This window comes from Pseudomonas sp. EA_35y_Pfl2_R5, from assembly GCF_963970805.1.
Classification (GTDB): Bacteria; Pseudomonadota; Gammaproteobacteria; order Pseudomonadales; family Pseudomonadaceae; genus Aquipseudomonas.
Map to the genome: position 1 here is coordinate 226,088 of NZ_CAXAOW010000003.1, position 382,918 is coordinate 609,005.

344 protein-coding genes, 7 tRNA genes and 6 pseudogenes (1 of these 357 only partly in view) are annotated in these 382,918 nt (G+C 59.0%); 203 read left to right on the forward strand and 154 right to left on the reverse strand.

The window, feature by feature from the left end:
* Window positions 1–263 carry the start of a UDP-2,3-diacylglucosamine diphosphatase gene (lpxH, locus tag AACX99_RS08230; RefSeq protein WP_339410906.1) on the reverse strand. The gene continues 457 nt to the left of window position 1, outside the view, so only the first 263 of its 720 coding nucleotides appear in the window; the start codon lies at window positions 261–263; its stop codon lies off the left edge, out of view.
* Window positions 260–754, reverse strand: a complete 495-nt coding sequence (locus AACX99_RS08235; RefSeq protein ID WP_090386745.1) for a peptidylprolyl isomerase — start codon at window positions 752–754, stop codon at window positions 260–262. Before AACX99_RS08235 ends, lpxH begins: the two co-directional genes overlap by 4 nt.
* Window positions 755–1,060: 306 nt before the next feature.
* On the opposite strand from AACX99_RS08235, the gene AACX99_RS08240 reads away from it, so the two are divergent.
* From AACX99_RS08240 to AACX99_RS08250, 3 genes are all read left to right on the forward strand, one after another.
* Window positions 1,061–2,725, forward strand: coding sequence for a glutamine--tRNA ligase/YqeY domain fusion protein (locus AACX99_RS08240; protein ID WP_339410908.1), 1,665 nt, complete (start codon window positions 1,061–1,063; stop codon window positions 2,723–2,725).
* 205 nt (window positions 2,726–2,930) lie between these two features.
* Entirely contained in the window at window positions 2,931–4,313 is a 1,383-nt protein-coding gene (gene cysS / locus AACX99_RS08245; protein ID WP_339410910.1) for a cysteine--tRNA ligase, read from the forward strand.
* A gap of 75 nt (window positions 4,314–4,388) precedes the next feature.
* Entirely contained in the window at window positions 4,389–5,177 is a 789-nt protein-coding gene (locus AACX99_RS08250) for an alpha/beta hydrolase (protein ID WP_339410912.1), read from the forward strand.
* 93 nt (window positions 5,178–5,270) lie between these two features.
* Here the strand turns inward: AACX99_RS08250 and AACX99_RS08255 are convergent, their stop codons facing one another.
* Window positions 5,271–6,107, reverse strand: coding sequence for a polysaccharide deacetylase family protein (locus tag AACX99_RS08255; protein WP_445261845.1), 837 nt, complete (start codon window positions 6,105–6,107; stop codon window positions 5,271–5,273).
* A 289-nt stretch (window positions 6,108–6,396) separates the two neighbouring features.
* Window positions 6,397–8,268, reverse strand: a complete 1,872-nt coding sequence (locus tag AACX99_RS08260) for a sigma-54-dependent Fis family transcriptional regulator (protein ID WP_339410914.1) — start codon at window positions 8,266–8,268, stop codon at window positions 6,397–6,399.
* Between the two features lie 261 nt (window positions 8,269–8,529).
* Here AACX99_RS08260 and AACX99_RS08265 point away from each other — a divergent pair, with 261 nt between their 5' ends.
* The 6 genes from AACX99_RS08265 to AACX99_RS08290 all read left to right on the forward strand — a co-directional run bounded on the left by AACX99_RS08265 (window position 8,530) and on the right by AACX99_RS08290 (window position 14,514).
* Window positions 8,530–9,624 carry an ABC transporter ATP-binding protein gene (locus AACX99_RS08265; RefSeq protein ID WP_339410916.1) on the forward strand — a complete coding sequence of 365 codons (1,095 nt, stop codon included), beginning with the start codon at window positions 8,530–8,532 and terminating at the stop codon, window positions 9,622–9,624.
* A complete protein-coding gene (locus AACX99_RS08270) occupies window positions 9,624–10,736 on the forward strand; it encodes an ABC transporter ATP-binding protein (RefSeq protein ID WP_339410918.1) in 1,113 nt (370 codons plus the stop codon). The genes AACX99_RS08265 and AACX99_RS08270 overlap by 1 nt, the downstream gene beginning before the upstream one ends.
* Window positions 10,733–11,596 carry a carbohydrate ABC transporter permease gene (locus AACX99_RS08275; RefSeq protein ID WP_160014187.1) on the forward strand — a complete coding sequence of 288 codons (864 nt, stop codon included), beginning with the start codon at window positions 10,733–10,735 and terminating at the stop codon, window positions 11,594–11,596. Before AACX99_RS08270 ends, AACX99_RS08275 begins: the two co-directional genes overlap by 4 nt.
* Before the next feature lie 8 nt (window positions 11,597–11,604).
* The gene (locus tag AACX99_RS08280; protein ID WP_339410923.1) at window positions 11,605–12,405 is read left to right on the forward strand and encodes a carbohydrate ABC transporter permease; all 801 of its coding nucleotides are present in this window, start codon (window positions 11,605–11,607) and stop codon (window positions 12,403–12,405) included.
* A gap of 10 nt (window positions 12,406–12,415) precedes the next feature.
* Window positions 12,416–12,688, forward strand: a complete 273-nt coding sequence (locus AACX99_RS08285) for a DUF2160 domain-containing protein (protein WP_339410924.1) — start codon at window positions 12,416–12,418, stop codon at window positions 12,686–12,688.
* Window positions 12,689–12,771: 83 nt separating this feature from the next.
* A complete protein-coding gene (locus AACX99_RS08290; RefSeq protein ID WP_339410925.1) occupies window positions 12,772–14,514 on the forward strand; it encodes an ABC transporter substrate-binding protein in 1,743 nt (580 codons plus the stop codon).
* A gap of 72 nt (window positions 14,515–14,586) precedes the next feature.
* Here the strand turns inward: AACX99_RS08290 and folD are convergent, their stop codons facing one another.
* Window positions 14,587–15,441, reverse strand: a complete 855-nt coding sequence (gene folD, locus AACX99_RS08295) for a bifunctional methylenetetrahydrofolate dehydrogenase/methenyltetrahydrofolate cyclohydrolase FolD (RefSeq protein WP_339410926.1) — start codon at window positions 15,439–15,441, stop codon at window positions 14,587–14,589.
* A gap of 271 nt (window positions 15,442–15,712) precedes the next feature.
* Here folD and AACX99_RS08300 point away from each other — a divergent pair.
* The 12 genes from AACX99_RS08300 (at window position 15,713) to AACX99_RS08355 (ending at window position 27,844) form a co-directional block, all read left to right on the forward strand.
* Window positions 15,713–15,789, forward strand: a tRNA-Arg gene (locus AACX99_RS08300).
* A 32-nt stretch (window positions 15,790–15,821) separates the two neighbouring features.
* Window positions 15,822–15,897: transfer RNA gene (locus AACX99_RS08305), tRNA-His, on the forward strand.
* Between the two features lie 52 nt (window positions 15,898–15,949).
* A tRNA-Leu gene (locus AACX99_RS08310) sits at window positions 15,950–16,034 on the forward strand.
* A gap of 127 nt (window positions 16,035–16,161) precedes the next feature.
* The gene (tig, locus tag AACX99_RS08315; RefSeq protein ID WP_339410928.1) at window positions 16,162–17,472 is read left to right on the forward strand and encodes a trigger factor; all 1,311 of its coding nucleotides are present in this window, start codon (window positions 16,162–16,164) and stop codon (window positions 17,470–17,472) included.
* Window positions 17,473–17,563: 91 nt separating this feature from the next.
* Window positions 17,564–18,199, forward strand: coding sequence for an ATP-dependent Clp endopeptidase proteolytic subunit ClpP (clpP, locus tag AACX99_RS08320; protein ID WP_090241800.1), 636 nt, complete (start codon window positions 17,564–17,566; stop codon window positions 18,197–18,199).
* A gap of 111 nt (window positions 18,200–18,310) precedes the next feature.
* Window positions 18,311–19,591, forward strand: coding sequence for an ATP-dependent Clp protease ATP-binding subunit ClpX (gene clpX, locus AACX99_RS08325; protein ID WP_339410930.1), 1,281 nt, complete (start codon window positions 18,311–18,313; stop codon window positions 19,589–19,591).
* Window positions 19,592–19,740: 149 nt separating this feature from the next.
* Window positions 19,741–22,134: an endopeptidase La gene (lon, locus tag AACX99_RS08330; RefSeq protein ID WP_339410931.1), complete on the forward strand. Its 2,394-nt coding sequence runs from the start codon at window positions 19,741–19,743 to the stop codon at window positions 22,132–22,134.
* Window positions 22,135–22,270: 136 nt separating this feature from the next.
* Window positions 22,271–22,543 carry a nucleoid-associated protein HU-beta gene (gene hupB / locus AACX99_RS08335; RefSeq protein WP_010490206.1) on the forward strand — a complete coding sequence of 91 codons (273 nt, stop codon included), beginning with the start codon at window positions 22,271–22,273 and terminating at the stop codon, window positions 22,541–22,543.
* A 219-nt stretch (window positions 22,544–22,762) separates the two neighbouring features.
* Window positions 22,763–24,640 (forward strand): SurA N-terminal domain-containing protein, encoded by a 1,878-nt coding sequence (locus AACX99_RS08340; RefSeq protein ID WP_339410932.1) that lies wholly within the window; start codon window positions 22,763–22,765, stop codon window positions 24,638–24,640.
* A 653-nt stretch (window positions 24,641–25,293) separates the two neighbouring features.
* Window positions 25,294–26,607, forward strand: a complete 1,314-nt coding sequence (gene brnQ / locus AACX99_RS08345; RefSeq protein ID WP_339410933.1) for a branched-chain amino acid transport system II carrier protein — start codon at window positions 25,294–25,296, stop codon at window positions 26,605–26,607.
* 113 nt (window positions 26,608–26,720) lie between these two features.
* Entirely contained in the window at window positions 26,721–27,455 is a 735-nt protein-coding gene (locus tag AACX99_RS08350) for a DUF599 domain-containing protein (RefSeq protein ID WP_339410935.1), read from the forward strand.
* The gene (locus AACX99_RS08355) at window positions 27,452–27,844 is read left to right on the forward strand and encodes an MAPEG family protein (protein ID WP_339410936.1); all 393 of its coding nucleotides are present in this window, start codon (window positions 27,452–27,454) and stop codon (window positions 27,842–27,844) included. Before AACX99_RS08350 ends, AACX99_RS08355 begins: the two co-directional genes overlap by 4 nt.
* A 58-nt stretch (window positions 27,845–27,902) precedes the next feature.
* Here AACX99_RS08355 and AACX99_RS08360 read toward each other — a convergent pair whose 3' ends face one another.
* Together AACX99_RS08360 and AACX99_RS08365 are read right to left on the reverse strand one after the other, a co-directional pair.
* Window positions 27,903–28,193 carry a hypothetical protein gene (locus AACX99_RS08360; RefSeq protein ID WP_339410937.1) on the reverse strand — a complete coding sequence of 97 codons (291 nt, stop codon included), beginning with the start codon at window positions 28,191–28,193 and terminating at the stop codon, window positions 27,903–27,905.
* A 151-nt stretch (window positions 28,194–28,344) separates the two neighbouring features.
* The gene (locus AACX99_RS08365) at window positions 28,345–28,629 is read right to left on the reverse strand and encodes a hypothetical protein (RefSeq protein ID WP_339410939.1); all 285 of its coding nucleotides are present in this window, start codon (window positions 28,627–28,629) and stop codon (window positions 28,345–28,347) included.
* Window positions 28,630–28,777: 148 nt separating this feature from the next.
* Between AACX99_RS08365 and AACX99_RS08370 the strand changes: the two genes are divergently transcribed.
* From AACX99_RS08370 to AACX99_RS08390, 5 genes are all read left to right on the forward strand, one after another.
* Complete coding sequence (locus tag AACX99_RS08370) at window positions 28,778–29,254, forward strand: PaaI family thioesterase (protein WP_339410940.1); 477 nt, start codon at window positions 28,778–28,780, stop codon at window positions 29,252–29,254.
* Window positions 29,251–29,697, forward strand: coding sequence for a PaaI family thioesterase (locus AACX99_RS08375; RefSeq protein WP_339410941.1), 447 nt, complete (start codon window positions 29,251–29,253; stop codon window positions 29,695–29,697). Before AACX99_RS08370 ends, AACX99_RS08375 begins: the two co-directional genes overlap by 4 nt.
* 54 nt (window positions 29,698–29,751) lie before the next feature.
* Window positions 29,752–31,005 carry an MFS transporter gene (locus tag AACX99_RS08380; RefSeq protein WP_339410942.1) on the forward strand — a complete coding sequence of 418 codons (1,254 nt, stop codon included), beginning with the start codon at window positions 29,752–29,754 and terminating at the stop codon, window positions 31,003–31,005.
* Window positions 31,006–31,092: 87 nt separating this feature from the next.
* Window positions 31,093–33,000, forward strand: a complete 1,908-nt coding sequence (htpG, locus tag AACX99_RS08385; protein WP_339410944.1) for a molecular chaperone HtpG — start codon at window positions 31,093–31,095, stop codon at window positions 32,998–33,000.
* A gap of 104 nt (window positions 33,001–33,104) precedes the next feature.
* Window positions 33,105–33,887: a dienelactone hydrolase family protein gene (locus AACX99_RS08390; RefSeq protein WP_339410945.1), complete on the forward strand. Its 783-nt coding sequence runs from the start codon at window positions 33,105–33,107 to the stop codon at window positions 33,885–33,887.
* A gap of 41 nt (window positions 33,888–33,928) precedes the next feature.
* On the opposite strand, the gene AACX99_RS08395 is transcribed toward AACX99_RS08390, so the two are convergent.
* From AACX99_RS08395 to AACX99_RS08420, 6 genes are all read right to left on the reverse strand, one after another.
* On the reverse strand, window positions 33,929–34,720 hold the full coding sequence (locus tag AACX99_RS08395) for a DUF4394 domain-containing protein (RefSeq protein ID WP_339410946.1): 792 nt from the start codon (window positions 34,718–34,720) through the stop codon (window positions 33,929–33,931).
* A gap of 153 nt (window positions 34,721–34,873) precedes the next feature.
* A complete protein-coding gene (locus tag AACX99_RS08400; RefSeq protein WP_339410948.1) occupies window positions 34,874–35,587 on the reverse strand; it encodes an anti-sigma factor in 714 nt (237 codons plus the stop codon).
* Window positions 35,584–36,132 (reverse strand): sigma-70 family RNA polymerase sigma factor, encoded by a 549-nt coding sequence (locus AACX99_RS08405; protein WP_339410950.1) that lies wholly within the window; start codon window positions 36,130–36,132, stop codon window positions 35,584–35,586. The genes AACX99_RS08400 and AACX99_RS08405 overlap by 4 nt, the downstream gene beginning before the upstream one ends.
* A gap of 90 nt (window positions 36,133–36,222) precedes the next feature.
* On the reverse strand, window positions 36,223–37,083 hold the full coding sequence (locus AACX99_RS08410) for a pirin family protein (protein ID WP_339410952.1): 861 nt from the start codon (window positions 37,081–37,083) through the stop codon (window positions 36,223–36,225).
* The gene (locus AACX99_RS08415; protein ID WP_339410954.1) at window positions 37,083–37,481 is read right to left on the reverse strand and encodes an OsmC family protein; all 399 of its coding nucleotides are present in this window, start codon (window positions 37,479–37,481) and stop codon (window positions 37,083–37,085) included. The genes AACX99_RS08410 and AACX99_RS08415 overlap by 1 nt, the downstream gene beginning before the upstream one ends.
* Entirely contained in the window at window positions 37,478–38,377 is a 900-nt protein-coding gene (locus AACX99_RS08420; RefSeq protein WP_339410956.1) for a substrate-binding periplasmic protein, read from the reverse strand. Before AACX99_RS08420 ends, AACX99_RS08415 begins: the two co-directional genes overlap by 4 nt.
* Before the next feature lie 77 nt (window positions 38,378–38,454).
* Here AACX99_RS08420 and AACX99_RS08425 point away from each other — a divergent pair, with 77 nt between their 5' ends.
* Entirely contained in the window at window positions 38,455–39,477 is a 1,023-nt protein-coding gene (locus tag AACX99_RS08425) for an amidohydrolase family protein (RefSeq protein ID WP_339410958.1), read from the forward strand.
* Between the two features lie 63 nt (window positions 39,478–39,540).
* Entirely contained in the window at window positions 39,541–40,005 is a 465-nt protein-coding gene (locus AACX99_RS08430; protein WP_339410959.1) for a DUF3859 domain-containing protein, read from the forward strand.
* A gap of 197 nt (window positions 40,006–40,202) precedes the next feature.
* Here the strand turns inward: AACX99_RS08430 and fabB are convergent, their stop codons facing one another.
* The 3 genes from fabB to AACX99_RS08445 form a co-directional block, all read right to left on the reverse strand.
* On the reverse strand, window positions 40,203–41,423 hold the full coding sequence (fabB, locus tag AACX99_RS08435) for a beta-ketoacyl-ACP synthase I (protein WP_339410960.1): 1,221 nt from the start codon (window positions 41,421–41,423) through the stop codon (window positions 40,203–40,205).
* A gap of 12 nt (window positions 41,424–41,435) precedes the next feature.
* Window positions 41,436–41,951, reverse strand: coding sequence for a 3-hydroxyacyl-[acyl-carrier-protein] dehydratase FabA (gene fabA / locus AACX99_RS08440; protein ID WP_304867185.1), 516 nt, complete (start codon window positions 41,949–41,951; stop codon window positions 41,436–41,438).
* Between the two features lie 173 nt (window positions 41,952–42,124).
* Entirely contained in the window at window positions 42,125–44,047 is a 1,923-nt protein-coding gene (locus tag AACX99_RS08445) for a response regulator (protein ID WP_339410961.1), read from the reverse strand.
* A 250-nt stretch (window positions 44,048–44,297) separates the two neighbouring features.
* Between AACX99_RS08445 and AACX99_RS08450 the strand changes: the two genes are divergently transcribed.
* The 11 genes from AACX99_RS08450 (at window position 44,298) to AACX99_RS08500 (ending at window position 54,757) form a co-directional block, all read left to right on the forward strand.
* The gene (locus tag AACX99_RS08450) at window positions 44,298–45,320 is read left to right on the forward strand and encodes an NAD(P)H-dependent glycerol-3-phosphate dehydrogenase (RefSeq protein ID WP_339410963.1); all 1,023 of its coding nucleotides are present in this window, start codon (window positions 44,298–44,300) and stop codon (window positions 45,318–45,320) included.
* Window positions 45,321–45,354: 34 nt separating this feature from the next.
* On the forward strand, window positions 45,355–45,702 hold the full coding sequence (locus tag AACX99_RS08455) for a DUF4389 domain-containing protein (protein WP_339410964.1): 348 nt from the start codon (window positions 45,355–45,357) through the stop codon (window positions 45,700–45,702).
* Window positions 45,703–45,727: 25 nt separating this feature from the next.
* Window positions 45,728–46,192 (forward strand): phosphohistidine phosphatase SixA, encoded by a 465-nt coding sequence (gene sixA / locus AACX99_RS08460; RefSeq protein ID WP_339410965.1) that lies wholly within the window; start codon window positions 45,728–45,730, stop codon window positions 46,190–46,192.
* Window positions 46,193–46,306: 114 nt separating this feature from the next.
* Window positions 46,307–47,974 (forward strand): AMP-binding protein, encoded by a 1,668-nt coding sequence (locus tag AACX99_RS08465; protein WP_339410967.1) that lies wholly within the window; start codon window positions 46,307–46,309, stop codon window positions 47,972–47,974.
* Window positions 47,975–48,042: 68 nt separating this feature from the next.
* Entirely contained in the window at window positions 48,043–48,489 is a 447-nt protein-coding gene (locus AACX99_RS08470; protein WP_160014431.1) for a hotdog fold thioesterase, read from the forward strand.
* 135 nt (window positions 48,490–48,624) lie between these two features.
* The gene (locus tag AACX99_RS08475) at window positions 48,625–49,434 is read left to right on the forward strand and encodes an alpha/beta fold hydrolase (protein ID WP_339410970.1); all 810 of its coding nucleotides are present in this window, start codon (window positions 48,625–48,627) and stop codon (window positions 49,432–49,434) included.
* Window positions 49,431–50,294 carry an alpha/beta fold hydrolase gene (locus tag AACX99_RS08480; RefSeq protein ID WP_339410971.1) on the forward strand — a complete coding sequence of 288 codons (864 nt, stop codon included), beginning with the start codon at window positions 49,431–49,433 and terminating at the stop codon, window positions 50,292–50,294. Before AACX99_RS08475 ends, AACX99_RS08480 begins: the two co-directional genes overlap by 4 nt.
* Window positions 50,295–50,345: 51 nt before the next feature.
* Complete coding sequence (locus AACX99_RS08485; RefSeq protein WP_339410973.1) at window positions 50,346–51,008, forward strand: glutathione S-transferase family protein; 663 nt, start codon at window positions 50,346–50,348, stop codon at window positions 51,006–51,008.
* Window positions 51,005–51,817, forward strand: coding sequence for a DUF4892 domain-containing protein (locus AACX99_RS08490; RefSeq protein WP_339410975.1), 813 nt, complete (start codon window positions 51,005–51,007; stop codon window positions 51,815–51,817). The genes AACX99_RS08485 and AACX99_RS08490 overlap by 4 nt, the downstream gene beginning before the upstream one ends.
* 91 nt (window positions 51,818–51,908) lie before the next feature.
* Window positions 51,909–52,988, forward strand: a complete 1,080-nt coding sequence (locus tag AACX99_RS08495) for an AI-2E family transporter (protein ID WP_339410976.1) — start codon at window positions 51,909–51,911, stop codon at window positions 52,986–52,988.
* Between the two features lie 227 nt (window positions 52,989–53,215).
* Window positions 53,216–54,757 (forward strand): YdgA family protein, encoded by a 1,542-nt coding sequence (locus tag AACX99_RS08500; RefSeq protein WP_339410977.1) that lies wholly within the window; start codon window positions 53,216–53,218, stop codon window positions 54,755–54,757.
* Window positions 54,758–54,829: 72 nt separating this feature from the next.
* On the opposite strand, the gene AACX99_RS08505 is transcribed toward AACX99_RS08500, so the two are convergent.
* Window positions 54,830–55,855 (reverse strand): patatin-like phospholipase family protein, encoded by a 1,026-nt coding sequence (locus AACX99_RS08505; RefSeq protein ID WP_339410979.1) that lies wholly within the window; start codon window positions 55,853–55,855, stop codon window positions 54,830–54,832.
* 246 nt (window positions 55,856–56,101) lie between these two features.
* Between AACX99_RS08505 and AACX99_RS08510 the strand changes: the two genes are divergently transcribed.
* The 9 genes and pseudogenes from AACX99_RS08510 to AACX99_RS08545 all read left to right on the forward strand — a co-directional run bounded on the left by AACX99_RS08510 (window position 56,102) and on the right by AACX99_RS08545 (window position 64,868).
* Window positions 56,102–56,380, forward strand: a complete 279-nt coding sequence (locus AACX99_RS08510) for a hypothetical protein (RefSeq protein WP_339410981.1) — start codon at window positions 56,102–56,104, stop codon at window positions 56,378–56,380.
* Window positions 56,380–56,988 carry a flavin reductase family protein gene (locus tag AACX99_RS08515; RefSeq protein WP_339410983.1) on the forward strand — a complete coding sequence of 203 codons (609 nt, stop codon included), beginning with the start codon at window positions 56,380–56,382 and terminating at the stop codon, window positions 56,986–56,988. The genes AACX99_RS08510 and AACX99_RS08515 overlap by 1 nt, the downstream gene beginning before the upstream one ends.
* An 876-nt stretch (window positions 56,989–57,864) precedes the next feature.
* Window positions 57,865–58,281, forward strand: a pseudogene (locus AACX99_RS22185) (HAMP domain-containing protein); the annotation flags it as partial.
* A gap of 348 nt (window positions 58,282–58,629) precedes the next feature.
* Window positions 58,630–59,008, forward strand: a pseudogene (locus tag AACX99_RS22190) (methyl-accepting chemotaxis protein); the annotation flags it as partial.
* Between the two features lie 245 nt (window positions 59,009–59,253).
* Window positions 59,254–60,171, forward strand: a complete 918-nt coding sequence (locus AACX99_RS08525) for an AAA family ATPase (protein ID WP_339410986.1) — start codon at window positions 59,254–59,256, stop codon at window positions 60,169–60,171.
* A complete protein-coding gene (locus AACX99_RS08530; protein ID WP_339410988.1) occupies window positions 60,168–61,124 on the forward strand; it encodes a DUF58 domain-containing protein in 957 nt (318 codons plus the stop codon). Before AACX99_RS08525 ends, AACX99_RS08530 begins: the two co-directional genes overlap by 4 nt.
* Window positions 61,121–63,115, forward strand: a complete 1,995-nt coding sequence (locus tag AACX99_RS08535) for a transglutaminase TgpA family protein (protein ID WP_339410990.1) — start codon at window positions 61,121–61,123, stop codon at window positions 63,113–63,115. The genes AACX99_RS08530 and AACX99_RS08535 overlap by 4 nt, the downstream gene beginning before the upstream one ends.
* 74 nt (window positions 63,116–63,189) lie before the next feature.
* Window positions 63,190–63,963, forward strand: a complete 774-nt coding sequence (locus tag AACX99_RS08540) for a CHAD domain-containing protein (protein ID WP_339410992.1) — start codon at window positions 63,190–63,192, stop codon at window positions 63,961–63,963.
* A 107-nt stretch (window positions 63,964–64,070) separates the two neighbouring features.
* Window positions 64,071–64,868, forward strand: coding sequence for an acyl-CoA thioesterase (locus AACX99_RS08545; RefSeq protein WP_339410993.1), 798 nt, complete (start codon window positions 64,071–64,073; stop codon window positions 64,866–64,868).
* A 16-nt stretch (window positions 64,869–64,884) separates the two neighbouring features.
* On the opposite strand, the gene AACX99_RS08550 is transcribed toward AACX99_RS08545, so the two are convergent.
* Both AACX99_RS08550 and AACX99_RS08555 read right to left on the reverse strand, forming a co-directional pair.
* Window positions 64,885–66,351 (reverse strand): methyl-accepting chemotaxis protein, encoded by a 1,467-nt coding sequence (locus AACX99_RS08550; protein ID WP_339410995.1) that lies wholly within the window; start codon window positions 66,349–66,351, stop codon window positions 64,885–64,887.
* A 115-nt stretch (window positions 66,352–66,466) separates the two neighbouring features.
* Window positions 66,467–67,285, reverse strand: coding sequence for a TatD family hydrolase (locus AACX99_RS08555; RefSeq protein ID WP_339410997.1), 819 nt, complete (start codon window positions 67,283–67,285; stop codon window positions 66,467–66,469).
* Window positions 67,286–67,520: 235 nt separating this feature from the next.
* Here AACX99_RS08555 and AACX99_RS08560 point away from each other — a divergent pair, with 235 nt between their 5' ends.
* Together AACX99_RS08560 and AACX99_RS08565 are read left to right on the forward strand one after the other, a co-directional pair.
* Window positions 67,521–68,906 (forward strand): transglycosylase SLT domain-containing protein, encoded by a 1,386-nt coding sequence (locus AACX99_RS08560; protein WP_339410999.1) that lies wholly within the window; start codon window positions 67,521–67,523, stop codon window positions 68,904–68,906.
* 370 nt (window positions 68,907–69,276) lie between these two features.
* The gene (locus AACX99_RS08565; RefSeq protein WP_339411001.1) at window positions 69,277–69,711 is read left to right on the forward strand and encodes a DoxX family protein; all 435 of its coding nucleotides are present in this window, start codon (window positions 69,277–69,279) and stop codon (window positions 69,709–69,711) included.
* A 51-nt stretch (window positions 69,712–69,762) separates the two neighbouring features.
* Here AACX99_RS08565 and AACX99_RS08570 read toward each other — a convergent pair whose 3' ends face one another.
* The gene (locus tag AACX99_RS08570) at window positions 69,763–70,785 is read right to left on the reverse strand and encodes a lipase secretion chaperone (RefSeq protein WP_339411003.1); all 1,023 of its coding nucleotides are present in this window, start codon (window positions 70,783–70,785) and stop codon (window positions 69,763–69,765) included.
* A 72-nt stretch (window positions 70,786–70,857) separates the two neighbouring features.
* Entirely contained in the window at window positions 70,858–71,802 is a 945-nt protein-coding gene (locus AACX99_RS08575; protein WP_339411005.1) for a triacylglycerol lipase, read from the reverse strand.
* Window positions 71,803–72,346: 544 nt separating this feature from the next.
* Between AACX99_RS08575 and AACX99_RS08580 the strand changes: the two genes are divergently transcribed.
* The 3 genes from AACX99_RS08580 (at window position 72,347) to AACX99_RS08590 (ending at window position 75,523) form a co-directional block, all read left to right on the forward strand.
* Window positions 72,347–72,655 carry a class I SAM-dependent methyltransferase gene (locus tag AACX99_RS08580; RefSeq protein ID WP_339411007.1) on the forward strand — a complete coding sequence of 103 codons (309 nt, stop codon included), beginning with the start codon at window positions 72,347–72,349 and terminating at the stop codon, window positions 72,653–72,655.
* A 74-nt stretch (window positions 72,656–72,729) separates the two neighbouring features.
* Window positions 72,730–74,217, forward strand: coding sequence for a polyphosphate:AMP phosphotransferase (gene pap, locus AACX99_RS08585; protein ID WP_339411008.1), 1,488 nt, complete (start codon window positions 72,730–72,732; stop codon window positions 74,215–74,217).
* Between the two features lie 121 nt (window positions 74,218–74,338).
* Entirely contained in the window at window positions 74,339–75,523 is a 1,185-nt protein-coding gene (locus AACX99_RS08590) for a thiolase family protein (RefSeq protein ID WP_339411009.1), read from the forward strand.
* A gap of 71 nt (window positions 75,524–75,594) precedes the next feature.
* Here AACX99_RS08590 and AACX99_RS08595 read toward each other — a convergent pair whose 3' ends face one another.
* Window positions 75,595–75,804 carry a DUF6316 family protein gene (locus AACX99_RS08595; protein ID WP_339411010.1) on the reverse strand — a complete coding sequence of 70 codons (210 nt, stop codon included), beginning with the start codon at window positions 75,802–75,804 and terminating at the stop codon, window positions 75,595–75,597.
* A 290-nt stretch (window positions 75,805–76,094) separates the two neighbouring features.
* Here AACX99_RS08595 and AACX99_RS08600 point away from each other — a divergent pair, with 290 nt between their 5' ends.
* Entirely contained in the window at window positions 76,095–77,057 is a 963-nt protein-coding gene (locus AACX99_RS08600; RefSeq protein ID WP_339411011.1) for a DMT family transporter, read from the forward strand.
* A gap of 6 nt (window positions 77,058–77,063) precedes the next feature.
* On the opposite strand, the gene AACX99_RS08605 is transcribed toward AACX99_RS08600, so the two are convergent.
* From AACX99_RS08605 to AACX99_RS08615, 3 genes are all read right to left on the reverse strand, one after another.
* Window positions 77,064–77,684 (reverse strand): NAD(P)H-dependent oxidoreductase, encoded by a 621-nt coding sequence (locus AACX99_RS08605; RefSeq protein ID WP_304863674.1) that lies wholly within the window; start codon window positions 77,682–77,684, stop codon window positions 77,064–77,066.
* Window positions 77,677–79,071, reverse strand: a complete 1,395-nt coding sequence (locus AACX99_RS08610) for a class II fumarate hydratase (RefSeq protein ID WP_339411013.1) — start codon at window positions 79,069–79,071, stop codon at window positions 77,677–77,679. Before AACX99_RS08610 ends, AACX99_RS08605 begins: the two co-directional genes overlap by 8 nt.
* A 118-nt stretch (window positions 79,072–79,189) precedes the next feature.
* Window positions 79,190–80,200 (reverse strand): DUF2804 domain-containing protein, encoded by a 1,011-nt coding sequence (locus AACX99_RS08615; RefSeq protein WP_339411015.1) that lies wholly within the window; start codon window positions 80,198–80,200, stop codon window positions 79,190–79,192.
* On the opposite strand from AACX99_RS08615, the gene AACX99_RS08620 reads away from it, so the two are divergent.
* From AACX99_RS08620 to AACX99_RS22200, 13 genes and pseudogenes are all read left to right on the forward strand, one after another.
* A complete protein-coding gene (locus AACX99_RS08620; protein ID WP_339411016.1) occupies window positions 80,187–80,363 on the forward strand; it encodes a hypothetical protein in 177 nt (58 codons plus the stop codon). The two genes, AACX99_RS08615 and AACX99_RS08620, sit on opposite strands and share 14 nt — an antisense overlap.
* 101 nt (window positions 80,364–80,464) lie before the next feature.
* Complete coding sequence (locus AACX99_RS08625; RefSeq protein ID WP_339411017.1) at window positions 80,465–80,965, forward strand: DUF2059 domain-containing protein; 501 nt, start codon at window positions 80,465–80,467, stop codon at window positions 80,963–80,965.
* A gap of 12 nt (window positions 80,966–80,977) precedes the next feature.
* Window positions 80,978–81,271 carry a BolA family protein gene (locus AACX99_RS08630; protein WP_339411018.1) on the forward strand — a complete coding sequence of 98 codons (294 nt, stop codon included), beginning with the start codon at window positions 80,978–80,980 and terminating at the stop codon, window positions 81,269–81,271.
* Between the two features lie 138 nt (window positions 81,272–81,409).
* Window positions 81,410–82,348 carry an oxygen-dependent tRNA uridine(34) hydroxylase TrhO gene (gene trhO / locus AACX99_RS08635; protein ID WP_339411019.1) on the forward strand — a complete coding sequence of 313 codons (939 nt, stop codon included), beginning with the start codon at window positions 81,410–81,412 and terminating at the stop codon, window positions 82,346–82,348.
* A 2-nt stretch (window positions 82,349–82,350) separates the two neighbouring features.
* Window positions 82,351–82,983: a DsbA family protein gene (locus tag AACX99_RS08640; protein ID WP_339411021.1), complete on the forward strand. Its 633-nt coding sequence runs from the start codon at window positions 82,351–82,353 to the stop codon at window positions 82,981–82,983.
* Window positions 82,976–84,754: an ABC transporter ATP-binding protein gene (locus tag AACX99_RS08645; RefSeq protein ID WP_339411023.1), complete on the forward strand. Its 1,779-nt coding sequence runs from the start codon at window positions 82,976–82,978 to the stop codon at window positions 84,752–84,754. Before AACX99_RS08640 ends, AACX99_RS08645 begins: the two co-directional genes overlap by 8 nt.
* A 462-nt stretch (window positions 84,755–85,216) precedes the next feature.
* Entirely contained in the window at window positions 85,217–86,299 is a 1,083-nt protein-coding gene (gene hppD, locus AACX99_RS08650) for a 4-hydroxyphenylpyruvate dioxygenase (RefSeq protein ID WP_339411024.1), read from the forward strand.
* 4 nt (window positions 86,300–86,303) lie between these two features.
* Window positions 86,304–87,443, forward strand: a complete 1,140-nt coding sequence (locus tag AACX99_RS08655) for a homogentisate 1,2-dioxygenase (protein WP_339411026.1) — start codon at window positions 86,304–86,306, stop codon at window positions 87,441–87,443.
* 91 nt (window positions 87,444–87,534) lie between these two features.
* Window positions 87,535–88,518: a fumarylacetoacetate hydrolase family protein gene (locus tag AACX99_RS08660; protein ID WP_339411028.1), complete on the forward strand. Its 984-nt coding sequence runs from the start codon at window positions 87,535–87,537 to the stop codon at window positions 88,516–88,518.
* A 39-nt stretch (window positions 88,519–88,557) separates the two neighbouring features.
* Window positions 88,558–89,208 carry a maleylacetoacetate isomerase gene (gene maiA / locus AACX99_RS08665; protein ID WP_339411029.1) on the forward strand — a complete coding sequence of 217 codons (651 nt, stop codon included), beginning with the start codon at window positions 88,558–88,560 and terminating at the stop codon, window positions 89,206–89,208.
* A gap of 260 nt (window positions 89,209–89,468) precedes the next feature.
* A complete protein-coding gene (locus AACX99_RS08670) occupies window positions 89,469–90,929 on the forward strand; it encodes a sodium-dependent transporter (protein ID WP_339411031.1) in 1,461 nt (486 codons plus the stop codon).
* A 427-nt stretch (window positions 90,930–91,356) separates the two neighbouring features.
* Window positions 91,357–92,400 (forward strand): annotated as a pseudogene (locus tag AACX99_RS22195) (HAMP domain-containing protein); the annotation flags it as partial.
* A gap of 144 nt (window positions 92,401–92,544) precedes the next feature.
* Entirely contained in the window at window positions 92,545–93,258 is a 714-nt protein-coding gene (locus AACX99_RS22200; RefSeq protein WP_445261854.1) for a methyl-accepting chemotaxis protein, read from the forward strand.
* A gap of 13 nt (window positions 93,259–93,271) precedes the next feature.
* Here the strand turns inward: AACX99_RS22200 and AACX99_RS08680 are convergent, their stop codons facing one another.
* The 5 genes from AACX99_RS08680 to AACX99_RS08700 form a co-directional block, all read right to left on the reverse strand.
* Window positions 93,272–94,879, reverse strand: coding sequence for a methyl-accepting chemotaxis protein (locus tag AACX99_RS08680; RefSeq protein WP_339411034.1), 1,608 nt, complete (start codon window positions 94,877–94,879; stop codon window positions 93,272–93,274).
* Between the two features lie 93 nt (window positions 94,880–94,972).
* Window positions 94,973–96,052, reverse strand: a complete 1,080-nt coding sequence (locus tag AACX99_RS08685) for a metal-dependent hydrolase (RefSeq protein WP_339411036.1) — start codon at window positions 96,050–96,052, stop codon at window positions 94,973–94,975.
* A gap of 129 nt (window positions 96,053–96,181) precedes the next feature.
* Window positions 96,182–97,591, reverse strand: a complete 1,410-nt coding sequence (gene mapR, locus AACX99_RS08690) for a GntR family transcriptional regulator MpaR (protein WP_339411462.1) — start codon at window positions 97,589–97,591, stop codon at window positions 96,182–96,184.
* 64 nt (window positions 97,592–97,655) lie between these two features.
* Entirely contained in the window at window positions 97,656–99,071 is a 1,416-nt protein-coding gene (ccoG, locus tag AACX99_RS08695; protein WP_339411038.1) for a cytochrome c oxidase accessory protein CcoG, read from the reverse strand.
* Window positions 99,072–99,332: 261 nt separating this feature from the next.
* Complete coding sequence (locus AACX99_RS08700; RefSeq protein ID WP_339411040.1) at window positions 99,333–99,746, reverse strand: bifunctional diaminohydroxyphosphoribosylaminopyrimidine deaminase/5-amino-6-(5-phosphoribosylamino)uracil reductase RibD; 414 nt, start codon at window positions 99,744–99,746, stop codon at window positions 99,333–99,335.
* A 396-nt stretch (window positions 99,747–100,142) separates the two neighbouring features.
* Between AACX99_RS08700 and AACX99_RS08705 the strand changes: the two genes are divergently transcribed.
* Window positions 100,143–100,340 carry a YhfG family protein gene (locus tag AACX99_RS08705; protein ID WP_445261846.1) on the forward strand — a complete coding sequence of 66 codons (198 nt, stop codon included), beginning with the start codon at window positions 100,143–100,145 and terminating at the stop codon, window positions 100,338–100,340.
* Window positions 100,340–100,939, forward strand: coding sequence for a putative adenosine monophosphate-protein transferase Fic (locus AACX99_RS08710; RefSeq protein WP_339411466.1), 600 nt, complete (start codon window positions 100,340–100,342; stop codon window positions 100,937–100,939). The genes AACX99_RS08705 and AACX99_RS08710 overlap by 1 nt, the downstream gene beginning before the upstream one ends.
* 98 nt (window positions 100,940–101,037) lie before the next feature.
* Here AACX99_RS08710 and AACX99_RS08715 read toward each other — a convergent pair whose 3' ends face one another.
* Window positions 101,038–101,481: an NUDIX hydrolase gene (locus tag AACX99_RS08715; protein ID WP_339411042.1), complete on the reverse strand. Its 444-nt coding sequence runs from the start codon at window positions 101,479–101,481 to the stop codon at window positions 101,038–101,040.
* Window positions 101,482–101,516: 35 nt separating this feature from the next.
* Window positions 101,517–102,053, reverse strand: coding sequence for an AAA family ATPase (locus AACX99_RS08720; protein WP_339411044.1), 537 nt, complete (start codon window positions 102,051–102,053; stop codon window positions 101,517–101,519).
* 315 nt (window positions 102,054–102,368) lie between these two features.
* Between AACX99_RS08720 and arfB the strand changes: the two genes are divergently transcribed.
* The gene (gene arfB / locus AACX99_RS08725; RefSeq protein WP_339411046.1) at window positions 102,369–102,782 is read left to right on the forward strand and encodes an alternative ribosome rescue aminoacyl-tRNA hydrolase ArfB; all 414 of its coding nucleotides are present in this window, start codon (window positions 102,369–102,371) and stop codon (window positions 102,780–102,782) included.
* Between the two features lie 232 nt (window positions 102,783–103,014).
* Window positions 103,015–103,905, forward strand: coding sequence for a LysR family transcriptional regulator (locus tag AACX99_RS08730; RefSeq protein WP_339411048.1), 891 nt, complete (start codon window positions 103,015–103,017; stop codon window positions 103,903–103,905).
* Between the two features lie 15 nt (window positions 103,906–103,920).
* Here AACX99_RS08730 and AACX99_RS08735 read toward each other — a convergent pair whose 3' ends face one another.
* Window positions 103,921–104,550 carry a cation diffusion facilitator family transporter gene (locus tag AACX99_RS08735; RefSeq protein WP_339411050.1) on the reverse strand — a complete coding sequence of 210 codons (630 nt, stop codon included), beginning with the start codon at window positions 104,548–104,550 and terminating at the stop codon, window positions 103,921–103,923.
* Between the two features lie 63 nt (window positions 104,551–104,613).
* Here AACX99_RS08735 and AACX99_RS08740 point away from each other — a divergent pair, with 63 nt between their 5' ends.
* Window positions 104,614–105,048, forward strand: a complete 435-nt coding sequence (locus tag AACX99_RS08740) for a MerR family DNA-binding protein (RefSeq protein ID WP_339411051.1) — start codon at window positions 104,614–104,616, stop codon at window positions 105,046–105,048.
* Window positions 105,049–105,055: 7 nt separating this feature from the next.
* Here the strand turns inward: AACX99_RS08740 and AACX99_RS08745 are convergent, their stop codons facing one another.
* The gene (locus tag AACX99_RS08745) at window positions 105,056–105,520 is read right to left on the reverse strand and encodes a methylglyoxal synthase (protein ID WP_339411052.1); all 465 of its coding nucleotides are present in this window, start codon (window positions 105,518–105,520) and stop codon (window positions 105,056–105,058) included.
* A 137-nt stretch (window positions 105,521–105,657) separates the two neighbouring features.
* On the reverse strand, window positions 105,658–106,659 hold the full coding sequence (gene gap / locus AACX99_RS08750; RefSeq protein WP_339411053.1) for a type I glyceraldehyde-3-phosphate dehydrogenase: 1,002 nt from the start codon (window positions 106,657–106,659) through the stop codon (window positions 105,658–105,660).
* A 134-nt stretch (window positions 106,660–106,793) separates the two neighbouring features.
* On the opposite strand from gap, the gene edd reads away from it, so the two are divergent.
* The 10 genes from edd (at window position 106,794) to AACX99_RS08800 (ending at window position 118,787) form a co-directional block, all read left to right on the forward strand.
* A complete protein-coding gene (edd, locus tag AACX99_RS08755; protein ID WP_339411055.1) occupies window positions 106,794–108,620 on the forward strand; it encodes a phosphogluconate dehydratase in 1,827 nt (608 codons plus the stop codon).
* Entirely contained in the window at window positions 108,617–109,579 is a 963-nt protein-coding gene (locus tag AACX99_RS08760) for a glucokinase (RefSeq protein ID WP_339411057.1), read from the forward strand. Before edd ends, AACX99_RS08760 begins: the two co-directional genes overlap by 4 nt.
* A 143-nt stretch (window positions 109,580–109,722) precedes the next feature.
* On the forward strand, window positions 109,723–110,451 hold the full coding sequence (locus AACX99_RS08765) for a response regulator transcription factor (protein ID WP_339411058.1): 729 nt from the start codon (window positions 109,723–109,725) through the stop codon (window positions 110,449–110,451).
* Window positions 110,438–111,895 carry an ATP-binding protein gene (locus AACX99_RS08770; RefSeq protein ID WP_339411059.1) on the forward strand — a complete coding sequence of 486 codons (1,458 nt, stop codon included), beginning with the start codon at window positions 110,438–110,440 and terminating at the stop codon, window positions 111,893–111,895. Before AACX99_RS08765 ends, AACX99_RS08770 begins: the two co-directional genes overlap by 14 nt.
* A gap of 255 nt (window positions 111,896–112,150) precedes the next feature.
* On the forward strand, window positions 112,151–113,401 hold the full coding sequence (locus AACX99_RS08775; RefSeq protein ID WP_339411061.1) for an ABC transporter substrate-binding protein: 1,251 nt from the start codon (window positions 112,151–112,153) through the stop codon (window positions 113,399–113,401).
* 150 nt (window positions 113,402–113,551) lie between these two features.
* Window positions 113,552–114,460, forward strand: coding sequence for a carbohydrate ABC transporter permease (locus AACX99_RS08780; RefSeq protein ID WP_339411063.1), 909 nt, complete (start codon window positions 113,552–113,554; stop codon window positions 114,458–114,460).
* Window positions 114,453–115,286, forward strand: a complete 834-nt coding sequence (locus AACX99_RS08785) for a carbohydrate ABC transporter permease (protein ID WP_339411065.1) — start codon at window positions 114,453–114,455, stop codon at window positions 115,284–115,286. Before AACX99_RS08780 ends, AACX99_RS08785 begins: the two co-directional genes overlap by 8 nt.
* Before the next feature lie 25 nt (window positions 115,287–115,311).
* Window positions 115,312–116,469 (forward strand): ABC transporter ATP-binding protein, encoded by a 1,158-nt coding sequence (locus tag AACX99_RS08790; protein WP_339411066.1) that lies wholly within the window; start codon window positions 115,312–115,314, stop codon window positions 116,467–116,469.
* 162 nt (window positions 116,470–116,631) lie between these two features.
* A complete protein-coding gene (locus AACX99_RS08795; protein WP_339411067.1) occupies window positions 116,632–117,852 on the forward strand; it encodes a maltoporin in 1,221 nt (406 codons plus the stop codon).
* 29 nt (window positions 117,853–117,881) lie between these two features.
* Window positions 117,882–118,787, forward strand: a complete 906-nt coding sequence (locus AACX99_RS08800; RefSeq protein WP_339411069.1) for a D-hexose-6-phosphate mutarotase — start codon at window positions 117,882–117,884, stop codon at window positions 118,785–118,787.
* A 27-nt stretch (window positions 118,788–118,814) separates the two neighbouring features.
* Here AACX99_RS08800 and AACX99_RS08805 read toward each other — a convergent pair whose 3' ends face one another.
* Window positions 118,815–119,675, reverse strand: coding sequence for a MurR/RpiR family transcriptional regulator (locus AACX99_RS08805; RefSeq protein WP_339411468.1), 861 nt, complete (start codon window positions 119,673–119,675; stop codon window positions 118,815–118,817).
* Between the two features lie 180 nt (window positions 119,676–119,855).
* Between AACX99_RS08805 and zwf the strand changes: the two genes are divergently transcribed.
* The 5 genes from zwf to AACX99_RS08830 all read left to right on the forward strand — a co-directional run bounded on the left by zwf (window position 119,856) and on the right by AACX99_RS08830 (window position 124,085).
* Entirely contained in the window at window positions 119,856–121,325 is a 1,470-nt protein-coding gene (gene zwf, locus AACX99_RS08810; RefSeq protein WP_339411070.1) for a glucose-6-phosphate dehydrogenase, read from the forward strand.
* Entirely contained in the window at window positions 121,312–122,025 is a 714-nt protein-coding gene (gene pgl, locus AACX99_RS08815; protein WP_339411071.1) for a 6-phosphogluconolactonase, read from the forward strand. The genes zwf and pgl overlap by 14 nt, the downstream gene beginning before the upstream one ends.
* Before the next feature lie 19 nt (window positions 122,026–122,044).
* The gene (locus AACX99_RS08820) at window positions 122,045–122,716 is read left to right on the forward strand and encodes a bifunctional 4-hydroxy-2-oxoglutarate aldolase/2-dehydro-3-deoxy-phosphogluconate aldolase (RefSeq protein ID WP_339411073.1); all 672 of its coding nucleotides are present in this window, start codon (window positions 122,045–122,047) and stop codon (window positions 122,714–122,716) included.
* A gap of 490 nt (window positions 122,717–123,206) precedes the next feature.
* Window positions 123,207–123,626: a YciI family protein gene (locus tag AACX99_RS08825; protein WP_339411075.1), complete on the forward strand. Its 420-nt coding sequence runs from the start codon at window positions 123,207–123,209 to the stop codon at window positions 123,624–123,626.
* A gap of 39 nt (window positions 123,627–123,665) precedes the next feature.
* Entirely contained in the window at window positions 123,666–124,085 is a 420-nt protein-coding gene (locus AACX99_RS08830) for a VOC family protein (protein ID WP_339411077.1), read from the forward strand.
* A 235-nt stretch (window positions 124,086–124,320) separates the two neighbouring features.
* Here AACX99_RS08830 and ggpS read toward each other — a convergent pair whose 3' ends face one another.
* The 6 genes from ggpS to phhA form a co-directional block, all read right to left on the reverse strand.
* Window positions 124,321–126,591 carry a glucosylglycerol-phosphate synthase gene (ggpS, locus tag AACX99_RS08835; protein ID WP_339411079.1) on the reverse strand — a complete coding sequence of 757 codons (2,271 nt, stop codon included), beginning with the start codon at window positions 126,589–126,591 and terminating at the stop codon, window positions 124,321–124,323.
* 96 nt (window positions 126,592–126,687) lie between these two features.
* Window positions 126,688–127,974 (reverse strand): MFS transporter, encoded by a 1,287-nt coding sequence (locus AACX99_RS08840; RefSeq protein WP_339411081.1) that lies wholly within the window; start codon window positions 127,972–127,974, stop codon window positions 126,688–126,690.
* A 265-nt stretch (window positions 127,975–128,239) separates the two neighbouring features.
* The gene (locus tag AACX99_RS08845; protein ID WP_445261847.1) at window positions 128,240–129,580 is read right to left on the reverse strand and encodes a DUF2254 domain-containing protein; all 1,341 of its coding nucleotides are present in this window, start codon (window positions 129,578–129,580) and stop codon (window positions 128,240–128,242) included.
* Window positions 129,581–129,675: 95 nt separating this feature from the next.
* Window positions 129,676–130,872 carry an amino acid aminotransferase gene (locus tag AACX99_RS08850; protein ID WP_339411085.1) on the reverse strand — a complete coding sequence of 399 codons (1,197 nt, stop codon included), beginning with the start codon at window positions 130,870–130,872 and terminating at the stop codon, window positions 129,676–129,678.
* Complete coding sequence (locus tag AACX99_RS08855) at window positions 130,869–131,222, reverse strand: 4a-hydroxytetrahydrobiopterin dehydratase (RefSeq protein ID WP_339411086.1); 354 nt, start codon at window positions 131,220–131,222, stop codon at window positions 130,869–130,871. The genes AACX99_RS08850 and AACX99_RS08855 overlap by 4 nt, the downstream gene beginning before the upstream one ends.
* A 95-nt stretch (window positions 131,223–131,317) precedes the next feature.
* Window positions 131,318–132,103: a phenylalanine 4-monooxygenase gene (gene phhA / locus AACX99_RS08860; RefSeq protein WP_339411087.1), complete on the reverse strand. Its 786-nt coding sequence runs from the start codon at window positions 132,101–132,103 to the stop codon at window positions 131,318–131,320.
* 257 nt (window positions 132,104–132,360) lie between these two features.
* Here phhA and AACX99_RS08865 point away from each other — a divergent pair, with 257 nt between their 5' ends.
* Window positions 132,361–133,914 (forward strand): sigma-54-dependent transcriptional regulator, encoded by a 1,554-nt coding sequence (locus AACX99_RS08865; protein ID WP_339411088.1) that lies wholly within the window; start codon window positions 132,361–132,363, stop codon window positions 133,912–133,914.
* A 3-nt stretch (window positions 133,915–133,917) separates the two neighbouring features.
* Here AACX99_RS08865 and AACX99_RS08870 read toward each other — a convergent pair whose 3' ends face one another.
* Window positions 133,918–134,475, reverse strand: a complete 558-nt coding sequence (locus AACX99_RS08870; RefSeq protein ID WP_339411090.1) for a nucleoside deaminase — start codon at window positions 134,473–134,475, stop codon at window positions 133,918–133,920.
* Between the two features lie 184 nt (window positions 134,476–134,659).
* Here AACX99_RS08870 and AACX99_RS08875 point away from each other — a divergent pair, with 184 nt between their 5' ends.
* From AACX99_RS08875 to argR, 9 genes are all read left to right on the forward strand, one after another.
* Window positions 134,660–135,733, forward strand: coding sequence for a DUF2157 domain-containing protein (locus AACX99_RS08875; RefSeq protein WP_339411091.1), 1,074 nt, complete (start codon window positions 134,660–134,662; stop codon window positions 135,731–135,733).
* Window positions 135,730–136,647: a DUF4824 family protein gene (locus AACX99_RS08880; RefSeq protein WP_339411092.1), complete on the forward strand. Its 918-nt coding sequence runs from the start codon at window positions 135,730–135,732 to the stop codon at window positions 136,645–136,647. The genes AACX99_RS08875 and AACX99_RS08880 overlap by 4 nt, the downstream gene beginning before the upstream one ends.
* Window positions 136,648–136,892: 245 nt before the next feature.
* Window positions 136,893–138,848: an acetate--CoA ligase gene (gene acs / locus AACX99_RS08885; RefSeq protein ID WP_339411093.1), complete on the forward strand. Its 1,956-nt coding sequence runs from the start codon at window positions 136,893–136,895 to the stop codon at window positions 138,846–138,848.
* 527 nt (window positions 138,849–139,375) lie between these two features.
* A complete protein-coding gene (locus AACX99_RS08890; RefSeq protein ID WP_090386602.1) occupies window positions 139,376–140,155 on the forward strand; it encodes an ABC transporter substrate-binding protein in 780 nt (259 codons plus the stop codon).
* Window positions 140,156–140,272: 117 nt separating this feature from the next.
* A complete protein-coding gene (locus AACX99_RS08895) occupies window positions 140,273–140,962 on the forward strand; it encodes an ABC transporter permease (protein ID WP_339411096.1) in 690 nt (229 codons plus the stop codon).
* 15 nt (window positions 140,963–140,977) lie between these two features.
* On the forward strand, window positions 140,978–141,676 hold the full coding sequence (locus tag AACX99_RS08900; RefSeq protein WP_339411098.1) for an ABC transporter permease: 699 nt from the start codon (window positions 140,978–140,980) through the stop codon (window positions 141,674–141,676).
* A 10-nt stretch (window positions 141,677–141,686) separates the two neighbouring features.
* Window positions 141,687–142,799, forward strand: a complete 1,113-nt coding sequence (locus AACX99_RS08905; RefSeq protein ID WP_339411099.1) for a succinylglutamate desuccinylase/aspartoacylase family protein — start codon at window positions 141,687–141,689, stop codon at window positions 142,797–142,799.
* An 18-nt stretch (window positions 142,800–142,817) separates the two neighbouring features.
* The gene (locus tag AACX99_RS08910; protein WP_275962891.1) at window positions 142,818–143,582 is read left to right on the forward strand and encodes an ABC transporter ATP-binding protein; all 765 of its coding nucleotides are present in this window, start codon (window positions 142,818–142,820) and stop codon (window positions 143,580–143,582) included.
* 67 nt (window positions 143,583–143,649) lie between these two features.
* Window positions 143,650–144,633 carry a transcriptional regulator ArgR gene (gene argR / locus AACX99_RS08915; RefSeq protein ID WP_339411101.1) on the forward strand — a complete coding sequence of 328 codons (984 nt, stop codon included), beginning with the start codon at window positions 143,650–143,652 and terminating at the stop codon, window positions 144,631–144,633.
* A gap of 80 nt (window positions 144,634–144,713) precedes the next feature.
* Here the strand turns inward: argR and AACX99_RS08920 are convergent, their stop codons facing one another.
* The 4 genes from AACX99_RS08920 to coxB are packed head-to-tail and all read right to left on the reverse strand — an operon-like array spanning window position 144,714 to window position 149,291.
* Window positions 144,714–145,535 carry a cytochrome c oxidase assembly protein gene (locus AACX99_RS08920; protein ID WP_339411102.1) on the reverse strand — a complete coding sequence of 274 codons (822 nt, stop codon included), beginning with the start codon at window positions 145,533–145,535 and terminating at the stop codon, window positions 144,714–144,716.
* Entirely contained in the window at window positions 145,526–145,879 is a 354-nt protein-coding gene (locus AACX99_RS08925; protein WP_339411104.1) for a hypothetical protein, read from the reverse strand. The genes AACX99_RS08920 and AACX99_RS08925 overlap by 10 nt, the downstream gene beginning before the upstream one ends.
* On the reverse strand, window positions 145,876–148,404 hold the full coding sequence (ctaD, locus tag AACX99_RS08930) for a cytochrome c oxidase subunit I (RefSeq protein ID WP_339411106.1): 2,529 nt from the start codon (window positions 148,402–148,404) through the stop codon (window positions 145,876–145,878). Before ctaD ends, AACX99_RS08925 begins: the two co-directional genes overlap by 4 nt.
* Window positions 148,401–149,291, reverse strand: a complete 891-nt coding sequence (coxB, locus tag AACX99_RS08935) for a cytochrome c oxidase subunit II (RefSeq protein ID WP_339411108.1) — start codon at window positions 149,289–149,291, stop codon at window positions 148,401–148,403. Before coxB ends, ctaD begins: the two co-directional genes overlap by 4 nt.
* 144 nt (window positions 149,292–149,435) lie before the next feature.
* Here coxB and AACX99_RS08940 point away from each other — a divergent pair, with 144 nt between their 5' ends.
* Window positions 149,436–149,894, forward strand: coding sequence for a DUF2231 domain-containing protein (locus tag AACX99_RS08940; protein ID WP_339411109.1), 459 nt, complete (start codon window positions 149,436–149,438; stop codon window positions 149,892–149,894).
* A 71-nt stretch (window positions 149,895–149,965) separates the two neighbouring features.
* On the opposite strand, the gene AACX99_RS08945 is transcribed toward AACX99_RS08940, so the two are convergent.
* The gene (locus AACX99_RS08945) at window positions 149,966–150,382 is read right to left on the reverse strand and encodes a CopD family protein (RefSeq protein ID WP_339411111.1); all 417 of its coding nucleotides are present in this window, start codon (window positions 150,380–150,382) and stop codon (window positions 149,966–149,968) included.
* Between the two features lie 205 nt (window positions 150,383–150,587).
* Between AACX99_RS08945 and AACX99_RS08950 the strand changes: the two genes are divergently transcribed.
* On the forward strand, window positions 150,588–151,523 hold the full coding sequence (locus AACX99_RS08950; protein ID WP_339411112.1) for a lipopolysaccharide kinase InaA family protein: 936 nt from the start codon (window positions 150,588–150,590) through the stop codon (window positions 151,521–151,523).
* Between the two features lie 82 nt (window positions 151,524–151,605).
* Here AACX99_RS08950 and AACX99_RS08955 read toward each other — a convergent pair whose 3' ends face one another.
* From AACX99_RS08955 to gcl, 7 genes are all read right to left on the reverse strand, one after another.
* Entirely contained in the window at window positions 151,606–152,430 is an 825-nt protein-coding gene (locus AACX99_RS08955) for an ion transporter (RefSeq protein ID WP_339411113.1), read from the reverse strand.
* A gap of 60 nt (window positions 152,431–152,490) precedes the next feature.
* Window positions 152,491–153,444 (reverse strand): urea transporter, encoded by a 954-nt coding sequence (locus tag AACX99_RS08960; protein WP_339411114.1) that lies wholly within the window; start codon window positions 153,442–153,444, stop codon window positions 152,491–152,493.
* Between the two features lie 190 nt (window positions 153,445–153,634).
* A complete protein-coding gene (gene pyk, locus AACX99_RS08965; protein WP_339411115.1) occupies window positions 153,635–155,050 on the reverse strand; it encodes a pyruvate kinase in 1,416 nt (471 codons plus the stop codon).
* Window positions 155,047–156,333, reverse strand: coding sequence for a glycerate kinase type-2 family protein (locus AACX99_RS08970; protein ID WP_339411117.1), 1,287 nt, complete (start codon window positions 156,331–156,333; stop codon window positions 155,047–155,049). The genes pyk and AACX99_RS08970 overlap by 4 nt, the downstream gene beginning before the upstream one ends.
* A 181-nt stretch (window positions 156,334–156,514) precedes the next feature.
* On the reverse strand, window positions 156,515–157,405 hold the full coding sequence (locus tag AACX99_RS08975; RefSeq protein ID WP_339411118.1) for a 2-hydroxy-3-oxopropionate reductase: 891 nt from the start codon (window positions 157,403–157,405) through the stop codon (window positions 156,515–156,517).
* A gap of 17 nt (window positions 157,406–157,422) precedes the next feature.
* Window positions 157,423–158,205: a hydroxypyruvate isomerase gene (gene hyi, locus AACX99_RS08980; RefSeq protein ID WP_339411120.1), complete on the reverse strand. Its 783-nt coding sequence runs from the start codon at window positions 158,203–158,205 to the stop codon at window positions 157,423–157,425.
* A gap of 62 nt (window positions 158,206–158,267) precedes the next feature.
* On the reverse strand, window positions 158,268–160,043 hold the full coding sequence (gene gcl / locus AACX99_RS08985; protein ID WP_339411122.1) for a glyoxylate carboligase: 1,776 nt from the start codon (window positions 160,041–160,043) through the stop codon (window positions 158,268–158,270).
* A gap of 338 nt (window positions 160,044–160,381) precedes the next feature.
* On the opposite strand from gcl, the gene AACX99_RS08990 reads away from it, so the two are divergent.
* On the forward strand, window positions 160,382–160,822 hold the full coding sequence (locus AACX99_RS08990; protein WP_339411124.1) for a GlcG/HbpS family heme-binding protein: 441 nt from the start codon (window positions 160,382–160,384) through the stop codon (window positions 160,820–160,822).
* Between the two features lie 115 nt (window positions 160,823–160,937).
* Here AACX99_RS08990 and AACX99_RS08995 read toward each other — a convergent pair whose 3' ends face one another.
* Window positions 160,938–161,582, reverse strand: a complete 645-nt coding sequence (locus AACX99_RS08995; RefSeq protein WP_339411126.1) for a TetR/AcrR family transcriptional regulator — start codon at window positions 161,580–161,582, stop codon at window positions 160,938–160,940.
* Window positions 161,583–161,797: 215 nt separating this feature from the next.
* Here AACX99_RS08995 and moaA point away from each other — a divergent pair, with 215 nt between their 5' ends.
* Window positions 161,798–162,790, forward strand: coding sequence for a GTP 3',8-cyclase MoaA (gene moaA / locus AACX99_RS09000; RefSeq protein WP_445261848.1), 993 nt, complete (start codon window positions 161,798–161,800; stop codon window positions 162,788–162,790).
* Between the two features lie 70 nt (window positions 162,791–162,860).
* Complete coding sequence (locus AACX99_RS09005; RefSeq protein ID WP_339411129.1) at window positions 162,861–163,682, forward strand: transporter substrate-binding domain-containing protein; 822 nt, start codon at window positions 162,861–162,863, stop codon at window positions 163,680–163,682.
* Between the two features lie 152 nt (window positions 163,683–163,834).
* Here the strand turns inward: AACX99_RS09005 and AACX99_RS09010 are convergent, their stop codons facing one another.
* The 8 genes from AACX99_RS09010 to puuE all read right to left on the reverse strand — a co-directional run bounded on the left by AACX99_RS09010 (window position 163,835) and on the right by puuE (window position 172,517).
* Entirely contained in the window at window positions 163,835–164,707 is an 873-nt protein-coding gene (locus AACX99_RS09010; RefSeq protein ID WP_339411131.1) for an outer membrane protein OmpK, read from the reverse strand.
* 82 nt (window positions 164,708–164,789) lie between these two features.
* A complete protein-coding gene (locus AACX99_RS09015; protein WP_339411132.1) occupies window positions 164,790–166,286 on the reverse strand; it encodes a nucleobase:cation symporter-2 family protein in 1,497 nt (498 codons plus the stop codon).
* Between the two features lie 307 nt (window positions 166,287–166,593).
* Entirely contained in the window at window positions 166,594–167,943 is a 1,350-nt protein-coding gene (locus AACX99_RS09020) for a nucleobase:cation symporter-2 family protein (protein WP_339411134.1), read from the reverse strand.
* Window positions 167,944–168,075: 132 nt separating this feature from the next.
* A complete protein-coding gene (locus AACX99_RS09025; protein ID WP_339411135.1) occupies window positions 168,076–169,407 on the reverse strand; it encodes a urate hydroxylase PuuD in 1,332 nt (443 codons plus the stop codon).
* Window positions 169,408–169,454: 47 nt separating this feature from the next.
* Entirely contained in the window at window positions 169,455–169,958 is a 504-nt protein-coding gene (locus AACX99_RS09030; RefSeq protein ID WP_339411137.1) for an ureidoglycolate lyase, read from the reverse strand.
* A 59-nt stretch (window positions 169,959–170,017) separates the two neighbouring features.
* The gene (alc, locus tag AACX99_RS09035; protein WP_339411138.1) at window positions 170,018–171,013 is read right to left on the reverse strand and encodes an allantoicase; all 996 of its coding nucleotides are present in this window, start codon (window positions 171,011–171,013) and stop codon (window positions 170,018–170,020) included.
* 50 nt (window positions 171,014–171,063) lie between these two features.
* The gene (gene uraD, locus AACX99_RS09040) at window positions 171,064–171,579 is read right to left on the reverse strand and encodes a 2-oxo-4-hydroxy-4-carboxy-5-ureidoimidazoline decarboxylase (RefSeq protein ID WP_339411139.1); all 516 of its coding nucleotides are present in this window, start codon (window positions 171,577–171,579) and stop codon (window positions 171,064–171,066) included.
* Entirely contained in the window at window positions 171,576–172,517 is a 942-nt protein-coding gene (gene puuE / locus AACX99_RS09045) for an allantoinase PuuE (RefSeq protein WP_339411141.1), read from the reverse strand. Before puuE ends, uraD begins: the two co-directional genes overlap by 4 nt.
* A gap of 413 nt (window positions 172,518–172,930) precedes the next feature.
* Here puuE and uraH point away from each other — a divergent pair, with 413 nt between their 5' ends.
* Complete coding sequence (gene uraH / locus AACX99_RS09050) at window positions 172,931–173,284, forward strand: hydroxyisourate hydrolase (RefSeq protein ID WP_339411143.1); 354 nt, start codon at window positions 172,931–172,933, stop codon at window positions 173,282–173,284.
* Window positions 173,285–173,482: 198 nt separating this feature from the next.
* Here the strand turns inward: uraH and AACX99_RS09055 are convergent, their stop codons facing one another.
* Entirely contained in the window at window positions 173,483–174,109 is a 627-nt protein-coding gene (locus AACX99_RS09055; RefSeq protein ID WP_339411144.1) for a LysE family translocator, read from the reverse strand.
* 214 nt (window positions 174,110–174,323) lie between these two features.
* A complete protein-coding gene (locus AACX99_RS09060; RefSeq protein ID WP_445261849.1) occupies window positions 174,324–175,673 on the reverse strand; it encodes an NCS2 family permease in 1,350 nt (449 codons plus the stop codon).
* Window positions 175,674–176,299: 626 nt separating this feature from the next.
* Between AACX99_RS09060 and AACX99_RS09065 the strand changes: the two genes are divergently transcribed.
* On the forward strand, window positions 176,300–177,058 hold the full coding sequence (locus tag AACX99_RS09065; RefSeq protein ID WP_339411146.1) for a GntR family transcriptional regulator: 759 nt from the start codon (window positions 176,300–176,302) through the stop codon (window positions 177,056–177,058).
* 90 nt (window positions 177,059–177,148) lie between these two features.
* Here AACX99_RS09065 and guaD read toward each other — a convergent pair whose 3' ends face one another.
* From guaD to AACX99_RS09090, 5 genes are all read right to left on the reverse strand, one after another.
* Window positions 177,149–178,453 (reverse strand): guanine deaminase, encoded by a 1,305-nt coding sequence (gene guaD / locus AACX99_RS09070; protein WP_339411147.1) that lies wholly within the window; start codon window positions 178,451–178,453, stop codon window positions 177,149–177,151.
* A 61-nt stretch (window positions 178,454–178,514) separates the two neighbouring features.
* Window positions 178,515–179,351 carry a xanthine dehydrogenase accessory protein XdhC gene (gene xdhC / locus AACX99_RS09075; protein WP_339411149.1) on the reverse strand — a complete coding sequence of 279 codons (837 nt, stop codon included), beginning with the start codon at window positions 179,349–179,351 and terminating at the stop codon, window positions 178,515–178,517.
* A 263-nt stretch (window positions 179,352–179,614) separates the two neighbouring features.
* Complete coding sequence (gene xdhB / locus AACX99_RS09080) at window positions 179,615–182,011, reverse strand: xanthine dehydrogenase molybdopterin binding subunit (RefSeq protein ID WP_339411151.1); 2,397 nt, start codon at window positions 182,009–182,011, stop codon at window positions 179,615–179,617.
* Window positions 182,004–183,443, reverse strand: coding sequence for a xanthine dehydrogenase small subunit (gene xdhA / locus AACX99_RS09085; protein ID WP_339411153.1), 1,440 nt, complete (start codon window positions 183,441–183,443; stop codon window positions 182,004–182,006). The genes xdhB and xdhA overlap by 8 nt, the downstream gene beginning before the upstream one ends.
* 309 nt (window positions 183,444–183,752) lie before the next feature.
* Window positions 183,753–184,892, reverse strand: a complete 1,140-nt coding sequence (locus AACX99_RS09090) for an alkane 1-monooxygenase (RefSeq protein ID WP_339411155.1) — start codon at window positions 184,890–184,892, stop codon at window positions 183,753–183,755.
* Window positions 184,893–185,130: 238 nt separating this feature from the next.
* Between AACX99_RS09090 and AACX99_RS09095 the strand changes: the two genes are divergently transcribed.
* The 4 genes from AACX99_RS09095 to ligA all read left to right on the forward strand — a co-directional run bounded on the left by AACX99_RS09095 (window position 185,131) and on the right by ligA (window position 192,725).
* Window positions 185,131–185,790, forward strand: a complete 660-nt coding sequence (locus AACX99_RS09095) for a GntR family transcriptional regulator (protein WP_339411157.1) — start codon at window positions 185,131–185,133, stop codon at window positions 185,788–185,790.
* A gap of 12 nt (window positions 185,791–185,802) precedes the next feature.
* The gene (smc, locus tag AACX99_RS09100) at window positions 185,803–189,291 is read left to right on the forward strand and encodes a chromosome segregation protein SMC (RefSeq protein WP_339411159.1); all 3,489 of its coding nucleotides are present in this window, start codon (window positions 185,803–185,805) and stop codon (window positions 189,289–189,291) included.
* 182 nt (window positions 189,292–189,473) lie between these two features.
* Window positions 189,474–190,298 (forward strand): cell division protein ZipA, encoded by an 825-nt coding sequence (gene zipA / locus AACX99_RS09105; RefSeq protein WP_339411161.1) that lies wholly within the window; start codon window positions 189,474–189,476, stop codon window positions 190,296–190,298.
* A 60-nt stretch (window positions 190,299–190,358) separates the two neighbouring features.
* Window positions 190,359–192,725, forward strand: coding sequence for an NAD-dependent DNA ligase LigA (ligA, locus tag AACX99_RS09110; protein ID WP_339411162.1), 2,367 nt, complete (start codon window positions 190,359–190,361; stop codon window positions 192,723–192,725).
* A gap of 54 nt (window positions 192,726–192,779) precedes the next feature.
* On the opposite strand, the gene AACX99_RS09115 is transcribed toward ligA, so the two are convergent.
* The 4 genes from AACX99_RS09115 to AACX99_RS09130 form a co-directional block, all read right to left on the reverse strand.
* Window positions 192,780–193,088, reverse strand: coding sequence for a TRL-like family protein (locus AACX99_RS09115; RefSeq protein ID WP_339411164.1), 309 nt, complete (start codon window positions 193,086–193,088; stop codon window positions 192,780–192,782).
* Window positions 193,089–193,363: 275 nt separating this feature from the next.
* Entirely contained in the window at window positions 193,364–193,720 is a 357-nt protein-coding gene (queD, locus tag AACX99_RS09120) for a 6-carboxytetrahydropterin synthase QueD (RefSeq protein WP_090241991.1), read from the reverse strand.
* Window positions 193,721–193,826: 106 nt separating this feature from the next.
* On the reverse strand, window positions 193,827–194,960 hold the full coding sequence (locus tag AACX99_RS09125; RefSeq protein ID WP_339411166.1) for a catalase family protein: 1,134 nt from the start codon (window positions 194,958–194,960) through the stop codon (window positions 193,827–193,829).
* Window positions 194,961–195,013: 53 nt separating this feature from the next.
* Window positions 195,014–196,888 carry a di-heme-cytochrome C peroxidase gene (locus AACX99_RS09130; RefSeq protein ID WP_339411167.1) on the reverse strand — a complete coding sequence of 625 codons (1,875 nt, stop codon included), beginning with the start codon at window positions 196,886–196,888 and terminating at the stop codon, window positions 195,014–195,016.
* Window positions 196,889–197,049: 161 nt separating this feature from the next.
* Between AACX99_RS09130 and AACX99_RS09135 the strand changes: the two genes are divergently transcribed.
* Window positions 197,050–197,517 carry a DUF3429 domain-containing protein gene (locus AACX99_RS09135; protein WP_339411168.1) on the forward strand — a complete coding sequence of 156 codons (468 nt, stop codon included), beginning with the start codon at window positions 197,050–197,052 and terminating at the stop codon, window positions 197,515–197,517.
* On the opposite strand, the gene AACX99_RS09140 is transcribed toward AACX99_RS09135, so the two are convergent.
* Both AACX99_RS09140 and pnuC read right to left on the reverse strand, forming a co-directional pair.
* Window positions 197,485–198,036 (reverse strand): AAA family ATPase, encoded by a 552-nt coding sequence (locus tag AACX99_RS09140; RefSeq protein ID WP_339411170.1) that lies wholly within the window; start codon window positions 198,034–198,036, stop codon window positions 197,485–197,487. The genes AACX99_RS09135 and AACX99_RS09140 overlap by 33 nt on opposite strands.
* Before the next feature lie 10 nt (window positions 198,037–198,046).
* The gene (gene pnuC / locus AACX99_RS09145) at window positions 198,047–198,613 is read right to left on the reverse strand and encodes a nicotinamide riboside transporter PnuC (protein WP_339411172.1); all 567 of its coding nucleotides are present in this window, start codon (window positions 198,611–198,613) and stop codon (window positions 198,047–198,049) included.
* Window positions 198,614–198,761: 148 nt separating this feature from the next.
* On the opposite strand from pnuC, the gene AACX99_RS09150 reads away from it, so the two are divergent.
* The gene (locus tag AACX99_RS09150) at window positions 198,762–199,874 is read left to right on the forward strand and encodes an ABC transporter substrate-binding protein (RefSeq protein ID WP_339411174.1); all 1,113 of its coding nucleotides are present in this window, start codon (window positions 198,762–198,764) and stop codon (window positions 199,872–199,874) included.
* Between the two features lies 1 nt (window position 199,875).
* Here the strand turns inward: AACX99_RS09150 and AACX99_RS09155 are convergent, their stop codons facing one another.
* The 5 genes from AACX99_RS09155 to AACX99_RS09175 all read right to left on the reverse strand — a co-directional run bounded on the left by AACX99_RS09155 (window position 199,876) and on the right by AACX99_RS09175 (window position 202,968).
* Window positions 199,876–200,091, reverse strand: coding sequence for a DUF2970 domain-containing protein (locus AACX99_RS09155; RefSeq protein WP_339411175.1), 216 nt, complete (start codon window positions 200,089–200,091; stop codon window positions 199,876–199,878).
* A gap of 39 nt (window positions 200,092–200,130) precedes the next feature.
* Window positions 200,131–200,358, reverse strand: a complete 228-nt coding sequence (locus AACX99_RS09160) for a DUF1272 domain-containing protein (RefSeq protein WP_339411177.1) — start codon at window positions 200,356–200,358, stop codon at window positions 200,131–200,133.
* Between the two features lie 182 nt (window positions 200,359–200,540).
* On the reverse strand, window positions 200,541–200,810 hold the full coding sequence (locus AACX99_RS09165) for a hypothetical protein (RefSeq protein ID WP_339411179.1): 270 nt from the start codon (window positions 200,808–200,810) through the stop codon (window positions 200,541–200,543).
* Window positions 200,811–200,997: 187 nt separating this feature from the next.
* Window positions 200,998–201,837 carry a hypothetical protein gene (locus tag AACX99_RS09170; protein WP_339411181.1) on the reverse strand — a complete coding sequence of 280 codons (840 nt, stop codon included), beginning with the start codon at window positions 201,835–201,837 and terminating at the stop codon, window positions 200,998–201,000.
* 51 nt (window positions 201,838–201,888) lie between these two features.
* Window positions 201,889–202,968, reverse strand: coding sequence for a patatin-like phospholipase family protein (locus tag AACX99_RS09175; RefSeq protein WP_339411182.1), 1,080 nt, complete (start codon window positions 202,966–202,968; stop codon window positions 201,889–201,891).
* Window positions 202,969–203,163: 195 nt separating this feature from the next.
* Here AACX99_RS09175 and AACX99_RS09180 point away from each other — a divergent pair, with 195 nt between their 5' ends.
* From AACX99_RS09180 to AACX99_RS09195, 4 genes are read left to right on the forward strand one after another with little or no spacing between them, the layout of a single operon-like run.
* On the forward strand, window positions 203,164–203,472 hold the full coding sequence (locus tag AACX99_RS09180; protein WP_339411183.1) for a PepSY domain-containing protein: 309 nt from the start codon (window positions 203,164–203,166) through the stop codon (window positions 203,470–203,472).
* Complete coding sequence (locus tag AACX99_RS09185; protein WP_339411185.1) at window positions 203,472–203,789, forward strand: PepSY domain-containing protein; 318 nt, start codon at window positions 203,472–203,474, stop codon at window positions 203,787–203,789. Before AACX99_RS09180 ends, AACX99_RS09185 begins: the two co-directional genes overlap by 1 nt.
* Window positions 203,790–204,458, forward strand: coding sequence for a response regulator transcription factor (locus AACX99_RS09190; RefSeq protein WP_339411187.1), 669 nt, complete (start codon window positions 203,790–203,792; stop codon window positions 204,456–204,458).
* A complete protein-coding gene (locus AACX99_RS09195) occupies window positions 204,455–205,774 on the forward strand; it encodes a sensor histidine kinase (protein ID WP_339411189.1) in 1,320 nt (439 codons plus the stop codon). Before AACX99_RS09190 ends, AACX99_RS09195 begins: the two co-directional genes overlap by 4 nt.
* A 15-nt stretch (window positions 205,775–205,789) precedes the next feature.
* Here the strand turns inward: AACX99_RS09195 and AACX99_RS09200 are convergent, their stop codons facing one another.
* The 3 genes and pseudogenes from AACX99_RS09200 to AACX99_RS22210 all read right to left on the reverse strand — a co-directional run.
* Window positions 205,790–206,386: an NADPH-dependent FMN reductase gene (locus tag AACX99_RS09200; protein ID WP_339411191.1), complete on the reverse strand. Its 597-nt coding sequence runs from the start codon at window positions 206,384–206,386 to the stop codon at window positions 205,790–205,792.
* A 113-nt stretch (window positions 206,387–206,499) separates the two neighbouring features.
* Entirely contained in the window at window positions 206,500–207,255 is a 756-nt protein-coding gene (locus tag AACX99_RS22205; protein WP_445261855.1) for a methyl-accepting chemotaxis protein, read from the reverse strand.
* 102 nt (window positions 207,256–207,357) lie between these two features.
* A pseudogene (locus AACX99_RS22210) lies at window positions 207,358–208,644 on the reverse strand (PDC sensor domain-containing protein); the annotation flags it as partial.
* 278 nt (window positions 208,645–208,922) lie between these two features.
* Here AACX99_RS22210 and AACX99_RS09210 point away from each other — a divergent pair.
* From AACX99_RS09210 to AACX99_RS09220, 3 genes are all read left to right on the forward strand, one after another.
* The gene (locus AACX99_RS09210) at window positions 208,923–210,242 is read left to right on the forward strand and encodes a Na+/H+ antiporter family protein (RefSeq protein ID WP_339411195.1); all 1,320 of its coding nucleotides are present in this window, start codon (window positions 208,923–208,925) and stop codon (window positions 210,240–210,242) included.
* Window positions 210,243–210,361: 119 nt separating this feature from the next.
* Window positions 210,362–212,044: a methyl-accepting chemotaxis protein gene (locus AACX99_RS09215; RefSeq protein ID WP_339411196.1), complete on the forward strand. Its 1,683-nt coding sequence runs from the start codon at window positions 210,362–210,364 to the stop codon at window positions 212,042–212,044.
* 356 nt (window positions 212,045–212,400) lie between these two features.
* A complete protein-coding gene (locus tag AACX99_RS09220) occupies window positions 212,401–213,795 on the forward strand; it encodes a pectin acetylesterase-family hydrolase (RefSeq protein ID WP_339411197.1) in 1,395 nt (464 codons plus the stop codon).
* Between the two features lie 37 nt (window positions 213,796–213,832).
* Here AACX99_RS09220 and AACX99_RS09225 read toward each other — a convergent pair whose 3' ends face one another.
* From AACX99_RS09225 to AACX99_RS09290, 14 genes are all read right to left on the reverse strand, one after another.
* Window positions 213,833–214,471 carry a hypothetical protein gene (locus tag AACX99_RS09225; RefSeq protein ID WP_339411198.1) on the reverse strand — a complete coding sequence of 213 codons (639 nt, stop codon included), beginning with the start codon at window positions 214,469–214,471 and terminating at the stop codon, window positions 213,833–213,835.
* 80 nt (window positions 214,472–214,551) lie between these two features.
* Window positions 214,552–215,040: a DUF4442 domain-containing protein gene (locus AACX99_RS09230; RefSeq protein WP_339411199.1), complete on the reverse strand. Its 489-nt coding sequence runs from the start codon at window positions 215,038–215,040 to the stop codon at window positions 214,552–214,554.
* 91 nt (window positions 215,041–215,131) lie between these two features.
* Window positions 215,132–217,135: a PhoX family protein gene (locus tag AACX99_RS09235; RefSeq protein WP_339411200.1), complete on the reverse strand. Its 2,004-nt coding sequence runs from the start codon at window positions 217,133–217,135 to the stop codon at window positions 215,132–215,134.
* A gap of 263 nt (window positions 217,136–217,398) precedes the next feature.
* Window positions 217,399–218,994 (reverse strand): isocitrate lyase, encoded by a 1,596-nt coding sequence (locus AACX99_RS09240; RefSeq protein WP_339411202.1) that lies wholly within the window; start codon window positions 218,992–218,994, stop codon window positions 217,399–217,401.
* A 622-nt stretch (window positions 218,995–219,616) separates the two neighbouring features.
* On the reverse strand, window positions 219,617–220,426 hold the full coding sequence (locus AACX99_RS09245; RefSeq protein WP_339411204.1) for a secretin N-terminal domain-containing protein: 810 nt from the start codon (window positions 220,424–220,426) through the stop codon (window positions 219,617–219,619).
* The gene (locus AACX99_RS09250; protein WP_339411206.1) at window positions 220,423–221,064 is read right to left on the reverse strand and encodes a DUF7931 domain-containing protein; all 642 of its coding nucleotides are present in this window, start codon (window positions 221,062–221,064) and stop codon (window positions 220,423–220,425) included. Before AACX99_RS09250 ends, AACX99_RS09245 begins: the two co-directional genes overlap by 4 nt.
* Window positions 221,065–221,072: 8 nt before the next feature.
* Window positions 221,073–221,498: a GNAT family N-acetyltransferase gene (locus AACX99_RS09255; protein WP_339411208.1), complete on the reverse strand. Its 426-nt coding sequence runs from the start codon at window positions 221,496–221,498 to the stop codon at window positions 221,073–221,075.
* A complete protein-coding gene (locus tag AACX99_RS09260) occupies window positions 221,491–222,657 on the reverse strand; it encodes a ribosomal protein uL16 3-hydroxylase (protein ID WP_339411209.1) in 1,167 nt (388 codons plus the stop codon). Before AACX99_RS09260 ends, AACX99_RS09255 begins: the two co-directional genes overlap by 8 nt.
* Window positions 222,658–222,735: 78 nt before the next feature.
* The gene (gene purB, locus AACX99_RS09265) at window positions 222,736–224,106 is read right to left on the reverse strand and encodes an adenylosuccinate lyase (RefSeq protein ID WP_339411210.1); all 1,371 of its coding nucleotides are present in this window, start codon (window positions 224,104–224,106) and stop codon (window positions 222,736–222,738) included.
* An 86-nt stretch (window positions 224,107–224,192) separates the two neighbouring features.
* Complete coding sequence (locus AACX99_RS09270; protein ID WP_339411472.1) at window positions 224,193–225,053, reverse strand: DMT family transporter; 861 nt, start codon at window positions 225,051–225,053, stop codon at window positions 224,193–224,195.
* 2 nt (window positions 225,054–225,055) lie between these two features.
* Window positions 225,056–225,676 (reverse strand): high frequency lysogenization protein HflD, encoded by a 621-nt coding sequence (gene hflD, locus AACX99_RS09275; RefSeq protein ID WP_339411211.1) that lies wholly within the window; start codon window positions 225,674–225,676, stop codon window positions 225,056–225,058.
* Window positions 225,673–226,791, reverse strand: coding sequence for a tRNA 2-thiouridine(34) synthase MnmA (mnmA, locus tag AACX99_RS09280; protein ID WP_339411213.1), 1,119 nt, complete (start codon window positions 226,789–226,791; stop codon window positions 225,673–225,675). Before mnmA ends, hflD begins: the two co-directional genes overlap by 4 nt.
* Window positions 226,792–226,851: 60 nt before the next feature.
* Window positions 226,852–227,292 (reverse strand): NUDIX hydrolase, encoded by a 441-nt coding sequence (locus AACX99_RS09285; RefSeq protein WP_339411215.1) that lies wholly within the window; start codon window positions 227,290–227,292, stop codon window positions 226,852–226,854.
* Between the two features lie 125 nt (window positions 227,293–227,417).
* The gene (locus AACX99_RS09290; RefSeq protein ID WP_339411217.1) at window positions 227,418–229,643 is read right to left on the reverse strand and encodes an NADP-dependent isocitrate dehydrogenase; all 2,226 of its coding nucleotides are present in this window, start codon (window positions 229,641–229,643) and stop codon (window positions 227,418–227,420) included.
* Between the two features lie 362 nt (window positions 229,644–230,005).
* Here AACX99_RS09290 and icd point away from each other — a divergent pair, with 362 nt between their 5' ends.
* Window positions 230,006–231,262 carry an NADP-dependent isocitrate dehydrogenase gene (gene icd / locus AACX99_RS09295; protein WP_339411219.1) on the forward strand — a complete coding sequence of 419 codons (1,257 nt, stop codon included), beginning with the start codon at window positions 230,006–230,008 and terminating at the stop codon, window positions 231,260–231,262.
* A gap of 78 nt (window positions 231,263–231,340) precedes the next feature.
* Here icd and cspD read toward each other — a convergent pair whose 3' ends face one another.
* On the reverse strand, window positions 231,341–231,604 hold the full coding sequence (gene cspD / locus AACX99_RS09300) for a cold shock domain-containing protein CspD (protein ID WP_339411221.1): 264 nt from the start codon (window positions 231,602–231,604) through the stop codon (window positions 231,341–231,343).
* 228 nt (window positions 231,605–231,832) lie between these two features.
* Here cspD and clpS point away from each other — a divergent pair, with 228 nt between their 5' ends.
* Window positions 231,833–232,195: an ATP-dependent Clp protease adapter ClpS gene (clpS, locus tag AACX99_RS09305; RefSeq protein WP_090253676.1), complete on the forward strand. Its 363-nt coding sequence runs from the start codon at window positions 231,833–231,835 to the stop codon at window positions 232,193–232,195.
* A gap of 29 nt (window positions 232,196–232,224) precedes the next feature.
* A complete protein-coding gene (clpA, locus tag AACX99_RS09310; protein WP_339411224.1) occupies window positions 232,225–234,495 on the forward strand; it encodes an ATP-dependent Clp protease ATP-binding subunit ClpA in 2,271 nt (756 codons plus the stop codon).
* A 101-nt stretch (window positions 234,496–234,596) separates the two neighbouring features.
* On the opposite strand, the gene infA is transcribed toward clpA, so the two are convergent.
* The 4 genes from infA to trxB form a co-directional block, all read right to left on the reverse strand.
* Complete coding sequence (infA, locus tag AACX99_RS09315) at window positions 234,597–234,815, reverse strand: translation initiation factor IF-1 (RefSeq protein ID WP_002553999.1); 219 nt, start codon at window positions 234,813–234,815, stop codon at window positions 234,597–234,599.
* Window positions 234,816–234,915: 100 nt separating this feature from the next.
* Complete coding sequence (locus AACX99_RS09320; protein ID WP_339411226.1) at window positions 234,916–235,623, reverse strand: arginyltransferase; 708 nt, start codon at window positions 235,621–235,623, stop codon at window positions 234,916–234,918.
* 55 nt (window positions 235,624–235,678) lie between these two features.
* On the reverse strand, window positions 235,679–236,359 hold the full coding sequence (gene aat / locus AACX99_RS09325) for a leucyl/phenylalanyl-tRNA--protein transferase (RefSeq protein WP_339411227.1): 681 nt from the start codon (window positions 236,357–236,359) through the stop codon (window positions 235,679–235,681).
* A 60-nt stretch (window positions 236,360–236,419) separates the two neighbouring features.
* Window positions 236,420–237,370 carry a thioredoxin-disulfide reductase gene (trxB, locus tag AACX99_RS09330; RefSeq protein WP_090253685.1) on the reverse strand — a complete coding sequence of 317 codons (951 nt, stop codon included), beginning with the start codon at window positions 237,368–237,370 and terminating at the stop codon, window positions 236,420–236,422.
* Between trxB and AACX99_RS09335 the strand changes: the two genes are divergently transcribed.
* The 7 genes from AACX99_RS09335 (at window position 237,339) to cysG (ending at window position 245,261) form a co-directional block, all read left to right on the forward strand.
* A complete protein-coding gene (locus AACX99_RS09335) occupies window positions 237,339–237,614 on the forward strand; it encodes a hypothetical protein (protein ID WP_339411230.1) in 276 nt (91 codons plus the stop codon). The genes trxB and AACX99_RS09335 overlap by 32 nt on opposite strands.
* The gene (gene ftsK, locus AACX99_RS09340; RefSeq protein WP_339411231.1) at window positions 237,601–240,006 is read left to right on the forward strand and encodes a DNA translocase FtsK; all 2,406 of its coding nucleotides are present in this window, start codon (window positions 237,601–237,603) and stop codon (window positions 240,004–240,006) included. The genes AACX99_RS09335 and ftsK overlap by 14 nt, the downstream gene beginning before the upstream one ends.
* 28 nt (window positions 240,007–240,034) lie before the next feature.
* Window positions 240,035–240,661 carry an outer membrane lipoprotein chaperone LolA gene (gene lolA / locus AACX99_RS09345; protein WP_339411233.1) on the forward strand — a complete coding sequence of 209 codons (627 nt, stop codon included), beginning with the start codon at window positions 240,035–240,037 and terminating at the stop codon, window positions 240,659–240,661.
* 34 nt (window positions 240,662–240,695) lie between these two features.
* The gene (locus AACX99_RS09350) at window positions 240,696–242,021 is read left to right on the forward strand and encodes a replication-associated recombination protein A (protein WP_339411234.1); all 1,326 of its coding nucleotides are present in this window, start codon (window positions 240,696–240,698) and stop codon (window positions 242,019–242,021) included.
* Complete coding sequence (gene crcB, locus AACX99_RS09355) at window positions 242,018–242,398, forward strand: fluoride efflux transporter CrcB (protein WP_339411236.1); 381 nt, start codon at window positions 242,018–242,020, stop codon at window positions 242,396–242,398. The genes AACX99_RS09350 and crcB overlap by 4 nt, the downstream gene beginning before the upstream one ends.
* Before the next feature lie 114 nt (window positions 242,399–242,512).
* Complete coding sequence (serS, locus tag AACX99_RS09360; protein ID WP_339411238.1) at window positions 242,513–243,793, forward strand: serine--tRNA ligase; 1,281 nt, start codon at window positions 242,513–242,515, stop codon at window positions 243,791–243,793.
* 73 nt (window positions 243,794–243,866) lie between these two features.
* Entirely contained in the window at window positions 243,867–245,261 is a 1,395-nt protein-coding gene (cysG, locus tag AACX99_RS09365) for a siroheme synthase CysG (protein ID WP_339411239.1), read from the forward strand.
* 46 nt (window positions 245,262–245,307) lie between these two features.
* Here cysG and AACX99_RS09370 read toward each other — a convergent pair whose 3' ends face one another.
* The 7 genes from AACX99_RS09370 to AACX99_RS09400 all read right to left on the reverse strand — a co-directional run bounded on the left by AACX99_RS09370 (window position 245,308) and on the right by AACX99_RS09400 (window position 249,607).
* A complete protein-coding gene (locus AACX99_RS09370; protein ID WP_339411241.1) occupies window positions 245,308–246,306 on the reverse strand; it encodes a glutathione S-transferase family protein in 999 nt (332 codons plus the stop codon).
* An 84-nt stretch (window positions 246,307–246,390) separates the two neighbouring features.
* Window positions 246,391–247,374: a glycosyl transferase family protein gene (locus AACX99_RS09375; RefSeq protein ID WP_339411243.1), complete on the reverse strand. Its 984-nt coding sequence runs from the start codon at window positions 247,372–247,374 to the stop codon at window positions 246,391–246,393.
* On the reverse strand, window positions 247,371–247,706 hold the full coding sequence (locus AACX99_RS09380) for a TusE/DsrC/DsvC family sulfur relay protein (protein ID WP_339411245.1): 336 nt from the start codon (window positions 247,704–247,706) through the stop codon (window positions 247,371–247,373). Before AACX99_RS09380 ends, AACX99_RS09375 begins: the two co-directional genes overlap by 4 nt.
* The gene (gene tusB / locus AACX99_RS09385; RefSeq protein ID WP_339411246.1) at window positions 247,703–248,002 is read right to left on the reverse strand and encodes a sulfurtransferase complex subunit TusB; all 300 of its coding nucleotides are present in this window, start codon (window positions 248,000–248,002) and stop codon (window positions 247,703–247,705) included. Before tusB ends, AACX99_RS09380 begins: the two co-directional genes overlap by 4 nt.
* On the reverse strand, window positions 248,002–248,361 hold the full coding sequence (tusC, locus tag AACX99_RS09390) for a sulfurtransferase complex subunit TusC (protein ID WP_339411247.1): 360 nt from the start codon (window positions 248,359–248,361) through the stop codon (window positions 248,002–248,004). Before tusC ends, tusB begins: the two co-directional genes overlap by 1 nt.
* 1 nt (window position 248,362) lies before the next feature.
* Entirely contained in the window at window positions 248,363–248,755 is a 393-nt protein-coding gene (gene tusD, locus AACX99_RS09395) for a sulfurtransferase complex subunit TusD (protein WP_339411249.1), read from the reverse strand.
* A 183-nt stretch (window positions 248,756–248,938) separates the two neighbouring features.
* Window positions 248,939–249,607 (reverse strand): Bax inhibitor-1/YccA family protein, encoded by a 669-nt coding sequence (locus AACX99_RS09400; RefSeq protein WP_339411251.1) that lies wholly within the window; start codon window positions 249,605–249,607, stop codon window positions 248,939–248,941.
* A gap of 132 nt (window positions 249,608–249,739) precedes the next feature.
* Here AACX99_RS09400 and AACX99_RS09405 point away from each other — a divergent pair.
* The 9 genes and pseudogenes from AACX99_RS09405 (at window position 249,740) to galU (AACX99_RS09445) (ending at window position 255,924) form a co-directional block, all read left to right on the forward strand.
* A tRNA-Ser gene (locus tag AACX99_RS09405) sits at window positions 249,740–249,829 on the forward strand.
* Between the two features lie 141 nt (window positions 249,830–249,970).
* The gene (gacA, locus tag AACX99_RS09410) at window positions 249,971–250,615 is read left to right on the forward strand and encodes a response regulator transcription factor GacA (RefSeq protein WP_160014285.1); all 645 of its coding nucleotides are present in this window, start codon (window positions 249,971–249,973) and stop codon (window positions 250,613–250,615) included.
* Window positions 250,602–252,443 (forward strand): excinuclease ABC subunit UvrC, encoded by a 1,842-nt coding sequence (uvrC, locus tag AACX99_RS09415; RefSeq protein ID WP_339411254.1) that lies wholly within the window; start codon window positions 250,602–250,604, stop codon window positions 252,441–252,443. The genes gacA and uvrC overlap by 14 nt, the downstream gene beginning before the upstream one ends.
* Before the next feature lie 33 nt (window positions 252,444–252,476).
* On the forward strand, window positions 252,477–253,037 hold the full coding sequence (pgsA, locus tag AACX99_RS09420) for a CDP-diacylglycerol--glycerol-3-phosphate 3-phosphatidyltransferase (protein ID WP_339411256.1): 561 nt from the start codon (window positions 252,477–252,479) through the stop codon (window positions 253,035–253,037).
* A 67-nt stretch (window positions 253,038–253,104) separates the two neighbouring features.
* A tRNA-Gly gene (locus tag AACX99_RS09425) sits at window positions 253,105–253,180 on the forward strand.
* A 39-nt stretch (window positions 253,181–253,219) separates the two neighbouring features.
* Window positions 253,220–253,293: transfer RNA gene (locus AACX99_RS09430), tRNA-Cys, on the forward strand.
* 112 nt (window positions 253,294–253,405) lie between these two features.
* Window positions 253,406–253,492, forward strand: a tRNA-Leu gene (locus AACX99_RS09435).
* 188 nt (window positions 253,493–253,680) lie between these two features.
* Window positions 253,681–255,041: pseudogene (locus tag AACX99_RS09440) on the forward strand (UDP-glucose dehydrogenase family protein).
* 43 nt (window positions 255,042–255,084) lie between these two features.
* A complete protein-coding gene (galU, locus tag AACX99_RS09445; protein ID WP_339411257.1) occupies window positions 255,085–255,924 on the forward strand; it encodes a UTP--glucose-1-phosphate uridylyltransferase GalU in 840 nt (279 codons plus the stop codon).
* 53 nt (window positions 255,925–255,977) lie between these two features.
* On the opposite strand, the gene AACX99_RS09450 is transcribed toward galU (AACX99_RS09445), so the two are convergent.
* Complete coding sequence (locus AACX99_RS09450) at window positions 255,978–256,400, reverse strand: VOC family protein (RefSeq protein WP_339411258.1); 423 nt, start codon at window positions 256,398–256,400, stop codon at window positions 255,978–255,980.
* Between the two features lie 81 nt (window positions 256,401–256,481).
* Between AACX99_RS09450 and gorA the strand changes: the two genes are divergently transcribed.
* Both gorA and AACX99_RS09460 read left to right on the forward strand, forming a co-directional pair.
* Entirely contained in the window at window positions 256,482–257,840 is a 1,359-nt protein-coding gene (gorA, locus tag AACX99_RS09455; protein WP_339411260.1) for a glutathione-disulfide reductase, read from the forward strand.
* Window positions 257,841–257,847: 7 nt separating this feature from the next.
* Complete coding sequence (locus AACX99_RS09460) at window positions 257,848–258,471, forward strand: trimeric intracellular cation channel family protein (RefSeq protein WP_339411262.1); 624 nt, start codon at window positions 257,848–257,850, stop codon at window positions 258,469–258,471.
* Between the two features lie 203 nt (window positions 258,472–258,674).
* On the opposite strand, the gene AACX99_RS09465 is transcribed toward AACX99_RS09460, so the two are convergent.
* Window positions 258,675–259,697 carry a zinc-dependent alcohol dehydrogenase family protein gene (locus AACX99_RS09465; RefSeq protein ID WP_339411264.1) on the reverse strand — a complete coding sequence of 341 codons (1,023 nt, stop codon included), beginning with the start codon at window positions 259,695–259,697 and terminating at the stop codon, window positions 258,675–258,677.
* Window positions 259,698–259,959: 262 nt separating this feature from the next.
* Here AACX99_RS09465 and AACX99_RS09470 point away from each other — a divergent pair, with 262 nt between their 5' ends.
* The 4 genes from AACX99_RS09470 to AACX99_RS09485 all read left to right on the forward strand — a co-directional run bounded on the left by AACX99_RS09470 (window position 259,960) and on the right by AACX99_RS09485 (window position 266,948).
* On the forward strand, window positions 259,960–260,874 hold the full coding sequence (locus AACX99_RS09470; RefSeq protein ID WP_339411266.1) for a LysR family transcriptional regulator: 915 nt from the start codon (window positions 259,960–259,962) through the stop codon (window positions 260,872–260,874).
* 225 nt (window positions 260,875–261,099) lie between these two features.
* Entirely contained in the window at window positions 261,100–262,341 is a 1,242-nt protein-coding gene (mexE, locus tag AACX99_RS09475) for a multidrug efflux RND transporter periplasmic adaptor subunit MexE (RefSeq protein WP_339411268.1), read from the forward strand.
* Window positions 262,342–262,368: 27 nt separating this feature from the next.
* Complete coding sequence (locus AACX99_RS09480; RefSeq protein WP_339411270.1) at window positions 262,369–265,548, forward strand: efflux RND transporter permease subunit; 3,180 nt, start codon at window positions 262,369–262,371, stop codon at window positions 265,546–265,548.
* Window positions 265,545–266,948: a TolC family protein gene (locus tag AACX99_RS09485; RefSeq protein ID WP_339411272.1), complete on the forward strand. Its 1,404-nt coding sequence runs from the start codon at window positions 265,545–265,547 to the stop codon at window positions 266,946–266,948. The genes AACX99_RS09480 and AACX99_RS09485 overlap by 4 nt, the downstream gene beginning before the upstream one ends.
* A gap of 128 nt (window positions 266,949–267,076) precedes the next feature.
* Here AACX99_RS09485 and AACX99_RS09490 read toward each other — a convergent pair whose 3' ends face one another.
* The 3 genes from AACX99_RS09490 to AACX99_RS09500 are packed head-to-tail and all read right to left on the reverse strand — an operon-like array spanning window position 267,077 to window position 268,700.
* Complete coding sequence (locus AACX99_RS09490) at window positions 267,077–267,526, reverse strand: hypothetical protein (RefSeq protein WP_339411273.1); 450 nt, start codon at window positions 267,524–267,526, stop codon at window positions 267,077–267,079.
* 57 nt (window positions 267,527–267,583) lie between these two features.
* A complete protein-coding gene (locus tag AACX99_RS09495) occupies window positions 267,584–268,042 on the reverse strand; it encodes a GNAT family N-acetyltransferase (protein ID WP_339411274.1) in 459 nt (152 codons plus the stop codon).
* A 55-nt stretch (window positions 268,043–268,097) separates the two neighbouring features.
* Window positions 268,098–268,700 (reverse strand): DUF6151 family protein, encoded by a 603-nt coding sequence (locus AACX99_RS09500; RefSeq protein ID WP_339411275.1) that lies wholly within the window; start codon window positions 268,698–268,700, stop codon window positions 268,098–268,100.
* Between the two features lie 397 nt (window positions 268,701–269,097).
* Between AACX99_RS09500 and AACX99_RS09505 the strand changes: the two genes are divergently transcribed.
* From AACX99_RS09505 to AACX99_RS09520, 4 genes are read left to right on the forward strand one after another with little or no spacing between them, the layout of a single operon-like run.
* Entirely contained in the window at window positions 269,098–269,622 is a 525-nt protein-coding gene (locus AACX99_RS09505; RefSeq protein ID WP_339411276.1) for a transporter suffix domain-containing protein, read from the forward strand.
* 48 nt (window positions 269,623–269,670) lie between these two features.
* A complete protein-coding gene (locus tag AACX99_RS09510; RefSeq protein ID WP_339411278.1) occupies window positions 269,671–270,801 on the forward strand; it encodes an HlyD family secretion protein in 1,131 nt (376 codons plus the stop codon).
* Window positions 270,791–271,834, forward strand: coding sequence for an FUSC family protein (locus AACX99_RS09515; RefSeq protein WP_339411280.1), 1,044 nt, complete (start codon window positions 270,791–270,793; stop codon window positions 271,832–271,834). The genes AACX99_RS09510 and AACX99_RS09515 overlap by 11 nt, the downstream gene beginning before the upstream one ends.
* A gap of 28 nt (window positions 271,835–271,862) precedes the next feature.
* Entirely contained in the window at window positions 271,863–272,207 is a 345-nt protein-coding gene (locus tag AACX99_RS09520; protein ID WP_339411281.1) for a hypothetical protein, read from the forward strand.
* 25 nt (window positions 272,208–272,232) lie between these two features.
* On the opposite strand, the gene AACX99_RS09525 is transcribed toward AACX99_RS09520, so the two are convergent.
* Window positions 272,233–272,703, reverse strand: coding sequence for an ATP-dependent zinc protease family protein (locus AACX99_RS09525; RefSeq protein WP_339411474.1), 471 nt, complete (start codon window positions 272,701–272,703; stop codon window positions 272,233–272,235).
* 237 nt (window positions 272,704–272,940) lie between these two features.
* The gene (gene katG, locus AACX99_RS09530) at window positions 272,941–275,148 is read right to left on the reverse strand and encodes a catalase/peroxidase HPI (protein WP_339411283.1); all 2,208 of its coding nucleotides are present in this window, start codon (window positions 275,146–275,148) and stop codon (window positions 272,941–272,943) included.
* A gap of 154 nt (window positions 275,149–275,302) precedes the next feature.
* Here katG and AACX99_RS09535 point away from each other — a divergent pair, with 154 nt between their 5' ends.
* The 5 genes from AACX99_RS09535 to AACX99_RS09555 all read left to right on the forward strand — a co-directional run bounded on the left by AACX99_RS09535 (window position 275,303) and on the right by AACX99_RS09555 (window position 279,372).
* Window positions 275,303–275,545, forward strand: coding sequence for a hypothetical protein (locus tag AACX99_RS09535; RefSeq protein WP_339411284.1), 243 nt, complete (start codon window positions 275,303–275,305; stop codon window positions 275,543–275,545).
* A 25-nt stretch (window positions 275,546–275,570) separates the two neighbouring features.
* Window positions 275,571–275,969 carry a hypothetical protein gene (locus AACX99_RS09540; protein WP_339411286.1) on the forward strand — a complete coding sequence of 133 codons (399 nt, stop codon included), beginning with the start codon at window positions 275,571–275,573 and terminating at the stop codon, window positions 275,967–275,969.
* A gap of 196 nt (window positions 275,970–276,165) precedes the next feature.
* Window positions 276,166–276,666, forward strand: coding sequence for a disulfide bond formation protein B (locus AACX99_RS09545; RefSeq protein ID WP_339411288.1), 501 nt, complete (start codon window positions 276,166–276,168; stop codon window positions 276,664–276,666).
* A gap of 316 nt (window positions 276,667–276,982) precedes the next feature.
* On the forward strand, window positions 276,983–277,987 hold the full coding sequence (locus tag AACX99_RS09550; RefSeq protein ID WP_339411290.1) for a TRAP transporter substrate-binding protein: 1,005 nt from the start codon (window positions 276,983–276,985) through the stop codon (window positions 277,985–277,987).
* A gap of 377 nt (window positions 277,988–278,364) precedes the next feature.
* Window positions 278,365–279,372 (forward strand): DctP family TRAP transporter solute-binding subunit, encoded by a 1,008-nt coding sequence (locus tag AACX99_RS09555; protein WP_339411292.1) that lies wholly within the window; start codon window positions 278,365–278,367, stop codon window positions 279,370–279,372.
* 60 nt (window positions 279,373–279,432) lie between these two features.
* Here AACX99_RS09555 and AACX99_RS09560 read toward each other — a convergent pair whose 3' ends face one another.
* The 9 genes from AACX99_RS09560 to AACX99_RS09600 form a co-directional block, all read right to left on the reverse strand.
* Window positions 279,433–280,863 (reverse strand): efflux transporter outer membrane subunit, encoded by a 1,431-nt coding sequence (locus tag AACX99_RS09560; protein ID WP_339411475.1) that lies wholly within the window; start codon window positions 280,861–280,863, stop codon window positions 279,433–279,435.
* A gap of 86 nt (window positions 280,864–280,949) precedes the next feature.
* Window positions 280,950–284,057 carry an efflux RND transporter permease subunit gene (locus AACX99_RS09565; protein ID WP_339411294.1) on the reverse strand — a complete coding sequence of 1,036 codons (3,108 nt, stop codon included), beginning with the start codon at window positions 284,055–284,057 and terminating at the stop codon, window positions 280,950–280,952.
* A complete protein-coding gene (locus AACX99_RS09570) occupies window positions 284,054–287,152 on the reverse strand; it encodes an MdtB/MuxB family multidrug efflux RND transporter permease subunit (protein ID WP_339411296.1) in 3,099 nt (1,032 codons plus the stop codon). Before AACX99_RS09570 ends, AACX99_RS09565 begins: the two co-directional genes overlap by 4 nt.
* Window positions 287,149–288,375: an MdtA/MuxA family multidrug efflux RND transporter periplasmic adaptor subunit gene (locus tag AACX99_RS09575; RefSeq protein WP_339411298.1), complete on the reverse strand. Its 1,227-nt coding sequence runs from the start codon at window positions 288,373–288,375 to the stop codon at window positions 287,149–287,151. Before AACX99_RS09575 ends, AACX99_RS09570 begins: the two co-directional genes overlap by 4 nt.
* Window positions 288,376–288,600: 225 nt before the next feature.
* Window positions 288,601–289,101, reverse strand: a complete 501-nt coding sequence (gene tpx, locus AACX99_RS09580) for a thiol peroxidase (protein ID WP_339411300.1) — start codon at window positions 289,099–289,101, stop codon at window positions 288,601–288,603.
* Window positions 289,102–289,390: 289 nt separating this feature from the next.
* Window positions 289,391–290,734 (reverse strand): alanine/glycine:cation symporter family protein, encoded by a 1,344-nt coding sequence (locus AACX99_RS09585; RefSeq protein WP_339411301.1) that lies wholly within the window; start codon window positions 290,732–290,734, stop codon window positions 289,391–289,393.
* Window positions 290,735–291,028: 294 nt separating this feature from the next.
* Window positions 291,029–294,697, reverse strand: a complete 3,669-nt coding sequence (locus AACX99_RS09590; protein WP_339411303.1) for a translocation/assembly module TamB domain-containing protein — start codon at window positions 294,695–294,697, stop codon at window positions 291,029–291,031.
* A complete protein-coding gene (locus AACX99_RS09595; RefSeq protein WP_339411305.1) occupies window positions 294,694–296,421 on the reverse strand; it encodes an autotransporter assembly complex protein TamA in 1,728 nt (575 codons plus the stop codon). The genes AACX99_RS09590 and AACX99_RS09595 overlap by 4 nt, the downstream gene beginning before the upstream one ends.
* Window positions 296,422–296,520: 99 nt before the next feature.
* Entirely contained in the window at window positions 296,521–297,162 is a 642-nt protein-coding gene (locus tag AACX99_RS09600) for a GNAT family N-acetyltransferase (RefSeq protein WP_339411307.1), read from the reverse strand.
* A 143-nt stretch (window positions 297,163–297,305) separates the two neighbouring features.
* Between AACX99_RS09600 and xthA the strand changes: the two genes are divergently transcribed.
* The 4 genes from xthA (at window position 297,306) to AACX99_RS09620 (ending at window position 300,732) form a co-directional block, all read left to right on the forward strand.
* The gene (gene xthA, locus AACX99_RS09605; RefSeq protein ID WP_339411309.1) at window positions 297,306–298,118 is read left to right on the forward strand and encodes an exodeoxyribonuclease III; all 813 of its coding nucleotides are present in this window, start codon (window positions 297,306–297,308) and stop codon (window positions 298,116–298,118) included.
* A 106-nt stretch (window positions 298,119–298,224) separates the two neighbouring features.
* Window positions 298,225–299,607 carry a phosphate ABC transporter substrate-binding/OmpA family protein gene (locus tag AACX99_RS09610; RefSeq protein ID WP_339411311.1) on the forward strand — a complete coding sequence of 461 codons (1,383 nt, stop codon included), beginning with the start codon at window positions 298,225–298,227 and terminating at the stop codon, window positions 299,605–299,607.
* A gap of 105 nt (window positions 299,608–299,712) precedes the next feature.
* Window positions 299,713–300,465 (forward strand): substrate-binding periplasmic protein, encoded by a 753-nt coding sequence (locus AACX99_RS09615; protein WP_339411313.1) that lies wholly within the window; start codon window positions 299,713–299,715, stop codon window positions 300,463–300,465.
* Between the two features lie 90 nt (window positions 300,466–300,555).
* Window positions 300,556–300,732, forward strand: a complete 177-nt coding sequence (locus tag AACX99_RS09620) for a hypothetical protein (protein ID WP_339411315.1) — start codon at window positions 300,556–300,558, stop codon at window positions 300,730–300,732.
* 81 nt (window positions 300,733–300,813) lie between these two features.
* On the opposite strand, the gene AACX99_RS09625 is transcribed toward AACX99_RS09620, so the two are convergent.
* On the reverse strand, window positions 300,814–302,043 hold the full coding sequence (locus tag AACX99_RS09625; protein ID WP_339411317.1) for an acyl-CoA dehydrogenase: 1,230 nt from the start codon (window positions 302,041–302,043) through the stop codon (window positions 300,814–300,816).
* 160 nt (window positions 302,044–302,203) lie between these two features.
* On the opposite strand from AACX99_RS09625, the gene AACX99_RS09630 reads away from it, so the two are divergent.
* The 12 genes from AACX99_RS09630 (at window position 302,204) to AACX99_RS09685 (ending at window position 314,728) form a co-directional block, all read left to right on the forward strand.
* Window positions 302,204–303,121, forward strand: coding sequence for a LysR family transcriptional regulator (locus AACX99_RS09630; RefSeq protein WP_339411319.1), 918 nt, complete (start codon window positions 302,204–302,206; stop codon window positions 303,119–303,121).
* A gap of 110 nt (window positions 303,122–303,231) precedes the next feature.
* Window positions 303,232–303,636, forward strand: coding sequence for an MbcA/ParS/Xre antitoxin family protein (locus AACX99_RS09635; protein WP_339411321.1), 405 nt, complete (start codon window positions 303,232–303,234; stop codon window positions 303,634–303,636).
* 17 nt (window positions 303,637–303,653) lie between these two features.
* Window positions 303,654–304,322 (forward strand): RES family NAD+ phosphorylase, encoded by a 669-nt coding sequence (locus AACX99_RS09640; protein ID WP_339411476.1) that lies wholly within the window; start codon window positions 303,654–303,656, stop codon window positions 304,320–304,322.
* 77 nt (window positions 304,323–304,399) lie between these two features.
* Window positions 304,400–304,621 (forward strand): hypothetical protein, encoded by a 222-nt coding sequence (locus AACX99_RS09645; RefSeq protein WP_339411323.1) that lies wholly within the window; start codon window positions 304,400–304,402, stop codon window positions 304,619–304,621.
* A gap of 51 nt (window positions 304,622–304,672) precedes the next feature.
* Window positions 304,673–305,005, forward strand: a complete 333-nt coding sequence (locus AACX99_RS09650) for a low molecular weight protein tyrosine phosphatase family protein (protein ID WP_339411325.1) — start codon at window positions 304,673–304,675, stop codon at window positions 305,003–305,005.
* A 229-nt stretch (window positions 305,006–305,234) separates the two neighbouring features.
* Window positions 305,235–305,636 carry a MerR family transcriptional regulator gene (locus tag AACX99_RS09655; protein WP_090253868.1) on the forward strand — a complete coding sequence of 134 codons (402 nt, stop codon included), beginning with the start codon at window positions 305,235–305,237 and terminating at the stop codon, window positions 305,634–305,636.
* A 29-nt stretch (window positions 305,637–305,665) separates the two neighbouring features.
* Window positions 305,666–306,829, forward strand: a complete 1,164-nt coding sequence (locus tag AACX99_RS09660; protein WP_339411328.1) for an isovaleryl-CoA dehydrogenase — start codon at window positions 305,666–305,668, stop codon at window positions 306,827–306,829.
* A 103-nt stretch (window positions 306,830–306,932) separates the two neighbouring features.
* Window positions 306,933–308,540, forward strand: a complete 1,608-nt coding sequence (locus AACX99_RS09665) for a carboxyl transferase domain-containing protein (RefSeq protein WP_339411329.1) — start codon at window positions 306,933–306,935, stop codon at window positions 308,538–308,540.
* A 105-nt stretch (window positions 308,541–308,645) separates the two neighbouring features.
* Entirely contained in the window at window positions 308,646–309,446 is an 801-nt protein-coding gene (locus AACX99_RS09670) for a gamma-carboxygeranoyl-CoA hydratase (RefSeq protein WP_339411330.1), read from the forward strand.
* Window positions 309,443–311,404 carry an acetyl/propionyl/methylcrotonyl-CoA carboxylase subunit alpha gene (locus tag AACX99_RS09675; protein WP_339411331.1) on the forward strand — a complete coding sequence of 654 codons (1,962 nt, stop codon included), beginning with the start codon at window positions 309,443–309,445 and terminating at the stop codon, window positions 311,402–311,404. The genes AACX99_RS09670 and AACX99_RS09675 overlap by 4 nt, the downstream gene beginning before the upstream one ends.
* Before the next feature lie 249 nt (window positions 311,405–311,653).
* Window positions 311,654–312,556 carry a hydroxymethylglutaryl-CoA lyase gene (locus AACX99_RS09680; RefSeq protein WP_339411333.1) on the forward strand — a complete coding sequence of 301 codons (903 nt, stop codon included), beginning with the start codon at window positions 311,654–311,656 and terminating at the stop codon, window positions 312,554–312,556.
* A gap of 216 nt (window positions 312,557–312,772) precedes the next feature.
* Window positions 312,773–314,728, forward strand: coding sequence for an acetoacetate--CoA ligase (locus AACX99_RS09685; RefSeq protein WP_339411335.1), 1,956 nt, complete (start codon window positions 312,773–312,775; stop codon window positions 314,726–314,728).
* A 47-nt stretch (window positions 314,729–314,775) separates the two neighbouring features.
* Here the strand turns inward: AACX99_RS09685 and AACX99_RS09690 are convergent, their stop codons facing one another.
* On the reverse strand, window positions 314,776–316,005 hold the full coding sequence (locus tag AACX99_RS09690; protein WP_339411337.1) for a PilT/PilU family type 4a pilus ATPase: 1,230 nt from the start codon (window positions 316,003–316,005) through the stop codon (window positions 314,776–314,778).
* 143 nt (window positions 316,006–316,148) lie between these two features.
* Here AACX99_RS09690 and AACX99_RS09695 point away from each other — a divergent pair, with 143 nt between their 5' ends.
* From AACX99_RS09695 to sph, 3 genes are all read left to right on the forward strand, one after another.
* Complete coding sequence (locus tag AACX99_RS09695; RefSeq protein ID WP_160014225.1) at window positions 316,149–316,427, forward strand: peptidylprolyl isomerase; 279 nt, start codon at window positions 316,149–316,151, stop codon at window positions 316,425–316,427.
* Between the two features lie 18 nt (window positions 316,428–316,445).
* Window positions 316,446–316,814 carry an MmcQ/YjbR family DNA-binding protein gene (locus AACX99_RS09700; RefSeq protein WP_339411339.1) on the forward strand — a complete coding sequence of 123 codons (369 nt, stop codon included), beginning with the start codon at window positions 316,446–316,448 and terminating at the stop codon, window positions 316,812–316,814.
* A gap of 133 nt (window positions 316,815–316,947) precedes the next feature.
* Entirely contained in the window at window positions 316,948–318,462 is a 1,515-nt protein-coding gene (gene sph / locus AACX99_RS09705) for a sphingomyelin phosphodiesterase (RefSeq protein ID WP_339411340.1), read from the forward strand.
* 10 nt (window positions 318,463–318,472) lie between these two features.
* Here the strand turns inward: sph and katE are convergent, their stop codons facing one another.
* Entirely contained in the window at window positions 318,473–320,605 is a 2,133-nt protein-coding gene (gene katE / locus AACX99_RS09710; protein ID WP_339411478.1) for a catalase HPII, read from the reverse strand.
* A gap of 526 nt (window positions 320,606–321,131) precedes the next feature.
* Between katE and glgA the strand changes: the two genes are divergently transcribed.
* The 13 genes from glgA (at window position 321,132) to AACX99_RS09775 (ending at window position 337,960) form a co-directional block, all read left to right on the forward strand.
* The gene (gene glgA, locus AACX99_RS09715) at window positions 321,132–322,667 is read left to right on the forward strand and encodes a glycogen synthase GlgA (protein ID WP_445261850.1); all 1,536 of its coding nucleotides are present in this window, start codon (window positions 321,132–321,134) and stop codon (window positions 322,665–322,667) included.
* Window positions 322,667–324,421, forward strand: coding sequence for a malto-oligosyltrehalose trehalohydrolase (treZ, locus tag AACX99_RS09720; RefSeq protein WP_339411342.1), 1,755 nt, complete (start codon window positions 322,667–322,669; stop codon window positions 324,419–324,421). The genes glgA and treZ overlap by 1 nt, the downstream gene beginning before the upstream one ends.
* On the forward strand, window positions 324,418–326,478 hold the full coding sequence (gene malQ, locus AACX99_RS09725; RefSeq protein WP_339411344.1) for a 4-alpha-glucanotransferase: 2,061 nt from the start codon (window positions 324,418–324,420) through the stop codon (window positions 326,476–326,478). The genes treZ and malQ overlap by 4 nt, the downstream gene beginning before the upstream one ends.
* The gene (locus AACX99_RS09730) at window positions 326,471–329,248 is read left to right on the forward strand and encodes a malto-oligosyltrehalose synthase (protein ID WP_339411346.1); all 2,778 of its coding nucleotides are present in this window, start codon (window positions 326,471–326,473) and stop codon (window positions 329,246–329,248) included. The genes malQ and AACX99_RS09730 overlap by 8 nt, the downstream gene beginning before the upstream one ends.
* A 10-nt stretch (window positions 329,249–329,258) precedes the next feature.
* The gene (locus AACX99_RS09735; protein WP_339411347.1) at window positions 329,259–329,528 is read left to right on the forward strand and encodes a DUF2934 domain-containing protein; all 270 of its coding nucleotides are present in this window, start codon (window positions 329,259–329,261) and stop codon (window positions 329,526–329,528) included.
* A gap of 9 nt (window positions 329,529–329,537) precedes the next feature.
* On the forward strand, window positions 329,538–331,667 hold the full coding sequence (gene glgX, locus AACX99_RS09740; RefSeq protein ID WP_339411349.1) for a glycogen debranching protein GlgX: 2,130 nt from the start codon (window positions 329,538–329,540) through the stop codon (window positions 331,665–331,667).
* A gap of 154 nt (window positions 331,668–331,821) precedes the next feature.
* On the forward strand, window positions 331,822–333,108 hold the full coding sequence (locus tag AACX99_RS09745) for a zinc-dependent alcohol dehydrogenase (RefSeq protein WP_339411351.1): 1,287 nt from the start codon (window positions 331,822–331,824) through the stop codon (window positions 333,106–333,108).
* Window positions 333,109–333,193: 85 nt separating this feature from the next.
* Window positions 333,194–333,982 (forward strand): endonuclease/exonuclease/phosphatase family protein, encoded by a 789-nt coding sequence (locus AACX99_RS09750; RefSeq protein ID WP_339411353.1) that lies wholly within the window; start codon window positions 333,194–333,196, stop codon window positions 333,980–333,982.
* Window positions 333,979–335,214 (forward strand): cardiolipin synthase ClsB, encoded by a 1,236-nt coding sequence (gene clsB / locus AACX99_RS09755; RefSeq protein ID WP_339411355.1) that lies wholly within the window; start codon window positions 333,979–333,981, stop codon window positions 335,212–335,214. The genes AACX99_RS09750 and clsB overlap by 4 nt, the downstream gene beginning before the upstream one ends.
* Window positions 335,211–336,191: a lysylphosphatidylglycerol synthase domain-containing protein gene (locus tag AACX99_RS09760; protein WP_339411357.1), complete on the forward strand. Its 981-nt coding sequence runs from the start codon at window positions 335,211–335,213 to the stop codon at window positions 336,189–336,191. Before clsB ends, AACX99_RS09760 begins: the two co-directional genes overlap by 4 nt.
* A 118-nt stretch (window positions 336,192–336,309) precedes the next feature.
* The gene (locus AACX99_RS09765; RefSeq protein WP_339411359.1) at window positions 336,310–336,525 is read left to right on the forward strand and encodes a hypothetical protein; all 216 of its coding nucleotides are present in this window, start codon (window positions 336,310–336,312) and stop codon (window positions 336,523–336,525) included.
* 144 nt (window positions 336,526–336,669) lie between these two features.
* Window positions 336,670–337,440, forward strand: coding sequence for an alpha/beta hydrolase family protein (locus tag AACX99_RS09770; protein ID WP_339411361.1), 771 nt, complete (start codon window positions 336,670–336,672; stop codon window positions 337,438–337,440).
* A 106-nt stretch (window positions 337,441–337,546) separates the two neighbouring features.
* Window positions 337,547–337,960, forward strand: coding sequence for a CBS domain-containing protein (locus tag AACX99_RS09775; RefSeq protein WP_339411363.1), 414 nt, complete (start codon window positions 337,547–337,549; stop codon window positions 337,958–337,960).
* 54 nt (window positions 337,961–338,014) lie between these two features.
* Here the strand turns inward: AACX99_RS09775 and glgB are convergent, their stop codons facing one another.
* The 4 genes from glgB to AACX99_RS09795 all read right to left on the reverse strand — a co-directional run bounded on the left by glgB (window position 338,015) and on the right by AACX99_RS09795 (window position 346,132).
* Entirely contained in the window at window positions 338,015–340,174 is a 2,160-nt protein-coding gene (gene glgB / locus AACX99_RS09780) for a 1,4-alpha-glucan branching protein GlgB (protein WP_339411364.1), read from the reverse strand.
* Complete coding sequence (gene treS, locus AACX99_RS09785; RefSeq protein WP_339411366.1) at window positions 340,171–343,494, reverse strand: maltose alpha-D-glucosyltransferase; 3,324 nt, start codon at window positions 343,492–343,494, stop codon at window positions 340,171–340,173. The genes glgB and treS overlap by 4 nt, the downstream gene beginning before the upstream one ends.
* 19 nt (window positions 343,495–343,513) lie before the next feature.
* Window positions 343,514–345,499 (reverse strand): alpha-1,4-glucan--maltose-1-phosphate maltosyltransferase, encoded by a 1,986-nt coding sequence (locus AACX99_RS09790; protein WP_339411368.1) that lies wholly within the window; start codon window positions 345,497–345,499, stop codon window positions 343,514–343,516.
* 135 nt (window positions 345,500–345,634) lie between these two features.
* Window positions 345,635–346,132 (reverse strand): MgtC/SapB family protein, encoded by a 498-nt coding sequence (locus AACX99_RS09795; protein WP_339411370.1) that lies wholly within the window; start codon window positions 346,130–346,132, stop codon window positions 345,635–345,637.
* A gap of 169 nt (window positions 346,133–346,301) precedes the next feature.
* On the opposite strand from AACX99_RS09795, the gene AACX99_RS09800 reads away from it, so the two are divergent.
* Complete coding sequence (locus AACX99_RS09800; protein WP_339411372.1) at window positions 346,302–346,676, forward strand: termination factor Rho; 375 nt, start codon at window positions 346,302–346,304, stop codon at window positions 346,674–346,676.
* Between the two features lie 43 nt (window positions 346,677–346,719).
* Here the strand turns inward: AACX99_RS09800 and AACX99_RS09805 are convergent, their stop codons facing one another.
* The 3 genes from AACX99_RS09805 to AACX99_RS09815 all read right to left on the reverse strand — a co-directional run bounded on the left by AACX99_RS09805 (window position 346,720) and on the right by AACX99_RS09815 (window position 348,916).
* Entirely contained in the window at window positions 346,720–347,142 is a 423-nt protein-coding gene (locus tag AACX99_RS09805; protein WP_339411374.1) for a hypothetical protein, read from the reverse strand.
* A gap of 76 nt (window positions 347,143–347,218) precedes the next feature.
* On the reverse strand, window positions 347,219–347,566 hold the full coding sequence (locus AACX99_RS09810) for a YgaP family membrane protein (protein ID WP_339411376.1): 348 nt from the start codon (window positions 347,564–347,566) through the stop codon (window positions 347,219–347,221).
* 132 nt (window positions 347,567–347,698) lie between these two features.
* Window positions 347,699–348,916 (reverse strand): carboxylate-amine ligase, encoded by a 1,218-nt coding sequence (locus AACX99_RS09815; protein ID WP_339411378.1) that lies wholly within the window; start codon window positions 348,914–348,916, stop codon window positions 347,699–347,701.
* 189 nt (window positions 348,917–349,105) lie between these two features.
* On the opposite strand from AACX99_RS09815, the gene AACX99_RS09820 reads away from it, so the two are divergent.
* Both AACX99_RS09820 and AACX99_RS09825 read left to right on the forward strand, forming a co-directional pair.
* A complete protein-coding gene (locus tag AACX99_RS09820) occupies window positions 349,106–350,515 on the forward strand; it encodes an iron-containing redox enzyme family protein (RefSeq protein ID WP_339411380.1) in 1,410 nt (469 codons plus the stop codon).
* A 13-nt stretch (window positions 350,516–350,528) separates the two neighbouring features.
* The gene (locus AACX99_RS09825) at window positions 350,529–351,491 is read left to right on the forward strand and encodes a class I SAM-dependent methyltransferase (RefSeq protein WP_339411382.1); all 963 of its coding nucleotides are present in this window, start codon (window positions 350,529–350,531) and stop codon (window positions 351,489–351,491) included.
* Window positions 351,492–351,540: 49 nt separating this feature from the next.
* Here the strand turns inward: AACX99_RS09825 and AACX99_RS09830 are convergent, their stop codons facing one another.
* Together AACX99_RS09830 and galU (AACX99_RS09835) are read right to left on the reverse strand one after the other, a co-directional pair.
* Window positions 351,541–352,011 (reverse strand): hemerythrin domain-containing protein, encoded by a 471-nt coding sequence (locus AACX99_RS09830; protein ID WP_339411482.1) that lies wholly within the window; start codon window positions 352,009–352,011, stop codon window positions 351,541–351,543.
* Window positions 352,012–352,198: 187 nt separating this feature from the next.
* On the reverse strand, window positions 352,199–353,062 hold the full coding sequence (gene galU / locus AACX99_RS09835; RefSeq protein ID WP_339411384.1) for a UTP--glucose-1-phosphate uridylyltransferase GalU: 864 nt from the start codon (window positions 353,060–353,062) through the stop codon (window positions 352,199–352,201).
* Window positions 353,063–353,472: 410 nt separating this feature from the next.
* On the opposite strand from galU (AACX99_RS09835), the gene AACX99_RS09840 reads away from it, so the two are divergent.
* The gene (locus tag AACX99_RS09840) at window positions 353,473–353,790 is read left to right on the forward strand and encodes a hypothetical protein (RefSeq protein WP_339411386.1); all 318 of its coding nucleotides are present in this window, start codon (window positions 353,473–353,475) and stop codon (window positions 353,788–353,790) included.
* Window positions 353,791–353,831: 41 nt separating this feature from the next.
* Window positions 353,832–354,197 carry a hypothetical protein gene (locus AACX99_RS09845; protein ID WP_339411388.1) on the forward strand — a complete coding sequence of 122 codons (366 nt, stop codon included), beginning with the start codon at window positions 353,832–353,834 and terminating at the stop codon, window positions 354,195–354,197.
* A 32-nt stretch (window positions 354,198–354,229) separates the two neighbouring features.
* On the opposite strand, the gene AACX99_RS09850 is transcribed toward AACX99_RS09845, so the two are convergent.
* Complete coding sequence (locus AACX99_RS09850) at window positions 354,230–354,685, reverse strand: DUF2383 domain-containing protein (protein WP_339411390.1); 456 nt, start codon at window positions 354,683–354,685, stop codon at window positions 354,230–354,232.
* 842 nt (window positions 354,686–355,527) lie between these two features.
* On the opposite strand from AACX99_RS09850, the gene AACX99_RS09855 reads away from it, so the two are divergent.
* Window positions 355,528–355,923 (forward strand): DUF883 family protein, encoded by a 396-nt coding sequence (locus AACX99_RS09855; RefSeq protein ID WP_339411392.1) that lies wholly within the window; start codon window positions 355,528–355,530, stop codon window positions 355,921–355,923.
* Between the two features lie 116 nt (window positions 355,924–356,039).
* On the opposite strand, the gene AACX99_RS09860 is transcribed toward AACX99_RS09855, so the two are convergent.
* Complete coding sequence (locus tag AACX99_RS09860; RefSeq protein ID WP_339411394.1) at window positions 356,040–356,783, reverse strand: Crp/Fnr family transcriptional regulator; 744 nt, start codon at window positions 356,781–356,783, stop codon at window positions 356,040–356,042.
* Window positions 356,784–357,241: 458 nt separating this feature from the next.
* Here AACX99_RS09860 and AACX99_RS09865 point away from each other — a divergent pair, with 458 nt between their 5' ends.
* The gene (locus AACX99_RS09865; protein WP_339411396.1) at window positions 357,242–358,369 is read left to right on the forward strand and encodes a mechanosensitive ion channel family protein; all 1,128 of its coding nucleotides are present in this window, start codon (window positions 357,242–357,244) and stop codon (window positions 358,367–358,369) included.
* A gap of 10 nt (window positions 358,370–358,379) precedes the next feature.
* Here the strand turns inward: AACX99_RS09865 and AACX99_RS09870 are convergent, their stop codons facing one another.
* Complete coding sequence (locus AACX99_RS09870) at window positions 358,380–358,856, reverse strand: CinA family protein (protein WP_339411398.1); 477 nt, start codon at window positions 358,854–358,856, stop codon at window positions 358,380–358,382.
* Window positions 358,857–359,152: 296 nt separating this feature from the next.
* Between AACX99_RS09870 and AACX99_RS09875 the strand changes: the two genes are divergently transcribed.
* Both AACX99_RS09875 and AACX99_RS09880 read left to right on the forward strand, forming a co-directional pair.
* On the forward strand, window positions 359,153–360,139 hold the full coding sequence (locus AACX99_RS09875) for a lysylphosphatidylglycerol synthase domain-containing protein (RefSeq protein WP_339411400.1): 987 nt from the start codon (window positions 359,153–359,155) through the stop codon (window positions 360,137–360,139).
* A gap of 388 nt (window positions 360,140–360,527) precedes the next feature.
* A complete protein-coding gene (locus tag AACX99_RS09880) occupies window positions 360,528–360,749 on the forward strand; it encodes a hypothetical protein (RefSeq protein WP_339411402.1) in 222 nt (73 codons plus the stop codon).
* Window positions 360,750–360,811: 62 nt separating this feature from the next.
* Here the strand turns inward: AACX99_RS09880 and AACX99_RS09885 are convergent, their stop codons facing one another.
* Window positions 360,812–363,271 carry a glycogen/starch/alpha-glucan phosphorylase gene (locus tag AACX99_RS09885; protein WP_339411404.1) on the reverse strand — a complete coding sequence of 820 codons (2,460 nt, stop codon included), beginning with the start codon at window positions 363,269–363,271 and terminating at the stop codon, window positions 360,812–360,814.
* Window positions 363,272–363,309: 38 nt separating this feature from the next.
* Complete coding sequence (locus AACX99_RS09890) at window positions 363,310–363,630, reverse strand: DUF2513 domain-containing protein (protein WP_339411406.1); 321 nt, start codon at window positions 363,628–363,630, stop codon at window positions 363,310–363,312.
* A 182-nt stretch (window positions 363,631–363,812) separates the two neighbouring features.
* On the opposite strand from AACX99_RS09890, the gene AACX99_RS09895 reads away from it, so the two are divergent.
* Window positions 363,813–364,241, forward strand: a complete 429-nt coding sequence (locus tag AACX99_RS09895; RefSeq protein ID WP_339411408.1) for a hypothetical protein — start codon at window positions 363,813–363,815, stop codon at window positions 364,239–364,241.
* Window positions 364,238–365,335 carry a DUF3182 family protein gene (locus tag AACX99_RS09900; protein WP_339411410.1) on the forward strand — a complete coding sequence of 366 codons (1,098 nt, stop codon included), beginning with the start codon at window positions 364,238–364,240 and terminating at the stop codon, window positions 365,333–365,335. The genes AACX99_RS09895 and AACX99_RS09900 overlap by 4 nt, the downstream gene beginning before the upstream one ends.
* Window positions 365,336–365,571: 236 nt before the next feature.
* On the opposite strand, the gene AACX99_RS09905 is transcribed toward AACX99_RS09900, so the two are convergent.
* The 3 genes from AACX99_RS09905 to AACX99_RS09910 form a co-directional block, all read right to left on the reverse strand.
* On the reverse strand, window positions 365,572–366,033 hold the full coding sequence (locus AACX99_RS09905; protein ID WP_339411411.1) for a PA2169 family four-helix-bundle protein: 462 nt from the start codon (window positions 366,031–366,033) through the stop codon (window positions 365,572–365,574).
* A gap of 390 nt (window positions 366,034–366,423) precedes the next feature.
* Window positions 366,424–366,810 carry a DUF3509 domain-containing protein gene (locus AACX99_RS22215; RefSeq protein WP_445261851.1) on the reverse strand — a complete coding sequence of 129 codons (387 nt, stop codon included), beginning with the start codon at window positions 366,808–366,810 and terminating at the stop codon, window positions 366,424–366,426.
* A 181-nt stretch (window positions 366,811–366,991) separates the two neighbouring features.
* On the reverse strand, window positions 366,992–367,384 hold the full coding sequence (locus AACX99_RS09910; RefSeq protein WP_339411412.1) for a GFA family protein: 393 nt from the start codon (window positions 367,382–367,384) through the stop codon (window positions 366,992–366,994).
* A gap of 344 nt (window positions 367,385–367,728) precedes the next feature.
* On the opposite strand from AACX99_RS09910, the gene AACX99_RS09915 reads away from it, so the two are divergent.
* Window positions 367,729–369,315, forward strand: a complete 1,587-nt coding sequence (locus tag AACX99_RS09915; RefSeq protein ID WP_339411414.1) for an ABC-F family ATPase — start codon at window positions 367,729–367,731, stop codon at window positions 369,313–369,315.
* Window positions 369,316–369,383: 68 nt separating this feature from the next.
* Here the strand turns inward: AACX99_RS09915 and AACX99_RS09920 are convergent, their stop codons facing one another.
* A complete protein-coding gene (locus AACX99_RS09920; RefSeq protein WP_339411416.1) occupies window positions 369,384–369,992 on the reverse strand; it encodes an FMN-dependent NADH-azoreductase in 609 nt (202 codons plus the stop codon).
* A gap of 123 nt (window positions 369,993–370,115) precedes the next feature.
* Between AACX99_RS09920 and AACX99_RS09925 the strand changes: the two genes are divergently transcribed.
* A complete protein-coding gene (locus AACX99_RS09925; protein WP_339411418.1) occupies window positions 370,116–371,015 on the forward strand; it encodes a LysR substrate-binding domain-containing protein in 900 nt (299 codons plus the stop codon).
* A 27-nt stretch (window positions 371,016–371,042) separates the two neighbouring features.
* Here AACX99_RS09925 and AACX99_RS09930 read toward each other — a convergent pair whose 3' ends face one another.
* Window positions 371,043–372,011 (reverse strand): alpha/beta fold hydrolase, encoded by a 969-nt coding sequence (locus AACX99_RS09930; RefSeq protein ID WP_339411420.1) that lies wholly within the window; start codon window positions 372,009–372,011, stop codon window positions 371,043–371,045.
* An 83-nt stretch (window positions 372,012–372,094) separates the two neighbouring features.
* Entirely contained in the window at window positions 372,095–372,925 is an 831-nt protein-coding gene (locus AACX99_RS09935; protein ID WP_339411422.1) for an undecaprenyl-diphosphate phosphatase, read from the reverse strand.
* Window positions 372,926–373,257: 332 nt separating this feature from the next.
* Between AACX99_RS09935 and AACX99_RS09940 the strand changes: the two genes are divergently transcribed.
* The 4 genes from AACX99_RS09940 to AACX99_RS09955 all read left to right on the forward strand — a co-directional run bounded on the left by AACX99_RS09940 (window position 373,258) and on the right by AACX99_RS09955 (window position 378,170).
* Window positions 373,258–374,892, forward strand: coding sequence for a methyl-accepting chemotaxis protein (locus AACX99_RS09940; RefSeq protein ID WP_339411423.1), 1,635 nt, complete (start codon window positions 373,258–373,260; stop codon window positions 374,890–374,892).
* A 7-nt stretch (window positions 374,893–374,899) separates the two neighbouring features.
* Entirely contained in the window at window positions 374,900–375,517 is a 618-nt protein-coding gene (locus AACX99_RS09945) for a hypothetical protein (RefSeq protein ID WP_339411425.1), read from the forward strand.
* 513 nt (window positions 375,518–376,030) lie between these two features.
* Entirely contained in the window at window positions 376,031–377,689 is a 1,659-nt protein-coding gene (locus tag AACX99_RS09950; protein ID WP_339411427.1) for a nitrite/sulfite reductase, read from the forward strand.
* A complete protein-coding gene (locus AACX99_RS09955) occupies window positions 377,673–378,170 on the forward strand; it encodes a DUF934 domain-containing protein (RefSeq protein WP_339411429.1) in 498 nt (165 codons plus the stop codon). The genes AACX99_RS09950 and AACX99_RS09955 overlap by 17 nt, the downstream gene beginning before the upstream one ends.
* Window positions 378,171–378,214: 44 nt before the next feature.
* Here the strand turns inward: AACX99_RS09955 and AACX99_RS09960 are convergent, their stop codons facing one another.
* Entirely contained in the window at window positions 378,215–378,793 is a 579-nt protein-coding gene (locus AACX99_RS09960) for a TetR/AcrR family transcriptional regulator (protein ID WP_339411431.1), read from the reverse strand.
* A gap of 113 nt (window positions 378,794–378,906) precedes the next feature.
* On the opposite strand from AACX99_RS09960, the gene AACX99_RS09965 reads away from it, so the two are divergent.
* Window positions 378,907–379,344 carry a hotdog fold domain-containing protein gene (locus AACX99_RS09965; protein ID WP_339411433.1) on the forward strand — a complete coding sequence of 146 codons (438 nt, stop codon included), beginning with the start codon at window positions 378,907–378,909 and terminating at the stop codon, window positions 379,342–379,344.
* 54 nt (window positions 379,345–379,398) lie between these two features.
* Here the strand turns inward: AACX99_RS09965 and AACX99_RS09970 are convergent, their stop codons facing one another.
* Together AACX99_RS09970 and sohB are read right to left on the reverse strand one after the other, a co-directional pair.
* Entirely contained in the window at window positions 379,399–380,388 is a 990-nt protein-coding gene (locus tag AACX99_RS09970) for a YhdH/YhfP family quinone oxidoreductase (protein WP_339411435.1), read from the reverse strand.
* 19 nt (window positions 380,389–380,407) lie between these two features.
* Window positions 380,408–381,427, reverse strand: coding sequence for a protease SohB (gene sohB, locus AACX99_RS09975; RefSeq protein WP_339411437.1), 1,020 nt, complete (start codon window positions 381,425–381,427; stop codon window positions 380,408–380,410).
* A 210-nt stretch (window positions 381,428–381,637) separates the two neighbouring features.
* Between sohB and AACX99_RS09980 the strand changes: the two genes are divergently transcribed.
* Both AACX99_RS09980 and AACX99_RS09985 read left to right on the forward strand, forming a co-directional pair.
* Complete coding sequence (locus AACX99_RS09980) at window positions 381,638–382,348, forward strand: histidine phosphatase family protein (protein ID WP_339411439.1); 711 nt, start codon at window positions 381,638–381,640, stop codon at window positions 382,346–382,348.
* Window positions 382,349–382,406: 58 nt separating this feature from the next.
* Window positions 382,407–382,718, forward strand: a complete 312-nt coding sequence (locus AACX99_RS09985; RefSeq protein WP_090255840.1) for an SCP2 sterol-binding domain-containing protein — start codon at window positions 382,407–382,409, stop codon at window positions 382,716–382,718.
* 59 nt (window positions 382,719–382,777) lie between these two features.
* Here AACX99_RS09985 and AACX99_RS09990 read toward each other — a convergent pair.
* Window positions 382,778–382,918, reverse strand: a pseudogene (locus AACX99_RS09990) (IS1595 family transposase); the annotation flags it as partial.

Consider the following 382,918-nt stretch of genomic DNA (forward strand, 5'->3'; position numbering starts at 1 on the left):
CAGAAGGCTTTGCCGATCAAGAAGTCGCGATTGCCATGCATCAAATAGATGCGCGTACCACGCTCGCTGAGTTGGCGCAGGGCCTGGGCAATCGAGCGCTGGAAAGGGCTGATGGCATCGTCACCGATCCACACTTCGAAGAAGTCGCCCAGGATATACAGCGCCTGAGCCTGAGCCGCGCGGGTTTCGAGAAAATGCAGGAACGCCCGGCTGATATCCGGGCGTTCCTGTTCAAGATGCAGATCGGAGATCAGTAGAATCACTCAACGATCTCGGCACGCTCGATGATTACGTCATCAACCGGTACATCCTGGTGGCCGGATTTGCTGGTGGTGGCAACGGCCTTGATGGCGTTGACCACGTCCATGCCTTCAACTACTTCACCGAACACTGCATAGCCCCAGCCTTGTACGGTCGGCGCGCTGTGGTTGAGGAAGCTGTTGTCGCCAACGTTGATAAAGAACTGTGCGCTGGCCGAATGCGGCTCCATGGTACGGGCCATGGCTACGGTGCCGATCTTGTTGGCGACGCCGTTGTTGGCTTCGTTCTTGATCGGTGCGCGGGTGGTTTTCTGCTTCATGCCCGGCTCGAAACCGCCGCCCTGGATCATGAAGTTGCTGATTACGCGGTGGAATACCGTGTTGTCGTAGTGGCCTTCCGAGACGTACTGCTTGAAGTTGGCCACGGTTTCCGGGGCTTTGTCTTCGAACAGGTTAAGGGTGATAACGCCGTGGTTGGTGTGCAGCTTGATCATGGAGGTAATCGCTCTGTCGATAAATCCGTGAGCCGCTGAATTTCCAGCAAAGGGCATTGCAGCGGTTCTTGGGCCTGTCAGGGGGTTGACAGCTTCGGCTATGATAAGCGCTTTGTATAAGCCGGCCTACCCTGAGAGCCTGTACGCAACCTGCTGCGCGTTGGCTAAACGGCGTTGAAAACCACCTCGGAATGCTCATTTACACTCGTAAACTCCGCTTCCTCGGCTATTTTCGCCACCGTTTAGCTCTAGCTCGCAAGGTTGTGAACAGGCTCTGAAACGTGCCACGCACTCGCCAAGGACCCCATGAGCAAGCCAGAAACTGTCGCCGCCGCTAACTTTCTTCGTCCCATCGTCCAGGCCGATCTGGATGCCGGTAAGCACGCGAAAATCATCACCCGCTTCCCGCCGGAGCCCAATGGCTACCTGCATATTGGCCACGCCAAGTCGATCTGCCTGAACTTCGGCCTGGCCAAGGAAATGGGTGGCGAGTGCAATCTGCGTTTTGATGACACCAACCCGGCCAAGGAAGACCAGGAATATATCGACGCGATCAAGAGCGACGTGCAGTGGCTGGGCTTTCAGTGGGCTGGCGAGGAGCGCTATGCCTCCAACTATTTTGACCAGCTGCATGCCTGGGCCATTGAGCTGATCAAGGCGGGCAAGGCCTTTGTCTGCGACCTGGACGCCGAAGAAATGCGCGCCTACCGCGGCAACCTCACCGAGCCGGGCAAGAACAGCCCGTTCCGTGAGCGCAGCGTTGAGGAGAACCTTGATCTGTTTGCCCGCATGAAAGCAGGCGAGTTCGCCGATGGTGCCCGCTCGCTGCGCGCGAAGATCGACATGGCCTCGCCGAACATCAACTTGCGCGATCCGATTCTCTATCGTATTCGTCATGCCCATCATCACCAAACGGGTGATAAGTGGTGCATCTACCCGAGCTATGACTTTACCCACGGGCAGTCGGATGCCATCGAAGGCGTGACGCATTCAATCTGCACCTTGGAGTTTGAAGATCATCGTCCGCTTTACGAGTGGTTCTTGGCGCAACTGCCAGTCCCGGCGCAGCCGCGTCAGTACGAATTCGCTCGTCTGAACCTGAACTACACCATCACCAGCAAGCGCAAGCTCAAGCAGCTGGTTGATGAAAAGCACGTTAATGGCTGGGACGACCCGCGTATGTCGACCCTCTCGGGCTTCCGTCGCCGTGGCTACACCCCTGCATCGATCCGTACCTTCTGCGACATGATCGGCGTCAACCGCGCCGGCGGCGTGGTCGATGTTGGCATGCTGGAATTCGCTATTCGTGATGATCTCGACGCCAACGCGGCTCGTGCCATGTGCGTACTCAAACCGCTGAAAGTAGTGATCACCAACTACCCGGAAGATAAGGTCGAGAACCTCGAACTGCCGCGCCATCCGAAGCAGGATATGGGCCTACGCGTGCTGCCGTTTAGCCGTGAGATTTATATTGACGCCAGCGACTTCGAAGAAGTCCCGCCGGCCGGCTTCAAGCGTTTGATCCCCGGTGGCGAAGCGCGTCTGCGTGGTAGCTACGTGATCCGCGCCGACGAAGCCATCAAGGATGCCGAAGGCAATATCGTCGAACTGCGCTGCAGCTATGACGAGAACACCCTGGGCAAGAACCCTGAAGGCCGCAAGGTCAAGGGTGTGATCCACTGGGTGCCGGCAGCCGAAAGCGTTGAGTGCGAAGTGCGTCTGTATGACCGCCTGTTCCGCTCTGCCAACCCGGAGAAAGACGAAGAGGGCGGCAGCTTCCTCGACAACATCAACCCGGATTCGTTGGTAGTGCTCAAGGGCTGTCGCGCTGAGCCATCGCTGGCCGAAGCTGCACCGGAAGAGCGTTTCCAGTTCGAGCGTGAAGGCTACTTCTGCGCCGATATGAAGGACAGCAAGCCGGGTGCGCCGGTGTTTAACCGTACCGTGACGTTGCGTGACTCCTGGGCCTAAGAGTCTGTCTCGGATCTGCTGCGCGTCGGCAATACTGCGTTAAAAATGGCCTCGGAATGCTCATTTACAGCTGTAAACTCCGCTTCCTCGGCCATTTTTGCCTTGTATCGCTCTAGCTCGCCAGATCCGAAACAGGCTCTAGTGCCCAGTCGCTCTGATTAGAACCGGGCCGGTATGCCGGCCCGTGGTTTTCCAAGGAATGCCGATGCTCTCGATCTACAACACGCTGACCAAAAGCAAAGAAGTCTTCAAGCCGCTGGACGGTAACAAGGTGCGCATGTACGTGTGCGGCATGACCGTATACGACTACTGCCATATCGGCCACGGCCGCAGCATGGTGGCCTTTGATCTGGTAACCCGGTGGTTGCGCTTCAGCGGTTATGACCTGACCTACGTGCGCAACATCACCGACATCGAAGACAAGATCATCAATCGCGCCCGGGAGAACGATGAGCCGTTCGACGTGCTGACCGAACGCATGATCGCTGCGATGCACGAGGACGAGGCGCGTCTCAATATCCTCAAACCAGACATGGAACCGCGCGCTACGGATCACATTCCGGGCATGCTGAGCATGATCCAGATCTTGATAGACAAGGGTTACGCCTACGCTCCGGGCAATGGTGATGTGTACTACCGCGTCGCCAAGTTCATGGGCTACGGCAAGCTGTCGCGTAAGAAGATCGAAGACCTGCGCATCGGCGCGCGCATTGAAGTGGACGAAGCCAAGCAGGATCCGCTGGACTTCGTCCTGTGGAAAGGCGTCAAACCCGGCGAGCCGAGCTGGGAATCGCCGTGGGGCGCGGGTCGTCCGGGCTGGCATATCGAGTGCTCGGTCATGTCGACCTGCTGCCTGGGCGAGACCTTTGATATTCATGGCGGCGGCAGCGACCTGGAATTCCCGCACCACGAGAACGAGATCGCCCAGAGCGAGGCGGCCACCGGCAAGCCTTACGCCAACGCCTGGATGCACTGCGGGATGATCCGCATCAACGGCGAGAAGATGTCCAAGTCATTGAACAACTTCTTCACCATTCGCGATGTGCTGGAGAAGTACCACCCCGAGGTGGTGCGCTACCTGCTGGTGTCCAGCCACTACCGCAGCCCGATCAACTACTCCGAAGAAAGCCTCAAGGACGCCAAGAGCGCCCTGGAGCGCTTCTACAACGCGCTTAAAGGTCTGCCGGAAGCAGCGCCGGTGGGTGGCGAAGCCTTTGTCGAGCGTTTTGCCGCAGCCATGAACGATGACTTCGGCACGCCGGAAGCCTGCGCCGTGCTGTTCGAGCTGGCGCGTGAGATCAACCGCCTGCGTGAAAACGATGTGCAGGCGGCTGCCGGCCTGGCGGCGCGGCTGAAGGAACTGGCCGGAGTGCTCGGTGTGTTGCAGCTTGAGCCTGAGGCTTTCCTGCAGGCCGGTGCCGCCGGCAAGGTCGATGCTGCCGAGGTTGAGGCGTTGATCGCTGCGCGCCTGCAGGCCCGCGCTGAGAAGAACTGGGGCGAGTCTGACCGTATCCGCGATCAGCTCACCGCCATGGGCGTGGTACTGGAAGACGGCAAGGGTGGCACTACCTGGCGTTTGGCTGAGTAAGGTAGGTGTTGGATTAAACAGGCCGCTTTCGAGCGGCTTGTTTATTTGCGGCGATAGATACAGAGGGAAGATTCAATGCACGTCAGTCGTCTATCGCGAACCTTGCTTGCGTTGCTGCTCTGGGCGGCGGCCTTGTATGTGCTGCTCTGCGTTGCTTTGCTGGTGTTCCAGCGTTCGCTTATCTACTTTCCGCAGCCCCGCGCTATCGATAATCCCACCACGCTGCTCAAACTGCCCATAGAGGATGGCGAGGTGCTGATTTCCACCCGGTCACTCGAGGGGCGCAATGCCCTGATCTATTTCGGTGGTAACGGCGAGGATGTTTCCCTCAATCTGCCTGAGTTTTCCCAGGCTTTCAGCGACCATGCGCTCTACCTGCTGCATTACCGAGGCTATGGCGGAAGCAGCGGCACGCCCACAGAAGAGGCTATTCAGGCCGATGCGCTTGCCTTGTTTGACCAGGCTTATGCTCAGCATCCTTGCATTGTGGTGGTGGGACGCAGTTTAGGCTCGGGCGTGGCGGTGCGCCTTGCCAGTCAGCGGCCGGCAGCCCGTTTGATTCTGATTACGCCTTACAACAGCATCCAAGAACTGGCGCAGAGCCGGTTCCCGTATATCCCCGTACAGTGGCTGCTTAAGGACAAATTCGAGTCCTGGAAGTACGCCCAGCAGATACGTATTCCAACACTGTTGATCGCGGCCGAGCAGGATCAGGTCATCCCTCGCGCCAGCACCGATGCACTTTTCAACCATTTCGCCACGGGTGTAGCTGAGCTCAAGGTTATTCCGGCAGCGGGACACAACTCGTTATCGCAAAGCCAGGAGTACCTCAAGCTACTTAAGGGCGCGTTGTGTGAAGGCTAACGCGGTGCTCGCCTGTCTTGGCATTGTTGACCGCTGTTCGTGAGATGGTGAACAGGCTCATAACGGTCATTTGTAACCGTTAGGCCGCAAGGCTTAGTTCCACAACCAGTTCCACAGCCCCGGCAGGCGGGCGTATTGCTGTGGGTCGCCGAGGGCGCGTCTTAAGGCCGCGCGTTGCAGGGCATCGCGCTGGTCATAGAACGGCTGCTTGTCGGTGGCCAGGCCAACGTCTTCGGCCACATCCATCAGGATTTGCAGGTATTCCTGCATATGCCGCGCGGTGTAGGGGTTGAGGTCGTGGAAGGTCACCACCACCGGGATAACCCCATCTACTGCAGGCAAGGCGCCAACGCTGATCTGTTGTGCGGCGCGCGCGAGCTGGTCTCGCAGATTACTGCGCCGGCGCAGGCTGCCGTTGATGCCCCAAGTCTTGCCATCGTGGGCGCTCAAATCGGTCAGCAGCAAACGCAGGCCATGCGCCTGGTAGGCGGCGAAGGTTCGTTCGTCGTAGTTCCAGAAGGGTGGCCGTACCAGGCGCGGGGCGGCACCGCTGATGGCCGTGAGGTCGGCTACGCCATCTCTCAGCGACTGCTCCAGTTCGGCAGGGCTAAGGAAACGGTGGTTGGCATGCCCCGGCGTGGCGGTATGAAAACCCAGCAGATGCCCTTCACGTTGCTGGCGCTGCAGTAGCGCCTGACCCTTTACGCTACCGCCAGCTGCGGCGGCGCGAGTCTGAACAAAGAACAGCGCTTTGATTCCTGGCTGGATCGGGTTGTCTGCCAGAGTATCGAGGATCTGCTCGGTTGGATTGTCGCGGGTGTCGGCGCTGGGACCGTCATCAAAACTCAGGAGAAAGCGTATCGGCTCAATCTCTGGGTTGGGTTGCGGTGGTGCAACGCTGCTGCAGGCGCTCAATAAAATGCTGATCAATACGGCGCCGCTCCATAGGAGCAGCGACGGAACTGGCGAAAAAGCGTTTGTTGGAATTGCCGGGTAACGCATTAGGCTTTGGCTCGCGAAAGGACAGGGGCGGCGGGATCGAGCAACGGCAATAGAGGCGGACGCGGAGTCTATGCGGCTATGGCCGCCGGGGATATCTGTGTTTGGCTGTTATCGATTTCGACCCTGTTTGAGCCCTATAGGTTCATGGCCGGCGCAGCTCATAGGTTTATCGCGCTGACCGGTCCCTGCCACCTGCAGTCAGGGTTGGGAGGAGGATTTAGCGTTCCATCAGCCCCGTTTCCCGTAGCCGTTTGTACAACGTGTTGCGGCTAACCCCGAGGCTGCGCGCCAGGTGCGAGACATTGCCGCCGCAGGCTTGGTACTGACTGGCTAGATCATCCGCGCTGGTGCTGGCCAACGGTTGCGGAGATGGCTGGATGGTGGGTGTTTGCGCGACTGGTGGTTGCAAATCGGCAAAGAAATCATCCGGCAGGTGTTCGGCGCGGATCTGCTGGTCTTCGGCCATGGCCAGAGCGATCTGCAGGACGCTACTCAACTGGCGCAGGTTGCCGGGCCAGGGGTGACGCTCGAACAGGTTCAGCACGTCTTGGCTTAACCCCGCCCATTGCTGTGGCTCGCGGTGGTAATCCCAGATGCGCTGAATCATGGCCGCCTTGTCGGTGCGTTCACGTAGCGGCGGCAGTTCCAGGTTGAGGCCGCTGATGCGGTAGTAGAGATCCTGGCGAAACAGCCCGCTCTCTACATCCTGGCGCAACGGGCGGTTGGTGGCGGAAATCAGGCGGATATCCACAGGGTACAGCTCACTGCTGCCCAGCGGCTGTACGCAGCGCTCCTGCAATACCCGCAGCAGGCGGGCCTGTACACGCAGCGGCATATCGCCGACTTCGTCGAGAAACAGCGTACCTTTGTCGGCTTTGCGGATCAGGCCAACGCTGCCTTTCTGATTGGCCCCGGTAAACGCACCTTTTTCATAGCCGAACAGCTCAGACTCCACCAACTCGGCGGGAATGGCCGCGCAGTTGACTGCAATAAAGGCTTGGCTGGCCCGCGAGCTGGCGTGATGCAGGGCTTTGACGAAGACTTCCTTGCCCACCCCCGTTTCACCATGCACCAGAATCGGAATGTTCTTTTCCAGTAGCCGCTCGGCCTGACGCACGGCTTTGTCGACGCGTGGGTCGCCGAGGTTGAGCGAGGCCAGGGTGAACGAATTGCGATTGGCGCTGGCCGGCGGCTGCTGGGCTTGGCGAAAGTCACGGGCCTGGATCGGCGAGGGTTGTTGCGGACGTTTGATCTGCGCGTGAAAGCGAAAGCGCCCGCTGGCGCGCAGGTTGAACGGCTGCGCCTCGGGCTGATTGAGCAGTTGCTGCAACGGCACGTCGAACAGGCTTTCGATATTCACCTGGGCCAGGCCCACGCCCAACAGGCTATCGGCGCGGCGATTGGCGGAAACCACTTGGCCTTGCTCGTCGAAGATCAACAACCCGGCCCAGGGGCTGCTGAGGTTATCCAGGCTGGTGTTAAAGCTCAGCTGAAAATACCGCTGCTGGAACAGGTTAAGGATCAGTCGGTTTTCCACCGATTGGCTCATCATCTTGACCATGCCGAGGGTGTGTGAGGGCGGCAGGTAGCTGTCGCTCGACACATCCAGCACCGCAATCATCTGCCGTTGCTCATCAAAAATCGGCGAGGCCGAGCCAGTCATAAAGCGATTGGCTTTGAGAAAGTGTTCATCGTGCTGGATGTGTACCGCTTGGCCGCAACTCAGGGCCGTGCCGATGGCATTGGTACCGGTGTAGCGCTCCAGCCAGGTGGCCCCAGCGACAAAGCCGGCCGCGCGGCTGGGTTCGATAAAGCGTTGGTCGCCCCAGGACTGCAGCACCTGGCCCTGGTGGTCGGCCAGCATGATCAGGCAATTGGAGTTAGCCAGGATGGTGCCGTAGTAGGGCAGCACCTCCTTGTGGGTGGTGTGCACCAGGGCGTGCTGGCTTTCCAGCAGGGCGCTGATTTGGCCGCGCTCGGGCTGGCTGAAAATCGGTGTGCTCTGGTGGGTCAGGCCGTAGTCACGGCAGCGTGTCCAGGAGTCCTGGATGATTGTCTCGTGGGGCAGGGCGGTGACAGCGTCAGCCATGACAGGTATCTCGCGCGGGTTCTTGTTGTTATGGGCCACGGCCTGCGCCGGGCCTATGCAGTGTCGCCGAAGGCTGTTCAATGTCAACGTTGCGACTGTTCAGTTGTTCACTGTGCACTGTTCAAAAGTGTTCACTGAAGTCTCCGTAGATTACTTGCGTGTGGCTGGAGTTATTTTAAATCAATGGCTTAAAGTTAATTAAAGGGATTGGCACGGAACTCGCCTTGTAGCTGGGCAGATAACAAGAAATAAGGACGGCTCATGTCACTTACCTTGGAGCATGTCACGCGTATCGTCGATAACCAGCTGCATATCGATGATGCCTGTCTGAGCTTCGAACCCGGTTCTTTCAATGTGTTGCTGGGGCGCACGCTGTCTGGCAAGACCAGCCTGATGCGGCTGATGGCCGGCTTGGACAAGCCCACAAGCGGACGCATTCTGATGAATGGCGCCGATATGACTCAGGTGCCGGTGCGCCAGCGCAACGTGTCGATGGTTTATCAGCAGTTCATCAATTACCCCACCCTGACGGTGTTTGAGAACATCGCCTCGCCGCTGCGCCAGGCTGGCGTGAGCAAGGCCGAGATTCTGGAAAAGGTCCACGCCACCGCGAAAATGCTGCGCATCGATGGTTTGCTCAAGCGTTACCCACTGGAACTGTCCGGCGGTCAGCAGCAGCGCACGGCGATGGCCCGGGCACTGGTCAAGGATGCCTCGCTGATTCTCTTCGACGAGCCGCTGGTCAACCTCGACTACAAGCTGCGCGAAGAGCTGCGTCAGGAAATGCGTGAGCTGTTTCAGGCCCGCCACACCATCGCCATCTATGCCACCACCGAGCCCAATGAGGCACTGGCCCTAGGCGGCACCACCACCATCCTGCATGAGGGGCGGGTGGTGCAGAGCGGCAAGACTGCTGAGGTTTATCACCGTCCGCAACAGGTGCTGGCGGCGGAGCTTTTTTCCGAGCCGGCGATCAACCTGATGCCGGGACGCGTCAGCGGTACCGAAGTGAGCTTTGCCGATACTGTGCATTTCCCGCTCAACCCTGACCTGCAAGGCATCGCCGAAGGCGAATACCGTTTCGGCGTACGCCCCAGCCATATCGGCCTGGTGCCCTCCAACGATGACGATCTGGAGCTGGCGGTGACGGTTGAGCTGGCCGAGATCAGCGGTTCAGAAACTTTTCTGCACGTGCGTAACGAGCAGTTCGTGCTGGTGCTGCATCTGCCTGGGGTGCATGAGTACGACGTGGATACGCCGATCCTTATCTATATCCCCACCCACAAGCTGTTTGTCTTCTCCGCTAACGGGCTGTTGATTCAGGCGCCCAGCCGCCGTCTGGGGAGGGTTGCCTGATGGCCGAGATTCGCCTGCATAACCTTGCTCATAGTTACAGCCGCAGCCCGAGCGGTCCGGCCGATTACGCCATTCGCGAGATGGACCATGTATGGGAACAGGGTGGTGCCTATGCGCTGCTCGGACCTTCTGGTTGTGGCAAGTCGACCCTGCTGAATATCATTTCCGGCCTGCTCAGCCCCTCCCATGGCGAAGTGCAGTTTGATGGCAAGGTGGTCAACGCGCTGCCGCCCGAGCAGCGCAATATCGCCCAGGTTTTCCAGTTTCCGGTGGTCTACGACACCATGACGGTGTTCGACAACCTGGCCTTCCCCTTGCGCAATCAGGGCATGAATGAGGCGAAGATCCTTACCAAGGTCAACGAAATTGCCGAGGTACTGGAGCTGCATCCGCTTCTGCACAAGCGCGCGCGTAATCTGACTGCCGATGAGAAACAGAAGGTTTCCATGGGCCGCGGCTTGGTGCGCGATGACGTGTCGGCGATTTTGTTCGACGAGCCGCTGACGGTGATCGACCCGCACTTGAAATGGAAACTGCGGCGCAAGCTCAAGCAGATCCACGAGCAGTTCAATATCACCATGGTTTACGTCACCCACGACCAGCTCGAAGCCTCGACCTTCGCCGACAAGATCGCGGTCATGTACGGCGGGCAGATCGTCCAGTTCGGCACGCCGCGTGAGCTGTTCGAACGACCTAGCCATACCTTCGTCGGCTATTTCATTGGCAGCCCTGGGATGAACTTGATCGATGTATTGCCTGATAGCGGCGGTGTGCGCTTCAACAACACCCTGTTGCCGTTACCGGCCGCGCTCAATCAACGGCTTGCCGAGCTGCCTGGGGCCAAGCTGAAGATTGGTATCCGTCCGGAGTTCGTGCATGTCTGGGACGGTCCCAACGAGGACGCGATGTGTGGCGAGGTGGTGCATGTTGAAGACCTTGGCACCTACAAGATTCTTACCCTCAAACTCGATGGGCAGTCGCTCAAGGTGCGCCTGCAGGAAGACCAGCCCGTGCCGCACCAGCAGGTGTACCTGAGCTTTCCGGCTCAGTGGCTGATGCTCTACGCCGATGACTTTCTGGTTGAGGCGCAAGCGCTGGAGGTGCAGTCATGAAGGTGCAGAACAACAAGGCCTGGTGGCTGGTGCTGCCGGTATTTTTGCTGGTGGCGTTCAGCGCCATCGTGCCGATGATGACGGTGGTCAACTATTCGGTGCAGGACATCTTCGATCATTCCACGCGCTATTTTGTCGGCGTCGACTGGTACAAACAGGTGCTGCAGGACACCCGTCTGCATGATTCGCTATTGCGCCAGTTCATCTTCTCCGCCTGCGTGCTGCTGATCGAAATCCCCTTAGGCATTGCCATCGCTCTGTGCATGCCGACCAAAGGGCGCATGGCCTCGCTGGTGCTGATCGTACTGGCGATTCCGCTGCTGATTCCGTGGAACGTGGTTGGTACCATCTGGCAGATATTCGGCCGCGCCGATATTGGCTTGCTGGGTTGGAGCCTGAACAGCCTGGGCATCAGTTACAACTACGCCTCCAATACCAGCGACGCCTGGGTCACGGTACTGATTATGGACGTCTGGCACTGGACCTCGTTGGTGGCATTGCTCTGCTATTCCGGGCTGCGCGCCATTCCCGATGTGTATTACCAGGCCGCGCGCATCGATCGCGCATCTGACTGGGCGGTGTTCCGGCATATCCAGCTGCCCAAGCTCAAGAGTGTGCTGCTGATCGCGGTGATGCTGCGGTTTATGGACAGCTTCATGATCTACACCGAACCCTTCGTGCTGACTGGTGGTGGCCCGGGCAACGCCACCACCTTTCTCAGTCAAACCCTGACGCAGATGGCCATCGGCCAGTTCGACCTGGGCCCTGCGGCGGCGTTTTCGCTGGTGTACTTCCTGATCATCCTGTTGGTGTCCTGGCTGTTCTACACCGCCATGACCCACAACGATAAGACACGCTGAGGCCGATCATGAACCTACGTAAACAAGTGGGGCTGGGGCTCTACGTCCTGTTTTTGCTGGTGCCGATCTACTGGTTGCTGAACATGTCGTTCAAGAGCAACACCGAGATTCTTGGCGGCCTGACGCTGTGGCCGCATGGTTTCACCCTGGATAACTACAAAGTGATTTTCACCGACCCGAGCTGGTACGAGGGCTACCTCAATTCGCTGTACTACGTGTGCTTGAATACGCTGATTTCACTGACGGTGGCGCTGCCGGCGGCCTATGCGTTTTCTCGCTACCGCTTTCTCGGCGATAAGCACCTGTTCTTCTGGCTGCTGACCAATCGGATGGCGCCACCTGCGGTGTTTTTGCTGCCGTTTTTCCAGCTCTATTCGTCCATTGGCCTGTTCGACACGCATATTGCCGTGGCCCTGGCGCACTGCTTGTTCAACGTGCCGCTGGCGGTGTGGATTCTTGAAGGCTTTATGTCTGGCGTGCCGAAGGAGATCGACGAAACCGCCTACATCGACGGCTACAGCTTCCCGAAATTCTTCGTGAAGATCTTTATTCCACTGATTGGCTCGGGCATCGGCGTTACCGCGTTCTTCTGCTTCATGTTCTCTTGGGTTGAGCTGCTGCTGGCGCGCACCCTGACCTCGGTGGATGCCAAGCCAATTGCCGCCGTTATGACGCGTACCGTGTCTGCATCGGGGATCGATTGGGGCGTGCTGGCAGCGGCGGGGGTATTGACCATTCTGCCGGGCATGCTGGTTATTTGGTTTGTCCGCAACCATGTGGCCAAGGGCTTTGCCCTGGGCCGGGTGTAAGGAGGAAACGATGGATTGGATGGCCTGGACTCTGCCCACTGCGCTGTTTTTCGGTGGCATCGCCACGATTCTTGTGGGCATGACAGTGTGGGAACTGCGTTCGCCCTGCGTCGAGCGCAAAGGCTTATTGCCGATTAGCACTACCCGTGGTGATCGGTTGTTTATCGGTCTGCTTGGAAGTGCCTACCTGCACCTGTTGGTGGTGGGCGTGACCGATTGGAGTGTCTGGATAGCCTCGGTGCTGTCCCTGTTCTGGTTGTTTGCAGTGATGCGTTGGGGCTAAACCGGGCAGCCTTGGACGCGCCAGTTGCTTGGGCGCGTCCATGACCCGCTTACCTCATTCCAAACCCTGAGATGGAGGTCTCTATGTTCGACAATAACAACAAAACTCGACATAGCATGGCGCTGGCTGCCTTGCTGACGTTGTCCGGCTTGAGCGGCGCAGCCTGGGCTGATGCCTACGAAGAAGCGGCAAAGAAGTGGATCGGCGAGGAGTTCAGCCCCTCGACCCTGACGGCCGAGCAGCAACTCGAAGAGCTGAAATGGTTTATCAAGGCCGCCGAACCGTTTCGCGGCATGAGCATCAGCGTGGCTTCGGAAACCATCGCCACCCACGAGTACGAGTCCAAGGTGCTGGCCAAGGCCTTCAGCGAAATTACTGGAATCCAGCTCAAGCATGACTTGATGCAGGAAGGCGATGTTGTCGAAAAACTGCAAACCCAGATGCAGTCGGACAAGAACATCTACGACGGCTATATCAACGATTCTGATCTGATCGGCACGCACTTCCGTTACGGCAAGGCGGTGGCTATCAGCGACATGATGGAAGGCGAAGGCAAGGCGGTAACATCGCCGACTCTGGATCTCGAAGACTTTATTGGCCTGTCGTTTACTACCGGGCCTGATGGCAAGCTTTACCAGCTACCAGACCAACAGTTCGCCAACCTTTATTGGTTCCGCGCCGACTGGTTCGAGCGTCCAGAGCTGAAGGCCAAGTTCAAGGAAATCTACGGTTACGAGCTGGGCGTGCCGGTCAACTGGTCGGCCTATGAAGACATCGCTGAGTTCTTCTCCGAGAAGGTCAAGGAAATCGATGGCCAGCGTATCTATGGTCATATGGACTACGGCAAGAAGGATCCATCCCTCGGCTGGCGCTTCACCGATGCCTGGTTCTCCATGGCTGGTGGCGGCGACAAGGGCCTGCCCAATGGTTTACCGGTGGATGAGTGGGGTATTCGCGTCGACGGTTGCCGTCCGGTGGGCTCCAGTGTTGCCCGTGGTGGAGATACCAATGGCCCGGCGGCGGTGTATGCCACCACCAAATATGTCGACTGGATGCGCAAGTACGCGCCGCCAGAAGCGCAGGGCATGACCTTCTCCGAATCTGGCCCGGTGCCAGCGCAGGGCAGCATTGCCCAGCAGATTTTCTGGTACACCGCCTTTACCGCCGACATGACCAAAGCCGGTTTGCCAGTGGTCAACGAAGATGGCACGCCGAAATGGCGTATGGCGCCGTCGCCGAAAGGCCCGTACTGGGAAGAGGGCATGAAGCTGGGTTATCAAGACACTGGTTCCTGGACCTTCCTCAAGTCCACTCCAGAGAAGCAGCGCCTGGCAGCCTGGCTGTATGCTCAGTTTGTGACCTCAAAGACCGTATCGCTGAAGAAGACCCTGGTCGGCCTGACGCCGATTCGTGAGTCGGATATCAACTCGCAAGCCATGACCGACGTTGCACCGAAACTGGGCGGCCTGGTGGAGTTCTATCGCAGCCCTGCGCGTGTGCAGTGGACCCCAACGGGTACCAATGTGCCTGACTATCCGCGTTTGGCTCAGCTGTGGTGGCAGTTTATTGCTGAAGCCGCCAGCGGTGATAAAACACCACAAGAGGCGTTGGATGGCCTGGCGGCTGCACAGGACACCATGATGGGGCGGCTGGAGCGCTCTGGTGTACTTGGCGAGTGTGGCCCGAAACTCAATGAACCACGTGATCCGCAGTACTGGCTGGATCAACCGGGCGCACCGAAGCCCAAGTTGGCTAACGAGAAACCTCGGGGTGAAACCATCAGCTACAGCGAGCTGCTGAAATCCTGGGAGCAAGCCCGCGACTAAACCTAGCGGGTTAGCTTGGTATAAAAAAACGGCACCTAAGGGTGCCGTTTTCTATTTCTAGCCACGCTGCACTTAGTCGTGCAAATGCTCGGCGGCATGCAGCGTGTTTTCCAGCAGGCCGGCACGGGTCATCGGGCCAACTCCGCCCGGCACCGGGGTAATCCAGCCTGCGCGGGGCAGGGCGGTTTCGTACACCACATCGCCAATCAGTTTGCCGTCGGTCTGGCGGTTGATGCCTACGTCGATGACGATTGCACCAGGCTTGATCCATTCGCCATGCACCAGGCCAGGCTTGCCGGCCGCAACCACGACGATATCGGCCTGGCCGACATGCATTGGCAGGTCTTTGGTGAAGCGGTGGGTCACGGTGACGGTGCAGCCGGCCAGTAGAAGCTCCATGGCCATCGGCCGGCCGACGATATTCGATGCGCCAACCACCACTGCATGCAAACCGTACAAATCGACGCCAGTGCTTTGCAGCAGGGTCATGATGCCTTTCGGGGTACAGGGGCGCAGCAATGGCATGCGCTGGGCCAGGCGGCCGATGTTGTAAGGGTGGAAGCCATCAACGTCTTTATCCGGGCGGATGCGCTCCAGCAATAAAGAAGCATCGAGATGCTCTGGCAGCGGCAGTTGCACTAGGATGCCGTCAATGCTCGGTTCGTCATTCAAACGGTCGATCAATGCCATCAGCTCGGCCTGGGCTGTGGTGGCCGGTAGGTCATAAGCCTGTGAGACAAAGCCAACTTCTTCGCAGTCTTTACGCTTGTGCGAAACGTAGACCTGGGACGCGGGGTCGCTACCGACGAGAATTACTGCCAGCCCGGGTGCGCGCAGGCCTTGCTGACGTCGTTCGGCGACACGTTGGGCGATCTGCTGGCGCAGGCTGGCGGCAATTGCTTTGCCATCGATCAGTTGTGCGGTCATTGCGCTTGGTTAACCATAAAGAAAGGATGGAAAAAGGACGCGCATTCTCGCATGACCGTGCTGTGGGGCAAAGGCGCACACCGCGGTTTTCGCGTAACTCCTTTAAATGGCTGAATTTTTTTAACTTTTCCTGTTGACGACCTGAAGCGGTCTCTATAACATTCGCCCCGCTTGTCGAGCACAGCCAGTCGCTGGGTAAGACGGCAAAGGTCGAAGCTGCAAAGTTTTTTCCGAAGCCGAAAGCTTTAAGTCTGCATTTGCAGATGGATAGGCGCCCGTAGCTCAGCTGGATAGAGCATCCGCCTTCTAAGCGGATGGTCGCAGGTTCGAGTCCTGCCGGGCGTGCCATTTGGCGGTCTTGGCTCAAGCAATGCAATATGGTGGGCGTAGCTCAGTTGGTAGAGCACAGGATTGTGACTCCTGTTGTCGTGGGTTCGATCCCCATCGTCCACCCCATATTCCAAAGCGCCAGGTTAATTCCTGGCGTTTTTGTATAAAGCTTTACCACGCGGACGTGGTGGAATTGGTAGACACACTGGATTTAGGTTCCAGCGCCGCAAGGCGTGAGAGTTCGAGTCTCTCCGTCCGCACCATCTTTTAGCTCCCTCCCGTTTGCCGCCTGCATCTAGGGTGACTTCTGCAAATCGACCCTCTAGAATGCATGCCCTTGATTAGGGGCCGGCAAGCGGCCGGCTTATGTCTGTGCAACGAGGATTATCCATGCAAGTTTCTGTTGAAAGTACCTCTGCTCTCGAGCGCCGTATGACCGTTGGCGTCTCTGTTGAGCGCATCGAGACTGAGGTCAACAAGCGTCTGCAGCAGACTGCCCGTCGTGCCAAGGTCCCTGGTTTCCGTCCTGGCAAAGTGCCAATGAGCGTGATCCGTCAGCGTTATGAAGATGCTGCGCGTCAGGAAGCGCTGGGTGATCTGATCCAATCCACTTTCTACGAAGCCGTTGTTGAGCAGAAGCTCAATCCTGCCGGCGCTCCGGCTGTTGAGCCGAAGTCGTTCGAGAAAGGCAAGGATCTGGAATACGTTGCGACCTTTGAGGTATTCCCAGAGTTTACCGTTGCCGGTTTCGACTCTATCGCCATCGAGCGCCTGCAGGCTGACGTGGCTGACTCCGACGTCGACAACATGCTGGAAATCCTGCGTAAGCAGAACACCCGTTTCGAGGCTGCCGAGCGCGCTGCTGAGAATGGCGATCAACTGAACATCGATTTCGTTGGCAAGGTCGACGGCGAAGCCTTCGCAGGTGGTTCGGCCAAGGGCACGCAGCTGGTCCTCGGCTCTGGTCGCATGATCCCAGGCTTTGAAGAGGCCCTCGTGGGCGCCAAGGCTGGCGAAGAGCGCGTAATCAACCCGACCTTCCCGGCTGATTACCAGAATCTGGATTTGGCTGGCAAAGCTGCCGAGTTCACCGTCACCGTCAATAGCATCGCGGCACCTCAGCTGCCAGAGCTGAATGATGACTTCTTCGCCCTGTTCGGCGTGAAAGAAGGTGGCCTGGAAGGCTTCCGCGCTGAAGTGCGTAAGAACATGGAGCGCGAACTGCGCCAGGCCATCAAATCCAAGGTTAAAAACCAGGTGATGGACGGCCTGCTGGCTGCCAATCCGATCGAAGTGCCTAAGGCGCTGATCACTAATGAAGTGAATCGTTTGCGCGTGCAGGCGGTTCAGCAGTTCGGTGGCAACCTCAAGCCTGAGCAGCTGCCAGCTGAGCTGTTCGAAGAGCAAGCCAAGCGCCGTGTAGTGCTGGGTCTGGTTGTGGCTGAAGTGGTCAAGCAGTGTGAGCTGAAGCCGGATGATGCGCGCGTTCGCGAAATGATCCAGGAAATGGCGTCTGCTTACCAAGAGCCTGAGCAGGTTGTTGCCTGGTACTACAAAAACGACCAGCAAATGAACGAAGTGCGTTCGGTTGTACTGGAAGAGCAAGTTGTAGATACTGTTTTGCAGAAGGCCAACGTGACCGATAAAGCGGTCTCGTACGAAGAAGCTGTCAAGCCGGTAGAAGCACCACAAGCCGCCTGATTTCTTTACCTCGTTCGAACACGTCATAAGCCAGCCTCCGTGCTGGCTTATGCGTATTTGTGACATGACTATTTAGGGAGCGAGTGCACGCATGTCCCGCAATCCTTTTATGCAGCAAATGCCTGATATCCAAGCCGCTGGCGGCTTGGTTCCTATGGTTGTTGAGCAGTCGGCTCGCGGTGAGCGCGCCTATGACATCTATTCGCGCCTGCTCAAAGAGCGAGTGATCTTCCTGGTAGGTCCTGTAGAGGACTACATGGCCAACCTGATCTGTGCGCAACTGTTGTTCCTTGAAGCGGAAAACCCGGACAAGGACATCCATCTTTACATCAACTCGCCCGGCGGTTCGGTGACTGCGGGTATGTCGATCTACGACACCATGCAGTTCATTAAGCCTAACGTTTCGACCACCTGTATTGGTCAGGCATGCAGCATGGGCGCATTCCTGCTGACCGCTGGTGCAGAGGGCAAGCGTTACTGCCTGCCGAACTCGCGCGTGATGATTCACCAGCCACTGGGTGGTTTCCAGGGGCAGGCGTCGGACATCGAAATCCACGCCAAGGAAATCCTCTTTATCCGCGAGCGTCTCAATACGCTGATGGCCAAACACAGCGGGCACACCCTAGAAGAAATCGAGCGTGATACCAATCGTGATAACTTCATGAGTGCCGAAGCCGCCCGTGAGTACGGGTTGATCGACGCAGTGATTGAAAAGCGCCCCGCGTAATATAAGCAGCTCAAATAGGGCGGAGCGGCGTTTCCGGCCTCCGGCGGGCTTGAAAAAGCCCGCATAAGCCTTCATCTTGTGTTGCAAGCCTATCGGATTTGGATCGAACGAATGACTGACACCCGCAACGGCGAGGACAACGGCAAGTTGCTTTATTGCTCCTTCTGCGGCAAAAGCCAGCATGAAGTGCGCAAATTAATTGCCGGCCCCTCGGTCTTCATCTGCGACGAGTGCGTAGACCTGTGCAATGACATCATCCGTGAGGAGGTGCAAGAAGCCCAGGCCGAGAGCAGTGCGCATAAATTGCCTGCCCCCAAGGAAATCAGCGGCATCCTTGACCAGTACGTCATTGGTCAGGAGCGCGCGAAGAAAATTTTGGCTGTAGCGGTTTATAACCACTACAAGCGTCTCAACCAGCGCGATAAGAAAGATGACATTGAGTTAGGTAAGAGCAACATCCTGCTCATCGGTCCGACAGGCTCGGGTAAAACCCTGTTGGCTGAAACGCTGGCGCGTTTGCTCAACGTACCCTTCACTATCGCTGACGCCACCACCCTGACCGAAGCCGGTTATGTAGGGGAGGATGTCGAAAACATCATTCAGAAGCTGTTGCAGAAGTGCGACTACGATGTAGAAAAAGCCCAGATGGGCATAGTCTACATCGATGAAATTGACAAGATTTCGCGCAAGTCCGACAACCCATCGATTACTCGGGATGTATCGGGGGAGGGCGTGCAGCAGGCGCTGCTCAAGCTGATTGAAGGGACTGTTGCATCTGTTCCTCCGCAAGGTGGCCGTAAGCATCCGCAGCAGGAATTTCTGCAGGTTGATACGCGCAATATTCTATTTATTTGTGGTGGTGCTTTTTCAGGCTTGGAAAAGGTCATTCAGGGCCGTTCGACCAAGGGCGGAATCGGTTTCAGTGCCGAGGTTCGCAGCAAGGAAGAGGGCAAGAAAGTTGGCGACTCACTGCGTGCGGTTGAGCCCGACGATCTGGTTAAGTTTGGCCTGATTCCAGAGTTCGTCGGTCGTCTGCCGGTTATCGCTACCTTGGATGAGCTCGATGAAGCAGCATTGGTGCAAATTCTGACCGAGCCGAAGAACGCCTTGACCAAGCAATATGGCAAGTTGTTCGAGATGGAAGGGGTTGAGCTGGAGTTTCGCCCAGATGCGTTGAAGTCGGTTGCCCACAAGGCGCTTGAGCGTAAAACCGGTGCTCGTGGCCTGCGTTCGATTCTCGAAGGTGTCCTGCTCGACACCATGTACGAGATTCCGTCGCAGTCCGACGTTAGCAAGGTGGTTATCGATGAAAGCGTTATTGATGGCTCCTCAAAGCCGTTGCTCATTTATGAGAATAACGAGTTGCCAGCCAAGGCTGCGCCTGACGCGTAGCCGTTTTGTAATATGTTGAAAGCAAGGGGCCTGCGGGCCCCTTTGCTTTTGCTGCGCCAGCGCTTGTTTTTTGTTGGGGCTGCCCCCATCTTAAGGCCAAGGGTCATCCCATCTGTTTACGGCCGTATGGCCGCCGTAGAGCCGAAATCATGAAGACAACCATCGAATTGCCTCTCCTGCCGTTACGCGATGTTGTGGTCTATCCGCACATGGTCATTCCGTTATTCGTCGGGCGTGAAAAATCCATCGAAGCCCTTGAGTCTGCGATGCTGGGTGAGAAGCAGATTCTGCTGCTCGCGCAGAGAAATCCTGCCGACGATGATCCAGATGAAGCGGGTCTCTACCGTGTTGGCACCGTCGCCACGGTATTGCAGTTGCTGAAACTTCCGGATGGCACAGTCAAGGTATTGGTTGAAGGCGAGCAGCGGGGCGAGATTGAGCGCTTTATCGAGGCCGAAGGCCATTGCCGGGCTGAAGTGCAGCTAATTGACGAGGTCGATGCTGCCGAACGTGAGTCTGAGGTTTTTACCCGCAGCCTGCTCAGCCAGTTTGAACAGTACGTTCAGCTTGGCAAGAAGGTGCCTGCGGAGGTGCTGGCCTCGCTCAACGGCATTGATGAGCCGGGCCGGTTAGTCGACACCATGGCTGCACATATGGTGCTGAAGATTGAGCAGAAGCAGGAAATTCTGGAAATTACCGATCTGGCTACGCGTGTTGAGCATGTTCTGGCGCTGCTTGATGCCGAAATCGACCTGCTGCAGGTTGAGAAGCGCATTCGTGGTCGGGTCAAGAAGCAAATGGAGCGTAGCCAGCGTGAGTACTACCTGAATGAGCAGATGAAGGCCATTCAGAAGGAGCTTGGCGACAGCGAAGACGGTCATAACGAACTCGATGAGCTGAAAAAGCGCATCGAGAATGCCGATCTGACTGCCGAAGCGCAGACCAAGGCCAATACCGAGCTGAACAAACTCAAGCAAATGTCGCCAATGTCTGCTGAGGCGACGGTGGTGCGCTCCTACATTGAGTGGTTGGTCAATGTGCCGTGGAAGGCGCAGAGCAAGGTGCGCCTGGATCTGGCGCGCGCTGAAAGCATACTTGATGCCGATCACTACGGCCTGGAGGAGGTCAAGGAACGTATCCTTGAGTACCTCGCAGTGCAGAAACGGGTGAAGAAGCTCAAAGGGCCAGTGCTTTGTTTGGTTGGCCCGCCTGGTGTGGGGAAAACCTCGCTGGCTGAGTCGATTGCCAGTGCGACCAATCGCAAGTTTGTGCGCATGGCGCTCGGTGGGGTTCGCGACGAAGCCGAAATCCGGGGTCACCGTCGCACCTACATAGGTTCCATGCCGGGTCGCCTGATTCAGAAAATGACTAAGGTTGGCGTGCGCAATCCGCTGTTCTTGCTCGATGAAATCGACAAGATGGGTCAGGACATGCGCGGTGATCCGGCCTCGGCGCTGCTTGAGGTGTTAGACCCAGAGCAGAATCACAACTTCAATGATCACTATCTGGAGGTCGACTACGACCTGTCCGATGTGATGTTTCTCTGCACGGCTAACTCGATGAATATTCCGGGGCCGTTGCTAGATCGTATGGAGGTGATTCGTCTGCCGGGCTACACCGAAGCCGAGAAAATCAATATTGCGATCAAATACCTAGCACCTAAGCAGGTGCAGGCCAACGGCATGAAGAAGGTTGAGCTGGTGTTTGAAGATGCGGCGATTCGCGACATCATTCGCTATTACACGCGCGAGGCCGGCGTGCGCGGTCTGGAGCGGCAAATTGCCAAAGTGTGCCGTAAGGTGGTCAAGGAGCACTCCACTGAGAAGCGCTTCCAGGTCACTGTGACGGCCGACTCGCTCGAGCATTTCCTCGGCGTGCGCAAGCACCGCTATGGATTGGCCGAACAGCAGGATCAAATCGGGCAGGTCACAGGTCTTGCCTGGACCCAGGTTGGCGGAGAATTGTTGACCATCGAGGCGGTTGTGGTTCCTGGTAAAGGCCAGCTAATCAAAACTGGCTCGCTCGGTGATGTGATGCTGGAATCGATCACGGCAGCGCAGACGGTTGTACGCAGTCGGGCCAAGAGCCTAGGTGTCCCTGTGGACTTCTATGAGAAGCAGGATATTCATATCCATATGCCGGAAGGGGCGACGCCCAAAGACGGCCCCAGCGCAGGCGTTGGCATGTGCACGGCGCTGGTTTCAGCCCTGACGCAGATACCCGTTCGTGCGGATGTGGCAATGACCGGTGAGATCACCCTGCGTGGTCAGGTATTAGCCATTGGTGGTTTAAAAGAAAAATTGCTTGCTGCTCACCGCGGTGGAATCAAAACCGTGATCATTCCAGAAGAGAATGTGCGCGATTTGAAGGAGATTCCTGAGAATATTAAGCAAGACCTGCAGATTAAACCGGTTAAATGGATTGACGAGGTCCTGCAAATTGCGCTGCAATACGCCCCGGAGCCCTTGCCTGATGCGGCTCCCATGGTTGCAAAGGATGAAAAACGCGAGACTGATTCCAAGGAGCGAATTAGCACGCATTAGCCGGAGGGGTTTCTTGACACATTTTTAGAGCCCTTGTTATAAAGCGGCTCTTATCGTGTCAGCAGGCTCTCCGCACCAGCTTCGCTTACATTTAAAAGCAAGAAATAAACTCAACAGAAATTAAGGGGACTTAAGAGTGAACAAGTCGGAACTGATCGATGCCATCGCTGCATCTGCTGATATCCCAAAAGCTGTTGCCGGCCGTGCGCTGGACGCAGTAATTGAATCCGTAACTGGCGCTCTGAAGGCTGGTGACTCCGTAGTACTGGTTGGCTTTGGCACTTTCGCTGTTAAAGAACGTGCTGCTCGCACTGGCCGTAACCCACAAACTGGTAACCCAATCAGCATCGCTGCTGCCAAGATTCCAGGCTTCAAAGCCGGTAAAGCTCTGAAAGACGCTGTCAACTAAGCCTCTTTCGGTTTTGCCCAGCAGATCAGTTAATGGCTGATCTGATGCGGGGCGGGATGCTCAGCCAATCACATTGTGCTGAGCACGACGAATCAGCTGCTTGAGTTCGATCCGCTTCGCCAGTTACGAGAAGGCGCATCCACTGATGCGCCTTTCTTCTATCCGGATTTTACCCACACTGCGCGACTGCTTTATTTGTACAGTCGTTCTGGGGGACGCATGCTGCAAAACATCAGGGACAATTCACAGGGTTGGATTGCCAAAACCATCATCGGCATCATAGTCGCGCTGCTCGCGCTGACGGGTGTGGATGCCATTTTTACCAGCACCAGCAACAGCCAGAATGCCGCTGAGGTGAATGGCGAAAAAATCACTTCCGCCGAGCTCAATCAGGCTGTCGAGATGCAGCGTCGTCAGTTGCTGCAACAGCTGGGGCGCGACTTCGATGCTTCCCTGCTGGATGAGAAGTTGCTGCGTGAAGCCGCCCTGAATGGCCTGGTTGAGCGCACCCTGCTACTCGATAGCGCCAAAGACGCCAAGTTCGCCTTTTCGCAACAGGCGCTGGATCAGCTGATCCTGAAAACGCCTGAATTTCTTGTCGATGGCCAGTTCAATGCTGAGCGCTTCGATCAGGTTATCCGTCAGATGGGCTACAGCCGCTTGCAGTTCCGCCGGATGCTTGAGGAAGAAATGCTCATTGGCCAGCTACGCGCAGGCTTGGCTAACAGTGGTTTTGTGACTGATGCTCAGGTGCAAGCTTTTGCCGCTCTTGAAAAGCAGACCCGCGACTTTGCGACCCTAACCCTCAAGGCTGATCTTGACGCGGTCACGCTTAGTGATGACGACATCAAGGCCTACTACGAAGCTCAAGCCAGCGAGTTTATGAGCCCTGAACAGGTAGTGCTGGAGTATGTCGAGCTGAAGAAGGATACCTTCTTCGATCAGGTTGACGTCACTGATGAAGCACTGCAAAGCGCTTATCAGAGTGAGATCGCCAATCTCGCCGAACAGCGCCGTGCCGCGCATATTCTGGTTGAAGTGAGCGATGAGCTGAATGACGAACAAGCTCAGGCTAAACTGGTCGCGGTGCAAAAGCGCCTGGAGCAGGGTGAAGACTTCGCCGCGCTGGCAAAAGAAGTCTCCGATGACTCGGGTTCGGCAGGTGAGGGTGGTGATCTGGGCTTTGCCGGTCCTGGCGTGTATGACCCAGCTTTCGAAGAAGCGCTGTATGCGCTGGACGAAAATGCTGTGTCGGCTCCCGTACGTAGCGACTTCGGTTGGCACCTGATCAAGCTTCTGGGCGTACAGGCACCGGAAGTGCCTAGCTTCGCCAGCCTGGAGGAGAAACTGCAGCGCGACCTCAAGGCGCGCCAGGTTGAGCAGCGTTTTGTCGAAGTATCCAAAGACCTCGAAGACTCCGCGTTTGAAGCGTCGGACCTGGCCCAGCCAGCTCAGGAACTGGGCCTGCAGGTCAAGACCACTGAAGCCTTCGGTCGTCAGGGTGGCCTTGAAGGACTGACGGCTAATCGTCAAGTGATTCAAGCGGCATTCAGTGATGAAGTACTTGAAGACGGCAGCAACAGCAGTGTGATTGAGCTTGATCCGAACACGGTGGTGGTGGTGCGCGTTAAAGAGCACAACAAGCCTGAGCAACTGCCGCTTGAACAAGTCGCCGATAGCATTCGTGCTCAGCTGACCAAGGTTCGCGCGAGCGAAGCTGTCAAAGCCAAGGGTGAAGAGCAGTTGACGACTCTGCGTGACGGCCAGACGCCGGTTACTCAAGCCGATGCTAAGCAGGGCTGGGCGGTTGTCGAGGCTGCAACGCGCAGTCAGGAAGGCGTTGAGCCAGCGGTACTGCAAGCGCTGTTCCGCATGCCCAAGCCTGAAACGGCCGACAAGCCGACCTTCGCCGGGATCAGCCTGGCCAACGGTGATTACGTGGTTATCCGCCTCAATGGCGTGAGCCAGCCGGAGCAAGCGCTGTCGGAAGAGGACAAGGCTATGTACAGCCGCTTCCTCGCCTCGCGCGTTGGTCAGCAGGACTTCGCCGCGTTCCGCAAGCAGCTAGAAGAGACAGCGGATATCGAGCGTTTCTGATCGATGTCACGGCATAAAGAATGGCAGGACGTCACTTGTAACGTCGCACAGCGACGGCCCGTAGGGTAATTGCCATGGATGGCAACGGAGAAAAGGCCGCTTAATTAAGCGGCCTTTTTTATGTCTGTAGCCCGTCCGCATCGGATTTACACCTCCGGCTTTGAAATTACGAAGATCCAAATGGGCAAAGTGTGAAGCGAACTTTGAGGATGGCTCCTAGGCCTTTAAATCCGCTGCCGTTGTTCAGAGAAGGCTCTAGGAGTGCTATGGCACTTAAGGGCGAACATTCTGCAGCAGGGACGCCCTCACATGTACCGAGAAAGAAGGCCCGCCGATGCTGCGCGTCAGGCGCTTTGGCGTTCATCGGCCTATCTGCAAGGTATAAAGCTATTTTCAAGCCTAGGCATGCCGGGTGAACTGTTGCCGATGCGACAGCTTTTTTCACCAGTCCGACAGCCTGACCTGTGTCAGTGCCGTTGCCGCATCTATTTCGTTAGGCTTGCAACTATTCACGCCTGCTCCGCCACAAGCGGTTCCAGGTGCTGTAGTGGCCTCGCTTAACCGGCTAGGTGACGTTTCCCCCGATCCACCGGGAAACCCCTCGGAACTTTCGGTTTTCAACTTCCAACTTTCTGCCTGTGGTATTCCCTTCTATGACTCGTTTGAAAGGCTCAGATCTCCTGGCCCTCGGCTTTATGACGTTTGCGCTGTTTCTGGGCGCCGGTAACATCATCTTTCCGCCCAGCGCCGGCATGGCAGCGGGTGAGAACATCGGCCTGGCGGCATTGGGCTTTCTACTCACGGGCGTCGGTTTGCCGCTGCTAACCATTGTTGCCCTTGCGCGCGTCGGTGGTGGCATGGCGCTGCTCACTGCGCCGCTGGGCAAGCGCGCTGGTGTGCTGTTTGCTGTAGCGGTTTATCTGGCTATCGGCCCGTTATTTGCCACGCCGCGAACGGCGGTGGTGTCGTTCGAAATGGGCGTAGCACCATTCAGCGGTAATAGCAGTACGGCGTTGTTGTTCTATACCCTGGCCTACTTTGCCGCAGTGATGTTCCTGTCCCTCAATCCAGGACAACTGGTTGACCGCATCGGCAAGTACATCACTCCTGTGCTGCTGGCGGCGCTTTTGGTTTTGGGGGGTGCCGCGCTGCTAGTTCCTGCTGGGGAAATCGGGAACGTTGCGCCTGACTACCAGAACACGCCATTTGTGCAGGGTTTCCTACAGGGTTACCTGACCATGGATACCCTCGGTGCGCTGGTGTTTGGCATCGTGATCGCCACTGCGATTCGTGACCATGGTGTGACCGACGGCAAGCTGATTACCCGTTATTCAGTGATTGCCGGCCTGATCGCCGCAGTAGGTCTGTCGCTGGTGTATCTGGCGCTGTTCTACCTTGGCGCGACCAGTCAGGGGATTGCCGGTGAAGCGCAGAATGGCGTGCAAGTTCTTACTGCCTATGTGCAACACACCTTCGGTACTGCCGGCAGCATGCTGCTGGCAGTGGTTATTACCCTGGCCTGCCTGACCACTGCTGTGGGCTTGCTGACTGCCTGTGGTGAGTTCTTCAGCGGCCTGTTGCCGGTTTCCTACCGCACGGTCGTGATCACCTTCGGTGTGTTCAGCCTGCTGGTGGCGAACCAAGGTTTGACTCAGCTGATCAGTTTCTCTATTCCTGTGCTAGTCGGTTTGTATCCGTTGGCCATCGTGCTGGTAGCGCTGAGCCTGCTGGATAATCTGTGGTGTTCACCAGCGCGGGTATTCCGTCCGGTGATGGCCGTAACCTTGGTTTTTGGCCTGGTTGATGGTGTTGCTGCCGCTGGGGGCAAAGCGCTAATTCCAAGCTTCTTCAGTCAATTGCCATTGGCAGACCAGAGCCTCGGTTGGCTATTGCCAGTGCTGCTGACTCTAGCCTTGGCTGTTGTGGTAGATCGCGCGTTGGGTGCCGCGAAAACCGCCGCAGCCTAAGCGCTGCTGATAGCCTCTGCTGTTTTCCCCAGGCCGCTCACTGAGCGGCCTTTTTGTTGGCCAGTTGAAAGCTAGGCCTGTCTATAATCGGCGCAGGTTAACAAGGAGTTTGCATGTCAATCAGTGACCACTACCTGCCACATCTGCTCGCCGCTCTCTGGTTTGTCGTCTGCTGGGCCGGCTACACCCGCTATGCCCAGGCAAAGGGTCGCACCACGCCTTGCCTGGCCAGTGTGCTGCACCTGTATCGTGAAGACTGGATGCGCCGCATGCTGTTGCGCGATAACCGCATCGCCGATGCCAACGTGATCGGCAACCTGGAGCGCAACGCCTCGTTCTTTGCTTCCAGCACGCTGATCATTCTCGCCGGTATTCTCACCGTGCTCGGCGCCTCTGATCGGGCGGTTTCGCTACTGGCCGATCTGCCTTTTGTGCAGGCTGCCAGCCGTGAACTGTCCGAGGTCAAACTGTTGTGCCTGGGGGTGGTGTTCGTTTACGCCTTCTTCACTTTCAGCTGGTGCATGCGTCAGTACAATTTCGCGGCTGTGCTGGTCGGCTCTGCGCCGATGGTGGGTGAGCGGCATGTGACTGAGCAGGAGCGTAAAGCCTTTGCCGAGCGTACTGCGAGGGTGATCTCGATGGCCGCCAACCAGTTCAACCAGGGTTTGCGTGCCTACTACTTCGGCATGGCGACCCTGTCCTGGTTTATCAATCCATGGTTTTTCATGTTGGTCAGTGCGGGTGTGGTATTGGTGTTGTACCGCCGTGAGTTTCATTCTGATGTACTGGAAGTGATGGTCTATACCCAAACCCCGGCATTCGAATCGCCCAAGGAGAAAAGCGAATGAGCATTCCATTTTGGTGCATCTTTATCAGCGCACTACTGATTTTCATCGCCAAGGCCCCGCTGGCCAAGGCCATGGCGAAGGAGGGCGATGGCCACTACGACAACCACCATCCGCGCGCCCAGCAAGCGCGTCTGACGGGCTTTGGCGCGCGCGCTTTGGCTGCGCACCTGAACAGCTTTGAAGCGTTTCCGCTGTTTGCCGTAGGTGTGCTGATGGCCCATGTGACCAGTACCCACGGCGTTCTGGTAGATGTATTAGCCGTGATCTTTGTGGTGGCGCGAGTGTTCTATCTGTTTTTCTACTGGGCTGACCTACATTGGCAGCGCAGTGTGGTCTGGGTGGTTGGGTTGGTGTGCAGCCTGCTGTTGATGCTTACCCCGGCGCTTTGATGGTGCGATAAACAAACAGGCCCGCAGTAAGCGGGCCTGTTTGTTTCAGCTGGAAGGCTTATTGGCCGTCAACAGTATCTTTGACTTCATCGCCAGCATCGCTGATGACATCGGCTGCATCATTGGCAGCGTCTTCGATTTTCTCGCCGGTGGTTGGCTCAGTGCCCATTACTTCATCGGCTTTCTGCTCGATGGCTTCGCCGGTTTCTTCAACGGCATCTCCCATGGACTCGATGGCTTCAGCAGCGGATTCCTTAGCTGACTCTGCTTTGTCTTCTGGGGTTTTCTCGCAAGCTGCAAGGCCGAGCATTGCGGCGAGAAGTAGGGCGTAGGTAAATGGTTTTGGCACGGTTACGTCTCCATGTGTGATGCGGATGATGGCATGTAGCCTCGTCCGTGCTACTTGGAGCGATCAAGCGAAACGAAGTTCCTGGCTGCAAAAAAACAAAGCCCACGGGTAGGCCGTGGGCTAGGCGAATTAGTAACCGTCACTGGTTGGTTTAATTCGTCGGCGCAGGGGGCGGAGTGACTGGGGCCGCTGGGGGCGTATCATCCGCCTCGTACGCTTCCTCTGTCTCCTCGCGGTTTTCTTCAGCGCGCTCCCGAGCGGCTTCAGCCTCTAGTTTGGCTGCCTCTTTTTTGTGCTCGGCCGCGTCGTTCATCGATTCCTGTGCTTCCGATTGTGCCTCGCGTGCGTCCTCGCGAGCATCCTCAGAAGGTTTGTCGCACGCGGCAAGTCCCAATGTGGCGGCTAGCATGAAGGCATAAGCAACTGTTTTCTGCATGATGTTCTCCTTGGAAAAAATGCCATTGCATTTTTTCGAGAGAATCAAGCGCCAATAAGTTCAGTTCGCGTGAGCCGTGCCCAACGTGTCGCTCATGGGTGCTCAGGGTTATCATGCGCGGTTTTACTAGGCATCTCGAGGCTTCATGATGAGCACCAACCCTGTTCTAGAGCGCGCCCAGCGCTTCCTCTCGGTATTGCGCCATTGCCAGGTGCTGGGCCTGCAGGTGCAGGATGCAACCGCCGAGGGCCTGACCTTGCGTTTGCCTTACAGTCCGCAAATCGTTGGTAATCCGGAAACCGGAGTGATCCACGGCGGCGCCATCACCACACTGATGGATACCACCTGCGGCATCTCCACCGTGTGCGTCTTGCCTGAATTTGAGATCTGCCCGACCCTCGACCTGCGCGTCGATTACATGCGCCCGGCCGAGCCGGGCAAGGATGTATTTGGCTTTGCCGAGTGCTACCGGGTAACCGAGAACATCATCTTCACGCGTGGCTACGCCTATCAGGACAACCCCGATGAGCCGATTGCTCATGTGGTCGGTGCGTTTATGCGCATGGGTAAACATGTGCAAAGCGCCAAGTTAGTTACCGCAAGCGCTCAGGGAGGTGGCCAATGAGTACGCTGAATCTCAACCAACTGGTGCGTGAAGCCCATGAGCAGAAGAATTACGACCCGTTGATCAGCCTGATTCCCTACGCCAAATTGCTCGGCATTGAGTGTTTGCGCCTCGGCGATGACATGGTGTTTCGGCTGCCAGCCAACCAAGACAATATCGGCAACCCGACCTTGCCGGCTTTGCACGGTGGAGTGATTGCCGGCTTTATGGAGCATTCGGCGATGCTGCACCTGCTGATGTTCATGGGTATCCCACATTTGCCGAAAATCATCGACTTCTCGATAGATTACCTTCGCGCTGGCCATTATCGTGACACCTTCGTGCAATGCCAGGTTTGGCGGCAGGGTCGTAGGGTCGCAAACGTAGCCATCACCGCCTGGCAAACTAACCAGACCGAGCCGATTGCCACCGCACGGGCGCACTTTAAGGTCGATGAGCCTTGAGGTAAGCCGGGCTGGCGAATAACCACTCGTTTAACCATCGCTAAGGAATATTGAATGGATGCGCTGCTGATCCTGGGTGGCTTGCTGCTGATACTCGCCAGTTTGGTCTGGCTGGTGATGCGAGCCTTTGCTACCAGCCTGCTGTGGGGCTGGGCCAGTTTCTTGCCGCCATTCACCTTGCTGTATGTGTTGCGCCATTGGCGTTCGGCGCGGCCGGCCATAGCGCTGGCTGGCTTGGGGGTCATTCCGCTGGTGGTTGGTCTGACGTTGCTGGCCAGCCATGACGCCCAGCGTCTGGAAGCCATCCTCAGTTTCAAGTGGCTTAAACCAGAGGTGCCAGTGCCCGCCGAGTTGGCCATCAATTTGCGCGGTCAATTGAATGGCCGGCCATTTGCACCGCAACAGGCGGAGCTGCTCAATGGCGTGCTGAGCTTGCGCGAAGGTCAGGATTTCTTCGCCCAGAGCGAGCTGGTGATACGTTTGCCGTCAGTCGAAAAGGGGCCGGTGCGGGTTGATGTGCTGCCTGCTGACAAAGGCATACTGCCGGAGGTTGAAATCAGCTGGTTATTACCTGAGCAGGAATTACCCGAGGCCCGGCGATTGAGTCGTGGTTACACCCTGCATCTGGACCTGCAGCCGGTTGGGCAGAACAAACTGGCCGGTGATTTCCATTTGGTGCTGCCGCCGCAGTTCAAAACCACCTTGAGTGGCGAGCTTGAGCTGTTCAGCAATGGCCTGCGCTATCAGGGCGATAAAGTGGATCGTCAGTTCGACTCGGTCGATACCATCACTCACGTGATTCAGGACTATTTAGAGCGCCGTTTTGCCAGTCGCGATGTGGAACTGCAACCTATCGGCAGCCTGAACTTTCCCTTGCAGAGCCTCGATCTGAACGTCCAGGCGCGGATCAACGGTGAGCTGCAGCAGTTGCCAATCCTTCTGCAGAAACAGGATAAACGTGGCTGGCAGGTCGCGGCCGATAGCTTTCCGCCTTTGCCTAGCACGCTTGCTCCGCCCGTTACCGACGATAAGCCTGCGGCTGTAGCAGCGGTTGTTCCAGAGCGAGTTAGCCGGCCCCTGGATCGCCGCGTGCGTTTCAGTCTCGATGGCCTGCTGCGCAACCCCAGCCGCTATCAGAACCTCAGCATGCGTGCCGCCACCGAGCGTGGAAATAGTGCCGAGGGCCGTTTCCACGGTATTGATCAGGACGGGCGGATTATCTTGCGTCAGCGTATGAGCGGACAAGGCGAAGTCAGTTACAGCCTGCTGCCGGAAGAGATTTCCCGTATCGAGTTGCTTGAGCCCTAAGCCAAGCACTTGAAATCCCGCAACATGCCCCCACCTGTATGACATCCGCCGCACTGCGGCTTCGTCAACAACGTGGAGTAAGAGAGCATGAGTGTGGAAACTCAAAAAGAAACCCTGGGCTTCCAGACCGAGGTGAAGCAGCTGCTTCATCTGATGATCCATTCGCTGTATTCGAACAAGGAAATCTTCCTTCGCGAACTGATTTCCAACGCATCGGATGCCACCGACAAGCTGCGCTTCGAAGCGCTGGCCAAGCCGGAATTGCTCGAGGGCGGCGCTGAGCTGAAAATCCGCGTCAGCTTCGACAAGGACGCCAAGACCGTCACCCTCGAAGACAACGGCATCGGCATGAGCCGTGAAGACGCCATCACCCACCTGGGCACCATTGCCAAGTCTGGCACCGCTGATTTTATGCAGCACCTGACGGGCGACCAGAAGAAGGACTCACACCTGATCGGCCAGTTCGGCGTGGGTTTCTACTCGGCCTTTATTGTCGCCGACAAGGTTGACGTGTTCAGCCGCCGCGCCGGTAGCCCGGCCAGCGAAGGCGTGCATTGGTCGAGCAAGGGCGAGGGCGAGTTCGAAGTTGCCACGGTTGAAAAAGCCGAGCGCGGCACCCGTATTGTCCTGCACTTGAAAGCGGCCGAAGACGAGTTCGCCGATGGTTGGCGTCTGCGCAATATCATCAAGAAGTACTCCGACCATATCGCTCTGCCGATTGAACTGCCTAAGGAGCAAACCGCTGCCGAAGGTGAGGCGGCGCCTGCCGAGGTTGAATGGGAAACCGTCAACCGTGCCAGTGCCCTGTGGACCCGTCCGCGTACCGAGATCAAGGACGAGGAATACCAGGAGTTCTACAAGCACATCGGTCACGATTTCGAGAACCCGCTTTCCTGGAGCCACAACAAGGTCGAAGGCAAGCTGGAATACACTTCACTGCTCTACACCCCGGCCCGGGCGCCGTTCGACCTGTATCAGCGTGAAGCGCCACGCGGCCTGAAACTCTACGTGCAGCGTGTATTCGTCATGGATCAGGCCGAGTCCTTCCTGCCGCTATACCTGCGCTTTATCAAAGGCGTGGTTGACTCCAATGATCTGTCGCTGAACGTCTCCCGTGAAATCCTGCAGAAAGACCCGATCATCGACTCGATGAAGTCGGCGCTGACCAAGCGCGTGCTGGATATGCTGGAAAAGCTGGCGAAGAACGAGCCTGAGCAATACAAGAGCTTCTGGAAGAACTTTGGCCAGGTGCTCAAGGAAGGCCCGGCCGAAGACTTCGCCAACAAGGAGAAGATCGCCGGTCTGCTGCGTTTTGCTTCCACCCGTACCGAAGATGGCGAGCAGAGCGTTGGCCTGGGCGAGTACATCACGCGCATGGCCGAAGGTCAGGACAAGGTCTACTACCTCACCGGCGAGTCCTACGCTCAGGTGAAGAACAGCCCGCATCTGGAAGTGTTCCGCAAGAAAGGCATCGAAGTGCTGCTGCTCACGGACCGTATCGATGAGTGGCTGATGAGCTACCTGACCGAGTTCGACGGAAAACATTTCGTCGACGTCGCCCGTGGCGACCTGGATCTCGGCAAGCTGGATTCAGAAGAAGACAAGAAGGCTCAGGAAGAAGTCGCCAAGGCCAAAGAAGGTCTGGTCGAGCGTCTGAAAACTGCGCTGGGTGAGCAGGTTGCCGAGGTGCGTGTTTCGCACCGCCTGACCGACTCGCCGGCCATTCTCGCCATTGGTGAACAGGACCTGGGCCTGCAGATGCGCCAGATTCTCGAAGCCAGCGGGCAGAAGGTGCCGGACTCCAAGCCTATCTTCGAATTCAACCCGAGCCACCCGCTGATCGAGAAGCTTGATGGCGAGGCGGACGAAGATCGTTTTGCCGACCTCAGTCATATCCTTTTCGATCAAGCTGCTTTGGCCGCAGGGGACAATCTGAAAGATCCGGCCGCTTATGTGCAGCGGCTGAACAAGCTGCTGGTCGAGCTGTCTGCCTGACACGTGCCGTAAACAATTAAGCCCGCGCAAGCGGGCTTTTTTCTTGGCGCAACGCGCACAGGCGCTACTGTTGATGACTACTCATTCAAGAGGGATTTGGGGCGATGAAAAAATCACTTTTACCCTTGGCGCTGGCCGGTTTGGTTGGTGCTGCCGAAGCAGCCGTGGTGGTAAAGCCGGTGCAGTATGAAATTGACGGCGAAGCGTTCGAAGGCTTGGCGGTCTATGACGATGCGTTCACTACGCCGCGTCCGGGCCTGCTGATGGTGCCTAATTGGATGGGCGTTAATGAAAACGCGGCAACCAAGGCCGCGCTGCTGGCTGCTGATAAATACGTCATATTCGTTGCCGACCTGTACGGCAAAGCTATTCGCCCGACTAATGCCGATGAAGCCAAGGTAGCGGCCACGACGGTGCGCAGCGATAGACCGTTGATGCGCAAGCGGGCGCAGGCGGCTGTTGAGGTGCTCAAAGCGCAGGCCGGGCAGGTGGCATTGGATACCGCGCGGCTTGGCGCTATCGGTTTCTGCTTTGGTGGTGGGGCTGTACTGGAACTGGCCCGTTCGGGTGCCGATCTGAAAGGATTTGTGTCATTCCATGGCAACCTCGATACGCCTAATCCGCGTGATGCACAAAACATCAAGGCGCCGGTCCTTGTGCTGCATGGCGCGGATGATCCAGCGGTGCCGCAGGGCCAGGTCGATGGTTTTGTCGCGGAAATGAAAGCGGCGAAAGCCGATTGGCAACTGGTCAGCTATGGCGGTGCCGTGCATTCCTTCACCAACCCAGAGGCTACTGTGCCGGGGCGCAATGAGTACCACCCGCTGGTGGCAGCTCGTGCGTTCAAGGCCATGGATAATCTGTTCGATGAAACCTTTGCCAAATAAACCGTGAACGGGAAGGCCGGATGGCCCTCCCGCATCCGGACTTACATGTTGGGCAGCACGGCAATATCAATGATATTGCCCGGCAGGTCTGCGATCTCACCCAGGGTGGTCGGCTTACCAGTGGCCAGATCCAGGGTATGCAGTGTGGTGCCGGTCAGCAGGTAGGCGGTATTGCCGCCTTTGCCGTCGCTGGCGATGTCCATCGCGGCGTTTTTCAGACCATCGGCGACCATGCCAACCACTTGCTGGATGCCATCATTTGGCGGGTTTTGCAGCATCAGGCTGCTGCTGGCCAGGTCGACGTTGTACAACGACGTCGCCTGGGTGCCGGCATAGGAGTTGGTGTAGGCCCCGGCCACCACTTGTGCACTTTTGCCTGCATAGGCGCCGTCAGCGGCGTAGGCCACTGAACCATCGACCGTTACTTCACCGGTTTCGACATTGACGCGGAAGTTGGTGCCGTCGGCGGCCAGCATGCGCATTTTGTCAGCCACCGGGTTGAAGTCGATGACCGCCTGACCGCTGCCCGGCAGTTGCTTGTTCAGGCTGGCGACCTTGCTGGCTGCGCCAGTGGCCAGGTCCAGGGTGTAGAGCTGATGGTCACTACCCAGCGCATAGAGCATGCCGTTGGCCGGGCGCACATCGATACCGCGCAGCGGGCTTGGGCTGTTGGCTGACATGGTAACGGTGATTTTCTGGCTGGTGCTGTCGATCTTGAACAGCTGACCGTCTGCGCCCAGGGCCAGTAGGGTCGCTGCGCTGGCAGTGCCGGCGGTAAGGCTGAGGGTGGCAGTGGTAACGGCAGCGGTCAGCAGGGTATTGAGCCTGTTCATATGCGTTCTCTCATCTGTGGTTATCCAGCATCGATGCAAGACCGGCCTAGGCCAGCCTTGCAGGTGCCTCGATGAAACACCTGATAGCTATACCCACGAGAGAACGTTTGGATGTCGTCGCCTGAAAATAAATTCAGTTTTTTAGAAATGGCCTCAGTTGACTGAAGCCATTACCGCGCGACCGATATACAGCACCTTGCCGGTTGGCCGATCTTTCGGCGAGCCGCCCGCTGGTTCCAGGGTCAGTTCGAACAGCTGGCCGGGTTGTACTGCGCCAATCTGTTCGGCAGACAGTTGCAGCGGCTTACCCGGTTCGACCAGGCCCAACGAGCGCGGGCCAATGGCTGGATCGACCAGCGTCCAGAACTGCACAGAACGATCGGCCGGAATCTGATCGTCCAGCAATGGTTGCAAACGCAAGCCGCCAGTGCCGTCGACATGCACCACCCAACCTGGCTTGGCTGCTTCACCTGGCGCTTGCAGCACCACGGTGTAGCTGTTGGCGGCAGTATCAGTGCGCCATAGATCAGGCAGCACGGCGATGATCAGGACAAAGGCCAGGGCGGCGCTGGTGAGGCGCCAGGTGGTCAGGCTCTGCCACCAGGCCAGCCAGCTGTCGACGTGGCTGACGGCTGGCGTCAGACCGAGGCTGTCCTGCAGGCGTTGCCATAATTGCGCTGAGGGTGTCTGTGGCGGCAATTGGTCGCTTAACTCAAGAAAGTGCTGCTGCCACTGCAGGGCCATTTGCGCGGCTTCGCTGTCGTGCTCAATCAGCTCGCGCACTTCAGCGGCTTCGGCTTCATCAAGCAGGCCCAGGACGTATTCGCCGATCAATGCTCGGCGTTCGGCAGGTTGCTGCGTAATCATGCTTGCAAACACTCCTGCAGGGCGCGCAAACCTGCGCGAATACGGCCTTTGATGGTGCCCAACGGGATGGTCAGGCGGTTGGCGATTTGTTCATGGGTCAGGCCGCGGTAGAAGGCCAGCAGAATCGGGTGACGGCGGTTGCGTTCGATACTCTGTAGGCAACGGCGCAGTTGCTGCTCTTCACTTTGCTGTTCGAACAGTTCGGCGGCCTGCGGGTTGTCGTCGGCAGCACGCTCGATAAAGTCATCATCCATCTCCACCGTGCGGCCACGGCTGCGCAGCTGGTTCAGCGCGCGGTAGCGCAGGATGCTGTGGATCCAGGCTCGGCCGCTGCCAAGGGCTCGTTGAAAGCGCTGGGCATTGCGCCATATCTGCACAAAGGCATCGTGCACACAGTCCTCAGCCTGATCACGACGGCCGAGCAGGGTGATGGCCAACCCAAGCATTTGTGCGGCCTCCTGTTGGTAGAGCGCCTGGAATGCCCGTTCATTCTGCTGGGCACAGGCTTCCAGATGGCTTTCGTAATCAAACAGCGGCTGCGCCATGCACAGGGTTCCTGAATATATGAGCGTGCCAAGGGTTATACCCGAGCACCTGCGCTTTGGATGTCTCGGGAGTGCAACAAATCTTCTCTGTCAGCGTGGTAGCTCTATTCGCTCGGTCTCCCCCGGCACTGTTGGCCAGTCCTGCGCGGCCCAGCGCTGACGCGCCTGGTCGATCAGTGCCGGGTCGCTGGCAACGAAGTTCCAGTTGATCCGCCGCGGGCCAATCGGCGCGCCGCCAATCAACACCAGGTGGCTCTCGCTGCAGGCGCTAAGGGTGTAGATCTCGCCCTCGGGCAGCACCAACAGGCCACGCAGCGGCAGTTGCTGGTCATCGAGCGTCGCCTCGCCGTCCACTAGGTACAGCGCGCGCTCGGCATGCTCGGCGGGTATCTGCAGTGCGCTGCCTGCGGCCAGTTTGATCTCGGCATAGACCGTTGGCGACAGCACCGGCACGGGGGATTGCAGGCAGAAGCCAGTGCCTGCGATCAGGCAGACGTCCACGCCCATGCTGCTACTGCGTGGCAGGCTGTCGGCGGGATGATGGCTGTAGCGGGGTTCGCCTTGTTCTTCAGCCGTGGGCATGGCCAGCCAGACCTGCAGGCCATGCATGTGTGAGCCGCTTTCCCACAGCGTCTGCGGTGTGCGCTCGACATGTGCCACGGCACGACCGGCGGTCATCCAGCTGACTTCGCCGGGGCTGACCAGTTGATTCGAGCCGAGGCTGTCCTTGTGCTGCAGTTGCCCCTCAAAAAGGTAGGTGAGGGTGGATAGGCCGATATGCGGGTGCTGGTTGATATTCATGCCGCTGCCGGCCGGGTAGGTGTTTTCCAGAATATGGTCGAAGAACACGAACGGCCCAACGCTGCGGCACTTGGCCGAGGGCAGGGGACGCAGGATAGGTTGTCCGCCGAGGTTTTCCGGGCGCGGCTGGATTAGTAGAAAATCGCTCATTACGCGCCCTCGCTTAGCTGAGTGCTGACCTGAACCTCGCTGCTGGTCATCAGCTTGTGAATCGGGCATTTATCGGCGACGCGCAGCAGCTGCTCGCGTTGCGCGTCATCCAGCGCGCCGTGCAGGGTCAGTTCGACATCCAGGCGGTAGATGCCTTGGCGTTCCTGGCGGTCATCGCGGTTGAGCTTTACGTCGAGGCCTTCCAGCGGCAAACCGCGTTGTTTGGCATACAGCGCCAGGGTCAGCGCCTTGCACGCGCCCAGCGCAGCATCGAATAGGTCATGAGGCTCGGGCGCTGAGCCTTCGCCGCCCAGTTCCACCGACACGTCACTGTGCAGGGTGTGCGGACCGATGCTGATGCGCTGCAACAGGCCTTTCTCGTTGCTGATGCTGATCATTTGAGCTCCTTGGGCTGAAACCATAATGCCTTGCGGGTAAATGGCGTTGCTGGGGGTAAGTCGGGGTTGTGCAATTCGATGATGCGCCGCTTATGCAGATTGGCCTGGCGCAATGTGTCGCCATGGTACTGCTCGAACAGGCGTTGAAAACTGCCATCGGCAATCATTGCCTCCAGGCCACGCTTGATGTCGGCGGCCAGATCCGTGCGGTTGCGTGAGATGAAAAAGTAGAACGCTGTCGGGTAATGCAGCAGCAGATGGTTGTCGATGCTCAGTGCCAGCCCACTTTCTGCAGCGCGTGCCTGCTCCTGCCAGGCCACCACCGTTTCGCGGGGAAACAGATCAAAGCGCCCGGCGGCGAGCATCTGAAACAAACCGAGATAATGCTGGCTGGTGACCACATCCAGGCCATTGGCACGCAGGATCGCGGTGTCCGGCCAGTCGTGGCGTTGGCCGAAGCTGAAGCGCTTGAGTTCCTCAAGGCTTTCTACCGAAGCCAGCTGCTCCGCCGCGTTGCTGCGCTGCATCAGCACACGCCAGCCGATCAGGCCGCGGTAGATCGGAATGCGGATCGGCAGCAGGCGCTCTTCACGCTCGCGGGTGGTCATGGTCCACATCACCTGCACGCTTTTGCTGTCGTGCTCGATGGCCAGCAGCGCGCGGCTTTGCGCCATGGGCACAGGTGTGGGTTGCAGCTGGTAGCGTCCAGGAGTGCGTTCCAGCGCCGCCGTCAGCAGCGCCAGGGCATAGGCTTCGGGGTCAATGCCGTCCGAGTGCAGTGGGTAGTTCAACTGTTCTGCCGCATAGGCTGTTGGCAGATTGAAGAGGGCGAGAATCAGCAGTGCCTGCAGGTAGTTTGGCCAGGTACGTTGCCGCTGTGTCGAAGCTGAAGCCATTGCTGCAATCCCGGTTTCTGAACTAGAACTCAGTGTAGTGAGTCAATTGTGCTCACGTCTTCAAGGAGGGTTGAGGTTTGAGGCGACTAGCATTGAGTCTTGCTGTTCTTGCCACTGTTTGCAGCCCGTTGGCGCTGGCCCGTGATTACCGCTTTAGCGATGCTCATCTGCACTATGTCGATTTCTTTCAGGAAAGCGCGGGCATGACCGAGCTGTTCGAGCAGATGGCCGCAGGTAATATCGAACATGTGATGCTCTCGGGTATTCCGGTGGCGAAAAAGTGGCATGAGGACGAACCCAAACGTCCGCGTTACTACGCCGGTGACGATGCCAATGCCTATTGGTACAGCGCTACCGATGTACTGGTGGCGCATGCCTACAAACAGGTGCCCGCCGAACAGCGCAAGCGCCTGCATCCGTTTCTCTCCGGTTTCAACCCGAATGACAAAAATGCCGATGCGCATATTCGCCGCATGCTCGAACTCGACCCTGGTCTGTGGCAAGGCATCGGCGAGATTTTTACCCGGCATGACGACCTCACCGCACTGATCCATGGTGATGCGCCGCGGGCCAATAACGAGGCCCTGGCACGAGTCTTTCATCTGGCCGCCGAGTACGATCTGCCGGTGATGCTGCACTCCAATATCACCTCAAAGCGCGAGCGCAATCCGCTCTACCTGCAGGAAATCGAGGACCCGCTGCGCAACCATCCGCATGTGCGGTTTATCTGGGCGCATGCCGGTACCAGCATGGAAATTCATCGGCATCAGGAGAAACTGGATTTCCTTCTGCCTACGCTGGAACGGATGCTCAAGCAGTACCCCAATCTGTATATCGATCTGTCCTGGACTGTGCTGCAGCCGTACCTGCTTGATGCCAACGGCAAGCCTGATGCAGCTTGGGTGAAATTGGTTAGCAGCTATCCGGCGCGCTTTATGCTCGGCTCCGATGTAGTCGGTCGCTTCACTAGCCTGTCGGACTATATGAGCGGTTTTAAGCCGTTTCTCGACGCCTTGCCTGAGGAGGTTGCGCATCAGGTGGCACGCGATAACTTCCTCGCGGTGCTGCCGCGCCGAGTGCAGGCCGAATTGACGGAGTAGGGCTGTCATTGCTCTGTCACACGGGTGTCATAGGCTCGCGCCATCTAAAAAAAGGAGCGCGACATGCAATACACCCGTTTTAGTGCCTTGGCCGCACTTGTGTTGACCAGCAGCCTGGTACAGGCCGAAGTCCGGGTAGAAGGCCCGGTCGAGTACGGCGTTTTCGTCAGTGATTACCAGGACTTCCAGGAAGGCGAGCGGGTCTTGACCCGTAGCAATCAGCAAATTGAGCAGGGCGAGGTGATTCCCGCCAAGCTCGGCACCAAATTCGGCCTGCGCTACAGCTTGGCCGGCAAGATGGCTGATGATTCGCCACTGACATTGCTGTATCTAACTCCGGGAGTCATCACCCCGCAAGGCACGCGTCACGATAAATTCGTGGTGACGCAAAAACTGGTCGCCGGTGCACCGCAGGATGTCATGGCTTTCGAGTTCACCGAAGCGCATGAAGTGGTGACGGGTGAGTGGCGCTTTTTGGTATTTCAGGACGATCGCAAGTTGCTGGAGCAGCGCTTTATCGTGCGCTGACTTATTCGCAATGGTCCAAACAAACCCGAGCTCTGGGTCGAGCATGTATCAAAAACGTAAAGGACGACCATCATGACCCTCTGAGATGGCAATATTGCGCCCAGAGCATCGCTCGGCTTTTAAATTAGAACCGCTTAGCGCAATAAAAAGGCCACCCCGAGGGGTGGCCTTTTTATGTGGCAAACAAACGGCTGGACTTATTTGCCAGCCCAGCGCTTGAGTACCAGAGTGGCGTTGGTGCCGCCGAAGCCAAAGCTGTTGCTCATCACCGTGTCGAGCTTGGCGTTTTCGACGGTACTGCGCTGGATCGGCAGGTCGGCGATTTCCGGGTCGACTTCGTCGATGTTGACCGAGCCGGCGATGAAATTGCCTTCCATCATCAGCATGCAGTAGATCGCTTCCTGCACGCCGGCGGCGCCCAGGGAGTGACCGGACAGGCTCTTGGTCGAACTGATGGCGGGCGCCTTGTCGCCGAACACTTCACGCACCGCGCGGCTTTCCGCGACGTCGCCGACCGGGGTCGAGGTGCCGTGGGTGTTCAGGTAGTCGATTGGCGTATCGACGGTAGCCAGGGCCTGCTGCATGCAGCGTACAGCGCCTTCACCGCTTGGCGCGACCATGTCGTAGCCATCGGAGGTGGCGCCATAGCCGACGACTTCTGCATAGATCTTGGCACCACGCTTGAGGGCGTGCTCCAGCTCTTCGACCACCACCATGCCGCCGCCGCCAGCGATAACGAAACCGTCACGCTTGGCGTCGTAGGCACGGGAGGCCTTTTCCGGGGTTTCGTTGTACTGGGTGGAGAGGGCGCCCATGGCGTCGAACAGGAAGCTCTGGCTCCAATGTTCTTCTTCGCCGCCGCCGGCAAACACCACGTCCTGCTTGCCCAGCTGGATCTGCTCCATGGCATTGCCGATGCAATGGGCGCTGGTGGCGCAGGCCGATGAGATCGAGTAGTTCACGCCCTTGATCTTGAACGGCGTAGCCAGGCAGGCGGAAACGGTGCTACCCATGGTGCGCGGCACGCGGTATGGACCCACACGCTTGACGCCTTTCTCGCGCAGGATGTCCATGGCCTCCATCTGGTTGAAGGTCGATGCACCGCCGGAGCCTGCGATCAAACCTACCCGAGGGTTGGAGATGTCTTCTGCGCTGAGGCCCGAGTCCTTGATCGCCTGCTCCATGGACAGGTAGGCAAATGCCGCAGCATCGCCCATAAAGCGATAGACCTTGCGATCAATCAGCTCTTCCAGGTTGAGCTCAACCGAGCCGGATACCTGGCTGCGCAGGCCCATTTCGGCATAGGCAGGGTTGAAACGGATGCCTGACTTGCCAGCACGCAGGCTGGCAGAGACGGTGGCTTTGTCATTGCCTAGGCAGGAAACGATGCCCAGGCCGGTAATCACGACGCGACGCATGCAGAGAGTCCTTTAGAAATTGTCGGTAGAGGTGAACAGGCCAACCCGCAGGCCTTCGGCACTGTAGATTTCGCGGCCATCAACGCTGACGGTGCCATCGGCAATAGCCAGGACCAGGGAGCGGGCGATGGTGCGTTTGATATGGATGTTGTAGGTGACTTTCTTGGCGGTCGGCAGCACTTGGCCGAAAAATTTCACTTCGCCCGAACCGAGGGCGCGGCCGCGGCCTGGGTTACCCTGCCAGCCGAGGTGGAAACCCACCAGCTGCCACATGGCATCAAGGCCCAGGCAGCCTGGCATTACCGGGTCGCCTTCGAAATGGCAGGCGAAGAACCACAGGTCAGGGGTGATATCGAGCTCGGCGACTATTTCGCCCTTGCCGTACTTGCCGCCGGTGTCGCTGATGTGGGTGATGCGATCGATCATCAGCATGTTCGGCGCGGGCAGTTGCGCATTACCTGGGCCGAATAGTTCGCCGCGACCGCAAGCGAGCAGTTCTTCCCGGGTGAAGGCGTTTTGTTTGGTCATGCGAGCTCCTCAATATGTCCCATGCGCCAAGGCTGGGCGAATCGTCCTGGCTGGCGGCGCAGCCTCTGCGCCTGCCAACAGCCTAGTCATAGACTGTTGCGTTGTGGTGAAAGTCACAGCCTTGTGAGTACAGTTGTACTCTGCTCTTGTTGGCCTGTCATAGGTCTATGGCTCTAGCCTGCAGCAGTTGAGCCTTCTTGACTACCCGTCGAAGGTCGAGGGGGGAGCCAGCGTTGCAGGATTCGCTGCAAATCTGCCCGTTTGAAGGGTTTTGCCAGGTAGTCATTCATACCCGATTGCAGGCAGGCCTCGCGGTCGCCCTGCAGGGCATTGGCGGTCAGGGCGATGATCGGCAACTCGGCGCAGCCTGGTAGGCGGCGGATCTGCCGAGTGGCCTCGTAACCATCCATGATCGGCAGGCGGCAATCCATCAGAATCGCTGAATAATGCTGCTGGCTAACCTGGTGCACCGCCTGGGCGCCATCGCCTACCAGGCTGACCTGATAGCCCAGGCTGCGCAGCATGGCTTCGATCACGGTTTGGTTGACCGGGTTGTCTTCGACTAACAGCACCGGCTGACCGTTGCCCTGATCAGCCGGCAGCGGTGTATCGCTGACAGCCGGGACGACTTGCTGGGAAAACGGTAGTGGCACTTCTAGGGTAAATACCGAGCCCTGGCCTTCTTGGCTGACTGCACGCAGGGTGCCACCCATGCGTTCGGCTAGGGTGCGGGCAATCGGCAAACCCAGCCCGGTGCCGCCGTAACGTCTTGAAATAGAAGTGTCGGCTTGCTGGAAAGCATCGAACATATGTTCCAGGCGCTGGGGAGAGATACCGATGCCGCTGTCGTGTACCGCGCAGCTGAACCATAGCACCTGGTTGTCCAGCGCCTGCCAGGTGCTGTGTACACGGATGCTGCCGGTTTCGGTAAATTTCAGGGCGTTGCCGATGAGGTTGACCAGAATCTGCCGAATCCGCGTCGGGTCGCCCTGCACCTGTAGCTGCTCCAGCCCGCTCTGTGTCTCCAAGAGTAATTGCAGGCCACGCTGCTGGGCGCTGTGCTGGAACACCTGAATCGAGCTCTGCAGCAGGTCGAGCAGGCTGAAAGGGATGCGCTCCAGTTCCAGCGCGCCGCGTTCGATGCGCGAGAAATCGAGAATATCGTTGATGACTTTCAACAGGTGCTCGGTGGACTCGGTGGCCAGCGCGGCGTATTCCGCCTGCTCCTGGGTCATCTCCGTGGTTTCTAGCAACTGCAGCATGCCCAGTACGCCATTCATCGGTGTGCGTAACTCGTGGCTCATCATCGCCAGGAAATCAGATTTGGCGCGATTGGCCAGCTCCGACTGCTCGCGTGCCTTAATCAGCAGGGTCATGGCCCGCTGCTGCTCTTCACTGGCGCTGGCCAGGCCGTGGGCGAGGTTGTTGATATGCCGCGCCAGGGCCTGTAACTCCCCTTCACCGACTTCGGGCAGGGTGGTCTGATAATTGCCGGCCTGAATCGCGCTAACCGCTTCGCCCATGGCGCTAAGCGGTTGTGACAGATGGCGGGCCAGGCGGCGCGCTAGAAGAAAAGTCAGCACCAGGGCAAACAGGGCGATTAGGGTGGCCTTGAAGAGGATTTCCTGTTGGCGGGTGTTGAAGGCATCGTTGGACATACCCACGACGACATAACCCAGGTAGTCATCGCTGAGCGTCCGCTGACTAGGGTCGTTTAGCGCCGCGCGTTGCCGGTGGATCGGCGCCTGGAACACCTCGACCAGGCTACTGGCGTGGCCGCTGCCGGGCGTCTGTTCGACGTAGACGAGAATCTTGCCGGTGTGGTCGCGTACTTCAAGAAAGCGCACATGGGGGGTCTTCAGCGTGGCTTGCAGCAAAGCGTCTAGCACGTCGAGGTTGCCGGAAATCACGCCGTAGGTGCTAGCCGGCGCCAACTGGCTGGCGATCAGTTGACCGTAGTGATTGAGTTCCTGACGCAGGTCCTGCAAGCGGGCAAAGGTGAAGAATCCGGTAAGCAGCAGGGTCAGCAGCAGTGCGGGGCCGACACTGATCAGTTGTGTACGGGTATGGATATTCCAGCCTCGGCGCAGGATCATTGGGCCACTCGGCTGCAGCGCAGACCTTGCGAGCACTGGATAACTGGCCGATTTTTAGCGACCTCAGGGTGAAGCCGGGCTTGGGTGCTATAGATCACGCCACAACCTTGTTTGCGTTTGAAAGGCTGCATGTTAACTGAGCTGCCTGGCTTTGCCAGTGCCAGGCAACCTGCTAAAAGCTGGCTGCATACGGGTGTCGCCGTATAATGCGAGCGATTCGCCACTTTCAATGGTTTACCACGGATACGTTATGACTGATCAGCAACCCATCGCAGTGCTCGGCGGCGGTAGCTTCGGCACTGCGATTGCTAATTTGCTGGCCGAAAATGGCCAACAGGTTCTGCACTGGATGCGCGACCCGCAACAGGCCCAGGCGATTCGGCTGACCCGTGAGAATCCGCGTTACCTCAAAGGCATCAAGATTCATCCAGGCGTTGACCCGGTAACCGATCTGAGTGCGACCTTGAATGCCTGCCAGCTTATTTTCGTAGCCTTGCCCTCCAGCGCGCTGCGCCAGGCGTTGCAGCCGGTGGCTGAGCTGTTGAGCGGTAAATTGCTGGTGAGCACCACCAAGGGTATTGAGGCGCAGAGTTTTCTGCTAATGAGCCAGATTCTCGAAGACATCGCCCCGCAGGCGCGCATTGGCGTGCTCTCTGGGCCGAACTTGGCGCGTGAAGTGGCCGAGCATGCGCTGACGGCTTCGGTTGTTGCCAGCGAGGATGAGGAGCTTTGCCAGCAAGTGCAGGCGGCTCTACATGGCCGCACCTTCCGTGTATACGCCAGTGGCGACCGCTTTGGCGTTGAGCTTGGTGGCGCACTGAAGAACGTCTACGCGATCATCGCCGGTATGGCGGCGGCTATGGGCATGGGCGAGAACACCAAAAGCATGCTGATTACCCGCGCGCTGGCGGAGATGACCCGTTTTGCGGTCAAGCTGGGTGCCAACCCCATGACCTTCCTCGGTCTGGCCGGGGTGGGTGATCTGATCGTCACCTGCTCTTCGGCGAAAAGCCGCAATTACCAAGTCGGCTTTGCCCTCGGCGAGGGCCTGAGTCTGGACGATGCTGTAGCGCGTTTGGGCGAAGTGGCGGAAGGGGTGAACACCATCAAGGTACTGAAGTCCAAGGCCGAGGAGTTAGAGGTGTACATGCCCTTGGTGGCCGGCCTGCACGCGATCGTGTTTGAGGGCCGTACGTTGGATCAGGTGATTGGCGCCTTGATGAATGCAGAACCGAAGACCGACGTCGACTTTATCCCCACCACCGGTTTCTGAGTTTTATCTTTCTAGACCCTGCAAGGAGATGAGCATGAGTGATGACAATCAGGAACTGCAGCGCGAATCCATTCTGCTGCGCATCCTCTGGATGGTGATCTTCACCATCGTCTGGCAACTGGCGGAAATCCTCCTGGGCGCTGTGGTGTTGCTGCAGCTGGGTTACCGCCTGTTCTATGGCGCGCCGAATGCCGGCCTGCTGGGCTTTGGTGACAGCCTGAGCCAGTACCTGGCGCAGATCGGCCGCTTTGGCACCTTCAATAGTGATGAGAAACCCTGGCCGTTCGCCGACTGGCCAACCGCGCAAGCACCACTAGGTGAAACCCCGCACAGCATTCCGCCAGCCGCCCATCCGGTGCGTGACGAAGAGCCGAAGCTTTGACTGGTCGGTTGATGGAGGCAGGGCGGTGAAGCTGTGGCTGCTGCGCCACGGTGAAGCCGAACCGACTGCACGCACTGATGCCGGACGCAACCTGACTGACTATGGCCGTCAGCAAGTGCGCGAGGCCGCTGCACAGCTGCAGGGGCGGCCTTTGCGTGCGGTGCTTGTCAGCCCCTATGTGCGCGCTCAGCAAACGGCAGATCTGGTTTGTGAGGTGCTGGCGTTTTCCGGTATCCGGCAGACCGTGCCCTGGCTGACGCCTGAAAGTGATCTGCGCCAAACGCTGCGGGAACTGGATGGCTATGCCTTTGACGAGATGTTGCTGGTCACCCATCAGCCGTTGGTGGGGGCTTTGGCGGGCATGTTGATCCATGGCCATCGTCAGCAGCCGCTGCCGATGAGCACCGCCAGTCTGGCGTTGCTGGAAGGCGACGAACTGGCTGCGGGGCTGATGCAGTTGTCCGCTCATATACATCCGGTGCGCGCATAAGGCATTACTACACACCGAAACATTTCTCCTCTTGCGGGTCGCCTTTGTGCGTGGAATAGTCAAACCAAGCAATTGCTTGGTTGGCTCCACAAAAACAACAAAGGAGGAAGCCCTGTGGCTGATGCATTCCGTTTGCCGCTTGAGGTGTTTTATGAGCGCGAGGCTCGACACCCGAATAAACGCTACATGGTGCAGCCGCTGCCGGGCGGCCAGCTGCAGGAACTGAGCTGGGCCGATGTTGGTGAGCAAGCCCGGCGGGCCGCCAACTGGCTGCGTAGCCGCGAACTGCCTCAGGGCAGCCGCATTGCGATCATTTCCAAGAATTGCGCGCACTGGATCGTCACCGACCTGGCGATCTGGATGGCCGGGCATGTCTCCGTGCCGCTCTATCCCAACCTTACCGCCGAGTCAGTCGGCCAGGTGCTGCACCACTCCGAGGCCGCTCTGGTGTTTGTCGGCAAGCTGGATGATTGGCCGGCCATGGCGCCTGGGGTACCGCAGGATATGCCGACCATTGGCCTGCCGCTGCGCCCGCAAGGCGAGTTCAGCTTTACCTGGGAGGATCTGCAGGCCTGCACGCCGATTCAGGACAACCCCAAGGCGGCCGCCGATCAGCTCGCCACCATCATCTACACCTCCGGCACCACCGGCACGCCGAAAGGCGTGATGCATCACTTCAGTAACTTCGGCTTTGCCGCCAGCCACGCCACCGAACTGTTTGGCGTTGGCGAGAATGATCGGGTGCTGTCCTACCTGCCGCTGTGCCATGTGGCCGAGCGCATGTTTGTCGAACTGGCGTCGATCTACGCCGGGCAGACGATTTTCTTCGCCGAGAGCCTGGATACCTTCCTCGAAGACCTCAAGCGTGCGCGGCCGACGGTAATGTTCGGCGTGCCGCGCATCTGGACCAAGTTTCAGATGGGCGTCTACAGCAAGATGCCGGCCGAGAAACTGGATTTCCTGCTCAAGCTGCCGATCATCGGCCGCATCGTCGGCAAAAAAGTGCTGGTCGGCCTGGGCCTGGATGCCGTGCGCTACGCACTGTCTGGTGCGGCGCCGGTGCCTGAAGCATTGCTCAACTGGTACAAGCGCCTGGGCCTGGATGTGCTTGAGGTCTATGGCATGACCGAGAACTGTGGTTACTCGCATGTGTGCCGGCCAGGAAAGTTCAAACAGGGCTGGATCGGCCAGAGCAGTCCCGGCGTCGAGGTGCGCATCGCCGAGGATGGCGAAGTGCAGGTGCGCAGCGGTGCGACCATGCAGGGTTACTACAAGGACCCGGAAAAAACGGCAGAAACCATCACCCCAGATGGCTTCCTGCGCACCGGCGACAAGGGTGAGCAGGATGCCGAGGGCAACCTGCGCCTGACCGGGCGGATCAAGGAAATCTTCAAAACCAGCAAAGGCAAATACGTCGCGCCGGCACCGATTGAGAACCGTCTGGGCGAGCACTCGCGCATCGAGCAGGTGTGTGTGGTCGGCGATGGCATGGCTCAGCCGATGGCGCTTTGCGTGCTTTCTGATGTAGGCCGCAGCGAAGCCCTCAACGGCGCGCGCGGTGAGTTGGAAAACAGCCTGAAAAAACTGCTGGAAGAGGTTAATCAGAATCTCGACAAGCATGAGCGCCTGCAAAGCCTGGTGCTGGTCAAAGAGGTGTGGGCGGTGGATAACGGCTTCCTCACCCCTACACTGAAGATCAAACGCGCGGTGGTTGAAGGCACCTATGGTGAACGCTTCGACGAGTGGACCACCCGCAGCGAAGCGGTGCTCTGGCACGAGTGATCAGGCATGTGGCCGGTATGCCTGTATGCCGGCCATGTTCTGGCTGAATCGACCCAAAAGGACTGACTATGGCCCTCTGGCAGCAAACCCCGAACCTGGCTCAGCTCAATGGCTTTCTGAAAAACACCATCGGCGAGCAACTGGATATCCGCTTTGACGCCTTCGACGACGAGTCGCTGACCGCCAGCATGGTGGTTGACTCCCGTACTCACCAACCCTACGGCCTGCTGCATGGCGGCGCGTCGGTGGTGCTGGCGGAAACCCTTGGCTCCACTGCTAGCCATCTGTGCATCGATAGCAGCAAGTTCTACTGCGTCGGCCTGGAAGTGAATGCCAACCACTTGCGCGGCTTGCGCAGCGGCCGGGTGACTGCGGTCGCGCGCGCGGTGCACCTGGGGCGTACCACTCATGTATGGGATATCCGCCTGAGTGGCGAGGATGGCAAGGCCAGCTGCATTTCCCGGCTGACCATGGCCATTGTGCCGTTGGGGGAGAATGGCCCGGCGCAACGCTGAGGGCCCCGCGCTATTCGTTGGCGGGCCTCCCATCAGCTTTGGCTATAGTGCCGTCATTCACTGGCCGTTTTGTCATTGCTGCATCTCAAACACTGCCGGACAATCATTGGCAACTTCCCTGATAAGCCCGCCGCCATGACCCAGTCCGTATTCTTCGCCCATGCCAACGGCTTTCCCTCGGCCACCTACGGCAAGCTGTTTGCCGCGCTGGCGCCTGACTACTCGGTGCAGCATCTGGAGCAGCACGGCCATGACCCGCGCTTTCCGGTCAACGACAACTGGAGCAACCTAGTCGATGAGCTGATCCATCACCTCGAAGCCAACTCGCAGCCGGTCTGGGGTGTGGGCCATTCCCTGGGCGGCGTGCTGCATTATCACGCCGCTTTGCTGCGCCCCGAGCTGTATCTGGGCGTGGTGATGCTTGATTCGCCAGTGCTGACCCTGGCCGACAAGATGGTGATTCGCGCCGCCAAACGCTTTGGCTTTATCGACCGTATCACCCCGGCTGGGCGCACGTTGGGTCGGCGTGAGGAGTTTGTCGACCTGGTCGAGGCGCGGGGTTATTTCGCTGGCAAGGGCCTGTTCCGCCGTTTCGATCCCGAATGCCTGGATGCCTATGTGCAACACGGTCTGCAAGCGGCGGGCAATAACCTGCGCCTGCGTTTTGATCCGGCCACGGAAATCAGCATCTACCGCAGCGTGCCGCACACCAGCCCAGGCCGGCCGCAACAATTGAAGGTGCCGCTGGCCATGGTTCGCGGCCGGCATAGCCGGGTGGTTATGCCGCATCACGCTCATCTGGTAAGGCGCGTACCGAAGGGCGAATACTTGACGCTGCCCGGCGGGCATATGTTTCCTCTGGAACGCCCGCAAGATACGGCGGAGCTGCTGAAAAAGCTGTTCCAGCGTTGGGCTGGGCAACCTGCGAGTGAGCAAAGCGCATGAGTCTGAATTTTGAAGAAGTCCGTCTGCGCCTGCCGCATATCGAGCTGGCTGCCCATCTGTATGGCCCGGAAAACGGCGTGCCGGTGATTGCTCTGCACGGCTGGCTGGACAATGCCGCCAGCTTCGCCCGCCTGGCGCCGCTGCTGCCGGGGCTGCGCATCGTGGCCCTGGATTTTGCTGGTCACGGCCATTCCGATCACCGCCCGCCAGGCGGCAGTTACGCCATCTGGGATTATGCCCACGATGTGCTGCAGGTCGCCGAACAGTTCGGCTGGCAGCGCTTTTCCCTGCTCGGGCACTCCATGGGCGCGATTGTCTCCGTGCTCCTGGCGGCGGCCATGCCGCAGCGTATCGAGCGCCTGGCACTGATCGACGGGCTGATTCCCTACACCGGTGAAGCCGATACGGCGCCGCAGAAGCTCGGCGAAGCGCTGAAGGCGCAATTGGCCCTGGCCGGCAAGAGTAAGCCGGTGTATGCGGAGTTTGACCGCGCAGTAGAGGCACGCATGCGCGGGGTAGGGGCGGTCAGCCGCGAAGCCGCAGAACTGCTTGCCCAGCGCGGTCTGATGCCTGTCCCAGGCGGTTACACCTGGCGCACCGACAGCCGTCTGACCCTGCCATCGCCGCTGCGCCTGACCCAGGCCCATGCGCTGGCGTTTGTGCACAACCTGCAATGCCCGACCAAACTGGTGATGGCCCAGCAGGGTATGTTGCTCGCACAGCCGAGCATCACTCAGCTGGTCGAAGGCCTGGCCATCGAGGTGGCGCAGCTGCCGGGCGGCCATCATCTGCATTTGGATGACGACGTGGGCGCCGGCTTGGTAGCAGACTGTTTCAAAGCTTTCCTGGGCGCGCCTTGACTTGCTAAAGGCAACTGGGGAAAGGTGTCGGCGATAGCCACGGAGATTCGCATGATCGACCTGTATACCGCCGCCACCCCCAACGGCCATAAAGCGTCCATCGCACTGGAAGAGTTACAACTGCCGTACAGCGTGCAGGCTTTGAGTTTCGACAAGCAGGAACAGAAGGCTGCGGCCTTTCTCAAGATCAACCCCAATGGCCGCATTCCGGCGATTGTTGACCGTGGCAACGATGATTTCGCGGTGTTCGAGTCCGGCGCCATTCTGCTGTATCTTGCCGAGAAAACCGGTCAACTGCTGCCCAGCGACGCCAAGGGGCGCTCGCGGGTGATCCAGTGGCTGATGTTCCAGATGGGTGGGGTCGGGCCTATGCAAGGCCAGGCCAATGTGTTCTTTCGTTATTTCCCGGAAAAACTACAGGGCCCGATCGATCGTTATCAGCACGAAACTCGCCGCCTTTATGAAGTGCTCGACATGCGCCTGAGCGAGTCGCAGTACCTGGCCGATGACTACAGCATCGCCGATATCGCCACCTATCCGTGGGTGCGTATCCATGATTGGGCTGGCGTGTCCGTCGACGGTCTGGAGCATCTGCAACGCTGGATGGCTGAGCTGGCTGCGCGCCCTGCAGTGCAACGCGGTTTGCTGGTGCCACAGCGCGAAGCAGATGGTGAAAAAATCGTCAAAGCCGCCCAGTCGATGTTGATCAAATGAGCCGCCTTAATCGTTATTGCCTCGGCCTGAGTCTGTTGTTGAGCAGCGCCGTTGTCTGGGCAGATGTGGCCGGTAGCCAGGATCTGGACGTGCTGCCGCGGTTTGCCGGGAGCAAGATTGTCAGTTTCAAGGATGTTGCCGAGCTAGAGCGCATCTACCCCCAAGGGGCAATACGGCGCATCAGCGGTACCCTACGCTACGAGCGCGAGGTGGCCACCCAAGGCCAGTTGACCGCCGTGACTTATGAGCTGCCACGCACCCACACGGCCAACGAGGTGTTTGCCAAGGCCCGGGGCGACCTGCAAGCCCAGGACGCTGAGTTGCTTTACTGGTGCGTGGGCCGGGAGTGCGGTTCGAGCAGCCTGTGGGCCAACGCAGTTTTTGATAACGCCACCCTAACGGGCTCAGATGATCAGCAGACCTATGCACTGCTGCGTCTCGCTGAACCGCGTCAGGACAGCCTGCTGGCGCTGTACAGCATCACCCGTGGCAACAAGCGCGCCTACCTGCACGCCGAGTTGCTCACGGCCAATAAAGCTTTGGGCGAGCTATTGCCCACTCCGGCCACTCTGCAGCGGCAGCTGAAAAGCACTGGTGAACTACGTCTGGCCAAACAGGTTGAGCCCAGCGCTGCCTGGACCGAATTGCTGGCGCGCAGCCTCAAGCTCGACAGCACGCTGCGTATCAGCATCAGTGGTGCACAAGCTGAAGCCTGGCGCGATGCGCTAGTGGAGCAGCGCGTGCGCGCCAGCCGCCTGGAACTGGGTGATGCGGGTGTAAGCGGCGTACAACTCAACGTGCTGCGCTAAGACGCCACTGTCGGTACTCTTGTCGTCATTAATTGATCCGGCTCTGTCCCCTGCGGCAGAGCCTTTTTGCGTTGTGTGGGGAGCTGGTTGAATGGCCAATAACGATCGTTTGCTGGTGCAGATACTGCTGCTGCTTCTGTTAGGCGCCAGCCTTTGGGTGTTGGCACCGTTCTGGTCGGCGCTGTTCTGGGCTGCGGTGTTGTCGTTTGCCAGCTGGCCGGTGATGCGCGTGCTGACACGCCTGCTCGGTGGCCGCCAGGCCCTGGCAGCGGGGCTGCTGACCCTGGTTTGGACCGTGGTAGTGGCCGTGCCGTTGGTAATGCTGGGCTTCAACCTGGCGGATCACATCAAGGATGGCACCGCCTTGCTCAAGGATTTTCAGGTTGATGGCTTGCCGCCCGCGCCTACCTGGCTGGCCGGCGTGCCGCTGGTTGGTGAGCGTTTGGTGGGCTTCTGGATGACCATCGACCAGCAAGGTGCGGCGTTTTTCGCCACTGTACGGCCGTACCTGGGGCAGGTCGGCAACTGGCTGCTGGCGCGCAGTGCGCAGATCGGTGGTGGCATGCTGGAGCTGGCCTTGAGCCTGATTCTGGTGTTCTTTTTCTACCGAGATGGGCCGCGCTTGGCTGCGTTTGCCAAAAGTCTGTTGCAACGTTTGATCGGTGATCGCGCCGAGCATTATCTGGAGCTGGTGGCCGGCACCGTGCAGCGGGTGGTTAACGGGGTGATCGGTACTGCCGCAGCGCAGGCGATCCTGGCCTGGATCGGTTTCACCATCGCCGGCATACCGGGTGCGCTGGTGCTGGGGATTCTGACCTTCGGCTTCAGCCTGATCATGGTCCCGCCACTTATCTGGGGGCCGGCAGTGGCCTGGTTGTTCTGGCAGGGCGAAGTCGGCATGGGTATGTTCCTGCTGGTCTGGGGCTTTTTGGTGATCAGCGGCGTCGATAACATCCTCAAGCCCTACCTGATCAGCCGTGGCGGCAACCTGCCGTTGATCGTGGTGCTGCTCGGAGTATTTGGCGGCATCCTGGCGTTTGGCTTTATGGGGCTGTTCCTCGGCCCAACCCTGTTGGCCGTGGCGTACAGCCTGCTCAGTGACTGGGTTGGCAGCCCGGTTGTGAATACTGCGGCGAGCAGCGCTGAGCCGGCGGAAAAGCCGCTCAGCTGAGTTAGATATGCCATCACGCTGGTGTTCGAGCGGGTTGGCATTCTCGTTAAATTTCCCGGGGGCGCCTTGGTCCCCTGTAACCGGGGTGGTAGCCTTGCTGCGCTTCGTGGCTGATACACGGCTGCGCAGTCAAGCGTTGCGCGTAAGCCCGACGCCGCGCCTCAAACCGCAACAGGCGGTAGCAGGGAAGCCCCACACCCATAACGGATACGCAGGATTACCCCCCCATGAAGAAAATTGCAGGCAGCGCCCTTGGCGTAGTTGTCGTTCTCGGCGCATTGACCACCGCAGGCGCCTGGTATACCGGTCAGCAGCTTCCAGCGGTGCTGGAAACCTCGATTCAGCAAGCCAATCAGGATATGGGTAAAACCCTGCCGGCCCTGGGCCTCAGCGCCACTATTGAACTGGTTTCGCTGGAGCGTCAGCTGTTCAGCAGCAATGCGCGCTACCGCATTCAGTTTGCCGGCAGCCTGGATGGCGAATCGCCGAGCAACTTCGAGTGGTTTGTCACCGACCACATCGAGCATGGGCCTTTCCCGCTTTCGCGACTGCAAAGTCTCAAGCTGCTGCCCGTGATGGCCACCAGCAATTACGCGCTGGAACGCAGTTCGGAGCTGGAGAAGTGGTTCGCCGGCAGCCAGGGCGGTGCGCCGCTGCAGGGCCAGGTCAGCCTCGGCTATGACCGTTCGATGAGCGGCAACCTGCACGTGCAGCCGCTGCAGATGGCGCTGGATGAACAGACCCAGATCGATTTCAGCGGCCTGGAGATCGACTTCGATAGCAGCGCAAATGTTGAGAAAATCAGCGCCAGTGGCGTGATGGACAGCTTCAAGGTCACCTCAACCCTGGCTACTGATGAAAACATGCGCCTCGAGTTCAAGGGCATGAACCTCACCAGCGACACCCGCAAGGGCGTCAGCGATTTTTATCTGGGGCAGAACGAGGTGCGTTTACAGCAGATCGAGCTGCAGGTTGGTGAGAACGCGCCAATCCTGTTTAAGGATTTCGTCCAGCGTGATGAAACCAGCGAGGCCAATCAGCAGCTGTCGGCGCGTTACAGCTATGACGTTGGTATGATCAGCTACCAGGGCAACGACATCGGCTCCTCGCAGATGCTCTGGACCGTGAAGAACCTCGACGCGGCGGCTCTGCAGTCAATGATCGAGCTGTACGGCACGCTGTTGCAGAGCGGCAAGGTCGACAGTGAAAGCGGTATGCCGGAATTGACCGACGAGCAGACTGCGTTGTTCAAGACCGATCTGGAAAAACTGCTGGCCGGAAAACCGGGCCTGGCCCTGGAAAAACTGGCGTTCAAGACCGCCAATGGTGAAAGCAGCTTCAGCTTTGGTCTGGACCTCGACAAGCCGATGTCCTTCGACCTGCCGGCGCCTGAGTTGGCCAAGCAACTGATCGCCCAGCTGGATGCCAAACTGCTGGTATCCAAAGCGATGATCGGTGATGTGGTTGGCGTTCAGGCCACGATTGCCGGTGAAACCGACAAGGAAGCGATTGCCCAGCAGGCGACCATGTTGGGCGAAATGGCCAGCGGCATGGCGGTGGCCAGCGAACTGGCTGTAATGCAGGGCGAGGACATCAGCTCCAGCCTGCATTACGCCGACGACCAAGTGACCTTCAACGGCAAGCAGATGACCGTGGATGAGTTTGTGGCGCTGGCCATGAGCAGTGGCGGCGGTTTGGCTGGTATGGGGCATGAAGTCCCGGCCGATGAAGCGCTGTATGAAAGCGAGGGTCAAAGTACCGTGCAGTAACGTTTTTGGCGTAAGCGGCGCAGCCAATGCGGCCAGGTGACCTGTAGGGCATCTGGCCGTTTTTGTTGGTGCTTAGCGGTCGCCGCGCTCGTACTTGTCTAGGGTGTCGCTGGCGATCTGCCGGCCGAGCATGATCAGCTCCGGCGCCTTGTAGAACTCGAAGAAGCGGCACACGCGCTTGGGCACGTTGATCAGGATATCCGGTGGGTAACCGGCGATCTTGTACTGCGCCAGGGACGTTTGCATCACCTCGAAACTCTGGTTTATCAGCTCCAGCAGCGAGGCTGGGCCGCTAAGGTCGGCGACTCGCGAGCCGCTTGCGGATTTCGGCGCGGCGGCTTTATCCAGGCTGCCGCGGGCGTTCTGCTGCCAGGGGTTGATGGCTTCGGGTTGCAGTGGGCTGCTGTGATCTTCCAACAGAAGCAGCTCGTCGTCTTCGCCGGGTTTACGTTTGAACGAGGGTAGACGTGAGCCGAGTGAACTCATCAGTAGATCGAAACGTCCCTTGAGCGCCGGCGCGCGTTCGATGATAGGCAGTTCGTAGTGCTGCTGATGGGCCGAGTTGAGGTTGACCGCGACGATCAGGTCGCAGTGCGCTGACACCACCGGAACGATGGGCAATGGGTTGAGCAAACCGCCATCGACCAGCATGCGTTTGCCTTGCACAACCGGGGTAAACAGGCTGGGAATTGCCGCCGAGGCGCGCATGGCCTGATGCAGGCAACCTTCCTGGAACCAGATTTCCTGCTGGTTGGTCAGGTCGGTGGCCACGGCGGTGAAGGGGATCGGCAGCTCTTCGATATTGATCTCGCCAACGATTTCGCGAATTTTGCCGAAGACCTTTTCCCCACGAATCGCCCCCAGGCGAAAGCTCACATCGAGCAGGCGCAGTACGTCCAGATAGTCTAGGCTCTGGGTCCATTCGCGGTATTCGTTGAGCTTGCCAGCGGCGTAAATCCCGCCGACCACCGCGCCCATGGAGCAGCCGGCAATGCAGGCGATTTCATAACCACGGGCTTCCAATTCCTCGATCACACCGATGTGCGCATAACCACGTGCACCACCGGAGCCCAATACCAGCGCAATGCGCTTACTCATTCTGAGGTTCCTCGTCACGATCAATGCAGCGAACATACTCGCCGTGCTGCGCGCCGCCAAGGCGCGACTTGTCAGTAATCCTGCGCAGTCGAGCATATGCGCAGTGGCTTGCTAGAGCGGTTACAGCGGTGCCGGCACTTTTCTCTGTTCTACGCGTCATACTGGCAGCATTGAAGCATCGCGAATACTGACGGCGATGCGCTGTGATGCCGAGCCAATTGTCTGTTTATTTGCAGGAGTTACCTGATGAAACTGTGGATCGTGTTGCCCATGTTGCTGTTGGTGCTGAGCGGTTGTGCGGGAAAAACGACTTATCGCAACAGTTGTGCCAATCAGCTGGATGCTGCCTGGCGTGAGCTGGACCTGGCAAAGGCCGAGGGCTTTGCCGGCACGGTGAGTTATTCCAAGGCGGTGTCGCTGATGACAGCGGCGAAAACCCAGCAGCAGTTCGAGGCTTACAAGGGCTGCACGGCGAAATCCGAGCGCGCACGTTTCTATATCCGTGAGTCGCGAGCAGGCCGCTGATGCAACTGGATTTCAACGCACTCGAACCGCTCGAACGCTACCGCTGGCTGGCATCGACCATTACCCCGCGACCGATTGCCTGGGTTTCCAGCTTGTCGGCCGAAGGAGTCAGCAATCTGGCTCCATTCAGCTTCTTCCAGGTGATCAGCGACGACCCGCCGACTCTGATGGTCAACGTCAACCACCGCAGTGATGGTGGCCTCAAAGACACCCTGCTGAATGTACAGGCCAGTGGCGAGCTGGTGATTCAGTTGGTGTCTTTTGCCCAGGCCGAGGCGATGAATGCCAGCGCGGCAGTGCTGCCTTATGGCATCAGCGAGTTCGAGCAGTGCGGTATCGCCAGCCTGCCTTCGCAACGCATTACTCCACCTCGAGTGGCTGGCGCGACGGTGGCCTTTGAATGCCGGGTGGCGCAGATTCAGGCTTACCCCGCAGAAAAACCCAATTGCCATCTGATCTTCGCCGAGGTGCTGTTGGCCCATATCGATGACGCGGTGCTCAACGAGCAGGGCCGCATCGATGCGCACAAGCTCGATCTGATCGGGCGTTTGGGTGGTATGGCATACAGTCGCACTCGCGATACCTTCGAGATGCGCCGTCCCGGTTGATGCGCGCGTTGTTGGTAATCACGCTTGTCTGGCGTAGTAATCGATACAAAAACGACCTCCGTTTAGCTGTTAGCACCACGCACCAGCCTGCTGGCTTGTCGCTAGTATGGCTGTGCTCCTATGTTGCCAATCTTGAGTGCAAGCAGCGCTGGGCTGCCTGGTGGTCATTCGGCAGGGGGAGTTATGTGGACTGTGGTGCAGCGGCGGGTCGCCAGTTTGAGCACGGCGAGCAAACTGGCTTCGGGCTTTGGTGTTGTTCTGGCACTTACGGCGCTGGTGGCGGCCACTGGGTTCCTTGCGCTGCGCGATGTCAGTGCACGCTCGGCACTGCTGGAGCGCATGAGCGCGATCAATAGCCAGGTTATGCAGATCCGTCGCAGCGAGCAGGATTTCGTCCTCAGCGGCGACAAGCAGCACGCGACTCGGCTGCATGAGCAGGCGCAGCAGATTCTCGATGCCAGTACCGCGTTGCAGGCGCTGTTGCCGGATGCCGAGCGGGCAGGGCTGGATCAGGTAGCCGAAGCCATGACCGCGTATCGCGCTGCCTTCGATCGCTATGTCGAGCAAAGCGACAATATGCACCTGTCGCTGGAGGCCGCCACGTGGCTGGTGGTGAGCGCTTCCAATAGCCTGGATTTGCTCAAGGACGGTCTGGCTGAGGACGGCGTTGATCTGCTCAAGAGCAGCCAGGGTCAGCAGGGCGCTGAATCCGTGCTGCAGGCTGGGAAAATCAGTCAGGTGCATCAGTTATTGCTGCGTGCGCTGGATCAGGCCCGCGTGCTGCTAGAGCAGAGTCGCAGCAGTGGCGAAGCGACTTCAACCCTTATTCAGGAAGCCGTCGACGCCCAGACGTTAGCCGGTGAGCTGCGCGATGTCATGGAGGACCCCGGTTATGCCGCGGTGCTGGTCGAGGTGATCGGCAACGTCAACTCTTTCAATGACCGGCTTAACGAGTACACCGGATTGTTGCAGCAGCAAAAACGCGAATACCAGAGCCTGGTGCAACAGGCCGAACGCATCCTCAGCCTGGTCGATCAAGCTTACGGGCGACAGAAAGCCAGCCTGCATGGGCAACTGCAGGCCAGCACCGGGCTAATTGTGCTAGCCACGGCGTTGGCGTTGCTGATCGGTCTGTTGGCGACGCTGACCATCACTCTGTTGATCGTTCGGCCGTTGAAGCAGGTTATCGAACAGGCGCGGCGCATTGCCGATGGTGACCTCAGCGCACGCATTGAGGTGCAGCGTGACGACGAGATCGGCCAGCTGCAAACGGCTATGCAGGTTATGTCCAGCAATTTGCGTGAGATGGTCGGGCGCCTGCAGAGCGGGGTGCTACAGATTTCCGCGTCCGCACAGTCGCTGTCAGCCAGTACTGAGCAAACGCGTTTAGGGGTGAATGGGCAGAAGGTGGAAACCGATCAGGTCGCCACCGCCATGAGTGAAATGACCGCCACCGTGCACGAGGTGGCACGTAATGCCGAGGCGGCGGCATCTTCCACCGAACAGGCTGATCGCCGGGTCAGCAGCGGTGTGGCTGTGGTGCAGCAGACCATTGGCCGGATCAACCAATTGGCCAGTGCCATGCAGACCACTACCCAGAGCATCGAGCGTCTCAGCCAGGACACCCAGCGCATCGACTCGGTGCTGGATGTGATCAAGAGCGTGGCCGAACAGACCAATCTGCTGGCACTCAATGCAGCTATCGAGGCGGCGCGGGCGGGCGAGCAGGGCCGCGGTTTTGCCGTGGTAGCTGATGAGGTGCGTGCGCTGGCGCGGCGCACTCAGCAGTCCACGGCGGAAATTGAAGGGTTGATCGCCACCCTGCGTGAGGGCACGCGGCGCTCCGTGGCGGACATGCATCAGAGTGGCGTGCTGGTGACGCAGACTGTGGAGGATGCCAGCCAGACCGACGGCGCGCTGGCGGAAATCGCCGCAGCAGTCAGCCAGATCTTCGAGATGAACCAGCAGATTGCCGCTGCCGCCGAACAGCAGACGGCGGTGGCGGAGGAAATCAGCCGCAGCGTTACCTCGATTCGCGATATTGCCGATCAGTCCGCGCTGGCCATGGACGAGTCTGCCAGCTCCAGTATTCAGCTGGCAGAACTGGGCCGCGAGCTGCAGGGTATGGCTGGGCGTTTCCGCCTATAGCTTTGCCTGCGATGTATGTCGCAGCTGAGATAAAAGATTCGTGAGCAAAGGTTACTTGGCTCTTTGCCGACCCCTTGCAGCCCAGTAGCATCGGTCCACTTGCATAAGGAGTGAGCGATGCGCACGAAATTAGATGCCTGCCTGGAATCGATCAATCAGGTGGTACTGGGCAAGGAACCGCAGGTGCGTCTGGCACTGACCTGCCTGTTGGCCCAGGGCCATTTGCTGATTGAGGATTTGCCCGGCATGGGTAAAACCACCCTCAGTCACGCCCTGGCCAAGGTATTGGGCCTGAGTTTTCAGCGTATTCAGTTCACCTCCGATCTACTGCCCGGCGATATCCTCGGCACCTCGGTGTTTGATAAGGACACCGGGCAGTTTATTTTCCACCCGGGACCGATTTTCGCCGAGCTGGTACTGGCCGACGAGATCAACCGCGCCACGCCGAAAAGCCAGAGTGCGCTGCTTGAAGCCATGGAAGAGGGCCAGGTGACCATCGAAGGTGCAACCCGGCCGCTGCCCGAACCCTTCTTTGTGATTGCCACGCAGAACCCGGTCAGCCAGGGCGGTACCTTCGCTTTGCCCGAGTCGCAGCTGGACCGTTTTCTGATGCGCCTCTCCCTTGGCTATCCCGGCAAGGCCGCGGAAAAAGCCTTGCTGCTCGGTGATTCGCGGCGCTCGCTACTGCCCAGCCTGCCGGCGCTGCTTGATCACAGCGAATTGGCGCTGGTGCAGGCGGAAATTCCTAAGGTGCGTGCCAGCGATGCGTTGGTCGATTATGTATTGCGTTTGGTCGATGCTACCCGCACCCAGCCGCAATTCGCCTGGGGCTTGTCGCCACGGGCCAGCCTGGCGCTGCTGGCAGCAGCGCGTGCCTGGGCCTTCCTCGCGGGGCGTGATTATGTGATTCCGGAAGACGTGCAGGCCGTGCTGCCTTCGGTCGTAGGCCATCGCCTACGCGAGCGCGCCGACCCGGCTGGGCATGGCGCGGGCAGCTTGGTGCAGTGGTTGCTGCGTGAGGTGCCGGCGCTTTGATCGCCCAGCTCAAGCCGCGCTGGAACCGCTGGCTGGCCCGGCGTATTCCGGCCGCCGCCAGTGTACGGCTGAATCAACGTCGGATCTTTATTATCCCGAGCAGAGTCGGGGCGGCCTTTATGCTGGCGCTGCTGTTGATGCTGCTAGCCGCGATCAATTACCAGAACAGCCTGGCCTATGGCCTGACCTTTCTACTGGCCTCGGTTTTTGTCGTGGCCATTCTGCACACCTACCGCAACCTGGCCGGGTTGATCCTTAAGGCCGGCAGTGCGCCGGCGGTATTTGTCGGCGAACCCGCCGGTTTTCGCGTACGTCTGGAGAGCAGTCAGAGGCCTCATCAGGCCGTCAGCTTGGGCTGGCCACCGGCCGAGTTACAGACGCTGGATGTGCCGGCCGAAGGCGTGAGCGAGTGCCAGTTAAACCTGCCGGCGCTGCAACGTGGCTGGTTGCGGCCCGGTCGCTTGCGCGTCGAGAGTCGTTTTCCATTGGGGATTCTGGTGGCCTGGAGCTGGGTCGATCTGGATCAGCGCGTGCTGGTTTATCCGCGACCTTTGCCCGGTGATCTGCCGCTGTCAGCTGGCGTCAGCGAGGATCAGGACGAGGAGGGCAGCCGGCCCCATGGCCAGGGAGTGGATGATTATCAAGGGCTGAAGACCTACCAGCCGGGTGATTCCAAACGCCGGCTGCACTGGAAAGCCTATTCTCGCGGCCAGGGTTTGCTTGTTAAGGACTTTGCCTCGATCACTGGGCGTGATCTGTATTTGGATTTCGAAGCCCTGGCTGGCGATGTGGAAACTCGCCTGTCGCTACTCTGCCACTGGGTATTGCAGTTGTCCGAGCGGCAGCAGCCGTTTGCCCTGAGCCTGCCGGGCCAGGTATTAGGTGCTGATAGCGGTGAGCTGCACCGCGATGCCTGCCTGCGCGCCCTGGCGCTGTTCGGGCGTGTGGCATGAGCCGGGTTAACGCGATTCCGCGGATCAGCCTGACCTGGCTGTTGGTGGCGCAGGTGCTGGTGATCATTCCCCATCTGACGCATTTACCGCTGTGGATCATTGGTCTGTGGCTGGGCAGTGCGGCCTGGCGCATTCAGATTTTCCGCATGCGTGCGCGCTACCCGAATGCCTGGGCCAAGGGCGGTTTGATGCTGGCGGCGGCGCTCGGGGTGTTTCTTTCCCGTGGCAGCCTAATCGGTCTGGATGCCGGGGTGGTGCTGCTGGTCGCAGCTTTTGTGCTCAAATTGCTGGAGATGCGTACGTGGCGTGATGCACTGGTGCTGATCTTTCTCGGCTTCTTTGTGGTGGTCACCGCCTACCTGTTCGATGACAGTATGCTGATGGCCTTCTACAGCCTGCTGCCTGTGACCGCTTTGCTGGCGGCCTTGATTGGCCTGCAGCAGAGCAGCCTGGCCACTCAGCCATGGCCGACCGCACGTCTGGCCGGTGGGCTGCTGCTGCAGGCGTTGCCGGTGATGTTGCTGCTGTTTGTATTCTTCCCACGCATGGGCCCGCTGTGGTCGTTGCCGGTGCCTAATGACAAGGCCACCACTGGCCTGTCGGATAGCATGGCTCCCGCGGATATTGCCGACCTGAGCCGCTCTGCTGCCCTGGCGTTTCGTGCCAGTTTCAACGGCGAGACGCCGCCGCGCAGTGAGTTGTACTGGCGCGCATTGACCCTGGATCGCTTCGATGGACGGCGCTGGTCACAATCCGATTACGCCGAGTTTGGCCCCGGTGCGCAGTGGCAGAAGCAAGGCGAGGCGCTGAGTTACAGCATCGTGATGCAGCCCAGTGGGCAGCGTTGGCTGTTTGCCTTGGACGTAGCGCAAACCTCGCTGGAACAGACTCGGCAGATGAGCGATTTCCGTCTGCAGCGGCGCCAGCCGGTAGACCGCTCACTGATCTATCAGGTTACATCGTGGCCGCAGGCGCTACGCGAGCCGCAATTGCCCCAGGCAGCCCTGCGCCGTGTTTTGCAGTTGCCGGAGCAAGGCGAGCCGCGCAGTCGCGCCTGGGCCGAACAGCTTAAGCGCGATTACCCACAGCCGGAACAGCTGGTGCAGGCGCTGCTCACCCATTTCAACCGAGAACCCTTTGCCTACACCCTGACTCCGCCTGCGCTGGGGCAGAACAACATCGATGATTTCCTGTTTGAAACCCGCAGCGGCTTCTGCGCCCACTACGCCGGAGCCATGACCTATGTGCTGCGTGCTGCAGGTATTCCGGCGCGGGTAGTGGCGGGTTATCAGGGGGGCGAATACAACCCGGCGGGAAACTACGTGCAGGTGCGCCAGTTTGATGCCCATGCCTGGGTTGATTACTGGCAGGAGGGGCAGGGCTGGGTCAGTGTCGACCCGACCTTCCAGGTGGCCCCCGAGCGGATCGACATGGGCTTGGAAGAGGCCTTGGCCGGTGAGCAGAGTTTTCTCGAAGACTCGCCTTTCTCCCCGTTGCGCTATCGCAACCTCAGCTGGCTGAATGAGTTACGGCTGGCCTGGGACAATATCAATTACGGCTGGCAGCGCTGGGTGCTGGGCTACCAGAGTCAGCAGCAACTGGAGTTTCTCCAGCGCTGGCTGGGCCGGGTAGATTCGCAGTCGCTGGTGATTGGCCTGGTCGGCGGCGGTGCGTTTCTGCTTGGTCTGCTTTCGCTCTGGCTGTTCAAACCCTGGCAGCGTGAGCGTGATGTGCAGCAGCGCTTGTTCCGTCGTTTTGAGGGGCTGCTGGCGCGCCATGGCGTGCCACGCAGGCCCGGCGAAGGGCCGCGCGACTATGCCGCGCGAGCAGCCCTGCAGATGCCGGTCCAGGCTGAGGCGATTGCTAATTTTGCGGCGACCTTCGAGGCGCAGCGTTATGCCGGGCAAGAACCTTCTGCTGCGCAGTTACGTCAGCATCTAAAGGCCCTCAAGCGTGCCCTACCTTGGCGGCTTACTCGTCTGGAACCCTAGTACCGCGACCATTGGCCACTTGTGGCTAATCATCAAGTGCATAAGCTGAGGAGCGAGTTCACAGGAGTGAGGCGATGCAAGGCTTGGTTGATGAGGTGCCGCGACACGTACTGCGCATTCAGATGCGCCTGTTTGCCTGTCGTGAACGGCTGCGAGCAGGCACCGACGATGAGGCCCTGCACGATCTGCGCATCGCCTTGCGCCAATTGCGCAGCCTGCTGCGGCCGCTGTCCTCGGTCGCAGTCTGTGAGGACTTGCAGCAGCGTGCGGCCGAGTTGGGCCGCTTGACCGGTCCGCTGCGCGACCTTGAGGTGCTGCAGGGCTATCTGCAACAGCAAGGGCTCGATAGCGCCGCGCAATCACGCCAGCCACTGTTGCTGCAGGGATACCTGCTGCTGTTGGACAGTGCGCCGTTGGCAGATCTGCTGATTGCGCTGGATGACTGGCCGCAGCAGTGGCGCCAGGCTGCCAACTGCGGGCAACTACGTGGTCTGCCCAAGCTTATCAGGCAACGCTTGCGCAAGGACCGCAAGCGCCTGGCCGAGGCGCTGCTTGACCCCGCACATGACCGCCACCGCCTACGTTTGCTGGTTAAGCGGCTGCGCTATGCAGCCGAGGCTTATCCGCAGCTGGCCGATTTGTCCGGGCGCACGCGCATGCAGCTGAAACAGGCGCAGTCAGCGCTGGGCGATTGGCACGACCATTGGCAGTGGTTGCTGCGCGCTGAAACCGAGGCAGATTTGCAGCCGTGCGTGCCAACTTGGCATGAAGCAATGCAGAGTGCCGAGCAGCAGGCCGATCTGGCCCTGCAGGCATTGACCGCAGGTTTTGCTCGCAACAGCGGCTGAGTTGGCGGAAAAGTCGTTATACCTTCGGCTTGTTTGGCCGAAATGTCGTGTCATTTGCTGGCGTCTTTGCCCTAAGATCACCCACATCTTCAGTGTTCGAGGTGGTTATGGGATTTTCCGAATTACTCCAGGCGGTGCGCGACAACCCTCAGGCGGTGCTGATTCCCGCGCAGTGGGGGCAGGGTCGCGCCAGTTTTGGCGGCCTTGTGGCAGCGCTGGTGTACGAGGCCATGCGTGCTCAAGCCCCTAGCGGGCGACCGCCGCGCTCTTTGGCGATTACCTTTGTCGGCCCCGCCGCGCCCGATGTGCCGGTGCGCTTTGACGTGGAAGTGCTGCGCGAAGGCAAGGCCGTCAGCCAGGTACTCGGCCGTGCGATACAGGACGGTCAGGTGGTGACCCTGGTGCAGGGCAGCTTTGGTGCCGGGCGCGAGTCGCGCATCGCCGTACAGGCCGATCCCGCGCCGCAAGCCAAGGCGGTGGAGGCGTGCCAGGAGCTACCGTATATCCCCAACGTTACCCCGGAATTCACGCGTTTTCTGGCCATGCGCTGGGCATTTGGCGGCATGCCTTTTACCAATAATCCGTCGCGCGACATGGGCGGCTGGGTGCGCCTGCGTGATCAAAGCAGTGCCGAACCGGCCAATGAGGCCCATCTGCTGGCTCTGGTCGATGCCTGGCCACCTGCGGTATTGCCGCACCTGAGCGCACCGGCGCCGGGTAGCTCACTGACCTGGACCATCGAGTTCGTCCAGCCGATGAGCGAGCTGAGTACCCTGGACTGGTGCCTGTACCGCGCGCAGATCGAACATGCCCGCGATGGTTATGGCCATATCGCCGCCGCACTCTGGTCGCCGACCGGTGAGCTGCTGGCGATCAGTCGGCAGACAGTGGCTGTGTTCGGTTAAACGTCCTGCGCCAGCTCTATAACTTGAGCTGGCGAATCGCCTTGTTCAGCTCGCCAGCCAAGTTCGCTAAGTCGGTACTGGTGGTCGCCGACTGACCGGTCTGGCCGACGGTCTGTTCGGTCACATCGCGGATGCGGATCACCGCGCGGTTCATCTCTTCGGCCACCTGGCTCTGTTGCTCCGCTGCCACGGCGATCTGCGTATTGCTTTCCCGCATAAGCGCAACGGATTCGGTGATGGCGACTAATGCCTGGCCGGCCTCACCGGCCTGTTTGACGCATTCATCGGCCTTGATTGAGCTGTCCTGCATAAAATCCACGGCATCGCGGGTGCCGCTTTGCAGAGTGTTGATCATCTGCGTGATGAGGTCGGTGGAGTCTTGTACGCGCTTGGCCAGGTTGCGCACTTCATCGGCGACCACGGCAAAGCCGCGGCCCATCTCACCGGCGCGGGCGGCTTCAATCGCTGCGTTCAACGCAAGCAGGTTGGTCTGTTCGGCGATGCCGTGAATCTCACTGACCACGCCGCCGATCTTCTGGCTGTCGACCGCCAGCTGTTCGATCATCTGCGCGGTTTGCTGCACGCCACTGGACAGCCCGGAAATCGACAGGCTCACGCGGTTGACCGCCTGTTGACCACTGCGCGCCAGGTGCTCGGCGTTTTTTGACTGATCGCGGGTGTCGGCCGTGTGTTCGGCAATATGGTGTACGGTGGCGGACATCTCGTTGATCGCCGTGGCCGCCTGTTCGGTTTCGCTCTGCTGTTCGAGCATGCCCTTGCGCACATCACGCATATTGCCAGCCAGGCGTTCGGCACCCTCATCCAGCTGCGCCGCCGACTGGGCGACGATACCGACCACCCGTTGATAGCCGGCCTGCATGGCATTGAAGGCACTGGCCATCTGGCCTACTTCATCTTTGCACTCGAGTGGCACACGGGCGCTGAGGTCACCGCTTTTTTCCACCTGCAGCATCACGTCCTTGAGCGTGTTGAGATGGCTGAGCAGAAAGCGAATCAGCAATTGCGAGGCCGCTAGCAACAGCAGCATCAACAGCGCGACGACCAAGGCATAGCTTGGCGCTCGGTCGAGAAATACCTCGGGCAGGTTCGGTGCCAAAGCGGTGATGGCTAGGCGCTGACCGTCTTCACGGACGATGACTTCGGCGCCGATCAGCCCCTCGCTACCATTTAAATCGACCCAGCCGCGTGCGTTGGCCAGGGTGCTGCCCTGATTATCCGGCAGGCGTGGCGTCTGCCCGCTGGTAAAGCTCAGCATATTGCTAGCCTTCGGCCAGGCCAGCTCCTGCGGCCATTGGCTTAATAAGCGTGCCTGCTGCTGCACAGCCTGCTTGGCGGCGGCGTAGTGCACCTGTTGTTCCAGGTGTAGCGCATAGAGCACCAGCAGCAGCGTGGTAAAGAAGGCCACGGCATTTACGGCCCAGAATTTGTACTTCAGGGAAAGGTCGCTGATCCAATGGCCCATGCAGGTGTCTCTGTGTGAGGTGAAGAGTTGGCAAAGTGCCAGTAGTTTCACCCAGTCTCACAGCAGATCAATTGATCCTTATCAACAAGCCAGCTGGTGCCGGGTTACTGGCCGATTAGCTGGTTGCGCCCGTGAATGCAGGCAAATTGAAGAAGGCCTGGGCCGTAGCGCTGGTATGGGCAGCCAGTACCTGTTCGGTCTCACCACGGTGTAGCGCCACTTCACGCAACACCTCAATCAGAAAGGCCGGCTCGTTACGGCCGCTCTTCGGTTTCGGCCGCAGGCTGCGGGGCAGCAGGAACGGTGCATCACTTTCCAGCATCAGGCGGCCACGGGGGATTTCCTTGACCAGTGGATGCAGATGACTGCCACGGCGCTCATCACAGATCCAGCCGGTAATGCCGATATGCAGGTCCAGATCCAGGTAGTTGAACAGCGCGCGTTTCTCCCCGGTAAAGCAGTGCACCACGGCCGCCGGGAGTTGGTCGCGGAAGTGCCGCAGGATTGCCAACAGGCGTTCATCAGCATCGCGCTCATGTAGAAACACCGGCAGTTGCAGCTCTACTGCCAGAGCCAGTTGCTGCTCCAGCACCAGTTCCTGTTGCGGCCTCGGTGAGAAATCGCGGTTGAAGTCCAACCCGCATTCGCCCACCGCGCGCACTCTGGGATCGGCCAGCAGGGCCTTGAGCTGCGCATGGCTGTCGCTATTCCAGCTGCTGGCGTCGTGGGGGTGAATGCCGGCGGTGCTGAACAAATGTTCTGCGCTGTCATCCAACTGCCGGCACAGCTCCAGGGCGTGTTCACTTTCTGCCAGGCTGGTGCCGGTAAGCAGCATTTGCTGGATGCCTGCCGCGTAGGCGCGAGCGAGGAGTGCTTCGCGTTGTTCGGCAAAGCTTGGGTGAGTCAGATTGACGCCGATGTCGATGAGTTGCATGGTGCTACCTGCTGAATTGATTGAGCAGCATAACAGAGCTTTTTTAATAGATTAAAAGTCAATAAATACAGCTAGTTAAAGCCTATACGTGATGTTGAGTGTGATTGCTGGCTGGCATCCATAGGCGGGCTGTGCGAACCTCCGCGCCCCGCGCGAGGGGTCAGTTGTCCTGTATGCAGCCTGTTCAGACGAGCCGCTGCACTGATCTATCGGTCGATTCTGCCCTGGAGCCTTGATGTTGCGAGTGCTGCTCACCTGCTGCTTATTGCTGCTGCCCTGCGCAGCGGTGGCGCGCGTGGCTGGTCCGCTGGAAGTCGAGCAGCCCAAGGCCGCCCGCGACCTGGCAAGCATTCGCAGCAGTGGTGAGTTGCGCGTGCTGGTCAACCAGAGCCGCAACAGTTCGGGTGAGGTCAAAGGCCAGAGCATTGGCGTCGAGTACCAGCGCATGCGCGCCTTCGAGCAATACCTCAACCGCAATTCGCGCGATGGGCGCACGCTCAAACTGAAAGTTATTCCCAGGGCTAAGGATCAACTACTGGCTGCCTTGCAGCGCGGTGAAGGTGATCTGGTCGCCCCCGGTGAGCTACTAAATATGCCACGCGCTAGCAACCTCAGCGCCAGCGCAGCGATCCGCAGCAATGTGCCGCTGATCATCGTCGCCAAACAGGGTAACCGCCGTTACCAGAACCTCGAACAGCTCTCCGGGCGCAGTTTGGCCTTGCCTGCGGGTAGCGTGGCAGGGGATGCGGTGAGGGCCGTCAACCAGCGGCTGATCGACAGCAAGCGTTCGCCGATTATTGTCGAGTGGGTTGATCCGACTCTGGCGGTCGAGGATGTGCTGGAAATGGTCCAGGCCGGCATCTTCAGTGTCACAGCGGTCGAACAGCCGATTGCCGAGCGCTGGTCGAAAGTAATGCCTAAGCTCCGTCTGGACCGCCATCTGCAATTGGCCAGTGACGGTGATATGCGTTGGTATATACGGCGCGACACGCCAATGCTCGGCGCAAGTATCGACCGCTTTCTCAAAGGTTACCGTGACCCGGCGGATCAGGATGCGGCCTTCCAGCGTGTCTACCGGCGTCTGTACAAGGTGCATTACCCGTTGGGCCGCACCGAGCGTCAGCGCCTGGAAAAGGTTCGTCCGGTGCTGCAGCGTTATGCCACTCAGCATGATTTCGATTGGCTGGCCCTGGCTGCCGTAGCCTTCAAGGAGTCGACCCTCAACCCGGCTGCGCGCGGCGCCGGTGGCGCGACCGGGCTGATGCAGATCACCCCGGCGGCCGCGCGCAGCGTTGGCGTGAGCAATATCGGCGTGCTGGATAACAATGTGCAGGCCAGCGCCAAGTACCTGGCGATGATTCGTCGTAACTACTTCAACAGCCCGCAGCTTAACGAGCGCGAGCGCATGGCCTTTATTCTGGCCGGTTACAACATGGGCCCGCAACGGGTGCAGAGCCTGCGGGCAGAAGCGCGCAGGCGCGGCCTGAACCCCAACCAGTGGTTCTTTCAGGTTGAGCGGGTGGCGATGGAGCAGATGGGCATGGGCGTGGTCAGCTATGTGAATAGCGTGAATAAGTACTACCTTGCTTATGATCGCGAGCGCTATCTGCTGGAGCCATAACAGGCCGTTGAAAACTACCTCGGCTTTGGCTCCTGCGTCGCTCTACCTTCTGCATCCATGCAGTCGTGCGTTGCCATCGCGGCGTTAAAAACGGGGTCACAACCGCAAGGCTGAACGTGCTTTAGCACGACCCCGGAGGGGTGAGCGAAGCGAATCAAGTGCTCATTTACAGCTCGTAAACTCCGCCTTTTCGCCTGTTTTTGCCTTGCGCTGGCTGCCTCGCCAACGTTTTCAAAGACCTGTCAGCGTGGGTTGAGAATGTAGATTTATTAGTTTATTCGATATTTTAAAGCGATTTTATCTGCTTTAAATATTTGATAATTGGTTTAATCTTCACGCCATCAACTCCCCACAACAAGGACTGCTGCACATGAACGCTCTGATGAAATCTGTTGTTGCAACTCAAGCTGGCTATGGCCTGACCGTGCTGCGCATCATCGCCGGTATCACCTTTGCCGCCCACGGCGCGCAGAAGCTGTTTGGCTGGTTTGGCGGTTACGGCCTGGAAGGCGTGGGCCAATGGATGGAAAGCATCGGCTTGGCGCCGGGCTATTTGTTGGCACTGATGGCCGGTAGTGCCGAGTTCTTTGGTGGCATTGCCTTGATCATCGGTCTGCTGGCGCGCCCAGCTGCAGCGGTGCTGGCGCTGACCATGGTGGTGGCGATTGCTACAGTGCACCTGGCCAACGGCTTCTTTATGAGCAACAACGGTTATGAGTTTGCCTTGGCCCTGCTGGCCATCAGCGTCGCGATCCTGATTGAAGGTGCTGGCAAGCTGTCGCTGGACAAGCGCATCGCCGGTTAAGCGATTCGGCAGCAGCCAGTAAAAAGCCCACTTCGGTGGGCTTTTTACGTTTCAGGGTTTGGCCTTGTTCTGCGTCGCCAGCTGTTCGGCGGCTTCCAGGCGCAGTTGTTCGCGCTCATCGAAGTTCTCTGCGGCCAGTTGGGCGATGGCCGCGCGTTTGTCGCTGTCGCTCAGGCCTGGGTTATTTTCGATGGCAGCTTTTTCAGTGCTGTATTGAGCGATGCGCTTCTTCCAGGTTTGCCGCTGCTGGTCGAGCACTTCGAGGCGCTGAGTGGCTTCGGCACCGACCAGTTGCTGGCGCAGCTGGCGGATTTGTTCCGGTCTGGCACCAGCGGCCTGTAACTGCGCGGTTTGTTGGCGTAGCTCGTTCTGCAGTTGCGGCAGCACCGTGTCCTGCATTTCGCTGGGCAAGCTGTCACGCAGTTGGTCGATGGCGGCGGCTTTGCCGGCATCATCCAGCTGGCTGTTATGCAGAATCGCCAGACGCTGCAGGGTGAACTGGTCGTAGGCCTCTTCGCGGGCGAAGAACGCCTGTTGGGTCTGGGCATCGAAGATGCGCGCGCGTAAGGCCTGTACGGCGGCCTCGCGTTGACGCAGGGCATCCAGATTGGCCATCTGCGGCAGGTCGCGTTCGAGCAGTACCAGCTCACGCTTGTAGTCGAGGTACTGATTTAGCAGGGCCAATGCCTGCTCCCGGGCATTGACCGGCAGCTGCGCGGCGATATAGGCACGCAGCCGCTCGACGCTGGTGCGCAGCGATTCTTCACCGGCTGCGGCAAGGAAATAATCGAAGATCCGCCGGATGTCTTCGCTGATCAGCAGATTGCCGTTGGCATCCAGGCGAAAAACGCCATCTACCATAGTGCCGTCGAATGAGGCAGGCAGGGTTTTCAAAGGCTCCGCCTTAATATTTGCACTGTTTTGTTCTTGCATGGCGGACGGCGTATCAACGCGCTGTATCGGCTGTGGCGTATCGGCGCTGAGCTGGACGGGAATATCCACGGGTTGCAGGTACAGCGCGAGAACCAGGCAGACGGCGAATAAAGGCGGGCACAGCAACAGAAGTTTTTTCACAGGCACTCTTCAGACAGGACGGCAAGACGGGCAGAGGCGCCAGGGGCTGCAAGAGCGCCCCTGGCGAAGCTGCTACAGGCCGTCGTTTTTCAGGCGGTTAGCATGCTGGCGATAAACCGTGACTGGGTCGGTTTCGAACAGGCTGGTCAGGCCCAGGGTCTGGTTGACCTCGTCGAGGTGATTCATCCGGTAGTTGTCGCGGATCACCTTGCCCATGCGTGAGCTGCAGCGGCCGACCAGGCCATCATTGGCTTCGCCATTGAAAGTCAGCGCGGTGGCGCCCAGCAGCAGGTCGCTAGGGTCGATGATATTAGTCACCGGGCTGGTGCCGCTCCACGAGTAGTAGCGCACGCCATTCACGTTATAGGCACCTTCACCGCAAGCGCTAGTCGGAATGCCCTGTGGGAACTTGGCGTTGAAACGCGCCGCACCTTCACTGTTAAGCGACTCCAGCGAGCCAAGCGCATTCTGCGGGCTGGTACTGGAACTGCCGGAGAGGAAGTTGATCAGTGCGCCGAGGCCGTTGACGATTCCCGCCAATAGGGCTTCACCAGCAGAGCCAGGCGGCACTTGGCGGAGAAAGTCGGCAGTGGCCGAGCCTTTATGCGGCGCGCCGACGCTGGTGGCCGAGGCAATCAAGTTGGGGCTGACCGCGGCTACATAGCGAATGGTCGGGCCACCATGGCTATGGCCGATCAGATTGACCTTGGGCTTGCCGCTAATGGCGACAATATCTTCCACCTGGGCCAGCAGTTCCTCACCGCGGGCTTCCGAAGTGTTCAGCTGGCTGACTTCGGTGATGTAGACGCTGGCACCGTCGCGACGCAGTGCGGCAGGAATGCCGTACCAGTAATCAACGCCCAGAATGCTGTCGAAGCCGAGCATGCCGTGGGCCAGCACGACTGGGTATTTGGTCTGGGTGTAGCCGGAGGAGCCGAACCAGAACGCATGGGTGTTGCCAGAGGCCAGCAAGCCGGCGCCCAGGCAAAGGGCGAGCAGGGTTTTATTGTTGTTCATTGGTGCTCTCGCTAGGGTTAATCGGGCAGTTCAAGGCACTCCCTGCAGCCAAAACGCCCATCCCGTGGCGTATACATCAGCCCAAGGGTATTGGCAGAAAGCATGCCATTCCGGCAAAACAAGCTTGCAGGGCTCTGCCACGGGTGATGTGGGGCAGACGTGTTTAGCTCGCTAGTTGCGCACTGACGTGCGGTTGTTACGGGGTGAAACGACGCAGGACCGGATACAGGCCCCATGCACAGGGTCGGCTGCCCGCCTTTTCGCGGTGAAAAGGCAGGTTGGCCGACCGAATCGTAATGCCACCAGTCAAAGGTTGGGGTGGTTGTGAAAGCCCGTAAACTCGCGCCTTGACAGCTTTGCGCGGGGTTCTCTAGGATGCTGCCCCATGCGCCGATTTAAACAGCTACTTGCGGGGCGCCGGGTTAACTGCTGAATGCAGCGCCCTGAGAAGTACTCTTCGGAGGCTTTGAAATTCCGCTAAAGCGCTGGTTCGGTGTCGCCTCTCACCGCTGCCCAGCGGACTTAATGAGGCGGAGACATATCGATGCACTGTCCCCAACCGCTTATTCGCCTGGCCCCAATCACTTCCGGGCTGACGTTACACAATCCAAAAATTCTCCTTGGCGGTAGCCATCAGCCGACCCTGCTGCGTTACCTCGATGGCTGGCCCAAGCGCTGGCCAGGGCCGCGGGCCTTTCTGATCAACTTTGTCCACGATGGCGAATCCCTGGCACGCTTTGCCAGCAATCACTTCGATATGGCGGTCATCCAGGCGCCAACGGCCGCGCAGTTGGAAGAAACCGTGCGCCAGCTGACGCGCGTGGCCAAGCAGGGGCTGATCACCCGGCGCTGAGTGAATCCCACAACGGCTTGGCCAAAGCCAGTGCCGATCCGCTAGGCTCAAACGATATTGTCAGGGAGTGGGCTATGTTCGAATCCGCCGAGATCGGCCGCAGCATTGATAAAGAAACCTTTGAGGCTGAGGCGCCAGCGTTGCGTGAAGCGTTGCTGGAGGCGCAGTACGAGTTGCAGCAGCAAGGGCGTTTTGCCGTACTGATCCTGATCAATGGCATCGAAGGGGCGGGCAAGGGCGAGACGGTAAAACTGCTTAACGAGTGGATGGACGCCCGGCTGATTCAGGTCAACACCTTCGACCAGCAAACCGATGAGGAACTGGCGCGACCGCCGGCCTGGCGCTACTGGCGGCAACTGCCGCCCAAGGGGCGTATCGGTATCTTCTTCGGCAACTGGTACAGCCAGATGCTGCAGGGGCGAGTGCACGGGCGGATCAAGAACGCCGTGCTCGACCAGGCTATCGACACCACCCTGGGCCTGGAGCGCATGCTTTGCGACGAAGGCACACTGATCTTCAAATTCTGGTTTCATTTGTCCAAGCAGCAGATGAAAGCGCGTCTTAAATCGCTGCAGGATGATCCGCTGCACAGCTGGCGGATAAGCCCGCTGGACTGGCAACAGTCGAAAACCTACGACAAGTTTGTACGGGTCGGCGAGCGTGTGCTGCGCCGTACCAGTCGCGATTACGCGCCCTGGTATGTGGTTGAAGGCGTCGATGAGCATTACCGCAGTCTGACGGTCGGGCGCATTCTGCTTGAGGGCCTGCAAGCCGCGCTGAAGGCGCAGAGCCGGCCGTTACCACACCCGCATGCCGCGCCGCTGACCTCCAGTCTGGATGAGCGTGGCTTGATTGACAGCCTGGACATGACCCAGGCCTTGGACAAGGACAGCTACAACGAACAATTGGTGGTTGAGCAGGCGCGACTGTCCAGCCTGATGCGCGATAAACGCATGCGTCGTCATTCGCTGGTTGCGGTATTCGAGGGCAATGATGCGGCAGGCAAGGGCGGGGCGATTCGTCGGGTGATCGGTGCGCTTGATCCGCGCCAATACCGCATCGTTCCGGTTGCCGCGCCGACCGAAGAGGAGCGCGCGCAGCCCTATCTGTGGCGCTTCTGGCGGCACATTCCACCGCGTGGCAAATTCACCGTGTTTGATCGCTCCTGGTATGGCCGGGTGCTGGTGGAGCGGGTTGAGGGCTTCTGCGGTCCCGGCGACTGGCTGCGCGCTTATGGCGAGATCAATGATTTCGAAGAGCAGCTCAGCGAAGCCGGCGTGGTGCTGGTGAAATTCTGGTTGTCGATCGATCAGCAAACCCAGCTGGAGCGCTTCAAGGCGCGTGAGCAGATCCCCTTCAAACGCTTCAAGATCACCGAAGAAGACTGGCGCAACCGCGACAAGTGGCCGCTGTACCGCGATGCGGTGGGCGATATGGTTGATCGCACCAGCACGCAAATTGCGCCTTGGACGCTAGTGGAAGCCAATGACAAACGCTTTGCCCGGATCAAGGTGCTGCGCACCATCAATGAGGCCCTGGAGGCCGCGTTCGGCAAAGACTGAGTAACTGTTTGGCATGGGTAACAGGATGGTCGCGCATACGGCTGATGAATGATCATCGCTGAGTGAGATTGTCCGGCTTTATTCTTGTTGGCAACTCAACCCAATAACAATGAGGTGCGGCATGCGTGAAGTGGTGATCGTTGACAGCGTACGGACTGGTTTGGCCAAGTCCTTCCGTGGCAAGTTCAATCTGACCCGTCCAGACGACATGGCGGCTCATTGCGTCAATGCGCTGCTGGCGCGTACCGGTATCGATCCAGCGTTGGTGGATGACTGCATCGTCGGCGCGGGCTCCAATGAAGGCGCCCAGGGCATGAACATCGGTCGCAACGTGGCGGTGTTGTCCGGTCTGGGCACCAACGTGGCCGGCATGACCCTCAACCGTTTCTGCTCCTCGGGCTTGCAGGCCATCGCGATTGCCGCCAACCAAGTGGCATCCGGCTGCAGCGATGTGATCGTGGCCGGTGGCGTCGAGTCGATCACCATGACTCTGAAAAGCATGAATACCGACAACCTGTTCAACCCCATTCTGCAAAAAGATGTACCGGGTATCTATTACCCCATGGGGCAGACCGCTGAGATCGTCGCCCGCCGTTACAACGTCAGTCGCGAAGCCCAGGACGGCTACGCCCTGCAAAGCCAGCAGCGCACCGCGCGGGCGCAGGCCGAAGGCCTGTTCGACGATGAAATCGCACCGATGCAGGTCAAGTATCAAGTTGAAGACAAAGCCACCGGCGAGAAGAGCATCGTTGAGGGTGTGGTTGATCGTGATGACTGCAACCGTGCTGACACCACGTTAGAAAGCCTGGCTGCACTCAAACCGGTGTTTGCGGACGACGGTTCGGTCACCGCCGGCAACGCTTCGCAGCTGTCCGACGGCGCATCCATGACCTTGATCATGAGCCTGGAAAAAGCCATCGAACTGGGCCTCAAGCCGCTGGCGTTCTTCCGCGGTTTTACCGTCGCCGGTTGCGAACCGGACGAGATGGGCATCGGCCCGGTGTTCTCGGTGCCCAAGTTACTCAAGGCCAAGGGCCTGAGTGTTGCCGATATCGATCTGTGGGAACTCAACGAAGCCTTTGCTTCGCAGTGCCTGTATGCCCGCGATCGTCTGGAAATCGACAACGCCAAGTACAACGTTAATGGCGGCTCGATTTCCATCGGTCACCCATTCGGCATGACCGGCTCGCGCCAGGTTGGTCACTTGGTGCGTGAACTGCAGCGTCGCAACCTGCGCTATGGCATCGTCACTATGTGTGTGGGCGGCGGCATGGGCGCTACCGGGTTGTTTGAAGCAGTGCGCTGATCAGGCCTCGATAAACACAGCCAATAAAAAACCGCGAGCAATCGCGGTTTTTTATTGGCTGTGTTTACGCTCTAGAAAGCGCGGCTTTCGATGATTTCGTTGGCCTGGATCATTCGGCGGATATAGAAGGCGATCTCGCGCTCGGCATCCGTTCGGTTGAAATAGGGGCCTTCCAGCGTGCCCTCACGGGTGGAGAAGAAGTACTGGCCGTTGACCGCGCTAACGCGTTCACTGCGGTAGTGGGTGCCGGGGTTATGGTCGATATGGCGTTGGCCGAACATAGATGAACCTCCCGCAAAATGAGCTGCTGAATTCAGTCTAAACGGCGATATCCGAGCTGCAGAATTTAACGACAAGTGGTCGCTTTTGCCGAAATTCGGCATGTTTTTCTCGGTTTTCATATTTTTTTGACGTCAGGACACTGTCTTGATGCTGTAGCGCCATCGGTACAGTTTCCTGGAATAGCTGCGCCTGGCTGTGGCTGTGCCGGTCGGTGGTGGCGACTTAGAATGCTGTGTTGTCGCTTCAACCTGCATCGGGCAAAGGTTGCGGTGCCGGTAGCGAGGCGTTTATGCATATTTCTTCTGGTCGCTGGCTCTACGGTCTGTTTCTCGCGCTGCTGACTGCCGTGCTATGGGGCGTGCTACCGATCAAACTCAAGGAAGTACTGCAGGTGATGGACCCGGTCACGGTGACCTGGTTTCGCCTGCTGGTTTCCGGTTCCATCCTGCTGGCCTACCTGGCGGCCAGTAACCGGCTGCCGAGATTTCGCCCGCTGGGCAAGAAGGGCGCCTGGCTTCTGCTGCTGGCGATAGCCGGGTTGACCGCCAACTATGTGTTGTATCTGGTCGGCCTCAACTTGCTCAGCCCCGGCACTACTCAGTTGGTGATTCAGGTGGCGCCGATTCTGCTGTTGATCAGCAGCCTCTTTATCTTTCGCGAGCGTTTCAGCCTCGGCCAGGGGCTGGGTTTGCTGGTGCTGATAATCGGCTTTGCCTTGTTCTTCAATCAGCGCCTGGATGAGCTGCTGACCTCCCTGACGGCATACACCACTGGGGTGTTGATTGTGCTGTCGGCGGCGTTTGTCTGGGCCTTTTATGGCCTGGCACAGAAACAACTGCTGACGGTATGGAACTCGCTGCAGGTGATGATGGTGATCTACCTGTCCTGCGCTGTGTTGCTGACACCATGGGCGCAGCCGCTGCAAGCTCTAGAGCTAAGCCCGCTGCAGGGCTGGCTGCTGTTTGCTTGCTGCCTGAACACCCTAGTGGCCTATGGCGCGTTTGCCGAGGCGCTGGCGCATTGGGAAGCTTCGCGGGTCAGTGCGGCGCTGGCGATTACTCCGCTGGTGACTTTTGCTTCGGTGGCCCTGGCCGCCAGCTGGTGGCCTGACCATGTGCAGCCTGAACAGATCAACTGGTTGGCCTATGGCGGTGCGGTGCTGGTGGTGCTGGGCTCGGCGCTGATTGCGCTGGGGCCTTCATTGTTGGCCGGTTGGCGCGCTCGTAAGGCGCGCATGGCCGCGTTGGCTTAATAAGGCTTAGGCGCGCACGCCGAGGGCCTCGGCGCGGCGTAACCAACTCTGGCGCTGTTCTTCGCTGGAGGGGCGTACTGGGGCGAACTCGGCCAGGCGGCGGGTTTTGATGCCGCTGAAGCCGAGGATGGTGCGGGTCATCTGCCGATGTCCGGGGGCGCCGTAGATCCAACGGAAGTACCAGGGCGGCGTATCCATGGTCACCAGCAGGTCGGCGGTACGTCCGGTCAGCAGCTTGTCCCAGAGTTGCGAGCGGTTGCGGTATTTGAAGGCGAAGCCGGGCAGGAAGGTGCGGTCGAAGAAGCCTTTGAGCAGCGCGGGAATGCCGCCCCACCAGACTGGGTAGACGAATACCAGATGCTCGGCCCAATGAATCTGCCGCTGCGCCTCCAAGAGGTCAGGTTCCAGGGTTTGGCTCTGCTCGTAACCATCACGCAGCACCGGGTCGTAGCTCATCTCGCCCAGTTTCAGTTGACGCACCACGTGCCCCTTGCTGCGTGCGCCCTGGGCATAGGCTTCGCCGAGGGCATGACAGAAACTGCTGTTTTTCGGCGTGCCGAGAATCATCAGGATGCGTTTGCCGTCACCTTCCAGGGGCGTTGCGCCGCTCTTTGCCGCTTCACTCATGTTGACCCGCCTCCAGCATGTTTTCAGGGCGCACCCAGGCGTCGAATTGTTCATTGCTCAGGTGGCCCAGTTGCAGCGCTGCTTCGCGCAGGGTGGTGCCATCCTGATAGGCCTGCTTGGCGATCTGTGCGGCTTTGTCGTAGCCGATATGCGGGTTCAGCGCGGTCACCAACATCAGGCCGCGCTCCAGGTGTTCGGCCATTTTCAGCGCATCCGGCTGCAAGCCGGCGACGCAGTGCTGCTGGAAGTTATGGCAGCCGTCCGCCAGCAAGCGTATCGATTGCAGCAGGTTGTGAATAATCACCGGTTTGAACACGTTGAGCTGCAGATGGCCCTGACTCGCGGCAAAGGCAATCGTGGTGTCGTTACCAAGAACCTGGCAAGCCAGCATCGACAGCGCCTCGCATTGGGTTGGGTTGACCTTGCCGGGCATGATCGAGCTGCCCGGCTCATTGGCCGGCAAACGCACTTCGGCAAAGCCTGCGCGCGGGCCGGAGCCCAGTAAACGCAGGTCGTTGGCAAGCTTCATAAGGGCGACCGCCAGGGTTTTCAAGGCGCCTGATAGCGCAACCAACGGCTCGTGTCCGGATAGAGCGGCAAATTTGTTCGGTGCGCTGACCAAGGGCAGGCCACTCAAGGCGGCCAGTTCGGCGGCCATAGCATCGGCAAAACCTTGCGGTGAGTTCAAGCCGGTACCTACGGCGGTGCCACCCTGGGCCAGTTCGCAGACTGCCGGCAGAGCGGCCTGGATAGCGTGCTCGGCATAGCTCAGCTGCGCGACAAAGGCCGACAGCTCCTGGCCGAAGGTCATCGGCGTGGCGTCCATCATATGTGTGCGACCGGTCTTGAGCAGGCGCGCATGGCGCTCGGCCTGTTCCTGTAAGCCGTCACGCAGTTCGCGCACGGCAGGCAGCAGTTGCTGTTGCACAGCCTGCGCGGCGGCGACATGCATGGCGGTGGGGAAGCTGTCGTTGGAGCTTTGCGCGCGATTGACATGGTCGTTGGGGTGCACCGGCGTCTTGCCGCCACGGCCGTTGCCGGCTAGCTCATTGGCGCGTCCGGCGATTACTTCATTGACGTTCATATTGCTTTGCGTGCCGCTGCCGGTCTGCCAGACCACCAGGGGGAACTGCTCATCATGCTGGCCGGCCAGTACTTCATTGGCTGCCTGCTCGATCAATCGGGCGATGTCTGCAGGCAGTTCGCCGATGCGCTGATTGACCCGCGCGGCAGCCTTCTTGATCAGCGCCAGGGCATGCACCACCGATAAAGGCATGCGCTCCTGGCCGATAGCGAAGTTGACTAGCGAGCGCTGAGTTTGTGCACCCCAATACGCCTCGTCGTGTACTTCGATCGGGCCCAGGCTGTCGGTTTCAGTGCGGCTCATGATGGCTCTCCTCAATGTTGTGCATGCGGCAAACAACCTCTCAGGTCAGCGATTGCTGGCCGGGAGTATTTGAGCTTAGGCGGCGCTGCATCAGTAGAGGTTCAACATCGGTGGCCGATTACCAGCGGGCGCGGGTCTCGCCTAGCCAGCCAAGTGCGTTATTGACGGGCACACGTTCACCTTCCGGACCACGCAGAACACCCTCGAAGTGCCCAAACCACTGCTGCGTATCTGCATAGAACGGCCCGAGCCGGCGACAAGCCTGGTGGCGCTGGCGTGGGGTGAAAATCAGCTGTACGGCATCATCCGGGCTGCGCAGCTGCCAGGGTGCCAGCGGACTGTGCGGTGCCTGGGTGATGATGATCGGTGTATCCAGGTGCTGCAGTTCGCCACCAAACCACAGCGTGTTTTCTGACAGGCCGCTGTGATCGGTCCAGCCGGAGCCGAAGTTGCCTGCGATACCACCGGGTGCAGCGAACGCGGCGCGGGTCCAGTGGCTATTAAGCGGCCAGACGCCACGGCCGAAATCCAGCGAGGCAAAGCTTTGCCCGGTGACGCAGTTGTATTGCTGCTTACCCAGTTGCACGCTGCCACTGCAGGGCAGACCCAGCTGGCGGCTGGTGGCGTGAAAGCTATGCGGGCCGAGCGGGGCGACCAGGTTGACTGAGTCCAGGTGGGATGGGCGTTGAATATCCAGGGCCACCTGCAGCGGTTGTCCGCCAATATCTGGCGCATTGATGATGATGCGCGTGCGCCCGGTGTGTTCAGCCACGCGCAGTTGCAGGCGGGGGTGGTTGAATTCGTGGCTGGCTTGCGGCTGATCTGGCAGGTCGCAGCCACGGCCGAACAGGCGGTACTGGCTGTAGGCGACGGCTTGGCCGCTTTGCAGATCAAGGAAATAGGCGGCGGCGTACCCCAGGTAATCGAGGTCGGCCTGGGTAAACGAGAGCATCCACTGCGGGGTGGTGATGCACCAATGGTTCCAGCGTTTGCGTCGGCCGAAGTGCCCAGGTATGGCGCAATCGATCATGGGCCTGGGTGACCAGCCGATGGCCTGCGGGTTAAGCAGCCCGTGGCTATCGCATAGCGCGATGGCGGCGAGAGGCTCTGGATGAGTGAAACTGTTCATCGACACGTCCATGTGTGTGCTGGCGCTTCGCTTTGTGAGCATTGGCGCGCTGAAGCAGAAGATGGCTTATCTCGTCGAGCATGCACAGGCATTAGCCTGCTCGGCAAGTGCTGGCATTTTGGACTTTAAGCACGCAGTGCGCCAGTGCACAGTTGTAGCGTGAGTTGATCGACGCTCTTGCTTACTTGAGTGTGACCCGCGCTTGGGCACAAAATGCCGGCAATTGAGTCCAACAGCACTCAATCCCTTTCTCAGGAGTAGTACATGTCACGTTTACCTGCCCTTTGCGCTGCCCTAATACTGACGTGCGGTAGTGCTCAGGTGCTCGCCGATGCCAAGAGTCACGCCGCCGATGCCGAGCGTTTCCTGCTGCTGGCCCGCGCCGATAAGCTGGCTGTACCGGTGTATGCCCAGGTGCAGCAGATGTTTGCCCAACGCTTTGCCGAGAGCAAGGCGCCGCAGAGCGAGAAGGCCGTGCTGGAAACCTATCAGGCCCAGGCCAATGCCGCGCTTGAGCAGGCTGTAGGCTGGGACAAACTCAAGCCGGATATGGTCAAGCTCTACACCACTAACTTCAACGAACAGGAAATGAAAGACCTGATTCGTTTCTACGAATCACCGCTGGGCAAGAAAGTCCTGGAAAAGATGCCGACACTGACTGCGCAGTCGGCGCAGCTGACCCAAGGCAAGTTGGAAGCCGCCGTGCCCAAGGTCAACCAGCTGTTGGCGGAAATGACCACCAAGCTGACCCCGAAGAAGCCCTGAGTGACAGCCCTTATGCCGAAGATCGATTTATTGCAGGTCGCTCTGGCGAGCCTGCAACCCCAACATCTCGACGTGTTGGATGAAAGCCATATGCACAGCCGTGGCCTGGAAACCCATTACAAGGCGGTGATCGTCAGCGAGCAGTTCGCGGGCTTGAATGCGGTCAAACGTCACCAGAAAGCTTATGCCGCCGTGGGTGAGCTGATGGGTCAGATCCATGCGCTGGCGCTGCACACCTATACGCCTGATGAGTGGTCTCAGCAGGGTGTGGCTCCGGCCTCACCGACCTGCAAGGGCGGCCACTGAGGCAATTCGCCTCTACACGGCGCTTCTCAAGGACAGTAAACTGCCGACCCCGCCGGCTCTAGGTGAACAACCTGGGCCGGCGTATTTTTTTGTATCCCGGTCCGCCCTTTACGTGGGCGACTACTGAAGGACATGCACATGACAGACAAGATCGTTGTCGCCGCGCTCTATAAGTTCGTTTCCCTGCCTGATTTTCACGAGCTGCGCGAGCCGCTGCTGCAAGCCATGCTGGATAACGGTATCAAGGGCACGTTGTTGATTGCTGAAGAGGGCATCAACGGCACAGTGTCCGGCAGTCGTGCTGGAGTCGACGGGCTGCTCGCCTGGTTTGCCCTGGACCCGCGCCTGGCCGATATCGACCACAAGGAATCCTATTGCGATGAGCAGCCGTTTTATCGCACCAAGGTCAAACTGAAGAAAGAAATCGTCACCCTGGGCGTACCTGGCGTTGACCCGAACCAGAAAGTCGGCACCTACGTTGAGCCCAAGGACTGGAACGCGCTGATCTCAGACCCCGAAGTTCTGCTGATTGATACACGCAACGATTACGAAGTGTCGATTGGTACCTTCGAGGGCGCGGTAGACCCGAAAACCAAGTCGTTCCGCGAGTTTCCCGACTACATCAAGGCGCACTTCGACCCGGCCAAGCACAAGAAAGTCGCAATGTTTTGCACCGGCGGCATCCGCTGCGAGAAGGCCTCCAGCTATATGCTCGGTGGAGGTTTCGAGGAGGTTTTTCACCTCAAGGGCGGCATCCTCAAGTACCTGGAAGAAGTACCGCAGGAAGAGACCAAGTGGCAGGGCGACTGCTTCGTTTTCGATAATCGGGTCACCGTGCGTCATGACCTCAGCGAAGGCGACTACGACCAATGCCACGCATGCCGCACGCCGGTTTCGGTGGAAGATCGCCAGTCCGAGCTCTATACCCCAGGCGTCAGTTGCCCGCATTGCTGGGACTCGCTGCCGGAGAAAACCCGCGCCGGCGCTCGCGAGCGTCAGCGCCAGATCGAACTGGCGAAAGAACGTAATCAGCCGCACCCGCTGGGTTACAACCCCCGACAGAACCGCGAGGCTTAAGCATGCACGCACGCCTGCTCTATGTGATGGACCCGATGTGTTCATGGTGCTGGGGCTTTGCCCCGGTGCTTGAGTCCCTTGCAGAACAGGCCGCTGAGGCTGGCGTGGGACTGCAACTGGTGTTGGGCGGTTTGCGCCGTGATAGCGTGGCCATCGATGCCGCAGCGCGGGTGCGTTATCTGGGCTATTGGCAGGCGGTCAATGCCAGCACCGGGCAGCTGTTCAACTTCAACGAAGGCCTGCCCGAGGGCCTGGTTTACGACACCGAGCCAGCCTGCCGCGCATTGGTCACGGCGCGTAATCTGGCACCCGAACTGGTCTGGCCGCTGGCGCAGTTGATCCAGCGCGCGTTCTATACCGAAGGCGTGGATGTTACCCGCGCCAGTGTGCTGGTGGAGTTGGCCGAGCGCGCCGGGATTCCGCGCATCGTGTTTGCCGAAGCCTTCGACAGCGCCGCGCAACGTGCTGCAACTGCTGCCGATTTCAGCTGGACTCAGGATCTAGGCATCGCCGGCTTTCCCACCCTGCTGGCAGAGCGCAATGGCCAGCTGGCACTGCTGACCAACGGCTATCAGCCCCTTGAGGTACTGCAGCCCTTGCTTGCGCGCTGGCTGGAGCGGGTTGCCGATGCCTGATCGTTTGAGTTGGGCGGAAATTCGTCGGCTAGCCCTGCACCACAAAAAAGCCCTGATCCTGGCCAACCTGGTCGCCGTGTTGGCGACCCTGTGCAGCGTACCTATCCCGCTGTTGCTGCCGCTGTTGGTCGACGAAGTGCTGCTGCAGGACGGCGATGCTGCGCTCAAGGTGATGAACAATTTTCTGCCGGCTAACTGGGAAACCGCCGCCGGTTATATCGGCCTGATGCTGGTGCTGACCCTGTTTCTGCGCGGTGGCGCACTGATCTTCAACGTGTTGCAGGCGAGGTTATTTGCCCGGCTATCCAAGGACATCGTCTACCGCATCCGTATTCGCCTGATCGAACGGCTCAAACGCATCTCCCTTGGCGAGTACGAAAGCCTTGGCGGCGGCACCGTGACCACTCACTTGGTCACCGATCTGGACACCCTGGACAAATTTGTCGGCGAAACCCTGAGCCGCTTTCTGGTGGCCATGCTGACCCTGGCCGGCACCTCGGCGATTCTGCTGTGGATGCACTGGCAGTTGGCGCTGCTGATTCTGCTGTTCAATCCGTTGGTGATCTACGCCACGGTGCAATTGGGCAAGCGCGTCAAACACCTCAAGAAACTGGAGAACGACAGTACCTCACGTTTTACCCAGGCGCTGACGGAAACCCTTGAAGCGATCCAGGAAATCCGCGCGGGCAATCGTCAGGGCTTTTTCCTTGGTCGCCTTGGTGGGCGGGCGAAAGAGGTACGTGACTTTGCGGTGAACTCGCAGTGGAAGACTGACGCCTCGAACCGTGCCAGCGGTCTGCTGTTCCAGTTCGGTATCGACGTGTTCCGCGCCGCTGCCATGCTTACCGTATTGTTCTCCGACTTGTCGATAGGCCAGATGCTCGCGGTGTTCAGCTACCTGTGGTTTATGATCGGCCCGGTCGAGCAACTGCTCAGCTTGCAATACGCCTTCTACGCCGCCGGCGGCGCTTTGAGTCGGATCAACGAGCTGCTGGCGCGCAAGGACGAGCCGCAGTACCCCGGTCGCGTCGATCCGTTCAAGGGGCGCGACACCGTGGGCATTGAAGTCAGCGGACTGACCTTCGCCTATAACGACGAACCAGTACTGGATCACCTCAACCTGAGCATTGCGCCCGGCGAGAAGGTCGCCATTGTCGGCGCCAGCGGCGGCGGCAAAAGCACCCTGGTACAGCTGCTGCTCGGCCTGTATACGCCGCAGGCTGGGATTATTCGTTTTGGCGGCAGCAGCCAGGAAGAAATCGGCCTGGAGGGGGTGCGTGAGCATGTCGCGGTGGTGCTGCAGCATCCGGCGCTGTTTAACGACACGGTGCGCGCCAACCTGTGTATGGGGCGTGAGCGCACGGACGAGTTCTGCTGGCGTGCCCTGGAAATCGCTCAGCTGGCCGATACCATTCGCGGTTTGCCGCAGGGGTTGGACAGCATCGTCGGCCGCTCTGGTGTAAGGCTCTCCGGCGGCCAGCGTCAGCGGCTGGCGATTGCTCGCATGGTATTGGCCGAGCCGAAAGTGGTGATTCTGGATGAAGCCACCTCGGCTCTGGATGCCGCCACCGAGTATGCCCTGCATCAGGCACTCAACCAGTTTCTGCACGGCCGCACCACGCTGATCATCGCCCACCGCCTGAGCGCGGTGAAGCAGGCTGACCGGGTGCTGGTGTTCGATGGTGGCAGCATCGCCGAAGACGGTGGGCATCAACAATTGATCGCCGATGGCGGGCTCTACGCCAAGCTCTACGGCCATCTGCAGCACTGATCGACCCCGCTCGGAAAGCGGCATCTGTAGGGTGGATGAGGTTCTTTTCATCCACCGTGAGGGCGCATCGGTGGATGGGTAAAGCGCCATCCACCCTACGGCTCTTGGCAAATACAACACTTTCTCGCGGGCATGACCCGCTCCTACGGGCAAACCCTGATCGTAGGCGCGGGCCGTGCCCGCGGTTTGTTGCGGGTTTCAGCTAGGTCAGAAGCGCTGCGGCCCTGCTCTTGGCAGTTAAATCGACCGCTTTGTAAATTAATCGTTACGCGAATAGGGTGCTTACAGTCACTAAGCCCCCGGTTTTTATGTGCGTAATGAAATCTTGCCGAAAGTCTTGGTTTGAACGGCTGCATGAGGCCTTGAGCTGGCTTGTTAGCGTGCCTGCGCTCAGTTGTTATGAGGTCAATCCGCGCCGTTGCATGACGCAGCGGTTGATCAAAACAACAACGAGGAGGCGCAATGAACGCCGTGAACAAGATCCAGCAGCACAACCCTATCGGCACCGACGGCTTCGAGTTTGTCGAGTACACCGCGCCGACCCCGGAAGGCATCCAGCAGCTGCGCGAGCTGTTCACCGCCATGGGCTTTACCGAGACCGCCAAGCACCGCTCGAAAGAGGTCTGGCTGTTCCAGCAGAACGATATCAACTTCGTACTGAACGGCAGCCCGACTGGGCATGTGCGCGAGTTTGGTCTCAAGCACGGCCCTAGCGCTTGCGCCATGGCCTTCCGCGTACAGAACGCGGCTCAGGCAGCCGCCTATGTGGAGTCTCAGGGCGCCACGCTGGTGGGCAGCCACGCCAACTTCGGCGAGCTGAATATCCCCTGCGTCGAAGGCATTGGCGGCTCGTTGCTGTATCTGGTGGATCGCTTCGGTGACAAGAGCATCTACGACGTCGACTTCGAATATATCGAAGGACGCACGCCTAACGACAACTCGGTGGGCCTGAAAGAGCTGGATCACCTGACCCACAACGTCAAGCGCGGGCAGATGGATGTGTGGTCGGGCTTCTACGAGCGCATTGCCAACTTCCGCGAGATTCGTTACTTCGACATCGAAGGCAAGCTCACCGGCCTGTTGTCCCGCGCCATGACCGCGCCGTGCGGCAAGATCCGCATCCCGATCAACGAGTCGTCTGACGACAAGTCGCAGATCGAGGAATTTATTCGCGAATACCAGGGCGAGGGCATCCAGCATATCGCCCTGAGCAGCGAGGATATCTACGCCACCGTGCGCCAGCTGCGCGCCAATGGTGTGGATTTCATGGTTACCCCAGGCACCTATTTCGACAAGGTCGATACCCGCGTGGCCGGGCATGTTGAGCCGACCGATGTGTTGCGCGAGCTGAATATTCTGATCGACGGCGCGCCGGATGATGACGGCATTCTGCTGCAGATCTTCACCAATACGGTGATTGGCCCGATCTTCTTCGAGATCATTCAGCGCAAGGGCAATCAGGGCTTTGGTGAGGGCAACTTCAAAGCGTTGTTCGAGTCCATCGAGGAAGATCAGATCAAACGTGGTGTGATCTCCGAGGAGTGAGGCCATGAGCCGTAACTGGATCAGTTTTCCCCTGCGTGAAGGCGAGTGTTCGCGCCAGGCGCACTGCGACTTTCCCGAAGGCACCTATGAACGCGAGATGGGCCGCGAGGGCTTCTTCGGCCCCACGGCGCACCTGCACCACAAGCATCCGCCGACTGGCTGGATCGACTGGCAAGGGCCGCTGCGTCCGCACGCGTTCAACTTCAATGACATTGCCAGCGAGCGTGACTGCCCGTTGGCTGCGCCACTGACGTTGCATAACAGCGACGTGAAGCTGCGCGTGTGGAAAACCCACGGCGCCATGCGCCATCTGGTGCGCAACGCCGATGGCGATGACCTGCTGTTTATCCATGAAGGGGCGGGGCACTTCTACTGCGACTTCGGCCATTTGACCTACCGTGATGGCGATTACCTGTTGATTCCACGCGGTACGGCCTGGCGCATTGAGGCCGATGAGCCGACCTTTATGCTGCTGATTGAAAGCACCGACGGTGCCTATCAGCTACCGGATAAGGGCCTGATTGGCCCGCAGGCGATCTTCGATCCGGCGGTGCTGGATCATCCCAGGCTGGATGACGCCTTCAAGGCCCAGCAGGATGAAAATACCTGGCAGATCCGGATCAAGCGGCGCAACCAGATCAGCACCGTGACCTATCCCTACAATCCGTTGGATGTGGTCGGCTGGCATGGCGATAACACGGTGGTGCGGCTTAATTGGCGCGATATCCGCCCGCTAATGAGCCATCGCTATCACCTGCCGCCGTCAGCACACACCACCTTCGTGGCCAATGGTTTTGTGATCTGCACCTTTACCCCACGGCCGGTGGAAAGCGACCCCGGCGCGCTGAAAGTGCCGTTCTATCACAACAACGACGACTACGACGAAGTGCTGTTCTACCACCGTGGCAACTTCTTCAGCCGCGACAATATCGAGCAGGGCATGGTTACTCTGCACCCGTGCGGCTTCCCCCATGGCCCACACCCCAAGGCACTAAAAAAGAGCCAGGAAGCGCCGGCCACCTTTATTGATGAAGTGGCGGTGATGATCGATACCCGCCGCGCCCTGGAAGTCGGCGAAGCCGCCGCCGGTGTTGATGTCCCCGAATACGTGAACTCCTGGCGTGCGCCGGGTAAAGATAGCTGAGCAACCGTAGGAAGCGGGCCATGCCCGCGAATATGCGCTGTAAAGCATCGCGGGCATGGCCCGCTCCTACAGATAAATTGAAGGTTGAACCATGAAACTCGCATCACTGAATCAAGGCCGCGACGGCGTGCTGATCGTGGTCTCCCGTGATCTAAGCCGTGCGGTACAGGTCCCGGCGATTGCCACTACTTTGCAGGCCGCGCTGGATAATTGGGCAGTAGCCAAACCCAAGCTGGAAGCGGTGTATCAGCGCTTGAATGATGGCCTGGAAGAGGGCGCATTTGCCTTCGAACAAACCGAGTGCCACAGCCCATTACCGCGCGCCTATCACTGGGCCGATGGCAGCGCCTACGTCAATCATGTGGAGCTGGTGCGCAAGGCGCGTGGCGCCGAGATTCCGGAGAGCTTCTGGCATGACCCGCTGATGTATCAGGGCGGTTCCGAGTGCTTTATCCCGCCGCACAGCCCGATTCAGATGGCCGACGAGGCCTGGGGTATCGACCTGGAAGCCGAGATCGCGGTGATCACCGACGACGTACCGATGGGCGCGAGCGCTGCCGAGGCCGCCGGGCATATCCAGCTGCTGATGCTGGTCAACGACGTGTCGCTGCGTAACCTGATCCCCGGTGAGTTGGCCAAGGGTTTTGGCTTTTATCAGAGCAAACCCTCGTCGAGCTTCTCGCCGGTGGCGATTACTCCGGATGAGCTGGGCGACACTTGGCGCGACGGCAAGCTGCATCGGCCACTTGTGTCGCATATCAACGGCGCGCTGTTCGGCCAGCCGGATGCCGGCGTGGACATGACCTTCAATTTCCCGACCCTGGTCGCCCATGCCGCCAAGACCCGGCCGTTGGGTACTGGCACCATCATCGGTTCCGGCACCGTCTCCAATTACGACCGCAGCGCCGGCTCCAGCTGCCTGGCGGAGAAACGCATGCTGGAAGTCATCGAGAACGGCGAGGCGAAAACCCCGTTCCTCAAGTTCGGTGACCGGGTGCGTATTGAGATGTTCGATGCCGCTGGCCACAGCCTGTTCGGTGCGATCGACCAGGCCGTGGAAAAATATGAAGGGTAGGGTGGATGTCGTTTTGCACATCCACCATGGGTGCTTGCCATGCTGAAGCTCTATTCCTACTGGCGTTCCAGCGCCGCTTACCGTGTGCGCATTGCGCTGAACCTCAAGGGTCTGGCCTATCAGCAAGTGCCGGTGCACCTGGTCAAAGATGGCGGCCAGCAGCACAGCGCTGATTACCAGGCGCTCAATCCGCAGCAACTGGTGCCGCTATTGGTGGACCAGGACAACGGCGGGGTGCGTATCGCCCAGTCGCTGGCGATTCTGGAATACCTTGACGAGATGTTTCCGGTTCCTGCGCTGCTGCCCAACGATCCAGCGCAGCGCGCCCAGGTGCGCGCCCTGGCCTTGCATATCGCCTGCGACCTGCACCCACTGAACAACCTGCGGGTGCTGCAGTACCTGACCGGCGGGCTGGGAGTGAGCGAGGCGGCCAAGGACGCCTGGTATCAGCACTGGCTGCACAAGGGGCTGGCGGCAGTCGAGGCTGGGCTGACGGCCTTCAATGATCGCCTGTCGCTCGGCGAGCGGCCCGGATATCTGGAGGCCTGTCTGGTTCCACAGCTGTATAATGCGCGCCGTTTTAACTGTGACCTTGATGCGTACCCGCGCATCCTCGCCATGGCGGCGCGTTGTGAATCTCTGGAAGCCTTTAAACAGGCTGCGCCGGAGGTACAACCCGACGCCCAGTGATCCTGCCGGCTTCGCCGCCGTCAGGGTCAGGCGAATCTGGCTCCCTCAGGTGGGTGCAAAGCGTCGCGAGCGACGGCTAGGCAAGGCGAAATCAGTCGAGGACGCGCAGTGTACGTCTGTACATGAGCAGTCCGAGGTTGATTTCAACGCTGCATAGCCGAGCGCAGCAGCTTTAAACCGACCTGAATGCCTTGCCACTCCGCCGCGCCATAAGCGCTGCGGGTTCTATTTCGTCACAGATAAAAACAAACAGGTGACGCATGACCCGTGAAAAACCGAAGAACCTCTGGCTCTCGCGCTGGGGCTTTATTCTTGCTGCAACCGGCTCCGCTGTGGGCCTGGGCAATATCTGGAAATTTCCCTACATCACTGGCGAATACGGCGGTGGTGCGTTTGTACTGATGTACCTGGCCTGCATCCTGGCCATCGGCATTCCGGTGATGATGACCGAGATCGCCATTGGCCGACGCGGCCGTGGCAGTCCCATCGATGCGATCGGTCGGGTGGTCAAGGAAAATGGCGGCAACCCGCTGTGGAAAGCGGTCGGCGGCATGGCCATGCTGGCCGGTTTTATGATCCTGTGTTTCTACGTGGTGGTGGCCGGTTGGGCCTTTGCCTACACCGTGAAAATGCTCGACGGCTCCCTGGCGGCCACCAGCGTGGAAGCCCTCGGTGGGGTGTTCGAGGCGCATAACGCCAACCCCTGGCAGCTCGGCGGATGGAGCGTGCTGGTGGCGCTGCTGACGCTGTGGATCGTCGCCAAAGGCGTGCAGAAGGGCATCGAGAATGCCGTGCGCTGGATGATGCCGGGCCTGGCCGTGATGCTGCTGATTCTGGTGGGTTATGCCTTTACCAGTGGCGGTTTTAGCGCTGGCTTCGATTTCCTGTTCACCTTCGATGCCTCGAAAATCACCGGTGAAGCCTTGCTGGCCGCACTGGGCCATGCGTTCTTTACCCTGAGCCTGGCCTCCGGGGCGATTCTCACCTATGGCTCCTACCTGCCAGACGGTCAGTCGGTGGCGCGTACCACCTTTGTTGTGGCCATCTGTGACACCTGCGTGGCGCTGCTGGCGGGTCTGGCGATCTTCCCGATCATCTTCGCCAACGGCATGAGCCCGGGCGCGGGGCCGGGGCTGATCTTTATGAGCCTGCCGCTGGCCTTCCAGCAGATGCCGTTCGGCACCGCCTTCGGCGTGCTGTTCTTCGCCATGGTGTCGATTGCCGCGCTGACTTCGGCGATTTCCATGATCGAAGCCACTGTGGCCTACCTCAACGAAAAGCATGGCATTAGCCGCTTCAAGGCTGCGGCCATGTCGGGTTCGGTGCTGCTGGTAATCAGCTTGCTGGCCATGCTCTCGTTCAACCTGCTGGCCGGTTGGACCCCGCTGGGCAAGAACTTCTTCGACTGGCTGGATTACCTGACTTCGCGCTGGATGATGCCGCTGGGCGGGATCTTTATCGTGTTGCTGGCCGGTTACGCCCTGCGCAGCGAGATCATGCGCGATGAGCTGAACCTGCCGCCGCTGGGCTACGCACTCTGGTTGTTTATGGTGCGCTACGTCAGCCCAGTGCTGATCATGGTGGTATTTCTGCATGCCCTGGGCTGGTTGATGTTTGACCCGATTGCTCAGTGGTACTGGATTGCCGGCGCCATCGGCCTGCTCGCGGTGCTCGGTGAAGTGCTCAGGCCACGAGTCGTACCGGCGCTCGCTGGGCGTTAATCACGCCAAGCTGAGCTGTAGTAGAAAAGGGCGCACGGGCAAAAGCCGTGCGCCCTTTTTCTTACTTACAGATTGCTCCGCCATAACCTTGGCGCGGGCTTTCTGGCGATAACTCGCCACTCTCGATAAAGGATCAGCGGAAAGCTGCCGATAAACCGGTTTGTATGCAGCATTCGACCTTTGGCTTTATTTCGCTGAGCAACCGCAAACGGCTCTGGTTAGGGCCTTGGCGCGGTTCCCCAAGCCCCGATCAGGTCTCTGGCGCAAGGGTTGCAATAAAGCGGAGCTAAACTGCCATCAGTAGTTCATGTGCTTGCCTGAGCCGCCATCGCGTCGCCTCGCTGCGCACGATAATAAAAACGGAGTCGTTGTTATGTCCTCTTCTGCCGCTCGCCTGTTCGCCGACTTGTCTGTCGGTAAAAAGCTTATGTGTGGTTTCGGCCTGGTGCTGTTGCTCACGGTTGCTGTTACCGGCAGTGGCTTTCTGGCGGTGCAAGCCGTGTTGGACGGGCATGCCAGTACCAGTGGCTTGTCGGCAATCGATGCGCAAGTGTTGCAGGCGCGTCGCGCTGAGCGTGACTTTGCTCTGCGGCAGACCAGCGAGGCAGCCGCACAGGTGCATGAGCAACTGGATCGGGTCGGCGCCGCAGTCGCCCAGCAGCTGGCGGCCGCTTCCAGCACCGATCAGGCGCGACTGAAAAGCATGCAGCAGGCCATCGACGACTATCGCCGGCAGTTCGACAGCTTTGTCGAGCAGCAGAACAATGCTCGCGCTGCGCGTACGCAGATGCGCGAAGCGGCCGGTGAGGCACGTGATCAGTTTGATGTGATCGAGCTGGATATGTATGACGCGGTGCGTGAGCTGCGCCTGGAGGGCGACAAGCTGCGCGGCAGCGACCCACTGACTCTGGCGGAAACCGCCTCGGGACTGAGCAAACGCATGCTCGACCTGCGCGGCCATGAAAGCCAGTACATCATCGATGGCTCGGCCGAAGCCCTGGAAGAGTGGACCTATATCAACGACGACCTGCAAACCGTGGCGCGCAGCCTGATGGTCTGGCTGGACGACGATCAGAAAGGCGCCATTGAAACTGCCTTGAAGGCGCTGACCCTGTATCAGCAGGCGTTCACTAATTACCAGCAGGTGCGTGAACAGAGCCAGCAGAGCGAAGTGGCCATGGTTGAACGTGCCCAGGCCGTGCTGGCGTTGGTGGATGAAGCCAAGGTTCAGCAGGAACAGGCCATGGCCGCGGACAGCCGCCAGGCCATGCTATTGCTCGGCGCGATGGGCATTGCTGCGGTGATTATTGGCATGTTGGCGGCGCTGATTATCTCCCGCCTGATTGTTGCGCCCTTGCAGCAGACCGTGGTGTTTGCCCAGCGCATCGCCGCTGGTGACCTGACCCACGACCTGCCGCAGGATCGCCGTGATGAGCCAGGCCAGTTGATGGCTGCCATGCAGGTGATGAGCGTAAGCCTGCGCACCTTGGTTGGGCGGATTGGCGGTGGCGTCAGCCAGATTGCCGCCGCTGCCGAACAGCTATCGGCAATTACTGCGCAAACCAGCGCCGGCGTGCAGAACCAGAAGATGGAAACCGAGCAGACCGCTACAGCCATGCATGAAATGGCTGCAACCGTGCAGGAAGTGGCGCAGAACGCCGAGCAGGCATCCCTGGCCGCCCGCGCTGCCGACCAAGAAGCGCAGCAGGGCAATCAGGTGGTGCAGCAGGCGGTCAGCCAGATTGGCCACTTGGCCACGGAGGTGGAAGAGTCCGCCGAAGCCATCGCCGCGCTGAATCAGGAAAGCGCGCGGATTGGCGGCGTGCTGGAGGTGATTCGCAATGTCGCCGAACAAACCAATCTGCTCGCGCTGAACGCCGCCATCGAAGCCGCGCGGGCCGGCGAGCAGGGGCGCGGCTTTGCCGTCGTGGCCGATGAAGTGCGGGCCCTGGCCAAGCGCGCGCAGGATTCCACCGAAGAGATTGAAGGGCTGATTGCCAGCCTGCAGAAACTGGCCAAGGGCGCGGTGGAGAAGATGGACAGCAGCCGCAGTCTGACCCAGCGCACCGTCACCCTGGCGGGCGAAGCCGGCGCTGCCCTGGGCCGCATCACCCAGGCGGTAAGCACCATCGAACAGATGAACCAGCAGATCGCCGCCGCCGCCGAAGAACAGAGCGCGGTGGCGGAAACCATCAGCGAAAGCGTGACGCGGGTGCGTGATATCGGCGAGCAAAGCGCCACTGCCAGCCAGCAGACCGCAGCATCCAGTGCCGAGCTGGCGCGCCTGGGGGTTGAACTGCAGGGGTTGGTGGCGCAGTTCCGCAGCTAGTTGGAAATTGCGTTCAGGTCTGAAACTGCAGCACCGCGTTCTGCATGCTGCGCGCCACGCGGTCGAGGCTTTGCGCCGCGCTGGCCAACTCGTTGACGGTTCGACTGTTCTGCTGCGACATCTGCGCGATATTTTCAACCTGCTGCGCCACCTCGCTGCTGGCACGGCTCTGTTCGTTGATCGTCTGCGATATTTCTTCCACCACCTCGGCCGCGCGTTGCGCACCGCCACGGATTTCACTGATCGACTCGCCGGCCTGACGTGCCAGGCTTACGCCGTCGTTTACCCGTGTAACCCCGGTCTGCATGCTGTTGACGGCCTGTTCGGTGCTGCTGCGGATGCGTTCGATCATCCCGGTAATTTCCTGGGTTGATTGCGCAGTGCGTGCTGCCAGGTTGCGTACCTCGTCGGCCACCACGGCAAAGCCACGGCCGGCTTCACCCGCGCGCGCGGCCTCGATGGCGGCATTGAGGGCCAGTAGATTGGTCTGTTCGGCGATGCTCTTGATCACCTGGATGATCGAGTGGATTTCCTCGGACGACTGGCCCAGCGCGGTGATGGTATTGGAGGATTCATTGACCGCCTCGGCGATCCGGCTCATGCCGTCGACCACACCCATGATCACCTGGCCGCCATTGCTGGCCAATTCTTCTGAGTGCGAGGAAATCTCTTGGGCATTGCGTGCATGCCCGGCGATCTGTTCGATGTTCTGGATCATCTGCTCCATGGCGGCGGCCATGCTGGTGGCGCTGTCAGACTCCTCGTTGGTGCTGCGCACGATGCTCTGTGAGGCCCCGTTGAGGCCGTGTGCAGTTTGCTGCAACTGTTCACCTTCACTGCGAATGCTGTCGATCATCTGACGCAGGTTGCCTTGCATATCGGCCAGGGCCTGTTGCAACTGGCCGGCTTCGTCATTGCTGTCGACATTGATTGTGCTGCGCAGGTTGCCCTGGGCGATGGCGCGGGCGACGCCGATGATTTTTTCCAGGGGCCGCAGCACCGCCTTCATCAGTTGACTGGTGAGCAGGCAGAGCAGGCAGCAGACCAGCAGAATGCCGCCAGTCAGCAGCCAGGCGGCTTGCTCTACGGCCGCTTCGCCATCGCTGCGGGTTTGTGCCGAGTGCGCTTCGATGAGGCCGCTGAGGGCTTCGTTCTTTTCTTCCAGATCGCCGAAGCTGGCATCGAAAGCGGCCATCTGTTGGCGCGCGGACTGCGGGTCCGTCAGGGCCAGGTTAACGATGCCTTCTGCCTGCTGAATGTAACTGGCCAGGGCCGGCTGCGACTGGCTGATGGCCTGGCGGATATCCGCGCTGAGCGGCAATTTGGCGTTGTCGTTAAGGGTGCGGGTAAACCATTCGCTGTGCTCGCGCAGGTCATCGCGTACCTGGGTCACCGCCGCGCTGTCGGCGGGGTCGATATAGAAGGCGGCGAGTACATCGGCGCGCAGGGCGTCGTGCATCATGTCGCCTTCCAGATGGTTGCGCAGGGCGCTGACGCTCAGCTGATTCTCGTTTAAGGCGCTGGCTAGGCGGGTTTGCCCCCAGAAACCAACGCTACCCAGCAGGGTGGCTGCCAGTACGCTGATCGCGCCACAGGCGATCATTTTCTGCCGAATATTCATGGCCAGGCTCCAACGGGTAAAGGTTGGAATTCAGCCTAGACCATGCACTGCGCCTCTGTAGTGCCGGCCCAGGTGGGCCGGCAAGCGCTGTGGTTATTGCACGCTGCTGCTGGCCAGCGGGGCTTTACGCAGCTCATCGGCCCAGGCCAGCAACGGTACTTGCACCTCGGGTTGCCAGATGCGCGCCCACAACAGCTGTAGGCGCGAGAAGTCGCCGCGGTTCATCGGCAGGCGCTGGATGTTGTCATGCACGCGCCACTGGCCGTTTTCCAGGGTGGCGAAGTCAAAGCGGAAGGGGTGGAAACCGGTCATGCCCAGGCGGATATCAGTCACCACCAGTTGCTCGCCTAGCTGGTCATAGCGCAACACACCATCGGTAAACCAGGCCAGCCGCGCATGCGCTGGTGAATCGGCCAGGGCTGCAGCCAGGTGCGTGCCACGCGGGATGCGCGCAAGCTGCGGCGGTGCATCATCAAACCAGCTGACCAGCGCCTCGTGGTAATCCTCACCATCGAGCACGATAACCCGCCACAGCAGGCTGTTGAACGGTGTGGTGGTGCTGAAGATTTGCTGCGCCTCGATGCCCTGACGCGCCAGTTCGGCCTCCACGCGCTGTTCGGCCATGTATTTGCCGGCCAGGGTAAAGCCCAGGTATAGCGAGGAAACCAGCAAGACCAGGGCCGGCGCCTTGGCCGCTCTGTTCTGCTGTCCATGGTCGCGTAGGCCATAGAGCAGCCCCAGTGCCACGGCGATGCATAGCGGTACGGTGTAGAGCGGGTCGATGATAAAGATGCTCGACCAGGCGGTGGGGATCGGCGTCAGCGGCCAGAGCAGTTGGGTGCCGTAGCTGGTAAAGCTGTCGAGTAGCGGATGGGTAATCAGCACCAGCCATAGGCTGATAAATAGCCGCTGCGCTGAATAACCGGGGTTATGCCGGAATCGTCGGGTCAGCCAGGTCAGAAACAGCGCAAGGCCGGTGAGAACAAACAGCGAGTGGCTGAAACCACGGTGATAGGTCATATCGGCCACGGCGTCGCCGTAGTCGATGACCACATCCAGATCCGGCAGCGTGCCGAGCATGGCGCCGTACAACAGCGCCTTGCGCCCTTGCCAGCGGCCGAGCAGTGCGCCCTGAATACTGGCACCAAGTACCGCCTGGGTTATCGAGTCCATGACTGATCTCTGAATTGAACAGGCGGCTAAATTAGCTGAGCTGCCGGTCGTTTGCTGCGAATAATATCGAAGAAAGATTTCAGCCCATGCACCGCATCGGAGGCGCGGTCGATTGAGCGGAACACGCCACTAGAAAGAGGCAATAATCCGCCCCAGCACGGCCATCGCCTGTTCGCTCTGCGCATCCCAGGGGTGGCCGTAGTTAAGCCGTGCGCAATTGCCGAAGCGCCGGGTGGCCGAGAAAATCGGCCCTGGTGCCAGGCTGATGCCCTGGGCCAGAGCCAGTTGGAACAGGCGCAGCGCATCGACCTGTTCGGGGAACTCGAACCAGAGAAAGTAGCCGCCGCTGGGCCGGGTGACCTTGGTGCTGGCTGGAAAGTGCCGTGCGGCTGATGCAAGCATCGAAGCCTGCTGCACCTCCAGGGCATGCCGCAGTTTGCGCAGGTGGCGATCAAAGCCGCCGTGCTGCAGGTAATCGGCCAGGGCGGCCTGGGCCGGTACTGAGGGCGAGATGGTGGTCATCAGTTTGAGCCGGCTGATTTGTTCGGCATAGCGCCCACCGGCCACCCATCCGACTCGATAACCGGGCGCCAGGCACTTGGAAAACGAGCCGCAGTGCATCACCAGACCGTCGCGGTCGAAGCTCTTCACCGGCTTTGGCGGCTGGCTGCCGTAGTACAGCTCGGCGTATACGTCATCCTCGATCAGCGGCACCTGATGGCGCTGCAGCAGTTCATACAGCGCGCGCTTCTTGTCGTCACTCATGCTCGCGCCCAGCGGGTTCTGCAGGCTGCTCATAAACCAGCAGGCCTTGATCGGCAGGCTGGCCAGGCGCTCGCTCAGCACATCCAAGTCAATGCCTTCACGCGGGTTGACCGGGATTTCCACCGCCTTGAGCTTTAACCGCTCCAGCACCTGCAACGTGGCGTAGAAGGCCGGGGCCTCGATGGCCACTAAGTCTCCAGGATTGGTAACACACTGCAGGCACAGATTGAGTGCTTCCATGGCGCCACTGGTGATCACCATTTCTTCCAGGGGCAACATCACGCCGCTGACCATATAACGCAGGGCAATCTGCCGGCGCAGGTTGGGGTTGCCCTCGGTCATATCGGCGATCACCGCTTGCGGCGGCATATCACGCAGGCTGTGCGTCATGGCGCGGGCCAGGCGCGCCAGGGGGAATAGCTGCGGGCTGGGGAAGGCCGAGCCGAATGGCACTGTGCCTGGGTCTTTGAGTGAGGCGAGGACCGAGAACACCAGCTCGCTGACATCCACCTCGGTGGTTTGCGTCGGCTGTTGGCTGGTTTCCGGCTCGGCCAGCGTATGCCGCGCCAGCTCGCGGACGAAGTAGCCGGAGCGCGCGCGGGCCTGGATCAGGCCGCGGTCTTCCAGCAGGTAATAGGCCTGGAACACCGTGGATGGGCTGACCCCGTAGGTGCGGCTGGCGTGGCGCACCGAGGGCACCTTCTCGCCGGGTGCGAGCATGCCCGTGCGGATCAGTTCGGCAATCTGGTCGGCGAATTTCTCGTAGCGTTTCATCGGGTCCGGAGGGGCGGCCAGTGGATGACCGCACTCTACGGGGAGTTGCTTGGCCATGCGACTGTCAGCGTCCGCGCGGCGACAGAAAAACGCTCTGCGTTTGCGCCTGCTCGCTGCTATCGGCCAGGTTATTGATCGCGAAGCGTACGGGCAGGGTGCTGGCCTCGGCCTGCTCACGTTCCAGCACCACGGTCACCGGCACATCAAGGATTTCTCCGGGGTTGAGCTGCAACTGCTGCGGTGCATCCAGGCGCAGGCCGGGGCTGTCGAGCAAGGTCAGGCCATAGCGCTGCGGCTGCTGGGTCTTGTTGATCACCTTGAGCAGGTAGGTGTTCTCGATCTGCCCCAGTTGGTTTTCGCGGAACATGCTGCGGTCCTTGGCCGAGTCGATGGACAGCATCGAACGCGCGCTCAAGGCCCAGACAAAGGCGGCAAGCATCAGCACCAGGGCAATGCCATAGCCAACCAGCCGTGGCCGCAGCCAGTGGGTTTTGCCACCTTGCAGTTCGCGCTCGGAGTGATAGCCGACCAGGCCTCGGACATAACCCATCTTGTCCATGACCGAATCGCAGGCATCGATACAGGCGCCGCAGCTGATGCAGTCGATCTGCAGGCCGTCGCGAATATCGATACCGGTGGGGCACACCTGCACGCACATATAACAGTCGATACAGTCGCCCAGGCCTTCGGCTTTGTGGTCGCTGTCCTTCCTGCGTTGGCCACGGCCTTCACCGCGCTTGGCGTCGTAAGCCACCAGCAAGGTGTCGTCATCGAACATTGCACTCTGAAAGCGCGAGTAGGGGCACATATGCACGCAGACCTTCTCGCGCAGCCAGCCGGCGTTGAGGTAGGTGGCGGCCATAAAGAACAGCACCCACACCAGCGTGCCGCTGTCCAGTTGCAGGTGCAGCAGGTCGCTGGCAAGTGTACGGATCGGTGTGAAGTAACCGATAAACGTCAGCGCCGTGAGTAGGCTGACGCCTAGCCAGATCGCGTGCTTGGCGCTGCGCCGCGCCAGCTTGTTCAGCGACCAGGGCGCGGCATCCAGCTTGATGCGCTGATTACGCTCCCCCTCGGTGACTTTTTCCGCCCACATAAACACCCAGGTCCATACGCTCTGCGGGCAGGTATAGCCACACCACACCCGCCCGGCCACCACTGTGATGGTGAACAGGCCAAAGGCGGCAATGATCAGCAGAGCCGAGAGCAGGGTGAAATCCTGCGGCCAGAAGGTCGCGCCGAAGATGTAGTAGCGGTGCTCGGCCAGGTTCCACAGGACCGCCTGACGACCGTCCCAGTCCAGCCAGGCGGTGCCGAAGAAGATCAGAAACAGCAAGCCCGCGCCGTACAGGCGCAGATTGCGAAAGCGGCCGCTGAAACTGCGGGTATGGATCTGTCCGCCAGCTTGGGAGGGCGTCAGGCGGATAGGCTGGCGCGGGTCGATGGTCTCGATGATCTGCGCGGGAATACGTTCGCTCATTACGGGCCTCGTCGGGCTTTATCAGGCGAGGCGAATGATGCGAGCACAGCTGTTTGGATAACAGACTCAGGTTTTCCAATAAAAAGCAGATCAGATGGCGCTAGTTATGGCAGAACTGCGGAGAAGCTGTTGAGGCGGGACTTTAGGGGGGCTATTTGCCAGAAGCAGCCATTTACATCATGCGAGGCCAAAAGTTGTCAGGGCCGGCAGTCAAAAACCGGCTAATAGCGGGGTGGGGCTTTGCTAGAAACATACCTAGGGTTAGCGTTCGCTTGGGCTTGCGCTGTACAGGTAAACCCCCAGATCTTTCCTGGCCTCTTCTTCCAGCAAACCCACACGTACTTCCACATTGGACTGACGCAGAATCGTAATGCCGGCACCAGCGTTGCGCGGGTCGGGATCAAGTATGGCAACGACCACACGCTGGACTCCTGCAGCTACCAATGTGTGGGCACAGGATGGCGTGCGTCCGAAGAATGAGCAGGGCTCCAGGGTTACATAGGCCGTTAACCCTTTCAGGCCAGGAGGGAGCTGCGACAGCGCCATCGCTTCAGCGTGTTGTTGTCCTGGAGCTTGGGTAAAACCACTGGAAATGACCTCGCCGTCAAGTGTGATAACACAGCCAACGGGAGGATTGGGCAAACACTCTGGAAGTGCATGCCGGCCATTGTTCAAGGCCAGCTGCCTGAAACAAGGGGTGACAAGGTATAGGCAAATCTGCGTTTAGTGGATGCCAGAAAAACTCAAAGATATGTCCGCCATCATCATCTGTGGCGAAGAGCCATTGGTGGGGCAGCGACTCTGCAACCTGGCAAAGCTGAAACGACCAGATTTGTTGCTCGTGCCCGGTGTTCCAACTGCCTAGATCTCTTACTGCCTGGGCATTATGAATCGCTTGAGGGTGACCAGAGTGAACCGTAATAGTCCATAAAATAGGGTTTTCAGGCATTGAACCTCATCCAAATAGAGCTTTCCAGAAAAAGGCCTGATGTAGTCAGCCAATTTCCGCGAGCTATCAGCGGCCTTAGTGCTTGCTGTTGCTGGGTGAGTAACGTACGAGGATCGGCTACAATGGCTTGGTACAAATCAACCGAGGCTGCGATTGTGACAACCCCAAGCCTGCAAGCCAAAAAGGCCTACTGCGCCAAAACCCGCCAGTCCAACTATGCCGCCAGCCTTCGGCTTGAGGGCTACGATGTTGCGCCTGCCGATGCGAAGCACAAACTACCCACTCGTGAATCTGTGTTGAACACCTACCGGCAGGCCTGATTCTGGATAAATACGGCGCCGGCCAAGATCCTTATTGCTACCCAGGCACTGCCGTTCTGCGCAATCGCCTTGGTATTCGCGACGATGCCGCACTGAATCAGGCAGAGCACGATCTTTCAGTAATCGCTGCCAGTGAAATTGATTTCGAACTCCCCCCTTATGATCTCGCTTACCTGAAGCGTGTTCATCAGCATCTCTTCAAAGATCTTTACGACTGGGCAGGTCAGATCCGCACAGTAGACATCTCCAAAGGTGGTACCCACTTCTGCAACCTCAACCGGATAGAGCCGGAAGCCGAAAAGCTTTTTCGTGCTTTCGCTCAGGTTAGCTGGCTTGAGGGGCTTGAACGTGCCGCTTTGGTGAGCGCTGTCGCTGAGTATTTTGGCGATCTCAATGTCATCCACCCCTTTCGGGAAGGTAACGGCCGCGCTCAGCGCATTTTGTTCGAACACATCATTGTGAACGCCGGCTATGAGATTAGCTGGTGGGCCGTTGACGAAGGGGAATGGATTCAAGCCAACATTGATGCGGTGGTCTGCGACTACTCAGCATTGATCAGCGTTTTCGACAGGTGCATTGGTGGTCAGATACCTATCTGAATGGATGTCTCCCTGGTCAGTTTGAGCACAGGTTTATGAATGCCCGACTCTTCAGCAAGTTCGCGCACGGCTGCATGGGAAGGCCTATCTTTGGACAGTCACAATAGCGATGCCCGCTTGAGCAGGTCGTAGAGCCCTTCAGGTACTAGCGGTGATGCAGGGGTGAAACTGGCGCTGGAGCGCCATGTGGCTCTGAACGGCGCGCCATCGCTTTCGTGGCCGTCTAGCCAAGGTTCTTCATAGACCTCTGCGTCGTCAAACTTGGCATCGTAGACTTGGACAATCTCGTGCCCGGGTTTGCCTGCGTAGGTGAAGATGCTTTCCAAAGTGCCGATCAAGCTAATCTCGCTGATAGAGCGGCCCAGTTCTTCTTGGACTTCCCGGACGATGGCGGCGTGGCTCCTTTCGCCGAACTCAATGCCACCACCAATGGGGCGGAACAGCGTCATGTTTTCAACGGCATCGTGAAATTGGTTGACCAGTATTTTTCCGTGATGATGAAAAATGCAGAGTGCGAGCGGGCGAATGAATGGTTCTGTCACGCGTAATGGTCCTTTTCTTCTGGTCGTCAATTGTTCTAACAGGGCCGAGTTGCAGATGCTGTGGGTAACCCATCAAGGAAGGCGGCAATCTGTCGGTTACCTCGTAAATGCATTGTTGGCACCTTTGGACTTATGGCCATGCGCATTGCGTCGATACCTTGGCGGTAGCCATGGTCGAACTGCCATACGAATTTAATAAAAGCCAGGAATGCGCGGTCGAACTGCTCTCTACAGCCTGCAGGAAGGTCCGGTCGGGGTCGGTTCAGTGCGCTACGAACGATAACGCGCCTCAGGCAGGTCAGCCGCGGCGTATCAAGCCAGATGATCAGGTCCGCGTTGGGTAGACGCAGATCGAAAGTGCGTCGGGCATAGTTGCCTTCGCAGATCCAAGTGTCAGTTGCAACGGCATCGCGAACTCTTTCACGGAACTGTGTAGCGTCGGGCTCGACCCAGCCAGGCTCCCAGAACAGCGTATCCAGATGCACGACGGGCAAGCTGAGGCTTTTGCCCAAGGAGCGAGCCAGAGTGGACTTGCCGCTGCCAGCATTGCCCAATATCACAATCCGTTGCATGAGGGCCTTCCAGGCGCGAAAAAGGACGGCGATTCTGCTGATTTTCAGTGGCCTGTCAACAGTGCGGTCACTGGCGCAAATATGGAGGTCCGCTGCTGGCCCATTTGCTGCCTATTGTGATCGGCACTTTGAGTCTGCAGCTGCCGATCGGCTGCTTTACTGTGCCTGCGATGGCCCGTTTCAGTTGGGCTGAAAGCGCTGTTGTGCGCCATACCCACCTCCACCTAAAACTCAGAGGGCGACTGGTAGCGCGACCAGGCAACTGTTTTACGTTCGCGTTATCCTGCCGTACCTTTTCCGCACCGAAGCCCATTCATGCTGGTTATCTCCAACAGCGTTCACCTCCCTGACGACGAAGTCGAATTGACTGCTATCCGCGCTCAAGGCGCCGGCGGGCAGAACGTCAATAAGGTGTCCAGCGCGATACATCTGCGTTTCGATATCCAGGCCTCCAGCTTGCCGCCGTTCTACAAGGAGCGCCTGCTGGCGTTGCGCGATAGCCGCATCACCGCCGAGGGCGTGGTGGTTCTCAAGGCCCAGCAGTACCGTACCCAGGAGCAAAATCGCGCTGATGCACTAGAGCGTCTGGCCGAGCTGATTCGCAGCGCCGCTAAAACCGAGAAAGCCCGCCGCCCGACCAAGCCCACCCTGGGCTCGAAAAAGCGCCGTCTGGAAGGCAAGAGCATTCGCGGGACGATCAAGGCGGGGCGCGGCAAGGTCGATTTCTAAGAATCTGTTCACGATCTGCTGCGCGTCGGCCTTGCTGCGTAAAAGCAGGTTTGGATGCGAGCCCAGTCCGCTTCCTCGCCTTTTTGGCCTTGTAGGGCTCTAGCTCGCAAGATCGTGAGCAGGTTCTAAAGCCTGTCTACGGTCTGTTGCGTGTTTAAACGGGTTCGTTCAGCTGATTTTTCGTGAGGGAAAGTAGGGTTTTTATCCGTGCATATTTGACTAAGATGCACGAATGAAAACGACCCTCGATGAACTGCTGGCCTTTGTCAGCGTGGTGGACTGCGGCTCGCTAAGCGCCGCTGCCGAGCAACTGACGCAGACTGCTTCCGGCGTCAGTCGCGCCCTCAGTCGCCTGGAAGAAAAACTTGATGTCACGCTGCTGCGCCGTACCACGCGCCGTCTGGAGTTGACCGAGGAGGGTCTGGCCTTCCTCGCCCAGGCGCGCAAGATTCTTGATGCGGTGGAAAGCGCCGAAGAGCAAATGAAGGTGCGTCGGCAGAAGCCAGCAGGGCGTTTGCGGGTAAATGCTGCTGCGCCCTTTATGCTGCATGCGGTGGTGCCGCTGGTGGCGGGATTTCGTGCGCTGTACCCGGATATTCAGCTGGAGCTGCACAGCAGCGATCAGATCATCGACCTGCTGGAACAGCGCACCGATGTCGCCATTCGTATCGGTCCGCTGCGCGACTCCACCTTGCATGCGCGGGCGTTGGGCAGTAATCGCCTGCGCATTCTCGCCAGCCCGGCCTATCTCAAGGCCCACGGCACACCGAAGACCGTTGCCGAACTGAGCGGGCACAGCCTGCTCGGTTTTACCCAGCCGGAGAGCCTTAATCAGTGGCCGTTGCGCCATCCATTGGGCGACTCGCTGAGCATCAACCCCTGCCTGAGTGCCTCCAGTGGCGAAACCCTGCGCCAATTGGCGTTGGCCGGGGCAGGCATCGTTTGCCTGGCGGATTTTATGACCGCCACCGACCGCAACAGTAGCGAGCTGGTGCAATTGCTGCTGCGCGATACCGTCGAGGTACGCCAGCCGATCCACGCGGTGTACTACCGCAACACTGCGCTGGCCTCGCGCATTACCTGCTTTCTCGATTACCTCGCGGGGCAGTTGGCCGCTGCCTAGCATTGATGAGGTCGTTCAGGCTGCGGCTTCCTCGGTCAACTCCTGACGGGCTTGACGCATCACCTGATAAGACGCGGTGATCGCCAGTCCGGCGATGATGCTGGCCACTAGCAGGTCCGGCCAGGCGCTGCCGGTGCCGAATACACCGAGGGCGGCTAGCAGCACGGCGATATTGCCCAGGGCGTCGTTGCGCGAGCACAACCAGACGCTGCGCATATTGCTGTCGCCCTCGCGGTAGGCGTAGAGCAGGGCGGCTACGCCGACGTTGGCCAGCAGCGCCAGGATGCCGACCACGCCCATGGTGGGCGCATCCGGCAGCTGGCCGCTGAGCAGGTGCCAGATCGCCGCGATCAGCACGCCGACGCCGAATACCAGCATGCTCAGGGCTTTGAACAGCGAGGCTTTAGCGCGCAGGGTCAGGCTCATGCCCAGCACCCACAAGCTGATGCCGTAGTTGGCGGCGTCGCCGAGAAAGTCCAGCGAGTCCGCCAACAGCGATACTGAACCGGCGCGCATACCGGCGACGATTTCCACCCCGAACATGCCGAGGTTGACCGCCAGGGCGATCCAAAGAATCGTGCGGTAGCGTTTGCTGATGCGGGTGGTGTCGCAGCTCGATGTGCTGTTGCAGCAATTGACGCCCATAAGTCTTCTCCTGAAAAGGTCTGAGCGCTACGCTAAACCCTGTAGCCACTACGGAGTCAAGCCATGGGCAAGCCGTTGACCATCAGCGGGTTGAGCCGCGCAAGCGGGGTCAATCTGGAGACCATTCGTTTCTATGAGCGCAGCGAACTGCTGCCGCCACCCAAGCGCAGCGCCTCGGGCTACCGCCATTATGAAGAGGCCGATGTCCGCCGGCTGCGCTTTATCCGTCGTGGCCGCGAACTGGGTTTCAGCCTGGAGGAGATTCGCGCGCTGCTCGGTTTGGCGGCCCGGCCCCACAGCCCCTGTGCGGAGGCGGACCAACTGGTGCAGGAGCACCTGCTGACCATCGATGCACGGATTCGCGATCTGCAGAAGATGAAAGCCGAGCTGAGCAAGCTTGCCGGTTGTACCAGCGCCGAGGCCGAACATTGCCGGCTGCTGGAGGCGTTGGACAGCCGTGACTGTTGTCTTGACGGCGAGGCGCGAGAGGAGAGCTAGCGGGCGGTTATTGGCGGTTATTCAGATAAGTCTGATAGTCCGGCACGCGGTAGTCGTGGGCTTGATCCAGCAGGACACTGCCGAGCATATAGTCGGCGCTGCTCTCGTTGCAGGCCACGGGGATATTCCACACCGCGGCGACCCGCAACAGCGCCTTGATATCCGGATCGTGGGGCTGCTGCTCGAAAGGATCCCAGAAGAACACCAGCATATCCACCCGCTGCTCGGCGATGCGCGCGCCCAACTGCTGATCGCCACCGAGGGGGCCGCTGATCATGCATTCGATCGGCAAGCCAAGGCGACGCCCCAGCAGCAGGCCAGTGGTGCCGGTGGCCAGTAGGTGATGCCCCGCCAGCTTGTCGCGCTGGCGTTCGCTCCAGTCAAGGAGGAACTCCTTGCAGTGGTCGTGAGCCACCAGAGCAATGCGCTTGCGTGCCGGCAGGGTGGCGGTGGTAAAGCTGATACGCGGCATGATGATTTCCTGGTGTTGCGAGGGGGGGTAATGCTGCGGCCGGTATCCGCCGCGAGTATCCGTAGCCCGGATGCAATCCGGGGACAGTCTTCCGGCCACCACCGATGCCCCGGATTTCATCCGGGCTACACGTGCTTTCACTCGGCGCGGCATAGCGCCAGACAGGTATCGAGCATGCGATTGGAAAAGCCCCACTCGTTGTCGTACCAGGCCATGACTTTCACCAGCTTGCCGCTGACCTTGGTGTGGTTGGCGTCGAAGATCGATGACAGCGGGTTGTGGTTGAAGTCGCAGGACACCAGCGGCAGGCTGTTGTAGCCCAGCACTGGTGAAGTACGGCTGGCGTTCAGCAGTAGCTGGTTGATTTCCTCTGCGCTGGTGTCGCGCTTGACCTGTAAGGTCAGGTCGACCAGCGAGACATTAATCACCGGCACACGTACGGCCATGCCGGTCAGTTTGCCGGCCAGTTCCGGCAGCACCAGACCCACCGCTTCGGCGGCACCGGTCTGAGTCGGGATCATCGACTGAGTGGCCGAGCGCGCCCGATAGGGGTCGCTGTGGTAGACGTCGGAGAGATTTTGGTCGTTGGTGTAGGCGTGGATGGTGGTCATCAGGCCGTGCTCGATGCCCAACTCGCGTTGCAGCACCTGGGCCACCGGAGCCAGGCAGTTGGTGGTGCAGGAGGCGTTGGAGATAATCTGCATGGACGAGCGCAGGATGTCGTGGTTGACGCCATAGACGATGGTGGCGTCGGCCCCCTTGGCCGGTGCCGAGACGATCACCTTGCGGGCACCGGCGGCGAGGTGGGCGGCGGCCTTGCTGCGTTCAGTAAACAACCCGGTGCATTCGAAGACCACATCCACCCCCAGTACTTGCCAGGGCAGGTCCGCCGGGTTGCGAATGGCGCTGACAGAGATACGGTCGCCGTTGACTGTGAGGCTTTCGCCATCACTTTCCACTTCGCCGTCAAAAATCCCGTGAACGCTGTCGTATTTTAGGAGGTGGGCATTGATCGCGCTGTCGCCCAGGTCGTTGATGGCGACCACCTGCAGCTGTTGGCGGTAGTCTTGGCAGTAGAGGGCGCGAAGCACATTGCGGCCGATACGGCCGAAGCCGTTGATAGCGATGCGAATAGTCATGGTGAGGTCCGTTATTTATTTTGTTGTTTGAATTACAAGATTATTCCCGTATTGATAGAAATCAAGTGTTTTAAGTGGCAGTATTTTTGTATTAAGCACAAGATATTGCTGCCCACCAGCCAGGAGTCAATCACATGCACCCCCGCGTACTTGAGGTAACCGACCGCCTGATCGCCCGCAGCCGCGCCACGCGCGAGCCCTATTTGGCGATGATTCGCGCGGCGGCCAGTGAAGGTCCGCAGCGTGGCAAGCTGCAATGCGCCAATTTCGCCCACGGTGTGGCCGGCTGCGGCAGCGAGGACAAGCAGACCCTGCGCCTGATGAATGCAGCCAACGTGGCGATTGTTTCTGCTTATAACGACATGCTCTCGGCTCATCAGCCCTATCAGGACTACCCGGAGCAGCTCAAGCAGGCCCTGCGCGAAATCGGCTCGGTGGGCCAGTTCGCCGGCGGCGTGCCCGCCATGTGCGACGGCGTGACCCAGGGTGAGCCGGGCATGGAGCTGGGCATCGCCAGCCGCGAAGTGATCGCCATGGCTACTGCGGTGGCCCTGTCGCACAACATGTTCGACGCCGCACTGTACCTGGGGATCTGCGACAAGATCGTTCCCGGTCTGCTGATGGGCGCGCTGCGTTTCGGTCACCTGCCGAGCCTGTTCGTGCCGGCCGGGCCCATGCCGTCCGGGCTGTCAAACAAGGAGAAGGCCGATGTGCGTCAGCGCTATGCCGAGGGCAAGGCGACGCGCGACGAGCTGCTGGCCGCCGAGATGGCCGCCTACCATAGCCCCGGCACCTGCACCTTCTATGGCACTGCCAACACCAACCAGTTGTTGATGGAGGTGATGGGTCTGCATTTGCCGGGTGCTTCGTTCGTCAATCCGAATACGCCGCTGCGCGATGCCTTGAGCCATGAGGCGGCGCAGCAGGTCACCCGCCTGACCAAGCAGAACGGACAATTTATGCCGCTGGGTGAGATCGTCGACGAGCGCTGCCTGGTCAATTCCATCATCGCCCTGAGCGCCACCGGCGGCTCCACCAACCACACCCTGCATATGCCGGCCATCGCCCGCGCCGCAGGCATCCAGCTGACCTGGCAGGACATGGCCGATCTGTCCGCCGTGACTCCGACCCTGGCGCACGTCTATCCCAACGGCAAATCCGACATCAATCATTTCCAGGCGGCCGGCGGCATGGCCTTTCTGATCCGCGAGTTGCTCGAAGCCGGGCTGTTGCACGAAAACGTCAACACTGTGGCCGGGCACGGCCTCTCGCGCTATACCCGCGAGCCCTTCCTTGAGGACGGCAAACTGGTCTGGCGTGATGGCCCGAGCAAGAGCCATGACGAAAGCGTGCTGCGCCCGGTGGCCAATCCTTTCTCGGCCGAAGGCGGCCTGCGTCTGATGCAGGGCAACCTTGGGCGCGGGGTGATGAAGGTCTCCGCCGTAGCCCTGGAGCATCAGGTGGTAGAGGCTCCGGCGCTGGTGTTCGAAGATCAGCAGCAGTTGGCCGATGCCTTCAAGGCCGGCGAGCTGGAGCGCGACTTTGTTGCGGTGATGCGCTTTCAGGGCCCGCGTAGCAATGGCATGCCGGAGCTGCACAAGATGACTCCCTTCCTCGGCGTGCTGCAGGACCGTGGCTTCAAGGTGGCGCTGGTCACCGACGGGCGCATGTCCGGTGCTTCGGGGAAAATCCCGGCGGCCATCCATGTTTGCCCCGAGGCCTACGGCGGCGGGCCGCTGGCGCGGGTGCGCGACGGTGATCTGATTCGTCTCGACGGTCATACCGGCGAATTGCAGCTGTTGGTCGATGCCGCCGAGCTGGCGGCGCGCGAGCCGGCGGTTGGCACTCTGGATAATGCCGTTGGCTGCGGCCGTGAGCTGTTCGCCTTTATGCGTCAGTCCTTCAGCTCGGCGGAGCAGGGTGCTAGTGCCTTCACCACCAGCCTGGAATCGCTGCGGTGAAGTTGGCCCTGGTGGGTGATATCGGCGGTACCAACGCGCGCTTTGCCCTGTGGCGTGATGAGCAGCTGGAGTCGGTTCGGGTGTTGGCTACCGTCGATTTTCCGGGGCCGGAAGCGGCGATTCGCGCTTATCTGAGCGGTCTGGGTCTGCCGCTCGGCTCGGTCGATTCGGTGTGCCTGGCCTGCGCCGGGCCAGTCAGCGGCGATCTGTTTCGCTTTACCAACAACCAATGGCGCATCAGTCGCGCGGCGTTCTGCCGGGAGTTGCAGGTGCGCGAGTTGCTGTTGGTCAATGATTTTTCCGCCATGGCCCTGGGCATGACTCGGCTGCGTGATGACGAGCGCGTGCAGGTCTGCCCTGGCACCCCCGAGCACGAGCGCCCCTGTGTAGTGATCGGCCCAGGAACCGGCCTTGGGGTCGGCACCCTGTTGGCCCTGGCCGATGGCAGCTGGCTGGCCTTGCCTGGCGAGGGCGGGCATGTTGATCTACCGATCGGCAGCCCACGCGAGGCTGAACTCTGGCAGCAGCTGTATCGCCAGCTCGGTCATGTACGCGCCGAGGATGTGCTCAGCGGCAGAGGTCTGCTGCATCTCTATCAGGCGGTCTGCGCCCTGGATGGGCATGAGCTGCGCCTGCATACACCGGTCGAAGTTACTGCCGCGGCGTTGGCCGGTGACGCAGTGGCGGTGGCGGTGCTGGAGCAGTTTTGCGTCTGGCTCGGCCGCGCCGCCGGCAACAACGTGCTGAGCCTGGGCGCGCGCGGCGGGGTTTACATAGTCGGCGGTGTAGTGCCGCGCTTCGCCGAATTCTTGTTGGGTAGCGGTTTTGCCAAAAGCTTCAGTGACAAAGGCTGTATGAGTGATTACTTTGCCGGCATCCCGGTATGGCTGGTAACCGCCCAATACCCAGGGCTGATGGGCGCGGGGGTGGCTTTGCAGCAGGCATTGGGCCGGTCTTAGGTATTCTGTAGGGGCGACCCATGGCCGCGAAATCGTCTGGTAGACCGCCAATCGCGGGCATGAATTAGGCGTCCCGGTCGCTCTTACAAAACGCTATCTACATGCCATTTTTGGCGAATGCATAACAATAAGGACGGCGGACTATGAGCCAGCCCGGTAAATCCATTCTGCTGGTCGACGACGACCAGGAAATTCGCGAGCTACTGCACACTTACCTGAGCCGCGCCGGCTTTACGGTGCGTACTGTCGGCGATGGTGCGGGGTTTCGCCAGGGCCTGTGCGCCGAGGCGGCGGACCTGGTGATTCTCGATGTGATGCTGCCCGACGAGGATGGCTTCAGCCTGTGCCGTTGGGTGCGTGAGCACCAGCGGTTTGCCCAGGTGCCGATCATCATGCTCACCGCCAGCTCCGATGAGACCGATCGGGTAATCGGCCTGGAACTGGGCGCCGACGATTACCTGGGTAAACCCTTCAGCCCGCGCGAGTTGCTGGCGCGGATCAAGGCGCTACTGCGCCGCGCGCACTTCACTCAGGAACGCGGCAGCGAGGTGCTGGCCTTCGACGAGTGGCGTCTGGATATGGTCAGCCACCGTCTGTTTCATGCCGACGGCGAGGAAGTGATTCTCTCCGGCGCAGACTTTGCCCTGCTCAAGCTGTTTCTCGACCACCCGCAGCAGATCCTCGACCGCGACACCATCGGCAACGCCACCCGCGGCCGCGAGGTGATGCCGCTGGAGCGTATCGTCGATATGGCCGTTAGCCGGCTGCGCCAGCGCTTGCGCGATACCGGCAAGCCGGCGCGGCTGATTCGTACCGTACGCGGCAGCGGCTATCAGTTGGCGGCGGCGGTGGGTCCCTATGTCGGTGACTAATCTGCGCAAGTGGTTGCCGGTTCCGCGCTCGCTGCTCGGTCGCATGCTACTGCTGACCCTGCTGGTGGTATTGCTGGCTCAGGCGCTGTCCAGCTTGATTTGGGTCTCACAGCTGCGCGCCAGTCAGGTGGAAGGCCTGCTGACCAGCTCGCGCAGTCTGGCCCAGTCGATGGCTGCCAGCGTCAGCTACTTCCGCTCGCTCCCCCTGGGCTACCGGCCGATGGTGCTCGACCAGTTGCGCAATATGGGCGGCACACGCTTCTTTGTCTCGCTCAACGACAAGCCCTTGGAAATGCGCGTGCTGCCGCAGACGCCGCGCAAGCGCGCGGTGCTCGATGCGGTGGATGAAGCCCTGCGCGAGCGCCTGGGCAAGGATCTGGACCTGCTGGTGCAGTTCGTTAGCCCGGAGGATCTGCGCATCTTCAACAGCGCCCTGAAACTCGACGAGCTGCCGCGCTCCTGGGCGCATTACGCCCTGAGCCTGGAGCCGCTGAATCCGCCGGTGCTGGTGACGCAGATTCAGATCGCTCCGGGTGAATGGCTGTACCTCGCATCCTTGATGCCCGAGCCCTATGTCAGCCTGGAACAGCAGGGTCTGCCGGCTCAGCAGCTGTGGTTTATTATCCTTACCAGCAGTTTTCTGCTGCTGTTTATTGGCATCCTGGTGCACTGGCAGAGCCGGCCGCTCAAGCGCTTGGCGCGGGCGGCACGGGAAATGTCCCTGGGTAGTGAGGTCGAACCGCTGGCCGAGGCGGGCGGCAGTGAGGTAGTCGAGGTCAGCCGTGCCTTCAACGCCATGCGCGAGCGCATCGGCCGCTACCTGCGTGAGCGCAGCCAGTTGTTCAGCGCCATTTCCCATGATTTGCGCACCCCCATCACCCGCCTGCGCCTGCGCGTCGAGCTGCTCGACGATGAGGCCGTGCAGGGCAAGTTCAGCCGTGATCTGGATGAGCTGGAGATGCTGGTCAAAGGCGCGCTGCAATGCGTCAAGGACACCGATATCCACGAGAATATCGAGCCGGTGGAGCTTAACCAGCTGCTCAACTGCGTTATCGAGCCCTATCTGGCCCCTGCCGGCAATGGCCGTGTGACCCTCGATGGTCAGGCGCTGGCTGCTTACCCGGGCAAGCCCCTGGCGCTCAAGCGCTGCATCGGCAACCTGGTGGACAACGCACTGAAATACGGCGAGTGCGCCCACCTGTCTATCGAAGACGATGGCACTGCCTTTGTCCTGCATGTCGACGACGAAGGACCTGGAGTGCCCGAGCAGCGCCTGGAGCAAGTGTTCGAGCCGCATTTCCGTCTGGCCGGGCAGCAGCAAGGCTACGGCCTGGGCCTGGGCATCGCGCGCAATATCGCCCATACCCACGGTGGCGAAGTAAGCCTGCGCAACCTGCGCGAGGGCGGCCTGCGGGTGACGCTCTGGTTGCCGCGCAGTGCCTAGGGGTTTAGCTGGGCTCTCTCGAATGATCGCGGCCAAGGCAGAGTGCCGCCCAGCCGCTTCTATGGTGGGCTGCAGCTGGGTAGGGTGGATAAAGCGTCATCCACCCTACGGATATGCGGTGCGTGGCCTGTTTTGTAACTATCCCGTGACTTTTGTGCATCCCTTCGTTACCCGCCGGGCAATGACCCTTGGTTAGACTCGATTCCAGCGCAAGCACCAGACTTGCCCGTGAATAACAACAATAAGGTACCGCTCATGAATGCGATCTCCCGCCTGGCTACTGCTATCTCCCTCGTCTCTCTGCTGCCGCTGGCCCATGCCGGCGAAGTCGAAGTGCTGCACTGGTGGACCTCGGGTGGCGAAAAGCGCGCCGCCGATACCCTGCAAAAACTGGTTGAAGACAAGGGCCATAGCTGGAAGGACTTCGCCGTCGCTGGTGGCGGTGGCGAAGCGGCCATGACCGTACTGAAAACCCGCGCCGTCTCCGGCAACCCGCCTGCCGCCGCGCAGATTAAAGGCCCAGATATTCAGGAGTGGGGCGAGCTGGGTCTGCTCGCCGACCTCAATCAGGTGGCCGAGCAGAGCGGCTGGGACAAGTTGCTGCCGCCCCAGGTAATCAAGGTGATGCAGTTTGACGGTGACTACGTGGCCGTGCCGGTCAACGTGCACCGGGTCAACTGGCTGTGGATCAACCCCGAGGTCTTCGCCAAGGCCGGTGCTACGCCTCCGACCACCCTCGACGAATTCTTCACCGCCGCCGACAAGCTCAAAGCCGCCGGCTTTATGCCTTTGGCCCACGGCGGTCAGCCCTGGCAGGACAGCACTGTGTTTGAAGACCTGGCCCTGGCCCTGCTTGGCCCGGATGATTTCCGCAAAGCCTTTGTCGACCTGGATGAGTCGGTGTTGACCGGCGCCAAGATGGTCGAGGTGTTCGCCGCCCTGCAGAAGCTGCGCGGCTATGTCGATGCCAACGCCGCCGGGCGTGACTGGAACAGCGCCACCGCGATGGTCATCAACGGCAAGGCTGGCATGCAGATCATGGGCGACTGGGCCAAAAGTGAATGGACCGCCGCTGGCAAGGTCGCCGGCAAGGACTACCAGTGCCTGCCGTTCCCCGGCACTAAAGGCAGCTTCGCCTACAACATCGATTCCCTGGCCATGTTCAAGCTGAGCGACGAGGAAAACCGCAAAGCCCAGGAAGACCTGGCGCGCACCGTGATGGAGCCGGAGTTTCAGGAGTTCTTCAACCAGAACAAAGGTTCGATCCCCGTTCGCACGGATATGGACATGAGTTCCTTCGACGCCTGCGCTCAGGCCTCGATGAAGGACTTCAAGGAAGCGGCAGCGAGTGGCGGCCTGCAACCAAGCATGGCCCACGGCATGGCCGCCTCCAGCTACGTGCAGGGTGCGGTATTCGACGTGGTGACCAACTTCTTTAACGACCCTAAGGCCGATCCGAACAAGGCCGCTCAGCAACTGGCCGCGGCTATCCAGGCCGTGCAGTAGCGCTAACTCTGCCGCCGGTTCGCCGGCGGCCCGTCAATCCCCTCAATGACCGAGGTGCATCGCCAAGCGATGCATCAGTGGGATCGGCTGCGCCGCGTTTGACTCGCTCGCCCGGCGGCGCCCTAGCAACGTGCAATAACGGAGTTACCCATGAGTTCAATCGCCGTCTTTAGCAAAGCCTCGCCGCTGGATGCGCTACAGCGCTGGCTGCCCAAACTGGTGCTGGCACCGAGCATGCTGATCATCATGGTCGGCTTCTACGGCTATATCCTCTGGACCTTTGTCCTGTCGTTTAGCAGCTCGCGCTTTATGCCGAGCTACAACTGGGTCGGCCTGCAACAGTACGCGCGCTTGTGGGACAACGACCGCTGGTGGGTGGCGAGCAAGAACCTGCTGGTCTTCGGCGGTCTGTTTATCAGCATCAGCCTGGTGATTGGCGTGCTGCTGGCGGTGCTGCTCGATCAGCGCATCCGTCGCGAAGGCTTTATTCGCACGATTTTCCTCTACCCCATGGCGCTGTCGATGATCGTCACGGGCACCGCCTGGAAGTGGCTGCTCAACCCTGGCCTGGGCATCGACAAGATGTTGCGTGACTGGGGCTGGGAAGGCTTTCGCTTCGACTGGCTGGTGGACCCTGATCGGGTGGTTTACTGCCTGGTGATCGCGGCGGTCTGGCAAGCCTCGGGCTTTGTTATGGCGCTGTTTCTGGCGGGGCTGCGCGGGGTCGATCAGTCGATTATCCGCGCCGCCCAGGTCGACGGGGCCAGCCTGCCGAATATCTACCTGCGCATCGTGCTGCCGAGCCTGGGTCCGGTGTTTTTCAGCTCACTGATGATCCTTGCGCATATCGCGATCAAGAGCTTCGACCTGGTGGCCTCGATGACCGCCGGCGGCCCCGGTTACGCCTCCGATCTACCGGCGATGTTTATGTATGCCCACACCTTTACCCGTGGCCAGATGGGCCTCGGTGCAGCGAGCGCGATCCTGATGCTAGGCGCGGTGTTGGCGATCCTGGTGCCTTATCTGTATTCCGAGCTGCGAGGCAAACGCCATGACTAGTCGCGCTTTTAGCCTGAGTCGTTTGGCCATCTACGCCACCCTGCTGGCGGCCTGTGCGGTCTATCTGATTCCGCTGGTCATCATGCTGCTGACCAGCTTCAAGAGCCCGGAAGATATTCGCACCGGCAACCTGCTGTCCTGGCCGGAGGTGTTTACCGCCATCGGCTGGCTCAAGGCCTGGGACGGTGTCGGCGGTTACTTCTGGAACTCGGTGAAAATCACCATTCCGGCGGTGCTGATCTCCACCGTGATCGGTGCATTGAACGGTTATGTGCTGGCCATGTGGCGCTTTCGTGGCTCGCAGCTGTTCTTCGGCTTGCTGCTGTTCGGCTGCTTCCTGCCGTTTCAGGTGGTGCTGCTGCCGGCGTCCTTCACCCTCGGCCAGCTCGGCCTGGCTAATACCACCGGCGGCCTGGTGCTGATCCATGTGGTCTATGGCATGGCCTTTACCACGCTGTTCTTCCGCAACTACTACGTGAGCATTCCGGATGCCCTGGTGCGGGCGGCGCGGCTCGATGGTGCCGGTTTCTTCACCATCTTCGGACGCATCCTGCTGCCGATGTCGACCCCGATCATCATGGTTTGCCTGATCTGGCAATTCACCCAGATCTGGAACGACTTCCTCTTCGGTGTGGTGTTCGCCAGCGGCGACACCCAGCCGATCACCGTGGCCCTGAACAACCTGGTCAACACCAGCACCGGGGCCAAGGAATACAACGTCGATATGGCCGCGGCAATGATCGCTGGGCTGCCCACGCTGATCGTCTACATCCTGGCTGGTAAATATTTCTTGCGCGGGTTGACTGCCGGCGCGGTGAAAGGCTGACGCCTTCAAGATTGGAGAAACAACAATGGCTACGCTCGAACTGCGCAACGTCAACAAGTCCTACGGCAGCGGCCTGGCGGACACCCTGAAGCACATCGATATTGCGATCGACTCCGGTGAGTTTCTAATTCTCGTGGGACCATCCGGTTGCGGCAAATCCACCCTGATGAATTGCATCGCCGGCCTGGAGGGCATCAGCGGCGGGGCGATTCTGGTCGATGGTGCCGATATCAGCGGCATGAGCCCGAAGGACCGCGATATCGCCATGGTCTTTCAGTCCTATGCGCTGTACCCAACCATGACCGTGCGCGACAACATCGCCTTCGGCCTGAAGATGCGCAAGCTGGCGCCGGCAGCCATCGACGAAGAAGTGGCGCGGGTGGCCAAGTTGCTGCAGATCGAGCATTTACTCAGCCGTAAACCCGGCCAGCTATCCGGTGGCCAGCAGCAGCGCGTGGCTATGGGGCGGGCTTTGGCGCGGCGGCCGAAGATCTATCTGTTCGACGAGCCACTGTCGAACCTCGACGCCAAGCTGCGCGTGGAGATGCGCACCGAAATCAAGCTGATGCACCAGCGCCTGAAGACCACCACTGTTTACGTCACCCATGACCAGATTGAGGCCATGACCCTGGGCGACAAAGTTGCGGTGATGAAAGACGGCGTCATCCAGCAGTTCGGCACTCCGCGTGAGATCTACAACGACCCGGCCAACCTGTTCGTGGCCAGCTTTATCGGTTCGCCGCCGATGAACTTTATTCCCCTGCGTTTGCAGCGCCGCGACGGTCAGTTGTTCGCCTTGCTCGACTCCGGCCAAGCGCGTTGCGAACTGCCGCTCGGGGCGATGGAGGTGGGCTTCGAGAACCGTGAGGTGATCCTTGGCATCCGTCCCGAGCAGATTCAAATGGCTGTGGCCGGAGCCAGCGGCCCCTCGTCGATTCGCGCCGAGGTTGAGGTGATCGAGCCCACTGGGCCGGACACCTTGGTGTTCGTCAGCCTCAACCAGACCAAGGTCTGCTGCCGTCTGGCGCCGGACGATGCGCCTCGGGTCGGGCAAACCCTGGAGCTGCAATTCGACCCGAGCAAGGTGCTGCTATTCGACGCGCAGAGTGGCGAGCGCCTGCTGCCGGGAAAGCCACAAACGGCTGAGCAGGCAAGCAAGGTCGCCCAGTTCAAAGGCCGCTGAACCGTAGCCCGGGTGCAATCCGGGATGCGTTTACGGACGCGCACTCTTTCCCCGGATTGCATCCGGGCTACGCCACTGAACACCTCCGAGGGCGCCTGCCATATCCGCCCCCTTGGTGCCCTGCAACGAGCGTTACAACAATAAAAACAAGAAGGAGTAAACATGAAAGCAGCAACGAAAATCGGCCTGGCACTGACCCTCGGTAGCCTGGCTTTGCCTCACGCGGCGAGCGCGCTGGAGTTCACCGGTTACGCCCGTAGCGGTGCCGGCGGTTCGGAGAACGGTGGTACGCAATCGTGCTTCCAGTTACCGGGCGCGCAGTCGAAATACCGCTTGGGTAACGAGTGCGAGCAGTACATCGAGCTGGATCTGCGTCAGGATCTGGTCAGCTTCGACGATGGCTCGGTACTCAGCGTCGAGGGCATGGCGCAGCTGTATAACGCCTATGGTCATACGCCGAAGTTCACCGGTGATCATGGCTTCGCGCGGATGAATCAGATGTACGCGGAATGGAGTAATGTCTCCGCGCTCAACGGTGGCTCGCTGTGGGCCGGGCGGCGCTTCTACAAGCGTAACGACATCCATATCTCCGATTTCTTCTACTGGAACCAGAGTGGTACCGGTGCCGGTATCGAGGACTTCGAGCTGGGCGGGCTGAAGTACAGCTACGCGTTTTCGCGCAAGGACAGCTACTTCCAGGAACCCTATATCAACCGTCACGACTTCAACGTCGCTGGCTTCAAAGTCAATCCGGGCGGTGAGCTGGAGTTCGGCCTGAGCTATATCGACAAGCCCGACAGCACTGACGCCCACAGCGGTTGGGCGATTACCGCGCAGCATAAGCAGAGCGACTTTTTCGGTGGCAAAAACACCCTGGCCCTGCAATACGGCCGTGGCCCCGGTACGGGCCTGGGATACACCGGCGATGTGACCTTGGATCGCGACAACAAGAGCTATCGTCTGGTTGAGTTCTTTGACTGGCAGGCTACCCCGCGCCTGGGCGGGCAGGTGCAGTTCGTCTATCAGAAGGACATCCGTCCCGATGGTAGCGATCAGGATTGGCTGTCGGTTGGCGGGCGTACCAGCTACGCCTTTACCGAGCAGTTCAAACTGGTTGGCGAGTTGGGCCATGATCAGGTCGATGCCACCGGCGGTACGCGCAAGCTGACCAAGTTCACCGTGGCGCCGACCTGGTCGCCATCCGGCCCGGGTTTCTGGGCACGTCCGGAAGTGCGCTTGTACTACACCTACGCCAGCTGGAACGAAGCGGCGCAGCGTGCGGCTAGCTTGATCGCCGCCGGTTCGGCGCTGTCGGACAGCGGGGCTTTCGGCAACGCCCAGCACGGCTCGAACTTCGGCGTGCAGGTCGAATACTGGTGGTGAGCGTGAGGTTGTGAGGCTGGGGTGGTTGCATGCTGCCGGTTAAGCAACGGTGTCTGTCGGCACTCGCCACAGGTCGAGCGGGGGCTGTTGCAGAGCACCCCCTGACCGGCCTGTTTGGGGCGTGTGGCGGGCAAGTCCTGCGCTGGGTAACCCATCAGGAGCGCGAGTTGCTGTTGATCGAGCATCCGCGTTTTCAGGCGGCATTCAGTCGCCAGGGCGGTCAGCTTTTGCACTTCCAGCCGCATGGTCAGCGTGCCTGGCTTTGGTGCGCCAGCCACTGGCAACGCGGCGGTGCGATCCGCGGTGGCGTGCCTGTGTGCTGGCCCTGGTTTGCTCGACATCCTGGCGAGAGTGGCTGGCCATCCCATGGCTGGGCACGACTAAGCGAGTGGGAGCTGCTGGATTGCACGGTGGACGAGCAGGGCGTGTGCCTGCGCTGGCAATTGCAGCTATGTGACTGGCAGGTGATCCTGGAGGCCGATCTGGGCGAGTGCATGAGTCTGCGCCTGCGCAGCAGCCATCAGGACAGCGAGCCCTGCAAATTGAGTCATGCTCTGCATGCCTACTGGCGCATCAGCGATGTGGTACGGGTGACGGTGCTCGGCCTGGAGGGGGCTCACGGTCACGACCTGCTCAGGCGCGCTGACTGTCAGCAGCAAGGCGCATTACGGGTCGAGGATGGCTGTCACCGGATCTTTCGCCATGGCGGGCTTTTGCAGCTGCAGGATCTGGCCTGGCAACGCAGCTTACTGATCGATACCCAGGGTGCTGCCAACAGCGTGGTCTGGCATCCCGGCAGTCGCCCCCTGACCGATGTTGGCTGGAACGAGGCGCTGGGTTTTCTCAGTGTGCAGGCTGCCTGTTGCGGCGCAGATAGCCTGATCCTTAAACCGGGTGAGGAGGCGATATTGGCGTTGCAGGCACGGCTGGGTTGACGAGGGACTTATACGGCGCCTGGCAAATTACAGCGGTTCTTCGTCCGCCGGATAGCGGCTGGCGTTAAGGCTTTCCTTGATCTTGCGCAGGTGTGGCTGGAAGTCCACACCGCGGCGCAGGGTCATACCGGTGGCGAGAACGTCGAGCACGGTGAGTTGGATGATCCGCGAGGTCATCGGCATATAAATATCGGTGTCCTCGGGTAGTGGGATGTCCAGGCTTAGGGTGCTGGCCTGAGCCAGGGGCGAGCCGGCGGCCGTGAGACCAAGTACCGAGGCGCCGTTTTCCCGGGCCAGGCGCGCGACCTCCACCAGTTCGCGCGTACGTCCGGTGTAGGAAATGATCACGAACAGATCGCCGGTGTGGGCCACCGAGGCCAGCATGCGTTGCATCAGCACGTCGGCATGCGCGGTGACTGCCAGGTTGAAGCGGAAGAACTTGTGCTGCGCGTCCAGGGCCACCGAAGCCGAAGCACCGAGGCCGAAAAAATGGATCTGTCGGGCCTGGATCATCAGGTCGACAGCGCGGCTGATCATCTGTGGATCGAGGGATTGGCAGGTACTGTCCAGGGAGGCGATGGCACTGCCGAAGATCTTGCGGGTATAGGCTTGTGGGGTGTCGTCGGCTTCCACGGCGCGGCTGACATAGGCCGCGCCACTGGCCAGGCTCTGCGCCAATTGCATCTTCAGTTCGGGGTAGCCGCTGACGCCGAAGGAGCGGCAAAAGCGGTTGACCGTCGGTTCACTGACCTGAGCGGCCTGGGCGAGGGCGGCAATGCTTAGGCGGGTAGCCTGTTGCGGCCCCTGCAGGATCACTTCGGCGACCTTGCGTTCGGCCTTGTTCAGGCTGTCGAGTCGACCCTGGATCTGCTCCAGTAGATTGCGCACGCGATCCATGTTGATTCCTTAAACCTTTACTGAATTTGCTTGCCTATCGTACTGATTGGACCTGACGACGACCACTGCGGAGTGGGAGTTAGGGTAATGTTGTTTTATTACTACATATTGCCTTGATTAAATCCGCAAAAACGCGTATTTCTAATTTAAATTGATAAAAGAACAAACATTATGCCTTCGATAGCCGTGGAATCTTGTACGTTTGCCTTGTTCGGAGCCTTGGGCGATCTGGCGCTGCGCAAGCTGTTCCCGGCGCTTTATCAGTTGGATCGGGCCGGGCTGCTGCACGCCGATACGCAGATTCTCGCCCTGGCCCGTGAAGCTGGCGAGGCGCAGCAGTATCTACAGCACATCGAACAACACCTGCGCCGCCATGTTCCGGCCGCCGAGGTAGACGACGCTGTGTTGCAGCGTTTCCAGGCGCGCCTGAGCTACCTGCACATGGATTTCCTCAAGGTCGACGACTACCAGCTGCTGGCCGAAAACGTCGGCAACAGCGAGCGGCTAATCGCCTACTTCGCCACGCCGGCTTCGGTATATGGCGGCATCTGCGCTAACTTGGCGCAGGTCGGCCTGGCCGAGCGCACCCGCGCCGTGCTGGAAAAGCCTATTGGCCACGATCTGGCTTCGTCCCGAGAGGTCAACGACGCAGTGGCGCAGTACTTCCCGGAAACCCGCATCTACCGCATCGACCATTACCTGGGTAAGGAGACGGTGCAGAACCTGATTGCCTTGCGTTTTGCCAACAGCTTGTTCGAAACCCAGTGGAACCAGAACCATATTTCCCACGTGGAAATCACCGTGGCAGAGAAGGTCGGTATAGAAGGTCGCTGGGGCTACTTCGACAAAGCCGGCCAGCTGCGCGACATGATTCAGAACCATCTGCTGCAGCTGCTTTGCCTGATCGCCATGGACCCGCCCAGCGACCTTTCTGCCGACAGCATCCGCGACGAAAAGGTCAAGGTGCTCAAGGCCCTGGCTCCGATCACCGGAGAGCAGCTTAGCCAGCAGGTGGTGCGCGGCCAGTACGTGGCCGGCAGCAGCGATGGCAAGGCGGTACCGGGCTATCTGGAAGAAGAGAACTCCAACACCCGCAGCGACACCGAAACCTTCGTTGCCCTGCGCGCCGATATCCGCAACTGGCGTTGGGCTGGCGTGCCGTTCTACCTGCGCACCGGCAAGCGTATGGCGCAGAAAATGTCGCAGATCGTTATCCACTTCAAGACGCCGCCGCACTACATATTCGACCCGGAGCAGCGCCAGTTGATCGGCAACAAGCTGATCATCCGTCTGCAGCCGGACGAGGGCATCGCCCTGCAGGTGATGACCAAGGACCAGGGGCTGGACAAGGGCATGCAACTGCGTAGCGGCCCCCTGCAATTGAATTTCTCCGACACCTACCGCAGTGCCCGGATACCCGATGCCTACGAGCGGCTACTGCTGGAAGTGATGCGCGGCAACCAGAACCTGTTTGTGCGCAAAGACGAGATCGAGCACGCCTGGCAGTGGTGCGATCAACTGATCGCCGGCTGGAAGCGCCTGGGCGACGCGCCCAAGCCCTATGCAGCAGGCTCCTGGGGGCCGATGGGCTCGATTGCACTGATCACCCGTGACGGGAGGAGCTGGTATGGCGATCTCTGATCTTGAACTACCGCCGGGCGTGTTTGCCCGCACTTACGCAACCCCCCAGGCCTTGGCTGAGGCCCAGGCCATCGCCGTGGCCGAGGCGCTGCGGATTGCGATTGAAAGCCGCGGCCAGGCGACCCTGGTAGTGTCCGGCGGGCGCAGCCCGATCGCCTTCTTCGAGGCCATGGCGCAGCAACCGCTGCACTGGCACAAGGTGACGATCAGCCTGGCAGACGAGCGCTGGGTACCGATCAATCACGCCAGCAGTAATGAGGGTTTGGTGCGCCGGCATCTGCTTCGCGGCCCGGCTGCCGAAGCGCGCTTTCTCGGTTTGTATCGAGTGGCGAGCAGCCTGCAGCAGGCCGCTGAGCTGGCTGATGCGTCCCTGGTCGAGCTGCCGCCGATTGATGTGCTGGTGCTCGGCATGGGCGACGACGGCCATACCGCTTCGCTGTTCCCCAACAGCCCCAATCTGAAGCTGGCTCTACAGCTCGATTGCCCGCGTCGAGTCTTGCCGATGCAGGCCCCCAGCGAGCCGGTTGAGCGTTTGAGCTTGACTCTGCCGCTGCTGAGCGCTGCGCGCCTGTCATTACTGGCGATTCAGGGCCAGGACAAGCTGGCTACGCTGCGTGCGGCCCTGGCAGGTGGTGATGTAACCAGCATGCCGATCCGCGCCTTGCTGCATTCCCCCCTCGAGATTTACTGGTGCCCTTAGGCCCGAAGGACCAGCCGATATGACCAACAACGAGACTAATCAACAGGCCAGCATGGCCAAGAAGATCGCTCAGATCGACAGCATCTGCGCCCGGGCGCGGATCATGCCGGTGATTACCATCGCCCGCGAGGCGGATATTCTGCCGCTGGCCGATGCCCTGGCCGCTGGTGGCCTGACGGTGCTGGAAATCACCCTGCGCTCGGCCCATGGCCTCACGGCTATTCGACTGCTGCGCGAACAGCGCCCCGAATTGTGCGTGGGTGCAGGTACGGTGCTGGATCGGCAGATGCTCGATGCGGCGCTTGAGGCCGGCGCGCAATTTATCGTTACCCCGGGCTCGACCACCGAGTTGCTAAAGGCCGGCTTGGAGGTCGAGGTGCCGCTGTTGCCCGGTACTGGCAGCGCCTCCGACATCATGCTCGGGTATGCCCTTGGCTACCGCCGTTTCAAGCTGTTCCCCGCAGAAGTTTGCGGCGGCACCGCGGCGCTCAAGGCCTTGAGCGGGCCCTTCGGTGAAGCGAAATTCTGCCCCACTGGCGGCATTAACCCAGGCAATGTGCAGCGCTATATGGCGTTAAATAACGTGATGTGTGTCGGCGGTACCTGGATGTTTGACAGCGAGTGGGTCAGCAGCGGCGACTGGGCGCGTATTCAGCAATGCAGCAGCGAAGCCTTGCAGTTGCTGGGCTGAGCTAGGAGGTCGTGAGGCAACCCGTCGCGCGGCCTGATCTCGCTTAACCTTGCGTTGAAACGTCCCCCTTGATAATTGCTGCGCGATCAGGCAGTCACTTGCGGCAGCGCATCATGTCGGGGGCGCGACGCCTCGCACGGCGTCCGTGCTCCATTGCTCATGGATATTTGCCCACACCCGTAGCGCCCTCTGCCTATGCCGGAGCAGGGGCTATTGCTGATCATCCTGAGTCTCCAAGAATAGGGCTGACGACATGGGAGTCTAGTCATGGCCCTTCGCTGCCTGGTGGAGCGATCAGCTGATCGGCACTCGTTTTCCTCTGCGGCGAAAGTAGCGCTGCACCTCAATTAAAAAATTTTCCTGCGCCTGTCGATTCGCCCCTCGCTCGCTCGACTATGGTTTAGAACCCTATCTTGGGTTCGTTGTCTGCAGTAGGGCGCGTATAGCGCACCCTGCGTGCGGTTTACCGAGCCGAACAAGGAGAAAGGCGATGCGTTTTATGGTGATAGTCAAGGCAACTGCAGATTCTGAAGCCGGCATTATGCCCAGCGAAGAGCTGATGGCGGCAATGGGACGTTTCAACGAGGAGCTGGTTGACGCGGGCGTGATGCTCGCCGGTGAAGGCCTGCAACCGAGCAGCAAAGGCGCGCGAGTAAAATTTTCCGGCAGCCAGCGCAGCGTTACCGATGGGCCATTTATCGAGACCAAGGAGCTGATCGCCGGTTTTTGGCTATGGGAAGTGGCGTCGCTGGCCGAGTGTATTGAATGGGTCAAGCGTTGCCCGAATCCGATGCCCGGCGATAGTGAAATTGAGATCCGGCAGGTTTTCGAGGCCGAGGATTTCGGTGATGAATTCACCCCTGAGTTACGTGAGCAGGAAGAACGTCTGCGCGCGCGGCTAGAATCATAAAAACCCAAAACGACCAACCGAGTACTAAGGAGAGTGCAGATGAAGATCCATACCTATTTAACCTTTGATGGCCAATGTGAGGCTGCTTTCAAGTTCTACGCCGACTGCTTGGGCGGCGAATTGGAGTTGATGCGCATGGGTGATAGCCCGGAAGCCGGCAATGTGCCGGAGGAGTATCACGACCGTGTGATGCACGTTTGTTTGAGCGTCGGTGATCAGTTGCTGATGGCGTCTGACACTTTCCCGGGTATGCCGTATGAGGGCATCAAAGGCTGTTCGGTGTCTCTGCAGGTGGAGAACGTGCCGGAGGCCGAGCGCCTATATAAAGCGCTTTCGGCTGGAGGTTCGGTACAGATGGAGCTGCAACCGACCTTCTGGGCAACCCGCTTTGCCATGTTCACCGACAGCTTTGGCGTTGGCTGGATGATTAACTGCGACATTGATGCTCAGATGGGCTAGCAGAGCGCTTTTGTAGGGTGGGTTAGTGGCGCAGAGACGCTGGCTGTTGTTACTGCGTGATGCGCGCGCCACGTAACCTACCAAGCGAAAATGGCTTGGCTTATCCGATGGGTTGCTCCACAACTGACTGCGCATCAGCCGATAGCGCAGTCGTCGGGCGCAATCCCATCGAGGGAGTGAATGCGGTAGCCCGCCGGGAGCGGGCACGGCTCAATCCACCCTGTGCATACCCTCGCTAGCCGACCAGCCCGAGAACACGGTCCAGTTGTTCCTGGGGATCGCCGCTCACGGCCGTGAGAAATTCATCGCCCCAGCGGCGGATATCGTTGTAACTGACGATATCGAACAATTCACGCAAGCGCGCCTGAGCTTCGGCCTTGGGCGTGTTTAGCGCCACATAACAGGTTTGCGCCAGATCCATGGGGTCATGGGGGTTGGTTAGCAGGGCCCCTTTGAGCTCGGCTGCGGCCCCGGCGAACTCTGAAAGTACCAATACGCCACTGCCGCCGAGCAGTCCCTGGACGGCAACGAACTCCTTGGCCACCAGGTTGAGGCCGTCGCGTAGCGGGGTAATCCACATCACGTCGGCCATGGCGTACCAGGCGCTGACTTCCTCGAACGGCAGGCTGCGAAAGAAGAACTGCAGCGGCGTCCAGCCGATGCGGGCGAAACGGCCATTGATGCGCCCCACGGCCTGCTCGATTTGCCCTTGCAGCTCATCATAAACGGTCATTTCCTTGGCCGCCGGTACGCAGATGGTAACCAGGGTGACCTTGCCTAATAGTTCCGGGTTTTCTTCTAGCAGACGTTCGTAGGCGTTGAGCTTTTCCAGAATGCCTTTGGTGTAGTCGAGGCGTTCCACCGAGAGAATCAGTCTGACGCCACTCAGTTCGGCACGCAGGCGTTCCATCATTTCTTTGATTTTTGGCGCAGCCAGGGCGTTGCGTACCCGCTCGATATCCAGACCTACCGGGTGGGCGCCGAGCTTGACCACACGAGTGCCGGTGTCCACGGCGGTGGTCATGCGTTCCAGGCCTACGGCGCAGCCATAGGTGATAAAGCGTGGTGCGCAGTTCTGCCGGCTGACGGTTTGCAGCGGCATCACGCCGCGCGCGGCATCGACAAAGTTTTCCACCTGACGGGGGATATGAAAGCCGATGTAGTCGCACTGCAGCAGGCTGCCGATGATCTGCCGACGCCAGGGCAGCACGTTGAAGACATCTGCCGAGGGGAAGTAGGTGTGATGGAAGAAGGCGATGCGCAAGTCCGGACGCAGCTCGCGCAGGTAGCCGGGGACCATCCACAGATTGTAGTCATGCAGCCACACCGTAGCGCCTTCTGCCGCCTCCAGTGCAGTGCGTTCGGCAAAGGCGCGGTTTACGGTGAGGAACACCTGCCAATCGTCCTCACGGAACTGCGCGCGCTCCCAGAAGGTGTGCAGCGTTGGCCAGAAGGCTTCTTTGGAGAAACGCTTGTAGAAGATGTCGACTTCTTCCTTACTCAGCGCCACCCGTGCGGCAGTCAGCTTCGGGTAACGTTCGGCATCGACGGTGGTGTGGCTGTCGAAGGTTTCGCCGCTGTTTTCGTCATGTTCAGCCCAGGCCACCCAGGAGCCGGCACGGCCATCGCCAAAAAAGCTCAGCAGGGTCGGGATAATGCCGTTGGGTGAAGTTGGGCGGCGGCGCTGCAGCTTGCCATCGGCGCCACGAAATTCTTCATAGGGCAGGCGGTGATAAACCATCACCAGATCGGCTTTGCCTGGCTCGGCGACTTGCTTGCCTTCGGCGGCGATGCCCTGTTTACCGAGAAAGCCAAAGTGCACAAAGGCTTCAAGAATGCCGCCGCAACCGGCGCGCTCGGCATGAAATACCCGCGAATACTGCCGGGTGGCCTGTAGCAGTCCATCTTCGGACGCGCCTACGCAGACGCCCTTGAACTGGCCGCTAAGCATGGAGAGGTCATTCAGGGTGTCACCAGCGGTCAGCACTTGGTCATTGTCCAGCTCCAGCCAGTCGACCAGCGCTTGCAAGCTGCTGCCTTTGTTAACGCCTTTGGGCAGGAAGTCCAAGTACAGTTCGGCCGAGTAAAGGAGGTCGCAGCCAAGACTTTCTGCGGCTTTCAGCAACTCAGGATTGGCGGCTTGCTCGGGGCTGCAGAAGTAGGAACAGCGGCGCACCTGTGGTACGTCCTGACGCTCCAGGGCAAAGTGTTCAAGGGCGCTGGCGACCTGGTTGTCGCCGGGCCAAAGCGCGTCAACCGTGCTTTGCAGTGGCTGGATGGGTTGCAGGGTGTCGCCGTGCACCAGGCTGGCACCAACGTCGGAGATGATGAAGTCCGGTTGTGGCAGAGTCGGGTCTGCCAGCAGTGGCAAGACCGACTCCAGGCTGCGCCCGGTGACATAGGCCAGGCGGATTTCTGGGTGGGCGGCGATGGTTTGATAGAGGCTGAGGCGATCCTTGGGATCGCCGCCGAGAAAGGTTCCATCGAGATCGGTGGCAAGTAACATGCGCTGTCTTCCTGTCCAGTTAAGTGGGTGCAGTGACGCGCCGACAAAAGCCGACGAGCTATGGGCGGTGACGCCGTGTGGCGTTCGCCTCTTGGTTTACCCTGGCGTCTGCGGCGCCGGGTTGGGCGGGTCCTCATGTGAGTCAGTTGTGTTTGAGGTATCTGTTGGCGGTGCATCGGGCATTAGCTCAAGCACCGTGTGGCTGGTACGCAGCATGGGCATAAAGTGCCCGGCCGGCGCGCTGACCAGGTCGCTAACATGGCGCAGGCGGTACAGCGTGTACGCCGCAAGCAGGCCGAGAGTGGTGGCGAAATACAGCGGCAGCGCCTGGGCGCCGAGGTGCTGCATCAGCAGGCCGGCGAGCAGTGGGCCGCATACCGAACCGATGCCATTGACCATCAGCAGGCTGCTGGAACCCGCGAGAATTTCATCGCTGTGCAATTGGTCGATCAGCTGCGCCACGGCGATGGGGTAGATGGCAAAAGCCAAACCGCCCCAGATAAACATCAGCCCTAGCAGCAGACGACCGGCCGGCAGCAGGCTCATCAGTACGGCGACCAACACTGCCAGGGCTACGACCCAGAACAGCACCAGACGGCGGTCGTGTTTGTCCGAGTAAATGCCAATCGGCCATTGCAGCAAGGCGCCGCCAAGAATCGTGCTACTCATCAGCAAACCTACGCCAGTGGCGTCGAAACCGTTCAGAGCTGCGTACACCGGCGCCATACCCCAGAACGCGCCGAGGGCCAGACCGGATAGGCCGGCAGCGGCCAGCGCCAACGGAGCAATACCGGCGATCTGGCGCAGGTTGGTGTGCAGGGTGTCCGGCACGCTGGGCTGGACTTGCCGAGTCAGGGTGATGGGCATCAAGGCTGCGCTGATCAGCATGGCGGCGAGGACGAACAGCACGAAGTCGCTCGGCGACGCCAGGTTGAGAAGCTGTTGCGCGGCTGCTAGGGCACCGAGGTTGACCGCCATATACACGGCAAACACCTGACCACGTTTGTCGTTGGGCACCTGAGCGTTAAGCCAACTCTCGATCACCATATACAGGCTGACCAGCGCCAGGCCGTAGAGCACGCGCAGACCCAGCCAGACCCAGGGGTTAATGATCAACACATGCAGCAAGGCGGCAATGGCGGCAAGGGCGGCGCAAAAGGCAAACGCACGGATATGCCCAACGCGGCGGACCAGCGGAATCGCCAGCCAGGTGCCAAGGAGAAAACCGACGAAGTACCCGGACATAATTAGGCCGAGCATCGAAGTGGAGTAGCCTTCGGCCACGCCACGCAGAGTCAGTAAGGTGTTGAGCAGGCCATTGCCGAGGAGGAGTAAAGCAACCCCACCGAGCAACGAGCTGATAGGGGCAATCAGGGACCACATGGCGACCTACCCTAGGGAACTATGACGCTGAGTGCAAGCATGAAAGGTGCCAATGCTTAACCGTAATCATGGTTAAGTTATTGTTTTTAAAAGATTATTTTTATAGATAAACGGTATTTTGATTTTTTCATGCATCGCCCGTGCGGGCGCATGGGGCGCTGGAAAGGCCGTCTTGCACCAATACTGTTCGCCACCAATACCGAGCTTTTTGCCGCGCTGCTGACCAGGGTTCTAACAAACCGGCCGAGGCATGCCTGGTGCCGTTCTACGCGCACGTTATGGCAATCAGTGCGATAGGCTCCTGAGTTGCAGCAGTCTGGTTGATCCGTTCCAGTACCTGATTGATAGCTTGGCGATCACGGCTGTTGCTCAGGTGCTGATCGGCAGTTTCCTGCACGCTGCGCACATGCCGCAGCAAATCGGTTTTCTGCGCGGCACGTAGCGGCTGGTAGAGCAGGTTCTTGAAGGCCTGCAGCAAACAGAGCAGCACACTTACATCGCTGCAACCGTAGTGGCGAATGGGGCCAAACACCAGTTGCAGTAACTCATCCAGCGAGAGTTCGTAATGCAGCAGGCGAGGCAGGCCATCGTCCGCCAAGGTGACATCCAAGTCCGGCAAAGCCAGGCGCTTGCTGAACAGCACGCTGAGCAGGTCGATGGCGGTAATCGCCGTGCCCGGGTCGTTGATGCCGGGGCTGAGCGCCTTGACGGCGATTTCCGACATCTGTGTGCAGCCAAATAGGTAGTGGGTATGGGCGTATTCTTCGAGAAAGAAATCGAAGCAGTCGAGCAGCGCATCGGTGATATTCGAATCAACCTCGCGGTCGAGTTTGAATAGCGGTCGGCCGCTCATCACAAAGAATCCGCGGTGGATCATCACGGTCATGCGCAGGTCGTGCTTGCACAAGATTCTGTTGATCGTACTGACGTTGAGCTCTTTGAAATAGCCGTTGCGCTGGGCGCAGACTTCCTGCCAGTTTTGGTCATCTGGCCAGCTGGGCAGGTTGTCGACTGTGGCCAGCTTGTTTTCGCGTGAGGCGAGTTTGGCCAGGGTGGTGTGGTACAGGTTGTTGAGAATGTACTCCACCTGAATCGAGCGGGAAATCGAGTGAATGAAATGCACAAACAGGCCGAGGCAGGCGACGCCCATCACCAATGCCATCAATACCCCGAGGCTGGGTACATGGGTTGAGTTGTCCAGTTCAATCGTGGTGATCAGCAGCAGCGAAAAGAGGATGGTGCCGAGGTAGAACCCCAGGGTTTTCTGATGGCTCCTATCGCTTATCAGGCCAGGCACTACGCGCGGTGACAGCGCAGCTGCGGCATTGTTGAGCACCACCATGACCATCGAGAAGCTGAACACCATCAACGATAGGATGCCGCCGACCAGTGCTCCGAGTATCAAGCGGGCATTGTCGGCATTGCGCACCAGGCCGACATCAATCTTGTCTTTGAGCGACATCATCCACGGCTGATATTCGATGCTCATGCTCAGTAGGCACAAGAGGACGAAGCCCGCAGCAATCAGGGTCGGATAGAGGGCCAGGCTGTGCAAGATGCGCTGGTACAAGCGGAAGGTGGAGTTCAATAAGCGGGGCACGGGCATCTCGGTGCGATGGGCGTGCTGCGACTATAGCAAGCTTGACAGCACATGCCGCTACCTGAGCCCCGGCGCAGCCGCAGCGGGGGCTCAGGTGTGCGTCAGGCGCTACAAACGCGCGAAATAGCGCTGGCCAGTTGGTCCAGGCGCTCGGCGTCGAGCCCGGCCATATTGGCCCGGCCAGAGCCGACCAAGTAGACACTGAACTCATCGCGTAGGTGTTGCACCTGGGTTGGGCTGAGGCCGGTGTAGGAGAACATGCCGCGCTGCACCGCTATATGCGCAAAACGTTCACTCAGGCCGTATGGTTGCAAAGCTTCGACCAGGCCTGCGCGCAGGTTGGCGACGCGTTGGCGCATGGTGTCCAGTTCGTTGGTCCAGAGACTGCGCAGCTCACTGTCCGCGAGGATGCTAGCGACTATTGCCGCGCCGTGGGCCGGTGGCGTGGACCATAGATTGCGCGCGATAAAGGCCAACTGGCTGCGCACATCCAGCAGTTTCTCCGCAGTCTCGGCGCAGACGATTAGCGCGCCAGTGCGCTCTCGGTAAAGGCCAAAATTCTTCGAGCAGGAACTGGTGATCAGCAGCTCGGGCAGCTCGGCGGCAAATAGGCGCACGGCAAAGGCGTCTTGCTCTAGCCCATCGCCGAAACCTTGGTAGGCGAAGTCGATCAGCGGCAGCAGTTCGCGTGCCTTAACCACCTCCAGTACACGCTTCCAGTCACGCGGGGTGAGGTCGAAGCCGGTGGGGTTGTGGCAGCAGGCGTGCAGCAGCACCACATCACCTTTGGGCACATGGGTGAGGGCGGCAATCATCGCCTCGACATTCAGCTGGTTGTCCGCGCCGACATAGGGGTAATGGCCGACGCGTAGGCCAGCGGCAGCAAAGATGCTTTCGTGGATCGGCCAGGTTGGGTCACTCAGCCAGATACCACGGCCCGGCAGGCACTGGGCGATAAAGTCCGCGCACAGGCGCAGCGCACCGGTGCCGCCAGGTGTCTGGGTGGCACCAGCTCGTTCGGCTAGCAGCGGGCTGTCCACACCCAGCACAAGCTGGCTGAGCAGGCTGCCAAACAGTGGGTCGCCATGGCCGCCGATATAACTCTTGGTGGTTTCGCTTTCCACCAGTCGCTGTTCGGCGAGCTTTACCGCGCGCGGAATTGGGGTCAGGCCTTGAGCGTCCTTGTACACACCCACGCCGAGGTCGAGCTTGGCTGGGTTGCGGTCGGCGCGGTAGGCGTCCATCAGGCCGAGAATCGGGTCGCCCGGTACGCGGTCGATGCTGTGGAAATGGCTCACTTGCGGCCCTCGGCACCTGCAGCCAGCACATCGGTACGTGCGGCCATGATGAAGTCGTTGCGGTGCAGGCCGCGCATCTCATGGCTCCACCAGGTCACGGTGACCTTGCCCCATTCGGTGAGCAGTGCTGGGTGGTGGCCGACTTCCTCGGCGATGGCGCCGACGGCGTTGGTAAAGGCCAGGGCGTGGCGGAAATTCTTGAACAGGTAAACCCGCTCCAGCTCCATATGGTCGCCACGCACTTCGATATTCCAGTCCGGGATTTCACGAATCAGCACGGCCAGCTCCTCATCGCTGACTTTTGGCGCATCGGCGCGGCAAGCTTCGCATTGGGCTTGGGCAAGGGACATGGAGAGGCTCCTGAATATAAAATTTTGTTGGGTGGACATGCGCAGCTTGTCCACCGTCTGAGTCAGTGCTGGACGCGCCTGGCGGAATGTCCAGTTTAGGCCGCTTTCGGCGGAAACTTCGGCGCATGCAGGCCCATGCGCATGGCTTGCTGGACCATGGTCATGATGTCTTCATGAGCCAGTTCGAACAGACGCTTGAGCTCGGGCAGGACAAAGTACAGCGGCTGCAGAATGTCGATACGGTAAGGCGTGCGCATGGCCTCAATTGGATCGAAAGCCAAGTGCTGCGGCGTATCGGACAGGCAGTAGAGGGTTTCTTTCGGCGAGGAGAGGATGCCACCGCCGTAGATGCGCTGACCCTGGCTGGTGTCGACCAGGCCGAACTCGATGGTCAGCCAGTAAAGGCGCGCCAGGTACACGCGCTCTTCCTTGCTGGCGGCCAGGCCGAGCTTGCCGTAGGTGTGGGTGAATTCAGCGAACCAGGGGTTGGTCAGCAGCGGACAGTGGCCAAAGATCTCGTGGAAGATGTCCGGCTCCTGCAGGTAGTCCAGTTCCTCAGGCGTGCGAATAAAAGTCGCCACCGGAAATTGCTTGCTGGCCAGCAGTTCGAAGAAGGTCTGAAACGGAATCAGCGCCGGCACCCGCGCTACGCGCCAACCGGTAGTGGTTTCGAGTACCCGGTTGATCTCACCAAGTTGCGGAATACGCTCATGGGGCAGGCCGAGCTGTTCGATACCGTCCAGGTATTCCTGGCAGGCGCGGCCATCGATCACCTTGAGTTGGCGAGTGATCAGGGTATTCCACACCTGATGCTCAACCTCCGGGTAATGGATAAAGCCACTGTCATCTGGTTCGCGCGCCAGGTATTGCGTGCTCTTCATCACTGCCTCCTGCTGGGGCTTTGTTGTTTTATTTGACTCAGAAATACGCCAGCTAATGCGGTTATGCAGCCCATGGCTGAGCCTGATAGAGGAGGAAAGGGCAGCTATTTCGTAAAGAATTGGTTACGTGTTCGGCGGTGCGGCGAACTATCGTCTTGCTGTCGCGCTAATCTGTCACATATTCTTGACGGATAATCTGTCGCCAGCGTCGATTCCTACGCCGTGCGGCCTATAAAAAGCCTGATCAGAGCCCTGCCATGCGTATCAAAGTCCACTGCCAGAACCGAATTGGCATCCTGCGCGACATCCTCAACCTGTTGGTCGAATACGGCATCAACGTCGCCCGTGGCGAAGTCGGTGGTGAGCAGGGCAATGCGATCTATCTGCACTGCCCGAACCTGATCAATCTGCAGTTCCAGTCACTACGGCCCAAGTTCGAGGCAATTTCCGGGGTGTTCGGCGTCAAGCGCGTCGGCCTGATGCCCAGCGAACGTCGCCATCTGGAGTTGAATGCGCTGCTCGGCGCGCTGGATTTCCCGGTGCTGTCGATCGATATGGGCGGCAGCATCGTTGCAGCCAACCGCAGCGCCGCGCAGCTCCTGGGCGTGCGGGTGGATGAAGTACCGGGGATTCCGCTGTCGCGTTACGCCGAGGACTTCGACCTTCCCGAGCTGGTGCGCGCCAATAAGTCGCGGATCAACGGCCTGCGGGTCAAGGTCAAGGGCGATGTGTTTCTCGCCGATATCGCGCCGCTGCAAACCGAGCATGAGGAGAGTGATGCCATGGCCGGCGCAGTATTGACCCTGCATCGGGCGGACCGGGTGGGCGAGCGCATCTACAACGTGCGCAAACAGGAACTGCGTGGCTTCGATTCGATCTTTCAGAGCTCCAAGGTAATGGCCGCCGTGGTACGCGAAGCGCGGCGTATGGCCCCCCTGGATGCACCATTGCTGATCGAGGGTGAAACCGGCACCGGCAAAGAGCTGCTGGCGCGCGCCTGCCACCTGGCTAGCCCGCGTGGGCAGTCGCCGTTTATGGCGCTGAACTGCGCCGGTTTGCCGGAATCCATGGCAGAAACCGAGCTGTTCGGCTACGGCCCCGGAGCCTTCGAAGGTGCGCGGCCGGAAGGCAAGCTCGGTTTGTTGGAGCTGACCGCTGGCGGCACGCTGTTTCTCGATGGGGTGGGCGAAATGAGTCCGCGTCTGCAGGCCAAACTGCTGCGTTTTCTGCAGGACGGCTGCTTCCGTCGGGTCGGCAGCGACGAGGAGGTGTATCTGGATGTGCGGGTGATTTGCGCCACCCAGGTCGATCTGTCCGAGCTGTGCGCCAAGGGCGAGTTCCGTCAGGACCTTTATCACCGTCTCAACGTACTCAGCCTGCATATCCCACCGCTGCGCGAATGCCTGGATGGCTTGCCGCCGCTGGTGGAGCATTTTCTCGATCAGGCCAGCCGGCAGATTGGCTGCTCGCTGCCCAAACTCGCGCCACAGGTGCTGGATAAGCTTGGTCACTACCACTGGCCGGGTAATGTGCGTCAGTTGGAGAACGTGCTGTTTCAGGCGGTTTCGCTGTGCGACGGCGGGGTAGTCAAGGGCGAACATATCCGCCTGCCGGACTACGGCGCGCCGCAGCCATTGGGCGAGTTCTCGGTGGAGGGCGGCCTGGATGAGATTCTCGGGCGCTTTGAAAAAGCTGTGCTGGAGCGCCTGTTCCATGACCACCCGAGCAGCCGGCAATTGGGCAAGCGCCTCGGGGTGTCGCACACCACGATTGCCAACAAGTTGCGTCAGCATGGGTTGGGTAAGGATTAGGTTTCAAGCCTGTGGCGCACCACGCCAGGCAGCCACCACACGCTCGCGCAGTGCCTGCCGGTCTTGCCGCATGCTGATTGCCTGCTCAGCCAGGTTGATCCAGTAGTGGTTCACATCGGCTTGGCACACTGAGGTGCGTGCGGCCAATTCGGCCCAGGCTGCGGGCAGGTGCTTGCCGTTAAAGCCGCCGGGTTTGTCCTGGGCCAGGTAACGCACCCGGGTGATGCCTGCCAGCAGGATGCGGCCGTAACACATCAGGCAAGGTTGCAGGCTGACGTAGAGGGTGAGGACGCTGCGGTCCTGCTCTGAATGCTCAGCTTCCAGTTGGTCGAGGAGCAACATTTCGGCGTGAGCGGCGCTGTTGTAGTGTCCATCGACAAATACCTGATTGCGCGCGCTGCACAGCAGCTCCTGGTTCTGATTAACCAACACCGCCCCTACGCCATAACAGCCTTGCTCCACTGCTAGCAGCGCCTGTTCACAGCAAAGCCTGGCCCAGGTGTCGGTGGATGATTGGCTGTGCGGGGCATGTTGCAGCAAGGCTGCATGGTGCTCGTTCATCGGTGTTTCCATGGGTTGAGTGGTGCGTCGGGCAGCTGCAGTTTAGTCAGGCGCGTATTGTTTGTAGGCGAGGCTTTAGTCGCGAAGGCTGAAAGCTTCTACTGGGTCAGCCCATGGCCGAAACTTTAGCGCTAGAGTGTGCTGAATTAGCCCATGACCTGATGGACCAGCAGCAAGGATTGCCATGCCCAACATAAGCCGCAGTGATGCCCAGCAACGTGCCGATGATATCGGCGTTTTCAACCGCGAATTGGCGCGCCTTGAGGCCGAGCAGGTGTTAAACCTGAGTGATGGCCAGCGCGCCAGCCTGCACGGCCACCAGCAGCAATTGCTCAACAGCTATCTGGCGGCCTTCGATATTGATCACGACATCCAGGCCCGGCAACTCTCGCTGGGCATGCGCATTGCCTCGTTTCTCGGCGCGCTGGCGTTGGCGGCCAGTGTGTTTTTTCTGTTCTACCAGTTCTGGGGGCTGTTCGGCACGCAGAGCCAAGTGGCGATCCTGCTGGCAGCGAGCATCGCCTCGTTCGGCTTGACGTTGTGGGTGCAGCGCCTCGATAGCTCGGGTTACTTCAGCAAGCTGGCGGCGTTGGTGGCCTTTACCTGTTTTGTGCTGAACATCGTCATGCTCGGGCAGATCTTCAATATCACCCCGTCGAACAACGCCTTGCTGCCCTGGGCGCTCTACGCGCTGTTGCTGGCCTACGCCTGTGGGGCGCGCCTGCTGCTGGCGGCCGGGCTGAGTTGTTTGCTGGCCTTTGCTGCGGCACGCATCGGTAGCTGGGATGGTATCTACTGGCTGGGTTTTGCCCAGCGGCCGGAGAACTTTATCCTGCCGGCGCTGCTGGTTTTCGCGCTGCCGCTGCTGATTGATCAGCGCCGTTTTGACGGTTTTGCCGTGATCTATCGGGTATTTGGCCTGCTTGGGGTATTTGTCCCGGTGCTGGTGTTGTCGCATTGGGGTGCCGGCAGTTACTTCGATTATCCGCCCGAGTACATCGAGAATGCCTACCAGATTGGCGGCTTTATCCTCGCGGCTCTGGTGATCTGGCTGGGTGTACGTCGCGAGTGGGCGGATGTAGTGAACACCGGTCTGAGTTTCTTTGTGGTTTTCCTCTACACCAAGCTGTTCGACTGGTGGTGGGAGAGCATGCCCAAGTACCTGTTCTTCCTGGTACTTGGTTTAAGTGCAGTGCTGATTCTGCTGGTTCTGCGGCGCTTGCGTAACCGTCATGGCTTGCTCGGAGGTGCGCAATGAACGGGGTGCGTGCGCGTTATCTGATTGCCGGCCTGACGCTGATTGGCGTGGTCAACGCCATTGTCCTGGCGAGCGTTGCCTGGAATCGTCAGCCACCAGAGGAAAGCCGTCTGCAACTGTCCGAACGCGAGCTGGCCGCGACTTATGCCTATTGGCGAAAGGACAACAGCAGCCTGGCGCTGCGCCTGGATTACCGCTGGCCGAGCCAGGCGGCTGATGATCACTACTACCTGTCGATCAGTGCCGAGAAAATGGCGGAATTGGGCTTCCATGTGCCCGCTGAATTAAATGAGCAAACGGTGCGGCGCTATCGCCGCCAGCTGGACCGCGATGCGCTGCTGGTGTTGGAGCTCGATGGTCCGGCGTATCAGCGTGAGGTGTCCATGTTACGCGGCGCCCATGCCGAAGCGCTGCGTGTGTATAAGGCTGTACCGGATAGCCAGGAGCTGCGTGAGGCGGCTCAGCATGCCGCTAATGCGCTGGACTACGAGCAACGACGTGCCAGTCGGCTGCTGGCGGTGGATGTTGGGCTGGATCAGCAGGCCTTACGCACGCGTTATCCCGATCGCACGCGTTACGCCATTGTGCGCAGTATTATCGAGGCACAAGTCAGCAGTGTGGCGATTGATTGGGCGGGCGAGGGCGATGACCCGCGCCCGGATGACCAGCGCTGGACCTGGCAGCTCGGCGGCTCAGCCGACACGCCGGGATTACACAGCCTCAATCTGCCGCAGCGCTGGCATGCGACCTTTGACAGCCTGCCGCAGCAGGGCGAGCAGTCCGCTGTTGATTACCTGAGTGATCAGAAGCTATTCAGTGCCGACGTTGCCTTCGGTAGGCGGTTGGAACCCTGGTTTGTTGATTTAAGTGCCAGAGGGGCGAGCGCGCCGCAGCCTACGACCAAGGTGCAATAGCACGGCGCGCTATGTTGGGCGAAAGTGGTGGCGTTCCAATCCTGCGTGGTTTGGATGCAAGCGTTTCTCCATTCCTGTCCCGGAATGATTTGGGTAGGCGGTCAGATGACCGCCTTTTTTTTGCGTGCGATTTACCTCTGCAGCCAGGGTCGTAGAGCGTTAAGACCATGGTCGAATGGCTCAAAGGTGGGGGCCTGGCTACAAAATGGCCCATAGAACAACAACTACCCACCGAGGTGTTTCTGATGAGTGCTGCGTCCTTGTATCCCGTGCGCCCTGAGGTGGCGGCCCAGTCGCTGACTGATGAGGCCGCCTATAAAGCCATGTACCAGCAGTCGGTGATCAACCCTGACGGTTTCTGGCGTGAGCAGGCTCAGCGCCTGGACTGGATCAAGCCGTTCACCAAGGTCAAACAGACCTCCTTCGACGATCACCACGTCGATATCAAATGGTTTGCCGACGGCACCCTCAACGTTTCCTATAACTGCCTGGATCGTCACCTGGAAGAGCGTGGCGATCAGGTGGCAATCATCTGGGAAGGCGATGACCCGTCCGAGCACGAGGAAATCACCTACCGCCAGCTGCACGAGCAAGTCTGCAAGTTCGCCAATGCCCTGCGTGGCCAGGACGTGCACCGCGGCGATGTGGTGACCATCTATATGCCGATGATTCCCCAGGCGGTGGTGGCGATGCTGGCCTGCACCCGTATCGGCGCTATTCACTCGGTAGTGTTCGGCGGCTTCTCCCCGGAAGCCCTGGCAGGGCGCATCATCGACTGCCAGTCCAAGGTGGTGATCACCGCCGATGAAGGCCTGCGCGGCGGCAAGAAAACCCCGCTGAAAGCCAACGTCGACGACGCCCTGACCAATCCGGAAACCGCGAGCATCCAGAAGGTCATCGTCTGCAAGCGCACCGGTAGCCCGATCAAGTGGAACCAGCACCGCGACATCTGGTACGAAGACCTGATGGCCGTGGCTTCCAGCCATTGCGCGCCGAAGGAAATGGGCGCCGAGGAAGCGCTGTTTATCCTCTACACCTCCGGCTCCACCGGCAAGCCAAAAGGCGTGCAGCACACCACTGCCGGCTACCTGCTGTATGCGGCGCTGACCCATGAGCGGGTTTTCGACTACAAACCGGGCGATATCTACTGGTGCACCGCCGACGTCGGCTGGGTCACCGGCCACAGCTATATCGTCTACGGTCCGCTGGCCAATGGCGCGACCACGCTGCTGTTCGAGGGCATCCCGAATTATCCAGATATCACCCGTGTGTCGAAGATCATCGACAAACACAAGGTCAATATCCTCTACACCGCACCGACGGCGATCCGCGCCATGATGGCTCAGGGCAATGCCGCGGTGGCCGGTGCCGATGGTTCCAGCCTGCGCCTGCTCGGCTCGGTCGGTGAGCCGATCAACCCGGAAGCCTGGACCTGGTACTACAAAACCGTCGGCCAGGAGCGCTGCCCGATTGTCGATACCTGGTGGCAGACCGAAACCGGCGGCATTCTGATCAGCCCGCTTCCGGGTGCTACCGCGCTAAAACCAGGTTCGGCGACCCGGCCGTTCTTCGGCGTGCAGCCGGCGTTGGTGGATAACCTGGGCAATCTGGTTGAAGGGGCCGCTGAGGGCAACTTGGTAATCATCGATTCCTGGCCAGGGCAGGCACGCAGCCTGTATGGCGATCACGACCGCTTTGTCGACACCTACTTCAAGACCTTCAAAGGCATGTATTTCACCGGTGACGGTGCTCGCCGCGACGAAGACGGTTACTACTGGATTACCGGTCGCGTTGACGATGTACTCAACGTCTCCGGCCACCGCATGGGGACCGCCGAGATCGAAAGCGCCATGGTTGCTCACCCGAAAGTCGCCGAGGCCGCCGTGGTTGGCGTGCCGCACGATCTCAAAGGGCAGGGCATCTATGTCTACGTCACCTTGAATGGTGGCGAGCAGCCGTCCGAACAATTGCGCCAGGAGTTGAAAAACTGGGTGCGCAAGGAAATCGGCCCGATTGCCTCACCGGATGTGATTCAGTGGGCTCCTGGCCTGCCGAAAACCCGTTCGGGCAAGATCATGCGCCGTATCCTGCGCAAGATCGCCACCGCCGAATACGATGCTCTCGGCGACATCTCCACGCTGGCCGATCCTGGCGTGGTGCAGCACCTTATCGACACTCACCGCGAGATGCAGGCTGCCTGACTTCGGTTGAACCGCCTGTAAGCAACGCCCTGTTTCGGCCACAAGCCGGGCAGGGCGTTGTGCTTTTTGCGGCATTATCGATTTTCATCTGGGTATTAGCCTGTCACTCGGGCGTAACAACGCGCACTTTTATGGGGTGTGCGGGAACGTTTTGCGCCAGGATGGCGCATTGCTCTGGGCTGCTGTGAAAATAAAAAAGTTCACCAGGCCGCGAAAATAAAGGCCTGATTGAAACTGGGCGCGTTAATTGCTTTAACCAATGGTTAACTGTCTTTTCTGTCTCTGCATAAAATTCAGGGGCTGTCAATATCCTCGCTATACCCGTCCGGGCCTTTTGTAATTACTTGTCGCATTGAAGAAATATCGACTTTCGAGCTGTCGCTAGAATGCCGCTCACCCGGCTGGGACCGTCCGGCTTATGCGCAGCGCGCAGCTTGGCGGTGACTCACTACAATTCATGCAAGGCTGGATGCATACCCGAACAATCTCTGCCAACCGATGCCATTCCCATTCGAAGGAGTCACAAAATGAAGAAGATTGCACTTCTCGGCGCACTGGCGCTGTCCATGCTGTCGCCGCTGGCCATGGCTGAAGAGGCCAAGCCTCTGCGTATCGGTATCGAAGCGGCTTACCCGCCGTTCGCTTTCAAAACCCCTGAAGGTGCCATCAGTGGTTTTGACTACGACATCGGCGTCGCCCTGTGCGAAGAGATGAAAGTGGAATGCAAATGGATCGAACAGGAATTCGACGGCCTGATCCCAGCCCTGAAAGTACGCAAGTTCGACGCCGTACTGTCGTCCATGAGCATCACCGAAGACCGCTTGAAGTCGGTCGATTTCACCAAGAAGTACTACCACACTCCAGGCAAGCTGGCGATGAAGGCCGGCACCGTGATCAACGATCCGCTGGTCGACCTCAAGGGCAAGAAAGTCGGTGTGCAGCGCTCGTCGATTTACGACCGTCATGCCAGCGATGAGTTCGAGCCAGCAGGCGTTGAAGTCGTGCGTTATAGCTCGCAGAACGAAGCTTTCCTTGATCTGGCTTCCGGCCGTATCGACGCGACCCTGGCCGACGTGGTCAATATCGACGAAGGCTTTATCAAGACTGACGCCGGCAAAGGCTTCGCCCTGGTAGGCCCGGACTTTACCCAAGAGAAGTACTACGGCCATGGCGCCGGTATCGCCGTGCGCAAGGGCGACAAGGAACTGGCGGACAAGATCAGCAACGCCATTGATGCCATTCGCGCCAACGGTAAGTACAAGGAACTGCAAGACAAGTACTTCGACTTCAACGTCTACGGCGACTGATTGAGTTCGCTTAGTCGCTTTCACTGAAAGTGGCGCAGCTGGCTATAACCTGAAGCTTGCGCCACTTTTCCGTTGTACCCCAGGCGCCGCCCGGCGTTTGCATGAGGTAAGCAGAGCATGCTCAACGGCTACGGCTCGACCATTCTAGAGGGTGCCTGGCTCACCCTGATTCTGGCGCTGACGTCGATGGCAGTGGCCATCGTGTTGGGTTTGCTGGGTGCGGCGTTTCGCCTGTCGCCGATCAAGTGGCTGGCGCTGCTGGGTGAAACCTACGCCACGGTCATCCGCGGGATTCCCGACCTGGTGCTGATCCTGCTGATCTTCTACGGCGGTCAGGACATGGTTAACCGTCTTGCGCCGATGCTCGGCTATGACGACTACATCGATATCAACCCCTTTATTGCCGGCGTGTTCACCATGGGTTTTATCTTTGGTGCTTACCTGTCGGAGACCTTTCGTGGCGCCTTTATGGCCATCCCCAAGGGTCAGGCCGAAGCCGGTGCGGCTTACGGTATGAGTGGCATGCAGGTGTTCTTCCGCATCCTGGTGCCGCAGATGATTCGCTTCGCCATTCCTGGGTTCACCAACAACTGGTTGGTGTTGACCAAGGCCACCGCGCTGATTTCCGTGGTCGGTCTGCAGGACATGATGTTCAAGGCGAAAAGTGCTGCCGATGCCACACGTGAGCCATTCACCTTCTACTTGGCCGTTGCGGCCCTGTATCTGGTGCTGACCAGCGTGTCGCTGCTGGCTTTGCGTTACCTGGAAAAACGTTACTCGGTCGGCATCAAAGCCGCTGATCTGTAAGCGGGGAGCGCAGCGATGATTTTTGACTACAACGTAATTCTGCAGAACCTGCCGCTGTACTTTGGCGGTGTACTGGTCACCCTGAAAATTCTGCTGATTTCCCTGGCGTGCGGCCTGGCTCTGGCCATTCCCCTGGGTTTGATGCGCGTCTCCAAGTCGGCTCTGGTCAACTTCCCGGCCTGGCTCTACACCTATATGATTCGCGGCACGCCGATGCTGGTGCAGCTGTTTCTCATCTATTACGGCCTGGCCCAGTTCGAGGCGGTACGTGAGAGTGCGTTGTGGCCGTATTTCTCCAGCGCTACCTTCTGCGCCTGCCTGGCGTTTGCCATCAACACCAGCGCCTACAGCGCGGAGATTCTTGCCGGCAGCCTGAAGGCTACGCCCCATGGCGAGATCGAAGCAGCCAAGGCCATGGGCATGTCGCGTTTCAAGTTGTATCGGCGCATCCTGCTGCCATCGGCCCTGCGCCGCGCACTGCCGCAGTACAGCAACGAAGTGATCATGATGCTGCACACCACCTCGCTGGCGTCGATCGTTACCCTGATCGACATTACCGGTGCGGCGCGTACCGTCAGCTCGCAGTACTACCTGCCGTTTGAGGCGTTTATCACTGCCGGCCTGTTCTACCTGTGCCTGACCTTTATCCTCGTACGCCTGTTCAAGCTGGCTGAACGCCGCTGGCTGGCCTACCTAGCCCCGCGCAAGGTCTGAGGGCGAGGCCATGCAGCGTATTGATCATCCACTGCCCTGGGGCTGTCCCGGCACCGAACGCCGCTTGAGCGTGTTCCGTTTCGGCCATGGCCCGTGCAAGGCGTATATCCAGGCCTCGCTGCATGCCGATGAGTTGCCTGGAATGCGCGTGGCGGTGGAACTCAAGCGCCGCTTGCGTCAGCTGGAAGCCCAGGGGCGGCTGACTGGGGTGATCGAGCTGGTTCCCGTGGCCAATCCGGTTGGCCTGGGGCAGATGTTCCAGGCGACCCATCAGGGCCGTTTTGAGCTGGGTAGCGGCAAGAACTTCAACCGTGATTTCTTTGACCTGGCCGCCGCCATCGCGCCAGCGCTGGAAGATTGCCTGGGTAGTGACGGCCCGAGCAATGTGCGGCTGATTCGCGCTGCCATGCAGGCCGCATTGGAAGCCTTGCCGCCAGCCGGATCGGAGCTACAAGGCCTACAGCACCTGCTGCTTAAACATGCCTGCGATGCAGATGTGGTGCTCGATCTGCACTGTGATTTTGATGCGGCGGTGCACCTGTACCTGCTGCCGCAGCAGTGGCCGCAATTGCGTTCGTTGGCCGCGCGGTTACAGGCCGGGGCGGCGCTGACCGTCGAGGATTCCGGCGGCAGCTCATTCGATGAAGCCTGCGCCTTACCCTGGGTGCATCTGGCGCGGCATTTCCCTCAGGCCGCTGTACCGCTGGCCTGTCTGGCGGTAACAGTCGAGCTGGGCGGCATGGCCGATACCGGTAAACCCGAGGCCGAAGCCAGTGCCGAAAGCATTCTGGCGTTCCTTGCTGAACAGGGCCTGATTGCCGGTGACTGGCCGCCCGCGCCAGCGGAAAGCTGCGAGGCCACGCCATTTAATGGCGCGCAATACGTCTATGCCCCGCATGCCGGGGTGGTGAGTTTTCTGCAACCGGTGGGCGCGCAAGTTAAGGCCGGCGATCCATTGTTTGAAGTGATCGATCCTCTGGATGATCGCCACACAACTGTCTGTGCCGTTACAGATGGTGTGCTCTATGCGCGCGAGCGGTTGCGTTTTGCTCAGCCCGGTTTGTGGCTGGCCAAAGTGGCTGGTCGTACCCCTATTCGCCAGGGTCGCTTGCTCAGCGACTGATTCAAGAGAGTGGAAACCATGTACAAACTTGAAGTTCAGGATCTGCACAAGCGCTACGGCAGCCACGAAGTATTGAAGGGTGTATCACTGGCGGCCAAGGCCGGTGATGTGATCAGCATCATCGGCTCCAGCGGCTCGGGCAAGAGCACCTTCCTGCGTTGCATCAACCTGCTGGAACAACCGCACGGCGGCAAGATTCTGCTCAACAACGAAGAGCTGAAACTGGTGGCCAACAAGGATGGCGGCCTGAAAGCCGCTGATCCCAAGCAGCTGCAGCGCATGCGCTCGCGCCTGTCCATGGTATTTCAGCACTTCAACCTGTGGTCGCATATGAGCGCCCTGGAAAACGTCATGGAAGCCCCAGTGCACGTGCTCGGCATGAGCAAGAAAGAAGCGCTGGAAAAGGCTGAGCATTACCTGAACAAGGTTGGCGTGGCCCATCGCAAAGATGCCTACCCAGCGCATATGTCCGGTGGTGAACAGCAGCGTGTGGCGATTGCCCGTGCGCTGGCCATGGAGCCTGAGGTGATGCTGTTTGACGAACCGACTTCGGCGCTGGACCCCGAGCTGGTCGGCGAAGTGCTGAAAGTCATGCAGGACCTGGCGCAGGAAGGCCGCACCATGGTCGTGGTCACCCACGAAATGGGCTTTGCCCGTGAAGTCTCCAACCAGCTGGTGTTCCTGCATAAAGGCGTGGTGGAAGAGCGCGGCTGCCCGAAAGAAGTGCTGGCCAATCCGCAATCCGAACGTCTGCAGCAGTTCCTCTCTGGCAGTCTCAAATAACCCGCGGCAACATCTGCAAGCATCCATGCTATGCCCTTAATCGCCAACAGAGCCTAAACTGCCCCCCATGAATGCCCACCGAATTGGCTTCCTGCTTTGGCCCACCACCAAGCCCCTGACCCTGGCTTTGGCGGAAGAAGCGCTGCGCGTTGCCCAGCGCGTCCACCCTGAGGTGGTCTATGAGCTGGTGTTTCTGCAGGCTGAAGCACCGCTTGAAGGTGCATGGCGGCTTCCAGGGGAATCCTGGGTGGGCAAGCTGGAAGGCTGCCAGAAGCTCTTTCTGCTCGCCGACGAGCCGCCAGGGCCGATGCCCGCAGCGCTCTCCGGCGCGCTCAAGCAACTGGTGCGTGGCGGCTGCGTGATCGGCGCGATTGCCGCCGGGGTCTATCCGCTGGCGCAGCTGGGCTTGCTCGATGGTTACCGTGCTTCGGTGCACTGGCGCTGGCAAGACGATTTTAGCGAGCGCTTCCCCAAGGTAATTGCCACCAGCCATCTGTTCGACTGGGACCGTGATCGCCTGAGCGCGTGTGGCGGCATGGCGGTCATGGACTTGCTGTTAGCCTTGCTCGCCCGCGATCACGGCGCGGAGTTGGCCGGTGCGGTGTCGGAAGAGTTGGTGGTTGAACGCATTCGCGAAGGCGGCGAGCGCCAGCGCATTCCGTTGCAGAACCGTCTGGGCTCCAGCCACCCCAAGCTGACCCAGGCCGTGCTGCTGATGGAAGCCAATATCGAAGAGCCGTTGACTACCGACGAAATAGCCCAGCACGTCTGTGTATCGCGCCGCCAGCTGGAGCGCATCTTCAAGCAGTACCTCAACCGCGTACCCAGTCAGTACTACCTGGAGCTGCGTCTGAACAAGGCGCGCCAACTGCTGATGCAAACCAGCAAATCGATCATCCAGATCGGCCTGTCCTGCGGCTTTTCCTCGGGGCCGCATTTCTCCAGCGCCTACCGCAACTTCTTCGGTGCCACGCCACGGGAAGACCGTAACCAGCGGCGCAGTAACAGCCCCTTCGAACTGACCTCTACGCCGGTTGCCGAGCGCGGCTAAAGCGCAGCGAGAGCGCCGAAATGCCTATAAGTGGCAGGCCGGTAATTCGCAGGTCCATCATTTATTCCAGCCCAATGGCTTTAAGCCGTGCCCTTCGGGGTACGCGTGCCTTGCTGATGTCGCCAGCTACGTGCCAGCCAGCGCCAAGTGATCCAGCCAGCGGCGGCGAGGTAGACCAGGCCGCCGGGTACCCACATCAACAGCCCCGCCAGTTGCTGATCGGCCACGTCACGTTCGGCTCCATAAAACGAGCTGGTGCCGAACGTCAACAGGGCGCCGAGTAGGCCCGTGTGCATCAGCGTCAGCAGTATCGCAAGCAGCGCTTGCGGCACCTGCCGTGGGGGCGCGCGCAGGCAGGACCACCAGAACAGCCAGGCGCTGAATAGGAAACTGGCGTGTTCGAGCATATGCCACCAGAGATTCTCCAACGCCAGGATATACAGGCTGGGGGTATGCCAGATCCAGATCAACGCGCCATGCAGCATGGCCAATGGCACGGGGTAACGGCCGCTGCGCAATAGGCCGCGCCACAGCGGTTGCAACAGCGGCCCGCAGATCGCGCGCCATTGCGGCAAGGGCCTGGCCAGCGCCCAGAGTGGGGCGATAACCAGCATAAACAGCATGTGCTGGAACATATGCCAGCTGGTGCTGGTTTCGGCCCAGTCGTCCAGCGGGCCGAATACCGCCAGCACCGCGATCAGCATCGCCAGGTGCAGCCACAGCGCTTCCAAACCATGAGGCCGTACCCGTCGCGCGCCAAAGCCGTAAAGCACCCAGGCTGTAGCCAGAAGCAGGGCGCTGAGAAGCAGCGGCACGCGCAGATTTAGTGAGTGATCCAGCAGGCCGTGGGCCTGCGCTGCTGGCATCGCTAGCAACAGGCAGAGGATGGCTATTACACGCATGGCGGCAGGCTCAGAATGGGCAAGGCGATAACCAGGGTGGCCACGGTAGCCACCCCGTAAGTGCTGGCGGCAAGCAAGGCGACGAAGCGCTGGTGGCCTGGCGGGTGCCTAAGTTTGCCGGCGCGCCAACACCAGACGGCCAGCGCTGCAAGCGCCGCGGCAGTAAGCAGAGCGCTAACGCCGAGCAGGGCATTAAGCCAGTTCCATGGGCCTTGTTCGGGTTCGGGGGGCGCGAGCGCGCAGGCCACGGACAGGCCACCGTAAATAGCGACGAACCAAAGGCTCCAGAGCACGAGGCCGAGTGCGATATGGCCAGGGTGATAGGGCGAACGCAGGCCTTTCATCCGCTACCTCCCCAGGTTGTCGGAAACAGTACCAGGGCGAAATAGCTGCTCCACAACACGCCGAAGTTGTAGTACCAGAGCTGGCCGACTACTAACGGCTCGTAGGGTGCATGGGCACCGACATAAGCACAATGCACGCGCAGAGCCTGCAGAGCGCTAAGAATGGCCGCCAGGGCGCAGTGCAACAGGCTATAAACCAACAGCACCACAATCACTGCGTCATGGGCGGTGGTGCGAGGCGCCAGATCACCGCCGAGCAGGGCCCAGAGCAGCAGGCCGGATTGGCCCAGGCCCAGGCCGGCAACCAGTGCCAGATGGCCGCGTAAGCCTTGATCATTGCCGTGGCGCAAGCGCTTGATCGCCCGTGCTTGCCACCAGGTCGCCAGGCTTAGCAGCAAGGCGCTGGTCAGCAGTAACCCGTGGTTGAACGGAATGTGCTGCGGCATCTGCCAGTTCGGTGCCACCGTCCATAGATAGAACCAGCCGAACAGCAGTGCCAGATAAAGTGCGCCATTGGCCAGCAGCGTCACGCCCATGCCCCATAAACCAGGGCCATCTAGGGTGCGCGAGTGCAGCGGTGGTTCACCAGGCTGGACCTGGGCATCGGGCGCGGCCAGAGGGTGGGTGCCGTTCTCCCAACTCCAGCGCAACAGCGTCACCACCACGGCGACAGAGATCATCGCGGCCAGCCAGTAGGCCTTGATCAGCAGGCTGATGCACATAACGGCGATAAACAGCGCGGCAACCAGAGGCAGCCAGCTATTGCCGGGCAGATGGATGATCTCGCGTACCTTGCCGGTCAGCGGGTCTGTGCCCCAGGTTTCACGGCGGCCATGGTCGATCACCGCCAGTTCATGTTCGCCGCGGGCGATGCTGTACGGCAATTCGGGCTGATCCCAGAGCGGGTGGCGGCTGTGAATCGCCGGCAAACTAACAAAGTTGTAGGCGCTTGGCGGTAGGCTGGTTGCCCATTCCAAGGTATCGGCACGCCATGGATTGACCTTGGCCGGCTGACCGAAGCGAAAGTGCAGGATGATGTCCAGCAGGATGGTGGCGATGCCGATGGCCATGATAAAGCTGCCCACCGAGGAGATCAGATTGGGAATATCCCAGCCCAGGCCGCTCTGGTAGGTATAGATGCGTCGTGGCATGCCGATCAGGCCGGTCCAGTGCATGATCAGAAAGGTGACGTTGAAGCCGATAAACACTAGCCAGAAGCCCCATTTGCCCAAGCGTACCGAGGGCATGCGTCCGGAGAAGTGCGGCAGCCAATAATAGATGCCGGCCATCATCGGAAAGAACATGCCGCCGACCAGCACGTAGTGCATATGGGCGACCACGAAATGGGTGTCGTGCACCTGCCAGTCGAACGGCACCAGCGCCAGCATCACCCCGGTCAGGCCGCCACAGACGAATACCATCAGAAAGCCCACCAGCCACAGCATCGGCACGTGGTACAGCGGTTTGCCCTGCCACAGGGTCGCCAGCCAGGCGAATACCTGCACCCCAGTTGGAATCGCCACCAGCATGCTGGCCGCGGAAAAAAACAGCTGAGCCAGCTGCGGAATGCCCACAGTGAACATATGGTGGACCCACAGGCCGAAGCTGATAAAGCCGGTGGTGAGAACGGCCAGCACGACCCAGCGATAACCCACCAACGGGCGCTGGCAGAACACCGGCAGCAGAGTCGAAACGATGCCCGCCGCAGGCAGGAAGATGATGTACACCTCTGGGTGACCGAATAGCCAGAACAGGTGCTGCCAGAGTATTGGATCACCGCCACGGGCAACCTCGAAGAACGGCATGTCGGCGGCGCGTTCCAGCTCGAGCAAGATGCTGCCGAGAATCAGCGGCGGAAAGCCGACCACGATCATCATTGCCATCACCAGGATGTACCAGGCATAGATCGGCATTTTATGCAGCGCCATGCCGCTGGCCCGGGTGCGCAGAATCGACACCACCAGCTCAACCCCGGCGCTGACCGCAGAAATCTCGACAAAGGTAATGCCAATCAACCAGAAGTCCGAGTTTGGCCCCGGCGTATGTGTGGCGCTGGACAGCGGCGTGTACATAAACCAGCCGGCCTTGGGCGCTAGGTCGAGAAACAGGCTGGTGATCAGAATAAGACCGCCGAACAGGTAGCAGTAGTAACCCAGCGCCGACAGCCGCGGAAACACCAGATCGCGGGCCCCGATCATCTTCGGGATCAGATAGACCGCCATGCCCTCCATCATTGGTACGGCGAACAGAAACATCATCACCGTGCCGTGCATGGTGAACACCTGGTTGTAAACGTCCGGCTCCATAAACTCGTGGTTCGGCAGCGCCAGCTGAGTTCGGATCAGCATTGCCAGCAGACCGCCGAAGAGAAAGAACAAAGTGCCGGTCAGCATAAAACGCAGGCCGATGGTGGTGTGGTTGACGATGGTCAGGGCTCGCCAGCCCTGTGGATTGCCCCACACCGCATTGAACTGGTCATGCAATTGATCCGGGGCGGTGGCCGGTACGTTGTTTCGGCTGCTCAAGGTTTGAGGCCCTCCAGCCAGGTGGCGATGGTTTGCAGATGCGCGGGGTCGATATCCTCATGCAGCGGCATGGCATTGCCCGGTTTCAGGCGTTGATGTTCGCGCAACCAGGTGAGGATGGAACCGGGCTCATTAGTCAGCACGCCGCTGCCCAGCATCGGTCGCGAACCTAAATCGGACAGGTCCGGCGCGCGCTGACCGGCGCTGACCCCCGCGACGCGGTGACAGGTACCGCAGCGCGTGGCATAGATTTCCCCGGCAGCGCCCGCAAGTGGGCTGATTTGTGCGTCCTGGCGAGCTTTGAGCCAGGCGTTGAAGTCGTCATCGGTGTGCGCCTGCACATGCAAAATCATATGGCTGTGTTGGGTGCCGCAGAATTCCGAGCACTGTCCGCGATAGACCCCAGGCTCGTCGGCTTGCAGGCGGATGCGGTTGTCCCGGCCAGGAACCATGTCGATCTTGCCGCCCAGGCGCGGTACCCAGAACGAATGAATTACATCGGCGCTGCTGACCTGCAGATCTACCGGGCGGCCGGCCGGAATATGCAACTGGTTGGCGGTGACCACGCCGCTGTCCGGGTAGCGCACCTCCCACCACCACTGATGACCGGTGATCTCGACGCGCAGCGGCTGCTCGCCCAGCAGTGGCAGCGGCAGCATGCGCTCGCCGATCGATCCGCCGAAAAGCAGCAACACAGTGATACTCAAACTCGGCAGGAGAATGCCGCCGCCGACTAGCCAGCGTAGGTTGATCCGCTTGGCCTGCTCCGGCGTGATTTCCCGCGGGGCGCGGCGCATGGCGTATATCCACAGTGCGCTGACCACCACCAGCACCAGGCCGGCAAAGCCGCACATCAGCCACCACAGTAGCGCCACCTCGCGAGCCATTGGCCCAGCCGGATCGAGCGCCGATTGCGGCCCACTGCAGGCAGAAAGAATGGGAACTGCCAGAGCTGTAGCGGTCAATTGCACTGAGGGCGCGCGACGAGCGAGCCGAGCGAAGAACACACCAACCTGATCAAGGCCTCCCGGATGACTGATAAAAACGACTCGATTTTCAGCCGCGCTGCCATTGCCGGTCACCCGTTGCACCCGATGATGATCCACTTCCCGGTGGCGGCACTGTTGGGTTTGGTCGCCAGTGACCTGGCCTACCTGTGGAACGATGATCCGTTCTGGTGGCGTGCCAGTCTCTGGCTGGCCGGTATCGGCTCGCTGGGTGGTTGGCTGGCCAGTCTGGCCGGTTTGGTCGACCTGCTCACGGTCGAGCGCATCCGCCTGAAGATCACGGCCTGGTGCCATGCAATCATCGCCGTGATGATGCTCTCGCTGGCCACTCTGAACTGGTTGCTGCGTTATCAAGGGCCGGACGGCATGCAGCTCTGGTGTCTGTACCTGTCGCTGCTGACCGCGTGCCTGATTGCCCTGGCCGCTTATCTTGGCGGGCGACTGGTCTATGAACAAGCGGTCGGCGTCGAGGTGAATCTCTGAGCTCGCCGCTGCGGCGCTGGGGTCGGGCACGTTCATAGCGGGCACGTTCATAAACAGTGTCGATTCCTCATTCAGAATGCGGGTTTGGCCAGCACCAACCAGAGCGTGACGGCGATCAGCACGACCATTAGCGCTCCGATACCCAAGCAGTGGTGAGCAATGGCGCGTGCTGGGGTGCGCTCGATACGCAGAATCAATACCCCACACAGCGCATGGCACAGCACCATGCCGGCCACGGCGCTGAGTTTAAGAATCAGCCAGGGATCAAACACCGACTCACGTACGAACAGTAAGGTGCCCGAGCCGATTGCCAGCAAGGCTGCTGGCGTGGCGAGCAGGGTGAAGACCATGCGCGTCAGGTGAGCGTGATCACGGTAGAACAGCGCCTCGTTGCTACGGGTGCCGGCCGCGATCAGTGCGGGAAGGTAAAGCAGAGCGCCGCACCAGCCGATCAAGGCAATGAAATGCAGCAGTTTAAGTAGCGGCATAGCTGCCCATCCATTGCTGGCCAAGTCCGTTGTATCCCTGTGACTACCGATTGGCCTCTTAGGTTCGACTGTTTTCCAGCGACCCCGCACACGAAGACTCATCAACACCGTGACAAGCCTGCTTGCTTACCGGAACCCCTGCGAAATTGATCTGTGATGCGCATCGCGTGAACGGCAAATTACTGGCTAGTCGCCATGTGTTCTAATGCGCGCCAAAATAATGATTCGGTTACCGTTAGCCGGCGTAATTAACTTCCCACAAGGACGTTGCATGTTTCATCTCAAGTCGATCAGCAAAGGGTTTGTTCGGGCTAAATTGCTGCGCAATCAGTTCCTGATCGCAGGTGATCAGTTCTCCGCTGTCCAGGCCGCATTGCAGCGCTTCTTTGAAGCCCCGCAGGACTGCACAACCCTCGATCCGCTGGAGGAAACCCGTGGTGTCTATCTGCTTGAAGGCACTCAGCAGTGGGTACTTAAGTACAACCATCTGACCAGCTGGAAGAAGCAGCTGAGCAATTTCTTCGGTAAAAAGAAGAGCTATGGTCTGCACGATCTGACCAACGAATTTATCAATTTGCAGCGCATCAATCCGGCCGCCGACTTCGTGCCACGGGTGGCTGCCTATGGGTACCGCACGCGTCGACTGTTTTTCCTCAAAGAAGAATATTTGTTGGTGAACTTCTTTGCTGATCACTGCGATGTCGACAAGCGTTTGCAGAGCAACCCAGAGCAGGCTGAACAGCTACTGGAGCAGATATTCGAGTTGTTTAGTCGGATGTTGGCGCTGGGGTTCTGTCATCTTGATCCGCACCCGAAAAATATTCTGATTGGGCCGGATCAACAGTTACGACTGATTGATTTTGAGTGTTGTGCTCATCAAGTGCTGGAGCAGAACTTCGCGCTGGGCTTTCTTCACGGGTACTTCTACACCTACTGGTTTCAGCGCTTTATCAGTAAGGAGCGATATCACCATGTGAGCGACAGCTACCTGCGCAGAGCCCACCCGGCGTTAAAACGCAGCGTATTTGAGCCGGTTTATTTGCGTTTTCGTGATCATAAAGTGAGTCGTACTACGCGCTATTCAGTGATGACATCGCTGCCAGCACAGCAGGCATTCTGTGAAAAGCTGAACGGCCGCTAGTTAGCCTATTAGTTAGTTCAACGATGTTATTCCCAATAAAAAGCCGCAATAAATTGCGGCTTTTTATTGGGAGCAGGTTTGCTCAGGTTTTATCGACTTGTCGTGGAAACAGCGGGACGCCGCAGCGGGTACAGTAGGCGGCACTGTGTTCGTGAGTGCTTTTGGCGCAGTTTGGGCAGTCATGAATCATATGGCTCTCGCCGCGCATAGCGTTGGCCAGTTCAGCAGTGAAAATCCCGGTAGGCACGGCAATGATTGAATAGCCGGTGATCATCACCAGAGTCGACAGCGCCTGGCCTAGCGGAGTTTGCGGGACGATATCACCAAAACCAACGGTGGTCAGGGTAACCACGGCCCAGTAGATGCCCTTAGGAATGCTGGTAAATCCGTGCACCGGGCCTTCAATCACGTACATCAGGGTGCCGAATACGGTAACCATGGTGGCGATGCAGGCGAAGAACACGATGATCTTTTGCCTACTGCCGCGTAGCGCCGTGAGCAGAAAATTGGCCTGGCGCAGGTAAGGGCTGAGCTTGAGTACGCGGAACACCCGCAGCATACGGATTACCCGAATGATCAGCAGGTACTGGGTGTCCGGATAGAAGAGGGCGAGGATGCCGGGAAGAATGGCCAGCAGGTCGATCAGGCCGAAGAAGCTGAAGGCATAGCGTAGCGGCTTGGGCGCGCAATACAGGCGCACCACATATTCGATGGCGAACAGCGCAGTAAAGCCCCATTCAACCCCCGCCAGTAACCCCGCGTACTGACTATGCACACTGTCGATGCTGTCGAGCATCACCACTACCAGGCTTGCGAGAATGGTCAGCAGCAGGTAGCGGTCGAAGCGTTGTCCGGCCGGCGTGTCGGTATGGAAGATGATGCTGTAGAGGTTTTGCCGCGTATCCATGGTGTTCTGGCTGCTCTGTCTGTGCCGCTCGCAAGTGGGCGAGTAGGCTAATAGCGCAGCCTAGGGAGTTTTATCGTGGCGATGCAAGCCTTTGCATTTGTTGAGCGGCAGCGGTGTGCAGTCGGCCGCAGCTTTACTTAGCAGACGCTGGCTGGCGCTGACCAGCCAGCAGGTGAGGATAAATGGCATGGTCAGTGCCGGCAGGCCGAGCGCGCCAAAGCCAGGTTGCAGTAGCAATGCCAGACCGACTCCGAGTGCCGGCAGCCAATGGCTGCGGTGCACTTGACTAAGCGCGATGGCCGCTAGCGCAGCGTTATAGCCATACAGGCCGCTCAGGGCGATGTGCTGCGGCAAGCCCTGATATAGCGCCAGAGCCAGGCCGCCGGTGGAACCAAGTAGCGCCCAGCAGGCGGCGCGCCGGTCAGCCAGCAGCAAACTGAGCAGCAGGCAAATGCCTGCTAACGGCTGATCGAGAAAGATCACCTGGCCCAAGCCGCGTGCCATAGCGATCAGGCTGGCCCACCAGTCGAGTGGCTGCGTCGGGCTTGAGGTGGCCAGCTGGAGTTCAAGCTGCAGAGCGGGTGCCAGCCACAACAGCAGCCAGCTCAGGCCAACAAAGGGAAAGGTGAAGGCAGGCAGCCACTGACGCTCGCGCATGCGCTGCATCCAGGCGGCTAGCAACAGGCTGGAGCCCCCGGAGCTGACGATAATCAGTAGCGGCAGTAATACCGACCAGGCGAACTGCAGGCTGATCAGCATGCCCAGCAGAACGCCGTTGTAGCCATACAGCCCCAACTCGATATCCGCCTTGGCATAGCCACGGCGCTGCGCAGTCAGCGTACTGCTAAGGCAACCGAGCAGGGCTCCGCCGAGCAGCTGCGACGCGCCGATGGCAATCGCCAGCAGCACCAGCAAGCCGCAGCCAGGATGGGCTTGCAGAAATATCTGACTGAAGCCGTTAAGCAGCGCGCGAAAGCCCTGCAAGGTGTGGGTGGGGAGCGGTAATGGCGACATACAGACGAACCTGAATAAACAATCACCGGGCCGGGAATAAAAAGAGGCACCCACCGCGGGAACAGAGAGTGCCTTCAAACTGGCAAAGCCAGCGTGGGATAGTGCTGTAGGGTGGATGACGCTTTTTCATCCACCATCGCGGTTAGTGGATGGGTGAAGCGTCATCCACCCTACGAGTTTGCAGTCAGCTTCAGCGCAAAATTTCAATACGCAAGCTGTTGGTGCTGCCCGGCTGGCCCAATGGCTCGCCTGCAGTAATCACTACGGTGTCGCCGGTTTTCGCCAGCCCGGTCGAACGGGCGGTCTCCAGGGCAGTACGGGCGACTTCTTCAACCTTGTGCAGGCGCGCGTTGACCATCGAGTACACGCCCCAGGCCACGCTCAGGCGTCGCGCGGTATTCAGGCTTGGGGTCAGGCTCAAGATTGGTGCTTTCGGCCGCTCGCGCGAGGCGCGTAGGCTGGAGTTGCCCGACTCGGTGTAGTTGACCAACACCGCGACCGGCAGGATGGTGCTGATGCGGCGGATCGCGCAGCTGATCGCATCCGATGCGGTGGCTTCGGCCTGCGGGCGGCTGACGTCGAGCTGGGCCTGGAAATCCGGGCCGTTTTCCACCTGGCGAATGATCTTGCTCATCATCTGTACGGCTTCCAGCGGGTAGTCGCCGGAGGCGGTTTCCGCCGAGAGCATCACCGCATCGGCGCCCTCGGCCACGGCGTTGGCCACGTCGGTGACCTCGGCGCGAGTCGGCGCAGGGGAGAAGCGCATGGATTCGAGCATCTGTGTGGCCACCACCACCGGCTTACCGAGCTGGCGGCAGGTGCGGATGATATCTCGCTGGATGCGCGGGACATTCTCAGCCGGCACTTCCACGCCCAAGTCGCCACGGGCAACCATGATCGCGTCGCACAGTTTGGTGATTTCTTCCAGGTGAATCACCGCAGACGGCTTCTCGATCTTGGCCATCAGAAAGGCGCGATCACCAATCAACTGGCGGGCTTCAACAATGTCCTCTGGGCGCTGCACAAACGACAGCGCGACCCAGTCCACACCCAGCTCCAGGCCGAAGCTCAGGTCGCGGCGGTCTTTCTCAGTCAGCGGGCTCAGTTGCAGCACGGCTTCCGGAACGTTGACGCCCTTGCGATCGGACAGCTCGCCACCGGCGATGACTTCGGTGATCACTGCGTCGTTGTGCTTGGCAGTGACTTGCAGACGCAGGCGACCATCGTCGAGCAGCAGGCTCATGCCCGGCTGCAGCGCTTCGATGATTTCCGGGTGGGGCAGATTGACCCGGTTGACGTCGCCCGGTGTACTGTCCAGATCCAGGCGCAGGCTCTGGCCGCGCTCTAGCACGACCTTGCCATCGGCAAATTTGCCGACGCGCAGTTTCGGCCCCTGCAGGTCCATGAGAATGCCGATAGGGGTGTTCAGCTGCTGCTCGACTTCACGCACCCAGTCGTAGCGCTGGGCATGGTCGGCGTGTTCGCCGTGGCTGAAGTTGAGGCGGAACAGGTTGACCCCGGCCTCCACCAGCTGGCGGATATCGTCGATGGTTTTGATCGCTGGGCCAAGGGTGGCGAGGATTTTTACTTTCTTGTCGGCGTTCATTTGGCAGGGTTCTCAAGAATCAAAATGGCGCGAAAATCGTTGACGTTGGTACGCGTCGGCCCGGTGACGATCAGTTGATCGAGGGCGGCGAAGTAGCCATAGCCGTTGTTGTTATCCAGCTCGTCGCTGCTGCTTAGCCCAAGCGCCGCAGCGCGGGCGTAGCTGTCGGGGGTCATCAGGGCACCGGCGTTGTCTTCCGAACCGTCGATGCCGTCGGTGTCGCCGGCCAGGGCGTAAACCCCGGGCAGGCCCTTGAGGCTGTCGGTGAGGCTGAGGAGGAATTCGGCGTTGCGCCCGCCACGACCATTGCCGCGTACGGTGACGGTGGTTTCACCGCCGGAGAGAATCACGCAGGGCAGCTTGAGCGGCTGGCCATGCAAGACCACCTGTTTGGCGATCCCGGCGTGGACCTTGGCGACTTCGCGCGATTCGCCCTCCAGGTCACCGAGGATTAGCACGCCGAGACCGGCCTCACGCACCTTGGCGGCGGCGGCGTCGAGGGACTGCTGCGGACGCGCGATCAGCTGAAAGTGACTGCGCGACAGGCACGGGTCACCGGGTTTAACGGTTTCCGACGCCGGGCTCTGTAACCAGGCGCGCACGTTGGCCGGGATTTCAATGCTGTAGCGGGCCAGGATCGCCAGCGCCTCGGCAGAGGTGGTTGGGTCGGCCACGGTCGGGCCGGAGGCGATCACCGTGGCCTCATCGCCCGGTACATCGGAAATCGCGTAGGTGTAGACGCTGGCCGGCCAGCTTGCTTTGGCCAGGCGGCCGCCTTTGATCGCCGAGAGGTGCTTACGCACACAGTTCATCTCGCCAATGCTCGCGCCGGACTTAAGCAGCGCCTTGTTGATCGCCTGTTTGTCCTTGAGGCTGATGCCTTCAGCGGGCAGGGCGAGCAGGGACGAGCCGCCACCAGAAAGCAGGAAGATCACCCGGTCGTCTTCGCTGAGGTTGCTGACCAGCTCCAGCACGCGGCGCGCGACGCGCTCGCCGGCGTCGTCCGGCACCGGGTGGGCGGCTTCCACCACCTCGATCTTTTGGCAGTTGGCCCCGTGCTCGTAACGGGTCACCACCAGGCCGGAGACTTCGCCTTGCCATTCCTGCTCGATCACTTCGGCCATGGCCGCTGCGGCTTTGCCGGCACCGATGACGATAACGCGACCGCTACGGTCTTCCGGCAGGTAATCAGCCAGCACCTGGCGCGGGTGGGCGGCGTCGATGGCGCTGGCGAACAACTCGCGCAGCAGAGACGTTGGATTGAAAGACGGATCGATGGACATGGTGATCTCTCTTGGTCTAAATCAACTGCTTATGACTGACTTCGATTCTAGTGCGCAGCGTCCGCCATGCAGGCGCTGCGCACTAGAATCGACCCACCCGGCAGGCAGGCCGTGACACCGCCTGCCGGACAGATCGAAAGGGTTGTTTCAGTGCGGCTGACCCCGCCCAGAAACCTGTTACTTACTCACCACGGATGTTGAAGTTGGCCATATGCTCCAGGCCTTTGATCAACGCCGAGTGGTCCCAGTTGCTGCCACCGATGGCCGCGCAGGTGCTGAACACTTGCTGGGCATTGGCGGTGTTGGGCAGGTTAAGGCCCAGTTCTTTAGCCCCGGCCAAGGCCAGGTTGAGGTCTTTCTGGTGCAGGCTGATTCGGAAGCCAGGATCGAAGGTGCCTTTGATCATGCGCTCGCCGTGCACTTCAAGGATCTTCGAACCAGCGAAGCCGCCCATCAGTGCTTCACGCACCTTGGCTGGATCGGCGCCATTTTTGGCGGCGAACAGCAGGGCTTCAGCAACGGCCTGGATGTTCAGAGCAACGATGATCTGGTTGGCGACCTTGGCAGTCTGGCCGTCACCATTGCCGCCAACGCGGGTGATGTTCTTGCCCATGGCCTGGAACAGCGGCAGTGCGCGTTCGAAGGCATTTGGACAACCGCCGATCATGATCGACAGGGTGGCCGCTTTGGCGCCCACTTCACCACCGGATACCGGTGCATCCAGGTAAGCAGCGCCAGTGGCCTTGATTTTATCGGCGAACACCTTGGTGGCAGTCGGGGAGATCGAGCTCATGTCGATAACCACTTTGCCGGCGCCAACGCCCTCAGCTACGCCGTCCTTGCGGAACAGGACGTCTTCAACCTGTGGGGTGTCCGGCACCATGATGATGATGAATTCGGCTTCCTGCGCCACTTCGCGCGGGTTGGCCAGGCCGATACCGTGGTCACCCAACAGGTCGGCCGGTGCTTTGTCGAAATGCTCGGAGAAGAACAGGGTGTGCCCGGCATTCTGTAGGTTCTGCGCCATAGGCTTGCCCATGATGCCGGTGCCGATAAATCCGATTTTAGCCATGAGAAATATCCTCTAATTCAGATTGCGTTATGCGCTTTCATCCAGCCGAGGCCGGCAGCGGTGGTGGTGGCTGGCTTGTATTCACAGCCGATCCAGCCCTGGTAACCGATACGGTCCAGGTGCTCGAAGAGGAAGCGGTAGTTGATCTCGCCAGTGCCCGGCTCGTTGCGGCCCGGGTTGTCAGCCAACTGCACATGGTTGATCACAGCCAGGTTGGCCTCGACGGTACGCGCCAGGTCACCTTCCATGATTTGCATGTGGTAGATGTCGTATTGCAAAAACAGGTTGGAGCTTGCGACTTTGTCGCGAATCGCCAGGGCCTGTTTGGTGGTGTTCAGGTAGAAGCCTGGAATGTCACGGGTGTTGATCATTTCCATGACCAGCTTGATCCCGACGGCTTCGAGCTTATCGGCGGCAAACTTGAGGTTGTCGACGAAGGTTGCTTCGATCGTGGCGCAGTCATAACCCTGCGGGCGGATACCAGCCAGGCAATTGATCTGCTTGTTACCCAGCACCTTGGCATAGGCAATGGCCTGATCGACGCCAGTGCGGAATTCTTCAACGCGGTCGGGGTGGCAGGCGATACCGCGCTCACCCTTGGCCCAGTCACCGGCTGGCAGGTTGAACAGCACCTGCTCAAGCTTGTTGGCGTCCAGGCGCGCTTTGATTTCTTCGGCGGCAAAATCGTAGGGGAACAGGTATTCGACACCGCTAAAGCCGGCATCGGCGGCAGCGGCGAAACGGTCCATGAAGTCCACCTCGGTGAACAGCATCGACAGGTTTGCGGCAAAACGGGGCATGGTGTGCTCCTTGTCTTGCGCAGCCCGGATAATCTATCCGGGCTACTGGTTCAGAAAGCGAATTAGTCGAGCAGCGAGATGGCAGTCGGGGCGTCGACGCCGCGTTCGGCCAGTTCTTCGAACTCGTTGACGGCGTTGATTTCGGTACCCATGGAGATGTTGGTGACACGCTCCAGAATAATTTCCACCACCACCGGTACGCGGTGCTCGGCCATCAGGCGCTTGGCTTCGGCGAAGGCGTTCTGCAGCTCGTTCGGGTCGAACACGCGGATAGCCTTACAGCCCAGACCTTCCACCACGGCAACGTGGTCAACACCGTAACCGTTGATTTCCGGCGCGTTGATGTTCTCGAACGCCAGCTGTACGCAGTAGTCGATCTCAAAGCCGCGCTGCGCCTGACGGATCAGGCCCAGGTAGGAGTTGTTCACCAGCACGTGGATGTACGGCAGGTTGAACTGCGCCCCCACCGCCAGTTCTTCGATCATGAACTGGAAGTCATAGTCGCCGGACAGTGCAACAACCTTGCGGCTCGGGTCGGCCTTGACCACACCCAGGGCTGCCGGAATGGTCCAGCCCAGCGGACCGGCCTGGCCACAGTTGATCCAGTGACGCGGCTTGTAGACATGGAGGAACTGCGCGCCGGCGATCTGCGACAGACCGATGGTGGTGACGTAGCAGGTGTCCTTGCCGAACGCTTCGTTCATCTCTTCGTAAACGCGCTGCGGCTTGGCCGGCACGTTGTCGAAGTGGGTCTTACGCTGCAGGGTGCGCTTACGCTCGCGGCAGCTGTCCAGCCAGGCGCTGCGATCTTTCAGCTTGCCGGCGGCTTTCCACTCGCGGGCCACTTCCAGGAAGGCGTCCAGCGCCGAACCTGCATCGGAAACGATGCCCAGGTCCGGGTTGAATACACGGCCAATCTGCGTCGGTTCAATGTCGACGTGGATGAACTTGCGGCCTTCGGTGTACACGTCTACCGAGCCGGTGTGGCGGTTGGCCCAACGGTTACCGATACCGAACACCAGGTCGGAAGCCAGCAGGGTGGCGTTGCCGTAGCGGTGCGAAGTCTGCAGGCCAACCATGCCGACCATCAGCTTGTGGTCATCCGGGATCACGCCCCAGCCCATCAGGGTTGGTACCACCGGTACGCCGGTCAGTTCGGCGAACTCCACCAGCTTGTCAGCGGCATCGGCATTGAAGATACCGCCACCGGCAACCAGCAACGGGCGCTCGGCGTCGTTAAGCATGGCGATGGCTTTTTCCGCCTGCACACGGTTGGTGGACGGTTTGGCCAGCGGCAGCGGCTCGTAGGCGTCGATGTCGAATTCGATTTCAGCCATTTGTACGTCGAATGGCAGATCGATCAGCACAGGTCCTGGACGGCCGCTGCGCATTTCATAGAAGGCTTTTTGGAAGGCACGTGGCACTTGGCCCGGCTCCATTACAGTGGTCGCCCACTTGGTCACCGGCTTGACGATGCTGGTGATGTCGACGGCCTGAAAGTCTTCCTTGTGCATGCGAGCACGGGGCGCCTGGCCGGTGATGCAGAGAATTGGGATGGAGTCGGCGGAGGCCGAGTAAAGGCCGGTCACCATGTCAGTGCCGGCTGGGCCGGAGGTGCCGATGCACACGCCGATGTTGCCGGCATTGGTGCGGGTGTAACCCTCAGCCATGTGCGAGGCACCTTCGACGTGGCGAGCCAGGACGTGGTCGATACCGCCGACTTTCTTCAGTGCAGCGTACAGGGGGTTGATGGCGGCGCCGGGGATGCCGAACGCAGTGTCAACGCCTTCGCGGCGCATCACCAGTACGGCGGCCTCGATTGCTCTCATTTTGGCCATTGTCTTGTGCCTCGTTTGTTATCAGATTGTATACAAAACAGCTGGCTTGGATTCTATTCATGGCCTGACCTCGCGGTCAACCCGTTTTGTTGCTGAGGCGCTGTCTGGCAAAAAATCTTTTAAAACAACCGTTTTAGCTGGGGCGCTTGATCTGCTGCGGAAACGCTTGCTTGTAACTGTATACAAGTATTGTTTGCATTGTATTCGGCTATTGAGTTTTTTGTTTCTGGTGAGATAGTGGTGCTGAGCTTTGGATTGCCCGGCAGCTGTCAACCGCCCTGCAGGCGGCGCAGCGCCGGGTGTTTCGTAGGATTTATCAGCATCGAGGAAGACCCAACATGAGTACGTTGAATCTGCAAATCGCCACCACCATCAGCAATCGCGCCTTAGCGGTCGGTCGGGAAATCTCCGCCGCACCGCTGACCGTGGCCGTACTGGATGCCGGCGGGCACCTGATCAGCCTGCAACGTGAAGACGGTGCCAGCCTGCTGCGCCCGCAAATCGCCATCGGCAAGGCTTGGGGTGCATTAGCACTGGGCAAGGGCTCGCGTCTGATCGCCGCTGACGCACAACAGCGCCCGGCGTTTATCGGCGCGGTCAATAACCTGGCTGATGGTCAGTTGGTGCCAGCACCGGGTGGGGTATTGATTCGTGATGAGCGCGGCGAGGTGATCGGCGCGGTGGGCATCACCGGAGACACCTCGGATATCGATGAGCAGTGTGCGGTCAGCGCCGTTGAGTCGGTCGGGCTGAAGCCGGATGCGGGTATCGCTACTTGATGATGCGCAGCTTTCTCTGTCACTAGAAGAGCGACAATAAAAAAACGGTGGAGACCCTCAAGGTCTCCACCGTTTTTTTATGCGCGTTTAACCTAGGGCAAGGCGCACAATAGGTTTACGCGTTGGTGACTTGCTCGGACGGGCTGGGCTGGGTCTCGTCGATCTCGCAGCCCTTGATCACCAGGCGGATAATGGTTTGCGCGGCGGCTTCGTAGTCGGCTTCATCCAGGCTGGCTTTGCCGGTGACGGTGGAAATCTGCCAGTCGAAGTCGGCGTAGGTCTGGGTCGCAGCCCAGATACTGAACAGCAGGTGATGCGGGTCAACCTTGGCCATCAGACCCTGGTCGATCCAGCCCTGGATGCAGGAAATATTGTGCTTGGCCTGGGCATTCAGTTGCGCGGTCTGGTCGGCGGACAGATGTGGTGCGCCGTGCATGATTTCGCTGGCGAACACCTTGGAGGCGGAGGGCAGTTCGCGGGAGATACGGATTTTCGAGCGGATATAAGCGCGTAGTACGTCGGCGGGTTTGCCCGGCTGGTTGAACGGCGCAGAGGCCTCCAGCAGCGGTTCGATAATGCTTTCCAGCACTTCGCGGTAGAGGTTTTCTTTCGACTTGAAGTAGTAGTAGACGTTAGGCTTGGGCACCCCAGCCTTGGCGGCGATATCGCTGGTTTTGCTGGCAGCAAAGCCTTTGTCGGCGAACTCCTCACTGGCTGCGCGTAAAATCAGCTCTCTGTTACGCTCGCGAATACTGGTCATAAGCCTCTTTGCTTCTGTCGAACGCCCGTCGCAGGGCAGCGCCGGGATGGTAGCATCGGCTTTACACAGCGCTCAAGGCTTGTGGCCTGGGCTCTGGCGGGCTATCTGACTTGCAGGTCAGGTTGTTGTGTACAAATTTTGATTTTTCTGTTTTTATCTCGCCATAAGCATTCATAACAAAAAGTCTCGGCTCGATGAGCTCCAGGAGACACGTAGTGAACAATCAGCTGGTTGACCCCTTCGGTCGGCGCATCACCTATTTACGGTTATCGGTTACCGATCGCTGCGATTTCCGCTGCACCTATTGCATGAGTGAGGACATGGTGTTCGCCCCGCGCGAGCAGATCCTCAGCCTTGAAGAGCTCTATGCGGTGGCGGATGCCTTTATCGGCCTTGGAGTCAAACGTATCCGCATCACCGGTGGCGAACCGCTGGTGCGCAAGAATCTGCTCAGCCTGCTGACCCGCCTGGGCCAGCGTCCTGAGTTGGAAGACCTGGCCATCACCACCAATGGTTCGCAACTGGCCGAACTGGCGCCACAACTGCATGCGGCCGGCGTTAAGCGCCTGAATGTCAGCCTGGACTCTCTGCAGCGTGAGCGTTTTGCTGCCTTTACCCGGCGCGACAAGCTCGATCAGGTGCTGAACGGCATCGAAGTGGCGCGCGCTGCCGGTTTTCGCAAGATCAAACTCAACGCTGTGGTGCAGAAAGGCCGCAACGATGACGAAGTGCTCGACCTAGTCGAATTCGCCATGGCGCGTGGCCTGGATATCAGCTTTATCGAAGAGATGCCGCTGGGCAGTATTTCCAGTCATCAGCGCGAGCAGACCTTCTGTTCCAGTGATGAAGTGCGCGAGCGCATCGAAGAGCGTTATGCCCTGGTGCGTAGCGGCAAGCTGACCGGCGGGCCGTCGCGCTACTGGCAAGTGGTCGGCAGTGACACCCAGGTCGGCTTTATCTCACCGCACAGCCATAACTTCTGCGGCGACTGCAACCGTGTGCGGGTAACCGCCGAGGGCAAGCTGGTACTTTGCCTGGGTCATGAAAATGCTCTGGACCTGAAGGACCTGATGCGTGCCCACCCCGGCGATAGCCAGCGCCTGCGTGATGCCCTGATGCAGGCTTTGCAGTTGAAACCCGAACGTCATCACTTTGAGAGCGATGCCCAGGTGCAGGTTATTCGCTTTATGAGCATGACCGGTGGCTAGCCCCTAGCCGCTTTAACCGCCCTGGGCGGTCCCATTTGTTCCACTCTCACAATTAAGCAGGAGGTTTGCTGTGAAGCCCTCGCACGTCTGCAGTTTGTTCGCCGTTGTCTGTTCCAGTGCGGTCAGCGCTGAAAGTTATGTGATTGGTGTAGAGAAGCTGGCCTTTGCTCCGCACTACAGCATTGATGCGCAGGGTCAGTACCAAGGCTTTGCCCGCGATCTGTTCGACCTGTTCGCGCAAACGAGCGGGGTGCAGCTGACCTATAAGGTGCTGCCCGTTGAGCAGCTGTTGCCCGCGTTGCTCAGCGGTCAGCTGGATTTCAAATATCCCGACAGCGAAACCTGGGCACAAGAACAGAAAGCCAGTAAAACCCTGAGCTACAGCCAGGGCGTGGTTGAGTATGTCGATGGTGTATTGGTTGCGCCGCAGCGTCATGGCCAACCCATCGAACAGCTCAAGCAACTGGCCATGGTCAACGGTTGGACGCCCTGGGGTTATCAGGAGCGTATTGACGCTGGGCAGATCGAACTGACCTACAGCGATGATCTACGTCAGATGATCCGTCAGGCGCTGAAGAAGGACACCGACGGCGCTTACTTCAATGTGGTGGTGGCGACTCATTATCTGGACAACATCCGCGCGCGACCGGGCGCGCTGATATTCGACGCGCAGTTACCGCATAATCGCGGCAGCTTCAAGCTGTCGACCCTCAAACATGCGGCGTTTATGCAGCGCTTCGATCGCTTCCTGGTTGAGCAGCAGAGCGAAATTGCGGCGCTGAAAACTCAGTACAGGGTCGAGGCTAATCTGGATTCCGATCGCATTGGTCTGGAGCAGTGGAAGCTGGATTTTATCGAGCGCAAAAAGCTCAAGGACGCGCAATCGCAGTAATGCGTAAGGATGAAAAAACCGCTCCTAGGGAGCGGTTTTTTTCGCGCGTAAGACAGAGGATTCAAGCGTAATAAAAAAGGGGATGGCAGCAATGCCATCCCCCTTTCGTACGGGTTGCCGCCTACCCGGCGATCCGCATCAAACGCATAGGCTTAGAAGTGATACTTCACCAGCGCTTGCACTGCAGTTTGATCGAAGCCATCGGTGGAACCGTCGATTGGCCGGATGCCGTACTTGTTGTGCCACATATTCAGCTCGGTACCGACGTAAAGTTTGCGCTCTTTGCCGAACAGCGCCTTGCCCGCATCCCACTTGACCTGGATTGAAGAGCCGACCGAAGTCTGGGTGCCGGCGTCTTTGGACGGAGCGCGCCAGTCGATATAGCCATCGACCACGAAGTTTTGGTCGCCAATGGCAAACGGGTACGCGCCGCTAACGGTCAATTGGTAAGTGTGGCCGTTGCCCTTGTCCGATGCCTTGAAGTCATGATCGAAGAAGATGTGGTTATTGACCTTCACCGCATACAGGTTGGCGTTCAGGTAGGCGAAGCCTGGAGCGTTCCAGGCGGTGCCGATGCCGTACAGGTAATTTTCGGTGCCAGGGCCGCCGTTGCCTTTTTCATAGGTAAAGGCTGCGTAGACATCCTTCAGCGGGCCTGCGGACAGGTCCTGGCCGGTCAGCCAGCTGAGGCTGACGCGTGGCGAAAACTCCATGTAGTAAAAACTGCTCTTCTCGTCGACATCCAGGTTGGCGAAGTTGCTGCCGCGCGCCTGGGCATTGTCAGCGTCGATGTAGTCGAGGAAGAAGAAGGTATCGCCCCAGGTCCAGCCGCTGGCGTTCTCCAGAGTAAAAGTGCTCTGCGAGCGCTGTTCTTCGCCGTTGAAATTCAGGCGCTGGAAGTTGCTACCGTAGAGGTAGGAGAGGCTGGTGTCTTGCCAGAGAAAGGCATCGCTGGCAAAGGCCTGTTGACCGGAAAACAGTCCAGCCGAAAGGGCGATGCCGTGGGACAGGTGCTTCAGTTTCATCATGGTTTCCTTATTATTGGACTTACAAGGTTTCTCGAACCTGCGGCGAACCGCAGGATCTGTTAGGTAAAGGGGCGGTGGTTCAGCTGGTACGCGGGGCCACGTTGAGTTCGTTGCGACTGCTGTTGGACGCATCCACGGCACTGTCGTCCTGCGGGTTTTGCAGTACGGTGTGCAGATGCGCTTCGGGGTCGTAGTCGTTTTCTTCCAGCTGCAGATGTTCTTCCGGCAGGAAGATGTTCAGCAGAATGGCGCTGAAGGCACCGATGGTAATCGGCGAACCGAAGATGTTCTTCAATGTATCCGGCATCTGCGAGAGCACTTCCGGTACGGCTGCAACACCCAGGCCGAGCCCCAAAGAGATGGCCACGATCAGCACGTTGCGACGGTGCAGGCCGGCCTCGGTGAGAATCTTGATCCCGGCCACGGCCACGGTGCCGAACATGATCAGCGTAGCGCCGCCAAGTACCGGTTTCGGCATCAACTGCAACACTGCGCCCACCGCCGGGAACAGGCCCAGCAGCACCAGAATGCCCGCGATATAGAAGGCTACATGGCGGCTGGCCACACCCGTCAGTTGGATCACGCCGTTGTTCTGGCTGAAGGTGGTCATCGGCAGGCTGTTGAACATCGCGGCGATTGCCGAGTTGCAACCATCGGCGAGTACCCCGGATTTGATCCGACGCATATACAACGGACCTTTGACCGGCTGCCTGGAGATGATCGAGTTGGCGGTCAGATCGCCTGCGGTCTCCAATGGGGTGATCAGGAAGATCACCGCAATCGGCACAAACGCTACCCAGTCAAAATTGAAGCCGTACTTGAAGGGCACCGGTACGCTGACCAGGGGCACCTGAGCCATATTGGCGAAGTCTACCTTGCCGGTAAACCAGGCCACGCTAAACCCCAGCACCAAGCCGATAATCACGGCCGACAGGCGTATTACCTGCGACGGGAAGCGGTTAAGGATGACGATGGTGACCAGCACCAGGCCGCCAAGGCCCAGGTGGTGCAGGGCACCCAGATCCGCCGCGCCGTAGCCGCCAGCGATATCGGTCATGGCCACTTTGATCAGCGACAAGCCCATCAGACAGATGATGGTGCCGGTGACGACGGGAGTGATCACTCGGCGTAGCTTGTTGATGAACTGGCTGAAGGCGATCTCGACAAACGCCGCGCAGAAGCACACGCCAAAGATTGTCGAGAGAATTTCCTCCTCACTGCCGCCGCGGCCCTTGACGATAAACCCGGCGCTGAGAATCACGCTAAGAAAACCGAAGCTGGTGCCCTGCAAACACAGTAGGCCGGAGCCGACCGGGCCAATACGCTTGGCCTGGATAAAGGTGCCGAGGCCGGACACAAATAGCGCCATGCTGACCAGATAGGGCACATAGGCGCCTAGACCGAGCACGCCACCGATAATCAGGGTCGGGGTGATGATGCCGACAAAGCTGGCCAGTACGTGCTGCAACGCGGCGAAGATCGCCGGAGCAAAGGCCGGAGTGTCGTGCAGTTGGTAGATCAGGTCGTTGTTTGCCACAGACGGAGCCGTGGTCTCTGTGTCGCGAGTCGTGGTCATATCAGAGCCTGCCAGTTGTTTTTATACGGTCATGGGCTTGCGAGGCTTCACGGCGCCTCTGTTCTGTATCTGGGCAGAAGTTGTCCGCCTGGTCAGAATGAATCGACTATAGCAACTTGTTCACAGCGTTAAAAACAATTTATTTTAAGATTGTGCACAAAAAATAAACCGTCAGTCAGATAACCCCATAGCCAGCCATATGTGGCCGGGAGAGGGCGGTTTAGAGGGAATGAACTGGTTTTTTGCAGATTGCACGCAGCGGCAAGCAGCCCGTCGAACCGGGCTGCTTGGTTACGAGCAAAGAGGGCTAGTGCTGCGGGTGCGGATTGTTTACCCCAGCGCGCTCCGGCCCGCCGAGGATATTGAACAGCAGGTTGAGCAACACCGCGCTGATGGTGGCCATGGCGATGCCGCTGTGGGTGATCGGCTCTAGCCAATGCGGCAGATGCGCGAAGAACTCCGGCCGCACTACCGGGGCCAGGCCCATGCCGATGCTGACGGCGACCAGCAGCTGGTTGCGGCGGTCGGCAATATCCGCCTCCTGGAGAATCTTGATGCCCGTCGCCGCGACCATGCCGAACATGGCAATGCCCGCGCCGCCCAGCACTGCCGGCGGAATCGAGGCCACCAGGTAGGCGGCTTTGGGCAGCAGACTCAAACCGATCAGTAGTAACCCGGCGGCAGCGGTGACATAGCGGCTACGCACGCCCGTCATCTGCACCAGACCGATGTTCTGCGCAAAGGAGGAATGGGTGAAGGTGTTGAAGATGCCGGCGAAGAACGAGGCGCCGGCATCACACAACAGACCGCGACGCAGCATGACCGGGGTGACTTCCTTGCCGGTGATTTTGCCGAGGGCGAGGAACATCCCCGTGGACTCGACGAAGATGATCACCACCACCAGGCACATAGAGAGGATCGGCGCCAGATGAAACTCCGGCATGCCGAAGTGCATAGGTTTGACCACGGCAAACCAGGCGCTCTGTTGCAGGCCGCTGAGGTCGACCATGCCCAGGCCGCCGGCGACCAAGTAGCCGACCAGCATGCCGATCAGCACCGAAACATTGACCCAGAAGCCGCGCATAAAGCGGTTGATCAGCAGGATAGTTCCCAGCACCAGGGCGGCAATCGCCAGGTACTGCAAGGCGCCGAATTCAGTAGCGGCGCTGCCGCCGCCAGCCCAGTTGAGCGCCACCGGAAACAGTGACAAGCCGATGGCGGTAATCACCGTACCGGTCACCAATGGCGGGAAGAAGTGCACGATGCGCGACATAAACGGCGCAATCAGCATGCCGAAAAAGCCTGCGGCAATCGTTGCACCGAAAATTCCCGGCAAGCCGATACCGGGTGAGCCGGCCATGGCCACCATACTGCCGACGGCGGCAAAACTGGCGCCCATCATCACCGGCATGCGGATGCCCATGGGGCCGATACCCAGTGATTGCACCAGTGTGGCGATACCCGCCACCAAGAGGTCGGCGGTAATTAGAAAGGCGATGTCTTTACGGGACAGACCAACGGCTTCACCGATGATCAAGGGCACCGCTACCGCGCCGCCGTACATCAGCAGCACATGCTGGGCGCTCACCAGAATCATCTGCAGCAGGGGCAGGCGTTGGTCGACCGCGCAGGGCGAGGTTGAATTTAGCTGGGTCATGCAAATACCTCAGGCGCTTTTATTGTTGTAAGTCGCTGTTCGGTGCAGGCGTTTATCGGCCTGTGCCGGAGAATTCTTGCAGGGTGCAGATAAACAAATGCCGCGCCCTTACGGGCGCGGCATTCGGATGGATCAGTTGAGCTGGGCGCCCTGGTCGATCCATGAGCCGATCAGCTCGCGTTCTTCCTGAGTCATCTGGGTGATGTTGCCCAGTGGCATGATTTGCGAAGCAACGCTTTGCGCATGGATTTTCGCGGCCTGGGCCTTGATCTGCTCCGGTGTGTCGAGGACAAAGCCGGCAGGCGCTGTGCTGAACATCGGGCTGCTCGGCGTGGCCGAGTGGCACACGCTGCAGCGCTCCTGGATCACGCTGTTGATCTGGGCAAAGTCGCCAGCGCCTGTTGCGCTTTCAGCTGGCGCATTGGCTTCAGGTTCCGCTACTGTTTCGGCCGGTTTGCTGGTGGCTTCGGCGGCCTTTGCGGCAACTTCCGGGTGGCCGCTGATGCCAGTGGCCGGGACCGGTGCGTACTTGATGACTGCAGCTTTCGGCTCCTGCGGTGCGGCAGCCTTCATACTCGGGCCGGTGACGAATGCCAGGCAGATCATGCCCAGGGCCGCGGCGGGCAGGGTCCAGACGTATTTGTTGCTGTCATGGCGGGTGTTGAAGTAGTGGCGCACCAGTACCGCCAACATCGCGATGCCCGCCAGGATCAGCCAGTTGTATTGGCTGCCGTAGGTGCTCGGGAAGTGGTTGCTGATCATGATGAACAGCACCGGCAAGGTGAAGTAGTTGTTGTGGCGCGAGCGCAGCAGGCCTTTGGCCGGCAGGGTCGGGTCCGGTGTGGTGTTGTCTTCGATGGCCTTAACCAGAGCGCGCTGGGCCGGCATGATGGTGAAGAACACGTTGCCGACCATGATGGTGCCGATGATCGCGCCGACATGGATGTACGCAGCGCGGCCGCTGAAAATCAGGTTGAAGCCATAGGCCGCAGCGATGATCAGCACAAACAGCACGGCGCCGAGCAGGGCCGGGCGCTTGCCCAGCGGCGAATCACAGAGGAAGTGATAGGCGATATAGCCCGCTATCATCGAGCCGAAGCCGATGGCAATGGCCATTTCAGGGGCCAGGTCAACGCCCGGTTTAACCAGATACAAACTTGGGTTGAGGTAGTAGACCACCAGCATCAGGGCCACGCCCGAGAGCCAGGTGAAATAGGCTTCCCATTTGAACCAGTGCAGGTTCTCCGGCATTTTTGGCGGGGCCAACTTGTATTTTTCCAGGTGGTAGATACCGCCACCGTGAATCGCCCACAGGTCACCGGACAGGCCGTCGCGCGGGTTAGCTCGGTTGAGGTTGTTTTCCAGCCAGACGAAATAGAAGGATGCGCCGATCCAGGCGATGCCGGTGATCATATGGATCCAGCGGATACCCAGGTTCAGCCACTCAGTCAAATGCGCTTCCACAATCAGTACCTCTTTCCCAGTGCCGGCACGCCGGTGCTGGGCTTCTCTTATTGGTGGGGGGCGAGGAGCAGTTGCGCCTCGTCGGTAAAGAAATGCTCATCGCAGTTGTTGCCAGAACCACTGCGATCAACCACCAGGAAGTCATCCCGCTTTTCGATCGTCAGCACCGGGTGGTGCCAAACGCCGCGATGGTAATTAATGCCCTGCCTGCCGTTGCTGCGGAAGGCGCGGACCAACTCCGATTCAGGTGCATCGCCAACTGGCGCGACCACAATCAGAAAGGGGTTGCCGAGCAGCGGAATAAACGCCTGGCTGCCCTGCGGATGGCGCTCCAGCATGCGAATGGTCAGCGGCATATCCAGCGCCTCGGCACTGAAGATGCTGATGATCGCCTTATCCTCTGGCTGTGCGGTCTCAACCGTGGCCAGTTTGTGATAACGGCGAGTGGAGCCATTGTTGATCATGAAAAATTCGCTGCCTTCGGTTTCGATAACGTCACCAAAGGGGGCGAAGGCTTCTTTGCTCAGCGGCTCAATGATCAATTTGCGCATGTTGGTCTTCTTGTTCGTTCGTTTATGCCCCTCTCCCAATGGGAGAGGGGTTTATTGGCTTACTTGGCGACTTTGCCGAACAGGCGCAGGCGGCTGATACCACCGTCCGGGAACACGTTCACCCGTACGTGGGTGATCGGGCCCAGCGCCTTGATCTGCTCGCTGAACTCATGCTCGGCGTGCATTTGCAGCTTCTGGCTCGGCAGCAGGTCGCGCCAGAACAGGCTCTGGGTTTCGATCTGGCTGTCGGTGCCGCCTTTGACGAAGGCGCCCTGGATCGAGCAGCTGTCCGGGTAGTTGCCTTTAAAGTGCAGGGTGTCGACGACGATGCGTTCGATCTCGCCCGGATGGCCGAGGGCGACGATTACCCAGTCATTGCCCGGTGTACGACGACGTGCGGTTTCCCAGCCGTCGCCCATGTTGATGCCACGGCCCGGGTTGAGGATGTTGCTCATGCGGCCAAAGTGTTCGTCCGAGCAGGCCAGGGCGCGGCCGCCATTCAGCGCAGCTGCCAGGTCGATCTGCTCGTTGTCGCCAACGTTGCTCCAGTCGCGGAACGGTACGCCGTAGACACGCAGACGGGCGACGCCGCCGTCCGGGTAGATGTTGAAGCGCAGGTGGGTGAAGGCCTGGGCGTTATTGATTTCGTGGTAGTGGTGGCTGTTGCCTTGCAGCTCGACAGCGCCCAGCACTTCAGTCCATTCGGTGGTGTCGGTCGGGTCGCCTTCAGCGACGAAGCAGCCTTCCAGGGACGCAGATGGCGGGAAGTTACCGGTGAAGAAGCTGGTGTCGATGTCTACGCCCTTGATCGAGCCCGGTACGCCCAGGCGGATGACCGCGCTGTCATAACCCTCGAAGCGCTTGCGGCGCGACTCCCAGCCATCCATCCACTTGCCGTTGTCATCGAACACGCCCTCTTTCCAGACGGCCGGGGTCGGCTGGAACAGACGGTTAACGTCAGCGAACCAGTCGTCGGTGACCGAGATGGCCTTGGTGCCCAGGCGTGCGTCGGCGAGGTTGACGTATTTCTCAAAGGGTACGGCGTAAGCTTTCATGACATGTCTGCCTTAGATGATGGCGTTGGGGAGGGCGGTGGGCTTGCGGCCTACAGCTGCTGCAAGCGGAACAGCGCGATATTGTTGATCTCGGCCAGGGCGCAGGCGAATTCTTGCTCCGGGGAGTTGTGAATGCGCTCCTCGAAGGCCGCCAGAATCTGGTGCCGATTGCTGCCTTTCACCGCCATGATGAAGGGGAAGCCGAACTTCGCCTTGTAGGCATCGTTCAGTTCGGTAAAGCGGGCGAACTCTTCTGCGGTACAGGCGTGAATACCCGCACCTGCCTGCTCCGATGTGGAGGAGGCGGTCAACTCACCACGAACGGCTGCCTTGCCGGCCAGGTCCGGGTGAGCATTGATCAATGCCAGCTGTGCAGCGTGGCTGGCACTGAGCAACAGGTCGGCCATGCGCTGATGCAGGCCATCAACTTCATTAATGCTACCGTCCTGGCCCAGGTCGAAGGCTTTCTCGGCAACCCAGGGCGAGTGCTCGTAGATGTCGGCGAAGACGTTGACGAAGTCTTCACGGCTTAGGCGGGACGGGGTCAGGGTTTGAAAACGGCTCATTTCGAGCTCTCCTTGGATGGCTCTTGCAGCGGATGGGTCGCGTGCCAGTGTTGGGCGATGTCGACGCGGCGGGCGCACCAGACTTTTTCGTGGCTCTGCACGTATTCAAGGAAGCGTGCCAGTGACGCCAGGCGTGCCGGGCGGCCGAGCAGGCGGCAGTGCATGCCGATCGAGAGCATCTTCGGTGCGCCGGCCACGCCTTCGGCGTAGAGCACGTCGAAGGCGTCCTTCAGGTACTCGAAGAAGTCATCACCCTTGTTGAAACCCTGTACCTGGGTGAAACGCATGTCGTTGGTGTCGAGGGTGTAAGGAATCACCAGGTGCGGCTTTTCCACGGTGCTGGCCGGGTCCCAGTAGGGCAGGTCGTCGTCGTAGGTGTCGCTGTCATACAGAAAGCCGCCTTCTTCGCGCACCAGGCGGCGGGTGTTCGGGCCGAGACGGCCGGTGTACCAGCCTACCGGGCGCTGGCCAGTCAGTTCAGTGAGGATGCGGATGGCTTCGAGCATATGCTCGCGCTCTTCGGCTTCGCTCATGTTCTGGTAGTCGATCCAGCGGTAGCCGTGGCTGCAGATCTCGTGACCGGCGGCGACCATCGCCTTGATTGCATCTGGGTGACGCTGCGCGGCCATGGCCACGGCGAAGATGGTCAGCGGGATGTTGTGTTTCTGGAATAGGTTCAGCAAGCGCCAGACACCGGCCCGGCTGCCATACTCGTAGAGCGACTCCATGCACAGGTTGCGCTGGCCTTGCAGCGGCTGCGCGGAAACCATCTCGGAGAGAAACGCCTCGGACTCCTTATCGCCGTGCAGGATGTTGCGCTCGCCGCCTTCCTCATAGTTGAGAACAAACGACAGGGCGATGCGCGCATCGTTCGGCCAGTGCGGGTGGGGCGGGTTGTTGGCGTAACCGATCAGGTCGCGTGGGTAGTCAGCGCTCACTGCAGTCTTCCTTCTTGCTGTTTATGGCGGTCATTGGGCAGGCATGGGTGCGTTGCACGACCGTGATTGGCTAATTGTATACAAAGTGCTTCGTATTTTGTAAATCTAAAATTCACTTATGTTGCGAAATTTTGCCTTAATACTGAATCTGTCCAGTCCGGCAGCTGTTGTTGTGCAAAAGCAGTACTCGCAAGCACTTATGGTCAATTGGCTGCCAGCATACGGTGCGCTGAACAGGCGTAATGATCGATTTATTGTGTACAGTTTTTTGTAAAAGTGTCTTATTTTTGATTTTCAGCATGCTATGCTTCATCTCAGTCGAGGCTGCTTAGCCTGATAAATCTGCCGAATTCAATAAAAGTAGAGGAGGTGCGGCGTCTACGTAGGCTTATCTGCGCAGGTGCCCATAAGCGATGGGACGATTGACCACACACGTACTGGATGCCGCTCACGGTTGCCCAGGCAGCGAATTGAAGATTGAGTTGTATCGTGTTGAAGGGGCTCAGATGGAGCTGCTCAACAGCGTTGTCACCAACCACGACGGTCGTTGCGATGCGCCGGTGCTGCAGGGGGACGATTACCGCAGCGGGGTTTACCAGCTGCATTTCCATGCCGGCGATTACTATCGTGCGCGTGGCGTCGAATTACCCGAGCAGGCATTTCTCGATGTTGTGGTGCTGCGCTTCGGCATCGATGCCGGGCAGGAGCATTACCACGTGCCGCTGCTGATTTCCCCTTACAGCTACTCCACCTATCGCGGTAGCTGAACAGAATGCTTGTCACCCTCTGACTCAATTTAAGAGTCCTTAGCCCGTACACACTGCGGGCTTTTTTTGCCTGCGATTTGTCGGGTTTCAAGCGCTGGAGTAGGAGCGGGCGGGGCGCGCAGTTCCATGCCCGCGAACCGATATCGTGGACATGGCCCGCTCCTACAGATGGTGGCGTGGATAAGTCTTGGCAGGCTGTCAGCGGCTAAGTAGCGACGCCGCGCCAGCGCCGCTAAACATGGCAGCACTGATGCGGTTGAACCACACCTGGCCCTTGCCGGAGCGCAGGTAGCGCGCGGCGCCCTGGGCGCTGAGGCCGTAGAACAGTTTGCAGGCTAGGTCCAGTACGGCCCAAGTGGCGATCATCACCAGCAACTGGCCAAGCATAGGGCGTTCTGCGCTGATGAATTGCGGCAGAAAGGCGGCGAAAAAGAGGATGTCTTTGGGGTTGCTGGCACCGAGGCCGAAGGCCTTCCAGAACATGCTGCGAAAGCCTGGGTTAACCGGCAGTTCCTCTGCCGTCACCGGCTTGGCGGCTTTGCGTGATTCCTGCCAGCTCTGCCAGGCGAGATAAAATAGATAGAGCGCGCCAACAATCTTCAACACGCTGAACAATTGCTCCGAGGCCAGTAGCAGTGCGCCTAGGCCGAGCGCCGAGGCACTCAGCAAACAGATCGAGGCCGATACGCCGCCAATAAAAGACGGAGCCGAGCGGCGCAGCCCATAGTTCAGGCTGTTGCTGACCATCAGCAGTGACAGTGGCCCCGGAATCAGAATCACCACCAGTGCAGCGCTTGCGAACAACAGCCAGGTTTCCAGACTCATTAGCGATTCTCCAGATGCGCAAAAGCCCTGACGCCATGTCAGGGCTTTGGTTTTGCTTGGTTCATGTTCCTTTGTTTTGAAAACGTAGCGAGCGATGACTAGGCAAGGCGAAGTCAGGCGAAAAACGGACTGGGCTCGCATGCGAGTGTACGACTGTACATGAGCATTTTGAGCCTGACTTCAACGCTGCATAGTCGAGCGCAGTAGTTTTCAATTACAGGAAGGCGAATTTGGCGATAAAAATAATGCACAGAACGTACAAGCTCAGCGATACCTTGTCGCGCTGACCGGTCAGCAGTTTCAACGTCGCATAGGTCAGGAAGCCCAGGGCAATGCCGTTGGCGATGGAGAAAGTCAGCGGCATCATCACCACGGTAACGATCGCAGGGATGGTATCGGTGTGATCTTTCCAGTCGATATGCGCCATGCCGCTCATCATCAGCATCGCCACATAAATCAGCGCGCCAGCGGTGGCGTAGGCGGGGATCATCCCGGCCAGCGGGGCAAAGAACATCGCACAGAGAAACAGCACGCCTACAGCAACAGCCGTCAGGCCAGTACGACCACCGGCGGCCACGCCCGCAGCACTTTCTACATAGCTGGTGACCGGCGGACAACCGACAAAGGCACCCACCACGCTGGAGGTACTATCTGCCTTCAGAGCCTTGGACAGGTTCTGGATCTTGCCGTCTTCATCCACCAGGTTGGCGCGATGGGCGACGCCCATCAAGGTGCCGGCGGTGTCGAACATGTTGACGAAGAGGAAGGCCAGAATCACGCTGATCATGGCAATGTTGAACGCACCGGCGATGTCCAGTGCCATCAAGGTTGGCGCCAGGCTTGGTGGCATGGAAACCAGACCGGTGTATTCAACCAGCCCCAGAGCCCAGCCGATGGCAGTGACGCCGAGCATGCTGAACAGGATGGCGCCAAACACATTACGGTGGCTAAGCACGGCAATCAGCAGGAAGCACACAGCAGCGAGGATTGCATTCGGCTCACCGAACGAGCCCATGGTCAGCAGGGTGGCCGGGCTGTCTACGACGATGCCTGCGGTTTTCAGGCCGATCAATCCGAGAAACAGACCAACCCCCGCACCCATGGCGAAACGCAGGCTCATGGGAATGCTGTTAAGCAACCACTCGCGTATGCGTGACAGGCTCATGATCATAAACAACACGCCGGAGATAAACACCGCGCCCAGGGCGATCTGCCAGCTGTAGCCCATTTCACCAACAACGGTGTATGTGAAGAAGGCGTTCAGCCCCATGCCTGGGGCTAGACCGACTGGCCAGTTGGCATACAGGCCCATAAGGAAACAACCGATGGCCGCCCCGATACAGGTGGCAACAAACGCTGCGCCGTGATCGACGCCGGCTGTGGCCATGATGTTGGGATTAACGAAGATGATGTAAGCCATGGTGACGAAAGTCGTCAGGCCCGCCAGCAGCTCGGTTTTGATTGTGGTGCGGTGTTCGGTCAACTTGAAGAAGCGGTCAAGCAGACCGGGCTTGATCAGGTCTTGCATCTGCGTCGCCTGTTGTTCTTGTTTAGCGCTTTCCACAGGGGTACTCCTCATCTCTTGTTGTGTGCCACCCAGAGCCTGTGCTGCGCACTGCTCGACTCTTGAGGTAGGTGGTGTTTTTGCCTTGCTGGCGTGCCTAGCTGACCTGTCGGTCAAGAAATAACACTGAGGCCGATTATGATGTTGTATACAAAAAAAGCAAATAATGTTTCTGGTTAAAAAGCCGTATGTACTAGGGTTTTCTACCTATTCACTACTAGCGCTTAACTGATACGCACCGGGACATCCAGTTAGCGGCCCCGCAAAGGCGTCGGCATACCCCCGTAATCAGTGGGTTCTTGAACATAATTGCAAGCAGAGCGGCGTTGCTGTCGTCACTTGTTTGAGGCAACTACTAAGCAGATTCGCGAACAAGAAAAATGCTGGATATAAGAAATGAATCTGCCGATTGCGCATTCTTCGGCAGAAGCGTGCATGCAGAAAACGCGCGTAATGCGCATTTACGCGGTCGTTATGCTTTGGTAGCGATGTACGGACTGATCACATTGTGTACAATGCAGAGGCTTTTATTTGTGACTTTTTACTTGTGTGCTGCTTGCCAGAGGGTGGGTAACACACAGTAGAGTTGCATCAGCAACCGCCGAACTTTGATCACGCGAGCCCCAATGAACGAACAATTGCAGCCCCTTAAGAAGCAGACGCGCGAAGGCAAGAGCACTCGCAGCGGGACTCAGGACGATGTCGTTTACGCCCATATCTTCGATGCCATTCTCGAGCAGCGTCTGGCTCCTGGCACCAAGCTCAGTGAAGAGGCGCTCGGTGAAATCTTCGGCGTCAGCCGCACCATTATTCGTCGTGCGTTGTCACGCCTGGCCCACGAAGGTGTGGTGCTGCTGCGGCCTAACCGTGGCGCGGTAGTGGCCAGCCCGGGTGCGGAAGAAGCGCGGCAGATCTTTTATGTGCGCCGGATGATCGAACGGGCGATTACCGAACTGGCCTGCAAGAATGCCAAGCCGGAACAGATTGCCGCCTTGCGTCAGATGGTGATCGATGAGCGCGACTGCTTCGCCCGTGGTGATCGCGGCATGGGCATTCGCCTGTCGGGTGAGTTCCACCTGAAACTCGCGGAGGCCGCGGGTAACCTGACCTTGCTGGGTTTTCTGCGTAGCCTCATTTCGCAGACCTCACTGATCATCGCCCTGTACGAAAGCAACAGCCGCACGCATTGCTCGGATGCCGAGCACGACCAGGTGATCGATGCCATCGAGGCCGGCAATGTTGAAGTGGCGGTGGACCTGATGATGCGCCATATGGACAGCGTTGACGCCAAGCTCAACCTCGATGGCGAAACCGCCTCCGATGATCTGCACGCGGTGTTCTCGCACCTGCTACCAAGCGGCAAGAAGAAAGTCGTGAGCCGTTGATAGGCGCAACCGGCACCAAGAAAAAGCCCGCTCATTGAGCGGGCTTTTTCTTGGTCGAGATTTATTCTGCCTGACTTAGTCTTGGCGATCTTAGTCGCGGCGATGCACTGATTGGCCGGCGGCAAAGGTTTCTTTAATCGCACGATCGTCACCCAGCATGGTCAGGGCGAACAGGCGTTCATCCAGGCTCTTGGCCTGCTGCATGCGGTAGCTGATCAGCGGCGTAGCGTTGTAGTCGAGCACCACGAAGTCAGCGTCTTTACCGGGCAGGAAGTTGCCCAGCTTGTCGTCCAGGTACAGCGCATTGGCACCGCCGAGGGTAGCCAGGTACAGCGACTTGAACGGGTCGAGCTTCTTGCCCTGCAGCTGCATGACCTTGTAGGCCTCGTTCAGCGACTGCAGCTGGCTGAAGCTGGTGCCGGCGCCGACGTCGGTACCCAGACCGACGCGTACGCCGTGCTCTTCCAGCTTGTTGAGGTCGAACAGGCCGCTGCCGAGGAACAGATTGGAGGTCGGGCAGAAGGCCACGGCCGAGCCGGTTTCGGCCAGGCGTTTGCATTCGTCGTCGCACAGGTGCACGCCGTGGGCGAATACCGATCGCGCGCCGATCAGCTGGTAGTGGTCGTACACATCCAGGTAGCCCTTGCGCTCGGGGAACAGCGCCTTGACCCATTCGATTTCCTTGCGGTTCTCGGACAGGTGGGTGTGCATATACAGGTCCGGGTACTCGCCCAGCAGCTTGCCTGCCAGGGTCAGTTGCTCCGGGGTGCTGGTGGGGGCGAAGCGTGGCGTAACCGCGTAATGCAGGCGGCCCTTGCCGTGCCAGCGTTCGATCAACTCCTTACTGTCGGCGTAGCCGGTCTCGGGCGTGTCGGTCAGGTAGTCCGGGGCGTTGCGGTCCATCAGCACCTTGCCGGCGATCATGCGCAGGTTGAGCGCTTCAGCCGCTTCGAAAAAGGCGTCTACCGATTGCTTGTGCACGCTGCCGAACACCAGGGCGGTGGTGGTGCCGTTGCGCAGCAATTCCTTGAGGAAGATGCCGGCCACGTCCGCAGCATGGGCTTTATCGGCGAATTGCTGTTCGGTGGGGAAGGTGTAGGTGTTCAGCCAGTCCAGCAGCTGCTCGCCATAGGAGGCGATCATCCCGGTTTGCGGGTAGTGGATATGGGTGTCGATAAAGCCGGGGGTGATCAGGGCATCACGATACTCAGTGATTTCAACGCCCTTGAGCTTTGGCAGCAGGTCGGCCGCATGGCCGACGTTGGCCACCTGGCCGTTGTCGATGACCAGCAGGCCGTCTTCGAAATACTCATAGGATTGCTCAACGCCCACCACGGCCGGGTCGGCGATGCTGTGCAGGATGGCGGCGCGGTAGGCTTTCACTGGGCTAGTCATGTAACGCTGATCTCAATCTATGAAGTGGGTTGCTCAGACGCGCGTGCGCCTGGGCAGATAGTCAGGCCTGGCTTCGGCGAGAGGCGGGCAGCAGCTTGGCAACGCTGGGCTGGCCCTTTTTGCTCTCTTGGCCAAAGGCGGCGTTATAGGTGGCGATTACTTCGCCAGCGATGGACACGGCAATTTCTACCGGCAATTTGCCTTTTACTTCGGCCAAGCCCATGGGGCAGCGCATGCGCGCCACTACTGCTGGGTCGAAGCCGCGGTCACGCAAGCGGTGTTCGAACTTGGCGCGTTTGGTCTGCGAGCCGATCAGGCCGTAGTAGGCAAAATCGTCGCGCTTGAGGATTTCGGCGGTCAGTTCCAGGTCGAGCTGGTGGTTGTGGGTCATGACGATAAAGTAGCTGCCGGCAGGCATGCGCTCGATCTCGTCGATCACCTCGTCATTGACCACCTTGTCGACCCCAGCGGGGATCTGCTCGGGGAACTCGTTTTCCCGCGAGTCGATCCAGCGCACCTTGCATGGCAGGCTGGCGAGCAGCGGCACCAGGGCGCGGCCGACGTGACCAGCGCCGAATACAGCGATCTGTGCTTGCGGTTGGCCCATGGGCTCGAACAGCAGCACGGTGGCGCCACCGCAGCACTGGCCGAGGCTGGCCCCCAGGCTGAAGCGCTCCAGGCGGGTGTCCTGGCTGCGGCTCTCGAGCATTTCGCGGGCCAGCTCCATCGCCTTGTATTCCAAGTGACCGCCACCCACGGTTTCGAAGATGCGGTCAGCGGTGACCACCATTTTCGAGCCCGCATTGCGCGGCGTGGAGCCGTGCTCTTCGATTATGGTCACCAGTACGCAAGGCTGGCCTTGCTGCTGCAGTTCGGCGAGGGCGCTGATCCAGCTCATTTGCTCAGCCTCCAGGTAGGTGGCAGTTGTCCGGGGCGCGGCAGGCGCCAGTTGCTCGGCGACGGGTCCAGTATCGGTACTGGAATGGGTCGCGGTGTTTGCGGTTTCGTTTCGGTGTGTTTTGTCATTGTTGTACACCTGCTTCGTTGTTCATTCACGCCCCTGGTAGACAACGCTTCGCGGTTGTCCACCCTACGAGGTTCGTAGGGTGGATCGGGGCGCGTAGCTGTCGCGCAGCACATCCACCAGATCGGTGGTTCGCGTCAGACCGTTTCGACCTCGGCTGCGCTCTGGGCTTTGTTCGTGGTCTTCAGCTTGCGCATCTGCTCCACCCCCCAGAGCACGCGCTCAGGTGTGGCCGGGGCGTCGATGTTCGGCTGCACGCGGTAGTCCGCCAGGCTGGCCACGGCGTCCTTAATCGCGCACCAAGTGGCGATGCCGAGCATAAACGGCGGCTCACCGACGGCCTTGGAGTGAAACACGGTGTCTTCCGGGTTCTTGCGGTTTTCCACCAGCTTGACGCGCAGGTCCAGCGGCATATCGGCGATGGCCGGAATTTTGTAGCCAGCGGGACCATTGGTGACCAGCTTGCCTTTGTTGTTCCACACCAGTTCTTCGGTGGTTAGCCAGCCCATGCCCTGAACGAAGGCGCCTTCGACCTGGCCGATATCGATAGCCGGGTTCAGTGAGGCGCCAACGTCATGCAGGATGTCGGTGCGCAGCATCTTGTATTCGCCAGTCAGGGTGTCGACGATCACTTCCGAGCAGGCTGCGCCGTAGGCGAAGTAGTAGAAGGGACGGCCGGCGGCCTTGTCACGGTCATAGAAAATCTTCGGCGTGCGGTAGAAGCCAGTGCTGGAGAGAGATACCTGGCCGAAGTAGGCCTTCTGAATCACTTCCTCGAAGCTCAGGAACAGATCACGTACGCGCACCTGGCTGTTGCGGAACTCGACGTCTTCCGGGGTGACCTTGTATTCGCGTACCAGAAAATCAACCAGGCGCTGCTTGAGGGTTTCAGCGGCGTTCTGGGCGGCTTTGCCATTGAGGTCGGCACCGCTGGAAGCGGCGGTCGGCGAGGTGTTCGGCACCTTGTCGGTGTTGGTAGCGGTGATCTGGATACGCGAGATATCCACCTGCAGCACTTCGGCGACGATCTGCGCGACCTTAGTGTTGAGGCCCTGGCCCATCTCGGTGCCGCCGTGGTTCAGGTGGATCGAACCGTCGGTGTAGATATGGATCAGCGCGCCGGCCTGGTTGAGGAAGGTGGCGGTAAAGCTGATGCCGAATTTAACCGGGGTCAGCGCCAGGCCTTTCTTCAGCACCGGGCTCTTGGCATTGAACGCACGGATTTCTTCGCGGCGTTTGGCATAGTCACTGCTGGCTTCCAGCTCGGCGGTCATCTCGTGGATGACGTTGTGCTCGACGGTCTGGTGGTAGTGGGTGACGTTGCGCTCGGTCTTGCCGTAGTAGTTGGTTTTGCGCACTTCCAACGGATCTTTGCCCAGGCTGCGGGCGACGGCATCCATGATTTCCTCGATAGCGACCATCCCTTGCGGGCCGCCAAAGCCGCGGTAAGCGGTGTTCGAGGCGGTGTTGGTCTTGCAGCGGTGACCATTGATGGTGGCGTTGCCGAGGAAGTAGGCATTGTCGGAGTGGAACATCGCGCGGTCGACGATTGAACCGGACAGGTCAGGCGAGTAGCCGCAGTTGCCGGCCAATTCGATTTCGATGCCATGCAACAGGCCGTTGTCGTCGAAGCCCACGTCGTATTCGACGTAAAAGGGGTGACGCTTGCCGGTCATCTGCATGTCTTCAACGCGCGGCAGGCGCATCTTGGTCGGCCGGCCGGTGAGGTGCGCGATCACCGCGCAGAGGCATGCCGGGCCTGCGGCCTGGGTTTCCTTACCGCCGAAACCGCCGCCCATGCGGCGCATGTCGATGACGATCTTGTGCATCGGTACGCCAAGCACTTCTGCGACCAGCTTCTGCACTTCGGTGGCGTTCTGCGTGGAGGTGTAAACGATCATGCCGCCGTCTTCAGTCGGCATCACCGAGGAGATCTGGGTTTCCAGGTAGAAGTGTTCCTGGCCGCCGATATGCAGGCTGCCTTGCAGGCGGCGCGGCGCGGTAGCCAGTTCTGCACTGGAGTTGCCGATCTTGTGCTGATGGCTGTCGAGGACGAAATGCTTCTTGTGCAGAGCATCCACTACGTCCAGCACTGGCTCGAGGTCTTCATATTCGATGACCGCAGCCATGGCCGCTTTGCGCGCGGTTTCCAGGCTATCCGCGCCAACGGCGATCACCACCTGGCCAACGTATTCGACCTTGCCGTCCGCCAGCAGCGGGTCACCGGCGACTACGGGGCCGATATCAAGCTGGCCGGGTACGTCATCCTTGGTGATGGCGATAGCCACGCCCGGGAACTGGTAGCAAGGGCTGGTATCGATGCTGACGATGCGCGCGTGAGCGCGGTCGCTCATGCGGGCATAAACGTGCAGCTGATTGGGGAATTCCAGGCGGTCGTCGACGTAGACGGCTTCGCCAGAGACGTGTTTGTCGGCGCTGTCATGTTTAACGCTGCGGCCGACGCCGGTGGTGATGTCGGCGCGGAACAGTTCGGCCAATTCGGCCTGGCTTTTAATTACATGATGATTAGACATAAGCGGTCACCCGGGTTTCGACTTCGGGAGCTTGCAGCTCGAGGAAGAATTTACGCAGCAGATTCTGTGCTGTGAGCAGGCGGTATTCCTTGCTGGCGCGGAAGTCGCTGAGCGGGGTGAAATCCTCGGCCAGCGCGGCGCAAGCGCGTTCGATCACGCCCGGATACCAGGCGGAACCCTGCAGCGCGGCTTCACAGGCCGTGGCCCGTTTCGGAATCGCGGCCATGCCGCCAAAGGCAATGCGTGCGCTTTGCACCACGCCGTCTTCGACCACCAGGTTGAAGGCGGCGCAAACGGCGGAAATGTCGTCGTCGAGGCGCTTGGATACCTTGTAGGCGCGGAACGCCTGGCTGGCCTGGTGGCGCGGCACGATGATCTTCTCGATAAATTCGGCTTCCTGGCGCGCAGTCACCTTGTAATCGAGGAAGTAGTCTTCGATCGGCAGGGTGCGGCTCTCATTGCCTTTGCGCAGGACGATATGCGCGCCGAGGGCGATCAGCAGCGGCGGGGCGTCGCCAATTGGCGAGGCGTTGCCGATATTGCCGCCCAGGGTGCCCTGGTTGCGGATTTGCAGCGAGGCAAAGCGGTGCAGCAGCTCGCCAAAGTCCGGGTAGTCCTGGGCCAGCGCTGCGTAGCAATCGGAGAGCGCAGTGGCGGCACCGATTTCGATGCTCTCGGCGGTCACTACGACGCGCTTCATCGCTTCGATATGGCCAACGTAGATCATTACCGGCAGTTCGCGGTGGAACTGGGTAACTTCCAAGGCCAGATCGGTGCCGCCAGCCAGCAGGCGCGCCTCTGGGTTGGCCGCATAGATATCGGCCAGGTCGGCGACGGTCAGCGGTAACAGGCAGCGTTTGTCGCCGCTATTGAGCTCAGCAGTATCTTGCGGGGCGATGGCTTTCAGTTGCTCGACGGTTTGCGCTTCGGCAGCGTCGAACTGGTCTGGCTGCTTCTGGCAACAGGCCTGCTCGGCGGCATCGATAATCGGGCGGTAGCCGGTGCAGCGGCATAGGTTGCCGGCCAGAGCTTCCATGGTGTCGGCCTTGTCGAAACCGCTGCTGTTTTTCTGCAGGGCGAACAGCGACATGACAAAACCTGGGGTGCAGAAGCCGCACTGCGAGCCGTGGCAGTCGACCATGGCTTGTTGCACGCTATGCAGTTGGCCTTGGTGCTTGAGGTCTTCAACCGTGATCAGTTGCTTGCCGTGCAAGGAGGAAACGAAGGTCAGGCAGGAGTTGAGGGTGCGATAACGCACATGCTCACCATCCAGCTCACCGACTACTACGGTGCAGGCACCGCAGTCGCCTGAAGCGCAGCCTTCTTTGGTTCCGGATTTGCCGACATGCTCACGCAGGTAATTGAGCACGGTGACGTTTGGGTCCAGGGCATGCTCAGTACGCAGCTCCCGGTTGAGTAAAAACTGGATCAAGGACGACCTCCAGGCACTTTATTGTTCTCGTATCAGGCTCTGCTAAAACGACTGAGCACAACGGCGCAGCGTTTCCACACGGCTTGGCATGAGGCGAATCTAGAGTTTTCTGACTTTAGGGTCAACAAATATTTGACTCTTTGGTCAGGCGATTGTCATACGATTCAGTTATGAGCGCGAAAAGCCCTGTAACTCGGTTAAACGCTAGCTGCTTTTGTGCCAAGCAAGGCGCTGCAGAAACAAAAGTGCACGCATGCAAAAACGCCAAGGGGGGGAGTCCTTGGCGTTTTTTGTAGCGGCGTCTGCGCTCTAGGAATTAGTCAGCTGCGAATCGGTCAGTTGATGCTCTTCACCGGCGTAATAAGCGCGCACCCGTGGGTCCATCACCGCGCGCCACAGCGGCGGAAACAGCGCGAGAACGATCATCCCGGCGTAGCCGTTGGGCAACTGCGGGCTATCGTCGAAATGGCGCAGCACCTGATAACGGCGTTTGGCGTAAGCATGGTGGTCGGAATGGCGCTGCAGATGGAAGAGAAACAGGTTGGTCAGCAGAAAGTTGCTATTCCAAGAGTGCGTCGGATTGGTGCGTTCATAGCGGCCAGTGTCCAGCTTGCGGCGATGCAGGCCGTAATGCTCCACATAGTTGACGATTTCCAGCAGGGTAAAGGCGACCACCGACTGCGCAATAAAGAACACTGCGCCGAGCCAGCCGAAGGCCAGGCTGAAACCGAGCAGTAACAATGCGCTGGCCGCATACCAGCCAATCAGCTCATTGCGCCAGTGCAGTGCGGGCAGGTTCTTGCGTTTCAGCCGCTCTGCTTCAAGCTTCCAAGCATTGAGGAAGTTGTGCACATAGGCGTGCGGCAGGAAGGCATACAGGCTCTGGCCGTAACGCGAAGAGCTGGCGTCTTCCGGAGTTGATACATGCACATGGTGGCCGCGTACATGCTCGATCTTGAAGCCGCCGTAGCATACGGCTGCCAGTAGCAAGCCGCCAGCATTCTGCTCCAACTGCGGGTCTTTATGAATGAACTCATGGGCCACGGTGATGCCAATGGCGCCAGTGACCGTGCCGACGGAAAGTACCCAGCCGAGCTGGCCAATCCAGCTCCAGGCCTCATGGTTGACGAACACCCAGCCGGACCAACCGAGCATGCCAAGCAAAGCCGGCACGGTGATCAGGCTAAGCAAGCGGTAATAACCCTGCTGCTCCATTTGCGGTACTTGCACCGCTTCGTCGGGGTTGGCGGGGTCGCGGCCGATAATGAAGTCCAGCAACGGAATCACCCCAAACACCACCAACACTACCAACCAGGGCCAGGCGTTGGTGTATTGGCTATTTAATGACCAGTAATAGCTCAATGGGATGCCCAATACAGGGATCAACCATAACCAGTAGCCGATGCTTTTAATCACAAGCATCCAGTTGGAGGGTAGGCGTTCGAACATGGTGGCTCCGTACTTATTATTGTTGGAGTAGGGTGTTGGTTGAATTGTAGGACAATCCGTGTTGCTGCCCATCCCCTGACAGCCCACCTTTTGGTTTGAAAGCAGGGCGCTGGTAGCCTTGGCCCGGTAACACCCTGTGTTACACTCGCGCCGGCGCTCGACCGCTCAGGCCAAGCCTGGCGCGGGTTTAGCCGCTTTAAGCCATCTCCAATAGGTCAGATAGAGCCTAAGGATCATCATGACGTTCAAGGCACCGGATAGCCTCGCTGAGCAGATCGCCCATCACCTTGCCGAACGCATCATTCGTGGTGAGTTGAAGGCGCGTGAGCGGATTCAGGAACAGAAAGTCACCCAGGCGCTGAATGTCAGCCGAGGGTCGGTGCGCGAAGCACTGCTGATTCTGGAACGCCGGCACCTGATCGTGATTCCGCCGCGCCGTGGCGCGCAGGTGGCTGAACTGACGCCGCATAATGTCAAGAGCCTGTACGCCCTGGTCATGGAGCTCTACATCCTACTGGGCAAAGCGGTGGCGGATAGCTGGCAGGCCGAGGCCGATCTCGGGCCGTTCCTGGTTATTCAGCAGCGCCTGCAGGACAGCCTGCAGCGTGAAGATATCAATGCTTTTGTCGAAAGCAGCTTTGACATCATGCGTGCTGCATTCCCGTTCTCCAATAATCCCTACCTACAGGAAACCGTGGAGAACCTGCTGCCGGCTATCAGCCGCACCTATCACTTGGCGCTGGAGCGGCGCAAAGGTGAAATGGGCCAGTTCCTCAATACCTTTGCCGCCTTGCTGCAGGCGATCATCGCCCGTGACCACCAGGCCATCCGCGAGATCTTGCTGGGTTACGGTGAGCACAATTGCCAGCTGGTGCTGGCCGCACTGGCCGACGCTTAAGGAAGGCTGTCTATGCGGCTCAAGTGCATCAAACTGGCCGGTTTCAAGTCATTCGTCGACCCGACCACGGTGACCTTCCCCAGTAATATGGCGGCAGTGGTCGGGCCTAACGGCTGCGGCAAGTCGAACATTATCGACGCCGTGCGCTGGGTGATGGGCGAAAGTTCGGCGAAGAACCTGCGTGGCGAGTCGATGACCGACGTCATCTTTAATGGCTCCAATACCCGCAAACCGGTGACCCAGGCCTCCATCGAGCTGGTCTTCGACAACTCCGACGGCACCCTGACGGGCGAGTACGCCGGCTATAACGAAATCTCCATACGCCGCCGGGTCACCCGCGACAGCCAGAACACCTATTTCCTCAACGGCACCAAGTGCCGTCGCCGCGACATTACCGACATATTCCTCGGTACCGGTCTGGGCCCGCGCAGCTACTCGATTATCGAGCAGGGCATGATCAGCAAGCTGATCGAAGCTAAGCCGGAAGACTTGCGTAACTTTATCGAAGAAGCCGCCGGCATCTCCAAGTACAAGGAGCGTCGCCGCGAGACTGAAAACCGCATTCGCCGGACTCATGAAAACCTGGCGCGCCTGACTGACCTGCGTGAAGAGCTGGAGCGTCAGCTCGACCGCTTGCACCGCCAGGCCCAGTCGGCGGAGAAATATCAGGAATACAAGGCCGAGGAGCGTCAGCTCAAGGCCCAGCTCACGGCACTGCGCTGGCAAGCGCTAAATGAACAGGTGGGCAGCCGCGAGGCGGTGATCAGCAACCAGGAAGTCAGCTTCGAAGCCCTGGTCGCTGAGCAGCGCAATGCCGATGCGAGCATCGAGCGCCTGCGCGACGGCCACCATGAGCTGAGCGAGCGTTTCAATCTGGTGCAGGGCCGTTTCTACTCGGTGGGCGGTGATATCGCCCGCATCGAGCAGAGTATTCAGCACGGTCAACAGCGTCTGCGTCAGTTGCAGGATGACCTCAACGAAGCCGAACGCGCGCGCCTGGAAACCGAATCGCACCTGGGCCACGACCGCACATTGCTGGCGACCCTGGGCGAAGAGCTGGCCATGCTCGAGCCTGAGCAGGAGCTGACTGCAGCGGCGGCAGAAGAATCTGCGGCCGGGTTGGAAGAATCCGAAACAGCCATGCATGGCTGGCAGGAACAGTGGGATAGCTTCAACCAGCGCAGCGCCGAACCACGGCGTCAGGCCGAAGTGCAGCAATCACGCATTGCCCAGCTGGAGCAGAGCCTGGAGCGCCTGGCCGAGCGCCAGCGCCGCCTTACCGATGAGCAGCAACAACTGTCGGCCGACCCGGAAGATGCCGCGATTATCGAGCTGAGCGAGCAGATCGCCGCCGGCGAAATCAGCCTGGAAGATCTGCAGCAGGAAGAAGAACAGCAGGCAGAGCGTCTGCAGCAGCTGCGTAATGATCTGCAGCACAGCGGTCAGGCCCAGCAGCAGGCGCAAGGCGAATTGCAGCGGTTGAATGGTCGTCTGGCTTCGTTGGAAGCGCTGCAACAAGCGGCGCTGGACCCAGGCAAAGGTGCCGGTGAGTGGCTGCGCGAGCAGCAACTGAGTGAGCGGCCACGTCTGGCTGAAGGCCTGCGCGTTGAAGCCGGCTGGGAACTGGCGGTGGAAACCGTACTGGGCGCCGACCTGCAGGCCGTGCTGCTGGATGATTTCCAAGGTTTGGATTTTGCCGGCCTGACCCAGGGCGATTTACGCCTGGCTAGCCCGAGTAAGAACGGCGCGCGGGTTGCCGGCAGCCTGCTGGACAAGGTCGAAGCGAACGTCGATCTGGCGCCTTGGCTGGCCAAGGTCAGGCCAGTGCAAAGCCTGGATGAAGCACTGGCTGCACGCTTGAGCCTGGCCGAAGGCGAAAGCCTGATCAGCCGTGATGGTTACTGGGTTGGTCGGCACTTTTTGCGCGTGCGCCGCGCCAGTGAAGCGGAAAGCGGCGTGCTGGCCCGCGGTCAGGAGATCGAGCGGCTGACTCTGGAGCGTGATGAGCGCGAAGCCGCACTGGCCGTGCTCGATGAGCGCCTGCTGCACTTGCGTGAAAATCAGCGCGCCCAGGAAGAGCAACGCGAGCAACAACGCCGCCAGGCACAGGATCAGGCCCGTCGGCTCGGCGAGCTGAAGGCCCAGCTGTCTGCCGGGCAGGCCAAGGTCGAGCAGCTGATACTGCGCCGTACCCGCCTGGATAGCGAGCTGCTGGAGCTAGGCGAACAACGCGAAATCGAACATGAGCAACTGGGTGAATCGCGCTTGCAGCTGCAAGATGCCCTGGATGCCATGGCCAATGACAATGAGCAGCGCGAAAGCCTGTTAGCCCGCCGCGACAGCCTGCGTGAGCGTCTCGATCGGGTGCGTCAGGAAGCCCGTCAGCACAAGGATCACGCCCATCAACTGGCCGTGCGTCTGGGTTCGCTGAAAGCCCAGCATGACTCTACCCGTCAGGCCCTGGAGCGCCTGGAGTTGCAGGCCGAGCGTCTGCACGAGAAGCGCGAGCAACTCAACCTCAACCTGGAGGAGGGTGAAGCGCCGCTGGAAGAGCTGCGGATGAAGCTGGAAGAGCAGCTCGACAAGCGCATGGCGGTGGAAGACGAACTCAAGCTGGCGCGTCTGGCGCTGGAAGATGCCGACCGTGAACTGCGTGATGCGGAAAAACGCCGTACCCAGGCCGAACAGCAGGCGCAGTTATTACGGGGCCAGCTGGAACAGCAACGAATGGATTGGCAATCGCTGACCGTAAGGCGCAAAGCCCTGCAGGACCAATTGCTGGAAGACAATTACGACCTGCATGGTGTACTCGCCAGCCTGCCTGCAGAAGCCAGCGAGAAAGTCTGGGAAGACGAGCTGGAGCGTCTGGCTGCACGTATTCAGCGTCTGGGTCCGATCAACCTGGCGGCGATTGACGAATACCAGCAGCAATCCGAGCGTAAACGCTACCTGGATGCGCAGAACGCCGACTTGGTAGAGGCCCTGGATACTCTGGAAAATGTGATTCGCAAGATCGACAAGGAAACCCGTAACCGCTTCAAGGAAACCTTCGATCAAATCAACGGTGGCCTGCAGGCGTTATTCCCGAAAGTCTTCGGTGGTGGCAACGCTTATCTGGAGCTAACCGGCGAAGATTTGCTGGATACCGGTGTAACCATCATGGCGCGCCCGCCGGGCAAGAAGAACAGCACCATTCATTTGTTGTCCGGCGGGGAAAAGGCGCTAACGGCATTGGCCTTGGTATTTGCCATCTTCAAACTTAACCCCGCGCCGTTCTGCATGCTGGATGAAGTGGACGCGCCGCTGGATGACGCCAACGTCGGGCGTTATGCACGGCTGGTAAAAGAGATGTCGGAAACTGTGCAATTTATCTATATCACCCACAATAAAATCGCCATGGAAATGGCCGATCAGTTGATGGGTGTAACCATGCATGAGCCTGGCTGTTCGCGGTTGGTGGCCGTGGATGTAGAGGAAGCGCTGGCCTTGGTTGAATCATGATGGCCAGGGCGGTGTAAAGTTATCTTTCGTCGTGCTAGCTTAATGCGCATTGATATTAGACGTGGCGTTATAACTGAGGGAAAGGCCTGGCAGAACATGGGCTTGGCGTCGCGAAAAAGAATTAGCAAAATGGCCCGGGAAGGCCTTTTTCATCACATTTTTATTAGGGGTTAAGGTATTTCATGGAATTCGGTCTGCGCGAGTGGCTGATTGTCATCGGCATTATAGTAATTGCCGGCATCCTGTTTGATGGCTGGCGTCGGATGCGTGGTAGCAAAGGCAAACTCAAGTTCAAGCTTGATCGCAGTTTTGCCAATTTGCCGGACGACGACAGCGATCCCGATCTGCTTAGTCCGCCTCGGGTTATTGATCGCAGTAATGAGCCAGCTTTCGATGAAGAAGACCTGCCGTCGCTCAGCGCTCGTGAGTTGAATCGTCGCCGCAGCGGTGAACCTCAGCAGGGCGACCTTAACCTGGGCTTGGACGAGCCTGTGCCGACGTTGCTTAACCCGGTTGATGACGACGTGGTCAAACCCGCCGGTCAGACCAAAGAAAGCAACAAGGAATTGCCGCCGGTTGAAGAAGTGCTGGTAATCAACGTCATTGCTCGCGATGAAGAAGGCTTCAAAGGCCCAGCGCTGTTGCAGAACATTCTGGAAAGCGGCCTGCGTTTCGGTGAGATGGACATTTTCCATCGCCACGAAAGCATGGCCGGTAACGGTGAAGTGCTGTTCTCCATGGCCAATGCATTAAAACCTGGCACTTTTGATCTCGATGATATTGAGGGTTTCAGCACTCGCGCCGTGAGCTTCTTCCTTGGCTTGCCCGGTCCGCGTCATCCCAAGCAGGCGTTTGATGTGATGGTGGCAGCCGCACGCAAACTGGCTCATGAACTGGGTGGCGAGTTGAAGGATGACCAGCGCAGCGTGATGACTGCGCAAACTATCGAACATTATCGTCAGCGCATCGTCGAATATGAGCGCAAGCAACTGACCAATAAGCGCTGATTAATCGATGAAATACCAAGAGCAGCCAAGGCTGCTCTTTTCGTTTGAGAGAACACTGCAATGACCGACGCTTCGATTGCTGCCCAGCGCATTGTGCAACTGCGTGCCGAACTGGATGAGCATAACTACCGCTATTACGTTCTCGATGAACCGAGCGTTCCCGATGCCGAATACGACCGTCTGTTTCGTGAATTGCAGGCACTGGAAGCTGAACATCCGCAACTGGTGACAGCCGAGTCGCCGACCCAGCGCGTCGGCGCTGAGGCGCTGGCGGCGTTTGGCGAAGTACGCCATGAGATTCCAATGCTCAGCCTGGGTAATGCCTTCGAAGAAGAGGATCTACTTGCCTTCGACCGCAGTGTGCAGAGCGGCCTTGGCCTTTCGGGCGACCTGTTCGGCGGCGGAGCGGATGTTGAATACAGCTGCGAACCCAAGCTCGATGGTCTGGCCGTCAGCTTGCGTTACGAGAACGGCCAATTAGTGCGCGGCGCGACCCGTGGCGATGGCACTACCGGCGAGGATATCAGCCGCAATGTGCGCACCATCCGCAACGTGCCACTCAAGCTGCAAGGCGAAGGTTGGCCGCTGATGCTGGAAGTGCGCGGCGAAGTCTATATGCCCAAGGTGGGTTTTGAAGAGCTTAATGCCCGTCAAGCCGAGAGCGGTGGCAAGACCTTCGCCAACCCGCGCAATGCAGCAGCCGGAAGCCTGCGTCAGCTCGATCCGAAGATCACTGCTAGCCGGCCGCTGGAGTTCTGCTGCTATGGCGTCGGCCAAGTCAGCGGCGAGCTCGCGACCACTCAGGTTGGCATGCTCGAACAGCTCAAAGCCTGGGGTATTCCCATTAGCCGCGAACTGAAACTGGCCAAGGGCGTGCAGGCTTGTCTGGATTACTACCGAGATATTGGCGAACGGCGCATGGCCCTGGCCTATGACATCGATGGTGTGGTGTTCAAGGTCAATACCATCGAAGATCAGCAGCAACTCGGCTTCCGCGCGCGCACGCCGCACTGGGCGATTGCCCACAAGTTTCCGGCGCAGGAAGAACTGACCGAGCTGCTAGGTGTGGAGTTTCAGGTTGGTCGAACCGGTGCGGTCACTCCAGTAGCGCGGCTCAAACCGGTCAAGGTGGCAGGAGTGATGGTGGCCAATGCCACGCTGCACAATATGGATGAGGTGGCGCGCCTGGGTGTGATGATTGGCGATACGGTGATTATCCGCCGCGCCGGTGATGTAATCCCGCAGGTTATGTCAGTGGTGCCAGAGCGGCGTCCAGCGAATGCCCGGGCCGTGCAGATACCAGAAAACTGCCCAGTGTGCGGCTCCCACGTTGAGCGCACCCAGCTGGTCAAGCGCAGCAAGGGCAAGGAAACCTTTAGTGAGGGCTCGGTGTATCGCTGTGTCGGGCGCCTGGCCTGTGCTGCCCAGCTTAAACAGGCAATCATTCACTTCGTCTCGCGCCGGGCCATGGATATCGAAGGCCTGGGCGACAAGACCATTGAGCAGTTGGTCGATGAGCAGCTGATCGCCTCGCCGGCCGATCTGTACAAGCTGACCTATGAGCAGATCGTCAATCTGGAAGGCTTTGCCGAGGTTTCCAGTAACAAGCTGCTGCAAGCCATCGCCGACAGCAAGCAACCGACCCTGGCGCGGTTTATTTACGCCCTCGGTATACCCGATGTGGGCGAGGAAACGGCCAAAGTGCTGGCCCGTTCACTGGCATCTTTAGAGCGCGTACAGCAAGCCTTGCCGGAAGTGCTGACCTACCTGCCGGATATCGGTCTGGAGGTTGCCCATGAGATTCACAGCTTCTTTGCCGATAGCCATAACCAGCAGGTGATTGCGGCCTTGCTGGCCAGCGACCAGTGCGGCTTGCAGTTGCAGGAACAGAGTGAGCTAGGTGCCGAGCTCAGCGCCAGTGCCACGCTGGCAGGAATGCTCGACAAACTGAATATCCCCTCCGTAGGCCCTGGAGGCGCGCAGAAGCTGGCGGATAAGTTTCACAATCTTGAGGCTGTATTGGCAGCTGACTGGCTGGATATGCGCCAGACCCTACCCGAGAAGCAAGCCAAGGCGGTGCGCGAATTTTTCGACGTAAAGGCCAATGCTGAGCGTGCAAGGGCCATCGAGGCGCAGTTGCAGGCCTTTGGTATGCACTGGCACAGCGAGAAAAAACTTATCGAAGGCTTGCCGCTGGCGGGGCAGACCTGGGTGCTGACCGGCACGCTGGAGGTTATGAGCCGCGACGTAGCCAAGGAGAAACTGGAAAGCCTGGGCGCCAAGGTAGCCGGTTCGGTATCGGCGAAAACCAGTTGCTTGGTGGCAGGGCCTGGGGCGGGCTCGAAGCTGGCCAAGGCCAGTGACTTAGGGGTGCGTGTGATTGACGAGGCGCAGTTTTTGTCAGCCTTGGCAGGCTACGGCCTCTAGACGAGCGGGTTTTCTGTACTGCCCCCAAACAGGGTTTAGGGGCAGTCCGACAACTTAGTTACCGGTTACGTTCACGCAGGTTTCGCCGAAGAACGGGTAGAAGCCTTTGGTGTGGTAATCAGCGGTAGCGATGGTGCCGATGTTGCCATTAGCCTTGGCGGCAGCAATGGAAGCGTCGCCTTTGTTGATCAGACCAATGATGGTGGTGGCGCAAGCAGTACCAGTTTTGCTACCCGAAGCGGTAGTGGCGGTGATCGGACCTTTGACGTCGGTGATCAGGCCAACGCTGACTGGCGACAGGCCGGAAGCGCAACCGCTGAGCAGGGTAACCAGGCCGGCAGCCAGAGCAATTTTCTTCAACATAATCGTGATTCCTTTTCGCTTATCCATAAGAAGCTTTACCCATCCAGGCAAAGACCCAGGCACCCTAAAGCAGTCGCTAGGCAATAACAAGTTTGCCTGCTTTTTTTCAAACCGGTTTCAAATTTATGAAATCTTTCGGTGGAGTTTTCTGCGGCCGTTGTTATTGCGCTAAGCGCAACTGATACGGCAGTCATAAAAACAGAGATTGCGCGCATCCACTGAGGGAAGCGAGGGGAGGTTGCCTGGCGCTTTAAGCAACACCAGGCGTGGTGCGATCAGTCACCGCGATATTCGCAACCACTGGTGCAGGTTTCGTGGATACGAATACGCGACAGCTCAGGTAGCAACGGCTTGAGTTGCTGCCAAATCCATTTGGCCAGCACTTCACTGGTGGGGTTTTCCAGGCCAGGAATATCGTTCAGGTAGTTGTGATCAAGCTGCTCATAGAGCGGTTTAAAGATCGCCTTGATCTCGGAGAAGTCGCGTATCCAACCGGTGTACGGATCGACCTCGCCTTCGATATACACCGCCACCTTGAAGGAGTGGCCGTGCAGGCGTCCGCATTTGTGGCCTTCGGGGACGTGAGGCAGGCGGTGCGCCGCCTCGAACATAAACTCTTTGAACAATTCCACGGTCTTTCTCTCAGGTGGTACGCGGCTAACAGCGTGTTTAGCAAGGCGCGAATATTACCAGCTCAACGGCTGTTAACCGAGTAACACTGAGAAATTGGATACAGTTTTATGGCTGATTGCGCTCCAACCGGTAGATGCTCACGGCCTCGTAGACCGCCTTGCGCAAGCGATTGATGCCGCCAATCGGGCGATGCTCGGGCAGCGCATGCCAGGGGTTGAACGATAGGTTGTCGCAGAACAGGTTCTGCTCGCGGCTATCAAAATCCTGCGCCGGCACCTTGATGGTGGCGACGGTTTCGAAGGGCGAGATGGCTTCGCTCCATTCAACACTGGGGTCTTCGATGGGCATGTAGTACTCGGCGTTCTGCCGCTGTACTTGCAGGGCAAAGCAGGCCGGTACACGGTCCAGCGACAGCTGCTGATACAGCGCATTGCGTAGGAAGTTCGGCAGGTCCTGGTTCTGTTCAGGCAACTGGTACTCAGGGCAGGCTTCTGGTTGAGGAATGACCCGGTACTTGATGTTGTGCTCGCCCAGTTTGAATGGGGCGATGGAGTTGTAGGTGGTCGCCACCGGTGTTTCCGGGGCGGGGGACAAGGTCTTCAGGGCGATGATCAGGTGGCGGATTTCCCAGGTGCTGGGGTTCCAGCTGGGGAAGAAAGCCATGGCCTTTTTGCCATCGGCCTGGGCCGCAAAATTGCTTTTGTACTCGGCCACGTCACGCACGAAAAAGGCTGGGTGATTGAACATCACGAAATCCTGCTCGTTGGCGTGCTGCGGGCTTTGCGTAAGTTTTTCTCCGGGCACATCCAGCAACTTGATCGCCATGCCGCGTGCATCGCGGGCTCTGTCAAATTGCGGGTAGGCATTGCCATTGGATAGGCGCATCCAGGCTTGCCAGGTTTTCCCAGGCTCGCTGAGCACGCCGCGTTGCAGACTGCTATCGATATCAGCGCTGACGGTGACTTCAGCCCTCATACAACCATGGGCCTTGGCGTGGGCATCGCGCAGCACGCGGGTATTGTCACGGTGCTGCTCGACCACACGAATGGCATCTTCGATGATGCCTCGGGTGAGCGAGGCTTCCTCGGCCGGAACCTGCTCTTGCGTGGAGACCGGGCCGGAGAACTTCCAGGCGTAATAGGCCGCACCGATGGCCCAGCCGCCAATACCAATGGCCAATGCGAGCACCAGCAGTTTGCCCAGTACGCGGCCGAGCCAGAGCCAGAATCGTTTAAACATGGGGTCAATTCCTTTTAATTATTCTCAGTGTGCGGTCACAGGCCGCAGGCGCTTCAGTTCTGGCAAGACGGGCCAGGCGTCCACTCTTTAGCGGCAACAGGTTGCAGCTGCTGTTCCAGCGCGGGATTGCCCAGGACCTTGAGGTATTCGATTAGCGCCCAGCGCTCTTCCGGCTGCAGGGCGCGGCCGATTACACCGTCTTCACGGCAGCCCGCGCGGAATTCATGGCCGCGATTGCTGTTGCCGGTGACCTGGGTATCGAAGTGGAAGCCACCGGTGAATTTTTCGCTGTTGTAGCCAATCTGTTTGGGGTTGAACTCGAAATTGCCTACCCAGAATTGGGTTTGCCGCTCAGACACTGGCGAGAGTAGCTGGAACAGGGTTGGTACCGACCCGTTATGCAGGAACGGTGGGGTGGCCCAGATGCCATCCAGCGGACGCGCCTTGTAGCCGCGTTTTTCCTGCACGCCAATCGGCAGGCCGAAACCGTCCATGCGCCAGCGTTCACGCTCGGAAATGCCGGCATCCTGATAGGCGCGGTTTTCCACATAGGCGGTGACATAGGCCAGGGCCTTGGCGCTGGAGATGCTGCGCATATCGATATCGTCCAGCGTGGCGCCAAACAGGCGCACATCCAGCTTGCTCAGTTCAGCCTTGGTCCAGCCCAGTTTGCTGATATCGAAGCGGTGGTCGGCGATATTGTCCGCTGTGGTCGGGTCGGTGCCGACGATGGAGGTCGGTACCACGCGCATACGCCACTCGGGATCGCGAGCGGGGGCAAAACGCTCATCCGGTTTCTTCGGATCAGGCGCATGGCAGTAGGCACAATTCTCGGTAAATAACGCGCGGCCACGGCTGGCCAGGGGTAGGTCGACCTTGCCGAAGACTTCCTCTGGCCAGGTGGGCGGTTGCAGTTGCTTGAGGGTTTCTTCCAGGGTGAACAGGTCACGCAGGCGTACGCTGGAGGGGTAGCGCTCGGCCTCGGCCACTGGATGACCGTTGGTATCGAGCAGACGCAGGGTGGCGCCAACCCCCAGCGCTTCGCCAACGTTGCGGGCCATCGGCTGCATGGCTGAGCCGTTCCACTGCACCCAGTCGAATTTCCAGATATCCCAGACCTGCGGGTAGCTCACTGGTGCATTGGCGACGCGGTAATTGCTTGAGTCGATGGCATCACCGAACACGCTGTTGGCAATCCGGCCAAATGCGTCGGTACGGCCAAAGCCTTCTTCGGTTGGATAAAGGCCGCGGTGCCAGTCATTGAAAGCCGTGCCAAGTAGGCGGTCGAGTACCACCTTGAAGTCGCGGCGCAGCTGCGCCTTGTGGTTGTCGTACTCATCGCCCAGTACCTGCTTGGCGAAGCGGCGGAATTTCAGCGGGTTGTAATAGGTGAAGGCCATGCTCATGCCGAGCGCCTGGCCAAAGCTGCCGCCACGCACTGTAGGCACAGTGGAAGCCAGCGAATGCAGCGCGGCACCGCCATCGATGCGCACGGCCTGGCCTTTATAACGCAGCTCACCGGTGTGGCAGGCGGCGCAACTTATATCCAGGTAATGTTCGCCGCTTTCCACATCGTCATGGCGGGCAAAGCCGACTGGCAGGTTGCCGGGGTTTAGCTGTGTGGGCTGTTGAGCTGGATCGACGAGGAAGCCGAAACGCGCAAGGTAATCCGGGGTGGCGAACTTGCTACTGCTGAACGGCAACTCCAGAGCGCTGAACCATTCATAGCGCAGGCCTTTCACCTGAGTACCCTGTGGGGTGTAGTAGTAGGTCTGGCGTTCTTCTGCCGACCACTGATTGAGGTAGTGCAGCTTATCGGGCTGTTGATAGTTCGGCAGGTTGGGGTTGGCGATGAAATACAGGGCAATCAACAGCCCCACAACCAGCAACAAAACAAGCCCATACAGGGCCCGACGGAGGATGTGCATGGGTACTTCCTTGTGGTGTTTTTTATTTGTTGGTTTTATGCCAATTGCAACAGCGGATGGCAAGCAGCCATTACTGCAAAACACCGGAAATATGCTTCTGTTAGGCCCGCGGAAGGCTTTACAGTGCAATTTATGCCGTGTTGATCAACAGGAGTGAGTGCATGCACCCATTTGACGCGCCGCAGCCGCCGAAGCTGGCGTTACTGCTGGGCTACGCCGGGCTGGTGCCTTTTGTTACTGGTGCATTAGGTATCTGGGTAACCCCAGAGGGTTGGCGTGTGTTGGTGTTAGCCGCTTTGCTGGATTACGCCGCAGTGATCCTGGCCTTTATGGGGGCAATTCACTGGGGACTGGCCATGCGTGCCGAGGATGCGAGCGAGCCGGCGCAGATGCAGCTGGGCTTATCGGTGGTGCCGCCATTGTTGGGCTGGCTGGCAATCAGCAGTGGTATGCCGATCAGTCTGGCATTGCCTCTGTGCTTGTTGGCGTTTGGCGGTTTGTATGCGGCCGACTTGCGTGCGGTGAAACTGGGCCTGGCACCGCAGTGGTATCCCAGCCTGCGCAGGCCGTTGACCATTGTCGTTTGCCTGAGCCTACTACTGGCCTGGGCCAGCGTGCTGCTGCGCTGAACTGAGCCATCGCTCTACAGTCGCCAGGGCCTGTTCACGGCGCTGCGTCCAGCCGCCCTGAATACACTGCAGCGGCTGTTGGTGGAACCGCAGCCAGTGCTCGCAATGCTGGTAGAACGCCATGCGCTGGGCCAGTTCAGGTTGGCAACGCTGGCCATCGTCAATCCAGGGCACATCGGCAGGGTTGAGCAGCAGGTGCAGGTGGTAATCACGGTCGAGCAGGGCTTGTTCGATCCAGGCGGGGCAGTCGCCAAACAGTTCGCGGCTCCAGAGCATATTGCTCAGCAAATGGGTATCAAGTATCAGCAGCTCGGGGCGCGCCGCTCTGGCCTGGTCTTCCCAGGCCAGTTGGCCCTGGGCGATGGTGCTGATATCGGCGTAGCAGGTGTCACGCTGCTCGCGGTCGATAAAATACCGCACGTACTCGCCCACCAGCCGCCCGCCGAACGCCGCTTGGATGTGCCCGGCCAACCAGCTTTTGCCGCTGGACTCCGGCCCGGTGAGCACCAGTACTTTCATGCTTGGGCCTTCATGCATGGGTCAGGGCGCGATCGCTGCGCCAGGTCAGCCAGCCGTTGACCGCCAGCAGGGTAAACAGCCCATAGAGTGCCGCCGTCGGGTACAGACCCTGTTGTACAAACAGTGCGACAAACAGCAGGTCGAGGACGATCCACAGCGGCCAGCATTCAACCCGTTTTTGCGCCATCCAAACCTGAGCGACCAGACTGAACGCGCTCAGCGCCGCATCCTGCCAGGGTGCGGCAGCGTCGGTGAAAGTGGCCATCAGATAGCCGAGCACCAGTGCACCGACTGCACCTATTGCTAAGCTGATCAATATGCCTTGCAGGCTGAGCCTACTTACCTGTACCCCTTGATGACTGCTGCCGCCGCGCGTCCATTGCCACCAGCCATAGCCTTGCAGTGCGGCGTACACGCCTTGCAGCAGCATATTTGAGTACAGCTTGCCGTCATAGAAGATCCAGGCGTACATCAGCACCATGACCAAGCCCAACGGCCAGCACCAGCGGTTCTGCCGCACTGTTAGCCAGACGGCCCATACGCCAAGGGCTGAAGCGATGATTTCCAGAGGCGACATAAGGTACCGATGAGCAAGGATGAGAATGGTCGGCGATTGTAGCGATAAGAGTTGTGCGCCGTCTTGGCTGTCCGGCGCGTCATATCGGCTAGATGGCTAATTGCTATGGCTTTGCCGATATACTCTGCATCCCTTGAGGAGGCATGGCGTGTTCAAGTCCGTTTTAACTGCTATTGGTGCAGTCTGTGTGTTGGCTTTGGCCCACGTTGCCCAGGCTGTTGCAGAAAACTCGCACGCAACGGGCAAGGGACCCGCGACGGTGGTGTTTCTCAACCCCGGCTTCTCCAATGAGCCGTTCTGGGTCGGGTACAGCGACTTTATGCAAGCGGCCGCCGATGATTTGGGCATGCAACTGCAAGTGATCTATGGCGAGCGCAACCCGCCGCAGCTGTTGGAAAAAGCCCGCAGCGTGCTGGCCCGCGACCAGCAGCCGGACTACCTAGTATTCGTAAACGAAATGTATATCGCACCGGAGTTGCTCAGGCTGTTTGCCGATAGTTCGAGCAAGCTATTTTCCCTGCACAGCACCCTGACGCCCGAGCAACAGAAAATTATTGGTGCCTCGCGTGAGCAGTACCGCAACTGGATTGGTAGCCTGATCCCCAATGATGAGCAAGCCGGTTATTGGATGGCCAAGGCCCTGATCGCTAAGTTACAGGGCAAGCCCGGTAGTTTGTTGGCCTTTGCCGGAGTGCGTTACACGCCATCCTCTAGCCTACGTGAGGATGGCTTGCACCGTGCCCTGCGCGAACACCCGGAAATCAAACTGCAACAGATGCTGCAGGGTGAGTGGAAACGTCAGCGTGCCTATGAACAGGCGAAGCTGATGTTGCCACGTCATCCCGAAGTACGGCTGGTGTGGTCGGCTAATGATGAAATGGCTTTTGGGGTCATGCGAGCCGCGCAGGAACTGGGCAAACAGCCTGGTAAGGATATTTACCTGTCGGCGCTGAACAATTCGGATGAGGTGCTGCAGGCCTATATCGACGGCACGATTGATGTTCTGGTCGGCGGGCATTTCACCCTGGGCGGCTGGGCCATGGTGATGCTGCATGACTACCATGCAGGGCTGGATTTTGCCTCGCGTGGCGGCAAGGATCGAGTCGACCAGCTGTTCAGCCTGCTGGATGCCAAGCAGGCTGAGCACTTGCAGCAGCGTCTCAAAGTGCCAGGTTACGGCCTGGATTTTCGCCAGTTCAGCGCGGTGTACCACCCGCAGATCAAGGACTACGGTTTTTCCATCAAACCGTTGTTGCAGTAATTCAGACGCCTGCCAGGTGCAGCACCAGTTTGACGATGCTGAAGATCACCAGCACAAACACGGCGGTGAACAACACACCGATAATAATGAAGTGGCTGGGCTTGCCCCGTGAGAAGTCTCGGCTACGGTTCTTCGCGCTTTGCACACCGAGTGCTGCGCTCAGCACGCTTTGTAGCATCTCCCATAGCGTCAGCGGTTTGTTTTCCTCTTCGTTCATAAGCACCTCCTGCTTTGCTCTAAATGGCCTTGCCGCCTATTAGGTTTTGTTGATGCGTTCAGTGGAAGCAGGGTATTTCACTAGTTTGGCTACCGGGCGGCGCGGCCGTTGCAGCAACTCACCACCACAGTTTGGGCAAGTGGCATGAAGTCTGTTATCGGCGCATTCCCGACAGAACGTGCATTCGAATGAGCATATCAATGCATCGGTTGAGTCCGCCGACAGGTCACGGTCACAGCATTCACAGTTGGGGCGCAATTGCAGCATGACAGACTCCTCACAATGATTTACCCGCTGAGCATAAGCCCTAATGTGTGGGCGCAGCAAAACTCAGCCGGCAAATAGACTGAAGGGAGTCTCAGTGAATTGGTAACGCAGTTAAGAACGGAGAGAAGGGCTCTGGCAAGAGGGGCCAATCGGCAGCTCAGAGCCCTTGCAGTAGCAGCCGATTACTCCGGCATGCTCCATGGCTCCAGAGTGAAACCTTGCTGACTGAGCTGCTCGCGGGACTGTTTGAGCACGTCGGCAAATTGCACCGGATCGCTGTAGATGGTGCTGGACAGATGGGTGCGGCCGAGCAGGCGAGTGCTGGTACGGTCGATGACACTCAGGCTGAGGTTGCCAGTGCCATCTTGCGGGGCCCAGGCGACGCATTGGAAAGGTTGAAAGGCGCGGTCGGCAATCAGCAAAGCTTCGTTAAAACGCAGCGGTGCGTTCATGGGGTCGGTTTCTCCGAGGTGATCCCAAATACACAAGGGCAAACGGTGAATTCACGCTTGCCAGTCATAAGCGTTGATGAACGAAGCTGACCGTTAAGTCACATGTTGGCGAAGAAATACAAGAAATTGTCCGATAAATCACAGTTTTAATGGCGTAAACCGAGAACCAGCACGAGCAATGTAGGCTTTAGAGGCTTTCACGGCCCTTGCAGACAGCCAGCAACTGGCGCAGGTAAGCGGCGACATAACGCTGAAATCCCCGGTCGTTCCAGTAACCGAGATGGCTCAGCGGGGTATGCCGCTTGTACCAGGGCCCTACTGGCATGGCGCGGTCTTCGGCGACCACCGCTGCGTAACTGGGCAGCGGTCGTAGCGGGTAACCTAGTGGGTCGGCGGGCGCATAGAGGTTAAGCCAGCGCGCCTGAGCGGTTACCGCATCGGTCAGGCAGTGGCCGGGGAAGCGGATCGGCACAACGGTGTCATAAGCAAAGGTGAACAGCGGGATATTGCAACCGAAGGTGATCAGCCCGCTCAGTGTCTCCAGAGCCAGGAAGGGATCGAGCGGGCAGCTTTCGGCTTTGTTGATACGCTGCTGATCCCAGGCGAAGTTGGAGAAGATATGCCCGCCCAGCGAATGCGCCAGCACCACCAGTGGGGTATCGGCATCGACCTTGGCGCGCAGGGCGTTGAGGCCGCTGCGCAGGCACTGGTGGACTTCTTCATAGGTGGTGTCATAAGCCTCGCTGACTTTGCGGTATCCGCTGGCATCACCGAGAAACAGCGTGACAATGCGCCGTAACCAGCGCCAGCGCACCGGCTGGTTGCGCAGCTGGTCGAGAAATACCAGTTGCCGCTTGTCCAGCACGCTGGCCCAGTACAACGTCTGAAAGGCCACCTGATTGGCCTCAACACCAAGTCGCTGTCGTAATCCCGCGATCATGTTCTGCGCGAAGTCGTGCTGCCCTTCGTCGTTACGCAAATCAGGCTGCGTACCGATGCCGTGGATAATGGCGACTGCGAGTTTCATCCTGCCCATCCCTGGTCTTGTCTGCGTGGCGGTTTATTCGCGCGTGGATTATCAAAGCGCTTGCAGGCGTTCATTGAGGCGGCCGCTGTCGACCAGTTCGAGAAACTCGTCGCCAAGCCGTTGGCTCTCACTCATGGCTGTGCGCCAATAGCGCTCGCGGCCGGCATCATCGCCCAAGTAACGACTGAAGTCCTTGCGGTCAGGGAGTTTGCCATGGGGCAGCCGCGCCAGGTAGTCACGTGAGGGTGCCAGCAGCAACACATCCTGCAGACGCCCAGCGTCACCGCGACGCCAGGGCATGCCCTTGTCGAACCAGCCGGGGATGACCTTATCGGTGAAGTGCGGGTAGAGCACGATGTCTTCACCGCTGTATGGCAGGTCGAGGTGATAGTCGAGCAGGCCACCATCGCGGTAGGTGCCGGGGCCGGCACCGGGAATATCGCGCACTCCCTGCATGACCATCGGGATGGAGCCTGAGGCCAGCAGCGCATGGCGCAGATTGCCACTGTCTAGTTGCAGATAGCGCGAGGGAAAGTCGCTAAGCGCACCCAGCGGCGGTGCCAGGCGAGCATCGTGGAGAATCACCCGTTCGAAGTGTTTGGCCAGGCGCGGGCGGCCTAGCAGGTTGCTACCGATTACCGAAGAGAGGCCCAAACCGAGGGCACCGCGGTGATCGTGCTGGAGCAGGCCATGGCTTTTCACGACAACAATATTCAAGCGGTAATGCGGGTTGCTGAGGATGCTGGCGGCGTCGTTGCCCAGCAGTTGGTCGAGCATCAGGCTGCAGCTGTTCGACACCTGCGCCATGCTCACGCCCTTGGCAAAACGCTGCGAGGTATAGAGCTCACCAAGGCGGCGCAGGCCGGCTGCCGCATCCGGCAAACAGGCACTGGCGAAACGCCAGGAACCAATGGATGCACCAATCAGTGAGCGCTCGCGGGGCGCACGCTGCAACCAGTCGCCAAACAGCGCCAGATCCAGCCCCTGAATCCCCAGTGCCTTCGGACCGCCTGCGGCGCCGGGCAGGGTGCCGACATCGGCAGGCCGCAAGCCATGCTCGCGAATGCGCGCGAGGGCGCGTTTACCGGCCTTGATTGTCAGGGCAGGGGACTTGATTAATATCGCACTCATGCTGGCCTCCATCACGCAAGGCAGCGATTATAGGGCCCTGAATGGCCAGGCCAAGCGACTTCAGCATATGAATGATGGGGGCATGGGTCGGGATAAGTCAGTGTGTGAGCCATGCCTTGGGCACATTCAGCTTGAGTTAAGTCGTGTGCAGTAACTTGGACGCTGTCGAAAGCCAATTCCATAAGGAACTTGAACATGAAAATCCTGACTGTTGCATTGACCGCTGCCGCCCTGAGCCTGACTGCCGGTTTGGCTCAAGCTCGCGACCTGAGCCCTGATGAAACGCTGAAATTACGTGACGCCGACACCATCCAGGCCGTTGAAAAGCTCGACGCCGCCGCCCTGGCTCTGCACCCAGGTGGCAAGACTGAAGACACCGAGCTGGAAGAAGAGTACGGCCGCTATATCTACCAGGTCGAAGTTCGCGACGCCCAAGGCGTGCAGTGGGACGTTGAGCTGGACGCCACTAACGCACAAGTGCTGAAGAACCAACGAGACGATTGATGAACATCACTGTTGGGTTTGTTCGCGCACTCCTGGCCTGCTTGCTGCTGACGCTGACGTTCAGCAGCAGCGCGCGCGACCTGGATCAGGATGAAGCGCTACGCTTGCGTCGCGAGGGCTTGATCATGCCCCTTGAGCAACTACTGCACAAAGCCATGCAGCGCCATCCTGAATCAATGCTGCTGGAAGTTGAGCTGGAAGAAGAGAATGGCGTCTTGGTTTATGAGGTCGAATTGGTGACCGAGGAGGGCATCGTGCGTGAGTTGGAGCTGCATGCCAGCACCGGCGAAGTGCTCAAGGACGAGGTGGAAGACTGAATGCGCCTATTGCTGGTTGAAGACAACGTGCCGCTGGCTGAGGAGTTGTTAGCCGGCCTGACTCGCCAGGGTTATGCAGCGGACTGGTTGGCTGACGGCCGTGATGCCGCCTACCAAGGCGCAACCGAACCCTATGACCTGATCATTCTCGACCTCGGCTTGCCTGGCAAGCCGGGGCTTGAGGTGTTGCAGGAATGGCGGGCGGGCGGCCTTAGCACACCGGTATTGATCCTCACCGCGCGTGGCTCCTGGGCGGAGCGCATCGAAGGGCTTAAGGCCGGCGCAGATGACTACCTGAGTAAACCCTTTCACCCTGAAGAGTTGCAACTGCGCATTCAGTCCCTGCTGCGCCGTGCCCATGGCCTGGCCAATCAGCCGCAGCTGGAAGCCGCGGGTTTGCAGCTGGATGAGGGCCGGCAATCGGTGCAGCGTAATGGCCAGGAGGTACAGCTGACCGCCGCCGAGTTCCGCTTGTTGCGCTATTTCATGTTGCATGCTGGACAGTTGTTGTCGAAGAGCCACCTGGCCGAGCATTTGTATGACGGCGAGAGCGAACGCGACTCGAATGTCATTGAAGTTCATGTCAACCACCTGCGGCGCAAACTGGGCCGCGAAATCATTGAAACCCGTCGCGGCCAGGGTTATCGCTTTAGCGGGGATGCTGCTTGAGGTCGATTCAGCGACGCCTGAGCCTGGGCCTGATCAGCGTACTGCTGGTGATCGGCCTATTGCTGGCACAAAGCAGCCTCTGGCTGTTCGATCGCAGCCTGCGCAGCTATCTACAGACAACCCTGCAGGATGAAACGCAGACCCTATTGGGGGCGGTAGTGCGTGGTGCCAATGGCTTGCAGCTGGATGAGCGACGCCTTAGTGCAGCGTTCAAACGGCCTTATTCGGGGCTGTACTTCCGTATTGACCTAGGCGAACAAAGCTGGCGCTCGCGCTCCCTCTGGGACCGTGACCTGCAACCGATTGAAGCTGCTGGTTTGCAGGAGGCGCTGAGCGATGGTCCGCAAGGCCAGCAATGGCTGGTGTACCGCGCCGACTATCAGCGTTATGGCCGGCCCATTGTGATTCACGTGGCGCGCGACTACAGGCCCATGCTTAACAGTTTCAATCAGGTGCAAAAGATTGTCTTGGGCTTGGGAATTACCGCCCTGGCGCTGATTCTGTTATTGCAGCGGCTAATCGTCAGCCGCGCATTACGCCCGCTGGAGAAAACCCGCCGACAGCTGCTGCAGCTGCAGCAAGGCCAACGCAGCCAGTTGGACCAGCAAGTACCGCAGGAACTTGAACCGCTAGTGGCGCAAATCAATCACCTGCTTGCGCATACCGAAGACACCCTCAAGCGCTCACGCAATGCGTTGGGCAACCTTGGCCATGCGTTGAAAACGCCACTGGCAGTGCTGGTCAGTCTTGCCAGTCGCGAAGAGCTCAAGCAATTGCCGCAGCTGCGTGAAAGCCTGAATGGGCAGCTGCAGCAGATCGAACAGCGTATCGCCCGTGAGCTGGGCCGCGCCAGGTTGGCTGGCGAGGCCTTGCCAGGGGCACATTTTGACTGCGCTAGCGAGTTACCGGAGCTGTTCTCAACCTTGGCGATGATCTATGGCAACCACCTGCAACTGGACTGGTTGGCCGAGCCTGGTTTGCGTTTGCCGTGGGACCGTGAAGACCTGCTGGAATTGCTCGGCAACCTGTTGGATAACGCCTGCAAGTGGGCTGACAGCCAGGTGCAGCTGCAGATCAGTAGAGTGAGCGAGGGTTATCAACTGTTGATTGAAGACGATGGCCCGGGTATCGATGCCGCGCTACGCGACGACGTACTCAGCCGTGGCAGCCGCCTGGATGAGCAGGTGGCCGGTCATGGCCTGGGCCTGGGCATCGTGCGCGATATCGTCGATGCCTGGGCCGGGAGTTTGCAGTTGGCAGACAGCCCCCTGGGCGGGTTACGCGTCACGGTCAGCTTGCCGGTGAAGCGCACCTGAGTCGTTCAGCGCACCTCACATGCCGTTGGCAAATGCCGGATTGCTTATATCGATGCCGGCGCGTACCGGCGCCAAGGCGTGTGCGTACTTGGCCAAAATATCCAGCGTGTAATCGATGCGTGAATGCAGGCGCTGATCGTCTTCACTGCTTGGCTCGGGCGTGTTCAGCACCTTCTCGACGCTGCGCACAATCAGGTGCTCAGGCAAGTAGCAAAGGCGGCAGTTCTTGTAGCTGGAGGCGCGCAATTCGCTGATCGGGTAAGCCCCGCCCACTCCCGAGGAGACCCCCACCAGCAGCCCTGGTTTGTGCGCCAGCTCGGCCTTACTGGCGTAAATAAAGAAGTTTTTGATCGCTGGGCAAGCCATGCCATTCCACTCCGGCGCGACGATTACCACGGCATCAGCGGCCGCCAGTTGCTTGCTATACAGCCCCCAGGGGCCGGTGTCGTCGGCGGGCCAAAGTGGCAGCGGAGCAAGGCCCAGGTCAATCACATTGCTTTGCGCATCATTGCTGTGGCCCAACTGAATCAGACGCTGGCGCAAGACGCGGGCGACCTTGCCCGATTGGCTGTTACTACGGCTGGAACCAGCCACCAGAGCGATATTGAGCATCGGGTACCTTCAATTTATGGGTCATAAATGAAAAACGCAGGCTAACGGTCGTTAGCCTGCGTCACAAGGAAACAGCCGCCAGGGTGATGGTCCGATAGAGCCACGCCTGACGATTAAACGCGGAACTGGTCCATTAAACTCTGCTGGTGATTGGCCAGCTTGTTCAAACCTTGGCTGATTTTTGCCGACTCATCGGCCTGTACAGAAATCGACTCGGTGACATCTCGGATCGAGGCCACGTTGCGGTTGATCTCTTCGGCCACCGAGCTCTGTTCTTCGGCGGCACTGGCGATCTGCAGGTTCATATCGGTAATCACGCTGACCGCCTGACTGATCCGTTGCAGTACGGCGACAGCCTGTTCTACCTGCTCGACACTGCCCTGGGCCTGACGATGGCTGCTGTGCATGGTGCTGACCACTTCCTTGGTGCCGCTTTGCAGGCCTTCGATCACCTGGCGAATTTCCTCTACCGAATCCTGAGTGCGTTTGGCCAGGTTGCGCACTTCATCGGCCACCACAGCAAAACCACGACCGGCTTCACCGGCGCGGGCGGCTTCGATAGCGGCGTTGAGGGCGAGTAGATTGGTCTGTTCGGCGATCGAACGGATCACTTCGAGTACCGAGCCGATCTTCTCACTGCTATTGGCCAGGCCTTCGACTTCCTGCATGGCCACATTCATTTCATTGGCCAGCAGTTCGATAGTTGAGGTGGTCTTGCCGATTACGCTCATGCCTTCGCTGCTGGCTTGGTCGGCGGTGCGTGCCGCCTCTGCGGCCTGGGCAGCGTTGTGTGCAACATCTTGCGCGGTGGCGCTCATTTCCTGGAATGCGGTGGCGACCTGATCGACTTCGCGGTATTGCTGCTGCATGCCGTTGCTGGTTTGGCTGGCGATCAGTGCGGACTGATCAGCCGTTCTCCGGGCGTCCTGCACGCTGCGCTTAACGTCAGCGATGATCGGCTGCAGCTTATCGAGGAAGCGATTGAACCAACTGGCCAGTTCGCCCAGTTCATCCTGTTTGGCATATTCCAGGCGACGGGTGAGGTCGCCTTCGCCGCTGGCGATATTTTTCAGCATCGCCGCTACACCGAGAATTGGCCGAGTGACACCCAGCGCGGTTAGCCAGATCAGCAGAATACCCACCACGCCGGCAGCTAGCCCCAGGCCTAAAGACACGGCGGTGCTGCGTGTGCCCATTTCATCCATTTGCGTCTCAAGGCGAGCCGCCGGTGCCAGCAGAACCTTTTCCGGCACCTCCATTAACACGCCCCAGGGTTGTGACTCGGGGATAGGCAGCAGCGGTTGCAGTACTTGCAACGCCCCTTCATGGTGCAAGGTTTCCGGACGATTAGTTGCGACCAAACTGAGTATTTCGCGGTGTTGGTCGGTGAAGGCTTTTTCCAGTTTCCCGCCTAGCAGGCTGCTGTCACGGCTATGGCCTGCGAGCAAGCCCGCCGGGCTGATGATGCTGACATGTCCAGCACCGTCGAACAGGCCTTGATGCGCGCTGGTACTCAGCTCCTGCAGGCTGGCCAGGCTGATGTCCACACCGAGTACGCCGATCACTTTGCCGCCTTTTTCCAGCGGGAAGGCGATGCTGGTCATCAGGGTTTTTACCCCGTCAGCCTCATCGATATAGGGATCAAGCAGACACACCTTCTTTTGCTGCAATGGGCAGCTGTACCAAGCGTTATAGGGCGCGCCGCTGATACCTGGTGTGGTGTCGTTGAGGTTTTCTTCGGTCATGACCTCGGAGCTGAGTTCGCCGTTATCGCCCTGTGACCAGTAGATCGAAAAGCGACCTTTGTCATTGCTGCCGAGATTTTCCTGATCGGCAAACAGCTCATCCTTGCCGTCCAGCGCGTTGGGCTCGAACGCGACATAAATACCCAGCAAACTGCGGTTGGCTTCCAATGCACTGCGTACCTGACGAGTCAGGTCTTCACGTAGATCGAAGGCATCGAGAAAGCGTTTTTCGGCCTGCTCACGAATAAACAATACCTGCGTGGCCGCACCGCGCCCGTACTGATAGGCGTCCATAAAATAGCGCTGGATTTGCAGCGCCTGAGATTCGCCGCGCGCCGACATACGCAACTGTGCGGACTCCTGCAGCATGGTCGAGCTGGACTGCTTGACCAGGCTGGCGCTGCGCGAGGCCTGAATGACCGAGGCCGAAACCAGCACGGCAACAATAGCCAGCAAGCACAGGCCGGCCAGTAGGGTGATTTTCAACTGGATGGAAAGTCGGCTGAACAGCATTTTCAGGACCTTTTTATGACAGAGGCTTAGAGCGCCTATCGGCGCTTAGAAGCTTTTCTTTAAGTTTCAGGTTAAGTAAAGCAGAGCAAATCGCAGGCCAGTAGCGGCTATAAAGGTGCAGGGTAATCGAAATTAGCAACGCCTTGTACAGAATAATTTACGGGTGTTTTGACAGGTCGGTCAGCATTGTGCAGAGTACGCGCCCTTCGCCGAACCGGCGCAGCATCCAGAGAAGGTTAAGACCTTCGCGGACCTCTTTAAATTGCGGGAGTAACTTGATGAACGCAGTCGTTGCGGCAGTGGGGATCATGCTGATTCTCAGCTTGTGCCGTGTGCATGTGGTGGTGGCTTTGATCGTCGGTGCATTGGCCGGTGGTCTGCTCGGGGGGCTGGGGATTGAAGGCTCGCTGGCGGCGTTCAATAAAGGCCTGGGCGGCGGCGCGACAGTGGCGTTGTCCTATGCCTTGCTTGGTGCCTTTGCCGTGGCAATTGCCAAATCCGGCTTGGCTCACGCTCTGGCAGACAAGGCTCTGGCCATGGTCGGCAAGCAGGACGCCAAAGGCGCAGGGCTGCTCAAGTGGTTGCTGATTGTGCTGTTGCTGGCAGTGGCTATTTCCTCGCAGAACATCCTGCCGATTCATATCGCTTTTATCCCGCTGCTGGTGCCGCCGCTGCTTTATGTACTGAGCAAGCTGCAGCTCGACCGTCGCCTGATTGCTTGTGTGCTGACCTTCGGCCTGATTACGCCTTATATGTTTCTGCCGGTGGGTTTTGGCGGGATTTTCCTCAATGACATTTTGCTGGCCAATGTCGCCAGTGGCGGCGTCGATACCCAAGGTTTGGAAGTGACCAAGGCTATGGCGATTCCCGCATTGGGCATGCTGTGCGGCTTGCTGGTAGCGGTGCTGTTCAGCTACCGCAAAAAACGTGTGTATGACCTGAGCAAGATCGAGCAGGCCGAGCGCGTTGATGTTGCCTACAACCCACTGAGCCTTCTGGTGGCGGGCGTGGCGATTGTCGCGGCGTTTGTCGTGCAGCTGTGGCTGGACTCGATGATCATCGGCGCCCTGGTGGGTTTCATCATTTTCTCGGTGTCCGGCGTGGTGCGCTGGAAAGAGGCCGATGGCCTGTTTACCGAAGGCATGAAAATGATGGCGATGATCGGCTTTATCATGATCGCCGCCGCCGGTTTTGCCGAAGTGATGAAAGCCACTGGCGAGGTGAAAAGCCTGGTCGACAGCTCCGCCGAGCTGATCGGTCATGACAAGGCGTTGGGCGCACTGCTTATGCTATTGGTGGGACTGCTGGTGACCATGGGCATTGGCTCATCGTTCTCCACCGTGCCGATCATCGCCGCAATCTTTGTACCGCTGGGCCTGCAGTTGGGCTTCAGCCCGTTGGCCATCTTGTGCATCGTCGGCACTGCCGGCGCGCTGGGGGATGCCGGCTCGCCAGCCTCCGATTCGACCCTCGGTCCAACCGCCGGGCTTAACGTCGATGGCCAGCACAACCATATCTGGGACAGCGTGGTACCGACCTTCCTGCACTACAACCTGCCCCTGCTGGTATTCGGTTGGGCAGCAGCTATGGTGATCTAATCGGGTTCGGGGTCGTCTGAAGCGCTACAGCTGTAGGTGACTCAACCTTTCAGCGGGGCAACCGATATACCGGTTGCCCCGTTTTTATTCCGCTGTATCGCTTAGCAAGGACCTGCCCGATGCGTCTTACCTTGAAATCAAAAGTAGTGCTGTTGGCACTGGTACCGGTGGTGCTGTTTGCCCTGGTACTCAGTGGTGCCGCCGCCAAGGTGTTACAGAACCTGGCAGCCCAAGAGGTTGAGGAGACCCGCGAGCGCCTGCTGCAGGAGAGCCGCAACGAGCTGCAGCATTACGTACAAATTGCCCTGGGTTCGGTGCAGTCGCTGTATGACGGTGCCGCGCAAGGCGATATGGCCAGCCGCGAACAAGCCATCGCCATTCTGTCGAAAATCAAATTCGGCAAGGACGGTTATTTCTTCGGCCACGACTCCAATGTGGTGCGCCTGTTCCGCGGCGACAGCCCGGTGGATGTCGGCAAGAGCCTGGCCGATCGCCGTGATCCGAATGGCGTGTACATCAACCGTGAACTGGTGAATGTCGCCAAGAACAACAGCTACTACGTCAATTACAGCTCGCCACTGCCGACCAATGATGCGGTGCTGGTACCGAAAATGGCCTACAGCTACTACCTGCCGAAGTGGGATATGGCGCTGGGCACGGCGATCAACCTTGACGGTATCGAGGCGCAAATCGCCCAAGTACAGGTTGAAATCGACGAGCGCATCAGCACCATCATCACCAGCATCATGGTGATTGCTGCCGTGCTGCTGGTGATATTCGGCATTGTCGGTGTGGTGCTGAGCAACACCTTCCTGCGCCCGCTGCAGCAGATCAAGGACAACCTCGATGACATCGCCGCAGGTGAAGGTGACCTGACGCGCCGCCTGCCGATCAATGGTGACGATGAGCTGGGACAACTGGCGGGCTCGTTCAACCGTTTTGTCGAGAAGATCCACGGTTTGGTACGGCAGATCGTCGATATGACCGGCCAACTGACTGAACTGGTTGGCCAGGTCTCAGCCCAGACGCAGCGCTCGGAAGAGGCTATGGAGCGTCAGCGCCATGAGACCGATCAGGTGGCCACCGCTATCAATGAAATGTCTGCCGCTGCCCATGAGGTCGCGCAAAGTGCTCAGGGTGCAGCAGAAGCAGCGCAGAAGACCGACACCGAAGGCCAGGCAGCGAAAAAGGTGGTCGATGGCAGCATCGAGCGCATCCATACCCTGGTGCAGGACATCCGCGACAGCGGCGTATCCCTCGACACTCTGCAGAAGGACGTGTCGTCGATTGTCAGCGTGCTCGATGTGATCCGCTCAATCGCCGAGCAGACCAATCTGCTAGCTCTTAACGCCGCCATTGAGGCCGCGCGAGCCGGTGAAGCGGGGCGCGGCTTTGCCGTGGTAGCCGATGAAGTGCGCGCGTTGGCCAGCCGCACGCAGCAGAGCACCCAGGAAATTCAGGGCATGATCGACCGTCTGCAGAAGGGGACTCAGGATGCTGTGACATCGATGCGCCGCTCTAGCGATGCGGGTGATGTCACCAGCGAGCAGGCCAATCTGGCCGGTACCTCGTTGGATGCCATTGCACAATTGATCGGCACCATCAACGCAATGAACGCGCAGATCGCCAGCGCCGCCGAGGAGCAAACCGCCGTGGCCGAAGAGATCAACCGCAGTGTGCACAAGATTGCCGTGGCGGTGGACAGCGTGGCCGACGAAACCCAGCAGGGCGCGCAAACCGCTCGCAACCTAGCCGGGCTGGGTGAACGCCTAGGTGCTCTGGTCCGTCAGTTCCGCATATAGCACCTAACGCAGCCACATAAAAAGGGAAGCCAAGCTTCCCTTTTTATTGCGCATGTGAATGCAGAAATGACGCGCCGGCAGATAACGACAGCAGCTTAAAAACCGCCGCGCTATATCCAATAAGTATGTTCTCCTGTGGTTAGCGGGAGTTTCTTGGACTAACGTGCACGAATCGCCAGGCTGGCTTGAAGTTTAAGCAGCGGCGATACGTTTGGGTACGCGCAGTTACTGCTGCTTCGGTGCGTTTATGAGCAGCTTCCAGTAGGGAACAGCTGATTTCGGGTAACACTGGAGGTACTTCATATAACGGCTCGGGTATGTGGACCCATCGCTGACAATAAGATGAGGGACTCACCATGTCTGTAGCGATAACTCTTCGGCGCTGCGTCGCGCCGCTGATGGTTTCGGCCTTGGCAATGCCAGTTCAGGCCGAACAGGGCGATTACAACTTCTGGCAAACCCTGAGTAATCTGGTAGTGGCACCGGCGGCAGATAACAAGGTCACCCCGGCGCAGCGCCTCGGGCCGTATCCGCTGCTGGCCAACCCGAGCGGTTTCAACAGCGGCTTCCAACCGGCCAATTACTATGCCTGGCAAACCGTACAGATGGCCCCGCAAACCGGCGCTGTGTGTGGCAATGGTTCGCCGTACAAGTTCTTCGTCAACCGCGTGCCCAACACCCGAAATACCATCATCTACCTTGAGGGTGGTGGAGCTTGTTGGGACTACGCCAGTTGCACCGGGCAGAGTGGCATTCGCGGCGCACGCAACCCCGACGGTATTCCCAATGACTACATGAGTCTGCTCAACCCGGGTGCCAGCCTGGTCAGTCCTTTTGTGGTGCGTCTGCATCCCTGGACGCGGGTGAAAACTCAGAACTGGAACATGGTCTATGTGCCGTATTGCACCGGCGACATCTACTCCGGCGACAAGGTCGCAGTCTATGAAGACCCGCAGAGCCAGCAGGCGCCTTTGATCTGGCACCACAATGGCCTGCGCAATATGCGCGCAGTTGTGGGTTGGCTGAAAGACAACTTGCCACGTCCCACGCAGATGCTGACCACCGGCTGCAGCGCTGGCGGTGCAGGCAGCCTGACCAACTATGCGCCGACGCGTCAGGACATTGCGCCGACGCGCAGCTTCCTGATTAATGACTCCGGCCCAGTGTTCTCGGCTATCAGCGGAGGGAGTAACGAGGCGTATCCGTCCTTGCCGCTGCAGGGTTTTATCCGCAACGCCTGGGGGCTGGATGCCGGGCCATTGCCGTACCTGCAGTCGCGTTTGCCGGGGCTTAACCTGAACAATCTGGGCACCATCTACCCGGCTTTGTCGAGCAACCTGGCGGCTGATCGCATGGGTCATACGCACTTCTGGAAGGACCTGAATTACTCGTCCTATTCCTATGAGCGCTTCTACCCGGAAATCATCAACGCACCGAACCAGGCCGCCAAGGAGGCACTGATCCACGCCAAGTGGGATGTAGACACCGGCAGGCTGCGTAACGAGCTGGCCAACCTGCCGAATGTCGGCGGTTACTTCCCGCAGTACCGCGCGGTCAATGAAAGCCACTGCACCAGCATCATCGAGTTTGCCAACGCGGATATTCAGGAGCAGAACCTGCAGCTGGATGATTTCGTCAATAACGTGATGAATGGCAGCGGCCCGGTTCTCGATGCCTCCGAGCAGAGCGATACCGCCGACCGCAACAAACCTTTCAATCTGCTGTACTACGCGCTCGACCAACTGCTGTAACGCTTTCGCCCGACCTGAGCAGCCTGCTCAGGTCGGGCTATTGATAATGCTGTTCGCGCGCCTGTTGCAGACGCTGGCGCAAGTATTCATCGCGGCTCAAACCATCGGGGAAGCTGTCCATGCTCAGGACCTCCTCCACAATGCGCTTCTCATCAGTCTTGTAACGACGAAACTCGGCGCTGGGTTTTGCTGCTTTGGCTTCGCGCTCGGCGCTAATCGCCTTGTAGCGAGCGACCAAGGCGGCGGCCTGATCTTTCTGCGCCTGTTCATCGCCAGTAGTGAGCTGGATCAGGCCCAGTTGCAGTAACAACGACTCACTCATGGCCAGCTCACTGCGCTGCTCGTAGGCCTCGATCTGCTCACGCAGGGCCTGCGCCTGGCTTTCACGTTGTGCGGGGGACAGTTCGGCGGCGCCGCTGACAAAGTCGCGATAGGCCTGATGGAACGCCAGGCGCTGCTCCTGGTTTTTTACCGCAGGGGTTTGTAGCAGCTCCTGCAACTGGGCCTCAGTGGGCATCGGTGTTGCCAGGCTATCGTCCCAGAGTGTGCTTGTGGGGCTAGCGGCCTGATTGATTAGTGCGACCTGCTGTGGCTCGCTGTGTAAACGCCAATACAGAGTGCCGAGCACGGCAATCAACACCAGCCCACCACCCACTAAAAGAGGTTTTCCCTGCACCGCCATCTCCTGAATAGCGCCGCACAGTGCGACGCTGTCAGCTTAGCAGGTAGTTTTCAACGACCTGCTAGTAGGTGCATTCAGCGTTTCTTGCTGACCCAGGCCCAGAGCATTTCACACTGGATCGGCTGGATACCGGCTTCATCGGTGACTGTCACGGCAACCAGTACTTCGCCTTTTTCCTGGGTGTGAATGGCTTGAACCTGCTCGGGTGTCAGGCTGGCCACGGCGCGCAGGCTGCCGGTGGCGCGCTTGAGGTAGTCGACCTTGAGGCTTTTGATCAGCGGTAGTTTGTCATCGGGCACATTCATACCGACTAGAAAGCCCGTGGCGGATTCAGCCAGCAGCGCCATGGCGGCGGCATGCACGCCTTTGATGTGGTTCTGCACCTTGCGCTTGTTGGCGATGCTCATCACCGCCTGCTGCTGGGTCAACGTATGCACGCGTACCTTGGCGGTGCCGGCGAACTTCACCTGGGAGCCAAACAGCAGCGACAGCGCCGGGCTTTGCAGGGCGCTGGGCAGTTGCTGGATTTTGCCGACGATACGGCTCAAGCGGTTGCTGGACATGCTGATGCTCTTTGCGCAAAGGGAAGGGCATGAGTCTGTCACAGCGAAATGTGACCGGCCAGGGCTAACCGGTCACATTATTACCCGTCGATTAGAGCAACCGACGGCCGTCTTCGCGGGTGATGATCACAGTGGCCGAGCGCGGACGCTGACCGAGGCCATCGGGCCAGGTGCTGAGCAGGTTGGTCGCCGTTGAGCCTTCGCCCGGATGCTGGATATTGACGAACAGGGTGCGGAAGTCCGGAGTCGCGGTAATGCCGGTGACTTCGGCGCCGACAGGACCCACCAGAAACCGTTTCAACTCACCGGTATGCGGCTCGGCAACCAGCATCTGGTTGTTGCCGAACGGACCACTGCTCAGTTGGCTGCCGCTCATATCGGTCTGAATCCACAGCCGGCCTTCTTCGTCGAACCATAGTCCGTCTGGGCTGGCCAAGCGGTTATCAGCCGTCAGCGGTTTGCCATTCGGGCCGATGCTGTCGGTCTCCGGCCCAGCCAGCATAAACAGGCTCCAGGCAAACTGCCGGCCGGCGTAATCCTTGCTCAGCTCACGCCAGCGGATGATATGGCCGAACGCGTTAGCGGGGCGCGGATTGGCAGCATCGGGGGTGGTCCGGGCACTGTTGTTGGTCAGGGTAAAGTACACCTCGCCGTTGTCCGGATTGACCGCGCCCCATTCCGGGCGGTCCATCTTGGTGGCACCGACCACGTCAGCGGCTAGGCGGGTATTGATCAGCACTTCACCCTGGTCGGCAAAGCTCACTCCGGCGGCCTTGCAGGCTTTCTGGAACTTCTTGTCGCTAATGTCCAGCGCCAACCACTCGCCCTTGCCGCTGGCATCAAAGCGCGCGACATATAGCGTGCCTTCGTCCAGCAAGCGGCCATTACTGCGTCCTGGACGGTATTTGTCGCGGCTGACGTATTTGTAGATGTATTCGTTCTGCGAGTCGTCGCCGGAGTAACACACCACCGGGCGGCCTGATTTCACCGGGGCGAACACCAGGCCTTCGTGGGCGAAGCGACCGAGCGCCGTGCGCTTTACAGGTACTGACTCAGGCGCGAACGGGTCAATTTCGACGATCCAGCCAAAGTGATTGGGCTCGTTGCGATAGTCCGCGCTGGCAGTAGTGGTGATGCGCGTGGCATCGAAGCGCTCGAACTCATCACCCTTGAGGTGATCCCAACCGTAGCGGCTGCTGCTGCGCAGGCCATAGCGGCTCAGCTCACGAGGCAGGTCACTGTCGCGGGTGGCAAAGTAGCCAGCCCAGTTCTCTTCGCAGGTCAGGTAGGTACCCCATGGGGTAAAACCGTTAGAGCAGTTGTTCAGGGTGCCGCGAGTGGCCGTGCCTTTCGGGCTATAGCGGGTTTTCAGCAGCGCATGGCCGCGCGCCGGACCGCTGATTTGCATGGGCGTGGCACCGGTAATCCGGCGGTTTCTGGCACTCGGCAACACGGTCCATTCACCATTCAGGCCGCGACGTACTTCCACCACGGAAACGCCGTGGGCGTTGATTTCCTTGCGTACTTCTTCGGCGCTGCTGCGCTTGCCGGCCGCCAGCGTCGGGCCATTGGGGTGCAGCAGCGGCGCATCGATGTATTCGTGGTTGAGCACCAGCAAGCCGTGATCACTCCTCTTGCCACCGCGCTGGGCGTCGATCGGGAAGAAATGCATGCCGTCATGGTGCATGCCCAATTGCTCGGCCTGATCCTGGGCGCTGTTGCTGCCGTCACTCAGATAAGCTGGGTAATTACCGGTGATCGGCGTACCCCAAGGGATAAAGGGGGTGGCGCGGTAACCGGTCGGTACGCTGATGCCATCAAGGCGGTTGGTGGCGATTGCGGTGAATGGCAGTTTGCTGCGCGGTTTAAACCAGTGCAGTTTGCCCAGGCCTTTGGCAGCGGGCTCTGCCGCAATAGCAGCGCCAGGCATAGCACTGCCGAGAAATGCCAGGGTGCCAAGTGTGGCGCCGGCTGCCAGCACTTGCCGGCGGCCGATACCGTCGATCAGCTGATTGATATGCGGGTTATCGGACGCATTGCTGGGCAATTCATCGCCATTGCCGAACAGTACGGCTTGGTCATTCTCGAGGCTCATACAGGCTCCTTGGATTAATCGACGGGTGCCTGACGCTATCCAAGAAAATTGACGTAACCATGACAGCGGCTGTGCGAACGCGCACAAAAATGAAAAAGGACGAGTTGCAGGCAAAAAAATGGCCGGGCTATTTTTACGTCACACAGCGACGGCCAAAAGAGTGGCCGCCACGGACGGCAGGCCAAAAAAAATCCCAGCATTTCTGCTGGGATTTTCTTAACACCCTCAACCTTGATCGTGGCCTCGGTTGAGTGAGCCGGTTCTTAGCTGAACTGGTTCATGGTGTTGTCTTTGCCACCAGCTTTCAGGGCTGCTTCACCAGCGAAGTACTCTTTGTGAGCGTCGCCGATGTCGGAACCGGACATGTTCTGGTGTTTAACGCAGGCGATACCTTGACGGATCTCCTGACGCTGAACGCCTTTCACGTAGGCCAGCATGCCTTGGTCTGCGAAGTAACCTTTGGCCAGGTTGTCGGTGGACAGCGCGGCGGTGTGGTAGGTCGGCAGAGTGATCAGGTGGTGGAAGATGCCGGCGTTGGCCGAACCATCGCGCTGGAAGGTACGGATCTTCTCGTCAGCAACCTGAGCCAGCTCGGTTTCGTCGTACTCGACGCTCATCAGCTTGGCGCGGTCGTAAGCGGAAACATCCTTGCCTTCGGCTACGAATGCATCGTAAGCCTGCTGACGGAAGTTCAGGGTCCAGTTGAACGATGGGCTGTTGTTGTAAACCAGCTTGGCGTTCGGGATGACCTTACGGATTTCATCAACCATGCCTTTGATCTGACCGACGTGTGGCTTCTCGGTTTCGATCCACAGCATGTCGGCGCCGTTCTGCAGCGAGGTGATGCTGTCCAGTACGCAACGCGCTTCACCGGTGCCAGCACGGAACTGGAACAGGTTGGACGGCAGGCGCTTAGGACGTAGCAGCTTGCCACCACGGTTCAGAACCACGTCGCCGTTGTTCAGGTCGGCAGGGGAAACTTCTTCGCAATCGAGGAAGGAGTTGTACTGGTCGCCCAGGTCACCCGGCTGATTGGTCACAGCGATCTGCTTGGTCAGGCCGGCACCCAGGGAGTCGGTACGCGCAACGATCACGCCGTTGTCGATGCCCAGTTCGAGGAATGCGTAGCGAACAGCGTTGATCTTGGCCAGGAAGTCGGCGTGAGGAACGGTCACTTTACCGTCCTGGTGGCCGCACTGCTTCTCGTCGGAAACCTGGTTTTCGATCTGGATGCAGCAAGCACCCGCTTCGATCATCTTCTTGGCCAGCAGATAGGTGGCTTCCGGGTTACCGAAGCCAGCGTCGATGTCGGCGATGATTGGGACTACGTGAGTTTCGTAGTTATCGATCTGGTTCTGCAGGTCAGCCGCTTTAGCGTTGTCGCCAGCAGCGCGGGCAGCGTCCAGAGCGGTGAACAGCAGGTCCAGCTCACGGGCGTCAGCCTGGCGCAGGAAGGTGTACAGCTCTTCGATCAGGCCGGAAACCGAGGTTTTCTCGTGCATGGACTGATCCGGCAGCGGACCAAAATCCGAACGCAGAGCAGCAACCATCCAGCCCGACAGGTAGAGGTAGCGCTTGTTGGTGGTCTTCAGGTGCTTCTTGATCGAAATCAGCTTCTGCTGACCGATGAAACCATGCCAGCAGCCCAGGGACTGGGTGTAGACGGAGGAGTCAGCATCGTACTCAGCCATGTCTTTGCGCATGATGTCGGCAGTGTACTGAGCGATTTCCAGACCGGTTTTGAAGCGGTTCTGGGCGCGCATGCGGGCCACGGACTCAGGGTCGATAGCGCTCCAGCTGCTGCCGGCGGCTTCTTTGAGTGCGGCAATGGCTTTGATGTCGTTTTGATAAGCTGACATGGTCAATCCTTCAAAGTATGTGTTTGGTTGAGCACCGACTTCCCCACTGGTGTTGCTGGAGGTTGTTGCAGCCAACTGCAGAACGCCGAGACATCGACTTGAGACGGAATTGATCCGGGAGGAGGGTGACGAGCTAAACAGTTCGCGGGCTTCAGCTGTTGAAAATGAGCGGGTCATTTGGCGTTTACCGACAAGATGCCGGTGGACGACTCAACTTGCTGTGCGTATTGCGCGCTGTTGCTAAACGCTTCCCCGTCCCTCAGGACAACTTCGTTCCAGTCGCAATCTCATCGAACGGCCTTGTGGGCTTTACAACGCAAATCGGCTCGGACGGTAAGTTGGAGCGCGATTCGGAGGGCCTTTCAGCGCCTCTGATTAGCGGGAGCGGGGCCATCATGCCTCTGCCAAAAGCCTTCGTCAATAATTTTGTAGTGCTTTTCGAATGACTACTACATAAATCCAGAAGCGACCGACAAGTCAGCTTTTACGGCTCTACCCGGCGGTTTGCGGGCTTGGGCTATGGCTGTGAGGTATTTGCTTTGCGGCGACGGCGAAGATCAACCGATGAGTGGTTATTGGCACCGGGCCTGGGCGGCCCAGTGTGATGGCGGGGCGTCGCGGGTTAGTTCACCACGTCGACCTTGACGCGCATGTTCATGTCTTCACGTCCCTGGGTTGAGCGGTGTTGCAGAAAATCGCCATGTTCGCTCTGGCTTTGCTCGCTAACGCCGCCAATGCTGATCCACTCGCCCAGCCGTCCACTGACACGGGTATCGGTGCTTTGCACATCGATGGCGCCGGGCTGCGATTGGCTGAGACGGTCACGGTTGCTGCTGATATTTAGATGCACCCGCTCACCACTGAGGCTGGCGGTGACGTAGAAACCACGGGTGACGTTGCGGTACTGGGTATTGCTGTAGGGCTGGCCGTAGGCATCCCGCCCGCGGGTGGTCAGCGGCACGCTCTGACCGACTTGGATCAGTGCGGGATAACCCTCGGTGGCCTGCACCTGTTGGGTGCCGCCGCTGCGACTGTCGGTGCTGCGGCGGATGATGCGCACCTGGTCGCGGCCATTAATTTCGCCCTGGCCGATCTGCACCTCGGCATCGCCGGCGCTGATCGTGCCATCGGCGCGATAGCCGCGATCAGATTGAAAGCCCGATTCATTGGTGTCGACGCTGATCAGCAGGCGGCGCGGTTCGGTATCGAGTTGCAGCAGCAGGGCGCGCACCTCGGCAATCTTCGCTGGTTCGGCATTGACGATCAGTTGGTTGCCATAGGCGTTGACCTTGCCCTCATGACCGAGCACCGATTGCACCACGCTCAGCACTTCATCAGCCGTGCGGAAGTTCAGCGGAATCACTTCGGTAGCGGCGCTGATGGATAGGCTACAACTCAACAGCGCGGCGGCGAGCAGGGCACGAACCTTCATAGCAGAAAACTCCGTAAATCAGCGTCGGTGATGCTGGTGTCCCAGGCTTGATCAAATTGTGCACGGCGCTGGCGATTGCGACCGGGGTCTTGGTACAGGGCATAGCCGCTGGCCTGGCCAATTTCTGGCAAGAGCAGCAAACCGCGATCATCTGCCAACAGAAACGCCAGCTCCTCACTAGGGTAGTCCGGGTGCAGCTTGCGGATCTGCAGGTTGGAGGACAGTCGGCGCGAAAGGCTGAGCAAACGGTGGCCTTCCTTGACTGCACGGCTGGGGTCGCGCAGCAGAATGCGCAGTTGATTGCGCGGGCTTGCCAGGAGAAAACGGGTACAGGCGTCCTGCACGCTGCTGTGATGATAAAGCCAAGGCTCCAAGTCGTGACTGTAGATACACAAGCTGCGCTGCGCCTGTTGCAGCAGAGCCAGTGCGTGAGCGCGTGCTTGTTCGGGCTGGCTGAAGCGCTCCAGCGTAGTGTGCGCGCCGAGGATAAACGGCGCCGGCTCTGCACGTGGGCTATCCGGGCTGGGGCTGCCCGGATTGTGCACAGCAAAACGCCCCGGTGACTGAAACTCGATGGCAGGAAGCTCTGAGGGCTCTTGCGGCTCGGTGGCGTCACTCGGGGCGTTTTCGTCGTTCATCTTGGCCTCTAGGCGCTATGACGCACCATGTCCACGTGGGGGATGCCGGCGTCGAGGTATTCCCCGCTGACGATGGCAAACCCGAGCTTTTCATAGAAGGCAGTGGCGTGCACCTGGGCACTGAGCATTTGTTGCGTCAGGCCGCGTTTTTCCGCTTCCGCGATCACCGCCTGGATCAGCGCCACACCCACGTTCAAGCCGCGCCAGTCCTTGAGTACCGACACCCGGCCGATATGGCCGTCGGGCAGCAGCCTAGCTGTGCCGATCGGGTAGTCGCCTTCCAGGGCGAGAAAATGCACGGCATCAGCGTCTTCGGCATCCCATTCGAGCTCCGCTGGCACCGCTTGTTCCGCGATAAACACGGTTTCGCGAATGCGCCGCAGGTCAGCGTTGTCCTTCTGCCAGTCGGCCAGGCGAACGTGTATCTCACTCATCAGCAAACTCCAGGCTGCCTTGCTTGACCAGTTCAACCAACAGGTTACGCCCTTCCTCATCGGCAAGCCACGCGCCGAGGTTTTCGATATGCAGAGCATCGGCGGAGCAGACCAGTTTCAGCAGCTCACGCAGGCTGGCCGAAAGCAGGCGGCTCTGGCCGCTGGCGAACAGCACCAGGTCGTCGCCGACTTCCGACCAGGCCATGCGCGCGCTGGGGTTGCGGATCAGGATCGCGCCATTTTCCAGGCCAGCGAGGAAGCCTTCTTCGTCGATCTCGATGCCGGCAATCAGCTCCGGGTACTTGGGTTCGGTCATAAACTGGCCGAACCAGGTCATCAGTAGGCGCTCATCGCTCATGTGTTCGGTGAGCAGGGCCTTGAGACGATCCAGGGCATCGCGCTGGATCTGCGTTGGGTCGCTGGTCGGCTGCGCGTCTGCGTCGCTGTAGCGCTCTTCGTCAGGCAGGAACTGGCCGAGAAAATCGGTGAAATGGGTCAGAACTTCAGCGGCGCTTGGCGCGCGGAAGCCTACGGAATACGTCATACAGTCATCCTCAGCGGTACCACAGTGGGCCAGAAGCGGCGGCAGATAAAGCATGTCGCCGGGTTCCAGAACCCATTCTTCAGTTTTAACGAATTCAGCGAGGATCTTCAGATCCGCGTGTTGCAGCACTGGGCTGTCGGAATCGCACACCTGACCGACCTGCCAGCGGCGCTTGCCGTAGCCCTGCAGGAGGAACACATCGTAGTTGTCGAAGTGCGGGCCAACGCCGCCGCCAGGTACGGCGAAGCTGACCATCACATCATCGATGCGCCACTTGGGCAGAAATTTGAACTCTTCCAGCATTTCGGCCACTTCCGGGACGAACTGGTCGACCGCCTGCACCAATAGGGTCCAGTCGCGCTCGGGCAGCTCGGCGAAGGCATCTTCGGCGAACGGGCCACGGCGCAGCTCCCAGGGGCGCTCGCCATGTTCGATGACCAGGCGCGATTCGATTTCTTCTTCCAGCGCCAGGCCGGCCAGCTCGTCGGGGGAAATCGGGCTCTCAAAACCGGGGATGGCCTGGCGTACCAGCAGGGGTTTCTTCTGCCAGTAGTCACGCATGAACTCGCGAGCAGTAAGGCCACCCAACAGTTGCAGCGGAGTATCAGGATTCATCGCTAAGCCCTTGAAGTAAATAAATACCCATAAATAAAAACGCCCGGCGCAGCCGGGCGTCTGGGAGGCTGTTGCCGGTTAGATGCGCTTGGCCTGGGCGACCGCGTTGCCGATGTAGCTGGCTGGGGTCAGGAGCTTGAGCTCGGCCTTGGCGGCGGCTGGCATATCCAGGCCGTCGATAAAGGTCTGCAGCGCTTCGGGGCTGATGCCCTTGCCGCGAGTCAGCTCCTTGAGTTTCTCGTAGGGGTTCTCGATGGCGTAGCGGCGCATCACGGTCTGGATCGGCTCGGCGAGCACTTCCCAGCAGGCGTCCAGGTCTTCAGCAATACGTTGAGCATTGAGCTCCAACTTGCTGATTCCCTTGAGGCTGGCTTCGTAGGCGATAACGCTGTGAGCAAAACCGACACCGAGGTTACGCAGTACGGTGGAGTCGGTCAGGTCGCGCTGCCAGCGCGAGATCGGCAGTTTGCTGGCCAGGTGCTGGAACAGTGCGTTGGCGATACCCAGGTTGCCTTCGGAGTTTTCGAAGTCGATCGGGTTGACCTTGTGCGGCATGGTCGAGGAACCGATTTCGCCAGCAATGGTGCGCTGCTTGAAATAGCCGAGGGAGATATAGCCCCAGATGTCGCGATCGAAGTCGATCAGGATGGTGTTGAAGCGGGCGATGGCGTCGAACAGCTCGGCGATGTAGTCGTGCGGCTCGATCTGCGTGGTGTAAGGGTTGAACTGCAGGCCCAGGTCACCTTCGATGAACTGACGGGCGTTGGCTTCCCAGTCGATCTGCGGGTAGGCCGACAGGTGGGCGTTGTAGTTGCCCACGGCGCCATTGATCTTGCCCAGCAGCGGTACGGCCGCGACCTGAGCAATCTGCCGCTCCAAACGATAAACGACGTTAGCCAGTTCCTTGCCCAGGGTGGTCGGCGAGGCCGGCTGACCGTGGGTGCGCGAAAGCATCGGCACGTCGGCGAATTTGATCGCCAGTTCACGGATGGCCTCGGCGGTCTGACGCATCAGTGGCAGCAGCACGTCGTCACGGCCGGCGCGCAGCATCAGGGCGTGGGACAGGTTGTTGATGTCTTCGCTGGTGCAGGCGAAGTGGATAAATTCGCTGACCTTGTCCAGCTCAGGCAGCTTGGCTGCCTGTTCCTTGAGCAGGTATTCCACGGCTTTTACGTCGTGGTTAGTGGTGCGCTCGATTTCTTTTACGCGCTCGGCGTGCTCGACGGCGAAGTTGTCAGCCAGCTCATTGAGCACGGCGTTGGCTTCGGCGGAGAAGGGCGCGACTTCGGCAACACCTTCGTGGGCGGCCAGGCGCTGCAACCAGCGCACTTCAACCAGGACGCGGAAACGGATCAGGCCGTATTCGCTGAAAATTGGGCGCAGTGCGCTGGTTTTGCCGGCATAGCGGCCATCAACGGGGGAAACCGCGGTGAGCGAGGAAAGCTGCATGGGAGGCGTTCTCGGACAATCGGGCATTGAAAAGGGCGCATATCATACATGAAATCGGCCGCTGAATCGCGATTGGCTGCGACCGTTCAGCTGCGTTTGCTTCGTGCAATCGACAGCAGGCTGGCACTGAAAATCAGCGCTGCACCGATTAGCGAGGTCAGATCTGGGGTTTCTCCCCAGCGCAGCCAGGCGATCAGCCCTGCAAATACAATTGCCAGGTAGGCAAAGGGACCGATCAGCCCGGGCGACGCCAGGCTGTAAGCCTTGGACATGATGATCTGACTGGCGGTGGCCAACAGACCAATTGCCAACAGCAGCCAGAGGTCGTGTTCACTCATCGGCTGCCAGGCCCAGGTCAATGGGATGGCCGAGATCAGGGCGCTGAACAGCGAAAAATAGAACACGATGCGATACGCAGGCTCGGTATCACTCATCTCGCGGATCGATACAAAGGCAAAGGCGGCCATCACACTGGCGGCCAGGCCAATCAAGGCATGACTGTCGAGCAGCGCCGCAGAGGGTTTGGCCACCAGCAGCACGCCAATCAGGCCCACCACGGTGGTTAGCAGCATGCGTTTGCTCAGCGGCTCCTTGAGCCACCACCAGGCAATCAGCGGGGTAAACAGCGGCGCAGAGTAGGTGAACAACATGGCGTCGGCCAGCGGCAGGTGGGCAATGGCGTAGAAGAAGCAGTACATCGCCGCCAGGCCGTAGGTAGTGCGCCACAGGTGGGATTTCAGGCGGGTGGTTTTGAGTGGACGCAGGCCTTTGAACAGAATCAGCGGCATAAAGAACAGCACGCCGACCAAATTGCGAAAGAACACCACTGACTCGTTGTTGACGCTGACCGAGACCTCGCGAATGCCGACGCCCATCAGGGAAAACAGCAAGGCCGACAGCGCGAGCAGTGCGGCACCCTGAACGGGTTTAACCGAGCGGGTGCCCATGGTCACGCGCGCAACAGCGGGTAGAGTTCCTTGAGCAACTTGCTGCGGCTGAACACCATCTGCCAGCGATGCCCGCCCAGTTGGCGCCACAGGCGTGCAGAACGAATACCGGTGAGCAGCAGCGCGCGAATCTTCGCCGCATTGTTGGCCTGTTGCAGGTGGCGCATATCGCCTTGCACCTGAATGCGCTGGCGGAAGGTACTGATGGTGTCCTGATAAAGGCTGGCGCAGTTGGCGATGACGTTTTCATGGGTCGGGCCGAAGTGTTCGACCTGTTGCTGCACCTGGTCGAGGCGGCTGCCCATGACTTGCAGCATGTCGCCACGCTTATCCAGCTGACGCTCCAACGCGAGCAGGGCCAGGGCATAACGCAGCGGATCACGCTGCAGACTGGCCGGGTCGCGCTCCAAGGCGCCAACCAGGGCGCGATAGCCGTCGCGCAGGTTGAGGTCATCGCCGCCGTAAACATCCAGCGTGTCTTTTGGGTCGCGCACCAGCAAACTGTTGATCATGCAGGCTACGGCCGGCTTGCCGACCTGGCCAGTACGCGCCAGCTTGTCGACCAATACCGCCGATTCGAATACAGCGCCGAGGGCGATCAATTGTTCGCGGATAGGATTCAAGCCCGTTGCTCCCGCGCAGACCAAGGCTCGGCGGCTTCAATCACGCCGCCACCGAGGCAGATTTCACCGTCGTAGAACACCACGGACTGGCCCGGGGTCACGGCGCGCTGCGGTTCATTGAATACGGCGCGGTAGCCGCTGGCGGTTTTCTCCAGCGTGCAGGTTTGATCGCTCTGGCGATAACGCACCTTGGCGGTCAGCTCGCGCGGCGCGCTCAGATCAATCGGGTTAACCCAGTAAATCTCTGAGGCGAGCAGGGAGCGGCTGAACAACCATGCGTGCTCATTACCCTGGCCGACCACCAGTACATTGCGTGTCAGGTCTTTGTGCAGGACGTACCAGGGCTCGTCACTGGCGTCTTTCAAACCACCAATGCCCAAACCCTGGCGCTGACCAATGGTGTGATACATCAGGCCGTGATGGCGCCCGATGATTTCGCCTTCAGTGGTTTCGATATTGCCGGGTTGGGCTGGCAGGTACTGCTTGAGGAAATCACTGAAACGCCGTTCGCCGATAAAGCAGATGCCGGTGGAGTCCTTCTTCTTCGCTGTGGCCAGTGCGTATTTCTCGGCGATGGCACGCACCGCTGGCTTTTCCAGCTCGCCGACTGGGAACAGGGTCTTGGCGATCTGCTCGCCACCGACCGCATGCAGGAAGTAGCTCTGATCCTTGTTTGGATCGAGACCCTTGAGCAGCTCAGTGCGTCCGTCGATATCACGGCGGCGTACATAGTGGCCGGTGGCGATCAAGTCTGCACCGAGCATCAGCGCGTAGTCGAGGAAGGCTTTGAACTTGATCTCGCGGTTGCACAGGATGTCCGGGTTCGGCGTGCGCCCGGCCTTGTATTCGGCGAGGAAGTGCTCGAACACGTTGTCCCAATATTCGGCGGCAAAATTGGCGGTGTGCAGCTTGATGCCGATCTTGTCGCACACGGCCTGGGCATCGGCCAAATCGTCCATGGCGGTGCAATATTCGGTGCCGTCGTCCTCGTCCCAGTTCTTCATAAACAGGCCTTCGACCTGATACCCCTGCTCAAGCAGGAGCAGGGCGGAAACGGAGGAGTCGACGCCGCCGGACATGCCGACGATTACGCGCTGAGTAGTTGGATCTGACATGGGGGTACTGGGCACGGGCTTAAAAAGAGGGCGATTCTAGCAGGCGCGGAGGTGTGGCCGTTAATCGCGGATCAGGCTCAGGGGAAAACACTGTCCGCTCAGGTAGTCATCAATGCAGCGCAATACCAATTCGCTGCGCCAACGTTCGGGTTGAGCTGCCAGCTCGTCTCGGCTTAGCCAGCGTGGGCCGATGATGCCGTCATCCAACGGGTGATTGGGTCGCTGCTGTAAGGGTTTGGCGGCAAAACACACGCGCTGGTAGGTGATGCCGTTACTGGGGGCGGTGTACAGGTAAATGCCGGTAACTCCAGTTAACTCGACATCCCAGCCGGTCTCTTCGAGGGTTTCGCGCAGCGCGGCCTGCAGCAGGCTTTCGTTGGCTTCCAGGTGGCCAGCAGGCTGGTTGAACACGGCGCGGCCTTCGGCCATTTCTTCGACCAACAGAAAACGGCCCTGGTCTTCGATGACCGTGGCCACGGTGATGTGCGGCTGCCACTGCATGAAAATGCTACCTGTTATGAGAAAAGGCGATCTTAGCCTGATTCTCTTTGCTCTGAATGCACAAACCCCGGCACGGGGCCGGGGTTTGTGGTGTTGCTGTGCCCGAGGGCACAGGGCGCTACGTTTTAGTTCAGCGCAGCGAGTGCGGCATTGAAGGTCGCGCTCGGGCGCATGACCTGACTGGTCTGTTGCGGGTTGGAGCGGTAGTAGCCACCGATATCCACGGCCTTGCCCTGCACGGCGCTGAGTTCGGCAACGATGGTTGCTTCATTCTCGGTCAGAGTTTTGGCCAGTGGCGCGAACTGCGCTTTTAGTTCGGCATCATCGTTCTGTGCGGCCAGTTCCTGAGCCCAGTAGAGCGCCAGGTAGAAGTGGCTACCACGGTTGTCCAGCTCGCCGGTTTTGCGCGATGGCGACTTGTTGTTGTCCAGCAACTTGCCGGTGGCCGCGTCGAGGGTGGTGCCCAGCAGTTTGGCTTTCGGGTTGTTGGTCTTGATCCCGGTTTCTTCCAGAGAAACCGCCAGAGCCAGGAATTCACCCAGCGAATCCCAGCGCAGGTGGTTTTCCTCGATCAGCTGCTGCACGTGCTTGGGTGCCGAGCCGCCAGCCCCGGTTTCATACATGCCGCCACCGGCCATCAGCGGTACGATAGAGAGCATCTTGGCCGAGGTGCCCAGTTCCATGATCGGGAACAGGTCGGTCAGGTAGTCGCGCAGCACGTTGCCGGTCACCGAAATGGTGTCCTGGCCGCGAATAAGGCGTTCCATGCTTACACGGATGGCCTGGTTGTAATCCATGACGCGGATGTCCAGACCGGTCAGGTCGTGTTCCTGCAGGTAGGTTTCGACTTTCTTCTGCAGTTCGCGGTCGTGGGCGCGTTCTGGATCGAGCCAGAAAACTGCCGGAGTATTGGACTGGCGAGCACGGGTTACGGCCAGCTTGACCCAATCGCGGATCGGCGCATCCTTGGTTTGGCAGGCGCGCCAGATGTCGCCGGCTTCAACTTCGTGCTGCATCAGCACGGTGCCATCGGCCAGCACCACGCGCATGGTGCCATCGGCACTCATTTCAAAGGTCTTGTCGTGGGAACCGTACTCTTCGGCCTTCTGTGCCATCAGGCCAACGTTCGGCACGCTGCCCATGGTGGTGGGGTTGAACGCGCCGTTGGTTTTGCAGAAATTGATCATTTCCTGATAGATGCGGGCGTAGGTGCTTTCCGGCATCACCGCTTTGGTGTCCTTGAGCTTGCCGTCCTTGCCCCACATCTGCCCGGAGCTGCGAATCATCGCCGGCATCGAGGCGTCGACGATTACGTCGCTTGGGATGTGCAGGTTGGTGATGCCCTTGACCGAGTCAACCATGGCCATTTCCGGGCGGTGGCTGTAGCAGGCGTGGATGTCATCGAGAATTTCTTCCTGCTGCGACGCTGGCAGGGATTTGATCTTGTCGTAAACGCTACTGATGCCGTTGTTCGGGTTAACGCCCAGCTCTTCGAACAGCTTGCCGTATTTATCGAACACATCCTTGTAGTAGACGCTGACAGCGTGGCCGAAGACGATCGGATGGGAGACCTTCATCATGGTCGCCTTGACGTGCAGGGACCACATCACACCGTTTTCCTTGCAGTCCTGCAGGGTGCGCTCGAAGAAATCGCGCAGCTTGCGGCAGCTCATAAACATGCTGTCGAAGACTTCGCCTTCCTGCAGGGCGAGCTGTTTCTTGACTTCGACCTTGCCGTCCTTGCCGACGAACTCAATACGGACGTCACCGGCTTTGGCCATGGTGATCGACTGCTCGCTGGAGAAGAAATCGCCGCCGCGCATGTAATCGGCGTGGGACTGCGAGGTCATGCTCCACTTGCCCATGGAGTGCGGGTGCTTACGCACGAAGGCTTTGACCGCGGCTGGCGCACGGCGGTCTGAGTTGCCCTCACGCAGCACCGGGTTGACCGCGCTGCCAAGCACTTTGCTGTAGCGGGCACTGGCGTCTTTTTCGGCGTCAGTTTGCGGGTCTTCCGGGAAATTCGGGATGTTAAAGCCTTGGGCTTGCAGTTCGGCGATTGCTCCTTTTAGCTGCGGCACCGAGGCACTGATGTTTGGCAGTTTGATGATGTTGGCGTCTGGCGAAGTGGCCAGTACGGCCAGCTTGGCGAGGTCGTCGGCGATTTGCTTGTCAGCATCCAACTGGTCAGCAAAGCTTGCAAGGATGCGCCCTGCAAGAGAGATGTCGCGTGTTTCGACGGCAATCTCAGCAGAGGCTGCGAAGGCTTCTACAATAGGCAGAAGCGAATAGGTCGCAAGGGCTGGGGCTTCGTCGGTGAAGGTGTAGATGATCTTCGAGGGGGTGGACATTCTGAGTGAACTCTCTTCTTTGCTGAGCGTGCATAGCCACTCGACATGCGCAGGTAAGCGCTGAGGCCCATATGGATGAGCCAGAAGTCGAGAACTTGCCGCGGTGATGTTGGATGCACCAGTAGAGTGTTGAGCGTTTCGAGCCGTTGAAGCGCTGTAGCAGTTCGACGGTTTCAAGAGGCGGACAACCTGTTTAAACGATCCGCGCCTTATGACCTGTTAGTCATCTGTGAAGTATACCACCGCGCTAACGCCTCGCAGAATGCCTTGGCGCATAAGACCAACGAACATATGGTTTCGCCCGATTCAAGTGGGTTACTCTGGGGCGATCTGACTGTTTTAACCACAAGACGGAGTCCAGCATGGGATACCAAAAGATCCAGGTGCCTGCCACCGGTGACAAAATCACCGTCAATGCCGATACATCCCTGAACGTACCGAACAATCCAGTTATCCCCTTTATCGAAGGGGATGGTATCGGTGTCGATATCAGCCCGGTGATGATCAAAGTCGTTGATGCAGCCGTACAGAAAGCCTACGGCGGCGAGCGCAAGATCTCCTGGATGGAAGTTTACGCAGGCGAGAAAGCCACTCAGGTTTACGATCAGGACACTTGGTTGCCTCAGGAAACACTGGATGCGGTCAAAGACTACGTCGTTTCCATCAAGGGCCCGCTGACCACTCCAGTCGGTGGCGGCATCCGCTCTCTGAACGTGGCCCTGCGTCAGCAACTCGACCTGTACGTCTGCCTGCGCCCAGTGCGCTGGTTCGAAGGCGTGCCAAGCCCGGTGAAAAAGCCTGGCGACGTCGACATGACCATCTTCCGTGAGAACTCGGAAGACATCTACGCAGGCATCGAGTGGAAAGCTGGCTCGCCGGAAGCAACCAAGGTCATCAAGTTCCTCAAAGAGGAAATGGGTGTAACCAAGATTCGCTTCGATCAGGACTGCGGTATCGGCGTCAAGCCGGTCTCCAAAGAAGGTACCAAGCGTCTGGCACGGAAAGCGCTGCAGTATGTAGTCGATAACGACCGCGACTCGCTGACCATCGTGCACAAAGGCAACATCATGAAGTTCACTGAAGGTGCCTTCAAAGAGTGGGCCTACGAAATTGCTGCTGAAGAATTCGGCGCAACCCTGCTCGATGGCGGTCCTTGGATGCAGTTCAAGAACCCGAAAACCGGTAAGAACGTCATCGTTAAAGACGCCATCGCCGACGCCATGCTGCAGCAAATCCTGCTGCGCCCGGCTGAGTACGACGTAATCGCTACTCTCAACCTCAACGGCGACTATCTGTCAGATGCCCTGGCGGCCGAAGTGGGCGGTATCGGTATCGCTCCAGGTGCGAACCTGTCCGACACCGTTGCGATGTTTGAAGCCACCCACGGCACTGCGCCGAAGTACGCTGGTAAGGATCAGGTGAACCCCGGTTCACTGATTCTCTCTGCGGAAATGATGCTGCGCCACATGGGCTGGACCGAAGCGGCCGACTTGATCATCAAGGGTACCAACGGCGCTATCTCGGCCAAGACTGTGACCTATGATTTCGAGCGCCTGATGGACGGCGCCAAGCTGCTGTCCTGCTCGGCATTCGGTGACGCACTGATTTCGCATATGTAAGCCAATCAGTGAAATAAAGAAAGGCCGGTCAAATGACCGGCCTTTTTTGTGGGCGATTAACTGCCCAGGTGACTCTAATCAGACTTCAACCGTTGCGCCCTGGTGTTGCTTGACTGCGGCGGGCACTTCACTGGCGGCAGTAGCCGCACTGATGTTTACGGCGTGGAGTCCTTTTGGACCTTGAATAATATCGAAGCTTACCGGCTGGCCAGCCTTCAGCGTTTTATAGCCGTCCATCTGGATAGCCGAGTAGTGGGCGAACAGGTCCTCATCTCGACCATCGGCCAGGATGAACCCATAGCCTTTGGCGTTGTTGAACCACTTGACCTTACCGCTAACCATGCTGATATCCCTCTGCAAAGGACTCCATCACTGGAGTATCATCCACTTCAATTCCACGCTTTGCTTGACGGGAGTCGACAAAGCTGTGAAACCCCTTAATACCCACGCTGGGTATTCATTGTTTGTAACACCGTTTTGCCGATAGTCAAGGCAATGCTGTAACTGGCTGAGAAGCCGTTCAAACTCTGTCTAGCACAGACTATTCGCCCATCAACGAAGCTATTCAGCATGCATGCACGTAGCCAGATTCGACTAACATTCAATCAGGATCGCCCCGCAGAGCATGAGGACGATTCCTTCGGCTTAGCCGTTCAGGAATCCAAGCCCGCCCTGCAGGCGCCTCCTATGTATAAAGTGATTTTGTTTAACGACGACTACACGCCCATGGATTTCGTGGTCGAGATTCTCGAGGTGTTTTTCAACCTGAATCGAGAGATGGCGACCAAAATCATGCTGACCGTCCATACAGAGGGGCGGGCAGTGTGTGGAGTGTTTACCCGCGATATTGCTGAAACCAAAGCGACACAGGTGAATCAATATGCGAGAGAGAGCCAGCATCCGCTACTCTGTGAAATAGAGAAGGACGGTTAACGCCGGCCACTTGGGCATGAGGTGAAGCTATGTTAAATCGAGAGCTCGAAGTCACCCTCAATCTGGCTTTCAAGGAGGCTCGTACCAAGCGTCATGAATTTATGACGGTTGAGCATTTGTTGCTGGCCCTCCTGGATAACGAGGCCGCCGCTAGTGTGCTGCGCGCATGCGGGGCCAATCTAGACAAGCTACGGCATGATCTGCAGGAGTTTATTGACTCCACCACGCCGCTGATTCCCCAACACGACGAAGAACGCGAAACGCAGCCTACCCTGGGTTTTCAGCGTGTTCTGCAGCGCGCGGTTTTCCACGTGCAAAGTTCCGGCAAGCGTGAAGTGACCGGCGCCAACGTACTGGTGGCGATTTTTAGCGAGCAGGAAAGCCAGGCTGTGTTTCTGCTCAAGCAGCAGAGCGTCGCGCGTATCGATGTGGTCAACTTCATTGCCCACGGCATCTCCAAGGTGCCGGGCCATGGTGGCCATTCGGAAACCGAGCAGGAAATGCAGGACGAGGAGGGCGGCGAATCCGCCAGCTCGAGCAATCCGCTGGATGCTTATGCCAGTAACTTGAACGAGCTGGCTCGTCAGGGGCGTATTGATCCATTGGTCGGCCGTGAGTCGGAAGTCGAACGTGTGGCGCAGATTCTTGCGCGGCGGCGTAAGAACAATCCGCTATTGGTCGGTGAAGCCGGTGTCGGTAAAACCGCGATTGCTGAAGGCCTGGCCAAGCGCATCGTCGATAACCAGGTACCTGATCTGTTGGCCGACAGCGTGGTCTATTCGCTGGATCTCGGCGCACTGCTGGCTGGTACCAAATACCGCGGTGATTTCGAGAAACGCTTGAAAGCTTTGCTCAATGAGCTGCGTAAGCGCCCCCACGCCATTCTGTTTATCGATGAAATCCACACCATTATCGGCGCTGGTGCTGCGTCGGGTGGAGTAATGGATGCGTCCAACTTACTGAAGCCTATGCTGTCTTCGGGTGAAATACGCTGCATCGGTTCAACGACCTTCCAGGAATTCCGCGGCATCTTCGAGAAAGACCGCGCCCTGGCGCGTCGCTTCCAGAAAGTTGATGTGGTTGAGCCCTCGGTGGAAGATACCATCGGCATTCTGCGGGGTCTGAAAGGTCGCTTCGAGCAGCATCACAGCATCGAATACAGCGATGAGGCCCTACGCGCGGCGGCTGAGCTCGCCTCGCGCTATATCAATGATCGGCATATGCCGGACAAGGCCATTGATGTAATCGATGAAGCTGGGGCCTACCAGCGGCTGCAGCCGGTGGAAAAACGCCTGACGCGTATCGATGTGGCACAGGTCGAAGACATCGTGGCGAAAATCGCCCGCATTCCGCCGAAGCACGTCAGCAGTTCGGATAAAGAACTTCTGCGTAACCTCGAGCGCGACCTCAAACTCACCGTATTTGGCCAGGACGCTGCGATTGACTCGCTGTCGACTGCGATCAAGCTGTCCCGTGCTGGACTCAAAGCGCCTGACAAGCCGGTAGGCTCTTTCCTATTTGCCGGCCCTACGGGGGTGGGTAAAACCGAAGCCGCCCGCCAGTTGGCCAAGGCGATGGGCGTTGAGCTGGTTCGTTTCGATATGTCCGAGTACATGGAGCGCCACACGGTTTCGCGCCTGATCGGTGCGCCGCCGGGCTATGTCGGCTTCGATCAAGGCGGTCTATTAACCGAGGCGATAACTAAAACACCGCATTGCGTATTACTACTGGATGAGATCGAGAAGGCTCACCCGGAAGTCTTTAACCTGCTGCTACAGGTGATGGACCACGGCACCTTGACCGATAACAATGGCCGTAAGGCGGACTTCCGCAACGTGATCGTAATCATGACCACTAACGCAGGTGCTGAAACCGCAGCGCGGGCATCCATTGGCTTCACCTATCAGGACCACTCGTCTGATGCCATGGAAGTGATCAAGAAGAGCTTCACTCCAGAGTTCCGCAACCGCCTGGATACCATTATCCAGTTCGGCCGCCTGAGCCACGAAGTGATCAAAAGCATCGTCGACAAGTTCCTCACCGAGCTGCAGGCGCAGCTTGAGGACAAGCGCGTCACGCTGGAAGTCAGCGATGCCGCGCGTAGCTGGTTGGCAGAGAGCGGTTACGATGTGCAGATGGGTGCTCGGCCGATGGCGCGTTTGATCCAGGACAAGATCAAGCGTCCGCTGGCGGAAGAGATTCTGTTTGGTGAGTTGGCTGAACACGGTGGTGTGGTGCATATCGACATCGAAGGTGGTGAGCTGACCTTTGATTTCGAAACCACGGCAGAAATGGCCTAGACTTAGTCTCATTACGCGCACAAAAACGCCCGGCATTGCCGGGCGTTTTTACTGGAGCTTGGTGTAACAGATGCCGGGAAACCTAAGTTTTCGCTGGCCTGTTAACGGGCGCGGTAAGTAATGCGGCCTTTGCTCAAGTCATAAGGCGTAAGTTCAACACGAACTTTGTCGCCAGTCAGAATGCGGATGTAATTTTTGCGCATCTTTCCGGAGATGTGCGCAGTAACGACGTGCCCATTTTCCAACTCCACACGGAACATGGTGTTGGGCAGGGTGTCGACGACAGTGCCTTCCATTTCGAAGCTGTCTTCTTTCGACATGCAGTAAAGCCCTCGGTATCCAATGAATGGCCCGGTGCAACTGGCGCCAGGCAAAAGCGGCGTGCATTGTGCCCGAAATTTGGGGTTTGCGCCAAGGGCTTCAGTTAAGTCTGACCCAGCGTTGATTGACGAACAGCTCTATGGGCCGGTACTGAGTCTTGTAATTCATCTTGCGGCAGTTCTTGATCCAGTAGCCCAGATAGACCGCATGTAGCCCCAAACGCGCCGCTTCGGCAATTTGCCAGAGGATGGCAAAGCGCCCGAGGCTGCGGCGCTCCTCGTTCGGTTCATAAAATGTGTATACCGCGGACAGTCCATTGGGCAGTACATCGGTTACAGCAATTGCCAGCAGGCGGTTGTTTTGGCGGAATTCGTAGAAGCGCGAGAAGGCCAGATCGCGCACCAGAAAGGTAGAAAATTGTTCGCGGTTGGGCGGGTACATATCGCCATCGGCATGCCGTTGCTCAATGTAGCGCACATACAACGCGTAATACTCTTCGGTAAATGCCGGGCGCACCAGGCGGACCTGAATGTCCTGATTACGCTTGAAAATACGCCGTTGCTGACGATTCGGGCTGAACTGCGCGGCAGGAATGCGTGCAGGGACGCAGGCGGTGCAGCGTTGGCAGTGCGGGCGATAGAGGTGGTCGCCGCTGCGACGAAAGCCCATTTCCGAAAGCTCAGCATAAACATCCGCATCCATGGGCTGGCTGGGATCGAGGAACAGGGTTGTGGCCTGCTCGTCGGGCAGATAGCTGCAGGGGTGCGGTTGAGTGGCGTAAAACTTCAGGCGGGCCAGCTCAGTCATGATCGACTCTCAGGGTCGGGCTTGAATCAAGTGTAAGCCAGGCTGGCGCCCTCGCCTAGGCGACCCAATCGGCTCGGCTGGATTGATCTAGATGAGCGCTCAGGTAGCCGGCAAACGCGGTACGGGAAATTGTCTGCGCGCCGAGACTGAGCAGGTGCTCGGTCGGCATCTGGCAATCGATCAACACAAAGCCCCAGTCTTTCAATTGTTCAACCAGCGTGACAAAACCCACCTTGGAGGCGTTGTCTGCGCGACTGAACATCGATTCACCAAAGAACAGCTGCCCCATGGCCAGACCATAGAGCCCGCCAACCAGCTCGCTATCACGCCAAACCTCAACCGAATGAGCTATACCGCGCTGGTGCAGTTCCAAGTAAGCGTCCTGCATGGGACTGGTGATCCAGGTTTCTGCTGCATAGCTGCGTGGCGCTGCGCAGGCGCGGATCACGTCAGTGAAAGCCTGATCAAAGGTCACCCGATAACGGCCCTGGCGCAGCACTTTGCCAAGGCTGCGCGAAACGTGCAGCTGTTCAGGCAGCAGCACGGTGCGCGGGTCCGGCGACCACCAGAGAATCGGCTGACCATCTTGGAACCAAGGAAAGCAGCCGTGCCGATAAGCCTGGATCAAACGCTCGGGGCGTAGATCGCCACCAGCGGCCAGCAAGCCATTGGGCTCGCGCAGGGCTTTATTGAGGGGCGGGAAATCCAGTGAATCGCGTTGCAGCCACGTCAGCATGTGCAGGGCCGGATTTGGAAAGAGGAGGGCAGGGCGGACTGAGCGTCCGCCCTGAATGAATCAATTGTCGTCGAGGAATTTCTCGACATCCAGCGCGGCCATACAGCCGGCACCGGCGGAGGTGATGGCCTGGCGGTAAACGTGGTCAGCCACGTCGCCTGCGGCAAATACACCTTCAATGCTGGTAGCGGTGGCATTGCCTTCATTGCCACCTTTGATCAGCAGATAGCCGTCGCGCATTTCCAGCTGGCCGTGGAACAGCTCGGTATTGGGCTTATGGCCGATGGCGATAAACACGCCGGCCAACGGCAGGTCTTTGCTCACACCGCTCTGTGTATCTTTCAGGCGCGCGCCAGTTACACCGGTGTTGTCGCCCAGCACTTCTTCCAGTGCGTGGTTCCAGTGCAGCACCACGTTGCCGTTGGCTGCTTTGTCGAACAGCTTGTCCTGAAGAATCTTTTCCGAGCGCAGCTTGTCGCGGCGATGCACCAGGTGCACTTCTTTGGCGATATTCGACAGGTACAGCGCTTCTTCAACGGCGGTATTGCCGCCGCCAATCACCGCTACTACCTGGTTGCGATAGAAGAAACCGTCACAGGTGGCGCACGCCGATACACCCTTGCCGGAAAACGCTTCTTCGGACGGCAGGCCCAGGTACTGCGCCGATGCACCCGTGGCGATAATCAGTGCGTCACAGGTGTAGGTACCACTGTCGCCTTTCAGAGTGAAAGGGCGGGACTGCAACTCGGCGGTGTGAATGTGGTCGTAGACGATCTCGGTTTCAAAGCGCTCGGCGTGCTTTTGCATGCGTTCCATCAGCGCCGGGCCGGTCAGACCTTCAACATCGCCAGGCCAGTTGTCCACTTCGGTGGTGGTGGTCAGCTGACCGCCGGGCTGGATGCCGGTAATGATCACGGGCTTGAGGTTGGCGCGGGCAGCGTAAACGGCAGCGCTATAACCGGCAGGGCCAGAGCCCAGGATGATCAAGCGTGAATGCTTGACTTCGCTCATAAAAACACCTCATAAGCCTTTGTCACAAAAGAGAATGCATGCTCCAATTGAGCCGCACGGAAGATATTGGCGGATATGCTACACCGAAGCGGGCGAAGAGCGGGAGTCAACCGCTATAGCTGTTTATGCATACAGCTTGGTCTGGTATGGTGCGGTTAAACCCGTACAATTGCTGCATATTTTGCCGTTAACCAATTATTCGGCGCCTCTGGCGCAGGAACAGATGCGTTTTGAAGAAATCTAGCCCAACCGCACAAGCCCCTATCTGGCGTCAGCAGCTGCCTTATCGACTTAAAGAAGGCGCGCTGATTGGCCTGGGCGCACTTTGCCTTTATCTCTGGATGGCCCTGCTGACCTACGATGCGGCCGATCCCGGCTGGACGCACACCAGCAATGTCGAACAGGTACAGAACGCCGCCGGCCGCGCCGGTGCCTGGTTTGCCGACATCCTGTTTATGGCGCTGGGCTATTTTGCCTATCTGTTCCCGCTGCTGTTGGCGGTAAAAACCCTGCAGGTATTTCGCGCCCGCCATCAGCCGTGGCAATGGAGCGGTTGGCTGTTTTCCTGGCGGCTGATCGGCCTGGTTTTTTTGGTGCTATCCGGTGCCGCGCTGGCCTATATCCATTTCTATGCCAGTTCCAGCATGCCGGCCTCTGCAGGCGGCGCGCTGGGCGAAAGTCTGGGTGTGCTGGCGATTAATACGCTGAATGTGCAGGGCAGCACGCTGCTGCTGATCGCGCTATTTCTCTTCGGTTTGACAGTCTTCACTGACCTGTCCTGGTTCAAGGTGATGGACCTGACCGGGAAAATCACCCTCGACCTGATCGAGCTGATCCAGAGTCTGGCCAACCGTTGGTGGAGTGCGCGGGCTGAACGTAAGCAGTTGGTGGCGCAGTTACGGGAAGTTGATGAGCGCGTCAGTGAAGTCTCCGCACCAATCGTGCTGGATCGCCGTGAGCAGGCCAAGGTCAAAGAACGCCTGATCGAGCGCGAAGAGTCGCTGAACAAACACATGAGTGAGCGGGTGAACCGCCCAGCCCCAGTGATCACGCCGCCGACCGCCCCGAAAGCACCTGAGCCGAGCAAGCGCGTGCTCAAAGAGAAACAGGTCAATCTGTTTGAAGACAGTGCCCTAGCCGGCAGCCTTCCGCCGATTTCGATCCTCGATGTGGCAGAGAAGGTTCAGAAGAAATATTCGCCTGAACATCTGGAAGCCATGTCGCGCTTGCTTGAGATCAAACTCAAGGAGTTTGGTGTCGAGGTTATCGTCGAGTCCGTGCATCCTGGTCCGGTAATTACCCGTTTCGAGATCCAGCCGGCGGCAGGGATCAAGGTCAGCCGTATTTCTGGCCTGGCCAAGGATCTTGCGCGCTCGATGGCGATTATCAGCGTACGCGTGGTGGAAGTGATTCCGGGCAAGACCACTGTCGGCATCGAAATCCCCAACGAAGACCGGCAGATCGTGCGCTTCTCCGAAGTGCTGTCGTCGCCTGAGTATGACGAAGCCAAGTCGCCCGTTACCTTGGCCCTGGGCCATGATATTGGCGGCAAACCGGTGATTACCGACCTGGCGAAAATGCCCCACCTGCTGGTGGCCGGTACTACCGGCTCGGGTAAGTCGGTTGGGGTTAACGCAATGATCCTGTCGATTCTGTTCAAGTCCACGCCGGAAGAGGCGCGCTTGATCATGATTGACCCGAAAATGCTTGAACTGTCGATCTACGAAGGCATCCCGCACCTGCTGTGCCCGGTAGTAACCGACATGAAGGAAGCCGCCAACGCCCTGCGCTGGTCGGTGGCTGAGATGGAGCGCCGCTACAAACTGATGTCGAAGATGGGCGTGCGCAACCTGGCCGGCTTCAACCGCAAGGTCAAGGACGCCGAAGAGGCCGGCGAGCCATTGAGCGACCCGCTGTACAAGCGCGAAAGCATGCACGACGAAGCACCACTGTTGAAAACCCTGCCGACCATCGTGGTAGTGGTCGACGAGTTCGCCGACATGATGATGATCGTCGGCAAGAAGGTTGAAGAGTTGATTGCGCGTATCGCGCAGAAAGCTCGCGCAGCCGGAATTCACCTGATTCTCGCAACCCAGCGCCCCTCGGTGGATGTGATTACCGGTCTGATCAAGGCCAACATCCCGACTCGCATGGCGTTTCAGGTGTCGAGCAAGATCGATTCGCGCACCATCATCGATCAGGGCGGCGCAGAGCAGCTCCTCGGCCATGGCGACATGCTCTATATGCCGCCCGGGACCAGCTTGCCCATTCGCGTACACGGCGCCTTCGTTTCTGATGATGAAGTGCACCGGGTGGTCGAAGCCTGGAAACAGCGCGGCACGCCTGACTATATCGATGACATTCTCAATGGCGTCGAGGAGTCCGGTAGTGGTTTTGAGGGCGGTAGCGGCGAGGGCAGTGGTGAAGGCAGTGAGTCCGACCCTCTTTATGATGAAGCGGTCAATTTCGTGCTGGAAAGTCGCCGTGCGTCTATTTCTGCCGTGCAGCGCAAGCTGAAGATCGGCTACAACCGCGCCGCGCGGATGATTGAAGCCATGGAAATGGCTGGCGTCGTCACCTCAATGAACACCAATGGCTCTCGCGAGGTCATAGCACCAAGCCCTGTTCGCGATTAATGCCTAGCCCGATCTGATAAGGAGTCCCATGCGCCTGATTCGCATGTTGTTGCTGACCGTACTGAGTTTTACCAGCGTTGCCGCCATGGCCGACGATGAAGTTGCCGTGCAGCGTCTGACCGAGCTGCTCAACCAGGCGCAAACCATCAACGCGCGCTTTTCCCAACTGACCCTGGATGGCAGCGGTACCCAGCTGCAGGAAACCGCCGGCCAGCTCTCATTGAAGCGTCCGGGCCTGTTCCGCTGGCACACCGATGCGCCAATGGAGCAGCTGCTGGTCTCCAATGGTGAGAAGGTTTGGCTGTATGACCCGGATCTGCAACAGGTGACCATTCAGACCCTCGATCAGCGCCTGACCCACACCCCGGCGCTGTTGCTGTCCGGCGATGTATCGAAGATCCGTGAGAACTTCGAGATCAGCCACAACGAGGGCGGCAATGTGGTCGATTTCATCCTCAAGCCAAAATCCAAGGACACCCTGTTCGACAGCTTGCGCCTGTCGTTCCGCAACAAAGTGCTCAACGATATGCAGCTGATCGACAGCATCGGCCAGCGCACCAATATTCTGTTTCTCAACGTGAAAATGAATGAGCCGCAGGACGATGCGCAGTTCACCTTCGAGATTCCGGCCGGCGCGGACGTGATTCAAGAGTAGAAGGCTCAAGGGCAAGAGGCGTTAAAGCGCAGTCATGGATCTGTTTCGCAAGGCTTCCGTTGCTCAACCCCTGGCTGCCCGTTTGCGTGCAGCCAGCTTGGATGAGTACGTCGGCCAGGAGCACTTGCTGGCCCGTGGCAAACCCTTGCGTGAAGCGCTGGAGCAGGGCGCGCTGCATTCGATGATCTTCTGGGGCCCGCCAGGCGTCGGCAAGACCACCCTGGCGCGGCTGCTGGCGCAGGTTTCTGATGCGCATTTCGAGACGATTTCCGCCGTGCTCTCCGGGGTCAAGGAAATTCGCCAGGCCGTGGAAGTGGCGCAGCAACATGCCGCGCAATATGGCCGTCAGACCATCCTGTTTGTTGATGAGGTGCACCGCTTCAACAAGTCGCAGCAGGATGCCTTCCTGCCGTACGTGGAAGACGGCACGCTGATCTTTATCGGGGCCACCACGGAAAATCCTTCGTTCGAGCTAAATAACGCCTTGCTCTCACGGGCTCGCGTGTATGTGCTGAAAAGCCTGGATGAAAGCGCGCTTCGCAAATTGGTTGAGCGCGCTTTAAACGACCCGAAAGGCCTGGGCGAGCGTCAGCTGAGCCTGCCGGAAGAAAGCTTCAAGATTCTCCAGGCCGCCGCCGATGGCGATGGCCGGCGCTTGCTCAACTTTCTGGAAAACGCCGCGGACCTTGCTGAAGACGGCAGTGAGATCGGCAGCGAATTGCTGCTCAATCTGCTCGGCGATACCCGTCGGCGCTTCGACAAGGGCGGCGAAGCTTTCTACGACCAGATATCGGCGCTGCACAAATCCGTACGCGGTTCCAGCCCGGACGGCGCGTTGTACTGGTTTGCGCGCATGCTCGATGGCGGCTGTGATCCGCTGTATATCGCCCGCCGCGTGGTGCGCATGGCCAGTGAGGATATTGGCAACGCCGACCCGCGTGCCTTGACCCTGTGCCTGAATGCCTGGGATGTGCAGGAACGTCTGGGCAGCCCGGAGGGCGAACTGGCGGTGGCCCAGGCGATTGTCTACCTAGCCTGCGCGCCGAAAAGCAATGCGGTCTACAACGCCTTCAAGGCCGCTATGCGCGACGCCGCCGAACATGGCTCCCAAGAGGTGCCGCTGCACCTGCGTAACGCGCCGACCAAGCTTATGAAAGAGCTGGGTTATGGCGACGAGTACCGCTACGCCCACGACGAGCCCGATGCCTATGCGGCGGGGGAGGATTACTTCCCCGAAACCCTAGAACCACGCGAGTATTATCAGCCGGTGCCACGCGGCCTGGAACTGAAGATTCGCGACAAGCTGCAGCATTTGCACAACCAGGACCGCAATAGCCCTAGGCAGCGGAGAAAACCATGATTCGTGTCGCCATGGCCGTTGCCCTCGGCGGAGCCGTAGGCGCAGTGCTGCGCTTTCTCACCGCCAGCTGGGTTGTTGCCCACTGGCCACGGCATTTCTACCTGGGCACCTTTACCGTCAATATTCTCGGCTGCCTGTTGATCGGTCTGTTGTCAGGCCTGTTTCTGCTGCGCAGCGACCTGCCCATCGAATTGCGCAGCGGCCTGATCATCGGCCTGCTGGGCGGCTTTACCACTTTTTCCTCTTTCAGCCTTGAACTGCTCAAACTGTTTGAAGGCGGCCGCCACAACGAGGCCTTCGCCTACCTGCTGTGCAGCGTGGTCGGCGGTGTACTTGCCGTCTGGGGCGGCTTTGCCCTGGCGCGCCTTTATCAGTAACCGCAGCGGCTAACGCGCGGTCTGGCACCCAAGCCTGTTAAAGCCTTAAACTGCGCGGCATTGCGCGTCATGGCCAAAGCCATGCAAACCCTTGTGATGTGTTGAGACCAGAACATGCTTGATTCCAAACTCGTTCGTACCCAGCTCCATGAAGTGGCCGAGCGCCTGGCCGCCCGTGGATTTGTCCTTGATGTTGCCCGCTTTGAAGCGCTTGAGGCTAAGCGCAAGACGCTGCAGACCCGCACCGAGCAGCTGCAAGCCGAACGTAACAGTCGCTCCAAATCCATTGGCCAAGCCAAGCAGCGAGGTGAAGACATTGCGCCGCTGCTGGCAGAAGTGGACCAGATGGGCAGCGATCTGGAGCAGGGCAAGCGTGACCTCGACAGCATTCAGAGCGAACTCGATAACCTGTTGCTGAATATCCCCAACTTGCCGCATGAGTCGGTGCCGGTTGGTGAAGATGAAGAGGGAAACGTTGAAGTCTCCCGTTGGGGCACGCCGAGCAGCTTCGATTTCCCGATTCAGGATCACGTTGCCCTTGGCGAGCAGCACGGCTGGCTGGATTTCGAGACCGCCGCCAAACTGTCCGGCGCGCGCTTTGCCCTGCTGCGCGGTCCGATTGCGCGCATGCACCGCGCTCTGGCTCAGTTCATGATCAACCTGCACACCGGCGAGCACGGCTATGAAGAAGCCTATACGCCTTATCTGGTGCAGGCTCCGGCGCTGCAAGGCACCGGGCAGCTGCCGAAGTTCGAGGAAGACCTGTTCAAGATCAGCCGTGAAGGCGAGGCGGATCTGTACCTGATTCCGACCGCTGAAGTGTCGCTGACCAATATCGTCGCCGGCGAGATCCTTGATCCCAAGCTGCTGCCGCTGAAGCTGGTCGCCCACACCCCGTGCTTCCGCAGTGAAGCCGGCGCTTCCGGCCGTGATACCCGCGGCATGATCCGTCAACACCAGTTCGACAAGGTCGAGATGGTGCAGATCGTCGAGCCGAGCAAATCCTTTGAAGCGCTGGAAAGCCTGACTGCCAATGCCGAGCGTGTGCTGCAGCTGCTTGAGTTGCCATACCGCAAACTGGCGCTGTGCACTGGTGATATGGGTTTCGGCGCGGTGAAGACCTATGACCTGGAGGTCTGGGTGCCGAGCCAGGACAAGTACCGTGAAATTTCTTCGTGCTCCAACTGTGGTGACTTCCAGGCCCGCCGCATGCAAGCGCGCTACCGCAACCCGGAAACCGGCAAGCCCGAACTGGTGCACACCCTCAACGGCTCCGGCCTGGCAGTCGGTCGCACGCTGGTAGCTGTGCTGGAGAACTACCAGCAGGCCGATGGCAGCATCCGCGTTCCGGACGTGCTGAAGCCCTATATGGGCGGTATCGAAATCATCGGTTAATCCGGATTTCAGTTACCTGTGACGGGGCGGCCAGTGCCGCCCCGTTTTGTTTGCCCGATTGAGAGCGTACGTCATGGATTTTCTGCCCCTGTTCCACAAACTGCAGGATCGCCTGGTACTGGTGGTCGGTGGCGGCGAAGTTGCCGTGCGCAAGGCGCGCTTGCTCAGTGATGCCGGCGCGACGCTGCGGATAGTCGCGCCGGAGATTCGTGATGAACTACGTGAAATGGCCAGTGCGCGTAGTGGCGAGGTGCGGCTGCGTGATTATCAGTCGGCTGACCTGCAGGGTGTGGCCCTGATCATTGCCGCAACCGATGACGAACCGCTGAATGCGCAAATCTCAGCCGAGGCCCAGGCCTTGGGCATTCCGGTCAACGTGGTGGATGCACCGAAGCTGTGTAGCGTGATTTTCCCCGCCATTGTCGACCGCTCGCCGCTAATCGTCGCTATCACCAGTGGCGGTGATGCACCGGTGCTGGCCCGGCTGATTCGCGCCAAGATCGAAACCTGGATTCCTGCAACCTACGGCCAGCTAGCCGGTCTGGCCAAGCGCTTTCGTGCCCAGGTCAAAGCGCTGTTCCCGGATGTACAGCAGCGCAGGGTGTTCTGGGAGGATGTGTTCCAGGGGCAGGTCGCCGAAAGCGTATTCGCCGGCAAACTGCAGGAAGGTCAGCGCCAACTGGAAGAGAAAATCGCCGGGATAGCTCCGCGCACCCTTGGCGAGGTGTATCTGGTTGGTGCTGGGCCGGGTGATCCTGATCTGCTGACCTTCCGCGCCTTGCGCCTGATGCAACAGGCCGATGTGGTGCTGTATGACCGCCTAGTGGCCCCGGCGATTATCGAACTGTGCCGTCGTGATGCCGAGCGTATTTATGTCGGTAAACAGCGCGCCGAGCATGCCGTGCCGCAGGAGCAGATCAACCAGCGTTTGGTCAGCCTGGCCAAACAAGGCAAACGCGTTTTGCGTCTGAAAGGCGGTGATCCGTTTATCTTCGGCCGCGGCGGTGAGGAAATCGAAGAGCTGGCCGCTCACGGCATTCCCTTCCAGGTGGTCCCGGGCATCACCGCCGCCTCAGGCTGCGCGGCTTATGCCGGTATCCCGCTGACCCACCGTGATCATGCGCAATCAGTACGTTTTGTCACCGGCCATCTGAAAGATGGCAGCAGCAATTTGCCCTGGGGCGAGCTTACGGCCAGCAGCCAGACCCTGGTGTTCTACATGGGGCTGGTGGGTCTGCCGATCATCTGTCAGCAATTGATTGCCCATGGTCGCGCCGCGACAACCCCAGCGGCATTGATCCAGCAGGGCACCACGCAGAATCAGCGAGTGTTTACCGGTACGTTGGCCAACCTGGCCGAGCTGGTGGCGGAGCATGAGGTGCATGCACCGACCCTGGTGATCGTTGGCGAAGTGGTGCAGCTACGCGAAAAACTGGCCTGGTTTGAAGATGCCGCTGCTCAGGATTGAGCCTCGGTTTTTGCTTGGTCCCTCTGCTTGCAGCTCAGGCCTGCGCTTAGCCTTGGTAAATGCCCTTGCCCGGTAGTCGTTTACGATCGTGCGACTGTTTCAAGTCCAGATGCGGACCTTTAGGAATCACTCCGGTTGGGTTAATCGTGGCATGGCTGGCGTAGTAATGACTTTTGATGTGGGTGAAATCTACGGTCTGGGCGATGCCTGGCCACTGGTACAACTCGCGTAACCAGTTCGAGAGGTTGGGATAGTCCTCCACCCGGCGTAGGTTGCACTTGAAGTGACCGTGGTAAACCGCGTCGAAGCGAATCAACGTGGTAAACAGGCGAATATCTGCTTCTGTCAGGTACTCGCCGGCCAGATAGCGGCGGCTGTCTAGGCTAGCTTCTAGCCCATCCAGAGCCTCGAAAAGCTCATCGAACGCTTCTTCATAAGCATCCTGGCGTGTGGCAAAACCAGCACGGTACACCCCGTTGTTGATGGTGGGGTAGATGCGCTCATTGAGGGCGTCGATCTGCTCGCGTAAATGCTCGGGGTAGAAGTCGAGGTGGTTGCTGGTTAGCGCATCGAAGGCACCGTTGAACATGCGAATGATCTCGGCTGACTCATTGCTGACGATGCATTGCTGCTGCGTGTCCCACAGCAAAGGAACCGTAACTCGCCCAGTGTATTGGGCGTCATCGGCGGTGTAGCGTTGGTACAGGTAGTTCAGGTCATCAAGGGTATCACCGCTGGCACCGTGCTCGGTATCGAACGTCCAGCCATTCTCGCGCATTAACCAACTGACGACCGAAACGCCAATCAGCGGTTGTAAGCCTTTAAGCTGGCGCAAAATCAGCGTGCGGTGCGCCCAAGGGCATGCGAGTGATACATACAGGTGGTAGCGCTCAGCTTCGGCAGCAAAGCCGCCAGTGCCACTAGGACCAGGGGCACCATCGGTGGTAATCCAATTGCGGCGCTGTGCAGCTTCACGCTGAAAGCGTCCGTTGTCGGCGGTGTCATACCACTGGTCACGCCAGTGTCCATCTATTAGTAGGCCCATAGGACTGACTCCGTCATGTATGAACGGTCAGTCTAACTGCTTGCACAGGGTGAAAAGGGTGCAAAACGCGCACAGACCTATCGCTTACTTAGATAAGTGTCGCCTTTCCCAGCGGCGTTTCGCTTCATCGAAGGCGGCCTCACGGTTTTGCCCCAGGCCACGCAGCGCCAACGCCATGGTGCTTATTACTGCAAGCTGGCCGTAATCATCGGCCATTTCTCCACGCCAGAAAGCGGCTAGGTGAGCGGGTTGCAGTGATTCAGGCTTGACGTGGCGCAGCGCAGATAGCGCCGCCCATTCTTCATCCCAGTTTTCGCCATTGGCCGTGCCATACAGGTGGCTGGTGGCGTCCGGGTTGATCTCGATTTCGCCGCCTTCACCCTTGATCACCACAGCGCTATCGCCGAGCAACTGGCTGGCTTCACGGTGTACCGCCTGATAACCGGGATGAAAGATGCTCTGCAGGCCGCAGCGTGCGCCCAGCGGGTTGAGAATGCGCGCCAGGGAGTGAATAGGTGAGCGCAGGCCGAGGATATTGCGTAGATCAATCATCCGTTGCAGTTGCGGCATCCAGTCGCCCAACGGGATAAACGCCAGCTGATGTTGCGCCAGTGCCTGCTCGACGCCCCCCCAGTTGCGGCACAGCGGGATATGCAGGCTGTCGATTAACTGTTCGCTGTACATGCGCCCGGCTGTATGCGGGCCGCCGCCATGCAGCAGGATGCGAATACCGCTATTGGCAAGTGCTTTGGCGGCCAACAGAAACCACGGCAGATGGCGCTTTTTGCCGGCATAACTCGGCCAGTCGAGGTCGACCTGGATTGCCGGAGCCTGCAGGCGCGCGCGCACGGCTTCGGCAAAGCCGGCCATCTCCTCGGCGCTTTCTTCCTTGTGCCGCAGCAGCATCAGGAATGCGCCTAGCTGGCTTTCTTCGGCCTGGCCGTCGAGCAGCATGCCCATGGCCTCGCGGGCCTCCTCGCGGGTCAGGTTGCGCGCACCACGTTTGCCTTTACCGAGGATGCGTACAAATTGAGCGAAAGGGTGTTCCGGCGGGGTTACAAAATTCATAGGCAATTGGTCGGCTTGGGCAGGCCCGCCAGCTTGGCGGCAAGTTTGGCGGGAGCGCCATTGAACAGACGATTAAGGTTCAGGCTATTGCCTTTCTCGGGGCCGATTTTCACAGCAATAAATTTGATCAGCGGGCGATTGGCCGGTGACAACTGAAACTCGTCGTAAAAGCTGCGCACCAGCCAGAGAACTTCCCAGTGATCGGCGCTCAGGCTGATGCCTTCACGTTGTGCCAGGGCGTGCGCGGCTGCCTCGGACCAATCGGTGAGGTCAAGCAGATAACCGTCCTTGTCCAGCGCAAGGCTGCGGCCCTCAACATTCAATGCCGTCATAGCCAGGTGTTTACCTTGTCGTATTGGCAGCTCAGTGCAACGAAAGCGGGATAATCGACCAGCGTAAGGCGGGTAGGGTGCGCAAGGCCGCGGGCCTGCACATCTTCATCCAGAGCATACAGTGCGACGGCTTCTGGCATCAGTTCCAGCGCCTGGCACTGCGCGCTGCCGGCCTGCAAGGCATACACCGCATCACCACAGAGCAGCAGAGCATCCTGGCTGCCGAGCAGACGCAGACAACTGCTCAGGCGGCTATCGGTAAAGGGCGAGTGTGAGAGTACGTGCAAGGTAGCCATCAGAGTGTAATCACCAGGTCGTAACGGTCAATCAAGGCGCTTACCGAGGAATCATCGAGACGCTCAAACGCAAGACTGCTGGAGTGATCCTGCAGGCCGCGTTCTTCGAGGCTGCGCTGGGCAACATACAGCGCCTCGACGCCGAACATCGGCAGAGCCTGCAGGTTGGCGCCGAGGTCTTTCTGTTGCAGGCTGGCTGGCTGTTGCGTGCCACTCAGCTGAAATACCCCATCATCAAGAAACAGCACGGCAATCGGCAAATCGAAGGCGCCGCCGGCCAGGGCGATATCCAGCGCTTCCCGCGCACCGGGACCGGACCAAGGGGCTTGGCGGCTGATGATCAGCAAGGACTTGCTCATCTCAAGGCCCTCCAAAACACACCAGGCGATCCGCCAGCTGCGCCGCTTCGTGTAACTGGCCAAGGCCGGAAAGCTCCCAGGGTGCATCCAGGTTCGCGGCAGTGCGTGAGTAACGCTGCGCTTCGTCGTCATTCAGCACGCCACGGCGCAGCGCAGCGGCAATGCACACCACGCCATCCAGTTGCTGCGCTTGCACAAACTCACGCCATTCACGCGCTAGATCCACTTCATCCTGCGCGCAGACCACATTGCTTGACGCGCTGTGTACGCCGTCCTGGTAGAAGAACAGCCGTACGATCTCATGCCCGCCCGCCAATGCCGCTTGAGCAAAACGCAGCGCGCGGCGCGAGGAGGGCGCATGAGGAGCAGAAAACAAGGCGATGGCGAACTTCATAGCAAACCTGGCAAGCCAATTTGCCGGAATGATAAAGCCTGAGCCGCCAAGATGCGCGCGGCGGGTATAAAAAATGGCTGGGAGTCATTTTTAACGTCGCTAGCGACGCCCCGAAGGGAGCCACGCCATGGCGTGGTGAGCATAAAAAAGCCCGCCGAAGCGGGCTTTTCACAGCAACTTGAATCAGTCGTCGCCGCCCATGATGCCGAAAATCTGCAGCAGGCTGACAAACAGGTTGTAGATCGACACATACAGGCTGATGGTCGCCATGATGTAGTTGCGCTCGCCGCCATGGATGATCGCACTGGTCTGGAACAGGATGCAGGCCGAGGAGAACAGCACGAAACCTGCGCTGATCGCCAGTTGCAGGCCGCTGATCTGGAAGAAGAAGCCGGCAACCATCGCACCAATCAGCACAAAGAAACCTGCAGTGATAAAACCACTGAGGAAGCTCATGTCCTTGCGGGTGGTCAGTACGTAAGCCGACAGGCCGCAGAACACCAGTGCGGTCATGGCAAAGGCCGAACTGACAACTTCAGCGCCGTTGGCCATGCCCATGTAGCGATTGAGGATTGGACCGAGGGTGTAGCCCATAAAACCGGTCAGGGCGAGGGTAGAAACCAGGCCCCAGGCTGAGTTACGCAGTTTAGCGGTGAGGAAGAACAGGCCGTAAAAGCCGATCAGCACCACGAAGATATTCGGATAAGGCACATTGGCGCGCTGCGCGATGTACGCCACCAGGCCGCTAAAGGCCAGGGTGATGGCCAGCAGGCCATACGTGTTGCGCAAGACGCGGCTGACTTCTTGCTGCTCAACCTGCGTATGGTCAAGTGCATAATTGTGTTCGTTCATGGCGACACTCCTGAAATGGCTGATGGTTCCGTGACCAAGGTCAGGCCCGATCATAGCAGAGGCAGATAAAGAGCCAACACGCAGAGTTTGACAGCGTGTTGCGTTCGGGTAAGATTGCCGCCCGCGAACGCCGGAAGCGTGGCAGAGCGGTTGAATGCAACGGTCTTGAAAACCGTCGAAGGGGAAACTCTTCCGTGAGTTCGAATCTCACCGCTTCCGCCATATTCCTCTGGCCGTCACCCTGGCGCACAGCTTTATTGGCGCTTGCATTTTGACGGTTATGCGCCAAGCTGGGATTCATTAAATCTCCAGCCTTTCAACCCAACCAGCCGCTCTTGCCGGCTGATGCATACGGGGTGTCGCTTGATCAGGGTGCTAGTAGTTGATGACCACGACCTGGTACGTACCGGCATCACGCGCATGCTGGCTGATATCGACGGTTTGCATGTGGTTGGCCAAGCTGAGTCTGGCGAAGAGTCCCTGAAGAAAGCCCGCGAACTGAAGCCCGATGTTGTCCTGATGGACATCAAGATGCCGGGCATCGGTGGTCTCGAGGCCACGCGCAAACTGATTCGCAGCCATCCCGATCTTAAAGTCGTCGCAGTAACCGTGTGCGAAGAAGACCCGTTCCCCACGCGCTTGCTGCAAGCTGGCGCCGCCGGTTACCTGACCAAGGGTGCCGCGCTGGAAGAAATGGTCCAGGCCATCCGCATGGTGTTCAGCGGCCAGCGTTATATCAGCCCGCAGATTGCCCAGCAGCTGGCCCTCAAGTCGTTCCAGCCGCAGAGCAGCAATTCGCCTTTCGATTTGCTTTCTGAGCGCGAAATCCAAATCGCCCTGATGATCGCCGGCTGTCAGAAGGTTCAGGCCATTTCCGACAAGCTTTGCCTGTCGCCGAAAACCGTGAATACCTACCGCTATCGCATCTTCGAGAAGCTGTCGATTACCAGCGATGTCGAGCTGGCCCTGCTGGCCGTGCGTCACGGCATGATTGATGCCAGCAGCTGACGACAGTCGCGCCGCTTTCGATTCCAGCGCGTTTCTCTCCACTTGCAGCGGGCGCCCGGGTGTGTACCGCATGTTCGATGTGGACGCCAAGCTGCTCTATGTCGGCAAAGCCAAGAATCTGAAAAAGCGCCTGGCCAGTTACTTCCGCCAAAACGGGTTAGCGCCTAAGACCGCCGCGTTAGTGGGCCGCATCGCGCAGATCGAAACCACCATCACCGCCAATGAAACCGAAGCGTTGCTGCTTGAACAGACGCTGATCAAGGAATGGCGGCCTCCATACAACATTCTGCTGCGCGACGATAAGTCCTATCCCTACGTGTTTCTTTCCGATGGTGACTTCCCACGGCTGAGCATCCACCGTGGCGCGAAAAAGCAGAAGGGCCGTTATTTCGGCCCCTATCCCAGCGCCGGGGCCATCCGTGAAAGCCTCAACCTGCTGCAGAAGACCTTTCTGGTGCGCCAGTGTGAGGACAGCTTCTACAAAAACCGTACGCGTCCTTGCCTGCAGTACCAGATCAAGCGCTGCAAAGGCCCCTGCGTCGGTCTGGTAGAGCCTGTCGAATATGCTGATGACGTACGTCACTCGGTGATGTTTCTCGAAGGCCGCAGCAATGCCCTGACCGACGAGCTGTCCAGCGGTATGCAGGCTGCCGCCATAGCCCTGGACTTCGAGCGGGCCGCCGGATTGCGCGACCAGATATCGCTATTGCGCCGGGTACAGGATCAGCAGAGCATGGAAGGTGGCACTGGTGATGTGGACGTGGTCGCCGCCATGGTCAACCCTGGCGGTGCGTGCGTGCATTTGATCAGCGTGCGCGGCGGTCGGGTGCTGGGCAGCAAGAACTTCTTCCCGCAAGTGGCCATCGAAGAAGAGGGCAGTGAGGTATTGCTGGCCTTCCTCGCGCAGTATTACCTGAGCAGCCAGGAGCGCGACCTGCCGAGCGAGCTGATCGTCAATGCGCAGCACGAAGACTTCCCCACGCTGATCGCCGCGATTGATGAGTTGCGCGACCGGCAGTTGAGTATCAGCTACCGCGTGCGCGGCACTCGCGCGCGCTGGCAGCAACTTGCAGTGACCAATGCCGAACAGGCCCTGGCTGCGCGCCTGGCTAACCGACAGCACGTTGCCGCACGCTTTGACGCGTTAGCACTGGCGCTGGATATGGATGAAGTGCCGCAGCGCCTGGAGTGCTTCGACATCAGTCACTCCAGCGGCGAAGCAACCGTTGCTTCCTGCGTGGTATTTGGCCCGGAAGGACCGCTGAAGTCCGACTACCGCCGCTACAACATCGAAGGCGTGACGCCTGGTGACGATTACGCAGCCATGCACCAGGCGCTGACGCGGCGCTTCAGCAAGATCAAGGATGGCGAAGGCAAACTGCCGGACATCCTGCTGGTCGACGGCGGTAAAGGCCAGTTGGCCATGGCCCGCGAAGTGCTTGAAGAGCTCGCGGTGCCGGATCTGATTTTGCTCGGCGTGGCCAAGGGCACTACACGCAAGCCTGGTTTGGAAACCTTGTATCTGAATGACGCCGCCCATGAATTTACTCTGCCGGGAAATTCACCAGCGCTACATCTGATTCAGCAGATCCGCGATGAATCGCACCGTTTTGCCATTACCGGGCACCGCGCCCGTCGTGGCAAAGCCCGGCGTACCTCCACCCTTGAGGAGGTTGCTGGCGTAGGGCCCAAGCGTCGCCGAGAGCTGCTCAACCACTTCGGTGGACTGCAGGAGCTGTCCCGCGCGAGCATCGAAGAAATTGCCAAAGCACCAAGGATCAGTAAAAAACTCGCCGAGTTGATTTATGCCGCCCTGCACAGTGAGTAGAATGCCGGTTCTCTTTACCGCCAAGTTGTGTCGATGAATATCCCCAACCTGCTTACCGTGCTTCGTGTATTGCTGATACCGGTGTTTATTCTGCTGTTCTATCTTCCCTTCAGCTGGAGCTATTGGGCCGCCAGCGCAGTGTTCTCAGTCGCCGCCGCAACCGACTGGCTAGACGGGTACCTGGCGCGCCGCTGGGAACAAAGCACGCCTTTTGGCGCCTTTCTCGATCCAGTAGCCGACAAACTGATGGTGGCGGTTGCCCTGGTGTTACTAGTTGCCGAACACGCCAATCTTTGGCTGACCCTGTCTGCTGCCATCATCATCGGTCGTGAAATCGTGGTGTCAGCGCTGCGTGAATGGATGGCAGAGATAGGTGCTCGTGCGCATGTTGCCGTATCAAAACTGGCCAAATGGAAAACCGCCGCACAGATGGTAGCCCTGGTAATTCTATTGGCCAATCCGCCAACCTATACCGCTTGGGTTGTACTCGGTTACGCACTATTGATCATTGCCGCGGTACTGACTCTATGGTCGATGGCGCAGTACCTGCTGGCCGCATGGCCACACCTGCGAATCACTGCGGAAAAGAAATAAGCTTTTTTGAATCAAGGGCTTGACGCGCCGTTCTGAAGCTATAGAATGGCGGCCGTCAGCACGACAAGCGGGAATAGCTCAGTTGGTAGAGCACGACCTTGCCAAGGTCGGGGTCGCGAGTTCGAGTCTCGTTTCCCGCTCCATTTTCAACGGGCCGTTTTACACGGTCCGTTTAGTTTCAAGGCTGAGTAGCAGAGTGGTTATGCACCGGATTGCAAATCCGTGAACGCCGGTTCGATTCCGACCTCAGCCTCCAATTAGAAAAGCCTCGTAGATCACTGATTTACGAGGCTTTTTCATTTAAGCTTGAACCCTTGCGAGGTATTCAAGGGCTGTATATAGTCCAAGCCTTGCAACGTAGCGCTACCGCCCGAATGGCGAAATCGGTAGACGCAAGGGACTTAAAATCCCTCGAGGGTAACCTCGTGCCGGTTCGATTCCGGCTTCGGGCACCATGTACATGATTTCAGATATTCGCCCGCGAATCTGAAACTCACCAAAACCGGCCTTAGTGCCGGTTTTTTTGTGCGTGGATTTTGTGCACCAGGATTATCAGGTGCTGTCATCCGAGCGTCTTACTCATGTTATACGCCTGCCATCTGCTTTCGCTGCAATCGCCATAACTCAGTGAGGAGTGCAGGCGATGCGTATTTGTGTGATCGGCGCAGGGTATGTAGGACTGGTATCGGCGGCTTGTTTTGCCGAGATGGGCAATCGGGTGATCTGCGTTGAGCTCGATGCGCAGCGGGTGGTGCGGCTTGCCCGTGGCCAGTCGCCGATTTACGAACCAGGGCTAGAGGCCATGCTACAGACCCACCTGAGCAGCGCTCAGCTGAGTTTTAGCCAGCACCTGAAAGAAGGCATCAAGCAGGCTGAGATCATCTTTATCGCCGTCGGCACACCGAGCGAGGAGGACGGCTCAGCGGACTTGTCACATGTATTGACCGTGGCTGATGAGTTAGGTGATCTGCTTGAAAAGAGCTGCGTGGTGGTGAATAAATCAACGGTGCCGGTGGGCACGGCCGGCGTGTTGCTCAGCGCATCAACAATCGATTGAGCAAACGCGGCAAGCGCTTTGCGGTGACGCTGGCGAGTAACCCGGAATTTCTCAAGGAGGGTTCGGCGATTGACGATTTTATGCGGCCTGACCGGGTCATTGTTGGCTGCGATGAGCCGCTGGGCCATGAGGTATTGCGCCGTTTGTATGCGCCGTTTCTACGCAATCATGAGCGTTTTTTATGCATGGGCCTGCGAGCTGCAGAGTTCAGCAAATATGCCGCCAATGCCTTTCTAGCCACCAAGATTTCCTTTATCAACGAAATGGCCAGTCTCTGCGCACGGCTGGATGTTGATATCGAGGATGTGCGACGAGGAATTGGCAGTGACAAACGCATTGGCACTCACTTTATTTACGCCGGTTGCGGCTATGGCGGCTCGTGCTTTCCCAAGGATGTACGGGCACTAATTCGCTGCGCAGAGCAGGAAGGCATTGAGCCAGGTATCCTACGCGCAGTCGAAGCGCGTAATGCACTGCAGAAGACTTTGTTATTCCAAGCCCTACGTGAGCACTTTTCCGGTTATTGGCACGGGCGGGTGTTGGCGTTGTGGGGCTTAGCGTTCAAGCCAGGCACCGATGATCTGCGTGAGGCGCCCAGCCTGGTCTTACTGGATGCTTTGCTCGCAGCTGGCGTAGTCGTTCAGGCCTGCGACCCAGTTGCCACAACGGCTATCGGTGAGCGCTATGGCCAGGCAATCAGTAGCGGCCAGATGCGCTTGAGTACATCGCCTTACAGCGTTGTTGAAGGTGCGGATGCATTAGTGTTAATCACCGAGTGGAAGCAATTTCGCCAACCCGACTTTGCCCGCATTCGTGGTTTGATGCGAATGCCCGTTCTGTTTGATGGGCGCAATATTTACGATGCTATGCAGCTGGCTGAGCTGGGCTTTCTCTACCGAGGCATTGGACGGCCTGCGCAAGGGCATTGTAAGGTCAATGCAGCCTGATAGACTGCGCACGCACTTTTCACACTATTGCTCAAGGTTACTCATGATCAAGAAATGTTTGTTCCCAGCAGCCGGTTACGGCACCCGCTTTCTGCCAGCCACCAAGGCTATGCCTAAGGAAATGCTGCCGATCGTGAACAAACCGTTGATCCAGTATGGCGTTGAAGAAGCGCTGGAAGCCGGCTTGACGGAAATTGCCATGATTACCGGTCGCGGTAAGCGCGCGCTGGAAGATCACTTTGATATCAGCTACGAACTTGAACATCAGATCCGTGATACCGATAAGGAGAAGTACCTCGTTGGTATCCGTCGACTGATCGACGAATGCAGTTTTTCCTATACCCGCCAGGTGGAAATGAAGGGTTTGGGCCACGCCATTCTCTGTGGTCGCCCGCTGATTGGCGATGAGCCGTTTGCAGTGGTACTGGCCGACGACCTGTGCCTGAACCTGGAAGGCGACGCGGTGCTGACGCAAATGGTCAAGCTGTACAACCAGTTCCGCTGCTCGATTGTGGCCATTCAGGAAGTACCGCCAGAAGAGACCCACAAATATGGCGTAATCGCCGGCGAGATGATTCGTGAGGACATTTACCGGGTCAACAGCATGGTCGAAAAACCCAAACCGGAAGATGCACCGTCGAACCTAGCGATCATCGGCCGCTACATCCTCACTCCGGATATTTTTGAACTGATTGAACAAACCGAGCCCGGCAAGGGCGGCGAAATCCAGATCACCGACGCCCTGATGAAGCAGGCACAGAATGGCTGCGTGATGGCTTACAAGTTCAAGGGTAAGCGTTTCGATTGCGGTGGAGCTGAAGGCTATATCGAGGCCACCAACTTCTGCTTCGAGAACCTCTACAAAACTGGCAAGGCCTACTGATTAGGCCTCTGAAGCGGTAATGCACACAGCCACCTTCGGGTGGCTGTGTGCATTCAGGGTAAAGGCATCTGCTCAGCGCCAGGCCCTAACGGCTGACCGTAGCTGAATTCCACATAGTTGCCTGCTGGGTCACGCAGGCCACAGTAATAGCCAACAGGGTAGGGCTCATCACGCGGCTCCCAGATCAGGCATCCAGCCTGCCTGGCCCGCTCGGCAATGCAGTCGACCTCTATACGACTTTCCATAGCAAAGCCAAAGTGGCTGTAATCATCCGCGGCCAGTTGACGATCTTGGCCGCCGGGCATGATCACGAAGATAAAGCTATGCTCCTTGCCCGGCTCAGCCATCCAGACAATTCTTGAGCCTTTGCCTGCTCGCTGGTGAATCACCTGCATCCTGCAGAACTGCTCATAAAAGGCCACGCAGGCATCCAGATCGGGTACATGTAACGCCACATGAGTAAGGGTAGGGTGCATCACTGATCTCCTCTTGCGCATGCTTCAAGTTTAGGCCTGACCCACCTTGGGGTATGCTGGCAGCCTGTTCAGGAGGCTGCAATGACCTATGACTTTGACCTGTTTGTAATCGGTGCCGGTTCCGGCGGTGTAAGGGCTGCGCGTTTTGCCGCTGGTTATGGTGCCCGCGTGGCGGTTGCCGAAAGCCGTTATCTCGGTGGTACGTGTGTCAACGTCGGCTGCGTACCAAAGAAGCTGCTGGTTTACGGCGCGCACTTCGCCGACGACTTCGAGCAGGCGAAGGGCTTCGGTTGGTCGTTGGGCAAGGCGACGTTCGACTGGTCAACCCTGATCAGTAACAAGAATCGCGAAATCAGTCGCCTCAATGATATCTACCGCAAGCTTCTGCTTAACAGTGGTGTGACGTTGCTCGAAGGCCATGCGCGGATTGTCGATGACCACACCGTTGAGCTAGACGGTAAGCGCTACAGCGCCAAACATATCCTGATTGCCACTGGCGGCTGGCCGCATATTCCCGAAGTCCCAGGGCATGAATTCGCTATCGGCTCGAACGAAGCCTTCTTTCTTGAGCAGTTACCCAAGCGCGTTCTTGTGATTGGCGGCGGTTACATTGCTGTTGAGTTTGCCTCAATCTTTAACGGCCTCGGCGCAAAAACCGCGTTGCTCTATCGCGGCGAGCTGTTCCTGCGTGGTTTCGATAAAGCTGTGCGTCTGCACCTGCAGGATGAGTTGAACAAGCGCGGTGTCGACCTGCAGTTCAACAGCGACATCGCTCGTATCGACAAGCAAGCCGACGGCAGCCTGCAGGCCACACTCAAGGATGGTCGAACCCTAGAAGCCGACTGCATCTTCTACGCTACCGGTCGCAGGCCGATGCTGGATAACCTGGGTCTGGAAAACACCCACGTACAGCTTGATGAGCGCGGTTTTATCAAGGTCGACGAGCAGTACCAGACCAGCGCGCCATCGATCCTCGCCATTGGTGATGTGATCGGCCGCGTGCAGCTCACACCGGTAGCGCTGGCCGAAGGCATGGCAGTGGCAAGGCGCCTGTTCAAGCCAGAGGAATACCGTAAGGTTGACTACCGAATGATCCCAACGGCGGTATTCAGCCTGCCGAATATTGGCACGGTGGGGCTCAGCGAAGAGCAGGCGAAGGAGGAGGGCTACAGCGTTCAGGTTTTCGAAAGCCGCTTCCGTCCGATGAAACTGACCATGACCGAAAGCCAGGAACGCACCCTGATGAAACTGGTGGTAGATGCTGCCACAGACCGCGTGCTTGGTTGCCATATGGTCGGCCCGGACGCCGGTGAAATCGTTCAGGGGCTAGCTGTTGCACTTAAAGCTGGTGCGACCAAGCAGCTATTCGATGAAACCATCGGCGTGCATCCGACGGCCGCCGAAGAGTTCGTCACCATGCGTACCCCCGTGTCGTCCTGAGGTCAGCATGGCGCAATTGTTTTATCTGGCCGACCTGTTCGGTGTTGCGGTCTTCGCCATTACCGGCGCGCTGATGGCGGGGCGCAAGTCCATGGACCTGTTCGGTGTGCTGGTTATCGCCATCATCACCGCACTGGGTGGCGGCACCCTGCGTGACGTGATTCTGGACAACCATCCGGTCAGCTGGATCCGCAACGACCTGTATATCGTGGTCGCTTCGCTGGCGGCGGTCGGCACCGTGATCTGGGTGCGGCTGACCCAGCCGATTCACGAAAAAGGCCTGCTATTGGCGGATGCCTTTGGCTTGGCGGTGTTTACCGTGATCGGTGCTGAAGTCGCCATGCAGCACAACGTACCGCATAGCACCGCGGTGATCATGGGAGTGATGACCGGTGTAGCCGGCGGCGTGATGCGTGATGTGATCTGCAACGAGATTCCGCTGATCTTTCAGAAAGAAATCTACGCTACGGCCTGTATTGCAGGGGCGCTGGTGTTTATCGGCATGCGCACTCTGGATACGCCTCACTGGCTGGACACCAGTGTGGCCATGCTCACCGTACTATTAATCCGCCTGGCTGCCATTCGCTGGCATGTGGCGCTGCCCAGTTTTCATTTGCTGGATCGCGACTGACGTTCCAACGATCAGAAACGAGATAAGCAGAAGTGCACGGAGGGGGAAGCTAGGAAGTTGATCCTATAGGCCATCAGCTCCATACATTCAATTTAACATAATATACATTATACGAACCTTAACATAGCGAACGGTGAACCCAGATACCGCTTAGGATTCACTGCTCTCGCCCTAATCCAGGCTTCGTATAATGTGAGTTATGTTTAATGCGCGCCAATATCCAACAACACGCGCCCACGGCTTGGGCACGTTTCCATGTAGCGATGCGCTTCGACTACATCGTCGAAGCTGAACACCTTGTCGATTAGCGGCTTGAGTAAGCCATCCGCCGTCAGATGATTGATACCTTGCACAGCTTTAGCCACAGCAGCCTGATCTTGCGGAATATTCAGCTCTTCTTTACCGGTAAAGTTGCCGATGCAATGCACGAAGAACTGGATGTTCTTTTGAAACGCTGCGCAGGCTGGAAATGGTGTTTCATTACCGCCTTGTAGGTCGAACAGGATCAGTCGACCACGCGGCGCGATGGCATCGCCCAGGAGACACATCTGTGGGCCACCAAGTGCGTCCATTACCACGTTGACGCCATGGCCATCGGTCAGCTTGCTTACGCGGCTGACCAAGTCCTGCTCCTCGGTGAGGATGATGTGATCGGCGCCCAGCTGCTTAAGAAAATCGCTGTCCTCGGCAAAGGCTGTAGCGGCAATTACCGTCGCGCCCAGGGCTTTGCCCATCTGCACGATATATGGCCCCCAACAGCGGCTTGCTGCGGTGACTAACACTGTTTCGCCGGGCTGCAAACGGGCCAGCTCGTTAAAGCCAAACCAGCCGACCATTGACGGCAGATAGTGCACGGCTGCCTGTTGTGCGGTCAGATTGTCTGGATAACGTGCCAGGGAGCTGCGCGGCAATACTACGTGCTCGGCGTAACTGGGATAACGGTTGGCGCTGTGTCCCGGGAAGCTGGCCACCCGGTCACCCACAGCCAGATCGGTAACACCATCGCCGACTGCCAGTACCACACCGGCCAATTCATGGCCCAGGCCTGCTGGTAATTGCGTCGGTGTATTGGCCAAGTTCTGCCGCCAGAGTACGTCGTACCAGCTGACGCCCACGGCCTCAACACCGACCAGCACTTCACCCGCTGCCGGTGCAGGCGCTTTGCGTTCCTCGATCTTGAGGACATTGGCCTCACCAAACTCATGGAAACGAACTATGCGGGACATCGCAAACCTCTTCGGTTGACCCATTCAGATCGCGGCAGCTGTTTGGCATTATTGCGCTATACAGGTGCGTCGACCCCTTATGGCCACGGACTTTATCCGGGCTTTGCCAGCAATTCCACCGCTCGAGGCTGATATTCACCATGCTTGTCGATGATGATGGGCCTCAGGCACATCATTTGCCTGCGCATATTGCCTGGCGACAGCGTTCGGCATTAGCCTGAGTCGCGCGCAAAAGCGCACTCACTTCCAGAATGGACACCGGATGAACCGTAACGATCTCCGCCGCGTCGATCTAAACCTGCTGATCGTCTTCGAAACGCTAATGCATGAGCGCAGCGTGACCCGTGCGGCGGAAAAACTGTTTCTCGGCCAGCCGGCCATCAGCGCCGCCCTCGCCCGTTTGCGTAGCCTGTTTGATGATCCATTGTTCGTGCGCACCGGCCGCAGCATGGAGCCTACCGCGCGGGCCATGGAGATCGCCGCCCTACTCTCGCCAGCGCTGGATTCGATTTCCACGGCCGTCAGCCGTGCTGCCGACTTTCACCCGGCCACCAGCAATGCAGTGTTTCGCATCGGCTTGTCGGATGATGTCGAGTTCGGTTTGTTGCCACCGCTGATCAAACGCCTGCGCGCCGAAGCGCCAGGAGTGGTGCTGGTGATTCGCCGTACCAACTATTTATTAATGCCGTCCCTGCTGGCATCTGGCGAGATATCTGTGGGTGTTGCCTATACCGATGAACTGCCGGCCAATGCCAAGCGCAAAGTGCTGCGCCGCAGTAAGCCCAAGTTACTGCGTGCCGATAGCGCGCCAGGCCCTCTAAGCCTGGATGATTTCTGTTCGCGGCCCCATGCGCTGGTGTCATTTGCGGGCGACCTTGGTGGTTTTATCGATGAAGAACTGGAAAAGATTGGGTGCAAACGTCGTGTGGTACTCGCTTTGCCCCAGTTTAATGGCCTTGGCACCCTGCTCTCCGGCACTGACATCATCGCCACCGTGCCGGATTACACCGCTGCAGCCTTGTCCTCCGCTGGCGGTGTGCGTGCCGAAGAGCTGCCGTTACCCGTGCAAGCCTTCGAATTACACATGGCCTGGCGCGGTGCCCAAGACAACGACCCGGCAGAACGCTGGCTGCGTTCACGCATTCAGATGTTCTGCGGCGATCCCGATAGCCTGTAGGCCTAGGCTGCGCTTAGCGCCCGGTAGCGTATAAGGGCAATTCCTGTTGGGCTTCCTCTACGCGCCTCTGGCGCACCTACTCTCTTTGCTCACAATCGCCTTTATCGATACAAGTTGGTAAACCATCACTACGATTGATACTCATCTTCGCCCCGTTCGATTCGTCGCCATCGCCCTCCCGCCGCAGACTCCGCCCATTCCTAACACCCTTTGGCGGAAGCACATATGGAACAGTCCACTAAAAATCTCTGGCATTTTCCCCTCGCCCTTGCCGCATTGCTGGTACTGAGCGCCTGCGGCAAAACACCAGAAAGCGCGCAGCAGATGCCCGTCGCACAAGTCAGCGTGGCCGAAGTAATTGAGCAGCCAATCAATGAATGGGATGAGTTTACTGGCCGTCTGGAAGCGCCAGAGTCGGTAGATATCCGCCCACGGGTGTCCGGGTTTGTTGACCGTGTAGCCTTCAATGAAGGCAGTTTGGTGAAGAAAGGCGACTTGCTGTTTCAGATCGACCCGCGGCCGTTCCAAGCCGAAGTCAAACGCCTTGAAGCGCAGCTGCAACAGGCTCGTGCCAGCCAAGCACGTACCCAGAGTGAGGCCAGTCGCGGCGAGCGCCTTCGTCAGAGCAATGCCATCTCGGCCGAACTAGCCGATGCCCGTGCCAGCGCCGCAGCAGAAGCTAAGGCCGCTGTAGCCGGCATCCAGGCCGAACTCGATAACGCCCGCCTCAACCTCAGCTTTACTCGTGTTACTGCCCCGATTGATGGCCGCGTCAGCCGTGCGGAAATCACCGAAGGCAACCTGGTCAATGCTGGAGAAAGTCACCTCACCACCTTAGTCAGCACCGACAAGGTTTATGCCTATTTCGATGCCGATGAACGCGTGTTCCTCAAATATGTTGAGCTGGCCCGTCAGGCCGGTGGCCAGACCCGTGATGCCAGCCCGGTGTACCTGGGGCTGTCCAGCGAGGATGGTCATCCACACCTTGGCGAACTGGACTTCCTCGACAACCAAGTCAACCCGCAGACCGGCACCATTCGTGGCCGCGCGGTATTTGATAACCGTGACGGGCGCTTCACTCCAGGCCTCTATGCACGCCTGAAATTGGTCGGCAGCAGTCAGTACGCCGCAGCGCTGATCAAGGACGAGGCGGTCGGCACCGATCTGGGCAAGAAGTACGTGTTGGTGCTCGATAAGGACAATGCCGTGCAGTACCGCAGTATCGAACTGGGGCCGAAGCTGGAAGGCCTGCGCATCGTGCGTAGCGGTCTGGCCAAGGGCGAGAAGATCGTGGTTAACGGTCTGCAGCGCGCGTTCCCTGGCTCTACGGTCGATCCACAAAGCGTGCCCATGGCCGATGAAAAGACCCAGGCGCTGCTGACCGAGCAACGTCAGGCCATCGAACGCCAGAACAGCCGCCGGGTCGCTGCAGAAAGCCGCCCTGCCAACACTGCGCCACGCGGTTAATACGCGGCTAAATAGGTAAAAACGACGATGAATTTCTCGCAATTCTTTATTCAGCGGCCGATCTTCGCCGCGGTGTTGTCCTTGCTGATCCTGATCGGCGGTGCCATTTCGCTGTTCCAGTTGCCGATCAGCGAATACCCCGAAGTCGTACCGCCCACCGTGGTGGTGCGCGCCACCTTCCCTGGCGCCAACCCCAAGGTGATCGGTGAAACCGTCGCCTCGCCGCTGGAACAGGCAATTACCGGTGTGGAGGGCATGCTCTATATGTCGTCCCAGGGTACGGCCGACGGCAAAATGACCCTGACCCTGACCTTCGCCCTGGGCACCGATCTGGACAAAGCTCAGGTGCAGGTGCAGAACCGCGTGACCCGCACCATGCCGACCCTGCCCACTGAAGTGCAGCGTCTCGGCGTAACAGTGGACAAGGCCTCGCCCGACCTGACCATGGTGGTGCACCTGACCTCGCCAGACGACCGTTACGACATGTTGTATCTGTCTAACTACGCCGCGCTGAATATCAAGGATGAGCTGGCGCGTCTGGATGGCATCGGCGATGTGCAGCTGTTCGGCCTCGGCAACTACTCGCTGCGCGTCTGGCTTGATCCGAACAAGGTGGCGTCACGCAACCTGACTGCGGCGGACGTGGTTAACGCAATCCGCGAGCAGAACCGTCAGGTAGCTGCCGGCTCACTCGGTGCGCCACCCTCGGATGCGGGCAACAGTTTTCAGCTGTCGATTAACACCCAGGGCCGTCTGGTCACTGAAGGAGAGTTCGAAAACATCATCATCCGCGCCGGTGAAAACGGCGAAATAACTCGCTTGAAAGACATCGCACGGATCGAGCTGGGCTCCAGCCAGTACGCACTGCGCTCCCTGCTGAACAACAAGCCCGCAGTCGCCATTCCGGTATTCCAACGCCCCGGCTCCAACGCCATCGAGATTTCCGATGCGGTGCGTGAGCGCATGGCCGAGCTGAAGCAGAGCTTCCCCCAGGGCGTGGACTACGAAATCGTCTATGACCCAACCATCTTCGTGCGTGGCTCCATCGAGGCGGTGGTACACACCCTGCTCGAAGCCATCATCCTGGTGGTGTTGGTGGTGATTCTGTTTCTGCAGACCTGGCGCGCCTCGATCATTCCGCTGGCCGCCGTGCCGGTGTCGTTGATCGGCACCTTCGCCGTGATGCACATGTTCGGCTTCTCGCTCAACGCCCTGTCGCTGTTCGGCCTGGTACTGGCCATCGGCATCGTGGTCGACGACGCCATCGTCGTGGTGGAAAACGTCGAACGAAACATCGGCCTGGGCAAAACTCCGGTAGAAGCCACTAAGCAGGCAATGAAGGAAGTGACCGGGCCGATCGTCGCCACGGCTCTGGTGCTGTGCGCGGTGTTTATTCCCACGGCCTTTATCTCCGGGCTGAGCGGGCAGTTCTATCAACAGTTTGCCCTGACCATTGCCATTTCCACGGTGATCTCGGCGATCAACTCGCTGACCCTATCCCCTGCCCTGGCCGCCGTATTGCTGAAAAGCCATGACGCGCCGAAGGATGGCTTCTCCAAGCTGCTCGACAAACTGTTCGGCGGCTGGTTGTTCAAGCCGTTCAACCGCGCATTTGACCGCGCCAGCCATGGCTATGTCGGCACCGTGAAGCGGGTGCTGCGCGGCAGCGGCATCGCCCTGTTCGTCTATGCCGGGCTGATGGGCTTGACCTACCTGGGCTTCGCGACGACACCCACCGGTTTCGTACCGGCGCAGGATAAGCAGTACCTGGTGGCCTTCGCTCAGTTGCCGGATGCGGCGACCCTGGATCGCACCGAAGCGGTGATGAAACAAATGTCGGACATCGCCGGCAAGCACCCCGGTGTAGAAAACACCATTGCCTTCCCCGGCCTGTCGATCAACGGTTTCACCAACAGCCCAAACAGCGGCATCGTCTTCGTCGCCCTGAAAGATTTTGATCAGCGCAAGGACGAAAGCATGTCCGCCGGTGCCATTGCCGCTGAGCTTAACGGCCAGTTTGGCTCTATCCAGGAAGCCTATCTGGCGATCTTCCCACCACCACCGGTGCAGGGCCTGGGCACCATCGGCGGCTTCCGCCTACAGGTACAGGACCGTGGCAACCTCGGCTATGACGAGCTGTACGTGCAGACCCAGAACGTTATCGCCAAGGCGCGCCAACTGCCGGAGCTGGACCCGATGTCAGTGTTCACCAGCTACCAGGTGAATGTGCCGCAGATCGATGCCGCCATCGACCGTGAAAAAGCCAAGACCCACGGCGTGGCGATCAGCGATATCTTCGACACCATGCAGATCTACCTGGGTTCGCTGTACGCCAATGATTTCAACCGTTTTGGCCGTACCTATCAGGTCAACGTGCAAGCCGAACAACAGTTCCGCCTGGAACCGGAGCAAATTGGTCAGCTCAAGGTGCGCAACAACCGTGGCGAAATGGTCCCGCTGTCGGCCTTCCTCAAGGTCAGTGCCAGCTCCGGTCCGGATCGGGTGATGCATTACAACGGCTTCCTCACTGCCGAAATCAACGGCGCGGCAGCCCCAGGCTACAGCTCCGGCCAGGCCGAGGCAGCGATGGCCAAACTGCTCAAGGAAGAACTGCCCAACGGCATGAGCTTCGAGTGGACCGACCTGACCTACCAGCAGATCCTTGCCGGTAACAGCGCGATCTTCGTCTTCCCGCTCTGCGTACTGCTTGCCTTCCTGGTACTGGCCGCTCAGTACGAAAGCTGGAGCCTGCCGCTGGCGGTGATCCTGATCGTGCCGATGACCCTGCTGTCGGCCATTACTGGGGTAATCCTGGCGGGAGGCGACAACAACATTTTTACCCAGATCGGCTTGATCGTACTGGTGGGATTGGCCTGCAAGAACGCCATCTTGATCGTCGAGTTCGCCAAGGAAAAGCAGGAAGAAGGCATGGACCGCGTCAGTGCGGTGCTGGAAGCCTGCCGCTTGCGGCTGCGGCCGATTCTGATGACCAGCTTCGCCTTCATCATGGGCGTGGTGCCACTGGTGCTGTCCTCCGGTGCAGGTGCGGAAATGCGTCACGCCATGGGCGTTGCGGTATTTAGCGGCATGCTCGGCGTGACCTTCTTTGGCCTGCTGCTGACCCCGGTGTTCTATGTACTGATCCGCGCTTTTGTGGAGAAGCGCGAAGCGCAGAAGCTGGCACGTTTTCAGGAGGTGCAGGTATGAAGCCTCTTAACGCCAAGCCGTTGGCTATCAGCCTGTTGACCCTGGCGCTGACCGCCTGCGCCGTCGGTCCGGACTACCAGGCCCCGCAGACCGCAGATGCCCAGCTAAACAGCGCGCAAAGCAGCAGCTACGACCGCTCGCGCTTTGAAACCAGCTGGTGGCAGCAGTTCGACGATCCAACCCTTAACCAGTTGGTGCAACAGTCGCTGCAGGAAAACCGTCAATTGCGCGTAGCCTTTGCCCGCCTGCTGGCGGCACAGGCCATCCGTGATGACCTCGGCAACGATCAGCTGCCGACCATCACCAGCCGCGCCAGTGGTGAATTTGGCAAAGCCCAGCAACCTGGCGTCACCGAGCAGCGTGTGCGCGGCGAACGTTACGACCTGGGCCTGGACATGCTCTGGGAGCTGGACCTGTTTGGCCGCATCCAGCGTCAACTGGAAGCCAGCGATGCCGAGTTGGATGTAGCCGAAGCGGATTATCAGCAACTGCAGGTCAGCCTGATCGCCGAACTGGTAGATGCCTATGGCAGCCTACGCGGCGCGCAACTGCGTGAACGTATCGCCCGCGCCAACCTGAAAAACCAGCAGGAATCCCGCGCAATTACCGAGCAACTGCGCGAAGCCGGCGTCGGTAGCCAGCTGGATGTTCTGCGCAGTGACGCGCGCCTGGCCGGCACCGAAGCCAGCCTGCCGCAATTGCAGGCCGAGCAGCAGCGCGCCAAGCACCGCATCGCCACCCTGCTCGGCCAGCGCCCGGATCAACTCAGCGTCGATCTCTCGGCCCAGGACCTGCCAGCCATCGCCAAGGCCCTACCGGTTGGCGACCCCGGCGAGTTGCTGCGCCGCCGCCCGGATATCCGCGCCGCCGAACGTCAACTGGCCGCCGCCACCGCCAATATCGGTGTGGCCACGGCGGATCTGTTTCCGCGAGTGAGTCTGTCTGGCTTCCTCGGCTTCACCGCGGGGCGTGGTTCACAGCTGGGCTCATCGGCCGCAAACGCGTGGGGCCTAGCCCCGACCATCAGCTGGGCCGCGTTTGATCTGGGCAGCGTGCGTGCACGTTTGCGCGGTGCCGAAGCCGAAGCCGATGGCGCACTGGCCAACTATGAACAGCAGGTGCTACTGGCCCTGGAAGAGTCCGCCAATGCGTTTAGCGACTATGGCAAACGCCAGCAACGCTTGCTCGCCCTGCTGCGCCAATCCGATGCCAGCCGCGCCGCTGCCGAACAAGCCCGAGTGCGCTACCGCGAAGGTGAAGTGGACTTTCTTGTGCTGCTCGACGCTGAACGTGAACGGCTAAGTGCCGAAGACGCCCAGGCCCAGGCGGAAGTCGAGCTGTATCGCGGCATCGTCGCCATTTACAAGGCCCTTGGCGGCGGTTGGCAGCCTAACGCCTAACTTGCTTACAGACTCTCCCCCGGTTGGCTTGCCAACCCCTTCCCGCCCCACGGCAGTTGCTCCTTGCCGTGGGGCTTTTTTATGAGTGAAACGGCCGCATCTCACCCAGATAAACAAGGTGAAGGCGCTCAATACCTTGTCATAGGGGCTTGCGTCGTGAATGAGCGTAAGCCGCTAAGCGCAATTGCAAACAACAGCGCAAATCCGACATTGAGTAGCGCGTTTTGCCAGAAACCAGATAGCAGCGAATAGGCTGTATCCGGGATAAACCAGGCAAGCAATGACACAACAAACATCCACCATGCCTCTTTGCTGCCTCTACGCACGGGACCAAGTGCAAGAAACATCAGCACAGCGCCCCAGCCGAACATCACCGAACCCAGCACAGCATGTACCAGGCTGATATATGCCAACGCCTCAGGCCCAAATGTATTGAGGTGTGCCGTCGATGCGTAAACCAACAGACTGAATGCTTGCAGGGTAAAGCCAGGCATAACCACCAGCACAAGCCCGAACAACATAAGCCCTGCGGTAGCAGCAACGAGTAAACGCCAGGAAAAAAGCTGAATACGGTTCAAGGCTTCTCCAGATAGCAGGTAGTACAGGTGTCAATTTGTATATTTAGCTAGCCCCGCTCAGATACCACTGAGCCTCTTTTGCATAAACACGCTCAGCGGATGTTCAGGGTAGTCACCGAATGCGCCGCAGGTCTGGAAGCCATGTTTTTGGTAAAACGCCAGCGCCTCCGCCTGGTAAGGGCCAGTTTCAAGTTGTAGCAACCGACAACCACGCGTAATCGATTCAACTTCGAGCTGTAGCAGCACTTGCGAAGCCGCACCTTGTGCGCGATTGGCTGGGCGCACAAACATACGCTTTAGCTCCCCCACTTCGTTGCTAAGCACCACCGCAGCGCATGCAATCGCCGCTCCGTCTTTGTCTCTGGCGACAACAAACAACACGTTGTCCTGCTCCAGCGTGGTCAGGTCTAGGGCGTAACGGGCTTCGGCTGGGTACAGGGTGTCCTGATATGCGTCTAGTTCCGCGATAAGTGAAATAACCTCAGGCTGGTTTGGAGGCTCTAGCTGCACGCGCATTTTTATGTTCTCTGCGATTTGAATTTGGTTAATCGTTGGACTCAGTTAGCGGGCGCTAATAATTTGAATCGGCGCTATACGGTACTTTCAAACGTGTTAATTCGTCAGCTTCTAGTATTTGCGGGGTAACACGAGGTAAACCTGACGAGTTGAATAGCGGAGATTTCTTGTATCGCCCGCTGACACGGTTCGTCACCACGATCCAGATGAAACGCGCTATTACGCCTAATAGACCGCGTTGCTTTGGCTTCGGTTTACCTAGCGCGGTGTCAGTATTTAAAACTGCGACCTTGGCACCAAAGTCATTATCCATTTGCTGACGATCAAGACAGGTATGGATAAGGCCTATAAAGGACGTTTTACGGCTGGCCGGCGTATTGCCAATCGGCGTTGCGCAGCATGTGGCATACCAGCGAATCATGCCTTTTTCACTAAGGCGTACGGCCGCCAGAAATTTTTCGCCTTGGCAGATGCGCAGATGTTGCTGAGCTACTTGGACGATCTCGGTTCCGCCGCGGTTATCCAACACATAAGACGCTTTACCGAGAAAATGAGCGAACGCCCGACAATCCGTGCAATAGCAGATAAGCCGATTGCTGATACCAATGCTGTCGAGTACCGCTTTAACAGCACCGCATTGACATTGAATTGCATGCATAGATATCACCGTTCCTTGGCTGGGTTACATTCCGTTTAGCACGGTATGTTTTTTATTGAAACTGGCTTTGAAAACTTGGCGTGGGCAAAGCGAGAAATTTTTAATGACCATCTAAACTAGCTCAGCAAACCGCGATCTGTCGTACCGTCGATTTTTCCTTTTAAAAATCCCAAATTAACAGCGTATCGCCTCCAACCCTCTTTGCCAGCGTACTGTCCGGCGCAATACGAAAACAGCATTAGCAACCACGCTAATACACGATCTTGTCACGTTAAAAAAGCGCGTAACGCAAAGATAGGCGGATAAATCTCTGAGACGCTGGTTTTGTGCTAGATATTTAGCTGATAGTTTTGGGGGGCTTAGGCCAAAAAATAATCGCAAGGGACGGTACGCGCATATGAGTACAGAGCAGAACACAGCCCAGCCCAAGTCAGCTCATTGGCGCTTTAAGTTGGGCATCGCGATTATCTGTTTGATTCCGGTTTTGTGGCTTCTGGTGCCGCTGGCGGCGGCCGCGGATGTGCCGGGGTCCAAGGTGGCAGCGCTTTCGGGGGCGCTATTTATTCTCAATAAAGTTCTCCTGCTTCTGGTTATCGCCATCATGGGTAAGGCGGGTTTCCAGGAATTGAAGCAGCATATTTACGGCTATATGTCGTCGATGGTTCCAAGCTCGGAGGCTGAGATCGGTCCGCTGCGCCATCGTATTGGCGTGGTGATGTTCTGCCTGCCGCTCATTTCATCCTTTCTTGAGCCCTATATCGATGCTATCGCGCCCGGTCTGCGCCCCAATAGCTGGGCGTTGCAAATGCTTGGCGATGCGTTGCTGATTGGCAGTTTCTTCGTTTTAGGCGGCAACTTCTGGGAGAAGCTGCGCGCGCTGTTTATCCGCACCGCTCGGGTTAGCAGTCCAGACGCTGCGTGATCGGCCTCGCATCTTTACGCTTGCTCCATCTGCCTTACGGGAATTCATATGTCTGAAGCATTAGCGCAACCTGACAGTACGCCCCCGACCGAAACGCCGGTTGCCGCCGAAACCCCCGCCCCACCAGCCAACCCACTGCGGCGCATTGCGTTGATCGTGGTGTTGGTTGCCGCCGTACTGTTTGTGCTGTCGATCCTGATGGAGCGCAGCACCCCTTCTACCTCGCAGGCTGTGGTGCAGGGTTACGTAGTGCAAATGGCCTCTGAGGTGGGCGGCCGCGTAGTGGAAATCGCGGTGCTCGACAATGCGCGAGTGGAGGCTGGACAGCTGCTTTTTCGCATCGATCCGCAGCCCTATCAAATTGCCGTTGCCGAAGCCGAGGCACGCCTTGAGCAAACAGGCCAGGCCTTGGGGGCCAATACCGCATCGGTGGATGCGGCCCAGGCTCAGCTCGTTTCTGCCCGCGCCCAGCGCGACAATGTGCGCGAGCAAACGCGCCGGGTAATGCAGCTGGTTGAACGCGGCGTATACGCGCGGGCCCGGCTGGATGAAGCCACCGCATCGCTGAATTCCGCCGAGGCTGCTGTGGTCAAGGCGCAGGCCGACTTGCAGCGCGCACGTCAGGAGCTGGGGCCCACCGGTACGGATAACCCGCAGTTTAAGCAGGCACTCGCGCAACTGGAGAAGGCCCGGCTTGATCTAGTGCGTACGGAGATTAAGGCGCCTGCAGATGGAGTTATTACCAATTTGCAGCTTGCGGTTGGCCAAGTGGTCAGCGCCGGTCAACCAGCGCTGACCTTTATCGATACCGGCACCGTGTGGATTTCCGCAGCCTTTAAAGAAAACAGCCTTGAGCATGTGCAGGCCGATGATACGGCCGAGCTGGTGTTCGATGTATTGCCCGGGCGCGTTTTCAATGCGCGAGTTGAGAGTGTCGGCTGGGGCGTAGCCACTGAAGGCAGCAGTTCTTCTGCCCTGCCCTCGGTACGCAACCAGAGCGGCTGGATACGCGACCCGCAACGCTTCCCCGTGCGCCTGGTGGTGCTGGAGCCTTACCCGAAAGGCCTGCGCTACGGCTCTCAGGTCACGGTGGTGATTTACACCGGGGATAATCCGTTGGCGAATATTTTTGGCGTAATCACCGCGCGGCTTGTGGCCCTACTGACCTATGTCAACTGAGGCCACGGCCGGCATCTCCCCGCCAATCGACCTGGCGCGCGCCAAGCGCCAGGGCTTGCGTGTGGCCCTGGCAGTGACGGTGGGCTTCAGCGTGGGGCTGCTGAACGGTAGCGTGCTGCCCTTTCTCGCACCGTTGTTCGCCACCCAATTTCTGTTGGCAAGCTACAGCCCACCCGGTTTGCGCCAAGGGTTGGGCACTGTGTTGCTGATTTTTGTGGTTGGCGCGCTGCTGATCTTCCTCACCGGCCTGCTTGGTGACCGGCCGTTGGTGCTGCTGCCGTTGCTGTGGCTGTGCTACTTCAGCTGCTTTTTCGCCCAGGGTCGGCAGGTGGGTGGCGCTGGGCCGGCGTTGATGCTGGTGATTGCGATTGTGGTGCCGCTGCTCGACATCCTCCAACGTGACCTCGGTGAGTCGATTGTGTTGGTTCTGGCCAAGGCGGTCAGCATCGGCCTGCTGCTGGCCTGGGGCGCTCACGCAGTATTTCCGGATATCGGCCAACCGCCGATAGATCCTGCGCCTTTGCAGCGTTCTGAACTAACCAGCGTAACGCGACAGGCCATGACCAGTGGCGCGATTCTGCTGGGCATAGTTGGGTTGTGCTTGATTGACCCGCGCCTGGCCACGGCGATGGTCATCCCGATTACCGTCGCCTCGTTGCTCAGCCAGTTCGAGTTGGGAATGAGTAGCCGAACTGCTGTCGCGCTGATTGTGATCAACCTGATCGGCGGGGTTGCTGCATCCCTGGCATTTGCCGTGATCGAACTACGGCCCAACCTTCTCTGGGTCATCCTTATTCTGCTGCTGGTCAGCCTGCTGTTTGCCGGACGGGCCGTAATGGGGGCCGTGACAGGCAAAGTGTTTGGCGGCGGGCTGACGACATTTCTGATTCTCTTTGGCTTGGGTATTTCACCCTTGCCAGGTGAAACGCCGGAGCTGTTTTCCACGCGGATTGCCTATGTCCTATTCGCGGTTGTGTATGCCCTGTGCATGGCCAGCCTGTTCTGGCCCAAGCTGCGAAACGCCAACCATTAATCGCTCTGCTACTAATCAGGTGCCGTTTATGCGCAACTTTTGGAGCAAGTACCTGGCGTTACTGGATGCGGATGTAAGCGCAAAAATCTTCGACAACATCAAAAACCTGTTGGTCTGCGCGCTGCTGTTTGCCGCCGGCACCGATGCGTTGCATGGCGACCATCAACTCTTCATGGGACTCTGGGGCTCAACCCTGGCTGGTTGGGGGCTGATCTTTTTGTCGGCGATTTTGCTGCTACTGAATATCAGTGACGGTTTGAACCGGTTGGCCAAGCTGCGTCATCACCTCGCACTGCAGATCATCCTTTTTCTGCTTTACCTCGTTCTGGCCGTGCGCGTGGTGGAGATAGTCTGGAGCTTCAGGGCCACATAACAACCCAAAGATTCAGGAGCCTTCATTAGCTGGTTTGCATACAACTTGGCTGCCCAGCCGAGTAGCGTACGCCGGGGCTGACAGCAGCGTTGAACTCCTTCAGCGCGGTCGAGCCGATCAGCAGCGGGAATTCAAAGGCGCTACGGTCGGTCAGGTTGACCTCGATATTTTTCAGCTCATCACCTACGCAGATGTCCATCTCGATCACCGGACGTTCGGTATACAGCTGCTTGTCGCCGGGTCTGCGGTCACCCGCGCGGCGTTTGATATAGCTCATGCGTGTCAGCGGCTTTTCAATGATCTGCGACTGTTTGGTGTCTTCCATACTCAATTGGAAGCGCACCCACTCGCCACCATCGCGCTTGAACATTTCAATATTTTTGGCGCTGAGCGAAGCGGTTTCGGCTCCGGTATCAAGCTTGGCGGGCAGCTCCAGGGCAAGCTCATGCAAAGAAACACGCTCATGCAGGCCATAGATCTGCGGCTGGTTGGCCATCGCGCCAGTGGTGAACAGCGCCGCGCAGAGTGCGGAAGCGGCCGTAAACTGTTTGAGCGGAACAAAGGCACGGGATGACATAGGAACAACTCCAAAGGCATTGAAAACGTAGGGCTAGATTAGCGGCGCGGGCTGAATTCAAACTTAATCAAGTATTTATAAAAACTTCGCCCCGCCATAAGTGACCATGGCGGGGCGAAGTGGTTTCAGCTGAGGCTTGTCAGGCTTCTATGCGGATCACTTGAGATCGAAGCGATCCAGGTTCATCACCTTGGTCCACACGGAGACGAAGTCCTGTACAAACTTCACTTGCGCGTCGTTGGTGGCGTAGACCTCGGCCAGCGCCCGCAGCTGGGAGTTGGAACCAAACACCAGGTCAACCTGGGTGCCGGTCCACTTCAGGTCGCCGGTTTTGCGGTCACGACCTTCCAGCACACCTTCGCTGGCGGACTTCTGCCACTTGGTGCCCATATCGAGCAGGTTGACGAAGAAGTCAGTGCTCAGGGTTTCCGGGCGCTTGGTGAATACGCCATGCGGTGTTTTGCCGGCATTGGCGTTGAGCACACGCAGGCCACCGATCAAGACGGTCATCTCCGGCGAGGTCAGTTCCAGCAGCTGCGCCTTGTCTACCAGCAACTCGGCGGCAACGCTTTCATACCCCTTGCAGGCATAGTTGCGAAAGCCATCGGCCTTGGGCTCCAACACCGCAAAGGCCTCGACATCGGTTTGCTCCTGCAAAGCGTCGGTGCGACCCGGTGCGAATGGCACTACGACCTCCACGCCCCCCTTTTTCGCCGCAGCTTCCACAGCAGCCGAGCCGGCGAGAACGATCAAATCGGCCAAGGAGATTTTCTTGCCGCCGCTTGCTGAAGCATTGAAGCTCTTTTGAATGGCTTCCAGCGACGCTAGCACCTTGGCCAGTTCAGCAGGTTGGTTAACCTCCCAGTCCTTCTGCGGTGCCAGACGAATGCGCGCACCATTGGCGCCACCACGCTTGTCGCTGCCGCGGAAGGTGGATGCCGAGGCCCAGGCAGTGCTAACCAACTGGGCAATCGACATGCCGGACGCCAACACCTTGGCCTTGAGGCTGGCGATGTCCTGCGCATCCACCAGAGCATGGTCGACCGCTGGAACTGGGTCTTGCCAGATCAGTTCCTCTTGCGGCACCAGCGGGCCGAGGTAGCGGGCTCGCGGGCCCATGTCACGGTGAGTGAGTTTGAACCAGGCGCGGGCGAAGGCATCGGCGAATGCCTGGGGGGTCTGGTGAAAGTGCCGGGAGATTTTCTCGTACGCCGGGTCCATGCGCAGGGACATATCGGCGGTGGTCATCATCGGCGGGTGTTTCTTCGACGGGTCATGGGCGTCGGGAATCATGTCTTCCGGTTTGACGTTTTTCGGCGTCCACTGATGAGCGCCAGCCGGGCTCTTGCTCAGTTCCCATTCATAGCCGAACAGCATGTTGAAATAGCCGTTATCCCAGGTGGTGGGGTTGGGCTTCCAGGCACCTTCGATGCCGCTGGTGGTAGTGTGTACGCCCTTGCCAGTACCGAACGTATTGGTCCAACCCAAGCCTTGTTCTTCGATGCCGGCCCCTTCTGGTTCGGAGCCAACCAGGGCCGGATCACCCGCGCCGTGGGCTTTACCAAAGGTGTGGCCACCCGCTACCAGAGCAACAGTTTCTTCATCGTTCATGGCCATGCGCGCGAAGGTTTCGCGCACATCGCGGCCCGACGCCAGCGGGTCTGGGTTGCCATCCGGTCCTTCGGGGTTAACGTAGATCAGGCCCATCTGCACGGCGGCCAATGGGTTTTCCAGATTGCGATCACCGGAATAACGGCTGTTGGGTTTGTCGCTAGTCGCCAACCATTCGGTTTCGGCACCCCAGTAGGTGTCTTCTTCCGGCTCCCAGATATCCGGGCGACCGCCGGCAAAGCCAAAGGTCTTGAAGCCCATGGATTCCAGTGCGACGTTACCGGCCAGCACGAATAGATCCGCCCAGGACAATTTGCGGCCGTACTTCTGTTTGATTGGCCAGAGCAAGCGACGGGCTTTATCCAGGTTGCCGTTATCCGGCCAGCTGTTAAGTGGCGCGAAACGCTGATTGCCACTGCCCGCCCCGCCACGGCCATCCTGGATGCGGTAAGTACCCGCGGAGTGCCAGGCCATGCGGATCATCAAACCACCGTAGTGGCCCCAATCGGCGGGCCACCAGTCTTGCGAGTCGGTCATCAGTGCGGTGAGGTCCTTGATCACCGCAGGTAAATCAAGCGTTTTGAATTCATCGGCATAATTGAAGCCCGCACCCATGGGATCGGACTTTGGGGAATGCTGGTGGAGAATCTTCAAGCTGAGCTGGTTAGGCCACCAATCCGCGTTCTTCGGTGCGCCACCCGCCATGCGGCTGGTTCCTGCACCCGAAAACGGGCATTTCGCGTCATTTGACATGTCTCACTCCTGTTGTTTTCTACTTGGCAGATGGACTCAGAGTGGTAGCTGGGCAGCGAACGAGCCAATAGGATTTGGGTATGACCTTAATTAGTAGCCAGGGATATAAGTCAGTAACTATAGAGTCTTCCGTCCAAGCAGCCCGGATACAGGCGTGACCAGCCGTAAATACAGCCATAAACCATCGACAATGAGCGCACATACCGTGGAAGAGCCGAGCCAAACAACACCCACCAGCGACGCTGATGTACTGGCCTATATGCAGCGCCAACTGCTTTCGGGCCGGGTAAAGCCGAGTGTGCTGGTGAGCCTGACGCAGAAGAACTTTGCCGATGTCAGCCATGAGCGCATCGTGCAGTGTTTCAACCAGTTGGATTCCGCATTACTCAAACATTGAACCCAGATACGCCAGGGAGAACGGGATGATCGCCAAGCGTGCCGAGGAAATACTGCATACCTATCTGCATGTTGAAGACGGCGGAAAAACCAGCCCGGTCGCCGTCACAGAACAGTTCTGGAGCGATATTGTCAGCGGTGCAAGACCGGAGCTGAACCAGGGCCGATTGATGTCGGCCTTCAGCTTTGCGCAAGACTGGCCCAGTTGGGAGCGTCACCCGGCCGGTGAGGAGTTGGTCATGCTGCTATCGGGCAGTGCGCTATTGCTACTTGAAGAGGCCAGCGGCGAGAGCGAAGTGCTGCTCGATACTGTTGGCAGTTACGTGCTGGTGCCAAAGGGCGTGTGGCATACCGCCAAAACCACGCAAGCCACGACATTGCTGTTTCTCACCCCTGGTGCAGGTACCGAGCACCGGCCGGTTTGATCTCTACCAGATCAGAGAAATGCTCCTTGGGCATCAATCTGGGCTTGTTTGCCTATTCGCTGGCGATCATCCTTGCGCTGCTGGCCCTGTATCCGAATCGCTCAAACAGGCCTGCAACTTAAGCCTGCGCCGCACGTCTTAGATGCCGGCACAGTATCTGCCTTAGCCAACGCGCCAGGCCCTTTCGGAGATTCAGATGTCCCGCCCCAGTTCACTCAAGCCGTTGCTCACCCTGATTACTCTCGCCTGTTTTGCCATGCTTGGCGGCGCCTTGCTGCTGCAGCATCTAGGCGGCTGGGAGCCCTGCACCCTGTGCATTCAAATTCGCCTATGGCTGCTCTGTGGTGGCGTTGTAAGCCTGCTGATTTTGACAGTGGAAGCCCTCGGTCTGCGTTGGCTGAGCTTGCCGCTCTGGCCGTTGCTACTGGCTGCGACGGGTATGGCGGTGTATGACAACACGCACCTGGTGCTGATCGAGACTGGCGTGCTGGAAAGCTCCAGCTGCTCGCCCTTTCCTTTCTACGCTTTTTATCTGCCGCTGCATGACTGGCTGCCCAGCGTATTTATGAGCGCTGGCGTATGTGGGCAAAACGACTACAGCATTCTCGGTTTGTCATTTACCCACTGGACCCTGCTCAGCGTCGCCCTGCTCTTTGCCCTGTGCCTGTTTGCTGCCTGGCGCGCCGTGCGCCGCTGATCACTCGGTAGCACTTGCCCTGCAGGTGGCGGTAAAACGCCACCCCCGCCCTCTATAGGCGATTTTTTGCCTATTCTGACTCGCAAATGGCGATTTATCGCCAGCCGCTGTGCGTTCTATCACGCCTGTTTCACGGCATCCCAGGCCCTGTAGCTCTCTTGCTACTCTGGCATAGGCATTGCGATACAGCCGGTGCACTGCGCACGGCAACCATCGTGCTGCCGCGTCAACCTGACAGCCTGCACCAACCAGCCTGCTGAAACTTACCCTGGCATGCCGTCAACACAACAACATAAGAACAATCAGGAACAACGCTATGTTCAAGTCGATCTGCGCTATCGCCGCTGGCAGCCTGCTGCTGGCGTCTACCACGCTTCACGCGGCAACCGACAAGGGGCCCATCGTGATCAAGTTCGCCCATGTGGTGGCAGACAACACCCCCAAAGGCCAAGGCGCATTGCTGTTCAAGAAACTGGCCGAAGAGCGCCTGGGTGACAAGGTAAGAGTCGAGGTCTACCCCAACTCCACCCTGTATGGTGATGCCAACGAACTCGAAGCGCTGGCCAACAACGACGTGCAACTGCTGGCACCGTCGCTGGCCAAGTTCGAGAAATACACCAAACAGCTGCAAGTGTTCGACCTGCCCTTCCTGTTTGATGACCTGGACGCGGTAAACCGCTTCCAGAAGCGCGCCAAAGGCCGCCAGCTGCTGCGCTCCATGGAAGACCACAACATCGTCGGCCTGGCCTATTGGCACAACGGCATGAAGCAGCTTTCGGCCACCAAGGCGCTGTTGGTACCGGGCGACGCGGCCGGTTTGAAGTTCCGTATCCAACCGTCCTCGGTGCTTGAGGCGCAGTTCAACCAGCTCGGCGCTACGCCTTTGGTCATGCCATTTGCCGAAGTCTTCGATGCGCTGAAAAGCGGTAAGGTACAGGGCGCGGAAAACCCCTGGTCGAACATCTACAGCAAGAAATTGCATAGCGTGCAGCCGTTTATCACCGAGACCAACCACGGCGTGCTCGACTACATGCTGGTGAGTAACCCACGCTTCTGGTACGCCATTCCCCATCAGATCCGCATGCAGCTGGAAGGCATCATCGACGAGGTGACCTACGAGGTGAATCACCAGGCTGAAGCTGCTAACCAGGCCGACCGCGACCGCATCGCCGCAGCCACCGGCACCCAAATTATCGCGCTTACCGATGAGCAACGCGACGCCTGGCGCCAAGCGATGCAGCCGGTATGGCAGCAGTTCGAAGGCGTGATCGGCGCCGACATAATGAAGGCCGCGCAAACGGTTAACCGCAACAAGCGTTAAGAGCCTGCTCACGATCTCGCGAGCTAGAGCCCTGCAAGGCGCTACGTTAGTAACAGCCCGTTTCACTCGCCCTGTGGGTCACGCTAAAGCGCGTTAGCCGCAAGCGGCTTCCGACCGGGCTGGCGCACCAGCCGGTTTTTAACGCAGTAGCGCCGACACACAGCAGATCGTGTGCTGGTTCTAAGACGTGCGCCATCGCACTCCACTGACGCGCCAAGTGCAGTAATCTCCGCGCCGCTCTAACTAGCCCCTTCTGCTCGCCCCTGGCTAATCACCCGGGGCGCCGGCCAAAAGCCGCTACGCTGAAACTGCGTCTAGCGCCTGATTGTCCTCCGACTATTCAAAACTGCTCGCCTGCCTCAACCAAGGACTTCCCTATGTTCAAGTCGATTGCTGTTATAGCTGTTGGCACCCTGCTGTTCAGTGCATTCAACCTTTGCAACGCGCAAGAACAGAAGCCCATTCTGATCAAGTTTGCCCATGTTGCCGATGAGCATACGCCCAAGGGTCAGGGGGCGTTGCTGTTCAAACAGTTGGTCGATCAGCGCCTGGCAGGCAAGGTCAGCGTTGAGGTTTACCCGACCTCCAGCTTATTTGGCGATGACAATGAATTGCAGGCCTTGGCTAACAACGAGGTGCAACTGCTGGCACCTTCACTGGCCAAGTTCGAGAAATACACCAAACAGTTGCAAGTCTTCGACCTGCCCTTCCTGTTCGACGACCTAGAAGCCGTCACACGCTTCCAGAAGCGCGCCAAAGGCCGTCAATTGCTGCGTTCCATGGAGGCGCACAACATCATTGGTCTGGCGTATTGGCATAACGGCATGAAGCAGCTCTCAGCGACTAAAGCGCTGCAAGTGCCCAGTGATGCGGCGGGTTTGAAGTTCCGTATTCAGCCCTCCAGCGTGCTGGAAGCGCAGTTCTATCAGATCGGTGCGGCGCCCTTGGCGATGCCTTTTGCCGAGGTCTTCGCTGCGCTGCAAAGCGGCAAGGTACAGGGCACCGAGAATGCCTGGTCGAACATCTACACCAAGCAGCTGCACACCTTGCAGCCGTTCATTACCGAGACCAACCACGGTGCGCTCGACTACATGCTGGTCAGTAATCAGCGCTTCTGGTTTTCGATTCCGCACCAGATCCGCAGCGAGCTGGAAGCCATCATTGATGAAGTGAGCTTCGCGGTGAATCACCAGTCTGAAGAAGCCAACCGTGCAGACCGTCAGCGTATCGAAGCGTCCGGCAGCAGCCAGATCATCACCCTCACTGACGAACAACGCGCTGCCTGGCGCACCGCCATGCAACCGGTTTGGCAGCAGTTTGAAGCCGAGATCGGCGCAGACATACTCAAGGCTGCGCAAACGGTAAACCGCAAATCCCGCGACTAATCGCTCCCCAAAGCCTCAAGCGTCAAAACGGCGGTTATCCGTGCTGACGCTTGAGATCGCTTAGCGGCCTGCTGAGTCTTGCACCTCTAAATCACCCTGCCAACCACCACCCAACGCAGCGATCAGCTGCACGCTGGCGGTCAAACGACTGCCCAGCAGGCTGAGGTTGGTGCGTTCGTTGTTCAGCGCTGTGGCCTGCACATTGACCACGCTGTTGAAGTCCACAGTGCCGGCACGGTACTGGTTCTCGATCAGGCGCAGGGATTCGCGGGCGGCGTCCAGTGCTTCTTGCTGGATCACGGCTTCCTCCTGCAGCACGCGCAGTTGCACCAGGGTGTCCTCCACCTCACGGAAGCTGTCGAGCACCGACTGGCGGTATTGCGCCACGGTCTGGTCGTAGGCCGCTTCACTGCGTTCCAGTTCGGCGCTGCGCGCGCCACCATCGAACAGGGTCAGGGCCAGCTGCGGGCCGAGGGACCAGAAACGGTTAGGCAGGTCGATCCAGTCGGCAAAGCTGCTGCCACGGTAGCCGCCGCTGGCGGAGATAGTCAGGTCCGGATACCAGGCGGCTTCTGCCACGCCGATTTCGGCGTTGGCGGCTATTACCCTGCGTTCGGCGGCGGCCACATCAGGGCGACGCTCCAGCAATTGCGATGGCAGCGCCACAGGAATTTCCGGCAATGCTGGCAATTTCTCGCGCACAGCGATGCTCAGCTCGCTAGGCGGTACACCGACCAGCACGGCAATCGCATGTTCCAGCTGCGCGCGCTGCCATTGCAGATCGATAGCCTGGGCCTGGGAGCTTTTCAGCTGGGTCAGCGCCTGACTGACATCAGATTTCGGCACGATGCCGGCGTTGTACTGATTTTCCGTGAGTTTCAGTGAACGCGCATAGGCCGCGACTGTGGCATCGAGCAGGCGCTGCTGATCATCCAGCACACGCAGTTGCAGGTAGTCCTGCACCAGCTCCGCCTGCAGGCTGAGCTTTAGCGCGGCCAGGTCGGCGGCGCTGGCCTCGAAACCCGCGCGGCTGGATTCCAGCGAGCGGCGCAGCTTGCCCCAGATATCCAGTTCCCAGGTGGCATTCAGACCCAGCTCATAGCTCCTGCTGATATCGCCGGTGCTGGCTGTGGTGCTGCCAGTGTTGTTATTGGAACCACTGCCCTGGCTGCTGCGAGTGGCACCGGCGCTGCTCGACAAACTGGGGTAAAACGCCGCTCGCGCACCGCGAACCAACGCGCGCGCCTGGCGATACTGCGCCTCGCTGGCAGCCAGACTCTGGTTGGAGATATTCAGCCGCTCGACCAGGGCATTCAGCTCAGCATCGCCATACAACTGCCACCAGCTGCCGCGCTCTAGCACATCGCCGGGCTTGGCCTGGGTCCAGCCTTCGATCTGTTTGAACTGCGCCGGGGTTTGCAGCTGCGGGCGCTGATAGTCCGGGCCAATGGCGCAGCCGCCTAACAGCAGGCTGAGTGTAAGCAGCCCCATGTAGGAGCGGACCACGCCCGCGAATGGCTTGGCAACGGAAAAGGTTTCGCGAGCATGGCTCGCTCCTACGGGTGTTGGCAGCAGAGTCATAACGGAGTTTCCAGAGCAGCGTCAGTGCGCACACCGCGCCAGCGGTTAACCCGGTGGCGCAGGCGGTCGAAATACAGGTAGATCACCGGGGTGGTGTAGAGAGTCAGCAACTGGCTCAGTACCAGCCCACCGACAATGGTGATGCCTAGCGGCTGGCGCATTTCCGAGCCTTCGGCGCTGCTGAGCATCAGCGGCAGCGCGCCGAGAATCGCCGCCAGGGTAGTCATCATGATTGGCCTAAAACGCAGCAGACAGGCCTGGCGGATCGACTCCTCCGGACTCAGGTGCTGCTGGCGTTCCAGCTGCAGGGCCAGGTCGATCATCAGAATCGCGTTCTTCTTGACGATGCCGATCAGCAAAAACAGACCGAGCAGTGAAATCAGGCTGAATTCGATGCTCATCAGCTGCAAAGCAAGCAGCGCGCCGACCCCGGCCGAGGGTAAGGTGGAGAGAATGGTCAGCGGGTGGATATAGCTCTCGTAGAGCACACCGAGAACGATATACACCACCACCAACGCCAGCAAAATCATCCACGGCTGATTCTGCTGGGTTTTCTGGAAGGCGCCGCCAGTGCCGCCGAGCATGCCCTGCACTTCGGTGGGCAAACCGACCCGTGCAACCGCGTTGTTGATCGCCGCGCTAGCCTGATCCAGGCTGATGCCTTCGGCCAGGGCGAAGCCGATATTTTCCGCAGCGAACTGGCCCTGGTGATGCACCCGGTCTTCTTCCAGGCTGCGCTCCCAGCGCGCGAAACTGGATAACGGCACCCGCGCGCCCTCGGTGGTGATCAGTTGAATCTGGTCGAGGGTTTCCGGGTACTGGGCGAACTGCGGGTTGATCTCCATCACCACGCTGTACTGATTGAGGCTGTCGTAGATGGTCGACACCTGACGCTGGCTGAACGCGTTATTCAGCACAGCGGTGATCATATTCATGTCCACACCCAGGCGTTTGGCCATGTCGCGGTCGACCACCAGGCGGATCTGTTGGGTGCCTTCGGCCTCCTTGGCGTCGATATCGGTCAGCTCCGGCAGCGCGCGCAGCGCTTCGCGTACCGGTGGCAGCCATTTGCGCAGTTCGTCGAGATCGCCGGACAGCAGCATGTATTCGTTTTCCGAGCTGCGCCCTTCTCGCCCGCCGATCTGCAGGTCCTGATCAGGCATCAGAAACATCCGCCCGCCGGGCACTTTCGGCACCGATTGGCGCAGGCGGTTGATCACGTCCTGGGCGCTGGCATTGCGCTCGGTGATAGGCTTGAGGCGCACGATCATAAAAGCGTTGTTGATCCCGCCGCTGCCGCCGATAAACCCGGCCACGCTGTCTACCGCTGGGTCAGCCAGCACGGCGCGGCGGAAGATTTCCATCTTCGGCTGCATCACCTGAAACGACAGACCGTCATCGCCGCGGATCATGCCCATCAGCTGGCCGGTGTCCTGCTGCGGCATAAAGGTTTTCGGCACGCTGACAAACAGGAAGATGTTCAGCGCGATGGTCGCCAGCAGGCTAAACAGCATCAGCAAGGAGTGTTTTAGCGCCCAGTCCAAACCGCGCGCGTAAAACGCCAGCACGCGCGTCTGCACGGCCCCGCCCCAACGCTGCATGGCGCTGGGCTGGTGCTCGGCGGTTTCGGCCTTGAGCCAGCGCGCGCAGAGCATCGGAGTGAGGGTCAGCGACACCAGCAGGGAAATCACGATGGCCACGGCCAGGGTGATGGAAAACTCGCGGAATAGCCGCTCGACGATGCCGCCCATAAACAGAATCGAGATAAACACCGCGACCAGCGACAGGTTCATCGCCAGCAAGGTGAAGCCCACCTCGCGCGCGCCCTTGAACGCCGCCGCCATGGGCGTTTCGCCGGCCTCGATATGCCGCGAAATGTTTTCCAAAACGACGATGGCATCGTCCACCACCAGGCCGGTGGCAATGATCAGCGCCATCAGCGACAGGTTGTTCAGGGAGAAATCCAGCAGGTACATCACCGCAAAGGTGCCGACCAGCGACACCGGTACGGCCAGGGCCGGAATCAGCGCCGCGCGCCAACGGCCGAGGAAGGCGAACACCACCAGAATCACCAGCACCACGGCGATCAGCAGAGTTTGCTCGGCCTCATGCAGGGTGGCGCGGATTACTGGCGAGCGGTCCATCGCCACTTCCAGCTCGATGCTGGCGGGAATCACCGCCCGCAAGGCCGGCAGTTGCTCGCGAATACCGGCGATGGTTTCGATGATATTGGCCCCGGTCTGCCGGTTGATCACCAGCAGCACCGCCTGCTCATCGTTGAAAAAACCGCTGTTGTAGCGGTCCTCGACGCCATCGGTAACGCTCGCCACATCGCCCAGGCGCACGGCTGCGCCGTTCTGGTAGCGAATGATCATCGGTAGGTAATCGGCGGCTTTTTCCAGTTGATCGCTGGCCTGTACCTGCCAGTGCCGCTCGGCATCTTCCACCGCGCCTTTCGGCCGCTTGGCGTTGGCGGCACTGATGCTCTGGCGCACTTCATCCAGGGCGATGCCGTACTGATCGAGCAGGCGCGGCTCCAGGGCCACTCGCACGGCGGGCAAGGAGCTGCCGCCAATCTGCACTTCACCAACGCCGGTTACCTGGGCGAGTTTCTGCGCCAGGATGGTCGAGGCCACGTCGTACAGCTGGCCCTTGTTGAGTACATCGCTGGTAAGCGACAGCACCATGATCGGCGCCTGCGACGGGTTGACCTTGGCGTAGGTCGGCATGCTGCGCATACCGCTGGGCAGCAGCTCGCGTGAGGCATTGATCGCCGCCTGCACCTCGCGGGCAGCGGCATTGATGTCTCGGTCCAGGTCGAACTGGATCATGATCCGCGTGTTGCCCTGGCTGCTGCGGCTATTCATCTGGCTGATGCCGGCGATGGTACCGAGCGAGCGCTCCAGCGGCGTCGCTACGCTGGACGCCATGATCTGCGGGCTGGCCCCCGGCAGGCTGGCCTGCACGGTGATCGTAGGGAAATCCATCTGTGGCAGCGGCGCCACCGGCAGCAGGCCGAAGCTGACGCCGCCGAGCAGCAAAATTGCCAGGCTCAGCAGCAGGGTGGCCACCGGCCGGCGGATAAAGGGGCCGGAGAGGTTCATGGGTTGACCACAAGCCCGGCCGCGCTACGGCCACTGATGCGCCGCGACAGGCGATCGAAGTACAGGTAGATCACTGGCGTAGTGAACAGGGTGAGGATCTGGCTCAGCAGCAGCCCGCCGACCATCACCAGCCCAAGCGGTTGACGCAGCTCAGCGCCGGAGCCGGTGGCCAGCATCAGTGGAATCGCGCCAAACAGCGCGGCCAGGGTGGTCATCAGAATCGGCCGAAAGCGCAAAAGCGCCGCCTGGTAGATCGCCGCTTCCGGCTGCATGCCCTGGTTGCGTTCGGCGTCGAGGGCGAAGTCGATCATCATGATCGCGTTCTTCTTGACGATGCCGATCAGCAAGATGATGCCGATGATCGCAATCAGCCCCAGCTCGTTGCCGCTGATCAGCAACGCCAGCAGCGCGCCAACCCCCGCCGAGGGCAAGGTGGAGAGAATGGTGATCGGGTGGATATAACTCTCGTAGAGCACGCCAAGCACGATGTACATGGTGACGATGGCCGCGAGAATCAGCAGCAAGGTGCTCGACAGCGACGCGCGGAAGGCTTCTGCCGCGCCCTGGAAGCGCGTCTGCACCGCCGGAGGAATACCGATCTCCTGCTCAATCCGTTCAATCACCTCCACCGCCTCGCCCAGCGATACGCCGCTGGCCAGGTTGAATGACAGCGTGGCGGCCGGGAATTGGCCGATATGGTTGATCAGCAGGCTGGCGGCGCGCTCCTCGACCTGGGCCAGGGTCGACAGTGCGACCTGTTGGCCATCGGCGGCCTTGACGTGAATCTGCCGCAGCGCCGCCGGGCCGATGCTGCCGGCGTTCTCGCTTTCCAGCACCACGCGGTACTGGCTGGCCTGGGTGTAGATGGTGGAAATCTGCCGCTGACCAAAGGCGTCGTACAGCGCGTTATCGATATCGGCAATGCTTACGCCGAGGCGCCCGGCCATGTCGCGGTCGATCTGCAGAAACACCTGCAGACCACGGTTTTGCAGGTCGCTGGCCACGTCAGTCAGCTCCGGCTGCTCGCGTAGCGCGCTGACCAGTTTGGGTACCCACTCTTCCAGCAGGCTGATATCCGGCGATTCCATGCTGAACTGGAACTGCGTGCGGCTGACTCGATCCTCGATGGACAAATCCTGCACCGGCTGCAGGTACAGTTCGATCCCAGGAATCCGCGCCAACTCCGGACGCAGGCGTTCGATGATCTGGCTGGCGCTGACATCGCGCTCGGCCCGTGGCGTCAGGTTGATCAGCAGGCGGCCACTGTTCAGCGTCGGGTTGTCGCCATCCACACCGATATAGGACGACAGGCTGGCAACGGCCGGGTCCTGCAAAACCACCTCGGCCAAACGCTGCTGGCGCTCGCTCATGGCGCGGAAGGAAATAGACTGCGGCGCTTCGGAAATGCCCTGGATCACTCCGGTGTCCTGCACCGGGAAGAAGCCCTTGGGCACGGCCAGGTAAAGCACTACGGTCAATGCCATCGTGCCGATGGCCACCAGCAGGGTCAGCGGCTGGTGCTTGAGTACCCAGGTCAGCCACACGCCGTAACGGGCAATCATGGCGTCGATCACCGCGCCGGCGGCGCGGTAGAAGCGCCCTTCTTCCTCTGGTTTTTCTGCCTTGAGTAGGCGTGCGCACATCATCGGCGTGAGGGTTAGCGATACCACCAGTGAAATCAGGATGGCCACCGCCAGGGTAATGGCGAATTCGCGAAACAGCCGCCCGACCACATCGGCCATAAACAGCAGTGGAATCAGCACGGCGATCAGCGAGATGGTCAAAGAGACCAGGGTAAAGCCGATCTGCTTAGCACCTTTAAGCGCGGCATTCAGCGGGGTTTCGCCCTCCTCCAGATGCCGCGCGATGTTCTCCAGCATGACGATGGCATCGTCCACCACAAAGCCGGTGGCAATGGTCAGCGCCATCAGCGTCAGGTTATTGATGGTGAAGCCGGCCAGGTACATCACGCCGAAGGTGCCAATCAGCGACAGCGGCACGACGATGGATGGAATGATGGTCGCCGACACCTTGCGCAGAAACAGGAAGGTCACCAGCACCACTAGGGCGATGGCCAGCAGCAGCTCATGTTGCACGCCCTTGACCGCCGCCCGGATGGTTTCGGTGCGATCGGTCAGCACGCTGACCTCAACGCTGGCCGGCAGGCCTTGAGTCAAATTTGGCAACAGGGTCTGGATGCGGTCGACTACATCGATCACGTTGGCCCCGGGTTGGCGCTGCACATTGACCAGCACCGCCTCGTTACGGTTGGCCCAGGCGGCCAGGCGCTGATTTTCGGCACCGTCGATGATGCTGGCAACATCCTTCAGGCGCAGGGTGGCGCCGTCCTTGTAGGCGAGGATCAGCTCGCGGTATTCGTCTACGGACTTCAGCTGATCGTTGGCATCCAGTTGCGATACCCGGGTCGGCCCGTCAAAGTTGCCTTTGGGCTGGTTGACGTTGCTGGCGGTGATCAGAGTACGCACATCGCTGAGGTTCAAACCATAGGAGGCCAAGGCTTCCGGGTTGACCCGCAAACGCACAGCCGGGCGTTGGCCGCCGGCCAGGCTGACCAGACCAACGCCGCTGGTTTGCGCGAGTTTTTGCGCCAGGCGGGTATCGACCAGATCAAATACCTGCGGCAACGGCAAGGTTTTCGAGCTGATGGCCAGGGTCAGTATCGGGGTGTCAGCCGGGTTGACCTTGTTGTACACCGGCGGTGCAGGTAAATCGTCGGGCAGCAGGTTGCTCGCACCGTTGATCGCGGCCTGCACTTCCTGCTCGGCGACATCCAACTGCACCTCCAGGTTGAAACGCAGGGTAATCACCGACGCGCCGCCCGAGCTGGTAGAGGACATCTGTTTCAGCCCGGCCATCTGCCCGAACTGGCGCTCCAGTGGCGCGGTGACCGCACTGGTCATCACGTCCGGGCTGGCGCCTGGATACAGGGTCATCACCCGGATAGTCGGGTAATCCACTTCCGGCAACGCCGACACGGGCAGCAGCCGATAAGCGATCAGCCCGCTGAGGAAGATCGCCAGCATGATCAGCGTGGTGGCGACCGGGCGCAGGATAAACAGGCGAGAGGCGTTCATTGGGCGCGCGGCGCTCGGCTGCCTTCAGGGGCGGCCGCTTTGGTCTGGGCGGCGACAGGCGTGTCGTCGATCACCTCAACCTGATTACCCGAACGCAGGCGATCAGTACCTTCCAGAACCAGGCGATCGCCCGGCTTGAGGCCCTGCTCGACGACGTTAAGCTGGCCATCGCTGGCGCCGACGTTGATGGGCGTCAGCTGTACGTTGTCTTCAGCGTCGACCACATAAGCGAAAGTACCGCTGGCACCAAACTGCAACGCTGCCGTTGGCATCAGGGTGACGTTCTGCAGGGTTTTCACCCGCAGGCGCACGTTGACGAACTGGTTGGGAAAGAGCAGTTCTTCGGCGTTGGCGAAACGCGCTTTGAGCTTGACCGTGCCGGTGGCGGTGTCGATCAAATTGTCGATGCTTTCCAGCTCGCCTTCGGCCAGCAGGAGTTTTTCACTGCGATCCCAGGCCTCGACGGTCAGGGTCGCGCCACTGCGCAATTGCTGCACCACTGCCGGCAGCTCGGCTTCTGGCAGGGTAAACATCACGGCAATCGGCAGATTCTGGGTAATAACCACCAGCGGCAGCGTATCGCCACTGCTGAGCAGATTGCCGACATCAGCCTGACGAATGCCCAGGCGACCGCTGATAGGTGCGCGAATCTGGGTGAAGTCGAGGTTCAGCCGCGCGGTGGCGACATCCGCCTGCAGGCTCTTGAGGCTGCCGCGGTATTGGTTGACCAGCGCTTCCTGGGTGTCGAGGGTCTGCTTGGCAATCGAGTCTTCGGCATACAGGCCTCGGTAGCGCGCCAGGTCCAGCTCGGCATTGCGCAGCTGCGCCTGGCTCTCCTGTAGCGCGCCCTGGGCTTGCTGCAGAGCAATTTCATAGGCGCGTGGGTCAATCACCGCCAGCAGATCACCGGCCTTGACCTGTTGGCCGTCCTTGAACAACAGCTTGACCAGTTCGCCATCCACTCGGCCGCGCACATTGACCGTGTTGTAGGCGGTGACAGTGCCCAAGGCCTTGAGCTCAACCGGGAAGTCGCCCTGGCTGACACTAGCAACGCGCACCGGCACCGGCCCACCATCACGCCAAGGGCCGCCACGCGTGGGCGCTTCCGGCGAGCTGGGCCAGAACCACCATAGCAGCAAGGCAAGAGCAACCAGCGCGAGCGAGCCGAGCAGCCATTGCCGCGACAGGTTGCGAGGACGGGTGGTGAACTGTGAATCAGGCATGGCAACGATCACTTCCTTGGGGAGCGTGAACGATATGCACTATCAGCCGGCCTGCAAAGCCTCTTTACCGCCTATTTACCTTTTCCTTACGTAACTAAATATCTGATGCGAATAGAAAATTGTCGGGGCAGTGTTCAATGTCGCGTAACGTCGGGCCGCAGGGATGGCGAGCCACAAATGAAAACGGCCTGCAAAGCAGGCCGTAGGTACAGCGATCAACAACTGTTACTTGAGTACAGCCAGGGCTGCCTCGTAGTTCGGCTCATCAGCAATTTCACTGACCATCTCGCTGTGCAGCACCTTGTCGTGCTCGTCCAGCACCACCACGGCACGGGCGGCAACACCGACCAGCGGGCCGCTGGCAATCGCCACGCCGTAGTTCTGCAGGAAGTCGGCGCCACGCATGGTCGACAGGTTGATCACGTTCTGCAGACCTTCGGCACCACAGAAACGCGCCTGGGCGAACGGCAGGTCAGTGGAAATGCACAGCACCACGGTATTGGCCAGCTGGCTAGCACTGGTGTTGAAGGTACGCACGGAGGTGGCGCAGGTCGGGGTGTCGACGCTTGGGAAAATGTTCAGAACTTTGCGCTTGCCGGCCAGGCTGGCCAGGCTCACATCGCTCAGGTCACCGGCAACCAGGCTAAACGCCGGCGCTTGCTGACCAATCTGTGGCAGTTGACCGGTGACTTCAACCGGGGAGCCTTTGAGGGTGACTTGTGCCATGGGAACGATCCTTATCATTGGAATTAACGGGCGGAAAACAAGTAAGGGCGCGAACAAACCAAATGGCAAGCTCGCGCCCTCTTGAAGCAAACCGTTGAAAAACGTAGGCGAGGCAGGCAGGACAAGGCAAAAACAGGCGAGGAAGCGGATTTTACGGGTTTGTAAATGAGCATTCCGAGCCTGTTTTTAACGCGGTACTGCCAACGCAGGTAGTTTTGCAACGGCTTGCCAGAGCGGGCAAGCATAGTTGACCAATGAGTCAGACTACCCTTCCCGTCTAAGCGACACATCAATTTTTTGCGAAGTGATCCTTGGTCAGCTTGACCACGATCGGGCTTAGCAACAGCAGCGACAGCAAGTTAGGAATAGCCATCAAGCCGTTGAGGGTGTCCGCCACCAGCCAGGCAAAGTCCAGCTGGGCAATCGCGCCAAACGGCACGGCCACGACCCAGAGAATGCGGAACGGCAGGATCGACTTGGTGCCGACCATGTATTCCCAGCACTTCTCGCCGAAGTAGCTCCAGCCGAGGATAGTGGTAAAGGCAAACACCACCAGGGCAATGGTCAGAATATAACCACCGACGCCCGGCATGGCCTGTTCAAAGGCCGCAGCAGACAACGCCGCACCGCTGACGCCGCTGGTCCACACGCCGGAAGTGATGATCGCCAGGCCAGTCATCGAGCAGATGATGATGGTGTCGATAAAGGTCCCGAGCATGCCAATCATCCCCGAACGCACCGGGCTGTTAGTGGTGCCGGCCGCCTGAGCGATACCCGCAGTACCCAGACCGGCTTCGTTGGAAAAGATCCCGCGCGCCACACCAAAGCGAATCGCCGCCATCACCGCCGCACCCGCAAAGCCACCGGTAGCCGCAATCGGGGTGAAGGCATAGGTGAAGATCATTTCAAAGGCTGCCGGGATTTCCGATGCGTTGACCACCAGCACCACGAACGCGGCGATGATGTAGGCCACACACATAAACGGCACCAATGTCGCGGCTACTTTACCAATGCGCTTGATACCGCCGAGGATCACCATGCCGACGAAGACCATGGTCACCACGCCGGTGACCCACAGTGGCACGTTGAAGGTGGTTTGCAGAGCGGCGGCCATGCTATTGACCTGCACCATGTTGCCGATGCCAAAACCGGCAAAGCCGCCAAAGATGGCGAACGCGGTGCCCAGCCACAGCCACTTCTTACCCAGGCCGTTCTTGATCGCGTACATCGGGCCGCCGACATGCTCCCCGCGCTCGTCCTTCTCGCGGTAATGCACCGCCAGTACCACTTCGCAGTATTTGGTGGCCATGCCGACCAGTGCGGTACACCACATCCAGAACAACGCGCCTGGGCCGCCAAGGAAGATCGCGGTGGCCACACCGGCGATATTGCCGGTACCCACAGTGGCTGCCAGACAGGTCATCAGCGCCTGGAACGGGCTGATCTCGCCACTCTCGGCATCGCCTTTCTGACGGCCTTGCCACATCAGCTTGAAGCCTGCGCCGATCTTGCTCAACGGCATGAACTTCAGGCGCAACATGAGGAACAGACCGGTGCCGAGAATTAGCACCAGCATGGGTGGGCCCCAGACCACACCATTGAGTTGATTGACCAGGGTGTTGACGAATTCCATGCTCATTTCCTTATTCTTGTAGTGAACGCGAGGTGGGTAGCCTTCGCTTGTCCGATTGCCGGGTAGGCCATGCTGTTACACAGAACGCGAGCCGGGTTGGCGCGCCTGCGAACAACGGATCGGGCTATCCCAGTCAGCACAACGACTGCCCAGTGATCAGCGGCGGTCAGTATATGAAGACTGCGATAGTGGTTTTCACTGTTTAGATTTCAACGCTCAGACGTTTTGAGCGAGGGGCGCAATTTAAACGCGAATTTAATGGCTTAATCCAGCATTAACCCGCACAAACAGCCCCTAAAAATCACGCCGATAGAATAAATCCAGAGAACTGGCCAGCCCGCTGGCAGCCTCGAGGTAGAGCCGTTTGCTCAGCTCATAACGCAGGGCGATGGTATTCGCCGGCTCAAATACACCCACGCCGTAACGCAAACTCAAACGCTCTGACAGGTTGCCGCTGGCCACCACGCTGGTGGTCACCCCCGAACCTTGGGTGTCGAGCTGGAAATCACTGATACCCAGGCCCTGCGCCAAGGTATTGACCAGCGGCGCGCTGCCCGCCATGCCGAGGGCCAGCGCAGCCTGGGCCAGCATATTGTTGTCACCACCGCCCTGCCCCAGCGGCCGCCCCATGACCAGGTAGGACAGCGCCTGCTCCTGGCTCATGGCCGGTTCGGAGAACACCTCAGTGGTGGGCTGTGCGGCATTGCCACTCAGCCGCAGGCCGGCGGTGACGTCATCGACCTGGCGCACCGCTTCGATATCGAGAAATGGCTGGTCAATCGGCCCGGCAAACAGCAAGCGCGCACGGCGCACATTGAGGCGCTGACCATAAGCGCGGAATCGGCCTTTGTTCAGGCTTAGCTCGCCACGGGTATCTAGGTCATTACCAATATGCACACGGCCAAGCAGTTCAGCGTCCAGGCCAAAGCCGCTGAAGGTCAGACGCTGCTGGCCGACTTCAACATCAATATCCATGGCAATCGCCGTAGCCTGTCGTTGTGTACTCTCGCGGCCAACCACCTGAGCATCATTGGAAACCTGCACCGTTGAGGGTGGCAGCTCGCGCACTTCAATCTTGCCACTGGGGATCAGCACTTTACCGGCCACCGACAGCTGCTCATCGCGCAGGCTCATACGCAGATCCGGCTCAACCTCCAGCGCCGCGTAAGGCTCCACCGTCACCGGCAGCCGGCTACCGCGCAGCTGCATATCCGCAAGCAATCCACCGGCCCAGCTCAACTCGCCATTCAGGCTGCCCTGGCCGTGCTCGCCACTGCGCCAATCACCCTCCAGCTGCAGCCGCTCACCCTCGATGCGGGCTTGCAGTTGCAATTGTTCGATATTCATCGGCAGCTCGCCGCCGCTTATTTCACCACCTTGCACGCGCAAGCTGCCGTTGATCTGCGGCGCCAGTAGCCCGCCTGCCAAGGTGCCCGTGCCGCTTAGTTGTCCGGCAATACGCTCGACCATCGGTACAAACGGACGCGCCAGAGCCAGGTCCAGGCCGTTCAAGCGAAAGCTTCCGGACAGCGGCTTGCTCGCCGGGCGCGGATCGAGCTGAGCCTGCAGCGACAGCTCACCAATGGCCGGGCCACGCAATTCCAGCAGGCTGTCGATGCCCTGCGGGCGCAATTGCGCGCTCAGGCGCAGGCTGTCGTAGGTAAAGTCCAGCCATTGCTGCTGATCACGCACGCGCCAGATGCCACTGCCGGCATTCAGTTCCAGGCTGCCATTCGGTCCGCTGGCCGGCAGGTCCAGTTGCAGCTGACCGTTGAGCTGGCCCTGCCAGGCGAAATCCTCGGGCCACAGGGCAGTCAGGCTGTCCATGGGGAAGTTGCTCAGCTGATAGTTCAGCTTGGGCTGCGGCAGCAGACGCTGCTGCGTGCCACACAGGCTGGCATCGCCAGAACGCCAGCAATGCGCACCCAGGCTGAGCTGCCCATTGGCCAGGCGCACCAGCGTGGCCGGCTGTTGCAAACGCCAATCCTGGCCGCCGCTTTGCACCTCGCCACGGCTCAGGCTGCCGCGCCAAGTGCCCTTGTCCAGCTTGCCGGCCAGGGCCAGTTGGCTATTCAGCAGCGGGCCTTGCAGCTGCATTTCAAGGCTCTGCTGGTACTTATCACCAGCGGCAGTGGCATCCAGGCGACCCAGCTCCGTTTCGCCCAGCTGAATACCCAGCGCCTCCAGCGTGATTCGACCACGCTGGGCGTTATCCAGGCTGGCGTCGAGCGTGAGCTGTTGCAGGCGTTGGTCTTCAAAGGCCAGGCGCTGGCCTTGCAGCTGAAACTGGCCTTGTGGCGCTTGCAGATTGCCGGCCAGTTCCAGCTGGCCATTGAGTTGGCCCTGCAAACCGGGCCAAAGCTGACCCAGTCGCGGCATTGCCAGCAGCAACTGGCCACTCAGCTGTTGCTGCAAGGCGACCTTGCCACTGATGCGGTTATCGCCCAGGCGGATATCCAGGGCATTCAACTCGCCCTGCTCCAGGCCGCCGGTAAACTTCGCCAGCAACGTGGCCGGCTGGCCGCGCAAACGACCAGTGAGATCGATATCGGCATTGAGATTGAGCTGCTGATTGATCAGGCTGCCGGAGCTGTTCAAGGGGCCGGCAAGCGTGCCGGGCAACTCAGCCAGCCAGTAGGCCGGATCAAGCTGACTCAACTGCAGGCGCACATCCCAGCTCAGCTGCTCGGCAAACCCCAGGCTGACCTGGCCTTCCGCGCGGCCCTGGCCTGCCTGTAAACGCAGCTCGGGCAGATACAGCTTTTGCAGGTCGCCGCTCAACGGGCTTTGCAAGCTAAAGGCGCCGGCCGGGCCATCCAGCTCGGCGGCGAAATGGCCGAGGTAGTTGCCATCCTGATAGGCCAGCTCTCCCTTGAGCGTTTGCAACGCCACCGGTAGCTCGTCCTCCAGGGGATAAAGACGCTGCCAGGGAAAGTTCTGCCAGCTGAAGCGGCTGTCCAGGCTCAGACCCTGCTGCCAGTTCAACTCGCCACTAAGCTGTACCTGCTGACCGGGTTTTGCCGTGAGGCTCAGATTACTGACGGTCGCGCCGTCAGCCTTAAGCAGCCCCACCAACGCCAAGGCGATCGGTTCCTCGGCTGCCGGCAAACTGGCACTGCCGACGACCTGATAGCCATCCTGCAGATCGCCCTGCGCATTTAGCTCCACCTGCTCAAGAGCCAGGCTATCCGGTAGTTCAGCGCTGGCCTTGAAGGCCGCAACCTGCAAACGCAGTTGCGCTGGCAAATGCTCTGCCAACGGCTGCAGCCAGCCCGTCAGTTCGCCTTGCAGATAGCCGCTGCTATTGGCTGTCAGTTGCACCCGCTCGCGCAATTCCCCTTTGAGCTGCAGCGTCACCGGCCAGGCCTGCTGTTCGGGCGCGGGGAGTTGCAGTTGTCCGTTTAGCTGCAACGGCCAGTTGCCGGAGGTTTGCACCTGGCCTTGTAGCGCGAGCTGCAGATCGGCAGTGCGCAGGCCGAGGGTATCGATCTGAATGCCCTGCGCAGTCCAGCGCGCGGTCAGCTGCAAGCCTTGCAACTGTTCGACGCCATTAAGCTGCAGGCTGTCGATCTGCACCTGACCCAGTTGCAGTGCCAGTGGCAGGCTCAGGTCCGGCAGGTTAAATGGCTCGCTGCTGGGCTGCTCATCATCTGGGAACACCAGGTTGATCCGCTCGCTGTGCAGCTGCTCGATACACAGAGTCAGACGCAGCAGACAGGCTGGTGACCAATCCAGGCTAGGCGCCATCACTCGCACACTGTCATCGCCCTGCTGCCAGCGCAGCTGTGCCGCCGTCCAGCTGCCACCCAGACGGCCGTTGAAGTCGTCCACCTGCAAGCCCGGCACCTGCGCCAATAACCAGCGACTGCCGCTCTGGCTGCCCAGCAGCAGGCTAAGGCTGATAGCCAGCACAAGCAGCAATCCGAGTAGGCCGAGTAAGCCCTGGCGCAGGCGACGCTTCATAGCTCCGGGCCCATGGAGAAATGCAGGCGCACGCCGCCCTGGTCATCCAGCGGGTGCGCTAGGTCGAGGCGCAACGGCCCCAGTGGCGACACCCAGCGCACGCCTATGCCCACGGCGCTTTTCAGCGATGGAATCTCCAGCGAGTCGAAGGTGTTGCCCTGATCGACGAAGCTCGCCAGGCGCCAGCGCTCGGTCAGGCTGTATTGGTATTCCAGGCTGGCGGCAAACAGATAGCGACCGCCAACCTTGTCGCCGGCGCGGTTTTCCGGTGACAGACTCTGGTAGTCATAACCGCGCACGCTCTGATCGCCACCGGCAAAGAAGCGCAGCGACGGCGGCACCTTGGCAAAGCCATCGGACTCAGTGCCGCCCACTTGCACCCGGCCGAGCAACCGGTGTCGGGTAAATAGCGTGGTCAAGCCTTTGAGTTGGACATTACCGTGCAACACATTGGCATCGGACAGCAGTCCCTCGGCCGCGCCGGACAGGTCGAGTTGCAGGCGGTAGCCGTGGTTGGGATCAATCTGGTTGTCACTCTGCAAGTAGGAATAACTAACGCCTGGCATCAGTAGCGTACTGACGCCAGAGTCATCGCCAAGCTCGTACTCCTCATGCTGCCACTTCAACGACAGTACGCGCTGCCAGCCGCTGTCGAGTTTGCTGTGCCATTCCGGGCCGACGGTCAGCAAGCGGCTGCTGCTGTCGGTGTTGGCCAGGTCTTCGGCCTGATAGCCGCCAGCCACGCGCAGTTTGTCGGTCAGCGGCGGATCAAGCGGCACGTCGTACCACAGGCCGACATTCTGCCGCGGCGCTGACAGCTCGAACTCCGCGCCATAACTATGCCCCTGCGGGTTGGCCCAGTGCCGCGTCCAGTCGGCCCGACCACGCGGACCAACATCGGTGGAAAACCCCAAGCCAAGGCCCATGCTGCGCGGCTTGCGCGCCTGCAATTGAACCTGCACCGGGATCTGTTCGGCGGTAGCACTGGCGGGGTTGGCATCCACCTGCACCGACTCGAAATAGCCACTTGAGCGCAGGGCCTGATACAGCTCGGCAATCAACGCCGAGTCATAGGGCGTATCAGCCGGGAACGGCACCATGCGCTGCAGCAATTGCTCATCGAAGGGCGCATCGCCGACAAAACTCACTTCGCCTAACTGGTAGCGCGGCCCGCTGAGGTAGATCAGCTCGATATCGGCAACCCCTGCCTCGGGGTCAATCGTCAGTCGCTGACTGCTAAAACGTCCGGCAAAGAAGCCATAACGCGAGGCCTGATTCTGAATTTCGCGCTTGGCCGCATCGTAATGACCGTGGTTAAGCTGGGCACCGCTGCGCAGCTGCGGGTCATGGGGCGTACGGAAATTGCGCAGCTGCGCGGCAGGACCTTCGACGCGCACCACCACATCACGCAAACGCACCGGCTCACCCGGCTGAATGCGCACGGTCAACCGAGGTGGTGCGCTCTCGCTTATCTCGGTCGTGATCTGCGCCTGGTAGTAACCCAGGGCTTGTGCAGCTTTTTCGGCCTGGCTCTGGGCCACCCGGCGAAAGCGTTGCAGAGCGTCGGCATCGCGATCGCCTAGGCTACCGATATAGCCCTCGATATTGCTTTTCAGCGCGCTATTGGCCGGATCAACCCGCACGCGTAACGGTGCCTCGGCCAGGGCCGTTGCGCTCAGTAGGAGAAGAAATAACCCTGCAAGAAGGTTGGGGAAAACAGACATGGGGGCGATGCTAGCACGAGCTCAGGGCCGACTTAGAGCCGCAGTACGGCTAAATAGTTGCGACTCGATGTGCCGGCAGACACACCGAGCAGGCCGTTGTCAGGCACTGGCTTTGACTGCCACTTGAGGGCTGGGATGGAAGAACACGTGCTCGATAATCGGGCCTATGGCCACCTCGCCAATTTCCTCGTAACCCTGACGTTTATAGAAATCCAGGTAATGCCCATTGCCGGTATCCAGCACCACACCCTGGGAACTGGCGTCTTCGGCGCACCAGTTGTGCAGCGCCTCAAGCAGTTGCTCACCGAGGTGCTTGCCCTGGTACTCCGGGTGAATGCCCAGCAGCGGCAACACGTGGTACGGCCCCGGCGGCAGGCAGGCGATCACCGCGTCGTGGTATTCCAGATAGCGCTTGGTACAGCGGAAACCGGTGGTCAGCAGCATGCGCATGCGCCAGCCCCAGCTTTCGGTGATATCCATGCGCCGCTGCGGTGGGGCGATCAGCGCCATACCAATCAGGCGGTCGTCGATCAGCAAGCCAATAGCTGGCAGGTCCTCACTAAAATGCTGCTGCACCAACTCGCGCACTGTGGCGCGTACACGCTGGTCATAGCCTGGCCGTTCGGCTTCAAACAGGTAGGCAAAGGTGGGGTCGTGACGGTAAGCGTGGTACAGCAACGAGCGTGCTTCGCGGGCATAGCCACTATCGAGCATACGTACTTCGGCGAGACTGTTAGGCATCTACTTGACCTCTGTTGTTCTTGATTTACTGGGCCTGCAGCCACGTTAGCACCCTGCACCCAGCGTCGCCACAGGCTGGCCGGCAGTACTGCTAATCGGCTAGCATCGCGGGCTTTCCAGAGCCACAGCCAGGACTGCCGCCCATGAAGATCGTCTCCTTCAATATCAATGGCCTGCGTGCACGCCCGCATCAACTGGCCGCATTGATCGACAAACACCAGCCGGATGTTATCGGCCTGCAGGAAACCAAAGTCGCCGACGAGCAGTTCCCTGAGGCGGAAATTCGCCAGCTCGGTTACCACGTGCATTACCACGGCCAGAAAGGTCACTACGGCGTCGCCCTGCTCTCGCGCCAGGAACCGCTAAGCCTGCACAAGGGCTTTCCCGGTGATGCCGAGGACGCCCAGCGGCGCTTTATCTATGGCACCTTTGCCGATGCCCAGGGCAACCCGGTCACGGTAATGAACGGCTACTTCCCCCAGGGCGAAAGCCGCGATCACCCCACGAAGTTTCCGGCTAAGCAGCGCTTCTATGCGGACTTGCAGAACCTGCTGCTCAGCCAGTTCAGCCCCGAACAGGCGCTGGTGGTGATGGGTGACATCAATATCTCGCCGGAAGACTGCGACATCGGTATCGGCGAGCCGAACCGCCTGCGTTGGCTGAAAACCGGCAAATGCAGCTTTCTGCCCGAGGAACGTGAGTGGCTGGCCACCCTAAAGAACTGGGGCCTGATCGATAGCTTCCGCCACCTTAACCCGGCAGTGAATGACCGTTTCAGCTGGTTCGATTACCGCAGCCGCGGTTTCGAGGACGAGCCCAAGCGTGGTCTGCGCATCGACGTGATTCTCGCTTCCCAGGCGCTGCAAGGGCGAATCAAGGATGCCGGCGTCGACTATGACCTGCGCGGCCTGGAAAAGCCTTCCGACCACGCACCGATCTGGTTGGAGTTGAGCTGAGAGGCTTGTGGCAGAGCCTTTAGTCGATGAGTGACTGTCATATTACAGTCACTTTTTTGTCTTATCGTCGCGACACTTTCACTCACCCATATAAGGTGTTTGCCGCATGTCGCGCGCCTCCGCTGCCTTCGAACGTGATACCTGGATTCGCACCGTCAGCTTTTTGCTGCTCGGCTCCATCTGCTACGCCCTGCCCTGGTCGGTATTTGCCGCCCTACCCATCCCCAGCGACAACAGCAGTGTGCTGCGCATTCAGGGGTCCAATACTATCGGCGCGCGGCTTGGCCCGGCACTGGTCAAGGGACTGCTGGAAGAACAGGGCCTGAACGCCATTCGCATCGAAGCAGGCAGCGTAGAAAACGAGCAGACGATCACCGGTAAAACCGCCGATGGCCGCAGTGTCAACATTGAGGTGGCTGCCCACGGTTCGGGCACTGGTTTCACCTCACTGGCCGATGGCAGCGCCGAGCTGGCTGCCTCATCCCGGCCGATCAAGGACAGCGAGGCCACCAGCCTGCAAAACCTGGGCGATCTGAAAAGCGCTAGCGCCGAGCAGATCATTGCCCTCGATGGGCTGGCCATTATTCTGCATCCGAGCAACCCGCTCAGCGCGCTGAACACCGCACAATTGGCGCAGATATTTGCCGGCGAGATCAGCAACTGGGCGCAGCTCGGCGCACCAGCCGGAGCCATTACCCTGTACGCCCGCGATGACAAGTCCGGCACCTTCGATACGTTCAAGGAGCTGGTGCTCAGTGCCAACGGCAAAGCCCTGGCTGCCAATGCCAAACGCTACGAGTCCAGCGAAAAGCTGTCCGATTCGGTCAGCCAGGACCCTAACGGCATTGGCTTTATTGGCCTGCCCTATATCCGTCAGGCCAAGGCCGTAGCGATTGCCGCCGGCGACTCGCAACCGATGCTGCCAAGCCTGACCCTGATCGCCACCGAGGATTACCCGCTGTCGCGCCGGCTGTTTCTGTATAACCAGCCGGAGCTAAGCAACCCCTGGGGCCGTGCCCTGGTGCAGTTCGCCCACAGCACACGTGGCCAGGCGATTGTCGACCAGAACGGCTTTATTGCGCAGACCGTGCAGGCGGTGAAAATTCCCGCCAACGCGCAAATGCCCGTGGACTACCAGGCCTTGGCGCAGAATGCCCAGCGTTTGTCGGTGAACTTCCGCTTTCAGGAAGGCAGCGCCAACCTCGACAACAAGGCCTTGCGCGACCTAAACCGGCTGATGGCCTACCTGCGCGAGCAGGACAAGCTGCGCGATAAGGTGGTGCTGGTGGGCTTCGGCGATGCCAAGGCCGACACCGCACGCGCCGAATTGCTGTCCAAACTGCGTGCCATGGCGGTACGCCGCGAGCTGAACAAGGGCGGTGTAATTTTCCGTGACATCATCGGCCTTGGCGATGAACTGCCTGTGGCGGCCAACAGCGGCGACGAAGGACGGATCAAGAATCGTCGGGTGGAGGTCTGGGTTTACTAAACGGTGGATACGGCCGTTTTGCAGATCGTGCTGTATCAGGCATTAATTCACCACGCCAAGTGACTAAGCTGAACAAACAGCCTTAATCATCACTCGGAGTCTGCCGTGCATGTGCATCACTCTCTATGGCTACTCGTGCTGCTGGCGCTGCCACTTGTACAAACCACCCAGGCCGAGGTGTTCCGGGTGTTTGGCAGCCACGATGGCTTCCCCAAATATTTTGAGGAGGATGGCGAGGCCAAAGGCATCGTAGTGGACATTAGCAAGCACTGCCTAAGCCACATACAAGTGCCCTACCAGATCCAGTTACTGCCGTGGAAACGTGCTTACGCCATGGCAGAACGCGGTGAAGGCGGCGTGATCGGTTTGTCGATCAGTGATGAACGCCTGGCCCTGTTCGATTTTTCCGAGCCGATCTTCACTGAACATATTGTGCTGGTGGTGCAGAAAGGCCGTGAGTTTGCCTACCAGGACGTCACGGACCTAAAGGACAAACTGATCGGCGTCACCATCGGCACCAGCTATGGCACTGTGTATGACGAAGCCGTGACCAACGGCAGCCTGACCATCGTTGGCTTCAACGACACCCGCAGCGGTCTGGGCATGCTACAGCGTGGTCGCATCGATGCGATCCTACTCGGTTCCAGCATCGATATTCGTAGGCTTGCCCAGAGCTGGCCAGGCTTGCAGCCAGATGCCTTCACCACTTTGCCGGTGCCGTTCAAGAGTGACAGTAAGCACATGGGCATCGCCAAAACGCTGAAGATGGGCTGGTTCCTAGAGCAGTTCAATCAGTGCCTGGAGAACGGCCATGACACGGGCATTTTTGCCCCGATCATCTACCAGTACAGCAACTGACTTCCTGTTTCTGCGCTTGCCAAGTTTCCCGTTAGAGCCTAATGCTTAGGCCATATCTGTGTTGGCCATTGTTTCAGGAGCACTGATCGTTTGAGTTCACCGAGTATTGTTATTGAACCGCTGTTACAGCGTGGCAAGTTGTATTGGCAAGTGCGTATGGGCAGGCGCAGCCTGATTTTTCAACAGGAGCAAGCCGCCCGCGCCTTCGCCGCGCAATTGCATATGCGCCACCTCTGGCTGCAACAAGGCGCGAGTTCAGACGACTAGTTTGCCTCACCAGAAACACCACACTCGCCACAACGCACAAGGCCCGCAGATGCGGGCCTTGTGCGTTTCCAGTGGCGCGTTTTAGCGGCTGGCGTTCATCACTTCTTTCGACACGTATTTGCCAATCTCGAATTTGCCAATGGCCGCGCGGTGCACTTCGTCCGGGCCGTCGGCCAGACGCAAGGTGCGCTGCATGGCGTACCAGTAAGCCAGGGGGAAGTCATTGGAAACCCCGGCGCCGCCGTGGATCTGGATGGCGCGGTCGATCACCTTCAGCGCCACGTTCGGTGCGACCACCTTGATCTGGGCGATTTCGCTGGCGGCAATCTTGTTACCCACGGTGTCCATCATATAAGCCGCGTTCAGCGTCAGCAGGCGGGCCATATTGATTTCCATGCGCGAATCGGCGATGTGATCGATATTGCCGCCCAGGCGCGCCAGCGGCTTGCCGAAGGCAGTACGGTTGATCGAACGCTCGCACATCAGCTTGAGTGCGCGCTCAGCCATGCCGATGGAACGCATGCAGTGGTGAATACGGCCTGGGCCAAGACGGCCCTGGGCGATCTCGAAACCTCGACCCTCGCCCAGCAACACGTTTTCGTAAGGCACGCGCACGTTCTCAAATAGCACTTCGGCGTGTCCGTGCGGCGCGTCGTCGTAGCCGAATACCGGCAGCGGGCGCAGTACTTTCACGCCCGGAGCATCCATTGGCACCAGGATCATCGAGTGTTGCGCATGGCGCGGGCCATCCGGGTTGGTCAGGCCCATAAAGATCATGATTTTGCAGCGCGGATCGCAGGCGCCCGACGTCCACCACTTGCGGCCGTTGATCACCCACTCATCGCCCTGGCGCACGGCGCTGGCCTGCATATTGGTGGCATCGGAAGACGCCACGCCTGGCTCAGTCATGGCGAAGGCGGAACGGATGGTGCCATCCAGCAGCGGCTTGAGCCACTGCTCTTTCTGCGCTTCGTTGGCGTAGCGCACCAGTACTTCCATATTGCCGGTGTCTGGTGCGGCGCAGTTGAACGGCTCGGCGCCGATCAAGGAGCTGCCCATGATTTCCGCCAGCGGCGCGTATTCGGTGTTAGTCAGGCCGGCACCCAACTCGGAGTCCGGCAGAAACAGATTCCACAGGCCTTCGGCTTTAGCCTTGGCTTTCAACTCTTCCATGATCGCGGTGGGCTGCCAGCGGTCGCCTTCATTGACCTGTTGCTCAAACACGGCCTCGGCTGGATAGACATGGCTCTCCATAAACGCGGTGACGCGCTCACGCAGCTGCTGAACCTTGGGGGAGTAGGCGAAATCCATGGATAGCTACCTTCTGACGCTGATTTTTGGGAAGTTCGGTGAGGTGGAAATGATGCTAGAACAGCGGTTAAGATTTATCTAATCTATTCTCACCGTGTATTAACATTCATCACCGATATATGTTCCACTGATAGCGATCATCACTCGGAGTGAGCGTGCAATGAATCTGAACAAGGTCGACCTCAACCTCTTTGTCGTCTTCGACGCCATTTACACCGAGGCCAATCTGACCCGCGCCGGGCAGATCGTCGGCATTACCCAGCCGGCAGTGTCCAACGCCCTGGCACGCTTGCGCGAGACCTTCAATGACCCGCTGTTCGTGCGTACCGCCCAGGGCATGGTGCCCACGCCCATGGCACAGAACATCATCGGTCCAGTGCGCAATGCGCTGCAGCAGCTGCGCATCTCCGTGCAGGAAAGTCGCATCTTCAACCCGGCCCAGGCCAACAAGACTTTCCGCATCAGCATGACCGACCTTACCGAGGCCATCGTCCTGCCGCCGCTGTTTCAGCGCCTGCGCCGTATGGCGCCCAATGTGAATATCGAGAGCATGCTGGCGCGCCGCCGTGAAACCACCAAGGAACTGGCCGCCGGCCGCCTGGATTTCGCAGTGGATGCCCCGCTCAACACCGACCCTCAGGTACGCCACGTCAAATTGATGGAAGACCGCTACGTTTGCGCCATGCGCCGTGGCCATCCGCTGGCCAAAGAGAAAATCACCCTCGACGAATACATGGGCATGACCCATATCCATATCTCCAGCCGCCGCAGCGGCCTTGGCCACGTCGACCTGGCCCTTGGTCGCATGGGCATCCAGCGCAAGATTGCCCTACGCTCGCAACACTACCTGATGGCCACCACCGTGTTGCAAGGCACCGACATGGCCATGACCGTGCCGGAGCGCTTCGCCCGGCGTAACGACCTGCACTTTGTCGAGCTGCCAATCAAGGACATGACCCCGCTGGAGACCCACATCTACTGGCACGAAAGCACCGATCAAGACCCGGCCAACCGCTGGATGCGCGAGCAGATTATCGAGATTTCTCAACAGGCCACGGCTCAAGAAAGAGAAGCCTAGAGGCATGAGCGGTTTAAACCGTCTGGGCCTGATCGCAGCGCCTGCAACTCATTGCTGGATATCTCTATGTGGACTAATATTTATATAAATTCCATATAGGGATAAATATTATGTCCATCGCTCTGCAGCAAAATGACTTAGCCCTTGATCTCGATTCGACCAAGGCTGGCCAGGTTGCGCTGAAGTTTTTCTTCAACTTGATGGAGAAATGGGACTGCACAGTGGAACAGCAGATGGTCCTGCTGGGCTCAATCGGCCGTAGCACCCTGTACAAGTACCGCCAGCTTCCCGAGGTACGCCTGCCTCGCGACACGATGGAGCGCGTGTCCTATCTGATGGGTATTCACAAATCCCTGCGGATTCTCTTCGGCGACAAACCCTCGACCTATGAATGGATCAAAAAAGCCAATAGTGAGGCGCCGTTCAATGGCAACAGCGCCCTGCAGGTAATGCTCGCGGGGGGCGTGGTCGATCTGGCCGATGTGCGCCGCTATCTCGACGGTGTAAGAGGTTGACTGTGCCGCCAGCCTTGATGACCCTGCCAGATTGGCGACGGGCCTATCGTCTGGTCTCCAGTTCGTTCCCGCCGATTTCCATATTTGAAGATGTGCTCGATCCCGCCGACCTGGAACAGGCCTACCTGATCGAAGGCCTGACCAATGATCGCCTGCGCGAACAAGCCGGCCTGTTGTCTCACGTGGCGACCGAGGATCGTATCAGTGGCCCAGGTTCATCGCCGCTGATGGCGGCCTTCACCCATGTCGGCGCAGCCAGCCGTTTCAGCGCAGGTCAGTACGGCGTGTACTACTGCGCCGACAGCTTGCAGGCAGCGGTGGCGGAAACCCGTTTTCACCGCGAACGTTTTCTACGCGCCACTGCCGAGCCTAATCTGGAGCTGACCCTGCGCAGTTATGTCTGCCGTATCGTCAAACCACTGCACGACATTCGTGCGGATCACGACCAGCTGCATGACCCCGATTTAACGACTTACCCCGCCACTCAGCGGTTCGCCGCCGAACTGCGCAAGCAGCAATCCTGGGGGGTGCTGTATCGCAGCGTGCGCCACCTTGGCGGCGAATGCGCCGCGCTGTTTCGTCCACCTGCGGCGAGCATTCCACAACAAGGCGTGCATTTTCGTTATGTGTGGGACGGCAAGCTGCAACAAATCGTCAATGTGTTCGAGATCAAGGAAATCGCCTAGCTGGCGCCAGCACTGTGCTTCAATGGCCTACTTGAAACCGCTGGTGATTAGCTCAGGCGCTGCACGAGGATCACAACATGAATTCAATCCGGATTATCTCCATCGCTCTGATCGTGGCGGGCCTGTTGGGGCTGCTGTATGGCGGTTTCAGCTACACCAAGGACACCACCGCAGTGAAACTCGGCCCAATCGAGCTTTCTGTGCAGGAGAAGGAAAGAGTCAACGTGCCGGTTTGGGCAGGCATCGGCGCCATCATTGCGGGCGGTTTGCTGTTTGGCTTTGCCGGTAGAAAGCCGTAAGCCTTCCATTTATCCATAGCGCTTAGCTCGGCGCCGAGCAGGGACGATTGTTTGCCACTTAAACTGCTGTTTATCTGCGCCAAGAACCGCCTGCGCAGCCCAACCGCCGAACAACTGTTCGCTGACTGGCCTGGCGTGGAAACCGCATCGGCCGGCATCAACCACGACGCCGACACGCCAGTCTGCCCCGAGCTGCTGGCCTGGGCCGATCTGGTTCTGGTGATGCAGCGAGTACATCGCAGCAAACTCACCCGCAAGTTCAAAGCTCAGCTGAGCAACAAACGCGTGGTTTGTCTGGATATCCCGGACGACTACGAGTTTATGGACCCCGCCCTGATAGCACTGCTGAACACCAAGGTGCAGCGCTTTTTGCCGCCACGCTAGATCCCCCGATCTACCTCGCCGCTTAGCCGGCGAGGCGCGCATCCGTTCGCTAGCGTCTTCGAAGTGACATAAATTCCTCATGCAATCCTTAGCTATCCGTCCTAAGCCATTGTTTTAAATACTATCCAACGAACCTATAAAACACATTAACTAGGCGCCCGCTCAAGGTTGTTGACTAAATACCGACGCAGTCTTACGTTAACGTAAAGGTAAACAAGAGCGCTGCCGTATGTCCGCCACCACCTACTCCATTTCCGAACTGGCCCGCGAGCTGGATATCACCACCCGCGCCATTCGCTTCTACGAAGAGCAGCAGATGCTCAGCCCCGAGCGCCGCGGCCAGGAACGCATCTATACCGCCAAGGACAAGGTCACCCTCAAGCTGATCCTGCGCGGTAAGCGCATCGGCTTCTCCCTCGCCGAGTGCAAGGAGCTGATCGAGCTGTATGACCCGGTGCACGGCAATCACAAGCAGCTACACACCTTTATGGCCAAGATCGCCGAGCGCCGCGCTCAGCTGCAGCAGCAATTGCTGGACATTGAGCAGATGCAGCTTGAGCTGGATACCGCCGAAGAGCGTTGCCTAGCAGCCCTAGCCGAAACCGATAAAAAACAAACTGTTATCTCCTGAACTTAATTCGAACAATTACAGGTGGAACCATGAGCTATCCGTCCCTCAACTTCGGTCTCGGCGAGACCATCGATATGCTGCGCGACTCGGTGTATCAGTTCTCACAGGCCGAACTGGCACCGCGCGCCGCGCAGATCGACCGCGACAACGAGTTTCCTATCGACATGTGGCGCAAGTTCGGCGACATGGGCCTGCTCGGCATGACCGTGGAAGAGGAATACGGCGGCACCAACATGGGTTACCTCGCGCATGTGGTAGCGATGGAAGAGATCAGCCGCGCCTCGGCCTCGGTCGGCCTGTCCTACGGCGCGCATTCGAACTTGTGCCTGAACCAGATCCGCAAAAACGGCACCCACGAGCAGAAGGCCAAGTACCTGCCCAAGCTGTGCTCCGGCGAACACGTCGGTGCCTTGGCCATGAGCGAGCCAAACGCCGGCTCCGACGTGGTGTCGATGAAGCTGCGCGCCGAGAAGCGCGGTGACCGCTACGTGCTCAACGGCAACAAGATGTGGATCACCAACGGCCCGGATGCCAACACCTACGTGATTTACGCCAAGACCGACATCAGCGCCGGCTCGCGCGGCATGACCGCCTTTATCGTCGAGCGCGACTACAAGGGCTTCTCCCGCCACCAGAAGCTGGACAAGCTGGGCATGCGCGGCTCCAACACCTGCGAACTGGTGTTCGAGGACTGCGAAGTGCCGGAGGAGAACATCCTCGGCGCGGAAGGCGGTGGCGTACGCGTGCTGATGAGTGGGCTGGATTACGAGCGCACCGTGCTCTCCGGCGGCCCGACCGGAATAATGACTGCCTGCATGGACGTGGTACTGCCCTACGTGCACGAACGCCAGCAGTTCAAGCAGTCGATCGGCGAGTTCCAACTGGTGCAGGGCAAGCTGGCCGATATGTACGCCGGCATGAACGCCTCCAAGTCCTACCTCTACAACGTCGCCAAGGCCTGCGACCGTGGCGAGGAATCGCGCAAAGACGCCGCCGCAGTGATCCTCTACACCGCTGAAATGGCCACCAAGATGGCCCTGGATACCATCCAGCTGCTCGGTGGTAACGGCTACACCAACGAATACCCGGCCGGTCGCCTGCTGCGCGACGCCAAGCTCTACGAGATCGGCGCGGGTACCAGTGAAATCCGCCGCATGCTGATCGGTCGCGAGCTGTTTAACGAAACAAAGTAAGACGTTTGCCAGCGTAGGGTGGAAAAACGCGAAGCGTTTTCCACCAAAGTCGGTGGATGAAAAAGCGTCATCCACCCTACGGATTACGGTATCGGAGTCATTGATGGCCATCCTGCACACCCAGATCAACACCCGTTCGCCGGAGTTTGCCGCCAATAGCGCGGCAATGCTTGCCCAAGTCAACGACCTACGCGCCCTGCTCGCCCGCGTTCACGAAGGCGGCGGCGCCAAGGCGCAGGAGCGTCACACCTCGCGCGGCAAGCTGCTGCCACGGGAACGGATCAACCGCCTGCTGGATATCGGCTCGCCCTTCCTCGAAATCGGCCAACTGGCCGCCCATGAGGTGTATGGCGAAGAGGTGCCAGCGGCTGGGGTAGTGGCCGGTATCGGCCGGGTCGAGGGCGTGGAATGCATGATCGTGGCCAACGACGCCACGGTAAAAGGCGGCAGCTACTACCCGCTAACGGTGAAAAAGCACTTGCGCGCGCAAACCATCGCCCAGCAGAACCGCCTGCCCTGCATCTACCTGGTGGACTCCGGCGGCGCCAACCTGCCGCGACAGGATGAGGTATTCCCGGACCGCGAGCACTTCGGCCGAATCTTCTTTAATCAGGCCAATATGTCGGCCATGGGCATCCCGCAGATTGCCGTGGTCATGGGTTCCTGTACCGCTGGCGGCGCCTATGTGCCGGCCATGGCCGATGAAGCCATCATGGTGCGCAATCAGGCGACCATCTTTCTCGCCGGCCCGCCGCTGGTAAAAGCCGCCACTGGTGAAGTGGTCAGCGCCGAAGACCTCGGCGGTGCCGACGTGCACTGCAAGACCAGCGGCGTGGCTGACCATTACGCCGACAACGATGAGCATGCTCTGGCTCTGGCCCGGCGCAGCATCAGCAATCTCAACTGGCGCAAGCTCGGCGTACTTAACAACCGCACGCCGATCAACCCGCTGTACAGCAGCGAAGAGCTGTACGGGGTGATTCCGGCGGACGCCAAGCAGCCCTTTGATGTGCGTGAAGTGATCGCCCGCACCGTCGATGGCAGCGTATTTGATGAATTCAAGGCGCTGTTTGGCGCAACCCTGGTATGCGGTTTTGCGCATATCCACGGCTATCCAGTGGCGATTCTCGCCAATAACGGGATCTTGTTCGCGGAGTCTGCCCAGAAAGGCGCGCACTTTATCGAGTTGGCCTGCCAGCGCGGTATTCCCCTGGTGTTTTTGCAGAACATCACCGGCTTTATGGTCGGGCAGAAATACGAAGCCGGCGGCATCGCCAAGCACGGGGCCAAGCTGGTCAACGCGGTGGCCTGCGCCAAAGTGCCGAAGTTCACCGTGATCATCGGCGGCAGCTTCGGTGCCGGTAACTACGGCATGTGCGGCCGCGCCTATGATCCACGCTTTCTGTGGATGTGGCCGAATGCACGGATCGGCGTGATGGGCGCCGAACAGGCCGCCGGCGTGCTGGTGCAGGTCAAACACGAACAGGCTGCCCGCGTCGGGCAAAACTTCTCCGCTGAGGATGAAGCAGCGCTCAAACAGCCGATCTTCGAGCAGTACGAGCGCCAGGGTCACCCCTACTACTCCAGTGCGCGGCTGTGGGACGACGGTGTGATTGACCCGGCGCAAACCCGCGAAATATTAGGTCTGGCGTTGTCCGCCAGCCTTAACGCGCCGATCGAGCCGACCCAGTTCGGCGTATTTCGTATGTGACCGTAGGGTGGATCGGGGCGCGTAGCTGGCGTTTTATCCATCCACCCAATTCGCCGCTGATGGTGGAAGAGAAAAGCGTCTTCCACCCTACCCCAGGACCGAGTGATGACTGATTTCAGCACCATCGAACTAGCAAAAGACCCACGCGGTTTCGCTACGCTTTGGCTCAATCGCGCCGACAAAAACAACGCCTTTAACGCTGAGATGATTCGCGAGCTGATTCTCGCTCTCGACGCGGTGATGGCCGACAAAACCCTGCGCTTCCTGCTGCTGCGCGGCCGTGGCAAGCACTTCTCCGCCGGCGCCGACCTGGCCTGGATGCAGCACGCGGCGACCCTGGACTACAACGCTAACCTCGCCGACTCACGCGAATTGGCCGAGCTGATGCATAACCTGTATCAGCTGAAGATCCCCACCCTGGCCGTGGTGCAAGGCGCGGCCTTTGGCGGCGCGCTGGGTTTGATCAGCTGCTGCGATATGGCCATCGGCAGCGTTGACGCCCAGCTGTGCCTGTCCGAAGTGCGCATCGGCCTGGCCCCGGCGGTGATCAGCCCTTTCGTCGTACAAGCGATTGGTGAACGCGCGGCCCGTCGTTATGCCCTGACTGCCGAGCGCTTTAGCGGTCAGCAGGCCCAGGAGCTGGAGCTGTTTGCCGAATGCTACCCGGCAGACCAACTCGATGACGCGGTAAACACCTGGGTCGACAACCTGCTGCTCAATAGCCCGCAGGCGATGCTCGCCAGCAAGGATCTGCTGCGCGAAGTCGGCAGCGGCGTGCTGACTCCGGCGCTGCGCCGTTATACCGAGAACGCGATTGCCCGTATCCGCGTTAGCCCCGAAGGTCAGGAAGGTCTACGTGCCTTTCTGGATAAACGTCCGCCCGCCTGGCAGGAGCCACAAGCATGAGCCTTAAGCCTATCGACACCCTGCTGGTGGCCAACCGTGGTGAAATCGCCTGCCGGGTGATGCGCACGGCCAAAGCCATGGGCATCAAGACCGTGGCGGTGCACAGCGCCATCGACGCCAACGCGCGCCATGTACGCGAAGCCGATCTGGCGGTGAATCTGGGCGGCGCCAAGCCGGCAGACAGCTACCTGCGGATCGACGCACTGATCGCTGCGGCCAAGGCCAGCGGAGCCCAGGCGATCCATCCTGGTTATGGCTTTCTGTCGGAAAACGCCGGCTTTGCCCGTGCCATCGAAACCGCCGGTTTGATCTTTCTCGGTCCGCCCGCCTCAGCCATCGACGCCATGGGCAGCAAGTCCGCAGCCAAGGCACTGATGGAGGCCGCCGGCGTGCCGCTGGTGCCGGGTTATCACGGCGAAGCACAGGATGTGGAAACCTTCCGCAGCGCCTCAAACACAATCGGCTACCCGGTGCTGCTCAAGGCGGCGGCCGGCGGTGGCGGCAAGGGCATGAAAGTGGTCGAGCGCGAAAGCGAGCTGGTCGAGGCCCTGGCCAGCGCCCAGCGCGAAGCACAGTCATCGTTCGGTGACTCGCGCATGCTGGTGGAAAAATACGTACTCAAGCCGCGCCATGTAGAAATCCAGGTATTCGCCGACTCGCACGGCAACTGCCTGTACCTGAATGAGCGCGACTGCTCGATCCAGCGTCGGCACCAGAAGGTCGTCGAAGAAGCCCCTGCTCCCGGCCTGTCAGCCGGGCTGCGCCGCGCCATGGGCGAGGCTGCAGTCAAGGCCGCCCAGGCTATCGGTTATGTCGGCGCCGGCACCGTGGAGTTTTTGCTGGATGAGCGCGGCGACTTCTTCTTTATGGAGATGAACACCCGCCTGCAGGTCGAACACCCGGTTACCGAGCTGATCACTGGTCTCGATCTGGTGGCCTGGCAGATCCGCGTGGCCCGTGGTGAAGCGCTGCCGATCACTCAGGAGCAGGTGCCGCTGATTGGCCACGCCATTGAAGTGCGGCTGTATGCCGAAGACCCGGACAATGACTTTCTGCCTGCCACCGGCACCTTGGCGCTGTACCGCGAAGCCAACGCCGGCGCAGGTCGCCGTGTCGATAGCGGCGTCAGCGAAGGCGATGAAGTCTCGCCCTTCTATGACCCCATGCTCGGCAAGCTGATCGCCTGGGGCGAAAACCGCGAAGAGGCGCGCCTGCGCCTGCTGGCCATGCTCAAGGAAACATGCGTCGGCGGGGTTAGAACCAACCTGGCCTTTCTTACCCGCGTACTGGCCCATCCAGCCTTTGCCAATGCGGAACTGGATACCGGTTTTATTCCCCGCCACGAAGCGCAACTGCTGCCGCCAGTGAGTGAATTGCCCGCCGAATTCTGGCAATTGGCCGCCGAAGCCTTTGCGCAGAGCGAAGCGCCACTGCAGCGCCACGACGATTACCATTCACCCTGGTCGCGCAATAACGGCCTGCGTCTGGGGCTGCCGGCGGAAACTGACCTGCATCTGACCTGCCAAAACGAGCGTCAAGTGGTACGCCTACGCCATGCCTCGGTTTCTACCGTACAACTGCAAGGCGAGGTTCTGCAGGTAGAGAACGACGGCCTGCGTCAGCAGCATCTGGCTATTCGCCGAGGTAACAGCCTCTATCTGCACTACGCAGGCGATCTGCGCAGCATCCAGCGCGTCGACCCGATTGCCGAAGTCGAAGCCAGCCATCAGCATCACGGCGGCCTGACGGCACCGATGAACGGCAGTATCGTGCGCGTGCTGGTCGAGGTCGGCCAGCAGATCGAAGCCGGCACTGCGCTGGTGGTGCTAGAAGCGATGAAGATGGAACACAGTATCCGCGCGGCCCATGCCGGTACGGTCAAGGCGCTGTACTGCGCTGAAGGTGAGATGGTCAGCGAAGGGGCCGTATTGGTAGAGCTCACCGAAGCCAACGAATAAACGACGATGCATGTTAATGACACCCGTGGGAGGGGTTTAGCCGCGACGCGCGTTAAAGGCTCGCGGCCAAGGCCCCTCCTACAGACAACGCGTAGGGTGGACATCGCCTTTAATGTCCACCAAGGCATTCACAGCGAATGGCCATGGTGGATGTATAAAGCGACATCCACCCTACAACTACCCGAATCTCAAGCAACGTAGGATGGGTTGAGCAGCACGATACCCATCGAAATAAACAACGAGGCAACGATGAACCTACCCAAACAAGTCCGCCTGGTCGAAGTCGGTCCGCGTGACGGTTTGCAGAATGAGAAGCAGCCGATCAGCGTGGCCGACAAGGTGCGCCTGGTCGATGACCTGTCTGCTGCCGGCTTGGGCTATATCGAGGTGGGCAGCTTTGTCTCGCCCAAGTGGGTGCCGCAAATGGCGGGCAGTGCGGAGGTGTTTGCGCAGATCCAGCAGCTGCCGGGCATCACCTACGCGGCCCTGGCGCCCAACCTGAAAGGTTTCGAAGACGCGCTGTCAGCCGGAGTCAAGGAAGTCGCAGTGTTTGCCGCAGCCAGCGAGGCCTTCTCGCAGAAGAATATCAACTGCTCGATCGGCGAAAGCCTTGAGCGCTTTGTGCCATTGATGGCCGCCGCCAAGCAGCATGATGTGCGCGTACGCGGCTATGTCTCCTGCGTACTGGGCTGCCCCTATGACGGTTCTGTGCCGCCCGAGCAGGTCGCCAGCGTAGCCCGCGAGCTGTACGCCATGGGCTGCTATGAAGTGTCGTTGGGTGACACCATCGGTGCCGGCACCGCTGGCGCAACCCGGCACTTATTTAACGTGGTTGGCCGCGAGGTACCACGCAACCTGCTGGCTGGACACTTCCACGATACCTACGGCCAAGCTTTGGCCAATATCTACGCCAGCCTCTTAGAAGGCATCAGCGTATTCGACAGCTCGGTCGCTGGACTGGGTGGCTGCCCGTATGCCAAAGGCGCAACCGGCAATGTCGCAACCGAAGACGTGCTGTATCTGCTTAGCGGCCTGGGCATTGAAACTGGCATCGATATGGACCGGCTGATCGCTGCCGGCCAGCGTATTTGTGCGGTATTGGGCAAGCCTAATGGTTCGCGGGTGGCACGGGCCAGGCTAGCCAGCACCTAGTTGCAGGTCGTGCGTATAGTTTTATTTACGCACTGTAAAGTGCCGCATTCAGGCCCGCGGCCCACTGCCTGGTGGCGGTGCACAACGGCTACAGCCGCAGCCGTTGTCGGTCAGGACTATCTCTCAGTACGCCGCCGCAAACCTGCATCCAGTCAGTAGGCTTGCCGGAATAAGCCAGCCACTCGCTCTGGCATTACAAGAATTCGAGGAACCAACATGCGACAGCCCCTGTGGACGCCTTCTGCCGAACGTATCGCGGCAACGCGGATGGACAGCTTCCGCCGCTTCGTCAATCAGCGCCACAGCCTGCAACTGGCCGACTACCCCGCCCTGCACGCCTGGAGCGTGGCGCAGCGTGAGGCCTTCTGGCAGGCGATTGTCGAGTTCTTCGACGTGCGCTTTAGCGTGCAGCCCGAAGCAACGCTGCAGGAAGCCAGCGCCATGCCCAGCGCCCACTGGTTTCCCGGTGCAACGCTGAACTTTGCCGAACACTTGTTGCGCCGCCGCGATAACCACCCTGCCCTGGTGGCCATTGGCGAGGACGGTTCGCGCGAGCAACTGAGCTATGCCGAACTGGCCTCCCATGTTGCCGGCTTGCAGAAAAGCCTGCGTGATGCCGGCGTGGCCAGCGGCGACCGGGTGGCGGCCTTTATGCCCAATACCTGGCAAACCCTGGTCGGCATGCTCGCCGCCAGCAGCCTGGGCGCGACCTGGTCGAGCTGCTCGCCGGACTTCGGCACCCAGGGCGTGATCGACCGCTTCGGCCAGATCGAACCCAAGGTGCTGATCGCCGCCGCCGGTTACCGCTATGCGGGCAAGAACCTGGACTTGACCGCCAAGCTCAATGAAATCCTCGAACGTCTGCCCTCGCTCGAACAGCTGATTGTGGTGCCCTACTCCAATGCCCAGGCCAAAGCCGCCGACTTCCATTCGGCGGCCAAGATCGCGCTATGGCAGGACTTCTACCAGGCTGGCGACGAGCCGGAATTCACCCAGGTGCCGTTCGATCACCCGCTGTATATCCTCTATTCCAGCGGCACCACCGGCGTGCCCAAGTGCATCGTGCATGGCACTGGCGGCACCCTGTTACAGCACGTCAAGGAACTCGGTCTGCACACCGATTTGCATGCCGACGACACCCTGTTCTACTACACCACCTGCGGCTGGATGATGTGGAATTGGCTGGTTTCCGGCTTGGCCCTGGGTACCACACTGGTACTATTTGACGGCTCGCCCTTCCATCCGGGTGCCGAGCGCCTGATCGACCTGATCGACGCGGAGAACATCAGCATATTCGGCACCAGCGCCAAGTTTCTTGCGGCGCTGGAGAAGGCCGGGGCCAAACCAGGGCAAACCCACCAGTTGCAAAGACTCAAAGCGATTTTATCGACCGGTTCACCGCTGTCCCATGAAAGCTTCGAGTATGTCTACCGCGAGATCAAAGCCGATGTCTGTCTGTCGTCGATCTCTGGCGGCACCGATATCGTTTCCTGCTTTGCCCTGGGTAACCCGGTGCTACCGGTGTGGCGCGGCGAACTGCAGTGCAAGGGTTTAGGTATGGACGTGCAGGTGTGGAATGACGCAGGCAACCCGGTAACAGGTGAGAAAGGCGAACTGGTCTGTGCGCAGCATTTCCCGTCAATGCCGATTGGCTTCTGGAAGGATGCCGATGGCAGCAAGTTCCAGGCAGCTTATTTCGAGACCTTCCCCGGCATCTGGGCCCACGGCGATTACGCCGAGGTCACCGCCCACGGCGGCCTGGTGATTCATGGCCGCTCGGACGCGGTGCTCAACCCCGGCGGCGTGCGTATCGGCACCGCCGAGATCTACCGCCAGGTGGAAAAGGTCGAAGCCGTGCTGGAGTCCATCGCCATCGGCCAGGAGTGGGACGACGATGTGCGGGTGGTGCTATTTGTACGCCTGCGCGAGGGCGTCGAACTGACCGACGAACTGCAAACGCAGATTCGCCAGGTGATCCGCGCCAACACCACACCGCGCCATGTACCAGCGAAGATCATCGCCGTGGCGGATATCCCGCGCACCATCAGCGGCAAGATCGTCGAATTGGCGGTGCGCAACGTGGTGCACGGCAAGCCGGTGAAAAACACCGACGCCCTGGCCAATCCGCAGGCGCTGGAGCTGTATCGCAACCTGGCCGAATTACGGAATTAAAGCAACCAAACCCGCCGCCCCGCGCACAAACTTGTTGGTGCTAGTGATCAAATGCCTTTGCGCCCTGGGTCCTCTGGCAACTGCTCTTCTTCAATATCTTCCAGCTTCAACTCCAACCCCCATTCACCGGCCGAAGCAGCAGGCGCTGCCGGGCGCGGAGCGGCAGCAACGGGCGCCGGTGTTGGCGCCGCTGCGGCCTGCACCGGGGCGGCTGGGCTCTCGCGATAAAGTTTTAGCTTGAGCCGCACGTTGTTCGCCGAATCGGCGTTTTTCACCGCTTCTTCTTCATCAATCGAACCATCGTTTACCAGGTCGATCAGTGCTTGATCGAAGGTCTGCATGCCAAGGTTTTTCGACTTTTCCATGATCTCTTTGATCTCGTGAAGCTCGTTACGCTTGATCAAATCACGGATGGTTGGCGTACCCAATAGCACTTCCACTGCCGCCCGGCGCTTGCCGTCGATGGTCTTGACCAGGCGCTGCGAAACGAACGCCTTGAGGTTGTTGCCCAGGTCATTGAGCAGTTGCGGGCGGCGGTCTTCCGGGAAGAAATTGATGATGCGATCCAGCGCCTGGTTGGCGTTGTTCGCATGCAGCGTGGAGATTGCCAGGTGACCGGTGTCAGCAAAGGCCAGGGCATGCTCCATAGTCTCGCGGTCGCGGATCTCGCCGATCAGAATCACGTCCGGGGCCTGGCGCAGGGTGTTTTTCAGCGCAGCGTGAAAGCTGCGGGTATCCACACCGACCTCACGCTGATTGATGATCGACTTCTTGTGCTTGTGCACATATTCCACCGGGTCTTCGATGGTGATGATATGGCCGCCGCTGTTGCGGTTGCGGTAATCGATCAGCGCCGCCAGGGAAGTCGACTTGCCAGAGCCGGTACCACCGACAAACAGCACCAGCCCGCGTTTTTCCATCACCGTCTTGAGCAGTACTTCCGGCAGTTTGAGGTCTTCAAACTTGGGAATATCCATCTTGATATTGCGCGCAACGATCGACACTTCGTTGCGCTGCTTGAAGATGTTGATGCGAAAACGCCCGACGCTGGGAATGGAAATCGCCAGGTTCATCTCCAGCTCACGTTCGAATTCCTCCCGTTGCGCGCTGTCCATCACCGAATCAGCAATGGCTGCCACTTCCCCGGCCTTGAGCGGGTCAGCGCTGAGCGCCTTGAGCACGCCATTGAACTTGGCACAGGGCGGCGCACCGGTAGAAAGATAAAGGTCGGACCCGTCCTGGCTGGACAGGATTTTCAGCATGGCATTGAGGTCCATAACGAGATTTCCCGCGAGTTGGATTTATTACGTTAGGCCAAGATTACGCATCACTCCCGAGAAAATCGGAGCTTGCCCGGCTCAAGCGCTAAGCGGCTGAAAATACTGGCACAATATGCCGATTGAATTCCGAGGAACCTGTCATGCCGAAGGCAATGGCCCGCCATATTCTGGTGAAAACCGAAGCAGAAGCCGCCGCGCTGAAAAAACGTATAGCCGCCGGCGAGGCGTTTGACGTGCTGGCGCGCAAGTACTCGACCTGTCCCTCCGGCAAGAAAGGCGGCGATCTGGGTGAGGTGCGCCCTGGCCAGATGGTGCGCGCCATTGATCAGGTAATTTTCAAAAAGCCGGTACGTGAAGTCCACGGCCCAGTGAAAAGCCAGTTTGGCTACCATCTGGTGCAGGTTTTCTACCGCGAATAAAACAGGAGTTTATCGGGTATGACCCTCGAGCAAATTGCCGCGTTCTGCCTAAGCCTGCCGGGTGTCCGTGAGGACAGCAAATGGGGCGGCGTGCGGGTGTTCTCGGTGGCCGAAAGCAAGATGTTTGCCTTGTTCCACCTCGGTAGCCATGACGGCTTGGCCTTCAAGGTTGATGCTGACTTGTTCCTCGGCTATTGCGATCGCCCAGGCATCCGCCCGGCCCCTTATCTGGCCCGTGCACGCTGGATCAGCATGGCCGCGCCTTACCCGCTGGGCGATGGCGAACTGCGCGAGCTGTTGACGCGCTCCCATCAGCTGGTTGTGGCCAAACTGCCCAAACGCCTTAAGCTGGCCCTGCTGCTCGACCCGCCAGCAGCGGATTCGTAACAGCCGCGTCATGCCGCTGTAACCCGCTCAATGCAGACTGCGCTGGCGCTGGTCTAGCCCACCCACCTTTCGATCATTTTCGCGGTTAACGGTGACTGGAAGACTGGCCATTCCCCTACCCGGAGGCCACCCCATGCATCGATGCCTGTTGCCACTGCTGTGTTTCAGTACGCTTGCCCTATCCGCCCCGACCTTTGCCCAGGCAAGCCCGGATGAGCAGTTCAAACTGCTAGCACATAACGTGTTCCTGCTGCCCAGCACGATAAAACCGGGTTGGGGCCAACAACAGCGCGCGGCGTTAATCGCTGAGGCGGCGTATATCCAGGGCCAGGATGCCGTCATTCTCAACGAGCTGTTCGATAACCCGGCGTCGAATATTCTGCTCAATGGTTTGCAGAGCCAGTACCCGTTCCAGACCCCCGTGCTCGGTCGCAGCCGCACAGGCTGGGATGCGACCCTAGGCGCCTACTCGGACACCACACCGGAAGACGGCGGCGTAGCCATCGTCAGCCGCTGGCCCATCGAACAACGCGTGCAATATGTCTACAGCCAGGGTTGTGGGGCGGATTACCTGTCCAACAAAGGCTTCGTCTACGTCAAACTCAATCGCAATGGCCAGGCCGTGCATATCATCGGCACCCATGCACAGGCGGCAGATACCGGCTGCCCGGATGGCAAAGGCACAGCGGTACGTGCCAGCCAGTTTGATGAGCTGCAAAACTTCATCAACGCGCGAGGCATTAGCCTCGATGAGCTGGTGTTTATTGGCGGCGACTTCAACGTCATCAAGGACAGTAGCGAGTACCACGACATGCTCGCGCGTCTGCAGGTCAACGCCCCTGACAGCTATGCCGGCAGCGACACCACTTTTGATACCCAGCGCAACGGCATCGCCAACTACCAATACCCCAACCATGCCCCGGAATACCTGGATTACATCTTCGTCTCGCGCAACCACCGGCAACTGCCGTTCTGGCATAACCAGGCCTTGGATACCCCTGCGCCGCGCTGGACAGTCAACCTGGCGGGTGCGACCTGGCAATTTCAGGACTACTCCGATCACTCGCCGGTGGCCGGCTTTACCCATGCTGACAGCACAACGCCAACCCGCGCCAGCAAACCGCAACAGAACCTCTATGGCGAGGTGGTCTTGCAAAGCACCACCACCGGCAAAACCCTGCGCGCCGGCAGCAGCAAGGCCAACGACTGGGTGAAGATCAACGGTAACGGCCTGGAGCCGGAAAGCCTGTTCAGCCTGCGCAACTGGTACCACCCGGAGAGTTTCTGCATTCGCAGTGGCGACTACATTGAAGTCGAATCACGTCGCCACCCCGGCTATTGGCTCAACTGGTGGCTGGGCGGTGGCGGCGGTAACTACGCCTATTACATGAAGGCAGGTGACTCATCCAACCAGCTGCGCATTGAACTGCCCAACAACAGCGGCTGCCTCAAGGATGGCAACACCATTCGCCTGCGCGACCGCGACACCGTGCGCGGCAGTGACTACTACCTGCAGAACTGGGCCTCCGGCAGTTGGAAAGAGCACCTGTACCTCTGGAGCAGTTCAGCGGCCAACGCCGAACAGTTCCGCGTGCTCTTCAAGCGCCATGCGCATTACCCGGACTGGAGCGGGCAGTTGCACTATTGATTTGCTGTGCTCAGGCTGGAATCTGCTCGGCAAGCTTCTCTCGTGCCCAGATCCGATGCTGCCTGAGTGCAGCTTCAAAACTGGCGAACAGTGGATCAAAACGATCACCGACCACGAGCCCCGCATCTTCCTTAAGCCCCAGAGCGGAGGCCAGGCCTGCTGACTCCCCGCTAAAGGCAAGTGGCTTCAAGTGTTTGTAAGCTTCCAGCAGGTAGTGGGTAGCAGTTCCGTTCTGCTGCAGTACGTGTACGACCTCTGCCCCCCGAGTTACGAAAACAGCATCCACGGTAATCGAGGGGTCGGTGGCGAAAGTGCCGTTAGGTTGCAAGGGCATGCCATTGCTCGCTTTAACCGGGGCCAGGGACGGCCCTATCAGTTTGGCAAACGCTCCCGCGCTTTTCAGGGCATGCATTAGGCTCGCGACCTCATCGGCATCGCAGCCCGGCGCAAGCACAATGGCCACGCGACGCCCTGCAATATCGTCGGGCAATAGATTGGACTGACTCAGTGCTGGCGAGCTTTGCTGGGGGGCGTTTGACGTGCCAGCGGGTAGCTCTAGGCCGAGGTTTTCAGCAACACGGCTGGCCAGAATCGGATCAATATTCTGCAGGATGTCCTTTACCTGACGTTCGCGGATATGGGGACGCTCCACTTTCGACAGTTCGAAGCTATAGGCGGCGATGATGTGCTCCTGCTCCGGGGGGCTCATGCTGCGCCAGAACAGCGTGGCCTGAGAAAAGTGGTCAGCGAAGCTGGCCGAGCGCACACGTACCTTGTTGCCCTGCGTCGGCTCGGGGTATGAACTGAAACCACCTTGCTGCGCCGCAGGCGGTGTTTCGCGCGGCCAATTGCCATCAATCGAGTTTGGCTCGTAAGACGCCCTGCCCCGGCTGACTTGCTGGCGGTGTGGCGCATCACGTTGATTGTTGTGAAAGGGGCAAAGTGGTCGGTTGATCGGCAACTCGTTGAAATTCGGCCCACCGAGGCGCAACAGCTGCGTGTCGGTGTAAGAAAATAAGCGCCCCTGCATCAATGGATCATTACTGAAGTCGATGCCCGGCACGATATTGCCCACATGGAACGCCGCCTGCTCGGTCTCGGCAAAAAAATTATCCGGGTTACGGTTAAGTACCAAGCGCCCCACGATGCGCACCGGCACCAACTCCTCGGGCACCAGCTTGGTCGGGTCGAGCAGATCGAAGCCGAGGCGCTGCTGGTCTGCTTCATCCATCACCTGAAGCCCCAACTCCCACTCCGGATAGTTGCCGTTTTCGATGTCTTCCCACAAACCACGCCGATGGAAGTCCGGGTCCTTGCCTGCCAGTTTTTGCGCTTCATCCCATACCAGGGAACAGACCCCGGCCTTGGGCCGCCAGTGGAATTTCACCAGGTGGCTCTCGCCTTCAGCATTGACTAACCGGAAGCTGTGCACACCGAAGCCCTGCATCGCGCGATAGGCAATTGGAATCGCCCGATCAGACATGGTCCAGAGCACCATGTGCGCCGACTCAGGGGTCAGGGAAACAAAATCCCAGAAGGTATCGTGAGCGGAGGCCCCGGTAGGGATTTCATTGTGTGGTTCAGGTTTGACGGCATGAACGAAGTCCGGGAACTTGATGGCGTCCTGGATGAAGAACACTGGCATGTTATTACCGACCAGATCGAAGTTGCCCTCATCGGTATAAAACTTTACGGCGAACCCGCGCACATCACGGACTGTGTCTGCAGAGCCTCTGGGTCCCTGCACGGTGGAAAAGCGCACGAAAACCGGGGTGCGTTTACCTGCCTCACGTAAAAAAGAGGCGCAGCTGAGGTCCTCGACAGGATCAGTCACTTCAAAATAACCATGAGCAGCAGCGCCGCGCGCATGCACTACACGCTCAGGGATTCGCTCATGGTCAAAATGCGTAATTTTTTCCCGCAGGATGAAATCTTCCAGCAACGAGGGGCCACGCTCCCCCGCCCGCAGGCTGTTCTGGTTATCCGCAATACGGGTGCCAGTATTGGTTGTCAGCGCCTGGCCAGTCGCATCTTCACGGAAGGCGTCTAGCTGATCGAGCTTGGCATTGCGATTACCGCGATCAAGGGTGTCGGTTCCCGCCAGTTGGCTGGTGGAAGTGTCTTGCACAGATTTGTCTTTCATCAGGGCAGCTCCTTGTTCTCTGCAGAGCGCGTCACAGCACACTGCAAATTTGGAGAACTCGCCTTTGCGCTAAGTTCGAACTGAATTTTCTCTGCAGCCCCCGCAGGATTCACCATCCCATTCAGGTAGCTGTCACTGTTGGCGATTGCGGCTTTCGCATTCTGTCTGGCTAAGGCCGCCCATTCGGCGGATTAATCCGGAGGCGCAAACTCCCAACGACTGATCTAGGTGGGCAGTACCTGCCCGAAGTGGAGTCGGCAGCCCGCTACATAGAGGCCTTGCCGCTCCTGTCAGGGCAGGCTGCTGGCCGGCTCTCCATCAATGAAAACCTACTCAGCAAAACCGCTCGTCGCCGATACAAATAAGTCGAACTTTTTTGCCAAGCACCCCGTCATCAATAAGGTGGGGGTGAACTTCTAACACCGCGATTGCGCCCGAGCATAGCGATGTGGCAATTCCCCTTGCTCAGCGAGGGCCGGTCAACGGCAGAGCAACGTTTCAATACAACGGACTACTGGAGATAGACATGGGAAATGCTGCAGCAATCGCCAGAACTCATTTTCATGCCATGATCCCAGCCTCAGTTCAGCCAACTTTGCATTTAGAGAGTCTGCAGCCACCGAAGAGACGGATTCTTTTCGTAACCTCGGAATTTGCCGACCTCATCAAGGTGGGTGGCCTGGGCGACGTTTCGGCCGCTTTACCACGTGCGCTGTCGGCGCAACATGATATTCGCGTGCTGATCCCCGGATACCGCCAAGTCCTTGAAAGCGGCCGCACCCTGCGAATTGTTGGCCACATAAAAGGCCTTGCTGCGCTGCCTGCTTGCAAGATTGGTCGTCTCGACCTTGCCGATGGTTTGATTGTCTACGTTCTTCTTCACCCCGCACTCTTTGACCGTACGGGGTCACCTTATGGCGATCCACAGGGCCACGACTGGCCGGATAACCATATCCGTTTCGCAAGTCTCGGCCTGGCTGCTGCGGAGATAGCGATGGGGCAAGCCGGTATACATTGGCGCCCCGAGCTGGTTCACGCCAATGACTGGCCGGCCGCCATGGCCCCCGCTTACATGACGTGGCGCAAAGCCAAAGTCCCCAGCCTGCTAACCATTCACAACCTGGCCTATCAAGGTATTTGTGACATGCAGTGCAGCGCTGAGTTAGCCATTCCGGCCGATGCCTGCGGCATGGAGGGGATGGAGTTTTACGGAAAATTGTCGTTTCTCAAGGCCGGCATCTGCTATGCCAACCATGTCACGACGGTAAGCCATACCTATGCTCAGGAAATCACCACCGCAGACTTCGGCTGCGGACTGGAAGGCATGCTCCAGGCGAAGGTGAAGGCAGGTCAGCTCAGCGGCATCATTAACGGTATCGACGCGACCTGGGAGCCCGCCAGCGACCCTCACCTGGTTCAAGGTTTCAGCATGGACCAATGGCAGGGCAAACAGGCCAACGCAGCCTATGTCGAACAGCTTTTTGGCTTAGCGTCAGACGGCCCGCTGTTTGGCGTGGTTTCCCGCCTGGTCCAGCAGAAAGGCATAGACCTGACATTACAGATTGCCGATCAGATCGTTAACAACGGCGGCCGTCTAGCGGTAATCGGGCGCGGTGAGGCGGAGCTGGAAACGGCCATGGAAGAACTGGCTATGCGTTATCCGGGCCGTGTGGGCGTGCATATCGGATTTAACGAAACAGATGCCCGACGGATATTCGCGGGCAGCGACTTTCTACTGATGCCTTCACGTTTCGAACCGTGCGGCCTCAGCCAGATGTATGCCCAGCGTTTCGCTTCGTTACCTATTGCCCGACGTACCGGCGGCTTGGCCGACACCATCGAAGATGGCGTGACCGGTTTTCTATTTAACGAGGCCAGTGTGGATAGCTATCAAGGTGCCATACGCCGTGCACTCAGCATTTATCAACACCCCGAGCTGCTTAATGCCATGCGCTGCCGGGCGATGCGTGCCCCCTTGTTATGGCAACAGTCGGTGAAGCCCTATGACCGCCTCTATCGGCAATTGCTGAACGAGGTCCACGCCGCGGCGGAATTACCTTGATGTACAGTCACGGAGCCCAGCGGCTAGACGATGCGCATACCCGCTTCACCCTATGGGCTCCCTCATGTAGTCGCGTAGCAGTGGAGCTCCAGGGACGGGCACCGCAGCCTATGCAGGCCAAGGAAAACGGCTGGTACAGCCTCGATCTGGCCTGCCCGCCTGGCACTTGCTACCGCTTCGTAATCAATGACCACCTGCGTGTACCCGATCCCGCCTCGCGCCAACAGGCAGGCGATGTGAATGGCTTCAGTCGCGTGGTGGACCATGCGGCATACACCTGGCGTCAGTCTAACTGGCAGGGCAGGCCCTGGCGTGAAGCGGTGATCTACGAGCTGCATGTGGGTCTGTTCGGGGGCTTTCAGCAGGTCGAAGCACATCTTCCGCACCTCGCCGAACTGGGTGTCACGGTATTGCAGATGATGCCTATTGGAGCATTCCCAGGTCAGCGCAATTGGGGTTATGACGGCGTCCTGCCTTTTGCCCCGGCCTCCAGCTATGGCACCCCCGAGCAGCTCAAGCACCTTATCGACAAGGCGCACGATTTCGGGCTGATGGTATTTCTCGACGTGGTTTATAACCACTTCGGCCCGGAGGGTAATTACCTCGGTTCATATGCCAACAGTTTTTTCCGCGAGGACCGCGTAACGCCTTGGGGGGCGGCCATCGACTTTCGCCAAGCGCCAGTGCGGGAGTTCTTCTATGAAAATGCCTTGATGTGGCTATTGGACTATCGCATCGATGGTTTGCGCCTGGATGCGGTCCATGCCATTGACGATGATGAGTTTCTGCTGGAGCTAGCGGCACGCGTTCGTCGTACCGTACCCAAATCGCGCCACGTGCATCTGGTGCTGGAAAACGAGAACAACAGCGCCAGCCTGTTGAGCAACGGTTTCACTGCGCAATGGAATGACGATGGGCATAACACCCTGCACCACCTTCTGACAGATGAACAGGAAAGCTATTACGCCGACTACGCGGTAACCCCTACGCAGAAGCTGGCGACTTGCCTGGAACAGGGCTTTGTCTACCAAGGGCAATCCAACCGGCATGGCCATCCGCGCGGTGAGCCCAGCGGGCACCTACCGCCGCATGCCTTCGTCTTGTTCCTGCAGAACCACGACCAAATCGGCAACCGTGCCTTCGGCGAACGCCTGGTCAATATTACCGACACAGACGCGCTGAAGGCCGCCACAGTGCTCTTACTGCTGTGCCCCATGGTGCCGCTGCTGTTCATGGGTGAGGAATGGGGTTCAAGACGTCCGTTCCTGTTCTTCTCCGATTACCGCGCCGATCTGGCCAATGCTGTATGTGATGGGCGACGCAACGAGTTTGCTGAATTCTCTCAGTTTGCTCACCCGCAGACGCGGCAACGAATTCCTGACCCCAATGCCTACTCAACATTCGCCAGGTCACAACCCGACTTCGCGCCAGCCCTGCGTCCGCGACAGCAAGAATGGCTCGCGTTCTATAAAGGCCTGCTTCACGTTCGTCGCACCCGCATAGTGCCAGAGCTGGAACATGCCTCAACGCTCGGGACACAGGTGCTTGGCGATGGCGCGGTGCTTGCCAGCTGGCGGATTGGCAACAGCAAAATACTGCGTATAGCGGTGAATTTTGGTTATGAGGCAGTGCGCCTGGGCCCCCTGCCGCCCCTCGTCGAACGGTTGTATGCCCACCGCGCCAACGATGATGAGTACCGCCAAGGGCTGCTGCCAAGTTCCAGCGCGCTGGTGACGTTGGAGCTTATGCCATGAGCGATGCGCTGCTTGCCGAGCTGGCGAAATCGGCCAATCTGTGCATCGATTGGACAGATGCTTTTGGCCACGACCACGTCGTTAGCCCACAGGTACAGCGCAGTCTTCTGGAGGCACTGGGTTACCAAGCGCAAACGCCGGAGCAGATTCGCGCCAGCCTCTCTGCACTGGCTCAGCAGAACCACGAACGGGCTGCTGACGGCTTGTTGATCCAGGACCTGGGACAGCCGCTGCCACTCAATGGCTTTGCCGCCCATACGTCCTACCTACTCACCAATGAGCAGGGGGATATGCGCTCTGGGCAGCTTGATCACGATGCTCGCCTACCCGCCCTCGACCAACCCGGCTATTACCAGTTGCAAATAGGCGATAACCAACATCGCCTCGCGGTTGCTCCGGCAGCCTGTCTTTCGGTTGAGCAGCTATGCGCCAAGCGCCATATATGGGGGCTTACCGCGCAGGTTTATGGCCTGCGCCGGCCCGGCGATGGCGGTTTGGGGGATACCCAGGCCGTGGCCGACCTGGCGCGTCATGCTGCCAACCAGGGTGCTGATGCCTTGGCATTGAGCCCGCTGCATGCGCTGTTCAGCGCGAACCATGAGCACTACAGCCCCTACTCGCCGTCGAGTCGGCTGTTCTTCAATGCCTTGCATGCAGCTCCAAGCGGTTTACTGGGCCGCGAGCGGGTGCAACGTGCGGTGTTGGCATGCGGTATCCAAGCCGAGTTGAATCACTTGGAAAGCCAAGACCTGATCAATTGGCCGGCCGTTGCCGAAGTTCGTCAACGGCTACTGCGCCAGTTGTACAGAGACTTCAAGCAAAACCCAGGGGAGTTGCTGAATAGCTTCCAGCGGTTCTGCGCGGCAGGCGGTGATGCTCTCCTGCAGCATTGCCGCTTCGAAGCCATCCATCAACACAGAATGCAGAACGGTGAGAGCACCGACTGGCGCACCTGGCCGGCTGATTTGCGCTCTCCCGAGCAGGCAGCCGTGAGCCAGTTTGCCGCGGAGCATGCCGAGTGCGTGGAATTTCACGCCTTCGCCCAATGGCTGGTTGCCCATGGCCTGGAAGCGGCTCAGGCAAGTGCTTGCGGCGCAGGGATGAAAATCGGCCTGATCGCGGACCTAGCTGTTGGAGCTGACTGCTCAGGCAGCCAAGCCTGGTCTCGGCAAGATGAGCTGCTGCCCCAGGTAACCGTGGGCGCACCTCCAGATGTTCTCAACCGCAACGGACAGAACTGGGGCGTGAACGCCTTTTCTCCCGGCGGACTACGTCAGCATGGCTTTCGTGCCTATATAGAAATGCTTCAAGCCAATCTGGCCCATGCCGGTGGCATTCGCATCGACCACGTCATGGGGTTACAGCGGCTCTGGGTTATCCCCCAAGGAGGTGAGCCGCAGGATGGCGCCTATCTGCGTTACCCACTGAATGATTTGCTGCGCCTGCTGGCGCTGGAGTCGCACCGTCATCGTGCGCTGGTCATCGGCGAAGACCTCGGCACTGTGCCCCATGGGCTGCGCGAAAACTTGGCCGCACGCAACATTCTTGGCACCCGGGTGCTGCTCTTTGAACAGCATGAGGGACGTTTTGTGCCGCCCGAGCGATGGCCACGCGATGCGTTGGCAACCACCACCACCCATGATTTGCCTAGCATCAACGGCTGGTTTGCCGGACACGATATTGACTGGCGCGTACGTGCCGGGCATAGCCAGGCTGCTCAACTCGACAGCGATCACGCCGAACGCAACCGTGAGCGTTCGGCCTTGGTCGATGCGCTAGACGAGAACGGACAGCTGCAGGGTAACCGCGATGATACCGAAGCCTGCTTGCAAGCCAGCATCGGTTACATCGGCAGCACCCCCGCCGTGCTGACCCTATTACCGCTGGAGGATGCCTGCGGTGCCGAACAGCAGCCCAATTTGCCGGGGCCCGGCAACGAGCATCCGAATTGGCGCAGGCGCTACACGCTCCCCGTACGCGAAATGCTGGAGCAGCCGTTGGTCCGTCAGCGCCTGGAACGTCTTGCGGCGGCTCGTCGGGGATTAAGCGATGACTGAGCTGCTCAGCACGTTACGCCTGCAATTTCACAAGGGCTTCACCCTGCATGATGCCAAGCGCCTGATTCCCTACTTCGAACAACTGGGCGTCAGCCACCTGTACGCCTCACCGTTGCTCACCGCTCGCCCCGGCTCGATGCATGGTTATGACGTAATCGACCCGAGCCAGATCAACCCTGAATTGGGCGGCGAAGCGGCTCTCGTTGCGTTGGCAGACGCCCTGCATGAGCACGGCATGGGTCTGATTCTGGATATCGTCTCCAACCATATGGCCGTCGGCGGTGATGCCAATCCTTGGTGGCTGGATGTGCTGGAATGGGGCAGAAACAGCCCCTTCGCCGGCTTCTTCGATATTCAATGGAACTCCCATGACCCTCTGCTCGAAGGCCAGCTGTTGGTGCCGTTTCTACGCAGCGATTATGGCGAGGCACTGAGCAACGCAACCCTTGTCCTGCACTTCGACGAGCAATGCGGCAGCTTCTATGTCGAACATTTCGAGCATCGCCTGCCCATCACCCCACCCAGTTATGGCGACATTCTGGGGGCCAGCGAGAACCCGGCATTAACCCGCATGGCGCAGCGCTTTGCCGCGCTCGGTAATGACACAAGCACCCGCGAGCGCGCCAAGGCGCTGTGCGCCGAACTCGCTGAATGGGCGCAAACACCCGCACATCGTGCCCAATTGGAAGCGCTGCTGGAGCGTTACAGGCTGCGCGACAATCCAGCCCTGCAACGTCTACACCGCCTGCTGGAGCGCCAGCATTACCGCGTCGCCAGCTGGCGCACCGCCGCCGATGACATCAACTGGCGGCGGTTCTTCGATATCAACGAGCTGGCCGGACTGCGCGTGGAACGCCCACAGGTATTCGAGAAGACCCACGCGAAAATTTTTGAGCTGATTGAGCGCGGCCTGATCGATGGCCTGCGCATCGATCACATTGATGGGCTGGCGAACCCGCGAACCTACTGCAAACGCCTGCAACGACGCATCCAACAACTGCGCACAAACCGCGCCAGCAGCCTCTTTCCGATCTATGTAGAGAAGATCCTCGGCCATGACGAGCATCTGCCACTGAACTGGGCTGTGGCTGGCACCACCGGCTATGAGTTCATGAATCAGGTGTCACTGCTGCAACACGACCCACGCGGCGAACAACCGCTACGCGAACTGTGGCAAGCACTCAGCAACCGTCCGGGGTTATTCCAAGAGGAAGTGCTGCAGGCGCGCCGTCTGGTCTTGACCGGCTCGCTGGCCGGTGACCTGGAAGAAGTGGCGCAGCGCCTGCTCCAGGTTGCCCGCAACGACATCGCTACCCGCGACCTGACCCTGGGCTCAATACGCCGGGCCCTGCTCGAGTTGATCGTGCACTTCCCGGTGTACCGCACCTATGCCCAGGCCTGCGGGCGTTCAGAACAGGACCAACAGATTTTCTGCCGCGCGCAGAGCGAAGCTCGCACCACCTTGCCCGAAGCCGACTGGCCGCTGCTGGAGCATCTGGAACGCTGGCTTGGCGGCGAGCCACTGTACGAATTACCACCGGGACGCCGACGCACCCTGCGGGCACAGGTGCTCACGCGCTTTCAGCAGTTAACCTCACCCGCCGCGGCCAAAGCGGTTGAAGACACGGCGTTTTACCGCACCGGTGTGCTGCTGTCGCGTTATGACGTCGGCTTTGACGCCGAGCACTTCAGCCGCCCACCCGCCGATTTTCACCAAAGCTGTGTTGAGCGCGCCAAACATCATCCGCACAACCTGCTAAGCACCGCCACTCATGACCACAAGCGCGGTGAAGACAGCCGCGCCCGGTTGGCGGTGCTCAGTGAGCGGGCGCCCTGGTACCGCGAGCGCGTTCGTCAGTGGAGCGAGCTGTCTTTGTCGCTACGCCCCGCTGACGCGCAAGAGGTGCCGATCCGAGGTGAAGAACTGATTCTCTACCAGGCGCTGCTGGGCAGTTGGCCCCTCGACTTGGCGGCTAATGACGAACCTGGGCTGCACAACTACCTGCAGCGTATGAGCGCATGGCAGGAAAAAGCCTTGCGCGAGGCGAAGCTCAGCACCGCCTGGAGTGCGCCCAATGAGCTGCACGAAAGCGCCTGTCGGGACTTTCTTGAATGCCTGTTGACCTCCCCCAAGGCACGCGAACTGCGCCACGCCCTAGTCGACACACTGAACAGCATCGCCCCTAGCGGCGCCCTGAACAGCCTCGTGCAGTGCCTGTTGCGGCTGACCACTCCAGGGGTGCCTGATCTGTACCAAGGCTGTGAATACTGGGATTTCAGCCTGGTCGATCCAGACAATCGCCGTCCGGTTGATTTTGCCGCACGCATGCACACGCTGGACGACGCTCAGCCCCTCTCCGTACTGCTGGAACACTGGCGCGATGGGCGCATCAAGCAGTGGCTGATTCAACGCCTGCTACGCCTGCGCCAGAATCGTCCAGCGCTGTTCAGCCGAGGTGACTACAGGCCAGTGGCCGTGCAAGGCGAGCATATTGAGCGAGTACTGGCCTTTATCCGCAGCCACGGGCAAGAGCACATGCTGGTGGTGGTTCCGCGTTTGTCGGCAGGCTTGCTGGACAACAGCCCAATACCGCTTATTCCGGCGCAACGTTGGGGCGACACCCATCTGCTTCTGCCCCCGGACCTCTCTGGTTGCACGCTGATGGGCACCCTATCCCCCTGTCAGATCATCGGCGCCGCGCAACTGCCCGTCGCGCAGCTACTCACCGAGTTTTCCGCCAATGTCCTTTGCAGCCCCCAGCACCCATAGGAGCGTCACCATGAACATCGATGAACAACGCATACGTGAATTTGCCTTTCAGATATGGGAGTCGGAGGGCAAACCCGCCGGCCAAGCGGAACGCCACTGGATGATGGCCTGCAAGCTCGCCGAAGCCGAGGCCAGTGGTGAGAAACAACTGACACCGCCGGCAAAACCACGCCGGATCAGCAAGCCCAAGACAGTTCCCCTTACCGAGGTCGAACAGCCTGCCTTACTGAAAAAACCGCGCACACCGCGCAGCACCGCGACAAAAAACCCAAAGCCTTGAGGAATGACCATGAGCACGGCGCACAACCGTCAGCACTCGCGAGTGACCGAGGGCAACCCTTTCCCGCTGGGGGCCACGTGGGACGGGCTCGGGGTCAATTTCGCGTTGTTCTCAGCGCATGCAACACGCGTGGAACTGTGCCTGTTCGATGATCAGGGCAAAGAAGAAATCGAGCGTATCGAGCTGCCTGAATACACCGACGAGATTTGGCATGGTTACCTGCCGGATGCTCGCCCAGGGCAGATCTACGGATACCGCGTGTATGGTCCCTATGACCCCGCAGCCGGGCATCGTTTCAACCACCACAAACTGCTGCTTGATCCCTATGCCAAGCAACTGGTGGGGAAGCTGCAATGGTCCGAAGCCTTGTTCGGTTACACCATTGACTCGCCAGACGGCGACCTGAGTTTCGATGAGCGCGACAGCGCCACGTTCGTACCCAAATGCAAGGTGATCGACCCGGCCTTCACTTGGGGCGAACAGCCGCCTATTCGCGTGCCCTGGGACAGCACGCTGCTCTATGAAGCGCACTTACGCGGCATCAGCATGCGTCACCCCGCCGTTCCTGATGCCCTGCGTGGCACGTGCGCAGGGCTGACCAATCCAGAGCTGCTGCGACACATTCGCGAGCTTGGGGTTTCGAGCCTGGAGCTGCTTCCCGTGCACGCCTTCGTCAACGACCAGCACCTGCTGGAAAACGGTATGAACAACTACTGGGGCTACAACAGCATCGGCTTTTTTGCCCCTCACCCCGCTTATCTCGCCAGCGGAAAGGTCAGCGAGTTCAAGGAAATGGTTGCCCACCTGCATGCCGCTGGCCTGGAGCTGATCCTTGATGTGGTTTACAACCACACCGCCGAGGGCAACGAGCGCGGCCCGACGCTGTGCATGCGCGGCATCGACAACGCCAGCTATTACCGCCTGCTGCCGGAAGATCGGCGTTACTACATCAACGATTCCGGCACCGGCAATACCCTGGACCTGAGTCACCCCTGTGTGTTGCAGATGGTCACCGATTCGCTGCGTTACTGGGCCAGTGAAATGCGTGTCGATGGCTTTCGCTTCGACCTTGCGACCATTCTCGGCCGTCACCCCCATGGCTTCGACGAGCGTCATGGCTTTCTTGTTGCCTGCCGCCAGGACCCCGTACTGAGCAAGGTCAAATTGATTGCCGAGCCCTGGGACTGCGGACCCGGTGGCTATCAGGTCGGCAGATTTCCACCGGGCTGGGCGGAGTGGAACGATAAATTCCGCGACAATGTGCGGGCGTTCTGGAAAGGCGATGAAGGCGAGCTGGCTGAACTGGCCAGCCGCCTGACAGCGTCGGGCGATCACTACAACCAGCGGGGGCGTCGCCCGTTTGCCTCAGTCAACTTCATTACCGCCCATGACGGTTTCACCCTGCGCGATGTGGTCTCCTATGACCACAAACACAACGAAGACAACAACGAGAACAACCAGGACGGCACGGATCACAATCGTTCATGGAACCATGGCTGCGAAGGTGAGACGCATGACCCGGGCATTCGCCAGCTGCGCCTGCAACAAATGCGCAATCTGCTGGCCACCCTGCTCTTCGCCCAGGGTACGCCGATGCTATTGGCCGGTGACGAGTTCGGCCGAACCCAGCACGGCAACAACAATGCTTATTGTCAGGACAACGAACTCAGCTGGGTGGACTGGAATATCGACGAAGAAGGTCACGCACTAATCGCCTTCTGCCAGCGCCTAATCGACCTGCGTCGCAGCCACCCCATTTTGCGTCGGCGGCGTTTTCTGGTGGGGCATTACAACGAGGAGCTAGGGGTCAAGGACGTCACCTGGTTAACCCCCGACGGCGAGGAAATGACCGAAGCGCACTGGCACGATAATCAAGCGCGCTGCATGGGCATGCTGATGGACGGGCGCGCTCAACCCACCGGCGTCAAACGCAGCGGCGCTGACGCAACGCTCCTGCTACTGCTCAACGCCCACCATGAGAGTCGCACCTTTGTGCTGCCTGAAGTCGCCGGTGGTAAGCGCTGGACCTGCCTGATCGACACCCACCGCCCCGTGGCACAAGCCACCCCTCAGCCGTTGCACAGCGACACCCTGAATCTGGCAGGGCGATCCCTGCAACTGCTTGAGCTGCAACGCTAACGCGGCATCGCTGTATGCGCTGACCGCGTGAGGCGTGCCCTGTCCGACAAATAACCTGAACCCCTGCAGGCTGAACCACTCGAAAAAACATGGGCCGACCCTCGACGGCAACATTCATTTGCACCACCGGAAAACCCGGGATTGGGAGGCAAACATGAAAGCAGTGGTTTTTCACGGCATCGGCGATATACGCCTTGACGAGGTACCCGAACCGACCATCCAGGCCCCCACCGACGCCATCATTCGCCTGACCGCGTCGGCCATTTGCGGCACCGACCTGCACTTTGTGCGAGGCACAGTAGGCGGCATGGTCGCGGGCACCATCCTTGGGCATGAGGGCGTGGGGATTGTTGAAGCACTAGGTAGTGATGTGCGTAATTTGAGCATCGGTGATCGGGTGGTCGTGCCGTCGACTATTGCCTGCGGTAACTGCACCTATTGCCGAGCCGGTTACTACGCTCAATGCGATGAAGCCAACCCCAACGGCAAAGAAGCGGGTACGGCGTTCTACGGTGGCCCGGCAGCCACAGGTGCATTTCATGGCTTGCAGGCAGAGCGGGCGCGCATACCCTTTGCCAATATCGGCCTGATCAAGCTGCCCTGCGAGATCAGCGATGACCAGGCGATCCTGCTCTCAGACATTTTCCCAACTGGCTATTTCGGTGCCCGGTTAGCCGAAGTCAGCAGCGGCGACACCGTGGCCGTATTCGGTTGTGGCCCGGTGGGCCAGTTCGCCATCGCCAGCGCCAAGTTGCTCGGCGCATCACGGGTGTTCGCTATCGACCGCTTTGATGACCGCTTGCAGATGGCCCGCCAGCAAGGGGCTGAAGTGATCAACTTCGATCAGGAAGACCCCGTAGAGACGCTGCGCCGTTTGACCAATGGCATTGGCGTCGACCGCGCTATTGACGCGGTAGGCGTGGATGCCGAGTGCCCAGCACATGGTCACCACGACGCGGACCCTACCGATAGCGCGAAGGCTAATCGTGAGCACAACTGGCAGCCAGGAAACGCCCCCAGCCAAGCGTTGCAATGGGCGGTCGAGGCGCTGGCCAAGGCCGGTACGCTGGGCATCATCGGCGTCTATCCGCAGCAGGCAGAGCACTTTCCGATCGGCATGGCGATGAACAAGAACCTGACGATCAATATGGGCAACTGCAATCACCGGCGCTATATCCCGCGCTTGATCGAGATGATTCAAGCCGGGCGTATCGACCCGGCAAAAATCCTCACGCAGATCAAACCCATGACTGACGCCATCGAAGCCTTTAAGGCATTCGACCGCCGTGAGAGTGGCTGGATCAAGGTTGAATTGCGCCCCGCCAAACACAGCGGCAGCGGCAGTGAAGAACAGGTGCTCAGCGATGCCGCACTGGACCGTGTGATCGCCGAGGCTTCGCCCTACCACGAAGCACGTTCAGAGAAACCAGGACGTCTCTGAGCGCCCAATCTACCGGGTCATCTCCTCTGTCGGATCGGCCTGAGGAGCCCGGATTAGCAAGAAAGTCGGCAAGGAGCGTGATGGCGTGAATACCACTATCCCCAAACCCGAGCTTGTCATTGACCGAATCACCACCGTGCAAAGCCTGCAGGTGATGACGATCAATACGCATAAAGGGTTCACAGCCCTCAACCGGCGTTTCATCCTGCCGGAGCTTCGTAGCGCGGTACAAGCCACCAGTACAGATTTGGTTTTTCTGCAGGAAGTGTTGGGCAGCCACGCTTTGCATGCCAAACGTTTTAGCGATTGGCCCGATATCCCGCAGTATGAATTTCTCGCCGACAGCATGTGGCCGCAGTTCGCTTACGGCCAGAACGCTATTTACCCCGACGGCCATCACGGCAATGCCTTGCTGTCGAAATTCCCCATCGTGCGGCACGACAACCTTGATGTGACGGTCAAGGGCAATGAGCAACGCGGCCTGCTTCACTGCCAACTAGACGTACCCGGGCACGCCGAGGTCCATGCGATTTGCGTACACCTCGGCTTGCGTGAGTCCCATCGTCGTAAACAGATCAGCCTGCTCCTCGATTTGCTTGCCAGCATCAATCCCAGGGCCCCCGTCATAGTCGCCGGAGACTTCAATGATTGGAGCCTGCGAGCCGATGCGCAGCTGGCCGAACAGTCGTTGACCGAGATATTTCGCGAGACCTACGGCGCCCCGGCAAAAAGCTTTCCAGCGCGCTTCCCCTTGCTGCGCTTGGACCGCATTTACGTGCGTAACGCCACGGCGCGTGCCCCGTTGGTGCTCTCGACCAGACCCTGGTCGCATCTCTCGGATCATGCCCCCTTAACAGCGGAGATCCTTCTATGAGTGGTTTATGGCGCGACGGTAACCAGATCCAGTTGCTGATCAATGGTGAAGAGTTTTATCCGCGCGCGTTCGAGTGCATCCGCGCAGCCCGCGAGGAAGTGCTGCTGGAGACCTTTATCATCATGGAGGACAAGGTTGGTTTTGAATTGCAGGAGGTGCTGATCGAGGCCGCTCGGCGTGGCGTGCGGGTGGTCCTTGCAGTGGATGGCTATGGCACGGCCGACCTGGGCAACGAATACGTCTCTGCCATGACCCGTGAAGGGATCAAGGTACACGTCTTCGATCCCAGCCCGCGGCGTCTCGGCATGCGCACCAACCTGTTCCGGCGCTTGCATCGCAAAATCGTGGTGGTCGATGGTGAACGGGCATTCGTCGGTGGCATTAACTACTCGGCCGACCACCTCGGGGATTTCGGCGATATGGCCAAGCAGGACTATGCCGTCGAAGTCAGCGGCCCTATCGTGCGCGACTTGCACAATTGCACGCTGCGGTTTTTACGGCCGGCACTCAGCGAGCCCAGCCCGGCGCAACCCTCGGTCAAGCCTGTGGGCGACGTGCGCATCATGCTGCTGGAGCGTGACAACAACCGCCACACCACGGATATCGAACAGCAATACCTGGCCGCCTTGCGCGCCGCCAAGGAGCGGATAATCGTGGCCAATGCCTACTTCTTCCCCAGCTACAGAGTGCTGCGCGCATTGCGCAATGCCGCTCGTCGCGGCGTAAAGGTCACACTGATTCTCCAGGGGCAACCGGACATGCTCTGGGTTCAGGCCTTCTCCCGGTTGCTCTACAACTACCTGCTGCGTGATGGAGTGACCATCTATGAATACTGCAAGCGCCCGCTGCACGGCAAAGTGGCACTGGTTGATCAGCAATGGTCAACCGTGGGCTCAAGCAACCTTGACCCCTTGAGCCTGGCCCTGAATCTTGAGGCCAATCTGTTTATCGACGATCGCACCTTCAACCAGCAGTTGCATGAGCACCTGCAAAAACTCTCCGCCGAGCACTGCACGCGCATTCAGCTGGAGCGCATGTTGCGCGGCTATTGGTGGCGCGCCCCGCTGGTCTTTATGTGTTTCCACTTTATGCGCCTGTTCCCGGCCATTGCAGGGTGGTTGCCGGCCCACCGGAAAAAACTGAAGCCCCTCGACCCCTCGCCCATCGAAGCAATGCCAGTCGAGCCAACAGAAGCTGCACCCTGTTACTGCAAAGAGGAAAAAACCGGATGAGCACTGCCCAGCAAAGCAAGATGGTGATCTGGGGCAAGCGTCTGCTGACGGTGTTCTTTCTGCTTCTGATTCCGACCTTGCTGTACCTGCTCGCAAAAAATCTCGATTGGGATGAAGTGCGCGAGGCCATCACGGGCTACAGCGCAAAGACGCTTGCGCTCGGCGTGGTGTTGGTACTGTGCAGTTACGTAGTTTTCAGCCTTTACGATATCTTGGGGCGCTATTACACCCGGCACAAACTCCCGGCACGCCAGGTAATGCCCGTGGCGATGGTGTGTTACGCCTTCAACCTTAATTTCACCACCTGGGTCGGCGGGGTTGCACTGCGCTATCGCCTGTACACCCGCCTGGGACTGAAAGCCGCCACAGTGACGCGCATTATCAGCCTGGGATTGCTGACCAACTGGACCGGTTACATGGCCCTGGCAGGGGTAATCTTCTCCCTGCGCCTGATCCGACTGCCAGAGAGTTGGGGCCTGGGCATGACAGGCCTGCAATTGACCGGCTTTCTCCTGTTAGCTGTAGTTGCTACTTACCTCGCCATTTGCGCGCTATCCAAGCAACGCGTCTGGGCCTGGCGTGACCACAGCATTACGCTGCCGTCGTTTCGCCTGGCCTTGCTGCAGCTCTGCCTGGGAGCAAGCAACTGGGCGCTAATGGCTGCGCTGATCTATCTGTTACTGCCGAGCAACGCCTTTTATCCATCAATCCTCGGCGTGCTGCTGATCAGCTGTGTGGCGGGCGCCATCACCCATATTCCAGCCGGCCTGGGCGTGCTCGAAGCGGTATTCCTCGCGCTGCTGCAGCATCAATTCAGCCAAAGCAGCCTGGTGGCAGCCCTGCTCGGTTATCGAGCGCTCTACTTCTTGCTGCCACTGTTAATCGCGTGCATCGCCTATCTGATTCTGGAGAAGCGCGCCAAGCATCTTCGCAGTCAGCATGAAGACGCCAATCGGCCGGCCTCATGCAAGCCCTAAACGATCGCCAAACACTCATTGGCCATTGAGCGGAAAGGTGGAACTTGGGTGGCAATTTCAGGGGTCTATCACCCTGTTGTTTACACAATCTGATGTTCATACAACCTGGAGGCCTGTTATGTCCAAAGCCACACACGTGATCAGTTACAACCTGCACAACCATTCCCATGCGGTGGAAGTTGAAGCCGAAAGCGCAGAGCTAACGCTAGATCAGGCGCGCTTACGCCTCAATTCGATCCACACCTTTGAGTGGCCAAATGAAATTACCGATGTGCAGGTAAAGCCTATCGCCCAGCAAGACCGCACGCCGGCAAGTCGCCACGCTCAAGGCTAGGCCTGGCAACGACGCCAACCAGAGCCCGCAATGCTGCCGGTCCCAATCCATAGGCGTAGTGGCGTGCGCCAATGTCATAGGCCTAGGTTGAAGGCATGAAACCTAACTGTGGAGACCACCTAAATACGTCAAGGTAAACCACGCATGACTGCACAAAGTGAAACGATTGACATCATTGTGGAAAACGAATCCATAGTCGGCACCGTTCTCTCACCTGAAAGCAAAGTACCCGGCGTGTTGTTCGTGCATGGTTGGGGCGGTAGTCAACAACGCGATCTGGCGCGCGCCAAAGGCATTGCCGGCTTGGGTTGCGTATGTTTGACCTTCGATCTGCGCGGTCATGAAAAAACCGTAGCGGCAAAGGAAAGCGTCACGCGTGAGCACAACCTCGCCGACATCATTGCCGCGTATGACCGGCTGGTGAGCCACCCCTCCGTCGACCCGGACTGCATTGCCGTAATTGGCAGCAGTTACGGCGGCTATCTGTCCACCTACCTGAGTGCCCGGCGTGCCGTGAAATGGTTAGCCTTGCGCGTGCCGGCGTTGTATTGGGATGAAGACTGGCACGTGCCCAAACGCCAATTGGATGTTGTGCGACTGGCGCAGTACCGCCGGCATCTCTGGAATGCTCAGGAGAACCAGGCGCTCGCGGCCTGTGCCAATTTCACGGGCGATGTGCTGCTGGTGGAATCGGAGCACGATGACTTTGTGCCACACACCACGCTGATGAGCTACCGCGCAGCCTTCGAGAAAGCCCACTCGCTGACCCATCGCATTATCGACGGTGCTGACCATGGGCTCAGCCAAGACAGTGATCAGCAAGCCTATACCCGGATTCTTATCAGTTGGATCAGCGAAATGGTGGTAGGCGCGCGTGTTGGCGACTACCCGTACCACTTGATGCGTTACTCCTAAAAGCTGAAAAAACGCCTACCGAATCAACCTGAACAACCCCAGGTGATGCTGGTCGGAATTTACAGAAGGCCTTGATTCTAGGCTTTCATTATCAAAGGAGATAACGATGAAAATCAGCGAAATCATGACCCGTAATGTACAAACCACCAATCCCGAGCGCAGCCTGCGTGACGTTGCAACGCTCATGGCAGACATCGATAGCGGTGCGCTGTTGGTCAATGACGGCGACCGTCTGATCGGCATGGTCACCGATCGAGATATTGCGATTCGCGGCGTAGCTGCCGGGCTCACAAACGACACCCCAGTACGCCAGGTAATGAGCAGCGAGATCTGTTACTGCTTCGATGATGAGGATGTTGAACACGTGGCCAAGAACATGGCCGATATCCAAATGCGCCGCCTGCCGGTACTCAATCGAGAAAAACGCTTAGTCGGCGTGGTTTCGTTGGGCAACATTGCCGCCAGCCGCAATGAGCGCGCAAGCGCCACCGTGCTGCAGGGCGTAGCACGCGCTCACTGAGCCATCAGCAAGCGAAGACCTGAGAGGAGCCACGGGCTCCTTCAGGCTGCTGCTCTACGGCAGCGGGCGCAGAATCAAACTGCCCAGCGGCGGCAGCTCAAGCAACAACGAATGGCTTTGCCCATGGGCTGCAATTGCCTCACTGGCCAAGTTGCCCGTGCAGCCCGCACCCGAACCACTCCAGCGGTTCTCATCGGTGTTAAGCATGACCTCCCAAGTCCCTGCGCAAGTGACCCCTACCCTGTAGGCGGTATGTTTCTGAGGCGTGAAGTTATGCACGATCAACAGAGGCTGACTGTCAGGCGCATGGCGGATCCAGGCAAACACACTATTTCGCGCATCATCACCAATCAGCCATTGAAAGCTTGCTTCGCACTCATCCTGCCCGTGCAAAGCTGGCTCGCGCCGGTACAGCTGATTCAGCTCACCTAGCAGCGACTGAACCGCCACATGCTCTGGGTATTGCAGCAGGTACCAGTCGAGTTGCTGGTCATGGTTCCATTCGCGCCACTGGCCAAATTCACAGCCCATAAATAGCAACTTCTTGCCGGGGTGAGTCCACATAAAGGCAAAGTACAGGCGCAGGTTGGCGAACTGTTGCCAACGATCACCCGGCATGCGCCCCAGCAATGAATGCTTGCCGTGCACCACCTCATCATGGGAAATCGGCAGGATAAACCGCTCGGAAAAGGCGTAATGCAGCCCGAATGTGATTTGGTGGTGATGATGCATCCGGTAAATCGGGTCATTCTGCACATAGCTCAGGCTGTCGTTCATCCAACCCATATTCCACTTATGGGAGAAACCCAGGCCGCCCTCCTGCACAGGCCGGCTGACCCCCGGCCAGGCGGTGGACTCTTCGGCGATCACCAAAGCCCCCGGCACCTCACTGCTGATCACCTCATTGAGATGGCGGAGAAACTCGATGGCCTCAAGGTTTTCCCGGCCACCGTGACGGTTGGGTATCCACTCGCCCTCTTCACGCGAATAGTCCCGATAGAGCATCGAGGCCACCGCATCTACGCGTAAACCGTCGATGTGGTACTCACGCAACCAGTACAGCGCGCTGGCGAGCATAAAGCCGTGCACCTCGGTACGGCCCAGGTTGTAGATGCAGGTATTCCAATCCGGATGAAAGCCTTCGAATGGATGGGCGTACTCATAGAGCGCCGTACCGTCGAACTCGGCCAGGCCGTGCGCGTCATTGGGAAAGTGGCCCGGCACCCAGTCGAGAATGACCCCGATGCCGGCACGGTGGCAGCGGTCAACAAACGCGGCAAACCGCTGCGGGTCACCCAGGCGCGCCGTAGGGGCGAACATCGAGAGTGGCTGGTAACCCCACGACCCGCCGAAAGGATGCTCCATGATGGGCATCAATTCGATATGGCTAAAGCCAAGGCTCTGCACATAGGGAATCAGCTTGTCCGCCAACTCATCCCAGCAAGGAGGACGGTCATCGTGCCATTGCCAGGACGTAGCATGCAGCTCGTAGATCGATAATGGCGCGTGCCGGCCTTGAACCTGTTGCCGCTGCTCCATCCATTGCTGATCCTGCCAGTCGAACGCTGCAGGCTGTGGCACCCGTGACCCCGTAGCTGGGGGTACTTCGGTCGCCTGAGCCAGGGGGTCAGCCTTGAGCGGTAGTACGCGGCCTGCGGTCAATATCTCGTATTTGTAACACTCACCCGCTTGCAGGCGCGGGATAAACAGCTCCCAGACCCCCGCCGGATAACGCAGCCGCATGGGATGACGCCGGCCATCCCAGCTGTTGAAGTGGCCCACCACCGACACCCGTTGCGCATTGGGTGCCCAGACCGCAAAGCGCACCCCCTCGATGCCCTCACGGGTCTCGTGCTGGGCGCCCAGGCAGCGCCACAGTACGCGGTGGTTACCCTCGGCAAACAGATACAGGTCCAACTCACCCAGCAAGGGACCAAAGGCATAGGGGTCTTCAGTTTCCTGCTGTCCATCTGGCCAGTGGATACGCAAGCGGTAGCTTTGGGCTTGGTCCATGGACAGCTCGAAGAGCCCCTGCGCATCGGTGCATTGCATGGTGCCTAGGGAACGGCCATCAGTTGCCAATAGCTCCACACCTTCGGCACCGGGCATCCAGACCCGTACCAGGGTACCGTTGGCCTGCGGATGAGGGCCGAGAAAACTGAACGGATCGCCGTCCTCGGCCCGCAGCAGGCTCGCCACTCTGTCTTGCTTCACGTGTGCACTCCCAGAAGTTTACGGGCCAGATCGGTCAGACCCTGCAGCGGTACATCGATCCAGTCGGGGCGATGTCCGCATTCATAGACGATTTCATAAGCCGCTTTTTCCAAGCAGAACAGGTCCAGGGCCGCCCCCTCACCGTCCCTGGCCTGCCATTCATGGGGCAATCCGCCTGCGGCCAGGCGGTAGGCCTGCATAAAGGCGCTGTCAGAGGTGCTGCGGTAATGGGCGATGATGCGATTGATCGCCGCCTGCTGTGCATCGCTGGCGGCATCCATCCCGGCAGCATTGCGCTGCGCCAGGGCGGCTGCGTAATCGAATGAACGCAGCATGCCGGCGACATCCTTGAGCGGGCTGTGACGTTGCCGGCGTTGCTCCAGCGAGCGATTGGGTTCGCCCTCAAAATCGATGATGTAGGCATCGCCCTGCACCACCAGCACTTGGCCGAGGTGCAAATCACCATGCACACGAATACGCAAGCCACCGGCAACCAGTGTGGCCAGATGGCTCACGGCTTGCTGCAACGAGTGTTCCTCATCGAGCAACCACTCCACCTGCGGCCAAAGCGCCAAAGGCACGCTCTCGCGGTTTTTGCTAAGCACACTCAGCGCCTCGCGTAGCTGCTCGCCAATCGACGTCGCCCACTCTGTGCTGTCGCGCTCATCGCTCAGCTGATAGCCGAAATCAGGGTTTTCCACAGCCCGTGCCAGTACCGCATGCATTTCCCCTACACGCTTACCCAGCACAGCGGAAAAAGCCTCAAGCTCGGCCAGCGCATCTAGGCCGGGACTGTTCGTACCGCCCAACAGCTCGTCACGTATGGCGCGATCAAGGGTATTGAGGGTCCAGAGCCAGGCATCGCCCTGATTGTTGAGGTACTTCTGCACCACCATCAAGGTATGGGGGACACCGTTCTCATCAATCCGCACCACCTCCCCAAGAAATGGCGCCACATTCGAATAACCCTGCGCGGTCAGAAAACGGCCCATCTCGGCCTCGGGGTGAATGCCCGAAAAGCCGCGACGTAACAGCTTCAGCATCAGCTGATCGCCGACCAACGTGGAACTGTTGGATTGTTCAGTCGACAACAGTTTGACTTGCGTCTCATCGGCGTCAGCAAACTCCAGCAATGCCGCCTCTGGATGAAACTGGATGTCTCCCGCCTCACTGTGCAGTACCGCACCGCTGCGTAGCAGGCGCAGCATATCCAGGCTGAAACTCGGCAGGCTGAAGGCATCGGTAAGCAGCTCAACATGTCGGCCACGCCGCAGTCGGGCCAGCGCCAATTGCTGCGGCAAATCGCTACCAGTGGCCCGTTCCGCGACGGCAGCAAGCGGCAGCCGGTAGTGCTCCACGCCCTGCTCGCCCGACACCGCCACCTCGGCCAACAAGGACGCATCCGCGCCCTGCCCCAGCGGGGTGACATACAACAGGCGCACCTCGCCGCCAGGTTGTTGCTCGCTGGCAAACCAGCGGCGCTTGGGCAAATACAGCGGTAGCGATTCCAGCTCAAGGGTACGCCGCGGCCTGTCGTTCATAACCTCGCTCAAGGCGCGGGCGAGAACCAGGGTCTGCAGCTCAGGCATGCGTTCTACCGGTTGCTGGTGCCAGCTGGGCATCTGCGAGGCGTCGGCCAGGTAGAACCAGTAAAAGCCGTAAGGGGGCAACGTCAGCAAATAGGTGAGCTGGCCGATTGGCGGGAAAGAAGCGCCGCCGATCATTTCCACCGGGACCCGATCGCAGTAGTCGGCAAGCTCCAGCTCCACCGCCTGGGCAGCGCTGGACAGGTTGGCTACGCAGAGAATGTGCTCTTCATGCCCTTGCTCGTTGGTGTGCGCGCGCAGGTAGGAAAGAATCCGCCGGTTGCTCGGCGCCAGCATCTTCAGGGTGCCACGGCCGAACGCCTTGGATTGGCTGCGGATATTGAGCATGCGCCGCATCCAGTTGAGCAACGAGTGTGGATCACGCGCCTGCGCCTCGACGTTGATGGTCTGATAGCCGTAAAGCGGGTCCATGATCGGCGGCAGGACCAGGCTGGCTGGATCGGCCCGGGAGAAACCACCATTGCGATCAACTGACCATTGCATTGGTGTGCGTACCCCATCGCGGTCGCCTAGATAGATGTTGTCGCCCATGCCGATCTCATCGCCGTAGTACAACGTTGGCGTGCCGGGCATCGACAACAGCAGGCTATTGAGCAGTTCGATGCGCCGACGGTCTCTGGAGACCAAGGGTGCCAGCCGGCGCCGAATACCCAGGTTGATCCGCGCGCGGCTGTCAGCGGCGTAGTAGTTCCAGAGGTAGTCACGCTCATCATCGGTGACCATTTCCAACGTCAGTTCATCGTGGTTACGCAGGAAGATCGCCCACTGGCAGTTAGGCGGAATTTCGGGCGTTTGACGCAGGATGTCGGTAATCGGAAAGCGGTCTTCCTGGGCGATGGCCATGTACATGCGCGGCATCAGCGGGAAGTGAAAAGCCATGTGGCATTCGTCGCCCTCGCCGCCTTCCTCACCTCCAAAATAGGGCCGCGTATCCTCTGGCCACTGATTGGCCTCGGCCAACAACAGGCGGTCGGGATAACGACTGTCCAGTTCGGCACGGATGCGTTTGAGTACCGCATGGGTCTCAGGCAGGTTCTCGTTGTTGGTGCCGTCGCGTTCGATCAAATAGGGAATTGCATCCAGACGCAGGCCGTCAACGCCCATATCGAGCCAGAAGCGCATCACCCCGAGCACGGCGTTAAGCACCATGGGGTTGTCGAAGTTGAGATCCGGCTGGTGCGAATAGAACCGGTGCCAGAAGTACTGACCGGCCACGGCGTCCCAGGTCCAGTTGGATTTTTCGCTGTCGATAAAGATGATCCGGGTGCCGTCGTATTTCTCGTCGCTGTCGGACCACACATAGTAATTGCGCGCCTTGGAACCCTTTTTCGCGTGGCGCGCGCGCTGGAACCAAGGGTGCTGATCGGAGGTGTGGTTGATCACCAGTTCGGTGATGACGCGCAGGCCACGGCGATGGGCTTCGGCGATAAACCGGCGGGCATCGGCAAGGCTGCCATAGTCCGGATGTACGCCGCGGTACTTGGCAATGTCATAACCATCATCACGCCGCGGCGAGGGATAGAACGGCAGCAACCACAGGGTATTGACCCCCAGATCGGCAATGTAGTCGAGCTTGTTGATCAGGCCCTGGAAGTCACCGATACCGTCATTGTTGGCGTCGAAAAACGATTTCACATGGACCTGGTAGATCACCGCATCCTTGTACCAATGAGGATCGTTGAGAAATGTGTTGGCATCGCTGCGCTTGACCATCGTCTGGGTACTCCTGTTTTCAGCGAACGGATTGGATACGCCAGATACCGAAAGGCAGATGGGCGGGATCAATGCGCATCCACTGCACCTTGCCGTGCCAGGTCCAGCGGTGGCCGTTCATCAGGTCTTGCCCTTCCAGGTCGGCATCGTCGGGCAGTCCCAACTCCCACAGCGGCAATTCGAAATTCGCCTCCTGAACGTTGTTCGGATCCAGGCTAATGGCGATAAGGATGAAGTTGGAGCGGTCCGCAGTGCGCTTGCCGAAGTAGAGGATGTTGTCGTTCCAGGCGGTGTAAGCCTGGAAACCGAGATGGGTCTGCAACGCCGGGTTCTCACGGCGGATCTGATTAAGCCGGCCAATTTCCGCAGAGATATTGCCGAGTGCCTGGTAGTCCCGCTGGCGCAGCTGGTACTTCTCCGAGTCGAAGTACTCCTCCTTACCCGGCACTGGCGCTGCCTCGCACAGTTCGAAACCGGAATACATGCCCCACAAGCCCGAACCCATGGTCGCCAGCGCGGCACGGATAAGAAAACCAGGCCGGCCAGAGCGCTGCAGGAAGAACGGATTGATGTCCGGTGTGTTGACGAAAAAATTCGGCCGATAACAGTCACGCCATGGAGGCTGATTGAGCTCGCTGAAATACTCCTGCAGCTCGGCCTTGGTGTTACGCCAGGTGAAGTAGGTGTAGCTCTGACTGAAGCCGAGCTTGCCCAGGCGCGCCATCATGGCGGGCCGAGTGAAGGCCTCGGAGAGAAAGATCACCTGCGGATGACGCTCGCGCACCTCAGCAATCAGCCATTCCCAAAACGGCATCGGCTTGGTGTGCGGGTTGTCTACACGGAACAACGTCACGCCGAGTTCGACCCAACCCAACACAACATCACGTAAGGCCAGCCAGAGGTCGGGTAAAGCCTGGGCCGCGTAAAACTCGACGTTGACGATGTCTTCGTATTTCTTCGGCGGGTTCTCCGCGTGGCGAATACTGCCGTCCGCACGCCAGCTGAACCAGCCGGGATGCTCGCGCAGCCACGGGTGATCCGGCGAACATTGCACGGCAAAATCCAGCGCTACCTCAAGGCCATGCTGGCGCGCAACACGCACCAGTTCACGGAAGTCATCCACGCTGCCCAGTTGGGGGTGGATAGCATCGTGGCCGCCATCCGGGCTGCCAATGGCATAAGGGCTGCCAGGGTCATTCGGTCCGGCTGTCAGGCTGTTATTTGGTCCCTTGCGGTGCGTCGTGCCGATGGGATGAATCGGCGGAAAATACAGCACATCAAAGCCCATCCGGGCGATATCCGGGATACGTCGATGCACATCGGCGAAGGTGCCATGCTGGCCGGGTTCAGCGCTTTCAGAACGTGGAAACAGCTCGTACCAACTGGCGAACTCCGCCAGGCGGCGCTCGACATCGAGTCGGTTGTTGGCGCTGCGCAGCAAATGTGGTCGGTACTCAGCAAGGCGCATCAGTTCGCTGATGGCCGGATCGAGCAAGATGGCGACGCGCTCCTCAGTCGACTGAGCGGCTTCCATGCGGCTCACCAGGTCCGCCAGTTGATCTTTAAGCGAGTTTGGGGCACTTGCGCAGATGCGCCGTACCAGCTCAGCGCCTTCTTGTAGCTCCATGCTCACAGATACGCCGGCCGCAAACTTCTTGACCAGTTCAGAGCGAAAACTGGCATAGACATCGTGCCAGGCTTCGATGACGAATTCGGCCGGCCCCTCGGTCTCGATTGTCAGGCTGGCGACCCAGTGATCATTGCCCAGCGCTTCCATCGCAACGCGTTGCCAGGCGGCCTGCTGGCCTGCGCGCCACAACACATCGGCAGCCAACTGATCATGCCCGTCGGCGAAGATTATTGCGCTGATCTGCACAGGACGGCCGCACTGGCATTTCACTGCGAACCGGCCGCCCTCCAACACTGGTTGAATATTCTCAATGGCCAGGCGGGGTTGCTGGATGGCTCGGCGGATGGTGCTGTTGGCGTATTCGGGGGACGGCATCGTTCCTGGCTCCTGTCACGCCTTGTAGACGTTTTACGGGTGTCGGCGATGAGGCCAATATGCCGGAGCGACAACGTCGGCCTCTTCTAGTCCGAGGCCACAGCGGCTGGAAAAGTTCAGGCTTTTTAAGGCCGCTCAGTCTTCCTTGTCTTTGCTGGGCGAGGCCGGATCCACGACCAGCGGCATGATGTGAAGCACCATCAGCACAAGCACCGTCGACAATACGGCCGTGGCTTCACGCCCCAGGCCAACCGCAACACCAATGGCGGCAGACGCCCACAAACCGGCGGCGGTGGTCAGCCCCTTGACGTCGGCGATGCTCTGACCTTTCAGAATGGTGCCCGCACAAAGAAAACCGATGCCGGCGGCAATGCCCTGAATAACCCGGCTCATGGCGTCATGCTCGGCCCCTTCCTGCTCCAGGGACATGACAAAAATCGCGGCACCCAAACTCACCAGCATGTGCGTGCGAACGCCGGCCGCCTTGCCCATAACTTCGCGCTCATAACCCAACAGGCCGCCCAGAAACGTAGCTAGACACAGGCGCAGAGTGGCGCGAGTCAGGTGTTCCACCTGACGTAAATCAGAGAATTCCAGCACCAGGGTCGCGAGGATGCGCTCGATTATGTCCATCGGGGTCTCCGCAGAGGGGCATGTACTTCTGAGGTGAAAAGTGTCCAGAGGTTCGCTTAATCGAACCGACGCCACTCATCCGACACAGGGAACCAACCCATAATTCCAGGCTTCTTCCCGGTAGACGCCGCGTGGCAATTCCGCCCCACGGCGAACCGGGAGAACCGTCATGCCACGTGGGAGCAAAGACAGTTACAGCGAGAAGCAGAAGCGCAAGGCTGAGCACATCGAAGACAGCTACAAGGCCAAGGGTGTAACGGAAGAGGAAGCCGAAGCCCGCGCCTGGGCTACGGTGAACAAGCAGTCAGGTGGCGGCGAGAAAAGTGGCTCTGGGCAGACCACCAGCGCTGCGACTAAGCAATCGGCCCGTAAATCATCTGCACGCCGGGCGGTGGCGACCCGCCAAGGCACGCCCCGTCCGGGGGAGAAATTGGAAGCCATGACCAAGACCGAGCTACTGGACCTGGCCCGCAAGCGCAACTTGGCGGGCCGCTCAAGCATGGACAAGAGCGAATTGCTACAGGCTCTACGCAACGGCAGCTGAGAGCATCAGGCCGTAGCGCTGAGGATAGTCCTCAAGGCTTTACTCAGCGCTTACGCTCCTTGCTTGTCGGCACGACCTCATCGGTCCAGGGCTTGCCGTCAAGAGGAGCGGAACGGCCCAGTTCGGCTTCGTCGAGCCCGCTGCCGCCACCGATTTCTGACTCTTTGACGGTACGCAGCTCTTCATCCGCCGGGCCGTCACCGCCGGGTTCGACCGGTGAGCGTGCGCCGCTTTGGTCGAACAGGGTGTCAGGGCTGAGGTCGTCGAGGCTCACGTTGTCTTCGTGCGCACTGTCAGTCTGCGTCGCTGCGCCAGTCAGACCGAGGTCAGCCACGGGTTGGCGCGGGGCCTGCTCGACTTCGTCGACAGGGGGTTGGCCCAAGGCACTGCCGTCTTCGTCATCGCTGAAATCCAAAATATCGTCGGCAATCTCGGGGGTATAGGGAGCGGGTCTACGGGTCGTCATGATGATTCTCCGGATCAGTTGGCTGATCGGTCGACCGCAGCCGCCGATCACTGCTTCAGTTAGATGCCTGGACTGTTTACGGCGAGATCGGATCGCTGGCCGGGAAGGTTTCTTCCAGAGCGCTATCCATCTTGATCTCCTGGGTCCGCTTCTTACTTCCAGTGTTCGCCTCAAGCTTGTCCAGGGCCGCTCGCAGGTCAGCTACGCGCTGGCGCAGGTAAACCAGTTCGGCTTGCGGGTCAGAGATCAGGGCCTTGAGCGAACAGTGCCCACTGGTGCCACGCTGCAACAGAGCGAAGCCACCAAGGGCCTTGATAAGGCCCCTCGTCCCGCCTTGGTAAACACCACTGGCAATGGCCGCTGCACCGGTAGCAATGGAAATGACGCGTTCAATACGCTGAACGTTGTGAATGCTCGTTGACATATCGCCTCCTCCTGGCCGAGATGCTGATCGCACCTCAATGATTTTGCCGGGGCAGCCACACATAGCCTGCAGTTGCGCCCGAGCAGGTTGTTCTGATGCGTTAGAAGGCAGGCCTGTAGGCAAAGGTTCCGCCTATCGGTCGAGTGGTTCAGGGCCACAGGATGACCTTGTGACAGTCGTCGTCCTTCTGCTCGGAGACCCGCTAACCCTGCGGCTTTCGACGTCGCGTAACTCAGTCTGCGCCATCAGCGTGTCCACCACCGCCACCAAGGCCTCACTATGCTGGCGTCCCGCCTCTCGCTCCTGCTGGTACTGGCGCAGTTGTGCCTGCGCGCTGCCGCCATCACGCACCAAGCGCTGAGCATGCTGCACTGCAGGTTCATCGCCGGGAACAATGTGCGCCTGCAGCTGTTGCAGCACGCTACCGAGCCACTCGGCAAAAGGCAGCGCACGCTGCGTCGCGGGGTCGATAAAGGCGCCGCACAAGCCGTAACGCTTGGCTCGCCAGCGGTTCTCCAGGGTAATCACGCGGGTTATCGGGTCATCAATCCAGCTGGCTCTGGGCGCATTAATGGCGTAATTGACCATGGTCCGAAACAGCGCCGCTATGCACAGCGCATCGTCAAGCCGCGGACAGGCATCGGCGATGCGCAACTCCAGAGTCGGGTAGCGAACGGCCGGGCGGATGTTCCACCACACGTCTGCCGAGCTGCGGATCGAGCCGGTATCCAAGAGCATCTGCACGTAGCGCTGGTAGTCGGCGTCACTGTCGAAATGATCGGGAATGCCCATGCGCGGCCACTCATCGCAAACCGCTTGGCGATAGCTCATCAGCCCAGAGGGCTTACCGTCCCAGAATGGCGAAGAGGCACTCAAGCCCAAGAGCAGAGGCAGCCAGGGCGTGACGCTGTTCATGATGCGAATCCGGTCCAGCTCGGCCGGCACCCCGACATGCACGTGCAAACCCGCCAGGACGCTGCGGCTGGCAATTATCTGGAAGTCATCGAATATCTGCTGATACCGCGCAACGCCGGTAGGCCGCTGCTGCCGCCATTGCGCCAGCGGCTGTGTACCAGCGGCCACCAGGCCAAAGCCAAACTCCCTGGCCACCTGCGCCAGGGTGCGGCGTGCGCTACTCAGGCATTCACGGGCATCTTGCAGGTTATGCAGAACCGGGGTGACGACCTCAAACTGGGCGGCGAACATCTCTCGGGTGACCAGGCTACCCAGGGCCTCCTGGCAGGCTGCAGCGAAGCCTTCCACGGGCTGGCGGGGAATGCGCCGGCTGAGCAGATCCGTGAGGAAATACTCCTCTTCAATGCCGAACGTGGGGGTTGAACGGTCTGTCATGGCGCCTTCCTTAAGCGGTTCTTGTGGTTGATACGCAGCGGCCTGCATGGTTCAACCTGTTCGCTCACGGCGCTTGCGGGGGAAATTAGGTGGAATTAATTCTGGCGCAAAGCCCTCCTAACTGAGAGGCCCAGAATCAGTCGCGAGGCTGTTTCTGGTTGTTGCCAAACCGGCCAGGAGGCCCAGCCAATGTCCATCCTCAGCCTTGTCGACACCTCCTTCAGCGACCACGCTCGGTCTGTTACCAGCAGAGATCAGTGGCAACCGATCTATCGGCATCTGTTGGCCGAGCCTCTGCACGCACGCGAGGCTGCGCGCGACTTTCTCGATGAGCGCCTGGAGGAAGCCGCTGACTTGCCCTGCGATCTGCCTGACAGCCCTGACCAGTTACACGCCTGGTCTCTTCGCGGGGCTGCAGCCGTCACTCAGCAATATGCAGCCTACCTCGCTGACCGGCGCGCCGGTGTTGCACGCCAATACTTCAGCCATCGCGCCCAAGCGCTGTCTTTCCTGCGTGCAGTGGCACCGACCAAACTCGTCGATGGCGCCTGGTTGTACGGCACGTTGCCGCACTGGCGGGACGTACGCATGCAACCGCTGGTGCGCACCTATCTGGAAGAACTGGGCGATGGCATCCCCCAGCAAAATCATGTGCTGATATATCGCAAACTGCTGGCCGCTCAAGGCTGCGACGACCTCAGCAATCTGGACGATGGCCTTTACCTGCAAGGCGCGATCCAGTTGGCACTTGGTCACATGGGTAGCGACTATCTACCCGAGGTCATCGGCTACAACCTTGGCTATGAACAGCTGCCCTTGCATCTGCTGATCAGCGCGTTCGAGTTGGAAGAGCTGAACATCGACCCCTATTACTTTCAGCTGCATGTGACCATCGACAACAGCGGCACCGGCCATGCGGCCAAGGCGGTACGTGCCGTGCTGGATAACCTGCCGCTGCTGGGTGACGCCAAGGCGTTCTATCAACGGGTTGCCTTGGGTTATCGGCTCAACGATCTAGGCGTCAGCTCACGGGCGGTTATTGCAGGCTTCGACCTGGAGCAGGAGCTGCACCGAATGCTTGAACACAAGCGCGGCGTGGCTGGCCAGGTGCACTCCGATTACTGCCGCATCGAGGGACGGACGATCAACCAATGGCTGGCCTGCCAAGAAGGCATCGGCGGATTCCTCGACGCACTGCAACGCCGGGGCTGGATTAAACGCCACCAGGATCCTATCCACAGCCGTTTCTGGAATCTGGTGCGCGGCGATGGAGCCGCGATGTTCGGTGTCTTCAGCGATTATGAACAGCAACTGGTGCATGACTGGATAGCCGGCGACTGGCTCGATACAGAAACCGCCAGACGCCTGAACAGCGGCGGCTTTCGCAAGAATCGCCAACACGCGGACCTACTGCTGGACACCGCGCAGCCGGACGAAGGCCACGAACTGGACAGTGAACAACAGCTGCTGCGTATGCAATTACGGCGCATGGATGCCACGCAACGCGAAGCGCGGCTCATCGAGTTGCTGGCCCCGGTCTATCACCCGACCTCTGCCGGATTGGCGGCCACCCGCGTCTTTGCCGCATTGGCTGGTTAAGCAGGAGAACCCTATGCAGGACTTCACGTCCCTCGCTTCACCCAGCGCCATCGCTCTCGTTAACCTGGGCGCCGCGCTACGCGAGCGTGGTTACCGTTTTACTACCCCTACGCCGGCCACCCACCAACGGGTCAACCAGCGTCTCGGTAATCAAGAAGCACGTAACCTGCGCGATATCTTCGGCTGGAGCCGGGCCTTTCGCCGCGAAACCCTGGATGCCCGACTGTTCGAGCTAATGCGCCAGGCCGATGTGCTGGAAGCACAAGGCATGCGCTGGATCAGTCGAGTGCGGTGGTCAAGCCTGGGCGATGTGCTTTTCGTGCATTCACGCTTTCCAACCAACCGCGCCGACGCCGTGTTCTTTGGCCCCGACACCTACCGCTTCGCGCGGCTGGTGCGCGATTACCTGCAGCACGACACTCGCCCCCTCGCGCGCATCGTCGATATCGGCTGCGGTGCAGGGCCCGGCGCGTTGACTGCAGCCTTGCTGCGCCCGCAAGCCGAAGTGCTAGCACTGGACATCAATGATCAAGCGCTCGCCTTTACTGCCGTCAACACGCAGCTGGCTGGGGTTGGCAATCTGTTAATGGCGCACAGTGATCTGCTGCGTGACGTGGCTGGTAACTTTGACCTGATCATCGCCAACCCACCCTATATGCTCGACCCCGACCGGCGCACCTATCGGCATGGCGGCGGCATGCATGGGGCCGGCTTGTCACTGAAGATATTCGATGCCGCACTGGAACGCTTGGCACCAGGCGGTACCTTGCTGCTCTACACCGGAGTGGCCATATTCGAGGGTCAGGACAGCCTATTCGACGCCATTCAGCCATCGCTACACGACCTCGGCTGGGACTGGAGTTATGAGGAAATAGACCCGGATGTATTTGGTGAGGAACTGGAAAAGCCCGATTACGCTCAAGCAGAGCGCATTGCCTGTATAGCGTTGAGGCTTACGCGCCCGCCTGTGGTTTGAATTGCCAGGGAGCAGGCCTTTGCAGACGTGCCCCGCTCCCTGTCGCTGTTTAGGCCGCGGCGGCCTGTAGATCGTTTTTCAGGGTTTTCTGCATGACTTCCATTTCATCGCCAAGCTGCAGAAGCTTCTGCTTGCCCAAGAGCTTGGCAGCCTTTGGGAACATATCCTTTTCCTCCTCTTCGATATGGTGCTCCAGCAACTCCTTGAGCACCTTCACGCGCCCCGAGAACTCGATAGAAGACGGCACAGTGTCCTTGATATCGGGCAATACAAGCGAATCCACGGCGCGATGCTCTTCCTTAGCCTCGGCGGTCAGCACGCCTTCACCTTTGCTGCCCGCAGCCTTGAGCGCAGGATAAAAAATCCGTTCCTCAATGGTGGTATGCACCTGCAGTTCAAGCTCGATCTTTTGCAGCAACTTCTTGCGTGTTTGCACTGCGCGCTCAGTGGTGTCACTTAAGCGGCTGAGCAAACCTTTTACGGTTTCATGATCTTTCTTGAGTAATGTAATGGCGTCCATTTCTGCGTCCTCATCGGTTTTCTTGCGTTTACCAACTCCACAGTTCAAACAACTTGGCTCGTTTATAAAATGCCGCCAACGCGTCGAAAGCGTCGCCGTTGCTGACCTTGCTGCAGATCCAATGTTTGGCACTGCCGCCCCAGTCAGCTGGACGAGCGGGAGCCTTGGTCGAATACAACGCGAAGTTCTACACAGCTTCCAAGCGCCGGCTCTGTGGCGCAGTCTTGGCCTTGTAGATGTTTTCAAAACAAAAATTGGTGGCTTCGACATAGCCTTCCGCAGAGCCGCAATCGAAGCGCTGCCCTTTGAATTTGTACGCCAATACGCAGCCCTGCTTGGCCTGTTTCAGCAATGCATCGGTGATCTGAATTTCGCCATTCTTTCCAGGTACTGTTTGCTCAATAAGGGCGAAGATGTCAGGCGTCAGGATATAGCGACCAATGATTGCCAGATTGGACGGTGCCTCTTCAGGTCGAGGTTTTTCCACCATTCGTTCAACCCGGTAAATGTCATCACGAATTGCCTCGCCAGCAATCACGCCATAACGGGAGACGTCCTCAAGAGGAACCTCCTGAATCGCAACGATAGAACAGCGAAACTGCTCATAGAGCTTGACCATCTGAGCCAACACACCATCACCGTCGACGTTCAAACACAGGTCATCGGCAAGCACCACGGCAAAGGCCTCATCGCCAATTAGCGGACGCCCACACAAAATGGCGTGGCCGAGCCCTTTCATTTCCACTTGCCGCGTATAGGAAAAACTGCACGCCTCGATAAGGTGACGAATACCGCTCAAGGACTTCTCTTTGCCGGTATTAGAGATTTCATGTTCCAGCTCGTAGCTAATATCAAAATGATCTTCTAATGAGCGTTTGCCACGGCCTGTGACCACGGCAATTTCAGTCAGACCGGCTTCCAGCGCCTCTTCTACGCCATATTGGATAAGTGGCGTATCAACCACCGGCAGCATTTCCTTTGGCATCGATTTGGTCGCTGGCAGAAAGCGAGTTCCATAGCCGGCGGCGGGAAACAAACATTTCTTGATCATTGAATAGCACCGAAAGTGGGGGGTGTAGAAAAACTGACCCGTCCGAACGCAGCTAGGTTCAAGGAATTTTTATCGCAGAATGGTCTGAAAAAACGGGGTAATTGCATGAATGGCTGAAGCGTCTTGTGGTTATTCAGGCTCGCCGTAACTAGCCGCAGAGAAGGCCCGATCCGAAAAGGTACAGCAACCAATGCGCTCTAAAAGAGCCAGAGAAAAAGTCAGATATCTGTAAAGGTAATATAACCAATGAAGCCTGTACAAGACCTGTACAGCAAAGAAAAATCGGCAATCTTCGCACAACTAAATGATATCAATTTACTATTGTTTTATACCGTTCGTCCGCCAATAGTGCACTGCGTTTAGTCCGCGCTACCTTTTCATTTCGCCGCACCTTTCTTAAGGAGAAGAAAATGAAACCGGACGTACTAGTTGCCAATCTTGAAGGTTATGCAGTACGTGTAACGGAAAGACCTGACGGCAGTATCTTATTGAAATTTGTTTCATCTGATGGAAAATCAATAGAACGCGTTGCGGGAAAAATATCAGATATAAAAGACACAGTAAGATCAATAAAATTTGATGTAGCCTATGAAGCAGGAGAAGAGCACTTAAGCGATGCCGTGAAATATTGCTGCAGCGCCGCTGCACTACCCACTTACTCAAAAAATCCAGTTTTTCGAACACAAAGCTCCAGACTGTGGGACACAAGGAAGATACGCGAAAAATAGACGTATCTCTCTCACATTAAAAATGTGTACGGGGCTTAAAAATGGACATTTTAAATCACCGATACTACGCCAAATACAGCACCCAAGTTAATCCTTCACGGGCTGGAGCCATTACAATTACAGCTATTTTTCTTATATATTTTTTTAAAGCTTATCTCCCCCACAATGTTTTAACCGAAGGTCAACAGAACGCACCTATTTATTACACAAAAATTAATTGTCTTGGGAGCGATCAGACGGCTTGCACTAATAGCTGCCTGAGTACACAACAGTTTCAATTGGGATGGGAAATAAACGAACCCACGCTCACCTGCGGGCAAGCCATTATCGATACGGCCAGCGAGTTTGACAATGTGAGCCTAGAGAATATGGTAATTCAGTCAATTAAAAGAATACCGGCTTTCTAAACAACAAAAGGGCATTGCCTGTATTTTCGCTTTTAATCAGCCAGACGTTGAGCGTCTAGCAACGCCTGTAGTTGTGCCTGGCGCTTAAGCAACGCGTCATACTGAACCACCAGCGGATCTCGAAACACAGGAGGTAACTCCTCCTGAAGAAGCGATTCAAAATCCCGACAGATTGAAAGCAAAGCCTGCGAACTCTCTTTGAGCAAGACTTGATCATCGGCTTGACCGAGCAATAACTTCAGCCGTTGCCAGACGCAGTAAAGCATTCCAGCCGCACTGACATGCTGGACGGGTCGTCCGCCATAGCGCGTTATCTGACGTCGCAGGTGATCACCTGCCAAATGCAATTCTACGACTAGGTTACTGAAGAACGAGCGTAACTCTTCAGCGTCAGCGTTCTGCTCACAATATTTGAAAGCCACCTGTCCGCGGTGACAGGTGGAGAGCACTTGATTCAATTGAGCAATGGTTTTGTCTAACGTTGGCATGCTTTCTCCCTTTTCATGGGCCGTACTAGGTATATGTCCATAGTGTGTGTAATGGCAGATAGCCGTCGACTGCTCTGCTCAAGGATATTATTTCGCCACGTAGCTTCATGCTTATCTAAGCCAATCGCTAAAAGTCATTTTTCTAGCCACCCTCATAACACCATCCTATCTCACTAAATACTGATTTAGTTTCTGATGCCGGAACGTGCATTTCCTATCGAAATAGTCTGATAGCGGCCAATAGGTACGAAAACAATGCAAAGTGGTAGTTGATAAACGATACCCAAAGGGCCATTAACATCAAAGTCACGACTCCTATAACCGCATTATCGTCCCCTGACGGGGCCGACTGAACTGCCTCACCGCGATCAACGATATCAACCCCACCGCTCAAACCGCCAAACCAAAACTGCAAACGCATGTATCCCTACACAGACTCAATATTGAAACGTCTCACGTTACTACCCTGACCTAGCTATAGACCGCCATTCTTAGCAAGAGTCAGTTTTTTCCATTATCCATTCGTCGGCAAGTCCCTTAAGACAGTTAGCGCATGTCTCTAGGAGCAACAGGAAAATAATCCTCAGAAACGAGCAGGCAGTAATGCTTGTCTGTAGGCGCACAATGCACATCACGGCGTTATAAGAACCAACGCCAATGTGATTACTTATATATAGGCGAGGCAGCATTATAAAAATCACAAAAGTAGGATAGACGGTCAATGACATCGTTCGCTGTCGCACAGACTTATCCTGGCGCGTCACTCATGGTGAGGACTCACTGCGGCTGCACTTGCCGCGCAACTGTCCCCCTGAGTTCAATACTCGTCACGAGGAGTCACCATGTACAACCCAAATGATGTAAGCAAGCAAGGTGTTAATTCACTGGGCAACGGCACCGGACCCATCGTCGCAGGCCCAGCAGCACGAGGCGACACGAAGCTCGGCTCAGCCAATGTTGCCCATGATTTCCATACGTTCTTGATCGACATTGAAGACCTCATCAAGGATATGGCCACCCTAACGGGCGACGACTTGGCCCAGGCTCGAAATAAATTAAGCTCGCGTATTGAGGCGGCTAAAGTATCCGCAGAGGCAGTTGGCGAAAGCATCTCTCAGCGAGCCAAACAGACTGCTGAAGCTTCCAACAATTACCTTCATGAAAAACCGTGGACAGTCCTGGGGGCCGGCGCAGCAATTGCCTTCGTGCTCGGGTTACTCACCGCGCGGCGGAGCTAGCTACGCCTAACAATGCTGCCGCCTGCAAACAGCACTGTCAGTGCTCTTCTTGGCGGCAGTAGGTGGCAATGAGAGGGGCGGACAAGATATACACCAATGCATAAGAGCGGTGAGTCTTAGTTTCTATGGTACTTAACCACCTGCAGCTGACTGGGCCTACTGGGTAGTAGACGATCCGTTTCTTTCTTAACCACGGCGTAGCATTCGCAGCTCAACTCCTCGAGTCTGAAACGATCTAACACCGTGATGTGCCCGCGGTAGTATTCAATAATGCCTTGCCGTTGTAGCTTTCCTGCGGCTTCAGTAATTCCCTCGCGGCGCACGCCAAGCATGTTGGCAATCAACTCTTGAGTCATGGAGAGTTCATTACCGGGCAGACGGTCAAGTAACACCAGTAGCCAGCCGCACAATTGCTGTTCGATACAGTGGTGCCGAATACAGATCGCGGTTTGCGACATCTGGGTGATCAGCGCTTGGGTGTATCGCAAGATCAACTGTTGCAACTCTCCGTGACGGTTGCACTCATCCAGAAATCGCAGACCGGACAAACGGTAGGCGTGACCACTGCTGTGTACGACCGCACGGTTGGACATGCTTTCACCGCTCATAAATAGCGCCAGACCGGCTATACCCTCATTGCCTACAACCGAAGTCGCGACTGAGGCACCGCTCTCGACAACACAAAGCGTGGCAATAACTGCATCGGTCGGGAAATAGACGTGGCGTACGGTATCGCCCGCTTCATAGATGACCTTTCCCTGCGGCAGCTCCACCCACTCCATGCTGCTAAATAGGCGTTCTTGAACATCTCTTGATAAGGCCGCTAAAAGAAGGTTTGGCTGAGTCGATACGGGTTCCATTCTGCCATTCCATATATATGAAGGGGTCATCGACGGCGAAGGTCATGATGAAAAGCGACAACAAAGAACGACTATTACACGTGAACGCACTCAGCCTATTGCGCAGCGCTAGGGCACGGATTAAGCGACTACTGATACTCAACGGATAAGTGTGGGCTTATCGCTCAAGTTTCTTGGTCATATGTTGTTTGGCTATGGCTGTTATTAAACGTTCAACAAAAATTTGTTAACCGTCGGCCTCAAGGCAACTTTCCACTGCCTGGTGCACCCGCGTTTTTGTGCGGTCAGCCGTGAGGTAATTAAGGGGAACATCTCATGCTTTTCATGACTCAACCCAAAGAAGCACTGCTTCGCCCATGGTTAAACACGCTGAGGAGGAGCTATACGCAATTCACTGTCGCAGAGATCAACGGGTCGACCTGGGCCGCCACTTTTCTTACTCACACGAGGAGTAGTTCATGACATCCGACTGGTTGGCCTATATTCCCACAGCGGATTTAAGAGCTCTGCTCGCGGCTTTACTGGCCGCATTTTTACTGGCTCTTGCCACCAAGTGGCTGATGGTGCTGTTACTGCGATTAACCCGCTCGTTCACCTTCGCCCGCGAACTGCTGTTGCAGGCGAAGGCGCCGCTGCGTTTACTACTGCCATTGCTTGCCGTGCAGATGGTCTGGAGTGCCAGCCCCGATGACATTCTGTTTATCGCCGCAGCACGCCACATTACCTCGCTGGGCATTATCGGCAGCGTCACCTGGCTAGGGCTGCGCGCCGTGAATGCAATCCAGCAGATCATTCTCGTGCATCACCCGGTCAATATCAGTGACAACTTGCGCGCCCGGCGTATTCAGACGCAAACACGCGTGCTCGTACGCACGCTCAGCACGCTGGTCATTGTGTTCGGCTTTTCTACCATGCTGACGACCTTCCCTTCTGCTCGCCAATTTGGCACCAGCTTGCTGGCATCGGCCGGGTTGGCGGGTTTAGCTGTAGGCTTTGCAGCAAAGCCCGTACTGGGCAATTTGATTGCCGGGCTACAAATTGCCCTCACCCAACCTATTCGCCTAGATGACGTGGTGATTGTGGAGAATGAGTGGGGGCGTATCGAAGAGATTACCGGCACCTATGTCGTGGTCCGCATCTGGGATGACCGCCGGCTGATCGTCCCCCTGCAGTGGTTTATCGAGAATCCATTCCAGAACTGGACGCGGATGACCTCATCACTGATCGGCTCGGTGACATTGTGGGTGGACTATGCGACACCTCTGGAACCCCTGCGCCGTGAAATGGCCCGACTGTGCGAGGAGGTCCCCGAGCTGTGGGATGGCCGTGTCAGCGTGCTGCAAGTGATCGAAAGTAGCGAACGCGGTATCCAGTTGCGCGTACTCGCCAGCTCCGCAGATTCGTCACGCAATTGGGACCTGCGCTGCTATCTGCGGGAAAACCTGATCAACTTTATAAGCCGTAATTACCCGCATTGCCTGCCGCAACTGCGCGGCGTACTCAAACCCGATGTTGAGAAAGAACATCGCGCCGAATTGCCGTCTGAAGGCGAGATCAGTGAACCGGAACGGCAACCTCCAGTATGACGGCTCAGACCTACCGTAGACGCTCGTAGTAGTAAGGCAGCCGTAGCAATGCATAGCATGCTGCAGCTGCGCGCACTTCGTTGCGCTCGCCAGCAAACTTCATGGTTTCGCTCACTACGCCGCTATGACCGTTAACCTTCATGGCGCAGGCAAAACACTGCACTCCATCCATTGCGCCATCCGCCTCGGCCAGTCCGGTATTAGCCAGCACGATATCGGCCGTGCTGAGCTTCATGGCACCGACCGCCATCTCCCGTGCCACCTCTTCACTGGTTAAACCAAAGGTGCCGATAGTCTGCATGCTAACCCCAAGACAGGCATGTTTAGCCTGCGGCGAATACACCACAAAACCGGATTCGAGTACCGCGCCAGCACCCATTGCCTCCGCCACCATGGAGGCCATTAATCCAGCCGTACAGGACTCTGCCGTCGTCAGTTTCAGCTGGTATTTCTCTAAAAAACTCACCACCTGTTCAACGCTGTGCATGGGCTGAGACCTTATCTGCAGTTGAGGGAATTCTTGTAGAAGTGGGAAGCCAGCGCGCCTTGCAAAGTTCAACCTATTACTCCAGCTGCCGCGGGAAATAAGACGAACTTTCAGCGACGTCATAGGGTCAGCCATTTATATGGACGGCCTGGCGCATAGCCGCTTTGCGGGATGTTTTCTAAGCCACTCAATACAGCCAGGCTCGTTAACAAACACCTATCGCGTTTGCATTCTGCTACCTGCCGAAAGGCTTGGTGAAGGGATGGACGCCCCAGTGAAAGGGATGCATAAACACCATGCGCGAAGTCTCGGCGAACAAGAAAAATCTATGGTGGTTCTGGGGCAAGCGCCTGCTGACCCTTTTCTTCTTCATCATGGTTCCAGTCATGCTGTTTATGCTGGTGAAGAACCTCGACTGGCAAGAAGTTAAACAGGCGCTGCAATCGTTCAGTGCGCGCACCTTACTGCTGTGCGTCATGATCACAGTGCTCAGCTATGTGTTGTTCAGCAGCTACGATGTGCTTGGCCGCGCCTACACCGGACACAAGCTCCCGGCCAGGCAGATTCTGCCGGTGGCATTTGCCTGTTATGCCTTCAATCTCAATGTCAGTTCATGGGTTGGCAGTATCGCCCTGCGCTATCGCCTGTATTCCAGGTTGGGACTGGACTTGGCAACCATCACCCGCGTACTCAGCTTCAGCCTGGTGACCAACTGGGTGGGTTATGTGCTGATCGGCGGCATCGTATTTTCTCTGCGCCTATTGGACCTGCCGGAACACTGGAAAATCGGAACCACAGGGTTGCAACTGATCGGCATAGTCATGCTGGGCGCGGCCATGACTTACCTATTGGCCTGTCGCTTTGCCAAGCGGCGCGCCTGGACCTTTCGCGAACACGAACTCACTCTACCCACGTTACCCCTGGCCCTGCTACAGATCAGCATGGCTGCGCTCAACTGGTCACTGTCCAGCCTGGTGGTATTTTTGCTGCTGCCGGACAGCGTTACTTACCCCACGGTGATTGGCATCATGCTGATTAGCAGTATTGCCGGGGTTATCACCCATATCCCGGCTGGCCTTGGGGTCTTGGAAGCGGTGTTTATAGCCCTGTTACAGCACGAGGTAAGCAAGGGCAGCATCCTCGCTGCCTTGATTGGCTACCGAGCTATTTACCTGCTTTTACCGCTGATGGTGGCCTGTGCCGTGTATCTCATCTTGGAGAAACGTGCCAAAGCCCTGCGACGCCACTCTGGCATGCTCAAGCCACACGATCAGCCTTCATGATTAGCGGCGGCACTCGTGGTGACTTTTGCGTGAAGAGCAATCCACCGAGGGAAGGTGGATACCATTAACAATGGCCCCCAGCCTCTTCACATCTGTCCTGTATGGCGACGATGCGCCGACTGCCGCAACGGCTACAGCATTGGCGCAGCACGTCTTCATTACCTAAATGTTCGAGCTGGCCTCTGCCCAGAGGCAACCACCGATAAAACAAATGAATGTCATAACGATCTCCACGCGGCGTAACCACTGGAAGGCTGTTATGAATTTCGACTGCAAGCTGTGGTACGCGGTTTCACTTCTTAGGTCGATAGAAATAGGGAACCAACCTTGCGTAAGCAGGGTCTACCTGAGAATGGACTTGGAAAATTGCTGATTACGGGAGGCGTTCATGCCCAAGAAACATATGTTTTTGGTCCGCTATAGCCTGAATGCGCAGACGCACAGCGTTGAGGTGGAAAGCGAAGCCGAAGTTCTAACGCCGGAGCAGGCGCGCTTCTATATCGAATCGCTGCATACCGCGAAACTGCCAGCGCAGATCACTCAAGTACAGGTAAGCGAACTGAAGAAATCGGAGCACGGCGCACCTGTTGGGCGACAGTTAAATCCCTGATGCGCAACGCACGACGATGTCCGAACTAGCTACCTCTAATAAACCACTCGATATTAGCCAATTCACTTCTTGCCAACCGGCACGCCCCATATGTCCACGGCATATTCGCGAATGGTCCGATCAGAAGAAAACCAGCCCATTCGCGCGCAATTGAGTATCGCCGAGGACCACCAGGCATCCGGGTTTTGCCAAAGCTGATCAACACGCCGCTGGGCCTCCCAATACTCATCGAAATCAGCACAAACCATAAACCGGTCCTCGCCGACTAAAGCATCGACAAGCCCGGTATATCGGCCTGGATCATCAGGTGAAAAGACGCCCTCGCGGATTGCTTCTAGAGCCAACCTTAACCGTTCAGAAGTTTCAAGCAAGTGGCCCATATTCAGCTCGCCCGCTTGCTTGCGCATATTCACCTGGCTGGCTGTCATACCGAAGATAAACATGTGTTCACGGCCAATCCGCTCGCTCATTTCCACATTGGCGCCATCCAACGTGCCGATCGTCAATGCTCCGTTGAGCGCGAATTTCATATTGCTGGTGCCCGAGGCTTCCAAGCCAGCCGTGGAGATCTGCTCAGAAAGATCCGCTGCGGGAATAATCATCTCAGCCAAGCTGACATTGTAGTTGGGCAGGAATACCACCTTCAGTAGGCCGCGCACCGTTGGGTCATCGTTGATTGTGCGACTGAGGTCATTGGTCAATTTGATGATGAGCTTGGCCTGGTGATAACTGGCCGCCGCTTTGCCAGCAAATATTTTCACCCGTGGCGCCCAGTTGGTGGTCGGGTCATTGCGAATGGCCTGATACAACGCGACGGTATGCAGCAGGTTAAGCAACTGGCGTTTGTATTCGTGAATACGTTTGACCTGTACATCAAATATCGCGGCAGTGTCGATGTTGATTCCGAGGCGCTCTTGAATCAAATGGGCGAGCGCCTCTTTACCATGTTGGCGCTGAGCGGCGAAGCGTTTGCGCAGCGCCTTGTCCCCTACATGCGTGGCCAGCTTGCCAAGCACAAGGCCAGGAGCGTCGAGCACCTCACTGCCCAAAGTATCGACCAGCAACTGGGTCAATAACGGGTTTACCTGAAATAACCAACGGCGAAATGTCACGCCATTGGTTTTGTTGTTGATTCGTTGCGGATACAACGCGTGGAGGTCACGGAACACGGTCTGCCGCATAAGCTCAGTGTGCAGAGCCGATACGCCGTTAACGCTATGCGCGCCAAGAAACGCCAAGTTGCCCATGCGTACCCGGCGCCCGTGGTCTTCCTCGATCAGCGACACCGAACGCAATAACGCGAAATCATGGATATCCTGCGCGCGCAGTGCATCGATATGGTGGGAATTGATCAGGTAGATAATCTGCATATGCCGCGGCAGCAGGCGCTCCATCATCGACACGGGCCAGGATTCCAGAGCCTCGGGGAGCAAGGTGTGGTTGGTATAAGCAAGGGTTGCCACCGTTAGCCGCCATCCCTCGGACCAACTCAGCTGATGCACATCCACTAGTAGCCGCATCAACTCAGCAACAGCGATCGCAGGATGGGTATCGTTAAGCTGGATGGCCACTTTGTCAGCAAGGGTACGGATGCTGCCATTTTCATGCATATGCCGATGCAGCAGATCCTGCAGCGAAGCGGAGACGAAGAAGAACTCCTGGCACAGGCGCAGTTCCTGCCCGGCTTCGGTGCTGTCTGCGGGATAGAGTACCCGTGAGATACTCTCAGCGCGTACCACTTCGGCCACGGCGCCAAAGTGATCACCCGCGTTGAAGCGGTCCAGATGCAGATCTTCCTCAGCGCGTGCTCGCCACAGCCGCAAGGTGTTCACCGATGCACGACGCCAACCCACTATTGGTGTGTCATAGGCGATGGCACGGATGGTTTCCGTAGGTTGCCAAAGCTGGCGCGATACAGCGTCCTCATCCAGGTGGCTGATTACGCTGCCACCAAAACCGACGCTATAGCTCACCTCGGAACGCTCAAACTCCCAGGGGTTACCGAAATCCAGCCAGGTTTCCGTTTGCTCAAGCTGCCAGCCATCGGCAATGGCTTGTCGAAACAGACCATGCTCATAGCGGATGCCATAGCCATGCGCTGACAGCCCCAACGTAGCCATGCTTTCCATAAAACAGGCAGCAAGACGGCCAAGGCCACCGTTACCCAAAGCGGCATCGGGTTCCAATTGCCGAATGTGTTCCAAGTCGACATTCAGCTCCGCCAATGCATGGCGGGCTGTCTCGAGCAGGCCGAGGTTACTCAGGTTGTCGACCAGAAGACGACCGATGAGAAATTCCAGGGACAAATAGTAAATGCGCTTATGTGGTTGGCGATCAACGTCAGCCGACACCTCCTCCCACCGGTCTACCACATGGTCGCGAGCGGCCAGGGCTACCGCCTCAAACCAGTCATGATCAGAAGCACTGCTTGGGTCCCTACCTACCGCGTATTTAAGTTTGCCAAGAATGCTGTTTTTAAATGCCTGTACGCCATCAATCTCAGACTTGGACTCAGCAGGCATGGGATACCTCGCAAATCAAATACGGAAGCCGCATAACGTTAGGCCGTTTGCTGAAGGCTTCCTGGAGTAAAAGTGACGTGGTGATTAAGCGGCGAATACCGGCGAGCATTGTTCCCGCTTATCGCGCTCAGTAGATCTCGCCCCGTTACCGTTAAATTAAGTGCGACCACTGCGGATCGACATTTGCCCATCTCACCCGAGGAGCATTCGATAAGGCCGACGTTTTGCATAAAGCGCAGGTGTTCTTTCACTGAACGAGGGCAATGTTCAGCCAGAGCCTGCTGAGCGAAATGATAGCCAAGCTCCAGGCGCTCGATTCGCTGGAGCAACTCCTTGATCAGACTCCACTCTCTCTTCATGCCCTTGCCTCCCTATCGCCATCAAGGGGCATCGAATTGCGCGGCCCTAAAACGTTGGGTGCACCTTCGCCTGACTAGTTCCATCTTTTCCTTCGCGCTCCGCTGATCAGAAACGCTGAACTTTGGGCTCCTGATCTATTTCCAAAACAGTGCCCTCAGCCATTTCTCACAAGGATATTGCCATGGTCATTCGTACCTTATTTTTTCTAATCGGCAGCCTGGCGGGCTCATCCGCTTTCGCCGCTGCCTGCCACGTCAGCCAAAATATGTCCGGTGCGCAGGTGCCCGCAGTGGCGCTGGAAAGCTGTTACGAGTTCACCGAAATGCCTGCCGAAGCGATCAACTGGTCGTGCAGCAATGAAAGTACACAACCGCAGGGAAGTGAAAAGCAGAAGGTGGCGCAATGTAAAAGTGGCGCCGTGGCTCAATGCTCGGCCCCTTTGACTCAAGCGACGCTGGCCAACCACCGTTCCACCGGTGATAACGAGCAAGCCGCGGAAGTCAACGTACCGGCGGATGCCAAGGTCATTACCTACTTCTATTCGTTAGAAGATAGCCAGCAAGCCAAAATCGACTGTGAGAACGGTGATGGTGCATGGAAGGCACTATGAGCACCAAGGCAGGAGTCGCCCTGTTGCATGTGCAAAACGACGTAGCGGAACACGAGCAAGCTGTGCATCGCCACCTCGGGCAAAAAATTGCGGCTCTGATGGGCACAGCCTATCTGGGAAGCTATGACCCACAGCAACACAGCAGCAGTTGCTATTTAATTCCTGACGACACGTTGGTGGGTGACACACCGCGGCATGCTTTAGGCATTCAGGGTGTAGCGGATTTTTTTGGTGGCGCGGTGAGTCAGCCGTTTATGGCAACCAAAGCCATAACCCATACTCTCTATGAACAGCCGACACGGATACCGCCTGGCTGGTCAGAACACTTCTCGCAGCAAGCCAGTAGCGCCATCTTGCGCGGCTATACGGTGTTTGATCGAGAGGATGCCGTGCGTGCGGGTGAACGCTTATTACGTCAAGGCCCAGTGCGCCTGAAACCCGTGCGGGGCAAGGCCGGTCGTGGCCAGGAAGTACTCAGAGACCGGCAGCAATTGCTCGACAGCGTCGCAGCCCAGGATCCTGAGGAAGTCGCCACCTGGGGCTTGGTAATCGAGGAAAACCTTTCAGAAGTAATCACCTACAGCGTCGGCCAAGTAATGGTCGCCGGCATTACCGCCAGCTATTACGGCACCCAACGGCTGACCAGAGATAACGTGGGCGCAGAGGTCTATGGCGGATCCGATTTGGTGGTAGTGCGCGGAAACTACGCGCAGCTGAGTACGCTGGAAATGTCCCCCCAGGCTCGGCAGGCCATTGAGCAAGCGCGCCTGTACGAGCAAGCAGCCTTCGACTGCTTCGGGCTATTAGCCTCACGCTGTAATTACGACGTGGCTCAAGGAGTGGATGCACTAGGCCAGCAACGCTCGGGCGTACTTGAACAGTCCTGGCGCATCGGTGGCGCCAGCGCCGCTGAAATTTTTGCCCTTGAAGCCTTCAGCCTGGATGCGGAGCTGCACTGCGTGCGTGCATCCACTTATGAATCCTATGGCGAGAATTCACCTCCAGATGATGCAACCCAGCTTTACAGCGGCAGCGAGCCAGGACTTGGCCTTTTGCGTAAATACGTCAAGGTCGAACCCTATGTCCGCGTTTAGCAAAGATAAAGCGCGGGCCGGTCAAAATAGAGGTAAAAATTTTCGAGGTAACAGGTACTGGGATACTAATTGGCTGTCGGCCTGTTCCTCGGTTTTAAGATCGGTGGGCGTCACGGGGCGCTTGGTTATTGGCGGAGCCAATGCTCCGTGAAACCCGGATATCTGGATGCCTATATCGGCACTGTAAAAAAGGCTCAAGCGCCGTTTTATATGACGACGCTTGAGCCTTTTAACAATCAGCTGCGCGCTCTAGCGGTGTTACGCAAAGCCTTGATCTGATCGTGATTGCGCAATACGCCTTCGTACTGACGCTGTACCAACTCACGAACATTTAGCGGCAGTTCATTTTTCAGAGCTTCGGCGTAGCGCTTTTTAGCGACGTCCTCACCACGCTCGCACTCATTGAGGATGGACTCCTCATCTTTGCCAGACACCAGTGACTTCAGGTCTACCCAACGGCGGTGCAAGTCACCGGCCATGCTGGTGTCATTCTCTGGAGTGCCGCCAAAGCCAAGCACCAGTGTTTGCAGCTCTGCAGCAGCCGTAGCGCACTCACGAGCACGGCTGGTAAATAGACTCTTCAATTCCACATTCTTCACATCCTCTGCGCATGTGCGGAACCCAGCTTCGCCGTCCTTACTCGTTTCAATCAGATCATTGAGTACGCTGATGGTTTTATCCAAGCTTTCATTGCTCATAGTGATTTTCCTTACCGGCATACCGGCTGTTTGATTGCACTCCAGAAGTGTCGGCGCTTGAACTAAGCGTCGACATGATCGTTGCTAGTAGTACCTACCTGTTTGATTCAAGCTACTGCGGCGCACGCACTACTTGATATGGCCCTAGGTATTCCCCAGCAATAGACAGTACTGTACGCACCGCCTGTATGGTTGACCGAAGTATGACGCTAGACGTTCAATTAATTTGATCAACGGCACAAGCAACTTTCTCCACCAACCAGACAATCTCATCATGCTGAAAAGTATTCGTGGGTAGATTAACCCTGCACGGCTTAAATCAAAAACAGATATACAATATCGAGACTTTAAAAACTTGCTAACTGACAAAGCAGGCAAGCAAGAGAAACACTATTGACTGGATGGATTTTTTATTTTCCGTCTAGAGAACAACGATTTGGAGGCTGTAAGCTGTATTGGCTCTCCCGTGAACGTAGGCAACTTTGCTTTTACCCAGTTATTTTTTTTCCCATTCCATCTAACATTACCACCTGACAATTTAACATCTCTTACCAAGTCATGTATTAGTGCGTTCACACATGTTTCAGAGCTTATAGCCTTCCCGTCAATAACCTTACGTAATGCAAGACTTTCATCTATGCGCAGCGTTAGCAGAACGTTGCCATCGGGTCGTTGCGTGAGCGTAGCGGTATACTCTGGCAAAGACTTACAAGCTTCATTGATCATGCTCATCTCTGACCCTCCGTGTTTGAGCCAGATTACTTGAGCACTATGCATGCCAAATCCAAAAAATATTTAACCGCTTGTTTTATCTAAAATATTCCCTACATAAAGCACCAGCCATGAATGCAAACTGCATGAACCCCTATAAACAACATTGCAATTTGCAAGGTTAGCCGGCAGAAGTTCGAGTGCCGTACCACCGAACAAGACGAACTGCCGGCAGTCCCTACGTGCACTACTCCTCAAAACGGCTGAAAGCATCACGATCACGCTCGTAATGTCTCGTCAGCGGAAACGGCGGTAACCACGACTCACGGCGGATTGTCCAAAGCTCGTACGTAGGAATGAGTTGATCGGGCGCATCCAGCGTCCCCAGGTTAACTTCAATTTCGTCGGCACTCTGCGAGTAAACGGAAGAACCGCAGCGAGGGCAGAAGACATGCCCTTGATAGTCCCGCGTTTCACCTGAGATCGTCACCGCCGCCTGCGGGAAAATCGCAGATGCATGAAAAATCGCTCCATGCTGCTTGCGACAATCAAGGCAATGACAAACGCCCACTCGGTAAGGTTTCCCCGACGCAACAAGCCGGACATCGCCGCAAAGGCAACCACCTGTGAATTGATCCATACCCTCCTCCCGAAAACTCAAACAGTCGCAGGCTCTCTGCAATGCCGAAACCTGGAAACTAGGTTTCCCGTACATTCAAGCAAACGCGCAATAGCCTGAGGGCCAAGCCGTGCTAACGACTTGGATCCTAGGAACAGATAATCAAGTTCAATAAAGTTGTCAGCACACGCTGTCCATCTTCTTATTAAGCACCTCGCTCTGAAGGGAATGCAGCCGTTGATGCTCCAGCTTAAAACTGTTCGACTCCCTATCTCCGCTTGTCCATAAGCTGCCCTTCGCAGCTGGAAACCGCTACAATCGCGCCCCTTTCGCGCCTGTGCGCCGGCTTATCTGGACCAAGATTCGTGATTTCCACCGCTAATATCACCATGCAATTCGGCGCCAAGCCGCTGTTCGAGAACGTTTCCGTCAAGTTTGGCGGCGGCAACCGTTACGGCCTGATCGGGGCCAACGGCTGCGGCAAGTCGACCTTTATGAAAATTCTTGGTGATGACCTTGAGCCGTCCGGCGGCCAGGTGATGCTGGAACCGAACGTACGTCTGGGTAAGCTGCGCCAGGATCAGTTCGCCTACGAAGAATTCAACGTGATCGACACCGTGATCATGGGCCACGAAGAGCTGTGGAAGGTCAAAGCCGAGCGCGACCGCATCTACTCGCTGGCAGAAATGAGCGAAGAAGACGGCATGAAGGTCGGCGAGCTCGAAGGTGAGTTTGCCGAGATGGACGGCTACACCGCCGAATCCCGTGCCGGCGAGTTGCTGCTCGGCCTGGGCATTCCGCTGGAGCAACATTTCGGCCCGATGAGCGAGGTCGCTCCCGGCTGGAAGCTGCGCGTGCTGCTGGCCCAGGCGCTGTTCTCCGACCCAGAAGTGCTGCTGCTCGACGAGCCAACCAACCACCTGGATATCAACACCATCCGCTGGCTGGAAAACATCCTGGTGCAGCGCAACAGCACCATGATCATCATTTCCCACGACCGCCACTTCCTCAACTCGGTCTGCACCCATATGGCCGACCTGGACTACGGTGAGCTGCGCCTGTTCCCCGGCAACTATGATGAGTACATGACTGCAGCGACCCAGTCGCGCGAGCAATTGCTGGCCGACAACGCCAAGAAGAAAGCGCAGATTTCAGAGCTGCAGAGCTTCGTCAGCCGCTTCTCGGCCAACGCCTCGAAAGCCAAGCAGGCCACCAGCCGTGCCAAGCAGATCGACAAGATCCAACTGGCCGAGGTCAAGCCATCCAGCCGTGTCAGCCCGTTTATCCGCTTCGAGCAGAACAAGAAGCTGCACCGCCAGGCGGTAATGATCGACAAAGTAGCCAAGGGCTTCGACGGCAAAACGCTGTTCAAGAATTTCAGCTTCCAGGTTGAAGCCGGTGAACGCGTGGCCATTATCGGGCCGAACGGTATCGGTAAAACCACTCTACTGCGCACGTTGATGGGCGAACTTAGCCCGGATGCCGGTACGGTGAAATGGACCGACAGCGCCGAGCTTGGCTACTACGCCCAGGACCACGCCCACGACTTTGAAGACGACGTCAGCCTGTTCGACTGGATGGGCCAGTGGACCACCGGCGAGCAGATGATCCGCGGCACGCTGGGGCGCATGTTGTTCTCCAACGACGAGATCCTTAAATCGGTAAAAGTCATCTCCGGTGGTGAGCAAGGTCGCATGCTGTTCGGCAAGCTGATCCTGCAAAAGCCCAACGTGCTGGTGATGGACGAACCGACCAACCACTTGGACATGGAGTCTATCGAAGCGCTCAACCTGGCGCTGGAGAACTACCCGGGCACCCTGATCTTCGTCAGCCACGACCGTGAGTTCGTCGGTTCCCTGGCCACTCGCATCATCGAGCTGTCGGCCAACGGCATTACCGACTTCAGCGGCACCTACGATGACTACCTGCGCAGCCAGGGCGTGATCGTCTAAATCGGCAGTAACCTGCGCCCAAGCAAAAGCCCGCTCAATTGAGCGGGCTTTTTGCTTTATGCCGTAAATTAGGCGGCGACGAACAACTGCGCAACTTTCGCCTGCGCTGCCGTGAAGGCATTGGCGCGCGGCTCATCGCCGTAAGCCAAACCTTCGGCCCGGACAATCTCAATGTCGGTGATGCCAAGGAAGCGCAGCACGAGCTGCAAATACTCTTCATGGGCCTGGCCGCTTGGCTGACCTGCGTGAATGCCGCCTGCAGTGGAAACGATCACCACCTTCTTACCGCCCGCCAGGCCCTTGGGACCGTTCTCGTCATAAGCGAAGGTCTTGCCGGCTACCGCCACGCGGTCGATCCAGGCCTTGAGCTGGGTCGGTACGGTGAAGTTGTACATCGGCGCACCAATCACGATCGCATCGGCGGCGAGAAACTCATTGAGGGTGCCTTCAGCTAGCTCGACTTCATGCTTTTGCGCCGCATCGCGCAGTTCGGCTGGGGTACCGCCGGCGACCAGACTGGCGGCGGACAGATGGCTCAACGCATCGCTGGCCAGATCGCGATAGCTCACCTGCGCTTCAGGCTCGGCAGCCAGCCAGGCGTCGACCACGGCGCGGCTGAGTTGGCGGGAAGCGGACGAGTCGCCGAGGATGCTGGAATCGAGGTGCAGTAGTTTCATGACAATCTCCAAATTGAGATCGCCCCGCGGCGATCAAGATGCTGGAGATACTATCGATGAATGCAATAGCCGATTAGTCCACGTAAATGCGATAGTTCGTCCCACTGATAGGACGATAAGCCCATGCATGACCTCAACGACCTGTTTTACTTTGCCAAAGTAGTGGAAGCCGGCGGCTTCGCTGCAGCCGGGCGCGTCCTCGGCATCCCCAAATCACGTCTGTCAAGGCGGATTGCCGAACTGGAAAACCGTCTGGGCGCGCGCCTGCTGCAACGTACCACGCGCAAACTGGCGCTGACCGATATCGGCGAGCGTTACCTGCGCCACTGCCAGGCCATGCTGCAGGAGGCGGAACAAGCCGAGGAAACCGTGGCCAGTCTGACCAGCGAGCCACGCGGCCGCCTGCGGGTCAGCGCGCCGGGCGGCATCGCCCTACTGCCTGAGCTGGTGGTGAGTTTTCTCGCGGCCTACCCCAAGGTGCAGCTGGAGCTGATCCAGACCAACCGACGTATCGACCTACTCAACGAAGGCGTGGACGTCGCCTTACGCGTGCGCAGCGCCGAGGACGAAGACCCGACGCTGATCGCCCGCCGCCTACGTCCGGCCCAGGCTTTTATGGTGGCCGCGCCAGGCTTATTGCAGCACGCCAGGATCAGCACACCCGACGATCTTGCTGCACTGCCTGCGCTAGGGGCCCTGGAGGCGGACCGCAGGATTCACCTGCGTTTACAGCATGACAGCGGCCGCGTGCAGGAAGTCATGCTGGAGGCGCGCCTGGCCATCGAGGATTTCAGCGTGCGCAAACACGCGGCCATGGCCGGCCTGGGCTTTACCATGCTGCCCGCGCCCTTGTGTCTGGATGAACTGGCCGATGGCCGACTGATCCGCCTGCTGCCTGACTGGGCGCTGCCCAGCGGCAACCTGCAGGCGGTGTACACCCACAGGCGTGGCATGCTGCCCGCCGTGCGGGCATGGATCGAACATATCAGTGATGCCTTTAGCCGCTGGGATCAGCCGATCTAGCTATGCGCTATTAACGAGGCCTGTGGTTTAACTGGGAAAATGCCGAGCGAGAAATTCCAGCAGCAGCTGATTAACCTGCTCCGCCTGCTCGTTCTGAATCCAGTGCCCGCAGTCCTGCAGCACATGTTGCTCCAGCTGAGTCACGCGCTTGGGCATCTGTTTGAGGGTGTAAGCCTCCAGGGTGCCGACAGGGTCCTTGTCACCCAGCAGAAACAGGGCGGGCTGTTCGATCTGCCGTTCAGCCAGGGCCTCAGTGCGCTGCCAGTTGCGTTCAAAATTGCGGTACCAGTTCAGTGCGCCGTAAAAGCCGCGGTTCTCGAAGGTCTTTAGGTATTGCGCAAAAGAATCTGCATCACACCACTCGGGCAGCACGCCAGGGTCCTGCATGCCATCGAACAACCCAGCACCGGCGGGTTTATCCTGCAGAAAGTGGTCTCTGGGCACGGCCGCTGAGCTGTTGTGCATCATCATGCGCAAGGTTCGCGGGATGTCGGCATCCATCTCCGCCTCGGCGACACCAGGTTCCTGGAAATACACAATGTAATGAAACCGCTCGGCGTACAACTGGCGCATGATCTCGATAGCCGGCTGCCTGGGCCGTCCGCCAAATGGCACCGCCATGCCAACTACCGCCTGCACCCGCGCGGGCTCAAGCAAGGCCAGGTGCCAGGCAATTGGCGCGCCCCAATCGTGGCCGACCACACACACCTGCTGCTGGCAAAGCTGGTTCATGGCCGCCTGGATATCCGCGCAGATGGTCAGCACGTCGTAAGCCGCTGGATCACGGGGCGCACTGCTCTGGCCATAGCCACGCATTTCCGGGATCAGCACGCGGTAACCGGCATCCGCCAGCGGCGCAATCTGCTGGCGCCAGGAATGCCAGCACTCGGGGAAGCCGTGTAGCAACCAGATCGGCCGCCCCGTCGCGGGGCCGGCGCAGTAAAGGCTGAGGTCGATACCGTTGACCTGAAGAAGTTGATGCTCGAGCTGGTGCATGTGCGCCTCCATTAATCGAGACCACTATGACAAAGGCGCCCCCTGGGGTGCGCCTTTTATTGTTCCGCCGAATACGCCAGCAATCAGGGCTGCGCCGTACTCCAGTCAATCAACTGGAACTGCCAGGTTGCCAGGATCAACAAGCCGAAACCGATGCGATACCAGGCAAACGCCGCATAACTATGGTTGCCAATGAATTTGAGCAGCGCCCGCACGGCAATCATGGCGAAGATAAACGAAGTGACAAAACCAATCGCAAACACCGGCAGATCATTGGTTTGGAACAGGTCACGGTACTTGTATCCGGAGTACACCGCAGCCCCCACCATGGTCGGCATGGCAAGAAAGAAGGAAAACTCGGTTGCTGCCTTGCGCGACAGGCCAAACAGCAGGCCGCCGATAATTGTTGCACCGGAGCGTGAGGTACCCGGAATCATCGCCAGGCACTGGGCAAAACCAATCTTCAGCGCATCCTTCCAGGTCATGTCATCCACGCTCTCGGCGTGTACCAGATGCTCGCGCCGCTCGGCCCAGAGCATGATCACCCCCCCCACCACCAACGCCAGGGCCACGGTGATCGGATTGAACAAGTAATGATGGATAAAGTCGGCGAACAGCACACCCAACGCCACGGCAGGTAGGAAGGCAATCAGCAGATTAGTTGTGAAGCGCCGCGCCTGTGGCTCTTTGGGCAGGCCCAGAGCAATTTCGAGAATCTTGCGTCGGTACTCCCATACCACCGCGAGAATCGCGCCAAGTTGGATAATGATATTGAAGGCCATCGCTCGCTCGCCGCCAAAACCAATCAGGTCGGCGACGATAATCTGGTGCCCGGTACTGGAAATCGGCAGAAACTCGGTAACACCTTCAACGATGCCCAGAATCAGTGCCTGTACGGCAACCCAAAGGTCCATCCCCACTCCTAAATGCGTGCTTTATCCGGCACGAACAACGATAAATATAATGATGAACTTGCGAGGGCGTCCGACAAAACCCTCTAGAAAAGGTTCCTCGGGGACAGAAAAAATAATTAAATCACCCACTTAACACGCAACGGTGCAAATCCTAGCAGAGAAGCTGCACATTTAGTGCGAGCCACACGAAGGCAAGCAAAACGCTCACGCCGAGAGAGCCGATGAAATCGCTCACCTACACTTCGCTTATCTGCCAGCTCGCTTAAGGTCTAACCTAGTCAAAAAACGCTCTTGGCCGATACAGAGGCATACAACAATAAGGGAGACACCCCATGAATAGCCTGCGCAGCCTGCCCATTAACCGTCGCCTATGGCTGATCCTGGTGGTCGCCATCGTCATGCTGATTATTCAGGGCGCATTGTTGCTCAAGCAGATCCACAGCGATTTGTATGCTGCCAAAGCCGAGAAAACCCAGCATGTGGTGCAAAGCGCCGCCGGCATCCTGCAGCACTATCACGCCCTGGAAGCTGCCGGCAGCCTACCTCGCGAAGACGCACAAAAGCAGGCGATGGAAACCATCCGCGGCTTGCGCTACGACGGCCAGGAATATTTCTGGATCAATGACCAGACCCCAGTGATGGTCATGCATCCAACCAACCCCAAGCTGGAAGGCCAGAACCTCTCGGGCTTCAAGGACCCTGACGGAAAGGCTCTGTTCAACGAAATGGTCACAATCAGCAAAAGCAAGGGCGCAGGCCAGGTCGATTATCGCTGGCCAAAACCGGGGGCCAGCGACCCCGTGCCAAAGGTGTCTTACGTACAACTGTTCCAACCTTGGGGCTGGATTATCGGCTCAGGCGTCTATGTCGACGACGTACAGGCCGAGTTTCAGGCCCAGGCGTTAAAAGCCATGCTGATAGGTTTGGTGATTGCTGCGCTGGTGGCCCTGCTAATCGTGTTGATCGTCCGTAGCATCACCCAGCCCCTGCAGCAAGCTGTCAGCGCCATGGCTAATATCGCCAGCGGCGATGGCGACCTGACGCGTAACCTCGACACCCACGGCGACGATGAACTCTCTGCTCTGTCCCGCCACTTCAATGCCTTCACCGACAAATTACGCCTGGTGATCAAGCAGTCCCTCGACTCCGCCGGCCAGCTCGATACCGCTGCGCGTAACCTCGGTCAGGTTTCCGGCCAGGCGCAGCAGCACAGCGAACAGCAGTCACAGCAGATGGAGCTGGTTGCCACCGCGATCAATGAAGTGACTTATGGCGTGCAGGATGTGGCAAAAAACGCAGAGCATGCTTCATCCGAAGTGCACGCCGCCGAAGAACAAGCGCTGCAAGGCCAGCAGAACATTGAAGCGAGCCTGCGACAGATCAACGAGCTGTCCGGAACCATCGATCAAGCCGTAACGGTGATTCAGGCCCTGGCCCAGGAAAGCACGCAGATCGGCAGCGTATTGGAGGTAATCCGCTCAATTGCCGAACAGACCAACCTGCTGGCGCTCAATGCTGCCATCGAAGCTGCGCGCGCCGGTGAGCAAGGTCGCGGCTTTGCCGTGGTTGCCGATGAGGTGCGCTTGCTGGCGCAGCGTACGCAAAAATCCACAGCGGAAATCCAGGTAATGATCGAACGCCTGCAAGGCAACTCGGAGGCTGCGGTCAAGGTCATCAATGACAGCAGCAAAGCCTCGCAGCTAACCATCGAACAAGCCAGCCAGGCAGGTGCCAGCCTGACATTGATCGCCAGCGGCCTGCGCAATCTCACCGGTCTGAACGCTTCCATCGCCAGCGCGACACTGCAACAATCGCACGTGGTCGAAGACATCAACCAGAACGTCACCCAGGCAGCCAGCCTGGCCCATAACAATGCCCTGGCGGCGCAACAATCCAGCGATGCCGGGCAACACCTAGGTCAGTTGGCTGAGCAGCTCAATCGGCTGCTCGGGCAGTTCAGGGTATGAGAACGCAATGAGCGAAATGGAACACCAGGAAGTCGACCTGAGCAAACCGCAGAACCAGGATCTGATCTGGGACCTGGACAGCATCGCCCGCCGCGAACTGGCGGAACGTTTTATCAAGCTATTCGAGAACCGCCTGTGCGTGTATTCGGAATCGACACGCCAGCTGTATACCAACTATGACCTGCACTTCCCCAGCGATATGGGCCGCAAGATGGTGGTGCTACCCAACCCCTACGCGTTTCACGACACCCTGCATGGCATCGAGTCCCATGCCGTGCGTAAAACCGGGCTGTGCGTACTGCCCGGCGTGGTCCTGCGCAAGCCTGGCTTGCTGCTGACTACGATGATCAAGGAAGGTGGCCCGGCACCGAAAACCATGCCGTTCAAACCGGCCTTGGCGCAAATCATCAGCAACCAGAAGAAGGCCGGCGATATCTTCCTGCCGATCATGATGAAGGGCGACCTGCGCGAGTTCGATCAGCAGATGCCCTATATCCACCTGCATCGCCTGCAGGTCAGTCGCCTGACGCGACTATCGACCTTCGAGCGCGACGATATCCAGCAGTCCATTACGCGCAAGTTGCTTATGCTCTATCGCCAGGCCGACAGTCTCAGCTGTCACTAGCCGCACGGCCTGTAGACAATAAAAAAGCGGGCATCCATTAATGGGTGCCCGCTTTTTGCTTTATCCGCGGTCAGGTCTTATTGCTGACTGACCCAGAACACCGCAGTGACAACAAAGATCACGATCAAGGCGAAAATAGCCTTGGCATCGACCACGCTGTCAGCATTATCCGGTTCACTGTGTTCGCTCATGGACTACCCCTCTTGTTGTGTTTATGGGTGAATCGTCTTCTGCAGTTAAGACCAGCATGTCCGCTTACTCAAGCCGTAGGGCTATGTTCAATGGCCGACTTATCCCTTTAAGTTCTTTCCATATACTCAAACATCACTTTTGCGCATAACCCTGAGCTGGTATCTTCCTCCGGCTCCGCAGGGAGTGCGCGGCCGTGCGCGCTGATTAGCTGTGAGAACCGGTATACGATATAGCGAGCTAGAGCCATGCCAGGCAAGAACAGGCAGGGCCACGCGCAGCAGATCGGAAACGGGTTCTAAAAGCCTGATAACAGGACACCCCATGTACGTATACGACCAGTACGACCAAAAAATCGTCGAAGACCGCGTCAAGCAGTATCGCGATCAAACCCGCCGTTACCTCGCAGGTGAACTGAGCGGTGAAGAATTCCGCCCGCTGCGCCTGCAGAATGGCCTGTACATCCAGCGCTTTGCGCCCATGCTGCGAGTTGCCGTGCCGTACGGTCTGATGTCGTCCGCCCAAGTGCGCATGATGGCCAAGATTGCCCGTGACTACGACAAGGGTTACGCGCATATCAGCACCCGTCAGAACGTCCAGTTCAACTGGCCGGACCTAGAAGATGTACCCGACATTCTCGCCGAGCTGGCCACCGTGCAGATGCACGCCATCCAGACCAGCGGCAACTGCATCCGTAACACCACCACCGATCAGTTCGCGGGTGTGGCCAAGGATGAACTTATCGACCCGCGTCCGTGGTGCGAAATCATCCGTCAGTGGTCGACCTTCCACCCCGAGTTCACCCACCTGCCGCGCAAGTTCAAGATTGCCGTAAACGGCGCAGTCAGCGACCGTGCCGCGATTGAAGTGCACGACATCGGCCTGGAAGCGGTACAGAACGACGCGGGCGAGCTGGGCTTCCGTGTGTCCGTTGGTGGCGGCCTGGGCCGTACCCCGATCGTTGGCAGCTTTATCAACGAATTCCTGCCGTGGCAGCACCTGATCAGTTACCTCGACGCCATCCTGCGTGTGTACAACCGCTACGGCCGTCGTGATAACAAGTACAAGGCGCGCATCAAGATTCTGGTCAAGGCGTTGACCCCTGAAGTGTTCGCCGAGCGAGTGAATGCCGAATGGGTTCACCTGAAAGACGGTCCGAGCACCCTGACCGAAGCTGAAGTGGCGCGCGTGGCCGCACACTTTATCGACCCAAGCTACAAAGCCCTCGACAATCAGGATACGGCGCTGGCTGCCCTGGATGCCGAACACCCAGGCTTTGCCCGCTGGCGTCAGCGCAACACCTTTGCCCACAAAAAGCCGGGCTATGTCGCCGTGACTCTGTCGCTGAAGCCAACCGGCGTGGCGCCGGGGGATGTCACCGACAAGCAGTTTGATGCAATTGCCGACCTGGCCGACCGCTACAGCTTTGGCGAAGTGCGCAACAGCCACAATCAGAACATCATCCTCGCGGATGTCGAACAGGCGCAGCTGTTCACCCTGTGGGGCGAGCTGCGTGAAAATGGTTTTGCCACGCCGAACGTCGGCCTGCTGACCGATATCATCTGCTGCCCGGGCGGCGACTTCTGCTCCCTGGCCAACGCCAAGTCGATCCCGATTGCCGAAGCCATCCAGCGCCGTTTCGACGATCTGGATTACCTGTTCGACATCGGCAATATCGACCTGAATATCTCCGGTTGCATGAACGCCTGCGGTCACCACCACGTTGGCCATATCGGCATCCTTGGCGTGGACAAAAAAGGCCAGGAGTTCTATCAGGTGTCCCTCGGCGGCAGCGCCGGTCGTGACGCCAGCCTGGCACAGATCCTCGGCCCATCCTTCGCCGAAGCAGACATGGCTGATGTGATCGACAAGATCGTCAAGGTCTATGTCGAGCGCCGCACCGAAGAAGAGAGTTTCCTCGACACCTTCCGCCGTATCGGCGTCGACCCGTTCAAGGAGCGCGTATATGCAGCGAATCATTAAGAACGGCCAGCTGATCGACGAAAGCTGGCACCTGCTGCCCAAGGACGCCACGCTGGACGGCATCCCCAACTGCGACGACCTGATCGTGCCGCTGGGCCTGTGGGTCGAACACAGCACCGCGCTCAAGGCCCGTGATGGCGGCCTGGGCGTATGGCTGGACGCCGGTGAGGAAATCGAGGAAATCGCCGATCAGCTGGATAACTTCCAGGTCATCGCGCTGAACTTCCCGGCTTTTACCGATGGCCGCCACTGCTCCACCGCCTACCTGCTGCGCACCCGTTATAGCTACACCGGCGAAGTGCGCGCCATCGGCGATGTGCTGCGTGATCAGCTGTTCTCTTACCTGCGCGTGGGCTTCGATGCCTTCGCCCTGCGTGAGGACAAAGACCCGCTGGACGCCTTGAAAGCCTTCGAGGAGTTCAGCGAGGTTTATCAGGCCTCCACGGACCAGCCACTGCCGCTGTTCCGTCGCCGCGCCTGATTGGCTCAGCACTGAAAAGCCCCGCTCTGCGGGGCTTTTTTATGTCAGGCTTTCACGCTGTCCCAGGCCACTTGCGCCAGTAACTCGCGGCAATCTGCCAGTCGCGTCTGCGTGCGCCCCGCCAGCCAGTTGCGCGAAAAGTCGTGGGTCGGCCCGATGATCACCGAAGCAAAGCAGTCCACCGGCATGGCCTTGAACAGCCCCTCTTCGCGGTAGCGCGAGAGCGCGGCAAAGATTCGCTGAAAGTGCTCGCGGTTGGCCTCACGCAACTGCTCACCCATTTCCCCCGCCTCCACCCGACTACGACTGTGCAGGACAAAACGCGCCCAATCAGGGTTAGCAGCCACCCAGTCGATATAGCTGGTGACCAGCAGCTTGACGCAGGCCTCGGCGCTGTCAGCGTTGACAAAGCCCTCCTCCAGCATCGCTGCATACTCAGCCGTACCTGCCAGATAAAGCGCGGCGATGATCCGCTCCTTGTTGCCGAAGTGGTGGTACAGGCTGCCGATGCTGGCCTCAGAACGATCACGGATCATCTCGATGGTGGTGCCATCGACGCCCACCTCGGTGAAACAGGCCAGCGCGGCCTGAAGGATTTCATCTTTGCGGGAACGACGGGCCATGCTTTCCTCGGCGACAATTTAACTAGAATATATTTCTAGAATTAAATTCTAGTATTTGTATACTGCCCTGGCGCGCACGTCTCTTCAATCAGTAAACAGGCCAGGAGAATCCCATGAGCCAGATGTTACAGATGTTCCAACAGGCAGGCCCGCTGCAGTTCAGCGCTATGATCGGCCAGGTCGCGCCCTACTTCGCCAGCATCGCCCCGCAATTCGTCGAGCTGCGCCCAGGCTATGCCGAAGTGACCTTCCCCAAACGCGGTGAAGTGCTCAACCATATCGGCACCGTGCACGCGATAGCTCTGTGCAACGCGGCTGAACTGGCTGCCGGAACCATGACCGATGCCTCTATCCCAAAAGGTTGCCGCTGGATTCCGCGCGGTATGACAGTGGAATACCTAGCCAAGGCCGATGGTGATATTCGCGCCGTGGCCGATGGCAGCGCCATCGACTGGAGCCAGCTGGGTGACGTGACCGTGCCGGTACAAGCCTTTGTCGGCGACAAAGCGGTGTTTCGCGCAGATATCACCATGTACGTCAGTCAGGCCTGAGGCCCAGACACACAAAGGCCCGGTAATACCGGGCCTTGTTACTCACGCAATCACTCAACCCAGATTGACCAGGACTCGCCCAACTTGTTTACCCGCAAGCACTTGGGCAATCGCCGCTGGCAATTGCTCAAGCGTCACTTCGCTGACCAGTGCATCCAGCTTGACCTTCCACTGCAGCGACAGCCTGTCCCACATCGAAGCCTTGACCACCAAGGGCAGCTCGACCGAATCCACCCCGAGAAGATTCACTCCACGGAGGATAAACGGCAGCACGCTACCCTTGAAACCAACGCCCGCCGTCAGCCCACAGCAGGCAACGCTGGCACCGTAGCGCAGCGACTTGACCACGTTGAATAAAATATCCCCGCCTACACAATCCACCGCACCGTCCCACTGCTCCTTGAGCATCGGCTTGTCGGTGCCGTCCAGCAGCTCAGAACGCAGCACAATCTGCTGCGCGCCCAATGCTTTCAGATAATCCGCCTGCTCCACTTTGCCGGTCGATGCCGCAACGCGGTAACCCAGGGTGGTCAGTAGCGCCACCGCGACACTGCCAACGCCACCGGTGGCACCGGTCACCAATACGGTACCGGCATCCGGTGTCAGTCCGCTTTGCTCCAGCTTGTCGACACACAGCGCAGCCGTCAGCCCCGCAGTGCCCAGCACCATGGCCTCACGCAGCGACAAGCCCTTGGGCCGCTTCAGAGCCCAGCAGGCGGGAATACGAATGTACTGAGCAAAGCCGCCAGAGGTGTTCATGCCCAGGTCATAGCCGGTGACAATTACCTCATCGCCAGCACTGAATTCAGCCACGCTGGACGCCTCCACTACACCGGCAGCATCGATACCTGGGGTGTGCGGAAAACTCTTGGTTACACCGCGGTTGCCACTGGCCGACAAGGCATCCTTGTAGTTGAGTGAAGAGTACTTGACCCGAACCAGCAGCTCGCCGGCCGGCAAATCGTCGACTTCACGCTGCACGATCACCTGCTCAAAACCGCCCGCTGCGCTCTCACGGGCCTGCAATGCATTGAACTTGCTCATGTGGACTCCCTTTAAATGGTTACCAGAAGCGCTGCTGATTCAAACGACTCAGCCAGTTCAGGACGAAACGGTCCAGCGCCACGCTGCCCGCCAGCCCGACGCGCTCCTGCAGGGTTTTCTTCTCGGCATAGTGCAAATGAAACAGCTCGGCGCTCTTGGCGCGTTCTGCCAAATATTCGTCGCTGGTCTTCAGCTCATCGACCAGTTGCTTCTCCAGCGCCGTCAAGCCCAGCCAGACTTCGCCGGTGGCAATCTGGTCAATGTCCAACTGCGGCCGATAGCGGGCGACAAAGCCCTTGAACAACTCATGGGTAGTTTCCAGGTCTTCCTGGAACTTCTCCCGGCCCTTCTCGGTGTTCTCGCCGAACACAGTCAGAGTGCGCTTGTACTCACCGGCCGTAAGCACTTCAAAATCGATGTCATGTTTTTTCAGCAGACGGTGCACGTTGGGCAGCTGAGCCACTACCCCAATCGAGCCGAGAATGGCAAAAGGTGCGGAGATAATCTTCTCGCCAATGCAGGCCATCATATAGCCGCCGCTGGCCGCGACTTTATCGATGCAGACAGTCAGCGGTACACCCGCCTGGCGGATACGCACCAGCTGCGAGGAAGCCAGGCCATAGCTGTGCACCATGCCGCCGCCGCTTTCCAGTCGCAGCACCACTTCATCCTGCGGCGTGGCCATAGTCAGTAAAGCAGTGATTTCGTGGCGCAGGCTGTCAGTGGCCGAGGCTTTGATATCACCGTCGAAATCCAGCACGTAGACGCGTGGTTTATGGATACCGGCTTTCTTCTCCTGCTTGGCGGCCTTGGCTTCGGCTTTGCCCGCCGCTTTCAGTTGCTCTTTGTCGAGCACCGCATGCTCCATACGCTGATGGAGCTGCCTGAAGAAGTCATTGAGCTTGTTCACCTGCAACTGACCAGTGCCCTGCCGGCCCTTGCTGCGCAGCGCGGCAATCGTCACCAGCACCACCAAAATGGCGACAACCAGGGTTACTGTCTTGGCCAGAAAGCCGATGTACTCTGCAAAAAACTCCACGTATTTCCCCTTGTCCCAATGGCAGCGCGTGCACATTGGCCGCGCTGAATAGTGCCCAAGCATACCGAGGCCATGGATTGGCGGCCAGCAAGCAAGGTCTAGACATTCAGCGGATTCATGCAATTCAAACAAGCGTATGTTTTTACGTTGACAGCTCCTGAGCTTCCTCATACCCTCGCGAAACTTTCAACGTACCGGAATCGAGCGGACGTGGGCAGCATCTACCTGATTCGACATGGCCAAGCCTCCTTCGGTGCAGACGATTACGATGTGCTATCGCCCATCGGAATTCGCCAGGCCGAAGTGCTGGGCGCGCACCTCGCGCAACTCGGCACACGCATTGATCGTAGCGTCAGTGGTGACCTGCGCCGCCAGCAGCACACAGCCAATAGCGCCTTGCAGCCACTGCATGAGGCTGGCCTGGCCATACCGCAGCTGGACATTGACGCAGCATTTAATGAGTTTGATGCAGACGCCGTGATCCGCAGCCTGCTGCCCGGCATGCTTGGCGAAGAACCTGAAGCCCTGCATATCCTGCGTAACGGCGCGAGCAATCGTGCTGAATTTCAGCGCCTGTTCGCCAAGCTGATTGGCCGCTGGATTGCCGGCGAACACGACACGCCGGAGCTGCAAAGCTGGCAGGGCTTCGTCGAGCAGGTCCAGGGCGGCCTCAACCGCCTGCTGGAGCAGGCCGAGAGCAAACAGAACATTGCCGTATTCACCTCGGGCGGCACTATTACCGCCCTGTTGCACCTGATTACCGGTATCGCGCCTGCGCAGGCTTTCGAGCTGAACTGGCAAATTGTTAACACCTCACTAAGCTGCCTGAAGTTTCGCGGCGGCCAAGTGAGCCTGGCTTCCTTCAACAGCCATGTGCATTTGCAGCTGTTGAAGGCGCCGGAGCTCATCACTTATCGCTGAGCTGCGGCCCACTGCACCCATCAAGGGCGCTAGAAAAACCTGAGAAAAAGGAAGAACCATGAGCGTTGCAGACATCGTCAATACCATGCAGTCCAAATTCAACGCCGGTGCCGCTGCAGGCCTGGATCTGGTGTTCCAATTCAACATCGAAGACGGCGAAAACTATGCGCTGATCGTCAAAGACGGCACCTGCGCCGTTGAGAAAGGCGACAACGCCAACGCCAACGTGACCCTGATCATGGACACCGAAACCTTGAAGGGCATCACCAGCGGCGAAACCGACGGTATGCAAGCGTTCATGTCCGGCAAACTGCGCGCCGAAGGCGACATGATGCTGGCCATGAAACTGGGCGAGCTGTTCCCGGTTTAAGCGTCAAGGCAACGAAGATACAAAACAAACCGGAGTCTTCGACTCCGGTTTTTTTATGGCTATGTCCCAATTACGTGTTGCATGGTCCGACCAACCGCCTCCTGGATACAGTGAACGGGCTGAATACGCTGCTGATAGCGTTCAAGCATGCGGCGCCAGCCCAGGTAGTTCGGGAGGTAGCGGCTGGCGACACCATGAAA

Bases quoted from the DNA above. Each gene is read 5' to 3' on its own strand.
- AACX99_RS08235 (WP_090386745.1), bottom strand. From the start codon at position 754: ATGATCAAGCTGCACACCAACCACGGCGTTATCACCCTTAACCTGTTC.
- AACX99_RS08240 (WP_339410908.1), top strand. From the start codon at position 1,061: ATGAGCAAGCCAGAAACTGTCGCCGCCGCTAACTTTCTTCGTCCCATC.
- cysS (WP_339410910.1), top strand. From the start codon at position 2,931: ATGCTCTCGATCTACAACACGCTGACCAAAAGCAAAGAAGTCTTCAAG.
- AACX99_RS08250 (WP_339410912.1), top strand. From the start codon at position 4,389: ATGCACGTCAGTCGTCTATCGCGAACCTTGCTTGCGTTGCTGCTCTGG.
- AACX99_RS08260 (WP_339410914.1), bottom strand. From the start codon at position 8,268: ATGGCTGACGCTGTCACCGCCCTGCCCCACGAGACAATCATCCAGGAC.
- AACX99_RS08265 (WP_339410916.1), top strand. From the start codon at position 8,530: ATGTCACTTACCTTGGAGCATGTCACGCGTATCGTCGATAACCAGCTG.
- AACX99_RS08270 (WP_339410918.1), top strand. From the start codon at position 9,624: ATGGCCGAGATTCGCCTGCATAACCTTGCTCATAGTTACAGCCGCAGC.
- AACX99_RS08275 (WP_160014187.1), top strand. From the start codon at position 10,733: ATGAAGGTGCAGAACAACAAGGCCTGGTGGCTGGTGCTGCCGGTATTT.
- AACX99_RS08280 (WP_339410923.1), top strand. From the start codon at position 11,605: ATGAACCTACGTAAACAAGTGGGGCTGGGGCTCTACGTCCTGTTTTTG.
- AACX99_RS08285 (WP_339410924.1), top strand. From the start codon at position 12,416: ATGGATTGGATGGCCTGGACTCTGCCCACTGCGCTGTTTTTCGGTGGC.
- AACX99_RS08290 (WP_339410925.1), top strand. From the start codon at position 12,772: ATGTTCGACAATAACAACAAAACTCGACATAGCATGGCGCTGGCTGCC.
- folD (WP_339410926.1), bottom strand. From the start codon at position 15,441: ATGACCGCACAACTGATCGATGGCAAAGCAATTGCCGCCAGCCTGCGC.
- tig (WP_339410928.1), top strand. From the start codon at position 16,162: ATGCAAGTTTCTGTTGAAAGTACCTCTGCTCTCGAGCGCCGTATGACC.
- clpP (WP_090241800.1), top strand. From the start codon at position 17,564: ATGTCCCGCAATCCTTTTATGCAGCAAATGCCTGATATCCAAGCCGCT.
- clpX (WP_339410930.1), top strand. From the start codon at position 18,311: ATGACTGACACCCGCAACGGCGAGGACAACGGCAAGTTGCTTTATTGC.
- lon (WP_339410931.1), top strand. From the start codon at position 19,741: ATGAAGACAACCATCGAATTGCCTCTCCTGCCGTTACGCGATGTTGTG.
- AACX99_RS08340 (WP_339410932.1), top strand. From the start codon at position 22,763: ATGCTGCAAAACATCAGGGACAATTCACAGGGTTGGATTGCCAAAACC.
- brnQ (WP_339410933.1), top strand. From the start codon at position 25,294: ATGACTCGTTTGAAAGGCTCAGATCTCCTGGCCCTCGGCTTTATGACG.
- AACX99_RS08350 (WP_339410935.1), top strand. From the start codon at position 26,721: ATGTCAATCAGTGACCACTACCTGCCACATCTGCTCGCCGCTCTCTGG.
- AACX99_RS08355 (WP_339410936.1), top strand. From the start codon at position 27,452: ATGAGCATTCCATTTTGGTGCATCTTTATCAGCGCACTACTGATTTTC.
- AACX99_RS08365 (WP_339410939.1), bottom strand. From the start codon at position 28,629: ATGCAGAAAACAGTTGCTTATGCCTTCATGCTAGCCGCCACATTGGGA.
- AACX99_RS08370 (WP_339410940.1), top strand. From the start codon at position 28,778: ATGAGCACCAACCCTGTTCTAGAGCGCGCCCAGCGCTTCCTCTCGGTA.
- AACX99_RS08375 (WP_339410941.1), top strand. From the start codon at position 29,251: ATGAGTACGCTGAATCTCAACCAACTGGTGCGTGAAGCCCATGAGCAG.
- AACX99_RS08380 (WP_339410942.1), top strand. From the start codon at position 29,752: ATGGATGCGCTGCTGATCCTGGGTGGCTTGCTGCTGATACTCGCCAGT.
- htpG (WP_339410944.1), top strand. From the start codon at position 31,093: ATGAGTGTGGAAACTCAAAAAGAAACCCTGGGCTTCCAGACCGAGGTG.
- AACX99_RS08390 (WP_339410945.1), top strand. From the start codon at position 33,105: ATGAAAAAATCACTTTTACCCTTGGCGCTGGCCGGTTTGGTTGGTGCT.
- AACX99_RS08395 (WP_339410946.1), bottom strand. From the start codon at position 34,720: ATGAACAGGCTCAATACCCTGCTGACCGCTGCCGTTACCACTGCCACC.
- AACX99_RS08400 (WP_339410948.1), bottom strand. From the start codon at position 35,587: ATGATTACGCAGCAACCTGCCGAACGCCGAGCATTGATCGGCGAATAC.
- AACX99_RS08405 (WP_339410950.1), bottom strand. From the start codon at position 36,132: ATGGCGCAGCCGCTGTTTGATTACGAAAGCCATCTGGAAGCCTGTGCC.
- AACX99_RS08410 (WP_339410952.1), bottom strand. From the start codon at position 37,083: ATGAGCGATTTTCTACTAATCCAGCCGCGCCCGGAAAACCTCGGCGGA.
- AACX99_RS08415 (WP_339410954.1), bottom strand. From the start codon at position 37,481: ATGATCAGCATCAGCAACGAGAAAGGCCTGTTGCAGCGCATCAGCATC.
- AACX99_RS08420 (WP_339410956.1), bottom strand. From the start codon at position 38,377: ATGGCTTCAGCTTCGACACAGCGGCAACGTACCTGGCCAAACTACCTG.
- AACX99_RS08430 (WP_339410959.1), top strand. From the start codon at position 39,541: ATGCAATACACCCGTTTTAGTGCCTTGGCCGCACTTGTGTTGACCAGC.
- fabB (WP_339410960.1), bottom strand. From the start codon at position 41,423: ATGCGTCGCGTCGTGATTACCGGCCTGGGCATCGTTTCCTGCCTAGGC.
- fabA (WP_304867185.1), bottom strand. From the start codon at position 41,951: ATGACCAAACAAAACGCCTTCACCCGGGAAGAACTGCTCGCTTGCGGT.
- AACX99_RS08445 (WP_339410961.1), bottom strand. From the start codon at position 44,047: ATGATCCTGCGCCGAGGCTGGAATATCCATACCCGTACACAACTGATC.
- AACX99_RS08450 (WP_339410963.1), top strand. From the start codon at position 44,298: ATGACTGATCAGCAACCCATCGCAGTGCTCGGCGGCGGTAGCTTCGGC.
- AACX99_RS08455 (WP_339410964.1), top strand. From the start codon at position 45,355: ATGAGTGATGACAATCAGGAACTGCAGCGCGAATCCATTCTGCTGCGC.
- AACX99_RS08470 (WP_160014431.1), top strand. From the start codon at position 48,043: ATGGCCCTCTGGCAGCAAACCCCGAACCTGGCTCAGCTCAATGGCTTT.
- AACX99_RS08475 (WP_339410970.1), top strand. From the start codon at position 48,625: ATGACCCAGTCCGTATTCTTCGCCCATGCCAACGGCTTTCCCTCGGCC.
- AACX99_RS08480 (WP_339410971.1), top strand. From the start codon at position 49,431: ATGAGTCTGAATTTTGAAGAAGTCCGTCTGCGCCTGCCGCATATCGAG.
- AACX99_RS08485 (WP_339410973.1), top strand. From the start codon at position 50,346: ATGATCGACCTGTATACCGCCGCCACCCCCAACGGCCATAAAGCGTCC.
- AACX99_RS08490 (WP_339410975.1), top strand. From the start codon at position 51,005: ATGAGCCGCCTTAATCGTTATTGCCTCGGCCTGAGTCTGTTGTTGAGC.
- AACX99_RS08495 (WP_339410976.1), top strand. From the start codon at position 51,909: ATGGCCAATAACGATCGTTTGCTGGTGCAGATACTGCTGCTGCTTCTG.
- AACX99_RS08500 (WP_339410977.1), top strand. From the start codon at position 53,216: ATGAAGAAAATTGCAGGCAGCGCCCTTGGCGTAGTTGTCGTTCTCGGC.
- AACX99_RS08505 (WP_339410979.1), bottom strand. From the start codon at position 55,855: ATGAGTAAGCGCATTGCGCTGGTATTGGGCTCCGGTGGTGCACGTGGT.
- AACX99_RS08510 (WP_339410981.1), top strand. From the start codon at position 56,102: ATGAAACTGTGGATCGTGTTGCCCATGTTGCTGTTGGTGCTGAGCGGT.
- AACX99_RS08515 (WP_339410983.1), top strand. From the start codon at position 56,380: ATGCAACTGGATTTCAACGCACTCGAACCGCTCGAACGCTACCGCTGG.
- AACX99_RS08525 (WP_339410986.1), top strand. From the start codon at position 59,254: ATGCGCACGAAATTAGATGCCTGCCTGGAATCGATCAATCAGGTGGTA.
- AACX99_RS08535 (WP_339410990.1), top strand. From the start codon at position 61,121: ATGAGCCGGGTTAACGCGATTCCGCGGATCAGCCTGACCTGGCTGTTG.
- AACX99_RS08540 (WP_339410992.1), top strand. From the start codon at position 63,190: ATGCAAGGCTTGGTTGATGAGGTGCCGCGACACGTACTGCGCATTCAG.
- AACX99_RS08545 (WP_339410993.1), top strand. From the start codon at position 64,071: ATGGGATTTTCCGAATTACTCCAGGCGGTGCGCGACAACCCTCAGGCG.
- AACX99_RS08550 (WP_339410995.1), bottom strand. From the start codon at position 66,351: ATGGGCCATTGGATCAGCGACCTTTCCCTGAAGTACAAATTCTGGGCC.
- AACX99_RS08555 (WP_339410997.1), bottom strand. From the start codon at position 67,285: ATGCAACTCATCGACATCGGCGTCAATCTGACTCACCCAAGCTTTGCC.
- AACX99_RS08560 (WP_339410999.1), top strand. From the start codon at position 67,521: ATGTTGCGAGTGCTGCTCACCTGCTGCTTATTGCTGCTGCCCTGCGCA.
- AACX99_RS08565 (WP_339411001.1), top strand. From the start codon at position 69,277: ATGAACGCTCTGATGAAATCTGTTGTTGCAACTCAAGCTGGCTATGGC.
- AACX99_RS08575 (WP_339411005.1), bottom strand. From the start codon at position 71,802: ATGAACAACAATAAAACCCTGCTCGCCCTTTGCCTGGGCGCCGGCTTG.
- AACX99_RS08580 (WP_339411007.1), top strand. From the start codon at position 72,347: ATGCACTGTCCCCAACCGCTTATTCGCCTGGCCCCAATCACTTCCGGG.
- pap (WP_339411008.1), top strand. From the start codon at position 72,730: ATGTTCGAATCCGCCGAGATCGGCCGCAGCATTGATAAAGAAACCTTT.
- AACX99_RS08590 (WP_339411009.1), top strand. From the start codon at position 74,339: ATGCGTGAAGTGGTGATCGTTGACAGCGTACGGACTGGTTTGGCCAAG.
- AACX99_RS08595 (WP_339411010.1), bottom strand. From the start codon at position 75,804: ATGTTCGGCCAACGCCATATCGACCATAACCCCGGCACCCACTACCGC.
- AACX99_RS08600 (WP_339411011.1), top strand. From the start codon at position 76,095: ATGCATATTTCTTCTGGTCGCTGGCTCTACGGTCTGTTTCTCGCGCTG.
- AACX99_RS08605 (WP_304863674.1), bottom strand. From the start codon at position 77,684: ATGAGTGAAGCGGCAAAGAGCGGCGCAACGCCCCTGGAAGGTGACGGC.
- AACX99_RS08610 (WP_339411013.1), bottom strand. From the start codon at position 79,071: ATGAGCCGCACTGAAACCGACAGCCTGGGCCCGATCGAAGTACACGAC.
- AACX99_RS08615 (WP_339411015.1), bottom strand. From the start codon at position 80,200: ATGAACAGTTTCACTCATCCAGAGCCTCTCGCCGCCATCGCGCTATGC.
- AACX99_RS08625 (WP_339411017.1), top strand. From the start codon at position 80,465: ATGTCACGTTTACCTGCCCTTTGCGCTGCCCTAATACTGACGTGCGGT.
- AACX99_RS08630 (WP_339411018.1), top strand. From the start codon at position 80,978: ATGCCGAAGATCGATTTATTGCAGGTCGCTCTGGCGAGCCTGCAACCC.
- trhO (WP_339411019.1), top strand. From the start codon at position 81,410: ATGACAGACAAGATCGTTGTCGCCGCGCTCTATAAGTTCGTTTCCCTG.
- AACX99_RS08640 (WP_339411021.1), top strand. From the start codon at position 82,351: ATGCACGCACGCCTGCTCTATGTGATGGACCCGATGTGTTCATGGTGC.
- AACX99_RS08645 (WP_339411023.1), top strand. From the start codon at position 82,976: ATGCCTGATCGTTTGAGTTGGGCGGAAATTCGTCGGCTAGCCCTGCAC.
- hppD (WP_339411024.1), top strand. From the start codon at position 85,217: ATGAACGCCGTGAACAAGATCCAGCAGCACAACCCTATCGGCACCGAC.
- AACX99_RS08655 (WP_339411026.1), top strand. From the start codon at position 86,304: ATGAGCCGTAACTGGATCAGTTTTCCCCTGCGTGAAGGCGAGTGTTCG.
- AACX99_RS08660 (WP_339411028.1), top strand. From the start codon at position 87,535: ATGAAACTCGCATCACTGAATCAAGGCCGCGACGGCGTGCTGATCGTG.
- maiA (WP_339411029.1), top strand. From the start codon at position 88,558: ATGCTGAAGCTCTATTCCTACTGGCGTTCCAGCGCCGCTTACCGTGTG.
- AACX99_RS08670 (WP_339411031.1), top strand. From the start codon at position 89,469: ATGACCCGTGAAAAACCGAAGAACCTCTGGCTCTCGCGCTGGGGCTTT.
- AACX99_RS22200 (WP_445261854.1), top strand. From the start codon at position 92,545: ATGCATGAAATGGCTGCAACCGTGCAGGAAGTGGCGCAGAACGCCGAG.
- AACX99_RS08680 (WP_339411034.1), bottom strand. From the start codon at position 94,879: ATGAATATTCGGCAGAAAATGATCGCCTGTGGCGCGATCAGCGTACTG.
- AACX99_RS08685 (WP_339411036.1), bottom strand. From the start codon at position 96,052: ATGGACTCGATAACCCAGGCGGTACTTGGTGCCAGTATTCAGGGCGCA.
- mapR (WP_339411462.1), bottom strand. From the start codon at position 97,591: ATGAAACGCTACGAGAAATTCGCCGACCAGATTGCCGAACTGATCCGC.
- ccoG (WP_339411038.1), bottom strand. From the start codon at position 99,071: ATGAGCGAACGTATTCCCGCGCAGATCATCGAGACCATCGACCCGCGC.
- AACX99_RS08705 (WP_445261846.1), top strand. From the start codon at position 100,143: ATGGCTTGGTACAAATCAACCGAGGCTGCGATTGTGACAACCCCAAGC.
- AACX99_RS08720 (WP_339411044.1), bottom strand. From the start codon at position 102,053: ATGCAACGGATTGTGATATTGGGCAATGCTGGCAGCGGCAAGTCCACT.
- arfB (WP_339411046.1), top strand. From the start codon at position 102,369: ATGCTGGTTATCTCCAACAGCGTTCACCTCCCTGACGACGAAGTCGAA.
- AACX99_RS08730 (WP_339411048.1), top strand. From the start codon at position 103,015: ATGAAAACGACCCTCGATGAACTGCTGGCCTTTGTCAGCGTGGTGGAC.
- AACX99_RS08735 (WP_339411050.1), bottom strand. From the start codon at position 104,550: ATGGGCGTCAATTGCTGCAACAGCACATCGAGCTGCGACACCACCCGC.
- AACX99_RS08740 (WP_339411051.1), top strand. From the start codon at position 104,614: ATGGGCAAGCCGTTGACCATCAGCGGGTTGAGCCGCGCAAGCGGGGTC.
- AACX99_RS08745 (WP_339411052.1), bottom strand. From the start codon at position 105,520: ATGCCGCGTATCAGCTTTACCACCGCCACCCTGCCGGCACGCAAGCGC.
- gap (WP_339411053.1), bottom strand. From the start codon at position 106,659: ATGACTATTCGCATCGCTATCAACGGCTTCGGCCGTATCGGCCGCAAT.
- edd (WP_339411055.1), top strand. From the start codon at position 106,794: ATGCACCCCCGCGTACTTGAGGTAACCGACCGCCTGATCGCCCGCAGC.
- AACX99_RS08765 (WP_339411058.1), top strand. From the start codon at position 109,723: ATGAGCCAGCCCGGTAAATCCATTCTGCTGGTCGACGACGACCAGGAA.
- AACX99_RS08770 (WP_339411059.1), top strand. From the start codon at position 110,438: ATGTCGGTGACTAATCTGCGCAAGTGGTTGCCGGTTCCGCGCTCGCTG.
- AACX99_RS08775 (WP_339411061.1), top strand. From the start codon at position 112,151: ATGAATGCGATCTCCCGCCTGGCTACTGCTATCTCCCTCGTCTCTCTG.
- AACX99_RS08780 (WP_339411063.1), top strand. From the start codon at position 113,552: ATGAGTTCAATCGCCGTCTTTAGCAAAGCCTCGCCGCTGGATGCGCTA.
- AACX99_RS08785 (WP_339411065.1), top strand. From the start codon at position 114,453: ATGACTAGTCGCGCTTTTAGCCTGAGTCGTTTGGCCATCTACGCCACC.
- AACX99_RS08790 (WP_339411066.1), top strand. From the start codon at position 115,312: ATGGCTACGCTCGAACTGCGCAACGTCAACAAGTCCTACGGCAGCGGC.
- AACX99_RS08795 (WP_339411067.1), top strand. From the start codon at position 116,632: ATGAAAGCAGCAACGAAAATCGGCCTGGCACTGACCCTCGGTAGCCTG.
- AACX99_RS08800 (WP_339411069.1), top strand. From the start codon at position 117,882: ATGCTGCCGGTTAAGCAACGGTGTCTGTCGGCACTCGCCACAGGTCGA.
- zwf (WP_339411070.1), top strand. From the start codon at position 119,856: ATGCCTTCGATAGCCGTGGAATCTTGTACGTTTGCCTTGTTCGGAGCC.
- pgl (WP_339411071.1), top strand. From the start codon at position 121,312: ATGGCGATCTCTGATCTTGAACTACCGCCGGGCGTGTTTGCCCGCACT.
- AACX99_RS08820 (WP_339411073.1), top strand. From the start codon at position 122,045: ATGACCAACAACGAGACTAATCAACAGGCCAGCATGGCCAAGAAGATC.
- AACX99_RS08825 (WP_339411075.1), top strand. From the start codon at position 123,207: ATGCGTTTTATGGTGATAGTCAAGGCAACTGCAGATTCTGAAGCCGGC.
- AACX99_RS08830 (WP_339411077.1), top strand. From the start codon at position 123,666: ATGAAGATCCATACCTATTTAACCTTTGATGGCCAATGTGAGGCTGCT.
- ggpS (WP_339411079.1), bottom strand. From the start codon at position 126,591: ATGTTACTTGCCACCGATCTCGATGGAACCTTTCTCGGCGGCGATCCC.
- AACX99_RS08840 (WP_339411081.1), bottom strand. From the start codon at position 127,974: ATGTGGTCCCTGATTGCCCCTATCAGCTCGTTGCTCGGTGGGGTTGCT.
- AACX99_RS08845 (WP_445261847.1), bottom strand. From the start codon at position 129,580: ATGCCCGTGCCCCGCTTATTGAACTCCACCTTCCGCTTGTACCAGCGC.
- AACX99_RS08855 (WP_339411086.1), bottom strand. From the start codon at position 131,222: ATGTCCCTTGCCCAAGCCCAATGCGAAGCTTGCCGCGCCGATGCGCCA.
- phhA (WP_339411087.1), bottom strand. From the start codon at position 132,103: ATGAAGAGCACGCAATACCTGGCGCGCGAACCAGATGACAGTGGCTTT.
- AACX99_RS08865 (WP_339411088.1), top strand. From the start codon at position 132,361: ATGCGTATCAAAGTCCACTGCCAGAACCGAATTGGCATCCTGCGCGAC.
- AACX99_RS08870 (WP_339411090.1), bottom strand. From the start codon at position 134,475: ATGAACGAGCACCATGCAGCCTTGCTGCAACATGCCCCGCACAGCCAA.
- AACX99_RS08875 (WP_339411091.1), top strand. From the start codon at position 134,660: ATGCCCAACATAAGCCGCAGTGATGCCCAGCAACGTGCCGATGATATC.
- AACX99_RS08880 (WP_339411092.1), top strand. From the start codon at position 135,730: ATGAACGGGGTGCGTGCGCGTTATCTGATTGCCGGCCTGACGCTGATT.
- acs (WP_339411093.1), top strand. From the start codon at position 136,893: ATGAGTGCTGCGTCCTTGTATCCCGTGCGCCCTGAGGTGGCGGCCCAG.
- AACX99_RS08890 (WP_090386602.1), top strand. From the start codon at position 139,376: ATGAAGAAGATTGCACTTCTCGGCGCACTGGCGCTGTCCATGCTGTCG.
- AACX99_RS08895 (WP_339411096.1), top strand. From the start codon at position 140,273: ATGCTCAACGGCTACGGCTCGACCATTCTAGAGGGTGCCTGGCTCACC.
- AACX99_RS08900 (WP_339411098.1), top strand. From the start codon at position 140,978: ATGATTTTTGACTACAACGTAATTCTGCAGAACCTGCCGCTGTACTTT.
- AACX99_RS08905 (WP_339411099.1), top strand. From the start codon at position 141,687: ATGCAGCGTATTGATCATCCACTGCCCTGGGGCTGTCCCGGCACCGAA.
- AACX99_RS08910 (WP_275962891.1), top strand. From the start codon at position 142,818: ATGTACAAACTTGAAGTTCAGGATCTGCACAAGCGCTACGGCAGCCAC.
- argR (WP_339411101.1), top strand. From the start codon at position 143,650: ATGAATGCCCACCGAATTGGCTTCCTGCTTTGGCCCACCACCAAGCCC.
- AACX99_RS08920 (WP_339411102.1), bottom strand. From the start codon at position 145,535: ATGCGTGTAATAGCCATCCTCTGCCTGTTGCTAGCGATGCCAGCAGCG.
- AACX99_RS08925 (WP_339411104.1), bottom strand. From the start codon at position 145,879: ATGAAAGGCCTGCGTTCGCCCTATCACCCTGGCCATATCGCACTCGGC.
- coxB (WP_339411108.1), bottom strand. From the start codon at position 149,291: ATGGCTCGCGAGGTGGCGCTACTGTGGTGGCTGATGTGCGGCTTTGCC.
- AACX99_RS08940 (WP_339411109.1), top strand. From the start codon at position 149,436: ATGACTGATAAAAACGACTCGATTTTCAGCCGCGCTGCCATTGCCGGT.
- AACX99_RS08945 (WP_339411111.1), bottom strand. From the start codon at position 150,382: ATGCCGCTACTTAAACTGCTGCATTTCATTGCCTTGATCGGCTGGTGC.
- AACX99_RS08950 (WP_339411112.1), top strand. From the start codon at position 150,588: ATGCGCGCCAAAATAATGATTCGGTTACCGTTAGCCGGCGTAATTAAC.
- AACX99_RS08955 (WP_339411113.1), bottom strand. From the start codon at position 152,430: ATGGATACGCGGCAAAACCTCTACAGCATCATCTTCCATACCGACACG.
- AACX99_RS08960 (WP_339411114.1), bottom strand. From the start codon at position 153,444: ATGTCGCCATTACCGCTCCCCACCCACACCTTGCAGGGCTTTCGCGCG.
- pyk (WP_339411115.1), bottom strand. From the start codon at position 155,050: ATGAACGCCGACAAGAAAGTAAAAATCCTCGCCACCCTTGGCCCAGCG.
- AACX99_RS08970 (WP_339411117.1), bottom strand. From the start codon at position 156,333: ATGTCCATCGATCCGTCTTTCAATCCAACGTCTCTGCTGCGCGAGTTG.
- AACX99_RS08975 (WP_339411118.1), bottom strand. From the start codon at position 157,405: ATGGCTAAAATCGGATTTATCGGCACCGGCATCATGGGCAAGCCTATG.
- hyi (WP_339411120.1), bottom strand. From the start codon at position 158,205: ATGCCCCGTTTTGCCGCAAACCTGTCGATGCTGTTCACCGAGGTGGAC.
- gcl (WP_339411122.1), bottom strand. From the start codon at position 160,043: ATGGCCAAAATGAGAGCAATCGAGGCCGCCGTACTGGTGATGCGCCGC.
- AACX99_RS08990 (WP_339411124.1), top strand. From the start codon at position 160,382: ATGAGTACGTTGAATCTGCAAATCGCCACCACCATCAGCAATCGCGCC.
- AACX99_RS08995 (WP_339411126.1), bottom strand. From the start codon at position 161,582: ATGACCAGTATTCGCGAGCGTAACAGAGAGCTGATTTTACGCGCAGCC.
- AACX99_RS09010 (WP_339411131.1), bottom strand. From the start codon at position 164,707: ATGAAACTGAAGCACCTGTCCCACGGCATCGCCCTTTCGGCTGGACTG.
- AACX99_RS09015 (WP_339411132.1), bottom strand. From the start codon at position 166,286: ATGACCACGACTCGCGACACAGAGACCACGGCTCCGTCTGTGGCAAAC.
- AACX99_RS09020 (WP_339411134.1), bottom strand. From the start codon at position 167,943: ATGACCCAGCTAAATTCAACCTCGCCCTGCGCGGTCGACCAACGCCTG.
- AACX99_RS09030 (WP_339411137.1), bottom strand. From the start codon at position 169,958: ATGCGCAAATTGATCATTGAGCCGCTGAGCAAAGAAGCCTTCGCCCCC.
- alc (WP_339411138.1), bottom strand. From the start codon at position 171,013: ATGAAAGCTTACGCCGTACCCTTTGAGAAATACGTCAACCTCGCCGAC.
- uraD (WP_339411139.1), bottom strand. From the start codon at position 171,579: ATGAGCCGTTTTCAAACCCTGACCCCGTCCCGCCTAAGCCGTGAAGAC.
- uraH (WP_339411143.1), top strand. From the start codon at position 172,931: ATGGGACGATTGACCACACACGTACTGGATGCCGCTCACGGTTGCCCA.
- AACX99_RS09055 (WP_339411144.1), bottom strand. From the start codon at position 174,109: ATGAGTCTGGAAACCTGGCTGTTGTTCGCAAGCGCTGCACTGGTGGTG.
- AACX99_RS09065 (WP_339411146.1), top strand. From the start codon at position 176,300: ATGAACGAACAATTGCAGCCCCTTAAGAAGCAGACGCGCGAAGGCAAG.
- guaD (WP_339411147.1), bottom strand. From the start codon at position 178,453: ATGACTAGCCCAGTGAAAGCCTACCGCGCCGCCATCCTGCACAGCATC.
- xdhC (WP_339411149.1), bottom strand. From the start codon at position 179,351: ATGAGCTGGATCAGCGCCCTCGCCGAACTGCAGCAGCAAGGCCAGCCT.
- xdhB (WP_339411151.1), bottom strand. From the start codon at position 182,011: ATGTCTAATCATCATGTAATTAAAAGCCAGGCCGAATTGGCCGAACTG.
- AACX99_RS09090 (WP_339411155.1), bottom strand. From the start codon at position 184,892: ATGTTCGAACGCCTACCCTCCAACTGGATGCTTGTGATTAAAAGCATC.
- AACX99_RS09095 (WP_339411157.1), top strand. From the start codon at position 185,131: ATGACGTTCAAGGCACCGGATAGCCTCGCTGAGCAGATCGCCCATCAC.
- smc (WP_339411159.1), top strand. From the start codon at position 185,803: ATGCGGCTCAAGTGCATCAAACTGGCCGGTTTCAAGTCATTCGTCGAC.
- zipA (WP_339411161.1), top strand. From the start codon at position 189,474: ATGGAATTCGGTCTGCGCGAGTGGCTGATTGTCATCGGCATTATAGTA.
- ligA (WP_339411162.1), top strand. From the start codon at position 190,359: ATGACCGACGCTTCGATTGCTGCCCAGCGCATTGTGCAACTGCGTGCC.
- AACX99_RS09115 (WP_339411164.1), bottom strand. From the start codon at position 193,088: ATGTTGAAGAAAATTGCTCTGGCTGCCGGCCTGGTTACCCTGCTCAGC.
- AACX99_RS09125 (WP_339411166.1), bottom strand. From the start codon at position 194,960: ATGTTTAAACGATTCTGGCTCTGGCTCGGCCGCGTACTGGGCAAACTG.
- AACX99_RS09130 (WP_339411167.1), bottom strand. From the start codon at position 196,888: ATGCACATCCTCCGTCGGGCCCTGTATGGGCTTGTTTTGTTGCTGGTT.
- AACX99_RS09135 (WP_339411168.1), top strand. From the start codon at position 197,050: ATGCACCCATTTGACGCGCCGCAGCCGCCGAAGCTGGCGTTACTGCTG.
- AACX99_RS09140 (WP_339411170.1), bottom strand. From the start codon at position 198,036: ATGAAAGTACTGGTGCTCACCGGGCCGGAGTCCAGCGGCAAAAGCTGG.
- pnuC (WP_339411172.1), bottom strand. From the start codon at position 198,613: ATGTCGCCTCTGGAAATCATCGCTTCAGCCCTTGGCGTATGGGCCGTC.
- AACX99_RS09155 (WP_339411175.1), bottom strand. From the start codon at position 200,091: ATGAACGAAGAGGAAAACAAACCGCTGACGCTATGGGAGATGCTACAA.
- AACX99_RS09160 (WP_339411177.1), bottom strand. From the start codon at position 200,358: ATGCTGCAATTGCGCCCCAACTGTGAATGCTGTGACCGTGACCTGTCG.
- AACX99_RS09165 (WP_339411179.1), bottom strand. From the start codon at position 200,810: ATGAACGCACCGCTGCGTTTTAACGAAGCTTTGCTGATTGCCGACCGC.
- AACX99_RS09170 (WP_339411181.1), bottom strand. From the start codon at position 201,837: ATGAAACTCGCAGTCGCCATTATCCACGGCATCGGTACGCAGCCTGAT.
- AACX99_RS09175 (WP_339411182.1), bottom strand. From the start codon at position 202,968: ATGAGTGCGATATTAATCAAGTCCCCTGCCCTGACAATCAAGGCCGGT.
- AACX99_RS09180 (WP_339411183.1), top strand. From the start codon at position 203,164: ATGAAAATCCTGACTGTTGCATTGACCGCTGCCGCCCTGAGCCTGACT.
- AACX99_RS09185 (WP_339411185.1), top strand. From the start codon at position 203,472: ATGAACATCACTGTTGGGTTTGTTCGCGCACTCCTGGCCTGCTTGCTG.
- AACX99_RS09190 (WP_339411187.1), top strand. From the start codon at position 203,790: ATGCGCCTATTGCTGGTTGAAGACAACGTGCCGCTGGCTGAGGAGTTG.
- AACX99_RS09200 (WP_339411191.1), bottom strand. From the start codon at position 206,386: ATGCTCAATATCGCTCTGGTGGCTGGTTCCAGCCGTAGTAACAGCCAA.
- AACX99_RS22205 (WP_445261855.1), bottom strand. From the start codon at position 207,255: ATGCAGCAGCAATACCGCGAAGTCGATCAGGTCGCCACCGCATTCCAG.
- AACX99_RS09210 (WP_339411195.1), top strand. From the start codon at position 208,923: ATGAACGCAGTCGTTGCGGCAGTGGGGATCATGCTGATTCTCAGCTTG.
- AACX99_RS09215 (WP_339411196.1), top strand. From the start codon at position 210,362: ATGCGTCTTACCTTGAAATCAAAAGTAGTGCTGTTGGCACTGGTACCG.
- AACX99_RS09220 (WP_339411197.1), top strand. From the start codon at position 212,401: ATGTCTGTAGCGATAACTCTTCGGCGCTGCGTCGCGCCGCTGATGGTT.
- AACX99_RS09230 (WP_339411199.1), bottom strand. From the start codon at position 215,040: ATGTCCAGCAACCGCTTGAGCCGTATCGTCGGCAAAATCCAGCAACTG.
- AACX99_RS09235 (WP_339411200.1), bottom strand. From the start codon at position 217,135: ATGAGCCTCGAGAATGACCAAGCCGTACTGTTCGGCAATGGCGATGAA.
- AACX99_RS09240 (WP_339411202.1), bottom strand. From the start codon at position 218,994: ATGTCAGCTTATCAAAACGACATCAAAGCCATTGCCGCACTCAAAGAA.
- AACX99_RS09245 (WP_339411204.1), bottom strand. From the start codon at position 220,426: ATGAAGGTTCGTGCCCTGCTCGCCGCCGCGCTGTTGAGTTGTAGCCTA.
- AACX99_RS09250 (WP_339411206.1), bottom strand. From the start codon at position 221,064: ATGAACGACGAAAACGCCCCGAGTGACGCCACCGAGCCGCAAGAGCCC.
- AACX99_RS09255 (WP_339411208.1), bottom strand. From the start codon at position 221,498: ATGAGTGAGATACACGTTCGCCTGGCCGACTGGCAGAAGGACAACGCT.
- AACX99_RS09260 (WP_339411209.1), bottom strand. From the start codon at position 222,657: ATGAATCCTGATACTCCGCTGCAACTGTTGGGTGGCCTTACTGCTCGC.
- purB (WP_339411210.1), bottom strand. From the start codon at position 224,106: ATGCAGCTTTCCTCGCTCACCGCGGTTTCCCCCGTTGATGGCCGCTAT.
- AACX99_RS09270 (WP_339411472.1), bottom strand. From the start codon at position 225,053: ATGGGCACCCGCTCGGTTAAACCCGTTCAGGGTGCCGCACTGCTCGCG.
- mnmA (WP_339411213.1), bottom strand. From the start codon at position 226,791: ATGTCAGATCCAACTACTCAGCGCGTAATCGTCGGCATGTCCGGCGGC.
- AACX99_RS09285 (WP_339411215.1), bottom strand. From the start codon at position 227,292: ATGCAGTGGCAGCCGCACATCACCGTGGCCACGGTCATCGAAGACCAG.
- AACX99_RS09290 (WP_339411217.1), bottom strand. From the start codon at position 229,643: ATGTCCACCCCCTCGAAGATCATCTACACCTTCACCGACGAAGCCCCA.
- icd (WP_339411219.1), top strand. From the start codon at position 230,006: ATGGGATACCAAAAGATCCAGGTGCCTGCCACCGGTGACAAAATCACC.
- cspD (WP_339411221.1), bottom strand. From the start codon at position 231,604: ATGGTTAGCGGTAAGGTCAAGTGGTTCAACAACGCCAAAGGCTATGGG.
- clpS (WP_090253676.1), top strand. From the start codon at position 231,833: ATGCATGCACGTAGCCAGATTCGACTAACATTCAATCAGGATCGCCCC.
- clpA (WP_339411224.1), top strand. From the start codon at position 232,225: ATGTTAAATCGAGAGCTCGAAGTCACCCTCAATCTGGCTTTCAAGGAG.
- infA (WP_002553999.1), bottom strand. From the start codon at position 234,815: ATGTCGAAAGAAGACAGCTTCGAAATGGAAGGCACTGTCGTCGACACC.
- AACX99_RS09320 (WP_339411226.1), bottom strand. From the start codon at position 235,623: ATGACTGAGCTGGCCCGCCTGAAGTTTTACGCCACTCAACCGCACCCC.
- aat (WP_339411227.1), bottom strand. From the start codon at position 236,359: ATGCTGACGTGGCTGCAACGCGATTCACTGGATTTCCCGCCCCTCAAT.
- AACX99_RS09335 (WP_339411230.1), top strand. From the start codon at position 237,339: ATGATCAAGCGTGAATGCTTGACTTCGCTCATAAAAACACCTCATAAG.
- trxB (WP_090253685.1), bottom strand. From the start codon at position 237,370: ATGAGCGAAGTCAAGCATTCACGCTTGATCATCCTGGGCTCTGGCCCT.
- lolA (WP_339411233.1), top strand. From the start codon at position 240,035: ATGCGCCTGATTCGCATGTTGTTGCTGACCGTACTGAGTTTTACCAGC.
- AACX99_RS09350 (WP_339411234.1), top strand. From the start codon at position 240,696: ATGGATCTGTTTCGCAAGGCTTCCGTTGCTCAACCCCTGGCTGCCCGT.
- crcB (WP_339411236.1), top strand. From the start codon at position 242,018: ATGATTCGTGTCGCCATGGCCGTTGCCCTCGGCGGAGCCGTAGGCGCA.
- serS (WP_339411238.1), top strand. From the start codon at position 242,513: ATGCTTGATTCCAAACTCGTTCGTACCCAGCTCCATGAAGTGGCCGAG.
- cysG (WP_339411239.1), top strand. From the start codon at position 243,867: ATGGATTTTCTGCCCCTGTTCCACAAACTGCAGGATCGCCTGGTACTG.
- AACX99_RS09370 (WP_339411241.1), bottom strand. From the start codon at position 246,306: ATGGGCCTACTAATAGATGGACACTGGCGTGACCAGTGGTATGACACC.
- AACX99_RS09375 (WP_339411243.1), bottom strand. From the start codon at position 247,374: ATGAATTTTGTAACCCCGCCGGAACACCCTTTCGCTCAATTTGTACGC.
- AACX99_RS09380 (WP_339411245.1), bottom strand. From the start codon at position 247,706: ATGACGGCATTGAATGTTGAGGGCCGCAGCCTTGCGCTGGACAAGGAC.
- tusB (WP_339411246.1), bottom strand. From the start codon at position 248,002: ATGGCTACCTTGCACGTACTCTCACACTCGCCCTTTACCGATAGCCGC.
- tusC (WP_339411247.1), bottom strand. From the start codon at position 248,361: ATGAGCAAGTCCTTGCTGATCATCAGCCGCCAAGCCCCTTGGTCCGGT.
- tusD (WP_339411249.1), bottom strand. From the start codon at position 248,755: ATGAAGTTCGCCATCGCCTTGTTTTCTGCTCCTCATGCGCCCTCCTCG.
- AACX99_RS09400 (WP_339411251.1), bottom strand. From the start codon at position 249,607: ATGAACGAACACAATTATGCACTTGACCATACGCAGGTTGAGCAGCAA.
- uvrC (WP_339411254.1), top strand. From the start codon at position 250,602: ATGCCAGCAGCTGACGACAGTCGCGCCGCTTTCGATTCCAGCGCGTTT.
- pgsA (WP_339411256.1), top strand. From the start codon at position 252,477: ATGAATATCCCCAACCTGCTTACCGTGCTTCGTGTATTGCTGATACCG.
- galU (WP_339411257.1), top strand. From the start codon at position 255,085: ATGATCAAGAAATGTTTGTTCCCAGCAGCCGGTTACGGCACCCGCTTT.
- AACX99_RS09450 (WP_339411258.1), bottom strand. From the start codon at position 256,400: ATGCACCCTACCCTTACTCATGTGGCGTTACATGTACCCGATCTGGAT.
- gorA (WP_339411260.1), top strand. From the start codon at position 256,482: ATGACCTATGACTTTGACCTGTTTGTAATCGGTGCCGGTTCCGGCGGT.
- AACX99_RS09460 (WP_339411262.1), top strand. From the start codon at position 257,848: ATGGCGCAATTGTTTTATCTGGCCGACCTGTTCGGTGTTGCGGTCTTC.
- AACX99_RS09465 (WP_339411264.1), bottom strand. From the start codon at position 259,697: ATGTCCCGCATAGTTCGTTTCCATGAGTTTGGTGAGGCCAATGTCCTC.
- AACX99_RS09470 (WP_339411266.1), top strand. From the start codon at position 259,960: ATGAACCGTAACGATCTCCGCCGCGTCGATCTAAACCTGCTGATCGTC.
- mexE (WP_339411268.1), top strand. From the start codon at position 261,100: ATGGAACAGTCCACTAAAAATCTCTGGCATTTTCCCCTCGCCCTTGCC.
- AACX99_RS09480 (WP_339411270.1), top strand. From the start codon at position 262,369: ATGAATTTCTCGCAATTCTTTATTCAGCGGCCGATCTTCGCCGCGGTG.
- AACX99_RS09485 (WP_339411272.1), top strand. From the start codon at position 265,545: ATGAAGCCTCTTAACGCCAAGCCGTTGGCTATCAGCCTGTTGACCCTG.
- AACX99_RS09495 (WP_339411274.1), bottom strand. From the start codon at position 268,042: ATGCGCGTGCAGCTAGAGCCTCCAAACCAGCCTGAGGTTATTTCACTT.
- AACX99_RS09500 (WP_339411275.1), bottom strand. From the start codon at position 268,700: ATGCATGCAATTCAATGTCAATGCGGTGCTGTTAAAGCGGTACTCGAC.
- AACX99_RS09505 (WP_339411276.1), top strand. From the start codon at position 269,098: ATGAGTACAGAGCAGAACACAGCCCAGCCCAAGTCAGCTCATTGGCGC.
- AACX99_RS09510 (WP_339411278.1), top strand. From the start codon at position 269,671: ATGTCTGAAGCATTAGCGCAACCTGACAGTACGCCCCCGACCGAAACG.
- AACX99_RS09515 (WP_339411280.1), top strand. From the start codon at position 270,791: ATGTCAACTGAGGCCACGGCCGGCATCTCCCCGCCAATCGACCTGGCG.
- AACX99_RS09520 (WP_339411281.1), top strand. From the start codon at position 271,863: ATGCGCAACTTTTGGAGCAAGTACCTGGCGTTACTGGATGCGGATGTA.
- AACX99_RS09525 (WP_339411474.1), bottom strand. From the start codon at position 272,703: ATGGCCAACCAGCCGCAGATCTATGGCCTGCATGAGCGTGTTTCTTTG.
- katG (WP_339411283.1), bottom strand. From the start codon at position 275,148: ATGTCAAATGACGCGAAATGCCCGTTTTCGGGTGCAGGAACCAGCCGC.
- AACX99_RS09540 (WP_339411286.1), top strand. From the start codon at position 275,571: ATGATCGCCAAGCGTGCCGAGGAAATACTGCATACCTATCTGCATGTT.
- AACX99_RS09545 (WP_339411288.1), top strand. From the start codon at position 276,166: ATGTCCCGCCCCAGTTCACTCAAGCCGTTGCTCACCCTGATTACTCTC.
- AACX99_RS09550 (WP_339411290.1), top strand. From the start codon at position 276,983: ATGTTCAAGTCGATCTGCGCTATCGCCGCTGGCAGCCTGCTGCTGGCG.
- AACX99_RS09555 (WP_339411292.1), top strand. From the start codon at position 278,365: ATGTTCAAGTCGATTGCTGTTATAGCTGTTGGCACCCTGCTGTTCAGT.
- AACX99_RS09560 (WP_339411475.1), bottom strand. From the start codon at position 280,863: ATGGGGCTGCTTACACTCAGCCTGCTGTTAGGCGGCTGCGCCATTGGC.
- AACX99_RS09565 (WP_339411294.1), bottom strand. From the start codon at position 284,057: ATGAACCTCTCCGGCCCCTTTATCCGCCGGCCGGTGGCCACCCTGCTG.
- AACX99_RS09570 (WP_339411296.1), bottom strand. From the start codon at position 287,152: ATGAACGCCTCTCGCCTGTTTATCCTGCGCCCGGTCGCCACCACGCTG.
- AACX99_RS09575 (WP_339411298.1), bottom strand. From the start codon at position 288,375: ATGCCTGATTCACAGTTCACCACCCGTCCTCGCAACCTGTCGCGGCAA.
- tpx (WP_339411300.1), bottom strand. From the start codon at position 289,101: ATGGCACAAGTCACCCTCAAAGGCTCCCCGGTTGAAGTCACCGGTCAA.
- AACX99_RS09585 (WP_339411301.1), bottom strand. From the start codon at position 290,734: ATGGAATTCGTCAACACCCTGGTCAATCAACTCAATGGTGTGGTCTGG.
- AACX99_RS09590 (WP_339411303.1), bottom strand. From the start codon at position 294,697: ATGAAGCGTCGCCTGCGCCAGGGCTTACTCGGCCTACTCGGATTGCTG.
- AACX99_RS09595 (WP_339411305.1), bottom strand. From the start codon at position 296,421: ATGTCTGTTTTCCCCAACCTTCTTGCAGGGTTATTTCTTCTCCTACTG.
- AACX99_RS09600 (WP_339411307.1), bottom strand. From the start codon at position 297,162: ATGCCTAACAGTCTCGCCGAAGTACGTATGCTCGATAGTGGCTATGCC.
- xthA (WP_339411309.1), top strand. From the start codon at position 297,306: ATGAAGATCGTCTCCTTCAATATCAATGGCCTGCGTGCACGCCCGCAT.
- AACX99_RS09610 (WP_339411311.1), top strand. From the start codon at position 298,225: ATGTCGCGCGCCTCCGCTGCCTTCGAACGTGATACCTGGATTCGCACC.
- AACX99_RS09625 (WP_339411317.1), bottom strand. From the start codon at position 302,043: ATGGATTTCGCCTACTCCCCCAAGGTTCAGCAGCTGCGTGAGCGCGTC.
- AACX99_RS09630 (WP_339411319.1), top strand. From the start codon at position 302,204: ATGAATCTGAACAAGGTCGACCTCAACCTCTTTGTCGTCTTCGACGCC.
- AACX99_RS09635 (WP_339411321.1), top strand. From the start codon at position 303,232: ATGTCCATCGCTCTGCAGCAAAATGACTTAGCCCTTGATCTCGATTCG.
- AACX99_RS09640 (WP_339411476.1), top strand. From the start codon at position 303,654: ATGACCCTGCCAGATTGGCGACGGGCCTATCGTCTGGTCTCCAGTTCG.
- AACX99_RS09645 (WP_339411323.1), top strand. From the start codon at position 304,400: ATGAATTCAATCCGGATTATCTCCATCGCTCTGATCGTGGCGGGCCTG.
- AACX99_RS09655 (WP_090253868.1), top strand. From the start codon at position 305,235: ATGTCCGCCACCACCTACTCCATTTCCGAACTGGCCCGCGAGCTGGAT.
- AACX99_RS09660 (WP_339411328.1), top strand. From the start codon at position 305,666: ATGAGCTATCCGTCCCTCAACTTCGGTCTCGGCGAGACCATCGATATG.
- AACX99_RS09665 (WP_339411329.1), top strand. From the start codon at position 306,933: ATGGCCATCCTGCACACCCAGATCAACACCCGTTCGCCGGAGTTTGCC.
- AACX99_RS09670 (WP_339411330.1), top strand. From the start codon at position 308,646: ATGACTGATTTCAGCACCATCGAACTAGCAAAAGACCCACGCGGTTTC.
- AACX99_RS09675 (WP_339411331.1), top strand. From the start codon at position 309,443: ATGAGCCTTAAGCCTATCGACACCCTGCTGGTGGCCAACCGTGGTGAA.
- AACX99_RS09680 (WP_339411333.1), top strand. From the start codon at position 311,654: ATGAACCTACCCAAACAAGTCCGCCTGGTCGAAGTCGGTCCGCGTGAC.
- AACX99_RS09685 (WP_339411335.1), top strand. From the start codon at position 312,773: ATGCGACAGCCCCTGTGGACGCCTTCTGCCGAACGTATCGCGGCAACG.
- AACX99_RS09690 (WP_339411337.1), bottom strand. From the start codon at position 316,005: ATGGACCTCAATGCCATGCTGAAAATCCTGTCCAGCCAGGACGGGTCC.
- AACX99_RS09695 (WP_160014225.1), top strand. From the start codon at position 316,149: ATGCCGAAGGCAATGGCCCGCCATATTCTGGTGAAAACCGAAGCAGAA.
- AACX99_RS09700 (WP_339411339.1), top strand. From the start codon at position 316,446: ATGACCCTCGAGCAAATTGCCGCGTTCTGCCTAAGCCTGCCGGGTGTC.
- sph (WP_339411340.1), top strand. From the start codon at position 316,948: ATGCATCGATGCCTGTTGCCACTGCTGTGTTTCAGTACGCTTGCCCTA.
- katE (WP_339411478.1), bottom strand. From the start codon at position 320,605: ATGAAAGACAAATCTGTGCAAGACACTTCCACCAGCCAACTGGCGGGA.
- glgA (WP_445261850.1), top strand. From the start codon at position 321,132: ATGGGAAATGCTGCAGCAATCGCCAGAACTCATTTTCATGCCATGATC.
- treZ (WP_339411342.1), top strand. From the start codon at position 322,667: ATGTACAGTCACGGAGCCCAGCGGCTAGACGATGCGCATACCCGCTTC.
- malQ (WP_339411344.1), top strand. From the start codon at position 324,418: ATGAGCGATGCGCTGCTTGCCGAGCTGGCGAAATCGGCCAATCTGTGC.
- AACX99_RS09730 (WP_339411346.1), top strand. From the start codon at position 326,471: ATGACTGAGCTGCTCAGCACGTTACGCCTGCAATTTCACAAGGGCTTC.
- AACX99_RS09735 (WP_339411347.1), top strand. From the start codon at position 329,259: ATGAACATCGATGAACAACGCATACGTGAATTTGCCTTTCAGATATGG.
- glgX (WP_339411349.1), top strand. From the start codon at position 329,538: ATGAGCACGGCGCACAACCGTCAGCACTCGCGAGTGACCGAGGGCAAC.
- AACX99_RS09745 (WP_339411351.1), top strand. From the start codon at position 331,822: ATGAAAGCAGTGGTTTTTCACGGCATCGGCGATATACGCCTTGACGAG.
- clsB (WP_339411355.1), top strand. From the start codon at position 333,979: ATGAGTGGTTTATGGCGCGACGGTAACCAGATCCAGTTGCTGATCAAT.
- AACX99_RS09760 (WP_339411357.1), top strand. From the start codon at position 335,211: ATGAGCACTGCCCAGCAAAGCAAGATGGTGATCTGGGGCAAGCGTCTG.
- AACX99_RS09765 (WP_339411359.1), top strand. From the start codon at position 336,310: ATGTCCAAAGCCACACACGTGATCAGTTACAACCTGCACAACCATTCC.
- AACX99_RS09770 (WP_339411361.1), top strand. From the start codon at position 336,670: ATGACTGCACAAAGTGAAACGATTGACATCATTGTGGAAAACGAATCC.
- AACX99_RS09775 (WP_339411363.1), top strand. From the start codon at position 337,547: ATGAAAATCAGCGAAATCATGACCCGTAATGTACAAACCACCAATCCC.
- treS (WP_339411366.1), bottom strand. From the start codon at position 343,494: ATGGTCAAGCGCAGCGATGCCAACACATTTCTCAACGATCCTCATTGG.
- AACX99_RS09790 (WP_339411368.1), bottom strand. From the start codon at position 345,499: ATGCCGTCCCCCGAATACGCCAACAGCACCATCCGCCGAGCCATCCAG.
- AACX99_RS09795 (WP_339411370.1), bottom strand. From the start codon at position 346,132: ATGGACATAATCGAGCGCATCCTCGCGACCCTGGTGCTGGAATTCTCT.
- AACX99_RS09800 (WP_339411372.1), top strand. From the start codon at position 346,302: ATGCCACGTGGGAGCAAAGACAGTTACAGCGAGAAGCAGAAGCGCAAG.
- AACX99_RS09805 (WP_339411374.1), bottom strand. From the start codon at position 347,142: ATGACGACCCGTAGACCCGCTCCCTATACCCCCGAGATTGCCGACGAT.
- AACX99_RS09810 (WP_339411376.1), bottom strand. From the start codon at position 347,566: ATGTCAACGAGCATTCACAACGTTCAGCGTATTGAACGCGTCATTTCC.
- AACX99_RS09815 (WP_339411378.1), bottom strand. From the start codon at position 348,916: ATGACAGACCGTTCAACCCCCACGTTCGGCATTGAAGAGGAGTATTTC.
- AACX99_RS09820 (WP_339411380.1), top strand. From the start codon at position 349,106: ATGTCCATCCTCAGCCTTGTCGACACCTCCTTCAGCGACCACGCTCGG.
- AACX99_RS09825 (WP_339411382.1), top strand. From the start codon at position 350,529: ATGCAGGACTTCACGTCCCTCGCTTCACCCAGCGCCATCGCTCTCGTT.
- AACX99_RS09830 (WP_339411482.1), bottom strand. From the start codon at position 352,011: ATGGACGCCATTACATTACTCAAGAAAGATCATGAAACCGTAAAAGGT.
- galU (WP_339411384.1), bottom strand. From the start codon at position 353,062: ATGATCAAGAAATGTTTGTTTCCCGCCGCCGGCTATGGAACTCGCTTT.
- AACX99_RS09840 (WP_339411386.1), top strand. From the start codon at position 353,473: ATGAAACCGGACGTACTAGTTGCCAATCTTGAAGGTTATGCAGTACGT.
- AACX99_RS09845 (WP_339411388.1), top strand. From the start codon at position 353,832: ATGGACATTTTAAATCACCGATACTACGCCAAATACAGCACCCAAGTT.
- AACX99_RS09850 (WP_339411390.1), bottom strand. From the start codon at position 354,685: ATGCCAACGTTAGACAAAACCATTGCTCAATTGAATCAAGTGCTCTCC.
- AACX99_RS09855 (WP_339411392.1), top strand. From the start codon at position 355,528: ATGTACAACCCAAATGATGTAAGCAAGCAAGGTGTTAATTCACTGGGC.
- AACX99_RS09860 (WP_339411394.1), bottom strand. From the start codon at position 356,783: ATGGAACCCGTATCGACTCAGCCAAACCTTCTTTTAGCGGCCTTATCA.
- AACX99_RS09865 (WP_339411396.1), top strand. From the start codon at position 357,242: ATGACATCCGACTGGTTGGCCTATATTCCCACAGCGGATTTAAGAGCT.
- AACX99_RS09870 (WP_339411398.1), bottom strand. From the start codon at position 358,856: ATGCACAGCGTTGAACAGGTGGTGAGTTTTTTAGAGAAATACCAGCTG.
- AACX99_RS09875 (WP_339411400.1), top strand. From the start codon at position 359,153: ATGCGCGAAGTCTCGGCGAACAAGAAAAATCTATGGTGGTTCTGGGGC.
- AACX99_RS09880 (WP_339411402.1), top strand. From the start codon at position 360,528: ATGCCCAAGAAACATATGTTTTTGGTCCGCTATAGCCTGAATGCGCAG.
- AACX99_RS09885 (WP_339411404.1), bottom strand. From the start codon at position 363,271: ATGCCTGCTGAGTCCAAGTCTGAGATTGATGGCGTACAGGCATTTAAA.
- AACX99_RS09890 (WP_339411406.1), bottom strand. From the start codon at position 363,630: ATGAAGAGAGAGTGGAGTCTGATCAAGGAGTTGCTCCAGCGAATCGAG.
- AACX99_RS09895 (WP_339411408.1), top strand. From the start codon at position 363,813: ATGGTCATTCGTACCTTATTTTTTCTAATCGGCAGCCTGGCGGGCTCA.
- AACX99_RS09900 (WP_339411410.1), top strand. From the start codon at position 364,238: ATGAGCACCAAGGCAGGAGTCGCCCTGTTGCATGTGCAAAACGACGTA.
- AACX99_RS09905 (WP_339411411.1), bottom strand. From the start codon at position 366,033: ATGAGCAATGAAAGCTTGGATAAAACCATCAGCGTACTCAATGATCTG.
- AACX99_RS22215 (WP_445261851.1), bottom strand. From the start codon at position 366,810: ATGCATAGTGCTCAAGTAATCTGGCTCAAACACGGAGGGTCAGAGATG.
- AACX99_RS09910 (WP_339411412.1), bottom strand. From the start codon at position 367,384: ATGGATCAATTCACAGGTGGTTGCCTTTGCGGCGATGTCCGGCTTGTT.
- AACX99_RS09920 (WP_339411416.1), bottom strand. From the start codon at position 369,992: ATGAAACTACTGCACCTCGATTCCAGCATCCTCGGCGACTCGTCCGCT.
- AACX99_RS09925 (WP_339411418.1), top strand. From the start codon at position 370,116: ATGCATGACCTCAACGACCTGTTTTACTTTGCCAAAGTAGTGGAAGCC.
- AACX99_RS09930 (WP_339411420.1), bottom strand. From the start codon at position 372,011: ATGCACCAGCTCGAGCATCAACTTCTTCAGGTCAACGGTATCGACCTC.
- AACX99_RS09935 (WP_339411422.1), bottom strand. From the start codon at position 372,925: ATGGACCTTTGGGTTGCCGTACAGGCACTGATTCTGGGCATCGTTGAA.
- AACX99_RS09940 (WP_339411423.1), top strand. From the start codon at position 373,258: ATGAATAGCCTGCGCAGCCTGCCCATTAACCGTCGCCTATGGCTGATC.
- AACX99_RS09945 (WP_339411425.1), top strand. From the start codon at position 374,900: ATGAGCGAAATGGAACACCAGGAAGTCGACCTGAGCAAACCGCAGAAC.
- AACX99_RS09950 (WP_339411427.1), top strand. From the start codon at position 376,031: ATGTACGTATACGACCAGTACGACCAAAAAATCGTCGAAGACCGCGTC.
- AACX99_RS09955 (WP_339411429.1), top strand. From the start codon at position 377,673: ATGCAGCGAATCATTAAGAACGGCCAGCTGATCGACGAAAGCTGGCAC.
- AACX99_RS09960 (WP_339411431.1), bottom strand. From the start codon at position 378,793: ATGGCCCGTCGTTCCCGCAAAGATGAAATCCTTCAGGCCGCGCTGGCC.
- AACX99_RS09965 (WP_339411433.1), top strand. From the start codon at position 378,907: ATGAGCCAGATGTTACAGATGTTCCAACAGGCAGGCCCGCTGCAGTTC.
- AACX99_RS09970 (WP_339411435.1), bottom strand. From the start codon at position 380,388: ATGAGCAAGTTCAATGCATTGCAGGCCCGTGAGAGCGCAGCGGGCGGT.
- AACX99_RS09985 (WP_090255840.1), top strand. From the start codon at position 382,407: ATGAGCGTTGCAGACATCGTCAATACCATGCAGTCCAAATTCAACGCC.